Consider the following 461,373-nt stretch of genomic DNA (forward strand, 5'->3'; position numbering starts at 1 on the left):
GTGCAAGATTTGGTAATTTCTCGTGCTAAGCGCGCCTTTGAGGCAGGTTGCGATGGCGTGGTTTCATCGGGTTTAGAGGTGCCATTCTTGCGCGAATTTGTAGACAATAAATTGATTGCAGTCACGCCAGGTATTCGCCCTGTTAATAATACAGTAGAAGACGATCAAAAGCGGGTAATAGATGTGGCTACCGCTTTTAAATCGGGGTCAGATTATATCGTAGTAGGGCGCCCAATTAAAAATGCAGCGGATCCTTATCAAGCAGCAAGCAATATTCAAGATATTATTAAAACTTGCTTTTAAAACCCTTTATAATAACCGTCTTTTAGTCGCGTAGCTCAGTTGGTTAGAGCACTACCTTGACATGGTAGGGGTCGGTGATTCGAATTCACTCGCGACTACCAATTTCCAAGCCTATTTATTAGTATATGTAGGTTTGCTCATGTCCCTGACGGATATAGTGATGAGGGGTCGGTGATTCGAATTCACTCGCGACTACCAATTTCCAAGCCTATTTATTAGTATATGTAGGTTTGCTCATGTCCCTGACGGATATAGTGATGAGGGGTCGGTGATTCGAATTCACTCGCGACTACCAATTTCCAAGCCTATTTATTAGTATATGTAGGTTTGCTCATGTCCCTGACGGATATAGTGATGAGGGGTCGGTGATTCGAATTCACTCGCGACTACCAATTTCCAAGCCTATTTATTAGTATATGTAGGTTTGCTCATGTCCCTGACGGATATAGTGATGAGGGGTCGGTGATTCGAATTCACTCGCGACTATCATTTTTTAAACAAAAAAAATCTGTGAAAGCAGGTTTTTTTGTTGCCTTTTCAAAGGGTCTCAAGGTTTTTATATGGTATTGTTAACTTATGTTACACATATTTGTGTACAATTACCTTGTGTTAGGAGAGATACCTAATACAAACAAGATGTATCAATAACGATATATTAAATTTATTTGGGAGAATACAATGAAAAAAATTATTGCAATCACTGCTTTGGTAGCGGCTACTTCAGCTTCTGCTTTCTTTAATAACGGCTATAACGGTAACAACTGGGGTCCAATGAACGGCTCTAACAACTGGGGTCCTTTTGATTCAGGTTCAAACTTTGGACCTATGAATTCAGGTTCAAACTGGGGTCCATTTAATGGTGGTAACAACTGGGGTCCTTTCAACGGTGGTTCAAACGCTGGTCCATTTAATGGCGGTTCAAACTGGGGTCCATTTAATGGTGCTAATAACTGGATGAATGATACTGACTTCGGTATGAATTTTGACACTAAGAATAAGAATAAGACTAACGCTTCTGGTGCTGCCGATGCTAAAGGTACTGGCGTTGCTGATGCTAGTGCTTCAGGTAAAGCGGATGCATATGCCAAAGGTCAGGCTGATGGTTTCGCTAAGGCACAAGCAGATGCGTATGCTAAAGGTTATGCAGACGCAATGGCTAAAGGTGCTACTAAGTAACAACAGCATTGCTTAGAGATTAATTCAATTTAACATAGACAATAAAAAACCACCCTTTGGGGTGGTTTTTTATTGTCTATGACGCTGCATTGAATAAAATTATAAAAATGGAATAAAGCGCCCAGTTTTTTCTCGATAGTTTCGATAAGCGCTGAAGCGTTGCAGTAATAATTTTTCCTCTAAGTTGGACTTTAGAAACAAATCAACCACCAATATTAGCATTGCGAACTGTGCGATTTTATGGTCGTTGGTAGATGCAAATACATAAGACAAGAGTAAAACACTGGTATACATTGGGTGACGAATCCAGCGATAAATGCCACTTATGACTAATTGATGTTGATCTTTTAGGCTCGGCACGATATTGAGATTGTCGAGTTTCATTGTTGCCATAGCGCTTATCCCAATGACAACGGCAACGGCAATTAGACCATAGTCCAGTGAATTTAAAGCCTCAAAGCGGGCGTTAAAGAGAAAGTAAGCAATACAGCTAAATTGAACAATCACATAAATCATAATTAATTGGTGCTTGGTAGTTATAATAAGCATCATTATATCATTATTTTAGAAAGGAAAAATGCAAACTAACTACGATATTGTCATTATTGGTGGTGGACCCGCGGGATTAAGTTTTGCCTGTTCGATGATAGATACCAATGTTCAAGTGCTAGTGGTAGAAAAATCAAATTTAGAGACGATTTCTAAACCGACTTATGACGGTCGGGAAATTGCGTTGACACACCAATCATTAGGTATTTTGAAGACGCTAGGGGTTTGGGGCTTGGTCGATAAGAAAGAAGTGTCTTTACTTAAAGAAGCCAAAGTATTTGACGGCGACTCTCCTTCATTGTTAAACTTTAAAAGTTCCTCATCAGGTATTGAAGCTTTGGGCTATTTAGTGCCAAATTATCAACTAAGACAGGCCTTGTATCGTCGAGTGTCACAAGCGAGTAATGTCACAATAATGACAGATGCTTCGGTGAGCGATGTGGATTATCAAACTTCACATTCCAAGGTGATTTTTGCAGATGGCACCAAAGTTGAGGCGAAATTGGTGATTGCGGCAGACAGTCGTTTTTCAAGTATTCGTCGTAAGGTCGGTATTCCGTCAATGATGAAAGATTTTTCTAAGGTGATGATTGTCACCAGGATGAAGCACGAGAAAAGCCACCAGAATATCGCTTTAGAATGTTTTGATTATGGACAAACTTTGGCATTGTTGCCAATGATTGGCAATGAATCGTCCATCGTCTTAACCGTGAAGACGGAACAATCTCAATCCATTATTGATATGAGCGAAGAAGACTTTAACGCCAAAATGACACAAGATTTTAGAGGGGAATTAGGGCAGTTAACGCAAGTCGGTGAGCGTCATTTTTATCCGTTAGTCGGCGTGCATGCAGATACTTTTATTGCCAACCGCTTTGCCTTGGTAGGGGATGCGGCAGTCGGGATGCATCCGGTGACAGCACATGGTTTTAACTTAGGCTTAAGAGGGCAAAGTATTTTGGCGAAATTGGTAAAAGAGGCGATAGAGCAGGGGCAAGATATTGGCTCATCCTCTTTGTTAAGACTGTTTGAGAAAAAGCAAATTCGTTTAACTCGTATGATGTTCCATGGTACGAATGGCATCGTGGCATTGTTTACCAATGATGCACCTATGGCCAAACACATTAGACGATTTGTACTTAATTTTGCAGAGCGTTTTCCACCAATTAAACACTTGATTACCCAGCATTTGACTGAATCGAGTAAGGGCGCTTTCCCGAAACTCAAAAAAGTGTTACAAAAGTAAAATGGAGCTGTCCACTTTTAAAGCAAGATATCAAGCGTTGCAAGCCTCGTTGGTGGTGGATTTTTTAAACAACCCTAATTCCGTAGATGCCTTAGTGCAAAGGCGCAGTGATGAGGTGGATATCTTGTTGTGTGATATTTGGCAAGCCTTTGAAGTTAGTGGGCAATTGTGTTTAGCTGCAGTAGGTGGTTATGGTCGCCGTGAGTTACATTTGCATTCAGATATTGATTTATTGATATTAATTCCGAATGGTGCACACGATACGCATCAGAAAAAACTTTCTAAGTTTTTAACTTTTTTATGGGATGTTGGACTTGAAGTTGGACATGCAACCCGTGATATTGCCGACTGTATGAAAAATATACACGATTTGAGTGTGGTAACAAATTTGTCCGAATCGCGTATTTTGACGGGTAAAGAATCCTTATTTATGAGAATGAAGGCGATGATTAAATCCAGTGATTGGTCTTCTCAATCGTTTTTTGTCGGTAAGCAAAAAGAACAGCATAATCGCCATTTGAATTATTCTAATAGCGCTTATAACTTAGAGCCAAATTTAAAAGAAAGCCCTGGTGGCCTGCGTGATATTCAAACGGTAGCGTGGGTGGCAAAGTGGTATTTTGATGTGGATTTACTCTCTGATTTAGTAGATAAAGAGTATTTGACGCAGGATGAATATAATTTACTCATTGAGGCGCAGTCATTTTTGTGGAAGGTGCGTTTTGCCTTGCATGTGATTGCCAAGCGTCGTGAAGACAGAGTGGCATTTCAGTATCAGCGCGGGGTGGCAAAGGTATTGGGTTATGCTGATGGTGACTCGATGGCAGTTGAACAGTTCATGCGTGAATATTATCAGACTGCAACAAAAGTGGCGCGCCTCAATGATATTTTGCTACAATTATTTGAAGAAAGCGTCCTACATACCCAGCATTTGAACAAGCGTTTTGTCATCAGTCATGGGTATATTTATATGACTGAGAGTACGGTCTTTAGTCGCTACCCATCTGCATTTATTGAGATTTTCTTATTGGTAGCTAAGCATAATTATGTTACTGGTATTAGTGCAGATACACTTAGACAAATGCAGAAGGACATTGGTTTAATTGACAAAAATTATTACAAAAAACGCCAAAACAATCGTTTATTTATTGAATTATTACAACAGAAAAAAGGTGTTAATAAGGCACTCAAACTGATGAATCGTTATGCTGTATTAGAACGCTATATCCCTGCTTTTGGTAAAATAACAGGCTTGATGCAGTATGATTTATTTCATGCTTATACGGTGGACCAGCACACTTTATTTGTCATTCGTAACCTTAGGCGTTTTTTTGTTACCGAGTTTGCTAAAGAGTTTGCGTTGTGTAGTGAAATTGCAGCGACTATTGTTAAACCTGAACTGTTGTTTTTAGCAGGTTTATTTCATGACATTGCCAAGGGTAGAGGTGGAAATCATGCAATTTTAGGTGCAAAGGATGCGCAAGATTTCCTCAAACATCATCGCTTTAAAGCCAAGGACATCTCTTTAGTATCAGGTTTAGTAGAGCAACATTTACTAATGACGCAAGTTGCACAAAAGCAAGATTTAGAAGATTTTGAGGTCATTAATCAATTTGCTAAAACAGTGAAATCCGTTGAATTTTTAGAATTTTTGTATTTACTGACGGTAGCAGATATTCGCGCTACTAAAGCAGATTTGTGGAATGATTGGAAGGATTCATTGCTTAAAAAACTCTTCTATAAAACCAAGCAACAATTACAAGAAAAACCTAAGCCACCGAGTTTGAATGGTCAAGTTAAAAAGATAGAGAAAGCATTGATAGGGGCAGTCATTCAACAGGGATACGATAGTGTGCAGGTGAAAAAAATATTAGATACCTTGCCAAAAGATTATTTTCTACGCTATCAAGTAGATGATATTTTATGGCATCTTCAGTGTCTTACTCGGCAAAGTGACAAAGGTGTTAAGGTTATCAGTCGTTTGTCAGAGCATAATGTGGTGGATATTTTTGTCCATAGCGAGGATAGTAAAGGCTTGTTTTTTAAGATGGTGAGTATTATTGAAAAATTAGGCTTGGATATTGTTGATGCAAAGATTTTAACTAGTAAGGACAATAAATCCTACAATACAATTAGTGTTTTACAAGATGAAATTCTAGACAATATCAATATTAATCAAGTGATAAAAACGCAGTTAACGCAGTGGGTCAAAAACAGCGTTGATATTAGTAAAATGATTGAGAAATATACGCATCGCCACTTTGACCATAAGATGAAGATTGAATTTTCGTATAATAATAAATGGGATTTGACTAAAGTTGAGGTTAGCATGATTGACAAACAAGGCTTACTATCTAATATTGCCCATATTTTTTATGAGCTGAATATTCACTTGATGAATGCGCGCATTTCCACTATGGGTGAACGAGTAGAAGATGTTTTCTTTATTAGTAATGCCGATAACAAACCACTTAATAAGGCAGAAGAGACGCAGTTAAAACAGTATTTCCAAGAAAAATTATAAATAACTTAACAATCTTTTGTAAATGACGCTATAATTTACCAAAAAAAAATTCAAATTGTTTTTTCTAGTAGCAACAATCAAAAAATAAACAAACAAATATGAACGATAAAATCAAAGTAATAACAGATGCTTCTTTTGAAGCGGATGTGCTTAATTCATCAGTTGCAGTTTTAGTTGATTTTTGGGCGCCCTGGTGTGGACCTTGTAAGGCGTTAGCACCAACACTAGATGATATTGCTGATGAGTATGATGGCAAGATTGTGATTGCTAAGATGAATGTTGATGAAAACGACCAAACGCCACCAAAATACGGTGTTCGCGGTATCCCAACGATGTTGATTTTTAAAGATGGCGCGGTTGAGGCAACCAAGATGGGCGCATTGTCTAAAGCAGAGTTAAGCACTTTCATTGATTCAAATATCTAAAAGAGAACCTTTGCATAAAATATGAACAATCATCAAAAATCCACTTTTCACCCACTTGGCACAATTTAAACCCTGCCTTAGCCTTGCTAGAACTAGGTTTAAGAAAATCACCAATTGGGCAATTGTGAATTTTACTGATCGCCCCTATTTATGCAAAGGTCTCTAAATTTACAAACCAATTAATTTTTTAATTCTAAGTCCTATTTATTGATAGGCAACACTTATGTTGGTCATTCCGATTAACATTTACAACTTTTACATTTGGAAATAATATGAAATTATCTGACTTAAAACGCTCGACGGCTGAAGAATTATTAGAATTAGCACAATCTCTTGGCATTGAAAACATTGCTAGGGCTAAAAAACAAACCCTTATTTTTTCTATTTTAAAGAGCAAAGCCTCTAATGATGAAGAGGTGATTGGTGATGGTGTGTTGGATATTTTACAAGAGGGCTATGGATTTTTAAGGTCGGCAGATGATTCTTATGTCTCTGGACCAGATGATATTTATGTGTCTCCAAATCAAATTCGTCGCTTCAATCTTTCAACAGGTGATGTGGTTGCGGGCAAGATTCGTGCGCCAAAGAAGGGTGAGAAGTATTTTGCCTTAGTGAAAGTTTACGAGGTGAATGACGAAGAACCGGATAAGATTAGAAATCGCATTCCTTTTGCTTCACTCACGCCACTGCACCCTGAAGAGCGTATTACTTTAGAGATTGGTAATGGCGGCACAGAGGATATCACTGCTCGTATTATTGATTTGATTGCCCCTTTTGGTAAAGGACAAAGAGGGTTGCTGGTTGCACCACCTAAAGCAGGTAAAACCATGATTATGCAAAACATTGCCACCTCTATTTCTCGTAATAATCCAGAGTGCGAGCTAATTGTCTTGCTAATTGACGAGCGCCCTGAAGAGGTTACAGAAATGGCACGCACAGTGCGCGGTGAAGTAGTCGCCTCTACCTTTGACGAGTCGGCAAAACGCCATGTGCAAGTAGCTGAAATCGTCATTGAAAAAGCCAAGCGTCGTGCAGAACAGGGTAAGGATGTGATTATTTTATTAGACTCCATTACCCGTTTAGCTCGTGCTTATAATACCGTTGCACCCTCTTCGGGTAAGGTGTTAACAGGTGGTGTGGATGCCAATGCATTACAAAGACCTAAGCGTTTTTTTGGTGCAGCAAGAAACATTGAGAATGGCGGCAGTATCACCATTATTGCTACCGCTTTGGTGGATACTGGTTCCAAAATGGACGAGGTGATTTATCAAGAGTTTAAAGGTACTGGTAACATGGAGCTGCATCTTGAGCGTCGTTTGAGCGAAAAACGCATTTTCCCAGCGATTAATATTAATGCGTCTGGCACACGCCGTGAAGAGTTGATTACCGATGAAAAAGAACTGCAAAAAATGTGGATTTTACGCAAAATCCTACACCCGATGGATACCGTAGAGGCGGCAGAATTTTTGATTGACCGTTTAAAACTAACCAAAACCAACGATGAGTTTTTTGCCTCTATGGCGCAGAAAAAATAAAGATTTTTTTTGTTTGATATTTCTTTATACTTAAATTTATGAAGATACTCAAAAGCATATCTACCTTTCAGCAGGCTTATTATTTAATTAATACCATTATTGCAAAGTATGTTATGCGCAATGTGTGGGTGCTTCTAGGCGCAATTTTTTTGATTATCAGTTTGGTTATTTTTGGCAATCAAGTGGTGCTAATGCTAAAAGAAAGCCTGAAATATGGTATTGCTACTGCTGATTTGTTTCCATTAATTGCTTTTAATATGATTAGAGATATTCCTTTAATCTTATCCTTATCCTTATTTTTAGCTATCATCTTAGCAATTAGCAAATTGTACAAAGATTCAGAAGCAATTATTATGAATTCATTTGGTGTTGGCGATAAGCATTTTATGCTGTTTATTCAGCCTGTGGTATTGTCGGCATTTACTTTTATTTTATTGCTGACTACATTGGTGGTGCCTTGGACTAAAGAACAAAAAAGTTTAATTACACACCGTAATGCTAATATTTCGGGATTTGCTTTTATCAAGCAAAAAGAGTTTCAAAAATTCAAGGGTGATGATATTATTTTTTATGCCAATAAGGTTGAAGAGGGAGATGGTAAGATACAACAGACAATGAAAGATGTGTTTATTTATACTTTAATAAATGACAAGCCTATTATTACTTTGGCAAAGGAAGCGCAAAAATACACCAACCTAAATACTCAAAGTGTTTACTTGCATTTAAAGGAGGGTACGCGTTATCACGGATTCCCTGACGATCTTAATAAGCGTATTCTGAATTTTGATTTGTATGATCTGCAGATTGTCGATGGTGAAAAACAAAACAATACACCTAAATTCACACGAGTCGAATCGCAAAGTACGATGGATTTGCTTTTTTCCAGTAAACCCAAGGACGCTGCAGAATTTCAATGGCGTATTTCACAGGCACTGAGTGTTTTCATTTTGTCATTTTTGGGTGTGTTATTGGGAAAGGCCTCCCCTAGAGGTGGAAAAAACTTAGGTCTATTATTTGGTATTGCTATCTTTATTTTGTATAACAATGCTTTAATGGTGGCTAAATCTACACTAGAGCGCGGTGAGGTGGCTGCGTGGATTGGATTATGGTGGGTGCATTTTCTGATGTTTGTTATTATTATTCTTTTGTATGGCTATAGACATGAAAAATTCAGAACAGTGTCAAGATTTTTCCTCAAGCGTGTAAAATAAAAACACATTTTTTAAAGGAATTAAACCGATGTCGACCCAACCTTGTAAAGTTTTAGAAGTTTTTGACAATCCAAATCCTGAGCGTGATTATGTCATTCAAATTGATATGCCAGAATTTACCTGTCTTTGCCCAAAAACAGGGCAGCCTGATTTTGCGACACTGCACTTAGAATATATTGCGGATAAGGCGTGCGTTGAACTTAAATCTTTGAAGATGTACATTTGGTCGTTTCGTGATGAAGGTGCATTTCATGAGGCGGTAACCAATCAAATCTTAGCAGATTTAGTAGCAGCCACTAACCCACGCTTTATGCGCCTTAAAGCGATTTTCAATGTGCGTGGCGGTGTTTATACTACGGTCATTGCTGAACATCAGCAAGCAGGTTGGGTACCCAAGCCTATTGTCAGCCTGTAATTTGAAAAACTTCTTCAAACGCATGTTCACAAAAGGCGAAAAACCTGCCACCGGAGAACCTGTCCGTCAATTTATTGAGTTTGATAAAAATCTGATAGATAAAAATGCCATTAAAGTTGTTAGTATTATTCACAAAGCTGGTTATGAAGTCTATCTAGTTGGCGGCTGCGTTAGGGACTTATTGCTCGATTTGAAGCCAAAAGACTTTGATATTGCCACCAATGCAAAACCCGAGCAAGTTAATAAACTATTTAAGCGTTCTCGTCTTATTGGTAGACGCTTTCGTTTGGTGCATGTATTATTCAGTGCCCGTGATTTTCTTGAAGTGGCAACCTTTCGTTCTGGTAAAGTGCAAACTGCTAAGAATGGTGTAATTGTGCGTGATAATCATTATGGCAGAATAGAGGACGATGTGATGCGTCGGGATTTTAACATTAATGCTTTATATTACGATCTTCAGAAAAAAGAAGTGATTGACTATGTCGGCGGTTTAAAAGATATTGCAGCTGGTGAAATTCATATGATTGGCAATGCCAAAAAACGCTTTGCAGAAGATCCAGTGAGAATGATTCGTGCCATTCGTTTTGCTGAAAAACTGGGCTCAGAAATGAGCGAAGAAATTAAAACAGCCATCTTTAAACAAGCGCATTTATTGGGCAATATTTCTTCGGCTCGTTTGTATGAAGAGTGTATTAAATTGTTCCAAAATGAATATTCATTTGCGGTGTATGAGCAGTTAGAAGAATATGGTTTACTTAAATATTTGTTTAAGCAAACGCATAAAAATGATTTTATTAAGAAAGCCTGTAATAATACTTCTGAGCGTATTAAATTGGGCAAGCCAGTGACACCTGCTTTCTTGTTCGCGGTGTTTTTATGGCAGGCACAAAATGAACGCTTTGCTTTGATTAAAAGAAAGCAACGCTCTTTCCATTTAGCGCAGTTGCAAGCTTGTGATGAAGCAATCGTCAATCAAATTAAACAAGTATCAATGCCAAGATACCTTACTTCTAAAATCAAAGATGTATGGATGATGCAATCTAAATTAGAGAAAATACAGCCTAAAAAAGTACAGTCTTTATTGGACAATCGTAGCTTTAGAATGGCGTATGATTTTTTGCTTTTGCGTTCGCAGAGTATCAACCCTGAATTGAAAAAAGCAGTTGATTTTTGGACCAAAGCGCAAGAATGAAATCGGTTTTAATCACAGGCTGCTCGAGTGGTATCGGTTTATGTGTTGCACAAGGGTTAAGGCAGGTAGGTTATCAAGTATTTGCCACCGCTAGGAAAGCACAAGATGTGGTAACACTTAAAGACCAAGGTTTCGATGCTTATCAACTTGATTTAAGCTCATCAGAGTCTATTAAGTCTGCTATTGAGGCTATTTTTAAGCAAACAAACACGCTTTATGGTTTAATTCACAATGGTGCATACGGACAAGTGGGGGCGCTAGAAGATATTTCTCGTCAGGCGCTTGAAGCGCAATTTCAAACCAATGTGTTTGGCTGGCACGAATTGACCAATTTGGTTTTGCCAAAAATGAAGCAGAGGAACGAAGGTCGTATTGTTTATTTGAGCTCAATATTGGGCTTTGTGGCAATGCCATTTCGTGGTTCTTATAATGCGTCAAAATTTGCAATTGAAGGTTTGGTAAATACGCTTAGATTAGAGTTGTCGCATACCAATATACAATTATCACTCATTCAGCCTGGACCGATTGAATCTGACTTTAGAATCAACGCCTATAAAGCATTCAGTAAAAATGTAGATATGGAAAATAGTGATTATCACATGAATTATAAGAAGATGATTGTACGATTGCGTTCAAAAGAATTAGCAGACTTTACATTACCTACGGAAGCAGTGCTAAAATGTTGCCTACATGCACTCAGTGCAAAAAATCCAAAAATTCATTATCGAGTAACTTTTCCAACGAAATTATTTGCATTTTTGATTAGAATATTACCAACAAGATGGATGGATAAAATACTTAATAAAGCCGGTGGCGGTGGAGAAAGATAATGACAAAAAAATTTGATTTTAATAAAGGTTTGGAAAAATTAGAAAGCATTGTACAAACCATGGAAGAAGGTGATTTGAGTTTAGAGGATTCATTAAAATACTTTGAGGACGGCGTTAAACTAACGCGTCAATGTCAAACTGCGCTCAGCGAAGCAGAGCAAAAAATTGCTGTTTTAAGTGCCGATGATGGTTATCAATCTGAGAAACCTTTAGGCGAATAATGAACTACACCGAACGCGTTAATCAACATTTAGACAGATATTTATCCAATCAAGGCAGCCTAACCGAAGCGATGCGTTATAGTGTATTGTCGGGTGGAAAGCGTTTTCGACCAATTCTGACTTATACCGTTGCCAATACTTTTGGAACCAGCCTTGATTTGGCAGATTCCAGTGCTTGCGCTGTAGAGCTCATTCATGCTTATTCTTTGATTCATGATGATTTGCCTGCAATGGATGATGATGATATTCGTCATAATCAGCCCGCTTGTCACAAAAAATTTGGTGAAGCGCAGGCAATCTTAACGGGCGACGGATTGCAAGCCTTGGCTTTTGAAGTACTGGCAAGCGATCAATTGTTGCCTACGAAGACAAGAATTAATACCTTACAGGCATTAACACACGCTGCTTTTGAAATGGCAGAAGGGCAGTCAATTGACCTTGGTGTAGCGTCAAAAACCATTGGTATTGAAACTTTAAAAAATATGCACAGAAAGAAGACTGGTGCCTTACTTAGTTGCTCTGTGCAATTAGGTGTGCTGGTGTCTGGATGTAGTAATGAGGATGCGCAAATTCTCAATCAATTCTCTGAGCATATTGGTCTGGCTTATCAAATCCAAGATGATGTTTTAGATGTACTTACCCCCGAAGAAGTTTTAGGTAAAAAGCAACATTCCGATATTGATAAAAACAAGCCTACTTATCCGTCTTTACTGGGCTTGAGTGAGTCAAAGGCTGAATATGAAAGTTTATACCAGCAAGCATTTTCTAGCCTCGGTGAATTGAGCGTGGATACTACGAAATTACAAGCGTTAACAAAAAGATTACAGAGTAGGGCGTTCTAAGTTTAGAACTTAAGCAGAACACTACCCCAACTAAAACCGCCGCCAATACCTTCTAAGAGTAGGTTATGACCTTTTTGAATGCGACCATCACGCACTGCTATATCTAATGCCAATGGAATGGAAGCAGCGGAGGTGTTGCCATGTTTGGGCAGGGTGACAATGACTTTATTCATTGGCATTTTGATACGCTTAGCAACTGCTGAAATAATACGAATATTTGCCTGATGTGGCACCATCCAGTCCAGTTGTTCTGAGGTCATATTACATGCTTTAAGTGTATTTTCTGCTAAAGTAGATAGGCGATTGACAGCAATTTTAAAAACTTCATTGCCTGCCATTTCAATAAATCCAACCTCATTAATACGCTCGTTGCTAACTTGCAGAGATGAAAGGTAACTACCATCACTAAAGAGTTTTGAGTGTAAGATGCCTGTTTCTTTGCTACCTTCAAGTACAACAGCGCCCGCACCATCGCCGAATAAAACAGCGGTACTGCGGTCCTTCCAGTTAACAATACGGGATAAGGTTTCACTACCAACAACCAAAACTTTACTGGCAGCACCGGTTTTAATATACTGTTCTGCAGTGGTCAAGGCAAAGATAAAGCCCGCACAAACAGATTGTAAATCAAAAGCAGGGCAGTTAGCGCCCAGTGCATTTTGTAGCATGGTTGCCGTTGCTGGGAATATTTTATCAGGCGTGGTTGTGGCTAAAATAATTAAATCTAACTCGTTGGCATTAATGCCTGCCATTTCAAGTGCATTTTTGGCAGCAATTTCGGCTAAATCACAAGTGCTTTCATTTTCAACAATACGCCTTTCTTGAATCCCAGTGCGTGTGGTAATCCATTCATTTGTGGTGTCGATGGTTTTAGATAAATCGTCATTGGTTACCACTTTGGGTGGCAGATAAGAGCCTGTGCCAATAATGCGTGCAAATTTACTCATGATTTTGTCGCTTCCAATTCTAACGCCACCTGGGATTCTATTTTTTTAATGATTTTGGCGTTAACCTCTAAATAAGCTTCTTTAATGGCTTGAAAAAATGAATCTACACCTGCACCTCCATGGCTTTTAATGACAATACCTCGCAAACCTAAAAGACTGGCACCATTGTATTTTCCAGGGTCAAGACTGGCTTTAAAATCTTTTAAAACTGGGGTGGCAACGAGTGCAATAATTTTGGTAAAAATATTTTTGTTAAAGGATTTTTTAAGATAGTGACCCATCATTGATGCAACACCTTCACTGGCTTTTAGGGCAACATTACCTTCAAAGCCATCGCAAACTACCAGATCAACCGTACCTTTGTAAATATCGTCCCCTTCGACAAAGCCAGTGTAATTAAGATTGGATGCTTTGAGTAATTCTGAAGTTTTCTTGATATTTTCGTTGCCTTTCATCTCTTCTTCGCCAATATTAAGTAGTCCAATGGTTGGCGAGGTTATGTTGTCAGTATATTTAACCGCAATAGAGCCCATGACGGCAAATTCAAGCAAAGCTTCGGGCTTAGAATCTACATTCGCACCTAAATCCAACATGTGCGTATGTCCATTCATGGTTGGCATACGACCCATAATTGCAGGGCGGTCAATGCCTTTAATGGTTTTAAGAACGAAACGAGAAATTGCCATTAGCGCACCAGTATTACCTGCGCTCACGCAGGCATCTACAGTCCCTTCTTTAACGAGATTAATAGCAACACGCATAGAAGAGTCTTTCTTTTTGCGTAGCGCAATGGAAGGGGATTCATTCATTGCGACCGTTTCACTGGCGTGCGTGATGCTGAAACGGTCTGTAAATTTTTGAGCGTCGCTATTTTTATCTAATTCTGCTTGGATATTATTAATATCACCGACAAAAACTAAATGTAAATCTGAAAACACACTCAAGGCTTTAATACCTGCTACAACAGTTACGGGTATTCCGCAATCCCCCCCTGAGGCATCAATAGATACCTTGATTGCCATTAGGAATTAAGCTTCTACTTCTGGAATGTCTTTATTGATGATTTTTTTACCACGGTAATAGCCATCGGCCGTAATATGGTGGCGTAAATGTGTTTCACCGGTTTCTTGATCTTCAGATAAAGCTGGGCTAGTTAGTGCATTATGCGAACGACGCATGCCTCTCTTTGATGGGGTTTTTCTACTTTTTTGTACGGCCATTTTCTTACTCCTTGGTTTTTAACTGTTTTAATATTGCAAAAGGGCTTTTCCTTTTTTCTTCTATTAACGGCGTGTCATCTTGATACGATACGCATTCATGCTCATGCATGGGTGTCATCGGCACAGATATTAACACTTCATCCGTTATAAATTCTATGGTTGAAAATTCTTCTTCACTGTTTAGAATTGTCTCAAAGCTTTCACTTAAACCTTCGCCTTGTTGTTCGTTATGTAAAAATGCCAACTTGAATTTAGGCTCTAAATGAACATTAACTTCATCTAAGCAACGCTGGCAAGTGAGTGCCAAATCCAATTTAACCTTACCTTTAACACAAGGAATTCTACCTTCAAGTGCAAAACTAAGTTCAACATCAACTGCCGAATCTTGCTTGCTTGTTAATTTACTAATCCTTGGAAAATCCCTCACTTGATATTGTTGTGAGAAGATTAAGCCTTTGGAGGCAAACTTAAAAAGTTTAATTATTTCGGGTATTCCTTGTTTCATTGATAATAATCATAAAAAACCCGACAATTTTACCAAAAAATATAGCGGTATGTGTGCTTAATTTAATCGCTGCCTACTTGCTTCAAATAGGGCGACGCCCGTTGCTACTGAAACATTTAAACTTTCGACATTACCTTGCATTGGAATCTTTGCCAATAAGTCGCAATGTTTTTTAGTTAGAGAACGCAATCCCGAACCCTCAGATCCCATAATAATTGCACTCGGTATTGTTAAGTCTATTTGGTAGAGTGAGTTTTTTGTCGACCCATCTAGACCAATTACCCAGATATTTTCTTCTTTAAGGGCTTTAATGGTGCGCGCTAGGTTGGTCACTGAGAATATTTTAAGTTGATTTAGAGCGCCTGCTGAAGTTTTATGCACTAAGGCGTTAATCGGTGCTGAACCATCCTTGTTGATTACCACGCAATCCACACCTGCTGCATTTGCACTGCGTAAGCAGGCGCCTAGATTCCTTGGGTCTTGAATAGAATCTAAGATTAAAATCAAAGCGGACTTTTCCAGTTGAGTGACATAGGTAATTAAATCATCTTGATTAGGCAAAGTGGGGAGTAATATCTCTGCCGCAACACCTTGATGACTTTGGTTTTTGGTCATTTTATCCAGTTGCTGCTTACTACTTACCAGTGTATTGATGCCAAGCTGATTTAATTGTGTGATGAGTGTATTTAGGCGTTTGTCATGACGATTATCTAGTGTATAGACTTTTAATAGACACTCTGGGTTGGATTCAAGTTGCGCTTGAATTGAGTGAAACCCAAAAATAAGAATAGATTTCGACATAAAAACTTCTATTGTGCTAATTTTTCTTTAAAGGTTTTTATGTAGGTATCTTTGCGCAAGTTTTTAATCCAGTTTGCAAAAAAAGAAGCTTGTTTAGAGCGAATAATTTGCGCCTTGATGTTAGCAAGATGTGCTTCTTCTGTTATTCCAGATTTTTTAGGGTTATTAGCAAGCGCTGCTGTTATTTCTGTTTGACTGATACGAATTTCTGCCTTCTGTAGAATGACCTGCCTAAGCCCTTCAAGGGTTATATTTTGATAGACGGTTGCAGAAATTTGGTCAAATTGAGGTTTGGCACGTAATTGCTCGAATGTTAGTTGATTTTTTTCAGCGATTTCCTTTAAGACTAAATTGACGGTGTCTAATTTCGGGCTAATACCCAGTATTTGAATTTGTTCTTTTTGTAACTCAATGTCAATTTGGCGATCAAGTAAAGCCATTTTTTCTTTTTTAGTGGTTTTTTCGTTAGTTTGAGTATTAATGTCATCCAATGTAATAATGCTATTATTGACGACAGCAATAATGCTATTTGGCGTGGAAAACACGGTAAACGACAGGGTCAGTAAAAATGTAAATAAAATTTTCATAGTTGTGTGCAAGGTCCTTTTAATTATCTAAATTAGCCAAGTAATTAGGTATTTCTTTTTTTAGTCGCGCCGCCAAAGTGGCATCACTTGAAGCCAAACCTTTGAGTACAAATTCAAATTTAGTTACCTTGTCGTTGTTACCTGTGTCGGTGCGCTGGTTAAAATGCGCTAAACGAATTGCCCAACAGCAAGACTCATAAGACAGCCCAACAGTTTTCCTGTTGGTGGTAGAATCATTAAGAGAGCGGTTAATATTACCAAATATGTGAATTTTTCTGTTAATTGGGTAGGCACCATAGATACCCGCAGTTTTTTTTCCTGCGTCATTTTCATGCGTTAGAGAAATGAACTTTCTAGGGTTTGATAAGTAACTTAAAGTACTGTTGCTTTTAACGACTGATTTGCTATTTGGGTCGTATTGAATGGTATTATTAAAAGTAAACTGATCCAAGGTAAAATCAGCAGCAGTTATGATATTGGAGTAGTTTTTTTGTTTGACTAATGTACCTTCTGTGCTTGTTGTGGTATTACTAAGATGACGGGCTTGTGCGATTTTTAGGGTTAAGTAGGTATCTCCAGATTTTGCATCAATAAAACTAGATTCAAGCCCTACTACAATATCGTTAACTTTAGCAATGCGATCAAGACCTGTAAATTTCTTAACCGAGAATAAATTCTCATAGGAGTTACTCATCTTTTCAGAATCAAAATTTTGCAAAGCACTTTGGTCTTTACCAGGCGTGTAGTTGTAAGCCAATCTTGGCGTTAGCGTTTGCACTGTGCTTTTGCCAAATATATTGACATTTCTTTCAAGTAATAATTTAGAATCAAGCCCAAAACTATAAATCGATCGATTCTGGTCAGTTGTGTTATTCATTGCGTATTTAGTTTTAGAGACGGTAAACTTAGGCTGTATTGAATAAGCATTGGTTTTAATATTACGACCAAAGGTCGCTTGGGCGTGGGTGCGCGTTCCAGTATTTTTGGCTGTGTTTGCGTGTTTAAACTTAGTACTAACCACAGAAAAATTCACTTCTCTGCCATTTAAGCCAATAACTTTTTTATTGATGGCAATTTCAGGTGCACGGGTATATTCGGCATTACCAGAAAGTAATTGCTCGTTTTCGGCGAAAATGGATGCGGTTATATTGCGTGTTTTATCATCGTAAGCCATATTCACAGAAGACATTAAAACTGTTTTTCCTATATTTTCATGCGCCACTTCTTTAAAATATTTTTGATCTGAGACACGGTTAGTGATTACTGTTAATTGCGTCTTGCTGTTTAAAGGTAAATCTAGTTTGGTATTAAGTAACCAGCGATTGTCCTTTTTGATTTTGTCTTTATTAAGGTAATGACCTTCAATTTCAATCCGCCCCTTGTTTAATAATTGGCGGTATTTTCCTTCAATCACGCTTCCTCGGGTGGACACCTGGTTGAGGGTTAATAAAAAATCACGGTCAGCAGCAATATTGAAATAGTAAGGAATACGCAATTGATAACCTTTGTTGGCACTAGCATCTGACTCGGTGTAATCAGCGATACTAGGCGCTAAAAATCCAGAGCTTCTGCCTTTTAATGTCCATTCATGATGGGGCGAGTAGAAAATTGGAATACCCATAAATTCAATTGTGACATTCTTAGCAATACCAAGGTTGGCTTTTGTGTCTAAAGTTACCTTGTCTGCTTTCATTTGCCAGTCGGTATTGCCTATTGGACATAAACTATAAGTAATAGCGTTAAAGATTTGCTTATTGCCATCATTGACAATTTTCGCAGCCTTGCCTGTTATTTTGGTTTCTGGATAATGGTAGCTAACTTGCTCGAAAACAGAATGTATTTTTCCTTCTTGGTTTTTAATAACAGCCTTGCTACCTGTGAGCATGATTTTCTTATCTTGAAACTTAATATGACCGCTGGCTTTTGAGGTTTTTTCAGTCTTGTTGATTTTAATTTTATCTGCTGATAGGTAGTATTTGCTTGATGTTAGAGCAGCATTGCCAGTTAATAGGTAGTTACCCCGCTGACTTTCACTATGATCTGCAATTACATCAACATCCTTAAGGTCTAAAGATAATGTTTGCTTAGGGAATAGTAAAGGCGCGTTGCTACAACTAAGGGTGTATTCTGTTTGCTGTGCACTGACAATATTTGACAATAAGAGCAGTAGAGCAGGAAGTGCAAGTTGTTTTCTCATGAATAATTCTGTGTTTTAGTTTAAAAATAAGTTCTAATTTTAACATTATCTCTATGTATTTTTTGATTATGTCGATGTGATATTTTACAATCAAAAGATAATATAATAATAGGGTGTTTTAATAAAGACACTTTGGGTAAAATAACTCAGATTTTGTAACTTAAACACGGACGAATTTTATGGCTTGGAATGACAACAATAAGAACCCTTGGGGCGGCAATGGACAGACGCCACCTGAGTTAGACGATGTAATTAAAGACTTTAAGGATAAATTTAGCGGCATTATAGGCGGTGGAAAACCAAATGAAAAAGGCGTTCAATCTATCACCCCGTCAACGGGCGGCATGAAATATATATTTTTAGTCGGTATTTTGTTATGGGTTTTGTCGGGTATCTATATCATTGACCCTGCTGAAAAAGGCGTAGTATTGCGTTTTGGCGCTTTTCAAGAAGAAACTTCGCAAGGTCCACATTGGCATTTGCCCTATCCGATTGAAACGCTTAGTCGTATCAATGTTGAACAGATTAGAACAGCGCAAATTGGTTATAGAGACGCTGTGAGTAACCGTCGTGGTGGCAATGTGTCGTCTGAGTCGCTAATGTTGACGAAAGATGAGAATATGATTGATGCTAAATTTGCAGTGCAATATAAAATTAACGATGTGCAGGCTTATTTGTTTAATGTTGACAATCCTAATTTGACTTTGCGTCATGTGGTGGAGAGTGCAATTCGTCAAGTTGTTGGTAAAAATACAATGGATTATATTTTAACCGAAGGGCGTGTGGATATTGCAGACAGTATTAAGGAAAAGTCGCAAGAATTACTAGATATTTATCAAGCAGGCTTAATCATTACCACTGTTAATATGCAAGATGCACAGCCACCAGAGCAGGTTCAAGCGGCATTTTCTGATGCAGTAAAAGCGCGTGAAGACAAGCAGCGCTTGATTAATGAAGCGCAAACTTATGCGAATGATATTTTACCCAAATCTCGTGGTAAGGCCGCAAGACTACTAGAAGAGGCAAAAGCATATAAGTCGAAAGTTGTCTCTAAGTCTGAAGGTGAGGCATCGCGTTTTGGTCAGATTTTAGCAGAATATGCAAAAGCACCAGAGGTAACCAGAGAGCGCTTGTATCGTGAAACCATGGAAAGCGTATTGGCAAACACCAGTAAGGTTGTGGTTGATTCAAAGGCAAATAGCATGATGTATTTACCCCTTGATAAATTGATAAACAGCAATAACAATACGCGAGTTACCATTCAAGGTGCACAGCCACAGCAAGTAAGGTCGAAAGGTGATAGCATTAGGAATGTTTTCCGTAATAGAGAGGTAAGATAATGAAAAAATTTGTATTAATTATTTTGGCAGTGTTATTTTTCGTAGGTGGTTCAGCGCTATACACTGTGAAAGAAACAGAAACAGCGATTAAATTGCGTCTGGGTGAAATTATCGCTGTTGACAGCACGCCAGGGCTTAAATTTAAAACCCCATTTGTGAACAATGTAGTGAAATTTGACAATCGTATTCAAACTTTGGATGCGCCAGCAGAGCGTTTTCTGACGGGCGAGAAGAAGAATGTCATTGTTGACTCTTATGTGAAATGGCGTATTACCGATGCCGAGCAATTTTATAAATCAACCGGTGGCAATATCGCGAGAACCAATAATCGTTTAGCGCAAATCATCAAAACAGGGCTTAAAAGCGAATTTTCTAAGCGTAGCATTACCGATGTAGTTTCAGGTGAACGCAGTGAAATCATGGCCAACATTGCTAAATTAGCAAAGCAAGACATTGCTGAGTTTGGCATTGAGATCATTGATGTGCGCATTAAACGAATTGATTTATCGAAAGAGGTGTCTAATTCTGTTTATCGTCGTATGCAAGCGGAAAGACATCGTGTTGCGAAAGAATTCAGGTCAAAAGGTGCGGAAGAAGCGGAAATTATCCGTGCAGCAGCTGACAAAAAGCGTACTATTATTTTGGCCAACGCTTACCGTGATTCTGAAGTGATTCGAGGTGAGGGTGATGCAGTTTCTGCGAATAATTATGCAAAGGCTTACAATAAAGATGCAAAGTTTTATTCTTTTTATCGTTCGCTAGAATCTTATAAGAAGTCATTTTCAGGTAACAATGATATTATGGTATTAAATCCAAATACGGAATTTTTCAAGTACTTCAATCCAGCGATTAAGTAAACAATGAACACTTGGCAACTCCCTGAGGGTATTGATGAACTAACAGGCGACAGGGCGTGGGCTTTTGAGAAACTACGCCGTCAATTGATTGATTTATATACGAAAAAAGGTTTTGGACTGGTGATTCCACCGATGGTGGAAAACATTGAATCGTTACTATTAACCAGTAATTCTATCAATGAAAAAACCTTTAAATTTTTAGACCCTGTGAGTGGTAAGATGCTAGGTGTTCATGCTGATATCACCCCGCAGATTGCACGCATTGACGCAAAAACACAGAGCGACAAAGTGGCCAAATATTGCTATGTTAATGCCATTTTGCAAACCAAAGCAGACGATTTTTATGCCTCCCGTTCGCCCATTCAAGCAGGTGCAGAATTGTATGGTTCTAATGACATTAGTGCTGATGTAGAAGTCATTGAATTAATGTTAGAGAGTTTGAAGTTGTTGTCAATTAGTCCAATTGTCCTAAGTTTAGGTAATGTGGCTATTTTTGATGCTTTAATTGAAGATGAGGCATTAGATAGTGAACAAGCCTGCGCATTAAGACAGATATTTGTTAAGCGTTCTGTACCTGATTTAGTCGTCTTTTTAGCTGGTAGTGCGGTTAAAAATTCCGATAAATTTAGTGCGTTAATTACCCTGGAGGGCGATGTTAGTATTTTAGATAAGGCATTGACTTTATTTGCTGATTTTCCAAAAGCAAAAGCAGCTATTGAAGACTTGGTAAGTATTAGTGCACAAATGAATGCTACCGGCGTTGAAGTTGTGCTCGACCTTGCTGAACTTAAAACTTACGAATATCATACTGGTATTATCTTCTCTGCTTACAATGAACAGTATTCAAAAGCATTGGCACAAGGCGGTCGTTACAACGGACTGAGTGCTTCATTTGGACAATCAAGAGCGGCAACAGGTTTCTCATTTGATTTAAAATTTTTATCACAAACAAAATAATTAGGAAGTAAAGTATGTCAAAAAATGTAGTTATTATTGGCACCCAATGGGGCGACGAAGGCAAAGGCAAAGTGGTTGATTTAATCACAGATAAAGTGTCAAGTGTGGTGCGTTTTCAAGGTGGGCATAACGCTGGACACACCTTGGTAATTGACGGTAAAAAAACCGTATTACACCTTATTCCATCAGGAATTTTGCGTGACAATGTTGAATGTTTAATCGGTCACGGTGTGGTCCTTTCTATGTCAGCATTAATTAAAGAATTAGGTGAATTAGACACTGCTGGCGTTGACGCAGTATCGCGTTTAAAAATCTCCCCAGGTTGTCCTTTAATTATGCCGTACCATGTTGCCCTTGATAATGCCCGTGAGGCCAAACGCGGTAAGTCTGCTATTGGTACAACAGGTAACGGTATTGGTCCTGCTTATGAGGACAAAGTGGCGCGCCGTGGTTTGCGTGTTGGTGATTTGTTAGATTTGGAAAGTTTTGCTGAAAAATTGGTAGAAGTAATGGAGTATCATAACTTCGCATTGAGCAATTATTATGGTGCTGAGGCGTTAGATTACGACACAGTTTTAGCCGAAGCCTTAGAGCAAGCTAAAACCGTCATCCCAATGATTACCGATGTTACCGAGAAAATTCATCAGCATATTGCCAACAATGAAAATATTTTGTTTGAAGGTGCACAAGGTGCGTTATTAGACATTGACCAGGGCACCTACCCATTTGTCACCTCGTCTAACACCACTTCAGGCGGTGCTGTAACAGGTTCAGGCGTGGGTGTGACCGATATTGATTATGTGGTTGGTATTGTTAAAGCTTATACTACCCGTGTTGGTGGCGGTCCATTCCCAACAGAGTTGGTTTACGATGTTGAAACCGATAAAGGCGATTCGATTGGTAAAGTATTGGGTACCATCGGTCGAGAATTTGGCGCCACTACAGGTCGTCAGCGTCGTTGTGGCTGGTTAGATATGGTAACTTTAAATCGTTCATTTAATTTGAACGCAGTAACTGGCATCTGTCTAACTAAATTAGATGTTTTAGACACCTTGGATACCATTAAAATTTGTACTGCTTATGAATTAAACGGTAAACAAATCACCACGCCACCTTATGATGCACAAGGTTATGCGGATGCTGAGCCAGTCTATATTGAAATGCCAGGTTGGCAAACTTCCACCATTGGCACAGATTCATTCGATAGTTTGCCACAGCAAGCACAAGACTATATTCACAAGATTGAAGAACTTTCAAATTTACCAGTAGATATTTTATCTACCGGTCCAGACCGCGACGAGACGCTAATCTTAAAGCATCCGTTTGACGAATAAATTCACATATTTAAATTAAAGGCTATATTATGAGCGATCCACATCAAGCAAGAGAATCAGACAAGTACGAGAATCCAATTCCTTCAAGGGAATACATCCTTGAACATGTGACTAAAAAGCCACATTCCTTTTACGACTTAGTTGATGTGCTTGATGTTGAAGGCAAACAGAAGAAGCCATTAACGCACCGCCTCAAAGCCATGGTTCGTGACCAGCAGTTAAGTATGGACCGTGATGAAATGTATCATATTTTTGATGCAGAACGAGACATTAAAGTGGGTACTATTAACGCCAATCCAAAAGGTTTCGGCTTTGTGATATTAGATGAGGGCGGTCAAGATTTGCGCCTTTCTGCTTATCAAATGAAACAAGCCTTTCACGGTGACAGAGTCAAAGCCAGAATGCTTGACAATCGTGGTGATTCTGAAATCATTGAAGTGCTTGAAAGCCGTCAATCTGTCGTCGGTCGCCTGCATGTTAGCGCTAACGAGTCGTGGATTGTGGTGGATGACAAACGCATTGTGAATAATATCATTGTTAGTAATGTCGGCAATGACAACAAGAACGAGCAAATCGTTGTTGTTTCAATCACCAAAAGACCAACCCTTAAAGAACTTGCCGAAGGAGAAATTATTCAAGTTTTAGGTGACTATATGGACGAAGGTGTTGAAACTGAAGCCGCACTTTATCGCAACGGCATCCCAGTCGATTTTAGTGAAGAATCTTTGGTAGAAACAGCGCAATTGCCAACAGAAGTAACAGATGCAGATAGAGAAGGTCGTATTGACATCACTGATATGAAGTTAGTAACAATTGACGGTGAAGATTCACGCGATTTTGACGATGCGGTTTACGCAGAATCTAATGATAATGGTTGGAAATTAGTTGTCTCTATTGCCGATGTTTCTCATTATGTAAAAGAAGGCTCAGCCCTTGATGCGGATGCAATTGAGCGTGGCAATTCAGTGTATTTTCCGCGTCGCGTCATCCCAATGTTGCCTGAAGAAATCTCAAATGGACTGTGTTCAATTAACCCAGATGTTGAGCGTTTATGTATGACTTGCGAAATGCAAATTGATTCGGAAGGTAATTTGGTTGATTCCAAATTCTACTCAGCCGTTATGTTTTCTCACGCACGCTTGACTTACACCAAAGTCGGTAAAATTTTAGAAGACCATGACCAAGCATTGACAGAAGAATACGCTGTCGTAATGGACAATCTTAATGATTTATACGATTTATACAAAGCCTTAAAAGCGGCTAGAAGTCGCCGTGGAGTAATGGACTTCGACCGCATCGAAACGCAAATCGTTTTCGATGACAACGGAAAAATTGAAGACATCCTTGCCACTTCTCGCAACGACGCACACAAACTCATTGAAGAATGTATGTTGATGGCAAACCAAGCCACCGCTAAATTCTTAGCCAAAAATGATGAAGATTTCTTATATCGTGTCCACCCCAAACCAACCGCAGAAAAAGTTGAGGTTACTCGCCAATTCCTAACCGCAGTCGGTTTAACGCTTGAAGGTGGCGATCAGCCAGAAACCGTTCACTTCGCTAAAGTCCTAGAAGACGCCAAAGGTCGTGATGATGAAAACATTATTAAGACTGTCGTTCTACGCACCATGAAGCAAGCCATTTACACCCCAGCTAATGAGGGTCATTTTGGTTTAGCCTTTGAAGATTACACGCATTTCACCTCGCCAATCCGTCGCTACCCCGACCTATTGGTACATCGCGCCATCAAACGCGTCATTGCTAAAGCCACCAGAAAACCAAGCAAACGCATGGTTGAACTTGGCGAAGAACTCTCTGTCACCGAACGCAGAGCCAACGAAGCCACTCGCGATGTTGAGCAATGGCTAAAATGCGAATATATGCGCGATAAAGTCGGTGAAACTTTTAATGGTATTATCTCTGGCATTGCTCGTTTTGGCATTTTTATTGAGCTTACTGATATTTATACAGAAGGAATGATTTCTATTCGTGATATGAAAGACGATTTTTATGTATTTGATGAAATTCATCATAAACTCAGCGGGCAACGCACTGGTAAAACTTTCCAGCTAGGCGATAACATTAAAATCCAAGTTGCATCTGTTAATTTGGATGAGCGCCAAATGGTCTTTGTGTTAGCTGATGATTAATAGTTTATCGTCCCCAAGCGGAGCTTGGGAACGAGGGTAAATAAACAAAAATATACCTTTAAGTAGGTGTTTGAGATTGAGAATAATTACACTCTGACCTTGATTATTTACCCTGATTATTTATTTGATTTTCTGTTATTATATCCGTCAATGTTAAATTTAAATCGTGTTTATTTTTTGTAATTTTAAATATTTTTCTACTTAAATATCAAATATTAGGTAAAAAATTTATTTTATCTTAAAAAGATAGAAAATAAGCTATTTTTTACAGAGTTTATATTTTAATAGAGTATATAAGGGAATATGTCCTTATACTAATAGTTATGCCTATCTTAAAGTTAATGGAATCATCTGAAAGAAAGTTGGTAAAATCCACACATGAGAACAATTGCTTTAAAATACTTACAAACTGCACTTAACAACCAAGATGCAAACTTTAAAGATGGTCAATGGGAAAGTATTGAGTGTCTTTTAGATCATAAAAGAATGCTTGTCGTCCAGCGTACTGGCTGGGGGAAAAGTATGGTTTATTTTCTAGCGACAAAGCTTATTCGAGAGTCTGGCTTAGGGCCAACCTTATTAATTTCTCCTCTATTATCGTTAATGCGAAATCAACTTGAAGCAGCTAGTCGAATAGGCATTACTGCTAGAACGATAAATAGTACCAATGCTAATGAATGGGATAAAATTCAGAATGAGCTGGTTGACGATAGTGTAGATGTACTCCTTATTTCTCCTGAGCGTCTTGCAAATGACTCATTTCGCCAGAATATTCTCCCTGTTATTGCTGAAAAAATTGGACTTTTTGTAATTGACGAAGCTCACTGTATTTCAGACTGGGGACATGATTTTAGACCCGATTACAGACGTATTGTTCGTGTACTTCAGGCTATTCCTCCTAATGTTCCTGTATTAGCAACAACGGCAACTGCCAATAATAGAGTTGTAAATGATGTTATGTTGCAACTGGGTAATGACATTGAACTGATCAGAGGATCTTTGGTCAGAGAAAGCCTTAAACTTCAAAATATAAATATGCCTAGCCCAGCAGCAAGAATGGCTTGGCTGGCACAAACTATTCCGAATCTTCCAGGTAGCGGAATAATCTATACCCTGACTCAGCGTGATGCAGAGCGACTCACCGAATGGCTCCAAGTTAATGAAATTAATGTAAAAGCCTACCACGCTGGAATTCCAAACCGTGAGGATGGCACTTCAATTAAAGAGGAGTTAGAACAACAACTACTCAATAATGAAATAAAAGTTCTAGTTGCTACCGTTGCTTTGGGAATGGGGTTTGATAAGCCTGACTTAGGATTTGTAATTCATTTTCAAAGACCTGCTTCTGTGGTTCATTATTATCAACAAGTTGGTCGCGCTGGTCGTGCCGTTGAAGAAGCATACGGAATTCTGCTTTGTGGCGAAGAGGATGATCATATTGCAGACTTCTTCATCCGTAGCGCCTTCCCCCCTCAACAACATATCGCTGCTATTCTTAAAGCACTTGATAACGCAGATGATGATTTATCTGTACCATCAATGCAGCGCACTATAAATATTAGAAAGTCACAAATTGACAAAACAATCAAATACCTGATTGTAGAATCTCCCTCTCCAATTGCAAAAGTTGATTCTAAATGGCATGTGACAGCCTCGGCAGATAACTACGAAATAGATCAAGAATATGTAAATGAAATCACCCTGATTCGGAAACAAGAACAGAGGCAAATGCAGGAATATATGGAGCATCAGGGGTGTTTGATGGTATTCCTTCAAAATGCACTGGATGACCCAAATTCACAAAACTGTGGTAAATGTAAAAACTGTAATCCTGATCTCCTTCTGCCTGAACAATATGATGACAAAATAGCAAATCGAGCAGCACTTTTTCTTCGAAGGAGTTATCAACCAATCGAACCTCGCAAGCAATGGCCTGTAAAAGATATGTTTAAATATCATCAATTTGAAAAAAGGAATATCCCTACAGAGCTGCAAGCATCTGAAGGTCGCGCCCTAAGTTTGTGGCGTGATGCTGGCTGGGGACAGCTTGTTGCTTCAGGAAAATATCAATCTAATCGTTTTGCAGATGAGCTTGTAACAGCGTGTGTTGAAATGATTGCAGAATGGAAGCCCACCTCTAGACCTGAATGGGTAACTTGCATCCCGTCACTTAACCATCCTGAGTTAGTTCCTGATTTTGCACAACGATTGGCAATAGCTCTTAACCTGCCATTCATTCCTTGCATAGGAAAAGTAAGGCAAAATGATCAGCAGAAAAATATGGAAAATAGCCTTCATCAGGCACAAAATTTAGATGGTGTATTCAAAATTAATCTTGATCATAAAGAACATAGCCCATGTTTGTTAATTGATGACATGGTTGATTCACGGTGGACTTTTACTGTTGCATCGGCTCTGTTGCGCCAAACAGGTTGCACTGCAGTATATCCTTTGGCACTAGCTCTTAATTCGCCAAGGATGGATTGATAGATGAGTAACTTTTTAACTAATGATACGAAAGCGATAATTTTGCTCTGCGGAGTATTAGGGAAAGATCGCACTATTAAACCACTTACGCAAGCAGAATATAACGCTTTAGTCCGTTGGTTAATCAGTGAGAAAATGCGGCCAGAAGATCTACTTCGGCATGAAAAATTAGATTTGGCAGCAACAGGCTCTGGAATTGAAAGGGAACGTTTGAAGTCACTACTTGGTAGAGGCGTACAACTTGGATTTGTTGTGGAGGAGTGGCAGAGAAATGGCATTTGGATCATAAGCCGGAGTGATAGTGATTATCCTACACGCTATAAGAAACATCTAAAAGACAAAGCACCTCCACTCCTTTTCGGAGTGGGTGACCGATCTCTATTGAAGGGTGGCGGTGTTGCAATTGTTGGCTCACGAAATGTTGATAGCGACGGTGAGGCTTTTACCCGTAAAACAGCTGAGGCATGTGCCTACAACAAAATGCCTGTTATTTCTGGAGGAGCTCGTGGAGTCGATCAGATTGCTATGACTGCCGCACTTGATTCTGGTGGTATTACAATAGGTGTTCTTGCTGAGAACCTCCTCAAGAAAAGCCTTGAACGAAATGCGCGAAAAGCAATATCCAATGACCAACTACTTTTAATATCTCCTTACCACCCTAATGCCCGCTTTACGGTCGGAACTGCAATGGGGCGAAATAAATTAATTTATGCCATGGCTGATTATGGCTTAGTTGTTAGTGCTGAACATAAAAAAGGTGGCACATGGGCTGGAGCAACAGAGGAACTAAAACGAGAAAATGCCCTACCTATTTTTATACGATCAGGTAAAAATATTCCTACAGGTAATAAAGAATTGTTGGGGTTAGGTGCTATTGAATGGCAAGAAGTAATAAGTCGAGATGATCTCAGCCAACAGCTTTCTGATTCGGCTAAAAGTGTAAAGAGTAACAAACAAGAGAATTTAAGCCTCTTTGATCTTCAAGAACAGAATATCTCACAGGCCAATAAATCAAAAACAGATAATAAACAGGAGGCTGTTTCCACTGAGACAATAATAGACGATAGTCACATGATAACACTAGGATCTACCATTTACGAAGCCGTATTACCGATCATTATTAATCAGCTAGGATCACCAACTGCGGTCGATGAATTAACAAAAATCCTGGATGTGTCTAAAACACAGTTAAACAGCTGGATAAAAAAGGCAGTGAATGAAGGAAGAATCAAAAAACTATTACGCCCAGTACGATATGAAAAAAACAACGCCAGATAAAATGAGTAGCATTTCTAGCCAAGGCATAACAAGTGCATCCACTCGGACAAAATAAAGCTGCGCCGCTTCGCTCTGCAGCTTTATTTTGCCGGTGATGCAAGCGTTATGGGTGCTTTATGTGATTTTTGATTTCTTGAATTAGATTTTTAACCACACCTTGCCTAGATTTAAAATATTGATTAGCATTATTACCTAAGGTCTTGGCATTGGCTTTATCAGTCAATAGCATTGCAACTTTTTCTAATAATTCATCGGCATTTTGCACTTGAATACTGGCATTCTGACTGAGTAAATCAGCAGAAATCTCACTAAAATTAAACACATTTGGCCCAAATATAATCGCCTTGGAAAGCGCTGCAGGTTCTAACATATTGTGCCCACCTGTGTCATTTAAGCTACCGCCCATAAACACAACATCCGCTATTTTAAAATACGCCATCATTTCACCCATAGAGTCACCAAGTAAGACATTACACGCCTCACAATGCGTATTATCTGAGCGTTTACTAATTTTTAAACCTTTCCTTTTTGCTAATTTATACACTTCATTAAAGCGCTGCGGATGTCTTGGTACGATAACCATTAATGCATCTATTGGGTTGCGCGTGTAAGCCTCTATAATCTTCGCCTCTTCGCCTTTGTGCGTGCTGGCAAAGACCACAATCTTGCGTTTGCCAGTAATTTTTTGCAGCTGCGCAACTACCTCTGAATCAACACTTGGATTTTGGTCAAATTTAATATTTCCTAGTGTTATTACTTTTTCAGCGCCTAATTGCTTAAAGCGATTCGTCGAATTATGATTTTGCGTTGCAATCAGTGTTAATTTATTTAAAGTTTGCTTGGTAAAGACTGACATTTTTTGATATTTTTCTAAAGACCGTTGTGATAATCTAGCATTCGCCAGCAAGGTCGGGATATTTTGTTTATGCAGGTTATGAATTAGGTTTGGCCAAATTTCCGTTTCTAATAAAATGCACGCCTTAGGATTTATTTTTTTAAGGTAGCGTTTAATGATAAACGGCACATCAAACGGAAAATACAAATGAAAAACTCTATTTTGGTAATGTTTAGTAATTGCCTTAGAACCTGTTGGCGTGGTACTGGTCACTAAAATTTTATAATGTGGATATTCCATAATCAATGCGTCAATCAACACCACTGCCGCTCTGAATTCCCCGACAGAAACACAATGCACCCAGACCACATCGACAGAAATTGTCTTAAAAAATCCTAAGCGTTCGCCAATCCTTTTTTGGTAGGTCGGGCCTTTAAATATTAGGCGTAATACCATTATCGGCAGCAGTAAATATCCAATTAGGTTGTATAAGGTTGAATTCATTGATGATGGTATAATGTTGTTCATTGTATTTTAACGACTTTTTATGAAATTTGTAGATTCTGCGTCAATTCGCATCGAAGCAGGAAAAGGGGGCGGTGGCTGTCTTGGTTTCCGCAGAGAGAAATATATTCCCGACGGTGGTCCCGATGGTGGCGATGGTGGCGATGGCGGGCATGTGTATTTTCTTGGACAGGAAGGGTTAAACACCCTTAGTGAGTTCCGTTTTAATCGTTTATTCAGAGCTAAAAATGGACAACCTGGACAAGGTCAAAACAAACGCGGTAAATCCGCTGACCATCTTGTTGTCGAAATCCCACTCGGTACTAAAATCTACGATTTGGAAACCGATGAATTAATCGGTGAAATGATTGAGAATGGACAAAAAATTCTTGTTGCTAAAGGGGGTTTTCATGGCTTAGGCAACACCCGTTTTAAATCCAGTATCAATCGTGCCCCGCGTAAAACCACCCCAGGTTCACCAGGTGAAGTGCGTGAAATCGGTTTGGAAATGTCAGTGATGGCAGATATTGGCTTACTCGGTATGCCAAATGCAGGGAAATCCAGTCTCATTCGTCAAATTTCAAGTGCCAGACCAAAGGTAGCCGACTATCCTTTTACTACTTTGCATCCGTCACTTGGCGTGGTTTCTTATTATGACGAGCATATCGTTATGGCGGATATTCCTGGCTTGATTGAGGATGCTAGTGAAGGTGTGGGGCTTGGTTTTGAATTTTTAAAGCATTTATCTCGTGCTAAAGTACTATTACATATATTAGATGTGCTGCCAGCAGATGCATCTGACCCGGTTAAGAATTTTTTGACGATTGAAAATGAACTGGCGAAATATGATAAAGCGTTAGCCAGTAAGCCACGACTATTGGCAATTAACAAAATGGATTTACTGCCAGAAGATGAGCGCGTTGAAATCACAGAAAAAATCATTAAAGCCATTAAATACAGGGGCGAAGTGTTTTATATCTCCGCTTTAAACGGTTTAGGTTGTAAAGATTTAATCAAAGGTATGTTCAAAATGACCAAGGAAAATGAAGAATAATAGATGGGTTGTTAAAATCGGTTCAGCCTTGTTGACGAATGATGGCAAAGGCTTAGATAAAGTTGCCATTGCTTCTTGGGTAGCGCAAATTGCCGACCTAAAAAAACAAGGTATTGATGTTGTTTTGGTATCTAGTGGTGCAATTGCCGAGGGTATGAAGCGCCTTGGCTGGCACTCACGCCCAAAAGAAATTCACCAATTGCAAGCCGCTGCCGCCGTTGGACAAATGGGATTAATAGAAACCTATGAAACCTTATTTGCTAAACAAAATATCAAAACTGCACAAGTCCTACTTACACACGATAACCTCGCCAGCAGCAAACAAAGTCAAAATATTAGTGCTACCTTGGATGCCTTGCTAGAACTTGGCGCCGTCCCAATCGTCAATGAAAACGACACCGTCGCCACCGAGGAAATAAAATTTGGCGACAACGACACTTTAGCAGCCCTAGTGGCAAATCTGGTCGGTGCTACTCAATTAGTCATTTTAACCGACCAAGGTGGTGTTTATGATGCCGACCCTCGCCAAAATCCAGATGCTGAATTAATCAAAGAAATCAGCATCACTGATGAAAAATTAGAAAAAGTTGCCAGTAGAACAGGAGGCTCCCTTGGCTCTGGCGGTATGTATACCAAAGTCCTGGCTGCCAAAACTGCAGCTAAAACTAATACCAATACCATCATTGCCTCTGGCAAAGAGGCTGGCGTTTTGTCTCGTTTAGGTAAAGGCGAAGCGATAGGTACACTAATCCATCATTAAAAAGTAAATTATGCTGGCATATATCGGACTGGGTTCAAACCTTAATAACCCAAAAAAACAAATTAAAGATGCGTTAATCGCACTCAATACTGAAGCAGATGTGAAAGTTGTCGGGTTGTCGAGTTTGTATCAATCACCGCCAATTGACAACACTAATCAGCCTGATTATATTAATGCAGTGTGTGAAGTGCATACGCATTTAACGGCATTGGAGTTGTTGTTTGTGTGTCAAAATATTGAGACTGCGCAACATAGGGTGCGTGAGAAAAAATGGGGGGCGCGAACAATTGATTTGGATATTATTACTTATGGGGTGCAGGTAATTGCATCAAAGCAGTTGATTGTTCCGCATCCTGAAATGATGAATCGTGCCTTTGTATTGGTACCATTGGCGGAGATTGAGCCTGATTTTAAAGTGCCAGTATTAGGACATATTCAGGAATTAATTGAAAAAGTGGACACATCAACATTAATTAAATTATGAAGATTAGTGAGTTACAAACCTATAAAGAACAAGGTGAAAAAATCACTTGTTTAACTGCGTATGACAGTTCATTTGCACAAGTGTTTGACGAATGCGGTATTGATATTATTCTCATTGGCGACTCACTTGGTAATGTCATAAAAGGCGGTGAAAACACTTTGTGCGTCGGTATGAGTGACATGGTTTACCACACGCAAGCGGTCGCACAAGGTGTGAAAAAAGCATTATTAATTGCCGATATGCCTCATCAAAGTTACACCAACGCCGAACAAACTTTGGCAAACGCCCAACGCCTAATAAACGCTGGCGCACAAATGGTCAAACTTGAAGGTGGTCGCAAACTTGAAGCATCTTTCAAGATTCTATACGAAAACAATATCCCCGTCTGTGGACATTTAGGTTTACAACCCCAATCTGTTATAGAAATGGGTGGTTATAAAGTCCAAGGCAGGGACAACGATAGCGCCCAAAGAATTTTAGATGACGCCAAAGCGCTAGAAAATTGGGGGGTTAAAACCCTTGTCATTGAATGTATCCCTGCAACCTTAGGTAAAAAAATATCCAAGCAACTGACTATCCCAACCATCGGTATCGGTGCAGGTGTTGATTGCGATGGACAAGTTTTAGTCAGTTATGATATGCTCGGTATTACTCAAAATACACCAAAATTTGTTAAAAACTTTTTAACCAATGGCAACATTCAATCTGCTACCAATGATTTTATCCAAGCCATTAAAAACAGTACTTTTCCTGCCGATGTCCACAGTTATTAAGTCCAGCATTCTAGAACTACAAGAAACCTTAGGTGCATGGCGTCAACAAGGGCAAGCAATTGCTTTTGTGCCGACGATGGGCGGGTTGCATCAGGGGCATTTATCGTTGATTAAGATTGCTAAAGAAAATTCCGACAGGGTGGTGGTAAGTATTTTTGTTAATCCGATGCAGTTTGCTGAAAATGAAGATTTTGGAGAATATCCTCGCACTTTGGGGGATGATTTGTCTTTGCTAAAGGAGTTGCAAGTAGATTGCGTATTTACCCCGACTGCAGAGATGATTTACCCTGATGGCTTGGGATTGACTATTGATGTGGGCAAGGTAGGGCAGATTTTGTGTGGTAAGACCAGGCCACATTTTTTTAATGGCGTGACGCAGGTGGTGCAACGCTTGTTTGATATTATAGAGCCAGATGTTGCAGTTTTTGGGCAAAAGGATTGTCAGCAATTGAGTATTATTAAGCAGTTTACTTCAGGGGTTAAAATCCTTTCTGGGGCAATTGTGCGTGAGGCGGATGGGCTAGCAATGAGTACGCGTAATCAATATTTAAGTGTGGATGAACGGCAGATTGCACCCCAATTGTATCGGACGCTAAGTCAATTACATCAAGGTAAATTGGATTTGTATATGGCTAAAAAACAACTGCAACAATACTTTAAATTAGATTATTTAGAAATACTTGATGCAAATACCCTTAAGCAAATCACCGATAATACGAGTAAAATTGCGATATTATGTGCCGTGTTTTTAGGGTCAACGCGTTTGATTGATAATATAATTTTTAGGAGAGAAAATGTTTAATATTACTAACGAAGCAGAAACTTATGTAGCAGATTTATTTGAGCAACAAGGTGAAGAAGATTTAGGATTGAAAGTAGATATCGAAAAAGCTGGCACACCTGCTGCTGCTGTGACTTTTAATTTTTGTTATTCTAAAGATTTGGGTAAAAGCTATTCTAAATTTGAATACAAAGGGTTTAATGCGTTCATTGACGAGGAAAATTTTGACTATTTAAAAGACTCCGAAGTGCTGTTAAAAGAGGAGGGTTCAGCTAAAAAACTTGCCATCACCGCACCGAATGCCAAAGGTGAAGTACCAAAAGACGATGCGCCGCTTGAAGAAAAAATTAAATACACCATTGCTGCCGAAGTTAACCCTCAGTTAGCATCACACGGCGGTTTTGTTGATTTGGTAGAAATCACCAGTGATATGGATGTTATTTTAAATTTCGGTGGTGGTTGTCAAGGCTGTTCATCGGTTAAAGTAACACTTAAAAATGGTGTAGAGGCGCAACTTAAATCTATTTATCCAGAAATTAGAAACATCCTTGATGTTACTGACCACAGCAAGAAAGAAAACGCCTACATGTAGTTCAAACCTCGATAGAAATTAACGATGACGGAATTTGAATTAATTGAGCGATATTTTGATTGGGGCGAAGGTATTGGCGATGACTGTGCGTTGATTGAGGTTGATGCGCATCAGCAATTAGTCGCGACAGTTGATACCCTGATTGAAGGGGTGCATTTTCCAAAGGAAACCAATGCACATGACATCGCGTATAAAGCACTCGCCGTTAATCTCAGTGACTTATCGGCGATGGGCGCTACCCCTTTGTATTTTACTTTGGCACTTACTTTGCCAGCGATGAATGAAAAATGGCTGCAGGATTTTTCATGCACACTTAAAACCCTTGCTCAAACATACAACATACGACTGGTCGGCGGTGATACCACTAAAGGTGCGCTTAGCATTACTATCAATGCCACAGGTGTAGTCAAATGTCAGGCTTTAATGCGTTCAGGTGCAAAAGTAGGCGACAGTATTTTTGTCTCAAATACGATTGGTGATGCGGCATTGGCGTGGCAACAAATGCAAGTTCAGGAAATCCCATCAATAGATTTACTCAAACAATTCAACCGCCCAGAGCCACAAGTAAAACTCGGACAGTCTTTGCTGGGGGTTGCTAATAGCTGTATTGATATTTCTGATGGGCTGCAGCAAGATTTATCGCATATCTTGACGCGTTCAAAAGTTGGTGCCACTATCAATGTCGACGCTTTACCTTTATCTAACGAGGTCACACAACACATCAATAACACCGATGATTGGTGTATTGCATTAGCAGGAGGCGATGATTATGAATTGTGTTTTACTGTGTCAAAAGCACAATTAGACAGCATTCAATCTATTGAAAAAGAATTGGGTATCGTTTTGACAAAAATTGGCATGATTACCAATGGGCAAGGCTTAATAATAAAAGGATTGAATGAGACTTGTCAGTCTTATCGGCATTTTTAAACTTCCTTTCTCTCGGCAATGGTTTTGCAATCAATACATTCGTCGGCGGTAGGGCGTGCTTCTAAACGCATCAAAGAAATCTCGGCGCCACAGGTCTTGCAATATCCATAATCGCCCAACTCAAGCATATGTAAGGTTTTTTCAATTTTTCCAATGAGCTTTCTTTCGCGGTCACGGGTTCTTAATTCAAGTGCAAATTCTTCTTCAAGTGTTGCTCTATCGTTAATGTCTGCGACTTTTGAAGAGTCTTCTTGAATATGAGTGATGGTGCTTTCAGCGTCACTAACTAATTGATCTTTCCAAGTATTGAGTTTGATTTTAAAGTGTTCAATTTGACCATCACTCATAAAATCTTCATCTTTCTTAGGTTTGTAATCGGGGATATTGTGAAAAACAGATTCTGACATAATATTTGTTTTTAAATTAAAAAAATAATCTTTTTACCTAAACTGCCTTAAAATAGCAACATATTTCACAATTATAAATCTTTTATGGGCTTACAGGCACTTATTTTTGATGTTGATGGTACACTGGCGAATACCGAGCGAGATGGGCATCTTATCGCCTTTAACCTTGCTTTCAAGGAATTAGGGTTGGACTGGCACTGGTCAAACGAACTTTACCATCAATTATTAGATGTAACGGGCGGGCAATTACGCATCAAACATTACATAAAAAATTATAAACCTGCATTTAAATGTGATGATATTGATGTTTTCGCTAAGGAAACGCATCAGTTAAAAACTAAAATTTATGTGCGTCTTGTAGATGCGGGCGATATTCCTTTGCGCATGGGCGTGGTGCGTTTGTTTAAAGAAGCGCGCGAGGCAGGACTGAGATTGGCCATTGCCACAACCACAACCCCTGCGAATGTGGATGCGTTGATTGCCAATACTTTGGGGCGTGAAGCATTGGATTGGTTTGAGGTAATTGGCGCAGGTGGTGTGGTGCCAAACCTTAAGCCTGCGGGCGATATTTATCATTGGGTTTTGGACAAAATGAATCTCAAATCTGAGGATTGTATTGTCTTTGAAGATTCACACAATGGTATTATTTCAGCAACAGATGCAGATTTAAAAACACTCATTACTATTAATGAATACACTAAATCACATATTTTTAATGGTGCGATGGTGGTCCTAAATAACTTAGGTGAGCCAAATAAGCCGTTCACAATGATAGAGGGTGAGGCGACTGATGCCACCTATGTGAGCGTTGATTATCTCAAGGAGTTGTATGCAAAACATTGTTGATTTAGTCAATTCAACTCGTGTTTACGAGGTCGTCAGTCCGACACCATTAAGTTTAACGCATCAGTTGAGTGAGCGCAGTAAAAACAAGGTTTACTTAAAACGAGAAGATAAATTAGCCATTCACGCTTTTAAACTCAGAGGTGCTTACCAAAAAATCTCTGGCTTATCAAAAGAAGAGGCCGCTAAAGGTGTTGTTGCTTCAAGTGCAGGTAATCACGCTCAAGGCGTGGCAATGTCTGCTAGTAAGCTTGGTATTGCTTCGGTGATTGTTATGCCGCTTTCCACACCTAAAATTAAAGTTAATGCGGTTGAACAATTGGGTGGAAAAGTAGTATTGCACGGCGATGTTTATGATGATGCTTATCAATATGCCAAGCAATTAGAGCGAGAACAAGATTTGGTTTTTATCCATCCCTATGACGATATTGAGGTCATGGCAGGACAGGCGACGATTGCCAAGGAATTATTAGCGCAATTACCGACGATGGATGTGATATTTATCCCAGTTGGTGGTGGCGGTTTGATTGCAGGTATGGCAACTTATATTAAGCACCATGCACCACATATTAAAATCATCGGTGTCGAGCCAAACGATTCACCAACGCTATATCAAGCGTTAAAACTTGGCAAGCGTATTACCCTCCCAGAAGTCGGGCGTTTTGCTGATGGTGTTGCCGTTAAACAAATCGGTGAAAAAACCTATCCAATCGCCAAACAAGTGGTGGATGAAGTTGTGCTAGTAAGTAACGATGAGATTTGTGCGGCTATTAAAGATATCTATGAAGATGTACGCGCTATTGCAGAACCTGCAGGTGCTTTAGCCACTGCGGGGCTGAAAAAATATGTTGAACAAAATAACCTTGAGGGTAAAAACTTAGTGGCTATCGTCTCAGGTGCAAATGTCAATTTTGACCGCCTGCGTTATATTTCTGAGCGGGCAGATTTGGGTGAGCACAGCGAGGCTATTATTGCTGCCACTATTCCTGAAAAACCAGGTAGTTTTTTAAAATTTTGTGAACTACTAGATCAACATGCGATTACAGAGTTTAATTATCGCTACGCACCTTCTGATCAGGCGCGTATCTTTGTTGGTGTTGCACTCAATGAAGGACTCAAAGAAAAAGAAACGCTTTTGCTGAATTTGTCAAAATCATTCGATGTTTTAGATATGAGTAATAACTCAATTGCCAAAGACCATATTCGTTATATGGTTGGTGGTCGCGCTGAAGTTGACAATGAAGTCCTGTACCGTTTTGAATTTCCAGAGCGCCCTGGTGCCTTGCTTAATTTTTTAAAGAAAATTGGTAGTAAATGGAATATTTCTCTTTTCCATTACCGCAATCACGGTGCTGATTTCGGTCGTGTCCTCATCGGTCTACAAGTTGTCAATGTTACAGAAATCGAACGCAGTTTTGACGAACTTGGTTACTTCTACCGAAATGAAACTGACAATAAAGCCTATCAATATTTCCTTTAAGGTACCCATGAGAGCATTTGACTTTTTATAGATAGGGGGCATTATTAATTTACTTATACTTCATTAAAGGTTGTTATGAAAATAGTATTTATATTAGTTAGTTTGTTATTTTTAGTTGGCTGTGGGGAAGGTAATATTAAGTCAATTACTCATGGTGATAAAATTGGCTTAGAAATCAATAATAAAGGGGGGGTGAAATGAAAAATATATTAATTATAGGGTCTTAACTAGTTAAGACCCAAAAAGAAATAAAATGAAAAGATTAGTTGTATTATTTGGTTTAACACTCTTAACTGTTGCTTGTAGCAACCAAGATTTAACCGAGCGAGAATTTATCTTGCAAAATCAAGCATCCGAGGTAGTTGCAGATGTATTGTTTGATAGGGATTTAAGTGGAAGCGCTTCTTATAATATAAGGAAAAATGGCGAAGTGGTGATTTTGTTTGCTAAGCAAGTTTCCTCAGTGCGTTATACTGAGGCAGTTAAATTTTTACGCAAACACCCAGCGATTAAAGCGGTGTATGCTGAGCAAGAGGGGTTAGAGGTTTGTAGACCTAGATTTTAATGAATGTTTCTTTCAGGATTTTTGACAAGCAAGATATTGATGCGGTTTTAGCGATAGAGCAATTGGCATATGAAATACCCTGGAACAGAGCGCAGTTTTCACAGAGTCTTGTCAATCCAAATACATTGGCACATCTTATTTTAAAAGAGAATCAAATAGTGGGTTATAGTGTGGCTTTACAAACGCCAGATTTTACTGATTTACTAAATATATGTATTCACCCTAAATTCCAACATCAGGGTCTGGGTGGGCAATTGTTTGATTATTTGTTGAGTGAATCGGGTGCAAGGTCTATTTTTATTGAGGTGCGTGCATCTAATCGTAACGCTTTGTTTTTCTACAAAAAATTAGGCTTTGAGTTAATTAACATACGCAAAAAATACTATTCAGATGGCGAAGATGCTAAAATACTGCGTTTTTCAATAAGCGATAAATTAGAATGAGCAAGCATATTCACGAGCCAGTCAATGGCGAAAAAATTACTTTTAAAGACGGTGTTATTCAAGTGCCGGACCAGCCGATTGTTACCTATATAGAAGGTGATGGTATTGGTAGAGATGTATCGCCAGTGATGAAAAAAGTCATTAATGCAATTGTAAAAAAAGCTTATGACGGCAAAAAAGAAATTCAATGGATGGATATTTATGCTGGCGAAAAAGCCAATGAAATTTATGGTGAATATTTACCGCAAGAAACACTTGACGCAATTAAAAATTATGCAGTTTCTATCAAAGGCCCTTTAACAACGCCTGTTGGCGGGGGTATGCGTTCGTTGAATGTTGCCATTCGTCAAGAACTTGATTTGTTTATTTGCCAGCGTCCTGTGCAATATTTCACTGGCACGCCGACACCAGTTAAAGCCCCTGAAAAAGTGGATATGATTATTTTCAGAGAAAATTCTGAGGATATTTATGCGGGTATTGAGTACCAGCAGGGCACTAAGGAAGTTAAAAAAATTATTGACTTTTTACAAGATGAAATGGGTGTGACTAAAATCCGTTTCCCTGAAACTTCAGGCATTGGCATCAAGCCAGTATCGATAGAAGGTACGGTGCGTCTAGTTCGCGCTGCTATTCAATATGCGATTGACAACGATAAAGATTCTGTCACTTTGGTGCATAAAGGTAATATCATGAAATTTACTGAAGGTGGTTTCAGAGATTGGGGCTATCAGTTAGCGCAAGAAGAATTCGGTGCAACTTTGATTAGTGACGGGCCATGGTGTGAATTCAAAAACCCAAATACAGGTACAATGATTACCGTGAAGGATGTTATTGCCGATGCCTTCTTGCAACAAATATTATTGCGTCCAGAAGAGTATTCGGTGATTGCCACACTTAACCTAAATGGTGATTATGTATCAGATGCTTTGGCAGCACAAGTGGGCGGTATCGGTATTGCACCAGGTGCAAATTTATCAGACACCACTGCAGTATTTGAAGCCACACACGGCACAGCGCCGAAATACGCAGGGCAGAACAAAGTCAATCCAGGGTCAATTATCCTATCAGCAGAAATGATGTTGCGCCATATAGGATGGAATAAAGCAGCCGATATGGTATTGAGCGCAATGTCAAATGTGATTCAAAACAAAACCGTGACTTATGATTTAGAGAGACTGATGGATGGTGCGACTTTACTATCTTGTTCTGAATTTGGTGATGCGATGATTGATTCTTTGGAAAATTAAGAGCAATACATAACTTTTTTAAATTTTTTTTAGGCTATAAAGCTTTTATAGTAAGGTTTTTTTAATATTATAAGATATTATATTAGAATATTATTGAATTCTAATGTATTATCTGTATAATACGCATTATCAAGATAAAAAGTCTTGGTAAGGAGAACACCATAAAGGTGTTTTAAATAAAATTTTAGGAGAATATAATATGAAAAAAATTATCGCAATTGCTGCTATCTTAGCAGCCACATCAGCCTCAGCTGGCTGGTTTAATAACGGCTACAATGGTTATAACGGTGGCAACAACTGGGGTCCTTTTGACTCAGGTTCTAATTGGGGCCCATTCAATAGCGGCTCAAACTGGGGTCCTTTCAATGGCGGTTCAAACGCTGGTCCTTTCAACGGCGGTTCAAACGCTGGTCCTTTCAACGGCGGTTCAAACGCTGGTCCTTTCAACGGCGGTTCAAACTGGGGTCCATTTAATGGTGCTAATAACTGGATGAATGACACAGATTTTGGACTTAAGTTTAATACTAAGAACAAAAACGACGCTAAAGCTGCTGGTTCTGCTGATGCTAAAGGTACTGGCGTTGCTGATGCTACTGCTAAAGGTCAAGCTGAGGCGTATGCTAAAGGTCAGGCTGACGCTTTTGCTAAGGCGCAAGCTGATGCTTACGCTAAAGGCTACGCAGATGCACAAGCTAAAGCTGCTTCTAAATAATTAGCTACAGTATAGAAAAAACCACCTTTCGGGGTGGTTTTTTTACGCCTGTTTTTAGCTATTTGATTTTTAACTATTTTTTGATTATAATTTACAACTTAAATACTGAAATTTTTTAGTGTTTTGAATAAAATATACGGAGAGAATAATGAAAACATTGGTAAAAGCAATTGCAATTGTAACAACAATCGCAGCAACATCAGCATCAGCCGGTTTTTTTGGTAATAATAATGGTTATAACGGTGGTTATAATTGGGGTCCTTTTGACTCAGGTTCTAATTGGGGTCCATTCAATAGTGGCTCAAACTGGGGTCCATTTAACGGTGGCAACAACTGGGGTCCTTTCAACGGCGGTTCAAACGCTGGTCCTTTCAACGGCGGTTCAAACTGGGGTCCATTTAATGGTGCTAATAACTGGATGAATGACACAGATTTTGGACTTAAGTTTAATACCAAGAATAAAAATGATGCCAGCGGATCAGGTTCTGCTGATGGAAAAGGTTCTGGTGCTTATGATGCATATGCTAAAGGTCAGGCTGATGGCTTTGCCAAAGGTCAAGCAGATGGTTTTGCCAAGGCACAAGCTGATGCTTATGCTAAAGGCTACGCAGATGCATTGGCTAGTGGCACTTCTAACAATCGTTAAACGCCACTAAATTATCATAAAAGGACGCTTCGGCGTCCTTTTTTTTATTAAAAATAATTAAATATAAAGTTCAGTTGTCGTTATAATGTCTCACTTATTCCTCGATAGCTCAGTTGGTAGAGCAATGGACTGTTAATCCATTTGTCGCTGGTTCGAGCCCAGCTCGAGGAGCCATATTTAAAAAAGTCTGCATTAATGCAGACTTTTTTATGTGCACAATAAAAGTGTGGATGTGATGAATGCTTTTTAAATTTCTATGGGCGGATATTGAAAGTGATTATGCTTTAAAATAGATACCGTGCCCTGACTTTACGGGGTACCTCTGAGTTTGGAAGTGTGGTTGCTTTTGAACTTATGATCCGTTCACAGGATCATTTTGGTCTTGGCTTTCGGTCAAGGCCATTTTTTTTCGCCTGATGGAAGTTAAAAAAAAGTTTGGGTCTTAACTAGTTAAGCAATTAAAAATTGCTTAAGATACTAGTTATGACAAGGAAAAATAAGTATTACAACCGTTCAAGACTTTCAGAGGCAAAATTTAGAGAGATAATTAGATATTTTTCTGTGGATTTAAGTGCCACACAAATTGCACACACACAAATCTAAATTTAAATACTGTTAATAAAATTTTGACACTTGTAAGAATAAGAATTTTTGAATTATCAGCCCAAGATCAACTTCAATCTGCCCCACTAGTGGGGCAGATTGAAGTTGATGAAAGTTACTTTGGCGCACGGCGCGTCCGCGGGAAACGCGGTAGAGGCGCCAGAGGTAAAACAATAGTATTTGGCTTATTAAAACGAGGAGATAAGGTCTATACTCAAATTATAGAAAAGTGTGATAGAATAACGCTTCACAGTATAATAAAAGACAAAACATCAACCGATAGTATTATTAATTCTGATGGATGGCGTGGACATAATGGCTTAGTAGATTTTGGCTATAAAAAGCATTACCGTGTTCATCACGGCAAGAATGAATTTGCCAGAGGAAATTCTCATATTAACGGTATTGAATCTTTTTTGGGGTGATAAATAGTTAAATTTAAAGGAATGAATAAAAAAATGTTTAAATGCCACCTTAAAGAATGTGAATTTAGATTTAATAATCGCAAGCAAGATGTGTATAAAATCTTGCTTGATAATTTTCGAAAAAATTCGCTTAACTAGTTAAGACCCAAAAGTTTATATATCAATACCTTTCTGGGCTTTGATATTGGCTCGGAAAGCGTGTTTTTCGTCTTTTAGGATAGAGACGGTGTCGGCGATTTCTATTAAGGCCTTGCTAGCAGCTCTGCCAGTGACAACAACATGTTGTTTTTTTGGACGCTCTTTAAGTGCATTGAGTATTTTTTCTTCATCAAGATATTTGTAATTAATCATGTAAGTCAATTCGTCAATAACAACAAGGTCAATGGATGCATCTTTAAGGTATTGTTCGGCAACTGCCCAAGTCTCACAGGCTTTTTGAGTGTCGTATTCTCTGTCTTGCGTGTCCCAGGTGAAGCCTGTTTTCATACAGGTGGTGCGGACATTGGGTTGTTGAGCGAGAAAAGCATCCTCGCCTGTATCTTGCACGCCTTTTAAGAATTTGACAATAGCAATTTGCATGTCGTGACCAAGCGCACGGCAAACCATACCGAGTGCTGAGGAAGATTTTCCTTTGCCATTGCCTGTGAGTAAGACGATGATACCTTTGTCTATATTTGCTTCTTCTATGCGGACATCAATATGCGCTTTTTTACGCGCCATGCGTTGCTTATATTTATCCGGCACTGCGTTGGAAATTAAGCGCAGGAACAATGCGTGGCACCAGTGTAAACACTATAATCACAGCCATCATCCAGTATAAAGTTGTCGGAATTTCAACCAATGACCAATGAGTCATATAGGCAGGGAAGTTGCTCCAACCAGTTTTGATAAAAGTTGCTGTAAAGAAATAATAACTTGCTGTTGCCATAAGCCATTGAATACTAACAACGCTAATGATGATCAATGAATTTTTAATTATATCTTTATTAATGGCCAGCGAACTAATATATTTTCCCGACCAAAATATACCATAAAAAGTGAGTGGCAACAGACTGTAGGCTGGGGTAATGCAATTTGCACTAACTCCCTGATGCACAATCGCATAATTATCAACAGACACTGCACTCAAAATCAACACAAATACCACCCAAAATTTACGCAAATACACGCCTGCAATAAACAATGCTGGAATGGTAAAGTCCGGCAAATGTACAAAACTTGATATCCAATTGCTATGTCCACGCGTGGCAATTATTAATAACACCATAAGAAATACGGCGAATAAAGTGGTGATTTTGTTGATTTTATTTGTCATTATCTTTGTTTAATTTAGTCAAAATCTCATTATATATAATTACCACCAATCGGTAAATACAAACCCATTTCTTTCAATGGTCTCCCCTTGATTAATTTTAATCGCTTTTGAGAAATCGGGTGAGTTATAAACCAGCGTGTGGAATTCGCCATTTTCCCCGCAAGGGTCAATATGTGCGGGCAGTGCATCTAATAAATCATAGTCATAATCCCAACCTGAAAATTTTGCATCTATCTGCATAGGGTCAAGACAGGCGATTTTAGCTTTGATACCGATATCAATAATCGTATTACTAAGTTCATTGGTGGGAATCCCCCAACATGGAAACAGGGTGTCAATACCTGTGTTTGCCATTTGCTTAATACGATAGTTGCGAATATCTTCTAAATATAAGTCGCCAAATGCCAGTGCATCAATTTTATCTTTTTGTAACTGCGTGACAAAATCTCCCATAATCCATTCGTATTCTTTATTGGAACAAGGATACGGGATGTTGATAATATGCATGGGCAAGCCCATACTTTCTGCCTGTGCCTGTAGTAATTGCACTCGCACCCCGTGCATTGCCACGCGTTTAAATTTTTGATTAACCGTGGTAAAAAGACCTAGAAGTTCTATATTTGGGTCTTTTTTAAGTAGATGCAAGGCATAAGCACTATCCTTGCCACTACTCCACGAGAGCAGGGTGCGTTTAGAATTTATAGCTTACTCCTATTTCTATGGTTCTACCAAGTTGGTTGTAGCCATTAATAATTGTGTAATCTTTATCGGTCGCATTTTTAATGTTAAGTGATGCCTCGGCATTTTTATTGATATTATATTTAACCGATAAATTAACCAAGGTATAACCTGGTAACTTGAAATCGCCCAGTCCATCAAAGGTAGTATCATCCAAACTAGAGGATTTCTTAATTATTTGTATACTTGGGTTAAATTTGCCAAATTGTTTGCTAATAGTTAAATTTGTTGTATTTTTTGCGCGTCTTGGGGCTTCTCCTTTTGCTGTTTCTCCGTTATTGCTAACTTCAGTTTTGTTATAATTGTAACTAAAATCAAGATGGTAGTTATTGATATTTGCATTAACGGACAATTCAATGCCTTTGGTGTTTAATTCCCCACTATTAAAATAATTTGCAACACCAGGATCGTAATGGCCGTCGTAGGTAATCCTATTTTTCATTTTATTCTTGTAAAAATTAATTCTACTAACACCCCAATAATGTTGTTTTTCAATGCCAAATTCAATATTTTTTGAGGTTTCTGCTTGTAAATTAGGGTTGCCAATATTGCTGTATATTTGATATATAGAAGGTGCATTAAATGCTGTGCCGTAAGTTGTTATTAATTTAATACCATTATCAAAGTGTTTAGCAAAGGCTAAGTTGTAAATATTTTTATTGCCAAATCTACTATGTCTGATATGGCGAATACCTGTATTGATATCAATACTATTGATGTTTTTTTGCCAGTTTACAAAAATTTCCTTGCTAGAAAGTTTTTGCTTGTCTGTTGTATTTTTATCGTCTTTTTTTGATATACCAATATTGAATAAAGCATTATCAATTTTAATATCATTGAGTAAAGTAATGGCAGTGCTTTTATATTTATCGCCAATGGTGGCTGCATTTTCACCAATATTTCTGCTACTTGTAATTTGAGATAGAAGCAATTTAAGTTTCCAAATATCGCTTATTTTTTTATTAGTATTTATTGTTATTTTATTTGACTCTCTATCGGCTACTCTGTTACTGGGGTTAGTGCCAAATGTATCGTCATATTGCGTTTTGTTTCTGGTTGTTAAATAACCAAGGTTAAAATGTTTATTGCCAATTTTAATTTGTGTAGTTTGATTACTTATGCCATCTTTTTCATTTGTTGTATCAGCAATTCTGGCATTAATACCATCTGTTGTATATTTGTTATGTGTAAATCTAATAAAGCCATCCAAACTACCACTACTTACTGATAAATTGTAATTCTTGGTATTGTGTGAGCCAAATTTGGTGCTAACTGTTGCATGGTTACCGTTTGCACCTTTCTTGGTGGTAATAGAAATCACCCCAGCAATAGCAGATGAGCCATATAAAACCGAACCTGAGCCTTTAATAATCTCAACTTTTTCAATATCATTTAAGGCAATACTTGCTAATCCATTTGATATTGCACCATTTGGCGATGAAATATCGTTAACACTAACCCCATCAACTAAAAATAAAGTGTGTTCTGAATTGCCACCACGCATAAATACAGCAGGCACATTGCCTTGTGAATTAATTAACCCAACACTTGGCACAGTTTCCAAGAAATCTAAAAAGGTGTTAGCACCTGTTGCTTTAATATCTTCCGCAGTAAAAGAAAGTGTTGAGGCAATAGAGCCGATAACAGGTGTGTCGGTTCTATACTCAGTATTCATATAAATCGGAATAGGTCCGAGTGCTGCGTTGGTAAGGGTTGTAGTTAAGGCGATACTAGCCGCTAAGATGATTTTTTTCATGATTTTATCCATTGTAAAATTAAAATTAAAATTAAATTATGTATCGGACTGACTTCTAAGAAGAATACCGTTGCAAGGACAGTGTAGGACTTTCACCTACTTCCATAATCAAACTGAGATACATTATAGTCATTAAATAGCTGAGTTCTGATAAAATTATCTTTATTTAGATCAATCGGGAGTTTGTCAAAATGAGTCAAGTTTACAATTTTAGCGCGGGCCCTGCGATGTTACCAATGCAGGTAATGAAGCAGATGCAAGCGGAGTTATTGGAATACGCTAACGCCAAAGCATCGGTGATGGAAATTTCGCATCGTGGTGCTGATTTTATGGAAATGGCACAAAAATCCGAGCAAGATTTGCGTGATTTGATGAATATTCCCGATAATTACAAAGTTTTGTTTTTACAAGGTGGTGCATCGGCGCAGTTTTCTATGGTGCCGATTAATTTATTACGCGGTAAAAAAGTGGCAAATTATGCACACACGGGGCATTGGTCAAAGAAGGCGATTGCTGAGGCTCAGCGATATTGTGATGTTAATATTTGTACAGACAACTCAAGTAATAAATATACCAATATTGATGATTTTGATAAATGGCGTATTGAGGAGCAAGGTGCTTATTTGCATTACACGCCGAATGAAACCATTGCAGGCTTGGAGTTTGATTACATTCCAGAGGTGGATATGCCACTGGTGGCAGATATGTCCTCAACGATTTTGTCGCGTGAAATTGATGTTTCTAAATATGGGGTGATTTACGCAGGCGCGCAGAAAAATATCGGTATTTCTGGCTTGACCATTGTGATAATAAGAGAGGATTTAATTGGCAATGTAATTGCCAATCAGCCGGTTTTATTTGATTATACAACGCAGACAAATAATGATTCAATGTACAACACGCCGTCTACTTATCCTTGGTATGTGGCAGGTCGTGTGTTTGAATGGTTAAAAGAGCAGGGCGGTTTGAGCGCAATGGCAAAGATTAATGAGCATAAGGCGAAGACGCTGTATGATGCCATTGATGGTTCTGATTTTTATTCTAATCCGGTGGCAAAAAAATATCGTTCTTGGATGAATATACCCTTTTTGTTGGCGAACGAAGACATGAACGGCTTGTTCTTAGAAAAAGCGGCAGAGCGTGATTTAATTACTTTAAAAGGTCATCGTTCGGTGGGTGGAATGCGTGCCAGTATTTATAATGCGATGCCATACGAGGGTGTTGATGCGTTGGTAGGTTTTATGCAGGATTTTGAAAAAGAAAACGGATAATCATTATGTTTACAATACAAACGCTGAATAATATTTCTTCGATTGGCTTAGAAAAATTGCCAAGGGATAGTTATGAAGTTGCAACTAAAATGTCCAATCCTGATGCAATTTTGGTGCGTAGCGCAAAAATGCATGAGATGGAAATTGGTGACAACCTTAAAGCAGTAGGGCGCGCTGGTGCGGGTGTGAATAATATTCCACTTGAGAAGATGAACGACAAGGGCGTGGTGGTTTTTAACGCACCAGGGGCGAATGCGAATGCGGTCAAAGAGTTGGTAATTTCATCGATGTTGTTGGCAAGTCGTAATATTTGTCAGGCGTGGGATTATGTGAATGGACTACCATTGGACAACCTAAAAACGGCAATTGAAGAGGGCAAAAAGAATTATGCAGGGTCGGAACTGCCAGGTAAGACATTAGGTATAGTGGGTCTAGGTGCAATTGGCGTACAAATTGCCAATGCGGCGAATATGTTGGGGATGCAAGTGATTGGTTTTGATCCGAGTATTACCATTAAAAGCGCCTGGAAGTTGTCATCGGATGTGGCGCATGTATTGAGTGTGGATGAATTATTTTCACGCAGTGATTTTGTGTCTTTTCATGTGCCGTTGGTTGAAAGTACCAAGAATTTATTAAATAAAGAGCGTATTGCCTTGTTGCCAGTAGGCGCTACAATTTTGAACTTTGCTCGTGATGGTATTATTGACGAAGATGCGTTAATTGCAGCATTGGAAGCGGGCAAGGTTAACTATTATGTAACCGACTTCCCAATTGACGATAAGAAAAATCACAAGCGCGTGATTGCCTTGCCACATTTGGGTGCGTCAACGATTGAGGCAGAAGATAATTGTGCAATTATGGTGGCAAATCAGGTGAAAGATTATTTGGAAAATGGTAATATTGTTAATTCGGTGAATTTTCCAGAGGTGAAAATGCCAAGGTCTGGTGGTGTGCGTTTGGCAATTACCCATCAAAATATCCCAAATATGGTTGGACAGATTTCAACCGTTCTTGCTGATGCAAGGATTAATATTATTGATATGTCGAATAAATCAAGAGATGAAGTGGCTTATACTTTAATTGATATAGAAGGTGAAATTTCTGATACAGTAGTTGACAGTTTGAAAAAAATTGAAGGTGCACTCATTGTTAGGGCTTTATAGAGGAAAAAATGCGCAAAACATTAGATGAATTAAGGGTTGAAATCGACACACTGGATAAGAAAATTCAGTCGTTGATTGGCGACCGAGCAGAGCTTGCTTCGGCTGTTGCAGATGTCAAAAAAGCATCAGATGACAACAGCAGTTTCTACCGTCCAGAACGAGAAGCACAAGTATTGCGCAGGATTATTAAGCGTAACGACAACCTGCTAAAAGACAAAGATATGGCACATATATTCCGTGAGATTATGTCGGCTTGTTTGGCGCTTGAGCAAGGCATTAGCGTTGCTTATTTGGGCCCTGAAGGCACCTTTACGCAAGAGGCAACGCTAAAGCATTTTGGTCATGCGGTTTCTACTTTGGATTGCGGTAGTATTGACGAAATATTCCATCAAGTCGAAAAAGGTAATGCCAATTATGGTGTTGTTCCAATTGAAAATTCATCCAATGGTGTCATTGGCGGAACGGTTGATATGCTCTATTCTCAAGATTTAAAAGTTTGTGGCGAGGTAGAGATTTCAATCCAGCATCAATTAATGATGGCAGACCAGTCCCAGAAAATTAAAGTAATTTACGCACATCAACAAGCGCTTGACCAGTGTCAGCGTTGGCTAAGTAATCATTATCCAAACACAGAATTAAAGGCGGTAGCGTCAAACGCCTTAGCCGCGCGAATGGTGAAAGATGAACCAAATTCAGCAGCAATTGCCTCAGAAGTAGCCTTAGGTTTGTATGATTTAGAGCGTGTGGCAAAAAATATTGAAGATAAGCCTGGTAATGTAACGCGTTTCTTGGTTATTGGTAATGAAGTCGTGCCACCGTCGGGCGAAGATAAAACTTCTTTATTGGTTGTCACTAGGCATCAATCTGGTGCATTGTTAGACCTATTAGAGCCTTTCAAAGAGCAAGGCATTAATCTACTGCAAGTGGCCAAGCATCCCATCCCTGGTGTCAAATGGGAATATCTGTTTCTCATTGATATTGAGGGGCATCGGGAGGAAGCTCATGTACAAAATGCCTTGACAGTATTGACAGAAAAAGCACTTAAAGTTAATATTTTGGGCTCCTATCCTGTTGCAGTTTTATAACGACACCTTTGTATAAATATGAGCATTTGTCCAGCCATTAAAAAATTAAGACCCTATCAAGGTGGTAAGCCGATTAGTGAATTACAGCGAGAGTTGGGTTTGGACAATATTGTTAAACTCGCCAGTAATGAAAATCCATTGCCGACCAGTAATAAAGTTAGACTGGCAATTGAACGGGCAACGAGCGAGATAGGGCGTTATCCGGACGGCAACGGGTTTGCGTTAAAGCAGGCGATTGGTCGGCATTTATCGGTGCCTATGGGTATGATTACTTTAGGTAATGGTTCAAATGATTTGCTGGAGTTGATTGCCAGAGCGTATGTATGTTGTGCGAGTGATGAGGTGATTTTTTCGCAATATGCATTTGTGGTATATCCGTTAATAACACAGGCACTTGGGGCAACTGAAGTGGTAACGCCAGCAAAGGAATTTGGGCATGATTTGGCGGCGATGTTGGCGGCGATTACGGATAATACGCAGTTAATTTTTATTGCCAATCCAAACAATCCAACAGGTACATTATTAACAGATGAAGCGCTTTATCTATTTTTGTTAAAGGTACCAAAGTCAGTTATAGTGGTTCTTGACCAAGCATATGTTGAATATTTAGACACAGATGATAATGCAATTAATTGGTTATATGAATTTGATAATTTGGTGATTACACGGACATTTTCTAAGGCATATGGCTTGGCAGGATTGCGGGTTGGCTATTCAATTTGTTCTGTGGAAATTGCCGATTATTTAAACCGTATTCGTCAGCCGTTTAATGTTAATCATATTGCGCAAAGCGCAGCAATCGCAGCGTTATCTGATAAAGAGTTTATTGTGCAATCTGTGCATGACAATAAAAATGGATTACTGCAACTTGCCAAGGGTTTTGATGAATTAGGCTTATCTTATATCCCTTCTTCGGCGAATTTTATTACACTAGCAGTGAGCGATACAGAGGCGATTTATCAGCAATTATTGGAGAAGGGTTTTATTGTTCGGCCAGTGGAGGTGCCAAACCACATTCGTGTTACGGTAGGGACAAAAAATGAGAATGTAGCGCTCCTGAATGCATTAAAATCATTGTATGAATAAAATTTGTATTATTGGCGTTGGACTGATTGGTGGCTCATTTGCACTTGGCTTGAAAAAGGCGGGGAAAGTGCATAATATTATTGGCTATAGTAGAAGCGAAAACAATTTGAAAATGGCAGTAGAATTGGGTGTGATTGACAGTTATAGCACAGATATTGGTCAAGCATTATCTGGGGTGGATATGGTGCTGATTGCGACACCAGTGAACAGTTTTCAATCGGTGTTGGAGATGATTAAGCCTCATATTGACGAGAATGTGATTATCTCGGATGTTGGCAGCACCAAAGGTAGTGTAATTGCGATGGCGAAGGCAGTTTTTGGCATAATGCCATCGAGATTTATTCCTGCACATCCGATTGCAGGCAAGGAAAAAAGTGGAGTAGAGGCGGCGGACGCTACTTTGTTTAAAGGCAAGCGGGTGATTTTGACACCAACGGAAAATACCGATACGCAGGCGCTTATAACGGTGAGTGATTTGTGGGAAAGTATAGGTGCAAGGGTGGAAGTACTGGACGATAAAATCCACGATGATTTGTTAGCAATGACCTCACACCTGCCACATATGTTGGCATTTTCATTAATGGATTATTTGATAAACAGTGATGCCAGTGCGCTTAATTATGCGGCGGGTGGTTTTAAGGATTTTTCGCGTATTGCTTCGTCAGATGCGTCGATGTGGCGAGATATTTGTATTAATAATGCAGATGAAATTGTTAAGCATATTGAGGGCTTCCAAAGGAATCTAAGTCAAATTTCAGACTTAATTAAAGGCGCTCAAGCGCAAGAAATAGAATCATTATTTGTAAATGCAAAAACAGCAAGGGACAATTGGTTAAATGAGTAAATTTATAGCGCAACCTACCAACACACTTCATGGCAACCTAAAAGTACCGGGTGATAAGTCTATTTCGCATCGTTGTATTATGCTCGGTTCATTAGCGAATGGCATCACAGAAGTCAGTGGTTTTTTACAGGGTGAAGATGCTTTGGCAACGCTAAAGGCCTTTCAGGCGATGGGGGTTGATATTCAACGAGAGGGTGATAAAGTCACAATTCACGGTGTTGGTCTACATGGGTTGAAAAAGCCAAATACAGCACTTGACTTAGGTAATTCAGGGACTTCGATGCGATTGATGTTAGGAATTTTAGCGGCGCAAAAATTTAGTACAGAGTTGAAGGGTGATGTATCTTTGTCTAAGCGACCAATGGGCAGAGTGATTGACCCATTGATGCAGATGGGTGCGGTGATTGGGAGCAATCAAGGTAAGCCACCTTTGAAAATTAAGGGCGGTCAGTCGCTTAAAGGTATTCATTATGATTTACCAGTGGCTTCGGCGCAGGTAAAGTCTTGTGTTTTATTAGCAGGTTTGTATGCGCAGGGTGAGACTTGTGTGCTTGAACCAGAAACCACACGCGACCATACTGAACGAATGTTGAAGGGGTTGGGATATCCAGTAAATGTTGTTGATAATAAAATGTGTTTAACAGGTGGTGGCAAGTTGACTGCTACGCAATTTCAAGTACCAAGTGACATTTCATCGGCTGCCTTTTTTATGGTAGCGGGGTGCATTGCACCGCAATCAGACATTGTTTTAAAAGGGGTTAATATCAATCCAACCCGTACAGGTGTTATCGATATTTTAAAACTAATGGGTGCAAATTTAGAATTGTTAAATAAACGAGAAATTGGTGGCGAATTATTGGCTGATATCCGTGTGCAATCATCAAACTTGAAAGGTATTCAAATCCCATCAGAATTGGTGCCATTGGCTATTGATGAATTTCCAGTTATTTTTATCGCTGCCGCTTGCGCTCAGGGTGAAACCGTTTTAACAGATGCCCAAGAACTCCGCGTTAAAGAGTCAGACCGCATTCAAGTAATGGCAGATGGCTTGAATATTTTAGGCATTCAAAATCAAGTATTAGAAGATGGTATTAAAATTCAAGGTGGCAGCTTCCAAAAACCAACGGGCGTAATTCAATCTCACCACGACCATCGCATCTCTATGTCCTTTGCAATGGCATCAGCCCGATGTCAGTACCCAATAGAAATTGATGGGGTTGATAATGTGGCAACTTCTTTCCCTAATTTTGTTGAATTGACAAACTCTATTGGGATGAAAATTGTACAGAGATAGACAGAAAAAAGGCACTCAAATGAGTGCCTTTTTTTGTTTAAAATTTAGAATTAAGTTTTAATAACCACCTTTGCGCTTAGTCTCAGGCAGTCCAGCGATTTTACCCGCTTGCTTTGCAGGACCTTTAGGGAACAAAGTGTACAATTCTTTCGTTGTTAATTTACCATCCCAGTCAGCCTTCAAGCCTTTAACCATGTTGCGCTCGTTAGGTTGGTTTGCGTTATTGTTGATATATTCTTCACGCAAAAAAGCAATTAATTTAAAACTTTCGTCTGTTAAGTTAACACCTTCTTCTTCTGCAAACTCGCGTGCAACATCTTCATTCCAGTCATTAAGGTCAACCAAGTAACCGTGTCCGTCTCTTTCTAAATCAGCTAATGCCATTTTTGATTTCTCCGTGATTAAATAAATGAATTATTATATAATAAACCCTTTATCCTTTGACCATTATTTTTATATGACTATTGAAAATGCTTCTTCTTTTTTAGCTTGGGATGTTTCCTCTTATCTTGCGGTATTCTTAATAATGGCTTTTATTATTGTCGTGACTGATCATTTTTTTATGGGTGGGTCAGTGGTTAATGCGCCAACGACGAAAAAATCTTTACTAGGTAAATGGTTGTATTTTGTTTGTTTCTTAAAATTAAATAAATCGAAAAAATATTTACATCGCTCTAAAATCGTACAGCTTTCAGCAGAGTTTTATCCTATGTTGTTATTGATTTTTGCATTAAGAGGTTTTATCGTAGAACCGTTTAGAATCCCATCTAATTCAATGATGCCGACTTTTTTAACTTATGATTTTTTATTAGTAGATAAAATTTCTTACGGCATTCATTTACCTATTTTAAACACAGAATTGCTAGATATTGGCGACCCAGAGCGGGGCGATGTAGTGGTGTTTAGGTATCCTAATTACGAAAAACGCAGCACTTACAAGGGTGCAGATTTCATTAAGCGTGTGATTGGTTTGCCAGGCGATAAGATTGAGTATATCAATGATCAGCTGACTGTAAACGGTGAAGCGGTTGAGTATAAAAAAATTGGCACTTATTCAGGTATTGAGAAAGGTATTGAAATGACAGGATATAGGCATGTGCGTGAGCTGTTGGGCGACAACCCACATGATGTGTTACTACACCCTCGCAAAAATTCTCGGAGCGTGAGATTGGTTGTACCTCAAGGGCATTATTTTGTAATGGGGGATAATCGTGCAAATAGTAGTGATAGTCGTTTTTGGGGGTTTGTACCCGAGAAGTATATTATTGGTAGGGCCTTTTATATTTGGGCACATGGTGATATTGGCGGGTTATTTTCTAGCAGCCCATTAAAAGCCTTAAAAACTTTTACATTTAGTAGAAATGGCGTTATTGACTAAATAAAGTTAAATTATTAAAGGAAAAATTTATTATTGAATGTGCTTTAGGATGGCGTTAAACTCGTCTTTGCTTTGATAATGAATGACAATCCTGCCTTTGTCATTATCGCCTTTAATTTCAGTTTTTGAATTAAGTCTTTTGCTTAAGGTATCTGACAATGTTTTAATGTGAGGGTCAACGGCAGTACTCTTAACGGGTTTTGGATTTAGGATGCGTTTAACCAATTCTTCTGTTTGTCGCACGGATAAAGATTTCTTTATCACTTGATTGGCTGCTTCTAATTGTTGCTCTAGATTTAATGACAATAAAGTACGACCGTGACCCATCTCTATTTTTCCACTACTTAGCAGGCTTTTTACATCGTCGCTGAGTTGTAATAAACGGATTAAATTACTCACACTTGAGCGCGACCGACCAACCACTGTTGCCACCTCTTCGTGGGTCATTTTAAAGTCTTCGATTAATTGTGTTAATGCCTTAGCCTCTTCAAGCGGTGTTAATGATTCGCGTTGAATGTTCTCAATCAGACCAATAGCCAACGCTACTTGGTCGTCAATCTTACGGACAATAACAGGGACTTCTTTCAGCCCTGCAATTTTAGCAGCACGCCAGCGTCTTTCACCGGCAATGACTTCATATTTATCATAGGTAATTTTGCGAACAACCAAAGGCTGAATAACCCCCTGGGCAGAGATTGAGTTTGCAAGCTCTTGCAGGGTTTCAGGGTCAAAATCATCTCTCGGCTGAAATTTTCCGCGTTGAAGTTCATTTACACCCAGCATTATTAGGTTATTATCAGGCCGCTCATTATTGGTCGATTGCCCTAATAATATGTCTAATCCGCGTCCTAATTTTGAAGAATTTGCCATCTGATTTAATTAATTAAAATTGTTGTTTTTCTAACCACTTCGCTTGCCAATGATACATACGAAATCGAGCCTTTGGACGATCTTGCGTAATTAATAGCTGCTTGTCCGTGACTTGGCGCTTCTGCTAATTTTACATTTCTTGGGATGATAGTCTTGAATACTTTACTAGAAAAGTATTGTTGTAATTGCACCGAAACTTCATTCGACAAGTTGTTGCGTACATCATACATGGTTCTAACCAATCCTGTTATTTTTAAAGAAGCATTGGTGGTTGCCTGAATTTTTTCAATGGTTTGCATTAAAGCACTCAATCCTTCTAAGGCATAATACTCACATTGCATTGGAATAATAATGCCATTCGATGCCGTAAATGCATTAATCGTGAGCATATTCAATGAAGGTGGGCAGTCAATAATGACATAATCATAGTTGTCGTCAACGATAGCAAGCGCTTCTTTTAATTTGTATTCTGAGTGACTATTTTGTAGTAGAGCAATCTCAGCGGTAATTAAATCGGTGTTAGAAGGGATGACATCAATATCAACAGCATCTGAATAAGTAATAGATTCTTCAATGCTACATTCACCTAATAACAGTTCACATGTAGAGTTTGACAGTTTGTTTTTGTCAATACCACAACCCATGGTTGCATTACCTTGCGGGTCAATATCAATTAATAAGACTCGTTTTTTAATGGTTTTCAATGCGGCACTTAAATTCACAGCAGTGGTGGTTTTACCCACACCACCTTTTTGATTTGCAATTGCAAGAACGATAGCCATTTTATTTTTTTAATACCGTGAGTGCTTTGAGTAAATTTCGAGCCTGAAGGATAAAATAGTCTTTTTCAAGTCTGTCTAACGCCTTCTTATTTTCTTCTGATTTCTTACTTTCTTGAGCGTTTAGAATTTCTTTGGTAGAGAGTTTGGTTGGATCTTCTATTTCCAAATGTCCCTCTAAATCGCTTTCCGAAGTCTCGGTAATACTGTCCTCTTTTTCATCACCTAATTTGATGTTTTTAAGCTTGATGTCTGGCTCTATGCCTTTGGCTTGAATGGATCGGTCGTTTGGTGTGTAATATCTTGCTGTGGTTATTTTTAGACCGTAGCCACCTTTTAACGCAAGAATGGTTTGCACCGAACCTTTGCCGAAAGAGGTGCTACCCATAATGATGGCGCGTTTATGATCTTGCAGAGCACCAGCAACAATTTCTGAAGCGGAAGCAGAGCCTTTATTGATTAAAACCACCATTGGGGAGTTATCTAAGATATCACCAGCATCAGAGATAAATTTGGCATTTGAACCAGGAATTCGACCTTTGGTATAGACAATAATACCTTTATCGTCCAAGAATAAGTTGGAAACATCAACAGCACCATTTAACACGCCACCTGGGTTATTTCTTAAATCAAGAATAAGAGAATTTAGGTCGCCATCGTTTTCCTCTTTTAAGCGTTGAATGGTTTTTTCTAATAAATTAGCTGTCGGACTTTGAAAGCTAGAAATACGCACATAACCAATACCGTCTTCAAGTAAAAAACCTTTGACTGACACAATGGTAATGATTTCACGGGTAATTTTGACCACAAAAGGTTTGGCGTTCTTACGCAAAATAGTAATACTGATATTTGTTCCAGCTTTGCCACGCATAAGACTAACACCTTCTTCTAGTGTCATGCCACGCACAAGCTTTCCATCAATTTTTATAATCTTGTCACCCGCCTGAATACCCGCCCTGTAAGCGGGCGTATCGTCAATTGGGGAAATCACTTGAATAGCGTCATCCTTTTTAGTAATGACGATACCCAATCCGCCAAATTTACCAGAGGCACTCTCTAATAGCGTTTTTTGTTCTTTTGGTTCTAGGTAAACAGAGTGCGGATCAAGCCCACTAACCATGCCTTTAATAGCATTGGTAAATAATTTTTTGTTATCAATCTCTTCTACATACAGTCCTTTAATTTTGCTGTAAGTAACGGTAAATGCCTTAAGGTCCTTGAAAAAGGCTTCTAATTTTTCCTTTTCTTTGTTAGAATCGGCTGAGGCAGGGGCGCTCAATACAAAGAACGCGGTAATGATAACTAAGAGGGTTGAGTTTTTAAATTTATTTAATAAAATCATAATATAATTATTCACTTATAAAGAATTGAAGGTTAAAAATGGATATAATATATTGAATAAAATATCCATCAAGTTGTTTTTGGATTTTACTTGTTTTTTGTTTTAAGGTAACGGAGAAAAAAATGAAAAAATTAAATAATGTGTTATTGGTGTTTGTACTTTTGGTATCGTCAGTCGTATATTCAGCAGAGGTACAGAGAGTGACAACGATAGAAAACCCAGTTAAAGTCATACAGTCAACTATTGTTAAGCTTAATCAGTTAACAACCGCAACGATTTACTCTCCACAAATGATGGGTTTTTTGGTTGAACAAGAGATTACCCCTTTGTTCGATTTTGAGCACATTGCCACTGAAGTTTTATCAATAAGTCGTATTAACTTAGGTGAAGAAGAGACAGAGTTTTTCGCAAATAGGATTAAGAAAAATGTCATTAACACCTTGATATCAAAATTGGCAAGAAGTCACACAGGTTCATTTTATTTTGTCTCTGCAAGACCAACTATACAGAATAATATTATCGTTAGATTGAGTGCAAAAGGGTATTCTAGATTTGCGCTTAACTTAGACTTGTTTTTCCATCAGAGCAAGTCAGGAAAATGGCAAATTTTTGATGTTGCATTAGGCCACGATAGTTTGGTTAACTATTATCAAAGAGTGGTGCGTAGTAAAGTAAGAAGGTATGGCGTGTATGGCATGCTAGGTAGAATTTAATTTATATAAATAAAAAAAATAGAATGGAATTATTAGAAAGAAACGAAGACATTGAAAAGGCAACAAACGCCTTGAAGGCGATGGCACACCCATTGCGTCTAAAGATTTTATGTGCGTTAAAAAGTGATGAATTGCCTGTGCTTGAAATCGTTGAACAGGTTGGCTCATCCCAATCTAATATTTCACAGCATATTGAAATCTTAAGAGTCAAAAATATTATTGAATCTCGACGCGACGGTAATCGAATTTTATGCAAGGTTAAAGATACAAAAATTTTGAAATTAGTTGCCAATATGCAAGCGGTTTTTTGCTCAGGAAGTTAGCTAATTGATAGTTTATGCGCTCGTAGCTCAACTGGATAGAGTATTGGCCTCCGAAGCCAAATGTTGGGTGTTCAAATCACCTCGAGCGCACCATACATAAAATCCTTTATATATAAGGCATAACACACATAAACACACCTTGATATAGCACTACATTTTAAGTATAAATTTACTAAAAATGTAATAATAGTGTAATATTTAATCTTGTTTTCACAATACAGGAATTAAATAAAATGGATATTACAGGCACACAATCAAAACAAATTAGAGAGGATTTAAACCTTTCACAAAACAAAACTGCTCAAGGCTCTAGGGTTAATCGTGGGTATTTATCAATGTTTGAAGCGGGGGTGTTTCAACTACCCGAACATTACAAACAACAACTGATTAATTTTTACGCCTCACAAGGCTATCTATTCACTCAAAATGAGATGATTATTGATAATGGCTATATTGATGAGCCGATAGATGTAAATGATGATAATCGCTATTATGAAGAAGAAAGCTGCACAGAAAATAATAATGTAACTTTTAATACAACCCAAAGTGTAGACAAAGAAATAGTAGAAACATCGAAAATTGCCATCAATCCAAAACTAGCTAATGCAATACTGGTAATTACTACTTTAACGATTTTTCATCAAATTGCTAAAAATAACGGCTTTGATATTTTTGATTGGATTGATGATAAATTATCATCCAAGAAAAACAACGATTATTTTGATGGGTTTTATTAACTTATTAAATAAATCAACTAACAGGGATTTTGTGAACAATTTTTCTTAGTGTGAAATATGCAAATTTATAAACTTTCATCACATCTTCATTTGGCTCTACTTCGCTATGAAAAAGTGCATTTCTTAGCTTGTATAGAATTACCATATAGCCTTGATAAATACCTTTAATAATTTTACCTTGCTCCATACTGTCATATTCATCAAAAGATTTTAATTTATCTAATTCTTCTATTAAATTTACTGTGTATTTTGATACAAAGCCTATAATTTCAGATTTAACTTTTTCTTTTTGAGTTTTGCTTATTTTTGCATTAATTATAACTTGATCTAAATCATCATAAGAAAAAGGGTTTGACTGATATTTTTTAACTGTAAATGTAAATTTATCACCATCAATTGCTTTAATAAAATATTGAGTTTTATTAAATTTTTGATTAAATACATCTTTTACCTCGTGCTTGCCAATTTTTACTACTGATAAATTAATAACTTTACCGTTATTCATTATTTCTGTTGCAGTTATTGCATCTCGCAAGGCAATTAAATCATCTTTAAAATGTTTTCCAGAATTAACTAACCCCTCAAACTTTCCTAAAACAATGATATTTCCTTGAATTTCTTGTATTTGCTCCGTGTCATTGTTGTTTGGATATTTGCATTTAAGATAAGCATTAAAGGCAAAATAAGCCTTAGTAAAATAGACATAATAATCTATATCAATAGACTCTCTATAAGTTTTAAATTTGTTCATTGATTAACTTTTTGGCTTGGGTTTCATCTTGCTCAATTGCCATTTCAACCGCTTTTTTGGCGAGTTCTAAAAGTTGCCTTGACTCTTCTTTTAGTTTAAAAGATTTTTTGATTTTTTCTTCTATTTGGGTTTGGGTTTTACTGTCTATGATAGGAATTAAAACCTCTCCTATTTCTGATGGCTTCCAATGTTTGATAATTGAGCCTCCTGCGTCTCTTTGACTTTGCATTTGCACAACCAAACTATTTAAAATTAAAGTTAAATACTCACTAAAAATTTTCTCTTTATATTTACTCTTAATTGTTAAATGCAGTAACGCACCAGATGTAATAAAATTAGTATTTTTTTTAACATTATAAGCAATGCCAACCGTTCCATCTTTTGATAATAAAATAGTGTCTTTTTTAGGTTGCAATTTTTCTAACACTTCATCATCAAATAATGTTTTTGATAAGTGAATATCAGGACTTGATAAGCCAAATTTTGTAATATTTGAAACCCTTACAAAAGGAATGCCACTTTCTTGATAAGCATCACTTCCTGGTTCTATGGATTTTTGAATATTAACAACATTATCTAAAATGTCATATTTTGTGCTTTTAACTTTATCAATTATTTCATCATATTTTGGCTGGTAATATTCGCTATCAAGTCGCCCACTAACCTCAAAACTCTCACTAAATGACTTAATGGCGATATTTTCATTTGATGGCTTAAAATTTAGTAAATCTAATTCTGTTAATAAAAGATTTTCTGCTTCACTATAAAACTTTTTACTTTGTTCAATTTTATTTTGAGATAATTTAACTAATTCTTGTATTTTTAATTGAAAAGAATTTGATACAACGGGTATTGGTATTTTTTTCATATCACCAACATTTAATTTTGGCTGAGCATTACCACTGATTCGTCTTAAAATTAGATTTTGAGAATATAATGAATTTAAATAAACTAAAATATAAAATTTTTCACTATCTATAAAATTTAATAGTTTAATACCTAAGTTATTTTCACTTATATTACAAGTTCCTATTTCTTCATCTACTCTTGCAATAAGTCCTATTGTATTACCTACTTTTGACATAACTAAATCATTCAGAAATAATTGTGAATTTTTTAATAAAAGATTATTTTCATCTGATATGTAAACAAGAGTATCTTTCTTAATTATAAACTTATCTTTTAAATTTTCAACTCGTACAAAAGCCACCCCTTTATCTAAATAACTATGGCTTTTAAGCGTTGAACCAAAAGGACCACTTACAACATTCTCTAAATAAAAATACTTTTTAGTTTTAAGTAATTTATCAAAATATAAACTTTTTTTATTAAAAAATTCGCTATCTATTCTTTGAGTATCATTGCCCTCTAAAACCTCACTAAGCCTAAGTTCAACTATTTCCAGCCCATCCAACAACGCCTGATATTTGGCGTTATTAAATGGGCTTAGGTCTTTCCCACAAAAGAAAGTTGTTCCTTTTTAGCAAATTCGGTAAATGCTTCGGCTATTCCATCGTTTGTAATTCCATCATGATTAAATAAATCGTGGTCAATAATTAAATGGTCGTGTTTGTCTAACTTGTTTGAACCATCATCATTTTTAACATAGATTTTTTCGCCTGAATTGTCTTTGCTAGGCTTGGACATGGTGGCAAAAAAGATATTGTAGTCATCAGTTTTGGGGCATAATTCATCATCCCATTTTTGCACCAATAAAACACTGGTTTTTGTGCCTGTGTGTGGCTTAAACACATTGCCATGAAGTCCTACAACTGCTAATATCCTACAACGCTCGGCGATAAAATCACGGATATTTTTATCACTAGAATTATTAAATCTACCTTGTGGCAAAACTACTGCCATTCGTCCGCCACTTTTTAGCATATCAAGATTGCGTTCAATAAAAAGTATATCTCTGCCTACTTTGGTTTGATATTTACCATTGGGTTTTTTACCTAGTTCGTAACGATGCAAAATTCTACCTTCTTTGATGTCTCCTGCAAAAGGCGGATTTGCCATAACGATATCAAAGTTAAATTCTTTATTTTCTTTTTTAACTTTTCTTAATTTTTTAAGTCTTTTCCAGCCTTCAAAATAGGTATCTTGCCAGTCTTCGTCTTTGGCATTTTCATCCCATCTTTCAAAATCAAGTGAGTTCATATTTAAAACATTAGTATGTCCATCACCTGCGATAATGTTTAGCATTCTTGCTACTCGCACTGATTTTTTGTCAAAATCAATGCCAAATACTTTTTCTTTTACATAATTTAATGCCCTAGGGTGTTTTTCTTCTGCTGTGAATAAGTGGCTTTCTGTAATACCTTCGTCTTGATATATTTTTTTCCACACTTCAAAAACACTATGAATAGGAAAACCACAACTACCTGCTGCGGTATCAATCATTGTTTCATATTCTTGTGGATTAAGCATTTTCACGCACATATCAATCGCATATCTTGGGGTGAAGTATTGCCCTTTTTCACCTTTTGAATTTTTATTGACTAAATATTCAAAGGCATCATCAATCACATCTAAATTAGAATTAAACAGTTTTACATCTTGCAAAGATGATACACATACTGATAGGTGGCTTGGGGTTAGCTCGATAGTTTCATCTTCTTTAAAAATACCACTCCATTTTGTTTTAGCATTAGTAAATAATTTTTCTATTTTTTGTTTAAGTTCGCCATCACTTTCCCCGTAGTTTCTAAATTCTAGAGTTTTGGTGAGTTTTCTAGTATTTTGCAACTCATCAAAAAGTTTAATAAATATTAGCTTAAACACCTCTTCAAAGACATCCACCCCTGCATTAGCCAAAACTTCATCTTCCATATCCAGCACAATATTTTTAAGGCTTCTTCTTTGGGTTTTTAAGATGTCTTTTTTGATTAAATCATCAATCGTAAACTCTTCTTTTAAAACATCTCTTAATGATTGGTTAGCAAGCGGGATATTAGGGATTGGTTCAAAATAATTTGGGTCTTTTCGATGATAATAAACCGTTTGTTCGCCATTACTCCAAACTGCCATGGTTGCCCCAGTGGAATTACAATAACTTTTTAATTGCTCTTTGCCATCTTTTAGTTTTGGTTTTTTAACTTCAATAACAATATAGGGCACGGTTGGCTGTATTTTATCCATAATGACAATATCAGCACGCTTTACCTCACGCCCAAAATGTACGGAAAACTCTATCTGCATACGACTATAAGGATAATCATAATCTTTGTGTAGGGATAATAAAAACAGCTGTCTTACAACTTCTTCAGGTTTGATTTGAATATCTTTTTTACGGACTAAGCAATTGATAAAATTCGCTTGCTTGCCTCTAACTTCTTTTTGAAAAATAAGCGATTCAATTTCTTGAATATGCCCATCTTTAAATTGAGTTAGTTTGTAATTAGTATCTTGTAATATTTCACTTATTTTCATAACTCACCTTTTTTAGTTTGCGGGTAATTTTTCCCATTTTTTCAACATAGTTTTTAAGCTATGTTGCTTTTTTCTACCTTTTTACCCATATTAAATAAATATGAGTAATTTATTACATTTTTTACCCATATGTTTAAAACATGAGTAATTTTTAGCGTTTTATACGCTTACGCCATCTTTTAATAAATACCATAGTTGATGGTTAATAAAATACTTGCTCCTACCAATTTTTACGCTTTCTATTAAACCTATACCCTCTAAATCATTTAGGTATTTTGAGGCGGTTTTTCTAGTAATATTTAGCTCACTCACTAAAAAATCAATTTTGGTATAAGGGTGATTAAACAATGCTTCCACTAAATCTTTGCTGTATATTTTTGGCAACTTCTCTTTGATGATTTCTTTGTCTTCATTCATTAAAGAAACAATATCGTAAATTACTTCAGTGGTTTGTTTTGCTGTTTGCTCTACTGCTTCTAGCATGTACAAAATCCACGCTTGCCAGTTGCCTTTGGTGTGGACTTCTTGCAACAATTGATAGTATTTTGCCTTATGGTTGATGATGTAGCCACTTAAATACAATACAGGCAAATCCAGTAAATCATTTAACATTAAATATAGGATATTGATAATTCTACCTGTTCTGCCGTTGCCGTCATAAAATGGGTGTATCGCCTCAAACTGATAATGAATGATAGCCATATTGATAAGGCTGTCTAAATCATTTTTCTCGTTAATATACGCTTCAAGGTTGGTTAATAATTTGACGATTTCTTGATGGTTTTGTGGTGGCTCATAAATCACCTCACCTGTTTTATCATTTTTTAGCTTAGTGCCTGCTTGGGTTCTGATGCCTGCATTGTTATTCTCTAAAATACTTTGAATTTTTACAATATCATTAATCGATAAAATACCGTTTTTAATCAGTTCCACCCCTTGCAATAAAGCACTTTGATAGTCTTTGACTTCTTTTGCCCCTTTGGTGGCACTTTTTAGGTCTAAATCTGCCTTATAAAGCTCATCGTGAGTGGTGATAATGTTTTCAATCTCGCTACTGTCTTTCGCTTCTTGTAAGGTTAAGGCATTAATCAAAATAAAACGATTAGGGACGCTTTTTGCCGTTTCATTGAGAATTGCCAGCGCTCTATTAGCACTAATGGATTTTTTTAAAATCTCTTTAGTTTCTAGGTCTTGCTTAACGGGCAAAAATTCAAGCATTATCTCTTGGATGTATTTTTTAATAGATTGTATTTTAACTGTCCCAACTGTCCATAAGTAAAAAAATAAACGGTCAGGACAGTTTAGACGGTTAAAATTAAATCCGTTCAATAGTAATAACCCTTTTCCCATCTAATTTAGCCTTACTAATCACAATACCTACTTTTCTAAACAGTGATTGAAAGCGTTTTAACTGCTTAGATACTTTTTCTGGACTATCCACCCAATTTCTAGACATTCTTATTCTATCGTTTACTTTGTTGTCTAATACTGTTAAAAGTTCTGTCGCTGTGCCACTCCATTTGCTTACTTTGTTAATCAAGGTATAAATGGTATTGGCAAAAGTTGAGGCTTCTATGGCGTTATAGGTGGCTTGATTAATATTGTGCTGATAACTATCCATAAACTCACCTTGTACACTCTCTGATGAGCTCGCCCATTTTGCAAAGTCCAGCATTCTTGGCGGGTTGTCAATTTTAACTGTATCAATAGTGTTTAATGCGATGGATAGTTTGCTTAACAGTGCGCCAAATATATAGGGGTAATCTTGATTAAAGGCTTGTTTAACTTGTCTTTCATCTTTTTGAGATGTTAGTCTTGGCAAGTTAATCACCAGTGAGCGACTGGCAAGGTCGCCCCTTGTGGCAATATCATCAATACCGTTTAGGATAATTGGGCGTTTGGCTTTAATACTGATAATATCCATATCACTAAATAATTTTCTTTTGCTTGATGCTGTACCAGTGGAAATACCACATAGAGTATCGCTCACATTGATATTAATACCACTGAGATTATCAATCGCTAAGGCGTGATTGCAACTGGCAATCAGCATTAAATCATCCTCGTTTTTTGGGCGTGCGCTGATGAGGTTTGTATTTGGGTCTATTAAGCGTCGCAAAAGTCTAGTGGTGGTAGTTTTTGCTGAGCCTTCCTCACTTTGTAAGATTAATATCGGGTAAGCACCACTGTCTGCTTGTAGGCTCATTAATAACCAACCTACAATCAATGGAAAATCCCGCTCATTGATATTGAGGTGCTGTTTTAATAGTTCAATATTACCGCCAGCCTTTGGCATTGGTAGGGCTTTCATACCAGTATTCCTGATAAATGCCACAGGTGAGGTATTTAAAATACGCCAATTGTGATTATCAATCTCTATGACTTGCCAATCATCATTACACAAATCAATATAAATTTTGCCTTTGGTTTGTGCCACTCGTAAATACACCTCTTGACTAACACCATCAAACTTGGCTTTTGCATTTAAAGTATCTAGTGCATCTTTAAAGGCGTTACTGCTAATACCTGTATTGGTGAGTTTGTAAAATTTATAACCTAGCCAATCTTTAAATCCACTGGATTTTATTGCCCATACCTCAGTATGATTTTTAACTTTAATCTTTGCAAAGCAATCCCCTATATCATTATGAAAATACGCACAAAAACTGTCTGCTATTTCAATGAGTATACCGGCTTGTTTTTTCTTATTGCCATCTTGATAGACTAGATTAATTGCTGGTTTTGTAGTTTTATCTAACATAGCGCCTCCTTGTTGTTAGACAAGTTTAACAACTGTTTAAAAACTGTTAGAAAATCGCCTGCAAGCCTTGTTAGTACTTGGGAAGTATGCGTTAGACAACTACTGTTATTTTGGTAAAATACACTTCTAAATTGGTCTAAATATTGACTAAACATTACTCAACCTCCGTTCTTCTTTGCGTTCTCTCATCTAAAAACTCATCTAGGTTTTGTTCTCTGTATCTAACCTTGCTACCAATCTTTATATAAGGGATGTTGTATCTGCCAGTGCATCGCCATACTGCTAAGGTATCGGGTGCAACGCAAATATAATCGGCTGCTTGTTTTGAGGTTAGTAATTTTGGTTTGTTGCTTTTATTTACCTTGTTATTTTCGTCTTCGTTACTCATAATAAATATCCTTTTTTTGTATTAAAAAATGTAGTGAGTGATTAAAGCTCATTACAACCCACCAACCGTAAGTTAATTTTGGTTGGTGTGGGGAAATTATCAAATGTATTTGAGTAAAAGAAAATTGCAGGGGAAATTAAAAAACATACAGCCTTTAAGACTGTATGTTTTTAATACTTATATATCAATATGTTAAGTAAAAACATACAGTGTAAATTATTTTTTAAACGCCTGTAAGTTTTATTAATTTATTGGATTTTTTTAGTAAATCAGACATACTAGATGTACTTTTATCCTTAGGTTTTTTGTCTCTTCCGCCTTTGCTGTTTTTAGGGTTTGGGTGTAGGTGCGCAATTCTAGTTCTCAATGTAGAATCTGCACATTTTTGATGTTTACATCCTTTTAGCAAATCCTCTTTATGTTCTCTTATTATTTGCGCTACTCGTTTACTAGGATATAAAGCCCACAATTTACTGGCATTTCTTTGGGTGGTTTCTACATCTATTTGTGCGGGCGTTAATTTTCTTAATGTAGTTTTTTCTTGCAATTCCATTTTTTGCCAACTACTCTTAGTTTGTTCTAAATAACCACTAAAAGAGTTGTATTGAATAAATTCCTGCCTTAAGAAAAATTCTCTATCCATATTAAAAACAATCTGTTTGTTTTCTGCATCAGTTGCATAAGATGTAAATAGTGTATCTGCCAAATAATAAAAACACTCACACAATCGCTCTTTAGTTAAATCTACATTTTGCAAAACTGCATTTAGCGTGGTTGAAACTTCATCTAAATTTGGGTCTTGATACACTTCTCTTAGGTATAGGTAAATAACATCAATATCTTTAACCAAATTTACCTTATATGGTGAATTAGCTTGCACAAGTGTTTCAAAATTAGGAAAATACTCGTATGCATTAACAGGCTTTAAAATCCTATGTCTAAGTCTGTTATTGATGAAGTCTAATTGCTCTTTGTATTTTAGCTCTATTGGCTTCAATCTGATTGAGGTTAAATTATTTCTTCCAAACTCTTCTAAAAAATAACTAACTATTTTATTTTCAATTTTATCCATAATCAACTATCCTTTAATCTAGTGTCCAAATTATCAAAAACATCTTGCATTGCCTGTAACTGCGCTTTTACATTCTGATTAGTATATCGTCCTGTCACACTTGTATTAGTATGCCCTAGATAGTCTCTAATAATGGCAAAACTTGCACCATTACTTGATAGCCAAGTCGCACCAGTATGGCGTATGTCGTGCATTCTAAATTTTTCTATATTGGCAGTTTCGCAAACTTTATACCAAGCTCTTTGTGGCGATTGCAAGTGTCCACTTTTACTGGTTTGGCTATAAAAAACATATGTGCCTTTAGAGTGTTGTTTTAATTCATTGAGTAGGGCGGTTGCCTGTTTGATTAGTGGTGTTATTTTTACATTGCCTGTTTTGGATTGAACTGCCCTCCAGTAATTAATACCGTCTTCAAAATGCACATCTTCCCATTTCATTGATAGTAATTCACTTTTTCTAGCACCAGTATAAAAAAGCATATAGAAAAAAACCTTAATTATTGGGTGGTAAAAATCATTTAGTGCGTTAAAGAAGGTTTCCTCTTCTTGCTCTTGTAAATATCGCTCTCTTGAATTTTCTTTAAATTTTTGAACACCTTGTACGGGATTTTTATAATCCCAAATATCCCAATCAATGGCACGGTTAAATATTGCTTTTAGTAGGGCAGTTGTTTTATTGGCGGTTCTTTGCCCTATGTTTTGTGCTAAATTTCTTTGAAGTTCTAGGACTTTTAGTTTTGTTATTTCTGACAGTTGTTTTTTATGAAGTGTTTTTAAATAGCGGTTGTAATGATAGATGGCGTGGGTTTCGTTTTTATTATGTTGCTTAATATGATTTTCAAGATAGATATTAAATAAGTCATCTAAAGTTGGTTCATTTAGTTTTTTTTGCTTTTCTTCATTCGGGTTTGTGCCTAATTCTATCTGTTGGTTTAGTCTTGCACATTCTTTTCTTGCTTGTTCAATTTTTAGGGCGGGGTATCTGCCTATTTTTATTCTTTGAGTTTTATAATTTACGCACCTCACCAAGTAAAAAGTTTTAGTACCTTTCGGGGAAATTCTAATATATAATCCTTGTGCCTTGTCATCTTTAATATCTTGTATTTTTCCGATGGGCTTGATTGAGTTTAAAAACTCTTTAGTGAAATTGGGCATTTTTTAAATAATGTAATAATAATGTAATAATTCGTGTCAAAAAACAGCATTTATGGTTAATGCTTGTTAATGAAGTATTCTACCATACATATTGATACATAAGGGATTGTAAATAATTATTAAGTTAGGTTAAGTTATGATAAATAGAAAGTTTTTAAACTCCGAAGCCAAATGTTGGGTGTTCAAATCACCTCGAGCGCACCACATTAAAATATGACTTATCCCGATATAAACCCCATCGCATTAGACTTAGGATTTATCCAGATTTATTGGTACGGTATTATGTATCTACTGGCATTTTTAAGTGCCTATCTATTAGCAAATCATCGCACTAAGCAATTAGACAACTGGCACAAAGAGCAAATAGAGGATTTAATCTTTTATGGTGCGATTGGTGTGGTTGTCGGTGGCCGTTTGGGCTATATATTGTTTTATAATCTTAGTGCTTTCGTTGCAGACCCACTGTCTGTCTTTGCCGTGCAAAACGGTGGTATGTCATTTCACGGGGGATTTTTAGGGGTTGCCTTTTCAATGTGGTTGTTTAATCGAAAATATAACAAAACTTTTTTTTCAACAATGGACTTTGTTGCGCCATTGGTACCGTTGGGTTTAGGGTTTGGTCGTCTTGGTAATTTTATTAACAGTGAGCTTTGGGGCAAGGTAACCACCAGTCCATTTGGAATGTTTATTCAAGAACAAGGGGTTACCCGTTACCCGTCACAATTATATGAAGCTTTTTTAGAGGGCTTTATTTTGTTTGTGATACTCTGGATATTCAGCAATAAATCTCGTGCGCCGATGACAATTTCTGCATTATTTCTAATCTTTTATGGGCTATTTAGGTTTGTTATTGAATTTGTTAGGGTACCCGATGTTCAGCTAGGGTATTTAGCGTTTGATTGGCTGACTATGGGTCAGTTGCTCAGTTTGCCAATGGTTGTATTGGGTGTCATTCTTCTCTTAAAAGCGAATAAAAAATAATGAAAGCCTATATTGATATTGGGAGACGAATTTTAGATGAGGGCGTGTGGATTTCTAACACGCGCACGGGTCAAAAAACGCTGACGGTTATTGGCGCTACTTTTGAGCATGATTTATCCGATGGCACTGTACCTGTTGTCACCACTAAGAAGCTTTTTTGGAAGTCTGCCATCGCTGAAATGCTCGGATATTTGCGTGGCTATAGTAGCGCTGCACAATTTAGAGCGCTTGGTTGTAACACCTGGAATGCCAATGCCAATGATAATAAAGCTTGGTTAGGCAATCCACATCGCTTGGGTAAAGACGATATGGGCTTATGTTACGGCGTTATAGGGCGAGCGTTTCCAGGTATTGAAGACGATAAGCCATTAGACCAGTATAAAAAAATTGTTACCGATTTATCAAATGGCATTGATGACAGACGCGAAATTATGACCTTTAATCATCCAAATCTTACACACCGCGCTTGTTTGCCGGCTTGTATGCATACGCATCACTTTAATTTATTGGGCGATGATTTGTACATTGAGAGTTATCAGCGAAGTAGTGATTTTGCTTTAGGACAGCCTTTTAACCACTTACAAGTCGCATTTTTATTATTGATTACCGCACAAATAACAGGCAAAAAGGCTTCGATCATGCGTCACCACTTGTCTAATGTGCACCTTTACGAAAACCAAGTAGAAATTTTCAAAAACCAGCAGATTAATCGCGAGCCAATGGCGTTACCTTCTCTTAAAATTAATCCAAACATTAAATCTTTGGAAGATTTAGAGACTTGGGTGACAATGGAGGATTTTGAATTAGTCAACTATAAACACCATGAAGCGATTAAGTACCCATTTACTATTTAACTTAAGGGAAAAATATGAGTTTACCAAGTTGCCCAAAATGCCATTCTGAATATGTTTACGAAGACGGCAATCTTTTAATTTGTCCAGAGTGCGCGTATGAATTTACCGCTGCCGATTTGGCGGAAGAGAAGGTTGTCATTAAAGATTCTAATGGCAATATATTGGTTGATGGTGATACAGTAACTGTCATTAAAGACTTGAAAGTTAAAGGCACATCAACTTCTGTTAAAGTTGGCACAAAGGTTAAAAACATTCGTCTTTGTGATGGCGACCATGATATTGATTGTAAAATTCCTGGCTTTGGGGCAATGAAACTTAAATCTGAGTTTGTCAAGAAAGTTTAATCACTTCCAAATATCTACTTCCACTCCTTGGGCGCGCAGTCTATCTCCGCGTTCAATGATATAGCGTTGGAATTCTGGTTGATGTTTGTAGTCGGCTGAAGCCACATATTCTAAAATACTGAGCCAATGAAATTGCTTGAGAAACGCATCTTTTCGGATGATTTCCTTACCATATTGGTCAAAAAATACGACCGCAGGTGCATAGGTTAAATTAAGAGATTCGTACCAATCTTTAGCGGTGGTGCGTTTGCCCGTAGGGGTAATGAGTTTTTCATCAGAGAATGCATTAAAACGCACAACTTGCATTTGCTTTAAGTATTCTTGTGTTTGTTTTAGTGGCATTATATTTTTGTGAAAATTATTACATTCTTCGCAGTTTGGCTCTTCAAAAAATACTGCCAACACTTTCTGTGCAGGGATTGTTTGATTACGCATTAATAAATGTGGACCGGATTCGAAGTGTACATTGGCATTTAGTACGCCTGTTTTATTTTTCTTCAAATCACTTAAATAACTAACATAAGATTTTTTGAGGTAGATTTTATTGCTGATATAGCCCAAAGTGGCATGCATTTTTTTAATAGATTGGTAGCCGTTGAGGCGCAATAAAGTTTTGCCTTTTGCGTTTAAAAATACAAGCGTTGGCGTAAATTGTATTTTCATCTGCACTGCAAATTCTTTTTCAGAAAATTCCCTGCCCATCCAATCATTTAAGTCACGATTACCAAACATATTGACTTCAATAGAGTCAAAGTTCTTTTTGAGTTTTTCGACTAAGGGTTTATCGTGGAAATTATCTCGCACCAGTTTGGCGCAATAGGGGCAGCCATTTTGATGAAAGTAAATCATTATATGGCGATTATTTTCATTAGCCTCTTCTAAATCTTCGGAAAAATCCATAAAGGTAGTTTTGAACCAATTTGGAATGGGCTCATCTTTGACAACTTTCCTTTCTGCAGTGTAAGCATGGGAAGAGAGTAGGATAAAGATAAGAAAGAAAATACGCATAGGTCAATTGTAAACCTAAATTTTGTTTAATGCAAATCAGACCGCATTTACTGATTCAATACCTTTTTGAGGTAAAAATAATCCACAACCTAATAAGCGATGCTCGCCGATACCTTGTTCTTGTAGAGTTACGGATTCGGCTTTGCGTAGGCTGGCGACCATTAATGAGCGGGTATGGATAGTGCCATTAGGGGTTTCTATGTTTCTTTCTAATCCTGCCATCATTTTTTTTGGTTGAATGCCGAGCGCTTGAAGTTGATTGAAAGAAGTTTGTAGGAACGCTTCTTCGCTGACGCCTTTATCACAGGCTACGCGTTTGGCAAAGACGATTTGCATATCGCTCATTAGTTTTGAATCTAATGCTTTAATGAGCTTAATACTGTATTCACCTAAATCAAGCGTTGTTCCTGATAATGCCTGCGTTTCTTTTAGTTTTTCTTGTGGTACACGGATGTTGAGTCTTGAGCGTTTAGAGGGGTAGTACAGCCCTGATTCGTCTTGCTCCCAGCCATTGCCATCAGCAACGCTAATGTCGAAGATACCCGCATTGACTTCTGCTAGCCAAGGCAGGTGTTTAAGTAGGGCTTGCGATAGAAGATAGGCATGGTCCATTGGTAAGATTTTTGAACGAATGGAAAACACGGCATCTTGAATGCTCGAAGGAAGCGTAAAATGTTCTTCTTTGATATCTTCTTGCCAAAACATTAGTATTGTCTCTTTTTGTAATGGCGCTATTATAAACGAATACCATCGATGGATAAATTACAGAAAAAAATTAATTATCAATTTAAAGACATAAACTTGTTGAAACAGGCGTTGACGCATCGTAGTGTCGGTAAAAACAACAATGAGCGTTTAGAGTTCTTAGGTGATAGTATTTTAGGCGTGGTGGTTGCACGAGAGTTGTATCAGCGTTTTTCAGGGATTGGCGAAGGTAAATTATCTCGTTTTAAATCTTATGTGGTGAGGGGTCAAACTTTAGGATTAATTGCCGCAGAGCTTAAATTATCAAATTTATTGATTTTAGGATCAGGCGAATTAAAAAGTGGCGGGCACAATCGAAAATCTATTCAAGCTGATGCGGTTGAGGCGATTTTGGGCGCTATTTTTTTAGAGGCTGGATATAAAACAGTGAGCGAAGTGATTTTGGATTTATTCAAAGTTTATCTTGATGACATTAATCCAAATGATACTTTGAAAGATTTTAAAACAAAATTACAAGAGCGCCTACAGAAATTTAGGCAAACCTTACCACAATATACTTTGGTTAAAACCACAGGTAAAGATCATAATGCCTTATTTACGGTTAGATGCCTATTGCAAGATCAGAAAATACAAGTTGAGCAAGAAGCTAAGAGCATCAAAAGAGCTGAGCAGATGTGTGCTGAAATTTTATTGGAGAAATTATGAATCATCAGGCAGGATTTATTGCCGTTATCGGTCGTCCAAATGTTGGAAAATCTACTTTGACGAATGAACTTATTGGTCAAAAACTTTCCATCACCTCGCACCGTCCACAAACTACCCGCCATCGTATTCATGCTATTGACACCACCGATGATTATCAGATGGTTTTTGTGGATACACCGGGAATGCACATGGGTAATGCTAAGGCGATTAATGCCTATATGAATAGGGCGGCAAGCTCAACTATTAATGATGTGGATATTATTTTATGGCTGGTTGAGGTGGGTAAATGGACCAAAGAAGATGCGCGTGTTTTAGGGCATATGCGTAAGGCCGAAGTGCCAGTCATTCTTTGTGTTAACAAAATTGATAAGTTAAAATCTAACCACGAAGTTCTGCCTTTCTTGAAAAAAATTGGAGAAAAATACCAGCCGAGTGCACTGTTTCCACTTTCGGCCTTTAAGAAAAATGATACCAACGCTCTGCGTAGATTGATTCTGAAATATTTACCGGAGCAAGAAAATATTTTTGATGCAGATTATATTACCGACAGAAGTGAAAAATTTGTCGTCGCTGAGTTCATCCGTGAAAAACTGATGCGCCATTTAGAAGACGAATTACCATACGATTTAACGGTTGAAATTGAACAGTACGAATTAGACGGAAAAATGCAAAGAATTGCTGCCAGAATTTTGGTTGAAAAAAATTCACAAAAAAACATCGTTATCGGTAAAAAAGGCGAAATGTTGAAACTCATCGGCACCGAAGCTCGTCAAAGTCTTGAAGATTTTTTGGAGCGTAAGGTATTTCTAAAACTGTGGGTTAAAGTTTCCACAGGTTGGTCAGATGACAAACGCGCACTGCTTTCTCTAGGTTATGACTAAGGTAGATTTAACCCCTGCCTTTTTAATTCACCGTAGGGCATTTAAAGATACTTCTTTATTATTAGATTTTTTCACTCAAGAACACGGCAGTATTCGTCTTGTTGGTCGGGGGCTTCGTAAGTCAAAAACATCTTTGCAAATGTTTCAACAGATGAATATTTCGTTTTCTGGACGAGGAGAGTTAAAAGCCTTAACGGGTTGGGAGACGGATGACCAGCCAAGGAATTTACCCGGCGAAACTTTGATTTTGGGTATATATGCGAATGAATTAATATACAGATTATTACAAAGCCAAGACCCACACCCAGCGTTGTTTGAAGTGTATAAAAATTTTATTCATCAATTAACTGGCTTGGAAAAACAATCACAGCACTGGTTACTGAGAATGTTCGAGAATAATTTACTTTCTGAATTAGGCTACGGATTGGATTTTTTGACAGATGTGGATGGCAATGAAATCAATGAAAAATCTTATTATGATTATCAAGCTCAATCTGGTTTTTTGTTGAGTAGTGCAGGTAAAATATCAGGTAAATTGATTCACTTGTTGTCGGCAGAAAACTTATTAGACCTGCCAGATACCGAGCAATTAACCGTATGTAGAAATTTAAACAGAGCAAGATTACAACCTTTGTTAGGCGACAAACCCCTACAAAGTCGTTCTTTGTTCTTTACAGCACACAAAATATGAGTATTTATTTAGGCGTTAACATTGACCACATTGCCACCATTCGTCAAGCACGAGGCACAAACTATCCATCCCCTGTTGAGGGTGCATTGCTATGCGAACGCTCAGGGGCAGACAGTATTACCTTGCATTTGCGTGAAGATAGGCGTCATATTCAAGATTACGATGTAGAAATCTTGCGTGAAAAACTCACCACTAAAATGAATTTAGAAATGGCAACCACCGATGAAATGATTGCCATTGCAAGCAAAATTAAGCCAGAGGATTGTTGTTTAGTCCCCGAAAAACGCGAAGAATTAACCACAGAAGGGGGGCTGGATGTTGCCGGTCAAATCCCAAGAATGACGGATGTTTGCGCTCAACTTAAAAATGCAAACATCATTGTTTCTTTATTTATTGATGCACAAAAAAACCAAATTGATGCCGCTAAAGAATGTGGTGCACCTGTTATTGAGTTGCATACCGGGCATTATGCCGACACAATGGGCGTTGAAAAAGTTGCTGAATTTGAGCGTATTAAAACCATGGCAACTTACGCACACTCAATTGGCTTACAAGTCAACGCAGGACACGGTTTAACCATGGAAAATACCACAGAAATTGCCAAACTGCCTGAAATCAAAGAATTGAATATTGGACACGCCATTATTGCCAGGGCGATATTCATCGGGCTAGCGGCAGCCACACAAGAAATGAAAGATTTAATAATAGGAGCCAGAGCGTGATTTACGGCATAGGCACAGACATTGTTCTTATTGAGCGTGTTGCACACATTCTCAGAAAAAACCGAGACGGCTTTGTTAAGCGCATTTTATCCGAACACGAACAAGCCTTATTTGCCAACAAAGGCGACAGCGCCGCCTATTGTGCCAAGCGTTTCGCCGCCAAAGAAGCCTTTGCTAAAGCCCTAGGTACGGGCATTGGTAAAATCGTCGGTTTCCACGACTTAACCGTTCGTAACAATGAAGAAGGTAAGCCTTACTTTATTCCTAGTGAAAGATTACGCCTGTATTTAGTAGATAAAGGCATCAAACAAGCCCATCTTAGCCTCTCTGATGAAAAAATCAACGCCGTCGCTTTTGTTATCTTAGAAAAAGAGTAATTTAAATCCTAAGCTGGGCTTAGGGTTAATTAATGTATTGGAAAAATCCTGCTTTTTGTGCTTCGCGCTTTGTGCCATCGCAGCCGTATTTTTTAGCGGTGTTATAAGTAGAAATTGCAAACGGATGCTGCTCTAACACTGATATTGGTGTTTTATCCATTTTAAATCGTTTTAATCCTTGATTCATTCTACGAGCACCCGCTGGATTGAGTCCTGCGCAATTTTCATTATAAAATTTTACCGCACCAACAATTGCTAGCATTTCATTGGGTGATAGAGCGCTGACTGATAAACTTATTGTTAAAAATAAAGTGCTTAATGTTTTTTTCATTTTATAGAACTCTCTATCATCATTCCTTTTTCGCTTGGATTGAATCCTTCTAGAAATTTTGTATAGATCTAACCTTTCAAATCAGTTCCATCAAAATTAACCTCAGACAAACTAGCTCCTGATAAATTTGTATTTTTCAAGTTTGATCCTTGAAAGTTAACTCTCTTTAATTCTCTATTTGATAGGTCTACACCTTGTAAATTAGCACCCTGAAAATTTATATCCATCAATATTTTTGGTAGAATAGCCCCTTGTAAATCAGAGTTTTGTAATTTTGCATCTTCTAAACTAGCTTGCTCAAATTTTACATTTTTTAAATTAACTCCTTGCAAATTAGCGTCATTGAATTTAATATCTTTAAATTGCTTTTGTGTGAATAGTTTAAATAGGTCTGATGTGCGCTTTTCAATCGTAAAGTCTTGTAAATCAAATATGCAGCCATTCAAATCAAGCTCTTCTGCTGTGTAGTTATTATCGTTAAACCATTTTAATATATGTTGAGCATAAGTTCTTCTTTCCCATTTATTGTTACCAAGATTTTTTTTTGAAAAACTTTTGAGTGCTTTAATAAAAGAAAGCTTTACATTTCTTTTATATTCAGGCACTTTTTCTGTTAAATCAATCAACCTTTGTGTTGCAATTTCACGACAAACGACCATATCATCAGTTAGCATTTTCAAAGCATCAAACAAGTCGTTTTGATGGATATTTTCACGAGTATCATGAGTTCGAAAAAACCATAATAATGCACCAGTTGGCAAAGCCAACAACACAAAAAGCAGTGGTGTGGTTTCTGGTGCAACATTAGCATTTGTAATGAACTTATATAGGAGTGAGTGACAATATTTTGAAAGAATAACCCCTAATAAGCTACTTAAAGCTAAAGAAAAAAAGCGCCACTTTAGGATTATAGTTCTTATCATTTTAGTTTTTATAGAAATAGCTAGTATTTTTGATAATGACATAGATAATTTACACTCACATCGTCTTCTAATTTATAGATCTTCGTAAAGAGATTGTAAGTCATGCCAATCATACTTTTTAGGGTTAAACCTGAATGTCTTGCCCATTCATCCATTTCACTGGGTTGGATAAATTTATCCCAGTCGTGAGTGCCTTTTGGTAACAATTTAAGGATATATTCTGCACCAACGATGGCGAATAGATACGATTTTGCATTACGATTTAGCGTTGAAAAGAATACTTGTCCACCAGGTTTGACGATTTCACTACAGGCTTTAATGATGGAGCTTGGGTCTGGAACATGCTCTAGCATTTCTAGACAAGTGACAATGTCATAAGTTTCCGCATTGTCTTTAGCGAAATCTTCTACGGGGATTTTTTGATAATCAATGTCTAAGCCTGATTCAAGTAAGTGCAATTTTGCCACTTCCAAACCTGCTTCTGCCATATCAATACCTGTCACAATCGCGCCTTCAAGCGCTAATGCTTCCGCCAAAATACCGCCACCACAGCCAACATCAAGGATTTTCTTGCCTTTTAAACTGCCACCACATTTTTCTTTAATGTAGTTGAGGCGTAGAGGATTAATGTCATGCAGAGGTTTAAATTCAGAATTCTTATCCCACCAGCGAGATGCCAAATCGGAAAACTTTTCAACTTCGTTTAAGTCTACATTGCTCATAGCGTTTTTACGAATGCCAAAACTTCGTCAACATGACCTTTAACTTTGACCTTGTCCCAAGATTTTAAAACATTACCGTTAGCATCGATCACAAAAGTAGAGCGCACAATGCCCATATATTCCTTGCCCATAAATTTCTTCAATTGCCAAACGCCAAAGGCTTCGCACAATTCACCTTCGGTATCAGCAATCAACTCAAACGGAAATTCTTGCTTGGCTTTGAATTTTTCATGTTTGGCTAAATCGTCTTTTGACACGCCGTAAATAACGCTATTGGCATCAACAAATGCTTGGTGATTGTCTCTAAAATCTTGCCCCTCAGTGGTGCAACCTGGGGTGGCATCTTTTGGGTAGAAATATAAAACAATGTTGCGCCCCTGGGTATCGGGAATATTGACTGTTAAATCGCTGGTAGCGACACAGGTAATTGGTTGAACTTTATCCATGACTGTATAATACCTAAAACTTAAAATCCTTATTTTATCACTTGCATGAAAAACATTCGTAACTTTTCAATTATTGCCCATATTGATCATGGTAAATCTACCATTGCTGATCGTTTTATTCAGTTTTGTGGCGGTTTGAGTGACAGAGAAATGTCAGCACAGGTGTTAGATTCAATGGATATTGAAAAAGAACGCGGCATTACCATTAAATCACAAAGTGTCACTTTAGATTACAAGGCTAAAAATGGTGAAATTTATCAGCTTAACTTTATTGATACGCCAGGTCATGTAGATTTTTCGTATGAAGTTTCTCGTTCACTTTCTGCCTGTGAGGGTGCCTTATTAATCGTCGATGCATCGCAAGGTGTAGAGGCGCAAACGGTTGCCAACTGTTATACTGCACTGGAGCAAGGTTTAGAGGTGCTACCCGTCTTAAATAAGATTGATTTACCTGCAGCAGACCCTGATCGTGTGGCTGATGAAATTGAAGATGTGATTGGTGTTGAAGCCACAGAAGCTGTGCATGTAAGTGCTAAATCGGGTATTGGCATCGAAGATACGCTAGAGCAAATCGTAGAAAAAATTCCCGCACCAGAAGGCGACCTTGATGCGCCGATTAAGGCGTTAATTATTGATTCTTGGTTTGATAATTATCTCGGCGTTGTCTCTCTCATTCGTGTAATTGATGGAGAGATTAAGTCCAAAGATAAGATTAAAATTTTCTCAAATGGGCAAGAGCATCTGGTTGACGAAGTCGGTGTTTTTACCCCAAAGCGCCTGAAAACCGATAGCCTAAAAGCAGGTGAAGTTGGCTTTATGATTGCCAATGTTAAAAATATCGATGGTGCGCCTGTTGGCGATACGATTACCAGTATTAAACACCCTGCCAGCGAACCCTTAGAAGGCTTTAAACCCGTGCAACCTCGTGTGTTTGCTGGTTTGTTTCCAATCTCAGGTGAAGACTATGAGAAGTTCCGTGATGCTCTGGCAAAATTGCGCTTAAATGATGCGGCGCTGCAATATGAACCTGAAAACTCTGATGCCCTAGGTTTTGGTTTTAGGATTGGCTTTTTAGGCTTGTTGCACATGGAAATCGTGCAAGAGCGATTAGAGCGCGAATATGATTTAGATTTAATTACCACAGCACCAACCGTCGTTTATGAAATTTTAGACACCAAAGGTAATCTGATGCGCGTTGATAGTCCATCAAAAATGCCAGAAAATCAATTCATTGCAGAATTCAGAGAGCCAATTATTACGGCTAATATCTTAGTAACCAATGAATTTGTCGGCAATGTTATTACCCTTTGTATGGAGAAACGCGGCGTACAAAAAAGCTTAACCTATATGGGAAAACAGGTGCAAATGGTGTATGAATTACCCCTTAACGAAGTTGTATTAGATTTCTTTGATCGCTTAAAATCTGTCTCCCGTGGCTTTGCTTCAATGGATTATAAATTTGAACGATACCAAGTTTCTGACTTAATTCGTTTGGATATTATGATTAACCAAGAGCCCGTTGATGCACTTGCACTCATTATTCACCGTGAAGATTCCGCACGCAAGGGTAAAGAAATTGCCGATAAGATGAAAGAACTGGTACCAAGGCAAATGTTTGATGTTGCCATTCAGGCTTGCATCGGAGTAAAAATTATTGCCCGAACCAATGTCAAAGCCTTGCGTAAAAATGTTACCGCAAAATGTTACGGTGGCGATGTCTCGCGAAAGCGTAAATTATTGGATAAGCAAAAGAAAGGTAAAAAGCGTATGCGTAGTGTTGGTAGAGTGGACATTCCACAAGAGGCATTTTTAGCTGTTTTACATATTGACTAGCTCAATAAACGCTCTAAAACAAACTTAGAGCCATAGTAGGCAACCAATAAAATCCCAAAACCGACCTGCGTGGTGATAATGGCTTGCTTGCCACGCCAACCAAAAACCTTTCTACCGAAAACCAGTACAGCAAATACAATCCAAGCAATAAGTGAAAGCACAGTTTTGTGTACCAAATGTTGGGAAAATATGTCGTCAATAAAGATAAAACCAGTGACAAGGGATAGAGTAAGCAAGTAAAAGCCAATTCTGATGTTTTGAAACAGTAGGGCTTCCATGGTTTGCAAGGGCGGTAATTTATTAATAAATCCATTAATGTTATTCGTATGTAGATGTCGTTCCTGTATCTTTAATAATATTGACTGACATACGGCTAACGCCAATAGGGCGTAGGCAGTGATGGATAAAAATACATGCGAAGCAATGCTAAGAGAGATGGTTTTGACGGCAGGGGTAGCATCGGGAAATAGGATATTGAAAACTAATAACAATGCGACCAATGGATAAACCAAGATACCAAGTGCATGCACAGGTTTTGAAATTGAAGATAAAAATAATAAAATGGCAACCACCCAAGCGATGAAAGAGGCGCTATTAGCAAAGCCAAAAAATACACCGCCGCTTGTTGCCCAAAAACTTGTAAAGGTTAAAGCGTGAGCGATAACGGCATAACTAATAAGCAAAAAGACACTTTTTTGATGGCGATGTTGTGGGTTGTTTTTAGTAAAAAATTGCATTAATAACAGTGTGGCAATTAAATAAGCGGCAACTGCAGAATAAGATAAAAACATAATCAACTTGTTGAATGAATGTGAGACATTATAATATACACTTTATTTCTATGAATTATAAAAATGTTTGATAATTTAACTCAGCGCCTATCCAATAGTTTTAAAGCCTTACGGGGTAAGAACAAACTCTCTGAATCCAATATTAAAGATGCCATCCGTGAGGTGCGTCGTGCCTTATTGGAAGCGGATGTCGCTCTTGAAGTCGTTAAGGTATTTCTTCATAAGGTTCAAGAAAAAGCATTAGGACTTAAGGTTGGTGAAGGTCTCAATCCATCGCAAGCCTTTATTAAGCTTATTGAACAAGAACTTACTGAAATTATCGGTGGTGAAAACAAAACCTTAGATTTAAGAGCGCAACCACCTGCAGTCGTTATGGTGGCGGGCTTGCAAGGTGCAGGTAAAACCACTTCCATTGCTAAATTAGCCCGCTATTTAAAAGAGCGCGAGAATAAAAAAGTATTGGTTGTTAGCGCTGATGTTTATCGTCCTGCGGCTATTCAGCAATTGGAAGTTTTGTCCAAACAAGTGGGTGTTGAATTTTTCCCATCCAGTATTAATGACAAACCAAAAGACATTGTTAACAGTGCTAAAAAACACGCACAAAAACAATTCTTCGATGTGCTTTTGGTGGACACCGCAGGTCGTTTACATATTGACAGCGAGATGATGATTGAGATTCAAGCTTTGCAAAAAGCTGTTAATCCGATTGAAACACTATTTGTGGTTGATTCAATGACAGGTCAAGATGCAGCGCATACTGCTAAAGCCTTTGCCGATGCATTGCCACTGACTGGTATTATTCTCACTAAAACTGATGGTGATGCCAGGGGTGGCGCTGCCTTATCTGTTCGTTATATTACCGGTAAACCGATTAAGTTTTTAGGCGTTGGTGAAAAGGTTGATGCTTTAGAGCCGTTCCATCCAGATAGAATCGTGTCTCGCTTACTGGGTATGGGTGATGTAATGTCGTTGATTGAAGACATTGAGCAAAAAATTGACCAGAAAAAAGCACAAAAATCTGCCAAAAAAATGGCAAAAGGTCAATTTGATTTAGAAGATATGCGTGAGCAATTATTGCAAATGGAACAAATGGGTGGCATGGAAGCCTTAATGGAAAAAATGCCAGGTATGGGGCAAATCCCACAAAATGTTAAAAATCAAATGATGGGTGCTGTTGAAACCAAAAAAATGGTTGCTATTATTAACTCAATGACCCCAAAAGAACGCACGCACAGTAAACTCGTCAAAGGTTCACGAAAAAATCGCATTGCCCGAGGCTCTGGCACTCAACCACAAGACATTAACAAACTACTCAAGCAATTCGAGAAAATGCAAAAGCAAATGAAGAAAATGAGTGGTGGAAAAATGCAAAAAATGATGGCTAAAATGTCGGGGTTGCAAGGTGGCTCTGGTGGTGGAACACCAGACTTGTCAGCTATGAAACTACCTGGAATGGGTGGTGGAAATAAATTTCCTTTTTAATTTTTACACAGGTAAAGCCCGTGTAAAAAATAAAATAGTCAAAATCTATTGATTATTTAATACGATAACGAGCAGATTGAGCGTGAGCTTGCAATCCTTCGCCATCAGCAAGGGTTGCGGCGACTTCACCCAATAGAGTGGCACCTTCGTCAGATACCATAATTAAACTGGATTTCTTTTGAAAATCGTAAACACCCAACGGTGATGAGAAGCGTGCAGTACCTGAGGTAGGTAACACATGGTTAGGTCCCGCACAATAATCACCCAAAGATTCACAAGTGTTTCTACCCATAAAGATTGCGCCAGCGTGCTTAATATCATCAAGCATGGATTTTGGATTTTCAACGGAGAGTTCTAAATGCTCAGGGGCAATTTGATTTGAAAGTGTAATTGCCTCTGCTATATCTTTGGTTTGGATTAAGGCGCCACGGTCTTTAAGGGCGGCGGCAATAATATCTTTCCTATTCATGGTTGGTAATAATTTTTTGATACTTGCTTCAACTTTTTTAATGAAATCTGCGTCTGGACATAGCAAAATAGATTGCGCATCTTCATCGTGTTCAGCTTGTGAGAATAAGTCCATGGCAATCCAATCTGGATTTGTTTTACCATCGCAGATGATTAAAATTTCACTCGGACCAGCAATCATATCAATGCCAACTTGACCAAAGACGACGCGTTTAGCGGTGGCAACATAAATATTACCTGGTCCAACAATCTTATCGACTCTTGGCACAGTTTCTGTGCCATAAGCAAGTGCTGCAATCGCTTGGGCACCACCAACGGTAAAGACGCGAGTGACACCTGAAATATAAGCAGCTGCCAATACTAATTGAACAATGACTCCATTCGGGGTTGGCACCACCATAATTAACTCTTCCACACCAGCTACTTTGGCAGGGATGGCGTTCATTAATACCGAAGAAGGATAGGCGGCTTTACCACCAGGGACATACAAACCAACACGGTCAAGTGGGGTGATTTTTTGCCCTAACATTGTGCCATCATCATCGGTATAAGTCCAAGTTTTTTGCACTTGTTTTTGGTGATAATTACGCACTCTATCGGCTGCAATGGTGAGTGCTTTTTTTTCTTTTTCATTTAAGGTTTCGTAGGCCTCTTTTAGTGCTGGCAGGTCAATGGTTAAATCTGCCATTGTATCGGCAGTAATACCATCAAATTTAACACTATAGTGAATTAATGCCGTATCGCCATTGCTTTTAATATCGGCAAGAATTTCATCAACCGTTTTTGCAATATCTGCATTAGAAACACTTTCCCAGGCCAATAATTTAGAGAGTTTTTCTTGAAAATTAGGTTGAGTGGAATTAAGATTGGTAATCATAGATTTTTCTCAATGCTATCAATCCAGGATTTTATTTCTGCATTTTTGGTTTTGAATGACGCAGCATTCACCACTAAACGAGAACTAATATCAATGATATGTTCAAGTGGTACTAAGCCGTTAGCCTTAAGTGTATTGCCTGTATCCACCAAGTCAACAATGCAATGCGCCAGACCCACTACAGGGGCAAGCTCCATCGCGCCATACAATTTGATGATTTCGATTTGTTGACCCTTAGCTTCAAAATAATGCTTAGCTGAATTGACATATTTGGTCGCAATTTTCAAAGTATCTTGCTCTAATTTCTTTTTCTCACTGGCAGCAACCATTAATTTGCATTTGGCAATACCTAAATCTAATAATTCCAATAAGCCATCGGCACCATGTTCAAGTAACACATCTTTGCCAGCAATGCCAAAATCTGCCGCACCATGCTGAACAAACACAGGTACATCAGTGGCACGAATAACAATTACCTTGATATCGTCATTGTTAGTGTCAAGAATAAGTTTTCTAGAATTCAGCTCTTCATCGGCAATCTTTAACCCTGATTTTTCTAATAATGGTAAGGTTTGCTCAAGAATTCTACCTTTGGATAATGCGATTGTTAACATAGTTTTTTTTAGTCCTGTACTCGTTCAATATCAGCACCGAGTAATTTTAGTTTTTCTTCAATAGTTTCATAGCCACGATCAAGGTGATAAACGCGCTCAATAGTGGTCGTTCCTTTGGCTGCCAACCCTGCCAATACTAGTGATGCAGAAGCACGAAGGTCGGTTGCCATTAAATGTGCGCCCGTGAGTGATTTTACGCCTTTACAAACCACTGTGTTACCTTCTAAAGTTAGGTCGGCACCCATGCGTATAAGCTCAGGAATGTGCATAAAGCGGTTTTCAAAGATGTTTTCAGTAATAACACTATGGCCCTCTGCAATGGTATTTAATGCCGTAAATTGTGCCTGCATGTCGGTCGGGAAGTTTGGATAGGTACTGGTCTTAATATTCACAGCCTTTGGGCGTTTACCTTCCATATCCAATGTGATTGAATTTTTATCGGTTTTTATATTTGCACCAATTTCAATCAGTTTTTCAAGTACCGCATGCATCACTTGTGGGTTGGTATTTTTAACAGTAACAGCCCCCCTTGTGATTGCAGCAGCCACCAAGTAAGTGGCAGATTCGATACGATCTGGACATACTGAGTATTGAATTCCATTTAAATTTTTTACCCCTTTAATGTTAAGGACCGAGGTACCTATGCCTGTGATTTTTGCCCCCATTTTATTCAAACATTGACACAGATCAGAAATTTCTGGTTCTTGAGCGGCATTACTGATTGTGGTCAGACCTTTGGCAAGTGTTGCTGCCATAATGATATTTTCTGTGGCAGTTACAGAAATTTGTTCGAAGTGAATCTCTGTGCCAATTAATCCTTTTGTTTTTGCATAAATGTAGCCATTTCTAACTTCAATATTTGCCCCTAATTTTTCCAAGGCTTGCAAGTGAAGGTTAACAGGGCGAGTGCCAATCGCACAACCGCCCGGCAACGATACTTTGGCTTTGCCATACTTAGCGAGCATTGGGCCTAGCACTAAAATAGAAGCACGCATGGTTTTAACCAAGTCATAATCCGCTGTCAAGTTGGTGAGCGTTGAGGAATCTACAAATAACGAGGAATCAGACTCTAAAATCCATTCACTGCCCATACTGGACAACAACCTCAAAGTGGTAGATATGTCGCTAAGCTGCGGTGTGTTGTTTAGTGTGATAGGCGTATCTGCCAAGATAGAGGCAAATAAGATAGGTAAGGATGAGTTCTTTGAACCCGAAACTTTGAGCGTGCCTTTTAAGGGTTTTCCTCCTTGAATAACGAGTTTATACATAACTTAGCCTTTTGCAAGTTTTTTGCTGATTTTTTCAATCAAACGCTCAAGCCCCTTGCGTTTAATGTAAGCGTTAAATTGTGCTTGGTAAGTCTTAATTATGCTGACACCTAAAAACCTGACATCGTAGATACGCCAACGATCTAAGTGAATCATATTTAAAGTAACCTTAAAAGGCTTTGGATTACCATCAAAAGAAATCAGTAATTTAACAATTGCTTTATTATCTTTACGCTTAATATTAGGACTCACAGAAATATTAATACTCTCAAGTTGTTCATAAGCCCCTAGGTAGCCTGCATAATCCTTGATTAAACTCTGTGTAATGTAGCGTTGAAAAAGGTATTTCTGTTCTTTACTGAGGTTACTCCAATGATTTTTTAATGTTAGTTGAGTTGAATAATTTATCGCAAGATTGGGTAAAAATTTGATTTTAATTAGTGTTTTAACATTTTCATTATTGGCTCGATTTTGTTTTCTAAGTTCTTTAAGTGACGATAGTGCATTAACCATGATATTGAGCGCAGCTGCGCCTGGCGGGTTAATAATATCATTTAATTCCTTTGCATTTAATGGGGTGTTGCTTTCTGTCGCTAAAGATACATTGGCAGATAAAATAGACAATATAATGAGTAAAGTTTTTAATGTTCTTTTCATTATGAAATTCACAGACAATAAAATTGTATTTATTTTAACCTTTTGCACAGATGTCAATTAAAGAAAAATTAAAAAATTTAACCACGCAACCTGGTGTGTATCAAATGCTAGACAAGCAGGGTCTAGTGATTTATGTTGGTAAGGCAAAAAACCTAAAAAAACGCGTGTCTAATTATTTTTTTAAAAATCATCAAGACGATAAAACTAGGGTATTAGTGAGTAATATTGACACTTTTGAAACTGTGATTACCGACACTGAAACTCAAGCGTTATTACTAGAAAACGAATTGATTAAACAGCACAAACCCAGATATAACATTTTGTTGAAAGACGCAAAAAGTTACCCCTACATTTATATCAGCAATGACAAACATCCGCGCGTGGGCTTTTATCGCGGCACCAAAAATAATAAATACCAATATTTTGGGCCGTATCCATCTGCACATATTGTGCGTGATTCTCTCAATTTACTAAAGAAAGTTTTTAAAGTTAGGCAATGTGCAAATGCTACCTATCGCTCAAGGTCTAGGCCTTGCTTGGAATATCAAATTGGCTTGTGTAGTGCGCCCTGTGTTAACAAAATAAGCAACGAAGATTATGTGCAAGATGTCAAAATGATGGGGTTATTTTTATCAGGAAAAGGCGTGCAAATTTTAGAAGATGTGTCGCAAAAAATGCAAGCGGCTGCTCAAAATAAAAACTACGAATTGGCAGCGCACTTGCGTGATCAAATGATTGGTTTGCGCACCATTCAAGAGCAGCATAGTTCGCAAACTTTGGGTGATATGGATGTGGTGAGCATTGCCACGCAGGAGGGCGCGCATGCTGTTGAAGTACTGTTTGTGCGTTCAGGTAAGCAAATCGGACAAGAATGTATTTTTCCAAAACACAGTAAGGGTAAGGCGCTCAAAGAAGTTTTATCCGCTTTTTTGCCGTTATATTATTTAGGCAAACAGACGCCAAAACAATTATTACTCAACGAAAAATTAGTAGATAAAAAAATCATTGCCTCTGCCTTATCCACACAAATCATTGACACACCGCAAAAAGACAAACGCCATTTTTTAAAAATTGCCAGTCTGACTGCCGAAGAAAATCTAAAGCAATATTTAAACTCAAGATTCACCAAACGCTCACAATTAGAACAACTACAAAAAATCCTCAATCTTAAATCCCTGCCTAATTATATGGAGTGCTTTGATATCAGCCATACAATGGGTGAGGCAACAGTTGCATCGTGTGTGGTGTTTGAAAAAGGATTGCCAAAAGTCAAAAGATACCGTCAATTTAATATTAACAATATCACCCCAGGTGATGATTATGCGGCAATGAATCAAGTCGTTTTCCGACGCTATTCTCGTTTACTCAAAGATAAGCAGCCATTGCCAGATATTGTTTTCATTGACGGTGGCTTAGGGCAACTTAATCAAGCGATTATGGTGATGGACTCCATCGGCATTGAATCCATTCAATTGGTTGGCGTGGCAAAAGGCGAGGGAAGGAAAGCTGGACTTGAGACTTTGATTATGGTCACAGATGGCAAAACACAAAAAATCAACCTACATCCACAGGATCAGGCTTTAATGTTGGTCAACCATATCCGCGATGAGTCTCACCGTTTTGCCATTAAAAACCATCGTAAAAAACGCGGAAAAAAACGCACAACCTCTCCATTAGAGGGTATTGAAGGCGTAGGAAAGCAGCGTCGCAGCGCTTTACTTAATCATTTTGGTGGTTTGCAAGAAATACAAAAAGCATCAGTTAACGAAATTCAAAAAGTTAATGGCATCAGTCTTGCATTAGCGACTAAAATTGTAGAAAAATTACGAGGTTAAGATGATAATTAGAGTATTGATAACTATTTTTGTGATTGCTTATATTGTATGGTTTATCAGTAACCGTATTTTAGGTAAAAATCTTGGACTTGCAAAAGTCATTGCCGCGACTTTGGTGGTAGTTAGTATGATTTATTTAACACTTGGGATTTTGTCGCACTTGGTGGAAGGGGGTTAGTCCTTTTTAGATAAAACCAAGCAATTCAAATGCTGAGTTTTTTTAATTAACGCTTCGGATACATTGGTTAAGATTGCTAAATTGGATGCTTCCCACACGGGAATATCACGGTTATGATCACCCATATAGTCAAAACCTTTGTTGCCGAAACGCGCAATCAATCTGTTGGCTTTATTGTGTGAAGATAGGTTAAAGCTTTTATTGCTTGCCATGACATCATTAAATAATTTAAGGTGTTTGGCAATAGCAAGTGCATATAATTTGTGCGAGGCAGTGGCAAGAATAATTGTGTCACCTTGTTTTTTGCGTTTTTTGATGTAGTCAATCGTGGTTTGATTGTAGGGTAGTTTAGAGACATCAATATCAAAGCGTTTAACCAATTGTTCTTTGAGGTAGCCCTTGCCTTGAGCAAACCAGATGGGAAATAACAAAATTAACCAAGGGCGAGACTCTAGCACGCCTTTGGAAGATTCGTATAATAAATCAGTATTAATCAATGTACGATCCAAGTCAACAATTAAAGGTATCATTCTAGTTCACTCCATTTTTCATAATAGCACTCTAAATCGGATTCTAATCTTGCCAAGCGAATTAATGCATCTTGGGATTCAGGCAATTGGAAAAACTCAGGGTCGGATAATTGTTGTTGTATTTCGCCAATTTCAATCTCTGTTTTTTCGATTTTCTTAGGCAGTTTTTCTAATTCTTGCTGCTGCTTATAGGATAGTTTTTTCTTTGGTATGTTGTTAGATTCTTTAACCGCTTTCGGCTTATTTTTGACTTTGGTTGTATTATCTAAATCGTCCTGTTTTTGTAATAAATAATCGTCATAACCACCAGCATACTGCTGAATATCACCCTCACCTTCCATGACGATAGTAGAGCCAACCACATTATTTAAAAAAGTCCTATCATGTGAAATTAAAATCAAAGTGCCGGTATATTCCACCAACATTTCTTCAAGTAACTCTAAAGTCTCCACATCAAGGTCGTTAGTTGGTTCGTCGAGTACCAATAAATTAGCAGGTTGCGATAAAATTTTTGCCAACATTAGGCGATTTTTTTCACCACCAGAAAACATTTTAATCGGTGCCATCGCTTGCTTTCCCGTAAACAAAAACTGCCGTAAATAACCAATCACATGCTTACTTTTTCCACCGATATTAATATGGTCAGCGCCACCAGAAACAAAGTCCATTGCTTTCATATTTGGCTCTAACAGTTCACGCATTTGGTCGAAATACGCCAACTTAATCGTTTTAGAGCGACGAATAGAGCCACTGGTCGGCTGTAATTGGTCTAATAATAATTTAATAAAGGTGGATTTTCCTGAGCCATTGCCACCGATAATGCCGATTTTTTCACCTTTCAAAACCAACATAGAAAATTCTTTGATGAGTTGTAAATCGCCAATAGAATATGACATTTTTTTAACTTCAAACACCAGCTTAGAGGCGCGTTTTTCATCCTCTGCTACCGAATGTATTTTGACTTTTCCTTGCTTCTGACGGCGATTAATAAAATTGCTACGCATATCCTCTAAGGCGCGTACACGCCCCTCATTGCGAGTCCTTCTCGCCTTGATGCCTTGACGAATCCACACTTCTTCCTGGGCAAGTTTTTTATCAAATCGCTTGTTTGCCACCTCTTCTGAATTGAGTAAATTATCCTTGCGTTTGACATACGCCTTGTAACCGCATTCAAACACCGCCAAATTGCCGCGGTCAAGGTCAAAGACTTTATTAACAATCCCTGCCACAAAAGAGCGGTCGTGACTAATCAAAACCAGTGTTCCATGATAATCTTTCAGCATTTTTTCCAAGTCAAGAATTGCCGTAATATCCATATGGTTTGTCGGCTCGTCCAGCAACAAAACATTTGGCTCTTGAATTAACGCACGCGCCAACATCACTCGTCGTCGCCAGCCACCAGACAGCGTGGATAAAATCGCCTCAGGTTTCAAAGTAAAGCGATTCAACATACTTTCAATTTTATGCAAATGTTGCCAGCCGTCCAAACGGTCAATATCGGCTTGTAACTCCATCGCCTTATCCGATTCCCCCTCAGTCATCAAATACCGATACCGACTTAAAACCTCACCAATTTCCCCTAGTCCCTCAGCGACAATATCAAATAAATTCTTATCAACATCCTCAGGTGGCGTCTGTTCTAAATAACTAATCTTAACCCCGTTTTTAACTTTTAATTTCCCATCATCAGGCTCAATCACACCTGCCAACACTCGCATAAAAGTTGATTTTCCTTCGCCATTTCGTCCAATGAGTGCAATCTTATCGCCTTTTAAAATAGTAGCGCTCACTTCATTTAAAATTGGTTTTTCAGAAAAATTAAGGGAAATACTGTCTAGCGTGATTAGTGGCATAGGTTAAAATTATTTATTTTCAATGAACGAGGTTTACTGTGCGTTATTTTATTCAATTTTTACTGTTACTCGCGCTTATTAATCCAGTTAATGCTGAAAGTATTGAAGCGAATAGTTTTTCTAATGCCCAGCAAGAGCGTCGTTATCGTGTTTTAATTGATGAAATTCGTTGTCCTGTGTGCCAAGGGCAGAGTATCGGCGGCTCAAATGCGGGATTGGCTAAAGATTTAAGGGAAAAAGTCAGAGAATTAATTTTGACAGATAAAAGCAATGACGATATTCGTGACTTTATGGTGGCACGATATGGTAATTTTGTTGTCTTTAAGCCACCTGTTAATAAAAATACCTACCTATTATGGTCACTACCTTTTGTATTTTTAGCGTTTGGCTTGTTTCTTCTTATTCGCAATTTCGGTAACAGAAAAGTAGTGAAAAAAATCGACACCAGTAAAGCCAAAGCGTTATTAAAGTGAGTGAATTACACATCAGTACCAACGGTCGTGGCGCCGTTGAAATCACGCAACAAGTGAACGAATTGATAGAGGGTAATGCAAAATTGTGCCATCTATTTGTTGCCCACACTTCAGCATCGTTGATGATTACTGGCAATGAAGACCCGCAACTTTTACTGGATGTTGAGGATTATTTTCAAGCAAATGTAGCGGACGCAAATCCAAAATATCGCCACAATAACGAAGGCGATTTTGATATGTCAGGGCATATTCGATCTATTCTCACGGGTGAAGCCAAAACCATTCCTGTGATGAATGGTAAATTGGCATTGGGACAATTCCAAGGTTTGTATTTATACGAACATCGTGCTGGCAAAAATACCAGAAAATTGATTGTTACTTTATTATGAACAGCGAACAAGAACTCAGTGATTTAATGGTGCAAGCCTATAGTTATCAAAAGGCGGGGGATTTATCAAAAGCCATTCAGGCGTGGAATGGGCTACTTCAACACAAGGATGCAGATAAAGATTTAAAGGCGAATGCTTATTTGAGTTTGGGTAATTTACATCAGCAGCAGGGCAATGATGATTTGGCAATTGAAAGTATGTCAAATGCGATTAAAAGCAATCCCAACAGCAGTGAAGCCTATTTTTGTTTGGCGTATATGGCACAGGAAAAAGAAAATTTTGAAACAGCAATTGCGTATTTAGAGCAGGCATTAGCGTTAAATAATAAGGACAGCGGGGCGTTTAATAATTTGGGTAATTGCTATGATAGATTAGAAAAAACGCAAGAAGCGATTGATGCTTACACGCAGGCGGTAAAATTAGATGAAAATTACATTGCCGCAATTTACAATCGGGGCAATGCGTTTTTAAAATTAGCAAAAGACGATTTAGCACACAAAGATTTGTCAAAAGCGATAGAATTAGATGCAAATTTTTACCAAGCCTATTATAATCGAGGAATTTTACTAAAACGCATGGGCAAAATAGCAGAATCTGAACAAGATTTAACCACGGCAAAATCCTTAGCACAGCAGGATTTAGAAAGCCAAGAAGCGCAACGTGAAACACATTAAGTAAAGTATGAATATTCAAGAAAATAATACGCTAATTACCTATTTGTCCTCATTCAACGACATCATTTATACGCCCGAAAAATGTCAAAAACTCTTAGATAACGATACATTAGACATTGCATTGGTTACACTTAACAATGATATTGCTCAAGTCAAACAATTTTCAAAGATCTTTACTCAGTCTAATTACCAGACTGTGCAGATGCTTATTGAAAAAACTCAAACGCACCTCAACCAGCAAAAAAAGATCATACTAAATTTTTATATCCATTATTTCAAGTCTAATTCTATTATTGGTGACAAAGCCATTAGTCAGCATCCAGACTTAATTGTTGTTCTAGGTTGTAACCGCCCCAGTCTTGATAAGCGTATATCTTATGCTATTCAGATTGCCAATCAACATCCTAGCGTTCCTATTTTGTTAAGTGGTGGCGGTTTTAATATTAATATGACAGAGAGTGACTATATGCACAGTCAGCTCAAAAAATCTGGCATTAAAAACGAATTTATTTTAGAAACCTTATCTATGGATACTATTGCTAACGCCTTATTTTCAAAAATAATTCTGCGTCAATGTAATAAATTTAGCGCCATCAAAAATATTGAGATTATCACTTCTAAATTTCATCTACCTCGTGCTCTGTATTATTTCAAAACTATTTTTAATAGTTTAGAGTCTAAATCTACCTTTAATTTTTGTGCTCAAGGTCCCGCTACTTCTACTGATGCCCAAGTAGAATTTTTGTCTGACCACGAACTCTCTAGCGAATTAGACGCCATGCAAGCTCTTAGTGTATTTAATAACCCTAAAAACCACTCAATAGATGACATGCAAAGCTTAATAGAACTTTTGAAAAATCATAATCTATATCAGGCTCGCTATGATATTTTGCGAATACTATTGCCACACTGTTAAAGTTTTGTTGTCGTTTGCTTGTAAAATATCCATCTTGTAATAAAATTATAATAAATTTAAGAATAAAAAATGAATGAAGATAACAAGTTAGTAACAGAAAGAAAGTCAAAATTAGCCGCCTTGAGAGAGTTAGGCAATCCATTTGTTAATGACTTTCAGCCGAAGGATTTTGCCAAAGATGTTTCGGCATCTTATGGACAACTTTCTAAAGAAGAGCTAGATGAGAAAACTGTCGAAGTTTCAATGGCAGGGCGTATGATGCTTAAACGGGTGATGGGTAAAGCAAGTTTTGCGCATATTCAAGATAGCAGTGCTCAAATTCAGTTGTTTGTTACCCGCGACGAATTACCTGAGGGTTTTTATAACGAACAGTTCAAAAAATGGGATATCGGCGATATTATTGCCGTCAAAGGTGTGCTGTTTAAAACCCAAGTCGGCGAGTTGTCCGTGCGTGTCAAAGAAATCCAATTATTGACAAAATCACTACGACCATTGCCAGAAAAATTTCACGGACTCAGCGACCAAGAAATTCGTTATCGTCAACGCTATGTTGATTTAATTATGAACAAAGATGCTCGTGACACTTTCAAACGCCGCAGTCAAATCGTGAGTTACATCCGTAATTTTTTCAATGGCAATGACTTTATGGAAGTCGAAACGCCAATGTTGCACAGTATCCCAGGTGGTGCGACAGCCAAACCGTTCGAAACGCACCACAACTCATTAGACATGCAAATGTTTCTGCGTATTGCCCCTGAGTTATACTTAAAGCGCCTCATCGTCGGTGGTATGGATAGGGTGTTTGAAATCAATCGGTGCTTCAGAAACGAAGGCTTGTCCACCCGTCACAACCCAGAGTTTACCACCATCGAATTCTATCAAGCCTATGCTACTTACCACGATTTAATGGACACTACTGAAGATCTATTCAGAGGGGTTGCTATTGATGTTTGTGGCAATGCAATCGTTAATTACCAAGGCGATGAATTTGACTTTTCTAAACCTTTTGAACGCATCAGCGTCTTTGATGCAATCCTTAAATACAACCCAGATTTATCCTCTGATGACTTGAGCGAAGTTAATGCCACTGCCACCGCCAAAAAATTAGGGATTGATGTTAAAGACGCCTGGGGTCTGGGAAAAATTCAAATTGAAATTTTTGACGCAACGGTAGAAGAGCGGTTAATGCAGCCAACTTTTATCACCGAATACCCAACTGAAATTTCCCCACTCGCTCGTCGCAACGACGATAACCCATTCATTACCGACCGCTTTGAGTTGTTCATCGGTGGTCGTGAAATTGCCAACGGTTTCTCCGAGCTCAATGACGCCGAAGACCAAGCCGAACGCTTCCGTAAACAAGTTGAAGAAAAAGATGCCGGCGATGACGAAGCCATGCACTACGATGCCGACTACATTCGCGCCCTAGAGTACGGCATGCCTCCAACCGCAGGCGAGGGCATCGGTATCGACCGTATGGTCATGCTATTCACCGACTCGCCATCTATTCGTGATGTATTACTATTCCCACAAATGAAGTCGGAATGCTGATTGCCTATTGAGTTTCTTTAATTGTTGAAAGATAGTATCTTATCTTTGTGCAAATAAATAATACTTGACAAATAAGCATAATAATACTTGACAAATAAGCAAGTAAGGCTACCATACAAGCATGGAGATTAAATACAGTAAGCAAGCAGTCAAATACTTAAGCAAGATGGATGTACAAAAAAGAGATTTGCTTATTGGTAAAATTAAGCAATTACCACTGGGTGATGTAAAACGATGAAAAAACTTTTTAAAAACATACTTTTAACAGTCTCTTTGTTTTTTCTATGTTTGTCCATTATTTCTATGCTGGCTCAGCAGATTTTTTATCCACAATATATAGATGCCCAAGGTGTATTACACGAAACCCTGTGGGTGCCGATTGGTGCTTTTTCTTTTCTACTAGGTATAGCCACCCTTGTTATTTATCTGCTGCTATTGATTTTGAAATCAATCAAGCGCTGGATAAAGTAAATTGTTCGCCGTTTAACGCTTGAATTGCGATCGGCTGGAATGATTTAAAATACTTTGGTAGCGGGACTGTGATGTTCAAATAAAAAAATTGATGCTTGGCAGAAAGTTTGCGATGGATGGTATTTTTTAGTCCGCATAAAGTTGTTTTACGAAGCACTAAAAAATTACTACGAATAGTGGTTTTGTATTTGTTAAATGCGTTTAGAAGGTTTTTACCCGCTAAATAAATCACTCTCTGACCCTAATTATTTTGGTGTTTTATAGTCATAAGTTATTGTTTTTTATTAAAATTTAATTTAATCACACACTGACCCCAATTATTCATCAAACCAGGACAGCGGCTAAATCCAGTATCTTTGAATATATTGAAGTTTTTTATAACAAGATTAGGCGTCATTCAACGATTGGTTATTATTCACCCAATGATTATGAAAAGAGGTTTTATCACAACAATATTCCCTAACTTAATTTTAAGCCTTAAGTGAAAAATGGGTGAAAAATGGGGAAAGGTGAAAAATGGGGACAGAAAAATGGGGACAGGCTACTTTTTAGAAAAATTTGAATAAACAGGGATAAGTGATACTACTTTATCATAAAAGTAGCCTGTCCCCATTTTTGTCCCCATTTTCTCATTATTCTTCGTCTTCGTAACCTTTTTTTACCCACAATACGCCTTTAACTAAAAGCCAAAATAATACCCCTGGCACAATAAGATAAAGAAAGAAAGGAAGAAAGGAAGCGATATTAACAAAAGTGCTCTCCATGGACCTGTTTTTAAATCGTCTTTACAAGTTAACCATTTCAGTATTTTACCTTGCTGAAATGATTTGTTAGGTGTTTTGTTCATCTTTTGGTCTTGTGACATAAGCAATAAATCCAGATATTATAATGATAGGTAGGGCGATATATGTTAAATATACACCAACATATGAAACTGTAAATAGCGTAATTAAATATAGAACTAATGTTATCCAAAATATAAACTCTGATTTTTCATGCATATTACACCCCTTACTTTCTTTTAAAATTTTACCATATTGATTGTCTATATTTTAATTGTCGCTTATTAGATAAAGTAACAATGCTTTTTGTGCATGAAGGCGATTTTCAGCCTCATCCCAGACCAGACTTTGTGGGCCATCAATAACATCAGTGCTTACCTCTTCGCCGCGGTGGGCAGGGAGGCAGTGCATAAAGCTGGCGTTGGTATTGGCATTTGCCATTAAGGTTTCATCAACTTGGAAATCTGCAAAGGCGAGTTCGCGTTTGGCTTGCTCCTGTTCTTGACCCATACTCGCCCAAACATCGGTAACGACTAAATCAGCACCTTTGCACGCCAGTTTTGCGTCAGTGTGCAGGGTAATGCAATCTTGATATTTGTCAATAAAAGACTGTTTGGGTTCGTAGCCAATAGGGGTGGCAATATTAAGCTTAAATCCAAACACGCTTGCCGCTTGCATATAGGTGTGGCACATATTATTGCCATCACCAATCCACGCGACTGTTTTACCTTTAATATTGCCCTTGTGTTCTTTGTAGGTCATCATATCTGCCAATAATTGACAAGGGTGAGACTCGTCGGATAGGGCGTTGATGATAGGTACATTGGCATTTTTAGAGAAGGTAATGATATCATCGTGCGAAGACACACGCATCATAATTGCATCTACCATTGAGCCAATTACAATCGCGGTATCAGTCGTTGGTTCGCCACGACCAATTTGAATGTCACGATTAGATAAGAACAAAGCATGTCCGCCGAGTTGCGCCATGCCTGCCTCAAATGAAACACGGGTACGAGTGGAAGATTTGTCAAAAATCATTGCCAAGGTTTTGTTTTCCAATGTCTTGTTAATTTGACCTGATTTATGTTCTTTTTTCAGTGCAATCGCATTGTCAATGATTTGATTTAAATCCGTGTTTGAGAGCTCGTCTAAGTTAATAAAGTGTTTCATATAACCTTCCTGTGCTATAAAGCACCTAGTAATTCATCAAGGGTGATGATGATGATATCCGCTTCGTTTTGATTAAGGATTAGCGGAGGTAATAAGCGGATAGAACGCCCGGTAATGTTAATAAGTAAATGCTTTTTCAGGGCTGCATTAAGTAACTCGGTGCAATCTTGATTAAGTTCGATGGCAATCATTAACCCTTTAATGCGGATTTCAACAATTTTATCTGAGGATAAAGCTTGCAGCCCTGCTAGCAAGTAAGCGCTTATTGTGTTGACATTATCAAGAATATTGTCTTTTTTAATCACATCAAGGACTGCCAATGCAGTTTTACTGACTAAAGGGTTGCCACCAAAAGTAGAGCCATGTGTACCTACAGTTAGTAATTCTGCGGCTTTGCCTTTTGCTAAGCAAGCACTAATTGGTACACCATTGCCTAAGCCTTTGGCAAGTGTCAATATATCAGGGGTGATACCGTTATACTGGTGAGCGAATAACTTTCCCGTGCGTCCAATACCCGTTTGCACTTCGTCCAAAATCAACAGCCAATTATTGGCTTGGCAGATCTTTTGCACTTGATTAAGGTAATCATCAGCCGGTACAATTACGCCACTTTCACCTTGGATAGGTTCAAGCATTACAGCGACAACGCTGGCATTATCTGTGTGTGCTTTAATCGCATCCACATCATCAAAATCAACATGGATAAATTCACTGATTAATGGTGAGAAGCCCGCTTGTACCTTTGGATTCCCTGTTGCAGATAGCGTTGCCATGGTGCGACCGTGAAAACTTTGATTGGCGGTTAAGATGATTGGGTGGTTAATATTGTTGCTATAAGCGTGCAAGCGCGTCATTTTAATCGCTGCTTCATTTGCCTCTGCACCCGAATTACCAAAGAAAGCCTTGTCCATATTTGCTGCCATACATAATTCTTTTGCCAAAGTTTCTTGGTGTTGAATGTGATACCAATTACTGGTGTGTAATAATTCACCTGCTTGTAATTGAATGGCGGCAGTAATATCTGGATGGCAATGCCCGAGTCCAACTACGCCAACACCCGATAGGGCATCCAAGTATTGCTCACCCTGTGTTGATGTTAACATGCAGCCTTCACCTTTAACAAAAGTAACAGCAAGGGGTGCGTAATTTGACATTAAGTATGACATATTTTTTTTGCGTTTGTCGTTAAAAACACAAAAGCCCCAAAATGGGGCTTTTGTTGGTCAATCAAAGATTTATTATGATTGGTACTGTAAAGGCGGCGCCATTTTATTGTTAATTTCGTCTAACTCTTTCTTGTATCCTTCGTAGAAATGACCTGCTGGTGGATTAACCCATTCTTCATAGTTAAAGCCATTTTCTTCATTAAATACTTTAAAAGTGTTTTGCAATGCAATTCTCTGTGCACTTAACTCGTTACTTTCTTTGCTCACTGCGTCCATATCGTTTTCTCCTAAATCTTGTAAATATGTAAAAAGCAATAATTATAGTCTATAATCAACTTTTGTGAAGGTTTTATTTATTAAAATACTGACTAAATACTTGGTTATGTAACTTGGTTTTATGGCACAATTAAATTGTAACAAACTTATATAACAACAACGAGGAGAATCTATGCAATTAAGTATTTCAGGTCATCATCTTGACATTACCGATGCAATCAAGCAACACGCAGAAGAAAAACTGTCCAAAATTAAACACCACTTCGATCATTTGATTAATATCGATATGATTTTAGAAGTTGAAAAGGATGTGCAAAAAGCCGAAGCGTCTATTCATGTTAGTGGCGCCGATTTATTTGCCAAAGCGGAAAGTGATGATATGTATGTTTCGATTGACCGAATGGTTAATAAATTAGATGCACAGGTTAGAAAACACAAAGAAAAAATCAATAACCACAGGAAGTAATGCTTTAGGGCGCAGTCCCAAGTTTTAAGGAAAGTTTATGTCGAAAGTTGAAAATACTTCTTTCGAAGATTGCCTCCAGAGATTAATGTCATCTTTGGAGGCATCTTTGTATGAAGAAGCCACTACGCAACTTGCCAGTTTACACTCGGCGGAAATCGCTCGTCTATTAGAAGCGATACCACCAAAAGACAGAACGCAATTATGGCTCAATATTGATACAGGAACGCAGGGCGATATTCTTAAAGATTTAAGCGAAGATGTTCGCACACAACTACTGAGTGAAATGGAAGTTGACGCTATTGTTAAAGCCACCGAAGGCTTGGACATGGATGATTTGGCAGATGTTATTCCCAACTTACCTGAATCAGCCCTGCATAATTTATTGTTAACCCTTGATCATAAACATCGTGAATATCTAAAACGCGTGCTATCTTATCCTCAAGATACTGCAGGCGGTCTGATGAATATTGATATTATCACTGTTCGTGATGATGTTAGTGTGCGCACTGTGATTCGTTATTTGCGTCTATTAAAAGAGATGCCGATTGACACCGACCAAATATTTGTGGTTGACCATGACTATCAATACATTGGTGCCATACATATTTCTATTTTATTGACCCATGAAGCCGAGCAAAACATCGCGCCGTTAATCAATAAAGATTTACGCCCAATTCCTGTTGATACTACAGAAAAAAAAGTGGCTGATTTGTTTGAGCAGCGTGACTTGATTTCTGCCCCTGTGGTTGACAGTAATAATCAATTAATTGGTCGTATTACTATTGATGATGTGGTTGATGTTATTCGTGAACATGCCGAACAATCAGTGATGTCAATGGCAGGACTTGATGGCGAAGAAGATGTGTTTGCGCCGGCAATGCAAAGCGTCAAACGCCGTAGTATTTGGCTGGGTGTGAACTTGATAACGGTGTTTATTGCGGTATTTTTTATCGGATTGTTCGAGGCCACTTTACAAGAAAAAATTGCTCTGGCTATCTTGATGCCGGTGGTGGCATCGATGGGCGGTATTGCTGGCACACAAACTTTAATTTTGGTTACCCGCGGTATTTCCACGGGCAGGGTAACAACTTCTAATCTTAAAGTATTAATGAGTAGGGAAGTGGCCATTGGTGTTTTGAATGGCATTATTTGGGCGTTGGTAATTGGCGTAGCAACTTATGTGTGGTTTGCAGATGCGATATTAAGTGCCATCATAGCTTTAGCGATTATTGCCAACCTGATTTTTGCTGCTTTTTCAGGTGCATTTTTACCACTTTTACTGGTTAGGTTTAAAATTGACCCTGCACTTGCAGGTGGTGTTATTTTAACAACGATTACCGATGTGATTGGTTTTGTGGCTTTTTTAGGGCTTGCCAGTTTGGTTATTTAATGAAATTAAAAGTCCACAGTTGAAACGCCGTTACTACCTAGCCAAATTCTAAATTTTTCTTGAATTTCAGTCAAAGTTTTTTTATCATCTGCCTCGAAACGCAACACCAAGCATGGCGTTGTATTAGAGGGGCGAACAAGCCCCCAACCATTTTCATAATCCACACGCACACCGTCAATAGTGGTGATTTTCGCACCTTTAAAATCAACATTGCTGCTGAGTTTTTCCATTGCTTTAAATTGCTGCCCTTGTTTATCAAAATGAATGTTAATTTCAGGGGTGTTAATGCTGTCAGGTAAGTCAGTAAATACTTGTTCACAGGTTTGGTTAGTTTTTGAAAGTATTTCCAATAATCTTGCACCGGTGTAAAGTGCATCATCAAAGCCATACCAGCGTTCTTTGAAAAAGATGTGTCCACTCATTTCACCACCAAGTTCTGCGCCCGTTTGTTTGAGTTTGGCCTTGATAAAGCTGTGCCCTGTGCGTGACATTATTGCCTCACCACCATGCTCAATAATATCTTTTGATAGCAGCGACGAGCATTTCACATCAAACACAATTTTAGCGCCTGTATTGCGACTAAGAATATCGCGAGCATATAGAATCATTTGTCTGTCTGCCCAAATCACATTGCCTTTGTTGTCAATCAACCCGAGACGGTCTCCATCGCCATCAAAGGCAAAGCCCATATCGGCACCCGTGGCTTTAACTTCTTTAATGATATCTGTTAAATTTGCCATTTTTGATGGGTCGGGGTGATGATTAGGGAAAGTGCCATCAACCAGACAAAATAATTTACTTACCTTAACGCCAAGGCGCTCGAACAATTTAGGCGCAATATTTCCCGCCACGCCATTACCAGCATCTACAACGATATGTAGGGGCTTGTCTAATTTAACATCAGCAACAATACGGTCAATGTAGTCATCTTCTATGTCCACTTTGGTTGAAGTGCCGTGCCCCTTGGAAAAGTCTTGCCTCTGGATGCGTTCATACAAATCCTGGATGCGTTCACCTGACAGCGTCTCTCCAGCAATCATAATTTTAAAGCCGTTGTACTCAGGCGGATTGTGCGAACCAGTAATCATCACCCCAGAGCTGGCAGCCTTGGTGTAAGTCGAATAATATACCAACGGCGTTGGCACCATACCAATATCAACCACATGACAGCCACTGGATTTTAGTCCATCTTTGAGTGCATCCATCAATCCTAAGCCACTTAAACGACCATCACGACCAACGACGACACCGCGTTCGCCACAAGCAATGGACTCAGAGCCGATTGCCAAACCAATTAATTTAACCACTTCGGGGGTTAAGTCCTCTTTAACGATGCCACGAATGTCGTAGGCTTTAAAAATGGATTGTGAGATTAACATACGGATATAATAAGGTAAAAAATAAACCCCCTATTTTAATGAAAGAACAGTTTGAAGTTATTGAAATCCATACCGAAACGATGAAATTAAAAGTCAATCGCTCATCGGGTTGTCATTCTTGCTCAGCTAATAGTGGCTGTGGTACGGGGATTTTGGCAAAGCATTTTGACCATTATTCAGTGTTCAATAAACCTTTGCAAGCTGGCGTTACAGTGGGTGATCTCGTTACCCTGGAAATTTCATCACAAGAATTGTTTTATCGCGCTTTTCAATTGTACATGGTGCCGCTATTGGCATTGTTCGCAGGTAGTATTCTCGGGGGCAGTCTTTATCCCAATCAAGAAATTGCGCAAATCGCTTTCGCTTTTGGTGGATTTTTTAGCGTATTATTATTAACAAAATATTTTGTAAAGTAAAGTGTTTTAATCTTCTAAATTTGGGATAATTACGGGATTATTTTCAAACAAAATACACTTATGTCAACTCAAGATCTGGATCCTTTAGAAACCCAAGAATGGCTAGAAGCTTTTAAATCTGTCGCTCGTATAGAGGGCGATGATCGTGCGAAGTTTTTACTTAATCAGTTGATGGATATGGCGCATAAGGAAGGCATGGATTTGCCAACTGGTGTTAATACAGCTTATTTAAATTCGATTGCTAAAGACAAAGAAATTGCCACAAATATCAATCTTGATATTGAAGAACGCATTTCTGCCATTGTGCGTTGGAATGCTATGGTTATGGTGGTTAAGGCCAATCAGTTGCCGTATGATTTGGGCGGACATATTGCATCATTTGCATCCAGTGCGACTTTGTATGAAATCGGTTTTAATCATTTTTATCGTGGTCCAGATGCTGAGCAGGGCGCAGATTTGATTTTTTTTCAAGGGCATATCTCGCCAGGTATTTACGCTCGTGCATTCTTAGAAGGTCGTATTACCGAGGCGCAAATGCTATTATTCCGTCAAGAAGCGGGCAAAGATGGCTTAAGTTCTTATCCACACCCTTGGTTGATGCCAGATTTTTGGCAATTCCCAACCGTGTCTATGGGTTTGGGTCCAATTATGGCAATTTACCAAGCGCGTTTTATGAAGTATTTACACCATCGTGAGATTAAGCAAACTGATAAACGCACAGTTTGGGCATATCTTGGTGATGGTGAAATGGATGAGCCAGAATCTTTAGGTGCAATTTCTGTGGCAGGTCGTGAAAAACTTGATAATTTAGTGTTTGTTATTAATTGCAACCTCCAACGCCTTGACGGCCCAGTGCGTGGCAACGGTAAAATCATTCAAGAGTTAGAGGGAATGTTCCGCGGTGCAGGTTGGAATGTGCTTAAAGTGATTTGGGGTGGTGAATGGGACAAGTTGCTTGAAAAAGACACCAATGGCTTATTGAGAAAGCGTATGGAAGAAGTGGTGGATGGTGAATACCAAGCTTATAAAGCCAAAGATGGTGCTTATGTGCGTAAACATTTCTTTGGTAAATATCCAGAATTATTGGCAATGGTTGCGCATCTGAGTGATGATGAAATCTACGCTTTAAACCGTGGTGGGCATGACCCAATCAAAGTTTATCAAGCCTATAACGCTGCCAAAGAATGCAGCGACAAGCCAACCGTCATTCTTGCCAAAACTGTCAAAGGTTATGGCATGGGCGAAGCGGGCGAAGGTCAAAACACCACACACTCACAGAAAAAACTTGGACTTGAACAGGTGGCAAAATTTGCAGAACGCTTCAACATTCCAGTCACCGAAACCGATGTGAAAGAATTGAATTTCTACAAGCCAGCAGAAGACAGTGAAGAAATGATTTATATGAATGCACAACGCCAAAAATTAGGCGGCTCATTGCCAGTGCGTTCGTTTGAGTTAGAAGCGTTAAAAGCCCCTGAATTAGATACTTTTAAGACTTTATTAGAATCCAGTGGCAATCGTGAAATGTCAACCACTATGGTGCTTAATCGTATTATGGCTTTATTGGTGCGTGACAAGCAATTAGGCTCTAAAATAGTGCCAATCATCCCTGATGAGGCGCGCACTTTTGGTATGGAAGGTTTGTTTAGGCAACTGGGTATTTACTCTGCCTCAGGTCAACTTTACCAACCGGAAGATTCTGATAAAGTGATGTGGTACAAAGAAGACAAAAAAGGTCAAGTATTACAAGAAGGCATCAATGAAGCGGGTGCGATTTCTGGTTGGATTGCTGCTGCAACTTCCTATGCAACACACAATACCACAATGATTCCGTTCTATATTTATTACTCTAAATTTGGCTTTCAACGCGTTGGTGATTTAATTTGGGCAGCAGGAGATATGCAAGCCAAAGGTTTTTTAATCGGCGGCACTGCAGGTCGTACAACGCTGAACGGTGAAGGCCTACAGCATGAAGACGGTGATTCTCACATTGTTGCTAACACCATTCCAAACTGCATTTCCTATGACCCAACTTATGGCTATGAATTGGTGGTAATTGTGCGTAGTGGACTGCACAGAATGTATGAAAATCATGAAAATATTTTTTACTATATTACCACCATGAACGAGCTTTATACGCATCCAGAAATGCCAGCAGAGGCAGAAGAGGGTATTATCAAAGGTATTTACCGACTGAAAGAAGTAGGCGCTGGTGATAAAGAAGTGCAATTAATGGGTTGTGGTACAATTCTTAGAGAGGTTGAAAAAGCGGCACAAATGTTGGCAGACGACTGGGGAGTAAAATCTAATGTTTGGTCGGTGACTAGTTTCAATGAGTTGACGCGCGAAGCGCAAGCCATTGACAGGGAAAATCGTTTTAGTGCCACGCCAAAAGTACCTTATATCACCCAATGTTTGGCAAATACAAAAGGCCCAGTGGTTGCTACAACCGACTATATGCGTAACTATGCAGAACAAGTTCGCAAATATATTCCAGGTCGTTATGAAGTGCTAGGCACAGATGGCTTTGGTCGTTCAGACTCGCGCGCAGCATTAAGAGATTTCTTTGAAGTGAATGCGAATTATGTTACTATTACTGCTTTGAAAGCACTTGTTGATGAAGGTGAAATGGATGCAAGCATTGTTGCCGAGGCAGTTGCTAAGTACGGCGTTGATATCAGCAAACCAAATCCAATGACAGTATAAGTGCAAAAATAGGAGAGAGATGATGACACAAGAAGCATATCTAGAAGAATTAAGGTCAGGTGCGCAAATGGATTTTGCGGACTTAATGGTATTAATTGATGAAAATTTTGTGCATAATCCTACTGCCTTTACTAATGGTGATTTGCATAACGCAGCCGATGAAAATCAAGGCAGTGCAAAACTTTTTTGTTTCTCCGCCATCCATCAACTAACACCACTTGAAACATTACATTGTTTTGGTCAGTATTATCAAGAAGTGTTAAACGACCCTGAGGGCACCTCTCATCAGAATATCCGTAACTTCATCACTTACGGCTGGGAAGGATTGAAATTTAACTCACCAGTGCTGGTTAAGAAATAACCTTAGATTCAATCTGGAGGGTTTAAATTTTTTTGAGCCGTATTGGTAATAACTTAGACCGATTAGGACAAGTACAGTGCCACCTAATTGCGTAAGGGTTAAAGTTTCATTGTTAAGGAGAGCGCCTAGTAGTAGGGCGAATACCGGGGTTAACAAGGGAATAATACCAACGACTTTGACGCTAGCATGTTTAATGAGGTGGTAGTAGGATACAAAGCCAATGACGGAGCCAAATACAGCAAGGTAACCAATAGATAACGCGGCTTTTAGACTAACATCAGGCACAATAGCACCACTAAAAATCCATACAACAATGAATAATGGGACGCTGAATAGTAGGGCGCCAGTGGTGGTTTCTAGAGCAGAAATACTGGCGTTTAGGTGTTTGAGTTTGACAGAAATAAAAGACTGGAAAGTCATTGCCACTGTGACACCTAGTAGTCCGTTTACCAGGTCTTTGGTTTCGGATAGACTCTGTGCGAATATCAATATTAGACCTCCTAACCCCAATAATAAGCCAATTATTTTATTAATTGTAAAGAAAGAATCTTTAAGTAGGACGGATGCAAATATGCCTGTTATGATTGGCGTTAGTCCAAATACAATAGAAATAACCCCGGAAGATAAGCTTCGTGCTGAGTAGTACACCAAACTCATTGTCACAAATATACCGAGTCCTGCATAAATATAATTCCAAATAGCGGCTGATGAAGTAGAGAGTTTTTGCTTTTTAATGAATAACAACCCTAAACAAATTCCTAATCCAACTATCATTCTTACTGTTACTCCAAAACTATCACTTGTACCCAGCGTCGACCAAACAATCGCAAGTGGTGTTGTTGACCAAATTGCAACAACAGAAAGGAAAACAAGATAAATTGGCATAATAATTTTTAGTCTGCAATCCTTACTTCACCATTGAGGTAGCATTTTTCTTTTAATGAAGGTGCTGCCCTTTTAATTTTGGCAAATTTTGAGGCAGGATGCATTACAAGAGAAGAATTAGGGTTTTCATATTCAAAATCTTGGAGGATTTTTACATCATTTGTATCAGGTGTTGTGACAAATCGAGCAAACTCATCCTCGCTAATATCTAATATTTTTTGTGCTTGCTTGATGGCAGAGTTAGGAATAAAGGCAGGGTCTTGATTTTCTTGCCATTGTGGGTCTTGATAATAGGTATTTTCTAATTTAGTAGGGCAAGGCTTTTCTATGAAATCGTACATTTCTTTAGCACTATAAGCACGATAACCAAAGGATAAGGTAGTGCAATTATCATCTAAACTAACGCCGTGGTGTGCAACTTTTGGCGGGATATATAGAACATCACCAGGTTCAACATCGAAGGTTTGTTCGGGGATAAATTCGGACATAATCCTAAGCGGGGCGTTGTCCAAGTAATTATCCATTTCGCAATTTTTACTACTGAGTTGCCAGCGGCGTTTGCCACTGCCTTGTAATAAAAATACATCGTAATAATCGAAATGGGGGCCAACACTGCCGCCAGTGGCTGCGTAGGAAATCATTACATCGTCGAAACGCCAGCGGGGGATGAAATCGAAGTGCTGAATAAGGCTGTGGATGTCGTCAATGTACCGGTCGACACCTTGAACCAAAAGTGTCCAGTCTTTTTCTGGCAAGTTGGCGAAGTCGCATTCGTTAAATGGACCCGTGCGTAGTGACCAGTCTTGTGATTGAATTGAGCCAGTGATTAGACGCGACTCAAATTCTTCTTCGAGTGCCAAACCTGCTAATTCGTCAGCAACAAGAGGGGTAATGAAATTAGGCAGAGCCTGTTTAATGAGCAAGGGTTTTTTCTGCCAATATTCGCAGAGGAATTGTTGCTGAGAGATTTCTTGAAAATGTATCATTGCTCCATTTTAATTTAGTTTTTCAGTTAAAATAATTGTATTCAAAATAATAGGAAAAATCATGTTTAAAAAAACTGACACATTAGCCAAAGTTGATAGCGATATCGCCAATGCAATTGCCAAAGAAGAGGCTCGTCAAGAAGCGCATATTGAGTTGATTGCAAGTGAAAATTACACCTCTGTTGCAGTAATGGAAGCGCAGGGGTCGCAGTTGACGAATAAGTATGCGGAAGGCTATCCGAAAAAACGATATTATGGCGGTTGTGAGCATGTAGATGTGGTTGAACAGTTGGCAATTGACCGTGCTAAAGAATTATTTGGTGCAGATTATGTGAATGTGCAACCACATTCTGGTTCACAGGCAAATGCGGCAGTTTTTCAAGCATTATTAACACCGGGTGATACGATCTTAGGTATGAGTTTGGCGCATGGTGGGCATTTAACACACGGTGCAGCGCCGAGTTTTTCGGGTAAAAATTTTAATTCTATTCAATATGGTTTGGATGAAAGCACGGGCGAGATTGATTACGCACAAGTGGAGACACTCGCCAATAAGCATCAGCCGAAAATGATTATTGCAGGTTTTTCAGCTTATTCACGCATCGTTGATTGGCAGCGTTTTAGAGACATTGCCGATTCAATCGGTGCGTATTTAATGGTGGATATGGCACATGTTGCAGGCTTGATTGCGGCGGGTGAGTATCCATCTCCAGTCGGCATTGCGGATGTTACAACAACAACAACACACAAAACTTTGCGTGGTCCTCGTGGCGGTTTGATTTTAGCCAAGTCTAATGCGGAAATTGAAAAGAAACTCAATTCTGCAATTTTCCCAGGTATTCAAGGTGGGCCATTGATGCATATCATTGCTGCTAAAGCAGTGAGTTTTAAAGAGGCAATGACAGATGAATACAAACACTATCAAAAACAAGTAAAAGTCAATGCGCAAGCCATGGCAAATACTTTTATTGAGCGTGGTTTTGATGTAGTTTCAGGTGGTACAGATGACCATTTATTCTTAGTCAGCTTTATTAAACAAGGGCTGACGGGGAAAGCCGTTGACGCCGCATTGGGCAGTGCACACATTACTGTTAATATGAACGCTGTGCCGAATGATCCACAGTCGCCGTTTATCACTAGCGGCATTCGTATCGGCACGCCAGCGATAACTACTCGTGGTTTTGGCGAAGCAGAGTGCAGGGAGTTGGCGTTAATGATGTGTGATATTTGTGACGATTTAGACAATCAATCGGTCATTAACAAAGTTAAGGTTAAAGTTGCAGAGCTTTGTGCCGACCATCCAGTTTACGGCTAATTAAGTGCGCTGCCCTTTCTGTCAATCTGATGAAACCAAAGTTTTAGACACGCGTTTATCTGATGATAGAGCACAGGTGCGTCGTCGTCGAGAGTGTAGCTCTTGTGGCGAGCGTTATTCAACACGAGAAATATTCGATTTAAATCTGCCAAGATTGATTAAAAAGGACGGTTCGCGTGAGACCTTTGATGAATATAAACTTCGTTCTGGTCTGCTTAAAGCCTTAGAAAAGCGTAATGTTAAAGCTGAGGATATTGAAACTGCGGTGCACAATATTATTCATAAGCTAACCATTCAATCTGAAAATGAAATTCATTCCAAAGTGCTTGGTGAATGGGTAATGGATGCGCTAAAACAACTTGACGAAGTAGCATATATTCGTTTTGCTTCTATCTATCGCCAATTTCAGGATGTTGAGGCATTCCGAAAAGAAATCGATAAACTAATGAAGTAAGTCTATTATGCGATATTTTTTTAAATTTTGTTTTTTATTAGACCAAGGTGTTTTTAGGTAATGGCAAAAACTAAATCTGAATTCGTCTGTCGAAATTGTGGTGCATCGTACCCTCAATGGGGTGGACAGTGTTTGGAGTGTAAAACTTGGAATACTTTAGAGGAAGTGTTCAAATCTACTTTGTCAAAATCAGAAATCCTGCAAGGTTTACCCTCTTCAAAAGTACAAAAACTCTCTGAAATTAAATCCGAAAGCAAACCTAGATTGACGACAGGGTTGAGTGAACTTGACCGTACTTTGGGCGGGGGCTTGGTTGATGGTTCGGTGGTGCTAATCGGCGGCGACCCAGGCATTGGCAAATCCACACTGATTTTACAAGCGATGGCTGCCATCAATAAAGAGCATACGGCTTTATATGTCAGTGGCGAGGAGTCAGCGCAGCAAGTTAGCGATAGGGCGGTGCGTTTAGGTATTACAGAAGATGTGTTGCTTTTAAACGAAACCCATTTAGAGAAAATCATCAAACTTGCCAAACAAATTAAACCTAAAGTCATTGTTATTGACTCCATTCAAACCATGATGACAGATGGATCAAGCTCCGCGCCGGGGTCCGTTACTCAGGTGCGAGATTGTGCTGCACAACTAACTCAATATGCCAAACAAACGAATACCATTTTATTCTTGATTGGGCATGTTACTAAAGGGGGTGCGCTTGCAGGGCCTAGAATTTTAGAGCATATGGTCGATTGCGTGCTTTATTTTGAAGGCGATGCAGGTGGGCGTTATCGCATCATCCGTGCTGTTAAAAATCGTTTTGGTGCCGTCAATGAAATTAGTGTCTTTGCGATGGGAAAAACAGGCTTACAACAAGTGGAAAATCCATCTGCAATCTTTTTGTCTAACCAGTCCAAGCCGTTGCCTGGCTCAATGGTAATGGTGACGCGTGAGGCTACCCGCCCTTTAATGATTGAGTTGCAAGCCTTAGTTGACCAGTCAAATGGCAACCCAAAACGCGTTTGTGTTGGACTTGATCAAAACCGCCTCGCCTTACAGCTTGCCATCCTGCACAAACATGGCGGTATCGCAACCTTTGACCAAGATGTATTTGTCAATATCGTTGGCGGTATTAAAGTTAATGAAACCGCATCAGACCTAGTGGTTATGCTGACTATTTCATCAAGCCTTAGAAATAAAATCATCCCTAAAGATTGGATTGCCTTTGGTGAAGTTGGCTTAACAGGCGAGGTTAGACCTGTTTACAATGCGGTAGAGCGCTTGGCAGAAGCACAAAAACACGGCTTCAAAGTCGCCATTATCCCCAAAGCCAACACCCCTAAAAAACCTATTAAGGGCATTAAAGTTATTCCCGTGGAATACCTTTATCAAGCGCTGCAATATATGGCTGAAAACAACTAAAGTTAAATGTATTTATGTACACTTGGTGCTTAATTACTTAAATGGTATTAAAGTTTAATTTTATTGTCTAGCTAAAATAAAAAACCCTCTGAAAGCAGTGGCTATCAGAGGGATAATATGGGGCGAGAAACGGGGCTTGAACCCGCGACAGCCGGAATCACAATCCGGGGCTCTACCAACTGAGCTATTCCCGCCATAAACTGGGTGGTAAAAACAATGTGTGTATTTTAACCATAACAGTCAAAGGTTTGTAAAATATTTCAACTTTTCTTTAGCGTGTTATAGGGGTGGGCTTAAACGCAGGGTTTTTAAGCGGTAGGTAACTTTTTTATTGCGGATTAAGGTGGGGATGTAGTGTTGTTTCCTAGAAAAATAGACTTCTGTTTCTCCATCTGCACTAATGATTTTTATTGTATCTTCGCTATTGTGTTTTCTTGAATAGTGTTTTTTGCTGATTCTTTTGCCATTATTTAATAAAAAGTAAAAATCCTTTTTATGGGGATTTTTTTCTAGAGCGTTACTAATGGCTAAGGTTTGGTTGAGTGGGTCAACTTGGTTTTTTTCTAGTTGAATGTCAATGTCTTTTTTTATTGTGTCACCATCACGCTCAAAATTTTGATAACGCTGTGATTGAACGCCAAATTGATCAATACTAAAAGTAGACTTTGAGCGAATTTGATAGTCTTTAATTAAGGCAATCAAACCTTTGGTTTGTGCATTTAGCGTGTAGGTATAGATATTATTTTCTTTATTTAAAACAATATGCACATCGGCAATTTCAAAGTCTGACACTGCCAAAGTATAAATCGCAGTATGTGGTTTGAGTGCTAACACCGAAGTGGAAAGCATTAATAATATTAAAAATTTCATAGCAGTATTAAGGTATTTTTATTTAAAAAAGGTCTAGCTTGTTATTGTAAACATTGGTTTTAACTCTAAACAATCCCAATAAAGAGTGAGAGATATTATCATGAGATAAAGGCTCGTCAATAGTGGCAGATTTTTCATTGCTAAACCAGGCTAACATTGGTACATGCGTTTGCTCCTTGGGGGCAATTATATAAGGTAGTCCGTGGAGGTATACGCCTTTTTCTCCTAAAGATTCACCATGGTCGGAAGCGTAAAAAACAAAACTGTCTTTGTAGTTGTCTTGCATTAATTGAATCGTGCTGTCAATAAGGTAGTCGGCGTAGAGAATGCTATTGTCATAAGCGTTATCAACTTCTTTGTTACTGCATTTTTCTGGGGTATTTTCGCAGACGGGTGTGAATTTTCCGAACGATTTTGGGTAACGACGGTAGTATCTTGGGCCATGAGAGCCGAGCGAGTGAAGTACAATTAAGACGCTAGAATCGTATTTGTCAATAGTGTCTTTTAGGGTATCAAGCATACTGATGTCAAATTTGTTTTCAGCGAGTATGTTTTTACTTTCGATGCGCTTGCAAACACCTTTACAACTGGAATTGTTATCTATCCAAATGACTTTAACGCCAGCTTTTTGTAAGATATCAAGGGCATTAGATTGGTTGTCGGCTTTTTGTGGTGAGTAGTTATCTTTGCTTAGTATTGAGAACATGCATGGCACGGAATAGGCGGTAGAGGTGCCACAAGAAGCAACATTGCTAAAGTTCACTAAAGGGCGTTTTGAGAGTAAAGGGCTGGTGTCTTTTTGATAGCCGTTTAGTGCAAAGCGATCAGCTCTGGCAGTTTCTCCAATGATGAAAATACCCACAGTTTTTCTTTGATTATCATTAATGATAGCATCACTGCCAATCACCTTAAAGTCTTCAGCCGTGCTGGCAAAGTAGGTTTTATTAACATAAGAGTGCATAGAATCAATCACATACAATGGATTGACAAAATAGCGTAAATCTCTATTCTCTCTACCAAAATAAGTCAAATATTTTGCATTAAACCAAATCATAACAATGCAAACCACGACCACAATAAGCATGGTTACAATTCTATTTTTACTTTCTACGAGGAAAGGTTGGCGTTTGATTTTCACGATCCATAACAATACAATCGGCACAAGCCCAAAGATTATTAAATGTATTATTAACGGCATAGAAAGTAATTCTAATGCCTCTTTGGTGTTATTTTCTTTTAGGTTATCAACGATATTAGTAATCATAAACCGGTCGAATACCACACCAATTTTAGAGAAATAACCAATGATGGCAGATGCCAATAGCAGAATAGTTAAGGATATTTTTAGGGTGATTTTGTTACTAAATAATGCCAATATGACATACAAAATTGCGAAGAATAAAGCGCCAAAGCCGAGGGCAAATCCAAATCCAGAAGCCTCAAAAAAATCAATTCTTTGAAATAATTTATCCCAAAATACAAAATTATCAAAGACAATGATAAAGCTACAAGTTAATAGCAATAAGCGATTGACAGACATATTTACACTCCTAAAGATTTTCTTCTAAGTAGCAAGTAGGCAATAGCCAGTGCCACCAAGGTCGGTGCAGACGCACTAAACAGCGGGTCGTAATTAAAACGCAATGATATAACACCACCAAGGCGAGATGATAACTCAAAGAACAGACTGATAATAATACCCAAAAATATTTTTTTACCTAAAGTTGCATCACGCAATGAGCCAAAGATGAACAACATTGACAACATCAGCATTACCATCAAGGTCACAGGTCTAATAATGCGTTTGTACAATTCCACCTTAAAAGCCTCAGAAGTGAGACCATTACCGTCTAAAAATACTATGTATTTATATAGCCCTAAAGCAGAAAACTCTCTTGGTTCTTTCTTCAAGGTGTCAATGAGACTCTGGTCAAAAGCGATATCAATATTGTAGTTTCGGTGGTTTTTGGACTGAATTTTAGTAAATTCTCCCGCTTGTTTTAACTGGTAATGCTTGACCTTCTCTAAGTTTAATTGATTTCCATCGAGCGTTGCTTTATCTGCGTGTAACACTGCATCCAAATGATGCTCCTTGTTTGTTTGAATTAAAGTCACATTGCCAAATCTGTGACCATCAAAATTCTTCTTAACATTAATAATGGTGTTACCATCTTTTAGCCAAAAACCTTGACGACTGACAGCAGAAGTATTTCGTCCCAATAAATTATCCCTGTAAGATTTAGCATATTCCGTAGCAGTTGGCGCAACAAGCTCACCTAACAATGTTGCTATAAAGATAAAGAATAAAGCTGCCGATAGTGTTTTTGTTGCAATTTGCAGAATGGAGGTTCCGCTACTTCTAACTATGATTAATTGAGAAGTTGAGGTTAAGTGCCCTAATCCCAGTAAACAACCTAATAATATAATTGTAGAAGCGTGTGAGTAGGCTATTGAAGGTAGTTCTGCTAGGACATAAATTACTGCTGAAAAAGTCGTATAATTATGCTCTCCAATCAAACTTATTTCATTAATAAATTGAAAAAATGTATACACACTCAACCACACTAGCATTACACCTAAAGTATAAGTCAAGAGTGTCTTAGCAATATAAGTATTTATGATTTTCACAAAATGAATTTTAGTTTATAAGCACTATGTAATTAGGTGTTTTTTTTGATATTTAACGCCGAAGGCAAAGAAAATAAAAGAAAAATTCATTATTAATACGCATTTATGAAAGGAATAATACTCGCAGGCGGCTCTGGTACGCGTCTCTATCCACTCACTAAGACGCAGTTGTTACCAATTTACGATAAGCCGATGATTTATTACCCACTGTCGATTTTGATGTTGGCGGGGATTCAAGAGGTGTTGATTATTTCCACACCTGAGGATTTGCCGAGATTTGAGCAGTTATTGGGCGATGGGTCGGATATTGGCATGCAACTGAGTTATGTGATGCAACCGAGCCATGATGGATTGGCACAGGCGTTTATTCTGGGCAAAGATTTCGTTGGTAATGAGGATGCTTGTCTGATTTTGGGCGATAATATTTACTACGGTCATGGACTACCGGAGATGCTGCAATCTGCGGTCAATAACGCTGCAAATAATATTGCTACTTACCATGTTCACGGCCCAGAACGCTATGGTGTGGTTGAATTTAATGAGCAGGGCACCGCACTCAGTATTGAAGAAAAACCCGAGCATCAGAAAAGTAATTATGCGGTAACTGGCTTGTATTTCTACCCAAATGATGTGCTGAAAAAAGCCACTAAAGTTATACCATCCGACCGTGGGGAATTGGAAATCACCACTATTAATCAAATGTATTTAGAAGAAAGTAGATTGCGTGTTGAGTTGATAGGCAGGGGCTACGCCTGGCTAGACACAGGTACTCACGAAAGCCTGCTTGAAGCTTCAACTTTCATTGAAACCATTGAAAAACGACAAGGTTTGAAGGTCGCTTGTATTGAATAAATTGCCTTTGAAATGGGTTATATTAACAAGTCTCAATTACTAAAACTCGCCGAGCCTTTAGCAAAAAACCAATACGGACAATATCTTATAAAACGCGCCAACCATGCAGTTTGAGCGTCAATCCATCCCCGATGTTATTCTTATAAAGCCGACAATTTATGGCGATGATCGTGGTTATTTTTCTGAAACTTTTCGCCAAGATTTACTTGATAAAGAGCTCAGTACTCCCATTAATTTTATTCAAGACAACGAATCCAAATCCAGTAAAGGCGTTTTGCGTGGCTTACATTATCAATTGCCTCCCTATGCTCAAACTAAACTTGTTCGTGTTATTGAGGGATGCGTACTAGATGTTGCTGTTGATATTCGTAAAGACAGTCCAACCTTTGGTCAGCATATTGCCATTGAACTTAACGCCGAAAACAAACACCAGCTGCTAATTCCCCAGGGTTTTGCCCACGGTTTTGTTGTTGTTAGTGATACTGCCACTTTTGCCTATAAAGTTGATAATTACTATGCCCCTGATTATGAACGAGGTATTGCTTTTGATGACAAAAGTTTAAACATTGATTGGCGCTTGCCTATCGGTGAGTTAAAACTTTCAGATAGGGATAAGTCCTACAAACCCTTTAACTAAAAATAAAATTAAGCCCTCCAGTGTTCTGCGATCCAAGGGGAGGGTTGAATGTGACGATACCATTTACCAGAAATGCCTTTAATAGCTTCAGGTGGATTGGGAAGTCCGTGAAAGAGAATAATTTTTGCGCCTTTAGGGATGCTTGGCGCCTGAAACCAAGACTTTATCCATGAGGGGCAGCAACGATATTTAAAGCTGGGTACCCATTCATCTGCCCAGTATTTGAGTTGACCAATTTTGTTGATTTCTCGAGAAAGATAGGCTTGTTCGTGGCGAACTTCATTTTTTACTTGGTCTGAATGCTGTTCAAAATAACTAAGAATTTGTGGGTATTGCCCGATTTCAAAACGAAAAACTGAGGAGTTTCCTTCAATTTTATTCGGGTTCTTTTTATCATGAGCAATAAAGAAATCACCTTTAACGCTAAAGAAATCATCGATATTATCAACAATCAAGACATCCAAATCTAAGAATAGGGTTGCGCCTGTAAGCCCGCCAAAATTATCCTTAAAAACCGTGAGTTTACGCCAACCTCTCTCGGGGGCATCGACGGGCAAATCAAGCTCTGGCAAAGATTGGATTGTTACCTCATCACGCATGCCAGCCCCATCATCGGTAAAACAAACAAATTGAAAGGGCAGTGATAAATGGCGTTCAACCATTCCATACAGTCGATTGACATAATCAGCGGGGAACTTGTTACCCCATTTCATACAGATGATATTGACAGTCATTGTACTAAACCCAATCGTTCACCTTGGTAACTGCCATCTTTAACGCGGTCGCACCAGAGGCTATTGGATAGGTACCATTCAACGGTTTTTCTGATACCAGTAGCAAAGGTTTCATCGGGGGTCCAGCCAAGCTCTTTATCAATTTTACTGGCATTGATAGCGTAACGCACATCATGACCCGCTCTATCATCCACATAAGTAATCAAATCTGCATAAGGTGTGTCTTTTGGTACCATTTCATCCAATATGTGACAAATTGTTTTTACAACTTCAATATTTTGAAGTTCATTATGTCCACCGATGTTATAGGTTTGTGTAATTTCCCCTGTTAGGGCAACGCGTAACAATGCACGCGCATGGTCATCAACATACAGCCAATCTCTAATTTGTTTGCCATTTCCGTAAATCGGCAATACCTTTCCTGCTAACGCATTCAAGGTTATTAACGGAATCAATTTTTCAGGAAATTGATAAGGTCCATAATTATTAGAGCAGTTAGTAATCACAGTTGGTAGTCCAAAAGTTCGTTGCCAAGCACGCACTAAATGGTCAGAACTGGCCTTGGCAGCGGAGTATGGAGAACTTGGAGCATAAGCTGTTTCTTCAGTAAACAATGCATCTGGTTCATCTAAATCCCCGTAAACCTCATCGGTAGAAACATGATGAAATCTAAAATCAGATTTTTTGTCATTTGCGAGTGTTGCATAATACCGCCGTGCTTGCTCTAATAAGACATAAGTCCCTATAATATTTGTTTGTATGAATTCATCAGGTGCGTCAATCGACCTGTCTACATGCGATTCTGCTGCAAGGTGCATAATAATATCTGGCTGGTGTTGGTCAAAAACGCGTTTAACTTCACTTTTGTTACAAATATCCACTTGTTCAAAAGCATACCTATTACTATTTTCAATAGAAATCAGCGATTCTAAATTTCCTGCATAGGTAAGTTTATCTACATTGACAACACTGTGTCCAGTATTGTCAATAATATGTCGTATGACTGCAGACCCTATGAAACCTGCCCCACCTGTAATAAGGAATTTTTTATTCATAGTTTTAATTTTAGTTTATTTTAATGGGTATGTATGCTTTTTAAATATCATAATCTAAAAAAATACAGCGTTCTGTTATAATTAACAAATTAATACAAACTTAAAAGGTAAGAAATGACTGTAAAAAATGATAAGGTAATTGAGATGCATTACACATTAAAGAATGATGCGGGAGAAGTGATTGATACATCAAAAGGACAAGATCCAATGCCGTTTTTACAGGGGCATGCAAATATTGTCCCTGGGCTTGAAAAGGCAATTGAAGGTATGAAAGTTGGTGAGTCTTGTGAGGTAAGTGTTGAAGCCAAAGATGGATACGGTGAATTTCATCAAGAAGGTGTGCAAAAAATCCCATTAGAAGCCCTACAAGGTGTGCCTGACTTAAAAGTAGGAATGGAGTTACAGTCGCAAGATGCGCAAGGCAATCCGTTTATTGTCGTGGTTAAAGCCATTGATGACGAAATGGTGACGGTGGACGCTAACCATCCTTTGGCAGGACAAACGCTGCATTTTAGTGTTAGTATTGAGGCAGTGCGTGAAGCAACAAAAGAGGAGTTGGCGCACGGACATGTGCACAGTAGGGCTTGCTCACATTAGCACTTGCCCGTTATGCTATTCCCAAGATTTGTCGTCTTACTATGAAGATAAAGATGCAAAATACTTACAATGTTTTGAATGTGAGCTGGTGTTCGTTCCAGCGCAATATCATTTACATGAAGTAGATGAAAAATTACGCTATGATGCCCATCAAAACAACCCCGATGATGAGCATTATCGTGTATTTTTATCACAAGTATTTGATCCAGTAATAACCCACATTAAGCAAGGCGCCAAAGGTTTAGATTTTGGTTGCGGACCGGGTCCAACGCTGTCTGTTATGTTTGAGGAGCAAGGTTATCAAGTAGATTTGGTTGATAAATTTTATGCAATCAATACCAAAGTGTTTGAGAAAAAATATGATTTTATTACTGCAACTGAAGTAGTGGAACATTTGAAGGCACCAAGATTTGAGTTAGATAGACTGTTTACTATGTTGAAAAAAGGCGGGGTATTGGCATTGATGACCCAGCAAGTGACAAAAAAAGTTGTTTTTTCGGATTGGTATTATAAAAACGACTTAACACACATTTGTTTTTTTACCGAAAAAAGTATGCGCTATTTGGCGCAACAATGGGGTTCAAAAATTGAGTTTTACAGGGATAATGTTGTTTTGTTTATTAAAGATTAAGCGTGGAATTATGTTGAAATGTATTTTAATGATGGCTGTGGCGTTTACTATGTTAAATGTGCAAGCAGGCTTTGGTGATTGGTTTTCAAGCGTTAAAGTAGATAAATCAGTAGTAAAAGATGAAGTGAAAATTAAGCCCAATAAACCTACCAAGCGAGCTTTGGTAAATATTAATACCGAAGAATTGTTAAAAATATTAGATAGGGATCCAAGCGTGTTGTTGATTGATGTGCGTGCCCCCTCTGAAATTAAGTACACGGGCAGAATTGATCGCGGGCAGAATATGAACATTATGCGCGGTTGGATTGAAATGCAGATTGCACAACAAGTTGAAGATAAAAACACGCCAATCGTGGTCTATTGTGGTTTGAATTTACGCTCCCCGCTTGCTGCACGAACCTTGATGGACATGGGGTATACCAATGTTAAAAATTATTCCGATGGTTTTGTCACTTGGAAAAAACAACAACACCCAGTTTGGGTGAGTGACTATGAACCTAATAGTATTTTGTATCGCAAGCCAGTTAAAGTGATTGAAAATGTTTATAGTGCCATAGGTGCGACACAGCCGCCAACTTATGAAAATTCAAACCATAACAATAATTTATCTTTTATCGTTACTACTAAAGGGGTTTTGGTTTTTAATGCAGGGGGTAGTTATTTGATAGCGAAAGCCATGCATGAGGAAATTAAAAAAATTACCAATCAGCCTGTGCGTTATGTCATACTTGAAAATGCTCAAGGTCACGCGATTTTAGGCTCAAATTACTGGAAAGAGCAAAACAATGTCACTATTATTGCACACACAAAAGCGGATGAAGAAATTCGAAAACACGGCGACGATATTTTAGCTCGTGCTATAAAAGTACACAAAGATAAAATGGCAGGCACACAAGTCATTCGTCCAGATATCACCTTTGACGACTCATTTGTAGCGTCCATGGGTGATACCGATATTCGACTATTGCATATTGGCGCCTCACATTCTCCTGATGATATTCAATTATGGTTACCGCAAGAAAAATTGCTAATTAGTGGTGATACAGCGTTTAATGAGCGGCTATTGCCAGTATTTCCACATACAGATGTGGCGGCGTGGATTAAAACTTGGGAAAAAATAAAGGTATTAGCGCCGAAAATTATTATCCCTGGTCATGGTCATCCAGCTGATTTAGAGACCGTGACTAAGTTCACTAAAAATTATTTAGTTTATATGCATAACCAAGTTCAAAGTGTCTTAGAAAAAGATGGAGATTTAACCGATGCTTACAACATTGACCAATCTGCTTACCGAGACTGGGGTACTTATCGTGAGCTACATCAACGCAATGCAGCCCGTATTTTTAAACAATTAGAGTTCAATTAAATTTAGATAGCTCTCATAGCGTTTGACATGAATAGCAGATGATTTTATTGCATCCTTAATAGCGCAGTTTGGTTCGTTAATGTGGGCACAATTTCGAAATTTGCATTGACCAACGAAGGGTTTAAATTCTTTGAAACCTTGAAGAATTTCTTGATTACTGAGATTGTCTAAATGGAATTCACGAACACCAGGGGAGTCAATCAAGTCGCCCCCTGAGGGAATATGGTAAAGGGTGGTATTTGTGGTAGTGTGTTTACCAAGTTTGCTTTTAACAGAGATTTCATTGACTCGTAGGTTTAAATCGGGTATCAATTCATTGATTAAAGAGGATTTCCCAACACCCGACTGCCCTAGAAAAATATGGGTTTTATCATTGAGTTGTTGCTTGAATGCCTGTGTGCCGATTTGTTCTTTAACGCTTAAATAACTGACTTCGTAGCCGATGGATTGATACATTGAAAAATCGGTTTTAACTTGCTCTATGTTATCGCTAAGCTCAATTTTGTTAACTATGATGCGGATGGGTAACCCCCCATTTTCCGCAACAACCAAATAACGATCAATCAAATCAAATTGATAATGCGGTTCAATCGCAACCACTAGCCAGAGCTCGTCAATATTGGCAGCAATAAGTTTGTGCGAACGCTCTAAAGTGTTGTCTCGTTTTAACAGAGCGGTAACAACACCAGTATCATCGTCATTCATTTGAAAAACCACTTGGTCTCCAGCAACAGATAAATCAATATTGCGTCTGGCAGTGCATTGAATCAACTCATCCGACTCATTTTCTACTAATAGGCGCTGACCATAGCGGGTGATAACTAGACCTGTTTGCGCTTCGGCGTTGTTGTTTTCTAATGTTTCAGAATTCTCGGCAACACGATTAACTCTAGCGATTCGTTCGGCTTGAATTTTTTCAATACGCCATTTTTGCCGCCTGGTTAAACTCAAAGGGGCTTAATGGAACTTGTAGTAAGTTTTGTTCAAGAAGTCGACAACGGCTTTTTCTTCCTCTGGAAACCAACCCGTACTAAAGTTTTGAGCGCAGCGACTAACTTGAGCACCTAGATTGGAAATACTGTGCATTTTACTATTACTACGCGTATAAAACGCTTCATCATGTTGAATCATATGACAGCCCACACAAGACTCTTGGTGTAGCTCTTTACCTTCGCCTTCGTCGGAAAATGCAGTGCCGGATAACAAAATAGCAGTTATTAACAATAGTTTTTTCATTATTTAGACCTTCTTAAATGGTTGATACGAATTGACGCATTTGGGTGTGAATCATGAAATGCTGAGTATAACCTATCTGGCGTTAAGGTTGAGGCATTGTCGCGATAAAGCTTAACTAGACTAGAGATTAAATCATTGGCATTTGTGTGTTTGGCGGCAAAAGTGTCCGCTTCAAATTCGTATTTTCGTGAAAAAGCACTACTGATTGGAGTGATAAAAAAACTAAACAATGGCACAGACAAACTAAATAAAACCAAAGCAGAATAATTACTCATTTCACTAATGCCTAGCCCATGAAAAAACCAAGGTTGGGTAATTAAATAACCCAACAATGCCAGACCTAATAAAGTGGTTAGAAAGGAGATTATCATTTGTTTGCGTACATGTTTATGGTGAAAATGCCCTAATTCATGCGCCAAAATTGCCTCTACTTCTTGCTCTTCCATGCCTTTGAGTAATGTGTCAAAAAAGACAATGCGTTTGTTTTTACCGATACCAGTAAAGTAAGCGTTGCCATGTGATGAGCGCTTAGAACCATCCATGACAAACACACCATCACTTTTAAATCCTGTGCGTTTTAACAGATGATCAATTTTGGCTTTTAAGACTGGATTATCTAAGGGCTTAAACTTGTTAAAAATCGGTGCGATGAATGCAGGATAAAGCCATAACATCAATAAGGAAAACCCTGTTAAAACAAGCCAAACATAAAACCACCAATAGCGACCCATCTCATCCATTAAATATAAAATTACATATAATAGCGGTAAACCAATCGCCATCATCAGCATAAAGCCCTTAGCCATATCACCAATCAAAGTGCTAAGCGTGGTTTTATTAAAGCCAAATTTTTCCTCTAAAACAAAAGTACGGTATAGACTAAATGGCAAATCAATTACTGTGCCAATCAGCATTAAACTAATGATAAATCCAACGCCAGTATAAAGTGTATCTGCCGTCACAGAGCGCCAAAATTCATCTAGCCATTCTAGTCCTCCACCTAGAGTCCAACCCAGTAAAACTACGATTGAAAAAAGAATTTCCAAGTTGTTAATTTTTAATTTAGCACGGGTGTAATTTGCTGCTTTTTGATGTTGCGATAAGGTGATTTTTTCTGCAAACTCCTCGGGTATCTCGGTAAAGGAGTCTTGTACAGATTTTGCTTGTCGACTATTGAGCCATATCATTGTTAGCACATAGGAAAACGCAGCAATTAAAAACAGTAAAGTAAATAGGTTGAATTGCATAAGTTAGTATTTAATAGTCATCAAGATTGTTGACCCTAATTTTACTGTTTTATTTTTTATAGGTTTGATTTTTTTTATTAAAAAAATGCGTTAGTAAAGTATAATCTAGGAATTATTTTATAAATTTATTGCTCGTGGCGTTAATCGTTCAAAAATATGGTGGCACTTCAGTAGGCTCGGTAGAGCGAATTCAAGCGGTTGCTAAAAAAATTAAAGCTTTTAGTGAGAAAGGCGATCAACTGGTTGTTAGTGTTTCAGCAATGAGCGGTGAGACCAATCGTCTGACTGAAATCGCTCAAGAAATACAAGATGTGCCGTCTTTGAGGGAGATGGATGTATTATTGACAACGGGTGAGCAGGTGACGATTTCTTTGCTTTCAATGGCATTGCAACAGCTTGGTTGCGATGCGATTTCTTATACCGGTTCACAGGTGCGTATTACTACCGATAGTGCGCATGGTAAGGCGCGTATCAAATCTATTGATGACCATCGCATTCATGCCAGTTTGGGTGCAGGTAAGGTGGTGGTGGTTGCAGGGTTTCAAGGTGTAGATGAAGAAGGGCATATTACCACACTTGGTCGCGGGGGGTCTGATACCACTGCAGTGGCTTTGGCGGCAGCGCTAAAGGCGGATGAATGTCAGATTTACACCGATGTAGATGGGGTTTATACTACCGACCCTCGTATTGAGCCGAATGCCAGAAAAATGAATACCGTGAGTTATGAAGAGATGCTAGAAATGGCATCGCTTGGCTCAAAAGTCTTACAAATTCGCAGTGTAGAATTTGCATCAAAATATAAAGTACCATTGCGCGTATTGTCGTCACTGATTGATAATCCGACGGGTACATTAATTACCAGCGAGGAAAATATTATGGAAAAAGCTATTATTTCAGGAATCGCACACAATAAAGATGAGGCAAAACTCAGTTTGATTGGTGTGCCAGACAAGCCAGGCATTGCGTTTAAAATTTTGAAGCCGATTAGTGAGGCAAATATCGAAGTTGATATGATTGTGCAAAGCGTTTCTGCGCGTGAAGGGTTGACGAATTTTGCCTTCACGGTGCACCGTAATGATTTTAGTAAAGCGGAAGAAATTTTGCAAAAAGTTTGTAAAGGTTTAGATGCAAAAGCGGTTCAGTCTGATGATAATGTCGTTAAGGTATCATTAGTAGGTATTGGAATGCGTTCACATGCGGGTATTGCGACGCAGATGTTTGAGATATTGCATGAAGAAAATGTGAACATCCAAATGATTTCCACTTCTGAAATTAAGATTTCAGTAGTGATTGATGCAAAATATTTAGAGTTGGCAGTGCGTTCATTGCACGCTGCATTTGAATTAGATAAGGAATAGAGATGCCAGGATTTGAAGACAGAGACGGTTTAATTTGGTTTGACGGAGAGTGGGTTGATTGGCGTGAAGCCAAAATTCATGTGCTAACACACACGCTACATTATGGCATGGGTGTGTTTGAAGGTGTTCGTGCTTATCAAACAGATAAAGGTCCTGCGATTTTCCGCTTAGAAGAGCATACAAACAGGCTGTTTAATTCCGCCAAGATTATGGCAATGGACATTGGTTATTCCAAAGATGAAATCAACCAAGCACAGCGAGATGCTGTAACTAAAAACAATTTAGACGGTGCCTATATCCGCCCAATGTGTTTTTACGGATCAGAAGGTATGGGGTTGCGTGCTGACAGCTTGAAAGTTCATACTATTATTGCTGCGTGGGAATGGGGTTCATATCTCGGTGAAGATAATATGAAAAATGGTTTACGCATCCGCACTTCAAGTTATACCCGTCATCATGCTAATATTACAATGACTAAGGCAAAAGCAAATGGCAATTACATTAATTCAATGTTAGCATTGCAAGAGGCACTAACAGATGGTTATGATGAAGCATTATTATTGGATGTTGATGGTTTTGTTGCCGAAGGCAGTGGTGAAAATATTTTTATCGTTCGTGATGGCGTTCTCTATACGCCTGATTTAACTTCTGCATTGGCGGGCATCACTCGTGATACTATTTTTGAACTTGCCATAGATTTGGGTTATAAAGTGATTGAAAAACGCATCACCCGTGATGAAGTATATTGTGCGGATGAAGCGTTTTTTACTGGCACTGCTGCAGAAGTAACACCCATTCGTGAGCTAGATAATCGCACAATCGGTAACGGCTCTCGTGGCCCAATCACTGAGAAATTACAAGCATTATATTTTGATTGTGTTTACGGTCGTAACGATCAGTATAAACGCTGGATTGCCAAAGGAGGCTGCTAATGACCATAGGTATTAATGATTTTCAACAAAAGAATGTGAGTTTCAGTGTTATAAAAAGAAAAGATTTGCCTGCACATTGTCCACCAATTGAAGCGCAAAAATGGAACATGCATCCCAAGGTATTTATGCAGTTTAGTAACAAGGGCGAGGCAGTTTGCCCATACTGCGGCTCCAAATATCAGTTAGTTGACTGATCTCACCCTGATGGTTAAGCCCGTTCAAAATGTCATTTTAATCGGTCCAATGGGCTCTGGTAAAACCTCGGTAGGTCGTCGTCTTGCCTGTGTACTCAAACGCGATTTTTTTGATACTGATTTTGAAATTGTTGCTCGCACAGGTGTTGCTATTGACCATATTTTTGATGTAGAGGGAGAAGAGGGTTTTCGCAAGCGTGAAACGCAAATGCTCAAAGATTTGTGTGAAATTCCTAATATCATCATTGCCACAGGCGGCGGTATTGTGATCAAAGAAGAGAATCGAAACCTGTTAAAACATAATGGTTTTGTAGTTTATCTCTCTTCCAGTGTTGAGCAATTAGTCAAACGCACCGCCAAATCTAAAACCCGACCTTTGTTGGAACAATCAACAAATAGAGAAAAAACTTTGCGTGATTTATTAACCGCCAGAGAAGACTTTTACCAAGACACAGCAGATTTGATAGTGGATACTACAGGTAAAAAACTCTACTCTATTATTAACGAGATAAAAAAGGCAGTCGGACAATGAAAAGTACTTTAATCATTAGTGTGCTACTTATTGCTATAAATGTTCAGGCAATGACAGAACAAGATTTTGTTGAGCGCCTTAAATTTATTCATCCTTTTTTCAAGCAACAAACGCTTTTAAGTACGATTAAAAAGATTGAAAAGGTGGCAACTACTGCTAATGAAGACTGGATTGTTGCACTGGATAGCACTTATCAAAACGAAACCAATGCCGCAGATGCATTGGCAACTTATAACGATTTAACCACGACTTCTATTGGTGTCTCTGCCACTAAAAAACATGTAACGACGGGCAGCGATATTGTCATAAAGCACACCTGGTCAGAAAATAACAAAGACCTAAATAGCACTCACAATCAATTCTCTATTGATTATGTCTATCCTTTATTACGCAATAGAGGTGGTATAAATGACCGTCTTAGTGGTGATATAGCGAAAATTTCCATTGCTAAAAATCGGTTGGAACGACTTGAGGCAGAAGAGGGGTTTATTTTTAAACAGTTAACCCGTTTTGTAGATTTGGCGTATGCACAGCAACAGCGGTTGATTGACGAACGACGACTAACATTAGCAAAAAAAGAATTGACCTTGGTAAAAAAGAAATACACTGCCTCAGTTGTAGAAAGAGTGGATGTGCTTTTACAAGAAGATGCCTACCAAAGGGCAAAGCAGCAATTGTTACAAGCGCAACAAGAATTAATATTACTGCGTCATGAAATTGCCATTATGCTTGGACTTGATTTTAAAGAAATTGTCGCTGAAATAGATTTGTACAAGATGTATAACCCTAAAGTAACAAATTTAAAGAACTACCTGATAGAGAATTCTAGGGTGTTAAAAATCAGCGAACTGGAAAAAAATACAATAAAGCGTCAATTGCGTAGTTTTAAAAACCAATCTAGGGCAAAACTTAATTTAAACTTGGGTCTTAGTAATGATACCTACTCAAAATCAATTGACAATCAAAGCACCACTTGGCGCGTAGGCCTGGGTTTAGCCTATCCTTTGGGTGGCGTTCAAACTAAGAGTGATATTCAAAAAGCCAATCAGCAGATTTTAAGTTTAGAGCAGTCTAAACAACAACAGTTATTGGATATTTATACAAAGGCAAAAACCTTAAAAGAGAAAATTCAATTATTAAAGGAAATGTTAACTTCTAATAAAGTGCAAATCGACATTGCTAAAGCACGCACTATTGAAGAAAAACAGCGTTATGTGAATGGTAATGGGCAGGCGAGTTTTGTGATTAATGCGCAAAATAACGAACAGATTGTTGAATTAAATTATACAAAAACGGCCAAAAATTATCAAAAGGCTGTACTTGAATTTAAGGCTACGATTGATCGTTTGCTATAATGATTTATTATCAAATCACCCCAAAGAATGTTAATGCACACCTCTTTGAGGTGCATTTAACTTTAAGCAATCCAAACCCATTAGGACAGGTATTTTCGTTACCAAACTGGATTCCAGGCAGTTACTTAGTGCGTGATTTTACCAAACATATTGTTCGTATTAAGGCGCAAAGTAATGGTAAATCTATCAAAATTAAAAAGTTAGATAAAAACCATTGGATTGTTCAACCTTGCACAAATACTATTAAACTCACTTATGAGGTATACGCCTATGATTTATCTGTGCGATGTGCCTACCTCACCAATCAACGCGCCTTTTTCAATGGTAGTAGTGTGTTTTTACACGCGCTTGGCTTTGACCAAGCACCTTGTGAAGTTACCCTTAATTACCCAGCAGAAAAAGTGCTGGGGAAATGGCGTTGTGCCACAACGCTCACCTTAAAAAGTAAACAGCAGGATAGTGAGATTTATACCGCTGATAATTATGAAGATTTAATTGATCATCCCGTTGAAATGGCGGACTTTAGCCGTTTTGAATTTAGCGTGGATAATATTCCCCATGCGATGACTATTACTGGCGAGCATACGACGGATATTGCTAGATTGCAAGATGATTTGCGCTGTATTTGTCAGCATCACATTGATTTTTTCGGTGGTCAAGTACCTTTTGATGAATATCTGTTTCTAACCTTGGTAACCCATAAAGATTACGGTGGCTTAGAGCATAAAAAATCCAGTAGTTTAATTTGCGCCAGAAAAGAACTGCCAGTGATAGGAAAACCTGACATAAACCCTGAATATGCACGCTTCTTAGCATTATGCTCGCATGAATATTTCCATGCTTGGTGGGTTAAAACCGTTAAACCTGCAAGTTTTTACAACCTTGATATGAGCCGTGAAAACCACACCGAACAATTATGGATTTTTGAAGGTTTTACCTCTTATTATGATGAACTTTCGTTACTACGAACACAATTATTATCCATTGAGCAATATTTAACGCTATTTGCGCAAACCATCAGCAAGGTTCAGCGCGGTACAGGTCGTTACAAGCAATCTTTGGCGGAGTCTAGCTTTGATGCATGGACCAAATTTTATCAACAAGATGAAAATGCACCCAATGCCATCGTTAGTTATTATACCAAGGGAGCAGTATTTGCATTTGTATTAGATATTGAAATTCGTAAACGCACCAATAATAAATATTCCTTGGACAGTGTGATGCGCATAATTTGGCAAGACTATCAAACCATAGGTTTGGAAGATGACACTGTGCAAACGCTGGTAGCAGAGATTACCCAAAGTGATTTTAGCGAATTTTTTGACGCCTATTTATATGGCGTAGATGATTTGCCACTGAAACAAGCCTTTGATTACATCGGCATTAACTGTGAATTCATCCACAAGCCAGGTGATTTATTGAATATTGGCTTGGGCATTGATAAAACCCAAAAATACGCCGTTGTCACGCATATCCTTGATAATTCCTGCGTGCAAAATGCAGGGCTGTATGTTAGGGATAAAATTCTAAGCATCAATGGTGTTAAATTAAAGGCTAAAGACTTGGTAAAAACACTAGGTTCTTGCAATGAAGGTGAAATGATTAAAATGGGAATCTTAAGAGACAAGGCGCCACTTGAAATAAAACTCAACATTACACTCACTGAAAAATCACATTGCGTTCTGACACCTGATGCCAAATCTAGTCAAGAAACCTTAAAAAGACAAAAACAATGGGCGTTGCCAAAATAAGGAAGCAGAAGGGCGTTTTAAAATAAGGCTATGCATATGACTCTCTTATTATTAAATAAATCACTCTCTGACCCTAATTATTAAATAAATCACTCTCTGACCCTAATTATTCTGTTAGGTATTTTTATAGTCATAAGTTATTGTTTTTAGATGTAATTTACTAAATAAAAGGGTAGCGTCCCCTTATTCAGAGGCTTCTTGCATACGCTTCATGTGTTCGTCTTTATGTAAGAGAATGGTCTTTGAATTTCAGTTGTTGATATTGGTCATAAATTAAGCTATCAATAATTAAAAGTTACACCTTTATTTTAATGATAGCTGGCGAAAAGCAAGTTTTTTTAATTTTATTCTGTGCGTTAAAAAACCGACTTAGATTACTCTAAATCGGTTTCTGATGTTGCTAACTTAAATTAAGTTAAATCATCTACAGGAGCGTTTGGTGCATTCGTCTTTACTGACTCAATTCCGATTTCTGCGCCTTGTTTAGAAGCGTAGCCCTCAGAACCAGTAAGAATTACTTGACCATTATCTGCTGATTTCAAATTGAAATACCACTGATTGTCTCTATCACTTTGCTTGATTGTAAAGTTATTAAGACTTTGTGAGTTTTTTCTAACAGACTCTATTCCGTTTTCAGCAGATTGCTTAGCAACATACCCTTCAGATTTACCAATATTTTCTCCATTTACAGCTTTTAATCTAAACCAATATTGATTGTCATTACCTTTGTATATTTCAAATTTTCCATTACTCATATATTTCTCCTATTAAAATTATCCTTTTGGCGGAAATGGGTCGTTCCCATAACTATCTCTATCTCTTATTTGTCCATTTTTCCTGTGGATAAATAATTCTGACTCTTGTGATCTGCTAATTTTTCTACCAGCATCAATCGCACTTTTTTGTGTTTCATGGATTGACGTTGCTTTCGTATTACCAGCTCCTTTTACTGCCCACTCTTTTCCGTGGGGTACAACATGTTGATTTTTATTTGGCATTAATTTCTCCTAAATAGAGGTTAAAATACAATCAGATATATCTGACATATACGTAATATATACTTTTTCATTGCATATGTCAAGATTAATTTGTATAATTGGTTAGAAATATCTAACATTATTAAAATTAGGAGATATGGTTATGGCGTTAGGGTTGAAAATAAAAGAATTAAGGTTAAATAAAAAAAAATCACTTCAGGAAGTTGCAGATGCAATAAAAATTTCTAAGACGCACATTTGGGAGATTGAAAGAGGGACAGCAAAAAACCCTTCATTAAATTTGCTTGAGAGTTTGTCAAGTTATTTCGGAGAAACTATAGACTCGTTAATTAATGATGATGACAAGATAGATAAAAATAAAAGCTTTGCACGAACGATACAAGGCATGGGTCTTACTGATGCAGACTATAAGGCATTGGAATTTGCTGCTGAGTTATTAAAAAATAGAAAAGGTGATTAAATTAGATCTTATTGAATTTGCTGATTACATTCGCCCTAAAGAAATAGTTGATGAAATATTAAAGCAAAACCCAAATATTAAAATACCAATACCACTTAGTGAAATCGCTAAAAATATTGGCATAGTGGATATTGATTACAGACCACTTGGAAATCTTGAGGGTGCTTTAGTGGCTAATGAGTATAAGACAGAGGGTGTTATACTTATAAACAATTCAAAAGAAGCAGGAACAAAAGAGAGGCAAAGATTTACTTTAGGACACGAAATTGGGCATTTTATGATTCCACGCCATGGACATAAAATGAGTTGTTCTATTTCTGATATGAGTACCACTAATAAAGATGAGAAAATTGAAATTGAGGCAAATGACTTTGCATCAAAGATATTAATGCCCGATCAATTATTTTGCAAAGGCAGTCTTTTTGATAATCCATCGATTGAAAATATAAAAAAACTTGCAGTAATTTATGGAGTAAGTTTTGCAGCGTGTTCCAATAAATACATAACAAATCATCACGAGCCTTTAGCGATGGTATTTTACAAAAATAAAAAGTTTAGATACTTTAAGAAAAGTAAAGACTTTCCTTTTTATTTTAGTTTTGAATGTAAAAAAGGCACCCAATTGCCACTAGATAGTTTGGCTAATAACTTGAATGATTTTTCAGATGAAAATATAAGTTTGGATTATACTGACGCTTCAGTTTGGATTAGTAAAACCAATGGCTTTTTATTACCTGATGAAATAATAGAAGAGGTCTATATTCAGAAAAATGGGTATTCTGTCGTATTACTTAAGTTTGAAGAAGAGATTGAAGAAATCGAAAATTATTGATTTTAAATAATTTCGCTATTATTCATAAATAATACAAGGGATTTAGTTATATAGATAAGGCTACTTTTTAAAATGAGTTTGTTTACGAGAGCTTGAATCTTGCTTTGAAGATCTAGCTGATTTCATTTCTTGCTGGCGCTTATTCTGCACAAATTCTAATAGCTCGCCTTGATTTATAAAACCTTGCTCTTTAGCTTGCCTTATCTCACTCATGCTAATTTGCTCAGTTGCTATTTTTAGGCTATCAATGCTGATTTTATAGCAGAATAGGGGACAGGCTACTTTTATTATAATTTTTTCTCATTTTTCGGTCTTCCTCTCGCTTTTAAAGTTGATAACAAGCCATATTTCTTTGCTATTTTTATAGTCCAGTTTTTATTACCAAGTGGTGCCTGCCTATTAACACTGTTTCTAATTTTGTCTAATTCCTTTTGGTAGATTGGGGTATTTACATAGGCCGTCCAATCATCAAGTTTTAAATAAGGTGGATGTAGTAATGTTCGATTTTTAAAAACTCTTTCTGCTAATGAGCCATATTGCCAATCTTGTGCAAATTTACTTAAATTAGCCCTTAATGCATTAGCCTCTATATAGCGTAATAAAGTTAAGTAGTAGTTGTCTTTTTCAACAATAAAACTTTTAAATCTACCTTGCCAAATATGCCCTGATGTTTTGTTTTTCTTATGATAATAACGCACATGTGAGGTCATAACCCATTGCATAAATTTACTTAAACTATTCTCGCTTTGAGGAATGAGCAGTAAATGAAAGTGATTAGGCATAAGACAATAAGCGTGTAGTTCAATATTTTCTCTTTGTAATCCTATTTGTAGTAATTTTAGAAAAAACTCGTAATCCTCTTTATCATCAAAAACTTGCATACGCATGTTACCTCTATTGATAATATGATAAATTCCACCTTGGGTTTGACCTCTTGGTATGCGGGGCATTTTGGTTTTTGGATAATAAAAATAGAGGATTATACTATAAAAAGTAGCCTGTCCCCTATTTTTGCACAAGCCAGGTGATTTATTGAATATTGGCTTGGGCATTGATAAAACCCAAAAATACGCCGTTGTCACGCATATCCTTGATAATTCCTGCGTGCAAAATGCAGAGCTGTATGTTAGGGATAAAATTCTAAGCATCAATGGTGTTAAATTAAAGGCTAAAGACTTGGCAAAAACACTAGGTTCTTGCAATGAAGGTGAAATGATTAAAATGGGAATCTTAAGAGACAAGGCGCCACTTGAAATAAAACTCAACATTACACTCACTGAAAAATCACATTGCGTTCTGACACCTGATGCCAAATCTAGTCAAGAAACCTTAAAAAGACAAAAACAATGGGCGTTGCCAAAATAAGGAAGCAGAAGGGCGTTTTAAAATAAGGCTATGCATATGACTCTCTTATTATTAAATAAATCACTCTCTGACCCTAATTATTAAATAAATCACTCTCTGACCCTAATTATTCTGTTAGGTATTTTTATAGTCATAAGTTATTGTTTTTAGATGTAATTTACTAAATAAAAGGGTAGCGTCCCCTTATTCATTGAATCTAGGTTTTTAGATAACTGACGTTTAGTGTGTGCTTCGTCATGGTGTTTTATACAAAGTACAACAAGGTTGTTCTCTTTGTTATTTGAATGATCTTGATCTATATGGTGGATATGACAGCCGTCAGATTGGCAAACCACACAAGCATAAGCGCTTTCATAGAGGAGACGATTTTCAATAGCTTTAGGTATTTTAGGTCTTGCCATTCTTTAATGTGTTTCCGTCACACAAAAAATGGGGACACAAAAAATGGGGACAGGCTATTTTTATTGCTGCTTCTACCATTTTAATCCACTATAAAAAGTAGCCTGTCCCCATTTTCTCGGCAGTTTAAAGTGGCGCGTTTTTGCGAAGGCAAAACAAGTGCCGCTTTAAATTGTCCGCTGGAGCTATTTGTTAGCTGTTTTTTAACATTATGTTCAATGAAATCTAATAAGACAGACTTAACAACTGGAACTGATACACCATTTCCCATTTGTTTGTAGACAGCACTATCGTTGTCTAAAAGTTTATAAGTATCTGGATAGCCTTGAAGCCTTGCACATTCTCTCGGAGTGATACGCCTAGCAATATTATTTTGGACAATACCGAGTCGATTAGAGTCAGATGCAGTTAGGGTAATTGAAATCCCGTCAGGATCTAAAAACTTAAATACCTCAAAGGACATGTTTCCACAAACAGGGTTATACTGACCATCATAGCAACTTAAATAGCCCTTATTGATGAGTGATGATGTGACACTATTAAAATCCTTAACATGATAAAAAGTTTCAATTTGCTCTCTAGTTAAACGTTTACCATCTTGATGTGTGCCAAATATTTTTTTTCTTCGATTTGATATGAGAAGGTTCATGAAATTTATTTCATTAGGAGTACAAATACCTTTTACGCCGAGTTCCCATGAATGTAATGACTTCCCACCTCGATAATCTATCAACCTATACCCATTAAGTTGTGTGAAATCAGATCTGACTACTTTTTTTAGCTTGCTTGTGAAGTCTGGAGAGCAAGTATATTTAGAATTTGGATTTTCCTCTAATATATCTTTAACAACTTTAGGTTTCCTTTCTTCTTCTTCAAATAAAGATGTTTGTAAGTTTTCTGTATTTAATTTGAATTTATGAGTATCAGCAGCACCAAGATCACTGTTTAAGGTAAGATTTAATTCTTTATTCATTACACCAAGAATATATATTCTCACCCTGTTTTGTGGAACATCATAATTGCTAGAGTTTAATAAAAGATAATCAACCGAGTACCCAATTGCCTCTAATTTTTCTTTGATTGTTTGGTAAGTTCTTCCCTTATCGTGGGTTATTAATCCACGGACATTTTCAAGTAAAAAATAGTCAGGTTTTTTTTGATTTAGAATTCTTTCAACATCAAAAAAGAGTGTTCCCCTAGTATCTCCAAAACCCTTTCTTTTCCCAGCATACGAAAATGATTGACATGGAAACCCAGCTAACAAAAAATTAAAATCAGGAAGTTCATTAACTTCTCTAATATCAGAGTAAGGGTTTACGCCAAAATTTAATTCGTAAGATGCACAAGCATTTTTATCTATTTCTGAACTGAATACACATTCAGTTTTGATTCCAGACTCTAAACAAGCCTGCTCCATAGCAAGACGTATACCACCTGTACCAGCGAATAAATCAATGAATTTAATCAAGTGACTCACCTATCCATGAGCAAAGAATATCGAACTCTTGGTTTGAATAAGCTACTGTACAATCACTATTTGCACAAATAGTTGAAATTGCAGATACTCTTTGGAAATTACCTGCACCATCTAAAACATAGGCTATTTTATAGCCATTTGAATGCATAAGGTTCATTCGGTCTGCGGCTTGCCCTGCTTTTCGTTCAATCGTGCTGTTTGTAGTTACCTGAAAACTAGCTTCTATTCCTACTTTTTTAGTACCTTTTTCTACAACTACGTCAAAAGGCATACCACTTTCTTTTTCATACCCATCTAATGCAATATAACCATTACTGATAACGCGATAGTTGCCACCTAATGACTTGGATAAATGTTTTACAATTTCTTGCTGGGCAAGTTGACCTAATGAATTTGCAGTTGCACCACCTGTAATACGGCTTACGTTTATATAACGTTCTTTAATATACTTTTCTAAAATTTCTGTTTTTCCTAGTAACGTACCAATTTCACAAGCTACTAACCCAGCCTCTTCATTGACCGTTGATGTTGAACCAAACATCAATAGAATAAACATGTCTTTATATAGATCCGATAGCTGTTTTATCTCAATTAAACCTTCACCATCTATAAAGAGTTTTTTGTTACCAAGGCCACGAATAGGAAGGCATTTAAAATCATAAGTGTAGTTATTTGAATTCCATGAGAATTCTATGGAATGCTTGTTCTTGCCAGATTGGAAAATTGAGGAAAAGGCTCTACCAAGCCTTTGTATTGGTTCACCACCATAATCAGCTAGAACACATAGATGTTTTAGGAATAAATTGGCTGGGAATTCAGAAGCATCCAGAAGATCAAATACTTGATATGGGTTTTTCTTTGAGAGGGAGATGATTTTTAAGAAATCATCTTGGGTTTGCAATAATTTGGGAATGACACTAATTGCTGCATTTGCTTGATTCAGGTGTTCAGGCCACCATAAAATGGCATTTTTCTCTAACTCGCTGATATTTCTATTGAATTTCATCTGTTACCCTGAATCTTATAAATACGTTTATTTTCTCATATGTTGCTACAAGCTGCAAGTTGCCCCGGCATTTTTTTACAGCTAACTATTAGTATAAGGACATATTCCCTTATATACTCTATTAAAACTAAAGACATGTAAATATTTCATATTTTTATCATTTTATAGATTTAAAATTAGATTTTTACTTGATATGCGATATTTAAGTAAAAATATTTCTTACACCATTTTAACTTGTTAATATTGGCAATTATGATAGCAGAAATAATGCCTATCATCATAAAAAATGTGCAAATTAATAATCAAGTAAACTTTTTTCTGGCGTTTAAAGTTTTTAGTATTATTTTAAAGCAATACGGCTAATGCAGATGATTGGAAAATTTTAAGTTAATATCAAGGTTGGAACTTGGAAGTCATTGGATAACGGCGCTCTTTACCAAAGGCATTAGCGCTGACTTTAGGACCTGGAGCGCTTTGACGGCGTTTGTATTCGTTGTTTAGCACCAGACGGGTAATGCGTTTTACGGTGTCTGGGTTATGGCCTTGTTGAATAATTTGGCTAACAGATTGCTTTTGCTCAATAAACAATTCTAAGATGGCATCCAATTCATCGTAAGGAGGCAGAGAGTCGCTGTCTATTTGATTGGGGGCGAGTTCGGCAGATGGCGCTCTGTCAATGACACGACCAGGAATGACATAATTAATGGTGTTACGATATTTTGCAAGGCGATAGACCATGGTTTTGGCAATGTCTTTAAGCGGGGCAAAACCGCCGGACATATCGCCGTAAAGGGTGGCGTAGCCGACTGCCATTTCAGATTTATTGCCAGTAGTGAGGACTATTTTGCCTGATTTGTTGGAAATTGCCATTAATAGCGTACCACGAATGCGAGCTTGGAGGTTTTCTTCGGTGGTGTCGGGTGTTAAGCCTGCGAATAGGGGGCTGAGTTGCATATTAAAACTGCTGACCATTGGGTGAATATTAACTTCTTGATAGTCCACGCCCATACTGCTGGCTTGGGCTTTGGCATCTTCTAAGCTCATACTTGAGGTGTATTCGTAGGGCATCATTATTGCTTGAATATGCTCACTACCGAGTGCATCAACAGCAATGGCAAGGGTTAAGGCGGAATCGATACCGCCTGATAGGCCGATAACAGCACCATTGAATACACCATTTTTGTTGATATAGTCTTTTGTGGCAAGCACCAAAGCATCATATAGGGTTTTTTCTATGGGTTCGTAAGGCGGTATTTTGCTTGGCGCGTCTAAAACTTGCATGGCAACTTGGAAAAACGGCAATTGCTGCGTCACTTCACCGTGTTTATCCATTGCAAATGAGCCACCATCAAACACCAATTCATCTTGCCCACCGACCATATTGACATAGATAAAATCAACTTTATACTCACAAACCCTTTGTTTAATTGTTTCCAGTCGCTCTGTGTGCTTGTTAATTTGAAAAGGGGAGGCGTTAAGGCTGATAATTGTCTGTGCGCCGAAATCTACAGCTATACCAATAGGTTCTGCGTCCCAAGCGTCTTCACAAACGACTAAACCAATACGACGACCATTGCATTCGAATACAAAAGGTTTATTGCCAGCTCTGAAGTAGCGCTTTTCATCAAAAACACCGTAGTTGGGTAATTTCTGTTTATGGTAGGTGCGTATTTGCCCATGTTGTATCAAGTAAGCACTGTTATACAACCCCCCGTCAAAGCGAGTAGGCGCACCAAATATAATGCTCATGGTTTCTGGTAACTGAGTGCGGATATACTCAACAGCCTCTTCTGCTTGACTGATAAAACCTTCACGCAACAATAAGTCTTCTGGCGGGTAGCCAATCAAGGCTAATTCTGGGAACACCAGTAGGGTGGTACCTAAATCAAAAGCTTCAAATGATAAATCGATTATTTGTTGGGCATTATTTTTTATATCGCCAACAATGGGGTTAATTTGGGCGATAGCGATTTTTAAGGATTCTGAGTTGCTTGAAAGTTTTTCTAGCTGTTCTTGCCAAAATTCAAGCTTCACTTTATTTTTGTTAATTTTGGCTTGTTCAATTTTAGTATTTGCCACCACTTCGGCAGGGGAGAGTCCCAAAATGGAGGCAAATAACCAAGCATGGGTCTCAGATAGCGCAGATTTACCTGATTTATATTTACTTAAATTGGATTGATTAATGTCGTATTCTTGGGCTATCTTATAGTCTGAAAACCCAGTCTTCTTGCGGACTTCAGCCAGGTATTCCTTGGTTTTTGTTGCCATGGTATTTATATGTATTTTTTAACTAATATAACCCAATTATACCGCAGTCATAAAGCCGTTAATTAGTTAAAAAATACAAGTAGTGGTAAAAAAACTATAATATATTCATAAGTATATGATTTTTAATATAAATAATAATTATATAATGGCATAATATGGCTTTAATAATACTAAGATACTAAAGGTCGGAAATAGCCTGTTTTGGATGTGATTACGCGCTATTTTTAGGATTTAGTGCCTATATAAAAGCCAGTTTATGTATACTTTTAGGCTGATTTAAACAACCCTTAAGGAAATTATGAGTACAGTATTAAAATTATCAACTTTAGCACTATTGACCGCTACTAATTTATATGTCCAAGCGGGCACACTGGATAGCGTTCGGGCTAAAGACAGTTTAAATTGTGGTGTATCCACAGGTTTGGTGGGTTTTTCATCAACGGACTCCAAAGGTAAATGGAAAGGCCTGGATGTTGATGTTTGCCGTGCTGTTGCTGCTGCCACCTTGGGTGATGCTAACAAGGTAAGGTTTGTGCCGTTAACAGCTAAAGAACGCTTTACTGCACTACAATCGGGTGAAATTGATATGCTTTCAAGGAATACCACTTGGACGCTGACGCGAGATGGCTCTTTAGGGATGAATTTTACTGGGGTGAATTATTACGACGGACAAGGTTTTATGGTTAAAAAATCATTGGGCGTCAGTAGTGCCAAAGAATTAGACGGCGCTACCTTTTGTTTGCAGAACGGCACAACCACCGAAATTACCCTGTCTGATTACTTTACTAGCCATAAAATGAGTTACAAATCAACACCTTCTGACACTTCAGCGCAAAGCAAAAAAGGTTTTGAAAGTGGCAGATGCGATGTGCTAACTTCTGATAGGTCGAAACTATACGCTATTAGAACCACGCTAAAAAATCCATCTTCTGCAATTATTTTACCGGAAACTATTACTAAAGAGCCTTTAGGTCCTTCGGTTAGACAAGGGGATGACGAGTGGTTTAATATTGTTAAATGGTCTCTAAATGCGATGATTGCGGCGGAAGAATTGGGGGTTAGTAGTGACAATGTTGATAAAAAATTTATCCAACCACAAATCAACAAACTTTTAGGCAATATTGGTCATTTAAATAAGCATCTTGGTTTGGATAAAAAATGGGCTTACAACATCATTGCCCAAGTGGGCAATTATCAGCAAAGTTTTGACAGAAATGTTGGTAAATACACGCCTCTAAAAATCTCCAGGGGGCTTAATGCACTTTGGAAGGATGGCGGAATTTTATACGCGCCTCCTTTTAGGTAGGTTGCTATAAATGGAGAGGGTAAAGTCATTTTTTTTACTGCTTTATAATAACGAAGTCAGGGCTTTTTTGTTTCAAATTATCACTTTGGTGGTGATTGCCTATTTTTCCTATAATGCCATTGATAACTTGTTTATCAATATCGAAAATCGCGGCATTAGAACGGGGTTTGATTTTCTGCAAACTGAATCAGGCTTCGATATTGCCGAATATTTAATTGATTATTCCTCTGCCTCAACAAACCTTAGGGTTTTTTATGTTGGACTGATAAACACGCTTGTCATCTCTGGTGTGGGTATTATTTTTGCCAGTATTATTGGATTAATCGTTGGTATTGCTAGATTATCGAACAATTGGTTAATTGCGAAATTAGCAGGAGGGTATATTGAATTGTTTAGAAATATCCCAATCTTATTACAGATTTTATTTTGGTACAATCTTGCTTTATCAAGTTTTCCACACCCTAGACAAAGTTTTGAGTTGTTTGGCTCGGTATTTGTCAACCTTCGTGGTATTTACCTACCTAAGCCGATTGTCACAGACGGCTTTGTTTGGGTGGTTGTTGCCTTGGGTTTTGGCATTCTACTTAAAATATTACTTAAACGCCATTATAAAAAGAAAAAAGAAGAGTCAGGGACTAAGTCAAATAGCTTAATTTATTCATTATTATTGCTAATCGGTTTTCCGACTATGGTGTATTTTGCACTGGGCTCACCATTGGTTCTTGATTATCCGGTGCTAAAAGGTTTTAACTTTAAGGGCGGCATGAGTTTGTCACCAGAATTTTTATCATTGGCCTTTGCGCTTAGTGTTTATACGGCGACTTATATCGCTGAAGCTATTCGTGCGGGTATCGAATCTGTCTCTAAAGGGCAAAAAGAGGCGGCATTGGCAATGGGGCTAACCCGACAACAGTCGTTGAAGTTGGTCATCTTACCACAGGCGCTTAAAGTAGCCATTCCGCCGATTATTAATCAATACTTAAGCCTTACCAAGAATTCTTCATTGGCTGCCGCTATCGGCTATTCTGAGCTTGTGAATGTATTTACAGGCACAGTTCTTAATCAGGTGGGGCAGGCGGTTGAAATTATTTTGATGACCATGGCCGTGTATTTAACAATATCTCTAGTTATCTCATTGATTTTAAATTTGATTAACCGTCAAATGAACCTCAAGGAGAGATAAATGCCTGTATTCACACCGCAACCCAGTAGAAAGGCGCCACAATTAGAGCTTGGCGCTGTGCGTTGGTTAAGGCAAAACCTATTTTCTAGCCTTACCAGTAGTGCATTTACCCTGCTTGCACTTTATATCATTTATTTGACTGTGCCAGCACTTGCTAATTGGATGTATTTTGATGCAACTTTTGCGCCAGTCAGTAATGAACAATGCGGCAGAGAGGGCGCTTGTTGGCGTTATATCATTGAAAAATTGGATTTATTTATTTATGGTTTTTATCCAACAGAAGAAGTTTGGCGTCCGCAACTGGTGTTAGCATTGGCGCTGAGCTTTGTTTTTATGGCAAAAGCATTAAAACAGTATGCACACAAAGTTAAAATCATCATTGGACTTATCGTTATTTACCCTATTATTGCATTTTTCTTGCTATATGGCGGTTTAGGCTTGACCATTGTTGAAACTCATCAGTGGGGTGGCTTAATGCTTACTATTGTGGTGGCAACAGTGGGTATTGTCGCTTCTTTTCCGATTGGGGTATTGTTGGCACTCGGTCGTCAGTCAAAAATGCGTTTTATTCGGTTATTGTCAGTCGTGTATATCGAGTTTATTCGGGGCATACCTCTGATTACCATCTTATTTATGGCGTCCGTTGTTTTGCCATTGTTTTTTAGTGAGGGTATCAATATGGATAAATTGTTGCGTGCTTTAATTGGCATTACTCTGTTTCAAGCGGCCTATATTGCTGAAGTTGTTCGCGGTGGATTGCAGGCCGTTCCCAAGGGTCAGTATGAGGCAGCAGATGCCATGGGACTAAGTTTTATACAGAAAACTGGGTTGATTATCTTGCCACAAGCATTAAAAATATCAATCCCAAATATTGTCGGCTCTTTCATTGCATTGTTTAAAGACACAACGCTATTGTTGATTATTGGTTTGTTTGATATTTTATCGATGGTACATCTGACCAGTAGTGATGAATTATGGCTTGGTAGGAGCACCGAAGGCTATGTGTTTGTAATGATGGTGCTATGGGTTATCCTCTATTCAATGAGTCAGTATTCGAAAAAATTAGAGTTAAAATACAACACAGAACACAAGAACTAAAGATTATGAATGAAAATATTATTAAAATTAGTGGGTTAAACAAGTGGTACGGCGATTTTCATGCCCTTAAAAATATCAATCTTAAAGTTAAGAAAGGTGAGATTATCGTCATTTGCGGACCATCAGGCAGTGGCAAGTCCACACTTATTCGCTGTATTAATTTCCTTGAGAAGTTCCAGGAGGGGGTAATTACCGTTGATGGCACAGTGCTTAGCGATGATGTTAACAAGATTAGACAGATCAGGTCAGAGGCTTCCATGGTGTTTCAGCACTTTAATCTATTTCCACATCTGAGTATTATTGATAATTTGACTTTGGCGCCTATTTGGGTACACAACGAAAGCAAGCATAAGGCAAGAGATAAAGCCTTGAATTTATTGGACAGAGTGGGGATTAGGGACCAAGCTGAAAAGTATCCAAATCAATTGAGTGGCGGACAACAACAACGAGTGGCAATTGCCAGAGCACTCTGCACCTCGCCAGAGATTATGTTGTTTGATGAGCCGACTTCCGCATTGGACCCTGAGATGATTGCAGAGGTGCTAGATGTGATGATAGAACTGGCAAAAGAAGGTATTACCATGCTTTGTGTGACTCATGAAATGGGCTTCGCCAAGCGGGTTGCAGACCGTGTTATCTTTATGGATGAAGGGCAAATTATTGAAGAAAACCAACCAAAATCTTTTTTTCAGAATCCAGAATCAAAAAGGCTTAAATTATTTTTAGATCAGATACTAAGTAAATAAAACAGAAGGCGTTATGGGACTTTTTAATCGCAACAAATCAAAAGAAAATATAGAAATATTTGACGACGATATTAGAGATCTTAAGCGTAACATTGTTAATAAAACTGGCAAAGAACAACCAAATTTATTTAATGATGAAAACATTGATATAAATATACATACAGAAGAATTAGGGACTAAGAAGGGACTAAGTAATTTTTTTACAAAATTAAAAAAAAATCATATCGATATTTTAAAGGGATGCGTGGCAGATAAGTCAGCTGCGGAGTTGATAAAAATTTTAAAAAGGACGAATAAGTCAAAATTCAAAAATGATATTTTAAATCCTTTAATTGAAGCTGGCTTTCTTGAACTTACCATTCCTGAAAAACCAAAAAGCCCCAAACAAAAATATCGACCAACTGGGAAATTCGTTGCCAGAATTTCAAAAAACTAACTTTTTAACGCTATTTTTCACGATAAATGCCAAATTCTCTATTTAAGCGACTTTATTGTTAAATTAATAGGAAAGGAGCATAGTGCTCTTGATAACAACTTTTTATATTTTTACTTATAAACCATTGATTTATAATCTATTTTTTAAAATTTATGTCTAATATCACGCCAATTGAGGTTTCAATTGATACATTTGAAATCTTAGTAATTGAAAAATCACATCAGCAATTAGTTATTTTGGATATTTCTGCGAAATGGTGCGCTCCATGTAGGGCGCTCGAACCTATTTTAAACGCTGTCGCGGCAGAGTATAATAAAGACGAATTTTCTCTGACAAAGTTAGAGGCGGAAGATGAAAATATGAAGATTGCAGGACGATATTCAGTGCGCGGATTTCCGACAGTTATTGCCTTTATTCGAGGCGAAGAAGTGGATCGATTTCACTCTGCAAAAATGCACGATTTTGTGCGTAATTTTATTGACGATAATTTAGGGAAGTTTTAGATGAAAACAGGTATTTTACTAACCAATTTAGGCACGCCAGATGCGCCAACAAAGACTGCTTTAAAGCGATATTTAAAGCAATTTTTATCAGATGAACGAGTTATTCAACCAAAAAATAAACGCATTTGGTGGTTGGCATTAAATGTCGTTATTTTGAACATTCGTCCTGCTAAATCTGCCCTTAATTACGCCAAAATTTGGAGCACTTTTGGCAAAGGCTCTCCCTTACTAAATATCACCCATTTGCAAGCAAAAGGCATTACAAAACTCTTAGAAAATGACTTCGATAGCTTGGCACTTGAAGTGGGTATGCGTTATGGCAACCCATCGATTGACTCTGCACTGAAAAAATTAGAAGCCAAGGGTTGTAAGAAAATCGTAGTATTGCCTATGTATCCACAGTATTCTGATACCACAACAAGTTCAACGCGTGATGCGGTTGATATGGCGCTAAAGAACTGGGAAAACACCCCAGAACTAGTGTTTATCAGAGATTACTACCAAGATAACGGTTATATCCAGTCTTTAGTGAACTCCATCATTGAGCATCAGCAAAAACATGGAAAACCTGATAAATTAATAATTTCATTTCACGGCATACCACAGCGTTTCGTTGATAATGGCGATATTTATTATGATCATTGCGTCAATACCGTTAAATTGCTCGCTGAAGCCCTTAAATTAAGTGTAGATGACTACCAGCTGTGCTTTCAGTCTATCTTTGGCCGTGAAGAGTGGCTAAAACCACAGACAAAAGACAGTCTTGAGGCTTTAGCGCAAGACGGCATTAAACATGTACAAGTTGTATGTCCTGGATTTTCAGTGGATTGTCTAGAAACCTTAGAGGAAATTGATAAAGAGAACAGAGAATATTTTATGCAAGCTGGTGGTAAGCAGTTTAGCTACATACCCGCACTAAACGACCGAAAAGACCACATACAAGCACTTTCAAATATCCTTGCTCAGCAATTAACTTAAGTTCGCATAATTTATATTATGTTAAATTATAGACCCAAGCAAACAAAGATTTTTTTTACCCTCTCCGCTATATTATAGATTTACTGCATTCATAATGTCATCAAACAACCTCTTTAATGTCCACTTAAAAAATCATCGGCGCGATTTTGAATGCGCTGAAATGGATCCTATCCTCGAAAGTGGGCTTCATCATGGTTTGGCAATGCGCTATGAGTGTAGTAACGGCTCTTGTGGTTCTTGTGTAGCAAAGCTTTTAAAGGGTCAAATTAAGCAGATAAAACACCATGATTTTCCTTTGACGGATGAGCAAAAGGCAGAAAATACCTTTTTAACCTGTTGTAACGCACCTGCTAGCGACCTTGAAGTGACATTAGAACTAATTGGAGGTGTTAAGTCTATCCCTATTCAATCGATTGAAGTTAAGGTCAAAGATATTAAGTTTATTAACAAGGGCATGTCCATTGTAAAACTTAGGACGCCGAGATCTAAAACTTTGCAATTTATGGCAGGTCAGAATGTTGAACTGTCCTTTAATGGAAAAAGTTATCACTACCCTATTGCCTCTTGTCCTTGCCATGGAATGGATTTAGAGTTTCATATCAGACATACAGAGTGCGATGTTTTCGCCAGTGAAATTTTTAAAGGAGGGCTTAAAGCTAAGTCCAAAGTGAAATTAAAAGGACCCAAAGGTATTTTTATACTCAAAGAGCGGTCAAAACGACCAATGGTATTTATCGCTTGGGACAGTGGTTTTGCACCCATTAGAAGTTTAGTGGAGCACGCTTTTTCATTGGAAATGCCCAATCCTGTTTATTTTTATTGGGCATTTCCTGCTACTGAGCAGATACCCTACTTAAATAATCATGCGCAATCTTGGCGTGCGATGATGGATGAATACAACTACACCCCTATTGCCTGTACCTTTAATCGTGCTAATAAAAATGATTGTAAAAAGGTTGCCAAGCAAATATTTGAGGCTTTAGACCATAATATTGTCAATCAATCAGATGTCTATATTTCAGTGCCAGCGGAAGTGTTGATTTATTTGGGTGAATTGTTGTTTGAAAATGGATTAAATGAAACGCAATTAATTGCTTCGCCAATTTAGTCATTTTTGACGATTTTTTTAAAAATATGCTAAACTATTGACGCTAAAGCGGTTGCGCTTTTATTAGTAAAATCTAAGGTGTATTCGACTCATAAGTGCACAACGCCCAATTGACGAACATCAACACCCGTTCTTTCAAAAAACACCTGATAAGGTGTTTTAAATTCTAAACATTTTCCAGGTCTAGAATTCAGTTTATCAACAGCAATTTTATTCTTTGACATCCCTTGCTTGATGTTAATAGCGATATAATATCTCTCTTCAGAGGTTGAGTGCTTGTACATAGTGTTCAGCTCCGTTTAAGTAAACCAATCATTATAGATTGACTAGCCTCTGATTTTTATTCAAAGGCTTAGTATATTTTGCTTTTGGCTTACCCTGAAGATCAAGCAAAATACACTAATGCTAATTAAACTTAGTTGTGCTTATGATGCGGATTTACTTTAAAATATATAGTGTTTTTAACCAAAAAAGACTTATGAATACAAATATCCAAGTTACCAAGCGTAATGGCAAGAAAGAACCGATAGATATGGAGAAAATTCACCGTGTCATTGAATGGGCCTCTCAAGGGTTAACTGGCGTTAGCGTTTCCCAGGTTGAAATCAGTGCGCAACTGGCATTTTTTGAAGACATTAAGACCGAGGATATTCACGAAACCATCATTAAGTCGGCTGCCGATTTAATTTCTACTGATGCACCTGATTATCAGTATTTAGCGGCTCGTTTAGCCATCTTTCATCTGCGTAAAAAATCATTCAAATCTTTCACTCCACCTGCCTTATTTGAACATATAACCAAACTTACCGAAAAAGGTATTTATGACACGGATATTTTAGAAAAATACAGTAAAGCTGAGATTGATGAATTAGACAGTCACACAGATCACGAGCGTGATATGGGCTTTTCTTATGCGGCAGTTAAGCAGTTAGAAGGCAAATATTTAGTGCAAAACCGCGCCACGGGAGAGATTTATGAGTCGCCACAGCAGTTGTATATGTTGGTAGGTATGTGCTTGTTCCAAGAATATGAATCTAAAGTCAGAATGGATATTGTTAAGCGTTTTTACGATGCCAGTTCTACCTTTAAAATCTCTCTGCCAACGCCGATTATGGCAGGTGTTCGCACCCCAACGCGTCAATTTTCTTCTTGTGTATTAATTGAAACTGCCGATGATTTAGATTCTATCAGTGCCACTGCAGGTGCGATTGTTAAATATGTGTCACAACGCGCAGGTATCGGTGTGAATGCCGGCAGAATTCGTGCACTTGGTAGTCCTATTCGTGGTGGTGAAGCAATGCATACGGGTTGCGTACCTTTTTACAAACATTTCCATACCGCGGTTAAATCATGCTCTCAAGGGGGCGTGCGTGGTGGTGCAGCCACCCTATTCTATCCCTTCTGGCATTTAGAAGTTAGAGATTTATTGGTACTTAAGAACAATACGGGCACCGATGAGAACCGCGTGCGTCACTTAGACTACGGTGTACAGTTCAATGGCTTGTTGTACCAGCGTTTTGTTGAAGGTGGCAACATTACGCTATTCTCACCCGATGAAGCGGTTGGGCTGTATGAGGCTTTCTTTGAAGATCAAGATGAATTCAAGCGTTTGTATGAGCAATATGAAAAAGATGATTCTGTCCGCAAGGAAGTCATTAAAGCGCGTGAATTATTTGCCATCTTTATGCAAGAACGGGCTAATACGGGTCGTATCTATGTACAGAATGTAGATCATTGCAACACTCATGGTGCATTTAACCCAAAAGTTGCACCAGTGCGTCAATCTAACCTATGCATGGAAATTACACTGCCAACCAAACCTTTATATTCTGTGCAAGATGAAAATGGAGAAATCGCTTTGTGCACGCTTTCAGCGGTGAATTTAGGCGCACTTGAAAGTCTCGATGAATTAGAAGAAATCACCGAAATCATTGTTCGCGCCTTGGATTCATTATTGGATTATCAAGATTACCCAATCAAAGCGGCAAAAATTGCCAGTATGAATCGCAGAACGCTGGGTATCGGTGTTACCAACTTGGCTTATTACTTGGCGAAAAACAACGCTAAATACTCAGATGGATCGGGTAATGATTTGGTACACCGCACTTTTGAAGCCTTGCAATACTATTCGCTTAAAGCTTCTAATAAGCTGGCACAAGAAAAAGGTGTTTGCCCACTCTTTAATGAAACCCAGTATGCAAAAGGTATTATGCCAATTGACACCTTTAAGAAAAATGTGGATGATTTCTGTTGTGCGACTTTGCAATTAGATTGGGACAGTTTGCGCAAAGAAATTGTTAAGACGGGGCTTAGAAATTCAACACTTACCGCATTAATGCCTTGCGAAAGTTCGTCTCAAATCTCAAATTCCACTAATGGCATCGAGCCACCACGCGGTTTTGTGACTACAAAGCAGTCTAAGGATGGATTACTGAAACAGGTAGTTCCAGAGTACGAAAAACTCAAAAATCAATATGAATTATTGTGGGATATTAAAGACAACGAAGGCTATTTACAGTTGTGTGCAATTATGCAAAAGTTTATAGATCAGTCAATTTCTACCAATACCCATTACGACCCATCGAAGTTTGAAGGAAGTAAAGTGCCAATGAAGTTATTCCTAATGGACTTATTGATGGCTTATAAATATGGCATTAAGACGCTGTATTATCACACCACGCGTGATGGCAGTGGTGAGAACGAAAATAATCCAGACAAAGAAGATGACAACGGTTGTGCAGACGGTGTTTGTAAATTATAAATTTTAAAGGAATTGAATATGGCATACAGTATTTTTACCAAAAGAATTAGCGACACACTGACTGAACCGATGTTTTTCGGTAATAGTGTGAATGTTGCGCGATTTGATAAGCAAAAATATAAGGTATTTGAAAAACTCACGGAAAAACAACTGTCATTTTTCTGGCGACCTGAAGAAATCGATGTCAGTAAGGATAAAATTGATTTCGCCAAATTATTACCAAATGAAAAACACATTTTTATTTCTAATTTACAATATCAAATTTTGTTAGATTCTGTGCAAGGCAGAAGCCCAAGTATTGCTTTTTTACCGATTGTATCTCTGCCAGAAGTGGAAAACTGGATTGAAACATGGTCTTTCTCTGAAACCATTCACTCTCGTTCTTACACGCACATTATTCGTGCGATTGTAAATGAACCCGGTGCGGTGTTTGACGATATTATGAAAACCGATGAAATTATCAAGCGCGCTGAAAGCGTTTCTGAGAAATATGATATCTTAATTAAATGTACGCAAGCTTACTTGTTACACGGGGAAAGTACTTTGAAAATGGGAGGTACAACGGTAAATATTGATTTGTATTGCTTAAAAAAGAAACTTTATTTAACGCTAATGTCGGTTAATATTCTTGAAGCTGTGCGTTTTTATGTGTCATTCGCATGCTCGTTTGCCTTTGCTGAGCGCAAAGTCATGGAAGGCAACGCTAAAATCATTAAAATGATTGCCCGTGATGAGGCTTTGCATCTATCTGGCACACAATATATGCTCAATATTATGCGTAGTGGCAAGGATGACCCAGATATGCAAAAAATTGCAATAGAGTCTGAAGAGGAGGTCATTGAGATGTTCAAAGAAGCCTGTCAGCAAGAGAAAGAATGGGCAGAATATTTATTCCGTGACGGCTCTATGATTGGCTTAAACGCTAATATTTTGAAACAATATTTAGAATATATTACCAATATTCGTATGAAAGCATTAGGTCTTACGCCAATCTTTGACGACATTGCCAACCCGTTGCCATGGATTAATCATTGGCTAGATTCAGATAATGTACAGGTAGCACCGCAGGAAACAGAGATTACTTCGTATTTAGTTAGTGCGATTGACAACAATATAGACGCCAACGATACCGACTTTGGTGACTTTAAATTATAATCTAAACTATGTTTAGAATTGATATTGATAATATTAATGGTAAGACAGAAACCCTGTATGTGTATGGCGAACAGTCTATTCTGACTGAGTTAGAAGCGCACAATGTGTTGCTTAATCACTCTTGCCGTCAAGGACATTGTGGCGCTTGCATACTTACGCTTTTGGCGGGGGATGTAGAGCATCAAGCGTGTTTGGTGGATGTTTCTCCGGGGGAGATTCTTGCTTGTCAAGCCAGGCCAGCCACTGATATTAAGATTGGTTTAAGGGGGTTTTAGTAAATGGATTTGTCGTTTAGATACGCCAATACCTCATCAGCACTACCTTTAAATACCACTCTATCCATTTTTTTTTGAATTTGATAATTGTACATCGGGTCATAATAACCGACTAATAGTTCCTTAACGACTGGATGGAATCCAGTGCTATCACCCTGCTCTTTATATAACGATAGTGCGTCATTTACTAGGGTCAACATTACTTTATATCGCTCTAAACCTAAGCGTTTTTGGATTTTTTCCAAACTTTTTAGCCAGTAATTGGCAAAATTATCAAAACCATTTTCACTGTCTTGAACAATGAAATCACGACGCATATCAATCACATAGGCGTCCATACTGACTTTTAAACGCTCCTCAACCGTGGCATCTAATAATATTAATTCAGCCATTGAGGTCTTTACTTGAATGCATTGTGGGATATGCACCATGCCTACATTTGAACCTTCATCTTCAAAGGTAAGCAGGGTTTGATTTTGCTGTTTAATAAGTTGGATGGCCAAATTATTTTCAAAATTGATTTGCGTTGGTTGCGCTGTGGTGGTGCTACCAAAGGCAGATCCACGGTGGTTTGCCAGTCCTTCTAAGTCAATTTTGTTGTGTAATTTGTCTAATAATAGCGTTTTGCCACAGCCCGTCTGCCCGCCAATCACAATAGGCGTGACTTTTGCCATAATGCGGTCAGTTTCGTCAATCAAAAATCGGCGTAACGCCTTATAACCCCCTTTAATACGCGGGTAATTAATGCCTGAGGTTTCAAAAATCCATTGTTGGGTGATTTGACTGCGTAGTCCGCCGCGAAAACAATAAAGCGCCCCATCTGGGTGTTTTTTAATGAATTCAAGCCACTTTGCAAGGCGCTGTTCTTTAATTTTTCCCTGTACCAAGTCATGACCTAAAGCAATTGCCTTATCTTGTCCTTTATTTTTATAGCAAGTGCCGATTAATTCTCGCTCTTTGTCACTCATCAGAGGTAGGCTGTCTGTATGCGGAAAAGCTCCCTGCTCAAATTCAGTTGGCGATCGTGTGTCAAATAAAGGGATATCGTCAGTAAACAGACGAGTAAAGTCATCCTTTGGTATTTGCGTAAGTTCCTTAGGCATTGACTTGTACAAGTGCTTGATTGTCATTTTGCGTAACAATTTCACCAATTGCCTCTAAGTCAAATCCAGCCTCTTGCATCACTTGTTCAAATTCACTTTGTGCACTGTCTGCCACCATAATTAACAAGCCACCACTGGTTTGCGGGTCGCAAACAATAGATTGCACTTCACTATTCATCTTGCTAAGGTTGTGTCCATAACTGTCAAAGTTGCGTTGTGCCCCACCTGGGGAACAGCCATTCGCTAAATAGCCTTTAATGTTTGGTAAAGTCGGCACTTTGTGATACGCAATCGATGCTGCCACCTTGGACCCTAAACAAACTTCCGACAAATGCCCACCCAAACCAAAGCCAGTCACATCTGTAATCGCATTAACACCGTCAATTTTTGCCACAGTCGCACCAATATCATTCAGCTGACACATTGTCTTAATTGCGCGTTCTTCATCCTCAGCTGTGATTTTCTTCTGTTTTTGTGCGGTTGTCAAAATACCGATACCAAGCGCCTTGGTTAAATATATCTTGTCACCAACTTTCGCCGTAGAATTTTCTTTTAAATGTTTAATGGGCACTTTACCCGTCACGGACAACCCGAAAATAGGCTCAGGCGAATCAATGCTATGTCCGCCTGCCAATGTTATTCCTGCTTGTTGACAGACCGTGCGGCCGCCTTCAATTACCTGCTGTCCTATCTCCGCTGACAATTTATCCAGTGGCCAGCCAAAAATTGCAATCGCCATCAACGGCACGCCGCCCATCGCATATACATCACTAATTGCATTCGTTGCCGCAATGCGTCCAAAAGTAAATGGGTCATCGACAATTGGCATAAAAAAGTCGGTGGTGCTAATAATCGCCTCACCATTACCAATGTCATACACTGCTGCATCATCGCGCGAATGATTGCCCACCAATAAATTAGAATCTGTCAACTCATCAATTGATGTTTTTAGAATAGCGTCTAAAACTTTCGGTGATATTTTGCACCCACAGCCTTGCCCGTGACTGTATTCTGTAAGCTTAACTGTTTGATTGAATGGCATTGATAATCTCTTTTTTATTAATTTTTTGTCTCTCGCCCTTGTAGATATTAGCTTCCAGTTGTTGCAACACAGGCTCAAGCTGGGTTAAATTTAGCGGCAATAGCACATCAAATAACTGCTTATCACCTTTGCTTGATTTAATTTGTTTGATTAAACTTTGGTTTTTAAGTTGTTTTTTCTGATGTCTAAATATAGAGACTAAAACGCCGATAAGTATACCAACCACAATACCCAATAGAAGATAATAATATTTTATTTTGTCATTGACGGGTATTTTGTTGTCAATTTCTATCAAAGCTTGTGTTACTGTTCTTTTGGCAGGCTGTATTTTGGCAGTCACTTGAATTTTAATCGGTTGAGTACTAAGGCTTTTTTTTGTTTGGGTTTTTTTATCAAAATAATCAAATTTAAATGCTGGGATGACAAAATTTTGAGCACCAACAATGGCAAACTTTTGCTGCCAGCCCTTATAATCAAAGATTGCATCATCGCTGTAAATCGTGGCATTGTCAATGCTAAGATTAAAATTTTCAATGTCTTCAAAGTTACCTTCGCCATTAATGGCAACGGTTAAATTAACCGCATCCCCTTCTTTGGTTTGGGTTTTGTCAACACTGGCTTTAATGCTAAAATCACCAAAAATCCTAAGCGCATCTGGTAAAGGTTTTACTGTTAATGTCAGTGCATTAGAATATTTTTTTTTACTCAGAGTGTTTTGCCTCATTGAGAAAAAATTACCAAATATATCTCTGTTTTGATTACCAATAGTAGCAACCAGACTAGGAAGCGTGAATGTGCCAAAATTACTTGCGCTAACTTTAAAATTCAATGTAACAATATTATAATCTTGATCCGCACTATTGGTTTGTCTACCCTTTATAAACAGCAAATCTTTTACTTCTGGTTGAGAAAGGTTAATTTGATTATTTGAAAGTGTCTTTTTTACTTTAAAAATCACTTTTAGATTAGCCTTATCACCTAGAAAAAATGTTGGTTTGTCTATTTGCATTTGCAAAATATAGTCATCCCCTGCCTTGGTTTGTGTGGGTTTTCTAAATGTAATCTCTATTGGTTGGGTGGTTTGTTGCATTCCATCTACCATTACTGTATAAGCAGGAATAGTCAAACTCTTTGTTGGTTTAAAAACATAAGACCTGCTGGTTTTTTGAATGCGTTTGCCATTAATAATGCTAATATTTTGAGCGTCGCTGGTTGACAAAATTCTATATCCCATAATGTCATTAATCAAAGGAAAATCAACTTGCTTGCCATCAGAGTCTAGCGTTAAGATAATTTGCTCATCTGGATAAAACCAAGTTTGATTAACATTGGCCGTTGTTAGTGCAAAAACTGGTGCACTAATAAGTAGTAAAAATAGATTACCAAAGATTTTTTTTATTATCGTTTTCATTGTTTTCTTGCTTATTATTAAGTGGAATTAATAGGGTTCTAAGTTGTTTGTTTAAAGACTTTTCCCATCGTTGTTGCTTGAGTTTATCTAATTTTTTTCTTTGTTGTTGCTGTTGTTTGTTTTTCCCTTGTTTTTTATCTTTCTTTTTTTTGCCACCTTGTTGTTGTTTATTTTTGGCTGTGTCTTTTTTTTGATTTTTGCTTTTTTTATCTTTTCCTTTTTGATTCTTTTTTCGTTTTGCCTTTTTCTTTTTGAGTAGGTTTAAATTAAACAAGGCGTCTTTATCCTGTTTTATTTTTAACGCTTGTTGATAATGCTCAATTGCTTTATCTGTTTTTTTTAGTTTGGCATAAGCATTGCCAGAATTGTATAAACGCTCAAAATCTAAATTTTTTTGCTTGATGCTTGTATATTTTTCTAGTGCCTGTTCGTATAAACCTTGCTTATAAAGGCTATTTGCTTGATTTAAGCGCGCGGCATCATTGTCAATTTTGCCAAACTTTTCTGCTGCCACTTGATAATTTCCATTTATATAAGCTTGGTTTGCTTGTTTGATGTTAGAAAAATCTAACAGACCTGCCTTTGCATTTATTGACGCTAGTAGTAGTAAAATAAACTTTATGGTCTTTTTTGGCAGTGAAAAAAATGCAAAAAACAACAAAAATAAAGCAAAAGCCAATGGATAATAAAACAAGTGTTGTTTTTGAATAACTTTTATATCCTTGCTACTGGCATAACTTTTAAACGAATTAATAAAGTCTGTCAAGTCATTATTATTCAGCGAATATTTTAAATAACGCCCCTGGGTTTGAGTGGCTAATTTTTTAATATTTGGGTTGCTTTTAACAATCACAATATTACCACCTTCATCCTTTAAAATCCCTTTCTTATCTTTGATGGTGCTGCCACTTCTGGTGGCAATATCAAAGACAAAAATCGTCAAATTATGTGCATTTGCATAAGAAATTTCTTTGCTAAAATCACTCTTATCACCGCCATCGGTCAACAGCAATAGTTGTTTGTTTGAAGCCTCACCCAGTAAATCATCCGCTGATTGCAATAGATTGAGCACATTGGTGCCTTTTAAGTTAATAGCATCCAATCTTAAATTCTTAATCAAAAACTTAAGACTGGAAAAATCATCGGTTAAAGGGGAGACCAAAAAGGCCCGATTGGCAAACCCTAAAATTGCAATACGCTTCTCACTAATCTTATCAAGGCTAGTGGATAATTTGTTTTTTGCAAGCTCAAAACGATTGGGATAAACATCGTTTGCCAACATAGATTTTGACATATCAATGGCCACAATCAAATCACTTGAGTATTTTTTTATCTTAACTTCGCCAGCTTCAAGTGTTGGCCTGCTCAAGGCAATTAAAATCAATACTATTGCCAACAACAAAAACCTAAGTCGTGTTTTTATGGATATTTTATGCTTATTGAAACTGATTTTTTCCAACACATCAGGAGCAAATAAATCTTCAATATTGCCACTTCTATTGTGAATAAAAAACCACAATAGAGCAATGGGAATTGTTAGGTAAAGTAGTTCTATTTTCTCAAAATCCATGTGTTCTTCTGCCAAAAATAAATAAATAAAAGCACCAATGCCAGGCTTAGTGGATAGTGAAAATAATAGGTTTTTTTGTTGTATTTGTTAATATTTATCTTGCTTTTTTCGAGTTGATTAATTTTTGTATAAATATTTTTTATATCCTTGGCACTATTTGCTGAGAAAAATTTAGCACCTGTGGTATTTGCAATTTCCCTTAAAATACCTTCGTCGTATTCCCTTCTACCACCAACGCCAATCGTATAAACCTTTATTTTATTGTCCTTTGCGCGTCTAATGGCAACTTCAAATGGAACACTATCAGTATTATTCCTACCATCAGTCAGCAAGATGGCAATTCTTTCTTTTGATTTAGAGTTTTCAAATAATTTTGAACTTAAAAACAAGGCCTCGTAAAGTGCTGTTCTTTGTCTTCCAGCGATGCCAACATTAATATTACCCAATACTTTGATAACGCTTTTTTTATCATAGGTTAAAGGTATGACAGTATAGGCAAAATCTGCAAAAATACTCAATGCTATTTTGTCATTTCTACGCTGAGCAACAAAATCCTTAACAATGGACTTTACTGTTTTAAACTTGTTATTTTGCTGCATTGAGCCTGAGGCATCTAAAATCAAGGAAATCTCGTAACCCTTAGTCTTATCAAGTATTATCTCCTGGGTTTTAATGGGACTGGCAAGCGCTATAATAGACAAACTAAGGATTAAAAATTTAAGTGTATTAGAGAAGAATTGTTTGGATTTTGTTATTTTTTTTAACAATCCATTTTGTGGAAAGTAAATAGCGCGTTTTTTTTCTTTGCAAGATGACAAGCATACAATTAACAATGCGATAAGTAATAAAAAATAAGGATATTCAAAACTAAACATTAACAAATGCCTCGATTTGTGCAATCAACATTGCGTCTAATTTACCTACTTGTTTTTTATATTTATAAGTCAATAATGCGGTATTTATTTTCTCAAACTCTGCTGCATTAGTCTCATTGACTAATGCAGATGCGTAAGCACTAAATATATAAGCCGTGCTTTTACTGTTGCTAAAGTCAAGTTCTTTGAGTGCTTTTAAGGCTATTTTCCTGTCGTTATTTCGGCGTTTTATCATTTGATTTTGCCAAATATAACGACCAAAGATTAACAATATCAACAAAACAACTGCAAGCATAATCAACAGATAAATCAAAGAATTATCTGGAATACTAACAAGGGGTTTGATGTCTTTTAAGGTTTCCATTTTGCACCTACCTTAAAATCTGTGAAAGTTTGATAAATACATCTTCATTGGTATAAAGCTTGCCGACATTGATTTTATGCTGAGAAAAGTGCATATAGCGTTTGTTGTCTTCTATTTGCAGTGCATCCTGATATTTCTTTGCCACTTTTTTATCAATATCAACCGTCAAAGTGTTGTGGTTTTGTGCGTTAACAAGGTTTAACTCGGTGCCAAAATTTGGCAACTCCTCTAATGGATCACGCACCATAATTGCATTAATTTGATTTTTATGGGCAATCAGCCCATAGTCATTATGCTGATAAAAATCACTAATAACAAAAGTCATTGACTTGGGTTGTTGAAGTAAATAATTATTAAGTGCTTCAAAGTTTAGCTCGGTTTTTAACAAATCAAAGTCCAACATACGCTTAATAGCAACAAGCAACTCTCCTGTATTGCTTAATGGAAAAATTTGCTGACCAACATCTGAAAAAAACACCAATTTTGTTTGATTTTTTTGTTTGATAGATGAATGGGCTAGATGTGCGATAATCTCTGCAATTAACACACTTTTTAGTTTAACCGAACCAAAATGCAGACTGCTTGAGAGTAACACACAAATAACAACATTAATTTGCTTGTCTTCATTAAAAATATTGGTTTGCAATTCACCTGTTTTAGCACTAGCAGAAAAATTTATTTTTCGAATATCATCACCTGCTTGATAAGGTCGAATTTCACAAAAATCTAATCCTTCGCCACGCATTTTTGACAAATGTTCAGAGGACTTGTTAGTGAAAACATTTTTTTTGGCGCGTAATAATATCTCTTGAGCCAGCATCATTGCATTTTTTACGGTGTTTGAATGGCTTTAAGTATTTTCTTGATAATCGCCTGTGCAGTGATATTTTCTGCTTGTGCCTTGTAACTTAACACCAATCTGTGTTGCAGAACCTCATTGACCACACTGGCAATATCAAGCGGCGTAACAAAATCATTACCGCGAATTAACGCCTTAGCACAACTGGCTTTATATAAATCAATACTTGCCCTTGGACTGACACCAAATTCAATGTATTCTTTAATGTCTTCTAGTCCGTATTTCTGCGGATAACGCGTTGCAAAAACAATTTTAAGCATATATTCTCGGACTGCCTCATCAACATGAATTTTCTGAAACTGCTGCCTGATGTTAGCAATATCTTCTACATTTGCCACTTGGTTAACCTTTTCAAAACCATCGATAGCAACACGCCTAACGACATCTAACTCTTCATCCAGCGTATTATAATCCAGCACAGTTTTTAACATAAAGCGGTCTAATTGCGCTTCTGGCAATGAATAAGTACCCTCTTGTTCTACTGGATTTTGTGTTGCCATTACCAAAAATGGCTCTTCAATTTTAAAACTCTCATTGGCAATGGTTACTTGTTGTTCAGCCATCACTTCAAGCAGTGCAGATTGCACCTTGGCAGGAGAGCGATTGATTTCATCTGCTAATAATAAATGGGTGAAAATTGGTCCTTGTTTAACGCTAAATTCACCTGTTTTAGGGTTGTAAATTTGTGCACCTGTTAAATCACTAGGGAGTAAATCTGGGGTAAATTGAATACGCTTAAAATTAATTCCTAGCGTTTTTGACAAAGTGTTAATGGCCGTAGTTTTTGCCAGTCCTGGCACGCTTTCTACCAAAATATGCCCGCCAGCAATGAGTCCAATCAACAAATTATCAACCAACGCCTCTTGACCGATAATAACCTTTTGTATTTCTTTTTTAATTAATGCTATCATTTTTATATACTTCCTCTAATTTTTTATAAAATTGCTCTGGAGTTAATTCAGGATTTTTATCCATAATCGCAAAAGCAACGACATTATCTTCAACAATATTACCCTTGTCATCAAGCCACATCTTGACATAACTACCCTCCTTATAGCCATGGTCTTGTCTAAAGGTATTAAGTTGATTTTTGACTAAGTAACGCTTATATAATTCAGCCACATTCATATTCATAGTGGCTAATGCCTTAAAAAACAAGCCCGTTATTTCATATAATGCATTTTTTGATTTATCCACATTTGCATTAGCAGCGACAGCCACTATTTTTTCTAGGGTTTCTACCGTCATTTCCGGGTTAATCTCTCTCTCAGGCTGCATATCTACATACGCTTCAGCGAATTGCGTATCACCAAAATGTATCGCTTCTGACATAATAAAATGCCAAATATCCACTAATTCAACTTTGGCATTATCTAAATCAGGTTGTCCTTCAATATCTTTCCAATGTTTCCAATTGAAAGAATCAATCGCCTCAGCAGCCTCCATATAAATACAACGCAACCAAGAAATTTGTCGCCCTTCTTTAGTTGCGCCTTCTGTCCAAATTAAGCCATTTGTAGCGTCATTTAACGCTTGTTGTAACTTAAACATTTGTTTGATTTGATTCATTTAATATAGCCTCATAATAATTGTTTAACATTATACAATTAATGGTGACTTGGACGAAGCTTTAAGTTGTTTTTCAATATAGAGTCATAGTGGTATCGACCTGCTTTGCCCAGGCATCAATACCACCTCGTAGGTTAATTACCTTCTCAAATCCAATTGAGTTAAAATATCGCGCTACCTGCATTGAACGAATGCCGTGATGACAAATAATAACAATCTCCCTCGTCTTGTCTAACGAGTCAATATGATTCATTATCTGTCCCATCGGTAACAATCTAGAATTCTCAAAATGACACTTATCCCACTCCCACTGCTCTCGCACATCCAACAACAGTGGTTGATTGTCTTTTAAATAAGTATCAAGTTCAATGGCATTAAAGTCTTTCATAGATTTAATTAAGTTGGATGCGCATGCCCCATGGAATGGGTTCTTTACCTTTGACGAGCCACATAACAGGGTAGTTGGGCGCTAAGTCGGGGAATATACCTTTAGCATCAGTAAAATAGATAAGGACATCGCAGGGGGTGTCTTGAATGCTTATGTAATCAAAGACGGGAATGAAGTTAGTACCTTTGCCACCACCTAGGGAAACAGGGAATTGTAATTCATTCCAGGCTTCAAAACGCCATGGAGAGTGCTCAGAGAGTTTGTCATCGCAGGCAATTAGGGTGATGCTAGCACGGAGATTGGCTTTAATAGCGTCAACTTCTGAGACGAATTCATTGATTTCTTCTTGGGAAATCGAGCCTGAGGTGTCAATGGCAATGGCAATATCTATTTGCTGTGATTTGAGCGAAGGTAGGATTGCATCTCCTGAGCGGCGTGAAGGGCGTGTGTAAGAGAAATCATCACGAGCAAAGGTAGACATATATTGAGCTAACAATGATTGCCATGAGACTTGAGGTTGAAGAAAAAAGTCAATGAGCTTGGCAAACTCCCCATCTAATTTACCCGCCTGTTGGGCGAGTTGCGCACTGGAAGCAAGGTTTTTTTGCCATTGGGTAGCGAGTTGTTCCACTTCATCGGGCTTTAGAGATGGTGGCTGCTGAGCGAGTTGCGATTCACCCTTGCCCTGCCGATTGTCAGATTTTGAATCTGAATTGTTTTGCCGCTCCTGCTCTTTTTGTAAATCGTCTTCACGCATACCACCATCAGATTGCTTTGAGTCGTCATTGGCCTGGTCATCGTATAAATGCTGGTCCATTGGCTCTTGATCGAGATTATCATCGATCATTGGGTAAATTTCTTCGGCAATCATACCTTGGTATTGACGAAAAATTGGCACATCAATCGGCGGATGAAAACCCTCTTTAACTAAGAGTGGATTAATGGCAAAATCACAGGCCAAATCCCACTTGTGCTTTGTCCGATTACCTCTGCGAGCAAAATGTGTCAATGCACAGTGCAAGGCTTCGTGAATCAGTATAAATTTGATTTGATGATTGTTGAGCGAATCAATGAATTTAGGGTTGTAATAAAAACTTTTAGCATCAGTAGCACTGGTTTTGCACCAAGAATCTGCTGCAACAAGCGGTAATCGCAATACTAAATTACCCAAAAAAGGTCTATCCAATATCAGTTGTGTACGCGCCTTGGTGAGCTTACTCTCAATCTGCTGTAATTCATTTTGCGTCAGTTTAGGTTTTTCAGACTTAACAATATCCTCACCAACCACTCTAACCTGCTCATCGGGTTTAATCGTTTCACTTTGCCAAGATTGATAATCTGATGTGCTCATATTTTAATAATTGGCTTATGCGATAGGCTTGATTTAAGAATGTTTAATTTTTCATTGTCTGATAGTAAATTAATTTTTGGGAATAATTCTCTGTCCTCTAATCGAGAATGGGATTTTAACAAATTACCAAAATTTAATAACCTTTCTGGGTGATTGTGTAGGCTTTCAGCCAAACTATATAATTGCTGGTGTTCATCAAATAATTGATTGCATAACTTTAAAAGTGCATCTGATTTACCCTTTAAAGGGGTAAAAATTGTTAACTCTTCTGTTTCAAAATGTTCAGCAAAGGTTTTTCTAAATACCTTAGATACTTGTGTGCATAATTTTTTAATTTCGGTATTATTGTTATTTGATTTTGCGGTATTAACACACTTATTTCCTAATGATAAGGATATATGATGCTCTCTAGTAAGCGTTAAAAGTTCGTTGGCTATTTTCATTATCCAGATTGCCCGTCAATCCTTACTTTAAAAAACATAGGAATATAAACAAATGAAAAAGTAGCAAAAACACCCACCCATAAGACTTGCGCAATAAAAATCCATAAAGTGTAGTAATCCATACTCAGTATCGGTAAAAACACTCTAACAATAAAAGATAAAATTAACAATATAAAAATAAAATTTAATGCTTTTGGCGGATTAAAAACATCTCTGCCTGTGTGACCCAAGCTAACTCTGCTCATCATACTAATGGTTATTAGGGCAATGCCAAAAGCAAAACTATGCACATCTAAATGTGGCGGTAAAATGACAAAATAAGATGCTACCTTAAATCCAAAACCTAATATTAACAAGCCGTAAGCCAAATAAAGCCCCCATATTAAAGGCTTTGTCCAAATTTTTGCGTTATACCAATACACCAATCTAACACCATGAATGACGACTAAAAACACAGCTATAATGACACTAATAAAGGTATTGAAGAATACTTCGATGGGAATATAAATCACCATCAAAACTAAGCTTGAAACATCTAAGAATTTAGCATTTTTTAATTCATAATTAAGCCCTAACCCACGCTCAATAAAGAAAGGTATTAGGCGTCTTATCATCATAAAAATAAGGCTTAAAATCAAATAAAATCCTAGGTACAATCCCCAGGTTACACCCTGCTCAACTTCGCTTAATAGACCAAAATAAAACAAACTATGTGCCACTAGCATAAGCAACAACTTGGCAATAATGCCACTGTGCTTCCATTGCCTAGTTTTAATAATTGGGTAAGCGATAGCGATTAAAGAAAATAATAAAAATCCAACATCAATAAATGCCTGAATTAGCAAGTATTCATCAGCAATAAAAGGTAAAAATCTAGCCAAAGCCCAGAGTATAAAAAGCGCCAACAAAGATTTTCCATGCAATGTTTGCACACCTGTCCAATTTTTCACAGCTGTTAATAAAAAACCGACAATAACCGCCATTGTATAGGCAAAAATCATTTCATGTGCATGCCAAGTAGCGGTATTAATATGACTGGTTAATAAAGAAGTATGAAAAAAAACGCCCCACAGCACCATTGAAATCGTAGCAATTAAGCCTGCTGCCATAAAAAACACTCTAAACCCTGAGCGCAAAACTGGTGTTGTTGAGTGGCTATTATTTTGGTTAAGATTAATCATTATATGACCTCTAATCAAACATCACATCGGCAATTTTTCCTGCCCAGTCGGCAAATTCAGGTAGGGAGAAAATCTGCTCACCAATCGCGCGTTGCATATCGGATACTAGCATTACCCCGAGTTCTTTTTGTGGGAAGTCTTTAGCAAAATTAAGGATATTACCCCAAACCACTTGGGCGTTATCAGCACCTTTGACGCTGATCGCTCTACCGACTAAGGCGGAGCAGATGGCATATTGTAAATCAATGGCATCGGGAATTGAGACAGTTTCGCCGTTTACAATCGCATCAAGGTCGGGTAAATCTGCTAAATGTTCAATAAAAGTAGCGACTTCAACGCCTGCCACTTCCCCAACACAGGCGCTGGCTGTAGACCTAAACAAGCTTAGGTTGTTGTCAAACTTTTGTAAAGCGCGATGGGTGAATTCCCAGGTTCTTGGTGATGGGAATGCAACTGGATTGTGTGCGGGGTCAAATTCAAATAAATGTTCGGGGCGATAGCGTAAAAAACCAATAATGCGTTCATCAATATTATTTTGGTATGCCCAAGCGACCCAATCATCAAGATTGACCTCCAGGGTGTAGTGCGAAAAACGATTGGCAAGTGGTGCAGGCATTGAATAAGTCACCCCCCTATCGCCTTGGCGGTTGCCAGCAGCAAAGATGACCCAACCATCAGGCACGATATAATCACCCAAACGACGGTCTAAAATTAATTGGTAAGCCGCTGCGGAAACTGTTGGTGCTGCTGAGGTAATCTCGTCTAAAAATAAAATACCTTTCTCACCATGTCGCTTTGCATCAGGCAATAATGAAGGAATTGCCCAATCCACTTGCTCGCCATTTTTAAAAGGAATACCGCGTAAATCACTCGGCTCCATCTGCGACAGACGAATATCAATCATATTAACTTTGTGCGTATTGGCAACTTCGGCAATAATTTGTGATTTGCCGATGCCTGGCACACCCCATAGCATTACAGGGGTATGATGACCCAGTTCAACGGATTCAAACTCTTGATTTAAGATGGTGCTGACTTTCTGTGGACGCATTGAAATATCCCCTTCTAACTTGAAAATAATAAAAATTATCCCTATTTTATAGTAATAGACACTAAAATCACCTATTATGATTAAGCCCAATGCAAAACCTACTCCAGAAGAAATTTTTAATTTTCCCTGCGATTACCCTATTAAGGTAATGGGCAAGGACCACGAGGACTTGCACGCTGAAATGTGTTGCATCATTGAACGACATGCTGGGGCAATTCACCCAAGTCAAATTACCAGTAGAAAAAGCACCAAAGGTAGTTATATCTCTTACACGGTCAGAATCACTGCGACCAGTATTGCGCAACTCAATTCTATCAACCAAGAACTGCAAGACCATCCATTAGTTGCCTACATTCTTTAATGCAAATACAACGCCTCGGATTACAAGATTACACCCAAACTTGGGCGGCAATGCGTTCCTTTAGCGCTAAACGACAAGCGCATACTGAGGACGAACTCTGGATTGTTGAGCACCCTGCTGTTTTTACCCAAGGCATCTCTGGAAAGGCTGAAAACTTACTTAACGACAATAATATCCCCGTAGTGCAGTCCGACCGTGGTGGGCAAATTACCTATCACGGTCCAGGTCAATTGGTAATTTATTGCCTAATTGACTTGCGACGCTTAGGTATCGGCGTCAAAAAAATGGTGTCATTGATAGAAGATGCAATCATGGATTTACTCGACACCCACGGTATTGACTCAGAACTCAGAGAAGGTGCGCATGGCGTGTATGTCAATGGCGCTAAAATTGCCGCATTAGGACTAAAGGTTAAAAATGGCAATACTTACCATGGGCTGAGTGTAAATGTTGATATGGACCTTTCGCCCTTCTTGCAAATAAACCCTTGTGGATATCAAGGTTTAGCAGTTACACAAATGGCAGATTTAACGGATAATGTGCAACTTGAAGCCGTCGGCAATGAACTCACGCAATTATTAACCCACTATGTCACAAGAAATTGAAATTAAAACCCTAAAAGGCGCATCAAAAACTGCTCGTTTACGCATTAAACCAGATGCCACGCGTATTCCGTTGAAGAAACCGAGTTGGATTCGTATTAAACTTGCTAGTGGCTCAAAAGTCAGTAAATTGAAAGACACGCTACGCGCTCAAAAACTATTTACCGTCTGCGAAGAAGCGCAATGCCCCAATCTTGCCGAATGCTTCACCCATGGCACCGCAACTTTTATGATTATGGGGCAAATTTGCACCCGTCGTTGTCCATTTTGCGATGTTGCACACGGTAAACCAAAGCCCTTAGATGCAGATGAGCCCAAGCACTTAGCGGAAACCATTGAAAAAATGGCACTCAAATATGTGGTCATTACTTCCGTTGATAGAGATGATTTGCGTGATGGAGGTGCTAACCATTTTAAAGAATGCATTGATGCCATTAGAACAGCCACACCGAAAGTTAAAATTGAAATCCTAACACCTGATTTCAGAGGTAGAATTGACAAGGCACTCGAAATTTTTCAAAGCTGCCCACCTGATGTATTTAATCACAACCTTGAAACCGTGCCAAGTCTTTATCCAAAAGTCCGCCCAGGAGCAAGTTACGAGTATTCTTTAAAGTTACTGCAGTCTTTCAAGCAACAACATCCACAGGTAACGACTAAATCAGGCTTAATGCTCGGCGTTGGCGAAACTAAACAACAGGTATTAAATGTTTTAACCGACCTACGAACACATAATGTCGATATGCTCACGCTTGGTCAGTATTTACAACCTAGCAAGCACCACTTAGCCGTTGAGGAATATGTCACACCTGAACAATTCAAAGCGTATAAAGAAATTGCTATAAAAATGGGATTTTCACAGGTTGCCAGTGGTCCAATGGTACGCTCATCCTATCATGCGGACTTGCAGGTGGCAGGTGAATCTATCGGCTGATCTTAACTTTGGGCTTTAGGGGTAATGAAAAAAATCACCTAAAAAAAGGTTTTTTTTAATTAAGTTGAGACATTTAGATATCTTCTTTATCCTCTTTTTTAAGGAAGCCATTAGTATCAATCTTCTTAGGTTTAATCTCAGCATCATTGACCTTTGTTTCTTCGGCTTGACTTGTGCCGTTAACTTCAGGCGTTGTGATTTTCTTGTCTGACTTACCTTTGTCCAAGATGGTTTGCACCCACTTTTTGGCATCTACCTTGGTTTTATTATTGTTAGAGGTGTCTTCCTTTTCAATATTATATTTTGCATCAATATCTTCATCGCCTGGCAATAAACCCATATTAACAGCAATATTACGACAAGATTCCTCACCTGCTGATAAGGTACCTAATGGGATAACGATTAATGTTAATACGGTCGAAACCAAGACACCAAATAATAACGAAATAGCCATACCTTGAAAGATTGGGTCCGACAAAATCACACTTGAACCACCAACTAAAGCAAAAGCGGTAATCATAATCGGACGGGTTCTTGATGCGCAAGAATAAATAACGGCATCAAAGAATGGCATACCTTTGGCGTATTCTTGCACAGTAAAATCCACTAATAAGATAGAGTTACGCACAATAATACCTGCGAGAGCAATCCAGCCAATCATTGAGGTAGCTGTAAATTCCGCGTCGAGTAACCAATGTCCTGGCACAATACCCAGTAGGGTTAATGGAATAGGTGCCATAATCACAGCTGGAATGATGAAATTGCCAAATTGCCAAACAACCAACATATAGATAACCACCAGCGCTACAGCAAATGCAGTACCCATATCACGGAAAGTCTCATAAGTCACAGTCCACTCACCGCCCCACTCAAAGCCGGGTACAGTTTGATCTTTTGGTGGGCCTAGATATTTTCCTTGTAGTTGCTTACCATCAACAGTTTGATAATCTAACAACAAATCATCAACGCCAAACATCGCATAAATCGGTGCACTAAGACGACCAATTGGTTCGCCTAAAACATACTCAACATCAGCAAGGTCTTTGTGGAATACGATATCATCTTGTTTTTTGTACACAAATGATCCCAATTCAGAAATTGGAATCATGCCACCGTGCTGAGAAGGTACCGGTAATTGTGTTAAATAAGACAGTTGAGAGCGCCTTGTCAATGGCACCTTTAAACAAACGCGAGAAGGCTCCAATGCATTTTTCAAGCGGATAGTCGTTACATTGAAACTACTCATGGTCATTGCCAATGTTTCTTTAATAACTTGCACGCTGACACCAAAACGGGAGGCTTTTGCGGTATCTACTTGGAAATTAATCACTGGATATTCATCGCGTATTAAGTTGTCAACATCGGTCATCGTACCTGATTCTTTAAACATCTTGGTTAAATCACGGGCCAGTTTGCGACGCGTTTCTTTATCAGGTCCGTACACTTCTGCGACTACAGGGCGTAAGACTGGCGGACCTGGGGGCATTTCAACCACGGCATAATTTGCACCTACATCTAAGGCAACTTGACGAATCAATTGACGCGCTTCAAGTGCAACTTCATGACTTGAACGATCACGGTCATGCTTTTCTGCCAATTGAATTTGTAATTCGCCTTCTGACGAATTTTGACGCAAATAAGAATGCCGAACTAAACCATTAAAATCAAACGGTTTGGCCGTGCCTGCATAAGTTTGAATAGAGACCACTTCTGGTATTTGACGCAAAATTTGTGCCATCTTATGCAAAGTAGAGGCTGTCTCAGATAATGCCGTACCGTCAGGCATATCTAGCGATACGCCAAACTCTGATTTGTTATCAAGCGGTAACATTTTCACTGGTACTGCTGTTGAGTAGAACATTGACATCGATAAAAAGAATGCCACCATTAGGCCAATCAAAAAACTCAAGCCATAGGGTTTAACATAAAATAATTTAGAAATAGTTGAGCGAAAGAAGGCGTTCATTATCTTACCTTCTTTTTCTTCTTTTTTGTGCATTTTGTGCAGCACATGAAGCGGTGGTACAAACTTCATAATAAAATACGGCGTAAACACAAATGCAGCAAACAATGAGAACATCATTGCTACCGATCCCAAAACTGGAATTGGCGCCATATAAGGACCCATCATACCGCTAACAGCAGCCATAGGAACCAGGGCCGCAACTACGGTAAAGGTCGCAAGAATAGTTGGATTACCCACTTCACGCACCGCATCAACCGCAGTAGCAATGGTAATTTTATTGTCAATTAGCCAACGGCGATAAATATTTTCGGTCACCACAATAGCATCATCAACTAAAATACCGATTGAGAAAATCAAGGCAAACAAACTCACCCTGTCAATAGTCATACCTAACACCCATGCTGCAAAGATAGTCATTAATAGCACCACTGGAATCACCAGTGTTACTACGATTGCAGGACGAATACCAAGTGCAAACCAAACTAAAATAGTCACAGCACCTGTGGCAATAAAGAGTTTTGTGATCAGCGCGTTGACCTTATCTTTGGCGGATTTGCCATAATCTCTACTAACAGTTACTTCCACATTATCTGGAATGAGACGCCCTTTTAACTCCTCTACTTTCTTTAAAATGTCACTGGAAACTTTCACCCCATTGGTGCCAAATTTCTTAGCGATGGCAATCGTAACCGCTTGTTCACCCGTTGCTTTCACCTTCTCCTTACTGGCAGCACCACTATAGTGATTAACCATATGATGCGCTTCTTCTGGTGCATAATAAACATCTGCCACATCACGCACATATACTGGCTTGCCGTCTTTAACGGTAACCACTAAATTTTCAATATCTTCTACTTTTTTAAAGAAATCACCCGAGTAGACTTCCATCTTTAAGCCGTTAAGTTCGATATTACCTGTATGTGAACTAACATTAGCACTACCAATGGTGTTAGAAATCTGCTGTACAGAAATACCATAACCTGCAAGACGACCTGGGTAAAGGTCAATATGGAAAATCTCTTTACGCCCGCCAACAACAAAACCTGCATTGGTGTCTTGCACTTTTTCAAGTTGTTGCAATAACTCTAGTCCTAACGCTCGTAATTGCCCATCATCAACAGATTTTGACCACAAGGTAAGATTGACAATAGAAACATCATCAATTTCTTTTGGTTTAACTAAAGGCTGCTTCGCTCCTGGTGGCATAAACTCAAGATTTGCCAACATCTTGTCGCGTACTTTAAGCACTGAGGCGTTCATTTCTTGACCAACATCAAATTCAACGGTAACAATGCCTTTGCCTCTATCGCTCGCAGAATAAACATGCTTAACGCCTAAAATGTTAGACATCATTCGTTCTAATGGCTTAACCACGATATTTGCCACCTCTTCTGAAGAGGCACCTGGGTATTCAACAAATACATCAATTAACGGCACAGAAATTTGTGGGTCTTCTTGTCGTGGTGTGGAAATCAGACCGATAATGCCCATGCCGAGCATCGCAAAGAATAAAATAATAGAGAGTGGTGAGGTGATAAAAGCCTTTGTCAGTTTGCCTGCAATACCCAATTCATACTCTTTTACATGGTTAAGCGTAGTATCTTTATTGATACCTTCGTCTTTAGGGGTGTCGATGTGTTCGTGATTTGGCATATCAGTATTAAATGCTCATACCTGAAATCATTAAAATATTAGGGTTGATGACAATTCTCTCACCAATAGAGACACCTGATAAAACACTCTTTTTGCTTTTACCAACTGACTCACCAAGGCGGACAAATCTAAGTTCGGTTTTGTTGCTTCGTGGATTAATAACAAACACGCTTGGCAAACTAGAGCGCCACATAATGGCACTTTCTGGAATAACTGGTGTCAATACACCTGAATCCCTTTCAAAAATTTCCACCTCTGCATAAGCGCCTGCTAAAACTGGTGTATTTTTTGGTAAATCAAATTTTACCTTGACACTGTGTTTATTGTTATCTGCAATTGGGTAAATTTGCGCCAATCTTGCATTGACAATAGTGTTGCTAATATCTAACCTAATGCGATATCTCTTGTTAATTTTAAGACTGGTTACTAGGCGAGAAGGCACATTTAGCTCGACTTGTAATTTATTGATATTGGCAAACTTCAACAACACCTGCCCTTGTTGTACAACATCACCCTGGTTAACATTTTTAACCACAATAACCCCGTCAAAAGGGGCAGTAATGCTCGCATCTTTAAGACGCTCTTCTACTTGTTTAAGTTTAAGTTGCGCCTGTGTTAACTTGTGTTTTGCTTGTTGGTAAGCCGTGTAGCGAGAAGTGCGCCTGGCATATTTATCAAAATCAGGGTTGCCTTGTCCACTCATTCTCACCATTGGATCAGTAAATACTGAAAACATACTGCCCGCACCGCCAAACATACCACCTGAATTTGGGGAAACGATTGACTGTGAATACTGCACACCGGCATTCCTAAGTGCTTCGTTAGCAGACTTAATCTGTGAAAAAGCCGCATCTCTTTGTGCTTGAATAGACTCTTGTTCAAGGGTGATGAGTGCAGCACCCTGTTGGAATACATCACCCTCTTTACCGTTAATACTTAGAACATCGCCCGATACTTGTGCCGACAAGCTTACTTGTGCCGATGAAATAACTTTACCGCCTAAAAGCGCCCTTTTATCAAGTGATTGCCCTTCCACCTTCTGAACATTATAAGAAGTGTTAAAATCCTTTGATCCTTGGTTAAACTGCGCCGCACTAGAAAATGACAAAGGTAGTAAAATTGATGCTATAGCAAGTTTTGTTGTTAAATTCATTTCTAAAACCTAATAAAATATGGAAACTACATCTGTAACCTTAGCATTATACATTGATTTCCTGTTATTTATTTTAAGTATATTTATTTAAAGGTCTTAATATAGTTAGACACTATAATAAAGATATTTTTTTAACACGCTATTAAAGTAAAAACAATGCTTGCATTTACCCCTGGAGAGCCCGCTGGAATTGGTCCTGATTTGGCAGTGATGATTGCCCAAGAAAAGACCGCACAGGACTTATTGGTATTTGCTGACCCCGATGTATTGTTAACACGTGCAAAAGCCCTTAATTTAACACTTAAAATTACCGAAAAAGAAAGCACTACAGGGGCAAACACTTTATGTGTTTATCCAATAAAAACAGCCGATAGAGTAGTGGCTGGTGAGTTGAATGAAAACAATACAGGCTATGTTTTAAATACCTTAGATTTGGCAACGCAATATTGCCTTAATAAAAAGGTGCAGGCGTTAATAACAGGGCCTTTGCACAAGGGTATTATCAATCAAGCAAATATTTATCAAGATAAAAATGGCGATGGGTTTACTGGACATACAGAATATTTGGCAGAAAAATCCAACACAGATAAAACGGTGATGATGTTGGCGACTGAAGGGTTGCGAGTAGCATTGGCGACGACACATATTCCTTTGAGCCAAGTATCAAAACACATTCAGACGGATTCTTTAAGGGAAACTTTGAGCATTGTTCACCATTCTTTACAAAGCTATGGACTGAAAAACCCAAAAATTGTGGTTTGTGGACTTAATCCGCATGCAGGAGAAGAGGGTTATCTCGGTTCTGAAGAAATTGAAATCATCAACCCTTTGATTGCAAAACTCAATGCACAAGGCTTTAACCTTGTTGGTAGCGTGCCTGCGGATACGGCTTTTACAGTTGACGCCTTACAGGGTGTGGATTGCGTGTTGGCAATGTATCACGACCAAGGATTGCCAGTTTTAAAGACTTTGGGCTTTAAAAAAGCCGTTAATGTAACTTTGGGCTTGCCTTTTATTCGCACTTCGGTAGACCATGGTACGGCGCTTAACCTTGCAGGCACGGGGAATATTAGTATGGGCAGTTTGCACACGGCAATCCAATATGCAAAGGACATTATCAACTATGCATAAGGCACGCAAACGCTTCGGGCAAAACTTTTTAATTGATAATACGGTGATTGGTCGTATTATTGCCGTAATTGCGCCAAAATTTAACGATAATCTACTAGAAATCGGCCCTGGTCAAGGAGCGATGACACTGCCTTTATTGGAAAAACTCAAGGTATTGAATGTAATTGAGATTGATAGAGATTTAATTAACTTATTAAAGGGTTTTAATAAGGATAATTTAGTTATTCACGAAGGTGATGCGCTAAAATTTGATTTAAGCACCCTGCCAACCCCAATTCGTGTGGTTGGTAACTTACCTTATAATATTTCATCACCCATTCTTTTTCACTTGCTTGAAAACCGTGATAAAGTCGTGGATATGACTTTTATGTTGCAAAAAGAAGTGGTGGAAAGAATGGTAGCGGATAGTGGCTCTAAAATTTATGGGCGCTTAAGTGTAATGATTCAGGCGTTCTTTGAGGTAGAATTGATTTTTATCGTTCCACCCGAATCATTTAACCCTGCTCCAAAAGTAGATTCTGCGATTGTCTACCTTAAACCTTTAGTTAAAACGGATGTTAAAAATATGGAAATTTTCCAAAAAGTGGTTAAAGCTTCTTTTGCACAACGCAGAAAAACCCTGAGGAATTGTTTAAAATCTTTATTAACACAAGAGCAAACAACCATCAACCTGTTACAACGCGCTGAAATGCTGTCAGTGCAGGATTTTATTACCTTAGCTAATGATTACGAGGCCCTTTATGAAAAATAGTATTGAAATTACCATTAAAGTTGTGCCATTGCCGCAACACACTGTGGCTTTTGAGCGTAAATATGCGTTTGCCTATACAATTACCATTATCAATACTGGAGAAATCGGCGCACGACTACTAGATAGGCACTGGATTATCCAAGATGAAACTGGACATATTGACGAAGTTGAAGGTCCTGGCGTTGTTGGTGAACAGCCACATTTATTACCCGGAGAAGGCTTTGAATACACTTCAGGTTCTGTCATTCAAACCCCAACTGGCACAATGAAAGGTGAATACGGCATGGTTAATGATGATGGTGAACATTTTGACGCCATTATTCCTGAGTTTGTCCTCAGTGAGCCTTATACACTGCAATAATGTCGAGTTATCTGATAGGTGACATTCAGGGCTGCTTTGATGACCTTCAAGCGTTATTAAAAAAGGCAAATTTTTCTACCGATAAAGATCAATTATTTTTCTTAGGCGATGTGGTTAATCGAGGTACGAAATCTCTTGAAACCCTGCGCTTTATCAAAGATTTATCCGATAATGCAAAAATGTTATTGGGTAATCATGATTTTCATTTACTTGCCTGTACATTGGGCGGAAAAACACCTAGCAATAAAGATACTTTTAGCGATATTTTAGAAGCCAAAGACTCGTTAGAACTGATTGACTTTTTACGCCAACAACCCTTAGTCATTGAACATCAAGATGCGCTATTGGTTCACGCAGGTGTCCCGCCAATTTGGGATAAGCCCACCCTACTCACGCATACTACTAAAGTTGAAGCGCACCTGCAAGGTAATCAAGCAGGTGCATTTATTGACGATATGTATGGCAATAAACCTAGCATCTGGACGGCAGATTTAAATACAATGGATAATTGTCGATATACCATTAATGCCTGTATGCGTATGCGTTTTTGTACAGCAGATGGAGAACTAGAATTTAAAGGAAAAATGGGGTCTGAAACCGCACCAAAAGGTTTTAAAGCATGGTTTTTACATGAGAATAGAGTGTTGAAAAATACCGATATTTTCTTTGGTCATTGGTCAACATTGACAGGCGTTACACAGCCACATATCTATCCAATGGATAAAGGCTGCGCTTGGGGTGGAAGATTGAACATGATTAGATTTGAAGACAGAAAAATATTTTCAGTTACCTGTTAAATTTCCACTTGCCCCTCGTAGATAAACTCTGCTGGTCCCATTAAAAACACATGTTCACCTGGGGTATATTCAACAATAACACTGCCACCTTTAAAATTCACCGTTACTTGTTGGTCTAATAAACCCAATTTGATGCCATGAATTATCGCTGCACAGGCGCCAGAACCACAGGCAAGCGTTTCACCTGCCCCCCGTTCATAAACGCGCAATAATACAACACCTCTATCGACGATTTGCATAAAGCCAACATTAACCCCTTCAGGGAATAATTGACTTTCTTGAATGGCAGAAGCAACTGCCTCAACCTCTGTATTTTCAACTTTATCCACGATTAAAATACAATGTGGATTGCCAATTGACAACGCGCCGAATTCAATGCCGTTGACTTTGTAAACAGTTGCTTGCGATTCTATCTCCAAAGGGATTTTCACAGGTTCAAATTGTGGCTCGCCCATATCAACTCGCACCGTATTATCCTCATTAATCAACAAACGCATAACGCCGTTGCGAGTTTCAACGCTAATTGGGTTATTAGAGGTTAAGCCTTTTTCCGTGACAAAACGCGCAAAACACCGTGCGCCATTGCCACATTGGGCAACTTCCGAACCATCGGCATTGATAATGCGGTAACGAAAATCTGCAACCTCCGAATTTTCCACTACCAACATCTGATCAAAACCCACGCCATAATGCCTATCCGCTAACGATTCAATCTGCTGTGTGCTAATCAACATTTCTGGGCTATTGGTCATATCAACCACCATAAAGTCATTGCCAAGCCCATGCATTTTTGTAAAATTAATTATCATGTGGGTATTTTATCCACTTATGCGTTAAAATACCGCCTAATTTAACCCCGTGGAAAACCCTATGAAAGCACCCAGTAATATCACTCTTAATAAAGAAAAAACGCTGTTAACTGTTACCTTTGACGATACTGAATATCCGATGACAGCGGAATATTTACGCACCCACTCTCCTTCTGCAGAAGTAGTTGGACATGGTCCAGGTCAAGAAACCTTGCAAATTGGCAAAGAAAATGTCACTATTACTCGTATTGAGCCAACAGGTAATTATGCAATTATTTTGTTCTTTAGCGATGGTCACGATAGTGGTATTTATTCTTGGGAACATTTATATAATCTTGCCATGGAGCACGATATTCGTTGGGCTAATTATCTAACCAGACTAAAGGACGCCGGGCACTCTCACTCGCAACATTAGGCAGTCATTATGTTGTATAATAATGGACTTCTATTTATTTTAACTTTAAGACTATGAAAGGAAATGCACTTAAAACTGCTCTGGCTATTGGACTATTGAATGCTTCATTGGTTTTTGCGGCACCTATTAAAAATATCGAAATTTTGGGGCTTAATGCCATCTCTAGAGGGGCGGTACTCAGCTATCTTCCTGTTGAAGTTGGAGACGATTACAATGCTAAAATCTCAGCACAAATCATTCGCACACTTTATAAGACGCAGTTTTTCAAGGACATTGAAGTAATACAGATTGGTAAAACTTTAAAAATTACCTTGGTAGAAAATCCATCTATTAAATATGTTAATTTAATTAACCAATCAGACAAGGTGCTTGACAAAGATATGATCGACAGAGTATTAACCAGTATGAATTTAACCCAGGGTAAGATTTTCAATGAAAGACAACTAGACAAATTAATGAATCAGTTACAGGCAACCTATACTGCTAAAGGTTACTACAATACTAAAATCACCAAGCGTGTTGAAATTGACAATCAGAATAGGGTTGGCGTTGAGTTAGATATTGACGAAGGTGAAGTTGCCCGCATTAAAACAATGCATATTAGTGGCAACAAAGTAGAAAGTGAAGAGGATTTACTTGATTTATTTGAAATTGGTGAGCCAGACTGGTCTCCTTTGAATTATTTTACTGAAAAAGATCATTACTCTAAAGTTGCATTAGATGCTGGTGTTGAGGCGTTAAAATCACATTACATTGACTTGGGTTATCTTGATTTCAAAATATTAAATGTTAGCAATGAATTGTCTGATAACAAAAAAAGTATTGATATTAACATCCAAATAGAGGAAGGTAGCAAATATAAGATTGGTGCCATTAAATTTTCAGGCGAATTATTGAACGAATCAAAGGAAAGTCTAACAAAGTTATTAACCATTGAAACTGGCAATATTTTTGAGCGTCAAAAGATTATTAACGATATTAAAGTGATAACAGATTTGTATACCGACCAAGGTTATGCATTTGCTACAGTGGATGCGGTAACTACTGAAAACAAGGTGGTACATACAATTGATTTAAATTTTAAAGTACAGTTAAAGAAAAAAGTTTATATTAACCGTATTACTATTACTGGAAACACCAGGACTCAAGATGAGGTTGTGCGTAGGGAAATCGGTATTTACGAAGGGGGATTGTATTCAAATAAAGAATTAGAAGAATCTATTGATAAGATTAAGCGTTTAGGTTATTTTTCCGATGTAAAGATGAATGTTTCCAAAGTGCCAGGCTTTGAAGATAAAATTAATTTAAACTTTGTAGTTGAAGAGACTAAAACAGGTACTTTTTCTGTTGGCTTGTCACACTCTAATAATTCTGGTACCTCGTTTAATTTAGGCATTTCAGAAAAAAACTTCTTAGGCTCGGGTAATACGCTAGATGCTTCATTATCTAGTTCTAAGGCTGTAAAGGAGGTAAATTTTTACTTTCTAGATCCATACTTTACCCCAGAAAAACACAGCCTTAGTTACGGTATATTTGTTAAGAAAACGGATGGTGCAAAACTTGATGTGGCAAGTTATAAAATCAACGAAAAAGGCGGGAGTGTCGGTTATGGAATTCCAATCACAAAAGACACTCGTATTAGCACAGAACTTAAAGTTTCTAGTAAAAAAATTACTTGTGGTACAACATTTTTTACGCAAGAGTCGACACAATGTAACGAATACAGCAATAAGAATTCAACAGAAGTTAAATTAAATCTCAATTGGAGCAGTAACACTCTAGACGATTATCTGTTTCCAACCAAAGGTACAACTAATAGCGTCAATGCTTCTATTGCATTACCAGTCGCTGATTATAAATATTATAAGCTTAGCACTTCGCATAAAAGTTACCGTCCACTGTCTAAGAATATTACTTTCAAGGTGAATGCTTCCATTAGCATTGCACAAGGTTATGGCAATAAAGAATTACCATTTTTTGAGCGTTATTACGGTGGTGGTAGTTCTTCCGTGCGTGGCTTTGATTTTAACTCCTTAGGTGAAAAATATGCGGATACTGAGAAAGCCAAAGGTGGTGAGCTTTCTGTGCTTACTGGTGTTTCACTGATTTCACCTTTAACTTTCATCAAGGACAGTAAAAATATGCGCATGAGTGCATTTATTGATGTGGGTGCAGTAAGCACTAAAGCCTCTAGCTTTAACGCAGGAGATGAATTTCGTGCTTCTGTAGGTGCTGCCTTCACTTGGCTGACGCCTGTTGGACCATTAGGTGTCTATGTAGCTAAACCAATTTTAAAGAAAACTGGTGATAAAACTAAGACTTTTGAATTTACGATTGGCACAAGTTTCTAATAACTATTGGAAGCATAGAGAATGCACACACTGGGCGAGATTGCTACTTATATTGATGCGAAACTGATTGGCGATGCATCGATAGAAATTAACAGCCTTGCAAGTAGTGCCAACGCTCAAAAAAACCAACTTACTTATATTTCAAAACGCAAATATAGAACAGATTTATTAACTTCAAAAGCCAGCGCTGTTATCCTTGATCAAGATTTAGTTAACGACTGCCCTACTAATGCGCTTGTGGTTGACAATGTTCATTTAGCGTTTGCCAAGATTAGCCATTATTTTAAGCAACAATCTACGCACTTAAATGGCATTCATACTAGTGCTGTGATTAATAGTAATAATATTGCCAATAATTGCACCATTGCTGAAAATGTCGTCATTGGACAGAATTGTCGTATTGCTTCTGGCACCGTAATTGAGGCAAATGTAGTCATTGGTAATAACGCCAACATTCAGGCAAATGTTACAATTTTACAAGGAACAACGATTGGCAATAATGCTGTTATTTCTGCAGGTTCCGTTATTGGATCAGAAGGTTTTGGCAATGCTTTGGACGATCAAGGTCATTGGTATAGTATTGCTCACCTTGGCAATGTGGTGATTGGTGATGATGTTAATATTGGCGCCAATACCGTGATTGACCGAGGTACACTAGAAGACACGCAAATTCAAAATGGTGTTCATCTTGACAATTTAGTGCATATTGCTCATAATGTTATTTTGGGCGAACACGCAGCGATTGCCGCTGGCGTGACTGTTGGCGGTAGTGCTGTTTTGGGAAAATATTGCCAAATCGGTGGTGGCACAGTCATCGCTAGTCATATGCATCTCGATGATGGTACTATTGTCACAGGATCGAGCACGGTAGATAAACATTTAAGCAAGGGGCATTATACGGGTTTTACTTCTATTTCTCCTCATTCAGATTGGAAAAGAAGTCAACTATGGCTGTTAAAACTTGATAAAATTATTAGCCATCTTAATATTAAATTAAAACACTTAAAAGGAAGTTAATTATGGAAATGAACATACAGGATGTTAAGAATTACTTACCACATCGCTACCCTTTCTTGTTGATTGACAGAGTGCTAGAATTAGAAATTGGCAAGTCTATTGTTGCCTTGAAAAATGTAACCTATAACGAGCCACAATTCACGGGGCACTTCCCTGCACAGCCGATTATGCCAGGTGTTTTGATTATTGAAGCTTTGGCACAGGCAACGGGAATTTTGGCGTTTAAATCTGAAGTAGGTAAGCCGATTGAGGGACAAATTTATATGTTGGTTGGTGTCGACAAGGTGCGTTTTAAGCGTATGGTTGAGCCTGGCGACCAATTGCGCTTAGAGGTTGAAGTAATGACCGTTAAACGCGGTATTTGGAAATTTAAATGCATTGCCACGGTAGATGACAAAGTGGTTACTACTGCCGAATTAATGTGTACACAAAAAACCACTGAATAAAAGAAAATATTATGGCAATACACTCTAGTGCGGTCATTGACCCCAGTGCAAAAATTCATAAAACCGCTGAAATATGTGCTTATGCAATTATTGGTGCCAATGTGGAAATTGGTTCGGGTACCATTATTGAGTCTCATGCGGTAATACAAGGTCCAACAAAAATCGGTAAAAATAACCACATCTATTCATTTGCCTCTATTGGGGGTGACCCGCAAGATGTTACCTATGAAGCTGATCAGGAGTCCAACTTAATTATTGGCGATGACAATTTAATTCGTGAATTTTGCACTATTAACCGTGGCACAGAAAAAGAAGAGTCTATCACTCGTGTTGGCTCTAAAAATATGTTGATGGCGTATGTGCATATTGCTCATGATTGTCAGATTGGCAATCATATTATCATGTCAAACAACGCCTCATTAGCGGGACATGTGCGTATTCAAGATTGGGCAATTTTAGGGGGGTTCACTCTAGTTAAGCAGTTTTGCATGATAGGCATGCACACTTATGTTGGCATGGGTTGTCAGGTTAATAAAGATATTCCTTCCTATATGCTTGCCTCAGGTGTGCAAACTCGTGTTCGCAGTATCAATGCTGAAGGGATGCGTAGGCGTGGCTTTACGCCAAATGCAATTTCTGCGATTAAGCGCGCCTTTAAAGTGGTTTACCGTGGCACCAGCCTGCTTGATCAATCTTTACAAGAGTTAGAAGAAACAGAATCTGATCACATTGAAGTTATGCAGTTTGTTCGATGTATTCGTAATTCAAAGGCTGGTATTATGCGTGGTCCACATGAGGAATAGTGTCAGTTAATAAGTCCTTTCTTAGGTCTAGTAGTGTTGTTACTGCAATGACCTTTTTATCAAGAATTTTAGGATTGGTGCGTGATTACTTTGTTGCCCGATATTTTGGTGCCAATGGCCTAACAGATGCGTTCTTGGTCGCTTTTAGAATCCCTAATTTTCTGAGGCGTTTATTCGGAGAGGGGGCTTTCTCACAGGCTTTTGTACCTATTCTAGCCGAAGCTAAAGCCAATCACAGTGAAGAAGAGGTGCAAAATGTCATCAACCACATCGGCACCAAATTCTTAAAAGTTCTGATTGTTCTCACTCTGATTGCGGTCATTTTTGCCCCTCTGATTATCTTTATATTTGCATGGGGTTTTTATTTTGATGCTGATCCGACTAAGTTTAATTTAGCCACAGATATGCTTAGAATCACCTTTCCTTACTTGTTGCTAATCTCTTTAACGGCATTTTCAGGCAGTATTCTCAATACTTACGACAACTTTGCCGTGCCTGCCTTTACACCCGTTTTATTGAACATCTCTATGATTTTGTGTGCTGTGTATTTATCAGAGTACTTAGAAACGCCGATTATGGCGTTGGCCTGGGGCGTGCTGATTGGTGGCGTTGTGCAGTTATTATTCCAAATTCCGTTCTTGATTAAACTTAAAAAAGTACCTCGTTTGGCTAAAGGTCAACACGAGGCGGTTAAAACTTTGAAAAAACGCATGCTACCCGCCCTATTCGGAGTTTCGGTCTCACAAATTAATTTATTGATTGACACTATGATTGCCACAGTTTTAGTCAGTGGCAGTGTCACTTGGTTGTATTATTCAGACAGATTATTAGAATTACCCTTGGCATTAATTGGTATTGCTTTAGCCACCGTTGCTCTGGCCAAACTCAGTAATCACCATGCCAACAGAAATAAGGAAAAATTCACACAAACAATTGATTATGCGCTTAAAATTGGTCTGATACTCGGTACTCCTGCTTGTGTAGGGTTGGTATTATTAGCAGAACCCTTATTGATTACCTTATTTCAATACGACGAATTTACGCCCTTTGCAGCATATCAATCCTCACTAAGTTTAATGGCATATGGTGCAGGATTGATGGCATTCATTACTGCTAAAGTTTTGGCCCCTGTATTTTTATCCAGGGGCGACACCAAAACGCCAGTTAAAGTCGGTGTTATTGCTATGGTGTCTAATATCTTCTTAAATGTTTTTTTTGCCTATTACTACGCGCATATGGGTTTAGCCATCGCAACTTCATTGTCAGCATTAATTAACGCCACCCTGCTCTATTACTATCTTAAAAAAGACAATATTTTCAGTTTTTCTACCGACTTTATAAAAATGTCTTTTAAAGTGTTATTAGCAACGATTATAATGACTACCTTTATATTTAATTTCAATCAAAACACCAGCGATTATCTTAGTGGTGATGTGTGGTATCGAGTATTGTCAATTGGCACCATTATTGGTGGCGCGGCACTTAGTTACTTTGCAAGCCTTTGGATATTGAGGGTTAAATTAGGAAGATTATGACAACTGTAAACTGTGTAAAAATGAATCAAGTTTTAGAGGCTTTAGATCGTGCCCCGTACCCTGGAGAACTCGGTAAGCGCATTTTAGAAAATGTTTCCAAGCCAGGCTGGCAAGCGTGGTTAGATCATCAAACGATGTTGATTAACGAAAACAATCTTAATATGTTAGATGAGAAGGCGCAAACCTATCTAAAAGAGCAAATGGAAAAGTTTTTCTTCTCCGAAGAAGGTGCTGACGATATCAAAGGTTACAACCCTAAATAATTATGGCAAATTTATTCGTCATTGCGGCGCCATCAGGCTGCGGGAAAACTTCTTTGGTTAAAGCCTTGATTGCGCAAACAGATGACCTATGCGTTTCTGTCTCACATACCACACGCAATGCGCGCCCTGGTGAAATTCACGGGGAAAATTATTTCTTTGTCTCTAAAGAAGCGTTTGACAAAATCAACAAAGAAAATGGTTTTATTGAGTCAGCACAAGTGTTTGATAACTACTATGGCAGTGCTAAAAAAACGGTTGAAGATTTATTAGCAGATGACAAGGATGTGATTTTAGAGATTGACTGGCAAGGTGCTAGACAAGTTAAAAAGAGTTTTCCAGAGGTGGTCAGTATTTTTATCGTCCCCCCTTCTATTGAAGCCCTTAGAGAACGATTAACGGGTAGAGGACAGGATGATTCTAGTATTATTGAGCGTAGAATGCGTGATGCTGTCAGTGAAACTCAACATTACGATGAATTCGATTACTTGGTGATAAATAATGATTTTGAAACTGCCTTACAGGATATATTAACCATTATTCATGCTCAAAAATTCAACATCAAGCAACAGTCAAATAGACACCAGGCGCTACTTAAAACCCTTATTAAATAACGCCATTATGAGTAAAGATCTGACAACGCCTACCGTTCAAACTTCTCAAGACTTAACGGTTCAGAAATACCCACCCATTTTGTCAGCAGCAGAAGAGCACGACCTGGCAGTTGACTTGTTTGAAAACCACAATTTAGAAGCAGCAAGAAAATTAGTCTTATCACATATGCGTTTTGTAGCATTCATTGCCCACGGCTATAAGGGCTATGGACTTGAGCAAGATGACTTAATTCAAGAGGGCACCATTGGACTAATGAAGGCGGTTAAAAAGTTTAACCCTAATCGTAATGTACGCCTCGCTTCTTATGCGGTGTATTGGATTCGTGCAGAAATCCACGAATTTATCTTTAAGAATTGGAAAATTGTCAAAGTTGCCACTACCAAAGAGCAACGCAAGTTATTTTTTAAGTTAAAAAAAGCCAAAGCCAATATTTACACCTCACTAAATACAGAACAAGCTAAAGAGATTGCCAACGACCTTGGTGTACGCCCAAAAGATGTTTTAGAGATGGAATCGCGCTTACAGTTTAATGATGTGGCATTTGAAGTGACAGATGAAGAAGAAAGCACTTCTCCGGTACATTATTTAACCGATGAAAACACCCGAAGCCCTGAACAATTGGCACTCAGTGACGACTCGCAAAAGCATCATCAACAACAGCTTTATACGGCACTCTCTTCACTTGATGAAAGAAGTTTGGATATTTTACAGTCTAGGTACTTGAAAGAAGAGAAAACGACCTTACATACTTTAGCGAAGAGATACAATATTTCTGCTGAAAGAGTTAGACAACTTGAAAACAAAGCAATGCAGAAGTTAAAAAACTCAATGGATAAACAAAATTAATTACATTAAATAGGAGAAAAAAATGAATATTCGCCCCCTTCACGACCGTGTGGTCGTCCGTAGATCAGAAGAAGAGCAAACCACAGCAAGTGGCTTAATTATTCCTGGTTCAGCAGCCGAAAAACCTTCCGAAGGTATTGTCGTTGCCGTTGGCAGTGGCAGAAAAACGGATGCAGGTGAGATTATCGCCTTAGAAGTTAAAGTTAGTGACAAAGTATTGTTCGGTCAGTTTGCTGGCACAGAAATCAGCGCTGATAATGAAACCCTATTGGTAATGAGCGAAAGCGATATTGTTGCCGTTGTTGAATAAAGGAGAATAAAATGAGTGCAAAAGACATAGAATTTGGAATTGATGCAAGAAATTTAATGCTAAATGGTGTTAATATTTTAGCAGATGCAGTAAAAGTAACCCTGGGACCTAAAGGTCGTAATGTGGTTTTAGATCGTTCATTCGGCGCCCCGACCATCACCAAGGACGGTGTTTCAGTTGCCCAAGAAATTGAACTTGAGAACAAGTTTGAAAATATGGGTGCGCAAATGGTCAAAGAGGTTGCCTCTAAAACCAACGATATCGCAGGTGATGGTACAACAACAGCAACTGTTTTGGCGCAATCTTTGATTACCGAGGGTGTTAAAGCCGTTTCTGCGGGTATGAATCCAATGGATCTTAAACGCGGCATTGATAAAGCTACAGAGGTTGCAGTTAAAGCCTTGCGTGAACTTTCACAACCTTGTGATGACACAAAATCAATTGCGCAAGTCGGTACAATTTCTGCAAATTCTGACACTTCTGTTGGTGATATTATTGCCGAAGCAATGAATAAAGTAGGCAAAGAAGGCGTGATTACAGTTGAAGAAGGTTCAGGTCTTGATAACGAATTAGATGTGGTTGAAGGTATGCAATTTGAGCGTGGCTATTTGTCGCCTTATTTTGTCAACAATCAAGACAATATGAGTGCTGATTTGGATCAGCCATTAATTTTGTTAAATGAATCAAAAATCTCAAATATTCGTGATTTATTGCCAGCATTAGAAATCGTACAGAAATCAGGTCGACCATTGCTGGTTATTGCTGAAGACATTGAAGGTGAGGCATTAGCAACTTTGGTGGTTAATAATATGCGTGGCATTGTTAAAGTCGTGGCGGTTAAATCACCTGGCTTTGGCGACCGTCGTAAAGCAATCTTACAAGACCTTGCAGTATTAACAGGTGGTGTGGTAATTTCAGAAGAAATCGGCTTGTCATTAGAGACCATTACCGAAGACCAATTAGGCTATGCTAAGCGTATTGAAGTCGGCAAAGACGAGACTATCGTGGTTGATGGTGCGGGCACAAAAGAGCAAATTGATGGTCGTGTTAAGCAAATCAAAGCACAATTAGAACAGACAACTTCTGAATACGACCAAGAGAAGTTATCAGAGCGATTGGCTAAATTATCAGGCGGCGTTGCTGTGATTAAAGTCGGTGCTGCAACCGAAGTTGAGATGAAAGAAAAGAAAGACCGTGTTGATGACGCACTACACGCAACCCGTGCCGCCGTACAAGAAGGTGTGGTTCCGGGTGGTGGTGTTGCGTTAGTTCGTGCGATTAAAGCATTAGACAAACTTACAAGCGACAACCATGACCAAGGTGTTGGTATTAACATCACTAAACGCGCAATGGAAGCCCCACTTAGGCAAATCGTTGCAAATGGTGGTGGCGAGCCTTCTGTTGTGCTTAATGAAGTATTAAACAGCAAAGGCAATCACGGCTACAACGCCGGCACAGAAGAGTATGGTGATATGTTGAAAATGGGTATCCTTGACCCAACCAAAGTAACCCGCGCTGCCTTACAACATGCGGCGAGCATTTCTGGTTTAATGATTACCACTGAAGCAATGATTACTGATGCACCGCAAGCAGCCGGTGTGCCGGCTGGTGATGCAGGAATGGGTGGTGGAATGCCAGGCATGATGTAGTAAAATAACAGTTAATTTTATTAGCTAATTAAAAAAAAAGCCTCGTTTACGCGAGGCTTTTTTTGGTATGATACTTCGCAAAATATTATTGAGTATTAATAAATAAAGTATGGGCAACTACGACTCCTCCTCCATTGAAGTATTATCAGGCTTAGACCCAGTTCGTAAGCGACCAGGGATGTACACGGAAACCGAACGACCTAATCATTTGGCGCAGGAAGTGATTGACAACAGTGTTGATGAGGCAGTGGCTGGACATGCAACGAAAATCAATGTGGTGCTTTATAAGGACGGCTCTATCTCTGTGGAAGACGATGGTCGTGGTATGCCGGTTGATATTCATCTTGAAGAAGGGATTTCTGGTGTTGAGGTAATTCTTACTAAGTTACATGCAGGCGGTAAGTTCTCAAATGATTCTTATCAGTTCTCTGGCGGTTTACATGGGGTTGGTATCTCTGTAGTTAACGCCCTATCGACCTTAGTGGAGATTTGGATTAAACGCAACTCTAAAGAGCATTACATTGCTTTTTCTGATGGTAATGTCAAAACCCCGCTTGTAGAAGTAGGTACAGTTGGTAAGTACAACACAGGGACTAAAGTTAAATTCATTCCAGATCCACAGTTTTTTGATACGGCTAAATTTTCTACCACCAAACTCAGACATAACTTGCGCTCAAAAGCAGTGTTGTGCCCTGGGTTAGAGGTTAATTTTTATAATGAAGTTGATGACACAACCGACAGTTGGAAATACAAAGAAGGTTTAAAAGATTATTTGTCAGTTTCACTCGATGGCCTGGATTGCTTGCCAGAAGTACCATTCGTAGTTACGCATGAATCGGATGAGGCACAAATGCATTGCTCGTTGTCATGGACAGAATATAACACCAATATTATTGGCGAAAGTTATGTTAACCTCATTCCCACTTCACAGGGCGGTACACATGTTAATGGCTTACGCTCTGGCTTGACAGATGCTTTAAAAGAATTTTGTGAATTTAGAAGTTTGTTACCAAAGAATGTTAAGTTAACACCGGACGATGTCTGGCAAAAAATTGCCTACGTATTATCCATTAAAATATTAGACCCGCAATTTTCAGGACAGACCAAAGAAAGGTTATCCTCAAGAGAATGTGCTAGTTTCGTTACCAATGTGGTGAAAGATGCCTTTAGCCTTTGGCTGAACCAACATACCTCAATTGCAGAAAAAATTGCCGAATTGGCAATTATGAACGCCCAGTCACGACTCAAAACAGGTAAAAAGGTTATTCGTAAAAAAATTGTCAGCGGTCCAGCCCTGCCAGGTAAGTTATCTGATTGTACTAGTCATGACCTTAGCCAAACTGAGGTTTTTTTGGTGGAAGGTGATTCTGCTGGAGGCTCTGCCAAGCAGGCCCGTGATAAAGAATATCAGGCGATTTTGCCATTAAGAGGTAAAATTTTGAACACCTGGGAAGTAGATTCTGACCAAGTATTGGCGAGCAATGAAATCCACGACATTAGTGTTGCCATTGGTCTAGAACCAAACTGCGAAGACCTATCAGGATTACGCTACGGTAAGATTTGTATCTTGGCAGATGCAGATTCAGATGGTGCACACATTGCCACATTGATTTGTACGCTGTTCGTTAAACACTTTCCAAAATTAGTCAGAGATGGGCATATTTTCGTAGCAATGCCACCACTGTATCGTATTGATGCTGGCAAGCAGATTTATTATGCACTGGACGATGCAGAGCGTGATGCGACAATTAACAAGATAGAAAAAGAAAATAAACGCACCAAGGTGCAAGTGCAACGATTTAAAGGTTTGGGTGAAATGAACCCTTCACAGCTTAGAGAGACCACAATGCTACCAGATACCCGCCGTCTCATTCAACTGACACTTGAAAATCCTTTACAGGTCAATGAAATGATGGATATGTTATTAAGTAAAAAGCGTGCACCAGATCGTAAAAAGTGGCTAGAATCAAAAGGCAATCTTGCCAATGTCTAAGAAGGCTGTTATTCTTTTATCAGGTGGCTTAGATTCAACCACCACGCTTGCGATTGCAAAGTCTCAGGGTTTTAAATGTTATGCAATGAGTTTTGACTACGGTCAAAAACAAAAATCAGAACTTAATGCCGCTACCAAAATTGCCAAGTTATTCTCTACTGTAGAACACAGAATAATGGATATTTCTTTAAATGACATTGGTGGATCTGCACTGACAGACAGTGCGATTTCCGTACCAAACTTTAACAAGAGTGACGAAATCCCAGTTACCTATGTCCCTGCTCGCAACACCATTTTTTTGTCGTATGCAATGGCCTGGGCAGAAGTGTTAGACTGCCAAAGTATTTTTATCGGTGTCAATGCCTTGGATTATTCGGGCTATCCAGATTGTCGCGCGGCATACATTAAAGCCTTTGAAACAATGGCAAATTTAGCCACCAAACAAGGCGTGGAAGGAAAAAAACTCACTATTCATACGCCTTTAATAAACCTACATAAGGCAGAAATTATTCAAAAAGGACTGAAACTCGGCGTAGATTACGCAATGACCACGACTTGCTATCAAGCCGATGAAAATGGCTATGCCTGCGGGGTTTGTGACGCTTGTGAATATCGTAAACTCGGCTTTAAAGAGGCTGAAATCATAGATCCGACAAGATATCAAAAATAGCTGAAAAACAATACTTGCACAAATCATTTTTTACGATAAAATATAACTTTTTAAACGACAACACAGGAAATAACAAATGAGTATTGAAGACAGAGTAAAAGCGGTTGTAGCTGAACAGTTAGACGCAAGTGGTGATATTGATAATAACGCCTCTTTTATTGATGATTTAGGTGCAGATTCATTAGACACCGTTGAATTAGTAATGTCTCTTGAAGAGGAGTTTGACTGTGAAATCCCTGACGATGAAGCAGAGAATATTACAACTGTTCAGCAAGCAATTGACTATGTAAACAAAACTTTGTAATTTCTGTTTATTAACTTAAACTAAAAAGCGCTTATTGAGCGCTTTTTTTTATATAGAAGAAACTATGAGCAAAAGAAGAGTGGTAATCACAGGCATGGGCATTGTTTCACCTGTTGGATCAACAATAACAGATGCGTGGCGTAACATCCTTAATGGTAAATCAGGCATTAATGTTTTGAGTAATATTGATACCGAAGGGCAATCCGTTAAATTTGGTGGCTCTGTTAAAGGTTTTGATATTGCCGACTACCTAAGCCCAAAAGAATCTAAAAAAATGGATACTTTCATTCATTATGGCATGGCAGCAGGTATTCAGGCAATTGAAGACAGTGGCATTGAAATTACCGAAGAAAATGCCGAACGCATCGGTGTTGCTATTGGCGCAGGTATTGGTGGTTTAGGTACGATTGAAAAAACTACTGACCTATACAGGGAGAAAGGTGCACGACGCATTTCTCCTTTCTTTGTCCCCTCTTCAATTATCAATATGATTTCTGGTAACCTTTCTGTTAAATATGGACTCAAAGGTCCAAATTTTGCCATTGTTACTGCTTGTACGACAGGCACACATAATATCGGCGATGCCTCACGATTGATTGAATATGGTGATGCCGATGTGATGATTGCCGGTGGTGCTGAAATGTCAACTACGAATTGTGGCTTAGGTGGTTTTGCGGCGGCTCGCGCCCTTTCTACGCGCAACGATGACCCTGCTACCGCCTCTCGCCCTTGGGATAGAGATCGTGATGGTTTTGTGCTTGGCGATGGCGCCGGTGTTGTGGTTTTAGAAGAATATGAGCACGCTAAAGCCCGTGGTGCAAAAATCTATGCAGAAGTCTTAGGTTACGGCATGAGTGGCGACGCTTTCCATATGACTTTACCTTCTAAGGGTGGTGAAGGTGCGGCAAGATGCATGAAAAATGCGATGCGTAATGCAGGCATTAATGCCAATCAGATTGATTATATTAATGCACACGGCACCTCTACCCCTGCTGGCGACCAAGCAGAAACAGATGCAGCAAAAGCGGCACTTGGTGACCATGCTTACAAAGTGGTAATGAGTTCTACCAAATCAATGACAGGTCATTTACTTGGTGCTGCTGGTGGTATTGAGGCAATTTTTACTGCTTTAGCACTCAGAGACCAAGTAGCGCCAGCAACCATCAATATCATAAATCAGGATCCTAATTGCGATTTAGATTATTGTGCAAATGAAGCCAGACAAATGAAAATGGATTATGCAATTTCCAATTCATTTGGTTTTGGCGGTACTAACGGTTCAATACTGCTTTCAAAGATTTAATACTCTAATCCAAAGATAAAAAAAACCCCGATGAATTCATCGGGGTTTTTATGCGTATTTTAAAACTTTTAAACCACTACCTTGCTTCCACAGGTGTCGCCTCTTCATTGGCATTTTCTTTTTTGGCTTTTGCAACCATCTCCGCAACAAAATCATAAATTTTAACAGCACCTGTCTTTACGCTACTTGCTGCAATTTCTTTATTGACCACCAAAGACCAATCTTTATCCGTTGACTTAAATTGAACTGCACCACCAATTAACGCCAAAATAATAACAATACCTAATAAATACTTAATCATATTAAAATCCTATTTAAATTTAATAAAAGTAATTTTACCTATTTTTTTTATCAAGAATATCATTGTTTTCTAATATTATACCATTTGACATTAATAACGCTTTCGTACTTGGTCTTTCCCCTCTAAATTTAAGATACTGCTTCATAAAGTCAGCACTTCCACCAGTCTCTAAGATACATTGCATGAAGTCCTGTGACGCCTGTGAGCCAATGCCACCCTGTGATTGTACATAGTAATAGGCATCAGCTGCCAACACTTCAGCCCACTTGTAACTAAAATACCCTGCCGCATAACCACCACTAAAAATATGCCCAAAGGTATTCAAAAAACGATTTTCCTTCACTATCGGCATTAATGCCGTTTCAGCACGCACTTCGTTCAATACTTCGTAAGTATCTTTATTTTTAGAATGTGTTTTCACATCCCACAAAGAAAATTCACATTGACGCAACATACCTAGTGCTGACTGAAAGTTCTTAGCGTCAATCAATTTGCCATACAATTTATCTGGCAACGACTCAGCTGTCTTCCAATGCTTAGATAATAATTTAACCACCGACTTTTCATAACAGAAAAACTCCATATACTGACTGGGCAATTCCACCCCATCCCAAGGTACACCTGAAATACCTGCCGCAGATGGATATTTAACCTTGGTCAATAAATGGTGTAGTGCGTGTCCAAACTCGTGGAATAGCGTTACAATCTCATCAAATTCAAACAACGCGGGCTTATCTTTAGTCGGTGAATTAAAGTTACAAACCACAAAGGCTATCGGTTTATTGTCACCCATTAACGGCTGATAATCTGCCATCCACGCCCCACCTCGCTTACCTTTTCGTGCATAGATATCTAGGTAGACGCGCCCTACCAGTCCCGCTGCGTTACTAATATCTAAAACGCGGACATCAGAATGATAAGAATTTTCTTTAACCAGAATAATACTAACTTGATACAAGTTTTCAATGGTTGCAAACAAACCTTTTAACACCTGTTGTTCGGGGAAATACGGGGTTAAGTCCGACTTCTTAAAGCCAAATTTCTTCTCTTTGAGTTTCTCTGCATAATAGCTCAAATCCCAGGGCATTAATTTCATTCCTGAAAAAGTCTTTAACTCTGCTAACTCTTGCTCTGCCTGTGGCTTTGACCGCGCCACTAAATCTTCTAAAAAATCAATCACTTGACTTTCTGACTCCACCATTTTAGCTGCAATAGAATATTCTGCATAATTAGAAAAACCCAAAATTCCTGCCATCTCTTGCCGCAATGATAAAATCTCATCCATTATCGCCCTATTATCAAATGATTTATCGGTAATTCCAACCTCAGATGCGCGTGAAACATAAGCTTTATATATTTCTTCACGCAACGCACGATTATCTGCGTATGTCATTACATCTATATAAATCGGTGCTTGCAAACTAATTTCATAGCCATTATCAGTTTTAACTTTGGCAAGACTAACATCATCATAACCCGCTAAATCCTCTTTAGTGACAACTTTTTTCCATTCGTTCGTCGCCAACAGGCTGTTTTTAGAGAATTGGTTATTCAAGATACTCAAGCGCTCTTTAATCGCTTTAAATCTTTTCGATACTTGTCCCTCTAAGCCTACGCCCGACAACTCGAATCCTTTAATTGACTCCTTAATAATGTAAGCCTGCTGTTCGTTTAAATTTGTATCCAAAAGATTTTTATAAGCCTGGTACAACGCTTGATTACTACTTACTTCGGTATAAAAATTAGTAATCAATGGTAGCGTCTTTTCATATTCCTCATTAAATTCTTCGCTGAATAACACCGCATTTAAGTGCGAATTAACATTCGCCTGCTGTCCTAACTTAAATTCAAACATATCCATCGACTCAATTACTTCTGCCCAAGTTTTTCCTTTAGTGGTTAGTTCTACCACCTTTAGACCCTCTTCAATCAACACTCGAATAGTTTCAACAATGTCTTTTGGTTTAAAATTTGGCGTTAAATTCATAATAATGTGTTAATTAATAAAAAAATCAGTAAAATACCTTGTCTTTGGAGAGATGTCAGAGCGGTTTAATTTGCTCGCTTGGAAAGCGGGTGTACCTTGCGGTACCGAGGGTTCGAATCCCTCTCTCTCCACCATATTACTGCGTCTTTTTCCATTCCACGGCGTTGAACAAATAAACCCTCTCAATCACATAGTTTTATCTATGCTCAATCGAGTATTTATTCGTTCGCCTTGTGGAATGGAAAAATACTTGTAATACCTTTCCTTTCCTGCATCTTTTTTCTGCGTTAATTCAGCTAATTTTCATCCCAACCTGAGCGCCAGAATCAGGGGATAAAAGGTGCAAAGACTTGCCGTTGCCCGCAGCAAGCACCATACCTTCGGATACGCCGAATTTCATTTTTCTTGGGGCAAGGTTGGCAACCATAACAGTTAGGCGACCTTCTAAATCTTCTGGATTGTAGTAGGCTTTAATGCCAGCGAAGACATTACGCGTATTCTCTTCGCCAATGTCCAAGGTTAATTGCAATAACTTATCTGCGCCTTCGACGACATTGGCTTTGACAATCTTGGCAATGCGCAGGTCAATTTTAGTAAAATCGTCTATTTGTATCATATTGTCTTCCTCTTTAACGGCTTGTGTGGTTTGCTTTGAAGCCTCGATGACAGCGGAGATTTGATCATCTTCGATACGAGACATTAAAGGCTTAAATGTATTAATTTCGTGCTTGGTGAGTGGGTGTTTTAAGTCATTCCATGCTAAGGTATCAATATTTAAAAAATGCTCTGCTTGCTCTGCCATTACTGGTAGAACAGGCTTTAGGTAAGTCATTAGCACCCTGAATAAATTAATAGCAAGCGAAGTGACATCGTGGACTTGCGCTTCGCAACCCGCTTCTTTTACCAGTTGCCAGGGTTTATGTTCGTCAATGTATCGGTTGGCTTTATCGGCAAGTTTCATAATTTCACGCATTGCCTGATTGTATTGACGCATCTCGTAAAGCCTGGCAATATCATCACCTTTAGCGACGAATTCATTGTACAAATCTCCTTCAATTGAATATGCAGAAAGTGTTTTGTTAAATTTTTTAACGATAAAACCAGCACTTCTAGAGGCGATATTGACAACTTTTCCAACCAAATCAGAATTCACGCGTTGTTTAAAATCCTCTAGGTTTAAGTCTATGTCATCAATTTTATTGTTGAGTTTATACGCATAGTAATAACGAAGACACTCAGGATTTAAATTTTCTAAATAAGTGCGTGCTTGAATGAAGGTGCCACGAGATTTACTCATTTTTTCTCCATTCACGGTCAAAAATCCATGTGCAAAAACCGCTGTTGGGGTGCGGTGATTAGAACCCATCAACATTGCCGGCCAAAACAGTGAGTGGAAATAAACAATGTCTTTACCGATAAAATGATACAACTCGGTTTTTGAATCTTTGTTGAAATATTCGTCAAAGTCAATTCCCTGCTCAGTGCACAACTTTTTGAAACTTGCCATATAGCCAATTGGTGCATCTAACCAAACATAAAAATATTTACCCTTAACACCTGGAATTTGAAACCCAAAATATGGTGCATCGCGGGAAATATCCCACTGCTGCAAGCCCTGATCAAACCATTCGGCAAGCTTGTTACTGATTTCGTCTTGCAAATGCCCTGCGTTAGTCCATTCTTTAAGTTGCACTTCAAACTGTGGCAAATCAAAGAAATAATGCTCAGAATCCTTGGCAATCGGCATCGCACCTGAGATGGCGGACTTGGCATTTTTAAGTTCAGTTGGTGAATAAGTCGCACCACAGACTTCACAATTGTCACCATATTGATCGGCTGCACCGCATTTTGGACATTCACCCCTGATAAATCTGTCGGGCAAGAACATTTGTTTCAAAGGGTCGAACGCCTGAGAAATAGTGCGTTTTTTGATAAAGCCAGCCTTATTTAATTTGTTATAAATACCCGCTGAAATTTCTTTATTTTCTTCCGAATGCGTCGAATAATACTGACTAAAACCGATAGAAAATTCTTTAAAATCCGCTTGATGTCGTTCACTCACGCTTGCAATTAATTCTTCTGGGGTAATGCCCAACTCACTTGCCTTTAACATAATCGGTGTGCCATGGGCATCATCTGCGCAAACGAAATGACACTCGTGTCCCTGCATTTTTTGAAAACGCACCCAAATATCTGTTTGAATATATTCTAACAAATGTCCAAGGTGAATCTCACCATTGGCGTAAGGCAGTGCGGAGGTAACGAGTATTTTTCTTTGGGTCATAAGATAGTCTTAGTAATATTAAGGTTTAATAATATGATTATACGATAAAATGGCTTATTTTACTTAATCGGACAAGACAGATGGCAGATTTAACCCAAGACAGCATTGAAAATATTTTAGAAGGTGTAACGGATAAATATACCGAACAAGGTATTGTTGCAGACAGTATTGAAATCGATGGTGGTAAAGCGATTATTAATATCTTACTTAGTTATCCCGCACAAAGCTACCATCAAGAATTGTCTGAGGCAATTACTTCCGCTTTATCAGGCAAAGGTATCAGTGATGTTACGGTTAATATTGACACAAAAATTGCCAAATATGCCACACAGAAAGGTGTGGATGTATTGTCAGAAGTTAAAAACATTATTGCTATTGCCTCAGGCAAGGGTGGCGTTGGAAAGTCAACCACAGCTGTTAATTTAGCACTTGCATTACAAGCAGAAGGGGCGAAAGTTGCAATTTTAGATGCCGATATTTATGGCCCTTCTCAGCCGAGAATGTTGGGCGTTTCCAAACTCAAACCAGAAACCACAGGCGAAGGTAAATTACTCCCAATCTTAGGTCATGGTATGCAATCTATGTCAATCGGCTATTTAGTTGATGAAGACAATCCAATGATTTGGCGTGGACCTATGGTTACACAGGCATTAGAGCAAATGCTTCGCGATACGCTATGGCGTGGCGTGGATTATATGATTATCGATCTTCCGCCAGGAACAGGTGATACGCAATTGACTTTGTCACAGAAAATTCCAGTCAGTGGTTCTGTTATCGTTACAACCCCTCAAGACATCGCTTTATTAGATGCAAAAAAAGGTCTTAAGATGTTTGAAAAAGTCAATATTCCAATTCTTGGTATTGTTGAAAATATGTCACTACACATCTGCTCTGAATGCGGACATGAAGAAGCAATTTTCGGTACAGGTGGTGGTAAATCAATGGCAAAAGATGCTAATGTGAATTTCCTTGGTGCCCTGCCTTTAGAGATAGACATTAGAACAGATGTGGACGAAGGCACACCAACTGTTGCCAAAAACCCAGAAGGTAGAGTCGCACAAATCTATAAAGAAATTGCTAAGAAAGTTGCAGCGAAATTAACCTTACAAGATAAGGCCCTTGGCGCATTTCCAAGTATCACTATTGAGTAATACCCACTAGTATGGATTATTTAACGGAGTTTCGCGGGCGTTTCATTGGTATTATGCAATGGAGTGATTGTCATGCGTTATTTGAAAATTTAATTGCAAACCCTGCAGAGGATTGGTATCTTTATGACACCCTATTGCCTATGCCAGAAGTGACAATTGACGCTGATAATTTGGTTAAATCTTTGACAGAAATCCACGCTTTACTTAAAACTAAACATCAAGAGCGCTATTGCGGTATTGTCTATGTAGATGATTTAAAAAATCCAAGTTTTGTCAAAATTTTCAACCCAAATAATTTGGGTAAAGTCTGCGGCAGTAGCGAAAATCCACCTATCCCACAATGGTTACTATCAAAAACTAAGCCCAAAGATGTTATAGAAAAATTCGCCCTACCCATGGAAGAAAAAGGCTTCATTTCAAAATTCTTCAAATTCTAAGCCCGGCTTAGCTAAACCGGGCTTAGAATTTGGAAGTTTTTCTTAATGATTTTCAGAGACTTGGTTGATGGTATATTTTGGAATTTCAATCACCAAGTCTGTTTCACCAACGACGGCTTGGCAAGATAGGCGAGAATCAGGGTCTAGACCCCAGGCTTTGTCGAGTAAATCATCTTCAATTTCATCGGATTCTTGAAGGCTATCAAAGCCTTCGCGAATATAGATATGGCAAGTGGTGCAGGCGTTCGACATTTCGCAGGCGTGTTCAATTTCAATGTGGTTGGCAAGCATTGCACGGCAAACACTGGTGCCTTTTTCAACTTCAAGAACAGCACCCTCTGGACATAAATCTTCGTGTGGCAATATAATCAGTTGTGGCATTTTTTTTTACTCCTTAAATTATGACTATTCAAAGTCCTCTACTTTATGACCTTGCATGACTTTAGCAATGGTAGAATTCATTCTCATTTCGACAAATGTCACGCTGACCAACTCAAGGTTTTCCATTTTTTCTTTGATAATTTTTTCATTCTTATTTTTGGCAACTGCTTTTAACTCGGCTCTGGCTTGCATAATATCGTCAATCATCGCCTGAGTAAGCATTTTCTTGTCTTTGGCAAGGGCAGAGTCAATCGCCTCAAGAGTCCTCTTGGCTTCAACTTGCATTTCATGCAATTGTCTAGCTTTGATGTCATCTTTAGCGTGAATAATGGAATCTTTCAGCATTTTTTCCATCTCTCTGTCGCTCAAGCCGTAAGAAGGTTTGATAATAACATCAGCCTTGACACCTGAGGTTTCTTCGGTGGCACTAATGGATAATAAACCGTCTGCATCTACTTGAAATTCCACACGAATACGCGCATTACCTGCGACCATTGGTGGAATACCTCTAAGTTCAAATTTACCCAACGAACGGCAATCAGACACTAACTCGCGTTCACCTTGCAAAACATGTATACTCATCGCTGTTTGTCCATCTTTAAAGGTGGTGAATTCTTGTGCACGGGTAATAGGGATAGCGGTATTGCGATGCACAACTTTTTCTACCAAGCCACCCATTGTCTCTAAACCGAGTGACAATGGCAGAACATCCAATAATAACATCTCGTCTTGTGACTTGTTGCCTGCTAATAAATTCGCTTGAATGGCGGCACCCTTAGCGACTACTTCATCTGGATTAATAGAACATAAAACGGGCTGGTTAAATAAATCGCTAACCATAGACCTGACTAACGGCATACGCGTTGAGCCACCAACCATAACAATATCTTTAATGTCGCTCATTTTTACTTCTGCATCTCTTACAGCGCGTTTTGCCAATAATAAAGTGCGCTTGATTAGCACCTTAGAAAGCACTTCAAATTTTTCCTTAGAGATGCGATACGGAACCTCTACGCAGTTAAATTCAGCAAAATCATTATCGCTAAGTGTTTCTTTGGCAATGCGAGAAAATTGCCTAATTTTTTGCATTTGCGTTGGATCTAGTTCGCCAAGTTTCAAGGTTTCGATACAATCATCAATAATCAATTGATCAAAATCATCACCACCCAGTGCAGAATCACCACCCGTAGAGAGTACTTTAAACACCCCCTTCTGAAAACTTAAAATAGAAATGTCAAAAGTGCCACCACCAAGGTCGTAAATTGCATGCACCCCCTCTTCTTTCGAATCTAAGCCGTAAGCCACCGCTGCCGCAGTAGGCTCATTTAATAAGCGAAGTGTATTTAGACCTGCAAGCGTTGCTGCATCTTTGGTCGCTTGTCGTTGTGCGTCGTTGAAATAGGCAGGCACAGTAATCACTGCACCAACCAAATCACCGCCCAACGCCTTTTCTGCACGCTGTTTAAGCGAAGTTAAAATACCAGAGGAAATCTCAACCGCAGACAAATCCCCCATTGCCGTATGGAATTGCACATTATTACCATTTTCCACCAACTTATACGGGCAGTTTTTAAAGTCTTTAACTTCCTTATACCCCAAGCCCATAAAGCGTTTCACCGAAACAATAGTATTGGTTGGGTCCGTCTTTGCATACGGGCAAGCGTCGCAGCCCACTGTGAGTTTATTGTCCTTACCACAATGCACTACTGACGGTAAAATTGCATTACCATGCTCATCCGTCAATATCCGACTCACCCCACTCTGCACCGTTGCCACTAGCGAATTAGTGGTGCCAAGGTCTATCCCAACTGCCAATTTATGCTGATGTGGTTTACTTGCTTGCCCAGGTTCTGATATTTGTAAAAGTGCCATACCTTATAGCCATTCGTCCATCAATCTATTTGCCTGTGCGTTGAGTTGCGTGTAGAACTTTAACTCGCGGACTAAGTTTTTAATTTTATTAATATTGTTATTTTTGAAAGACGACTGAATTTGACAGATATTTTCCCTCACTTTGCTATCAATGTCCTCAGTAAAATCGTCCAACTGCAACACATCTTTTGATTTTTCTATGTCTTCTAATGACTCTCTTAATGCGATTTGTGACATTAGGAAATCCATATCCATTTGCGTGTCTTTTTCATCAAAAGCGTTAATATTTTGAAGTTCTAATAGGTAGGTGGCACGCAGTAGAGGGGATTTTAAAGTGTTAAAGGCAGTGTTAATAAGTGAGGTGTTCTGCAAGGCGATGGATTGTTCTTTATCGCTTTTAGTGACAAATTTATCGGGATGGTGCTCGGAAATTTTAGCTAGGTAAGCGCCCTCTAAAGCGTTAACATCTAAATCAAAACCAACTTCTAACGAGAATAATTCAAAATAGTTTTGCATAGCGACCTTTTAAACAGTAAACGATTCGCCACAGCCACATTCGGCTTTAGCATTTGGGTTGTTAAATTCAAACCCCTCGTTCAGACCTTCTTTGACAAAATCCACTTCAGTACCATCCAAATAAACCAAACTTTTTGCATCAATCACTACTTTTACACCGTTGTTGTCAAACACGGTGTCATCATCGTTGACATTATCAACAAATTCTATATTGTAGCCCAAACCCGAACAGCCCGTAGTTTGCACAGAAAGACGGATACCGATACCTGAGCCACGATTGTCAAGAAATCCAACAACGCGCTGAGCTGCAGTATCTGTGAGTGTAATTGCCATTGTTAATTAAGCCTTGCTTCTAATGTCGCTAATTGCCGCTTTAATTGCATCTTCTGCCAATACCGAACAATGTATTTTTACTGGTGGTAATGCCAATTCTTCTGCTAAGTCAGTGTTTTTGATTTGCGCTGCCTCTTCCAAAGTCTTGCCCTTTACCCACTCTGTAAGCAGTGAACTTGATGCAATCGCTGAACCGCAACCGTAAGTTTTGAATTTTGCCTCTTCAATCACACCATTTTCATCGACCTGGATTTGCAGGCGCATCACATCGCCACAAGCCGGTGCGCCAACCATACCTGTGCCAACATTTTTTGCATCCTTATCTAAAACACCTACATTGCGAGGGTTTTCGTAATGATCTAATACCTTTTCACCGTATGCCATATTATTTTCTCCTATTTAATTAATGTGCAGCCCATTCTACCTTGCTAAGGTCGATACCGTCTTTGAACATATCCCATAATGGCGATAAGTCGCGTAATTTTTGTACCTTTTCACGCACCAGTGTGATTGCTTTATCGACATCCGCTTCTGTCGTGTAGCGACCAATGGTAAAGCGGATGGATGAGTGTGCCAATTCGTCTGTTAAGCCTAATGCGCGTAATACATACGATGGCTCAAGACTTGCCGAAGTGCAGGCTGAACCCGAAGAAACAGCGATGTCGTTGATAGCCATCATCAGTGATTCACCTTCAACATAGTTAAAACTAATGTTGAGATTACCAGCAATGCGGTGCTCCATATCACCGTTAACGACGACTTCTTCCATGTCAGTAAAACCTGCCAACAGACGGTCACGCAAGGCGCCGATTTTTTTATTTTCTTCTGTCATTTCAGCCTTAGCAATTGCAAATGCCTTGCCCATACCTACGATTTGGTGGGTAGCAAGCGTACCTGAACGCATGCCGCGCTCATGTCCGCCACCATGCATTTGTGCCTCTAAACGCACACGCGGCTTGCGACGAACATACAAAGCGCCAATACCCTTGGGTCCGTAGATTTTATGCGCCGAAAAACTCATTAAATCCACCGGTAATTTAGTCACATCAATATCGACTTTACCCGCAGATTGTGCGGCGTCCACATGGAAAAATATTTTATTTTCACGACACAGATTACCGATAGATTCAATGTCTTGAATGACGCCGATTTCGTTGTTAACATGCATCACAGACACCAAAATAGTGTCTTCACGAATAGCCTCCTTTAAGATATTTAAATCTAACAAACCATTCGGTAATGGGTCTAAATAAGAAACCTCATAACCTTCTCGCTCTAACTGACGACAAGTATCCAAAACTGCTTTATGCTCAGTCTTCAAGGTAATAATGTGGTTGCCTTTTTTCTTGTAAAAATGGGCAATACCTTTAATCGCTAAATTATCAGACTCTGTTGCACCCGAAGTCCAAACGATTTCTCTTGGATCGGCATTAATTAAATCTGCCACTTGTTGCCTAGCGTTTTTGACTGCATCATCTGCTTGCCAACCGTAGTAGTGAGAGTTGGATGCTGGATTGCCAAAATCGCCATCCATAGTCAAGTATTTCATCATTAAATCTGCAACACGCTTGTCCACTGGCGTGGTTGCAGAATAGTCCATATAAGTAGGGGCTGTCATTATTTTATTCCTTTCATTCCGTGATTATCAATTACCATTTGCAGGGTTTTACTGCTTAAAAAATCTCTAATTTGTTCGCTGACTTCGCACCATAATTGGTGAGATATACATTGACGACCATTGTTACAGCCTTTCAATCCTTTACAACGGCGCAGGTCAATGTTTTCATCTACCGCTTCGATGATTGCCGATAGGCTAATATCTTGTGCCTGTGCGTCTAATAAATAACCACCCCCTGGACCTCTGACGCTTTTGACTAAGTTAGCACGGCGTAATTTAGCAAACAACTGCTCCAAATAAGACAAAGAAATATTTTGTCTTTGTGAAATAACATCTAATGTCATAGGTCTGCCTATATCATTGGATGCCAAATCAAGCATTGCAGTGACCGCATAGCGCCCTTTAGTAGTTAATTGCATAGTTAGTGGGTTTTATTTATTTCAAAAATAATATTATACTATAACCAACTATTTTAGTCGGGTAATATTTTTTATTTACTTTCAATCTCCAGATTGTTCACAGAGGTATCTTTACCTTCGTCAATATTCAACTCTTTTGAGACCTTATGCAACTGCAAATCCATATCATGTAAATGCAACAAAATGGAGTTAATCGCTTTCACTGTCGGGTCGTCAATATCGCTACCCACCGCATAAGAGTCAAATTCACCCGATTGTTTTTTAGATTCTTTTAGCACGCGCGCAGGCACACCGACAACAGTCTGGTCTTTTTCAACAGACTTAACGACTACCGAATTAGACCCCACGCGTACACCATCCGCCAAGGTAATTGGGCCTAAGATTTTAGCACCTGCACCGACCACCACATTATTACCAAGCGTTGGATGGCGTTTACCTTTATTCCAAGTCGTTCCACCAAGCGTAACACCGTGATATAAAGTACAATCATTGCCAATTTTTGCCGTCTCACCAATCACCACCCCCATACCATGGTCGATGAAAAAGCGCCTACCAATCGTTGCCGCAGGGTGAATTTCAATCCCCGTGAACCATCTACCAAGCATAGAAATAAAGCGTGCTAGCCATTTAAGTTTGAGCACCCAAAGATTGTGCGCCAAACGATAAAACAACATCGCCTGAACACCTGAATAGCAAGTAATAATTTCAAAGGTATTTCTTGCCGATGGGTCACGGTCAAAAACACTTTGAATATCTTCAATAAATTTCATTGTAAAATTATATCATAAGGAGACCTTTGCATAAATAGGGATGATTAGCAAAATGACAGATTTTATTAATTTTAAAATTTTTTAAATCCACTCCTAGCAAAGCTAAGGGTGTTTTTTTTCTCCTAGAGGACTGCTTGGTATCGCTGGAAAAGTTTTCAAATTGATGAAAGATGGTGTTTTGATGATTATTCATATTTATGCAAAGGTCTCCATAAGATACTAATATCTTATCACGCCTTTAAAACGCTTGTAACTCCATAAATACTGCTCTGGACAGGTTTTAATTACGGCTTCAATTGCTTGATTCATTAACGCTACATCGTCTTTCAACTCACCACTGGTGGATAACACATCAATAGGTTCAAAATTTAGCTCGTAGCCTTTTCCTTGTGGCAGGCGTTTTGCCCATGTCATTAGTACTTTGGCATTATTTTTTCTAGCAAGCCTAACCAATAGTGTCATTGTGCGTGCATTTTGCGTAAAAAATGGCACCAACATACCGCCCTCTTCTCCCGGGTCTTGGTCAGGCAAAATACCAATGATTTGATTTTTTAACAAAGCCCGTTGTAATTTAGCAACGCCTTTGGCGTTAGCGTTAGCTAAATGCATATTTTTAGTGCTGCGTTTTTCTAATAAAAATTTCTTTTGTTTTTTGTTTTTTGGCGCTTTGTACAAAATAGTAATGGGTTGTTTAAGTGAAACTGCAGGTCCGACAATTTCCCAACAGCCCATATGGGGGGCTAATAAAATGGTTGCTTGATTTGATTCTAAATATTCAATACCTTTAATATTTTTAATTTGTTTAGCGTTACTTTCAAAACTTCGAAACCAAACAAAGCTTATTTCGGTTAGACCTTTACCGGCTTCAATAAGGGATTTTTTAATCAGTATTTTTCTTTGTTTTTCATTCAGTTCTGGAAAGCAAATATCAATATTTTGACTAACAACAAATTTTGTACGATTATTTGTAATGTAGAAAATCTGACCAATCAGCGCACCGATAAAATGATTAACCCTAAGCGGTAGTATTGAGAAGAATTTAAGTATAAATTCAATCATTTTCACTAACTTCGTTTAACATTGGTTTCATTGCACTGAGTAGATTTTTGTATAAATTCGGCAAGCGCTTTTCTTCGGTTAATAACCATTGTTTAAAGTATTCGCGTTCGGTCGGCATGCTAAAACAGGCGGGGCAAGAATCAGCAATAACAGGCAAATCAGCAATCTTAGCAAAGTCAGCTAATTGTCGCTCACGCACATAAACCATTGGGCGAATGATGCGTAAATCTTTATCATCGTTAATGTAATGCGCCTTCATCGTTTGAATCTTGCCATTATGGCACATTGACATCATTAAACTTTCTGCCAAATCATCCAAATGTTGCCCAAGTGCCAAAACATTATAACCCTGCTCTCGTGCAACTTTATACATCAAGCCGCGTTTAATACGGGCACAAAATGAACAGTAAGAATCCCCTTTCATACTTTCTTTGGCCTGCTCTAAAATCGGAAATTCTTCAAAGAAATACGGCGTATCAAACTGCTTAAAAAATACATCTAAGGCTTGCGGCTCAAAGCCTTCCACCTGTGGATCAATAGTAACCACACCAAGCTCAAATTTTACTGGGGAATGCACTTGGAAATGTCGCAAAATATGAAATAAACTCAGTGAATCCTTGCCGCCAGAAACTGCCAATAATATTTTATCGCCCGCTTTAATCATACCAAAATCGGCGATGGCTCGTCCGACAGGTTTAACAAGTAGTTTAGGTAATTTTCTTATCATTTTTTTTAGAATTTTACAGCAAAGACTTTTACATAAATAAAAAATGACAAGTAAAATTCACCCTAAACAAACATCTCATTAGGCATAGATGTATTATAATAATCAGGATTAAAATGTAATTTCAGAAAATCTTTCAACAAAGGGCTCTATCGCTTGGTAATGAAATTTTTAACTAAAACAGGAAGACCAAAAAAATGTTAAATAAATTTTACTCTGACCCTAATTATTCCAGTTCCAGCATATTAACGACAAAAAATGACAAAAAATTTAACCCAAGGACTAACACCATCTGAAAAGTTTATTAATGGTCTTTGTGAATCATCATTCTTAAAATTATGGACACATCCAAATCCCAAAGGTAAAAAAAATAAAGAATTATGCGATTGCCTAATTGTTTGTGGGGTGCATATCGTTATTATCTCTGTTAAGAAAATTGAATATAAAGATACAAACAACAAGACTGGACATGATAGATGGGTCAAACAAGCAATAGACAAATCAGCAAAACAAATATACGGTGCGGAGCGTTGGCTAGAAAAAACAGATACCGTTACAAGGCACGATGAAAGGATAATCAATTTACCGCCTAAATCGGAAAGAATATATCACAGAATATCTGTCTCTTTAGGCTCAAAATTGCAAGTTCCTATGCCGTATGGAGATTTAGGAAATGGCTTTATACATGTTTGCGATGAAAAAAGTACAGAAATTTTATTTAAAGAACTTGATACAATTTTAGATTTTACAAATTTTTTACAGGCTGTTGAAAATTTATCAAATAAAACAAAACTGATTTTTGATGGCGGAGGTATTGAAGATTTAATTGCCTTATATTTACAAAATAATGATTTATTCAAAAATTGTAAAAATTCAAATTTAATGATATCGACAAACGATATATGGGATGGATGGGTAAATTCACAAGAATATAAAGATAGGTTGTTAGATTTACAGTCTTCCTATCCATGGGATGGATTAATTGAGCATTATTCACAAGATTTATTATCTGGAGAAGTGTTTGATTTTTATAATCGAAAAGCCACAAATAATGATTGGGCTATTATGACAATGGCTTTACAACCAAGAGATCATCGTGCAGTTCTTATGGATGCTTTTATTGAATGTCTAAATAATGATGAAAGTGCTTCTCGTATAGCACAAGGCTATAACAACACTATTTTTGTTTTTTTAAGAGGTAAGCATTGTGATAGAGAACATAGATCCAAAGAATTGCTTTTAAGGTGCTGTATAGTGAGTGTCAATTTAGAAAATAAAATAATAGTTGGCATAGCAAGAGATAAACCAGAAGGAAATGGGTGTTCCTCAGATCTTGTGTATATAGAAGATAAAAACTGGACACAAGAAGAAAAAAATAAATACAAAGAACCTTCAAAAGAACTGAATTATTTTAAAGGTATAAATTGGAAAGAAATGAAAGAAATGAGTTTATGAAAAAACATCTAACAAATCATTCCAGCTAACCGCTAACGCGGCGTCTGAATTCAAGCGTTATATTTACATAGTTTTATTTTCAATAGAGTATATAGGGGGAATGTTTCCTTATACTAATAGTTAGAATTACCAAAAAGAATACTATTAAACATATAATTTATTATTTTTTACTCATTTTATTAAGCACAAATGCTACCGCTGATTCACTAACGATTAATATTTTTGGCATTACTTTAAACCAAGGCGATGTCCGTATTGGTATTTTTAATCGTCAAGAATTTCCAAACGGAAAGCAATTTAAAGGTGCCATTATCGATGGAAGTAAAAATAAATCTAGTAAAACATTAGAATTAACATCAGGAGATTATGCTATAGCAGTTTTTCAAGATACAAACTATAACAAGGTGTTAGATAAAAATTTCTTTGGCATTCCAAAAGAAAAATATGGCTTTAGCGGTTCGGATGTTTTTGGTGAGCCTACTTTTGATGAGGCAAAAATTACAGTTAATGGCAGCCAAACAATATTAATTAGAATAGACTAAGCGAGGATAAATTTATGAATACATACTTACTATTAAAAAGTTTACATATACTTGGTGTAGTGCTATTTCTTGGCAATATCATTATCACCGGTTGGTGGAAAGTTATGGCTGACCGCACAAAAAACAAACAAATCATTGCTTTTGCTCAACATCAAGTAACACTTACTGATTATGTTTTCACGCTTGGAGGGGTATTGCTTGTTTTAGCCACAGGGATAGCTAATGCAATGCTGCATGAACTAGACTATTCCTCAATAAAATGGTTGGCTTGGGGGTATTGGCTATTTATCGCATCTGGCATCATTTGGGCGGCAATATTGATTCCAGTACAAATTAAACAAGCAAGAATGGCTAAACAATTTTCTGAACAAGAGCCAATACCAGAGCAATATTGGAAATTAGGAAATTTATGGATAGTCTTTGGCACATTAGCAACTTTATTACCACTGGCTAACTTATATTGGATGGTGTTCAAACCAATATGATCCTAACAAATCATTCCAGTATTTGTAGCACTAAGTGTTGTAGGATTTAATATTTATGGATTCTATTATTCGTTTGCTCTTGGAATCAATAGAATTTCACTAGCAAAATAATCTCCATTATTTCATAATATGACAACAGATATGCTTTTTCCAATATTCTTATTCTTAATTGCGTCTATCTTTATGGTTATAACAATGCCGTTTTTGATTGTCAAGATTCAAGAGTTGTTTGAGAGAAAATAATTAAGATTAGTATTTACTAAATGATAAAATTGTAAGCATTAAATTTAATACAAATAAATTATGAAAACAATAATTAAAAAAGATGGTGATGGTTATTTAGCTAGAATAGAAGGACATCAAAATTTATTTGCATTTGCTTATTCCGAAAAAGAGGCAATTATGGAATTAAAAAATGTTGTTGAGATGGTGATGGATTATCATCTTGAACAAGTAAACGATGAAAGAATTATCAGGAATGAATTAACTCATGCGGTAGAAGAGTATGCCGTTCAAGTATAAAGAATTTGAAAAAAAGTTAACAAAACTTGGGTACAGGGTTGTGCGTCAAAAAGGTTCGCATGTTATATTTTCAGATGGGAAAAATACTTTTCCGGTACCGAATCACGGTTCAAAAAATATTTCTCCTGGTGTTGAGAGGCAATTATTAAAAATACTAGATTTAACAATCAATGAATTTAGAAAAATCAAGTAGAGCACCTAACAAATCATTCCAGCCGACTGCTAAGGCGTCGGCTGAATTCAAGCGCTAAGGGCTTGAGTAATGATAATCATTCAAAGAGAATATATAAATGAGCTGTTGCAATACAAAAATTAATGAAAAAATATTATGTTATTGTTTTAATATTAGTGAGAATGCTTATCTTGAGGCGCTAGAGGCTGGCAAAGGCGCTGTACTGAAAGATTTTGTGGTGTTTCAAACTAAGTACAATTATTGCAATTGTGAAAACTTAAACCCTGCAAAACATTGTTGCTTAAAAGACTTTAAGACAATAGAAAGAGCACGCTCTAAGTAAAAATCTTCAACATTCCTTGTGCTTTATGCTCGGTTTCTGCTAATTCCCGCTGGGCAATTGAATCAAAGACGATTCCTGCCCCAGCTCTGAAAGTTAGCGTTTTATCTTGTTGCGTAAGGGTGCGAATCAAAATATTGAAATCCATTTTTCCATTGCTAGAAATATAACCAAGCGATCCTGTATAGGCTTGCCTAGGCATTTGTTCGAGTTCACTGATAATTTGCATACAGCGAATTTTTGGACAACCAGTAATAGTACCACCAGGGAATAAAGCACAGACTAAGTCTTTAATCGTCATATTTTTCTTGAGTTTACCCCGGATATTGGAAACAATATGGTGGACAAATGGATAAGTTTCTAGCGTCATTATCTCATTGACATGAATTGAGCCATATTGACAGACTCTACCAAGATCATTGCGTTCTAGGTCAAGTAGCATAATATGTTCGGCTTGTTCTTTAGGGTGATTAATGAGTTGCTTCTTTATCTGTTCATCTTCTTCCCCCTGCCCTCGAGGGTGGGTACCAGCAATTGGACGAGTTTCTATTTGATTATTATCAACACTAAATAGACGCTCGGGGGAAGATGAAATGATACTAAAATCGTCAAATTGCGCCAAAGCGGCGAATGGTGCAGGGTTAGCATGCTTGAGTGCTTGATAGAGCTGAGCTGGCGCAACATCGTTATCCAGCGTATATTGCCATTGTCGGGAGAGGTTAACTTGAAAAACATCGCCGGCAATAATGTAATCACGACTGCGTTGTACACCATCGATGAATTTACTTTCTTGCTCTGATAAGAGTTTTCCTTTAATGGTACTTGATTTTATCATTTGACATTGTTCAATATCTGACAGCACTTGGTTGATGCGTTGTTGGTCGTCAAACTGGTCAAGTAGATAGGTTTTATTTTTTTGATGGTCAATAACGATGGCAGTAGGGATTTTGACGGCAATGGCAATGGGTTGTTCACTTGTATATAAGTCGTTTTTTAATGTCGGCTCAATTTGCCCGATAAGTTCGTAGGATAAATACACAAACCAGCCACCTGTAAAGGGTAAATCGCTTTTTATACTTGTTGTATCGACTTTAGATTCTAATTCAGAGAGAAAATCAAAATCGTCCAAACCCTCAAGAATAATTCTATCTGCAGGGTGTGCAAAGAGGATAGAATAGCGGTTATTGTCATTGTGATTAACGCTTTCCAATAGAAAAGGATAGCGCTGCGTATTAAAATAGCACAATGTGTCTAACGCTACCCTGGGTATCGGTAAGGGTTTCACACTATTAAAGTTTTAAAAGTTATTCGTAGATAAACTCAACACGGCGATTTTTCTGCCAGCCAGTTTCATTATTCAGTGGGCTGATTGGTTTTTCTTCGCCGTAAGCAATAACTGTAATTCTATCTTTAATGCCTTCATAAAAACCCATTGCCTCTTTAACGCTCAAGGCACGATTTTCAGAAAGAGCCAAATTGTATTCACGGGTGCCTCGGGTGTCTGCATGCCCTTCTAGGCGTAATCTGATCTGTGGGTTGTCTTGCATAAATTGCACATGTTTGGAGATTTCTTGCGCAACTTCTTCACTTACTTTACTGACATCGAAGTCAAAATACAGAGTAAATTTAGTGCCGTTGGCTTTTAAAACCGTTAACACCTGCTCTCTTTCTCTTTCAGGCATTGCTTCTGTTGTTGATTGCACTTCTTCCGTCCATTTAAAACTTGATTGCTCGCCGATAATTGCAGGAATTTCGCTTTGCCCCCTATCTTCAATAATCGCTTTATTGTCGTTAGACTTACTAGGATCACCTGTTACTGAACACGCATTGAGTATGGCGACCAATGGTAAAATAATTAATACTTTCATTTCTCTCTCCTATTTTTTTATTGCTGTAAATGAGTCGACCAATTTGGCTCTCTAACCTCTGCATTGTGTGAAGACAACTCATATGAACGATTGCCCTCCACGGATACGACTGATAATACACCTGTTCCTCTGTGGTTACTGGAAAAGACAATCATATCACCATTCGGTGAAAAATGTGGTGATTCGTCTAATGTACCGTTACTTATCACCGTTAATTCATTGGTTTTGGTATTCAATAGCGCAATACGATAATCGTTATCCACACGGTGCACCAAGGCTAACTGCTTACCGTCGGGAGAAAAAGTTGCTTTGGCATTATAACGCCCTGCAAAACTAACACGATTAATGCGGTTGGTTTTTAAATTTCTAATGTAAACCTGTGGTTGACCAGAACGATCAGAAGTAAAGACGATATACTTGCCATCAGCAGAATAGCTGGCCTCTGTGTCGATGCCCTTGTGCTTAGTCCAGCGGATAAAACGCTTGGTTTCTAAATTATATTCATAAATATCTTTGTTACCCTTATAAGACATAGTCATTAACAAACTTTTTCCATTTGGATGCCAGCTCGGTGACGAAGCAAGTCCATCAAAATGAGGCAATCTTTGAATTTTTTTATTTACAAATGGATACCAAACAAACACCTCTGAACGCCCATTTTCAAAAGAAACATAAGCAATTTTCTTATCTTTATAACGGCGGTCTGGCGACCAAACTGGGGAAAGCATTGGGCTTGTGTGTTTGACACGACTTTTGGCATTTTTAGCGTCAGCATCAGAGATGTTAAGTTGGTAAATTTTTTTACCACTACTCTCACCCTTTTTTACCGTTATATAAGTCAGTAGCGTATTAAATGAGCCATTTTCGCCCAACAATATCTCGTAAATGCTGTCGCTGATTTGATGAGCAACCTTTCTAAAGCCACTAACACTAACAAGTGTCGATTGCGAGAGGAGTTTTGCATTACTGTAAACATCGTATACAACAAAGGTGAGCCGATAAAGTTCGCTACTTTCTTGCTTGATAGTGCCGAAAACCAGTGCCTCTATGTTTTGCTGTTTCCAAAATTCTGGTTTAAAACTCTCTACGGTAGCATTGGGAACAAGAACGCTAAAGCGACCTGAACGGGTTAGATTGTCGTGAATGATTTTTGAAATGTCTTTGTCGTGTGCACCCTTGCCGATTAATTGGAATTTGCTAATGGCAATCGGGAAAGCGTTTTCATCTTTTTTAACCACGGTAACTTCTAACGCACTATGGGCAACGCCAACGCTGAGAATAAAAAATAACAGCAATCGACTTAGCTTCATTCTCTCTCTTCAAGCCAGCTCATTTGTATTGCTTCTAAGATTTTTTCACCTGATTTTTCTTCATCATCATCAAATTCTTCAAGGGCAATGACCATTTTTCGTAAATCCACAAAATTGACATAAGTTGGGTCAAAATCAGGATGTGCTTCATCTAAAGCAATCGCAATATCTAGAGAATCAGTCCAAAGCATACTTATATTTATCAAAAATAATTAAAGACTAATTTTAACGGATAAAACATATTAGGTTAGTTTTTTTTATTGCGATTACTACGCACTACTGAATGGACAAATTCCAAGCTTTTAATGGCATACATTATTTCATCAAGTTTAGCAATATTAGGAACATTGACAATGAAATTAAGCCCCTTCATAGTGTTGTCTCGCTCTTCCACTTCAATATTTTCAATATTAACATTAATCTTAGCAATCGCATTGGCAATAGAAGCTAGCATACCTCGTCGATTTTCAATTTTCACACAAATACCGACTTCAAACTCTTCTCCTTCACTTTGCTGCCAATCTACTGCCATCCATTGCTCATTTTTTTGCTTGGCATGAATTAAATTACCGCAGTCAGATCGGTGTAAGACCATTCCCTTAGTGGTTGTCAATATACCTGCTACTTTGTCGCCTGGAATTGGATAACAACAGTGAGCAAAGCTGATTGGTTTACCTTTAATACCTTTGATACTAATACGATTAGCATTGATGTCACATTCTTTTTCATGTAATTTATTAAGCACAAAAGAAATTAAAATCTCAGATAAGGCAATTTTAATGTGAAGTTCATCCTTGTTTTCACATTTAAGCTCAGTTAAACACGCTTGCCATTTTTTATCGCTAATAACTATATCATTACCCTGATAATCTAAGGCGTTAGTAAGTAAATAATCGCCTAACTGTATTAGTTCAAAGGTAGATTCTTCTTTAAGTTTAGCCTTAATAGAGACCTTGGCTTTTGCTGTTACAGCAATATTCAACCAATCTGGATGTGGTTTGGCACTTTTATCGGTGATAATCTCAATGGTTTGCCCTGATTTTAATACCGTAGATACGGGTGAATCAATTCTATCAATTTTCACTTTAAGTGTGTGATTGCCCACTTTGGTATGGATAGCATAAGCAAAATCTATCGCAGTAGACTGATAAGGCAGTTGGATAATCTTACCTTTTGGTGTAAAAACAAAGACTTCAGATGGGAATAAATCATTTTTAGTTTTCTCTAAGAATTCAATAGAAGTATCTGAATTTTTTTGGATGTCTAACAAAGAACCTAGCCAATTATTGGCTAATTCTGCAAAATCACCCTCTTTACTCTTGTCTTTACTTTTATAATACCAGTGTGCTGCAATGCCGTATTCAGAGATAAAATCCATATCCGTCGTGCGAATTTGTACCTCAATAAACACTTTGCTTGGACCAAATAAAACAGTATGCAAAGATTGATAGCCATTGGCTTTTGGCAGGGCAATGTAATCTTTAAATTTACCTGGCAAGGGTTTGTACAAATTATGCGCAATACCTAAAGCCTGATAACAGTCTGGTAAATTGTCAACCACCACTCTAAAGGCAAATATATCCAATATTTGTGAGAATTTTAACTTCTGCTGATGCATCTTTTTGTAAATACTGTAAGTGGTTTTTTTGCGACCGCTAATGGAAAATTGAGACATCCCCTCTTGGGTTAAACGACGCTCAAATTCTTCTTGAATACTGTTGATATTTTTTTTTAAATTACCGTATCGTTTATTAATTTGATGGCTCATTACTGTGTATCGATATGGATACATAAACCGAAAGCATAAATCTTCCAATTCTGCTCTAATATTATTCAAGCCCAATCGACGAGCAATTGGCGCATGAATTTCAGAGGTTTCTTTGGCAATTCTATATTGTTTTTCTCGTTTTACCGCCCCTAGCGTACGCATATTGTGCAATCTATCTGCCAATTTAATCATCATTACCCGCATATCGGCACTCATTGCCAAAAACAACTTCCTAAAATTTCGTGCCTGCTGGTCAATACTTGAATTAAATTCTAAATCTGTTAATTTAGAGACGCCCTGAACAATATGCGCCACCTCTTTACCAAAATCTTTAGCAATACTTTCGTATGTCAGCGTTGTATCTTCAATACAATCGTGCAAGAGTGCAGCGACAATGCAACAACTGTCAAGTTTAAGTTCTGCCAAAATCATTGCCACGCTAATTGGGTGAAATACATACGCTTCACCCGATTGACGATATTGCCCATCATGTGCCGTTGCGGCGACCATATAAGCCCTGTAAACATCGTCTACTTGTGCTTTTGACATATAGGCGCTCAATGTATCACATAGGTCACTGATTAATATTCTATTAGAAAAAGGCATCTTATTTTGATTGGTGAAAATATTTTTATTATACAAACCTATCAGTATAATATTGTCACATAAATAACAAATAACAATACCCATGAAAAACACACTTAAACTTATTGCCACTCTTCTTCTTTTAGCGTTATCACTCAATGGTTGCCTTTGGGAAGATGAAAAAAGAGAGTCCATTACCAAAGGTTGGTCGCCAAAAACATTCTTTAATCAGGCAAAAGAAGAGGCTTCAGCAGGATCCATCAATAAAGCAATCGGATTATACGAGCAGCTGCAAGCGGCTTACCCGGGCTCTAAATACGCCATACAAGCCAAACTGGAAGTTGCCTATGCCTTATACAAATCTGGAGACTATGATGAGGCGATTTTGCGTTTAAATGACTACATTAAGCTTTTTCCTGAGCATTTTTCAACGCCGTATGCCTATTATTTACGAGGCGTTATTTCTGAAAGTAAATCTCGCTCTATCTTAGATGGCATTATGACTGATAATGCCCAGCGTGATATTGATTCTGTGCGTGATTCTTTCAATTATTATATGGCGTTAATCGAAAAATTTCCTAAGACCGAATATGCTGAAGAAGCAAAAACACGCCTGATTATTTTAAGAAACATTCTAGCGCGACACGAATTATTTGTTGCCATTTATTACACCAAAAGAAAGGCCAACATCGCCGCTATTAATCGCACAAAATTCATTATTGAAAAATATCCAAATACGCCGTCAGTTCCTGCGGCGCTACATTTAATGGCATATAACTACGATCGCATAGATATGCAAACTTTGGCAAAAGATACGCGTCGTGTATTGATAAAAAGTTACCCAACCTATACGCCACACTACACGCTAGATGATTAAAATCCGCCGTTTGTATGAATAAATACGAGCGTTTTTTCGCACTTAAAATCTCCTCTATTATGGCAACTCGAATGTTTGGGTTGTTTATGATATTTCCAGTTTTCTCCGTGTATGCTGCCCAATATCAGAGTACCACCCCTTATTTAATTGGTTTAGCCATTGGTATTTACGGCTTAACACAAGCCATATTGCAAATTCCTTTTGGTTATTTGTCTGACCAATACGGTCGCAAACCCCTCTTGGTTATTGGGCTAATATTTTTCTTTACTGGTAGCGTAGTGGCAGCGAATGCCACCGATATTATTCAAGTAGTGATTGGCAGGGCTCTGCAAGGTAGTGGTGCAATTTCTGCAGTATTAATGGCTTTTTTGGCGGATTTTGTCTCCGAGGAACAACGCGCTAAGGCGAATGCTTTTGTGGGAATGCAAATTGGATTGGCATTTATGTTGTCGTTGTTGATTGGCCCAATGGTTACCGTTAACTTAGGACTTTCAGGGTTATTTTGGGTGATTGCCGGCTTATCTATCGTTGCCATGGCAATTGTTACCACCTTGCCTCACGCTAAACCTCGTGCGCAATATGCATTGTCTATGGAAAACTTCAAACAAGTGTTAACGGCTAAATTACTCAAACTGGACTTTAGCATCTTTACTTTGCATTTAATTTTAACTTGCGTTTTTATCAGTGTGCCCTTATTACTGGTGGAAAACAAAATTGTTTTAAGTGATTTGAGCGACAATTGGCGCGTTTACTTACCAGTAATGTTACTTTCTTTTATCGGTATGATACCAATTATTATCATTGCTGAGAAGTTCAAAAAACACAAATCTATGATCGTGATTGCTATTTTTATTATGGGCATCAGTCAAATCTTACTTTTTAAAACACCCTTAACTTACACCGCATTTTTAGTCATAATGACGCTATTTTTTATCGCTTTTAACGCCATGGAGGCAATGCTTCCATCAATGGTATCAAGGATTATAACAAATGACAAACGCGGAATGGCAATGGGTATGTATTCAACCTCGCAATTCCTTGGTGCATTCGTTGGTGGTGTTGTTGGCGGATATATCGCCCACAATTTTGATTTGAATAGTGTATTATTATTCACCGCATTGATGACAATGTGTTGGTTGGGTGTTGCACTCACCATTAAAACAGTAAAAAAGTAAAAAAGTAAACCATAAGGAGAAAAGAAAATGGCAGGCATAAACAAAGTAATATTAGTAGGTAACTTAGGGCAAAAACCTGAAATTAAATACGCAACAAATGGTAATGCAATTACTAATTTATCTATCGCAACCAGCGAATCTTGGACTGATAGAGCAACTGGTCAAAAACAAGAAAAAACAGAATGGCATAGAGTAAGTGTGTTTGGAAAGTTGGCTGAAATCATCGGTCAATACTGCGATAAAGGTTCAAAACTTTATGTTGAAGGAAAATTACAAACACGCAAGTGGCAAGACCAATCAGGTGCTGACCGTTACACCACCGAAGTGGTGGTTTCAGGTTTTGGCGGCACTATTCAAATGCTAGATTCTCGCAATACTGCAGGTGCTAGTACTCCAGCGCCTCAGCAACAGCAAGCAGCGCCACAATCTGCACCAATACAACAAAGTCAAACCCCTGTCGCTGACCCAATCACCCCAGTAGATAATTCGGGTTTTGATGATGATATCCCGTTTTAAAGGTTAGTCAACACAGTTTAGGTACAAAAAAAGCCCGCAAATAGCGGGCTTTTTTATTAATTTTCAAATAATTATTTGGCTCGGATTGTACTTTCTTTATCGTCCCAATAGTTGGCTTTATTTTTCAAAACCCAACGCACACCTCCTTTTGGATCCTCAACATCACCCTTATAGCGAGGAATAAGATGCACATGCAAATGCATCACGCTTTGCCCTGCGGCTTGTCCGTTATTGACGCCAATATTATAAGCATCTGGGGAAAACTCTTCATCTAAGATTTTTTTGGCATTTTGCACAGCCCTGCCAATTGCTAATAATTCTTCATCTGTGGCTTCAAAAAATGTAGCAAAGTGGCGTTTAGGCACAACTAAAGTATGCCCAGGAGAAGCGGGATAGCTATCAATAAAGGTCTTTGTGTAATCACATTCGCCAATGATACGCTCGTCTCTGAGATGACAAAAAATACAATCTTTACCCATGGTTTTATCGATTTGAAAAAAGGCATTATTTTACGCAATAAAAAAGCCTGTTGCTACAGGCTTTTTAAATGGTTATCTAAACCCAATCAAAGAAACAACAAATTATTTAACCTGATTCGCTGTAGCTGGGATTTTTGCATTATTATTGTATGGATTATAACCATAATACGGATTGTAACCATAATTATTACCCCAACCGTTGTTATCAAATTCATCAAACATATTGCTCATTTCCTCAGAATACCAACGAGGGTCCCAATAATCATACGGGTTATAAGCAAAAAAACCGTTATCTTGCCGATAGTAGCCATTATTATTATAATTACTAACGCCATTATCCCAAGGCATATTGTTGTTATTCCAAAAAGCATTTGCACTCATTGTGAGTGTAAATATCACGATTGCTAAAATTTTCTTCATGTTGTTTTCTCCTATGATGATTGTTCAACGGAATACATTATAACATACTAATATAGATTATAAAAAAATATCTTTTACGCTGTTAGGTATAATGCCCCTGATGAATCAGAAAGCATTGTTACAATCCCTTTTAAAGCAAAGAATTCTAGTGCTAGATGGCGCCATGGGTACGATGATTCAAAAGCACAAACTTAGTGAAGCTGATTATCGTGGCGAGCGTTTTAAAGACTGGCATATCCTTGTGCAAGGTAATAACGACTTGCTGTCACTAACTCAACCAGAAATTATTAAAGGTATTCATTGCGAATATCTTGAAGCTGGCGCAGATATTCTTGAAACTAATACCTTTAATGCTACGCAAACTTCTATGTCAGATTATAAGATGGAAGAATTGGCGTATGAAATCAATGTAAAGAGCGCCAAACTCGCTAGACAAGCCTGCGATAAATTTTCCACCATTGACAAACCTCGCTTTGTCGCAGGTGTTATCGGCCCTACTTCGCGTACTTGCTCTTTGTCACCTGATGTTAATGACCCAGGGTTTAGAAATGTATCATTTGATGAATTAGTCGTTGTTTACACTGAGGCAACTCGTGGTTTGATTGAGGGCGGCAGCGACATTATCTTGATTGAAACCATTTTTGACACATTAAATGCCAAAGCTGCTATTTTTGCGGTACAACAAGTATTTGAAGAGGATGAGGTTGAATTGCCGATTATGATTTCAGGCACGATTACCGATGCCTCTGGTCGCACTCTATCGGGTCAAGTCACTGAAGCCTTTTATAACTCACTACGACACGCAAACCCTATTTCTATAGGTCTTAATTGCGCCTTAGGTCCTGATTTATTACGCCAATATGTCGCTGAACTTTCTCGTGTTGCCAGTACTTATGTTTCTGCACATCCAAACGCAGGTTTGCCGAATGAATTTGGCGAATATGACTTGGATGCGCCAACCATGAGTGAGCAAGTTAGCGAATGGGCAAAATCAGGTTTGGTTAATATCTTGGGTGGCTGCTGTGGCTCTACGCCTGAACATATTAAAGCCATTGCCAATGCGATTGACGGTTTGCCACCACGCAAAATACCTAATATTACACCCGAATGTCGCCTTGCTGGCTTAGAGGCTTTTAATATTGGTGAAAACTCTTTGTTTGTCAATATTGGTGAACGCGCCAATATTACCGGTTCTGCAAAATTTAAGCGACTTATTCTGAATGAAGAATACGAAGAGGCGCTTGATGTTTGTCGCACACAAGTGGAAGAAGGGGCACAAGTTGTTGACATAAATATGGACGAAGGTATGCTTGATGGTAAGGCAGCTATGATTCGCTTTATGAATCTAATTGCCTCCGAGCCAGACATTTCCAAAGTGCCTATTATGGTTGATTCTAGCAAGTGGGAAATCATTGAAGCAGGGTTAAAATGCACACAAGGAAAGCCTATTGTTAACTCAATCTCACTCAAAGAAGGCAAGAAAAACTTTGTTAAATACGCCAAATTATGCAAACGCTACGGCGCGGCAATCATTGTGATGGCGTTTGATGAAGATGGTCAGGCAGATACACAGGAACGCAAAATTGAGATTTGCACCAATGCCTATCATATTTTAGTTAACGAGGTTAATTTTCCGCCAGAAGATATTATTTTTGACCCAAATATCTTTGCCATTGCCACGGGTATTGAAGCGCATAATAATTATGGCGTTGATTTTATTGAGGCAACAAGAGAAATCACCAAAAACCTGCCTTATGCAAAAGTATCGGGCGGTGTTTCCAATGTTTCCTTCTCATTCAGGGGGAATAATACTGTGCGTGAGGCAATTCACTCGGTATTTTTATATCACGCCATCAAAGCAGGTATGACGATGGGTATCGTCAATGCAGGGCAATTAGTCGTGCTTGATGACATCGACCCTAAGCTTAGAAAAGCCGTGGAAGATGTGGTATTAAATAATGATGCAGAAGCAGGCGAGCGCTTGGTGGATATTGCTGAAGAATTTTCAGGAGAATTAGCCAAAAGAGACAACAGCAAAGATTTAGAGTGGCGTAGTTGGGCAGTGGAAAAACGCTTAGAACATTCGCTAGTTAAAGGTATTACCAAATTCATTGACGAAGACACTAAAGAGGCCTTTAAAAAACTCGGTCGCCCTATTTTGGTGATTGAGGGTCCATTAATGGACGGTATGAATGTCGTTGGCGACTTGTTTGGTGCGGGCAAAATGTTCTTGCCACAAGTGGTGAAATCAGCACGAGTAATGAAAAAATCAGTAGCTTGGCTTGATCCTTATTTAGAAGCAGAAAAATCAGATTGCGCCTCCATGTCAAACGGAAAAATTTTAATGGCAACGGTAAAAGGCGATGTCCATGACATTGGTAAAAATATTGTTGGCGTAGTATTATCCTGCAATAACTATGAAATCATCGACCTTGGTGTGATGGTGCCTACTGAGACCATTTTAGAAACGGCAAAAAAAGAAAATGTAGATATCATCGGACTCTCGGGCTTAATCACCCCTTCTCTTGATGAAATGGTGTTTGTCGCCAAGGAAATGAAACGACAAGGTTTTGATTTGCCACTTATGATTGGCGGCGCCACCACTTCCAAAGCGCATACAGCGGTTAAAATTGAACCTGAATATGATAAGGGTGTATTTTATGTGCAAGATGCCTCTAAATCGGTTGGTGTTGCCAGTAGTTTACTTTCAAAAGAATTAAAGCCTGCATTATTAGCCGAAACCAAAGCCGATTACGAAAAAGTTCGCCAGCGTCGTGCCAACAAAGGCAAAAGTAAACTGATAACAATGGATAAAGCCAGAGCTAACAAGCCCAAACTAAACTTTGACTCAATCACTACGCCACATAAAATCGGCATTCAAGTTTTTAAAGATTATGATTTGGCTGAAATTTTTGAATTTATTGATTGGACGCCATTTTTCAAAACTTGGGAGTTAGCCGGTAAATTCCCAGACATTCTAACCGATGAAGTCGTTGGCGAATCTGCCTCAGAATTATACAAAGATGCTAAAGCAATGTTCAAAAAAGTCATTGGCAGAAAGTTATTACAAGCCAATGCAGTTGTCGGCATATTCCCTGCCAATAGTGTCAATGAAGATATTGAACTCACCAATGAGAATGGCGAAGTCTTTATGGTCATCAACCATCTACGCCAACAACTAGACAAAAAAGGCAACACGCCAAATTTCTGCCTCAGCGACTTTATTGCCCCGAAAGACAGTGGCATCCAAGACTACATTGGCGCCTTTGCTGTTACCGCTGGCATTAACATAGACCCATTGATCGAAGCCTTTGAGGCTGACCACGACGACTACAATTCTATTATGATTAAAGCTGTTGCAGACCGATTGGCAGAAGCCTTTGCAGAATTAATGCACTACAAATTCCGTACTGAAATTTGGGGCTACAGTAATGAAGATATTAACAATGACGAATTTATTGAGGAAAAATACCGTGGCATCCGCCCTGCTCCAGGCTATCCGGCCTGCCCAGAGCACAGTGAAAAAGAAAAAATATGGCAGTTACTTGATGTTGAAAATAACACTGGTATGACGCTCACCAGTTCCTACGCAATGCTTCCAACTGCCGCCGTCAGCGGTTGGTATTTTGCACATCCAGATTCTCGTTACTTTGGTGTCGCCAAAGTCAATCAAGAGCAATTAGAAAACTACGCTAAACGCAAAGGCGTCTCCACGGAGCAAGCTGAACGCCTACTTTCTCCTAATTTAGAATAAAAAAACTAACTGCGGTTTTTGCTTGATTGAATTTTCATTACTGTTACTTTAACACTTTCAGCGCCTTTACCTTGCCCACCTTTATACATGCTACTCAGCGTAATATAACTACCCGCAAATAAAGCAATGACAATTAGCAGAACGATATATTTCATGTTCATGCGTTAACCTCAATTTTTCTAAGAGATTGTGCCAGTTTATCTAATGAGGCGTTAATAAGTTTATATGCACCCTCTGCACCGTAGGTTTTAGCGACCTCTAGGGCTTCGTTAATAACGACCTTGTAGGGGATCTCAATGCTATTTTTGAGTTCGTACGTACCAAGATAAAGAATGGCATGTTCAACAGTGCCTAGCTCTTCAGTATCGCGACTGATGGTTGGGGCAATTAACGCATCTAATTCTGTGCGACTTTTCATAATGTTAAGGAACAAGTTGGAAAAAAAGGCTTTGGATATCTTGCCATTTTTTTGATTGATAAATTGTTGCTCAATTTGCAACACTTCCCCACCTGATACGGAATACTGGTACAAGGCTTGCACAACACGCTCTCTGGAGCGGTGCTTTGGCGTGGTGAATGACATTTATACCTCCACCTGTTTCATTAGATAAAGCATTTCAATCATTGCCATAGTAGCTTCTTCGCCTTTGTTACCCTTGTAACCCCCTGCTCTGCCGATGGTTTGCGCCATATTACTGGTGGTTAATACGCCGAATGTGGTTGGCACTCCATACTGGTAAGATACATCGGCAATACCGCGTGCACATTCATTGCAAACAAAGTCAAAATGTGGGGTTTCACCATTAATTACCGCACCCAAAGTAACAATACCTTGGTATTTTCCAGCGCTTGCTAATGTCTTAGCCATTAAAGGAATTTCAAACGCACCTGGCACATAAAAAACATCAACATTGTCTAACTTGATACCATATTTAGCAAGCGTTTCTTGTGCTGCTGTCAATAATTTATCGCCAATTTCTTGGTAGAAATAACCAACGATAATTGCAACCTTGCTGTTGGCTAAAAAATTACCATTTGCGTCTTTATCAAATTTAAAATCCATACCTATTCCTTATTTACTTGTATTAATATATTCAACTACCTCTAAGCCAAAACCTTTAAGGGCATGAAGTTTTCTTGGGTTGCCTAAGATTTTCATTTTTTTAACACCGAGATCCGATAAGATTTGCGCACCAACACCATAAGTCTTAATGTCATCAATAGGCTCTTTACCCGACTCATCAATGTGCTGCACGATAGAAACATCTGTTTGCTTTCTTAATAATAAGAATACACCCGTGCCATCTTCGGCAATGTACTTTAAGGCTTCGTCAACACTAAAACCCTTTGAATTTTCTTTTAGCACATCTTTAAAAATGTCTTCCATGTGGACGCGTACACAGGTTTCACTACCATCAGTGATATCACCTTTAACTAAGGCTAAATGTGTTTCATTGTGAATGCTATCAAGGAATGATAGCAATTTGAATGTACCATATTCTGTTTCAAACGCGCGTTCATTAATGCGTTCAATGGTTTTTTCATTTTCAATACGATAAGAAATCAAGTCTTCGATGGTCCCCCATTTGATTTGATGCTTTTCAGCAAAGTCCTCAAGGTCATCACGACGCGCCATAGAACCATCTTCATTTAAAATCTCAACAATTACCGATGCAGGCTCTAATCCTGCAAGGCGTGCTAAATCACAGCCTGCCTCGGTATGCCCTGGGCGAATCAACACACCACCTGGCTGCGCCATTAGTGGAAAAATATGTCCAGGCTGGACAATGTCAGATGGCTTGGCATTTGGTGCAACAGCATCTAACACAGTTTTCGCCCTGTCTGCTGCGGAAATACCCGTGGTAACACCCTTCACAGCTTCAATAGAAACCGTAAAATTAGTACCGTTCACATCATTATTCTGCGCCACCATCAGCGGTAAATTTAAGCGCTGACAGCGCTCCTGAGTCAAAGTTAAACAAATCAAACCACGACCATGGGTCGCCATAAAATTAATATCTTCCTTGGTGCAAGTCGCTGCAGGGATGATTAAATCGCCTTCATTTTCGCGATCCTCGTCGTCCATCAAAATAATCATCTTACCTTGCTTATAATCCTCTAATATCGCTTCAATACTGGCTTTATTTCTCATTGTCGTTATTTATTATTTAATAATTGTTCAAGATGGCGGGCAATCATATCAACTTCAATATTCACCACATCCCCTATATTCAGTTGCACTAGCGTCGTTGCCATCAGTGTGTGTGGCACAACATTAATGTCAAATACATTCTCATTAATGTTGTTCACTGTCAAACTCACACCATTCACGGTAATTGATCCTTTTCTAGCAATGTATTTTACCAAAGACTGCGATACGCTAATTTTAAAACGCGTAGATTTACCTTCGGTTACCTTATCTACCACTTCCCCCCGTCCATCTACATGTCCGCTAACTATATGACCGTCAATGCCTTGATTAATGCGCAATGATTTTTCAAGGTTAACATTATTGCCAACCGACAGATCGCCTAAAATAGAGCAATCCAGCGTTTCCTGTGACACATCCGCCTTAAAGCCATCACTGTCTAGATCAATCACCGTTAAACATACGCCACTGACAGCAATACTGTCACCAATAGCAACAGTGTCAAAATCTAAATCAACAGATAAAAAAGTGAACACTACACCTTTTTTGTGCGTGGTTTTGATTTTAACCTGACCGATGGCCTGTATGATACCTGTAAACATCTATTGCTCTTGTTTTTGATATAAACAAAAACTCATACTGGCACCAAACAACACCAATACCCAAGAAAAATAAACCCAAAGCATAAACAGCAATAGCATTGATAACGCGCCATAAATCAATTCATACAAGGGGAAATAATTAATATAGATAAGCAAAATAGATTTTAAAATTTCTAAAAAAAAGGCAGTAATAAACCCAGATTTTAGTGCATTCTTCACAGTAATTTTTTCACTTGGAATGAAGTAATACAATAAACCCAGTCCGATTGCCGAAAGGATAATAGGCAAACTAGAAATAAAAATACCGCCCATCGGCACAAATATAAAGAGTTTTGAGGCGCTCAAATATGAGCTTACAAACAAAGATCCGGCTAAGAACAACGGACCCAAAACCAGCACCAGTAAATACTTTAATAAGCCCAATCCAAAATGGCGTTTTTTTCTCGCCCCCCACACTGAATTAATGCGATGATCCACTTGACGAAATAAGAAAAATGCCGCCAATATCAGAAACACAATACTAACACCTTTAAGCTTTTGCGCACTCGCAATAAATTGATGGATATACTGACTGATTACTTCATAATTTTTGGGTAACAACTGCTCAAACAAAAAAATTTCTAGATATTGTTGTAAGTCAGAAAAATAAGGCGATAAAGAGAACACACTAAAAACCAAAGTAAGCGTTGGCACAATCGCAAACAAAGTTGAAAATGACAACACTGCAGCCGAATCAAAACCATTTTTTAACTTTAAATGCGTTAGTGCTAATTTTAAGGTGTTCATTAGTCTTTGTAGGTATATTCTGGTAAATCTTGCGTTTTAATCTTGACCACTTTTTTAGCTTTTTTATCCCAAATAACGGCATACTGCCCTAACGCTTTTTTAATGGCTAAAGCCTTATTGACGCTCTTTTTCATTGACATTAGGACTTCTCTATCGTTTAACATTTTTAACCCTCAAAATTTCATCCATTATGCTTTGATTGTAAACAGTGAGATTGTCTTTATTTTTGTTAAAGATTAATTCACTGTGATTTTCGTTACCAATACAAATAATACTATCGGTCACCAAAAAATAATCATTTATCAAATTCTCAATACTTCTATTATATCTTCTCTTAATATCTTCAAGCCTAATATTATGCCCGCCATTTTTAACCCTTTCTGCAACTCTATCAATAGATAAATTAACATTGGGTAAATACAGATAAAGCATTTGTACTCGCCAGTTATTTTGTTTTAGTCTATTAATAAGTTTAATATAGTTCTTGCTCGCTAAAGTTGTTTCAATTGCAAAATTTTTTCTATTTTTAATGCATTTTTCAATCTCAATCAACATTAATTTTCCTGCTCTAAATTGAGATAAATCAGGGTTATTAGGTGAAAACCCTGTAGCAATTAAATCTGCGTTAATAAAAGTTGTTTGACTGTCTTTAAAATAATCCAGAGCAAAGGTTGTCTTCCCTGATCCGTTAACGCCTGCAATAATTGTTAAAATTGGATTATTCATAATTTTCTGCTATATTTTCTGAATGCTTGAATAGTTTGGTAAACAAGTAAACCTTCAATAATTCTAAAAATAAAATCTATTGCGTAAGTCAGACCGCTCCAATCACCACCAAACACATCCTTCACTTTATGTGATGGATTTAAAAATATAAAAAATCTAGCGAAAAATTTACTCAAATCATCTAAAACATTTACACTTAAATCCGATATAGGCAAGAGATACAAAAGAAAAATATAAAGAAAAATAGAGAAAAATAGCAACCACTTTAGAGGGAGAAAAAGGTCTAAAGCAAAATCATTAGTATATTTATTGAAGCGTAAAGTTGCTCTATCTGATAACGAGTATTCTTGATTGTTCTTTACTATTTGGTAATGATAATCCATTTCTTTAGCAAAGAATTTTATCGCTTGGGGTTGGTCGTTATTCCTTGATGCTACATTTTTTAAGATTCTATAGGTATCTTGTTTTTTCTCTAATTCATTTTCATCGCCGGTAGTTTGCTCAACCCCTATATCTTTATCACCCCAAATAAGATTTGTATAGTCAATTTCAGTAAAAATATTATCAAATATTACTACCTCATTAAATGAACCTATGTTAACACTTTGAAAATCAGTTTTCCCGATGGAAGTATTATCAATTTGAAATTTTTTATTGTCGCTTGTTTCGTCTTTTTGATAAGTATTTTCAAAATAATCATGAGATATATTAAGAATATTGATTTTATAAAGTCTAAACTTTCCTATATTTCTAAAATTTGTAAGTTTAAAATTTTCAAAATGACAATCTCCAATATTTAATTCTGCGTTTTGTGGGAGTTTTAAATTTGATAAAACAAAATCCTTAACACTAACAAAGCCAATTCTTAAATACACCCCATCATTAGCAGAGCAATCTATTAAATGTAATTTATTAAGGTGTAATTTTGTTTCTTGAACAATTTCATATTTTTCAAAATCTGTTCCGCCTGGTAGTTGTGCTCTATGTTCGCTATTTCTGATTTTAAGTTTTTTAGAAAAATGACACCAGTTAAAAATAAACGATAAGTCATTTTCTTTGTGGTCAAATTCTATTAAACACTCATCTTCAAATTTTGTATTCCAAAAAGCAAAATTTGGAATATTTGGTTTTTCATTAAACTGTTCACGAGAATATATGCTTGTGGTTTTATCGAACTCACCAGAAATCAAATAACTCCTCTTTATTGTTACTTCTTTTAAAAAAATATTATTACAGAAAATAAACAAACCCGAAGAAGTAAAATCATCATCAGTTAAAGATATCTCAAAATTAAAGACACATCTTTCAAAGACACATCTTTCATCAAGATTTTTCTTGCTTATACTTATGCTATCTAAAAACTTAAACCCCTCATCTTTTGTTTTTTCAAAGCGGTCGCGACATTCTGTTAAGGAATTTATCACTAGGTATTGTTGACCTTCTATTGGTACGCGACCATTCTTATCTATCTCTATCTTCTCACCTCTATAGAAAATGCATTCGCCTTTTGATTCTGACATAATAATTAACTTTACCTTTGAGACTTTAAATAATCTTCGTAATTACCCGCATAATAAATAGCATCATTTTCTGTAAGTTCTATAATTTTAGTGGATAGTGATGAAACAAACTCTCTATCATGGCTGACGAATATCAATGTCCCTTCATAATTCTCTAACGCAAGATTAAGTGCTTCAATAGACTCCATATCAAGGTGGTTGGTTGGCTCATCCATAACTAAAACATTTGGATTTTGTAACATAAGTTTGCCAAATAACATCCTGCCTTTTTCACCACCAGAAAGAGATTTAACACTTTTTTCAATATCATCCTTACCAAATAGCATTTTCCCAAGAACAGAGCGCATATCTTGAATGTCTTGCTTTGGAGTTTTAAATTGTGCCATCCAATCTAAGACCGTTATGTCTTCTGCAAAGTCGTCACTATGATCCTGTGCGTAATAGCCAATATTAACATTCTCACTCCACTTAATCTTACCCTTGTCAGCTTCGATTTCGCCGACCAAGGTGCGTAGTAGCGTGGTTTTACCGGTACCATTTTGACCGATAATGGCAATGCGTTCTCCGACTTCAAAAAGAAAGTGAATGTCTTTTAAAACTTCCACACCATCAAAACTTTTATTTAACCCCTCTACTTCAATAATATTACGGTGCAAGGCTTTGTCTTGTCTGAAATTAATATAAGGGCTAACACGGGAGGATGGACGCATGTCATCTAACACAATTTTGTCTAATTGCTTAAGACGAGAAGTTGCCTGTTTAGATTTAGAGGCATTGGCAGAAAAACGCGAGACGAAGTGTTTAAGCTCCTTCATTTTTGCCTCTTTCTTGGCGTTATCTGACTGCATTTTCTCTTGAATGGCAGTGGCAGCAATCATAAAGTCATCATAGTTCCCTGGGAAGGTTTTTAATGCGCCATAATCTAAGTCTGACATATGGGTGCAAACACCGTTTAAGAAATGCCTATCGTGAGAAATAATGACCATTGTGGCTTTACGAACTTTCAACACACCCTCTAACCAGCGAATTGAATCAATGTCCAAGTTGTTGGTTGGCTCATCAAGTAACAAAATTTCAGGATCAGAGAACAGTGCTTGCGCTAATAACACACGCAATTTCCAACCTGGTGCAATCTCACTCATTAGATTATAGTGCTGATCCTCGGGAATATCCAAACCTAGTAATAACTCACTGGCAGAAGATTCTGCCATATAACCATCCATTTCAGCAAATTCCATTTCTAATTCTGCAACTTTGGTGCCATCTTTTTCACTCATTTCTGCCAAAGCATAAATACGCTCTCTTTCTTGCTTTACTTGCCAAAGTTTTTCGTGCCCCATAATCACGGCATCCACCACTCGATATTCTTCATAAGCAAACTGGTCTTGACGCAAAATACCCAATCGCTCACCATCACTAATACTAACAGTGCCATGGGTTGGTGTTAATTCGCCAGTTAAAATTTTCATAAAGGTTGATTTGCCGCAACCATTGGCACCAATCAAGCCATAACGATTGCCGTCAGAAAATTTAATAGAAATATTTTCAAATAAAGGTTTTTCACCGAATTGCATGGTGATATTGGCGGTAGATATCATAATTTTATCGTTGTTTTTACAAAACGCACATTATCCCATAAGGATTATAATATAAGGTATAAATAGCACTCAAATTATTCACTTGTAAAATTATGTTTGCTTTCTTAAAAATATTTGATAAAACGGGTCAGGTTCCTGATAAAAAATTACTATTTGCCATAATGTCATTAGTGATTTTTGGCTGGATAATGTCGTCTTCCGCATCAATTGGGCACTTTGGTATCTACAATAAAGCTTTTATGCAATTAGGTTTTATTGTGGTTGGCATAGTGGCTGGAATTTTTACACTTAAAACACCCTTGTCTTTTTATAAAGAAAATCGTTATTGGCTTATTTTACTCACGCTGATATTATTGATTGTTGTCATTACCCCTTTGGGGAAAACCATTAACGGTTCTACACGCTGGATTCCCTTAGGCGGTTTTAATTTACAGCCTTCTGAAATCTTAAAACTTGTGATTATTTTATTTACCGCAGGCTTTTTAGTTGAGCAAGAGGAGGATTTAAGACACCCGTGGCTCGGTTTCATTAAAGCCTTGTTTATTATTGCTATTCCAAGCGTATTGTTGATTATTGAGCCTGATTATGGTGCAACCATCATTGTCGTTGCAACAATACTAATTATGTTGCTGGTAGCAGGGGTTTACTTAAAGCAGTTGATTGCCACTGGTGGCATTCTTAGTCTATTGATTATTGGGATTATTTCCACAAACCAAAATCGAGTGGATCGTTTTACCGCCTTTTGGCGAGAAGACTTATGGCTTAATCATTCTGATAAAGTATGGCAGACCAAACAAGCGCTCATTGGTATTGCTAGAGGGGATTGGACTGGTGTGGGCTTGGGCAATGGCATTCAAAAATACACCAAACTACCTGAGCCCCATACCGATATGATTTTTGCAATTATCGGTGAAGAAACGGGGATTATCGGCATGGGTTTCGTTCTACTTACCTTTACTTACATTATTCTCAGAGGTTTTAAAATTGCCAGAGAGGCGCTTAAAGATGACCGTAGATACAGTTCTTATGTCGGTTTTGGCATCTGCACCTGGTTAAGTATGCAATTTAGCGTCAATATCTCCATGAATCTTGGGCTTATTCCACCTAAAGGCTTTACTTTGCCTTTGGTTAGTTATGGGGGATCTAGTATGATATTGATACTCGTTTCTATGGCAATTTTATTAAGAATTGATTTGGAAAACAGAACGGAATCCTCAAAACGGAGATATTATGTCTAAAAATAAAACCATTCTTATTATGGCAGGTGGTACAGGTGGCCATATATTTCCTGCATTGGCAATTGCAAAAGCGTTGGCGCAACACTCGGTTAAGGTTGAATGGTTAGGCACTAAAAAAGGCATGGAAAACAGCCTTGTGCCTAAACATAATATTAAGCTACATACGGTTAGCGCCGTGGGTTTACGGGGTAAAAAATTACTCAGCCTTACTAAAGCACCCTTCTTACTCTCGCTTGCCGTATTACAAACTTTTGCTGTGTTTATACGCGTCAAACCCGATGCGGTTTTAGGCATGGGTGGATTTGCCTCAGGCATTGGTGGCTTAGTGGCTTGGCTATTACGCAAACCGCTCATTATTCACGAACAAAACGCCATCCTTGGCACAACCAACAAGAGTCTATCAAAACTTGCCACGCAGACATTTCAAGCTTTTGATGGTGCATTTTCCGATAATAGTATTATTACTTCAGGTAATCCCGTGGTATTTCAACCAAAGAATAATCATAAAAAAGGTGAAAAACTGAATTTATTAATTGTTGGCGGTAGTTTAGGCTCAAAACCCATTAACGACATCGTTAGCAAGCTCACTATTGACATTAATATCTGGCATCAAACAGGAAAACAGCATTTGGACACTGTCCAAGTCCAATACAGCAATAAAAATGCAAAAATAGTGGCATTTATTGATGATATGGCTAGTGCTTATGCTTGGGCAGATGTGGTGCTATGTCGTGCGGGCGCAATGACAGTGTCGGAGTTAATGTTGGCGGCGAAGCCGAGTATCTTGATTCCTTTGCCACATGCAATTGACAATCATCAATTTTACAATGCTAAGATTTTAGCCGACCACAGGGCGGGAATTCTGATTGAGCAAAAGAAGTTAACCCTTGAGGGGCTAGAAGAAATACTGCTTAATTTGGACGCAGACAGCATTCAAACCATGTCACAAAATGCCAAGAAACTGGCAAAACCTAACGCAGCAACTGAAATCAGTGCGTACTTACTGACTGTCGATTAATGCCTAACTTTTTAAATAGCATTTGATCTGCATTGGTATCTGGATTACTCGTTGTCAATAATTGTTCGCCGTAAAAGATAGAATTTGCCCCTGCAAAGAAACACATCGCTTGCATTGCTTCACCCATTTCCGTGCGACCTGCTGACAAACGCACCACAGATTTCGGCATCATAATACGGGCTACTGCAATAGTACGGACGAATTCGGTTTCACTTGGTGGCGTAACTTTTTCAAAAGGCGTACCTGGGATTGGCACCAAAAGATTGAGTGGCACAGAATCAGGGTGTTTTTCAAGATTTGCCAACGAACGCAACATGGATGCACGGTCAGATTGCCCTTCTCCTAAACCTAAAATACCACCACTACAAACATGAATGTCGGCATTTTGCACCGATTCTAAGGTGTCCAATCTATCTTGAAAATTACGCGTAGTAATCACATTAGAATAGTTCTCTTCCGAGGTATCAATGTTGTGATTATAGTAATCCAACCCCGCTTCTTTCAGTGTAAATGCCTGCGCCTGCGTCAGCATACCCAAAGTCACGCAAGTTTCCATACCCATTGCTTTAACACCTTGAATCATCGGAATGACTTTGTCCAAACTCTTGTCTGTCGGATTACGCCATGCAGCCCCCATACAAAAACGCGTTGCACCATTATCTTGTGCAGTTTTTGCCTCTTTAAGCACCATGTCAATTTCCATCAACTTCTCGCGCTCTAAGCCTGTATCGTATTTAGAACTCTGTGAGCAGTACGAGCAGTCCTCTGGACAAGCACCTGTCTTAATATTCAGCAAAGAACTAACTTGGACAGCATTAGGGTCAAAATTACCTCTGTGTATCGTATGCGCTTTAAATAACAGGTCGTTAAAAGGCAAAGCAAATAATGCCTCAACCTCTGCCAATGTCCAATCGTTTTTTAATTTTGTCATAGTGCGATATTTTACTATACTTCAAATGCAAAAAAACCGTGCAATTGCACGGTTTTTTTTATTTTAGATATTACCAATTAACAACTGTAATACATATCAAACTCAACAGGATGAGGTGAAGCACGCAATGCTGTTACCTCCTCCATTTTAAGTTCAATAAATGAATCGATCACATTATCAGTAAACACGCCGCCTGCTTTTAAGAATTCACGGTCTGCATCCAATGCCTCTAATGCCTGGTCAAGTGACCCACAAACCTTAGGAATCTTAGCTTTTTCCGCTTCAGACAATTCATACAGATCCTCATCTCCTGGCTTACCTGGGTCAATTTTATTCTTAATACCATCAAGGCCCGCCATTAACATTGCAGAGAACGCTAAATATGGATTGGCTGTTGGGTCAGGGAAACGAACTTCTATACGACGACCTTTTGGGCTAGAAACAAAAGGGATGCGAATAGCGGCAGAACGGTTTTTAGCTGAATAAGCCAACATTTCAGGCGCTTCAAATCCTGGCACCAAACGCTTGTAAGAGTTAGTTGAAGAATTGGTAAAGGCATTTAACGCTCTCGCATGCTTGATAATACCACCAATATAATAAAGTGCCATTTGACTTAATTGACCATATTCGCCTCCATCAAATAAATTTTTACCGTCTTTAGAGATTGACTGATGAACATGCATACCATTGCCATTATCAACCGCAATCGGCTTAGGCATAAAGGTTGCTGTTTTGCCGTACATATGGGCAACATTGTGAATACAGTATTTAAGAATTTGGGTTTCGTCTGCTTTTTTCACTAGCGTGTTAAATAAAGCACCAATTTCACATTGTCCAGCTGTGCCTACTTCGTGATGATGTACTTCGGTTGTAACACCCATTTCTTCAATAGCCAAACACATTTCTGCGCGTAAATCATGTAATGAGTCCACCGGTGGCACTGGGAAATAGCCGCCTTTAATTCTAGGTCGGTGCCCTTTGTTGCCACCTTCAAAATCAGAACCAGATTCCCAATCGGCTTCTTCAGAATGGATTTCATAAAAAGCCTTTCCTAAGCCAAAACCTGTGTCCCATTTAACACTGTCAAAAACAAAAAATTCTGGCTCATTACCAAAATAAGCGGTATCACCAACCCCCGTTTCATTTAAATAAGCTTCAGCTCTTTTAGCAATAGAGCGAGGGTCTTTTTCATAGCCTTTCATATCATTTGACTCAATAACATCACAGGTAATGTTAAGCGTAGACTCTTGAGTAAATGGGTCTAAAACTGCTGTTGTTGTATCCGGTTTGAGGATCATATCAGATTCATTAATTGGCTTCCATCCAGCGATTGAGGAGCCGTCAAACATTTGCCCCTCTTCTAATTTTTCAGCATCAATGGTATGTGCAGGAACACTCACATGTTGCTCCTTGCCAATTGTGTCAGTAAAACGAAAGTCAATAAATTTTACCTCATTGTCTTTTATCATATTCATTACATCTTTTGCAGACATAGTTTTCTCCTATTTTTTAAATAAATTTACTGACAATCTTTGTCAACTGGCTTGCGTCATTACAAGCAAAAACAGTCAACAATTCTACCCTATTTTCTCCACAAGTAAAACAATCTTGTCGTATTTTCCATCAATTTTAAGTACTTTATGTCCGTGAACCTTGCACCAGGCGGGGATGTCGTGAAGAACACCAGGGTCTGTTGCTATCATTTCAATAATATCTCCTGCTTTAATTTTTTCAATAGTTTCACCAAGACGAATAACAGGCATTGGACAAAGCAGGCGTTTAACATCTATCTGATGAGTTGTCATAATGCCAGCCAATTTTTCGGCTTAAGAAAATAACTGCAAAGCCTTTCTTCCTCACTATTAGGCTCAACCTTGTACTGATACTCCCAGCGTACTAACGGTGGCAATGACATTAAAATGGACTCTGTACGACCATCGGTTTGCAGTCCGAACAAGGTGCCACGATCATAGACAAGATTAAATTCGACATACCGACCACGGCGATAAAGTTGAAATTGGCGCTGCTGGTCGGTGTAAGGCGTATCTTTGCGTTTTTCAACAATTGGACGATAGGCTTTGATATAGCTATTGCCAACGCTTTGCATAAAAGCAAAACAGTCTTCAAAACTACCTTCATTGAGATCATCAAAGAACAATCCGCCAATACCGCGTTGCTCATCACGATGTTTTAGATAAAAATAATCATCACACCATTGTTTATATTTAGCGTAAGTGTCAACGCCAAAAGGGTCGCAAGCATCTTTGGCACTTTGATGCCAAGCGATACAATCTTCGTCAAAGCCGTAATACGGGGTTAAATCAAAACCACCGCCAAACCACCAAATTGGATCTTCGCCGTCCTTTTCAGCGATGAAAAAACGCACATTAGCATGGGAAGTTGGAACATAAGGATTAAGCGGGTGGATAACAAGTGAAACCCCTAATGCAGTAAAACTACGCCCTGCTAATTCGGGTCTAAGAGCGGTGGCAGAAGCAGGCATATTGTTACCATGGACAATGGAATAATTGACGCCAGCTTGTTCAAAAACTGTGCCATTTGTCAACACTCTAGTCAGCCCATCACCTTTACCATTGGGTTTTTTCCATTTGTCTTTGATGAACAACGCACTGCCGTCAACCGCCTCTAATTGTTCACAAATATCAGCCTGTAAGCTAAGTAAATACTGTTTAACTTGGTTAATCATCTTAATCGCTCTCCCGTGTGTAAATTAATAATTCGTGAAGCCTGACCATTATCCTTGTTTTGTGTAAGGATAAAATCCAATTGTTGTTGAAAATCAATATTTAATTTGAGCGCGCTATCGACAGCCTGCTTGCCACTAATATTAGCACTAGTGGAAAGCAAAGCACTGTTACATTTTTTGCATAAATAGACGATAAGCGGATCATCGGTAATACGAACGCCAACGGTATCAAATTTACCTGTGATTAACGATGAAACGGCATTGTTGGCTTTAAGCAAATAGGTGGTTGGATACCGCTGAGGCTGAATTTTTTCAAGTAAATCGGCGTCTTGCACAAACGATGTAAGCAAGTCAGTATCACTGGCAAGTAGGATAATGCCTTTTTCGGGACTACGGCGTTTGAGTCGCAGTATTTTTTGTATGGATTGCTGACATTTTGGCAAGCAAGTCAAGCCTTGAATAGTGTCCGTTGGAATGCTAACGACGCCGCCCATTGTAAGGATTTTGGCAGTTAATCGAGTTTTGAAATTCATTTTTTTGCCCTCGGATGACATTTATCATAAACCTTGCTTAACTCTAAAAAATCAAGATGGGTGTAGACTTGTGTGGATTTAATACTCTCATGCCCTAAAAAATCTTGCACAGAGCATAAGTCGTGACTAGACTGCAAAAAATGTGTGGCAGCTGTGTGGCGAAGCATATGAGGGTAGACATTGACTTTAATGCCAACGCTTAATGCCCGTTTCTTAATCATTAGCTCAATCGCCCTAACACTCATTCGTTGCCCTTTATTGTTTAAGAATAAAGCACCCATGACAATCCCTGTTTTTTGCAAATAACGACTGAGTGCCTTTTGTGCGGCTTTACCCAAGGGCGTGTGACGCATCTTTGAACCTTTGCCCATCACTTGCAAAAAACCCCCTTCAAAGTCAATGTTGTTCACATTTAAACCTACCAGTTCTGACACCCTAAGTGCGCACGAATAAATCACTTCAATAATAGCAATATTACGCAGTTCTATTGCGCTTTTAGACTGCAGTCTTAATAGTAATTCTATTTGATTGTAGTCCAGAGTTTTGGGTAAATTTTTATCAATTTTGGGCGACCGCAACCCCACCGAACAATTATTTAGAATGATATCGTGATTGACTAAATAGGTGAAAAAACCACGCACAGAAGACAAATGGCGACGAATACTGCGAGCACTATTATTATGACTGCGTAGATTTATAATTAAGGCATTCAAGTGCTCTATAGTAACCTCCGCCCACTGTTGAATGTGTTGTTGTTGTAAAAAATCCAATAATTGGTACAAGTCTTTTGCATATGCCCGCTGAGTATTTAGCGCATAATTACGCTCAATATCAAGGTAGGAAATAAAATCATTAATATTTTCTTGCATAGATGCTTGAATTTTTGTGTTTTGTCTATATTTAGGTATTTTACGCACAACATGGAGTTAAAAAATGGCAGAAAAACAAACACATACTTTTCAGACGGAAGTCTCTCAATTGTTAGACTTAATGATTCACTCTTTATACTCAAATAAGGAGATTTTTTTGCGTGAGTTGATTTCTAACGCATCTGATGCGATTGATAAATTGAAGTTTGAGTCACTTTCTAACGATACAATGGTGGAAGGTAAGGAAGATTTATCCGTTTTTGTTGAAGTCGATAAAGCCAAAAAGACCATTACCATTACTGATAACGGTATTGGCATGACAGAATCGGAAGTCAATAAAAATATTGGCACTATTGCGAATTCTGGTACTAAAAAATTCTTAAAAGGAATGAACGAGAAGCAAGCACAGGATTCTAATTTAATTGGTCAGTTCGGCGTGGGCTTTTATTCAGCATTTATTGTAGCCGATAAGGTAACACTAATAACAAGGAAAGCAGGTGCTAAAGGTAAAAAAGGCATACAATGGACTTCAGCTGGCAAAGGTAAATACTCTATTGAGAAAGTGGATTGCCCTGATTTTGGTACTAAGATTGTGTTGCACATTAAAGACGATGAGGCTGAGTTTTTAGACGAACAGCGTCTGCGAGGTATTATTAGTAAATATTCTGACCACATTACCGTACCGATTATGATGGTTAAGCACTCAGAAAAGAGTGATGATATTGAATATGAAGCAGTAAATAAGGCGAATGCGTTTTGGGCACAGGACAAAGCTGATTTAAAGCAAAAGGATTATGATGAATTTTACAAGTCATTGACTTTTGATTTTGAGGCGCCATTGACGCAATTGCATAACAAGGTTGAGGGTAATCTTAACTACACTTCTCTACTTTACATACCCTCTAAAGCGCCTTTTGATATGTGGGAGCCAAAACGCAAAGGTGGGATTAAGTTGTATGCAAAACGCGTCTTTGTTATGGAAGATAACGAAGAATTAATGCCCCTTTATTTGCGATTCGTCAAGGGTGTGATTGATACAGCTGACCTATCCCTGAATGTTTCGCGTGAGATTTTACAGGGCAGTAAAGTTGTCGATACGATTCGCAAAGCATCTGTTAGCCGCATTCTTAAAGAATTGGAAAAAATGGCAAAAAATAAGCCTGAAAAATATGCAACTTTTTGGAAAGAATTTGGCATGGTGATGAAAGAAGGCGTAGTTGAGGATTTTTCCAATAAAGATAAAATCGCTAAATTACTGCGTTTTGCAACTAATAAAAGCGACAATGCTACGCAAACTGCAACGCTTGAATGTTATGTCAAAAGCATGCAAAAAGACCAAAAGGCAATTTACTACATCACTGCTGAGACTTATGAAGCTGCCAAAGGCTCACCACATTTGGAGGTATTCAACAAGAAAGACATTGAAGTTTTATTGTTATCTGACCGTGTGGACGAGTGGATGGTAAGTAATTTTGGAGAATTTGACGGTATTCCGCTTAAATCAATTGCCAAAGGTGACTTAGAAGATTTAGACTCTAAAGAAGACAAAAAGGAAAAAGAAAAAGTAGCTAAAGACTTTGAGAAAGTCATTAAAGATATGCAAAAAATTCTTGATGCGCAAGTCAAGGAAATTAAAGTATCTTCTCGCTTGAGCGAATCCCCTTCTTGCCTTATTGCTGATGAAAATGAAATGGGTGGTAACATGGAGCGTATTATGAAATCACTCGGTCAAGATGTGCCTGATACCAAGCCAATTCTTGAAATCAATCCAAAACACCCTTTAGTTAAAAAACTCAAAACTAAAGTTGATGAGGATTTGGTAAATGTGTTGTTTGATCAGGCGCTATTAAGCGAAGGTGGGCAATTAAAAGACCCTGCTGAGTTTGTAAAACGCATGAATAAATTGATCAATTGACTTAGTAACTAACGAACAAAAAAAAGCCCGAGAAATCGGGCTTTTTTTTATCACTTTTTAAAACTTTAAAGTTACACTTTAGTGCAAACTACCAATTGGCGCTAGTGCGGCACCTATATTTAGTTTCCCATGCCCATAAACATCGTCCACACCTTCTACACCTAAATCATCGGCTGTATTCAAAATTATCGTGGCTGTCTGGGAGCCGCTAAGATTTGGAAATTTATGGCGAGTTAATGCACCAGCACCAGCAACCCTAGGCGTGGAAAATGAATTGCCGTGTGCACCCCCATCGCTATCAACTGTTATGTAGTCAGACGAAGTAACGATAAATTGATTTTTATGAGCTGCTCCAGCTTGATTGGACCACGGTGGAATCTTGTTGTTACTGTCAACCTCGCCAACATAAATTAAATTATTTGAATTAAAGCCTTTTACCGCCCAGCCGTTGCATTTCTCTACTGTCATAGCGGCGTCATTTGGGCAATTGACAAATCCACCGCGACCTGTTCTACCTGGACTATCGTCTCGAGTCCCACTCCAATTACTATGTTGTGCTGCCACTGTTATAAGGGCGTCAGAAGCTTTAAAATCTACTATCAGCCCCTCAACATACTTATTAAGATTCGAGTCAGATAACAACGATGACGGTGAATATCCTGATGAGGTTGTTATTACATTAGAGGACATAGTTTTTAAATTTTTAGCAGAATCATCCAAAGCCCCAAGATTAAATTCATTTCTTGTTATGCCTGGGGCTGTTACATAGACAATATCACTAACAATCCTGCCATGATCCTCACTACTATTAAAAACATCGAGAATACTAACGGTCTTTCCTTTGCCTGTCCAACCATCTTTATGCGCCTGCTCCACGCCAGGAATATTAAGCCTTGTATATAAGTCGGCTACTGTGTCTTGACTAGCGCTATTCGCTGTCAAGAATTCCTGTAGATAAATCACTCCTTTTTTAGAATCTGCAATCCCCTCGGTTTTGTCAAACCCTGTTGTATCTATAACCTTTTTTGACCCGCCGCCACAGCCAGTTAACAATACCGACCCTATTATTCCCATTGTGATTAATATCTTCATGCTCATACAAATAACCTAATTAAAATTTATACCTATATTTAAGCTCAACCTTTGTATTTACATTGTTCTTAGGCTGTGTAAATGGCTCTAATGTAGCTAAATTATCACAAAAAAATTGCCTGCCCGTTCCGCTATCGTCTGTACACGCAACTTCGGTTGTTTTGCCGCCAAATTTTGTAGATACACCAAAACTTATGTGGCTATTATTACTGGTAATCACTAATTGTGTTACCCCTGCTATTAGCGCCTTGCTCCTGTTTCGCTTCTGAGATTTTAACCCACTGTCAAAATACAAATCAACTCTAGTATTTGAATTAAATATCAAATAACCTCTCAAGTTAAATTGATTATTTTGGACTTTGTAAAATGTTGAAATATCATGAACAACATTATTACTGTCAACAACTGTAGTTAAAGTTGCATTATTATAACTTCCACTATTTAAGAGTTGGGCGGACACAATACAAGTTTTAATAAAACATATCATCAAAATACCTTTGCAATTATTACTTCTTACATCTAAATAATTATAACCTTACTTTAAATAAGGTTTGATGTTTCTAAGGATCCCTCTAAAAATTGCCACTTCTTCTTTTTCAGGCTCTGCTCTACCGAAAAATCGCCGCAATCGCCGCATTAATAAAGCCTTTGGACGCTTATCTTCAAAGTATTCAATATACTCTAATACTTGAGAAAAGTGTGCGTAGAAACCTTCTAACTCCTGATAACTGGCCAATACATTTTCACTTTTTTCAAATTCTGTCGTGGTGTTATAGACATAATTTTGATAAGCGAAAACTTGAATGGCAGAGGCGACATTAAGTGAAAAGTAATTAGGGTTACCAGGGATGGTCATTAGGATTTGACACAAATCTAACTCTTCATTGGTTAAGCCAAATTTTTCTGTACCGAATACAACAGCCACTTCTTGCCCCTTAATGCCGGTGGTTTGTTTAATTTCAGCACAAGCACTAACCACATCCATTTGTCGCCATTTTATATTGCGTTGACGGGCACTGGCACCGATGACGAGGTGTGTACCTTGTAAAGCCTCCTCTAGAGAATTACAAACAACAGCTTGAGATAACACATCGTCTGCACCACTTGCTCTGGCAGTAGCAACGGCGGACGGATAACCTCTTGGATTGACCAAATACAACCGCGATAAATTCATGTTTTTCATTGCGCGGGCTGCCGCGCCAATATTCCCAGGTTCCGTGGTATTAACCATTACTATTCGTACACTATCAAAGGTATAATTTGTTTCTTTTGTCATTTTGTCTATTTTTATGCATCCTACGCTTAATATCGCCATCAAAGCCGCTCGCAAAGCCGGTGACATCATTTTAAGATACCACAATCAAATTGACTTGCTAACGATTGAAAATAAAGCAGCCAATGACTTTGTTTCCGAAGTGGACAAGGCTGCCGAAGATGCTATTATAGACGAGTTGAAATACGCTTTTCCCGATCATTCGATTTTAGGTGAAGAAAATGGCGAGATTTTAGGCGACGACCGCTTTCAGTGGATTATTGACCCATTAGACGGCACCACTAACTATTTACACGGGTTCCCGCAGTATTCGGTTTCAATTGCTTTATATATTGATAATGAAGCCAGACACGCTGTCGTTTATGACCCATTCAAAGAAGAATTATTTACCGCTTCAAAAGGCGATGGCGCTTATTTGAACGAGCAAAGAATTCGCATGACCAGTACCCGAGGTTTTGAAAATACACTCATTGGTACTGGTTTCCCGTTCAAAGCACCACAGCATTTAGATGCTTACTTAGATATGTTCAAAGCCATCCATCCACAAGTATCTGGCATTCGTCGTGCAGGCTCTGCTGCATTAGATTTGGCTTGGTTAGCAGCGGGCAGAATGGACGGATTTTGGGAAATTGAACTCAATATCTGGGACATTGCTGCTGGCGCATTAATTGTCAAAGAGGCAGGTGGTTACATTGGCGATTTTTCAGGTAGGGATAAATACCTAGAAACAGGTAATGTTGTCGCTGGTAATGAGGCAGTATTTAAAGCAATTTTAAAGACCATTCATCCGCACCTTACTGCGGACTTACAACGATAGTTGCTCGCCATTTATCCCCTCTGCAGTCTCGCTCATTAGATAAACGATTGCCAAAGATTTGTTCTCTGGCAATGGGTTTTTATCCGCATTTTCCGCAGGATAAGCTGTGCGTCTCATCTCAGTTCTCATGCGTCCTGGATCTAGCGAATTAACACGAATATTGGTTTTTTCCAACTCTTCTGAGAGGGTTTTGCTTAATCCTTCAATGGCAAATTTACTTACCCCATAAGCACCCCAATAAGCTCGGGCATCACGCCCTACTGAGGAAGATAAAAACAACACTCTTGCATCTTTGGATTTATTCAACACGGGGATTAGTGCTTGCGTAAGCATAAACACGGCATTAACATTGATTTGCATCACCGAATACCAAAGTTTGATATCATATTGTTCAATCGGCATCATTGTGCCGATAATACCCGCATTGTGAATTAATCCATCCAAATGACCAAAATTTGTCAATAAATCTGCTTGCAATTGCTCATAATGCTCAGGCGTTGCACCCTCTAAATCTAAAGGGTAAAGCATCGGCTCTTGATAACCTGCATCCGTCACTTCGTCATATACCGCTTCAAGCGAGGCTAAATCACGCCCCAACATAATGACGGTGGCACCCGCTTTGGCTAAATCTAGCGTCATTGCTCTACCAAAGCCACGATTGGCACCAGTAACAAGAATAATTTTGTCTGTTAATTCATTACCTATGATTTTATAATTGGTTGGAATATTCATTCTTTAATCTCCTTTTTTGAAGTAACACCTAAGGTTTTTAATTTACCTGCAACACTCAAGATACTGCCCTTGCCGTCTGACAATCTATTTCTCGCTGTATCATAACTGTCTTTGGCTTTATTTAAGTGTTTTTCCATATCATCCATTGATTTAATAAACCCAGAAACCTTGTCATACATTGCCCCTGCTTGACGCACAATTTCTTCAGTATTCTTATTTTGCCTTTCTGTGTTCCAAATATGATGCACGGTTTTAAGGCTCATCATTAGCGTTGAAGGTGACACCAGGGCAACATTTTTCTTTAAGGCGTCATTAAACAAATTTGGCTTTTTCTCTAACGCCACTAATAGCGATGCTTCAATCGGGAAGAACACAAAAATATAGTCCAAGGTATTTACCCCTTCTAAATTTTCATAGGATTTAAGTGAGATATTTTTAATGTGATTATCAATCGATTTAATGTGTGCATTAATCGCATCTGTATCACCTGAAACATAGTTTTGATAATCTTTAAGTGATACCTTGGAATCAATAATAATATCTTTACCATCGGGTAAATGCACAATTACATCGGGTCTTGAATTCTTACCCTCTTCATCTTTTAAGGTTACCTGTATGTGATATTGCTCATTTTTTTTAAGTCCAGAATCCTTCAAAATTGACTCTAAAATCATTTCACCCCAATCGCCCTGCTGCTTGTTATCATAAGTCAGTGCATTGGTAAGTTTTTCCGTACCTTCCAATGTGTTTTTATGCGCATCTGCCAATGCCTTTATTTGTTGCTCCAATGCGCTTCTATCCTTGGCTTGATCAACGGAAAGTCCTTCCATTTTTTTACGGAATTCTTCAATTTGGATTTTAAGTGGATTGAGTAAATCAGCATTTTTTTCACTTAAATTTTGGCTGTCTTTCTTTAGCACTACCGCAGAAATCTTTTCAAAAGTCCGATCCATTTGTTCTTTTGAACTTTGCATAAAATCAAAGGTTTTGGCTTGCTCTTCTAATTTTGTTATTAACTGCGCTTTTTCAGTGGACAACTGCATGAACTTATCTTTGAATTTTCCAAAACGAAAAAATACAACACTTGCGCCGATTGCAAGCCCTAGCAATATCCCTAATAATATTTCCATTAAATCAACTCCTGTATATCCTGCGGATGCTCAACCAAATAATCATAATTCCAATCATCTGTCACTTTCCCGTAGCCATAAGCCACTGCCACAGTTTTGATGCCTGCATTTTTACCTGCTAACATATCATTTTTATCATCGCCAATAAACAAACACGATACTGGGTCAACTGCCAATCTTGCACAAGCATAAAGTAGCGGCGCAGGATGCGGCTTGTTATGCTCTAGTGTATCACCACAAACAATAACATCAGGTTTGATATCCATTTTATCTAACAATAAATGGGTTAAATTTTCAGGCTTATTGGTAACAATACCCCAAAGCAAGCCTTTTGCCTTTATAACACCCAATAAATCGTCAATACCCTCAAAAGTTTTTGCGTATTTATCGATATTATCGGTGTAAATCTGCAGCAATCTTTGGTGCCTACTGTCAAACTTAGGGTGCAACTCATCGCAGTCAAAACCCATACTTACCAAGGTTTTTCCGCCAAATGCCACTAACGGTTTGATATCTGCATAGGGTTTTTCTGGCATACCATTTTCCAACAGTAAAGTATTTAATGCGAACGCCAAATCAGGTGCAGTATCAATCAGTGTACCGTCTAAATCAAAAAGAAGCGTGTTAATTGCCATAAAAATCATTAAAATCTTAAGTTCGTAAATTATAACCACATACCAATGCTATTTTTAAGATCTCTGCTTTACTTTTTAGGGTCGGCACTTGTTTTAATTGTGTTGGTTGTTATTTCAATACCATTATTCTTCATGCCAATCAAGGTGCGTTACGGTCTTTTAGTGAATTGGTCTAAGTTTTGCATTTGGTGGTTACGCATTACGCTCAACATTAAACTCAAACTCATTGGTAAAGAAAACATCCCAACAACGCCCTGTGTAATTATCTCTAACCATCAATCTACCTGGGAAACCATCGCCCTGCAAACCATTTATCCACATCAAACCTGGGTATTAAAACAAGAATTACTATTAATTCCTGTATTTGGTTGGGGGTTGGCACTTCTCAAACCCGTTATTATCAATCGTGGCGAGAAGTTAAAAGCATTGAGAAAAGTTATCAAACAAGGTGCTGATCGAGTTTCTAAAGGTATTTTTATCGTGATATTTCCAGAGGGCACTCGTCAACCTTATGGGCAACTTGGTGAATACCAAAAGGGAGGGGTTGCTATTGCTAAAAAAGCCAACTGTGACATTTCACCTGTATGTCACAATGCAGGTATATTATGGGCTAAAGGTAGTTTTATTAAACAATCAGGCACGATTACTGTTGTTATCGGTAAGCCGATTTCTGTTGAAGGTAAATCGGCGAGTGTATTGATTAAAGAAATAAAAGACTGGACTGAAAAAACCGCTAAGAATATTGCTGAGCATTAAATATTTGACAAAAAAGTTCTGCTGTTTTTTGTGTGTCATATAACGCCGAATGTGCACTGGCATCGTCCCATTCAATATTTGCCACGCGCATCGCTTTTGCCAATACCGTCTCCCCATAATACAAAGCAGAAAGACTAACGGTGTCAATGGTTGAAAATTGATGAAATGGATTTTTTAATTTTGAGCGATTGCCAGCTGCATATAAAAATCCCAAATCAAAAAAAGCATTATGCCCAACTAGGATAGCACGGGTGCACTCTTCTGTCTTTACTTCGGTACGAACGGATTGAAAAATTTCACTCAATGCCGATTTTTCGCTCACTGCCATACGCAGAGGATTGTCCACATCAATACCATTGAATTTAAGGGCTGATGCCTCTAACACGCTCCCTTTAAAAGGAGTTATATGAAAATGTTTAGGTTTTTTTGGGTAAAAAACACCCTTTTCATTGACGCCAATTGTAATCGCACAAATTTCGAGCATTGCATCGGTCTGTGCATTAAAACCTGCAGTTTCAATATCAATAACAACGGGTAAATAACCCCTTATACGGTCTTTAATTTGCATTGGTTATTCCTTTAAAAAAGATAGACGAATTACGCTGATGGTCAAATAATTTTTGCCTGTTTTTTGGCAATTCACTTATTTCCATTTGCACAAAACCTTGCTTTAAAAACCAAAGTGCATTGTGCTTCGACAAGGCAAAAATTTTAGAGAAATTATCAACTTTTGCCTTTTGCATTACTTTAACCATTAGTTTATCCGAAATACCTTGATTTTGCATATTTTTTGACACAGCAAGTGCATAAATTTCCCCCATACCACCCTCTTGGCAATTTTTTAAGCCTGCACAGGCAATCACAATACCAGATTGCTCTAATATGACAAAATCCGCGATATTGTCGCTAATTTGTGCGTAAGTACGGGGTAATATCCTACCCTCTGCAACAAAAGGCGCAATCAAATCTAATATTTGCTGTGCTGTATCCAATTTGGGTCAAAAAAGGCTTTGAGAAAACCTCTATTTTAGTCTAAAATTTAACACTTTACATTCATACAAATATATTATGTCCTCAAGTTCAAGGAAATATTCCTCACAAGTCGTTGATGGTTACGAACGCGCACCCAGTCGCGCAATGCTTTACCCTGTTGGTTTCAAAAAGGAGGACTTTAAAAAGCCGCAAGTCGGTATTGCTTCTACTTGGTCGATGGTTACACCGTGTAACATGCACATCAATAAATTAGCCGATGAAGCGGAAAAAGGCGTCAATAGTGCGGGTGGTAAAGGGGTTATTTTTAATACCATTACCATTTCAGACGGTATTTCTATGGGCTCAGAAGGTATGAAATATTCCTTGGTTTCTCGTGAAGTGATTGCAGATTCCATTGAGACGGTTGTTGGTTGTCAAGGTTTTGATGGCGTTGTTGCCATTGGTGGTTGCGACAAAAATATGCCTGGTTGCATTATCGGTCTTGCTCGGCTTAATCGTCCAGGTATTTTTGTTTACGGTGGCACCATTCAGCCAGGTAAAGGTCATACCGATGTGGTTAGCGTGTTTGAGGCAGTTGGACAATTTGCCAACAATACGATTGATGCGATTGAATTGGAGAATATTGAAAAGACGGCCATTCCTGGTCCGGGCTCTTGTGGTGGTATGTACACGGCAAATACTATGGCGAGTGCAATTGAAGCATTGGGTATGAGTTTGCCAAATTCTTCAGCGCAAGATGCCATTTCAGATGAAAAAAACAATGACTGTGTGCGTGCAGGTGAAGCTGTTCTTAATTTATTAGAAAAAGACATTAAGCCGAATGATATTATGACAATGAAAGCATTTGAAAATGCGATTACCGTTATTATTGCCCTTGGTGGCTCTACCAATGCGGTGCTACACTTAATTGCCATGGCTTACGCCGCTGGGGTTGATTTAAATATAGATGATTTCACTCGTATCGGTAAAAATGTCCCTGTTATCGCTGACCTTAAACCATCAGGAAAATATATGATGAGTGAGTTGGTTAAAATCGGTGGCACCCTGCCATTGATGAAGATGTTATTAGACGCAGGTTTGTTACACGGTGACTGTATCACGGTAACAGGTCACACCATGGCTGAAAACTTAAAAAATGTAAAACCTTATGCAGATTCACAAGAAATTATCAGAGCCTTAGACAATCCAATCAAAAAGGATTCACACTTACGCATCCTACGAGGTAACCTTGCAGAAGAAGGTGCAGTGGCAAAAATCACGGGCAAAGAAGGCTTAAGTTTTCAGGGCACCGCCAAATGCTTCGGCCGTGAAGAAGAGGCGTTATCCGCTGTTCTCAACGACGAAATTAAATCAGGCGATGTCATTGTTATCCGCTATGAAGGTCCCGCTGGTGGCCCAGGTATGCGTGAAATGCTTGCCCCGACTTCCGCCGTGATGGGTAAAGGCTTAGGTGGCGAAGTTGCCTTAATTACCGATGGTCGCTTCTCAGGTGGCACCCACGGATTTGTGGTGGGTCACATCACTCCAGAAGCCTTTAAAGGTGGTGTGCTAGCAATCGTAGAAGATGGCGATGGAATTCTCATCGATGCAGAAAACAACAAATTAGAATTATTGGTTGCGCAAAGTGTGATTGATGAACGCTTATCTAAGTGGACACAGCCGAAACCGAACTACACCAAAGGTGTGCTGGCTAAGTTTGCAAAATTGGCGAAATCAGCCTCTGAAGGTGCTGTAACAGACTAACCTACTGTAAATGTTTTCTGACAAAATCTGCCGTCCTCTGATTGGCATCTTTGGCAGCTAAATCATCGGCAAAAGTTCGCACATGCTCTGGACGGAAATCAAAACCTCTGCCAACACCTGGGTAGACAATTAATTCAACATCGACACCTTTTTCTTTCAACACTTTGGTTGCTAAGAAAATCGGGCGCAGTCTTTGATATTGTTCGTATTCACCGATAAATACCAAAGTTGGCACTTTGAGTTTATCAATTTCTGGCGCATATTGATAAACTTGCTCAACTTCTGAACCATCAGGGTCTTGCCAATGTGGATAATAGCCAACATAACACGCTACCTTATCTTCTTGTTTTTTATGTGTTACTAAGGCTTTTAGCGTCATGTAACCGCCACGAGTATGTGCAACTGTGCAGACTTTATTACCGATAATATCATCGCGTTCCAGCAGGATATCAATGCCTTTTGCTACATGATGGTCGTAAGCAGGTGTGTGTTTATTTGGAAATGGTGGTTTGAGATAAGTGCCAAACATATTCGGGGCTAACACAATAAAACCACGGGCTGCCAAGCGTTTAATCCTCGGCAATGTCCAAGAATCTAAACCACGACGACCATGCTGAAACAAAATTGGTAAATATTTACCGGGTTTTGTCGGCTTAAATAAATAAGCCTCAACCTCAACATCACCGTCCATATAAGTCACTCCTTGCATAGAAACTTGATAATTCTGCGGCACAGATAATCGCCCTTCTTTCCACCATGCATCATCCCACCAGCGTTTTTCTTTGTCTTGCGGATAGTTGATTTCAACCCAAGGCTTAGAAGGATGCACGCCCGCAAAAATCAGACTAGAAAAACACAGTATTGAAAATAAAGTCAGTTTTCTCATGGTAACCTCAATTATGTGTTCTTTAAATAAATCTCACTATCATTTTGTAAGAATTCGTCTGATTTTTTATCCATGCCCAGCCGAACAACTGCATCAATCTTGGCAAGCTCTTCCGCATCCATAGTTTTAATTTCTTGCGTAATCTTCATTGAGCAGAATTTTGGCCCACACATTGAGCAGAAATGTGAAGTCTTTGCCGCTTGTTTTGGCAGGGTTTCATCGTGGTATTTTCTTGCTGTATCTGGATCTAGCCCTAAATTAAACTGGTCTTCCCATCTAAATTCAAAGCGCGCTTTGGATAGGGCGTTATCACGAATTTGTGCCCCCGGATGTCCTTTGGCAAGGTCAGCCGCATGAGCGGCGATTTTGTAGGCAATAATACCTTGTTTAACATCGTCTTGATTAGGCAGCCCGAGGTGTTCTTTTGGGGTTACATAACATAACATTGCACAACCATACCAACCGATTTGCGCTGCACCAATGGCAGAAGTAATGTGGTCGTATCCCGGTGCAATGTCAGTCGTCAATGGACCCAAGGTATAGAATGGCGCCTCACCACATTCGTCCAGTTGCTTCTCCATATTCTCTTTAATCATCTGCATTGGCACATGACCTGGACCTTCAATAAAAGTCTGCACATCATGCTTCCAGGCGATTTTTGTCAATTCACCCAGTGTTTCTAACTCGCCGAATTGCGCAGCATCGTTGGCATCGGCAATACAGCCTGGACGCAACCCATCACCAAGCGAGAAAGTGATGTCGTAGGCTTTCATGATGGCACAAATTTCTTCAAAATGCGTATAGATGAAACTCTCAGTGTGATGTGCCAAACACCATTTTGCCATAATGGAGCCACCACGAGAAACGATGCCCGTCACCCTATTAATCGTCAATGGCACATGTTGCAAGCGTACACCTGCGTGAATGGTAAAATAATCCACACCTTGTTCGGCTTGCTCGATTAAAGTGTCTCGGAACACCGCCCAAGTTAAATCTTCAGCAATACCATTGACTTTTTCTAATGCTTGATAAATCGGCACAGTGCCAATCGGAACAGGTGAATTACGAATAATCCACTCACGCGTTTCATGAATATTTTTTCCCGTGGATAAATCCATAATTGTATCAGCACCCCAACGAATACCCCACACCATTTTATCCACTTCTTCGTCGATACTTGATCCTAAGGCTGAATTACCGATATTGCCGTTAATTTTGACCATAAAGTTACGACCAATAATCATCGGCTCGCTTTCAGGATGATTGATATTCGCAGGTATCACCGCACGACCTCGTGCCACTTCATCGCGTACAAACTCAGGGGTAATCATCTTTGAAATGCTGGCACCGAACGATTCCCCTTTATGTTGTCCAATTTTATCTTTGTAATCTTGCCATTTACAATTCTCACGAATGGCAATATATTCCATCTCTGGAGTGATAATACCCTGGCGTGCGTAATGCATTTGCGTTACATTTTTGCCCGCTTTTGCTCGACGAGGTGCTTGTAAATGCTCAAAACGCAATTCATCCAAATCACCGTTGTTACGGCGTTCACTGGAAAAGTTTGAACTCAGTCCGTCCAGTAATTCGGTATCATTTCGTTCTTCAATCCAAGCCGAACGAACGCTACCCAATCCCTTACGCAGGTTGATTTCTACCTTAGGGTCGGTATACACACCCGAAGTATCATACACATAAATTGGGTCATTTTTTTCAGCCAATTCACCAATGGTATCCGTTAGCGTAATTTTACGCATTGGTACTTGAATATCAGCACGCGACCCCTCAACATAAGTTTTCGTTGAATTTGGTAATGGCTTAATAAAAGAGGCGTCCACATTGGACATTTTGTTTAAGGTTTTGCTTGCAGTTGTCATTGTTGTATAATTGCCTTATTAAATGAAATGAATTTTTATAATTATGACAATTTTAACCCATAGACCGCGTCGTATGAGAAAACACGCATATACCCGTAAATTAATGCGTGAAAACATACTGACTGTCGAGGATTTAATCCTGCCGATTTTCGTTATAGAAGGGGAAAATAAACGCGAAAATATTGATTCTATGCCAGCCGTAGAGCGTCTGAGTATTGACCAATTACTAATTGAAGCGGGCGAAATTGTCACCTTAGGTATTTGCGCTGTGGCACTTTTCCCCGTCGTCAGCGAGGATAAAAAGTCATTAACTGCCGAAGAGGCTTACAATAAAGACGGTTTGGCACAACGCGCCGTCCGTGCTTTAAAGAAAAAATATCCAGAATTAGCCGTCATCACCGATGTCGCTCTCGACCCATTTACCACCCATGGACAAGATGGTTTAATTAACGATAAAGGCTATGTGCTCAATGATGAAACCACCAAGGTTCTCGTCAAACAAGCGCTTTCTCATGCGCAAGCAGGTGCTGACATCGTTGCCCCAAGTGATATGATGGATGGTCGTATTGGCGCCATCCGTGAGGCCTTAGAAGAAAACAATTTCATTCATACCAACATTCTTGCTTACGCCGCCAAATATGCCTCTAGTTACTACGGTCCTTTCCGCGACGCCGTCGGCTCCGCCAAAAATTTAGGCACATCCAGTAAAGAAACCTACCAAATGGACCCCGCCAACGCCGACGAAGCTATCCGCGAAGTCAGTCTAGACATTGATGAAGGTGCCGATATGGTAATGATAAAGCCTGGCTTGCCCTATCTTGATATCGTCTATCGTATTAAGCAAACTTTCGGCATGCCAACTTTTGCCTACCATGTCAGTGGAGAATATTCTATGCTTAAAGCGACGGCACAAAATGGTTGGATTAATGAAGAAAAAGTCGTACTTGAAACGCTACTGTCTTTTAAGCGAGCTGGTGCAGATGCGGTTTTGACTTACTATGCTAAACAAGTGGCAATTTGGTTAAAGAATTAACTTTAATTTTCTACTGATAAGACCTTAGTCTATCTGTAATAAAGTTACGCACTAAAGCATTAACGCTCATTTTACGCTGTCGGGCAACTTGCGTTAATTGCGCATGTTCTTTTGGGTCTATACGCAGAGAGAATTTTCCAGATGCTGGTTTAACAACCTGATTATTATTTTTCTTGCAAGTTTCGAGATAAAAGTCAACAGATGCTTTAAATTCATCATAAATTTTTTTGGCGTTATCACTTTCAAAAAGGATTTTATTCTTGCCGATATTAATCACTTCACCCCAAAATATTTGGTCCTCTTCGCTAAAGTTTACTTGTGCCTTATAACCCTTGTATTCCATTATTTAACTCCAATATCTTTCAAAAAATTTTGTAACTGTTTTATCACATAGGTTTTAACTTCGTTATTCGGATGTGGCTTATGTAAAACAATAAACGCATCACCAAATCTAAACACAATCCTTGAACCACTACCTTCGCTTCTTACTAATCCAATAGCAATCAATAAATTATCAATATCACTAAATTTAATATTCTTTAACGCTGGTTTTGTTAATAATCTATCAAGTGTTTTCCTATGCTTATTATTCATATATTTAAATGATACCATATTTTAAAATATGATACCATTTTTATATTCTATTCTCAATCAAATCATCTACCACCTCTGGCTCTGCTAGCGTTGAAGTGTCACCTAAGTTACCATAATCACCTTCGGAAATTTTTCTTAAAATACGACGCATTATTTTGCCACTGCGGGTTTTTGGCAGTCGATTGGCAAATTGGATTTTATCGACGGTGGCAATTGGTCCGATTTCACTGCGAACTAATTTAACCAATTCGACTTTTAACGCATCGCTTGGCTCTATACCATTAATGAGGGAAACATAGGCGTAAATAGCCTGACCTTTGATATCGTGGGGGTAGCCGACGACAGCGGATTCAGAGACATTTTTGTGTAGCACCAAGGCGGATTCTATTTCTGCAGTACCGAGTCGGTGTCCAGAAATGTTGAGGACATCATCAACTCTGCCGGTAATCCAATAGTAACCGTCTGCATCACGACGAACACCATCACCGGCAAAATATTTACCTTTGAAAGTAGAGAAATAGGCTTCCATAAAGCGTTCATGATTATTATAAAGTCCACGCATTTGTCCAGGCCATGAGCGGGCTAAAACCAAGATACCTTCCGCTTCACCTTTTAATACTTGGCCTAATTCATTGACCACTTGCGGTTCAATGCCGAAGAATGGCTTACTGGCAGAGCCTGGCTTTAAGGCAGTGGCATACGGCAGTGGGGTAATCATATGCCCACCTGTTTCAGTTTGCCACCAAGTATCAACGATTGGACAATTACCATTACCGATTTTATGGTAGTACCATTCCCACGCCTCAGGATTGATTGGCTCACCAACAGTACCAAGAATGCGCAAACTTGAACGCTCGGTTTTTGCAACGAAATCATCACCTGCACCCATGAGTGCACGAATAGCAGTTGGCGCGGTATAAAATGCATTAACCTGATGTTTGTCAATAACCTGCCAAAAACGCGCCGCATCTGGATAAGTCGGAATACCTTCAAACATCAATGTAGTTGCGCCGTTTGCGAGCGGACCATAGACAATATAAGAATGCCCTGTAACCCAGCCAACATCGGCAGTACACCAATAAATATCGCCGTCTTGATAATCAAAAACATATTTATGCGTGATGGCAGCATAAAGCAAATAACCACCTGTGGTATGCAAAACGCCTTTTGGCTTGCCAGTGGAGCCCGAGGTGTAAAGGATGAATAACGGGGTTTCTGCATCGAATGACTCACACGGGCAGTTAGTAGAAACTTCAGCGACTAAATCATGATACCAAACATCGCGCTTACCCCAATCCACATTGCCCTTGGTATTTTGCACTACGATGACTGCCTCAACGCAATCACAAAATTCAATTGCTTTATCAACATTGGTTTTAAGCGCTGTTGCCCTACCGCCTCGCATGCCTTCATCGGCAGTAATCACAACCTTACACTGTGAATCCAAAATTCTGTCTTTTAACGCCTCGGGCGAAAAGCCAGCGAAAACCACAGAGTGAATTGCACCAATTCTTGCGCATGCCAACATTGCATAACTTGCTTGCAAAATCATCGGCATATAAATACAGACTCTATCGCCCTTTTTAACGCCGAGTTTTTTCAAGCCATTCGCCAATTTTGCTACTTCGTCATGCAATGCCTGGTAAGTCACTTTTTGACTGTCTTTTGGGTTGTCACCCTCCCAAATAATTGCGGTCTGATTGGCTCGTTGTGGCAAATGACGGTCAATACAGTTGTACGCTACATTTAACTCACCGCCCTTAAACCACTCAATCAAACCGATGTTGTAATCCACATTGGAGATAGTCGCCCAGTCCTTATCCCAATCCAAAAATTCCTTAGCTTGCAACGCCCAAAACTCATCAGAATTCTCAATAGAATCTTGATACATTGCAAGATATTTAGCCTCATTAATTAAAGGTCTTCTGTCGGATTTAGCAATTGGATACATAATTTTTATTTTAAAACAAAAAAATGACGCAAATGCGTCATTTTTGAATGAGAAAAAATAAAAAAAGTTATGCGTCTGTTACCTCTGTCATTTCATCAGCAACTTTATCAACCGCTGTCTGCGATAATTCTGCTTCAACTTCTGCCATCTTTTCGCTATCGGCTTTTTTCTCTTGGGCGGACAATTCTGTTTCTAAAGCATTCGCTTCGGTTAAGATGGATGCATTTATCAAACCCGCTTCAATTTCTCTTAATGCAACAACGGTTGGCTTATCCTTGCCCGTGTCTAAAGTAGATCGATGCCCGCCAGAACTTAATTGATGTGCACGCTTAGCTGCGACCAATACTAATTCAAAACGATTTTCTACAAAATCCAAACATTCTTCAACAGTTACTCTTGCCATGGTTTAACCTTCCAACTTCAAATACGATAAAATGAAGTAATTTTACACGAGAATTGCACATGGAAAGGTACATTGTTTTAGATACGGAAACCACAGGTATTGAACCCAGTGAAGGACATCGTATCATTGAAATCGGTTGCACGGAAATTGTTAACAGGGAAATCACCAAAGACAATGAGTATCATCAGTATATTAATCCAGGCCGCATGGTGGGGGATTCTGAACGAATTCACGGCATTAAAGACGCTTTTTTAAAAGGAAAACCCAGATTTGAAGAAATTGCCGAAGAATTTTTAGAATATATTGAGGGTGCTACTTTGGTGATTCACAATGCACCTTTTGACCTTGGGTTTCTCAATCATGAATTAATGTTAATGGGTTCTGAGCAGCGCATTGAAGACAGTTGTACTATCATTGACTCTTTAGAGTTGTCCAAAGAGCAGCGCCCTGGGGGTATGCACAACCTTGATACGCTATGCCGTCGCTTTGAGATTGATGCCAGTGAACGAACAGTCCATGGTGCGTTGTTAGATGCAAAAATCTTGGCACAAGTTTATTTGGCAATGACAGGCGGGCAATTTCACCTATTTGGCGAAGCACATAACACAGAAAATGAAAGACTTTCAATTTCAAAAGTGTCTTCTAATCGCGCTCAAATTAAGGTCGTCCTTGCTAACAAAGAAGAACTAAAAAAACATAACACTTATTTTGAAAAATAAATCAAACATTACCCCCTTTAACACAGTATAATTATCGTTTTTTCGGAGTGTAGCGCAGTTTGGCAGCGTACCTGGTTTGGGACCAGGTGGTCGGGGGTTCAAATCCCTCCACTCCGACCATTTTTATTAAGCTTTTCAGAGACTCTTTAAATGTAATAATAAATTACATAACTTCTAAAAGTATCAATTTGCGCCCTTAGCTCAGCTGGATAGAGCAACGGCCTTCTAAGCCGTAGGCCTCAGGTTCGAATCCTGAAGGGCGCACCATATATTCAACCACTCTCCAACCCTTGCTATGCAGGGGTTTTTTTATTTGTCTATATTAACAGCTTATAAGCCCGGCGTACAACTTATACGCCGGGCTTATAAGTTGTAATACTCATCTTCCAAACAACGGTTGAAAATACCTTAAGACACTTATTAAGATATTTGAATTATGCACGGCGCCCTTCTTTCTTTAAGGCAAAAAAAACCCCAGCCAAAGCTGGGGTTTTTAAGTGAGACTTAAAACCGAAGTCTTAAATCAAACTTCTAACAACTAAGATTAGAATTTAACATCAAATCTAAGACCTTTATTAGTTGTGTTAGCGTCAGTGTTAGTAGATCCACTAAGGTTGCCCAAGTTAACCGTTAACTTACCGCCAGACATAGCGCGTGTTAAGATTAACTCTGCACCATTTACCGTGTCGTTGACAACAGTAGTAGGAGAAGTGCCAGTTGAAGCAGTCTTCAGGCTAGTAAAAATAGCCTTGATTGTGTTACCTGCTACTTTAGTGCTAACAGCAAGACCTGTGATTTTAGAGAAATCATTAGAGTTAGCCACTGCTATTGATGTACCACCACGAGCAGCTGTACCAACAAGCATAGAGCCTAATGGGGCAAACTTTGCGTTGCCATCATTGATAGCTGTACCGTTCTTAAGGTGAGCAACATCCCATTTAATACCGCTTGCTTTACCACCGATGTGAATTAAAGTTGTGTCTGAATTAGCGACTTTAGCGCTTAACTTTTCAGCGGCAACTAAAATACCATTGACCGTGCCTTTAACAGAAAAATCCGTATAACCCTCTTCAGAATTAGGATTGTGATCTATTGTCACATCAAAGCCTTTAATTTTAGTAGCAGCATAAACCTCAGTTGTCCCAGCTGACAAAGAGTTATCAGCAGTAAAAATACCTACTGTCGTATTGCCAAACTCAGTTGAGATGTCTAATGCGTCTTTATTAGAACCACCTTTAGACCATGCACCCAAACCATAAGTATAGTAGAAGTCACCCGCTTTAACATTCACAGGACCGACTTTAGTAGTCATATAGAATTGGTGCGTTTTAATAGTGCCGCCAGAAGCGCCAGTACCTTCAACAGCACCTGTGTTATTGTTGTCATCATTTCTAAGACTAATAACAACTGTAGTAGCACCAGATTTACCAGTGATATCTAAGTTGATACGCTTACGGTTAGCAGTCGTATCAGCAGAAGCTGCTGTCCTGCCAATTGCATTATCAGCATACTGGATATATGCGTCACCTTTGATTGAAATATCAGCCATAGAAGCTGATGCCATTGTTGCAGCAACTGCTGCGATCATTAATTTTTTCATTGTATTACCTTTGATTTTATGTAAAAAATTACTAAAATAGCAAAACCTTTGTATTGCAAAAGCCTCAACTACTTTAGCGCTATTTACCCCCTAAATTGATTATACCCTAATCATTATAAGCAAGTCATATTTTAAACTTCCTTTCTTTAGGGCAAAAAAAAACCCCAGCCAAAGCTGGGGTTTTTAAGTGAGACTTAAAACCGAAGTCTTAAATCAAACTTCTAACAACTAAGATTAGAATTTAACATCAAATCTAAGACCTTTGTTAGTTGCGTTAGCGTCAGTGTTAGTAGAGCCACTAAGCTTACCCAAGTTAACCGTTAACTTACCGCCAGACATAGCACGCGTTAAGATTAACTCTGCACCCTTTACTGTGTCTTCCAATACACCAGTAGGAGAGGCACCAGTTGAAGCAGTCTTCAGGCTAGTAAAAATAGCCTTGATTGTGTTACCTGCTACTTTAGTGCTAACAGCAAGACCTGTGATTTTAGAGAAATCATTAGAGTTAGCCACTGCTGTTGATGTACCACCACGAGCACCCGTACCAACAAGCATAGAGCCTAATGGGGCAAACTTTGCGTTGCCATCATTGATAGCTGTACCGTTCTTAAGGTGAGCAACATCCCATTTAACGCCGCTTGCTTTACCACCGATGTGGATTAAAGTTGTGTCTGAATTAGCGGCTTTAGCGCTTAATTTTTCAGCGGCAACTAAAATACCACCAAAAGTACCTTTAGCCATTAAGTTAGTCCAACCCGCTTCACTATTAGGATTATGCTGCACTTTAACCGTTGCACCTGAAATTTTGGTAGAAGCAAAAACATTAGTAGAACCTGCAGCATTAGAATTATCATGAGTATAAAGACCTACTTTAGTAGCGCCAAATTTAGTTGACAATACTAAGGCATCTTTCTTAGAAGCGCCTTTAGAAGTTGCACCTAAGCCAATTGTACCATAAAAGTCACCCACTTTAACATTCACAGGACCGACTTTAGTAGTCATATAGAATTGATGCGTTTTAATAGTACCACCAGAAGCGCCAGTACCTCCAACAGCACCTGTGTTATTGTTGTCATCATTTCTAAGACTAATAACAACTGTAGTAGCACCAGATTTACCAGTGATGTTTAAGTTGACACGCTTACGGTTAGCAGTCGTATCAGCAGAAGCTGCTGTCCTGCCAATTGCATTATCAGCATACTGGATATATGCGTCACCTTTGATTGAAATATCAGCCTGAGAAGCTGATGCCATTGTTGCAGCAACTGCTGCGATCATTAATTTTTTCATTTTAGTTTCCTAAGTTGTATAAAAAATATCTGCCACGAGATTGCAGTAGATGACGCAATTATAACAACTTGCTTTCTAATGTCAACACTTTTTTGTAAAAAAGAGACAAATATTTGTTTTTTTACTACAAATGTACTTTTATGTGGAAAATAATCTATCAACATCGCCTTCATTAAAAAATAAATGCTGATTGCAAATTTCGTTGTAAATGGCAATTTCATTGCGTTCTTTGAGCAGTATCCTAGCTTCTTGCTCGCCAAGACTTAGGATAACTTTTTCAAAGCGTTGTTTGTCGTTTTGACATTCGTAGTTAATAGCAGTTGACGCAAAGTGTTCGATTGTTTCTTGGTGAAAAAGACGATAAAGTAAAGGTTCAATGGCTAATTCGCATAATTCTTTATCTGTTACCGTATCCGCTAATATCTTGACTCGATGCCAGCCTTCGGGATCGTTACTTGTGGATTCTGGCATTTTTTGAATCAACATTGCGGATAGGTTTTCCTTGGTAGAACTGACCCACAATTTAGATGGCAATTGCTCTGATTGGGTAAAATAATCCTCAAAGGTTGGTAGTAAGCCCCGCTCATTAATAGCAACCAAGGATTGAAAATTGCTATCGGTTTGAGCATTATATAAGGTGGCAACGATTTGCCCGTTACCAAGAATTTCAGACAGGGTTTGCTTGGGCGTTATATCAGTGCCTGCACGCACCATGCCACGAATTTTTAAATCATGCGTTACCTCAACGAGTAGCAAATCAACCATACCATCACCTTGTGATTGCAAGGTGAATTTACCCGTATGCTTCATACCACTAGCAAGCATCAATGCCAAAGCACTCATTTCGCCAAACAATTGTCTAATTTGCTCGGAATAACCACGGTCTTTAATCATCGCTTGCCAAGCGCTATTAATGGACAAGTGCTGCCCACGAATATCCAATTCTTTAAATAAAAATTTTGTGTGTGCATTTTTCATAGTATTATTTTAGTTTATGAATGTCATTGAAAAGAAAATTATTATCAAAGATGAGAACATATCGCTCATTGACGCATTGTCAAATCATACAGATTTGTCCAAACAAGTGCTGAAATCAGCATTGGATAAGGGTTGCGTGTGGTTAAAAACAGGAAAAAAAATCAATCGGGTGCGTCGGGTGAAAAAGCCGTTAAAAAAAGGCAGTGAAGTTTTTCTCTATTTTAACGAAAATATTCTTTCCTCTATTCCAACAAAACCTGAGTTGTTGCTAGATAAACAAACATATAGTGTGTGGTTTAAACCTGCAGGCGTATTTGCACAAGGGTCAAAATGGGGTGACCATTGTGCACTGACGCGACTGGTGGAAAAAATAACCCATCGTGATAGTTTTCTCGTGCATCGGTTAGACCGTGCAACCAGTGGAATAATGGTGATTGCACATAATAAAAAAATGGCGGCAGCGTTCTCCAAGCTTTTTGCAAAACGCCAAATTAACAAGGTATATTTAGCAATTGTGAATGGCGAATTTCCAAATAAAACAGTTAGTATTGACGACAAAATTGACGGGAAAACGGCGTTGAGTCATGTTTCATTATTAGAAAAATCAGATGGCAGGTCGTTGCTAAAAGTGGAAATTGAAACTGGTAGAAAGCATCAAATTCGCAAACACTTGAGTGCATTTGGCTTTGCGATTATCGGCGATAGAATGTATGGCAATGCCCCAAAAAATTATCCAGAAAATTTGCAATTGCAAGCCATTTCATTGGCGTTCAATTGCCCTATTGATAAAAAGGATATAGCCTTAGTATTAGCGGAAAACAAAAAAATTATGCTATAATATTACTTTTTATAATGACGAGATATACATATGGAATTCATTACACAAAATTGGTTGGCAATTGCTATTATCGTGGTTGCGGTTATTTGGGTTGTTAAAATTTACAACAACTTAGTTTCTTATAAAACGCAATACCAAAATGGTTTTGAGCAAATTTCAGTGCAACTCAAACGCCGCTTAGATTTAATTGGCAATTTGGTTGATGCCGCTAAAAAATACATGGAACATGAAAAAGAAACGCTAATGGCAGTTACTCAGGCTAGGTCGGGGCTTTTACAAGCCACGCAAGCCGCTGAAGGCAACCCTGGTGATACTGGCGTAATGGCAAATTTAGCCACTTCACAAGTTGCTATGGAAAGTGCAATGGGTGGGTTTAATTTAAAAATGGAAGACTATCCCGAATTAAAAGCCAGCGACAATATGATGCAACTGAGTGAAGAAATGACCAGCACAGAAAACAGAATTGCAGCAGCACGACAAGGATATAACGATTTAGTGCAAAAATTTAACGAATATAAAAAATCATTTCCTAATGTTGTTTTTGCAGGTTTGTTTGGCTTTGGTAATGATGCACAAAACTTAGAGTTTAGTGAAAACATTGAGCAACTCAATGAAGCACCGAAAGATTTGTTTAAATAAAGAATGGACTTCAGAGAGCATCAAGATCGCGCTAAAAAAAATAGCCGAATTATTTGGTTTTTATATATTTTATTATTGTTGGTTTCTTCGTTTTTAATCGGCTGGACTTTGCTTGTCGGCTTAAATTTAGCAGAACTTTATCAGCCTGGCTATGAAAAATATGGTTTTTTAGATAAGTTTTTAGCCAGCAATCGTTACGCCTTTAACGCTAAACAAATCACGACTTTACTAGGCATTTCTGCCATCGCTTTTATCGTTCAAGGGCTAACCACGGTATTTGGTTTTATGAAAAAATCAAACGGACATAAAGTGGCACTCGCCTTTGGCGGTATTTTAATCAATGAAGACAGTGCTGAAACATTAGAACAAAAACAAGCGCTGAATATTGTTACTGAACAGGCGCTGGCTGCCAGCATTCCAACGCCAAGTCTATATCTTATTCCAGAACAGGGTATTAACGCTTTTGCCGCTGGTAAAAAAAGCGACGATGCCATTGTCGCAATCACCCAAGGCGCAATGGATAACTTCAATAGAAATGAATTATCGGGCGTTATTGCCCATGAAATTGGGCATATTGTCAACCAAGATATTAAACTCAATATTCAAATATCTGCCTTTGTATTTGGCTTTACCGCTCTATTCTTCTTAGCCAGATTTGTATTTTATCAAGCTGCTTATAATCGCAGAATGGATGGGCGTGCAAAACTGATTATGTTTGCAGTGGCTACCGTTATCGGTATTATTGGTGCGCTTACTGTGTGGCTTGGTCGCATTCTGCAAGCAGCCATGAGTCGGCAACGAGAATATCTAGCCGATGCCAGCGCGGTACAATTTACCCGTTATCCTCAGGGTCTAGTGCAAGCTTTTGAGGTGTTAGAAAATGGGGGAAAATCAAGCAAAATGGAAAACCCTTCCTCTAAAGAATACGCACATGCGATGATGTTTGGTATTGGTGGAGAGTTGTTTGCCACTCACCCACCACTTAAAGAACGCATTAACAGAATTCAAAATAAATAAACTGTGTCAATTGATATTAAATCTGCGGATGAAATAACAAAAATGCGCGTTGCCGGGCGTTTGGCTGCCGATGTGTTGGACATGATCGCACCGTATGTGAAAGCAGATGTTACTACAGATGAATTGGACAAAATTTGTCACAATTTTATGGTCAATGTACAAGGCACTATTCCTGCCCCATTAAATTACCATGGATTTCCAAAGTCAATTTGCACCAGTGTTAACAATGTTGTCTGTCACGGCATCCCAGGTGATAAAAAACTCAAAAAAGGTGATATTGTTAATATTGACATTACCGTAATTAAAGATGGCTATCATGGTGACACTTCTAAAATGTTTATCATTGGAAAGTCTAGCATTAAAGCACAGCGTATTTGTCGCATTGCACAAGAATGCTTATATATTGGCATTAAAAAAGTCAAACCAGGTATTCATCTTGGCGAGATTGGTAAGGCGATTGGTGCACATGCAATTAAAAATAATTGCGCAATCGTGCGTGATTATTGTGGACATGGGATTGGTCGTTTGTTCCACACTGAGCCACAGGTGGTGCATTATGACGATGGCGGCATTAAAAATAGCCAAATCTTAGAGGCAGGAATGTCATTTACTATTGAACCGATGGTAAATTTAGGAAAATGGGAAGTTACAACTTCACAAAAAGATGGATGGACGGTAACAACCAAAGACCGTTCGCTTTCAGCGCAATGGGAGCATACGATTTTAGTAACCAAAGACGGTTATGAAATTCTAACAATTCGTGATGAAGAATATATTAAATAAATGCTAAAATAACGCCTTAAAATTCTTTTTTTAACTTTATGAAGCGCTTACGCAATTATTTTATCTCTGGTCTATTATTTTGGATACCGCTTGCTCTGAGCGTTATTGTTGTCAAATTCTTCTTGCAATTTGTTGATAATATTATTCCTGTGCAATATTTACCAAAATCATTATTGAATGTTACGCACGACATTCCAGGCTTAGGCATTATGCTAATATTAATCATTATGCTGATAACAGGTGCCCTGGTGAATAATTTTATTGGGCGTCAATTATTGGCACTTTGGGATAAATTCTTAAATCACATCCCTGGCTTTAGAGGTATTTATAATGCTTTAAAACAATTGTCAGATACGGTGCTTAGTCCTTCTGGCAATAGTTTTAAAAAAGCATTGTTGGTCGAATATCCGCGTAAAGGTATGTGGACAATTGCTTTTCAAACAGGGGACTATCAAGGTGAAGTCAGTAAAAAAATTGGCAAAGAAATCGTCAATATTTATGTCCCAACAACCCCAAACCCGACTTCTGGATTTTTTATTATGTTGCCGAAAGACGATGTGATAGAGTTGGATATGAATGTCGATGAGGCCTTTAAATTAATTATTTCTACTGGCGTGGTAAAGCCGAAATAACAAGGAAAAAACTATGAGTATGAGAACAGATTATTGCGGTGAATTACGCAAAGAGAACATTGGTCAAAGCGTTGAGATTTGTGGCTGGACCAATCGTCGTCGTGACCACGGCGGTGTTATTTTTTTGGATATGCGTGATAAACGCGGCATCGTTCAAGTGGTGATTAATCCTGACAATAATGATTTTGCGTTAGCAGAAACGATTCGCAATGAATTCGTATTAAAAATCACGGGTGAAGTCATTGCCAGGGCGGATAATTTAATTAACCCAAAACTTGATACTGGTGAGATTGAAATTGTTGCCAATAAGATTGAAATTCTAAATACTTCTAAACCAGTACCTTTCCAGATTGATGCCGTTGATACCTCAGAAGAAGTGCGTCTCAAATATCGTTACTTGGATTTACGCACTAATGTTATGCAACAACGGATGCGTTTGCGTTCAAAAGTGACGCATTTTATGCGCGAATTTATGGATAACAATGATTTCTTGGATATTGAAACGCCGTTTTTAACTAAGGCGACACCTGAGGGCGCGCGCGATTATTTAGTGCCTTCGCGTACTTATCCGGGTGAGTTTTTTGCCCTACCACAATCACCACAATTATTTAAGCAGTTGTTAATGATGTCGGGTTTTGAGCGATACTATCAAATCGTTAAATGCTTCCGAGATGAAGATTTACGCGCTGATCGCCAACCAGAATTTACCCAATTAGATGTAGAAACTTCGTTTATGAGTGAAGGTGAAATTATGTCTATGATGGAGGAAATGACACGCGGTTTATTCAAAGAGGTGATTGAGGTTGACCTTGGTGACAAATTCCCAACCATCACTTATAATGATGCAATGTCCACTTACGGCGTTGACCGTCCTGATATGCGTATTCCGATGAAATTGGTATGCGTGAACGAGATTATGAAAGGTGTGGATTTTAATGTATTCTCAGGTCCAGCCAGTGCTGATGATTCTCGCGTTGCCGCCCTTAAAATCCCAGGTGGTGCGAGCATCAGCCGTAAAGATATCGACAAATATACCAAATATGTCAGTATTTACGGCGCCAAAGGCTTGGCATATATCAAACTGAACGAAGAGGGTCCTGCTTCGCCAATTTTGAAATTCTTAGGCGACGATGTCACCAATCAAATCATCGAAATGACCGACGCTAAAACGGGCGATATTATTTTCTTCGGTGCTGACAAAATCAAAATCGTCAACGAGGCACTCGGTAACTTGCGTGAGCAAATCGCCAAGGATTTAGACCTTTACACTTGTAAATGGGCGCCAATTTGGGTGATTGACTTCCCAATGTTTGACCAAAACGAAGACGGTTCTTTAAGTGCTATTCATCACCCTTTCACCGCGCCAAGCGTCGATGCAAAAACCTTGGAAGCCACTGCAGCCACCGCCCTATCTCGCGCCTACGATTTAGTCATTAATGGCAGTGAAGTTGGTGGTGGATCTATCCGTATCCATCAGGTAGAGATGCAACAAACGGTATTAAAATTGCTGGGCATTTCCGACGAAGAAGCCAAAGATAAATTCGGCTTCCTGCTTGACGCTTTAGAGTACGGCTGTCCACCCCATGGCGGTATGGCATTCGGCTTAGACCGCCTGGTGATGATTATGACTGGCAGTGACTCTATCCGCGATGTCATTGCCTTCCCTAAAACTCAAACTGCCGCCTGCTTATTGACTTCTGCTCCTGCCGCTGTGCCAAACAAAGTATTAAGAGAATTGAGCGTTAAAGTAAGCCTTCCCGAAAAAGACAGCTAAAGTGTCAATCCAAGACCAAATCAAGGCCAAACTCAAGGATAAAAATGCTGTATTAGTAGCACACTACTATGTCAGTGGTGAATTGCAAACCTTAGCGGAAGAAACTGGCGGTATAGTTTCCGATAGTTTGGAGATGGCACGGTTTGGACAGAACTGTGATGCAGACATTATTATCGTTGCGGGTGTTAAGTTTATGGGGGAAACTGCTAAAATTCTATCCCCTGAAAAAACCGTTTTGGTATTAGACGACAAAGCCACTTGTTCATTAGATGAAGATTGTCCAATTGACGAATTTTCTAAATTTTGCGACCAACATACCGATAGAACGGTGGTGGTTTACGCCAATACTTCAGCTGCGGTTAAAGCACGGGCAGATTGGGTAGTCACTTCAGGTAGTGCGTTGACAGTGGTAAAGCATTTACACGAAAAAGGTGAGAAAATTCTTTGGGCGCCCGACAAACATTTAGGTAATTTCGTGCAAAATCAAACAGGTGCAGATATGTTGCTCTGGCAAGGTTCTTGCGTGGTACATGAGCGTTTTAAAGCAGATGCTCTGCTTACACTCAAAGAAAAACACCCTCAAGCGGCAGTTTTGGTGCACCCAGAATCCCCGCAAGCAGTCGTAGATTTAGCAGATATAATAGGCTCAACTACAGCACTCATTAATGCAGTTAGAGACAGAAAAGAATCAACTTTTATTATTGCCACTGATAACGGTATTTTTCACAAAATGCGTGAAGTGGCACCGAATAAAATCCTGATTGAAGCGCCGACTATGGGTGTGGGAGCAGACTGTGAGAGCTGTGCGCATTGTGAATGGATGGCAATGAATGATTTAGAAAATTGCCTAAATGCTATTCAAAATAAAACCCACGAAATAACTATTGAAGAATCGGTGGCAATTCAGGCGAAAAAATCAATACAAAAATTATTAGACTTTACCGCATGAGGCAAAACCCTAATCCAAAGATAGAAAATGCAAATCTGACGCCAACCCTTACCACCACAGCACTTTCAAAAAATCGCCGTGGAACCACTGGGTGGCACTAAGATTTTTTACAAAGCACTGTGATAGCAAGGCTTAACGCCATATTCACACCTTCTATCTTTGGATTAGGGTAAAATAAAACGATTGAAAAAATGGAGAAAATCTGATGGCTGGACACAGTAAATGGCATAACATTCAACATCGTAAAGGCGCACAGGATGCAAAACGCGGCAAAATCTTTACTAAATTAATCAAGGAAATTGTCATTGCTGCTAAGCAAGGCGGTGGCGTGATTGAGAACAACCCTTCTTTGAGGATGGTGATTGATAAAGCATTGGCAGCGAATATGAAACGCGATACCATTGAAAATGCGGTTAAACGCGGTTCTGGAGACCTTGATGGCGAAAATTATGATGAAGTGCGTTATGAGGGCTATGGATTGGGCGGTACTGCGGTAATGGTGGACACGCTGACGGATAATCGCAATCGCACCGTTGCTGATGTGCGACACGCATTTACTAAACACGGGGGCAATCTTGGCACAGATGGCTCAGTATCTTACTTATTTAATAAGCAAGGTTTTATCAGTTTTGAATCGGGTGATGAAGACACTATTATGGAGATTGCATTGGATGCGGGTGCTGAAGATGTGATTACCAATGACGACGGCTCTATTGATGTGATTACCACACCAGAATATTTCTTTACTGTCAAAGATGCATTAACGGCTGCTGGACTTGAAGCAAGTCATTCTGAAGTAACAATGGAGCCTGCCAACCGCATTGAGCTCAATCTTGGCGATGCAGAAAAGTTTATGAAACTGATTGAACGATTAGAAGATTTAGACGATACACAAGAAGTCTATCACAATGCGGATATTTCTGATGAAGTGATGGCACAATTGTAACAATGATAACAACCTTTAAGAATATTCGCGCGTTAGGCGCCTTCAAGCAAGACGCGCTGAATAAAAAATTATTGCCTTTGGGCGTACAATTGACGGGCGTGGAATTTGTACATTTTGCGAATTGCACAGAGGTATTGAGTAATGACGAGTCTTTGATGCTTGAAAAATTGTTGGGTTATGAACAATCTATTAAGGTTTCAGGTGTTGAGGAAGTCGTGGTTATCCCAAGATTAGGCACGATATCACCTTGGTCATCGAAAGCCAGTGATATTTTGCATTTGTGTGGGTTGAAAAAAGTCAAACGCATTGAACGGGGCATAATTTATCACTTTGATAAAGCGATTATGGATAAGTCAGCAGTCTTGGCGATTGTGATGGATAAAATGACAGAATCTGAGTTGACTTCGATGAATGAAGCGCAGGCAATTTTTGATGATTTTGAGCCACAGCCATTTAGTCGTATTGATATTTTAAGCAAAGGAAAATCTGCATTGGAACAGGCAAATGCAACTTTAGGCTTGGCATTGTCAGCGGGTGAAATTGAATATTTAGTGAACAGTTTTACGCAATTAAAACGCAATCCGACGGATGTGGAATTAATGATGTTTGCACAAGCGAATTCTGAGCATTGTCGCCATAAGATTTTTAATGCCGATTGGAGCATTGACGGTGAGTTGCAAGCGAAAAGTTTGTTTGCGATGATTCGCAATACTTATCACCAGCATCCAGAAGGTTTGTTGAGCGTTTATTCAGACAACTCTGCGGTAATGGCAGGTTATGAGGGGAGTCGTTTTTATGCGGATGCCGATGGAAAATATGTAAATTCGACTGAACACAGAGCGATTTTAATGAAAGTGGAAACACATAACCACCCTACTGCTATTGCTCCTCACCCAGGTGCGGCAACGGGCTCTGGCGGTGAAATTCGTGATGAAGGTGCAACGGGTAAAGGCTCAAAACCCAAAGTTGGACTGTGTGGGTTTAGTGTTTCTAATTTAAAAATTAACGATGCTATGCAACCGTGGGAAATTGATAATGGCAAGCCAAGTCAAATACAATCAGCGTTAGATATTATGATTGAAGGTCCGATTGGTGCGGCGAGTTTTAACAATGAATTTGGTCGCCCAAATACCTTGGGTTACTTCCGAACTTACGAACAAAAAACGCCTGATGGCGATATACGAGGCTACCATAAGCCAATTATGTTAGCGGGTGGCTTGGGGCATATTCAAGAGCAACATATTGAAAAAGGCAACATCCCTGTCGGCAGTAAAATCATCGTGCTTGGCGGTCCTGCGATGTTAATTGGCCTTGGTGGCGGTGCGGCGTCAAGTATTAAGAGTGGCGAGCAAAGTGAAGATTTGGATTTTGCATCCGTGCAACGCGCTAACCCAGAAATGGAACGCCGTGCACAAGAAGTGATCGACTGTTGTGCTAATTTTGCTGATAAAAACCCAATTATTTCCATTCACGATATTGGTGCAGGCGGTTTGTCCAATGGCTTACCTGAATTGGTCAATGATTCAGGCAAAGGCGGAAAATTCAAACTGCGGAAAATTCCAAATGATGATAAAAAAATGTCGCCATTAGAAGTGTGGTGTAATGAGTCACAAGAACGCTATGTGCTAGCAATTGCCAATGAAAGCGTGGCATTATTCAGCGATATTTGTCAGCGGGAACGCACACCTTTTGCCATTTTGGGCGAATCCACTAAAGAGCAAGAATTGATTTTAAGTGATGACTTATTTGACAATAATCCGATTGAAATGCCGATGGCAGTATTATTGGGCAATCCACCAAAAACCTCAATTGATGCCGTCACGCAACCTATTAAATTGAACACTTTAGACACCAGTTCGATAAAACTTGATGATGCAATTTCAAGAACTTTACAACTGCCAACTGTTGCCAGTAAAAACTTTTTAATCACCATTGGTGACCGCAGTGTAACTGGCATGGTGGCTCGTGACCAATTCGTCGGACCGTGGCAAATGCCAGTGGCAGATTGTGCAATTTCTATTTCTGATTACATAGGCTACAAAGGCGAGATTATGTCTTTAGGCGAGCGCGCGCCATTGGCTTTATGTGATGCAAATGCAGCAGCAAGAATGACGATTGGCGAAGCCTTAACCAATATGTTGGGCGGTTTTGTAGAAGACATTCATCACATCAGTTTGAGTGCGAATTGGATGAGTGCAAGTGGCCATGCGGGTGAAGATGTAAAACTTTTTGAAGCAGTGAAAGCGGTGGGCATGGATTTATGCCCTGAACTTGGCTTAACTGTGCCAGTCGGCAAAGATTCAATGAGCATGAAAAGCGCATGGACAGAAAATGGCAAGGACAAATCTGTCACCTCTCCACTCTCTTTAGTGGTCACTGCCTTCTCTAAGACCCCTGATGTCAGAGCACAAATTACGCCTTTATTAGACACCGAAATTGGCAGTGAGTTGCTGTTAATTGATTTAGGTTTTGGTAAAAATCGCATGGGTGGCTCGTGCTTGGCACAAGTTTACAATCAAATTGGTGATATTTCACCAAACCTTGACAATTCAGCCGTATTTAAGAATTTCTTTACAACCATCAACCAACTGAATAAAGAAGGATTAATCAGTGCCTATCATGACCGTAGCGATGGTGGTGTCATTACCACTTTATTAGAAATGGCATTCGCCTCTCATTGTGGCTTAGATATTATTAAACACGATATTGAAACACTATTCAACGAAGAGTTAGGCTGCGTGATTCAAGTAGAAAATAGCAATAAAGATACTGTCATTGACGCCCTATCCAAGGCAGGATTAGCAGATTGCACTGATACAATTGCAACACTTAATAGTACCGATACAATTAACATTGGTGATTATAGTGAAAAACGCGCAACCCTACAGCAACTATGGAGTACTACTTCTTACCAGATTGCTAAACTCAGAGACAATCCAGAATGCGCCCAACAAGAATTTGATTTGGTCGGTGAGAACACCGCAGGCTTGCAAACCAAACTGACTTTTGACATTAATCAAGCGCCTGCTATTTTAAGTAGTCGCCCGAAAATAGCCATATTGCGTGAACAAGGTATTAACGGACAAATAGAAATGGCAGCAGCATTTGACAAAGCAGGTTTTGAAGCTACTGATGTACATATGAGCGACATTTTATCAGGTCGCTTGTCATTAGCTGACTTTAAAGGTTTGGTCGCTTGTGGTGGCTTCTCGTATGGCGATGTACTGGGTGCGGGTCGTGGTTGGGCGAACTCTATTCTTTATAATCCCCGTGCTAAAGGCGAATTTGAAGCCTTCTTTAATCGTGATGATAGCTTTTCTTTGGGCGTTTGTAACGGCTGCCAAATGATGTCTAATTTAACCGATATCATTCCAGGTTCACAAAACTGGCCGAGTTTTAAGCGTAATGTTTCAGAGCAATTTGAAGCACGCTTTTCTTCGGTTAAAATTGGCAAATCTAATTCTATTTTCTTAGATGGCATGGAAGATTCGGTGATGCCAATTGCTATTGCTCACGGTGAAGGTCGTGCCATCTTTACTGCTGAGCCATCCAACAACATTGCCCTACAATATGTAGATCATAATGCTAACCCAACCCAAAGTTACCCACATAATCCAAACGGCTCTGATAATGCCGTTGCTGGTCTAACCAACAAATCTGGACAGGTAACCATTATGATGCCACACCCAGAGCGTGTTATCAGAACTGTGCAAAACTCCCATCATCCAAAAGATTGGATTGAGCGAAGCCCTTGGATGAGAATGTTTGAAAATGCCAGAATTTGGGTTGGGTAACGATTGATTGATTATCAACTCATTCGCTCCAAACGCAAAACACTTTCCCTGCAGATTGACAAACAAGCGCGGCTATCTGTGCGGGCACCGATGCGTTTAAGTGTTAAAAAAATTGAGGATTTTATTAACGAAAAGCAAAGTTGGATTGAGAAAAAACAATCCGAAATCAAAAGCAATCTACCCCCAAAACAAACCTATGCAATCGGCAATAAATATCTATTATTAGGCAAATCATACCCCTTACAACACACGCAATCTGGCAATCCCATCAATTTTGACAATCAGGCTTTCTCACTCAACACGAATTACGAAGGCAACAAAGCCTTTCACTGGTTCTATAAAAAAGAATTCATCAAAATTGCCACCCCAATCCTTGAGCAGTTAGCCAAAAAATACGATTTAAATTACAAAGAAGTCCGCTTCAAGGCACAAAAAAGTCGCTGGGGCTCTTGCAGTGCCAGTAATAACATCAACCTAAACTACCTGTTAGTCATGGCGCCAATATCCGTCATCACTATGGTTATTGCCCATGAATTAGCCCACATCATCCACAAAAATCATTCCAAGGATTTTTACGCCCTATTGACTGAAATGATGCCTGAACACAAACAAGCCGATATATGGCTCAAAAAGCACAGTCAAACTTTACACAACTTGTAAAAGTTTATTTGTTGTTAAACTTCTCAGTGGCATTTTCCATTTCACCTTTAAGCGTACCCATTTCTGCCATTTCAACAATAATATCTCCGCCGCCGACGAGCTCACCGTTCATATAGATTTGCGGGAAAGTTGGCCAGTCTGCAAAAGCGGGTAAATTTTGCATAACTTCTTGGTCTTCAAAGATATTGACATAGGCAAACTCAACACCTGTTGAGGCTAAGGTTTTTACAGCGGTAGAGGAAAAACCACATCGTGGAAATTGTGGTGTGCCTTTCATATATAAAACAATTGCAGCACTGTCCACTTGTTTTTGAATTCTTTCCATGATATCCATAAGTTACTCCTTATTTTAAATACTTGACTATTTTACTTTGATTGCCTCAGCAATGGTATATTTTTGTCCTTGTTTTATTTTCTTATAATTACCAAAAACAGATTTAAAATTATCTTTGATGAAATTGCGTAAACCATTAATAGTGACAAAAACAATTTTACCGCCTGGTTTGAGTGCGTCGTAAGCATCGTAAAGGATAATACTAAGTTGCTCTCTGCCAACTTTAGCAGGAACATTGGAAATTACCTGATCAAAATATTCGCTTTTGTTGACATTTGAAAAAGCATCAGATAAGTAGGCTTTGGCATTGTCTAAATGGTTGAGCTTTGCATTAGCATTGGACAACTCAACAGCGACAAAATCTTTATCAACCATATGCACTTCACCTTTTGAACAAGATTTGGCAACTGCTAAACCAATGGGACCGTAACCACAGCCAAGGTCTAAACATTTGTCAGTTTCTTCGATTTTCAAATGTTTCATTAATAATATAGTACCATCATCAATTGCCCGCGGGGAAAACACACCCCAGCGGGTTTTTAATGTTAAATCACAACCTAACAAATGGGTTTGCAGCGTAAGATCTTGCTTGAGTTTAGGAATATCACTTCTAAAAAACATAATAAAATACCTTTAAGATTGTTGGGCTTTCTTGGCTTTTTTCTTAGCTTTTGCCATAATAACCTGTGCAGCATTATCGCCAATATGCTCTTCACCGCGTGCTTTTGCTAATTCAATTTGTTTTTGTCTTTCTTGGTAACGATTGATTTGTTTCTCAGAATGCGTGCCATGGCAACGAGGACAAGAAACGCCTTTTACATAATGTTCGTGTTGTTTATCAATATCAGTAATTGGATAGCGACAGGCATGACATTGGTCGTATTGCCCCTGCTCTAAATTGTGCTTAACCGCAACACGCTCATCAAAAACAAAACATTCGCCCTCCCATAGGCTGTCAGATTCTTCCACCTCTTCAAGATATTTCAATACGCCGCCGTGCAGATGATAAACTTCTTTAAACCCTTGTGATTTTAAATAAGCTGTGGATTTTTCACAACGAATACCGCCAGTGCAAAACATAGCAACTTTTTTATGACGATATTGCTCTAAATTTTCTTTAGTATAACTTGGAAATTCTCTGAAAGTTTCGGTATTTGGGTTAATTGCACCTTTAAAGCTACCAATGCCGTATTCATAATCATTACGAGTATCAATCAATATTACATCGGGGTCGCTGATCAAGGCGTTCCAATCTTTGGGTTTAACATAAGTACCAACAGATGACAATGGGTCAATATGCTCTACGCCCAAAGTCACGATTTCTTTTTTGAGTTTTACCTTTAGGCGTTTAAACGGTAGGCTTTCACTTTGAGAAAACTTGATTTCTAAGTTGTTGAAACGACCGTCTTCTTCTAAAAATTGCACCAATTTATTAATGGATTCTTGTGTGCCTGACACCGTACCATTTAAACCTTCTAAAGCCAAAAGAAGCGTGCCTTTAATATTTAAATCCACTAATAATTGTCTTAGCGGGGTGCGGAATTCTTCAAAATTATCAAGACGAACAAACTGATATAGGGCACAAACAGTAAACATAGAAATCTATTATTCAATAAAATTGTTTATTTTACAATAAACCATAAAAATAAAAGGTTATTTATTTACCCTAATCCAAAGATAGAAAGTGTGAATATGGCGTTAAGCCTTGCTATCACAGTGCTTTGTAAAAAATCTTAGTGCCACCCAGTGGTTCCACGGCGATTTTTTAAAAGTGCTATGGTGGTAAGGATTGGCGTCAGATTTGCGTTTTCTATTTTTGGATTAGGGATTTAACCTCCTCACATATAAAACACACAGCTGTCAGCGTATAATAAGATACTTTAAAAAAATACCTTTTCAATTCTGTGCTTGACTCCATCCATTACCCTGCAGACATTAAACAACTTGATTTAAAGCAACTACAGTCTTTGGCGGATGAAATTCGTGAATTTTTGATTGAAAACATTCAAAAAACAGGTGGACATCTTGCACCAAATTTGGGTACGGTCGAAATGTCGATTGCAATGCATTATGTTTTTGACACACCCAAAGACAGCTTTGTTTTTGATGTTGGGCATCAGGCTTATACGCACAAAATTCTGACGGGGCGTAAGGATAAGATGGATACGCTGCGCCAAAAAGATGGACTGTCAGGCTTTACCAAACGCGCGGAAAGTGAGCATGACGCCTTTGGCGCTGGACATTCTTCTACTTCTATCAGTGCAGCACTCGGTATTGCCATTGGCAACAAGATTAATAACAATAACCATAAATCAATTGCAGTAATTGGCGATGGTGCACTCACGGGTGGCATGTCATTTGAAGCGCTCAATCATGCGGGGGATAGCGATGCAGATTTGTTGATTATTCTGAATGATAACGATATGAGTATCTCTAAAAATGTCGGCGCAATGAGTAAGTACCTCACCAAACTCATCTCTGGCAAGATTTATTCAACCATGAAAAATAAATCGTTAGGTATTTTAGAAAAAATGCCAAACTTACGCGAATTTGCTAAACGCTCAGAAGAGCACTTGAAAGGCATGATTTTGCCAAGTACTTTGTTTGAAGAATTGGGACTGGATTATTATGGTCCGATTGATGGGCATGATTTACCGACTTTGGTAAAAACATTACAAAATCTAAAAACACAAAATAAACCCAGATTGTTGCATATTATCACCAAAAAAGGCTATGGTTTAGACAGTGCAGAAAATGACCCTTGTAAGTTCCACGGCATTGCCCCTGTGACTGACAGTGTAAATAGTGCCATCCCCTTAGACAGTTATAGCAATGTCTTTGGACGCTGGCTGATAAATACTGCGGTCAACAATAAAAAATTAATTGCCATCACCCCAGCAATGTGCACTGGCTCTGGCATGAGTGAATTTGAACAAAAATTTCCCGAACAATATTTTGATGTGGGGATTGCTGAGCAGCATGCTATCACTTTTGCAGGGGGCTTAGCAACGCAAGGTTTGAAGCCTGTGGTGGCTATTTATTCTACCTTTCTACAACGAGGCTACGACCAGTTAATTCATGATATCGCCCTGCAAAATCTAAATGTTATTTTTGCTATTGATCGTGCGGGCTTGGTAGGTGCAGATGGTGCGACACATGCAGGCAGTTTTGATTTGAGTTTTTTACGCTGCATTCCTAATCTGACAATTATGGTGCCGAGTGATGGCTTAGAAATGTATCAAATGTTAAATACCGCCTTAACAATGACTGGCCCTGTTTGCGTCCGCTATCCGCGTGGCACGGCAAATATTGAGCGTTATGAAACGCAAGAGGTAATTGAAATTGGCAGGGCAAAAGTTTTATTAAAAGGTAGGAAAACTGCTATTTTTGCTTATGGTAACTTTGTTGAAACCGCCTTAACAGCGGGCAAGGAACTTGGTGCAACCGTCATTGATATGCGTTTTGTCAAACCTTTGGATACTACGCTAATCAGTGAAATGGCAAATAGTCACCAACAATTAATCTCTATTGAAGATAATGCAATTGCTGGTGGTGCTGGTGGTGCTATTGGAGAGTATCTACAGCAACAAAAAATCACCACGACGCTACAAATCTTAGGTTTGCCCGATGATTTCACTGAACAAGGCTCGCAAATAGAGTTGTACCAGAAATACGGATTAACCGCTCAAGATATTATCAAGGCAGCCTCATCATGAAAAAATTCTTTAGACGCTATACGCCCAACCCAAGCGAACTAAAAAACCATAAAAATCTTGGCTGGCTAGGCAAACATTTACATAATGCAAGTTTGTGGAATTTCAATCGAAAATCCATCTCTAAAGCCTTTGCCGTAGGTTTATTTTGCGCCTTTGTACCCGTGCCCTTTCAAATGTTATTAGCAGCACCTGCTGCCGTTGTATTTAGTGCAAATTTACCGATTTCTGTTGCCTTGGTTTGGATTACCAACCCACTAACTATGCCACCGATTTTTTATGGTTGTTATAAATTAGGTGCATGGATTTTAAGTGTTGGTATTGAGCAAGACTTTATCATGTCACTTGATTATGTGTGGCAGGTATTTGATATCATTTGGCAACCTTTCTTATTGGGTTGTTTAATTATTTCTGTGATGAGTTCAGCACTGGGTTATTTCGGTATTCAGATTATCTATCGATACAAGGCTTACAAAAGAGTTAACCAATTCTAAAATTCTAAGCCCGGCTTACCTAAGCCGGGCTTAGAATTGGTTAACTTTTGAGTTGGGATCGGATTTGTGCTTCAAGGGTATCAACCAAACTTTCATTACTGACTTTGGAATGCGTTAACCCATTAATATACATCAAATTAGGTTCTCCGCCGGTTAAGCCAACCGATACTGCCTTAGCTTCACCGGGTCCATTTACCACACAGCCAATCACTGCAGCGTCAATTGGTTCGGTAATATCTTCTAAGCGGGCTTCTAATTCATTAACCACTTTAATCACATCAAATTTTTGACGAGAACATGAGGGGCAGGCGATTAAATTAACGCCTTTTTGTCGCAATCCAAGAGACTTAAGAATGTCAAAACCAACTTTAATTTCATCCACAGGATCGGATGCCAAAGAGACGCGAATGGTATCGCCAATACCTTCTGCAAGTAACAAGCCTAGACCTACTGAAGATTTTACCGAGCCCGCTCTGAGTGACCCTGCTTCAGTAATACCAAGATGTAAAGGGTTGTCAATTTGTGAGGCTAATTGCTTATAAGCAAAAACAGTCATAAAAACTTCAGAAGCCTTAAGTGATATTTTGTAATTATCAAAATTCAACTTGTCTAAAATATCAATATGCCTAAAAGCAGATTCCACCATCGCTTCAGGCGTGGGTTCTGTGTATTTCTTTTGTAAATCTTTTTCCAATGAGCCTGCGTTAACACCGATACGAATAGGAATATTATGATCTAAAGCGGACGCTATCACTTCTTTTACTCTATCCTTGCGTCCGATATTACCTGGGTTAATACGCAAACAATCGGCGCCATATTCTGCTACTTTTAGGGCAATTTTATAATCAAAATGAATGTCAGCAATTAATGGAATACTGGTTTTTTTCTTAATAATTTTAAAAGCTTCTGCTGTTTCCATCGTTGGTACAGAAACACGCACCAAATCTCCTCCTGCCTTTTGAATAGACTCAATTTGTGCAACCGTCGCCTTTATATCATTGGTATTAGTATTAGTCATGCTTTGCACGACAATCGGTGCATTGCCACCAATCGCAACATCGCCAACAAAAATTTGTCTAGATTTTCTTCGGGTAATGATATGGGTTGATTTCATAGTTTTTTATTAACGCTCTTGGTTTATTTCATCTAAGTTTTCTAAAATTTCAGGCTGTTTAGGCTTGGCTTGAATATCGCCAATTTCGTCGTTGATAGGCGTGATAACTACCTGGGTTTTTTTAACTTCTGCTTCTTTAATCACAATCAAATTGGTTTGTGAGGCTTTTGGTGTTTGACTATCGTCAAAAGAAAAGTAAAACGCAAGCAGAGTAAGCATAAATATTACAACACCCAGCTTAATTTTACTTTTGTTATTTTTTCTTCCCCGCTTAGGGTAATAGTCAATACCTTCTATCATAATATTTTTTTAGTGCGTTTGGTTTTATCAACCACTTGTCCTGCCAATTGTCCGCAAGCCGCATTCACATCTTCACCCCTCGTACGCCGAGTGGTGGTGCGAATGCCACCAGCAAACAACACATCTTGGAAATTCTTAATTGTAACCTCTTTTGAGGTTTTATATTGAGTTTCTGGAAAGGGGTTAAAAGGAATTAAGTTCACTTTTGCTGACATTCCCTTTAATACTGTTACTAATTTTTTTGCCTGTGCAACACTATCATTTACCCCATCCAACATCACATATTCAAACAAAATATGTCGTTCTTGAGTGCCTGCATTAAGATAAACCTTACAAGCCTCCAATAAATCTTTAATAGGGTATTTTTGGTTAATTGGCACCAATTCATCACGCAATGAATCGTCTGCCGCATGCAAAGAAACTGCCAAACTCACTGGCACTCTATCTGCCATTCGTAATAAGGCTGGCACCACACCCGAAGTTGAAACAGTGACTTTACGCCTTGAAAGTCCAAATGCCAAGCCATCTAACAACAAATCACAGGCAGGATATACTGCTTTTTCATTCAACAAAGGTTCGCCCATTCCCATAAACACCACATTGGAGATTCTTTTACTCTTGTCTTTTAAATAATGATTCGCCAGCATTACCTGTCCGATAATTTCTGCCACGCTGAGGTTACGATTAAAGCCTTGCATACCTGTTGAGCAAAAAGTACAATCCAATGAACAACCTACTTGCGAAGAGATGCACAATGTTCCTCTATCGTCTGAAGGAATATACACAGTTTCAATAAAATTATCCCTGCCCGTGTCAATCACCCACTTAATTACCCCATCAAGTGCATGATCTTGCTTGGCTACCTTGGGCAATTCAATACAAGCCATCTCGCTCAATTGCTGTCTGAGATTTTTACTGAAATTAAGCATCTTGTCAAAATCAAGCTCATGGTATTTATAAATCCATTGCATCAATTGTTTGACGCGATAGGGTTTTTCACCTAACGATTCAAACAGTTTAGTGAGCGATTCTTGATTTAACCCTAGTAGATTTAGCTTATCTTTTTTTGACATACCGAAAAAAAAGCACCCAAAGGGGTGCTTTTTCCATAAAACGGTTAAATATTAACCGTTTACAGCGTCTTTAAGTGCTTTTCCAGCTTTAAATGCAGCCACTTTAGATGCTTTAATTTGAATTGCAGCACCAGTCTGTGGATTGCGACCTGTGCGTGCTGCACGGTCTCTAACTACGAAAGAGCCAAAGCCAGTCAACTGTACGCCGTCGCCTTTAGCCATAGCACTAGTGATAGCACCTGTAGTAGCGTTCAACGCACGACCTGCGTCCGCTTTAGAAAGATTTGCTGCTGATGCGATTGCATCAATTAATTCTGATTTATTCATTTTTCATTCTCCTCGAAAGATTTTATTTAAAAAGTACTAAAAGCTCACTGATGGAAGATGAAAATAAAAAATTATTACTCACATCTCTTCATTTAGTGCCGTCAATTATAAACAAAAACGCACCCCTGTCAACGCTTTTTTTTTAAATTTATCACTTAAGACTTTCTTTTAAAAGTCTTTGCTTATCTCTTTGCCAGTCTTTTTCTTTGATGTCTTGTCGTTTATCGTGGGATTTTTTTCCTTTGGCTACGCCGATTTCTAGTTTTACCTTGCCTCGGACCCAATAAAGCTTAAGTGGAACGACGGTTGCACCCTTTTGATCAATCTTATCTTTTATTCTGTTAATTTCTATACGATTTAACAATAACTTACGCGTTCTAGTAGGATCTGCATTAACATGGGTGGATGCTGTGTTTAAGGGCGAGATGTGACTACCAAATAAAAACAGTTCATTATTTTTTAAAATCACATAACTTTCTTTAATTTGCACCTTGTTATCTCGTAGGCTTTTCACTTCCCAACCCTGTAAAGAAACGCCAGCTTCCAGACTTTGTTCTATAAAATAGTCGTGTCGTGCCTTTTTATTGACGACAATCGTATTTGAACTTGTTTTTTTCTTTTTCTTTGCCATTATGCATCACATCTCTAAAAGTGCTATCGTTTCTTATTCATGCAGTCAAATGTATCAATTGGTCAATCAAATTAATGATTACCCACAATTTCTCAATTGGTGCTCCTCTGCGAGTATTTTAAATCAAACTGAGTACGAAATCATCGCTTCGGTAACGATTAATAAAAGTGCTTTTAATCAGTCATTTACCACGGTAAACACTTTAACCCCTGATACGCGTATCGATATGCAACTTAAAGATGGTCCATTTAAGCAATTACAAGGTACTTGGATTTTCACGCCGTTGAACCAGTCGGCTTGTAAAGTCAGCCTTGAATTAGAATTTAGTTTTGCTTCGCGTTTGATAGATATTGCCATTGCTCCGATTTTTACTGCAATTTCTAATGCACAACTTGACGCATTTGTCGCTAGAGCCAAACAAGTCTATGGCTAATTCCAATTCCATTCTCTTATTTAATAAACCATTTGGCATTCTGTGTCAATTCAGTGGCAATATGAAAAACCTTTCTCACTATATTAATGAAAAAGATTTTTACCCTGCGGGTCGCCTTGATAAAGATTCGGAGGGCTTGTTACTACTGACCAATAACGGAAAATTGCAACATCAAATCTCACATCCAAAATTTGACAAAGAAAAAACCTACCTTGTACAGGTAGAGGGCAAGGTAACTGAAGAAGCCATTTGGCAATTACGCAAAGGTGTGAGACTTAAAGATGGATTAACCAAACCTGCCAAAGTAAAAATCACTGAACACCCTGATTGGTTATGGCGTAGAGTGCCACCAATTCGGATGCGAAAAAATATTCCAACTTCGTGGATTGAACTCAAAATTACCGAAGGTAAAAATCGTCAAGTAAGGCGAATGACGGCGGCGGTTGGCTTTCCGACGCTGAGATTGATTCGCACACGAATAGGTGATTGGAAATTAGGCGACATCGCATTAGGAAAATATGAACGCTTTTGAACTTGCCCACCGTGCTTTAATGAATGAAGTTATTAATGATAAAATTAATCTTACTCAACATTTGCACATCCTTAACGCCAATCAAAAATTATCATTTGATAATTTTCCAATTGAGCCAATACCTAGCCCTGGCAGACCTAAAAAACCAAAATTAGTTAGGTTTCAATCGGTGCCAAAACGAGGAAAATCAGATATTGGGCTTATCAATACCATTCACGCAATTTGTCACATTGAATTTAATGCGATTAATTTGGCTTTGGATGCGGTCTATCGCTTTCAAGGTATGCCCAAGAAATTTTATCAAGATTGGATTCAAGTGGCTTTTGAAGAATCCCAACATTTTAAATTATTGAGCGACTACTTAATAGAGTTGGACTATCAATACGGTGACTTTGATGGGCATAATGGCTTGTGGAAAATGACTAAAGATACCGATTACGATGTATTGGCACGAATGGCGTTAGTACCGAGAGTATTAGAAGCAAGAGGTTTAGATGCTACACCAAAAATTAAAGCCCGTTTTAAAAAATCAGCGTTTAGCAAAATGTCAGATATTTTAGACATCATCTTTAAGGACGAAATTGAACATGTAAAAATTGGCAATCACTGGTTCCATTATGTATGCCAACAAAGAAAAATCAATCCTTTAGAAACCTTTGATCAGTTGGTTAAAAAACACATTGGCTCCGAACTGCGCGGACCATTTAACATTAAAGCCAGAAAACTGGCAAATTTTTCCCAACAAGAATTAAACTATTTACAACAATTATAAATCTAAAAAATCCAATTATTACTTACGAACCTAAGCCGGGCTTAGGTAAGCCGGGCTTAGTTGCTACCTATAGCGCATTCAACCAATCGCCCACTTTATTAATTAAGCCCTGTATAGCCTTATCGTTTTTATAATAATGATCTGCCTCTTTAACAATCATTTGCCTAGATTTTTTATTATCTGCTAGTCTGATTAACGCCAACCTATCGGTTGCTAATTTTCTAACACCGGAAAAATCTGCATCTGCATAAATATCTAAAATCGGCACCCGCATTTTATAAAATGGAAATTCATTTATCATTTTTTGTCTATAATCTGTTGCCCCTATGCCGATACCAACAAAGCCTTTGATTTTATCATCACCATATTTATCAAAATAACTCATTGCCATATGTGCACCACAACCATGGGCAACGATGACAATATTGGTCACACCCTTCTTTTTATAAAACGCAATCGCCGCATCAATGCGTTCGTGCGAGTAAGGAAAAATTGGCACATAGTCATAATATTTTGCATGTTTATTCAATACCGGCATTTGCACAGATAAAGTATGCCAGCCCTTTTCCGTTAATCCAACCCGCAATGGTTTAATCGTGTCACCCCAATTAGGATGATGCCCACGGTTGTGCAAAATAATTACACCGCCTTTTGGCTTATCCGATTCGCTTTCCATGTAAATTGAAAAAACCTCTCTGCCTTTTTTAAGGGGTAAAAATTCCACATCACCTTCTATTACCGAATCCTCAATCTGGCTAACGACGCGCCTTTCCCTGGCAAAATCAGGTTCAACACCAACAAATTGATTAAAATTAGCGCGTAATGTATTAGGATCAAAGCCATTAAACATTGGTAATTTTGGTGCATTTGTCATCCCTGGAATACTAGGCATCCATGATGGCATTGAAAAAGATGCGAAGACACCTTGTGTCAACAGTAAACTTGCTAGTAGTAATATTTTTTTCATTATTTTTTCTCCTTTAATGCCTCTAATGCGGCTTGCGCCTGAGGGTGTTTATTTTTACTTGCTTGTTGAAACCAATAAATCGCCCGCTTCCTCTTCTTTTGCTCTAAAAATAACGATGCCAAATTAAACTGCGCATATTCATCGTTCAAATTCGCCGCTATTAGCCACCACTTTTGCGCTTGCTTTATATTACCTTGTTGATAATAGAGCATTGCCAATTCGCTTTGTGCATACGACAACCCTTGTTTGGCAGCTTTTTCAAACCACACAAACGCCCGCTTTTTATCTTTTTCCACACCCAGCCCATGCAAGTAACTCAATCCAATATTATTTTGAGCTGCGCTATGCCCTACATCGGCAGCACGAAGCATATATCTAAAAGCTTCGTCATTGCGTTTTCGCTGCGAGTAATCGTAGCCAATTTTATACCACAAGTCTGCACGCGTATCAGCGGCAACCGATAGCGACGACATTATGAAAATGAAAAAAAAGGGCGCTAACAGCACCCTTTTTTCCTTTAATAAAACAATCAAAGATTACTTACCAACGGTACTAAGTCCTAATGAATGCCATGCATTCATACCTTCACGATAGTACTTTAACTTGCTATCAGGATAACCTAACGAAAGTAGTGCTCTAATCGCTGCAGGTGATTGACCACACCATAGTCCATTGCAGAACAAGTACAAAGTCTTAGCATTGCTAAAGTTAAACACACCGTCTTGCTCAGTAACACCAAACTTGCCAGTTAGGATTTCCATCACTGCATCTGGGTCTTTAGCAACTGCTTTAGAATTTAACTTGTTAAATGGAATATTAACTGCACCTTTGATTGTGCCACCTTTTTTAGCGGTAGTCCAAACTGGAGTACGAGCGTCAATTACCATAATGTTAGCACCATTATTCATATCACGAATAGCATGAATAATATCCAACTCTGTTACCGTATCTACTTTCGCAGGCCAAAACGGATGTGATGGCTGAATACAGAATGGTGGGCAAGGACGCGAAGTCTTTGCAAACGCTGGGTGAATAGTAGCCTTGGTGTTTTGATTGCGAGAAATACCCGCAACTTCATGCACGCCTTTAACAATAGCAACTTTGCCTTTTATGGCACTCTTGGTCCCTGTGTCGCCACAAGCTGTTAAGAATAAAGCTGTTATCGCAATCAATAATAACTTAATTTTCACAATAATCTCCTATGAATTACAAAAAAAATAGGGCAGTTATAAAATCTGCCCTATGTTCGAAAAACTAAATTTATTTACCAACAGTACTAAGACCTAATGAATGCCATGCATTCATACCAGAACGGTAATATTTAAGTTTAGACTCAGGATAACCTAAAGAAAGTAACGCTCTAATCGCTGCAGGTGATTGACCACACCATAGACCATTACAGAACAAATACAAAGTCTTCGCTTTAGTAAAGTTAAAGATGCCATCTTGCTCAGTAACGCCAAATTTACCCGTTAAAATGTCCATTACTGCGTCTGGGTCTTTAGCAACTGCTTTAGAATTTAACTTGTTAAATGGAATATTAACTGCACCTTTGATGGTCCCACCTTTCTTCGCGGTAGTCCAAACTGGGGTACGAGCGTCAATAACCATAATGTTAGCACCTTTATTCATATCACGAACAGCGTGAATAATATCTAGCTCACTGACTGTGTCAACTGCTGCCGGTGCAAACGGATTTGTCGGCTGAATACAAAACGGTGGACAAGGACGCGAAGTCTTTGCGAACGCCGGATGAATAGTTGCTTTGTTATCTTGGTTACGACTAATACCCGCAACTTCCATAACGCCTTTAACGATACCAACTGGCTTAGCTGTTACAGCCGTTGATGCTAACAATGCTACTGATGCAGCACTTACTACTAATGTTTTAAGTTTCATCTTATTTTTTCCTCTTTTTTATATATAAAAATGACTCACCATGAGTCGTTATTGGTAGCTCCCCCGTAATGTAGAACTACAAATTCGTTGTTAATCTTGTTTAATCGCAGCTTGGCTCTTCTTCTAAATTATGCTGCGCATAATAATCAACCACGCAAACCTCGCGCTTGTCATCATCGTCAATATCTTCGCAACGCACTTTTGCGCCATCTCTAACCGCTTGCATTTGTGCCTCAGTTGCCTCATCACCCAAAGCAGCAACGCCATCTTGTGCATCTGCTAATACAGTAAAGTTTAATGCGAATGCCAATCCAAATAATAAAACTAATTTTTTCATCGTTACCCCTAGGTGTTTATTTAATTAAAGATACCCCATTATTCACAAATAAAATCACTTTGCAAGTCTATCTATATTTGTTAATATTACGATATTCTAATGGAATTCATTCATCGCCTGATTGGCTAATAAATCCGCCATGTCATTACCTTTATCGTCACTATGCCCTTTCACCCAATGCCAATTAACTGAATATTTTGCGTTTAATGTGTCAAGTTTTTGCCATAAGTCCACATTTTTTACAAGTCTTTTGCCTGCTGTTTTCCAATTCTTCTTCTTCCAATTGACAATCCAATCGTTAATACCATTCATTACATATTTCGAATCGGTATATAAATCTACCTCAATTTCGTCAGATTTTAACGCTTCCAGTGCTTTGATTGCCGCTGTGAGTTCCATGCGATTATTGGTCGTGTCTTTTTCTGCGCCTTTAAGTTTTTTTTCTGCGCCTTTATACCTTAACCAAACGCCCCAACCACCCACACCTGGATTGCCACGGCATCCGCCATCTGTGTATATCAATATCTTATTCATCTATATTTACCTGTAACCAATATTCTAATAGTGCTAAGTGCCAAAGTCGAGAACCATTAAGTGCTGTCATATATTGCTCAGGTTGATTAATCACTTTTTGTACAAAATCTTGATTATAAACCCCTCTATTAATACATTGACTGGAATTCAAAATATCGGACATAAATTCTAAAAACTCACCGCGTACATATTTCAACGCAGGCATTGGAAAATACCCTTTTTTTCTGTCAATTACACTGTCAGGCAATAATCCACGAGCGATTTTTTTTAGTGGATACTTACCCTCTTCTTGCATTTTTAACGCAGTCGGCATACTCAGTGCATGCTCTACTAATGCGGCATCCATAAACGGTACGCGTGCCTCTAAACCCCACGCCATAGTCATGTTATCAACGCGTTTAACTGGGTCATCAACCACCAATCGAGTAATGTCAGTGCGGAATACTTTGTCCATAAATTCATCAGCATTGGCTTTGGCAAATTCTTTGTTGAGCCATTCTTGCGTGTGGTCACCCGTATGGTATTGCGTATTCACAGTCTGCAAATATTCTTCATAAGGTCTATCGACATAATGCTTGGCAAAGCGTTCAAATTCACTGCCTGATTCCTTTAACATCCGCGGATACCAAAAATAGCCCGAGAACGCTTCATCAGCCCCCTGTCCTGATAATACTACTTTAATATGCTTTGATACCTGTTCGGACAATAGATAAAACGCCACTGCATCCTGTCCTACCATCGGCTCCGCCATATTTGCCACCGCCTCGCCCAATCGTGGCAAGACTTGTGAGTTGCTAATAACATATTTTTCGTGCCTGGTATTAAATTGCTTTACAATCTGGTCAGAATATTCAAATTCTGATCCTGCTTCATCATCAATGTCTTCAAAGCCAATGGAAAAAGTGCGAATATCTTGGTGCCCTGCCTCACTCAAAAGCCCAACCAATAAAGAAGAATCTAACCCACCTGAGAGCAAAACCCCAATCGGCACATCAGTAGCCAACATTCTTTTGTCGACGGCTTTAATCAATAATTCTCGGGTTTTTTCTAGGTATTCTTCGTTACTCAACCCTGTTCTTTGCGCCTTTGGCTGCCAATAAGTTTTTTCCGTAATTACACCTTGTGCGTCAATCATCAGCGTCGTTGCAGGTTTGATTTTATTCACCCCATTAAGAATGGTATTCGGTGCAGGTACCACACCATGTAAAGACAATTGCTGCTGTAACGCCACCGAATTAATCTCCGTATCCACGCCAATTGCCACCAATGCTTGCGTGTTAGAAGCAAAACTAAATGCATCACTGGTTAAATTAAAATACAACGGCTTAATCCCCATTCTATCGCGCGCCACAAACAACTGCTCACCGTCCCAAATAGAAAATGCAAACATGCCATCAAGATGTTTAACGCAATCTTGACCCCAATAATGATAGGCTTTAAGTATCACCTCAGTATCTGAGGTAGAAAAAAACACATAACCCTGTTTAATCAAATCTCGTCGCAAGGACTGGTAGTTATAAATCGTGCCATTAAACACCAGGGTCAAGCCCAGCGTCTCATCCACCATCGGCTGATGGGCATGATTAGATAAATCGATAATACTCAATCGCCGATGCCCAAAGCCCAGTGTTTTGTCCTGCCACACACCCTCATCATCAGGACCACGACGAGCAATCTTTTTCATCATCGTTTTTAAATCATTCGTCTGCACTGCCCGATTATCGAATCTTAATTGTCCACAAATTCCGCACATAGGTTTAATGAAAATGTAAAATAGGTTATTTTATCGCTAATTCAAGCAATGACTTACACACTTTACGACAAATTAATGAATGCACATATTGTGCGCGAAGACGATACCGGTACACTTATTTATATTGACCGCCAACTGATTCATGAAGTTACTTCTCCTCAAGCCTTTGAGGGTTTACAAATGGCGGGCAGAAAACCGTGGCGATTAAAGGCAAACTTAGCTGTGCCTGACCACAATGTGCCAACGACCGAACGCTTGTCGGGTGTGAGTGGCATTAAAGATCCGATTTCTAAATTACAAATTGAAACTCTGGATAAGAATTGCGATACTTTCGGCATCGATGAAATCACCATGAATGATATTCGTCAAGGTATCGTCCATGTGGTCGGCCCCGAACAAGGTGCTACCCTACCTGGTATGAGTATCGTCTGTGGTGACTCACACACTTCAACACATGGTGCCCTCGGTGCGCTTGCATTCGGTATCGGTACTTCTGAAGTTGAGCATGTTTTGGCAACAGGCTGTCTATGGCAGTCTAAATCTAAAAACCTAAATATTGAAATCACTGGCACATTAAATCAATATGTGAGCGCCAAAGATATTGCCCTATATGTCATCGGTAAAATCGGCACTGCAGGTGGCACAGGTTTTGCAATTGAATTCACTGGCAACACCATTCAAAATTTATCCATTGAAGGTAGGATGACTTTGTGTAATATGGCAATCGAAGCGGGTGCACGCGTGGGCATGGTCGCTGTAGATGACAAAACCATTGACTATGTCAAAGGTCGTCCAATGGCGCCAACAGGTAAAGAGTGGGATAAAGCTGTTGAATACTGGAAAACCTTACACTCAGACAAAGGTGCTTTTTTTGATAAAACTATTCGTTTTGATGCTGCCAATATTAAGCCCCAAGTCACTTGGGGCACTTCCCCAGAAATGGTTGTCGCTATTGATGAGTGTGTGCCCAATCCAAAAAATGCCAAAAGCGATGTACAGAAAACCAGTTGGGAAAATGCGTTATCCTACACACATCTAAAAGCCGACATCAAAATCACTGATATTAAAATCGACAAAGTTTTTATTGGCTCTTGCACCAACGCTCGTATTGAAGATTTACGCATTGCCGCTAAAGTTGCAAAAGGCAAGCGCATCGCTGATAATATCAAACTTGCCTTAGTAGTGCCTGGATCGGGTTTAATCAAACAACAAGCTGAAAAAGAAGGTTTAGATAAAATTTTTATTGAAGCGGGTTTTGAATGGCGTGAAGCAGGCTGTTCAATGTGCTTAGCAATGAACGCCGACAAATTAGAGGTGGGTGAACGCTGCGCCTCTACTTCTAATCGCAACTTTGAAGGTCGTCAGGGTCAAGGCTCGTTTACCCATTTAGTTAGTCCCGCTATTGCCACCGCTAGCGCTATTGCTGGTCATTTTTCGGAGATTAAATAATGAATAAATTTACTACTTTAACTTCCATTGCTGTACCCCTTGATAGAGCAAATGTGGATACCGATGCAATTATCCCTAAGCAATTTTTAAAATCAATTAAACGCTCAGGTTTCGGCGTTAATCTTTTTGATGAATGGCGTTATTTAGACCACGGGGAGGTGGGAATGGATAATTCCAAGCGCCCTATTAATAAAGATTTTGTTTTGAATAATCCAAAATACGAGGGTGCACAGATATTATTAGCACGGGAGAATTTTGGTTGTGGATCATCACGAGAACATGCACCATGGGCATTATCAGATTATGGGTTTCGCGTCATTATTGCACCAAGTTTTGCAGATATTTTTTACAATAACTGCTTTAAAAATGGCATTTTGCCAATTGTTCAAAATAATACGGTGATGGATGTGTTATTTTCTTTTGATGGAAAAATTAGCATTGATTTAGACAAGCAAAGCATCGTAGCAAATGGTGAAAAATACACTTTTGAAGTGGATACTGAACGAAAAAGACGCTTAATAAATGGGCTTGATGACATCGGTTTAACCTTGCAATATGAAGATGATATCAAAACCTTTGAAAGAAATTACTTCAGCAAATACAGCTGGTTATGATTGGAAAACTCACAGGCACGATTTTAGAAAAAAACCAACCTGAACTTCTTTTAGAAGTCGGTGGTATTGGCTATGAGATTTTGTGCCCGATGTCAAGTTTTTATGCAATGGGCAACGAGGTGAATATTTCACTTTACACGCATCTTAGCGTTAAAGAAGACTCACACACCTTGTATGGTTTCATCACAAAAGATGAAAAAACCATTTTTAGAGAGCTCATCAGAGTAAATGGCGTTGGACCAAAGGTTGCTTTGGCAATTTTGTCACATTTAGATATTGGTTCCTTAATGAGTGCGGTTGCAAATGACGATGATGTATTATTGGCTAAAACACCAGGCATTGGTAAGAAAACGGCACAAAAGCTCATTGTAGAGCTCAAAGACCGCCTGGCAAAACTCAATCTTATTAAAGCAAGTAATCAAGCGACAACGATTAACAACAAAAATCCAAATAGCAATCAAGCCTTAGCTGCCTTGCAATCTCTTGGATTTAAAGTCAAAGAAGCAGAGAAAATGATTGCTAGCGTTAGCGGCGATAGTCTTTCAACCGAAGAACTAATTCGTCACGCTTTGCAAAATAAATAATCAACCTAAGCCCGGCTTAGGTAAGCCGGGCTTAGGTATTTTGTTTACGGAATCTGGCAATCCAGTTCACGAAATCATAATTCATCAAATACAGGCACGGTAACAAGACTAAAGTCATTAATGTGCCGAATAGTAAACCATAGCCCAATGCTAATGCCATTGGCTGTAGCAAAAAATCCACGCCGCCAATACCATAGGCAAGTGGAATAATACCTGCCAAGGTGGTTAATGTTGTCAATACCACTGCCCGCAAGCGGTCGGTGGTACCCTGGACAATCCATTTGTGTATGTCAAGCGTCGGATCTTGTTGTTTGAGAAAATTCAAATGATTAACCAAAACAAGTGAATCATTCACAATCACGCCAACCAATGCCAATGTACCTAAAACTGCAAAAAAACTAAGGGGCTCTCCATGTAAGAAAAATGCCCAAATAACCCCAACCAACGCAAAGGGAATGGCACTTAAAACCAACAAAGGCTGCGTGTAAGAATTAAACAACAGCAGTAATAATAAATAGATGCCGAGTATTGAGAAAATAAAGGCTTTGATAAAATCTTGCATTGATTTTTGTGTATCCTCACTCCCACCTTCAACTTTTACCTCAATATCTAGGTAATTCTCACCTGCATTTAATTGGGTTAGGATTTTTTTTGTAACACCACTCAAATTGATAATTTCATCGTTAACACTGGCACTAATAACCGTTGCACGCTGACCGTCAAAATGGTTAAAATTGGGCTCCCCTTGAATTAACCTAACTTTTGAAAATTGGGTAATGGGCACTAAATTTCCAGTTTTATTACTGATTTTTAGTTGCTTAATGAAGGCTTGAGAATTTTCACCATCACCCAAATACAATCTAAAACTGACATCTGTTTGCCCTTGACGAACATGTGTAATATCAATACCAGTAAAGGCTGTTTTTAAATAATTACTAACACTCAATAAATCAACATTCAAACGCGCCATCTTGGCAAAATCAAGCACCACTTCAAGACGCTCTTTGCCTGGTTCATCGTCCCGATCAAGGTTATCAATGCCAGTAATATTTGACATAATTTGCTCTAATTGATTACTGGCGGACTGTCGTTGAATATCGTTACTGCCAATCAAACCGATTTGAATATCTTCCCCTTGCGGCGGACCAGGTCGTTTAACGGAAAAAGTGAGTTTTTCAACACCTTTCACTTCGTAAGCTCGAGCTTTTAGTCGTTTTAACAAGGTCATGGCACTTTCTGTACGCTGATTTACATTAATCAAATCAATATTAAATGCAGCCTTTGTCCTGCTAACATCATTAGAAACACTGCGAATATTCTCACCCACTACTTCATTAATCAATGCTTCAACTTGTTTAGAAGTAATTTCAGTGTGGGACAAAGAACTGCTCTTTGACATCTGCATTTTTGCATGAATACTGTCAGCACCAATCGCTGGGAACAACACAAATTGCATATTATTTTTAGCAAAATACAACGAAAATCCCAATACAAAAACAAATACTCCGACGGCTAAATAACGCCATTTTAAAACCCGAGCAATCACCACTGAAAAATAAGATTCAACTTTGTTGAACCAAGATTTTTGCACAATCTCTTCTTTTGTACTTACCAAGTGCGCAGGCAGTGCAATCAGAACTTCCGATAAAGACAATAACAAAGCAAAAATCACCACCAATGGAATCACATAGATAAATTTACCCATGGTGCCACCCATTAAAAACATGGAAGAAAATACCAAAATAGTGGTGGTAATAGTGGTAATTACCGGCATAATCACACGCTTTAAGCCAATAACTGCTGCCTCAACACCACGCAAACCTTTTTGCTTGTAATGATGAATACTTTCTGCTACGACGATTGAATCATCCACCACAATTCCGAGCACCAAAATCATTGCCGCCAAAGAGATGAGATTGATATTTTCACCAAAAACACCTAGCAAAAGAACCGTTCCGAGTAAACTCACTGGCAAACTAAGTGCCACCCAAAATGCGGTTTTTAAATTTAAAAACACACTCAAAACAATCAACACCATTAACAAACCAATTGCACCATTGTTGGTCACAATCTCTAAACGATTTTTCACCCGTGAAGATTCGTTTGATGAATAAGAAAACTGCAATTGGTTATTGTTTTTTTGATTGAATGCTTCTAATTCATTTTGGACCAAATCCACCGTGTCAATCACATCAGCATAATCATGCTTAAAGATTGTCAAAATAAAACCTTTCTTGCCATTAATACGCACAATATCAGTTTGTTCGACATTGCCATCAACAATAGTGGCAACATCACTCAAATGAATCACAGGTCCGTTAAAAGTGGATTTAAGCACCACATCTTCAAGCGGCGCATCGTTGCCAAATTTTGCCAAAACAACAATATTCTTTTCATTTATTTTGTTATGATTGGTGCCTACGGTATAGCGCTTATTGCGACTACTAACGCTATTAATAACCTCATTCAATGAAAGTTTGTATTGGTTGAGTTTATCTGGATTAAGGTGGATTTGTATTTGTTTATCTAGGTAACCATCTTTTGCAACTTCAGAAACCCCCTCAACACGCTCAAGATAATGACTGATATCGTCCACTTTATTGCGCAATTGTTCGTAATTAAGATATTTGGCGCCAATGCCAACACGCAAAATCCCCCGTGAAGGTTGCGCATCAGTCACTTTAGGTAAATCCACCACTTCTACCGGAAAACTACGCACCCGATTAATTGCTTCACGCACTTCTTGTTTGACGCTTTTGGTGTCGTCCAAATCTTGGTCTAAGGTAATGACAATAACAGAGAGACCTTCGCTGGAAGTGGAGGTATATTTATCAATACCCGTAACACCCCTAAGTTCATCTTCAATCAGATTGGTTACATTTTTCTCAACATCTTCAGGTGAAGCACCTGGATAAGCCGTGGTAACAATCATTATTTCTAAATCCACAATAGGAAATTGATTACGCTGAATGCCGTTTAAAATAAGCAAGCCAACACTGATAATGCTAATGGTGAAAGCCAGTGCCAGTTTTTTTTGCTTAACAAAAAAATTGAGAAAATTATCCATAAGTGGTCAGTATATCAAAAAAAATATTCTATACTTACATCTAATTCAAAAAGTAACTACTTAGCTTTAGCCTTAGGCTTTGCGCGTTTTCTTTCCGTTTCGTTCAATAAGCGCTTACGAATACGGATATTGTTCGGGGTAACCTCTACCAACTCATCGTCATCGATGAATTCTAAGGCTTGCTCAAGATCCAACTTAATCGCTGGCGTCAATGAAACTGCCTCATCCGTACCTGAAGCACGGACATTGGTTAATTGCTTGCCCTTCATTACATTGACAACCAAATCATTTTCACGCGTGTGAATACCAACAACCATACCTTCATAAATATCGGTGTTGTGTTCAACGAAGAATTTACCTGATTTTTGTAAGTTAAAAATTGCATAGGCAACAGCTTGACCTTGTGTCATTGAAATCAATGAGCCGTTATTTCGCTGACCAATAATGCCGTCTTTTTGTGGCTTATAACCATCAAAAGTTGAGTTCATCAAGCCTGTGCCTGTTGTAGCCGTTAAGAACTCGGTTCTAAAGCCAATTAAACCACGAGCAGGAATATTAAAATCTAATTTCACACGACCATTGCCATCTGGCACCATATTCGTTAATTCTGCTTTTCTCTCGCCCAATTTCTCCATTACTGTGCCTTGATGCTGACTTTCAACATCCACACTTAAATCTTCAAAGGGCTCACACATCACCCCATCAATCTCTTTTAAAATCACTTGCGGACGACCCACTGCTAATTCAAAACCCTCGCGGCGCATAGTCTCAATCAAGATAGATAAGTGCAACTCGCCACGACCTGAAACAATAAATTCTGATGGGTCGTCAGTATTGGCAACACGCAACGCTACATTGTAGATTAGTTCTTTATCTAAGCGGTCACGAATATTACGAGAAGTAATATACTTGCCATCTTGCCCCGCAAACGGCGAGTCATTGACGCGGAATGCCATCGATACTGTCGGCTCATCAACACTGAGTGGCGGCAGAGCCTCCGCACCTTCCACATCGCAAACCGTATCCGAAATAGAAATACCTTCAATGCCAACGATACAAGCAATATTACCCGCTTCTGCGCTAGCAACATCTACTTTTTCCAAACCCATAAAGCCCATCAAATTTGCAATTTTCGCTTTTCGTTCTTTACCATCTGCGCCAATCACTATCACTTGTTGATTTCTCTTAATTGTACCTCGGGTAATGCGACCAATACCAATTGCACCCACAAATGAAGAATAATCTAACGCTGTAATTTGCATTTGCAACGGTGCATCAACATCCACTTCTGGTGCCTCAACTTTCTCAATAATCGTTTCAAACATTGGTGTCATGTCGCCCGCGCGCACATTGTTTTCTAAAGACGCGTAACCATTAATGCTTGAGGCATAAATAATAGGGAAATCTAACTGCTCATCCGTTGCACCAAGTTGGTCAAACAAATCAAACACTTGGTCAATTACCCAGTCAGGGCGCGCTGCATCTTTATCAATTTTATTAATCACTACAATCGGATTCAACCCTTGGTCAAACGCCTTTTTAGTGACAAAACGCGTCTGTGGCATCGGCCCTTCCTGTGCATCAACTAATAGTAAAACCGAATCTACCATAGATAAAACTCGCTCTACCTCACCACCAAAGTCCGCGTGTCCAGGGGTGTCAACGATATTAATGTGGTAATCGTTCCACTTAATTGCTGTATTCTTACTTGAAATTGTGATACCGCGTTCTTTTTCCAAATCATTAGAATCCATCATTCTGTCTGAAGACTCGAAACGCTCGTCAAAAGTTTGTGACTGCTCCAAAAGTTTGTCAACCAAAGTAGTTTTTCCGTGGTCAACATGGGCAATAATAGCAATATTTCTGAGTTTCTCGTTCATAAGATTATGATGATAATGAAAAAGGCATTATTATCCCCTAAACTGCCTATAATATCGAACAATATTAGTACTCAATAATGTAGAGACCGCAAAGGTCTCAATATAATCAATTATGGCAAAAAATAAGGGCAGTTCAGGGCGTTGGATGAGCGAGCATATGAGTGATGAATATGTGAAACGCGCACAAAAAGAAGGCTATCGTTCGCGTGCAGTTTACAAACTTATCGAAGCAATTGATAAAGATAGATTTATCAAACCGGGTGATACCCTATTAGATTTAGGTGCAGCCCCAGGTGGGTGGAGCCAAGTGGCCATTAAAATTGTAGGTAAAAAAGGACAAGTGATTGCCAGTGATATTTTGGATATTGAGCCGATTGATAATGTCGATTTTTTACAAGGCGACTTTACTAAATTGGAAGTTTACGGAGCATTACTCACACTCACCAAAGGCAAAAAAGTTAATGTGGTATTGAGCGATATGGCACCCAACATGAGTGGGCAACTATCCGTTGATATTCCAAAATCTCTATATTTATGTGAATTAGCCCTAGATATGGCTGTTAAAACCCTAACACCAAATGGCTATTTCTTTGTCAAAGTCTTTCAGGGCGTGGGGTTTGACGAATATGTTAAAGCCTGTCGCGCTGCCTTTGCTAAAGTCATCATCCGCAAACCTAAAGCCTCTCGTGCTCGCTCTAAAGAAGTTTATTTGTTAGCCAGCACTTTGAAGTCTCTTTAAAATAACACACTACCCTTTGCCCAATGACGGGTGAATATTGTTAAAATAACCTTTATGAAATTCACAGACATTCAAAATTTACTCCAAGATGATATCACTAAGACTGATAAGGTACTGGTTGAGCATTTGAGCTCTGATGTTGCCCTCATTAATCAAATGAGTGGCTATATTATTAATGCAGGTGGTAAGCGCCTGCGCCCCCTATTGTTATTACTTTGTGCGCGTGCAACGAATTATCAAGGCACGCACCATCATTTAATGGCAGTGGTCATTGAACTCATTCATACTGCAACTTTGCTACACGATGACATCGTTGATGAATCAGATATGCGTCGTGGCAAAGACACTGCAAATGAAGTTTGGGGTAATGCTGCCAGCGTACTCGTTGGTGATTTTCTATACTCTCGTGCTTTTGAAATGATGGTCAAACCTGAATCGATGCGTATCATGGAACTTCTTTCCAAAGCCACCAATGAGATCGCACAAGGGGAGGTTTTGCAATTATTAAATTGCCAAAATGCCGCTATCACTGAAGCCGAATACTATCAAGTCATCAAGCGCAAAACGGCAGTATTGTTTCAAGCAGCCACGCAAATCGGCGGTATCTTATCCGAAGTTGATGAAGCGCAAGAGAGGGCTTTGAAAGATTATGGTTTACATCTCGGCAACGCCTTTCAAATCATTGACGATGTTTTGGATTACCAATCTGACAGCAAAACAATGGGCAAAGAAGTCGGTGATGATTTAAGCGAAGGTAAGACCACTTTACCGATGATTTACGCCTTGGAAAACACCTCAGGTAAAGATAGACAACTCTTAGAGGATGCCATCAATAACGCTGATAATTCTAAAATCCAACAAGTCATTGACATTTTACAATCCGTCAATGCCTTTGACTACACCCGAGAACAAGCGCAAAAATCAGCCGATTTAGCCAAACAATCACTGACTATTATTAAAAATTCTGACTACAAAGACGCGCTCATCGCTCTGTGCGATTTGTCACTACAGCGCAGGTCTTAAATGCCACTATCTGAGGATTTAAAAGGGCAAATTCGTGATTCTTTTATCGCTTTAAAAGACGATATGGATGGCTTTCAATTGCGAGGCGCACAAAATAAAATGATTGCAGAAATCTCTAAGACTTTAGCGGGAGAATATAAAGACAATAACAAAATCTTATGTGTAGAAGCCCCAACAGGCACAGGAAAAACCTTCGCTTACTTACTTTCTGCCATTCCCATCGCCAAAGCCAACAAGAAGAAACTGATTATTTCCAGTGCCAATGTCGCCTTGCAAGAACAATTATTGGTTAAAGATTTACCCGAAGCCAGTAAATATTGCCAAGCCGAATTCAAATATGAACTGGTTAAAGGTCGCTCCCGCTATGTCTGCATTCGCAACCTCATCAATTTAACAGAAGACAATGCAACTGACGAATCTTTGGCGGCAGGCGTTCTATTCGATGAACCCCCTGCACAATACCAAATCCAACAAATGGCAGACTTACTTCGCGACTACTCAGAGCAAGAATGGAATGGCGAAATCGATGATTTAATACGCACGCCTGATTCTATGGTTTGGCAAAAAATCGCCTGCAATCGCTTCACTTGCACTGCCAAAAACTGCGAATTTTACCAAGACTGTTCCTTCTTTAAAGCGCGCAAAAAAATCACTCAAGCCGATGTCATCGTCGCCAATCATGACCTGGTCTTAGCCGATTTATCTACTGGTAATACCGTGCTCCCCAATGTCGAAGATGCTATTTTCATTTTTGACGAAGCACACCATTTAAACGCTAAGGCATTGTCACATTTCTCCCTTAGCACCAGCACCGAATTCATTAAAATCAGCATCCGTCAAGCCAAAAGCGTCAGCGAACAAATCTGTAAAATTACCGAGCAGAATGACATCGAAATCGACATTAAGCAAATTGATGAGCATCTACAAGATTTAACAATGATATTCAAAGGTTTGCCTTATGATGATGACACTCATCTATTTAACCAAGGGCAAGTAGATGCAAGTATTGCTCAAATTTCCACGCAACTCAATACCCTTATTACCGTCACCGCTAACCGTTTTCAACAATTAAAAAAATCGTGGGAGGACTGTCTAAAACTCAAGCCTTTAGACAAACACATCGCCGACCCCCTTAACAACGCCATCGGCGAAGTCGAGCAACATTTGGTTGGTATCATTGAATTACTTATGTCCTTCTTAAAAACCGACAATGACACGAAAACCCCTTATTCTCGCTGGATTTCCAAAAATACTGTCAACAAAAAAATCAACTACAGCATTAACAGCGCCCAAACCGATATTTCCACCAATTTAGACAAACTCATCTGGTCAAAAGCCGCGGGGTGCATCCTTACCTCTGCCACCTTATCCTCACTCGGCAGTTTCGAGCGACTCAATAATCAACTCGGCTTAATCAAGACAGAAAACCAATATTTACGCCTACCCTCTCCATTTAAATTTGAAAAAGTTGATTTTATCGTCGCTAAATTCCAAGCTAACCCAACTCAAATCTACGAACACACTCAGGAAGTTGCCACACAACTCCTAGAGCGCATTGATAGCAACGAAGGCAGCTTGGTTTTATTCGCTTCCAATAAACAAATGCAAATGGTGGCAGATTTAGTTGAGAAAAAATTAGAGCCACACTTATTAGTGCAAGGCGAATTTTCAAAGAAATTAATTTTAGAAAAACACATCAACCTGCGTAAACAAGGTCAAGGTTCTGTCATTTTCGGACTTGATAGTTTTGCCGAAGGTGTAGACCTCAAAGGCAACAACCTCACTCATGTTATCATCGCTAAATTGCGCTTTAGCGTCCCAACCTCACCGATTGACAAAACCCTTGCTGATTACTTGCAATCACAAAATCGCAATCCTTTTATGGAAATCTCCCTACCAGATGCTTCCCTCAAACTTATTCAAGCCTGTGGTCGTTTAATTCGCACCGAAACCGACAGTGGAAAAATCACTATTTTTGACAATCGCATGGTAACAAAATTCTACGGCAAACAACTACTCAACGCCCTACCCAACTATAACATTATCATTGAACAGCCCTAAGCCCGGCTTAGGTAAGCCGGGCTTAGAAATTAAAAGAGTTCTAATTGTTGACTAAGACGAAGTTTTCTGGCTTTCGATATGGCATTTTTAATTAAGTTTTGTTGCTCAAAATCTAGCAATATCTCATCAATAATAGCACCACTCTGTTTAACACCCATACCAACTGCAAGGCGCCTATCATAGAGTATTTTTAACATTAAATAATCTAATCCCGTCAATAAATCTAAGACACTTTTATCGTTTGCTACTGATGGATTCACCCAATCAGAGTCATTTGGCAAACCCATTGCCTGCGTTAATTCTTCAACGATACAAGCAGGCAAAAGACCATACTTCATTGTATGATCAACAGGAATAATAACGGTAGCCCCAACTATTTGATAGTATAAATACTTAAAAGATAATAAACAATTGCTTTCGGTATCAAGATTTTTTATCTTGCTATCGGTGTATTTGTCAATAGCCTCTTTATAATGCGTTCGCTTGGTGAGTATGACTCTAAAATTAGGGTTTTCATTACTTTTGGCAATCGGCAAAGCCGTAATATCAGACAAATCTTTAAAATGGTTATCAATCATATTTTCAGCTATCTCCAAAACAGCTGGAAACTTAAAATAATCAACCTTATAGTGAATAGATTTTTCCCAGCGTCTTAGTTTGTCAACCTTAAGTTCTTGGTTGTATTCATTTTTATAAGCGATTTCAAAAAAAGCTTTTTTAATGTAATCTTTAGATTGCCACGATGGCTGAGCGCCAACCGATACCACTATAAATAGAAATAAAAACCCTAAGCCCGGCTTACCTAAGCCGGGCTTAGGGTTGGGCTTAGGGTTAAAAAGAAAAATCTTCATTTTCTAAATTAATATTTTTATTATCAGCAAAAGAAATAGAGGCGTTTGTAGCATATTTTTTATACTCTTCCAGACCGCCAACTTCATTTAAAATATTATTAATTTCATTCTCTGAGCAAATACGCCTACCCATTTCCATATCCAGATATTCAAAAATACTCGACTTAACCATTCTTGTTTGTCTGTCTATTTTATGGTGCTTGTAGTTTAAATTAACATAACTTGCCAATGTGGGCAAGGCATACTCTCCATTCAAATGATTTGCTTTAAATCGCCCTTGAAAAAGTGAACCATTTCTTTTGTATTTTTTATTAAAAAACTTAGCATAGGAAGTGCATAATTTTTGCATAAATCTAGAAATCCCCTCATCGGAGACCTGTCTCAACAACAAATGAAAATGATTGGGCAATAAGCAATAAGCAACAATATCAACAAATTTTTCTGGACTTTGGGTAAATGGGCTGGTATCCACCTTATTAAAAATCAGCAACCCATTAAAAAAGAATTGCAAATCTTCTGAATCAATAAAAATATCACGCCGCTCAACCCCGCGATTAAACACATGATAATACTCTTTATTAACCAACTCAACTTTTCTTATCGACATAATTTCCCACCAGATTCCCATCTACATTTAAAATTATAACATAAACCCTAAGCCCGGCTTAACTAAGCCGGGCTTAGGTTATTTTTCGTTAAGGGCGCCGCTGAATCCTCTGGAGATAGGCTTAATAAGATAAGTAAATAATGAGCGTTCGCCAACTTTAATATCAACCGTAGCTGACATACCTAATTTTGGCTTAATAAGTTTAGACTTTTCATTATCGTCATGCTCTGGACCTTCTATTTTAATATTAACTTGGTAAAAAGCCATTTCCCTGCCTGAAGGATCTTTATCTAATAAAGTATCTGAACTGATGTAAGTAACCACACCTTTTAAACCGCCAAAAATCGTATAATCAAACGCATCTAACTTAATAGTGGCTAACATACCAAGTCTTAATCGACCAATATCAACAGGATTGACTTTTAATTCCAAAACAACTCCTCCCTTCAAAGGAGATATTTCCATTAATTGCTCACCTGACCGCAACACACCACCAACAGTTGTCACCTTTAACTCTTTAACAATACCCGATACAGGGGAATGAATATCGGTATATTCTAAAACGCTTTTTTGTTTTTTAAGCATGTGTAGTTGTTTAGCCAACTCACCCTCTAACTTTTCAATCTCAGTACCAGTTCTTTCATAATACTTATTTTTAGTATCCGCCACCTTGCGTTTAAAGTCTAATACTTTTTGCCTTGCTCTCAAAACTTCTAATTGACCAACATCACCTGTTTTTTCTAAACTTTGTGTAATTTCCCACTCTTTAGTACTCATTGCGAGACTTTCTTCTAATACCGATACTTCTTGATTTAGAGAACGCTTCTTTTGCACATATAAGGCCTTTTGTGCATTCATAAAATCAGGGTAATTTTGCGTTAATTCATCGAACACAATAGGCTTTTCCAAAAGTTCTGCATTGGCTCTTGCTAGTGCTGACTTTAAATGTGCCACTTGAGACCTTACTTCATAATAGCCTGCTTGTGCACGCTCTTTTTCAAGTGTTGCCAACAGTTGTCCTTGAACGACAATTTCCCCTTCTTTGACTAATAATTTAGACAGAACACCTCCATCTGCCACTTGAATGATTTGAGTGCTGCCATTTGCCACCACTTTTCCCTGAGAGCGTATCGTTTCATCAATATCAAACAGAGTTGCCCATAGAATAAAAACAACCAACCCCCCTAAAAATACATAAACAATCGAAAATGAATGCTCTATTTTTAACAAAAACTTCTCTAAACTCATTATTAAACCTCTTGCGACTGTGTTTTAGGTGCATTTTGTGGTTTACCTGAAAGCTGTGCAATAACATCAGCTTTTGGTCCATCCATTATTATTTGATTTTTATTCACTACAATCAAACGATCTACCAATTCTATCATCTCCATCTTATGTGTGACTAATACCAATGTGTCTTCAGGTTTAATAACTTCTTTAAACATATTGATTAACAAGGCCTCTAAGTTTCTATCTACTGATGCAGTAGGTTCGTCTAAAAGCCAAACTTTTGGCTTACGCAATACCACACGAGTTAAATTAACGAGTTGCCTCTGTCCACCAGACAAGCCCAGTCCGCCTTCAAATATTTCATGCTCCAAACCTTTTTCACTGGCAGAAATAACACTGTCTAACAATCCCGTTATTTTACAAGCCTCTAAAATCTTTTCATCCCCAGGGTCAACCAAACCCAAAATTAGGTTTTCTCTCACCGTGCCTTTAAACAGGCGTCCTTCTTGTTGTAAGAAGCCAATATTTTCGGCTAAAACTGGTTTAGAGATATGTGCCAAATCAATATCATTGAGCATTACCCTGCCTGTATTGGGTTTGTACATACCGCTCAATAAGCGCAGTAGCGAAGTTTTTCCAGAGCCAATTGGACCTAAAACACCGATTTTTTCACCTGGATTAATTCTTAATTCTGGCGATATTAGAGCGACTTTTTCACCATAATTCAACTGGGTTTTATCTTCAATCAAATAATTACTGTGTAAATTTTCAGGAACAATTGGCTGCTCAATGCCATCATGGTCACATTTAAGATCCCAAATCACATCCAATGAACGAATGGCCGACTTGGTGTTTGCCCATTGTACCAACTGCGCTGGAATTTGTGCTACTGGTGCGAGAATACGCCCCGACAAGATAGAACAGGCAATAAGTCCACCCATAGTCAAAGCGCCACTGCCAATCATCGTTGCACCTGATGCAACCATAATTATAAAGGAAGATTGTTGAAATAATGCCACCATATATTGAGACTGGTCAGTCATTCGTTTCATTTCTAAATCGTAGCCTCGCCCTTCATCGGTAACATTCATCCAATTAGAGAGCATACGCCAACCACCTTGTCCTGATTTAATGGTTTCTGCACCTTCGACTGATTCAACCAACAAACCCACTTTAAGATTGACGGATTCGTTAATATTGTCCGCTAAACTTTCAATTCTTTTATGGAAATACAAACCTGTTAAGGTTGCAATAACAAAAAATGCCATTGGTACAAATGCCAATTTACCGGCAATAATTACAATCAACAAAACATAGAACAAAATAAAGGGCACATCTACCACTAGATAAGTGGTAATTGTCGATAAAAAAGCGCGTACTGATTCATAACCACGCATTTGCGACGCCAAACTACCCACACTTTTGGGTAATTGGTCCATACGCAAGGATAAAAATCGCTTATAAACATCTCGGGATAAACGCCTATCAATATTTTCAATCAGTTTTTCATACAAACCTGCACGCACTAATTTGGAAATAAAATCCAATATTGTTAATGCTAATACACCAATAGTCAATACCATTAGCGTTTGAAAAGCACCCGTTGGCACAACTCGGTCATACACTTGCATTGAATAAAACGCACTGGCTACAGCAATAACATTGATAAATATACCCGCCAAAGAGGCGTCAATCAACCATTTTTTATGGATAATAATTTCACTTTTTACCATCTGAAAAATTCGACTGTTGCCAGCATTAAAATTTTTCTTGGTTTTTAAAGAAAATATTTCGTATTCAGCAAGATTGTCAATAACCAACTCTAACCATGAGCCGTTTTCCACAGAAAACCATTCGCCAATCCATTCGCCCTTAGTGTTCTGACTGTTAAGAACACCCCAACCCTGCTCTGAATCAAAAATTAATAAAGGTAATACAGAAGGGTCTTTAATGGTTTTTAATGCCTTAGGTGCAGACAATAACAATCCCGAACAAATCCCTTTTAGGTTCACCAGTTTACTGGATGACTCATCATATTCGTCATCAATAACTTGCTGTAATTCCACCTTATCAATGCGTGCACGCTGCAACTGCGACAGGCGTTGAAAACTAAAAAGTAAACTATTTTTCACTCTAATTTATAATATATTGATGATAATATTAGCGATCAGAGGTGATGTTGACGTTAACAACCTTATTACGCAGTGATGTTGCGTGTTGATTATTGTCTAAAAGTTGAGCCTTGTAAATTTTACCGTTTAACTCTGCACCAATACTGGCAATGGTCAATGATTCTCTAGTAGCATCAAATTTCAATACTGGAAAAACTTTAGCAAGATTCTGCTTAAAAACCTTGGCACCTTCAAGTGCCACATTTATCACAACCGGTTGACGAAAGTTACTTTTATTAGAAAGCAAGTTGCAAAACATTTGCTGTTTATCTGCATCATAAATTGGATCAGAGAAATAAGGTTCTCCCAGCACATTGTCAATATTACTATTAACATAATCAAGATACACATCTAAACTGCGCAACTCTCTTTCTTTCTTTTCTTTTTCAAGATCGGTGTTATAAGCATTTAACGCCTGATTGTAAGCCGCTAATTTCTCTTGATAATGTTTTTCTATCAACGCCTCTTTTTCTGCTATTTCTTTTTTCGCCAATGCAACCCTTTGTTTGAAATCAATTGTTGTTTCAAACTCCCCTTTAACCAAAGACAAAGAGCGTGTCTTCGACAAACTCTTAGGTAGTGTAGGTGGTTGTAGTGTGAATTTCCCCAGTTTTGTTTTTCTGTTTAACCACTTATCTGTCTGTTGATTGGCTTTATTAACAATATAAGCCAAGGGCTGGTTAATTTTTTGTAACAATTCAGCTGCTAATTGATTGTCAGAATTAAACCCACCAAGATAGTCGGCAGCACTATTCATATCTCCATTTTTATACAAACATAATGCATACTCATAGCCTACATAATACTTCTGCATACACTGTTTTGCTTCGGGTGTTAATTTAGCATACTGTGTACTTAGTTGATTAGCAACCGAATCTCGAACTTTTTTTACTCTTGGCGCTTTTTTAGTGGGTTCTTTTTTTGATTCAACGGGTTTTTCAATTACTAAACCAAAACTAGAGACCTTAGAATTAAAGCCTAAAAAAGTACAACTAGAAAGCATTAACACAGATAAAAACACAACAACATATTTTGCAACAAACGACATACACAACCTCCTTAATTAATATAAAAATAGCACATAATTATACGGCATTATAATGGTTATTGCCGTTATTAGTAATGCCTTCTCCAAAATATTTTTGTTCGATTTTTTTCATTGCGCACTTTTTTATCTCTATGTATTTTCATCTTGGGCAATATTTTTAATTTAAATAAATCCAAATTAGCTGGCGCTATTGGCAATTTAACAACATGGGGCTTTAATGGCCTATCATTTAAATCTAAAAATTTAGACTTATAGCCCTGTTTAGAAGGGCGCCAAACCACTCTATTTGCAGTACTTTTTCCTGTTTTTAAGTCAGATTCCACTGTAATATTCTCAGATGTTATTACTTTGGTCTTTTCTACTTTCTTAACAACAGGTTGCTTAGTAGAACTAAGCTGTTTTATGCTCTCAACTTTAGCCGCAGAAGAATTCTCAACCTTTTTAATCGCCCTAATTAATTTTGGCGCTTGCACTATTTCTTTAGTAATAATAGGTTTGTCAGGTATCATCTTGGCTGTTTTAGAGGTAGTTATTGGTGAATCATCATCCAACAGTTTTTCATTACCCGTTTCAATAAAAGACCTTGGCGGGACATCATTGTGTACTAATTTCAACACACCGTTAATACGGATACCCATGCGCCAACTGATCAGTAAAGACTCTGCGGTCGCATCTGCTAACTGAGACTCTAATTGCGCTACTTCACGAATAGCATTCATCACATCTTGCCATTGTTTTCTGCCTGCTAAGAATTGACGATACCAAGATTTTTGTATTTTTTTCGATGCTATTAATGCATCACTCAATATTGCCTTTTGTTTAATTAACGATTTCACAGAAAGCCACTCTCCCTCAAATTTCTGTTTAAGAGAATCTCTAATACTTTTAATCTCAAATTCAGAAGATTGCTGCTCAAACTTCGCTTGTTTAATCTTAGAAAAACTGCTAAGCCCCGCACCAAAACGACTCACCAGATCAATATATACACGATTTTCAGCTTTTGCATTTTTATTATTAAAGTTTCCCCATTGACGCTCTAACTTTAAATTAACTAGCGGTTGTAAACTCGCCTTACTTGCTTTATGCGTTGCCCTTAAAGACTTTATTTTAGCATGCAGCCCTATTAACTGTGGATCGATAATTAGTGCATTTGCAAGCAATGATTGCAACTCTCCTTTAACAGGATAGTCAGCAGAAATATTAGCCACTATGTTTTTTAAATCCAATGCCTTGCCGACACTTTCTTCTAACTGTAATAAAGAATTTTTATGACGAATTTCAGCTGAATTTAAACTGGACTTGACTTGTAGCAAGCGACTACTTACCAAGGCTAAGTCACTACCTGAAGAAAGCCCTTGTTTAATGCGGCGTTTAATTCTTTCTTTTAATGATTGATGCTCTTCTTTACTTGAGCGATAGGCTTTCAACTTTAAATAAGAAGCTAGCCATGTTGAATAAGAATTAATCACTTTAAGCGCTAAATCGCGCCTAGCAATTAATGATTGTGATTTTTTAATTTCTAACTCAGCCTCTGCTTTTTCTAAATCAGCATCTAAACTACCGCCCGACCAAAGTGGTTGAGTAAGCCCTAACTTAATAACACGATTGTTGCCATTAAAATTGGTATCTGTCTCAGAAGCCTTAACTTGACTAACTGACAAACTGGGTGTAGGAAAATACTGCCACTCTGCTGCATCAACCCCTTGTTCTGCAGCATTCTGTAAGCGAACACTAGCCACAATAGAAGGATGGTAATTTAACGCCATATCGACTAAACCACCCAAACTGTAATTGTTAGCCTTTGCATTAACACTCAAAGAAAAACTGATTAATAAAAATATTGATAAATATCTAAGTAACACAAAAAAACCCTAACATAATTTTAATTCACTGCGTATTATACATTACCATTCTTCTTTGGTATTTTAAAACATACAGCCAAAACTAAGCCCGGCTTAGGTAAGCCGGGCTTAGTTTTATAGTTTTACAAAAAAAAACACCCATTGCAACTATTTGTCGCAATGGGTGTTTGTATTTAGGGCAGTTAGTTTATTCTAACTTAACTTCATATTACTCAAGAATTAAATTAGCATCACTAATCATAGTTGCAAGACTTACCCCAGTAACACCAGTTAGAGTAATGGTCAAATCTGTGCCAGAACTATCGCCATTGCTATCAATGGCAATGCTACTATTAGTACCATCATCACTTAAGCTTAAGAAGTCAGCCAAATTAGCAGAACTATAACCCGTTAACAAGTCTGCTAGATTGAGCGTATCCTTACCAGCACCCGTACCCATGGTAAAGTCAGCGATAGCGTCATTACTACTGCTTGCTGCTGCATCACTCCAAGACTTATAAACAAAAGTATCACTACCACCTCTACCATAGACTAACTCATTAAATGAAGACATATTAATCGTATCATTACCCGTTGTACCAAAGGTAACAACTTCTTGAGTAGCACTGTGATTAAGTGTTGCACTGTTATACACAATACTATCACCACTGTCCATCAGCACACTAAGAATAGAGCCGTTAGTAGTTAACTGAGCATCGTTAATGGTGAGTACATTGGCTTCAGTATTTTTCATATGGACAAGTTCAATAGATTTAATACCACTGCTAAACTGTGCATTGGTTAAATCTAGGTTATTAGCGCCAGAGATATAAACGGTGTCATAGCCTGCTTTGCCATCGTAACCAGTCACTATCGATTCTCCACCATAGGTAAAGGTATCGTTATTTGAACTGCCTAAGAACTGTTTTATGGAGGTACTTTGTTCATTAGCCGCATAAATAAACATTTCAGTTATTTTGGCTTGGTTATTTTGAAGTGTCCAGCCGTCACTACCATTATCCAAATTAAGGCTACCACTTGCACCACCTAATAACGTGCCATCACGAGCTTTTGAAACACCATTAATATAAATCCCCTGAGCTGCATCGGTGTAATTTTTAGACGAAGTACCAGTATTACCCACATTGTTATAATTTGCTTCAAAGACAACATCAAGTTTAGTATTAATTGCGCCTGCGCCATTAGTGATTGCTAACCTTCCATGTCCAGAATTTGATCCCGCATACCAATATAAATTACCTCTGTAATTAGGGTATATGCTGGTCGATCCAAAAACTATTGAATTAGAATATTGTGCGGTAGTTGTATATTCCATCGACTCGTAAATAACAACATTGGTAAATGTATTCGAGTCAGTATCACTCACTTGAAAACCGTCTCGCTCTGTATCCAGCCAATTTTTAGATGTGGGTGTACCATTTAACCCTTCATTAAAACTAACTGCCACCTCACCGGTTGAAGTAAGTGTGACTAAAGCGCCGTTATTAACAATAACTGGTTGTTTATTATAAGTATTTTGCACTGCGTTTTCAGCCCGACTGGATTGGTCATACCAAGTGGTAACAAAGCCTTTAGCCCATGTTACCGCAGAACCATCGTCATTATTATTGACAAACTTCAATAAGGCTTGCGTATCCAAATTACCATATTTATCAAAACCAATATCCATCTCCGCATCATCGCTTGAGCGTCTAACACGAATCGCATTGGTCACTAAATCACTATTAACATCTTTAAGGCTAAAAGCCGATACCATGGCAGATGCATCTATCTCATTAATCTCACCAATACCCGTATCTTTTGACACCACGCCACCTGTTGAGTTACTGAGTTTCACGATGATGTTTTGGTTAATTTCTTTATAATAATCAGCATTAATCGTTAATGTAATTTCTTTAAAATTTTCACCCGCAGCAAAGTTCACTGTACCACTGCCTGTACCCGTATAGTCATTCTCAACACCACTACCTGTCTTAGCAGAACTTAGTGTGGTATCTACCGCATAATTAACTGTGCCAGCAGTAGACAAATCACCCTCCCTAGTCACAATAAAAGTCATAGTCTTAGTACCCGTCTCACCCTCAATCACCTTTGAGTCAGAAATAGAATAAGAAGATGCCTGCTTAGTCACCACCTCCGTCTTAATCGTCGCATTACCCGCATCATCAGTGGCTGTGACTTGCACACCCAAGGTGCTTGCAGTAATAGCTGAATAACTCATCGGACTTGAAGTGCCATCAGCATTCACACTCGACAAATCAAGCGCCCAATTACCACCACTCACACTCACCGTATAAGTCCCTTCACCAACCTCACCATACACACCATCACCATCCAAATCCAACTTAACCTCAACACTAGACTCAGAAGTCTGACCCGTAATCGTAGGCAAACTCGTAATCACCTCATCAATCGCCACAGTAGACACTGGCGCTGTCCTATCAACCGTGATATTTTGTAACACCTGTGTAGCAGGATTACCATGAGCATCACTCGCATTCACAATCACCGCATAAGTAGAACCATCAGTAAGATTAGCCGCATCTATTGAATACACATTCAAACTCCAAGTACCATTAGCAAGTATACTTGCAGTATAAGTAACACTATTAAGCAACACACTTACTTGCGTTCCTGTTTCTAACCCTGTAGTTGTACCCGTAATACTAAAACCACCACTCACCTCAGAGATATTCACCTTAGCATCGGTTGCAATAGTAGTTGTATCCAGTGTTGGTACCGTCGTATCCACAGTAACAGCCTGCGTTGTCTGCGGTGCACTAACACCACTAGCAGCACCCGCTGAGCCCGTCACATCTGCCGTAATCGTATAAGCCTCAGCATCCGTTAACCCACCACCCGTAATAGTTGCACTCCAAACACCTGTTGCAGAGTTATAACTTGCACCTGTTAATGTCACTGCACTACCATCAGAATCCTTAACAACAGTGACTGTAAAATCACCCACAAGTAAAGCTGGCAATATACTACTATCAGCAGAAACTGTTACACTAACCGTAATATCAGCACCATTCTCAGCAGCATTAACTTTATTATCTGTGGCAACAGCAATACTAGTACTCATCGCATTAACACTCACATCCCAATCATTTGCAGCAATAACTGCTGAGGTATTACCTGCACTATCTGTAAATGCACCCGCATCTACTTCAATGTAATAATTATTGCCAGCAACTAGATTAGCATCTGTTGGATTAATAGTAACAACTCCGTTAGAGATTATTACCTGAGCACCGTTTGCTGCAATAGTTTCTACAACAGCATTGTTACTACTATTTTTAATCACAATATTCTTACCCGCAACCGCACTTACATTCTCTGCAAAGGTTAGAACAAGATTACTACTTGTTGAGATATTACCTCCACCTGCTGAAGAGAGCATTGGCGCATCAATTGAAGTATCTACAGTCAGTGCAGAAGTGTACTTAGTAATGGTACTTGTTTGTCCAGCACTATCAGTTTGTCTAATTCGAATTAAGTTTGCACCATAAGTCCCAGGTGCTAAAGTAAAGCTAGTATCACCATTACTGACTATTGTCCAAGTAGAACCACCATTGATACTATACTGCCAAGAGCCAAGGTTAGTATCTAATCCACCAACATTCATAACACCATCTTTAGTAATACCATCACTGGCATTACTACCTGTGTCTGTATTGAGTGTTAGTGTTGATGCAAAAGGTGGTGTAGTATCGAAACTTTGAGAAGAGCTTGATTGCACCAGATCAGCATTAACATTGCCATAGATATCAGCAATAGAACCAGCATCAATCTTTAATCGCACTGCAGTCACATCAATGGCATTTGCACCCGTTGGTGGTGTCACTGCAACTGTCCAAGTAATACCATCACTGGTTGTTGGCGTGCCAATTGTCCAGTTGGCAGTAATGTCTGTACCAGCAGCGTTGATAAGTTTAATATCAGCACTTGCAAAAGTGTCTTGATCCAGAGCATGACTAAACACCACAGTGTAAGTCACTATTGAACTCGTAACAGTGTTGGATTGGTTATCTGTAACACTGCTAATTGTAGGTGGGTTGGTATTAATACTAATCTCATTAGTGCTACTATCTGATGTGCTATTGTCAGCCGCATCTGTAACTGTGGCTGTAACTTCATAACGATTGCCATCTGTTAATGCACTAAGTCTGCCGCTTGTCGATATAGCAGTTTCAAGATTAAGACTCCAAGTGCCGTCTGATGCTGGGGTAACGCTATAAGTAGCACCCGAGATAGTCACACTAAGGCTCTCACCTGTTGCCAGTGCAGCACTGCTGCCAGTAGTTCCTGTAATGACTGGCGTGGTGTCATTAGTTGTTAGCGCATCCACGGTTGGCGCAGTTGGCGCAGTTGTGTCAATGGTAATTGACTTAGCAGCAGAAGTTGCAGTATTACCAACAGTATCTGTTGCTGTTGCAGTAATACTCTCAGCACCCTGACCCATAGCCGTGATGTCTGCATCTGTTAATGTATAGCTCCAAGTTGTACCCGTAACAGTAGCCGCTCTAGTATTGCTAGCAATTGAAAGCGTCACAGTACTACCAGCCTCAGTTGTACCTGTAATAGCCGAATTCTTCTCAGACAAATTAATCACATCATCAGTTGCAACCGCAGCAATAGTTGGTGTAGCTGGTGCAACCGTATCAACCGTAATTGACTTCGCGCTAGAAGTTGCAGTATTACCATTAGTATCTGTTGCCGTTGCGGTAATACTCTCAGTACCCTGACCCATAGCCGTGATATCTGCATCTGTTAAGGTATAACTCCATGTTGTATTAGTAACAGTAGCCGTTCTAGTATTACCACCAATTGAAAGCGTCACAGTACTACCAGCCTCAGTTGTACCTGTAATAGCCGAATTCTTCTCAGACAAATTAATCACATCATCAGTTGCAACCGCAGCAATAGTTGGTGTAGCTGGTGCAACCGTATCAACCGTAATTGACTTCGCGCTAGAAGTTGCAGTATTACCATTAGTATCTGTTGCCGTTGCGGTAATACTCTCAGTACCCTGACCCATAGCCGTGATATCTGCATCTGTTAAGGTATAACTCCATGTTGTATTAGTAACAGTAGCCGTTCTAGTATTACCACCAATTGAAAGCGTCACAGTACTACCAGCCTCAGTTGTACCTGTAATAGCCGAATTCTTCTCAGACAAATTAATCACATCATCAGTTGCAACCGCAGCAATAGTTGGTGTAGCTGGTGCAACCGTATCAACCGTAATTGACTTCGCGCTAGAAGTTGCAGTATTACCATTAGTATCTGTTGCCGTTACGGTAATACTCTCAGTACCCTGACCCATAGCAGTAATATCAGCATCTGTTAAGGTATAACTCCATGTTGTATTAGTAACAGTAGCCGTTCTAGTATTACCACCAATTGAAAGCGTCACAGTACTACCAGCCTCAGTTGTACCTGTAATAGCCGAATTCTTCTCAGACAAATTAATCACATCATCAGTTGCAACCGCAGCAATAGTTGGTGTAGCTGGTGCAACCGTATCAACCGTAATTGACTTCGCGCTAGAAGTTGCAGTATTACCATTAGTATCTGTTGCCGTTGCGGTAATACTCTCAGTACCCTGACCCATAGCAGTAATATCAGCATCTGTTAAGGTATAACTCCATGTTGTATTAGTAACAGTAGCCGTTCTAGTATTACCACCAATTGAAAGCGTCACAGTACTACCAGCCTCAGTTGTACCTGTAATAGCCGAATTCTTCTCAGACAAATTAATCACATCATCAGTTGCAACCGCAGCAATAGTTGGTGTAGCTGGTGCAACCGTATCAACCGTAATTGACTTCGCGCTAGAAGTTGCAGTATTACCATTAGTATCCGTTGCCGTTGCGGTAATACTCTCAGTACCCTGACCCATAGCAGTAATATCAGCATCTGTTAAGGTATAACTCCATGTCGTATTAGTAACAGTAGCCGTTCTAGTATTACCACCAATTGAAAGCGTCACAGTACTACCAGCCTCAGTTGTACCTGTAATAGCCGAATTCTTCTCAGACAAATTAATCACATCATCAGTTGCAACCGCAGCAATAGTTGGTGTAGCTGGTGCAACCGTATCAACCGTAATTGACTTCGCGCTAGAAGTTGCAGTATTACCATTAGTATCTGTTGCCGTTGCGGTAATACTCTCAGTACCCTGACCCATAGCAGTAATATCAGCATCTGTTAAGGTATAACTCCATGTTGTATTAGTAACAGTAGCCGTTCTAGTATTACCACCAATTGAAAGCGTCACAGTACTACCAGCCTCAGTTGTACCTGTAATAGCCGAATTCTTCTCAGACAAATTAATCACATCATCAGTTGCAACCGCAGCAATAGTTGGTGTAGCTGGTGCAGCCTTGTCAATCAAAACTGGTGTGCTGTTGCCACCAGTACCTGTGATACTACCACTAGCAGCCAAACCCACTTCAATTGTATATGTCTTTCCATCAACCAAATTTGATGGTATGCTAGCATTAACTAACTCCCAAGTAGTGCCACTAATACTAGGAATCTTGTCATTAGCGATGGCAATATCCCCCGAACCATCTGTTGCTTTGAATATGATGCTACTTATTGTTACACTAGATGCACCACTTGGATTGGTAATACTACCTTTAATTGACAAATTGCTAAGTTCAGCAATATTAATACCATCTGATGATACATCAGTTGAGCCATTAGACCATACAGCACTTGTTGTTAAGGCTGCAACAGTAAAGCTCCAAGAGCTTGTATCACTAATACCTGCATAATCATTACCAGCTGTGTCTTTGAAAGCGCCTGCGTCTATTTGGACATAGTAGTTAGTATTCGCATCTAAATCTGCTGGATTGATACTTACTGTGTTACCACTAAATGTTACTTTAGATCTATCAGCTGCGTCAAACTGTTCAATTTGTGTACCATCGCTCTTATAAAGTGTAATCTTCTTACCACTAACTGCAGTGACTGTTTCTGCAAATGTCATGGTTAAATCTGCACTCGGTGCAATATTGCTACTGAGTGTTGCAGTTGGTGCTGTTGTATCAATAACAATAGCCTTAGAATCTTCGATATTACTGCCAGAAGGTAGCGTAGTAGCAGTCATTGCATTACCTGCAACATCTGTTACCGCTTGAGCACCTGAGCCAATTGCAAAACTTGTAACAGTTAAATCAGAACTTGTATCACTACTACCAACTGTGTAAACGCCTGTTAATGTTGTACCATCAGATGCTGCAGTTAGTATTGCAGTACCGCCAGAGTCTAGTGTTACAGTAATCTGACCACCAGTCTTAACTGCTTCACTTGTTGTTGCGGTAATTGTAATTGTGTCGCCTACTTTGTAATTACCGTCAGTTGTTGTCGCACTAAATGCTGTAATTGTTGGCGCTGTACCATCTACAACAATCGCACTTGTATCTGAAATATTTTTTCCAGATGGGACAGTAGTATCCGTCATTGCACTACCTGCAAGGTCTTTTGTGGTTGAGCCAATTGTAAAGCTAACAACGGTTAAATCACCACTTGTATCACTACTGTCAATTGTATAAGTGCCTGTTAGCGTTGTACCATCTGCAGATGCTGTTAGATCAACAGTATCGCCTGTATCTAATGTCACAGTAATTGTACTACCACTGACTACTTTTTCACTGGTTGTTGCGGTAATTGTAATTGTGTCACCTACTTTGTAGCTACCATCGGCTGTTGTAGTACTAAACGCTGTTACTGTTGGTGCTGTTGTATCAATGTTAACCTCAACTGCATTAGCATTTGTATCTTTAAAAGTTGCAAAAGTAGATTTGTTGCCAAACTCATCAGTTTGTCTCACTTGGATTTGGTTTGCAACATAAGAACGATTATCTAATAAGTCAAAAGATGTTGATGTTCCTGTTTTCCAGTTAGCACCACCATCAGTTGAATATTCCCATGTGTTAGAGCCAGTAATACCACCAACAGTAACAACTTTATTGCTAGTAATAAAATCATCGCTAGCTGAACCTGTATCTACAAGCGTGACTGTGAGTGCACTTGGAGCAGAAGTCGAAACCTCTACGCTACTAGCAGAGATAAAAGTACCAAGGTTTACTGCCGTTCCGTCAGCAGTACCCGAAATTTTCACTTGAACATTACTTGCGGCTGTTGAGCCAGAAGGCAACTCAAAAGATGTACCTGTAGCATCAATCCAAGCTCCACTACTGGTAGTTCTGTATTGCCATGCAACAGAACCGCTTACACTAACATTGACTGTTGCATCATTAGTTTTTCCATCATCACTCAAAGAACCTGTATCGTTTGCAAGAGATAGTGTTACAGTGGATGTGGTAACAGTTGCTGAACTAGAAACATTTCCTTCATTGCCGGCAACATCTTTACCTCTAACTTGTATAGCACCTGCCGTCCAACTTTGTCCAGCATCTAAATAAATTCTATCGCCAGAACCTGTTGTCCAAGTTGTGCCGCTATCTAACGAATATTCCCAAGTGTCAACCTGCGTTACTCCAACTGAGAGATAACCTTGTGTACCATCGCCACTAATAGTTATAGTTGGGGCTGTTCCATCAACTGTTAAAGTGCCACTAGCAGCTAATGCAACCGAACCTGTTGTACCTGCTATAGTGCTGGTTCCTGTTCGAACCATAATGTCTGATTTGTTGTAAGCAGTTGAATTTTCAGGTAAATCAAAACTTGTGCCAGAACCTACTGCCCAAGTCGTACCGCCATCAGTTGTATATACCCAGTTATTTGCCGTGACACCAGAAACATTAATTTTGATCCCTTTATCAGTACCACTACCGCTACCATCTAAGTCATATGCTTTAACAATACCATCAGTATGGCTACTACCTGTATCTTGGAAGCCTAATTTAATCGTTGTTGTTAAGGTTGCACCTGTTGTAGCTGCTGTAATTGCACTATCTGTTGTTAAAGAATTAATATTGTCATTATCAAGTTCTGCTTGTTGTGCGCCATCAAGAATATCTTTTTTTGCTGTCGTACTTAAACTTAGACTTGACCCAGTACCTGTTAAAGCATTTTTTAGCGTGTTGATTGTTTCACCAACGCCACCAGTACTTTTATCCATACCAGAAAGTGCTGCTAATACCTTACCATAGGCATTAGAACTGCTAGAACTAGAGCCGTCTGTGTTAATCATAGCTACTGGGATATCATTAATAATATCAGTCAGTCCAAGTGCATTTGCAACACCTTTATTTGCTGCATTAACTGTAGTTGCATCAAGGGTAGTTTCTGAAGGAACATCACCACTCTCAGTAACACCTGCTTGTTGAGCAGCAAGTGTTGTTACTGGTGTAACCACAACTTTAATTGAACCACCTGATGATGCATCAACGACAGCAAGGAGTGTGATATCTAAATCAACTTGAGCGCCCGTTGCTTCATCAACATAATCTGCGCCATCATTATCATCAATCACTTTTAAGATAACAACGCCTTTATAATCGCCTAAATTAACTGTAAAACTACCATTAGCATTTACCTTTGTAAGAGCGCCAACTTTGGTTTTGCCATCGGCTTTAAATGCTTGAACGCTAAGACCGTTGCCTTCGATCACCGGGCCCATTAAAATTGCGCCAAAGAGAATAGTATCGGCAGCCGCAGTTGCACCAGCACCAGCCAAGTCAACCGCTGTCAAGCCAAGAGCACCAAGAGCGGTGAATGAAACACCAGCCTCAAACATTGGTAGAAGCTCTGCAACTGCAACAGAGGAGAAATTGTTTGTTGCTATTGTTGAAAGTGTGGCTTCATCGCCATAAAAATGCACAACTTGCGAACCATCGGATAGAGTTGTAAAACCACCTTCAATAACATAATAAACACTGCCTTCAGCTGGCAGGGAGACTAAACAAGATAAATCACTGGCACAAATCTCAAAATAATTATCAAACACAACAACAGTGTCATTAGGCAATAATACTTCTAAATCCTCACCTACTTTTTTAGCAATAACATCAAAATCTTTATTTAAAACATCGCCGTCTTTAACGCTCAATTCATAAGTATTGCCGGGCTTGACAACAATATGTTGTTTATCACCTTTATTGACAATAATTGCTTCTTTGTTTAAAGTTTTAGCAATCTCTTGTGCTTTAGCCTGCATGGCTTTTAATTGTGCTTTGGTTTTTGTGGCGCTAGTTTTCATATTTTCTCCTGTTTGTTTTTAACTGCCAAATATTTTGTTTTGTTTTAATGCTAATCTTTTCTATTTTATACTAATTGAGACCTTTGCATAAATCAACCCAAAGCCACCAATATGGTAAAATAACACCCATCTAAATCAATCATAAAAATACTAAAAATGTCTTGGAAGAACACAAAACAAAACTCATTTGCAGATTCTCTCGTTGTAGAGCACAAATCCCTATCAGAGCTTGATGATGTGCATAACATTATCAACTGGAATGAGATAGAGCAAACACTTTCAAACTTATATTCATCTGTACGCGGCGCACCCAGCTATCCGCCACTGATGATGTTTAAAATTCTTATCCTTCAAGCTTGGTATGGCCTTAGCGATGAAGCCCTAGAAAAACAAATTGCTAGAGACTTAATGTTCAGACGTTTTATTGATTTATCATTATCTGAGAGTGTGCCAGACCATTCCAGCATTTGGCATTTTAGACAACTACTCAATACTGAAAAACTCTTAGAACCTCTACTAGAACAAATCAACACTCATCTAGAACAAAATTCAATCATTGTCTCATTAGGCTCAATTAACATTATTGATGCCACTGTCATTGAAGCCAAGCAATGTAGAAAACGCAAAGGTAAGAATGGCAACAATACCCAAGACAAAGAAGCTGGCTATAATGTCAAAACAGCAGCTGATGGCAAAAAGAAAACCACCTATGGCTTCAAGATGCATGCTAATACTGATGAAGATGGCTTTGTTAAAAAGATGACCTATACCCCTGGCAATGTGCATGACTCAAAAGAATTTGATAAACTGCTTGATATAAGCAAAAGCAAAACCTGTGGACAAGTCTTTGCTGATAGTGCCTATGCTAATAAAAATAATAATGAAAAACTGGGTAAAGAAAACAATAAAATATTGCACCGTGCCTACAGAAACAAGCCTTTAACCAAAGAGCAGAAACAAGAGAATAAACAACGCTCATCTATTCGCTATATTGTTGAGCGAACCTTTGGCTTGCTAAAGCTTCATCACGGTTTAGGCAAAGCAAGATACCTTGGGTTAGAACGCAACAAAGCCAGAGCACAACTGATTGCCATAAGTCATAATCTTAAAACTGGGATGAATATTTTTAAGCGAATGCGCAACCTGAGGGATTGTTGTATCCAATGAACGGAGAAAGCGTAAAAATAGAGAGATAAAGCGATAAAATCTAGATAAATCAAAGATTTTTATGAGAAAAATACAGTAGATTCTAGAAAATATTTTTGAAAAACAGACAAACTGAAATTAAGGCAATAAATTATGAATTACGCAAAGGTCTCAAGGTAAAAATAAATTAGTAAATTAGGCTCAGAGAGTAATCAAAAAGACAAATAAACACAAACATTAATTACACTCCCACTACAAACAACCAGTCTCAAAGCATTTTTTTAAACCAACATCCCACCAAACCCAGTTAAAATACTTCATGTTCAAAAAACTGCTAACCACCTATTTCTCTTTTTATTTGGCACTCAGCCCAGTCGTAAACGCAACCACCCAAACTCAAACTACCGACCAAGCGGCTGTTACTAAAGATAAGGTAGCCACCCAAACCCAAACCCCCAACACCCAATCTACCACCCCAACCGCAATTACCCAAACCCCACTATCCATCACGCTACCCACTGGCACCACAGGCTTATTCGTCCAAGCCCAAGACCCACAAACAGACTACCTCATAGAAACCAACCCAGAGTTCACCCTTTATGATAACTTCATTAGCTCTGATTACTTGCTTAAACACATTGACTTTAACCCTGATAAAACACTCAAACGCATTGGCGATGGCTTCTACGAACAAAAACTCATTAAAGAACAACTCTTAGCACAAACAGGCAAGCGTTTTTTACAAAAAGACATCACCAGCGACAACGCCCAATATCGAAGACTGATGGACAATGCCATCAACCAGCAAAGAGATTTAGAGCTCATCCCTGGCATTAGCCTCACCACCGCCCAAATATCACAACTCACCCAAGACATGGTCTGGATGGAACCACAAACCATCACCCTAGCCGATGGCACCACCACCCAAGCTTTAGTGCCAAGAGTCTACATAGCCAACATCAATCAATATCAAGTTGAGGGTGGCAGAATTATTGCAGGTAAAGACATTAACCTTAATGTTAACCAACTCAAAAACGCAGGTCTCATCAAAGCAGGAGACAATCTATCAGTTAGTGCATTAGACAGTATCCTTAACCAAGGCGGCACCCTCCAAGCAGACAACACCCTAACCCTGCTTGCAAACAACAACATCAACAACATCAGTGCTGATATTAAGGCAAAAGACATCATCCTCACCAGCATCAACGGCAACATTAACAATGTCCGCTTTGAGAAAAATGTAGATTACTCACAAGGCAACACCAAAGACATTAAAAAAATAATCGGCAACCAAGCCAATATCCAAGCCACCAACGATATTAAGTTAACAACTAACAAAACCATCAACCTTGCTGGTTCAAATATTAATGCCAACAACAAACTAGACTTAAACGCTAATAATGTCATCTTAACCACTACCCAACAAGTAACCGACTTCTACTCAGGCAACAACAAAAACTACTATAAAGAAAACTCAACCACCAATCTTAAAAGTCAAATCAAAGCAGGTAATATCAACATCAATGCTAACGAGCAAGTAACCATCAAAGGTACAAACCTCCAAGCAGACAACCAAACCAACATCCAAAGCAAAGTACTAAACATTACCTCAGTCAAAGACACCAAATACACCCAACTTCATTCAGAATCAAAAGGCGGCTTGTTTGGCGGTGGACATGACGATACCACCACTACCAGTACCACAGATAACATCCAAAGCACCCTCCAAGCCAAAGATATTAACATTACTAACAAACTCACCCAAGTCCAAGCCTCCAAACTCCAAGCAGACACCATCAAAATCACCACTGAGCTACTCAACCTAGTCTCAGACAAAGACCTAGACTTTAAACAAATCCAAACCGAATCATCAGGTTTTTTAACCAAGACCATTACCGATAAAGGCCACAACAAACAAACCAAAGTAGTCGCAGAAATAAACGCCAATGACAAACTTATCATTAACAACCAGCAACTAACCAATAATCAACTAACCAACAAACAGTTAACCACCACTCAACAACAAATCCTAACCAAACTCACCTCAAGCGATGGCTTAAATAAAAACCTACAAGCCCAACTCAAAGCCCAAGGCATCACCCTAAGTGATGTCAACATCTCTAACAAAAACTGGGATGAATCCACCACCACCCTTAGTGGTTTAGGTGCAATTATCGTACAAGTAGTAGCAGCTGCTCTTACAGGCGGAGCTGCTAATGGCTTTATCAACGCTGCCATAGCAAGTGTACAAACACAACTAGCCGCAGCTGTGCTCACCGCAGGTATCACTGGTAACAGTTTAGCAATTGACCCTAAACAAATGCTAAAGACTGCATTAACAGCAGGTGCTAGTCAATATGCCCTCAACCAATACGGCGCAAAAACACTCAACGCAGACGGCACCACTTCAATTGCCACATACAGCAAAGACCTAGACTTCAGCACCAATCTACAAAACGGACTACAAAACACCGCAGTAACAACAGCAGTAAGCACTGCCATCAACGGTGGCTCTCTAGCAGACAATCTTAAAAACAATTTAGCAAGCAGTGTTTTAACAACGGGGCTTGCCAAAGGTGCCAACCTAATAGGCAATGCCAAAGCCATAGGCAACCTCAACGACTTCACCCACAAAGTTGCCCATGCAGCACTGGGTTGTGCTGGTGCTAAGATACAAGGTAAGGATTGTGGTAGTGGTGCGGTTGGGGCTGTTGTTGGGGAGGTTATTGCTGAGCAAGTTGGTAAGTATCAAGGCAAAGATATTAGCAAAATGACTAAGGCAGAGTTTGAGCAATACAAACAAGACACGACTGCTTTAGCGAGAGTTGGGACGGCAGTTATTACTCAAGGGTTGGGTAAGGATATTGAGATAGCAGACCAAGCGGCTGAGAATGCGGTGGAGAATAATGCGCTGGTTAGTGGCGCTATAGTATTGACTGTTGTTGCAGTAGCAGAACTTATTGATAAAGGTGTTACTGCTTATGATGCTTGGCAATTAAAGAAAGCACTTGATGAAGGTAGGACGGAGGATGCAAAAGCATTAGTAGCAGTTATTGGTATTGGCGTGGTAACGGAGGCTATTCCTGGGAATAAAATTATTCAGAAGATTGCTCAAGGTATTGGAAAAGAGAAGAAAATTACCAGCGTAGTTAAGAATAATAATTACAACTATAAACCCGCCCCTAAAAAGCCTGAAGATATAACAGGGATACCAAATTTAAAATCGTCTCCTTCTAAAACTTCTGCTCAAGGTGGAGGTAAACTGAGAAAACGGTACAAAGATAAAAAAGGTAATATTTATGAATGGGATTATCGTCATGGCACTTTAGAAAAATATAATAAAAGAGGAAAACACTTAGGAGAATATGACCCTAACACTGGCAAACAATTAAAATCAGCTGATAAAACACGAAAGGTTGAGCCATGAGCAATAAAATATTTGAATTTAAGATTGAAGTTTTTTGGTTAGATGAGAAAAAATATGGAGAAGATTTAATTGAGGAGATATATTTTTATGATAGATTGGAAACGATGATAAAGATTGTCGACCCTGATTTAGATGATTTAGAATTTGTGGGTGGTGTCTATAGGTTAAATGACGAAAATAAAATTCGTTATTTTGAAAAAAAATTAAGTAAGAAGCTGGATTTAAAAAAATATCAATATTTCTTTGAACGATATGGACATGATTAAATTATGAATTATTTTTATACCTTAATTTTATTGCTGGCATCTACCAATGTTAGGAAATAAAGGGGTCAGGAAATAAAGGGGAAATAAATGGGTAAATAAAGGGGTCAGTGTAAATTAAACCTTCTTTTTCGACCCTGTAAACCCTCATATTTTATAATCCCTAAAAAGGAGAAAAAACATGAGTAACGCAACACTAAGAAAAAACCAAAAGAACCAACTGAACAACACAGGCATTAACCAACAAAAACTCCGTGCTTTTGCTGGTGAGCTTGCCAAAGACATCCACACCCAAGATGACTTGGCAGACTTGTCTGCATCATTGGTTAAGATGACCATAGAAGCGGCACTTGGTGCTGAGATGGAACATCACCTTGGCTATCCAAAATATGGACAAAATGGCAATGAATCTAATGCCAGTAATAACGCTCGCAATGGCTACTACTCTAAAATTGTTAAAGGTAATCATGGCGAAGTTGAACTTGCTATTCCAAGGGATCGCAATGCTAACTTTGAGCCTGCTATCATTGAGAAGGGTCAAACCAGATTAGGCGCTTTTGATAATCAAATATTAAGCCTGTATGCCAAAGGCATGAGCACCCGTGATATTGTCACAACCTTTAAAGAGATGTATGACGCTGACATCTCAGCAACGTTGGTGTCCAATGTAACACAAGCGGTTATTACTCAAGCCACAGAGTGGCGTAATCGTCCATTGGATGAGATTTACCCCATTGTTTATTTAGACGGTATTGTCATTAAAGTTAGGCAAGATAAACAAATCATTAAAAAGACCATGTACATTGCCCTAGGCGTTAATCTTGAGGGTAAAAAAGAATGTCTTGGCTTATGGTTGTCCAAAAATGAATCTTCTAAGTTCTGGTTGGGCGTTCTTAACGATATTGCTAATCGTGGCGTAAAAGACATTCTGATCGCCTCAGTCGATGGGTTAACGGGATTCCCCGAAGCTATTAATGCCGTGTTCCCACAGGCTGATGTACAACTGTGTATTGTTCATATGGTTCGCAACTCGCTTAAATATGTGGGCTATAAGGAACATAAGAATGTTGCTAGTGATTTAAAGCAAATCTATCAGTCTATTACTGAAGAAGAAGCTTTATTGGCGTTAGATGAGTTTGAGTATAAATGGGATACGCAGTTCCCAAGTATCGCCAAATCGTGGCGACGAAATTGGGATAATGTTGCTACTCTATTTGCTTATCCTGAGGCAATCAGAAAGGCAATCTATACCACTAATGCCATTGAATCCTTAAACTCAATGATTAGAAAATCTATCAAAAACAGAAAGATTTTTAATCATGATAACTCTGCTTTTAAAGTGGTCTTTTTAGCCATTGAAGCAGCCAGTAAGAAATGGACAATGCCAATACGAAATTGGTCACAAGCAATGAATCAGTTTATAATCCTACATGAGGATAGATTAAAGGATTATGTCTGATTTTTGAAAGAGGTGTTTACACAATCTGGTTTACAGGGTCTCTTTTTCCGCCACCCTTTCGGTCTTCCCCTGCTTTTACTTGTCATGTTGTAGCCTGTTAATTTTTTTATTTGTGTAATAAAAGCCTCATTGCCAATCGCCATGCCTTGATTGGTTGTTTTACGAATGTTGTCAATCAGCTTGTGGTCAAGTTCGTATTCAAAAAGTGCACGATAATTGTGTTGTCTTGCTTCTTGGGTATTGCCCAATGTTAGGTATTCTTGGTGTGGGGTGCATAAATCAGATTGCCTGCCCAATGCGTTAATTTGATAACTAGAGAAAGAATAATCAGCAGGGTCTTCAATCATGCCAGCGCGCACAGGATTAAGTTCAATGTAGCGATAAACACTCAACAAATAAGCCTCGGACTGCACCAAAGAGGATTTATACCGACCCTCCCATAATGTGCCGCTACGCCCGTATGTTTTGTTGAAGTAAACAACATAAAGCCTACCAACATCTTGCATAGTTTTACTAATGGCATTTTCACTAAGCGGGGTGCAAAGCAAATGGATGTGGTTGGTCATTAACACCCAGGCGTGTATTTGCAAGTTGTGTTTTGTTGAATAATCTTTTAAACAACTGACATAAAAAGCCATGTCATCTTCACTGGTAAAACAAACTTGACGATTATTACCCCTGGCAATGACATGCTGAAGAATGCCAATGGGGCTAATGCGAGGCTTTCTTGGCATGGGACAATGTTAAAGTGTTAAGTTGGAAGTCATGTTTTGATTTTATAGCAAGACTGGCAACAGTTGTTATTTAATTGACACTGACCCCTTTATATACTGACCCCTTTATATAATTTTTAACTTTTTTATAAATTATTCTTAAAAACGCCAAAAAGCACGGTTGAGAAGTGCCATTAGCGTTAGAATTTCCAAGCGCCCAAGCAGCATAGAAAAACTTAAAATCCATTTAGCGCTATCACTGATACTGCCATAGTTAGCGGCAACCTTTCCTAGCCCCGGACCAAGATTATTAATGCTAGCAGCGGTGGCCGAAAAACTACTCACTTGATCAAGCCCGGTAAACATTAAGGCAAGCATAATTACAAAAAAAGCAATCACATAGAGGGCGAAAAAACCCCAAACTGAAACTAAGGTACTGTCAGGAACGCTTTTTTTATTAAGTTTGATGTTGATTTGAGCGTTGGGGTGAATAAATTTTTTAATTTCTTTAGCGGCAAGTTTGAACATTAATAACACTCTAACCACTTTAATACCGCCGCCTGTTGAACCTGAAGATGCGCCAATAAAACTGGCGAAAATCAGTAACACTGGTAATCCCAATGCCCATAATGAAAAATCAGTGGAAATAAAGCCTGTTGTTGTTGCCATTGAAACGCTTTGAAAAAGTGCAACCCTAAATGCCTCACCGATACTTAAATATTGCCCAGTGTTAAATAAGTAGATAAAAACCAATAGTGTTAAAAAAACAAGAAAAGCAACATAAGTTTTAAACTCCGAATCTTGATAATAGTGATTGATATGGTTCTGACGCCAAACGAAGAAATGTAGGGAAAAATTGATACCTGCAAAAAACATAAAAAATACGGCAATAGTCTCAATTAAATAAGAATCAAAAAATCCAATAGAATTGTCATGGGTAGAAAAACCGCCAATTGCTACGGTAGAGTAACTGTGCCCAATAGCATCAAAAGCATTCATTCCTACAAGGTAATAAGCCAATGCACAAGCCAGCGTAAAACCGATATAAATAAACCACAAAACTTTAGCTGTTTGGGTCAATTTTGGGGTGAGTCTATCTCTAGAGATGCCACTGGCTTCTGCATGATAAAGCTCCATGCCGCTAACGCCAAGCATTGGCAGAATTGCAAGTGCTAAAACAATAATCCCCATTCCACCAAGCCATTGTAGTTGTTGCCGATAATATAAAATTGCTTTAGGAAGGTCATCCAGCCCAGTAATAACCGTTGCCCCTGTGGTAGTTAGCCCAGACATTGATTCAAAAAATGCGTCGCTGAATGACATATTTAGACTTTCAGTTAGCAAAAATGGGACAGTAGCAAACAAAGATAAAACAAACCAAAAACTCACCACCACAAGAATACCCTCGCGGATTCTAAACGCTTTTTTCGAATGCCTAAAGGGTAACCATAACCCCAAACCACTTATTAAAGTAATCAATAAGGCAGTTAAAAAAACAGGGTATTGTTGCTCACCATACGCAACATCAACGATAATTGGAGGCAGTTGTGTAAAGCTGAAAATCATTAATAACAGCCCAATAGTTTTAAATACGATACTAAATTGCATACTATATATCCTCTAATATTATAAGTTATAAGCCCGGCTTATAAGTTGGTTAATTAAGCTGAACTTCAAATAATTTTTCTACTTTATGGATTTGTGATGTGTCGCTCATGACTAATAACACATGGTCATTTTCTTCAATCGCTAATTGTCTTGATGCCATCAACGCTTTATTGCCACGCACGATTGCACCAACCACAACACCCTCTGGAAAATTGATATTTTCAATGCTTTTACCAACCACATTGGAATGGTGTTTATCGCCGTGAACAATAAGTTCAATGGCTTCTGCTTTGCCTTTTCGCAGTGAATGCGCTGTCATTGTATCGCCCTTACGAAGATGGGATAAAATACCGCTGGTGGTAATTTGATCAGGGGATATAACCATATCCACATCATCACTTTGCGTGGCTAAATCAACATACATATTGCGTTTAACCAAGGCAACTGTTTTATATGCACCAAGGCGTTTTGCCAGGATTGAAACAATCACATTAATCTCATCAGAGTCGGTTAGTGCAAGGAACAAATCAATATTTTCAATACCTTCTGATTTTAACAAATCCTCATCAGAAGCGTTACCATGTAATACAATAGCATTCTCTAATTGGTCGGCAATTTCTTTAACGCGTTTTTTATCAAGCTCAATAATGCGCACAAGGTGATTTTTTTCTAAAAATTTGGCTAAATTTAGCCCAATCAAACCACCACCTGCAATCATAATGTTTTTATAGGGTCTGTCCATACGCCTAAACTCTTTTAATACCTTGGAGACGCTTTTTTTCTTGGTAACAAAATAGACTCTATCACCATCTTTAATAACTGTCTCGCCATAGGCTGGAATGACTTGATTATCCCTATATATACTAACAATGCGAACATGTGTCTTGGGCAAGTGGTCGTGCAATTCTTTAATTGGATGCCCAACAATCGGCGTGCCTTTATAGGCTTTGGTTTCAACCAATTGTATTAAACCATTATCAAATTCAAATATCTGCTCTGCGCCTGGCTGCTCAACCACGCGCTTAATAAAATCTGTTACCAATATTTCAGGGGTAATTGTAAAATCAATTGGAATCGCATTATCAGAAAATAAAGCCTTATGATGTAGATATTCTGCGGTGCGAATACGAGCAATTTTTTTATTAACACCATACAATGTATGTGCAATTTGACATGCCAACATATTGCCCTCATCCGATTTCGTCACCGCAATCACCATATCCATGGTCTTGATTTCCGCCTCTTCTAAAATATTGGGGTATGAGCCATGCCCACAAATAGTTTTAACATCTAAATATCGTTGAATTGATGATAGGTTTTCCTCATCCTTATCAACAATAGTAATGTCATTTTCCTCATCAAGGCTTAGATATTTAGCCAACGATACGCCCACTTGCCCTGCCCCTAGAATTAAAATATTCATTTTTTATCAATCCCCAAGTCTTTTAATTTACGATATAAAGTGGTTCTTTCCAATCCTGCAATGTCTGCCACTTTGGCAATGTTGTTATTATTTTGACTTAAATGGTGCTTGAAATATTGCGCTTCAAAAATATTTCTTGCACTTTTAAGTGGCAAGTCAAAATCAATACCGCTCACTTTCTCGGATTTATAAATACCTTGCTTGGATAAAAATTTACGCACCAACGGTAAAATATCGTGCAACGGTTTTTTAAGAAAATCCAATGCACCAAGTTTAATGGCTTTAATCACATCTTGATGCTCCGCATGACCTGACATCATTACTACTGGCATAGTAAAACCCGCATTCATCCATTCCTCCAATAAAGACATTCCATCTTGTCCAGACATCCACACATCCATCATAATCAAGTCAAAGGTTTGCGTTTTGACAATGGCTTTTGCCTCAGTGGCATTGGCAGCAAGTGTCACGCTATAATTCACATCCTCAAGTGTGTCTTTAATGGTTTCAGAATTGATTTTCTCATCGTCAATAATCAAAATATTACCAATTATCATACCCCCTCCTTTATCTGCTTAAACTCAATCGTAATAATTGCACCGTGAGGCTTAACATTAGCAACAAAAATTCGTCCATTATGCTGTTTAATGATATTTTGCACGATTGCCATCCCTAAGCCACTGCCTTTAGCTTTGGTAGTAACATAAGGTTCGAATACTGACGCCAGCATCGACTCGTCAAATCCACTGCCATTGTCCTCAATGCTTAGGCGCACTATACCCTCATCTTTTAAATATTTTGTGGCAATTTTTACGATTAAGCCCTGTCCATTTTCAACCGCTTCAGTGGCATTTTTAACCAAATTAATTAATACTCTAGAAATGCTATTGGCATCAAGATGTAATTGAGGCACATCATTAGATAACTCAAATTTAATCTTAATATTATCTTGTGCATCATAAAGAGAAACCGATTGAGCAATTAAGCTGTTAAGATCTAACAATTTACGCTTAATTTTTGGAATATTGGCATAATCAGAAAAAGTATTAACCATTGCATCCAATGACTTCACCTGGTCAATAATAACGCTGGTGGTTTTATCAATAATTTCCAAATCTTTGCCTTTAAGTGTATTCAAAAATCTATTTCTAAGGCGTTGTGCAGAAAGTAAAATTGGGGTTAATGGATTTTTAATTTCATGTGCCATTCGCACTGCTACCTCACCCCAAGCGGCTTCTTTTTGCGCTCTATGAAGTTTGGTAATATCTTTAATAATAATCACATAACCTAAAGTTTTATTACCTTCATCTAGTACCGCACCATGGCAAGAAAGCAAGATGTGACGCCCAGGTAGCGTTACTTCAATCTCTTCACTCCATTCACTTTGACCTTGATCAAATCTGTCTTGGATAATGAAAAATAAAGGCTCAAGATAGCTATTTTTTTCAGCAATATTATTACAAAAATCGCCGACAAATTGTTGCACTTTTTCAATCGACAATATCTTGCCAATCATAGGGTTAACAAACTGAATTTTTTTGTTTTTGTCCAAACCAATAACGCCAAACGAATATTTTAAAATGGTCTCCAAATAAAGGTTATGCGTACTTAACCCTTGACGAGATTGCTGAATTTGTTTTGACATTTCGTTGAACTGGTCAATCAAACTACGCACATCTCCGTTTTTTTCTTGGTTGTGCACTCTTACCGCATAATTACCCTTAGTAATTTCCTTAGTAGCAAGTGCGAGATTCTGCATTGGACGCATTAAATGGTCAATCAGCCTAAGGACAATCAGCAATACACTCAATATCGTTAATAAAACGGTGGAAGAAAAATCTAACAAAAAGCGTTTTTGGGTAAGCGAGGTATTGACACTAAAAGTGAGATTACTGGCAAAATTATAAAAACCTTTAACATGCCCTAAAAAACGCAATAAGTGTGGATCGGTGGCATACACAACAGTCAAATCTAAAGTTTTTTTATCCGCTTTTTTATTTAGGTACTGGGTAGACATTTGCACCTGAAATAATCGAGATTCCTCATATTCAAAAGCAATTAAATTTTGTTGATTTGAGAGTGGCTGATTGTCCTCAACAACACAAGTAGTGTCTTGACTGGCTTGCGCAATAATTTTATCTTTTTCGTTTTTAAGTACTAAGGAGCAGGCATATTTTTTATCAATTAAACTTTGAATAAAAACTTGCATAAACTGATTGTAGTCTTTTTCCTCTTTTTGGAAATTAGAATAACTTTGAATTTGTTGCAATAGGACTTTGGTAAAATCAACATAGCGGTCATCTCTGACCACTTGCAAGCCTTGATATAAAGCACCAACTCGGTCTAAAAAAATCTTGTTGAATTTGTTGTAAGTTTGCTCAGAACGCTCAACATTATCGTGAATAGTCTGAAATGAAAACATATAAAAAGACAGCACTGGAACAATCGTCAACAAAGGCACAATCTTAATAAACGACCAAGTGAAACGCGCACCAATGACGCCATCTTTTTCATCTTTCTTAAGTTTAGCAATGGCAAAAAACAAATAATAACTTGCAATCATCAGCATAACTGCATTATAAGAAACCAGTACCCACCACCATTCTGTAATCAACGCTGGGTTTAACCCTAGATATGACAATCCGCCAATTGAGACTAGGAAAATAATTATCCAAATCCATTTATTTGGCACTTTTTTGATAGCAAAATCTTGCTTAAAAAACATTGTTTATGCATTACTATAGTTACAATAATATACTAATTATCTCATAAAAATAGGTTTGCAATACAATTGTTGTTAAAATACAACAATAAAGGCTTTTTTAGTCCGTAGCCCTTTTTTTACGAATAAAGAAGAATGATTAAAAATAACACTGAGTTAACTGATTTTTTGCATTGCATTAAAAGCGACACTGAATTAGCAATTGATACCGAATTCAAATGGGTGGACAGCTATTATCCGCAGTTGTGCTTGTTACAAATTGCGACGAATACTATAGCAGCGTGTATTGATGTGCTGGCAATTGAGGATTTGCAGCCTTTATTTAATAAAATTTATCAGCCCGATGTTTTGTGGATTGCACACGCTGCACGCAATGATATAGAGGTGTTGTATCGGTACTCTAGGCAGTTACCTGCACAGGTTTTTGATACACAAATTGCGGTTAGCTTGTTAAAGAATTTGCGTCCGACAAACAGTGATTTTGGTGCACAGATTTCTTATCAATGGTTAACGGAAATTTTACAAGGAGTAACCCTAGACAAAGCCTTTACTCGACTAGATTGGACCATGCGGCCGTTACCTGATGAGGCCATAAAGTATGCCCTAGAAGATGTGACTTACTCAATCAAAAATTACCATCAATTGAAAAAACGACTTGAAAACGAAGGGAAATTGGATTGGCTATTAGAAGAAGGTCAGTCTATCTTAGATGCACACATACATAAGCCTAATATTTTTCAGTGTTGGGATCGAGTAAAGGGTTTTTCTCGTATCCCTAAAAAACGACATACATTTGCAGTACAATTAGCAGGTTGGCGAGAGCAGATGGCAATTGACAAAAATAAACCAAGACGCTGGATTATGACAGATAATGATTTGATTGATATAGCAATGGACAAACAGCAATTAACCGACGAAAAGCAAAAACAATTTTCCCTATTTTTAGCCAAAAATCCTTATACAATTGAACTAGATACACATAAACAAATACCACCAACGGCAAAAGAAAAAGCGCAAAAATTAATCCTGCAAACGCACATTGAGGATAAAGCCAGTCAAAATAATTTAACAGCAGAAGTTATCACAAGCGGTAAAAATTTGTTAAGATACTTACGCGGCGACCAGTCGGTAAATTTTCTTAGTGGTTGGCGTTATGATTTATTAAAAGAGGAGTTAGAAAAATGCAAAATAGTTTAAAACCAGTCTCAGCAGGAAATATTCCTGACGAAGTGAATGTTATTATTGAAATCCCAGCGAATTCATCTCCCGTAAAATACGAAATTGACAAAGAAACTGGCGCAATGTTTGTCGATAGATTCATCTCAACGCCAATGTTTTACCCTTGTAATTATGGCTTTGTGCCAGATACTTTGTCTGACGATGGCGACCCTGCGGATGTACTGGTTATCACGCCCTACCCATTAATTCACGATTCCGTTATTACCGCTCGCCCTGTTGGTGTATTGCGTATGACCGATGAAGAAGGTCAAGATTATAAAATTTTAGCTGTGCCAACTGAAAAACTGTGTAAATCTTATAACGATATCAAAAATATTGGCGATGTTAATCAAACTTTAAAAGACCAAATTGAACATTTTTTCACCTACTATAAAGACCTTGATAAAGAAAAATGGGTCAAAATCGATGGCTGGGGCGATGTGAACGAAGCCAAACAAGAATTACAAGCCTCTTTTGACGCATATCAGAAATAATAGCGCTCAAATTATAGGTGGTAAACACCGAGGCAGGCAGTTTAAGTTTGCAGATGCAGAAGGGTTAAGACCGACACCGAACAAAGTGAGAGAGACCCTGTTTAATTGGTTGCAATTTGAAATGGCTAATGCGACTTTTTTGGATTTGTTTGCGGGGAGCGGCGCATTAAGTTTTGAGGCAATTTCTCGTGGGGCAAAAACGGTGGTAAGTATTGAAAAAGATGTGGTGTCATTTAAGTTTTTGCAAGAGAATAAACGCCTGCTAGGGGTGAATAATTTAACAATTTTTAATCAGGATGCATTTGATTTTTTAAGTAAAAAAATAGATGTATTTGATTATATTTTATTAGATCCACCTTTTGATAAAGGTTTTTTATCTAAAGCATTGAGCTTAATTATGGAAAATGCATTTTTAGCTAAAGGTGGTAAAATTTATATCGAATCTGAATTTAAAATCACTGAGGATTTCTTGGAAAGTGGATTTATTATTAATAAACAAAAAAAATCTGGAATGGTACATTACTGCCTAATACAACGATGAAAAAAAATGCAATTTACCCAGGGTCATTTGACCCGATTACAAATGGTCATATTGATTTAATCAAGCGCGCTAGTAAATTATTTGATACTGTGATTATTGGCATTACACAAAATAGCAAGAAAGTGGCTTTTTTAAGTGTCAAAGATAGAATAGAGTCGGTAGAAACTGCGTTACAAGGGATTGACAATATAAAAGTACTGGGTTTTGATACTTTATTGGTTGATTTTGCCGAAGCACAAAATGCACAGATTATTTTACGAGGCTTGCGAGCAGTTAGTGATTTTGAATATGAGTTTCAATTATCAGGAATGAATAAACATCTTAATCCTAATATCGAAACTTTATTTATGACACCTGCAGAAAAATATGCGAACATTTCCTCCTCATTAGTGAGGGAAATTTTGTCTTTGAATGGGGACATTAGTGCATTTGTACCAAAAAATATAGAAATATTATTAAAGGAAACCATTTAAGACTACTGCATTACCTCAGTGCAACTTAAGGAATACAGATCAAGCCTATTTACCCGCGCCCAGCGTGGGTGTAAATGGAGGTCAATGCAGTGGTCTCAAAAACGAAGTGATGAATGGCATCATTTTGATAGTAAGACAATATTACCAATTACTTGACTAACCTTTAAAACAAGGTTGTTTAGAATATTTATCTAACTCAACTTCTTTATCTTTAAATAATTCCCTATTGGTAATATGGTGAATAGAGACGACCTCTTTGTTGACTTTTGTCATCTTTCTTAATGTTTTGCTTTTGCCAGTGCGGGTCATACCGTGCCATTGTGTAAGTAGGCGGACATTGTTAACAGGCGTTTGATTTTTGCGCTCCTGTACTTGGATGTTTACCAAAGACTCTCGCACTTTTATTTGTGGCGTCCAAGTAGTGTCAATATTCATTTCTTGCCAAATATCGTCTGCATTTTCATAATCAAAACCTTCTAATCCTAACGCCCTAGCGAGCAGACAAACAATTTCCCAATCGGGCTTTGATTCTCCTGCGGGAGGTAGAAATGCGTTTTGTTTTAGATAACGCCTTTCTGAATTCTTTATATGTCCATTTTTTTCCGACCAACTGCACACAGGTAGCACAATATCTGCATTTTTAGTCGTGAGAGTCTGAGTAAAGTCTGAAACAATCAGATTTTTAATTTTCCGATAGTTAATCATGCTATGCACCGGATTTGTCCCCATCACCCATATCGTTTTGATTTGCTTAGTTGAGAAAAATTCGGTGGCAGTTAAATCGCTTGTTCTTATGCCAATTTCCCTTGCGCCCATTGCATTACATTGCCCTGTGAGCGATAAAACACCACAACCAGGTTTATTGATATTGCCTGTCTTGATATGCGCATTAATTAAAGCGTTGACTTTTTCTGTGGCATCTGTTGATTGTGTTAACCCTTGTGAATAAACGCTTAAAGTTTTTTTATTTTTAAACCAATCTTGATTAGGTAAATCATTAATTAAAACCATATCTGATGCGGGTTCCACTTTAATAAATAGATCTGCTTTTTTAGCAGTAGTGCTTTCATAGACATCAACACAAACGACAAAAGCTTTTGATTTTTTAATGTGATTAAAGACAATCGGATGACAATCTGCGGCGTTACTACCGATAATTAAAATCGTTTCTGCTTTATAAATATCGTCAAAAGAAACAGGCACGATATCGTCACCATACGCTCTTTTATTAGCCTCTACGGTAGAATACATGCAAAGTCTTGAGTTGCTTTCAAGGTTTTTAATACCAAAAGCATTAGCGAATTTTTTTGCAACGAATAGGTCTTCCATTAACAATTGACCTGATAAATATAAAGCGATTTCATCTTTTGCTTTGGTAGTAAATAACGCCACCATTTTGGCAATCGCTTTATCCCAACTGCCGAAAGTGGGTGTAACTAATCGTTCTTTATCAGTACCAATAGTTTCTAATAGCGTTTGCCCCTTAATGCACAACATTCCTTGATTGACAGGCGAATCTCTATCGCCAATTAATTGCCATGCTGAACCGGAACGACTGATTTCAATACCGCAGCCAACACCACAATAAGGGCAAGTTGTTTTAAAACTCATAAAAACCTCACTTAATAATGAATAGTAATAAAATAATGTTAACCGCGAACGATAAGGCCATAAATAAACGATATTTTTTCAATAATCGCTCAGGATCAACTGCTATTTTTGCCGAAAATAATGCCTGATTTGGGTGTGATAAATCATACAGGAATTCACTTAGAACTTCATAGCGGTCTGCTTTATTTAAAGAGCAAGCTTTTTGCACAGCTCCGTCAATCCAAATCGGTACGCATGGGTCGTGTTTTAAAATGGAATCATACAATAGTTTTTCCAGTTTTTTACTGCTTAAGTTTTTATCTAATTTGTCTTCATATGGCACACAACCTGCCAACATTTCATACACAATTGCACCCAAACTGAACTGATCAGATGCTTGCGAAACTTCGTCTTGCAAAATCACTTCGGGGGCGGTGTAGCCTTGAGTACCCTGATTATTGTTGGTATCAATTGGACTTAATAATTCTGCCACACCCGCAATGCGCGCCGCACCAAAATCAATCAATTTAATCTGCCCGATTTCATCAATCATAATATTTTCAGGCTTCAAATCACAGTGCAACATCTCCTGTCTGTGAAATGCCCTAACACCACTAATAATCTGCTTAACAATACTTAATACCACAGCCATATCAGGCGACGGATTCTCATCTATCCACGCTCTTAGCGTCTGACCTTTAATGTATTCCATAGCATAAGCGAGGAATTTATCCTGTGCATTTGACTTGTGAATCTTTACCACATTTGGGCTTTGTATTCGTTGTCCAACCCACTGCTCATACATAAAATATTGTAAATATTGCGCATCGTCTTCAAAATTCACTGAAGGGGTTTTTAACGCCACTAACTCGCCCGTGGTTATATTTTTTGCCAAATACAATTGTATTTTGACGCTAGATACCAATAATGATTCTACTTCAAAGCCATTAATTTTAATGCCTTTTTTCAAATCAGGTGGCACAGGTTTTTGTGTTAATTCGTCAAAGGCTTCATCTAAATTTTTCTCGGGCAGTTGCTTTACTTGGCAAAACATTGCTGAAATATTGTCTTCTGATCCTGCATCTAATGCCTTTTGTACCAAAGATTCACAGTTAACACCTTCGCTCAAATACTGTTGTAAAGTGTCTTTATTTAATACATCGTGCACGCCATCAGTCGTCAATAAAAACAAATCCTGTGGCTGTATGTCAAAAGTTTGATAATCCACACTGACCTGCAAATCAAAACCAATCGCCCGGGATAAATAGGTTTTTTTCTTGTTGACATTCAGTACATGGTCTTTGGTTAATTGCGTTAAAGTATCGTTACGATAACGATAAATACGCGAATCACCAACATGGAAAATGTGCGCAGTATTGGATTTAACAATCAAAACACTTAGTGTTGACAACATTGATGACTCTTCACCATTACGCACCGATTGTGAATACAACCAATTATTGAGTGCTGAAATTACCTTAACTGCTGCATGCTCGGTGCGCCAAGAGTCTGGCGTGGAATAATAATCACTCAAAAAACTATTCACGCAACAATTGCTTGCCTCCTTTGCTCTTGCTGACGCACTCACGCCATCTGCTATCACGCTGACAATACCTTTGTATTCTAACGCTTGATCATCTGGTACATAGTAGGCACAATTATCTTGATTCTCAGACTTGACACCTGCGATAGAATAGGAATTAATAGTGAGCTTGAGTTTTTTCATTTGCCTTAGTTTAGTTTGATAACCTCAACTGTGCCGTCGTCTAAAACCTCTGTCATATGCCCTTTGGGTTCCTCTAAAAAAACCACAATCAGCATTAATACCACGCCACTCATAATACCAATTAACATAAAGAATTGGTCGTAATCTACCAACGAATTAACCGTTAAAAACATCACGGCACCAACATTGCCAAACGCACCTGTCATCCCTGCAATTTGCCCTGTGAGTCGTCTTTGGATTAACGGCACCATTGCAAATATTGCACCTGAACCCGCTTTAGAAAAGATGCCGCCTATAATCGTTAAAGCGATGACTGAATAAATTGACCATTCTTGCTCTACCGTACCCAAAGTCAAAAAACTCAACGAAATACCTGAGAAAGTTACCATTAAAATGATTTTTCTACCAAATTTATCACTCAAATAACCACCTCCTGGTCGTGCAAATAAGTTAAGAAACGGATAAACACCTGCTAACAATGCCGCAGTGATCTTATCCAAACCGAACCAATCCACATAAAACATTGCCAAGATTGAAACCACTGCCAATTCTGTGCCGAAAGTTACAAAATACGCCCAATTTAACAAAGCAACTTGCTTAAATTTATAGCGGTGTTGCTTTGGCACGCCGAGCTTTAAGTACACTATATTTATTTGCCAAGCCTTCAATGCTTGCAGAAAAAACAGAACGATTAATACGGCAAAAATACCGAACTCGACTATCGATGGAATCATCTTGACATCAGCCAATTTCCAGGTCATCAGTGATAAAGCAAGATACAACGGCACATTCATTGTAATATACAACGCCAAGTCTGCATAACTACTAACCTCCATCGCACCTGATTTTTTCGGCTTGAAATAAGTTGAACCTTTCGGCGTATTGCTGACATTAAAGTAATAAAAAATACCATAAACAATTGCCACAAGACTGGCAGCCGTAATTGCATAACGCCAACCGTCAATACCGCCAAAACTACTGGCAATAAATGGCAAAGTCATTGCCGCACCTGCGGAACCGAAATTACCCCAACCGCCATAAACACCTTGCGCTACACCCGTTTGCTTAGCTGGAAACCACTCAGAAATCAAGCGAATACCAACCACAAATCCCGCACCAATAAAACCCGATAAGAATCGTAACAACGCCAATTGCTCATAAGTCTGCATCCAGGCAAAAGCGATAGAAATCAAACCGCCTAACACCAAAATTACCGTAAACATAATTTTGGGTCCGAATTTATCGACCAACATTCCCACGACAATCCGCGATGGAATAGTGATTGCCACATTCAAAATCAATAAGATTTTAGCCTGTTGCTGCGTCAATGATAATGCCTCACGAATAAACGGCATCATCGGCCCAAGGCTGAGCCAAACCACAAACGACATAAAAAAGGCAAACCAAGTTAGATGTAAAATCTTATACTTGCCTTTAAATGAGAATAAAGTTAATTTATCTTCCATTATGCAGACGCCCTATGGTCGGTGGTTAGCCATGGATTTTTAATGGTCTTCGGTAATGCGTTCGCCCATTTTTTAATCTTCTCAGAGGTGTCTAATTGCGACTGAATATAGTCCAAACCAACGCGCTCTTCAAAGTGCATAACGCGTTCAAGGTAATTCGCCTCAAGACGATACAACTGTACAAATGCCTTTAAATATTCAACTACGGCGGCTTCAGTCTCAAAGAAACGGTCCTTCAAACACGCCTTTGTACGAATACCACAAGCACCCGCAACATGAATTTCATAGCCTTTTTCTGTGCAAATCACACCGAAATCTTTAATCGTTGCTTCTGCGCAATTTCGTGGACAACCGCTCACGCCCATCTTGAATTTGTGTGGCATAAAATGCGACCAAACTGCATCCTCCATCTTCACCGATAAACCCATAGAATCCTGCGTGCCCATCATACAATGATCCGTACCAACGCAAGATTTACAAGTCCTCGTCGCTTTGCCATATGCATAGCCAGATTCCATGCCTGCCGCTGCAATTTCTTCCCACATATCGTTCAGGTTTTCCTTGGGAATGCCCAATAAATCAATGCGCTGTCCACCCGTTACTTTCACCGTTGGCACTTCATACTTTACGGCAATTTCTGCCAATGCCTTGAGTTCTGCAGGCGTGGTCAAGCCACCTTGCATCTGTGGCACGATGGAATAAGTGCCATCTCTTTGCTTGTTCGCATGCATCATTTCATTATGCGGGCGCTCTGCATCATTATGCTCGTATTCATCGTTAAATTGCGAAGACAAATAGTAATTAATCGCCGCACCACAAACCTCGCAAGAACTCGTAAAGCCCATTTCCGAACGCACTTCATCAATGGTTTTAACACTGTTTAATGCGCGTACATATTCACGCACCTCTTCCGTTGAATGCTCACTACAATCACACAGGGTTTCTTTGGTTATCAGTTCCGCACCTGAAACAAAACTGAATATTTGCTTCGCCACCGATCCACAACCACCGCAGCCTGTCGCACAACCCGTCTGCTCTTGCACGGCTTCAAACGAATCACAACCGCCCGCAACTGCACTCACAATATCCCCTTTGGTCACCCCCATACAGCCACAAACCTGTTCATCGTCTGCCATTTTTTCAACACCAGCAGCACCTGCACTCGCTGCGTCAATACCAATATCACCAAACAACAAAGTCTTACGCATATCGGTAATGTCAGTCTGCTTTTTAATTAAATCAAAGTAAAACAATCCATCGGTAGAATCACCAAATAGCACGGCACCTACCAACTTATTATCACGAATAGACAATCGTTTTCGTGTGTTCAAAGCGTGATCTTTAGAGCACATAACTTCGTCATCTGCATTATCGAATTCTCCTGCTGAAAACACATCAACGCCCGATACTTTTAACTTGGTTGAAATGTCTGAACCCGTGTACATATGGTGTGACACTTCACAAACCTGCTCAGCACAAACACGCGCCTGCTCAAATAGCGGTGCCACCAAACCATACGACATGCCGCGATGCTTAATACATTCACCCACAGAATAAATCGCAGGGTCTGAAGTCATCATCGTGTCATTAACGACAATACCACGATTTGTTTGCAGACCAATCTCATTTGCCAGTGCATCATTCGGTACAATGCCCACCGACATAACCACCATATCCGTTGTCATTGTTGAGCCATCTTCAAATTCTATTGATTCAACTTTATCACTACCATTAATCACTGTTGTAATCGCACCCAACTTAAATTTAATATTCTTTTCTTCTAAAACTTTCTGCAATAAGCCACCCGAAGAAGGGTCCAATTGCATATTCATAATAGAATCCATATTACCAATCACGGTAACATCAAAGCCCAATTCATTTAGCCCATTTGCCGCCTCAAGCCCCAATAAACCTGTGCCAATTACCGCAACTTTTTTGCCTCGCTTGGCATTAGCCTTCATGTATTCAACATCATAGATATCTCTAAATGAAACTACCCCTTCTAATTCCTTACCTGGTAGTGGCAAAATAAACGGTGTTGACCCCGTACACAATACAAGGCGGTCATAATGCAAGGATTCAGTTTCACCTTTATCGCACTCAAGTGTCACAGTCTTAGCCTTACGATTCACTGTCGTTACCTCACACCCTGGCTTAAAACTGATGTTATTCTGTGCAAAATAATCTTCATCGTGCGTCTTAATCTCATCAAAAGTCTTCTCACCAGACAAAACTGGAGACAACATAATTCTATTGTAGGGTAACACCGTCTCTGCGCCAATAATTGTAATCTGATACATGGTTGGGTCAATCTTCAATATCTCATCAACTACTTTCATCGCACTCATTCCCGAGCCCACTACCACCAATTTTTTCATTATATTTTCCCTGTTCTTAAATACAAAAAAAAGCCAGTTAGAAAATTATCATTACAATAATTTCCTTAACTGGCTCCAATACCTTTGTCAATCCTTTAATTAGACCGACCAAAAAAAAACGCTTATTCAGTCTTCATCAGGTGAAGCCAAATAAACGCCTATGTTTGTTTTATTGTCCATCGTTAGACAATCTGCGTGTATTATATATTAAAAAAGTATTAGCATTCTATAATATTGTTAAAATAACTCACATGGATAAAATAAAAATTCAACAACACGATTTCGATTTAAGCGTTGAAGTTGCTCTGGCCAAAAACAACGACAGCAATATTGGTGCTAGCGTTAGTTTTATTGGATTTGTGCGTGATTTAGAAAATACGCCTATCACTAAAATGACACTTGAACATTACCCAAAAATGACTGAAAAGGCTCTCATATCTATCGCTAATCAAGCCCATAAGCGTTGGAAAATCGGCAATATTACCATCATCCACCGCGTCGGAGACTTGCAATCCAACGACCAAATCGTTTTAGTTGTCACAAGTAGCAAACACCGAAAATCTGCATTTGAATCTTGTGAATTTATTATGGATTATCTAAAAACCCAAGCCCCTTTTTGGAAAAAAGAGTATGGCAAAAATTCTAGTAAATGGGTAGAATCTAAAGCCACCGACCAAAATAAAAGCAATCGTTGGTAACAATCAAAATGCAAAGTAAAATGCAAACTTTACACTTTTATTATTTAATAAATTTAAATGCTTCACTTTTCTCATTTTGTGCTATCAACAACCTTTTCACTACATCATTTGTCATATCTTCAGGGCTGTTGAAATTGGTTAACACTTCTGGGCAGTCAGAAAAATCAACTTTAAGAGAATTATTTTGTTGAATCCATAAGCCTAATTTTCTATCACCTGATTCTAAAAAATCTAATAGATTATCCTTTAATTGGGTTTTAATAATGGCAATGGTTGGATGCATTCTGCTACCATCATCTGCTACGCATAAATCTATGTCATTATTGCTCATTGCATCAATTAGTCGCTGGATAATGCTTGCAGTTACAAGTGGGCTATCACAAGGAAGGATTAATAAATAAGGAGTGGTGGTGACCGATAGTGCTTTAGATATACCTGCCAAAGGACCTTGAAAATCGTTTAAACCATCAGTGATAACTTCACCATATCGCTGATATTTTTCAATGTTACGGTTAGCACTGACAAATAATTGACTGACTTTTGGTTTTACAACATCAATGATATGAGCAATCATTGGCTTGTCATTGAATGGAATTAAACCTTTATCTTGTTGATTCATACGCAGCCCTTGCCCACCTGAGAGGATGACGGCGGTAATGTTACTTTTATTAATGCTTTTCATATGTATGTTATTGTTAGTATATGGACTATATGATACAATTAATAAGATGAAATTAACTAAAATTTATAATGAATAACCAGCAAGGCTGTAACGCGATTCCACACCCCCTACTTTCTATTGATGAGGCTTTAGAAACATTAATAGGCGCCGCCAAAGTAATCAATAAGACGCAATTAGTCGCACTGGATGATGCACTGGATAAAGTTTTAGCGTTTGATATTTGTTCAGATATTGCGTCTCCAGGGTTTGATAATTCGTCAATGGACGGCTATGCAATTCATTTGAAAGAGGATCAAATTGCTATACCAGGTGGGTTTTCGTTTGAAATTACCGATAGAATTTCTGCAGGAAGTACAGGGAAAATGCTGGTGGAGGGTTGTGCAGCGCGTATTTTCACAGGGGCGCCAATACCGAGGGGGGCAAATACGGTGGTGATGCAGGAAGAGTGTGAGCTGATTGATGGTAATAGTAAGATTGAGATTTACCGCCCGATTGCTTTAAATGAAAACATTCGCCCGAGAGGAAATGACATTCAATTAGGAGATGTAATTTTATCTAAGGGTAGGCAGTTGCTGCCGCAGGATATTGCATTGGCTGCATCTGTGGGTGTGAGAAAAATTGAAGTTTTTAAAAGGATTAAAGTTGGGGTTTTTTTTACAGGCGATGAACTGGTGGAACCTGGAAATGCTTTAAAAAAAGGGCAAATTTTTAATTCTAATCGTTATGCTTTGGTGGCAATGTTAAATAAATTGGGCTGTGAAATAGTTAATTTGGGTAATATCAAAGATACTTTTAAGGCAACTTGCGATGCTTTGGAACAGTTGAAATCGAATTGTGATTTGATTGTGACCACGGGCGGCGTGTCGGTGGGTGAAGAGGACCATGTCAAACCTGCAGTAGAAAAATTAGGAAAATTAGACTTGTGGCGTATTAAGGTCAAACCAGGCAAACCTTTGGCATTTGGCTCAGTTGCTGACACAGCGTTTATTGGCTTGCCAGGTAATCCTGTATCAGCAATGGTGACTTTTTTCTTATTTGCACAGCCATTTATTCGCAAAATGCAGGGGCTGAGTGTATATCAAAATCAGACAACACAGGTACAATGCAATTTTGATTGGCAACGACCACGACCACGACGCGAGTTTGTCAGAGTAAAATTGGATTGTTCAACTGCCCCTGCCTCTGCCTCTCTTTATCCTAAGCAAGGTTCAGATGTTTTGAGTTCAATGGTTTGGGCAGATGGGCTGATCGAAGTACCTGAAAATAGCACTTTTTCACAAGGCAAAATCCTTAATTATTATTCATTATGAGCAAATTAACCCATATTAACGACAATGGCGACGCACAAATGGTCGATGTGACTGATAAAGCGACTACTACGCGTATTGCCATGGCAAAATCAGTGGTACTGATGCAAGCATCAACTTTAGCGCTAATTACTTCTGGACAACATAAAAAAGGCGATGTGTTCGCAGTGGCTCGTATTGCTGGCATTCAGGCAGCAAAAAAATGTGCGGACTTAATTCCACTTTGTCATCCATTAATGCTGACCAAAGTCAGTGTAGAATTAACAGCGAATATTGAAAAATCAAGTGTTGAGATTATTGCCACCACCAAACTTGATGGTAAGACTGGCGTGGAAATGGAAGCATTAACGGCAGCAAGTGTTGCCGCACTCACGGTTTACGATATGTGCAAGGCAGTTGACCGTGGGATGATTATCTCGCAAATTCAAGTACTGGAAAAATCGGGCGGTAAGTCTGGGGATTGGACGGTATGAAACTGATTGACCCATTTGGTCGTACCATTAGTTATTTGAGATTTTCAGTTACTGACCATTGTAATTATCGCTGTCATTATTGCCGCGACGAAGACCATTTCAACAAAACTGTTCGAACAGAGGTGCTATCTTACGAAGAAATTGAAAGAATTATGCAGATTTTTGCCGATTTGGGCATTAGCAAAGTCAGATTAACAGGTGGTGAACCGTTATTGCGAACTGGGATTTCTAAAATCATTAAATTGATTGGTGCAATTGACGGTATTACCGATATACCATTGTCAACCAATGCACATCTACTGGAAAAATTTGCAGGAAAAATCCATAAAAATGGCGTTAATAGGGTAAATATTTCTATTGACTCTCTCATTGCCGAAAGGTTTGCAGAGATTACTCGTGGGGGAGAATTAGACAAGGTTATCAACGGCATTGATGCAGCGATTAAAGTCGGCATGCGTCCAATAAAAATCAATATGGTGGTGATGCGTGGTGTGAATGACGATGAAATTGAGGCAATGATTGATTTTGCCATTGGGCGAAAAATTGACATCCGTTTTATTGAAACCATGCCGATTGGTTCAGCGGGTATTAACGCGTTGAGTCAACATTATAGCGAGACCGATATTTTAAAACGCATTGATGCACACTTGGTAAATAACCTGATAGCAATTAAACCTGAACAAACGGCAGGTCCTGCAAAAAGTTATTTGATTAAAAATACCCATTCATCGGTGGGCATAATTTCTGCGGTTTCTAATAATTTTTGCAGTGCTTGCAATCGCATTCGATTAACTGCCAAAGGACAATTAATTTTGTGTCTTGGACAAAAAAATTCTGTATCTTTGCGGGATGCACTAAGGTCTGGCGTAACAGATGATGAGGTTAAAAATCTGATTATTGACGCCATCAGCCATAAGCCTAAACAACACGATTTTAATACCAATGCCGATAATATCAATACAGCACAAATGGTGGAGATAGGCGGATGAATGTTTTATATTTTGCCTCATTGAAAGAATCACTGGGATTAGCAAGTGAAGTAATAGTGATAACTGCCGATATAACAGTGAATGATTTACGCGTATTGCTAATAGAAAAATACGGTGAACAACATTTTCCAAACAACATTCTTTGTGCTGTTAATCACGAAATTGCCACAAGTTCAACTCAAATAAACGATACCGACGAAGTGGCTTTTTACCCGCCTGTAACAGGTGGATAATATTAGCCCACAAATATTTTAAAATCAGTAAAATTATCCTACCCTAATCCAAAAATAGAAAATGCAAATCTGACGCCAACCATGAAACTATACGCACCCTGGGAGAAAGCCTTTAAAAAAATCTCAACCCCTTTTGAACACTTTCTACATGCACAAACCACAACAGGAATAGCATTAATGTTAGCAACTATATTGGCACTTGTACTTGCGAATTCCCCATTATCTGAAGCCTATGAACACCTATTTCACACAAAAATAGACTTCAAAATAGGCGATTGGGCGTTGTCTTATTCTATTCACTATTGGATTAATGATGGACTAATGACAATGTTCTTTTTTATCATTGGTCTTGAAATAAAAAGAGAAATATCGATCGGTGAGCTTGCAAATATTAAAGTGGCTATTTTGCCCATTTTGGCGGCTATTGGTGGCATGGTGTTCCCTGCTCTTTTATATTTGGCAATCAATGCCAATGGCGAGGGTGCTATTGGCTGGGGTATTCCAATGGCAACAGATATTGCTTTTGCGATTAGCGCCTTAGTTTTATTAAAAAAGAGGATACCAACCAGTCTTATTACTTTTCTAGTTGCGCTTGCTATTGTTGATGATTTGGGCGCTGTTTTGGTTATTGCCACTGTTTATACAGATCAAATCTATCTGTTGCCACTCGCCCTATCAGGCGTTTCTTTTTTAATATTAATCGCCTTTAATCGATTTGGCATCCACGCAATGTCTCCTTATTTAATCGTTGGCTTATTTATGTGGTTTTTTATGTTGGAATCTGGCGTACATGCAACCATTTCAGGTGTTATTGCTGCAATGGCAATCCCTTCAAATCCTAAAATGGAACCTATAGGTTTTTCAAAACGGCTTAAAAATTTACTAAACAAATATGACAATCAACCTAATGATGATGAGCACCAACTCAATGAAAGGCAAAAATCTGTGTTACTTGAGATGAAAAAAAATATTGATGCCATAGATACGCCTGCCTCAAGATTAGAAAACGGTTTACATTTACCAATTTCCTTAATTATCATACCGCTATTTGCACTGGCAAATGCAGGCATTAGCATTGATTTTAATGCTATTGGAAATACCATTACACAAAATATTCCACTGGGTATTGTTATAGGATTAATTTTTGGAAAGGTAATTGGTATTTTTGGCGTTTCTTGGTTGTCCATTAAAAGTAAAATTGCAGTGCTACCCAAAGACAGTAACATGAGCCAAATATTTGGCGTATCACTTCTGGGTGGCATCGGTTTTACGATGTCTATTTTTGTTGCTGATTTGGCTTTTTTAGGTGCACCAGATTTCATCTTTCAGGCTAAAATTGGTGTCTTGGCAGCCTCTTTATTTTCAGGTGTCGCTGGATATTTATGGTTAAGATACATCGCAAAATCTACTAAAAAAAATGAACAATACTAAAATAAAAATCGGATTTATTACAATCTCTGACCGTGCCGCACGAGGTGAATACAAAGATATCGGCGGTCCCGCAATGCAAGAATGGATTAGCAATGCCCTACTATCCCCGTATGAAATAGAGGCAATTATCATTGAGGATGAGCAATCTTTGATTGAACAAACAATGATTGATTTTGCCGATAACAAACGCTGTAACCTCATTCTTACCACTGGTGGCACAGGTCCAACGACTCGCGATGTCACACCTGAGGCGACACACGCCATCTGCGAACGCATCTTTGATGGTTTTGCACAGCAAATGCGTACCGTATCTTTACGCACAGTGCCGACTGCGATTTTATCGCGTCAAACAGCAGGCTCGCGGGGCAACAGCCTAATCATCAACCTACCTGGCAAACCTGAGGCGATTGCCGTATGTTTGGGGGCAGTGTTTTTGGCAGTGCCAAAATGTTTGGAGTTATTAGATAATTCAAATATCCAAATTGATTTAGATTTTGTTGAACAAGAATTCGAATAAACTACTTCGATTTTTTTCCCAACAAATAAGCCTCCACTAAAGCACTGTGAATATCCTTATCAACTTGAAATTTCTTAATAAGTGGTTCAATAGCAGGTAAACATTCTACCTTTTGATGTGCTTCTCTTAATAATTTTAAATCCAAAATACCATCAGTAACACAGCCCTGTACACAACCTTTTTCATTCGTGAAAACAATACTTTGGTCCATCATTACCTCTAGTTGATAGGAGTGTAAATCAATATTGTTAGACTTTGCAACTGATAAATAGACTGATTGATAAAAATTATCGTGATGAATAATATGATCAATATCTAATGTACTTTTTAGTGAGTAATGTTGTCCTTGGTAATCAAAACTAATATTGGCAGTGATGGTATTAGTGAACATTATTTAGTGAGTGACAAAAACAGTTTTGGCAGTTCTTGCGGTAAAGATTCAATATGGTCAATGACTGAATAATGCGAACCGAAAATATCGCCAATGTATTCATCTGCTTTTTTATCCAAACTAATACAATAAGGATACATTCCCTTTTGCTGCACCTCTTGTACGGCTTTGTGTGCATCTTGAATAAGTGCGTATGGATCATGCATATCAATATCAGCAGGCTCACCATCGGTCAAAATTAGCATTAATTTCTTATCACTTTCTTGTAAATCTAAATAATGTGCACCATGGCGAATTGCCGCACCCATTCGAGTAGAATATTCTGCTTTTAAATCTGCCAAACGCGATTTAACTGTATCATCCCAATGCTCACTATAACCTTTGATATGATAGTACATTACTTTTTGTCTGGTATCGGAGTTGAAACCTGCAATGGCAAAATTATCACCCAATTGCTCTACTGCCCAGCCCAATAATGACACCGCTTCTTGCGATAATTCTAAAATTGTTTGACCTAATGACCCTACAACTTCATTTAACGACTGTGATAAATCCAATAATAATAATACCGATACACTACGAGAATCGTGCTCAAAATCAATGTTAATTCTAGTGTCAGGCTGGGTGCCATTTTTGATGTCAATTACACTACGAAGCGCAATATCAAGGTCTAATTCTGCACCCTCTTCTTGGTAGCGTAAACGCTTTTTATTTTGCGGTTTAAGCAAGTCAAGCACCTTCTTTAATTGCTTAACCAGAGCATCATGTTTATCTAAAATTCTATCAATTTTTGACGCATCAGTGTGTGTGTGTAATCGCTCATAAACCGCAGTCCAATCAGGTTTGTAAGAATCATACGCATAATCCCATTCATCATAGTAATGCGGCGGAATAACCTCAATATCATCCTCGTCTTCTTCATCTGTTTTTTGCTCGTGTGCAAAAATTTCGTCTTCTTCATCAAAATCTTCAATAAACAACCACATTGAACGGTTGTCATCGCGATAAGTGACTTCCGTATTTTCAAAGTAAATTTTAGCCAATGCATCTGCCACACTTCTGGTTTTAATTAAATACCCCAAACCAAGGCTTAGACTATCCGCTGTGCTACTTTCACCCGCACCCATTAATGTCTTAAATTTCTCAACATAATCCAAAATGATTTTATTTTCATAAGGGTGATTATCATCCAATAATGCGCGCGTCAACATAATTGCACGATGACGAAGACAAGATTGATTACTGTCATCACAATCAAACTCATCGACAATTGGAATTAAATCCAACCATAATTTTCTCAAGCCTGGGTATTTTTGAATGGCTAAATATTCAACTCTTGCATCTTCAAATACTTCCGCAAAAAATCGCTGTTGTGGTGAGACATTATCGGCCACAATCTTTGTGCTAAATTGATGATGTGCAATCAAATGTGCCACTAGCGCCTTATAGCGTTTGCAAGCACTAACACCACCTAATGACTCGTAGATATCAGGCAAACGAATAACTTCATCTTCAAGATATGGATGAAAATGTTCTAATTTTTCAAAATCTGGTGAATAGGGTGCATACATAAAATTCGTCTTCCACAATGCACGCTGAAACAAATTGATTTCTCGCTCAATATCGCCAAACAACAAACCTTTTCTTTGACGCTGGAAGACTGCCTTTGAGTCAGCAGTTGCCAATGAAAAATACGCTTCTTGTCGCTCAGGATGATCTTGAAAATATCTTAAACCATAATCAATCCACTCGTAAATCCCTTTAAATTCCAATTGTTCTAATAATAAACCCATATTGCCCAGCATTGAAATTAACGATGGAGATGCATGTGTATCATGGATACCGTGCACAGAGAAAGTTGTTTTCTTTAAATGGTATTCAATAAGACTCAAATATTCGTCAAGTTGATTATTTTCTGTATGCTCAATAACAACAATAAAACTATTTAGAAATGGCTCTACTGCAGCTTTATTAGGAGTTCTGGATATATTCTGATAAGCAAAATCCACGATTTTTTTAATACTACCTTCACCATAAAACTCACCCACCCAGGGCATCACTTTTAGAAAGGCAATAGACAGCACATCACCCTGTCCAATTTTTGCTAAGAATTCTGCACCTTTGTAGTATTCACCTAAACTTTGTTCGGAGAGTTTTTTATATGCCTGATCAATATTCAAATCAAAAACTTTCTGAACGGTTTTAAACGCACAATCTAAGGGCTTATGTCGCTTTATTTCAACCATTTTTATCAAGTTTTAGTCAAAAATAACATCAATTGCACTGCTCATCGTAGCGCGAATTTCGCCATCATCAGTAATCGGACAAACCAACGCCATGTTACAAGCGTCTTTCACATTAACACCTGCTGAAATTAATGTGGCTGCATAGTTAAGCAAACGCGTGGATGCGCCTTCGTCAAGCCCGTGACCGACTAAATTACGCGTCGTATGAGCAAGTTTGACTAATTTTTTAGCCGTCTCTACATCAACGCCCGACTCCTTGACAATAATTGAAGCCTCTAACTCAGCAGAAGCATAGTCAAAATCCATGCCAGTAAAACGCTGTTTGGTAGATTGCTTAAGGTCTTTCATTAAGCTCTGATAACCTGGGTTATATGAAATTACCAATTGGAAATCTGGATGTGCTTTAACCAGCTCACCTTTTTTATCTAGCATTAACTCACGACGGTGGTCGGTTAGTGAATGAATCACCACCATCGTATCTTGACGCGCTTCAACAATCTCATCTAAATAACAAATTGCCCCATAACGAGCCGCTAATGTCAATGGACCATCCACCCACTTAGTGCCATTTGCATCTAATAAAAAACGACCAATCAAGTCTGAAGCGGTAATATCTTCATTACAAGAGACTGTAATAATAGGCTTATTAAGTTTATGCGCCATATATTCAATAAAACGCGACTTACCACAACCTGTTGGCCCTTTGACCATCACGGGTAATTTTGCATTATAAGCAGCCGTATATAATTCTACCTCGTTTGATTGAGCTTCGTAGAACGGCGCCAATTCAATTTTAAATTGATTAATATCAAAACTCATTTTTTTACTCCTTTAAAGTTTTTTAAATTTAGGATAATGATTTTTATTTTTTCAAATAATAACTACATTTATATACAATAGAGACCAACATAGCGACAAAGTTATACCTGTCTATAAATAATGCTAAATCTGAATCTATTATTTGTTGTAATTATGTCATATCCATTTTATAATCCTTAATAAAAAAAGCCTCTGCATGCAGCAGAGGCTTTTTATGAATTACTTGTTACAAGATTTACTTGTGAACACCTAATTTATCTCTCCAACCTGGAAAGAGTGAATCTGCATCACCTGGGAATGACTCAAATGCACGGGCAAATTCATTATGCTCTTTAGCAAATTCAATTGGGTCAGCCTTAGCCATCCAACAATCATATGCTTGGCGAAGTGACTTAGCACCTGCTGCAGGAGAATCGATATGACCGTAAGAACCACCACCAGAAGTGTTGATTACATTACCATGACCTAAGTTTTCAAAGAAACCTGGAAGACGCAATGCATTCATACCGCCAGAAATAATTGGCGTAGTAGGCTTCATACCAAACCATTCTTGGTGATAAACTGGACCATCAGCACTGTCACGCTCAATCATATATGCGATGTTTCTGTCATCAGCGCCACCTTCCATCTTACCATAACCCATTGTACCCACATGGATACCAGACGCACCCATAAGGCGAGAAAGTTTAGCAAGAACAAAAGCGGTATAGCCACGAACAGAACTTGGTGAAGTAATCGCACCATGGCCCGCTCTATGATAATGTAAGTATTGATCAGCAAAATTACGACGCGCCGTAGTAATCATACCACAGCCACCTACATACCCATCAACTAGGAACGCAACATGGTGTGCATTCTCACCAAAAGTTTCTAAAATATATTCACCACGAGCAATCATTTCATGATGATCATCAGCCGTAATATTAGCAGAGAAAATCTTAGCCTCACCAGTCTCATCTTGTGCACGCTTCATAGAATCAGCAACCAAAGGCATTACATCCTTCATGCGAGCGTATACTTGGTTACCCTGAGGCTCATCATTCTTGATGAAGTCACCACCCAGCCAAAATTGGTAAGCCGCTTCAGCAAAAGGCTTAGGACGAAGACCTAACTTAGGCTTAATAATGGTACCAGCGATGTAACCACCATTTTCACGGTTTCTACCTAATAAATTCCATAAATCTGTAATATCTTTAGAAGGACCGTCAAAAATGTCAAGCATTTGCTTAGGAATATGGAAATCAATCATTTGTGAACATTGTATATCACCCATACCTTGGTTATTACCAATAGCAAGCGTTAGGAAAGAGACAATCATTGCACGACCATCAATCATATTGCGATCAAACAAACCACATGGGTATGCAATTTTCATAATACCTTTGGCTTCATCAATTTCATACACCATTGCATCTAAATCTTTAGTAAAATCATCCGTTGTTGACACTTCTACATTTGTACCTGTAGAAGATTCAGCAGCAAAGTGCGCTGCAGTTTCTAAGTAACCACTGAAGCCAGGCATTGGTGTCATTGTATAGGCAACAAGAATATGTCCACCTTCTTTAATTAGCGTATCTTCGTCTAGCGACAAATCAGCATATCTATTCGATTGATCCATTTTGGACTCCTATCTATTAAAAAAGTGCCATTATACAAGTGGTATTAAATAATGTAAAATAATATTTATTTAGTAAATAATAAATTTTTATTATGATTAATTACACACTTAAACAACTGTATAGCTTTGAGGCGGTTGTGCGTTTAAAAAGTTTTACCAAGGCCAGTAAGGAACTTTATATTACTCAGCCTGCGGTGTATATGCAAATACAGCAATTGACGAAAAATATCGGCTCAGACCTCGTTAATATTAAAGGAAAGAAGGTCTCACCCACTCATATTGGCAAGAAATTTTATCAAACTTGTTTGCGTGTAATTTCAACACTGGAGCAATCAAAAGCTGATATCGAACAAAGCCTTAATCCCAATTCAGGACACCTTGAAATCTCGGTTGCCACTACCACTAACTCTTTTGTCTCTCGCGCACTGGCTCAGTTTAAAAATCAATATCCAAATATGACCTTTCATTTAGAAGTCACCAACCGAAAACTACTTTTAGAAAAACTCGCCAATCATAACTCTGATTTAGTCATTATGGGTGAACCCCCTACCGATATGTTGCTGTCCGCCCACCCTTTTATGGAAAATCCACTGATTGTTATTTCACACCCCGACCACCCTCTACTAAAAAATAAACGCAACACTATTAAAGCAATCAGCAGAGAAACGCTCATCACCCGCGAACAAGGGTCTGGCACTCGTATTACCATTGAACGCGATGCAGGGATGAAATTTAATTCAGAAATTGAAATCAACTCTAATGAGGCGATTATTGAAGCAGTTCAAGCGGGATTAGGCATTGGTTTCGTCTCCAAACACACGGTGCAATTAGAATTAGAAAACAACATTATTAAGCAGTTAAATGTCGACAAATTCCCTATTACCCGTCATTGGTATGTGGTGCACAGCGCCAAAACTACGCTTTCACCCATCGCTCAACGCTTTAAGGATTTTATTATTGAAAGTGCAACAAATTAATTAAAAACAACTGTCTTGTTATTACAAGTTAAAACACGGTCTTGAAGATGGTATTGCAAGCCTTTTGCTAAGGTAATTTTCTCAATATCCTGCCCCATTTTTTGCATCTCTTGAGCGCTATCACTATGGTTGACGCGCAACACATCTTGTTCAATAATCGGACCTTCATCTAATTCACTGGTAACATAATGACAAGTTGCGCCAATTAACTTTACCCCGCGTTCAGCTGCCCTCTTGTAAGGGCTTGCCCCTGCAAATGAAGGCAAAAATGAATGATGAATATTGATAATCTTGCCTGCATATTTCTCACACATTGACTTTGGAATAATCTGCATATAGCGTGCCAATACAATCACATCAGGTGCAAATGCATCCACAGCATTCATCATTTTTGCCATATCCACCTCTTTACTTTCCTTGTTAATAGGCACTTTTTTGAAATCCACGGCATACCAACTGGCAATTTTTTTCAATTTATCGTGATTAGACAAGAGCCCAACAATCTTGCCCTCCAATTCATTTTCCAGCCCACGGTGCAACAAATCTGCCACACAATGCGACGATTTAGACCCCATAATCAAAATTCGCTTTAATTGACTGGCATCACTCATTTGCCAATTCATCTGATATTGCTTAGCCAGTACTACAAACGCCTGCTTGAATTCCTCTAACGAACACGCCATATTTGACTCAATTTCAATACGCATAAAAAAGCGTTTATTCTGCTCGTCAAGGTGATGATGCGCTTCTTTGATGTTACCCTCTTGATTAAAAATAAATTGACTGACCTTTGCCACCAAGCCGTGTGCATCGGGGCAAGAAATCAATAGGCGATAAATACTCATGTGCGATACTCCGCGTTAATTTTCACATAATCGTAAGATAAATCCGTGGTCCAAACACGCTCTAGCGTCTCATTTTTCCCGATTTCAATGGTAATCACAATCTCAGATTTTGCCATTTCAGCACTACCTAGTGCTTCGGTATAAAGTTCGCTTAACTCCCCACGCTTAACAATACAGACTTTGCCAAGATAAATATTAACTTCTTCAACTTTCAATGACGCAATATTCGAACGCCCTACCGCCGCCAAAATTCTTCCCCAATTTGCATCAGAGGCAAATAGTGCAGTTTTAACCAATGGTGAATGTGCCACCGTATAAGCCACTTCTAAACAATCTTCCTTGCTTGAACCACCTTTAACGCAAATTTCAACAAACTTAGTTGCCCCCTCGCCGTCTTTAATAATTTGATGCGCCAAAGATTTTGTTACTGCATTCAACGCTTGTTGAAATTCATCTAAGCAATGGCCAATACTAACATTAGAGGCACCTGTCGCACTTAAGCTGCAAGCATCATTGGTTGAGGTATCGCCATCTACTGTAATACGATTAAATGATTGATTAACTGCTTTGGTTAAACATTCTTGTAACTCTGTTTGCGTTGCCTTGGCATCGGTAAAAATAAAACTCAACATCGTTGCCATATCTGGACGAATCATACCAGAGCCTTTGGCGATACCGCTAATTGTGATTGTTTTGGCACCTACTTTAAATTGACTTGAGGCTGTTTTTTCCACCAAATCCGTGGTTAATATTGCTTGCGCTACTTGAGGTAAATTATCATTTTTTAATTGTCTGGCAAGTGTGGCAATATTATTCTTAAAACACTGCATCGGCAATGGTTGACCAATCACACCTGTTGAAAATGGTAGCACCTGTTCACTATCAATACCCAAAGATTTTGCCACCATTTCACAAACTTGATAAGCATTATCCAACCCTTTTTTGCCACTGGCAACACCCGTACCTGCATTCGCATTACCGCTATTGATTACCAGAGCGCGCACATCAGAGTTTAAATGGTTTTTTGCGACCAATACTGGTGCAGCACAAAACAGATTTTGCGTAAAAACTGCCGCTGTAACTGATTTTTCAGCCAAATAAACAATTGATAAGTCTAGTTTTTCAGCATCTTTAGGATTTAAATTGACACTTGAATTTTGTGCGTTTTTAATGCCAGCGTTGATTGCTGCGGAAGTTACACCCGATATTTTGATTAAAGTTTCCATTAAACCCTTAGTGGTATTATTAAAATTAAGGCTTTATTTTAACCAAAAAATATTCCTTTAATCATTTTATTTGCAGTGTCTACAGGTGCTTTCGGTAATAATCGGTATTACCCTATCGCTGGCTTTTCTACCGGTGTTAACCAACATTAAAATGGATGCGATTAAAATAACAATTGACACACCAATCCAAAATAATGAATAGAGCGGATGCTGGGTAAAAGTGCCGATTTGATAGAAGGCAGTGGCTGAAAAATACGCCAACCCTGTCGCCCATAAAGCACCAACAATTGCCCAACTTCTGCCAATTTCTCGTATCATTGCACCAAATGCCGCTACGCATGGGAAATAAAGCAAGATAAACAATAGATAAGCAAAGGCACCAATTTTTCCATCAAAACGAGATACCATTGCACCAAAAGTATCCGTGGATACTTCTTGTGTTTGCGCTGCCACAGTTTGCGAATTAGTGTCATCAAGCACACCCAAGCCTAATGGGTCGGATAGATTCTGTAAAGCGTCTTGCAGATTCACAGGAATGGTTTTAAGCGCCTCTGTCAAGCCACTAATCAAACTGTATTCAACTGCAACTTCTTGTCTTTTACTTGCTTCCACATCAATACTTGAATACAAAGAATCCAGCGTTCCCACCACGACTTCTTTGGCAAGAATGCCTGTAACGATGCCCACTGTTGCCGGCCAATTATCGGCCTCAATACCCATCGGCTTAAATACTGGCGTAACGACTTGCGCAACTTTACTTAATAATGAATTTTTCGAATCTTGATTACCAAAACTACCATCCATACCAACACTATTTACCACATTGATAATCGTTACCACAATAACAATAATCTTGCCTGCACCCAAGACAAAACCTTTAAGTTTGTTCCAAGTATTGGTTAATAAATTCCTTAAAGAGGGCAATTGATAATTTGGTATTTCCATCAAAAAGTCACTAGTATCAACACTTTTAAATGCGTGCTTTAAAATAAAAGCTGTCAAAACTGCAAACAAAATCCCAATTACATATAAAGCAAACACAATATTTTGTCCACCCACTGGAAAAAACGCCGCCGCAAACAACGCATACACCGCAAGCCTTGCCCCACATGACATAAATGGTGCCATCAATACCGTCGTCACTCGCTCTCGATGTGTATCCAGCGTCCTCGCTGCCATAATGCCTGGTACATTACACCCAAATCCAACCACTAGTGGAATAAATGCCTTGCCTGACAGTCCAATCTTACGCATAAACTGATCCATCACAAAGGCGGCTCTTGCCATATAACCAACTTCTTCCAATAAAGTTAAAAACAAATATAAAGCAAAAATAATCGGCACAAAAGTTGCCACCACCTGAATGCCGCCGCCAACACCATCAGCAATCAGCACCGTCAAAAACTCAGGCGCATTCACACTACTCATCAAATATCTAACACCATCCACAAAAATAGCCCCTGTCGCAATGTCAAAGAAATCAATCAACGCACCGCCAAAATTAATACTCATCAAAAATAGCAAATACATCACTAGCAAAAATATCGGCACCCCTGTCAATGCACCTAAAATCACCTTATCAATCTTATCAGAAATCGTCTTTTTCAAATTCACATTGTGCTCAATCACTTGACTGGCAACAGTGTGCGCATGGCGAAATCGACTTTCTGCCTTTAACAAGGCAACTCGCTCATTGTCTGCCGTTTTAACTTCATCTGGATACACAATCTCCAGCGCCTTAGTCGCTGAAAAACCTTCTATCGCTCGCTTAAACTGCGAAAAATCTACCGTCTCTTTCAGCGACAATGCAATCACCTCGCATCCCGTTGCTTGCTTCAACGCCTCAACATCAATCTCCATTCCACGCTTATACACAATATCCATCATGTTCAGCAAAATAACAATATTAATCCCCGCTTCTCTAAGTTGTGTTGTCAAATAAAGCCCGCGTTCCAGCGTCGAAGCGTCAATAATATTAAAATACAAATATTCTGGGTTGTTCAGCGCAAAATCTCTGGCAATTTGTTCGTCAATTGACGCATCCTCATTAATCGAATACACACCTGGCAAATCCACAATTCCATAAGTCTTAGCATTAACAACAAACTCGCCTTCTTTACGCTCAATCGTCACCCCAGGCCAGTTTCCAATGCGTTGCTTTGCCCCTGTCAATAAGTTAAAAAGCGTAGTCTTGCCACAATTTGGATTACCAATTAAGGCAATTTTATCAAATTTCATACCATTCTCACTTTTATTAAATCAGCAATTGTCCTACCCACGCTCACGCGTGCATTCCCCAAAGCCAGCACCATATCCCCACCTCGATTGCGCAATATAGAAACTTTCAACCCTGTATTGATACCTAACCCCAACAGTCGCATTTTTTTCACATGCGTCAACGCCATCGTCTCAATTTCACAACGACTACCGACTTTTTGTTTGGAAAGCGTATTCATTGCCACACCTTGTCTTTAAGCTGTGGTGCACCAATCTTAACAATGTATTTTAAGACGATAGCAATTAATAAAAAAACCTCTAAACCCTCTCTAAATCCCATAATAAAACTTGGCAATTGAATCATTTGTTGCGCCCACTATTTAATTAAAAATGTAAATGATACTCGTTATCATTTGTATTTGCAACAATTTACCCCATTTTTTTTAAAACGCTTAAAATACAACCTATGGAAAACAACGAACGCACAAAAGCCAGTCAAAAAATCACCCTCATTGGTGCATTGATAGATTTCTTACTTGCTGTCTTTAAAGTCATTGCTGGTGTGCTTGGTAACTCTGGCGCATTGATTGCTGATGGCATTCACTCCTTCTCAGACTTACTTTCTGACGCTGTGGTTTTATATGCCGCCAAACATGCCAACGAAGAAGCTGACGAAGACCACCCTTATGGACATAAGCGTTTTGAAACAGTGGCAACACTTGGATTGGCAATTATTTTGACAATTGTAGGTATTGGGATTATTTATGATGCAATTGGGCGATTAGGCAATCCAAATGTGCTATCGCATAGCACCTTAATTTTGAGTGTGGCTGCGTTGTCTATTTTTTCCAAAGAAGTGTTATTTTGGGCAACCATCAAAGTTGCAAAGACTTATAAATCAGATATGTTAAAAGCCAATGCTTGGCATCACCGTTCAGATGCATTGTCTTCTATCGTGGTATTAATTGGTATTTTTGGTAGTCTAAATGGCTATTTATATCTTGATGGTATTGCCGCGATTATCGTTGGTTTTATGATTATTATGATTGCTTGGGAATTAGGCTCAAATGCAACCAAAGAATTGGTAGATACTTCAATTGACATTGAACAAGTCGCAGAACTTAGGAAAGTAATTGGAATGCTAAGTGGCGTGAGCAATGTGCATTCACTACGCACCCGCAAAATTGGACATGCAATTACTGCCGATGTACATGTGCAAGTGGATCCATTTTTAAGCGTTAGCGAAGGACATATTATTAGCGTTAGCGTTGAACGCGCTGCCAAAGAGTATTTAGAAGATTTATATGATGTGACTGTTCACATTGATCCCGAAGATGATGAGATAGCGGCACCATGTGAACACCTGCCTGAGCGTGCAGTTGCCTTAGGAATCCTAAATAAAGCCTTATTTAATAACAAATGTGATGGCGAAGTGCAGCGTATTCAATTGCATTATCTTAATGGCAGAATCCATGTGGATTTTTTCTTGTCACTTAGTTGCTTATCTTCGGACAAAAGTTATGATGAAATTTTAAAAAAACTCACAGAAGTGGTTGCTGCTCTGCCGGATTTTGGTAATATTAAGGTTTATTTTGGTTAATTTTACTTCTAAAGACAATGATAAGCATGGCAAATAGCCCCTGCTAAAGCATCAGCGGCATCTTCTTGTGGGGCTTTATTGAGTTTTAGTGATTCACATACCATATATGACACCTGGTCTTTTGCAGCATGGCCTTTGCCCACTATGGCTTTTTTGATTTGATTAGGACTGTATTCCACCATTTTAATACCGCGAGACCCTACCGCAGAGATAATAGCACCTCGTGCATGACCTAATTTAATAGCGGCATCTGGATTGGGTCGGTCGGGGCGCATAAAAGCGCGTTCAATAACGACGATGTCTGGCTGATATTTTTCAACCACCTCGCTAATACCTTCAAAAATTGTAGTGATACGATCGGTCAACGCCCCTTTGGTACGAATGCAACCGCTGGCAATATAAGTGAATTTGAGTTTTTCGGCGTTAATAATGCCAAAACCTGTAATTCTTGAACCGGGATCAACACCTAAAATTTTCATAAAATTATTTTATCAGATATAATATGCTATTTTTTACAGTAGGGAGAAAATTATGGCAGTATTGGAATTAAACCAAGAGAATTTTGACAAAACAATCCAAGAAAATGATATTGTTGTTTTAGATTTTTGGGCACCGTGGTGTGGTCCTTGCAAGCAGTTTGCACCGACTTATGAAGAGGTCTCTAACAAAGTCACTGATGTAGTTTTTGCTAAAATCAATACCGAAGATGAACAGGCGTTAGCAGGTCAATACCAAATTCGTTCCATTCCAACTTTGATGATTTTCAGGGAACAAATCGCGATTTTCTCTCAGCCAGGTGCGATGGCAGGTGCTGATTTAGAAGCTGTTGTTAAAAAAGCACAAACCTTAGATATGGATAAAGTCCGCGAAGAAGTCGCTAAAGAAACAAATTAAATGAAACGCCGATAACTCTCTTCACTAAACCCAGCCTCAATATCACCCTCTACTACTAGAATAGGGCGCTTGATAAGTGTTGGGTTTTTTAATGTTAACGCCAACGAGATATTTTGCTTCTCAGTATCGCTAAAATTACGATAAGTGGTTGAGCGTTTATTGATAACCTTTTCCCAGCCTAACACCTTAATAAAACTTTGCAAGGTTTGTTCGTCAATCGGGTTTTGGCGAAAATCAATAAATTCAAAATTAACACCTTGTGCTGTTAGGAATTTCTGTGCTTTTTTAACGGCATCACAGTTTTTAATGCCATACATTTTTATCATTATCTTTCAAAAGGCGGCTTGTTCGTCTTGCTCCGTAGCCAATTAAGGGTTTTAAAAGTGGTTTCGTTGTTGATGAGTTTAAACTCTAGAGTGCGCTTACCAGGAAACTCCATTAAGAATAATCCCAATAAGATTGAGACAATACCCTGGCCTGGAGTGATAAGCATAATAATACCGGCGAGTAACAAGGTAAATCCAAATAGGTTTTTAATAATGAGAAGTATTAACTGCCAGGCATTTTTAATTTCGATTTTATGTGGTTTATTGGGCGCAAAATAATCAACAGGTACTTTGCCTAATAACCACGGCATCATTAATAAACTAACGATGAAAATGAGGGCTGAGATAATACCTAGCATTATCATTATATCTTCATATTCAATCAATAAATTTTTGATAAAATCAATCATTATTTTGACAAATATGAAACATCAGCAATCGCTAAGAACAATGAGCGCACCCAATTGATTAGGTTTAAACGCGCTTGTTTTAAATCTGTATCATCAGCATTGACCATCACATCGTCAAAAAAAGTATCAACAGCGTCTTTAAGGGTAATTAATTCGTGCATATTAGCCGTGTAATTTGTTGAAGTGGCGTTTCGTTCTGCCACTTTACTAGTTGCTTGATATAAGGATTTTTCTGCTTCTTCAACCAATACTGATTGATCAATTTCAAGAGAAACATCATTGCCTTTTAAGATGTTAGCAATGCGCTTATTTGCTTCGATTAAACTTGCTGATGCCGTGTTCTGAGAGAAGTCATTCAACGCTTCAACACGCAAATGAAAGTCATATGGCGACTTAGGGCTGACGGCTAACACCGCCTCAAAGGCATTGCCGCTGACTTTTTTCTCTTTATAGTAAACACGCAATCTATCCATTATAAATTTATAGATATCACCCGCAGTTTCTCTATTCACTTCAGTCGCGTGTAAATCTAACGAGTATGCAATTAAGGCTTTCAAATCAAGTTTCAACGCACCTTCTACCATTATCCTCAACAAACCCAATGCCATTCTGCGTAATGCATACGGGTCTTTTGAGCCTGTTGGTCCTTGCCCAATGCCGTAAATACCGGTAATGGTATCCACTTTATCGGCGATTGCCACACACAAACCCTCTTTTGTAGAGGGCAGTGAATCGCCTGCAAACCTTGGGTAATAGTGTTCACTAATTGCATTTGCAACAGCAGAATCTTCATTGTCATTTTTGGCATAATAACCACCCATCACCCCTTGCAAGTCGGCAAACTCACCCACCATATCAGTGACTAAATCGGTTTTTGCCAATAGCCCTGCACGGGCAGCGTGTTCTTTATTCGCACCAATGACATCAGCAATATAAGCTGCCAACGACTTAATGCGTTTGGCTTTGTCACCCATAGAGCCCAATGATTTCATAAATAGGACGCTGTTTAATTTTACAAGGCGAGATTCTAAAGTTGCTGATTTATCTTGCTCCCAAAAGAATTCTGAATCGGTTAATCGTGGTCTAATAACGCGCTCGTTACCGTCAATAATCACCGATAAATCACTGGATTCAATATTAGCAACCGAAATAAAGGCAGGTAATAATTTACCCTTGTTGTTCACCATATGAAAATATTTTTGATGTGATTTCATTGCAGAAATCAAGGCTTCTTCTGGCACCGCTAAAAATCTTTCGTCAAAAACACCTGAAAATGCACAAGGGTATTCCACCAGTGCGCAAACCTCGTCTAATAATGATTCGTCAATCACAGCAGTTGCATTATTGTCACTTGCCACTTGGTTCACTTGCTCACGAATAGTGGCTTTTCGGGTGTCAAAATTAACTTCAATCTGCGCCTTCTCCATCAAAGTTTTTTGATAGTCTTTGGCGTTGGCAATGGTAAATTCTTGCTCACCTGTAAAACGCATACCGCGAGTTTTGTTACCCGAAGTTAAACCCATTATCGTTGCTGGAACAACCTGCGCACCTAACATTATTATCAGCCAATGCACTGGACGCACAAAATTAAAGTCCAAATCACCCCAACGCATTGCACGGGTAATTGGGATTTTTTTAATTGCTGTATCAACAATATTTTCCAACAAATCGTATGTATTTAAACCCTTTTGTTCTTTACTGAAAAAATAGTAATCTGAACCACCAAAATCTTTTTGTGTTAACTCTGATTTATCCACCCCACAAGATTTTGCAAAGCCACTCACTGCTTGGTCAGGTGCATTAACTGATGGACCTTTTCGTTCAATTATTTGGTCTGCTTGTTGTAATTGCAAATCACTGACTAAAACTGCTAAACGGCGTGGCGTGGCATACGACTCAACTTTAACATACGACAATTTCAACTCGTCAAACTGCTCAGTCAAATTATCTGTTAACGCTTTTGATAACTGCCTTAATGCTTTTGGCGGCAACTCTTCGGTGCCTAATTCTAGTAAAAAATCGTTTGTATTCATTATATTTTTTTAGTTTTCAAAGCGTTTTAAATTTTAATTTTCCATTTTTCAAACTGACGCGCACAGGTTGCGATTGTAACTTATTCGGTACGGTGTTAAATTGCTTATACACGCCTGCAATTGAGACCAATTGTGCATCAAAAGACTGGATAACAATCGTTGCTTCCGTATCACCGTCAACACCTGCAAAGGCATTACCTTTCATCGCCTTATAAGTAGTAATAGAACCTTGTGCAATGACATCTGCACCCTCTTCAACTGTACCCATTAACGCTAAGTCACCATCCTTTGCCAGAACTTGTTCTGACGAAGTAACATCGCCTACAATAATTTTAGGCATTGTGTTTTTTTCGGCAATATTTTGGATTACTTTTTGTACTTTAGTTGGCTCTATTTTTGATGCCACAGACGGCCCATCAAATACTGCCAACCCTGTAAATTTTGCAAAATCAAGCAATTCCTGTATAGAAGAACGAACACCGATAACAACTACCTGATTTTGTGCCAAAATCTCCACCAATACGGCCAATTCATTCGCCTGAAAATGTGTGTCTTTAATCTCTAAAATAACAGGGGCACACCTAAATTTACCTTTGCCCGCCTCAATTAAACCAACCACTTCATCGTGTAATTTAAGCGTCGTTTTTCCTGATATTTTTAAGGTATAGATAACCTCATCACAAGCTTGAAATTCAATTGAATGTGTCATTAATCCCTCCAGCCTTGCGTACAGTCTAAAAAATGCCAAACGCGCTTCATGCCTGTTTCACCACTTAGCATTAATTCTAGCGGTGCTTTTTGTTTAAATTTTTTCACCGAACGCTTTAACCAAATGCTGGCATATTCACGATTAGTTGGATAAGTCGTCCCTAATGCCTCGTGAATACCCATAATCATTTCGCTACGATTTATTACAGATTGGTCAAAATCAAAAGCCTTATCGCCTCTTCTGTATAGATATAGATGCCTCGGTTTTAAAGTGTCAGTTAATCCCAATAAAGCCAGTTGATCGACATCTTCTAATTTCCAATTCTCCATCACTTGCATCAAACGAAAGGTTAGTTGGTTTTTTTGCTTATTGGTAATTTGTGCTAAATCTATCATTAATTTACTCTGAAATGGAATATTACTTCACGGTCAAATACACTTTTATCTGGCGCAGAGGGCAATGGGGATGCTTTCATAACTGCGCGTTTAATTGCATTTTTAAAGGATTTTACCTTGCTATTATTATCAATATTGCAAGATTTTAAATTAACACTTTGAACCTTGCCGTCTTTATCTTGTGCAATATATACCTCACAACCCCAATCATCCTTGCCTCCCTCATATCGCCATTGTTTGCGGACCCTAGAAGCAATTTGATTAATATAATTTAACTTAAGTTCATTGATAATTTGCGCTTGAGCAAGCTTCCTCTCTTGTTCTTTTTTAAATTCGGCCTGTTTAATAAGATCGTATTTTTTTTGTTCTTCTTTAAATTTTTTATCTGCTATTTTTCGTTTTTTTTCAGTGTCCTTAACTTTTCTTTCGGCATCTTTAGCTTTCTTTTCTGCTGCTTTGCGTTTTTTCTCTGCTATTTTCTTCGCCTTTTTTTCTTTTTTTGCTTTGGCTTTTAATTGATTGATTTTTCTTTGTTTTTTGTAACGCTCATCCTCTAATTTTCTCAAACGCTTTTCTTCATACTTTATCTTTGCCGCTTTCTTTTTTTGTATATCGACTAAGCGTTTTTTTTCTTTTTTAATTTCACTTAAATCAATAGTCATGGCTTTAGGAATAAATTCAGTCGTGGTTTTTTTAACTTGGCTCTTTACTTCTTCCAAACGCTGAATATTGGAAAAAAATAAACCAATTAATATTAAAAGATGCAGTGCAATTGCCACAGAAAACGCCACAGGGTGGCGTTGTGCAATTTTAGGCAACCTGATATTTTTAATAAAATCCATGTTATTCTGACGACTCGGTAACAATACCTATTTTACCGACACCATTTTTTTGCAGAAAAGACATTAACGCAATCACTGCGCCATATGCCACTTCGCGATCCCCCCTGACAAACACCTTCATCGTTGGGAAAATTTGCATTCTAGCTTGTACGCGTGCGGCGATTTTACCTGCTGATAAACGCTCAGGTTTGTCTCCAGTCATAGAGTTAATAAAATATTCACCATCACGATTAATAGTGATAATGCTCGGCTCTTGTTCGCTAAAATCAACCGATTTACTATTACCACTCGGCAAATCCACTTCAATACCCTGCTCAATAATTGGCGTAGTCATCATAAAAATCACCAACAACACCAGCATCACATCAATATATGGCACAATATTAATGTGTGTATCAACATCCCTTCTAGTGCGTTTTGGCAAAGTAATCATTGCTGTCTTTGAAACTCAACAAACACCTTCTCAACAAAAGCATCGTATTTATTAGAAATCTCCCCAATTTGAGAAGACAATCGATTGTAAGCCATCGTTGCTGGAATTGCTGCAAATAAACCAAACGCTGTGGCAATCAGCGCTTCGGCAATGCCTGGTGCAACCACAGCAATACTTGCCTGCTTGACTGATGCCAAGCCGATGAATGAATGCATAATCCCCCACACCGTTCCAAATAAGCCGATATAAGGACTAGAAGATGCAATCATCGCTAAGATACTCAAACCACTATCTAAGCGGTCAACTTCCTCATTGAAAGTGGCGTTCATTAAACGATAAGCGCGCTCAGAATTTGCTTGATTGCTGTCCGATTGCGAACGGGTAAATTCTTCGTAACCCGAAGTAAAAATACTCGCCATCACACCTTTATTTGGTATCTGAGATTTTAGCTCTTCTAGATTATGACCGATTGAAAAACAATTGGAAAAAGCCTTAATATCGTTTTTCGAATCTATCAAAATTTTCTTTTTCGACAAGATAACGGTCCAAGAATACACACTCATTACCACTAAAATCAACATTATCAACTGCACAACCAAATCAGCACCAACAATCAGCCCAATAATACTTATACTATCATCCATTTACTTTCTCCAAAATAAGGCTCGGAATGCCACAAGGTTTAAAATTATCTGCATGCAAACACGCTATAGTTATTTGCGCCTTAAATAATACCGTTTTTTTACTCGAATGCATAATTTTTTGCAAAAAAGTCAGACTCGCATGACCCACTTTTTCAATGTTAGTTTGCACCGTTAATAAATCATTGAATTTTGCAGGGGCGCGATACTGCGCATTGAGTGAACGAACAGCAAAAATAGTGTTATGATTGACAGTCAAGTCGTCCTGTTCAAAGCCTAAATCACGCAAGTATTCACTACGACTGCGCTCGATAAATTTTAAATAATTAGCATAATAAACCACGCCACCACTGTCTGTGTCTTCGTAGTAAACCCTAACGCTAATCTTACTCATTAAATAAATCGGGTTTAACAGGATTTGGATTCGCTAACCCTAAATGTGCATACGCCAAATTGGTCGCACTACGACCCCGTGGCGTACGCATGATAAATCCTTGCTGTATCAAATATGGCTCAACCATATCTTCCAAAGTCCCGCGTTCCTCACCAATCGCCGTGGCAATGGTATCCAATCCAACCGGACCACCACCAAATTTCTGCGTAATCATTGATAAGTATTCTCTGTCCAATTGCTCTAAACCCAACTCGTCAACTTTCAACGCCATTAACGCCTCACGGGCAATCTGTTGATGAATGATACCATTGGTTTTCACATCAGCAAAATCCCGCACTCGGCGTAACAAACGATTGGCAATTCTCGGCGTGCCACGAGAGCGTTTGGCAATTTCTAATGCGCCTTCATTCTGAATTTCAATCCCCAAAATATCCGCAGAACGCGTCACAATTTTCTGTAAATCCTGCTGTTCGTAAAACTGCAATCGTTGCACAATACCAAATCTATCGCGCAACGGTGAAGTCAACATACCTGCCCTCGTCGTTGCGCCAATCAGTGTAAACGGCGGCAAATCCAACTGCACAGAATGTGCCGCAACGCCATCGCCCACCATAATATCAAGCTTAAAATCTTCTAACGCTGGGTATAAAATCTCCTCTACCACAGGGTTCAAGCGATGAATCTCATCAATAAACAACACATCATAAGGCTCGAGTTTGGTCAACATTGCCGCCAAATCTCCCGAACGCTCTAGCACAGGTCCAGAAGTGATTTTAAGCCCTGCCCCCATCTGATTTGCAATCACATTCGCCAAAGTCGTTTTACCCAGACCAGGCGGTCCATAAATCAAACAATGGTCCAACACATCGCCTCGCTTTTTTGCCGCCTTAATAAACAACGCCATTTGCGATTTAACCTCTTTTTGCCCAATATATTCGTCCAAAGTATCGGGGCGCACCGAAGTCATCACGATTTCTTCGTGCTCTTGACTTTCTCCGCTAACTAAGGAATCTTCTTCTATCATATGCCGTTCATTTTAACCGATTAATTTCTCTTAGTAGTAACTTGATTTTAACCGTTCGCACTGTATTTTTAAAGCGCACAATTTTTGGATAAGCAACCCCATTAATCTCTTGATATTTAGACACTTTCATCTGCCAATATTTTGCATTTTTCAGGTCGTGCATAAACACCAATTGCTCTAATTTTGCCACTGGAAAATACCAGCCCAACTCAGCCACCATCCATTCTTGCAATGATAACCCCATTAACTTACCGTCCACCAATAACCCTCGTTGTGTTTGCTCAACCTTCCTTTGTCCAAAACCAAGTGTGCCTGTCAATATTAATTGATAAAACCCCCTTTGTTGTTGCAACTCAAAGCTCACCGATTCCGTTTTACCATCAATTGTCGCACTAAGCCGCCCTGCTATTGCCCACGCCTTTGGAATACTCTGTGAATAGGGTAGATTTTCCATGCGCTCCGATACTGTTGAGCAGGCGGATAAAAGACTGATTAACAATAACAACACGGGTGTTTTCATGGTTGTGTATTGTAATGGCAAATCACGCGCTTAGGGTATAATTGCGCATTTAATTTTTGTATTTATTGGTCATGTCTCACATCTCGATTTTAAGTGTCAACCACCAACTCGCGCCTGTTTCAGTGCGTGAAAAAGTGGCGTTCGCACCTAATCAATTGATAGATTCATTGGCAAAATTCAACGCCATTGACGGTGTACAAGCCTGTGCGATTTTATCCACTTGCAATCGTGCCGAAGTTTACGCTATCATTGACGGCGACAATGGCAAAGACATATTGAGCAACTATCTAGCCAGTGCACACAACATCAACCAGACAGAACTTAGTCCTTATTTAGTTTATTTTGAAGACGATAAAGCCATTGAACACATTTGCCAAGTTGCAACTGGCTTAGACTCCTTGGTCTTGGGTGAGCCACAAATTTTAGGGCAACTCAAAGATGCTTACCATGCCGCTAAAGATGCAAATACACTCAGTAAATTATTAGAAAAAGTATTCCAACACGCATTTTCAACCGCAAAAAAAGTCAGAACCGACACTAAAATTGGCTCGTCCCCCGTTTCTATCGCCTACTGCGCTGTTAAGCTCAGCGAAAAAATATTCACCGACTTATCCGAGCAAACTGTTATGCTTATTGGTGCTGGTGAAATGATTGAACTCTGCGCCCAACACCTTAACCGACAAGGTGTCAGAAAAATGATTGTTGCCAATCGTACGATTGAAAATGCCAAGAAAATTGCCGATTTGTACAACGCAAGATCCATCAGTTTAAAGCAGTTTTCATCCGTTGTTCATGAGGCAGATATTATTATTTCCTCCACTGCCGCCTCTGTGCCAATCATCGGTAAAGGCTTAATCGAAAGTGCATTAAAACTGCGTAAACACAAACCTATGTTTATGCTTGACATTGCCATTCCACGCGACATTGAGCCCGAAGTTGCGCAACTTGAAGATGTGTTTTTATACACCATCGATGATTTGCAACAAGTCGTCAGTGATAACATTGACAACCGACAAAATGAAAAGGTATTAGCACAAGAAATCATCAACACCCAAGGCAAAAAATTCAACCTTTGGTTAGAAACCTTGCCTAACGAACAAGTGGTGCAAACTTATCGTCAAAATGCCTACAAAACCAAAGAAATGGCTGTCAAATATGCCCTTAAACAACTAAGTAAAGGGGGGGATGCCAGTGTCATTATCCAAAAATTAGCCGACCAATTGACCAATAAGTTATTACATGCGCCCTCCAACAATATCAAGCAAGCCGATGCATCGCAACTCGCCAAATGTCAAGATTGCATACCAAAGAGTGAATAATTATGAACGATTCTATTAAAACCAAACTCGAACAACTCTCAATGCGACTTGAAGAAATCGGCGTTATGTTGAGTGACCCTCTGGTGTCCGCTGATCAAAATAAATTCCGAGAATTGTCCATCGAACATGCACAATTAACACCCGTCAGCGAGCAATTTTCTGAATATACCCGTGCCGAAGCAGATCTTAAAGCCGCTGAAGCCATGCTATTGGAAGACGATGAGGAAATGCGTGCGATGGCAAAAGAAGAAATTGCTGACAGCAAAGAAACCTTGGAACGATTAGACTTAGAATTGAAAAAATCGCTATTACCAAAAGACCCGAACGACGCTCGCAACATTATTATCGAAATCCGTGCCGGCACCGGTGGCGACGAAGCCTCCATTTTTTCAGGTGATTTATTTAAAATGTATGCTCGCTATGTCGAAAAACAAAAATGGCAACTTGAAATAATGAGCTCAAACAACGGCGAACACGGTGGTTACAAAGAAATTATTGCCCGCATCGGTGGCACCGATGTGTATTCAAAACTCAAATTTGAATCTGGCGCCCACCGTGTCCAGCGCGTCCCAGAAACTGAAAGCCAAGGTCGTGTTCACACTTCTGCTTGCACCGTTGCTATCATGCCAGAGGTGGAAAACATTGATGAAATCAACATTAATATGAGTGATGTCCGCGTCGATACTTTTCGTGCCAGTGGTGCAGGCGGTCAGCATGTCAATAAAACCGACTCCGCCGTGCGCGTTACCCACATCCCCACCGGTACTGTGGTGGAATGTCAAGATGGGCGCAGTCAACACAAAAACAAAGCGCAAGCAATGTCGGTATTGGCATCAAGAATCCTAGATTCCCAACAACAAGAACAAGCAAAAGAACAAGCCTCAACCCGCAAACAACTGGTCGGCAGTGGTGACCGCTCCCAACGCATTCGCACTTACAACTACCCCCAAGGCCGAATCACCGACCACCGTATCAACCTAACCCTTTATAAACTTGCCGAAATTATGGAGGGTGATCTAGAATCCATCATTGAACCATTAATTGTAGAACAACAAACCAGCCAACTCAGCGAACTCAACGACGCTTTAAGTTAAATTTTTCTGTGTGTGTTATAAGATGCTATGATTTAGTTTGCTAATCGTAGCATTTAACTTATACTCTGGATTGAGTAGGTAAAACCTGCGAAGTGATAAATAACGCACCGAGTGCAATAACGATAGTTGGTCCAGTGGCAATATCATAGTACATTGAGCCACTAAGACCAATAATAACGGCGATGATAGAGGTGAGGATTGAAAATAACACCATTTGTGCAGGGCTGTTGGAAAATACTCTAGCAATGGCGGGTGGAATAATAAGTAGTGAGGTAATCAGCAATACACCGACAATTTGCACAGAAACAGAGACGGTAAGAGCAATCATTAACATAAACAAAATTTGATATAAAATTTTGTTGAGTCCGCTTGCGACACCTAAATCCTCGTTAAGCGTTAGTAATAGCAGGCGCTGCCAAAAGGTAATGAGCAGTGTACCGACTAAGATAAGAATAGCATAAATCCAAATAATATCTTGATTGCTGATAGAAAGAATATCGCCAAACAGTAGGGAAAAATAATCGGTGTTTGCACCACCGACTAACGCTAAAATAACGATACCTAGTGATAAAGAAATATGAGAAAAAATACCAAGAATAGCGTCATTAGATAGAAATTGTCGCTGTTGCAAAATGACGATGAGTATGGCGAATGTTATACCAACAACAATCAAGCCAAAATGTAAACCCAAGCCACTTACCAAGCCCAAAGACACGCCTAATAAGGCGGAATGTGAAATGGAGTCTGAGAAATAACTCATGCGTTTCCAAATCACAAAACAGCCGAGTGAGCCTGCGATGATTGAGATGCCAACAGCAGCAAGTACCGCCCTTAAAATAAAACCCTCCATTATTGACAATCTTTACACAGACCGTACAAATAGAGACAATGGTCAGTGAGTTGGTAACCGTATTTTTTAGCAACTTCGTGCTGATGCCGTTCAATTACTTCGTCAGAAAACTCATCAATCTTGCCACATTTCACACAAACTAGGTGGTCGTGATGCTCTGAATTAGATAATTCAAACACACTTTGCCCATTGTCAAAGTTGAGTTTATTAATCATTCCAGATTCTTCAAACTGCGTAAGAACACGATAAACCGTTGCAACACCTACTTCTTTGCCCTGCATAATTAATGTACGATAAATATCCTCGGCGCTCATATGATGGTTCTCGCTGGTTTCTAAAATTTCTAAAATCTTTAATCTTGGTAGTGTGATTTTAAGCCCTGCACTTTTTAAATCTTGTGCGTCCATTATGCCTTCCTTGATGTAAAATTAATCATTTAATTTATTTTAACCAATAAAAATGAACAAATTACTCTCAATTATATTTTTATCTTCATTTCTAGGTGCTTGCGGTATCTCAAAATACATCCCAGATATGCCCGACTTGTCACTACCGAGTATCCCCTCCATTAAACCTTATAAAGCCGATGTGCGTCAAGGCTCTGTACTCACACGCTTCGCCATTAATCAATTAAAAACAGGGATGTCAAAACGCCAAGTTCAGGATATTATTGGTCAACCAAGCATTCTCGATCCATTTCACAACAATCAATGGAACTACATTCACTACACAACACTGGGTTCGGGAGAAATCATCAACTATCGTTTAATTTTGACTTTTACAGCGGACAAATTGACTAATATCAATACTGATGGCATTCGTTCTTTGCCAAAAATGACAAAAAAAGAACAAATAAAACAAGCCGAACGCCTTAACAAAGAGAAATCAAAAACAAAAGAAGAGGGTCTGCTATTGATGAAGGAAATAACTGGGGAGTAAGTCCCACGCTGCCCTGTGTCATCACTCAAACTTAACAATGTAAGTTGCCAACGAGGTTACAACCTCTTGTTTAGCGATGTTTCTTTAACGCTCAATTCTGGCGATATCTTGCGTGTCACAGGTACAAATGGAAGTGGCAAAACCTCGTTGTTAAAAATTCTTGCTGGTCTCAATGTACAAGAAAAAGGTACAATTCATTTAGGTGATAATGCAGTTAAATCAGAAATCTACCAAAGCGCTGTTTTTTATTTAGGGCATTTACCTGCGTTAAGTAACGAGTTGACTTGTCTTGAAAATCTGCAATTTTTAACTGCTCTAAATCAATCAACTAACAAAGAACAAGCATTGATTATTGCACTTGAAAAAGTAGGTTTATCGGGTTATAAAAACGAACTTTGCGGGCAACTTTCCGCGGGGCAAAAACGCCGTGTCGCTTTGGCAAGCTTGGTACTTTCTAAGGCGAAAGTTTGGTTGCTAGATGAGCCTTTCACCGCCTTAGACCCACAAGGAGTAAAGATGGTTGAGATGCATATTGAACAGCATTGTCAACAAGGTGGAATGTGTTTATTTACCACCCACCAAGCTTCTGCATTGAAAAATCAAAAGCTGTTGGCGTTATGAATATCTATCTACAAACCTTCACGCGCGATTTACGCTCTGCCTTACGCAATTCATCCAGTGTTTTAAATCCGTTGTTATTTTTTATCATTGCTATTTCACTATTCCCCTTGGCAATCAGCCCGGAGGCATCAACCTTGTCCCAAATCGCTGCAGGTATTATTTGGGTGTCCAGTATGCTGGCAGTGCTGTTATCGCTTAACACCCTGTTTCATAATGATTTTGACAATGGTGTACTCGAACAAATGGTGATTTCTCATCACTCGTTACCCTTATTAATTTTATCAAAAATTACCGCACATTGGCTATTGACAGGTGTGCCAATTATTTTACTTTCTCCATTGCTTGGTACTTTATTATTCCTTGATGGCGAAAGTATTAAGGTAATGATGCTGACCTTACTACTTGCTACACCAAGCCTGAGCTTGATTGGTGCAATTGGTGCATCGTTGATTGTTAGCATTAAAAATTCAGGGATGCTATTATCATTATTAATCTTACCTTTATACATACCTATTTTAATTTTTACCTCCTCTGCTGTTTCGCAAGCACAAGCAGGATTAGAAATTGATGCTCAATTATATTTTTTGGGGGCAATTTTAGTAATGAGTACTATGATTGCACCTTTTATTGGTGCACTTGCTCTAAAAATAAGTCTGGAATAAAAATAAGTTTTCCATCAGAATTGCTTCTGATATAATGTGCATATATACGCTGATTTGCCCCGATTGCCAGCGTTGTTACCTTAGAGTAACCAAAACAAGCTAAAGCAGGATTTCTTCTATAAGAGAAACCCACGCTTTGTGGGTTTTTTATGTTTTAAAAGGAGAAAAAACATGATTTTCACTTCTGAGTCCGTTTCAGCCGGACATCCTGATAAAGTTTGCGACCAAATCTCTGACGCAATATTAGACGCCATTTTAACGCAAGACAAAAACGCACGCGTTGCTTGCGAAACTTTGGTAAAAGACAATGATGTTGTTTTGGCAGGCGAGATTACCACTTCTGCTGAAGTGGATTACGACCAAATCGTGCGTAACACCATTAACGAAATTGGCTACACCAAAGACGAATACGGTTTCACCGGAGACACTTGCACAATCACCAATTTATTGGGTAGACAATCCCCTGAAATCGCACAAGGTGTTAATGAATTTACAGACCACGAGCAAGGTGCAGGTGATCAAGGTTTAATGTTTGGTTATGCCTGTAATGCGACAGATGCTTTAATGCCTGCGCCAATTTTATACGCACATCGTTTGGTGCAAAAACAAGCGGAATTAATGAAAAATGGTACATTGCCGTGGTTGCGTCCTGATGCAAAATCACAAGTTTCTTGTATTTATGAAGGCAACAAAATCATTGGCATTGATGCAATAGTTTTATCCACGCAGCACGATGAAAATATTTCTCAAAATGATTTAATCGAAGCTGTTCGTGAAGAAATAATTAAGCCGATTTTGCCAAGCGAATGGCTTAATGACGACACAAAATATCATATCAATCCAACAGGTGCCTTCATTATCGGTGGACCTGTCGGTGATGCAGGTTTGACGGGTCGTAAAATTATCGTTGATACTTATGGCGGTATGGCGCGACACGGTGGCGGTGCATTTTCGGGTAAAGACCCATCAAAAGTTGACCGTTCAGCTGCGTATGCAGCCCGCTATGTGGCAAAAAATATCGTTGCTGCAGGTTTAGCAGACCGCTGTGAAATCCAAGTTTCTTATGCGATTGGTATAGCTGAACCGACCTCAATCAGTGTTGAAACTTTTAACACAGGAAAAATTTCAGATACAGAAATTGAAAGTTTGGTGAGAGAGCATTTTGACTTACGCCCCAAGGGTTTAATTACAATGCTAGCGTTAAAGCGTCCTATTTATCAACAAACTGCAAGCTATGGACATTTTGGCCGCACCGAAGATGCCATCAGTTGGGAAAAAACCGACCGCATACATTTACTAAAATAAATTATTATTGGAGAATAAAATGAACAATACAATAACAAATAATGACTATAAAGTTGCTAATATGGATTTGGCTGATTTCGGTCGTAAGGAAATTGAATTAGCAGAGAAAGAAATGCCAGCATTAATGGCATTAAGAACTAAATACAGCGTTAAAAAACCCTTGAAAGGGGCAAAAATTTTAGGCTGTATTCATATGACTATTCAAACAGCAGTTTTAATGGAAACTTTAGTGGATTTAGGTGCACAAGTTCGCTGGTCATCATGTAATATATTCTCAACACAAGACCATGCGGCAGCGGCAATGGTGGCTGCGGATATCCCTACTTTTGCCTGGAAAGGCGAGACGGAAGAAGAATTTTTGTGGTGTATTGAACAAACTATTTTGTCTAATGGCAAATCTTGGGATGCAAATATGGTGTTAGATGATGGTGGCGATTTAACTCAGATGTTGCACGAAAAATACCCTGAAATGCTAAAAAATATTCACGGCATTAGTGAAGAAACCACAACAGGTGTTCACCGTTTGATTGAAATGATGGAAAAGAACGAGCTTAAAGTTCCTGCCATCAATGTTAACGACTCCGTCACCAAGTCAAAAAATGACAACAAATACGGCTGTCGACACTCGCTTAACGATGCAATCAAACGCGGCACAGATATGCTAATGGCAGGCAAAAAAGCCTTAGTTATTGGCTATGGTGATGTCGGTAAAGGCTCAGCGCAATCACTGCGCCAAGAAGGTATGATTGTTAAAATCAGTGAAATAGACCCTATCTGCGCAATGCAAGCATGTATGGACGGTTTTGAAATCGTTTCTCCTTACAAGCAAGGTAACAATACAGGCAAAACCAATGACATTAACAAGCGTTTATTAGCCACCACCGATTTAATCGTTACTACTACAGGCAACTACAATGTCTGTGACTCTGCAATGTTGCAAATGATTAAGCGAGGTTCTGTCGTTTGTAACATTGGTCACTTTGACAACGAAATTGACACTCAATTTATGCGTGACAATTGGTCTTGGGATGAAGTCAAACCTCAAGTTCACCGCGTTAATAGAAGTGCTGACAAGGACGACTACATCGTTTTATTATCCGAAGGTCGCTTGGTCAACTTAGGTAACGCTACAGGTCACCCAAGTCGTATTATGGACGGCTCATTCGCCAACCAGGTATTGGCACAAATGTATCTATTTGACAAAAAATTTGCCACTCATGGTGGCAATATCTATGTCGAAGTCTTACCAAAAAAACTTGATGAAGAAGTTGCAGCTGATATGGTTGCAGGTTTTGGCGGTGTCATCACCAAACTCACCAACGAACAAGCTGACTATATCAATGTACCTAGCCAAGGTCCATTCAAGTCTGAAAGTTATAAGTATTAAATACCGCCTACTTGACAAAAATAAAAAAAAACACTTAAACTTTAGCAACTTTTATTTAATTATCAGAGAGTTTCAATGAAAAAAATTATATTTTTACTTCATTTGAGTTTGTCCAGTTTTGTTTATTCAGGGTTTTTGGAAGGTATGAATGACTATAAAAATTCAGACTACAGATCTGCATTTTTAGAGTGGCTACCCTTGGCTAACGCAGAAGATGGTATTGCCCAATATAATATTGCAAGGCTGTACAAACTTGGAAAAGGTGTCAGGAGAGACGATGAAGTATCGTTCGAGTGGTTTAAAAATCATTTGAGAACGGTGTAAGTCTCGCAAAAAAAGAAATGATATTACTGCAGCCAACATTTTTTACAGATTTAGAAGTTGAAAGATTGGCCAAACTAAAAACTGAAAGATTGGCTAGATTAGAGGCTGAAAGGCTAGCAAAGCCAAAAAAATCAAACTCTAAATTAACAAACATACAAATTTGGGCGTTAAAACGCTTTGAAGAAACAGGTAGTTTGGCACCATCTTGCCTTGGTAGCACCTCAATTAAAAAAGATTGTCAAATTATTTTTGATTGGTACGAGCCAGCTGCAAAAAAAAAGGCTATGTTTACGCCCAATATCTATTAGGTATTATTTACGCACAAGGAAAGGCTAATGCAAATAATATTGATCGTGCAAAATATTGGCTTAATAAGGTAATAAAATCAAACGATTCAGAATTTAGTAAAAAATCTATTCAAGGTTTAAAACTATTGAGGCAGTAGTTTACGGTAAAATATTCTATTATTTTCTAGCGACTTAACCATGTTAAACTTGGATGCAACTGTTTCATTCCAAAATTTAATCTTAAAACTACAATCTTTTTGGGCATCTAAAGGCTGTACTTTATTACAGCCCTTTGATATGGAGATGGGTGCAGGGACTTTTCACCCAGCGACTTTTTTGCGGGCAATTGGACCTGAGCCCTGGAAGGCGGCATATGTCCAACCATCTCGTCGTCCGACAGATGGGCGTTATGGCGAGAACCCGAACCGCCTACAACATTATTATCAGTTTCAGGTGATTCTAAAGCCATCGCCGAAAGATATTCAAGATTTATATTTAGAATCTTTAGCAGAAATTGGTATTGATTTAAAAAAACACGATGTACGCTTTGTGGAGGATAACTGGGAATCACCGACTTTGGGCGCTTGGGGTTTAGGTTGGGAAGTTTGGTTAAATGGAATGGAAGTATCACAATTTACCTACTTCCAACAGGTTGGTGGATTGCCGTGCAAACCTGTAGCAGGCGAACTGACTTATGGATTGGAACGCCTGGCAATGTATTTACAGGGCGTGGATTCGGTGTACGATTTGGTGTGGGTTGATGGCGTTAGTTATGGCGATGTTTTCCATCAAAACGAAGTGGAGCAGTCTAAATATAATTTTGAAATTGCTGATACCGATATATTATTTAGGCAATTTGACGAAGCCGAAGCAATGAATCAGAGGCTGATTAAAGAAGCCCTACCCTACCCTGCGTACGAACAAGTGATGAAGGCATCGCACTTATTTAATCTACTCGATGCTCGTCACGCTATCAGTGTTACTGACAGGGCTCGCTTTATCCGTCGTGTGCGTGCAATGAGTCAAAAAGTGGCAAAAACTTATTACGATTCGCGTGAAGCATTAGGCTTTCCGATGATTAAAAAATAAGCGTCAATGCAAATATTCTCAATACTTTATCAAAAGGCGTTAGATTGGGCGCAGAGTAAATACGCAATCTATTGGCTTGCTTTAATCAGTTTTGTAGAATCTTTCATCTTGCCTTATCCGCCACCCGATGTTTTGCTTGCACCGATGGCACTTAAAAAACCGAATAAAGCCTATCAATTTGCACTGATTTGCACGGTTTTTTCAGTTTTAGGGGGTATGGTTGGTTACTATATTGGTGCGATTTTATTGGATGTTGTCACCCCTTTACTTGCCAAACTTAACTATTTAGACAAAATAGATGCCATTGAATTATGGTTTGAAGAATACGGTATTTGGATTGTTGCCATCGCAGGATTTTCACCAATGCCTTATAAGATATTTACGGTTGGCGCAGGTATTGCCAATATGGCGTTTTTGCCCTTTGTGCTAATATCATTATTCGCCAGAGGCGTGCGATTTTTCTTAGTTGCTTTTTTGGTTAGAAAATTGGGTGATATCTGTGATATTTGGTTAAAAAAATATATTGACCGCTTGGGCTATGCATTAATTATTGTTATTGGAGCAGGAATTTGGTATGTTAAAACACATTAAATTTTTTACCGTTATTTTTATCTCTGCGACACTCATTGGCTGCTTTTCTGATGGACAGAGAAAACGCGTCATTATTATTGATAAATCAACCAGTGTGGAAAATATCAGCCCTAATCGTCTGCCTAACCTCGTTCAGCCTAAAAAGACTGTTACAAAAACTCATAAAAAAATCAACAAAAAACCTTTAACAAATAAAACAATTATCAAAAGAAAGAAAGAGTTACTCCCCGTTACTGGCAAAGTTATCAAATCTTTTTCTAAAAAAAATCAAGGTATTACCATTGCCACTCAGCCAGGGCAAGCCGTTCACGCCATTCGTAAAGGTATCGTGGTTTACAGTGGTAAAATAAAAAGACACGGAAAAATGATTATCATAAAACACGCACTCGGATTTTATAGCACCTACACCCAAAACCAAACCTTAAAAGTGCAAAGTGGTGACAAAGTCACAAAAGGTCAAATCATCGCCCTCACTGGAAAAAATAATTTTTACTTTGAAATGAAAAAATTTGAAACCCCAATTGACCCTCTTAAATATTTAAAATAACGGATAATAAAATTCTATGAATGATTTCTTACAAAATATAACCCTTCATCAATCCGCAGGTGCTTTGCTCGTAGTAGCATTAGTGATGCGTGTGGTTTTGAGTATGGTTTTAACAGGATTGGTCAAGCAAGCGCAGAAGACTAAAAATCAATTAGATAACCATTTGATTGAGGCAGTGGCATTGCCATTGAAAACAATGATTTGGTTTGGACTGGTATTCTTCTTAATTGATTTATTTAAAGGTGAGTTGGAATTTTTTCTGAGTCTAATTGCTTACATTAATATCGTGCCGATTTTTATTGTGGCTTGGGCAATGATTCGTATGGTATCTGGGATTGAGGCGTATTTGATTAAGAGAAAATCTAAGGTAAACAGCGATTCAATTCGATTGATTTCGCGATTGACTAAAATTTTAATTGGAATTGGGATTGCGTTAGGCTTAGCGCAGCATCTTGGATTTTCGGTATCGGGTCTACTAACTTTTGGCGGTGTGGGTGGTATTGTGATAGGTTTTGCAGCCAAAGATATGCTCTCAAATATCTTTGGCGGGTTAATGTTACAGATGGATAGACCATTTTCAACAGGGGATTGGATTCGCTCTGATCAGTTTGAAGGAACCGTTGAGAAGATTGGGTGGCGAATGACGCGTATTCGTACTTTTAGTAAAAATCCGATTTATATTCCGAATTCTATTTTTTCCTCCATTCCGATTGAGACACCATCACGGATGACCAATCGTCGAATTAAAGAGACCATTGGTATTCGTTATGACGATATTGCGCAAATGCCTATCATTGTTGCAGAAATAGAATCCATGCTAACAGCGCACAAAGAAATCGATCAAACCCAGCCATTACGCGTGTATTTTAATTATTTTAATGCATCATCACTTGATATTAATGTTTACGCCTTTAGTAAAACCACAGAAAAAGATAAATATCAACAGCTTAAACAACAGATATTATTAGAGATTGCAAATATTATTGCCAGACATAAAGCAGAAATTGCCTACCCTACTCAAACAATCAACATTCATAAGTAGAGAATGAACAAACTTTTTATTAAAACTTTTGGTTGTCAAATGAATGAATACGACTCTGATAAGATGTCGGATGTATTAAAGCACTCTCATAATTTAACATTGACGAATGATGAAAAAAAGGCGGATGTGTTACTAATAAATACTTGTTCTATTCGTGAAAAGGCTCAAGAAAAATTGTTCCACCAGCTCGGTCGCTGGCGTAAATATAAAGATAAAAATCCAAATTTAGTGATTGGCGTTGGCGGTTGCGTAGCATCCCAAGAAGGGGATTTGATTCTCAAACGCGCACCGTTCGTAGATATAATTTTTGGCCCGCAAACGCTACACCGATTACCAACGATGCTAAATAATGCGCTGAGTGATAAAGAAGTAAGCATTGATATTTCCTTTCCTGAAATTGAGAAATTTGACCATTTACCTAAAGCAAAGACGAACGGGGTAACGGCATTTGTATCAATTATGGAAGGTTGTTCAAAATATTGTACTTTCTGCGTTGTACCTTATACAAGGGGAGAGGAGGTGTCGCGCCCGTTTAATGATGTCATTAAAGAAGTACAGGTTTTGGCAAATCAGGGGGTGCGAGAGGTGAATTTGTTGGGGCAGAATGTCAATGCTTATCAAGGCAAGATGGACGATGGAGAGGGAGCAGATTTAGCACTGTTGATTAATATCGTTGCACAAATTGATGGTATTGATAGGATTCGCTACACCACTTCTCACCCTGTTGAATTCAGTGATAGTCTCATTCAAGCCTACGCCGATGTACCTGAGTTGGTGTCGCATTTACACCTACCAATTCAAAGTGGCTCAGATAAAATTTTATCGTTGATGAAACGCGGACATACAGCACTTGAGTATAAATCTAAGATTAGAAAGTTGCGTAAAATTCGCCCTGATATTTCAATTTCATCGGACTTTATTATTGGCTTTCCTGGGGAAAGTGACCAGGACTTTACAGATACAATGAAGCTCGTTGATGCTATTGTCTTTGATAAATCGTTCAGTTTTATTTACTCGGCCCGCCCAGGAACGCCAGCGTCAAGTTATGCTGACGATGTAGATATGACAGTAAAAAAACAGCGCCTAGCGATTATGCAAAAAACCATTGACGCATCTACCGAAGTCATCTCAAAATCAATGATTGGCAGCGTGCAAAAAGTCTTGGTGGAAAATAAAGCAAAGAAAGACGATAATATGTTTGGACGCACTGAAAATATGCGTAATACGCATTTTAAAGGATCCGAGTCTTTAGTTGGTCAAATCATTGATGTGAAAATTACAGGCGCAAGAGGGAATTCTTTAATGGGTGAGTTAGTATTACCCTAACCCAACAATAGAAAATACAAATCTGACGCCAACCCTTACTATCTTTGAATTAGGGTGTTAATTAATTGCTTCTTAAATGGCAAGGATATCTCCCAAGTTTCACTGCCTCTTTTGACAATCAGATGTGCAATCCAACTTTGCTTTGAAAGTGTGCATATTGCTAAAAAACCACTGCCAGAAAAACTATTTTTGCCATTTTTATACAAACGATACTGCGGGGTACTGGTATCAATTTCAATAGCCTCAAAAAAGACACTCACTTCATCAAGTTTATCCCCTTTTGCATCAACAGAAATCGTTAGTCTTTCACTGGCTGGTATGCCTTTAGGCGAAATATTAACTTGAAGCGTGTTAGATTGGTCAAGCGTAACTTGACAAGAGGTCTTCTCTATATGGCAATCGTTCACTTGAATATAATAATCAACATTGTTCCTATCTCTGATGATTAAATAACCCGATAAGACAACCGTAAACACCATAGCTAGTGCAATAATAATAACGGACTTATGTTTCAAAAATTCACCATGCGTTCAATGTCCTTCGCCATATCACTAGGTTTATGTGGGGATGGAAATCCTGCAAAAATTTGACCTTTTGGATTAATCAAATAAATCCAAGCCGTGTGATTAATGGTATAACCCTCTTTAATTGCTCGTTCAGGTAATTTTCCATTTGCTTTCAAGATAATTTGTTTACCATTTTCAGCATAAATAACCCGTTCGTAATAAGTACCGAAAGGCTTAATAAGTCTATCAATTTGCACCTGTTCACCAGAAACACCGATAAAATCTTTGTCAAAATTTGTGATATATTTTTTCAATACTTTAGGCGTATCTCTTAAAGGGTCAAATGTGATTGCAACCACATTTGGCATATCAATTTTTTTATCTTTAACAATAATCTGTTTCAACCTAGACATATCAAAAAGTTCTGTCGGACAAACATCAGGGCAGTTGGTGTAAATAAACAACAATAAACTCCATTGACCTTCTAAACGACTATTGTCAAACTTGTTATTATTATGGTCAACTAAAGAAAATAATGGCAAAGGTTTATCAAGATTGTGAAGAATATAAGAGCCCTTAAGTTGCTTCGCCAAAGATTTGTAATCTTTATTCGACATTGTAAAATAAAAAGAGAGCGCTAATAACCCAATCAGAGTAGATATTAAAATTGATTTTTTAATGCTCATGATTGTTCATATGCATTTTTTTACCACTCTTAACCTGTGCATTGACAGTTTGCACCGTACCATTGTCAAATTCTAACTTAATCGCTACCGTGCTACCTATGTCTGGCACTTTCTCAGGTTTTATCAACATAATATGCCAACTACCTGGTTTTAGGATTAACCTCTCCCTAGCTGGAATAGGTGCAAATAATTGCCTAACCATTTTCATTAGCCCATTATCATTGACAGTCCTATGAATCTCAACACGCCGATACCCCTGTGCATAAGCAGAAAGTAACTTAATGTCTTTATCAGTTTGATTATCAATTTGCATAAATACCCCTAAAACAGATGCATTAACTGGCGCTGAACGAATCCATGGGTCATAAACAATGATGTCTGCATTCGCCTGAGCAATAAACAACAAAGAAAATAACGCACTTAATATCTTTTTATTCATCATTCCATTCCCGTTATATTGGTAAAATTTTACAAAATATATTTTAAACCATAAACAAGGTACAAATAAGGCTCTTTTCTTTGTCGCTCGCATGGAATTACTTGAATATTTTTACGCCAACATCACCAGAAAAACAAAACACAATAAATAATGAATGTATATTTTTGTTATATCCCCAATCCAAAGATAGAAAGTGCTGTGGTGGTAAAGGTTGGCGTCAGATTTGCATTTTCTATTTTTGAATTAGGGTATATTTTTCTTAAAGTTTTCCGCTTGCTCAAAGATATCCTTGTAAACTTCATCTCGTGTTACAGGTGGATAATCGTGTTTATCCAGTAATAAGATTAATTCGGCTTTTAAGGTTGATTTAATATCTTCCCGCTTATTCCAATCAAGAAATTTAGCTTGAGCGTCAACTAAATTTTTAACGGCTTTTGCCAAGTCAATGAGTTTTTCCTCTGGGTAACTAAAGTCATATTTAATGCACAACTCTTTTAGAATGTCATAAAAAGCTTTTTCTTCAAAATCAATTCCCAACTCAAGCCCTGCAGTAAATTCTTTTTGCACTTCCCAAATTAAATTGCTTAAATGTTCCGCCATTTCTTCGTAAACTTCACTACGCAAAACATCATCTTCTTTTCTTTCATTATATTTTTCAACTAAAGATTGCATTTTTTTTGAAAAATCAATTCCTTTTACTTTATTGACTTTCTTTATTTCTCCAATGGCTTTTGCTAAAAGTTGTTGAAGTAATTTTATTTTAGTATTTGGCAATTTTATCTTGTCTATTTTAGCCAAGTAGAGACCTTTGCTGATAGTGCCTATGCCAATAAAAATAATAATGAAAAATTGGGTAAAGAAAACAATAAAATATTGCACCGTGCCTACAGAAACAAGCCTTTAACCAAAGAGCAGAAACAAGAGAATAAACAACGCTCATCTATTCGCTATATTGTTGAGCGAACCTTTGGCTTGCTAAAGCTTCATCACGGTTTAGGCAAGGCAAGATACCTTGGGTTAGAACGAAACAAGACTAGAGCGCAACTGATTGCCATAAGTCATAATCTTAAAACTGGGATGAATATTTTTAAGCGAATGCGCAACCTGAGGGATTGTTGTATCCAATGAACGGAGAAAGCGTAAAAATAGAGAGATAAAGCGATAAAATCTAGATAAATCAAAGATTTTTATGAGAAAAATACAGTAGATTCTAGAAAATATTTTTGAAAAACAGACAAACTGAAATTAAGGTGAAAAATTATGAATTACGCAAAGGTCTCTTTTTAGTATTAACTATTGCCAACGGTGAGTTTTGAGGCGGCTTTGGCTATTTCTTCAGTGTGATGCGTGAGGACAAAAAATCGCTGTGAAACCACTGGACTAAGATTTTTTGAAAATACTATGATAGCAAGGCTTAACGCCATATTCACACTTTCTATCTTTGGACTAGGGCAATGTCTTTATCAGTTTCGAGTCCATGGGTCATAAACAATGATATCTGCGTTCGCTTGAGCGATAAACAACAAAGAAAATAACGCACTTAATATCTTTTTATTCATCATTTCATTCCCATTATATTGGTAAAATTTTACAAAATATATTTTAAACCATAAACAAGACACAAATAATCTCAATGAATTTAACACTTGAATTAAGTAATGCGGAGGAACTTGCCAGCGTTTGTGGCTCATTTGACCGTCACTTAGAAACGATTAGCAAAAGTTTGGATGTTGTCATTAATAATAAAGGCGAAGATTTTACGCTTCAAGGTGACAACAAACATGTAGCCGCCAGAGTGTTACAAGATTTAGTAGCATTAAGTAAAAACCAAATGATTGAAATTCACGATGTGGAAATGACCATTAAAGTTTACTCGCATTCGGATTTACCTGACAAAGTGGTGAATATCAAAACCAAACGCAAATTTATCCACATTCGCAGTCAAAATCAACAGCAATATGTTTTAGACATCAAGAAAAAAGATTGTACTTTTGGCATTGGTCCAGCAGGCACGGGCAAGACTTATCTTGCGGTAGCGCGTGCGGTAGAAGCTTTAGAAAGCTCTGAAGTGCGTCGTATTATATTGGTGCGTCCTGCAGTAGAAGCGGGGGAAAAATTGGGCTTTTTGCCAGGGGATATGACGGAAAAAGTGGACCCTTATTTACGCCCGATTTATGATGCCTTGTATGAGATGCTGGGCTTCGATAAAGTCGAAAAATTACTAGAAAAAAATGTCATTGAAGTTGCGCCGCTTGCCTTTATGCGCGGTCGAACCCTAAATGAGGCTTTTATCATTTTGGACGAAGCGCAAAATACCACAGTAGCGCAAATGAAAATGTTTTTAACGCGTTTGGGTTTTGGCTCAAAAATGGTCATTACCGGTGATGTAACCCAAATTGATTTAGCAAATCCAAAACAATCTGGATTGATTCACGCTGCCAAGGTTTTAAAAGATGAAAAAAAGATTTCTTTTTGTTATTTTGAAGCAAAAGATGTGGTGCGTCACAATCTTGTACAGCGCATCGTTAACGCCTACGACAAAGAAAAATGAAAGTTATCGTCGGACTTTCAGGTGGCGTTGATTCTTCTGTCGCTGCATTAAGGTTGATAGAGCAAGGTTTTGAAGTGGAAGCTTTGTTTATGAAAAACTGGGAAGAGGATGACAGTGGTGAACATTGCACGGCGAAACAAGATTTGTCAGATGCACAGAAAGTGGCAGACAAACTCAATATCAAACTGCATACGGTTAATTTTTCGGCAGATTATTGGGAGGATGTGTTTGAACATTTTCTCAAAGAGCATAAAAAAGGCCGCACCCCAAATCCCGATGTCTTATGCAATAAAAGCATTAAGTTTAAAGCATTTTTAGACTATGCATTAAATCTAGGGGCAGATAAAATTGCCATGGGTCATTATGCGAGAATTAAAGAAATCAATGGTGCTTTTCAACTAAAAACAGGGTTGGATAATGACAAAGACCAAAGTTATTTCTTGCATTTATTAAATCAGCACCAACTGTCTAAAAGTCTATTCCCACTTGGAGAAATTAATAAAAAAGAAGTGCGGAAGATTGCCACAGATAATGGTTTTGTGACTGCGAATAAAAAGGATTCAACGGGTATTTGTTTCATTGGTGAGCGCAATTTTTCAGAATTTTTAGCCACTTATTTGCCCAAACAACAAGGTAATATTGTTGATGAAAATGGGCAATTTATCAAGCACCATCAGGGTTTGGCTTTTTATACCATCGGACAACGCAAAGGCTTGGAAATTGGCGGGGGATTTGGTGATTCAGGTGCAGCTTGGTTTGTGGCGGATAAGCACATTGAAAACAATGAATTATTAGTGGTGCAAGGCGACCACCCCCTACTCTACCACGCATCATTAAATGCATCTAACCCACATTGGATTGACAACGAACCAAATTTTCCTTTAAAATGTACAGCAAAAATACGCTATCGACAAGCCTCTCAGGACTGTACAATTCATCTTGAAAATGGCGAGATTAAAGTCAATTTTGACCAATTACAGCGCGCAATTACACCAGGGCAATCCATTGTTTTTTATAGCGAGGATGTGTGTTTAGGTGGTGCAATTATAGAAGACAGACAATGAATAAAGACGAACAAAGAACACTGGCACTTGCCTCTGTATTACAAACTGCAACTTTGGTGGACCAACTTGCCTCCACAGGCACTTGTGACAGTGAGAACAGCAATGCCAGTTTAAAAAGTATTATTACCAATAGTACCGATATTGAGCAGATATTTACCTCGCCGAAGGAATTAGCAACGGGTTTGAAATCACTCAAAATTGCGTTTGGTGAGAAAACCAAAGGCATTCAAAATGTGGTTTTTTATTCTTTGGCATTAATCAACCTGGAAAAGAAATTAATGAAAAATCAAAAATTTTTGTCAAAAATATCGGGTGAAATTGAACACCTTAAAAAACAAGAATTCTTTGAAATTTCTCACGCAAATTCATTAGCACGACTTGCAGAATTATATAAAACCACTTTAGGTGAGTTAAATCCAACGATTATGGTGAACGGTGAAGAGATGTATTTGTCTAATCAACGCACTGCCAATCACATCAGGGCGCTACTACTAGCAGGCATTCGTGCGGTTTCCTTGTGGAAATCTCAGGGCGGTCGCACTTGGCAATTATTGCTAAATAAGAAAAAGACACTTAAATTAGTAAATACTATGGACTTTTAATCTATATCACTCTATAATTACGCCTTTCTATTATTTTACATTTTTTCTAAATATGGCTAATTCAGCAGGTTCAAAAAAACGCGCAAGACAAGCGGTTAAACGCAACAAACACAATTCTCGAATCCGTGCAAGAGTTCGTACCTTCATCAAAAAAGTTGCTTATGCATTAGACGCAGGCAACAAAGAAGAGGCACAGGGTGGTTTTGCTAAAATGCAAAAAGAGATTGACCAGGCAGTTAGCAAAGGTTTAATAAATAAGAGTCAGGCAGCTAGGAAAAAATCTCGTTTAAACGCACAAATTAAAGCACTGTAAATTATCAACGATGCTTATATAATAAGACCCTCATACGAGGGTTTTTTTATATATGAATCAAGTTAACAAAGAAGACAGTCAACTGTTTAGAGAACATATAGATACCATTGCACCTATAGATAAAGACGCTGGTGCACATCAATCTACGCATACCGAAAAAAAACCACCTTTTTTCTCATTCAGTCATGTGATAGATGGCACGATTGGCGGCGAAGAAGTGGTTTCTTATGCCAAAAGTGGCATTTCAGAAAAACAAATATTGGCAATGAAACGCGGGCAGATTGATAATGTCTCAGAAATAGATTTGCACGGCTATACAGTGGAGCAAGCTTGCGAAGCCTTGCCAAACTTTATTTATCAGCATCAATTTGAGCGTTTCGTGCGTATCATTCACGGCAAGGGTTATCGATCTAAAAATGGAATGAGCATTTTAAAAACCCAAGTGGTGAATTTCCTTAAACAACATCCACAAGTATTAGCATTTCACTCTTGCCCACAAAATAACGGTGGAACGGGCGCAACTTTTGCCCTACTTAAACAATAATGAGATCACTACATTAACCCATCACAACTTATGAAACATATAAAACAACACCTTTTTCACCCAAAAACTCGTCAAATAACTGGCTATTCTCCTCATTTTTGGATAAAAAATGTGCTATTTTCCATATTCCCTAAGTCGCACTGGGTCAATGCAGTGGTCTCATAATATGCAAGTGAATCACGCAACAGACTATGGTTTTAGTGCAGATGAAATTTATTCAGTTTCAGATTTTTTGGCGTTAACCAAGTCTACCATTGAAAACAACATACCGACTTGCTGGCTAAAGGGTGAGATTTCTAATTTCTCTCGCCCTGCTTCAGGGCATTGGTATTTTTCCCTTAAAGATGAGCGTGGGCAAGTGCGATGTGCGATGTTTCGCATGAATCAACGCGCAATGAAATTTGTGCCAGAAAATGGAATGGAAGTATTAATTCAGGCAATACCGACATTATACGAACAACGCGGTGATTTCCAATTGATTGCCCGCCAAATTGAGCCGATGGGCGCAGGTAACTTACAGGCAGCCTTTGAGCAACTTAAAGCCAAATTGCAAAAAGAAGGCTTGTTTGATATTCAGCATAAAAAACCCCTGCCAAAGGAAATCAAAGCCATTGGTGTTATTTCTTCATCAAATGGTGCAGTTATCCGGGACATTATTAAGGTGTTAAACAAACGCTACCCTTTTGCCGAAGTTTTGTTGTTTGATTGCGTAGTACAAGGTGAGGGTTCAGCAGAAAAATTATCACAAGCAATTTACGCTGCAGATAAATCAAACCATTGTGATATTTTAATTTTAGCGCGAGGCGGAGGCTCATTAGAAGACTTATGGGCATTTAATGAAGAAGTATTGGCAAGGGCTGTATTTGCAAGCAACACGCCAATCATTAGTGCCATTGGACACGAAACAGACACCACAATTTCTGATTTTGTTGCAGATATGCGAGCACCAACACCTAGTGCAGCGGCAATGATGGCGACACCCGATAGATTGGAACTGTTAGCCAAATTAGACAAATTGCATTCGCATTTATTGCGATGCACACAGAAAAATTTAAATGACTGCCAACAACACCTTGAAAAATTAGGGTTAAACACGGTGGGCTTTGGTCGACAATTAAATATGTTTTCACAGAGACTGGATGAATTAAATAAGCGCTTAAATTCGCATTTTAAAGCTACCTTTACCTTAAAACAAAGTCAGTTAAATACCTTATCAGAACAGCTTAAGCAATATTCACCTATGGTAAGCATTCGTCACAAAAAAGAACTCAACCAACGGGCAAAAGCACAATTAAATAACACCATGCAACGACAAATTGCACAACAGCGATTGAATGTTACAGCCCTTAATCAACAACTTAAAAAATCGATGGATAGCTTGATTGAACAACAAAAATACCAACTGGGTAAACACAGTGTTGGGCTAAACCATCTCTCGCCATTAAAAATTCTAACTCGTGGCTATAGTATTTCTATGTCGGGCGACAATCAACTACTACAATCGACGACTAAGGTTAAAATAGGCGATACGATTATCACAAAATTAACCGATGGCAAGCTTTACTCTAAGGTGGATAAAATTGAACAAGATTAGTCTTTTATTGCTCTTACTTTCCAATGTGGTATTGGCAAGTATTCCCATTAAACACACGCCTTACCCTGGCGGCATTGCGGTGTTTGATTTTGAGAGTAATCACAGCAATCCAAAGGCGTTTTATCACACCGTTCCACTTTATACCCAACATATTAAAGGTAACCATTGGCAGGCGTTATTAGGCATTCCGTCAATGGAAAAAGCAGGCAAAAAATCAATCACCATTCGGGATTTCTCCACGCGCACTTTAAGTGTCGATATTAAAATCAAGCAAGCCAACAAGCGCCCTGCCAAACAAAAAATTACATTAAAAGGTAAAAAGAAAAAATTCGTTAATCCTAACGCTAAGCACATGAATCGTATTATTAAAGAACGCGCAATTTTAGGCAAAGCTCGGATTTTCCATTCGGATAAAATTTTATCCAACGGCTTATTTTTACGCCCAGTTCCCGGCATCACTACCAGTCCTTTTGGCATCAAACGCATTTACAACGGACAACCTCGCAACCCACATACTGGAGTAGATTACGCAGGTGATACAGGCACACCTATCAAGGCCCCTGCAAATGGAAAAGTAATTTTAGCGGGCAAATATTTCTTTAATGGTAATGCGATTTTCTTGGACCACGGACAAGGGTTAATCAGCGTTTATATCCATATGAATAAACGCATTGCCAAACAGGGTCAAATGGTTAAAAAGGGTGATATTATTGGCACGATTGGGCAAACAGGTCGGGCAACGGGTCCGCATTTACATTGGGGGGTGTACCTCAATCGCACTGTGGTTAATCCAAATTTATTAATGGGAAAGTAATATATGAAATCAAATGTTTCTTTATTGCGTCGATTAGGTGCAGCAACCTATGATGTATTTTTAGCCTTTTCACTGGCATTTTTTATTGTTGGCATTATCCTGATTGCTTTTTTTGAAAAACAAGCGCAAACAGGATCTTGGATGTTTTTTGTCACTTTAGCCACCACTTATTTTTATTTCGCCTGGTCGTGGGCAATCGGTGGGCAAACCTTAGGTATGAAAGCTTGGAAATTCCACATTGTGCAATATAATGGTGACCCTATCACCCACAAACAAGCCTTTGTCCGTTTTTTCTTGTCAATCCTGTCCTTTTCTGCCGCTGGATTAGGCTTTATTTACCAATTATTTGATAGGGACAACCTTAGCCTACATGATAAATTTTCAAAAACGCAATTATTGCAAAACCAATGAGTTATTTACTTAAAAATTTCTCTCACTATTTTGTAACTTTTGCATTAATAATTGTATTGATAACACTCATTCGTCAAAACCTATTTATCAATAATTTTCCATTTTCATTGTATGAAAGACAAGCGATTATTGACAAAAATATACAGCATAACAACAGAATAAAGCAACAGAATAAAGCAATTACGCTTAAATTACAAGCGCTTTATGCGACCGATGGAGAAATTTTAGAGTCTCAATCGCGATATCGTTTTGGCTTCATTAAAAAAAACGAGCGTTATTACCGAGTGAACGAGTAATGATGAATACAATAGACCAATATTTTCTCATTGTCCCTGCGAGTGGCATCGGCACGCGTATGAATGCCGACCTGCCAAAGCAATACCTAACATTGAACAACGGCTTAACCGTACTTGACCAAACCCTCAAAACCTTATTGGCTATTGAGAATATTAAAGCCTGTGTGGTTGCAATCTCTAAGGATGATACCAAATTTAAAAACTCGCTATTTGCCAACCACGACAAACTGCTCACGACTGCTGTCGGTGGTAAAGAGCGTTTTCATTCTGTGATGTCAGCACTCAACGCCCTACGCCCTTTTGCCAAAGACGATGATTGGGTATTGGTACACGATGCAGCCAGACCATGTGTTAAAGCCAGTGAAGTGAGTAATCTAATGGCAACATTAAAAAATAATTCGGTTGGTGGCTTGTTAGCTGTACGAGTGGTAGATACTATTAAAAAATCAGAGAATAATATCGTTGAAAAAACCATCGATAGATTGAACCTTTGGCAAGCACAAACACCCCAAATGTATCGTTTTGGTGTATTATTCAAGGCATTGACCAATGTAATAGAAAATGCGTTGAACATCACTGATGAAGCCAGTAGTATTGAACATTTAGGCTTGAAATCAGTACTAGTGCCAGCAAGTAAAAGCAACTTAAAAATAACCACAGCGGAAGATTTAGATTTGGCAAACTTCTATTTAAAAGAGACCTTTACATAAATATGATAAAAACAGGCATTGGACAAGACTCTCACGCATTTATTAACGGCAAGCCCCTGGTTTTAGGTGGCGTGACTTTTGACCACCCTCAAGGCTTAAAAGGTAACAGTGATGCCGATGTGATTTTGCATTCTCTGACCAATGCTATTTCCTCCATAACGGGAAAAAATATCCTTGGCGCCGAAGCTGATAAGCTTTGCAAACAAGGTGTGACTGACAGTGCAGAATATTTAAAACTCGCCTTGGTGGATTTGGGTGATTGGCACATTGATCATATTGCCATCACTATGGAATGCTTAGTGCCGAAGATTTTTCCAAACATAGATGCAATCAAATCCAATATTGCCAATTTAACCAACATTAAAATCACAGATGTTGGGCTTACTGCCACCACAGGTGAAGGCTTAACCGCTTTCGGCAGAGGCGAGGGTATTCAAGTATTTACTATTATCACGGTTTCTAATGAATAATTTACGCCCTGCATTCACCTCCAGAATTAAAAAAATTCACTTTATTGGTATCGGTGGGTCGGGAATGAGTGGCATTGCCGAAGTTCTGCACAACCTCGATTATCAAATTTCAGGCTCTGATTTAATTCAAAGTCCAATTACCCAGCGCCTGCAAGCGTTGGGCTGTAAAATTTTTCACCAACATCATCAGGACAATGTCCAAAATGTTGATGCGGTTGTCATTTCTAGTGCAATTAATAGTGAAAATCCAGAATTAATTAAGGCGCGAAAAAATAACATTGCCGTTATGCCAAGGGCAGAAATGTTAGCGGAAATTATGCGCTTTCGTTTCGGCATTGCTGTTGCAGGTACACATGGAAAAACCACAACGACTAGTTTGATTACGCATATTTTGAACACAGCAAAATTAGACCCGACTTATATTATTGGCGGTATTTTAAATTCAAGTGGTATCAATGCAAAACTCGGAGAAAGTGATTATTTAGTCGCTGAAGCCGATGAGTCTGATGCGTCTTTTTTATTATTGCAACCAATGTTGAGCGTCATTACCAATATTGATCAAGACCATATGAGTACCTATGACAATGACTACAATAAACTCAAAGATGCTTTTATTAGTTTTACTTCCAACCTGCCTTTTTACGGCGCATGCGTGGTTTGTGGCGATGATATTGGCGTACAAAGCATACTTGAAAAAATCAGCCGCCCTACCGTCACTTACGGTTTTAGCGACAATGTTGACATTCAAGCCATTGACATCAGTCAAATCGGTCGGAAAATGCATTTTGAAGTCAGATGCCATTGTCACAAAAATATTGAACCTTTCAAAGTAGAGCTGAATGGCATCGGCAAACACAATGTCCTCAACACTTTAGCCGCTATTGGTGTTGCTTGTGAATTGGATATTGATACCCACTTAATCCAAAATGCTTTAAAAAGTTTTTCTGGCGTTGCTCGTCGCCTTGATTTCCACGGCATACTCAATATTGACAACAAAAAAACGCTGTTATTTGATGATTATGGACACCATCCAAACGAGATTAAGGCGGTACTTGAAAGTCTAAGAGATACTTATAAAAATAGACGCTTAATGGTTATTTTCCAACCGCATCGCTACACCAGGACACGCGATTTATTCGATGATTTTTGCCACGCTCTATCTAAAGTTGATGCCCTTATTTTGCTGGATGTTTACGCTGCCAACGAGCAACCGATTGCCAATATTAGCTCCAGTACATTGGCAAACAGCATTCGCCAACGCTCGACAGTCAGCCCTATTGTCGTAAAAGATGTAAATGAAGCCCTTAAAGTACTGCCAAATATCGTACAAGATAACGATGTAATACTGACACTTGGCGCGGGCAATATCCATTCTTTAGTTTCTTTACTGACTAAAAAATGAGATTGCGGAATGAATCAATGCACAAACATTGCTCACTCAGAGCAGGTGGCAAGGTTAAAGATTTCTTTGTACCCGATACAATAAATGAACTGTCTGATTTTCTAAAAAACAATCAACAACCGATTTTAATACTGGGATTAGGCAGTAATTTATTAGTGAGAGATTGTGGCTTTAATGGTACCGCAATCAAACTCACACACCTTAATCAACTCACTTTTAAAGATGGGTTAATCCATGCAGGTGCAGGGGTAACACTGGCAAAACTTTCTCGTTTTTGCGAATCTCAACAGTTAAACGGTGTAGAGTTTCTAAGTGCCATTCCAGGTAGTGTTGGTGGCGCCTTAGCGATGAATGCAGGTGCCTTTGGTGCTGATATTTGGTCTTTTGTTGAGTCTGTTAACACGATCAATCATTCAGGCAAGGTGTTCATGCGTGATAAATCTGAATATGATATTGCTTATAGGTCTGTAATACCACATCAAAAAGACGAGATTTTTATTGGTGCGAATTTAAAAACTTCACAGACCGAAAAGCAAGACAACATCAAAGTCCTATTAAAAAAACGCAATGAATCTCAGCCCATCGGGCTACCCAATTGTGGCTCAGTCTTCAAAAATCCGCCAAATAATCACGCTGCCAAACTCATTGAAGACAGTGGTTTAAAAGGGTTTTGTATCGGTGGTGCTTGTGTTTCTAAGAAACACGCTAATTTCATCATTAATCAGAACAATGCCACAACAAATGACATTGAAAATCTCATTCAACACATTCAACAAACCGTAAAATCTAACTGTGAGATTGACTTAGAAACTGAGGTGGTGATTATATGATTGCGGTACTAATGGGTGGTAACTCCGCTGAACGAGAAGTCTCCTTAAACAGCGGTGAGGCGGTTTATAATGCTTTGAAAAATCAGGGTGTCGATTGTTTTAAATTTGATTGGCACGGCAATAATCTTGACACGCTTTGGGTACAAAATTTTGACAAAGCTTTCATTGTCTTGCATGGTCGTGGTGGTGAAGATGGCTACATTCAGCAGCAGTTAGAACAGCGTAATATTAAATATACAGGTTCAGGTGCGACAACCTCTGAGCAATGCATGAATAAAGCCACCACTAAAAATATTTGGCGGCAACATAACTTACCACTTTCGCCCTCTGTTTTATCAAAAGTGGGGCAGAAAATACCGGATATTGACTTCCCATTACCTTGGGCAGTTAAGCCAATTCTTGAGGGATCAAGTGTCGGTATTAGCAAAGTAAAAACCATTGAAGGGCTCAACAAAGCCTTAGAATTAGCCTGGGAATACGATGAAATTGCCTTGATTGAACAATGGGTTGAGGGTAGCGAATACACAGTATCCATTCTCAAAGGTGAAGCCTTACCTGTTATTCAAATCAAAACCAATCAAGGTTTTTACGATTATGCATCTAAATACCTTGCAAATGACACGCAATATTTATGCCCCTGCGGACTCTCAGATGATAATGAACAATTACTCAAAGAAATTGCCATGCGGGCATTTACCCTCATGGGAGCAGAAACTTGGGGGCGAGTTGATTTTATTTTAGACAAAGAAAACCTACCCTATTTATTAGAAATCAATACCGTACCTGGTATGACTTCTCACTCATTGGTACCGATGGCAGTCAAAGCAAGGGGAATGAGTTTTGATGAATTAGTTATGGAAATTCTTAATGATTAAAAAACAAAATAGGCGCTATAACGCACACAAAAAAACCACGGCACAACGCCTGATGCCGATTGCCAAAATTCTATCCATTCTTATTATCTTGGGATTTACTATTTGGGGCGTGGTAAAAATTAAGGAGATGGATTTTCTACAGACCAAAATTACATGGCAAATTGACAATAACTTATTAGTTGCCCAATCTCACCTTGAAAGTAAGGTACAGCCTTTAATTAAAAACAAGTATTTGTTATTAAATTTGATTGAAATTAAACAAGTGCTAGAAAATGAACCTTGGATTGCCACGGCAAATATTAAGCGTTTATTTTTCAACAGTATTCAAGTCAGTATCAAAACTCATAAAATTGCAATGCGGTGGGAAAACATAAATTGCAAGCAAAAAAGTGTGCCTGGCTGTTTGGGATATATCTCTACTAACGGCACCTTGTTTATGCCTAGGAAAACCGTTAAATCTAATGCTGTATTGGCACACTCCAAAGCAGAGCAAGCCGTCATTACTCAACTATATCAAGATTATCAAAACTACCAAAAATCCTCTGGAGAAATGCGAATTCACGCTTTCTCAAAAACACAGATTGACACGCTTATATTTAAGCCGAATATTAAAGTGATTTTGGGCTATCAACAAAAACAACAGCGATTAGAAAGATTTTTAAAAGCCTATAAAGAACTCAAAAAAACAACTCCTAAAGTCAAACTTAATCGAGCCTCGTTTGATATGCGTTACCCTAAGGGGTTTTCCCTGAAGTTGTAAGTAGTTGGTAACACAAGGCAAGGGTAATCGCACTCCAGTAAAAAACTAACACTCTTGCCACCCATTCTGCGCCCACGCCAAAACCGATAAGTTTCGCTAAAGAAGTTAATAATAGCACCACTAACATCGGCACAATCACTTGCAAAAAAAACAAATTCATATGTGTCGGGAATGACAATCCCCAGCGATATCTAGAAGGTTTCCCAATGGCAATATTAACAAAATTAAGGGTAATTGGCACCATCAGAAAAGAGATGATAAATTGCAATATCAAAAGATTAGTGAGTACCAATGGCACTATCGTTACCATCCCTACTAATAATGTCAAACCAAAAAATCGAGCAATCTTACCAAGGTCAAAAACTGGCGTAATACCAACAGATTGCCTGCCCAAAATAACCAATCGATACATGTCAATAGATAAAGAAATATTGCCATATAAGAACAAAATAAAATAAATACCTGTGTTATCTGGCAAGATAATCTCAGGCAACGGCGTATCAGGTGCTGTCTGCTCTATGGCTAAAAATACCTGCTTAGCGACCATTAACAATTCTGGCAACATCATCAATAACGGTAAAGAAATAACCAAAGGAACAAGAGAAATTTCCAATATTTTCTTCCAATGTGTCATTGCAAAAGCAAAGCCAGCGATAAAAACTTTATTAACAGGTAATTGATTCATGGCACTCCTTATTCAACAATGGATTTGATAATTTTTAATTTTTTTCCTATTTTAAGCGGTTTATTTTTAGCTAAATTATTCCACTGACGCAACTGTGAGATACGCACCTTAAACTTATGTGCAATGGTTGACAGATTGTCACCGCTTTTAACTTTATAACTTAATGTTCTTTTAACATTAACCCCCTTCTTAGTCAAATTTTTCAAAGCCGATGCCTTGGTTTTTGGCACTTGCCAAATCACTAACTTTTTCCCAATTTGTAAGCCTTTGGTTGCATTAGACAAATAATTCCATTTAATAATACTGTCCACAGGTACACCATAACGATTAGAAATCACCCACAAAATTTCCCCTTTGGCGACGATATGGGTAATTTTTTTTCCGTATTTTCGGCTGTTAAATCGCTGTTTTTTGCGTTGCTCTATAGACAGTGAATAATAATCTTTGGCTTTTTTTGGAATTGTAATAATGATTTTTTGTCCAAGTTTAATACGAGTGCCTTTGATATTATTAATACTCTTAATGTAACTCACCGATGAATTAAATCTCTTTGCCAAACTATTTAAACTGTCGCCCGATTTAATTGTATAGCGCTTGTAACGCAACTGTTTTTGCTTTGGATAACTCGCTCGTGCTTTTTTAAAACGCGCTACTTTATCAATTGGCAATAATAACTCATAACGCGTCGTATCTGGCGTTGCCCAACGATTTAAATCAGGATTAAGTGTATAAATCTCATCTAAACTTAACCCCGTCCATTCAGAAATTAAAGATAAATCTAACTGTGAATAAACGAACACCGATTCAAGCTTTGGCATATTTGAGATTGGGGTAATGGTTTGCCCGTATTTCTCTGGGTGCTTAATTAGTTCCGCCACTGCCAATAATCTCGGCACATAGCCTCGCGTTTCCGCAGGCAAAGAAATGTTCCAAAAATCCGCTTTTCTACCTTTGGCTTTATTCTTTTTAACTGCTTTTTGCACTCTACCTGGCCCAGAGTTGTAGCTGGCAATTGCTAGCAACCAATCGCCTTTAAATAAGGTGTGCAAATTTTTCAAATAAGCAACTGCTGCACGCGTTGAGCGAATCACACTGCGTCGTTCATCCATCCAATAATTTTGTTTAAGTCCATACAATCTACCTGTATCTGGAATAAACTGCCACAAACCCGATGCGGTGCCATGTGAATAAGAAAACGGGTAATAAGCAGATTCAACAATTGGCAACAAGGCTAACTCAATCGGCAAGCCTGCTTTTTTCACTTCTTGAATAACAAGATGCAAATACGGTCCAGCGCGCTTAGTCACTCGAGTCAAGTAATCAGGATTTTCCTTAAACCATTTAATATGCCAATATAAATCTCTTTGACTGCGTGCTTTGAGCGTACTCCCACGAGAGATATAACGCCATAAATCCTCCCCCTCTATTTTTGAAGAGATGAGTTTTACGGGTTTTTCAGCGACTGTAAAATTTACAAAATGTTTATCGCTGGTGGTTTCTTGAGTTGAGCAAGCACTCAACAATACAAAAGACAGGAGTAATAGGATTCTTAAGATTTTGACCCCCCTGCACACTGCGGAGAAGCGGGTGCGCCCTGTTTCATCTTCCATTCGCTAGGTGTGTAAGTATGCATAGCCAATGCGTGAATATGCGTTAATTCCTCTTTAAACAATTGATTGATGAAACGATGCCTATCAATCAATTTCAAACCTGTAAATTCATCACTCACCACAATCAATTTAAAATGTGACTGCGTCGCAGGACCTGAATGATTTTTTGATTCGTTCAGCACTTGCAAATGCGCAGGGCTCAATGCCGTAGTCAATTGTTCGGTCAAATGTTGTTGCATGTCCATTGTTATTTTTCCTTAGTATAGGCAAAAACAAAAGCATCAGAAAAGAAATTATCCTTAATCATCCCCTGTGCTACGAAAGTATTTGCCGCAGATTTCACCATTGCTGGTGGACCACAAGCATACACCTCATAGCCCGTCAAATCTTCAAAATCCGCTAACACACTGTCATGCACATAACCCGTTTTTCCCTGCCACGCCTCATCAGCCTCCGACAATACAGGTACAAAATGAATATTATCATGTGTATTTGCCCACTGCTGTGGCAAGTCCATGTACAAATCGCACGCCTCACGCGCACCCCAATAAACATAAATTTGTCGACTTAAATTCGTTGCAATAGCGTGTTCAACAATAGATTTAATCGGTGCAAAACCCGTCCCACCTGCCAGCAAAATTACTGGTTTTTTACTGTCTTCTCTAAAAAAGAAATCGCCCTTTGGACCTTCGAGCTTTAACAAAGATTTTTCTTTCATTTCATTAAATATGAAATGCGTGAATTTACCACCATCAACCAAGCGCACATGCAACTCAATCAAGTTTGAATTCTTTGGCGCATTGGCAATAGAAAAAGCCCTAGGCTCAAAATCAGGATGAATTAAATCAATATATTGCCCTGCAAAATACTGTAGCGACTCTGCCCCTGGTATTTTCAAAAATATTTGTGCCACATCGTGATTTAAATGTGTAATACTTTCAACCTTACAAGGCAAAATTTTTACTTTAATATCTGCCAAACTGTCCAGTTCTTCCACCACCAGCGACACATCTGATTTCGCATGACATTGGCACAACAAAGCCATCCCATCCGCTACTTCCTCAGGCGTGATGCCATTCGGCACATCAGTATCATAACCCACTTCACCCTCAATAATCGTCGCCTTACACTTGCCACAAAAGCCTTTTTGACAGCCGTATGGAAAGTTCAGACCGTGAATTAACGCATCATCCAAAATCGGACCATTACCCTCGGTTCTAAAAACTTTACCCGTCGCTTGATTTTCAATTGTAAACATTATTTACCCTAACTAATTTCGTGTTGATATTATAATGTAGGTTGCGCCCTATTAATCTTACTAATTAAATGTCAATACAACCCAATACTGCGGTCTTTTTAATGGGACCTACTGCCTCAGGAAAAACCGATTTTGCTATTGAATTATCCAAACAATTCCCCGTACGCCTTATCAGTGTTGACTCTGCGCTGATTTACAAGGGTATGGACATTGGTACTGCTAAGCCCAACGCCGAAACCTTACGACAATACCCCCATCAATTAATCAACATTTGTAACCCCGAAGATTCCTACTCTGCCTTTGATTTTGTCCAAGACGCCAAAACACAAATACAAATCGCCTTCAACAACAACGAAACCCCAATCTTAGTCGGTGGCACAGCATTCTACTTCAATGCTCTAGAACATGGTCTATCCGACCTACCCGAATCTACCCCAGAATCCCGAGAGAAATTCACCCAACTACTATGCGAGAAAGGCGCATCCACTTTACATCAAGATTTGGCAACAATCGACCCAACTGCCGCAAAACGCATCCACCCCAATGATGCCCAACGCATCACCCGCGCCCTAGAAGTCTTTGACATCAGTGGCAAAACCCTCACCGAACTCCAAGGCAACAAACAATTAGGACTCACCTACCCCGTCAAAAAAATCATCCTAATGCCGCCCCGCCCCGAACTCCACGCTCGTATTGAACAACGATTCCTCTCAATGATAGACAACGATTTCCTTGCCGAAGTCAAAACCTTAAAACAAAACCCTGCCCTCCATGAAGACCTTCCCTCTATCCGTTGCGTTGGCTACCGCCAAGCGTGGCAATACCTCAACAATGAAATCGACAAAGCAACCATGATAGAAAAATCCATCATTGCCACTAGGCAACTCTGCAAACGCCAAAGCACTTGGCTCCGCAATGAGCCCAATGCCCTAACTCTAGAAATGCCAGATATCACCAAAGCAATAGAATTTATTCATAATGAAAGGCCTTTGCATGATTCATAATTTTTTACCTAAATTATAAAAAAAAGCAACGGCAGTCAGTTATAGACCCCTCCCTCTCTCTGGTCTGATATACTAAATAAATATGTGCAAAGACATTCTGGCTAGTTATAGACCCCTCCCTCTCTCTGGTCTGATATACTTTCGGCAGTCGCCTTAGTCGGTGGTGGCTCGTTATAGACCCCTCCCTCTCTCTGGTCTGATATACTACAAAGCCACACAACTCTTATATATCAAGAGTTGTGTGGCTTTGTAGTATGCGTTTTTCAAAATAATAATAGTTGTTTGCCTGCACTTTTCTCTGTTTTTTTAACTGATCCAAGTAATATTTCCATGCGCGCATATTGCTTTTCGGTAACTTGTAACATTCTAATGTTTCCCTTGGGTGGCAATATAGATTTTAAGTATTTTAAATGTGATTCTACACTATCCAATCCTTTGCAAACCCTTGAATATACAGAAAATTGCAACATAATAAATCCATCTTTTAATAGGTATCGCCTGAAAACGGTATAAACTCTTTTATCCTGTTTTGTTTTAGTTGGTAAGTCAAAAAATACAATTAATCGCATAAAACGATCATTTTTATTGAGCATGTCTTGGTAATAACAACAAATCAATATCTTGATGTTCGCTGGCACTTAACAAACCAAATACCATCATTTGAATAGCGTTCAATAGTGTTGTTTTTTCTTGCTTAAACACAACCTGTTTATTTAAAATATTAACCAAATCAGCGCGCATTTTAAAAGTTAACTTAGTGCCTGTCTTAGATGGATTGAGCAAATACACTTCAAAATCAATAAACGCTCTAAAAGGTTCTATTAAATCATCCACCAAATTAAAGGCATTTAATTCATTTTTATGATGAAAACCAAATGCTGGAACAAAGCCACTAGCACTGATGCTCCTAGCAATCGCAGAACGTACAATACTATAGCCATAGTCTAAGGCAGAGTTTCTAATATCATTAGTATTATTGCGTTTAAAATTCTCAAACAATGTTCTCCAATAAATTGTCGCCGCATATGCCTCCCTATTGGTCTTATCTGCCGATTGCACTTTAGATGCGATTAAACTAAGCTGTTTATTAGGTTGTTTGGTAATTTTTATTAAAGTTTGCTGCTGGTTTAATATCTTTGCTTTAACAATTTTTTGCCACACTCTATTTTTAAAAGATTGCGACCAGTTATTTTGTAAAAATGCATGTTTCGTCATTCTACTATGTTGATAAAAAGGGTGGAATACACCAATAGGCGTGTATTTTTCATCTGAAAAAATAACAACAATATTACTATCTGCACAATGCGACATAAAAACGGCAGTCATTGTTACTTGCGGATTTTCAATAACAATAGCAGATACTTCACTAATGGCAATATTTGCATCTTCATCATCTAAACGCCTAAGCAAAATATTACCATTTTTAATGGATAATTTGCAAGGGTTACTGATTAATAGCGTTTGCCACGACATTTTATTTTGACCCTGTAAACCAGATTGTGTAAACCCTCATATTTTATAATCCCTAAAAAGGAGAAAAAACATGAGTAACGCAACACTAAGAAAAAACCAAAAGAACCAACTGAACAACACAGGCATTAACCAACAAAAACTCCGTGCTTTTGCTGGTGAGCTTGCCAAAGACATCCACACCCAAGATGACTTGGCAGACTTGTCTGCATCATTGGTTAAGATGACCATAGAAGCGGCACTTGGTGCTGAGATGGAACATCACCTTGGCTATCCAAAATATGGACAAAATGGCAATGAATCTAATGCCAGTAATAACGCTCGCAATGGCTACTACTCTAAAATTGTTAAAGGTAATCATGGCGAAGTTGAACTTGCTATTCCAAGGGATCGCAATGCTAACTTTGAGCCTGCTATCATTGAGAAGGGTCAAACCAGATTAGGCGCTTTTGATAATCAAATATTAAGCCTGTATGCCAAAGGCATGAGCACCCGTGATATTGTCACAACCTTTAAAGAGATGTATGACGCTGACATCTCAGCAACGTTGGTGTCCAATGTAACACAAGCGGTTATTACTCAAGCCACAGAGTGGCGTAATCGTCCATTGGATGAGATTTACCCCATTGTTTATTTAGACGGTATTGTCATTAAAGTTAGGCAAGATAAACAAATCATTAAAAAGACCATGTACATTGCCCTAGGCGTTAATCTTGAGGGTAAAAAAGAATGTCTTGGCTTATGGTTGTCCAAAAATGAATCTTCTAAGTTCTGGTTGGGCGTTCTTAACGATATTGCTAATCGTGGCGTAAAAGACATTCTGATCGCCTCAGTCGATGGGTTAACGGGATTCCCCGAAGCTATTAATGCCGTGTTCCCACAGGCTGATGTACAACTGTGTATTGTTCATATGGTTCGCAACTCGCTTAAATATGTGGGCTATAAGGAACATAAGAATGTTGCTAGTGATTTAAAGCAAATCTATCAGTCTATTACTGAAGAAGAAGCTTTATTGGCGTTAGATGAGTTTGAGTATAAATGGGATACGCAGTTCCCAAGTATCGCCAAATCGTGGCGACGAAATTGGGATAATGTTGCTACTCTATTTGCTTATCCTGAGGCAATCAGAAAGGCAATCTATACCACTAATGCCATTGAATCCTTAAACTCAATGATTAGAAAATCTATCAAAAACAGAAAGATTTTTAATCATGATAACTCTGCTTTTAAAGTGGTCTTTTTAGCCATTGAAGCAGCCAGTAAGAAATGGACAATGCCAATACGAAATTGGTCACAAGCAATGAATCAGTTTATAATCCTACATGAGGATAGATTAAAGGATTATGTCTGATTTTTGAAAGAGGTGTTTACACAATCTGGTTTACAGGGTCTTTATTTTTTCTTTGGCTTGCTCTTATACATTTGTTTAATCAGAGGTAGTCGTTTTTCATTTTTCACTTCCGCTATGTCTCCTAATACCGATACTTGATATTTTTTTAAAGATGCCAATCCTGATCCAGTTGCAAGCAAAATATCTTTATACCCTTTTTTATTATCAGATTCTTTTCTTTCAATTTCAGCTTTATAATTCTGCTGAAAGGCAATTTTTCCATCTGATCTGATATATTTAAAATAAGCCAAAAGATGCTTACTATCTTTGGTTTTAGTTTTCTTGGTTTTAAACTCAATCAAATCATCTTTAAACAAAGAAAATAAAAACTGAACGTTTTTATCTATTTCATTACCTTTCAAATCCAGTTCTGGAAAATCATCTTTATAAAAATCGGCTGGATAAAATACTATAAATTGATATTTATTTTTTGCATTTTTAAACACATCAACTCTTTGAATGACCCCATTTTCTGCCATACCATTATTAACTGGGAATTTATACTTTCCACCCGTGTCTTTTGGCTTGATAGTCGCTTTATGCGCTGCTCCTGAAATTTTTCGCCTTGGTGCGAATGAAACAAAAATATCACCGACACTTTCATCAAGTACACTCTTGAAATCAGAAAAAGGCGGGGTGAATTTTATTTTTCTTTCTTTGGCAGTTTGATATTTGAAGTCTTCTCTTTTAGCGGAAATAGTTGACATTCTTTGCACTTCGCCTTGTGTGGCAAATGCCAAAATAATAGCGTCTTCAGCATGATGTAGATTGTTATCTCTATTTTTCTCTTCAATACCCCAGTTATAACGCAATTGATTTGTCAATGCACCACTTCTGACCTTTACCTTTTGTTTAATCGTATCATTTTGACTAAATTGCAAATGATTTTGCACAAAATTTTTAATAAATCTTGAAGCATAAGCCGTATCGTTTAGATTGCGTGCTAAAAAACCACTTTCTGGGTTTTTAATATCATCGCTAAAATCATTGCCTCGTCTTGGTGGTAGTGTCGTATTAAGCAGTTTATGTTTCTTTGCCTGCTTAATGCCAGCAAAGCTACTCACATAATTTTTATATTCTTGCCATTCTTTACTGTCTTTACTGTTTTTATCGCTATTTGTCAAATATTCAAATGGCGTTTGGTTTGCTTTATTTTGATTTTCTGCAGATAAACACAAAGCCTTATTATTCAAACTATTATCAAAAGTTCTGCTCCATGGCAAAATATGATCAATTTCCACATACCCATCTTCCAGTAGTTTGTTTATCTCGATTTCTTTTTTAGAATAGATACATTTTCCATGCTGTTGTTCATACAATCTTAATTTCAACAAGTCTCTACCTGAACCTTCATACTTAAAAATTTCTAAAAACTTTACCCTGATTGCTTCTTTTTCTTGTGCATATTCCTTTTGCCCTGTTTGGATTTCAAACTTTATTTTTTTAGAATTTTTTAACTCCCTTGCCATTTCAATATGCATCGCATCAAAACTACCATGCTTACGAATAACAGCATTTAGCACTTTTCTAAATTGTGAAAAAACACGCTTAACTGTTGGACTGGTAATTTGATAATTCTCTTCTTTATTGAGAGGTCGTAAATATTGTTGTGGATTAGCGGCTTTAAATTGAGAATGGTGTTTATATTCAGAATGAGCAACAGCGTCATGATATTTTAACCCTTGACATAAATAAGGTAATAATTTGTTGATAGCTTTCAAGGACAAACTATTAAACCCCGAAAAAGATATATTTAACAAGCTATTAATCGCTTCATTTACAATAGTTTTATCCATATTAAAGTCATTAAAAACTTGCTTTTTTAAGTCTTGTGTTGCACTTTTATCATCTTTTTGATAACTTAAAATCTCAGCAATTTTATTAAACTTATCTTTGTCAATAAATAACAAATCAAAAACTTCTTTATTTAATTCTTTTTTAATAGAGTGGTAGCCATTTAATTTGCCAAAAACAGTGTTCTCAACCTTAGTGTCATATTTAACGCCGTTAAATTTTTGCGACTCTGAAAGAGATAAAATACTGCGAATACTGCTATATTTATAACACTTAAACTTTTCTTTCTTATCATCTAAAACTTGTTTTTCTAATAAGACTTTTTGCTCAGGCGTAAGCCAATCCTCTAGTTTATAAAAATCTTCTATTTTGGCTTTAATGTTCGTTTTATATTCAAAATTTTGATGATAATCTAGTTGTTTAAATTTAAAGGCATCGGTTATTTTTAGTTGTTTTCTTAGGGTTGTGTATTTAACTTCTTTTATACTATAAAAAATATCAAGCAATTTATCAAATTCTGAAATCTCAAATAACCGCTTGATTTCACCCGTACTTTTATCAATTAAATCGGTATTGTTGATTTTACTAAGTAAGGTTGATTTTTCTACTGAAAAACAATTTTTTGCTCCTCTATATTCCTGAGTTTCAAAAGTGCATTTTCCAACTAAATCGGCTTTAAACTTTATTGGTCTTTGTGTAAAAGCAATATCTTTATAATGTTCTTTCAATCCATCAGTTGCAAATTGATTACCAAAATCTCTTTGTGATTCAAATAACACATCAATCTCTTTTCTTAATAAATCACGAGAAATTGAATGCTTGTATTGATCTTTTTTATTGCGCCTTATTCTATTATCTGGATAACGATTTTCTGTATAAAGCATTTCTCCAATCGTTTTATAGCCTAATTCATTCATTTTCTTTTCATTCTTACTAATACCGCTTAAAACTTTTTTCTTATCGGTATTGCCACTTTCTTCTGATTTACGATTAGATTGATAAGCTCGTCTTTTGGCAATATGATACAAAACCCTTGCCCACTCTTTGTTATTGAGCTGTTGTTCTAAACCTTTTGCCCGTAGTTGCCAGATATCTAAACGATTTTTACTATTAAATAGATGTTTAAATTCTGATTTTGAAAGTAATTTATGGGCAATAAATAACTTTTTGAGTTGGTTAAGTCGTTGTTTTCTACGACTTAAAACTCTTCTACCCCCTCTAAAACTTCGCCTAACAGCAGCAAGCGTTTTCCCCTCTCTATTAGTCGATTGAGTGAAAATACGCACCCCTGAATCAATAATTTTATTATTCTTATCATTAACCAATGCCCATCCAACTGAAGCGACACCTAAATCAACACCTAATATTCTCATATTTTTTTATTATGTTAAAAAAAATGTATATAATACACCATCTTAATAGTATGTCATACCAAGAGAGAGGGAGGATTTACTATAATAAGGTTTCTAGGTTTCTTGATCCGAAAGGCTCTAATATTTATATTATCCTCAATAAGAAACCACACTTTTTTTTAAACCCTACACAATGGTTATTGTATAGGGTTTTTTAATGGGCGCTATTCACATAATCTTTAAACATTCTTCCACGCTGTTCAAAGTTGTCAAACATATCAAAACTGGCACAGGCTGGAGATAATAGGATTGCACCCTTGATAATAAGGGATTGAGCGGTGGTGATGGCGTCTTCTAAGGTGTTTGCCAAGGTTGTGTTGGTGATGGATTTTTCAAATTTGTGGGTATCTTTGCCGATTAGGACGACGGGGATTTTATGCTCGTTAATGAGGGTGAATAGCGGGTGATAATCCTCTTGTTTAGCGACGCCGCCCATAATGAGAATGATGTTTTTATGGGTGGAAATTAGGGCTTGAATGGCGGTGATTGTGGAGATGGCGTTGGTGGCTTTTGAATCATTGTAGTAAGTAATGTTGTTTTTTTCTGTAACTTTTTCCAGGCGGTGCTCTAAGCCTTTGAAGGTTTTTAAGGTGGCAATCATCGCCTCCGTGCTCAATCCAATTTGGTCGCCAAGACTAAGTGCGGCTAAGGCATTTTTGATATTATGTTCACCGATGAGTGGCATATCATCAATACACATTAATGAAGTATCGCCTTTGAGTAGATAAGTGCTATTGTGACAAGTGACGGTGCCGAAATCTTTAGGATTTTTAGGTATGTCCATACCAAAAATTTTACTGGAAGATTGTTTAGATGTCAGGGGTTCGTCGATATTAATGACGGAGGTTTGGCAATGTGTATAGAGGCTGAGTTTAGATTGTGCATAATGCTCAAAACTTAGGTAGCGGTCTAAATGGTCGGGGGTAATGTTAAGTACCACGCCAGTGAATAGCCTTAAATTTTGCGTGTAATCTAATTGGTAGCTGGAAAGTTCTAACACATAATACGCAATATCATCATCCAGGCAATCAAGAGCAGGTTTGCCAATATTACCACCGATAGCGACTTTTTTGCCATCATTGGCAATCATCTCACCAAATAATTGAGTAACGGTAGATTTTCCATTAGAGCCAGTAATACCAATGATGGGGGCTTGAGCGTGACGAGAAAATAGTTCTATGTCGCTGACAATAGAGATATTTTGCTGCTTTGCCCAAAGGACGATGGGCTCAGTTTGAGCGATACCAGGGCTGATGAAAATCTCGTCAATATCAGCGAGCAGGTCCAAGGTCCAGTCGCCGAGAATTGGAGATTGGGGGCAATTGTTTAATGAAGGAGGATTTTGGCGACTGTCGGCGATGCGATAAGCGATATTTTGTTTAGATAAAAATCGTGCGATAGATAAACCTGTATCACCTAAACCTAAAACCAGTTTCATAATCAGTCCGCTATTTTGGTATAAAATAGGTATTTTACCGTTAATTATAAGGAGTAAGTTATGAGTACATTTACAACGACGGCTACAATGGGTAGCGTACAGGTTAAGAACAAAGTTTTATCCGATACAATGAGATTACTATCTTACACGCTAGTATTTGGCGGGTTGTCGTCTTGGTTTGCTGTAACCACAGGTGCAGGCTTTGGATCGGCAATGGTGGCATCATTGGTGGCAATCGCAGTAATTTGGTTTGTATTACCAAAAACACAAAATAGCAACAAAGGTATTGTTACAGCCTTTGCGGTGGCAGGGTTATTAGGCTACTCATTGGGTCCTATGCTAACGCATTATTTAGCGATGCCGAATGGGGCAAGTTTAGTGATGCAGGCGTTGACGGGTACGGGCGTGTCATTTTTTGCCATTAGTTTTTATGCACAAAATACTAAGAAAGATTTTTCTTTTATGGGTGGGATGATTTTCTTTGCTATGGTTGGTGTGATTGCTTTGTCATTGATTAATATCTTTTTTATCGAATCTTCATTTGTAAGTTTGGCAATTTCATTTGCCGTTGTACTGCTAATGGGTGCGTTTATGTTGATGCAAATGTCGTCTATTATCAACGGTGGTGAACGAAATTATATTGCTGCGACGGTTGGATTGTACTTATCATTGCACAATATGTTTGCCAGTTTGCTGCATATCTTAGGCGCTTTCGGTGGCGATGATTGATAGAGAAGGGTATCGTGCGAATGTCGGCATTGTTATTACTAACGACAAACAACAGGTACTTTTGGCCAAACGCTTCAAAAAAGAAGGCTGGCAGTTACCACAGGGTGGAATTGACAAGGGTGAGAATGAACTTGAAGCTCTGTTGCGTGAATTAGAAGAAGAAGTCGGCTTACGGGCTGAGCACATTGAGGTGGTGGCAAAGACACCAAAATGGTTGCGTTATGATTTACCTAAGAATAAAAGAAGTAAATATTGCGTGGGGCAAAAGCAGGTTTGGTTTTTGTTAAAACTGATAGGTTCAGAAAGTGACATTAAATTAGACACACATACGAAAATTGAATTTGAAGATTGGAAATGGGTGGATTATTGGCACCCGATTGAGGCAATTATTGACTTTAAAAAACCGATTTATGAAGATATGCTAAAAGCCCTAGCGCCTGTTTTATTTAACAATCAGCACAAAGTCCCTGTGCAATATTCTCGCCCATTAAAATGCAGTGCGATTACATTCAGCAAATAAGATTTTATATTGGTATAATTTCATCCTTTATTTGTATAGGATTTAACTTGTGAATATCGGAATTTTAGGACTTGGCACTGTTGGTGGTGGCGTTGTTAATGTTTTGGCTAAAAATAATGCTGAGATTAAACGCCGCACTGGCGCGTCTATCCAGGTGACGCACGCTGCAGTGCGCGATGTTAATCAAGCGCGTATCTGCCCTACTGACCATATTAAACTCACAGAAGACCCATTGACGATTGTTAATGATGCGTCGATTGATGTGGTGTTAGAATTAATGGGTGGCACAGGTCTTGCTAAGGAATTGGTTGAGGCAGCGTTACGCAATGGCAAGCATGTGATTACAGCAAATAAGGCGTTGATTGCCACACATGGCAATGCATTATTGGCGTTGGCAAAATCTAATAATGTACATTTATTGTTTGAAGCAGCAGTGGCTGGTGGCATTCCTATTCTAAAATCTTTAGAGCAAGGTTTGAGTGCCAATCAAGTTGAAATGGTGGCAGGTATTATTAACGGCACAGGCAACTTTATTCTTACGGAAATGCGTGACAAAGGTAGGGATTTTGCCGATGTACTAAAAGAAGCACAAGAATTAGGCTATGCAGAAGCCGACCCAACTTTTGATGTAGAAGGTATTGATGCGGCACATAAACTGGCCATTTTGGCATCAATTGCGTTCGGTTGCGAACTGGATTTTGACAAAGTTTCAAGCGAAGGTATTAGCGAAGTGAGTGGCGAAGATGTGGCGTTTGCGACTGAGTTAGGTTATTCCATCAAGCACTTAGGGATTGCCAAAAAAATTAATGGTCAAATTCAAATGCGTGTCCACCCTACTTTGATTCCAAAAACACAGTTATTGGCAAATGTTGATGGCGTGATGAATGCGGTATTAGTCAAAGGCAATGCGGTTGGGCCGACGCTTTATTATGGCGCGGGCGCAGGCGCTGAAGCCACGGCGAGTGCGGTGATTGCAGATTTAGTTGATGTGATTAAAGGCACGGTGAGTGCTGATGTGTTTGGCTGGAAATCGCTTAAAGCAGTACAAAGTCAAAATGTTAATGACATTGAAAGCGTATTTTATTTGCGTTTATTGGCGAAGGATACAACAGGCGTATTGGCAGACATTACTTCAATTCTTGCAAATCATAATATCAGTGTAGAATCTGTTGTACAAAAACAAATTGACGCACAAAACAATGCACACATTGCCATTATCACTAACTCGGTCGAAACGGGGGATATTAATACAGCAGTTGCAGAAATTCAAGAAAAAGATTTTATTCAAGCGGCAATTAAAATCATTCATGTAGAAACATTAGATTAACAGGAAAATAGATTATGAGCAAAAGATACACAGGGCTAATTAACCACTACAAAAACAGATTGCCGGTTGATAAAAATACAAAATTTATCAGTTTAGGTGAAGGCAATACGCCTCTTATTCGCTTGGAAAATATTCCTGCGCTATTAGGCAAAAATGTGGATATTTATGTGAAATACGAAGGCTTAAATCCGACAGGTTCATTTAAAGACCGTGGTATGACGATGGCTGTAACCAAGGCTGTGGAAGCAGGCTCTAAGGCCATTATTTGCGCTTCAACAGGCAACACTTCTGCTTCTGCAGCAGCCTATGCAGCTCGCGCTGGTATCAAAGCATTTGTACTTATTCCAGAGGGGAAAATTGCACTGGGTAAATTAGCGCAAGCAATGATGCACGGTGCGGTAATTATTCAGATTAAAGGTAATTTTGATGATGGCATGCGACTGGTCAAAGAAGTGGCCAACCATGCACCTGTATCTATCGTCAATTCAATCAACCCTTTCCGCCTGCAAGGTCAAAAAACTGCCGCCTTTGAGATTGTCGAAGAGCTAGGTGATGCCCCTGATTATCACTGCTTACCTGTGGGTAATGCGGGTAATATTTCCGCGCATTGGATGGGTTATAAGGAATACAACCAAGATGGAATTTCAGCGAAAACCCCTTCTATGGTCGGTTATCAAGCAGAAGGCGCAGCACCATTTACCAAAGGTGAAATGGTCGACAACCCTGAAACCATTGCCACCGCTATTCGCATCGGTCACCCACAAAGTTGGGATTTGGCACATAAGGTTAAAGAAGAATCTAACGGTTGGTTTGATGCTATTAGTGATGAGGCTATCTTAGCCGCACAAAAATTATTAACAGAACAAGAAGGTATTTTCTGCGAACCTGCTTCTGCCACCTCACTCGCAGGTGCGATGATTGACATTAACAATGGCAAAATCCCAGAAGGTTCTACCATCGTTTGCACGCTAACGGGTCACGGCTTAAAAGACCCTGATACAGCAATCGCACAATGTAAAAGTGAGATGATTTTAATTAATCCTGTGATGGACGAAGTTAAAAATGCGATTTTGGAGAATATGTAGAAAACAATTATGAAAATTGAATCCATAAAAATTAAAAATTTTAAAGCATTTAAAAATGCTGAAATGAAAGATATTCCTAGATTTTGCGTAATTGTTGGTGCTAACGGTTCTGGAAAAACTACACTTTTTAATGTTTTTGGATTTTTAAAAGATGCTTTAACTGATGATGTTAATACTGCCTTTAATAAACGAGGTAGATTTAACGAGGTTATTAGTCGCGATTGTAGTGGCAGTATAGAGTTTGAAATTAAATTTAGGGCCAAAGACACTTCTAAAAACAACCCAATTATCACTTATTCTTTAAGTATATCCCAAAAAAATGGCAAAGCATTGGTGGAAAAAGAAGTTTTAAAATACCGTCGTGGAAGTAAAGGTACACCTTGGCATTTTTTAGAATTTAGCAATGGCAAAGGTTACGCTGTAACTAATGAGTTAGATGGGGATACGGATATTAATGAGTTAAGTAGAGAAGAACAAACTTTAAAATCACCAGATATTTTAGCCATCAAAGGTTTGGCGCAATTTGAGAAATTTCCAGCAGTTATTGCCCTTAGTGAATTAATTGACAATTGGCATGTGTCTGATATCCATGTCAATGAAGCGCGCAACATTCAGCAAGCGGATTATGCCGAGCATTTATCTACTTTGGGTGAGAATTTATCCAATGTCGTTGACTATTTGCATAATAATCACAAATCAACACTGGATGAGATTATCAAAATCTTGCAACAAAGGATTCTAGGAATTTCCAAGGTAGAGGCAAAAACTATTGAAACAGGGCAAGTTTTATTAAAAATTCAAGACGAATCTTTTGATAAACCATTTTTAGTGCGTTACATTTCTGATGGCACTATAAAAATGTTGGCTTATTTAGTTTTACTTTATGACCCCAAACCCTACCCTTTGTTATGCGTTGAGGAGCCTGAAAATCAACTTTATCCGCATTTATTAGAAGAATTGGCAGAGGAATTTAGAGCGTATGCTAATCGAGGTGAGCAGGTTTTTGTCTCCACACACTCACCTGATTTTCTTAATGCTGTTGAAGTTAATGAAGTATTTTATCTATCCAAGAATAATGGCTACACGACAATCAAGCGCATCTCTGACGATGAACAAATTAAAGCCTTTATGAACGATGGCGACAAAATGGGATATTTGTGGAAACAAGGATTTTTTGATCAACTAGGCAAGCAATGAATCTGGTTTGCTTCACCGAAGAAAGATCTGCAAAAGAAATGTTACGAATTGTTCTGCCTAAAATACTACCTAATAATTCTTTACATTCTATTTTTTCTTTTGAAGGAAAAAGTGATTTAGACAGACAAATAAAGAAAAAGTTAAAAAATTACAACCTTCCAGGCGCTCGCTTTTTAATTCTTAGAGATCAAGATTCTGCTATTTGCACTGATATTAAGCAGCAATTACTAGACAAAGTTAATGAAAGTGGTAAGAAAGATGTATCTATTGTTCGGATTGCTTGTCATGAATTAGAAAATTTTTATTTAGGTGACTTATTAGCAGTTAAGCAAGCCTTTAATAAAATATTGCCTTCAAGTCAAACTTCTAAGAAATTCAGAAATGCCGATAATTTAGCCAACGCAAAACAAGAATTACAAAGAATAACCAACAAAGAATATCAGCCCATATCAGGTTCAAAAGCAATAGCGCCCCACTTAAAATTAGATGATAGCAACACATCTACTAGTTTCAATGCGCTACTTTCAGGAGTTAAAAAATTATGCACTATTCAACCATAGAAAAAACTATTGGCAACACGCCATTGGTGTGCTTACAACGCCTTAACCCTAACCCGTCTAACACTATCTTGCTAAAACTTGAGGGTAATAACCCTGCTGGATCGGTCAAAGACCGTGCAGCTTTTAATATGATTACTCAGGCAGAAAAACGCGGAGACATTAAATTGGGTAATACGCTGATTGAGGCAACCAGCGGTAATACGGGCATTGCATTGGCAATGGTAGCAGCGATTAAGGGCTATAAGATGATTTTGATTATGCCTGATAATCTCTCACAAGAACGCAGGGATGCGATGACGGCATATGGGGCTGAGTTGATTTTAGTGAGTGAAAAATCAGGCATGGAGGGTGCGAGAGATTTAGCCGATAAAATGGAAAAAGACGGAAAAGGTAAGCAACTTGACCAATTTTCTAATGCCGATAATTCAGGCGCACACATTAACACGACTGCTGAAGAAATCTGGAATGATACCAATGGCGAGGTAACGCATTTTGTCTCTGCGATGGGTACAACGGGTACGATTATGGGTGTATCTGAAACTTTAAAGTCTAAAAATTCTGATATTAAAATCATCGGCGTTCAACCCGAAGATGGGGCAAAAATTGCCGGTATTCGTCGCTGGCCAAAAGCCTATTTACCAAAAATATTTGACGCCTCCAAAGTGGATTCAATAATAGATGTTTCGCAATCTGCTGCCGAACAAATCACGCGTGATTTAGCCACTAAAGAAGGTATATTTGCAGGTGTATCAAGTGGTGGTGCTGTATCAGCAGCACTTGAGCTGTCTAAGAAAGTCAACAATGCTACGATTGTAACAATTGTTTGTGACCGTGGTGACCGCTATCTTTCAACGGGTTTATTCACTCAAAATTAAATGTTTAAATTTGAACAAAAAGAAGTTCTTCTGGGCTTTTTCTTTGCGTTTTTAGGTACGGCATTGTTCGCTCTAAAGTCTATTTTTATCAAATTAATCTACCAACAAGGACTGAATGCCGATACTGTTTTAATGTTAAGAATGGCAATTTCTTTGCCAATTTATTTATTAATTATTGGTTTTTTAAGTCAAAAAAACATACCTAAAACTGATATAAAAAACAACTTTTCTATGATTTTATTATTAGGATTCATCGGTTACGCCTTGGCATCATGGTTGGATTTAAAAGGACTTGAAAATATCTCAGCCAGTTTAGAGCGTTTAACTTTATTCACTTATCCTATTTTTGTGGTAATCTTAGGTGCACTATTTTTTAACACACCACTCACCAAAAAAATTATCAGTAGTTTATTGTTAAGTTATTTAGGTTTGTGGATTGTATTTAGTCAAGAATTAAATACCCACATAGGTGATACAACTACAGGTGTGTTGTTCGTATTACTTTCAGCGTTGAGTTTTGCTTGTTATGTTTTGCTTAGCAAAAAAATTATTCATTTGTTAGGCGGCTTATGGTTCACTGCCTTAGCAATGAGTGTGTCCAGCGTGTTTGTACTGAGTTATTACTTTCTAGTATTTGATTTTAATGTGCTTGATGTGAGTAATATAGCATGGTTTTGGATTGTAATGCTAGCAGTGATTAGCACGGTAATACCTAGTTTTATGATTAGTGAGGCTATTCCCAAAATTGGTTCAGCGCAAACGGGGATTATTGGCACTTTAGGTCCTATTATTACGATTGCTTTAGGTGTATGGGTTTTAGATGAATTTTTCAATATATACTATGGTGCTGGCATTATATTTATAATCACAGGTGTTGCCTTACTCACCATAAAAAAACCATGAAGAAATATATAGCATCTCAATTCCCCCATGAATTAAAAACCTATATATCACTGATACTAGCAAGTATTTTGACGGTTATTACGATTGGGATTTTCTTAGAAATTAGCGAATTTTCACATCATACCTTTAAAGTATTTATTGTCAAAAATCCTGCACTGAGTTTTATTATTACACCGATTACCTTTGTTAGTATTATCTATTTTGCCAAGCATTTTTGTCATTTTGTTCAAGGTAGTGGCATTCCACAACTGATTGCTGCCACCGAGTCTCACAATAAATCTATCCGCGAAAAACTATTATCGTTCAGAATAGTGGCAGGGAAAATTGGCTTCATCTTTTTTGCAATGTTAGGTGGTGCACCGATTGGTATCGAAGGCCCGAGTATTCATATTGGTGGCTCTATTTTTTATGGATTTAACCGTTTTTTAAAACTTAAGCGCACACTTTTAATCCATGCTCTGATTGCAATTGGTGGTAGTGCAGGGTTAATTGTTGCATTTAACGCGCCTATTGCTGGTGTGTTATTTGCTTACGAAGAAATTGGCAGAAAATTAAAAAAACAGGCTTTGATTTTAATCGCGACTGTCAGTGGGCTTGTTTATTTTTTAAATATTTCATACCATGGTAGCAGCCCATATTTAATGGATTTATCCTCAGTTTCGTTTGATTTAACTTTGATTTGGCAACTGCTACCTTTAGTCGTAGTGGTCAGTGTTTTGGGTGGGTTATTTTCCAGAATAACACTCTATTTTGTGCATAAATTAATTATCAATAGTAAAATCAAAGTGTTTATGATGGCATTGAGTGTTGGAATGATTGCGGCATTGTTTAACTATGTCTCAAAAGGACAAATTGCAGGCTCTGGGCATACTGAAGTTCTGCAGATGCTCAATAGTCAATCATTGGGATTGGATTTTGTGGCAATGAAATTCTTTGCAGTTTTAACCTCTTTCGTTTCCACTATTCCAGGGGGTATTTTTATGCCAAGTATTTCAATTGGTGCAGGAATTGGCGCGGAATTGGCAAATTTCTATACGCAAATCGATATGCAAGTCATCATGATAATGGCAATGATTGGTTATCTAAGTGCGGTCATCAGGGCGCCACTCACCTCAACTTTTGTCATTTTAGAAATGACGATGAGCCTACATTTACTCATTCCAGGTTTGGCTGTTGCCTTTATTGCTAACTTTATTTCCAGGCAAATTTACCATCAGCCTATCTACGAGGCGCTCGCCGAAAGATTTTCTAAAACGGCTTAACCACAACCAAAATAACCACTGCGATCAATATCAATACTGGCACCTCATTAAACCAGCGATAGAAAACATGGGAGCGAGTGTTCTTGTCCACTTTGAAAACCGATAGCAAATGTCCACAATAAAAGTGATAAACAATGAGTGGCACGACTAAGGTTAATTTAGCATGTAGCCAATATTGTGTTGAATAATACGCCCAATTATCAAACAACATCCAGATGCCTAATACGCTTGCTAAAATAAAACTCGGCATCATAATGCCACGATACAATTTGCGCTCCATCGTTTTAAAACGCTCAATGCTTATTTTATCGCTGCTCATTGCGTGATAAACAAACAGGCGCGGTAAGTAGAACAAGGCAGCAAACCAAGTGATAATGCTAATTATGTGAAACGCTTTAAGCCACAACATATTAATCTCAAATAAAACAACGAATGACGCTATTATAGTAAAATAAAACAACTTTTACCAACTTCATTCATCATTGCAACAGTATAGAGAAATCCCCTACAACTACACCTCATTCTCAGACAAGGAAGTGGTGTGTCGTTTTCTCGCTAAAGAGTCGTGGGAATTACTTAACCAATTGCGTGAAAATCGTAATACTGGTCGCAGTGCAAAAATGCTATTTGAAGTGTTGGGGGATATGTGGGCAGTTAGTCGCAACCCCTACTTGCAAGAAGACTTGATTAAAAATAAGCGTCGTTGGGAATCGCTGACTGAGGCGCTTTATTCTCGCCTTAATCAAATTCGTGACCGTGCTGGTGACAATGAAAAAGTACTGACTTTGTTAAACAGTGCCGACCAAGCAGTTGATGATTTTAAATCGTGCTTGAGTGGCTTTCAAAGTAATCAAAATCGCATTAGAAAAGCCTTATTAAAAATTACGCACAATAACAATATTCGTTTTGACGCTCTATCGCGTGCGTCGCATTCAACTGATGCAACCGATTGGCGGGTAGAATATCCAGCAGTGATAATTACACCTGATACCGAATTTGAAATTGCCGCAATTGTTAAAACTTGTATCAAATTAGGATTAACCATCATCCCAAGAGGTGGTGGCACAGGCTATACAGGTGGTGCAATTCCTTTGACGACACAAACAGCGGTCATTAATACAGAAAAACTCAGTTTTATTAATGAGGTCAAAACACGCGGCGACTTACACAGTGTTAATGTTGGCGCAGGCGTGGTTACCAAGCGCGTCAGCGAAGTAGCGACAGCTAATAATTTGGTATTTGCCGTTGACCCCACTTCACAAGATGCTTGCACAATTGGTGGCAATGTGGCAATGAATGCTGGCGGTAAAAAAGCACTTAGATGGGGTACTACCATTGATAATTTACTTTCTTGGAAGATGGTAATGCCTGATGGCAAATGGCTACAAGTGGAACGAATTGACCATAATCTGGATAAAATTCAACTATTGGAGGTTGTGAGTTTTAATATTCACACACTAAAAGAAGACGCACAGACGATTACCGACACCAAACGACTAGACATTAAATCTGAAAATTTGCGTAAACTAGGTTTGGGAAAAGATGTGACCAACAAGTTCTTGGATGGCTTACCAGGTATTCAAAAAGAAGGTTGCGATGGCTTTATCACTTCTGCTGAATTCATTTTACATCAGCCACTTAAATGCATTCATACCTTGTGTTTAGAGTTTTTTGGCTATGATTTAGAGTGTGCGGTATCTAGCATTGTTGATATTAAGGATAGCGTTGATAACAATAGTGAAGTGGACTTAGTCGGTATGGAACATCTTGATGCCCGTTATATCAAAGCTGTTGGCTACACCACTAAGGCTAATCGCCCAGAATTGCCGAGGATGGTATTATTGATTGACATCAGTGCAGAAACTGATGATTTACTCAAATTACAAACTGATAGTATTACCACCTTGACAGAAAACAGAGGTGGCGAATGTTTGGTGGCAAAATCATTAGAAAAACGCCAAGCATTTTGGAAGGACCGCGCCAATACTGCGGCAATCGCAGCGCACACAAATGCCTTTAAAATCAATGAAGATGTGGTCATTCCATTGGATAAACTCGGTGATTATAGTTATGGTATTGAACGCATTAATATCCGTTTATCGATTGAAAATAAATTGGCAACCCTTACTCAAATTAAAAACTATTTTCAAAATATTAACCCAGAATTTACGCTAATTAAAGACAAAATTACCTCTGCCTTATCTTTGTTAGATGAAGTTAATACAGATTGGCAGAATGCTTTAGAAAGTTTGATGGAGGAAGAGGGTTTTAAGGTTTTGCAAACAGGTAAGCGCATTATTTCTTATGTAAATGACTTTTCCCAACCATTAAACGATTTATTAATAGGCGATGTGTTTATTGATATGCGTAAAGATGTTAGGGCTATTCACGATGAATATCGTCAAGTTCGCCTATTCGTTGCCACTCATATGCACGCTGGTGATGGTAATGTTCATACCAATATCCCCGTGCACTCACACAACACTGAAATGCTTAAATTGGCAGAATCGGTAGTGGATGAAATTATGATTTTAGCTGAGCAATTGGGCGGTGTGATTTCAGGCGAACATGGCATTGGACTGACTAAATATCAATATTTATCTGATGAATTCAAAAAAGAATTTTCCGCTTACAAAGCCAAGATTGACCCAAATGGACACTTTAATAAAGGTAAATTAATGCCTAATAGTGGCTTAAAAAATGCCTTCACCCCCTCACTACGCTTGGTTGAGCAAGAGGCTTTAATTTTAGAGAGTAGTGAAATTGGTGAAATTAACAATATGGTAAAGTCTTGCCTGCGTTGTGGAAAATGCAAGGATGTCTGTACCACACATGTACCAGAGGCAAATCTACTCTACTCGCCACGCGATAAAATTATCGGTACCAACTTGATTTCTGAGGCTTTCCTTTACGAAGAGCAAACGCGTCGTGGCGTGTCTATCGACCATTTTGATGAATTGAATGATGTGGCAGACCATTGCACTATTTGTCATCGCTGCGAAAAACCTTGTCCAGTTGACATTGATTTTGGCGATGTGTCAATTAAAATGAAAAATATTTTGGTAAAGCAGAAGCAAAGGCACACAAATATCATCTCCAAAGCATCAATTGCCTATCTAAATATGACGCAACCTTGGAAGATTAATTTAACGAAAAAAGTACTGATTGATTTTAGCTATAAGGCACAACACTTTGCCTCCCTCCTCAGTAAACCTTTTGTAAAAAAACAGCCTGATAAAACCGTTGGAAAGCCCAGTGTATTCGCAGAATTGGTTACTATTTTAGACAAACCCTTGCCAACCGATACTACGCAAGCCCCCCTACGCAGCCTGTTGAATATCAACGATAATGGCAGCATACCAATTTTAGCCCACCCCGAAAAATCCAACGCCAATTCACCCAGTGTCTTTTATTTTCCAGGCTGTGGATCAGAACGATTATATTCCAACATTGGTTTGGCAACCGTTGCCCTGCTCTACCACCAAGGTGTGAAAGTGGTACTGCCACCAAGTTACCTCTGTTGTGGCTACCCACAACAAGCTGGCGGTTACCAACAAAAAGCCAATGAAATATCAACCGATAATCGCGTCCTGTTCCACCGCATGGCAAATACGCTCAATTACCTCGATATCAAGTATGTGTTAACTTCTTGTGGCACTTGTATCGATCAATTAATGACCTATGAGTTAGGCGATATTTTCAAAGATGCCAGTCTAACCGACATCCACGAATACTTATTAGAAAACAATGTAACTCTTGATAGTAAAGGCGAACAATACCTATACCACGCCCCTTGTCATGACCCAATAAAATCCGACAAATCAGCAACTGTCATCTCAAAAATCGTCAATTCGGAAGTTATTGACAATGACCGTTGCTGTGGCGAAGCAGGCACTTTTGCAGTCGCCCGTCCCGATATTGCCAAACAAGTAAAATTCCGCAAAGAGACTGAAATCAAGAAAGGTTTAGCCATTCTAAAGCCTACTGACAAACCAACCAAAATGCTGACAACTTGCCCCGCTTGCCGTCAAGGTCTATCGCGTTACAGCGACTCAACAGGTATCGAACCTGTCTATCCAATAGAATTAATTGCCGAACAACAGTTAGGCAAAAATTGGCAAAAAGACTTCATTAAGTCTGTGCATATCGAAAAAGTATTGCTATAACTTCCCTAAGCCGGGCTTAGATTTTAGAATATGCCTTTTGGTTTGCTTTTACATACACCCAAGCAGGGGTTCCTGATAGCATTTTACCCAATATACGCTGATAATCACTGACTTCGTACTTGTCTGATTGTGCGAGTTCTTCGGTGGTGATTTTAAAAACTTTGCCTTGTACGGTTTCACCTTGATTGACAACGGCAATTGGATGATGACTTGCGCCACTTAATTCGACCACGCTTTTATCTTGAATTTCAACCATTTCTAATTTGTAGTCTAATAATCGGTCTTCATAGCCAACCAACTCACGACCGAAAGTTTCGATCTGCACAGAGGGGGTTTGTAATGTGCCGTAGGAAAATAGCAATTCGGTTGTTTTCATTGTGAGACTGTTGATTATTGTTTTCCTACGGTTACCACAACCAATTTATCCATATCCACTAGCCCACTAAATGCAGTTTGAATATCCTCCTTGGTCACTTCATTGATTTTATCAGTAAAATCCGATAAATAAGTAAGAGGTAAATTATAGAAGCCGATAATAGAGAGGTAAGTTAGAATATTAGCGTTGCTTGCCGTTTCTAGGGAGAATCCACCGATGATATTGGACTTGCCATCTTGCAATTGTTGCTGACTTAAATTGTTGTTAATCAAGTCGCTTAAAGTTTTTAATACAATTTTTTTGGCTTGATTGCTTTGTGTATTTTTGGTTTGCAAACGCACAATGAAGGCGCCATTTGACTGCATCATTTTGAAATAACTGTAAGCGGAATATGCCAATCCTTTTTTCTCACGAATTTCATTACTGAGAATTGAAGTTAATCCGCTACCACCTAAAATATGATTGCCCAAATATAGGGGGTAGAAAAACGCGTCAGAACGGTTTGTACCAACTTGTCCGATGAGTAAATGTGTTTGCCTTGAAGGGAAATTAATGTGGATACTTTTCTTTTCAATTGGCAATACCATGGGGTTAGCCGCTGGTTTTTTACCAATGTTCAAGCCGTGAGAAAGTTGGCGGGCAATTTGTTTGGCTTTAACTTTGCTAACATCACCGACGATGGCAATGGTTAGGTTTTTTGCCACATAGTATTGATGATAATGACGCTCTAAATCTTGGATGCGGATACTTGCCAAAGTTTCTTCGGTGCCGATTGTGTTGTGCGCATAAGGATGTCCGTCAAATACAACTCGGTCAAAAGCCAGAGAGGCGACACTTGACGGGGATTGCTGACTGGCCTTGATGGCTTGCAAAGTTTGGCGTTTTTCACGGCTAAGATAAGACTGCTCAAACCTTGGCTGAGTAACCACTTCGGTAAAAGTATTCAAGGATTTTTTAAGAATTGACTCCCTTGATAAGGTGCGCAAAGATATGCTCGCCATATCTTTTAATGAGCTGGTAGAAAACTGTGCACCGACGGATTCAAAGGCGTTAATGATTTGCTCTTCGTTGTGATAAATGGTGGCAGTACCCAATAAACTATTGGTCAAAGAGGCTAAGCCATATTGTCCATCATCTCTGCTGGCAGCGGCATCAAAAGTTAACGAAATATCCAAAATTGGCAAGCCTTTGGTTTGCACGAACAAGACCTTTGCACCTTCAGGTGTTGTCCAGTTTTGAATGTCTATTTTTGCATGTACACTGCTTGTTAGCAGTAAAAGTGTAATTAAATATCTCATTGTATTCCTTGGGGGATGAGTTCAACGGAATTAGCCTTGGAAAAATCTAAATATTGCTTGGCAATGTCTGCTACTTGTTTTGCATTAATGGCGTTCATTTTACCCACATAGGAAAACATTTTTTCAATGCCAATACCGACCGTAGACAACATTCCTAAATAATAAGATTGCGTGGAAATACGGTCTTGCTCAAAAACAAAGCTAGATTCAAGCTGTGTTTTGGTGCGGGACAATTCATCCTTAATAATGCTTGGGTTTTTGATGAGTTCTGCCACTTGGGTTTTGATGGCGGATAAAACAACTTTATTACTGATGCCTTTGGCAGCGATAAAACTAATGGTAAATATCGTATTGTAACGGTCATATAATTGATATCCTACACTGATATCTGAAGCGATTTGTTGTTCTCTTATTAGGGTTTTTGACAGTCCATTATCTAAAACATACGCCAACATATCCAAATCATAGGCATCGTTTTCGTTGGTTTTTAAACTTGGCACTGGGAATGATAAAATGTAAAAAGGCAACTCTGCTTTGAGTTTTAAAATGCGTGCATTGTTGATTTTTTCAATAGATGGTCTATCAGCATGGGTAATATTCGGATTGTGCTGATAACCGCCAAAATATTGCTTTGCCAAAGCAACAACTTCGTCAGCTTGCACATCGCCAACAACGACCAAAGTGGCGTTATTCGGTGCGTAATATTTTTCGTACCAATCGCGTAAATCTTGTAACTTGTAAGACTCTATATCTGCCTTAAAACCAATCACTGGCGTATGATAGGCGCCTTTCTTATCAAATGAAATCAATCTAAGATTTTCATATACCTTAGCATTGGGATTATCTTCTACGCGCATTCGTCGCTCTTCAATCACGACCTGCCTTTCTTTGCTTAATTCTTCATCGGAAAAGGTCAAATTTTGCATTCTATCGGCTTCCATTTTGAGTGCTAATGCCAATTTAGACTTGTGCATTTTTTGGTAATAAGCCGTATAATCTTTGGAAGTAAAAGCATTATCAGTGCCGCCATTTCTGGCAATAATCGTTGAAAATTCTCCTGCTTTATAGCGTTTTGTGCCTTTAAACATCATATGCTCTAACATATGTGAAAGCCCTGTATTGGGACGCCGTTCATCGCTAGCACCTACTTGATACCAAATCTGGGAAATAAATACAGGGGCGCGATTGTCAACTTTCACAATAATTTTTAACCCATTATCAAGCGTTGCCACACTAACGCCTGCGTCTTGCAACGATGTAGACCATGCCCACTGATGAAAAATCAAAATAATAAAACCTAGCGTTTTAACCATTTTTTCCACTCCACTCTAAAACTTAACAAAAATAAGGTGATAATCGTATAAATCAACGGCTCAATATCAGCCATTGATTTTACTTGCCAATAAAAATGCAGGATAACTAAAATGGCAATCAAATAAATAAATTTGTGTAATTGCTTCCACCTCCTTCCTAAGCGACGAATCATCTTATTCGTTGAAGTAATTGCCAATAAAAATAACAGTAAAAAAGCACTAAAACCAATGGCAATATACGGGCGTTTCGTTACATCTTCCAAAATAAATGTCAGGCTAAATTGTTGATCAATCAGAAAAATACCCAAATGCATACAAGCATAAAAAAAACTAAACACGCCAATCATGCGTCGGAATTTAACGATTGAAAAAGGTAGAATTTTATTCAGTGGTGTAATCAATAAACTGAGTAATAAAAATCGCAATGCCCATTGTCCCGTTGGATTGGTAATCTCTTCAATTGGGTCAATTAAATTGCCCGACAACACCTCGGTAACAAGCCAGATAAAAGGACTTGCAAGCACAACAAACAACAAAGGTTTTTGCCAAAAAGTATTCAAAAGTTTTTCTTTAAATCAAGCCCAGTATACAAATGCGCCACTTCATCTCCATAGCCATTAAACATTTCAGTTTTGCGTTTTTTTGGCGAGAAAAAACTCCCTTGACCAATGACTCTCTCGCGTGCCTGCGACCAACGCGGATGATCTACATTTGGGTTAACATTGGCATAAAAGCCATATTCTCTTGATGCCTGGTCTTGCCAAGTATTTATCGGGGCGTGTTCTTGAAAATGAATAGAGACAATAGATTTGATATTTTTAAATCCATACTTCCACGGCACCACCAAGCGCAAAGGGGCGCCATTTTGATTCGGCAGTGTTTTGCCATATAAACCCACTGCCAACATACTTAGAGGGTTCATTGCCTCAGCAATCGTTAAACCCTCAACATAAGGCCAATCTAGCGTTGAACGTTTCTGCCCAGGCATTTGCTCACTATCAACCAAGGTTTTAAAAACGATATATTTAGCCTTTGAGGTTGGTTGGAAAGTTTTAAGTACACTCGCCAATGGCACACCTACCCAAGGAATAACCATTGACCAAGCCTCCACACAACGAAAGCGATAAATACGCTCCTCTAATTGATAAGGTGCAATAAAATCTTCTAAATCATACACACCTTGTTTGGCACATTCTCCAGAAGCCTCAATATGCCAAGGCTTGGGCTTTAAGGTGTGGGCATTTTTAACAGGATCGCGTTTACCTGTACCAAATTCATAAAAATTATTATAATTAGTAATTTGTTTAAAAGTATGCGGCGTTAAGTCTTTGCCATAATTTGTTTTGATAATTTTATCCGACAATTCACCGCCATAAACCCCTTCTGCCATACTTGGGAGTGCATTGAATGCCGTCAAACCTACGCCAAATTGCGCGCCCTTTTTAATAAATTCTCTGCGATTTAAATAATCACTTTCATTCGTTACATAATGTTCTGTTATTTTTTTCATTATCTAAAGACCTTTGCATAAATAGGGATGATTAGCAAGATTCAATTTTTGATGGTTATTCATATTTATGCAAAGGTCTCATCTAGTTATAATTGTTATTCATCTACATTATACGAGCAAAACACGCAATAGTTTCACTGTAAAATCAAATAACAAATTATATTTTTTATTTGATTTAAACCATGTTTAATTTTTTCAAAAAAAACACTACTGACAAAGAAAAGGCAACTTCATTAAAAGATAAATTGGAAAAATCTAGGCGAAAACTAGGCTCTGGATTATTCAATTTGTTATTGGGTAAAAAAAACATCGATGATGATTTACTAGAAGAGCTTGAAATGTTGTTAATTACTGCCGATATTGGCATTGATACTACAGACAAAGTGTTGGAATCTGTGCGTAAAAATGCGTCACGCAAAACACTCAAAAATTCTGATGAATTATATGAATTTTTAAAAGGTGAATTGGCAAAATTATTAATTGAAGACAATCAACTTAACACCGACCAACAAGATACCTTCGTGATTTTAGTCGTTGGTGTAAACGGCGCAGGTAAAACCACAACCATTGGCAAGTTGGCAAAATCTTTCCAAAATCAAGGAAAATCAGTCATGCTAGCTGCTGGCGATACTTTCCGTGCCGCTGCCGTTGAGCAACTTAAAGTATGGGGTCAGCGTAATGATATACCAGTCGTTGCTCAAGATACTGGTGCAGACGCAGCCTCGGTAATTTTTGATGCTTATCAATCCGCACAAGCTAAAAAGATTGACATTCTGATTGCCGACACCGCAGGACGCTTGCATACGCAAGATAATTTAATGCAAGAATTGGAAAAAATCAAACGCGTTATTAGCAAACAAAACGAAGATGCTCCACATGAAGTGATGCTAGTAGTCGACGGCGGCGCAGGTCAAAATGCACTTAATCAAGCCAAAGCATTTAACAAATCCGTGATACTTAGTGGTATTAGCGTTACCAAACTTGATGGCACTGCCAAAGGGGGTATCGTCTTTGCGATTTCTAATGAATTGCAATTACCGATTCGCTATATTGGTGTCGGCGAAGGTATTGATGACCTTAAGCCATTTGTTGCCAAGGACTTTGTTGACGCCTTATTTGAGACGCAATGAGACCACTGCATTAACTCAGTGGTCTCATAATGGTAGAAAAATTTTCCTTAAAAGATGCACTTTTTAATCAACAAAAAGTTGAATACTTAGCAGTACTAATTACCGGCGCCTATCCAACATTTAAAGCAGATAAATTTGTCAGTCAAATTATTAAAGAATTTCCAAATTTAGAACTCAAACAACGCATTACCTGCATCCGAGAACAATTGGAAAGGCAATTGCCAGGTGATTTTGAAGGTGCTTTGATTATCCTACTCAAAACCCTGCCAAGAGAGCTTGACCCAGATAAAACTGATGATGATTTTGGGGATTTTATCTTTGCACCTTTGGCTGATTTCGTCGCTAAAAATGGACTGGAAAATAGATATTTAAGCCTTTCTTTTAACGCCTTAGCGCAAATGACTAAACGCTTTAGTTGTGAAGATGCAATCCGTTACTTTATCAACAAGTACCCTGATGAAAGTTTTGTTTTTATGAAAAATATGTCAAAATCTAACAACTATCATCAACGACGCCTAGCATCGGAAGGCTTACGCCCTAGGCTACCCTGGTGCATTGGTATTAAATTTGAGCATCAAAAAGCCATAGCAATTTTAGATACTTTGTATTTTGATAAAACACGGTTTGTGGTGCGTTCAGTTGCCAATCATCTTAACGATATCGCCAAATTTGATGCCAATTTAGTGATAAAAACCTTGGAAAAATGGCAAAAAGAAGACCGACAAAAAAATAAAAAAGAATTTATTTTCCTTATGCAACATTCATTAAGAACCTTGGTAAAACAAGGCAATGAAAACGCTCTGGCAATGTTGGGGTATCAATCCAATCCAAAGATTAGTATTGAAAATTTTGAATGCAAAGAGGTGCAAATTACACTTGGAAATTATCTAAATTTTAGTTTTACTATTAAAACCAAACAAGATGAAAAATTGATGATCGATTACAAAATTATCTACCCAACCCATAATCAAAGAAAATCTGAAAAAGTATTTAAAATCAAAAAAATAACCTTAAAAGAAAATGCGCTTATTGTCATTCAGAAAAAGCATTTATTTAGAGTGATGAGTAGCAGAAAACTCTACCCAGGAGAATATAAAATTCAACTACAAATTAATGGAAAAAACTTTGCAGAAGATAAATTTAGGCTAATTTTTTAATTATTCTCTTAAACTTGTATGTTACTATACAATCTAAAATAAAAGAATGATTATATGAAAACAATAATTCACTTAATATTTTTTTTGCTATTAGGCACATCAAGCTTTGCTGAAGAAAAAGTTTCGATATTTGATCAAAATTTTAATGATTATAGCGAAAATTTAGAAGATGCTATTGACGCCAAAAAAGACGGTATTTTTATCTTTTTTCATATGGAAGAATGTCCATTTTGTCAAAAAATGCGCCGTCATGTACTAAATCGAAAACCTATTATTGATTATTTTAAAAAGCATTTTTTAAATTTTGAAGTGGATGTAGAGTCCAGTTTAGATTTGATCGATTTTAACGGTGATACCCTACCAGAGAAAATTTTTGCCAAGCACCACAACAAAATCGGCGCCACGCCTGTGTTGGCCTTTTTTGATTTAAAAGGCAACCGCGTGGTGCGTCACACAGGTTTTGCCAATGAAAAAGATTTTTTACTATTGGCAAAATATTTTGTTGAAGGCGCTTATAAAAATGAAAAATTTATTCGCTATAAGCGTAAACATAGATAATGTATATAATTAATAATAAAAGATTTATAATTGGACTTTTTGCCTTATTGTCTTTTTTTACATTTGCCAGCGAAATCCCCAATCCTTTGAGCTTAGAACAGGCGTTAAAAATTGGAGAAAAGCACAGTTTGGCGGTGCAAAAACAACAATTAAATATAGATGAAAATACGCTTAATTTAGAAACCATTCAATCAAAATTTGATTTAAAAAGCACGGTAGATTTACAATTAGCACGAAGAGATGATTATGCAAATAATATTAATGATTCACATACATTTATTCATTTTGAAAAAGTATTATTTGAACAAAACGCCAATATTAATGCCGATGCTACGCAGCAAAAAATTATCAATACTAAACAAAATTTAGTTTATATAAAAAAAGAAAATAAAATTGAGATTATGCGTCGCTTTTTTGATGTTATTTTGGTAGATATGCAACTTGAAACTACCCTTGAACGACTAGCGATTTCTGCCATTCGAGCCAACAATGTCAAAGATGATTTTGACATTAACAAGGCTTCAGAAGTAGAATTATTACAAAAACAAGCCTCTACCCAGTTAGATGTGAGTCAGCGCATTAAAATCGAAGCACAGCAAATTCTCAAGCGTGCAGAATTGGCAGATATTTTAGGCGTTAGTTACGAAAATCGTCCCGATGATTTGGTTAAACCTGAACTAAAACACTACTTTAATAAACCAATTACTGCACTTGATGTATTAAGAAAAAATGCTTTCAAAAACAATACCGTGCTACAAATTATGCAGCAAAATTTATCTTCGCTTAAACATCAATTTAGTCGCCATAAAGGTGATTATGGCGTGATTATCAAAAGTAATGTCAGAATAGGGGAGCAAGCCTATTTGCGAGATAAATATGGTAACTTACGCTATGGTGTCAATTTAACCATGCCTTTTGGCACTAATAATGTCAAACAACAAACCATCGCCAAACTTAATTTGAAAATTAAACAAATTAAAATAGAAATTGAACAATTTAAACGCACTCTATCTTCTCAAGTATTTGCACTTTGGATTAAGCTTAATGAACTCAAACAGATACATAAGTCACTAACGACTGAACTGGAATATCGTGATTTATATCTTGAGCGTGCTCGGGCAAAATACGAATTAGAATTAGCAAGTGATATTGGAGAAGCTCTAACCCAATTCACTAATACCGAATACAAACTTAGCAAAAATCAATTTGACTTTGTGATTGCCTTTGAAAAACTTGCCTTACTAACTGGAGAAATACAATGAAAATCAAACCAATCTTACTCTTACTATTTATTAGTTTTAACACCTTGGCTTTAGAAATATATCCACTGGTTTCTGGTGAAATTACCATGATTAAACCTGTTAGAACCCATGTTGAAAAAGGAGATTTACTCGTGCAAATTGATGATGCACAAGCAAAATTAGAATTAAACTATTTAAAAGCGTTGCAAAAAACCTATCAACAGAATTTTAAAGACAAACAATTAGAACTGAAACAAACACAAGAATTATACGACCGTTTGGTTTCTCCACATAGAGATTTAGAGATTGCACAATTGATTTTTGATCAAGCAAGGCGTGAATTAGAGGCCCATAACATCAAAATCAAAATTGCCGAAAATCAACTAAAAAAATATCAACTTCACGCACCAATATCTGGCACTATTAGTATGACACCTAATTTAAGAAATGCTACTAATATGAATGCACCAAAGGTGCTAATGATATTAGAATAATATTATTTTCTTGTGTTTTGTTCAATACGCAAAACAGCAAGCATAATCACCAACATTGCAAAAATCGTCAACGCATTCCAAAGTGCAGAATAAACGCCTCTTTCAATTCGCAGTGAACCTATATGCACAAAATTAGTTTTGCTTTTTTTCTGTATTTGTTGGAAAAAAGATTGATCATGCCAACTGGTCAATTCATCAATATTCACCTTGATGCCAACGGTTGCCACTTGATTAGTAAGTTTTGCCAAAGATTCCACATAAGACAATTGCACGGATTGAGAATATTGATTGGTTTTAATTTTGCTTGAAACTTTAACCTTTTGCTTCAGGTCTTTCTTATCAACCACTTGATCTGGAAAGTTGCTTAATGCACTGACAATATCGTCAATATATGAATTAAATTTTTGTTCAAAATTCTGATTATCACTTAAATTTTTAGCGATTTGTTTTTCCTGGTTGGTGCGCATTTTTTGGTAATCAGCCAATTTAATCACAGGAAAATCCGCCTTTTCATCTTTGACACTAATTTTGTTATAACCTAAAGTAATTGCCATAATCAATACAATAGCTGCAAATATCAAAATGATAATTTGAACTGTCTTTAAAAAACTTTTTTCAATAAATCTAAACATATTTTTTTTCCTATTTGTTAATTCCTAAAATTTCCCACGCACCCATTTCAATCAATTTATCTGCCAACTGCACGCCTAATGCCTCTGCATTATCCACACTTCCAGATACTTCGTGCTTCAAAATTACACCAGTATCAACATTACCCACTAAGCCCGTAAGGGTTATTTGTCCATCAGTAATGGTTGAAAATCCTGCAATTGGCACAGAGCAGCCGCCCTCCAATCGAGCATTCATTGCCCTTTCAGCGCTGACTCTATCAGTCGTTTTCTGATCCACAAGCGGTGCAATTAAAGCTAAAATTTCTTCGTCATTTTCTCTAATTTCAATACCGACTGCACCCTGTCCAACGGCGGGCAAAGATTGTTCGGTAGAGATTTGCTGCTTGATTCTGTCTTTAAAACCTAAACGAATCAGTCCTGCACACGCCAAAATAATGCCGTCGTATTCATCGTCATCTAATTTTTTCAATCGTGTATTAACATTACCACGCAAATCCAAGATTTCTAAATCAGGACGAATGGCTTTAAGTTGCACGATACGACGCATAGAGCAAGTGCCGATTTTTGCCCCGTGTGGCAAATCAGCAATGCTATCAAAATTATTTGAGACAAATGCATCAAATGGATTTTCGCGCTCAAGAATTGCCCCTAACTCAAATCCTGCAGGGATTTCGTAAGGTACATCTTTCATTGAATGTACAGCGATATCTGCTTTTCCCTCTAACATTCCGATTTCTAACTCTTTGATAAACAATCCTTTTCCACCAATTTTTGACAAAGGAGAGTTTAGAATTTGGTCACCTTTAGTCATCATCTTGACCAATTCCACTTTTAATTCTGGGTGGTGACGCTCTAATTCTACCTTAACATGTTCGGCTTGCCAGAGAGCGAGTGGACTTTTGCGTGTTGCAATTTTGATTGTTTGTTGCATAGAATTGATTTAAAATCATATAAGCAGTCATTTTAACAAAAAACTATGGGTATTCCACCGGCAAAAAACCTTTTTCAAGTAAAACAGCGAGCAAAGGCGATTTTAGTGCTGATGCATTTGGAAGATTGCCCTTGGTGTCATTTTGTAATTAACGAAGTTTTTGACCCAATGATTGAACTCAAAGAATACACGGACAAACTCGTTATTCGTCAGATAGAAATAGACTCAAGTTTGGCATTATATGATTTTGACGGCTCACAAATCGATGGCGATGTATTTGCGCACAGGTACAATGTAGATTTTTATCCAACGGTGTTATTATTCGACGCCCGCGGACAATTATTAGAAAAAATCATTGGCGTTGCTAGTGAAGAAACCTATTGGACAGATTTAGATAAACTATTGAATAAACAAGGAATTTTATGAGTAAAACCAATCAATCTTGGGGCGGACGCTTCACGCAATCAACCGACGAATTCGTCAAAATTTTTGGTGCATCGGTATTTTTTGACAAAATTCTTGCCCCGTATGATATTCAAGGTTCAATCGCCCACGCCACGATGTTGTGCGAAGCTGGGCTATTAACTGAAGACGAAAAAACACAGATTGTCGATGGTCTGACGAACATTCTTGAAGAAATCACAGTCGATAAATTCGAATGGTCTGTTGACTTGGAGGATGTGCATATGAATATTGAAGCACGATTAGTCGCTATGATTGGTGATGCTGGTAAAAAATTGCACACTGGTCGCTCGCGCAATGACCAAGTAGCCACCGATATTCGCCTATATTTGCGTGAGCAACTTAATGACATTAATGATGAAATTAAACGCTTGCAAATAGCATTACTGGATTTGGCTGAGAAAGAAATCAACACCATATTACCTGGGTTTACCCATCTACAAGCCGCCCAACCTGTGAGTTTTGGTCATCATATGATGGCATATTTTGAAATGCTGTCTCGTGATGCTGAACGATTAATTGATTGTCGTAAGCGACTCAACTCAATGCCCCTTGGCAGTGCCGCATTGGCAGGCACAACTTACCCAATTGAACGCACGCGCACCGCTGAATTATTAGGCTTTGAACGCATTTGCAACAACTCGCTTGATGGCGTTAGTGACCGTGATTTTGCCATAGAGTTTTTATCAACAGCCAGTATTATTATGATGCATTTGTCGCGTTTTTCTGAGGAACTCATTCTTTGGTCAAGCGCACAATTCGATTTTATTGAATTACCAGACAGTTTTTGCACAGGCTCATCGATTATGCCACAAAAGAAAAACCCCGATGTGCCAGAGTTGGTGCGTGGCAAAACAGGCCGTGTATATGGTAATTTAACCTCAATGCTAACCATTATGAAATCACAGCCACTCGCCTACAATAAGGACAACCAAGAAGACAAAGAACCCCTGTTTGATACGGTTGATACGCTTAAGGCTTGCTTGCGCGTATTCGCCGATATGGTGCCGACCATTCAAACAAAACGAGACAATATGTATAACTCCACCAAAAAAGGCTATACCACTGCCACCGATTTGGCAGATTATTTGGTGAAAAAAGGTTTGCCATTTCGTGACGCACACGAAGTGGTGGGTTTATCGGTTGCTTATGGAATAAAAATGCAAAAAGATTTAAGCGAGTTAAGTTTGGAAGCGTTACAAGAATTTGACCCTCGTATTGAAAACGATGTGTTTGATGTACTATCGCTAGAAGGCTCACTACGCGCGCGTGACCATTTTGGCGGCACCGCACCAAACCAAGTCAAACAGGCCATCAAAACCGCTCGCAACAACCTAAAATAGCATGAGAATTATTTTTGCAGGCACCCCTGAGTTTTCAGTCGGTGTTTTAACCGCCCTCATCAATGCTGGACATGATATTGCCGCTGTCTATTGCCAACCCGACCGCCCCAAAGGTCGTGGTCGCGTATTAACTGCCTGTGCCGTCAAACAAAAAGCCTTAGAGCATAATCTGCCCATCTTTCAACCAGAAAGCCTAAAAGATAAGAACACTCAAAAAACCCTATCCGCACTCAATGCCGATATTATGATAGTCGTGGCTTACGGTCAACTGCTACCAAAACCCGTATTAAACGCCCCAAAGCACGGATGTTTGAATATTCACGCCTCGCTACTCCCTCGTTGGCGAGGTGCTGCCCCGATTCAACGCGCTATCTTGGCAGGCGATAAAACCACGGGAGTCAATATTATGCAAATGGAGGAAGGATTGGACACAGGCGATATTTTGCTAGAAAAAACCTGCGAGATTACCGATACCGACACCGCACAATCTTTGCACGACAAACTCGCCACACTCGGTGCCAACGCTATTATTACAGCATTAACAGACTTCGACAACCTATCGCCCATAAAGCAAAATGAAGCGGGCGCCACCTACGCTAAAAAACTTAAAAAAGACCAAGCGTGGATAGACTGGCACCAATCCGCCGAACAAATTAACCGCCAAATCAGAGCATTCAACCCCTACCCCATCGCCCAAACTGTCGCAACAAGTAACAAATTTGAATCCAAAGTATTGCGCATCCTTGAAGCCGTCGCCGTTGAAGGCAACGGACACCCCGGCGAAGTTATTAAACACAACAAGCAACAATGCGTTATTGCCACTGGCAACAACGCATTGAGTTTACAAGCCGTGCAACTATCAGGCAAAAAAATCACCAACATCCAAGACTTCAACAACGCCTACACACTCACAAAACTAACCAACCCATAACACCCATTCCCACGCACAGCGTGGGAACGAGGGTATTTGCCTCATTAAAAAAGGACAATCCTAAGATTGTCCTTTTTAAGGTTAGACCAGCATGTCCAACCTGCTATCGGGGAGAGTTATGAAGCCCGTGTCCCCCGACCTTAAACCTGTTTAAAACTTCCAACGCACAGCCCCTTCAATACCATCACTGTGGGCTTTGTTGTTGGTGGATTGAACGCGTTCGTAGTTGATAGAAACACTACTGTCTTTAACTTGATAATCTAGTCCTAACTTCAGCGTTATTTCTTGCTGTGCATTTTGGCTGATGTAGTCGGTTCCATTGCGGCGAATGTCGGATTTGTATTCTATATTCGCAAAGCGATTGAGTTTGCCGTTTTTGTAGTTGATGGCGTTGTTTATATCAATACCAACAGCGAGGGCTTCGTCGGTGGCGGTTTCGCTGCTGGTTAGGACATCGTTGGCTTTCATTTTGATGCGACTGATGTCATATCTAGCATATGGGGAAAGATTGAGTTTTGTGCTTTGCAATTGGGTTTGTATATCACCACGATAAGCGATAGAGGCAAAATAGCCATTGCTACTTTGACCCGTGCTTGGGTTGGTGGTAGATTTTACCTTGTGCTTGCCCTTGGCAATACCGACAACTGCTTCAAGGCTGGTTTGTTTGTCTAATTCTAGCGCGCCGTAAGTAGACAGACTCCATTGCGTGGTGTCAATATCGCCTGAGAAATCTGTGCCCGTAGCAGTGCGGTCTTCCTTGCCAAAACCAAGGGCGAAACCTAGGGTTTTGGCGGTGTCGATGCGTCTGTCCATACCGATGTTTAAGGATTTAAGATTAAACTTGGTTTGGTTATTGCCACTGCCATTGCTTTTACCAATCACGATTTTGGCACTTGTCCAAGTATCCCAACGATTAATTTTGCGATTAGGCATAGCGATGGTGCTAGACATACCATTGGCACTGAGTATTTGATTAAACGCTGTGTTAAGGTCGCTGTTGGCAAACTGGATTTGAATGCCATTAACAAAGCCACTGACATTAAAGTTACTTTGTTTGTTTTGCTTATGACGCAGGTATGAGAGCCTGCTCATTGCTGTTTTGCTAACTCTGGCGAGTAACACCTTGGCCGCCGCTTTGCCTTCTTTACGCACAGTGAGGGCAATGATTTCGGCGTTGTTGACTTTAACTTTTACGCCGTCGCTGGCACTAAAAGTGCCGTCGCTGGCGGTAACGCTGAAGGTAAAGTTTTTGCCTTCCATCTCAGCCGTGGTGGTGAACGAGGCAGTTTTGGTGTTGGGGTTGGTTAAAGTAATAGTAATACCTGTACTGTCGGTTTGTGTCCACGCATAGGTTAACGCATTATCATCGCCATCAGGGTCGGTGCCTGTGGCGGTTAGGGTAACGAGTTTGTCGATGCTGGTGGTGATGTTGCTGCCTGCACTGACGGTTGGGGCTTGCTCGACTTCGGTGTCGGCTTCGTTATTAATATTAATTACTACATTGGCTTTTTTAGTATCGGCGTCTGCACCAGTGATGGTTACTTCAATGGTTTGGTTAGTGGCAGTTTCAAAGTCGAGTTTGCTGGCATCAGCCACGGTGATTTGTCCTGTGTTGTTAATGGCAAAAGCGCCATTATCATTACCACTGGTGATACTAAAAGCAGTTGGGGTGCCTTCGGTGATAACGCTACCAACTACCGCATTAACGGCTGAGTTTTCAGCAATGCTAAGGGTTTGGTTGTTGATGGTGAGGGTGTTTTCATTGATATTATTAATGGTGATGGTAATGGCTTGGGTGGTGGTGGATAAGCCATCATTAACTTTTAGGACTAGGTTGTAAACATTGTTGCCGCCAGCATCAGCAGGGCTGTCGTAGTCGGGGGCGTTGTTGAAGGTAACCACGCCGTTGTTTAAAACGAAAAGGGCTTTATCAGCGCCGTCAATACTATAAGTTAAGGTTTCGCTACTTGGTGTATTGCTAACATCAAAGGTTAGGGCAGTAAGGCTAGCGCCTTCATCACGGGTTACATTGGTATTGTTAATCACAGCGGGGTTGGCGTTATTGGTAACGCTGATGGTGAAGTCTTTGGTGGTGGTGCGAACGCTGTCGGAGGCGGTAACAGTAATGGTTATGTCGCCTAGTGCGGTGATTATTTTTTTGGTTTTGAGTTGCTTGCCTTCGATTACAAAATTATCGTTGGTGGGGACGCTGAACGAGAGAGTGTCGTCGTCGGTATCAACATCATTAGCACTAAGGGTACCAACGATGGTGCCAGCGGGTTGGTCTTTAACGAGGTTGGTGTTTGTGAGTTGGATGTTGGTTGGGGCAGTGTCGTCAATATCGTTGACGGTAATGATAAATTCCTTCTCAAAAGTATGCCCTGCGCCGTCATTAACGGTGATTTTAAGCGTTATGCTTGGGGTGGTTTCATAATCAGGGGCATTCTTGCTGACTAATTGGTTACTAGCTGTAACGAGAAAACCATCGTTGTCAACCGTATAAGTAAAGGTATTGTTAGCATCAGCATCAGTGGTTGATAGTGTGCCTATTATTAAACCTGCAGAGGCGGGACCTTCGCTGATAGTGCGAGAGCCTGTAAGACTAATGTCGGTTGGAGTTTCGTCGTTGAGGTCTTGTAGGGTAACGATGATGGTTTTGGTTGCTTCTTCACCGTCTTTGGTGGCTTTGATTTGGACTTCGTAGGTTTTGTCGGTTCTTACCTCGTAGTCGGTGGCGGCAAAGGTTAGTTTGGCGCCGTTTAATGAGAAACTGGCTTGGTCTGCACCGCCTGTAATGCTAAAGGTTGCACTGCCTTTGTTGGTGGTTAGTGTGATTTCTTCGCTTAGGTTTTCAGCAACACTAACATCATCGGTGGTAATGGCAAACGCATTGAGAGGGGAAACATTAACGGTTGTGTCGCCTGTTTTGCCACTAGTATCGGTTACGGTTACTTTAAAGGTAAAGGTTTTAGCGTCCATGGCTTCGGTGGTGGTGAAACTGGCAGTTTTGGTGGTGGGGTTAGTTAAGGTAATAGTAATACCTGTGCTATCGGTTTGTGTCCACGCATAGGTTAACGCACTATCATCGCCATCAGGGTCGGTGCCTGTGGCGACGAGTTCTATGAGGGTATTTGTTGATACTATGCCACCACCGGTGATGGTAACGGTTGGGTTTTGTTCAATAGCAGTGTCTGCTAAGTTATTAATATTAATTAATACATCTGCTTTTTTAGTATCTGCGTCCGTACCAACGATGGTAATTTCAAGGGTGTGACTGGTGGTGGTTTCATAATCTAAATTGGCAGTTGCAACATCGATTTGTCCTGCGTTGTTGATTTTGAATAAACCAGCGTCGTTGCCACTGGTAATGCTAAAGGTTGGTACTGGGAAGCCTGTGGCAACAACTGTGCCAACTCTTGTATCAACGGCTGAGTTTTCATTAACGGAAAAGATTTGGCCAGCGGCAATGGTAATATTGTTTTCGTTGACATTATTAATGGTGATGGTAATGGCTTGGGTGGTGGTGGATAAGCCATCATTAACTTCTAAAATCAGGGCGTAACTGGTTTTGCTTTCAAAATCGGGGGCAGTTTTGAAGGTAACCACTGCACCGTTAATGTCAAATAAGCCTTCGTCTGCACCAGAGATGCCGTAGGTAAATGCTGTGTTGGCATCATCAATGGCAGTGATGGTAAGGGCAGTAAGGCTATCGCCTTCATCACGGCTGATGGTGGCGGGGTTGGTGATGTCAGCGGGGTTGGCGTTATTGGTAACGCTGATGGTGAAGTCTTGGGTGGTGGTGCTAGCGCCGTCGGAGGCGGTAACAGTAATGGTTATGTCGCCTAGTGCGGTGATTATTTTTTTGGTTTTGAGTTGTTTGCCTTCGATTACAAAATTATCGTTGGTGGGGACGCTGAACGAGAGAGTGTCGTCGTCGGTATCAACATCATTAGCACTAAGGGTGCCGATGAGGGTGCCAGCGGGTTGGTCTTTAACGAGGTTGGTGTTTGTGAGTTGGATGTTGGTTGGGGCAGTGTCGTCAATATCGTTGACGGTAATGGTAAATTCCTTCTCAAAAGTATGCCCTGCGCCGTCATTAACGGTGATTTTAAGCGTTATGCTTGGGGTGGTTTCATAATCAAGGGCATTCTTGATGGTTAACTTGTTACCATTTCTAACGAAAAAATCATCGTTGTCAACCGTATAAGTAAAGGTATTGTTAGCATCAGCATCAGTGGTTGTTAGTGTGCCTATTGCTGCACCTATAAAGATGCCTCCTTCGCCGATAGTGCGATCGCCTGAAAGACTAATGTCGGTTGGAGTTTCGTCGTTAATGTCTTGTATGTTAACGGTAATGGTTTGTTCGGCGTTTTGGTCGGCGTCGGTGCCAAAATTGTCGGTGGTGGCTTTGACTTTGACGGTGTAGGTTTTGGGTTGGGCGGTGCTTTCAAAATCGATACCACTGCCGTTGAAACTAAGGGTAGTGCCGCTGAGGGTGAATAAATTGCCAGTATTTGTTCCCGCAACGATGCTAAAGATGGCGTCAGCGTCGCTGGCTGCCAGGGTGTAGTCGGTGTTTGCTGCGCCCTCATCGGCGGTTAGAGCGGCAGAAGAAGTGATACTAACAGCTGGCTTGTCATTACTAACTTTAATTTCTATGTCGCCAATAACAGATGGAGCATCGTCAGCTTTAATTTCAATTTGTAAAATGTAATCTTGTACTGTTGCTGGTGCATCCTTTAATAGAGTAATAAGCCCACTTGATGTAACAAAAAAGAAACCATCGTCATTTCCATTAAGAATTGTAAACTGCTTAACAGCGTTAATTGTTGCACTAGTCTTTACCGTACTAACAGTAGAACCCCTCGATTGACCTTGTGGAACATAGAAAACTTGATTAGCATTAAGCCCAATAGTATTTTCTAAGACATTGTCAATTCTCACAGTTATCATTGCCATTTTTTCATCTGCATCTTCCCCTGTAATCTTTACTTTAAGCGAATAGGTGTTTAATGTTTCATAATCCACCTCTGACTTAGCCACCTTAATCTGCCCAGTGTTGTCCACCGTAAATATGCCATTAGTATCACCTTGTGTAATCTCAAAACCAGTTACTATTCCAATCGTGGCAATCTTATCGCCAACAGGCGTATTAATTATGCTGTTTTCTACAATGCTCCTGCTTTGATTATTAACAATAGCAATAATTTTTTCATTAACATTGGCAACATTAATATTAATAACAGCAGTTTTATCGTCCGCATCTGCCCCTGTAATTTTAACCGTCAAAGCATAAGTTTTCGTGCCTTCATAGTCCAGTCCAGTATTAGAAACTTTAATTTGTCCACTACTATCAATCCTAAATAAGTTTGCTGAATTACCTCCAACAATAGAAAAACTTTCCACTATACCTTTGATAATAAGCTTATCGCCAACATCAGTACCCAAAACTGAATTTTCATCAATCATTCTTGTTTGTGTTTCGATCTCAATCGTTTTTTCGTGGATATTGTTAATAGTAACCGTAATATTTTTTTGGGTTTCAGAAACCCCATCACTTACCTTTAAAACAAGACTGTAACTATCTTTGCTCTCGTAATCAGGTGCTTCCCTAAAACTTACCACTTGATTATTAAGTATAAATGCACCAACATCAGTACCAGCAATCTCATAATTTAATACTTGACCTTCTGCCACCGAATCTGCATCAGATGCCGTGATAGTCAAAACCTGAATAGTGCCTTCGTCTATCGTTACATCAGTATTGCTAATTTTAGGTGGATGAGCGTTAGCAGTTACTTTAATCGTTATTGTTGCTGTGGTCGGGTTGGCATCTTCGCCATCAGCTTGCACAGTAATACTATGTGTAGTAACGCTGTCTGCTAACTTTGCTGCTACGCTGATTACTCCATTATTGTCTATTTGATAATAACTACTATCCGTTCCATTAACAATACTCCAAGCATTTACCGTGCCACTGCTAAGTACTACCGTTCCTACAACAACACCTATATCAGAGGCTTTGAGAACTTCCATCTGCTGATCATTAATAACAATTATATTTTCAGAAATGTTATCAATATTAATCGTTATTGTTGCCGTTTTATCATCCGCATCATCGCCCGAAACCTTAACTCCTATGGAATAAGTTTGTGTATCTTCATAGTCCAGTTTACTATTATCATTGATTATAATTTGTCCACTAGTATCAATAGAAAAAATGCCATCATCATTACCGCTCTCAATACTATAACCCGTGATTGTTGTATCGCCAGTAGTGGTAATCACCGCCCCAACGCTCGCCCCTATGTCTGCATTTTCAGCAACCGACCTAACTTGGTCGGCAATGTTAATTGTTTTTTCATTAACATTTACAACCTGGTAGTTGAATCTTTTGCTAATCAATAACCCAAGGCTAAGGTCATTATGATAAATATTTATAGTCTCATAATTCGTTGTTTTAGATTCATAATCAAGGCTTTTAGAAACCCAAAATTTATTACCTGTTTTTAAAGAATAATTAACGCCGCCAACATCCTGATACTGGAAACCGTAAGACTCAGGCAACGGATCAGCATTAACAACTGTGACTGACCCAATTATGGTGTTTACCGGTATATTTTCTTTAATGTAATATATCCCATCTGCACGCTTCTCTATATAACTTGTGTCAGGGACAGTAAAAGTAATATCACTTGGGTCAGTATCAGCAATATTTTTTAGATTAATAGTAATATCTTCAATAACCTCAGTCCGACTGGGTTTGGTCATTTTTATCTTTAGTTGATAAGTCTTTTGTGCGATGGTTTCATAATCTGGTACATTTCTAAATTTGATTTGATTATCGTTCACAATCTCAAACAAATGACTATTACCTTCACTAACAATTGCAAAGGTTACATCAAATTGGTTAGGATCTAAAACTGCATATTTTCCTGCGCCCTCTTCAATATCAAACGCTGTATTCAATAATGCGATAGGGCGATCGTAATCAAGACTTATAGTATTAGTGGAAAGAGTAGTAAAATTACCTCCACTATCAGAATAATAAGCATCTGCAGAAACTGTAATGGTGGCACTTCTTACTTTGTCTTTATCCATCTCCGCCAAGGCTGGCTCAGTCCAACTAATATTACCATTGCCTTGGTTTTCAGGCCATGTAGCATTGCGTTGCACCCATTCAGTGGCAGATCCAGCATAATACTTGCCGTTACTACCAATAATTCTGACTTTTTGAGGGCTGTTAATATGTTGTACAATTAGCCAATCATAATAATTAATTGTTAAGGTGGTTTTGTTAACACGAGTAAGGAGTGCAGAATTCTCTGCCAACGCTTGTGCGGAGAGCAGTAGAGAAAAAGCGATGATAATAAACTGAGAGAGTTTGCTGATAGTATTCATAATATGCTTTAGTTAGAATAAATTATAAAGTGATTTTGTTGTTGTTGAATTTTGAGGAATTATACCTTATATTTTTGTGAGCGTGTCGGGGGCTAGGTGATGGCAAAGGAAAGACTAACGCCAAAGGCACCGAGGGCGCCGTAGAGGTTGAATTTGTCAAGTTGTGCACCGCCCCGCCCGAGTTCGGTTTATTTCTCGGGAGTGATATAAATATAGGTGTCCATTATTTGTAATTGGTTGTTAAATTCTGTGTAAATTTTGCTTTCCATGGGGTTTCTCCGTTGATTTAAAAAAGGTAAATGCTTTAGCAGTAAGGGTTGTGGACTTGGTGGGTAAAAATATGGCGTGCGGTGCGAGGTCTGAGGTGCTTGGCAAAACTTTTGCGGTGTGAAGATAGGGTGCTAAGGATAACCGGAGAATGCTGAATAATTGCTGATATAGGTTGAGAACAATGATAAAAAAACCACAAATAAGCGTGGCTGGGGATTTACTAAGGGGGGTTAGAGGGCTTTTACGGTCTAAATAAACCGAATGCAACGGCGACTTATGCGGTGCGGTATTATAATTTAAATTCATAAGTTGGATTATCCACAAGTTTTTGGCTATGTCAAGGATTAGATTTTCTTGCTAGATTTTGGCGACTAAACATTGCCTAATTTTTGCCTAGCATTCTTCTCAAAGTGTTGTCTTTGTCAATGAAATGATGTTTAATAGCGCCTGTAATATGTAGAACAATGGCAACAATTATCGTCCAGCCTGCTATTTCGTGGGTTTGTGCCATAAATCCAGCGAGTTGTGCATTGTGGGGGATGGCTTCTTTGGCGATGGGGTCAAATTGTGCTGCGATGATTTCTAAACCAAATACTGAGACACCGTAGCCGCCTGCACCAGACATGATAAAACCTGAGATTGGCATGACAACTGTGGCGATGATTAACACCCAGTGGATTGTTTTTGCCAAATTGTGTTCGATGGCTTTGTATTGGGTAACGGGTTGTAGCCAGCCATTGACAAAACGCCAATAAACTCTAATGATGATGAGAGCGAAAATTAAAACGCCGATTGATTTGTGAATGGGGTAGAGTTCAAATGCTTCATTTTCACTCATATAAACACCGATGACTGCTAGTGTGATGATGGTTAAGCCTGTTGTCCAGTGTAGAAATATTGTTAAGTTGGATAATTTTTGTTTTGTGTCTTTCATATTCTTTGTCTTGTTTGCAATGATGAAATTTTGATTATACGCAATTACTCTTTGACTTTTGGATTAATCCATTGGATGCTGTGCCAATAATAGCGGTTTTTTTGGTTGCTGGGCATGGTGCAGTTGTATTTGCTACGACGGGCGGTTAAGGGGGTTTTGGCGGTTATTTTAACGCTTTTGTTGCTGTTCCAAGTCATTTCTACGCCGCCGTTGGCGAAGCAGTTTAGGTTGGCTTTTTGGTGTTTGTTTAAGGGGGTGAGGAATGTTAGTGTTAGTGTGGGTGGGTTTTGGGTGAAGATTGGATTTTTGTGGTTGGGTTTGATGGGCATGGGTAAGGTGTTGACTTTGGTTTTAAAGCTGGGCATTTTGGCGTAATGTGCTGCCATGGGGAAACGCGGGAGGTTTTGGCGATTACTCATCTTTGATACGACGCCAGATTGTTGTCCGAAGGCGGTGAAACCTAGGTCGCGGACTTGTTGCATAATGGCGGGGCTGGCTTCGCCGTAGGGGTAGGCGAAGATGAGGGGGGTGGTGTCGTTGCCGTAGGGGAGACAGGAAAACCAGTTGTCGCACTTTGCTAATTCTTGGTTAAGGCGTTTTTGTGCTTGTTGGATTTGTGTGGAAATCTCACGCTTGTTTAGGCTTAAAAAGTGGGTGTGGTCGGTGCTGTGATTGTAAAACTGGATGGTGTTGCCTTGTATTTGGCGCATTTGTTGCCATGACATCATGGCGTTGTATTTTTTGTCTACTGGATTGGTGGAGACGAATACGCTCATTGGCATTAGGTATTTTTTGAGCAAGGGATAGGCGTTGTCAGCAATGGATTGGTAGGCATCATCGGCGGTTAGCACTACGCATTTGTTTGGTAATTTATCGCTGTCTAATAAGTCTAGCATTGTGTTGAGTTTTAATACTTTGAAATTATGTTGTTTTAGATATTGCAAATGCTGCTCGAATAAGGCGGGGCTGATGCTGGTGGATTTGGGGGTGGTGTCGGAGAAGTGGTGGTATAGCAAGACGACGCAACTGTTGGCACTGACCACGGATGAAAGTAGCATTAGGGCGATGAATTTATACATTTTTTGCGCCTTGAAAGTTGATTTGTCGCCATGCTTCGTAGGCGACGATGGAGACGCAATTGGAAAGATTTAAACTGCGAGAATTTGCCTGCATTGGTAGAGTGATGCCTTTGTATTGGTTTAATATCTCCTGTGGCAAACCCCGTGTTTCTGGGCCGAATAGGAAGGAGTCGCCCTCTTGGTATTTTACTTCGGCGTAATTTTGTTTAACTTTGGAACTCACGGCAAAGATGCGTTCCGGGTTGGCTTTTTCTAAATAATATTGAAAATTCTCATATTCAGTAACATTTGCCAATTCTTTATAGTCTAAGCCCGCCCTTCTTAATCGCTTGTCGGTAATTTCAAATCCAAAGGGTTTAATCAGGTGTAAACTCACCCCCATATTGGCACTCAGGCGAATAAGGCTACCGGTGTTGTTGGGGATTTCTGGCTCGAACAGGACTAAATTTAACATAATATCTTAGTGATTGGCTTGAATATCGCAATATCATCCCATAAATAGAAGATAACTTAGAAAAAACTTAAACAATTATGGACATTAACAAACTAACTTCACAATTTCAACAAGACCTTGCTTCAGCACAGTCAATTGCGATTGGCAAAAATAATACAGCGATTGAAGCCGTGCATTTATTAAGTGCAATGCTAAATGATAGCGCCTCAAGTGTGAGTAATGTACTGAAATCTATCAATGTTGATACGGGTCTTTTGAAAAAAAATACAGACAAAGAAATTCATAATTTGGCTGTGATAAACACACCGAATGGCGATATTGGTATTTCTCAGAATTTATTACGGTTGATTAATTTGACGGAAAAATTAGCCACGGAAAAAGGCGATACTTATTTATCCACCGAGTTATTTTTGCTTGCTATTATTGATGGCAACGACACCACAACCCAATTATTAAAAACCGCAGGGGTTAATAAAAAATCTCTAGCAGATGCCATTAACAAACTAAGAGGAGGAAAAACCGTGAATGACCAGAATGCAGAAACACAAAGAGATGCTCTCAATAAATACACATTGGATTTAACCAAGCAAGCAAAGGATGGAAAATTGGACCCTGTTATTGGGCGAGACAGTGAGATTCGTCGTGCAATTCAGGTTCTGCAACGACGCACAAAAAACAACCCTGTGTTAATTGGCGAACCGGGTGTGGGCAAAACAGCAATTGCAGAAGGTTTAGCACAACGCATCATTAATAACGAAGTACCTGAAGGTGTGAAAGGCAAACGCTTGTTGTCGCTAGATATGGCAGCGTTAGTGGCGGGTGCAAAGTATAAAGGCGAATTTGAAGAAAGAATGAAAGCCGTACTCAAAGATCTTGAAAGCGAACAAGGACAAGTGATTTTATTTATTGACGAATTACATACAATGATGGGTGCGGGCAAAGGCGAGGGTTCAATGGATGCTGGCAATATGCTCAAACCTGCACTAGCACGAGGAGATTTGCACTGTATGGGAGCGACGACGCTGGATGAATATCGTCAATATATTGAAAAAGATTCGGCGATGGAACGCCGTTTTCAGAAAGTTCTAGTAGATGAACCAACCGAGGAAGATACCATTGCAATTTTACGGGGTCTAAAGGAAAAATACGAAGTGCACCATGGTGTGGAGATTACTGACCCTGCGATTATTGCTGCAGTTACCTATTCTCAGCGTTATATTACCGATAGGCAATTACCTGATAAAGCGATTGATTTGATTGATGAAGCTGCCTCACAAATCCGCATGGAAATTGATTCAAAACCCGAAGCAATGGACAAGCTTGATCGCAAGTTGGTGCAACTTAAAATTGAAAGAATGGCATTAAAAAAAGAGAAAGATAAAGCATCAAAAGAGCGATTTAAAGAATTGGAAAAACACATCTCAACACTCGAAAAAGAATACGCCGATTTTGAAGAAGTTTGGAAGAAAGAAAAATCTGTGGTGCAAGGCGCACAACATCTCAAAGAAGAATTAGAGCAAGCAAAAACCGACCTTGAAGCGGCACACCGTGATAATGATTTGGCAAAAATGAGTGAATTACAATACGGAAAAATCCCTGAATTAGAAGCCAAAATTACCGAAGCTGAGTCTGCCGATACAGAAGAAATGACACTATTGCGTAATAAGGTAACCGAAGATGAAATTGCTCACATTGTCGCAAGATGGACGGGGATTCCCGTCGATAAGATGATGGCAGGCGAAAAAGATAAACTTTTGCAAATGGAGTCCATTATCCACAAGCGCTTGGTCGGTCAAGATAAGGCGGTCGAGGTCATTGCCGATGCTGTTCGTCGATCTCGTGCGGGCTTATCTGACCCTAATCGCCCTGATGGTTCGTTTCTATTTATGGGACCGACGGGTGTGGGTAAAACTGAGCTAACTAAGGCACTTGCGGACTTTTTGTTTGATACTGAGCAGGCAATTGTGCGCGTGGATATGAGTGAATTTATGGAAAAACATTCGGTCGCGCGATTAATTGGTGCACCGCCAGGCTATGTGGGTTACGAACAAGGTGGCGTGCTAACCGAGGCTGTGCGTCGTAAACCTTATTCTATCATCTTATTAGATGAAGTTGAAAAAGCACATCCAGATGTATTTAATATTCTTTTGCAAGTCCTTGATGACGGGCGTTTGACCGATGGACAAGGTCGCACTGTTGACTTTAAAAATACGGTGATTGTAATGACTTCAAATCTCGGTTCACATTTAATACAAGACAATCCAGGCAAGGATATGCGCAACGAATTAATGCAAATTGTCAGCGAACATTTCCGCCCAGAATTTGTTAATCGTATTGATGAAATCGTGGTTTTCAATAGCCTTGAAAAAGAACAAATCAAAGGCATTGCCAAAATACAAGTGGAAATTCTACAATCGCGTTTGGCAGATTTAGACCTTAAACTTGAATTGAGCGATGAGGCGATGACCCTGATTGTCGATAAAGGCTACGACCCAGTATTCGGCGCCCGACCACTGAAACGCACCATTCAACAACTGTTAGAAAATCCACTGTCACAAAAGATATTGTCAGGTGAATTTTTGCCTGGATCCACCATTTACGGCGGTTTATCTAATGACGAAATTGTATTTTCGTAGGCGTTCATTGATATAATCAGCCCTATGGAAGATTACATCAAAATTGCCAAAAATGGCTTATGGAATAATAATCAAGCCTTAGTTGCTTTATTGGGGCTATGTCCGTTATTGGCAGTAACGAATAATATTGTTAATGCAATTGGTCTTGGGCTGGCGACAACTTTTGTATTGGTGGCGTCAAATACAACGATTTCAATTTTTCGTCATCATATTCGCAAGGAAATCCGTATTCCCGTATTTATTTTACTGATTGCATCATTTGTGACCATTGTTGAGCTGGCAATGCAGTCGTATTTTTATGATTTGTATTTGATACTTGGTATTTTCGTGCCACTCATTGTTACTAATTGTGCGATTTTAGGCAGGGCCGAAGCCTTTGCCAGTAAAAATACCTGGGGCAAATCAGCGTTGGATGGATTAATGATGGGCATTGGTTTTTCAATCGTGTTGATTATCCTTGGAGCAATGCGTGAACTCATCGGCTCTGGCACGCTATTTGACCAGTCTTCGTTACTGTTAGGTAGCCTTGGTGATACGCTCAGTGTAACGGTATTTGAGGGCTATCAAGGCACTCTATTGGCTGTGTTACCACCAGGTGCATTTATTGGTTTGGGTTTGATTGTTGCCCTTAAAAATTGGATTGATGCAAAAACTTCGTAGTATCAATGATTATTTAAAAAGCCCATTTACCGACATCACGCCGTTATTGGAACTGGCACTGCAAAAAAGTCATGCGTGGTTGATAACACATACAAACAGCATGCTAAGTAATACGGAAAAAACAACTTTGGATGCACTCATTAAACAACGACAAAATGGTACGCCTTTTGCTTATTTAAGTGGTAAAAAAGGCTTTTATCATTTAGATTTCAAAGTCACGCCCGACACTTTAATTCCCCGCCCTGAAACCGAACTCTTAATTGATATTGCTTTGGATTTATTCAAAAACAAGCCTTGTACTTTATTAGATTTAGGCACAGGTAGCGGGGTTATTGCTGTAACTTTAGCAGACAAAAATCCACATTGGCAAGTCACTGCCACCGATTTTTCCATTGACGCTCTTAGAGTAGCAAAGAAAAATGCCACTACGACAATCAACTTTCAACAAGGTAGTTGGTTTGAAGCCGTGCCAAATCAAACCTTTGACTTTATTATTTCTAATCCACCTTACATTAAAGAAGAAGATGAACATTTAATTAATTTACGCTATGAACCTATTAGTGCGCTAACCTCTGGGAAAGACGGCTTAAAAGATATTAAAATAATTATTAATCAAGCGCCTACTTATTTAAATACGCAGGGTTTTTTACTGTTAGAACATGGGTACAATCAGCAAGAAGCAATTATCGACTTATTAAAGAAAAATTTTACAGATATTCAAACTTTTAAAGATTATAATTCTAACAATCGTGCTATTATGGCGCAACTTAAAATAAACACACGAGGAGAAGAAAAATGAAAAAATTAATTCAATTATTTATAACGACTATATTAATGGTTACAACTGCTAACGCAGGTTGGTTTAACAATGATAAAAAACAGAGTGACAGTCACAGCCACAACGACAAAGTTTATACTTTAAAATTAGCGGAAACTTGGCCGAGTAACTTCCCGATTTTTGGCGATGCAACTAAGAAATTTAAAAAATTAGCAGAGGCAATGTCAAATGGTCGCTTAAAAATCCGTATTGATTCTAAAAACAAACACAAATCAGCCTTAGGTATTTTTGACTTTGTCAAATCAGGTCAATATGACTTAGGTCACTCAGGCTCTTACTATTGGAAAGGTAAAGACATTAATACTTTATTTTTCACCTCAATGCCTTTTGGCATGACAACTGATGAACAGCATGCTTGGTTTGAATATGGTGGTGGCAATGAATTAATGGACGAAGTTTATAGCAAACACGGATTAAAATCAGTCATTGGTGGTAGCACAGGAAATCAAATGGGTGGCTGGTTTAAAAAAGAAATCAATTCAGTTAATGATCTTAAGGGCTTAAAAATGCGCATCCCAGGTTTTGCTGGTGAGATTATGTCAGAAGTTGGTGCGAAGCCTACCAATATTCCAGCGGGCGAACTCTACACAGCACTTGATCGTGGCACAATTGATGCATTAGAATGGGTAGGCCCTTCATTGGATTTTCGTATGGGTTTTCATAAAATTGCCCCTTACTACTACACAGGTTGGCATGAGCCTGGCACAGAATTACAATTTCTAATTAATCTAAAAAAATACAACTCGCTGCCAAAAGATTTACAAACAATCTTGATTACAGCGATGAAACTTTCAGCTTATCAAATGTATGATCAATCTGAACACGAAAGCGCTAAAAACTGGGCAAGCATGAAAAAAGATTTTCCAAATATCAAAGTTAAAACCTTTCCTAAGCCTGTATTTGATGCACTTAGAGCTGCAAATGACAAATTACTTAAAAAGTTAGCTGCAAATAACCCGCTTTCGAAAAAAATCATTGAATCTCAGGCTAATTATTTGAAGAAAATACGCGCTTGGACCGCAATCTCCGATCAAGCTTACTTAAACTCTCAATCTAAGCAATAAAGGTCTTTGCGTAAAATATATACCCAATGGTTAGAAAGGCTGACTGTTGGGCTGTTGTTATTGACAATTGCCAATGTCTTTATTGATGTTTGGCTTCGTTACGGTTTTAATAACTCGTCCATTGCCCTGCAAGAAATGGAATGGCATGTATTTTCATCTATGTTCTTATTGGGTATTGCCTACACCTTGCAGACGGATGCACATGTTAGGGTAGATATTTTCTATGCAAAATTTACCGCGAAAAAGCAGGCAATCATCAATCTAATCGGCTTTGTAATTTTCATCTTGCCAATCAGTTTGCTAATCAGCTATTATGGTATTGACTTCGCTTATTCGGCATACGCAATTAATGAGCAAAGTGGCGACCCTGGCGGCTTAACCCATCGATTTGTCATTAAAAGTGTCATTCCACTCAGTTTTATTTTGGTCATTATTTCTGGCGGATTATTTGCTAAAGATAATGTTGAGGTGCTAAAACAATGATTGGCTTGATTATGTTTGCCGTCACCTTGCTATTATTAATGGTCGGCTTCCCCGTCGCTTTTACTTTTGCAGGTGTTGCTGTTATTTTTGGCACGCTTAGCGAGGGTATTGATTTATTCGGCTTTATGCCGTATCGTATTATGAGCGTCATGGAAAATACTATTTTAATGGCAGTTCCATTATTCATTTTCATGGGCATCGTACTACAAAAAACCCGACTGGCAGAGCAACTGCTTGAGGCGATGGGCGATTTATTCGGCAACATTCGCGGTGGTTTAGCCGTTTCCACTATTCTAGTCGGCTCGCTACTCGCCGCTTCCACAGGCGTCGTTGGTGCTAGCGTCATTGCCATGGGTGTGATTTCCCTGCCTGTAATGCTCAAACACAACTACAAAAAGACACTTTCCACGGGGGTTATCTGCGCTTCAGGTACCTTGGGGCAAATCATTCCACCCTCCATTGTTCTTATTATCTTAGCCGATGTACTTGGCGTACCCGTCGGCGATTTATTCCGCAGTGCTGTGATGCCATCCTTGGTCTTAGTCGGTAGTTATATCGTCTATGTACTGGCAATTGCCTATTGGGATAAAGACGCTGCACCTGCCACCCTAAGCCGTAACCCAAGTGCAGGTAAGTATTGGCGGGTTGCCAAAGCTATTGTGCCGCCCATCAGTCTCATTATTGCGGTACTCGGCTCAATTTTCTCAGGCATTGCCACCCCAACAGAATCTGCTTCAATTGGTGCTGTCGGTGCCTTATTATTGGCACTAATCTACCGCCGATTAAATTGGGATATCGTCTATCAATCCAGTCTTGAAACTGTTAAAATCACCTCTATGGTATTTGCCATTTTAGTCGGTGCCACCGCCTTTTCAATGGTATTCACTTACAGCGGTGGCGATATCTTGGTAGAGGAATTTATTCACGGTCTACCCGCCAAAGAAATGAGTTTTATTCTTATCTCAATGGCTGTCATTCTTATCCTTGGCTTCTTCATTGACTTCGTAGAAATCTCCCTTATCATCGTCCCAATATTCTATCCAATCGCCCTCTCCCTCGGCATCGATATGCAATGGTTCGCCATCCTTATCGCTATGAATCTACAAGCTTCATTCTTAACGCCGCCCTTTGGATTTAGCCTTTTTTACCTTAAAGGTGTCGCCCCAAAATCCATCCAAACCACTGATATTTACAAAGGTGTTATGCCCTTTATTATCATTCAAGTTACCGTGTTATTGAGTTTAATACTATTTCCGCAATGGTATGGGTTTAGTGGGTTTTAGGCTCAGGAGACCACTGCATTAACCCACCACAACTTATGAAACACATAAAACAGCACCTTTTTCACCCAAAAACTCGTCAAATAACTGGCTATTCTCCTCATTTTTGGGTGAAAAATGCACTATTTTCTGCACCCCCTAAGTCGCACTAGGTTAATGCAGTGGTCTCCTCAGAGAGATTTGCATCTAATAATTCAACCCAGTGTTTCACAGGGATTTTTGTGCCCTTTTGCAAATGCATCAAGCAACCGATGTTTGCGGTAACAATAAGGTCTGGATTGTTGGCTTGTAGATTTTTGAGCTTATTGGCTTTTAGTTGATTCGCAAGTTTAGGCTGAAATATTGAGTAGGTGCCAGCAGATCCACAACACAGGTGTGCGTCTTTGACAGGGGTGGCGTGATAGCCTAATTTTTTGAGTAGTGCGCTGACCAAACCGCCCAATTGTTGCCCGTGTTGTAGCGTACAAGGTTCATGGTATGAAAGGTTAGCGGATTGCAAGTTAAGTTGAGACAGGTCTTTGTCAATTAAAAATTCAGCAATGTCTTGGGTTTTGTTGGCAATTTGTTGCGCTTTTTGCTGATATGGGTCTGAGGCGTCGAATAAAGTTGGATAGTCTTTAACCATTAAACCACAACCACTGGCACTGGAAATGATGGTTTCTGCGTCTGACAATAACCAAGTATCAATATTGATTTTTATTTTTTTGAGGGCTTTCTCATGTGCATTTAGGTGTTGGTCAATAGCACCACAGCATTCTTTTTGCGGGGTTTCTGTTATTTCATAACCTAATTTTGTTAGGATATTTTTAATACTATGATTGATATTTGGTGCCAAAGTGGGCTGCACGCAACCACCTAATAATAAAACTTTATTTTTAGAAGTTTTCGGCTCAATAACGGGCGTTTGAATTTTAGAATGGCGCAACAAAAATCCAACGCTATTAAACAACGCTGGCGTGGTTAAAAACTGTCGCACAGTAGAGCGATATACCTTTTGCCATAGTGGTCGTTTTTCCTCAACAAGCGCCCTGCCAATATCTATCAACTGCCCATATTCCACCCCCGATGGGCAAGTGGTTTCACACGAACGACAAGTTAAACATCGGTCTAAATGTTGCAGGCTGTTGACAGAAGTATCATTATTCTCTAAAGCCGATTTAATCAAATAAATGCGCCCACGCGGTGAGTCTAGCTCATTACCCAACAGTTGATAAGTTGGGCAAGTCGCCAAACAAAATCCACAATGCACGCATTTGCGAATGATGTCGTTGGCTTTTAGGTTTTTAATGTCAATAGTTTGCATTTTCTTTGGTAAGCCTTATTACTTCAAGTCTTTAACTTTTCCCTCAAGTTGTTTAATAAAATCTTTTTCAACTTGTGTGATTCTATTGTTTGTTTTCTCTTTGTAAATTCCATATTCACGATGTGCTTTTTCAATGGCTTGTTGATGACTAATAGTCCCAGAATGTTGCAAAATATCCTTATTGGTCATTTTCAAAAAAGCATCCAACTGCTTAATCCAATCAGCCATATACATTGGTGTGCGGTCTAAGGCTTGTATTTCTGCAATTTCCAAAAATGCCGTTACCATTCGGTTCAAAATATCTAACTCGTCTTTTGCAAGATAATTTTTAGCAATTTCAGCCTCCCTCTTTGACGGTATTTCGCCTTTGAAATTGGTTAATCCTATATTTTTTTTTGACGAATCTACTCGTTTATAGACCGTTTCAGCCGCTGTTTCCCCGTGACTTGCCCAGTGCATTTTATTTTGTATGGTTTTAAACACCTTGATAGATTGTTCTGTTTTGGAATCGTAATCAATACTTGTGGCATAAACATCTAAAACCTTACGCCAAAATACCTTTTCCGACGAACGAATATCACGAATACGAGCCAATAATTCATCAAAATAGTTTCCACCGCCAACTTCTTTTAACAGGTCATCGTTGATTGCAAAGCCCTTTATCAAATACTCTTTGATAAGTGCCGTCGCCCATTTTCTAAAATGCACTCCTTGACGAGATTTGACTCTATAACCCACTGAAATAATCACATCAAGATTGTAAAACTTAACAGATTTATCCGAATTTGCAATGTGCAAATTTTGCACATTGCTTTTTTGTCCCAACTCTCCATCACTAAAAATATTGCCAATATGCTTGGTGATAACACTCCTATCTTTATCGAAAAGCACTGCTATTTGTTGCTGAGTAAGCCAAACGCTTTCATTTTCAAAATGCGTTTCGATTTTGACTTTTCCATCTTCGGTTTGGTAGATGATGAGTGGGGTAGTCTTCATATCTTACCTTTTGATGCCATTAAAAAAATATTTTAGAATATATTTGTCAAAATCATCCAAACTTTCAACCTGTTGAATAATTTTTTCACAAGTTACTTCGTTAAAATTATCGATAATAGAATGTAAATTTCTATCGTTATTTTCTAAGTTTATCAATCCAGATAAATGTATTTTTTTAGAAATCATTCTAGGTAAGCCGTATTCTTCAAGTAAATATACATTTTTTGGTAAGAATGCATAAGAAAGTTTTGTAGTAAATGGAGATATATCTGTATTTAAATTTGGTAATATTTCTTTCTGTAAAATATTGACACAATTAAATATATTTGAAACACTGAAGCTGACTTTTTTTTCTAATTCAAAAAATTTATTAACTGAAATATCAAGTTTGTTAATCAAATTTGGAATACTCTTATCCCAGCCTAAAGGAGATATTTTAATAAATTTTACTAACTCACCAGATGGCCCTCTTTTTGCTATTTTTAATACTTTGTACAAATGCCTTTCCCAGTGTCCCGTATTGACAGTATTCAAATAGTTAAGCCCATTCCATTCGCCAGGTTTTTCTATCATATCATCTGCTAACGCTTCTATTAAAGTCCAGTTATTTTCTTCAAAAAAAGACTGTCTACGCAATTTTTTATAAACCAACCCTCCTAATTTATTGTTCATTTTTCCATAAAAATCAATAGCCTCTTTTTGAAAATTATTATTAGTAAAGTTTTCTATATTATTTTCATCAATTAATTCTTTTGGCACTTCTAAAGACAATTGCACCCCCTCTTCTTCTGGTGGCTTTTCAAGTAAATATATTTCACCAATAAAATGCTTAAACATTCGTCCGCCACGACCAATTAAATTTTTATAGTCAAAATATTTTAAATTTGAATTTCCGTTTTTTCTACCAAAAAAAATTATATTTTTTGCTGATGTATTAACTCCTTCAATAATGGAAGATGTTGAAATTATATTTTTAAGTCCATCATCCTTATCAAATAATTTAATTTGAATCTGGCTTAATGAGCGATGCAATCTACCGTTGTGTACCCCCGTTCCTTTTTTAATTAAATTAACCAGCTCCCAATCTTGAGAGTAGTTTGTAGCAACCCATTGTGAAAAATTATTAAGTAAATCACTATCTAAATCAGGAAAATCATCTCTTACTATTTCTGATAGCTTGGCTATTTGAGTGAATGTTCCAGCATAAATTAAAGTTTTGTCTCTTGTATTGTTTAGTATTTTTAATAATTCCGATTTTTTGTCATTGTTTTTAATGGTTTTATAGGTGTCATGAATATTCAAGAAAACAGTATTGAAATCAATACGCTCTATTTCCATACCTTCTGTAAAAGGATTTGATTGAATCTCTGAAATATTTGGTGCTAAAAAATACTTTTGCTTGGACTTTTCCCCAAGTTTTAAAATAGCATTCAACAGCGAAGTAGATCTTTGTTTATCAAAATCAGCACTAGCCTTGTAAAACTCATCAATTACAAGCATATCTAACTCTGCTATTTTATCTACATAATGCAGGGCTCTTTCTTGCGGAAATATGAAAATATTTTTTTCACCTAACTCTATTTCCGAAGTGGTAATAATTTTATATCGATCTGAAAATTTCTTTTGTAGCCTTCTTCTTGTTTCATCTGTTAATGCGATTGTTGGAACAATAATTACAATATTTTTAGGCTGTTTTAACGCTATAAAAGCATCAATAATAAAACTTTTCCCAAAACTAGTGGGGGCAATAATTGCCAAATTTTTACCATCTATCAAATCTTTTAGCACTGATGATTGCTCTCTATGTAGTGTTATTGGTTTGTCGTCACCAACATCTGTTTTGAAAGCCTCGTAAATAAAATTTTCTTGCCAAGAAGATGTTGATATATTCAAATACGGATAAAGTCCAAGTTGTCTAATAAGGTTATTAATAATATGACTGTATTCAATTGCGTCATCATCTTGGCTTATATCCCAATTACAAGAATCTAATAATTTAATCAATTTTTCTCTTGCCTCTTCTTCATTAGAAGAAATTAGACTATTAATATTTTGGCAATTTTTGAAAATATCCATTTTTATGGTGCCCGATAATACTCTGCATTACTAATAAATCTATCGACAATATCTCTTTTATTAGGAATTGGAAATAATATTAAATGAAACTTAATATTTGAATATTTAAAAATATTAGACATTACCTTAACTTGTTTTTTAAAATATTTATTGGCTTTTTTCTTATGAGAAGAAATCATTTTATTTTTATACTCTTCTGTAAGTTCGTTTTCTTTCTTTGTAATATCACACTCATGCAATAATAAAATTGGAATATTGATTTTTGGCTTTATGTTGTCAAGTGAATTTTCACCACTTAAAGTAGATTTTATTTTCTCCACTAACTCACTAGATAAACCCATATTATCAATATCAGAAACCGATGTAATAATACTATTTTCTTTTTTTATTTGATTGTCGTTTCTAAGAAAATTATCAACAGATCCTATTGCGCTATCAATAGCGCCATCAATATTTTTATAAAATTTAGCCTCACCAAACCACAAAGAAAAGTCATTACCCTTATCTTCAATAACTATATGAACACTATCCGCACCTTTTGCGTTGTCTTGAGAGTTTTGTTTGTAAAAAATTTTAGGAACGATAGGCAGGGCAGAGTAATAGTCTTTCATAATGCCATAAAGCAATATTTCACATAACTCACTACCCTTGCCAATAGTGTCATTACTGGTTATGCGTAACTTCTTCGCAGACTCTATTAATGCGGAGTTGGGCTTTTCTATGAGCTTATCTCTTTCATTTTTAGATAAGGCTGTTTCCGCAATGTTGTCCCAAATATAATTCTGGAATTTGTCGTACCTCCATTTTCCACTTTCAAAATCATTGATCAAACTAAGAACATGTTTTTTATCAATAGATAGCAATGCTGGATTTATACTTATATCAACAAAGGAAGTATCTATTAGTTTTTCAAAATTCACCACAAAACACTCCTATAAATTTCATATTCCAACTCATCCAACGCTTTTAAATACCCCATTTTACTACCAAAAAAAACCCAACAATTTTAACAGTAAGCCGAATGTATTTAGTGCTTTTCGAGCTTATTCGCCATTGTGTCATTTAAAAACATCCCCAGGGTCAAATACTTGCTTTAATTTCTGTTCAATCTCAGTTCTTAACACTGATTCATTCTATAAATTGTTTTTTAGTAGTCATATTTTATTAAACCGTTGATTTAATTTGTAGCATTTTCTTTATCCAAATTATAAAACTCTACCTCTCTTTTAACCTCTCTATCACCTTATTTTTGAACTATTGCAAAAAATGCAACTGTTGGATTTTTATCCAATTCATTTTCTTGATAAATATTTTTAATGTGTCTAGATATACCAGATTTATCCACATTAAATAAGGCTGAAATTTCATTAAGATTTGCCCAAATAGTCTCAGCATTTGAGTCGGTTTTTAACTCAATCGCACCGTTTTCATTTTGGTATATCGCTAGGTTTTTAGTCATATTTTTTTTAAGTCGTTAATTTAATCGGTTGCACTGCTTGCATTAGTTGCTCGGTATAAGTTTGATTAGTAGTAATTTTAGCTTGTAGTTTATCGCAAATTTCAAGCAATTTTTCAACTTTGGTTACAATGGCTTTTTTGTTCATCCAAACCACATTTCAAGATTAAACAAATCGCCAATTTTAACTTTTTGCCATTGTGTCATTTAAAAATCCCCCTAGGATCAAACACAAATTTTAACTTTTGTTCAATCTCATTGTGTAATGTTGAACTGGATTTGTTTTTAATGGGCGGGGACAATTTGCCAACATAAGTGCTTGGTAGGACTTTGAAACTGATTTGGGTGATGATTGCCAAACGCCCTTTTGAGCCAACCAACAAACGCGCGACATCATAGCCAGCGACATTTTTTATCACTTGACCGCCAAAATTTAAGAGCTCGCCGTTGCCGTCAATAATTTGCACGCCTAACACGCTATCTGACAAGTCTTGCCCGCCATTGGCATACACGGCGCCAATGCTCGTGTTGTCGTTATCGGTGTAAAAAGGCAAAACTTGGTTATTGCTTTCAAGTTGTTTTTTAATCTGTGCAATGGGTGTGCCTGCTCGCACGGTCATAACCAGCTCTTCGGGGTAATATTCCACCACGCCTGAATAATCTAACAATGCACTGTTAATATGTAAATTGCTAGACGCCTTAACCAAAGTTTGTAATTGTTGAATGCGTGCGTGCGTTGGGTTTTTTATTGCATTCATTAAAAACGCTCCAATTCTGGGTGGGGTAATTTGCCGTGATGCACATGCATAGCACCCAACTCCGCACAGCGATGTAATTCGGGTACGGCTTTGCCAGGGTTTAACAATAACTTGGGGTCGAATGCCGCCTTAATCTTATGAAAAATTTCTAATTCTTTGTTGTTAAATTGATGACACATGGCGTTTAATTTTTCCACACCCACACCATGTTCACCAGTAATGCTGCCACCCATATCAACGCTAAGTTTTAAGATTTCTGTGCCAAATTCTTCGGTTTTTTCTAATTCCCCTGCAACATTGGCATCGTACAAAATAAGTGGGTGCAGGTTACCATCCCCTGCGTGAAAAACATTCGCTACTCTGAGTTGATATTTCTTACTTAGTTCGTTAATTTTCTCCAACATATCTGCCAAATGACGACGGGGGATAGTGCCATCCATACAATAATAATCAGGCGACAATCTACCTACTGCAGGGAATGCCGATTTGCGCCCTTTCCATAAATTAAGTCGCTCTTCTTCGTTTTCGGAAACCTTTAACGATGATGCGTTTGATAACACTTTTAGCACGGTATCTAATTCTGCTTGTACTTGTTCGGTCGTGCCGTCTAATTCGCACAGCAGCAACGCCTTTGCGTCAAGTGGGTAACCAACATTGGCAAAGCCTTCGGCGGCTTCAATGGCAAAACTGTCCATCATTTCCAACCCAGCAGGAATAATCCCTGCCTTGATAATATCAGCCACTGCATTGGCACAATCACGCACAGAATCAAAGCCTGCCATTACCACGCGTGCTAATTCAGGCGTTGGCGTGAGTTTGACACTAACCTCAGTCACGATACCCAGCAAGCCTTCTGAGCCATTCATTAATGCCAACAAACCCAAACCTTCGTCTTCACGACTTAAACTCAATTCCTCGCCATTAATCGTGAGCACCTTGAGTGCTTCAATATTATGCACCGTCAAGCCATATTTCAAACAATGCACCCCGCCCGAATTCTCCGCAACATTGCCCCCAATCGTACAAGCAATCTGACTGGATGGATCGGGGGCATAATACAATCCAAACTCTGCCACCGCCTCACTAATTGCGATATTTCTAACGCCTGGCTCAACCACCGCCAGTCGTTTTTCTACATCAATAGATTTAACTTTATTCAGTTTTGAAAGCCCCAACACCACCGATTCTGAGAGCGGCATCGCACCCCCTGCCAATCCAGTGCCTGCCCCGCGTGTTACAATTGGTGTTTTATGCTCACGACAAATATCAATGGTTTGTTTAATTTGCTCAACACTCTCAGGAAGCACTACTGCTAAAGGTTTTTGACGATATACACTCAAGCCATCACACTCAAATGGGCGTGTGCTCTCCTCGCCAGTGATGACAATACCCTTAGGCAGTGTGTGTTGTAATTGTTGAATAATATCCACTATTCAAATCTACTTTTTATCCAAGCAGGCTGCTTTCGACAATCAAATACGCCGTAGATAATAATTACTTTGTTCTCAATCGTATAGTAAACAGCGAAAGGAAATCGCTTTGAAAGTAAACGATGGTATTTTTCAAACAGAACTAAATGCACACCATGATAGACAAGTAACGAATCAATATCTGAGAATAAACTATTAAGAAAATAACCCCCTAGACCTTGCTGCTGTTGTTCATAAAATTGATAGCCATTGAGTAAATCATCATTGGCACTCGGCAATATTTTTATGTTCATTGAACCTTATTGCGTATTTGTTGTTTTGCTTTTTCCCAATTCATAGGGGGTTGACTACCCTCTGCACGCTGTTGTTCACGCAAACTCAAAACAGTCTTATGCCAATCAGGCGATTCAAACGAACTATGCTGACATAAATCATTCCAAATTACCTCCATAGCAGATAATTTCTCTGCCACTGTCATATTTTCAGGTGATATTGTAATCATATCAATTCTCCTAGTTAATTGTAAAACCTATTACTGACTATATTTTGACATATCATTATCCATTGTTTCTGATTATTAATCATTTTAAAATCAAAATAACTTAAAACATTCGATTTACTACTATTTTCTCAGGATTAGAGTGATTTTCAGTGTATTTTTCTATTGAGTCTTTTGGCGTATAACTTCTACAAAAAATAATTCATAAGTCAACATTTTCACACATGCTGTTAGATGAAATTTTATAGAATAAATTACTAAAGAAAACCTTAGGTTTAGATCTATCGTCTGATTTTTTAAAGGTGATTGATAATGTTTGCATAATAACTACAAAAACTACTCACAATACCCTTAGGCAGTGTGTGAGATAATTCGTAAACAATTGACATACTAAGACATTATAATGATTTCTTTGAATTTATTAACCCTATAAAACATTATGAAATCATTTAACCCCCCTGTAAGAACCTTAATGGGCCCTGGCCCAAGTGATGTGCATCCACGCATTTTGTCGGCGATGGCACGACCAACAATTGGTCATCTTGACCCTGCTTTTGTGGGAATGATGGACGAGACTAAGGAGGCGTTGAAGTATGCGTTTCAGACTGAAAACGAATTGACGATGCCAGTATCAGCGCCGGGTTCTGCGGGAATGGAGACTTGTTTTGCGAATTTGGTTGAGCCAGGTGATAAGGTTGTGATTTGTATCAATGGCGTGTTCGGAATGCGTATGCAGGAGAATGTTACGCGTTTTGGTGGTGAAGCAATTATTGTTAATGATGACTGGGGAACGGCAGTTTCTGTGGATAAAGTTGAGCAAGCATTGAAGGACAATGCCGATGCAAAAATCTTGGCATTTGTACATGCGGAAACTTCAACGGGTGCCAGTTCTGATGCACAAGCACTTTGCAAAATTGCACACGAGAATGATTGCATTACTATTGTTGACGCAGTAACTTCGTTAGGCGGCTCTGAATTACGAGTAGACGAATGGGAAATTGATGCGATTTATTCAGGCACACAAAAATGCTTGTCGGCGATGCCAGGTATCTCACCAGTCAGTTTTAACGAGCGCGCCTTAACCAAAGTCCGTAATCGTAAAACGCCGGTAACTTCTTGGTTCTTAGACCTTAATTTAGTGATGGGCTATTGGGGTGAAGGTGCAAAACGAACTTACCACCATACTGCACCTGTTAACACTTTATACGGTTTGCATGAGTCGCTGGTAATGTTGACAGATGAAGGTTTGGAAAATGCTTGGGCGCGTCATCAGAGCAATCACGAAATATTGCGTGACGGCTTGGAAGCGATGGGTATTAATTTCTTGGTTGACAAAGCAGACCGCTTGCCTCAATTAAATGCTGTGTTTATTCCAGAAGGTGTCGATGATGCACAAGTGCGCGCAACTTTGTTAAATGATTACAATTTGGAAATCGGTGCGGGACTGGGCGCTTATGCAGGCAAAGTATGGCGTATTGGCTTGATGGGTCATTCCTCAAGAAAAGAAAATATTACTTTATGTTTGGCGGCACTTAAAGAGACGCTTGGTAAGTAAGTTTGTTAAAGCAACAATAAAAAAGGCAGTCAATTGACTGCCTTTTTTATCGCTTATTATTTAATTTTTGCCAATAATTCCGCTTCCGTTTCAACGCGGTCTGGGTCAGGCAGACAACAGTCAACAGGGCAAACTTCAACACATTGTGGCTCATCAAAATGCCCGACACATTCAGTGCATTTATCACCGTCAATTTCGTAGATTTCATCACCCATAAAAATCGCTTCATTTGGGCACTCTGGTTCACAAACATCGCAATTGATACATTCGTCGGTAATTAATAATGACATACTGAACTCCGTGTGGGTTTATTTACTCTTTGGATGCATATTTTAACTGATTAAAGGATGTATTTTTGGTAACATAATAACTTTATTTATATGGCTTTAATCAATGAAAATTATCCGCACTTTATTTCTGTTTTTTATCTTATTCATCTCTGTTCAAGCGTCTGCAAAACTAAGCGATGGACTGTATGCAAACTTGCATACCAATCAAGGTGATATCCTTATCAAACTTGCCTATGAAAAAGCCCCATTAACAGTAATTAATTTTGTCGGCTTGGCAGAAGGCACAAAACACTCTAATAAGCAATTAGGCAAACCTTTTTATAACGGTTTAAAATTTCACCGTGTTATTCAAGGCTTTATGATTCAAGGCGGTGACCCACTTGGCAATGGCAGGGGTGGCCCAGGTTATCAGTTTGCCGATGAATTTACAGATTTAAAACATGATGGACCAGGGATTTTATCAATGGCTAATTCTGGTCCAAATACTAACGGTTCTCAATTCTTTATCACCCATACAACCACAGCACATTTAGACGGTAAGCACACTGTATTTGGTCGAGTAACCAAGGGTATTGGTGTGGTAAATAGCATTAAACAAGATGACTTCATTCGTAAAGTGGAGATTATTCGTATTGGCGAAAAAGCCAAGAATTTCCAAACAGATGAAAACGCATTTCAAAAGCAATTACAAAAAAATTTAGCAAAAGAAAAAATAAAATTAGCAAAAAAATATGAAAAATTAATCAACTTTGTTAAAGCCAATTACAAAAATGCAAAAGATTCGGGCAAAGGTTGGTTTATACAAATCAATCAGTCTGGCTCTGGAAAAACAGTCAAAAAAGGTGACAAGATTAAAATTAGTTTATCAATTGATTTAGAAAATGGCACGCAAATGCGTAAAAAACAATCCTTAGAATTTAAGACTGGCACAGGTTCTCTTGTTGACCAAATTGTAACTGGAATGAAAGTAGGTGAAACACGCACTGTCATTTTGCGTTATTCGCAAATCAAAGGCAAAGAAATTAAAAATAACCCTTTGTTAATTTTCAACTTAGAACTTAATTCTATTAAATAGAGACCTTTACATAAATAATATGTTTTTAGAAATCTTGAATTTTCTAGCGCAATTGGACTCGGGTTTCAATGTCTTACAATACTTGAGCATGCGTGCAATTTTAGCGATGTTAATGGCATTGTCTATCAGTTTGGTTTTTGGTCGTTTCTTTATCAGGCGCTTACAACAATATCAAATCGGACAAGTGGTGCGTGATGATGGCCCTGAAACGCACTTAGTTAAAGCGGGTACGCCAACCATGGGCGGTATACTGATTTTATTTTCTTTTATTAGTAGCGTGTTAATCTGGGGCAATTTAGACAATGCCTACCTTTGGATTGTTATTTCCACTGCCTTGATTTTTGGTGGTATTGGTTTTGCTGATGACTACCTAAAAATTAAGAAAAAATCTTCCAACGGACTGACCGCTAAGCAAAAATATTTGGCACAATCTTTGGGTGCCATTGGCATCGGCATTTGGCTAGTAAACAACCCACAACATCCGATTGATACCAATTTACTCATTCCTTTCTTTAAAGATTTGGCAATACCCTTAGGCACAATTGGTTTGATAGCCTTTTCTTATTTCGTCATTGTTGGTAGCTCTAATGCCGTCAACCTAACGGATGGCTTGGATGGTTTGGCCATTATGCCTGTCGTTCTCATTCTCGGCGCATTGGCTATTTTTGCTTACATCAGTAGTAACTATCATTTTGCCGAATATCTAAATATGCCTTTTATGCCAGCCGTCAGTGAGATGTTTGTCATTTGTGCTGCGCTGATTGGCGCTGGTTTAGGCTTCTTGTGGTTTAACACCTACCCTGCCGAAGTCTTTATGGGTGATGTTGGCTCGTTAGCCTTGGGTGCAATTTTAGCGGTCATTGCCATTATCGTTCGCCAAGAAATCTTACTGTTCATTATGGGTGGTATCTTTGTTGCCGAAACCCTATCCGTCATCATTCAAGTCTTTTGGTATAAACGCACCAAAACCCGCATTTTCTTAATGGCACCGTTACACCACCATTACGAGAAAAAAGGTGTTTCTGAACCAAAAATCATCGTCCATTTTTGGATGATTACCTTAATTTTAGTTTTGGTTGCCTTGGCTTCCATTAAGATTCGATAAGAGAGCAATCAATGAATCATATAACAAAATGGGATGCGCGTTATTTGAGCCTCGCCAAGGAAATTTCCACTTGGTCAAAAGACCCATCGACACAAGTTGGTGCTGTTACTGTTGGTAGTAAAAAAGAAGTACTTTCTCAAGGTTTTAATGGCTTTCCTCGTGGTATTGATGATACCGAAGCGCGTTACAATGACCGTGATACTAAATACAAATTCGTTGTTCATGCCGAAATGAATGCAATTTACAATGCCACTTACTCAGGCACCTCGCTAGATGGCGCTACTTTATATGTATATGGATTACCAATTTGCTCAGAATGCGCCAAAGGCATCATTCAAGTCGGCATCAAAAAAGTTATCATCCAAAAATCCAAAGAATTGGATAACTGGAATGACAGTGTCAAACTTTCAAAACAAATGTTTGATGAAGCAGGCGTAGCGCTTATTATCAAAGAATAGCATGAACGAAGTTTCAAAAAGACGCACTTTTGCGATTATTTCCCACCCTGATGCAGGTAAGACGACGGTAACAGAAAAACTGTTGTTATACGCAGGTGCTATTAAAACGGCAGGGAGTGTTAAGGCGAGAAAGGCAAGTACGCACGCGACTTCTGACTGGATGGAAATGGAGAAAGAAAGAGGTATTTCTATTACTTCATCAATTATGCAGTTTGATTATGACAATCATATTATTAATTTACTAGACACACCAGGGCATGAGGATTTTTCGGAGGATACTTATCGCACATTGACGGCGGTAGATTCGGCATTAATGGTGATTGATGTTGCCAAAGGTGTGGAGATGCGAACGATTAAATTGATGGAAGTTTGTCGCTTGCGTGATACGCCGATTTTAACTTTTATTAATAAATTAGACCGTGAGGGTAAAGAGCCGATTGAATTATTGGACGAAGTGGAAACGGTTTTAAATATTGAGTGTGCGCCGATTACTTGGCCAATTGGCATGGGTAAAGCATTTAAAGGGGTGGTGCATTTATTGGATGATAAAATTTATCTGTACGAAACAGGAAAGAATTCTGAGATTGGTGAAGAGGTTATTGTTGACGGGGTTGACAATCCTGAATTAGATAAAATTTTAGGGATAGATGTTGTTACTGAAATGCGTGAAGAGGTGGAATTAATTCGTGAAACGACGACACCTTTTGATATTAATGAATTTTTAGCAGGAAAACAAACGCCTGTATTTTTTGGATCTGCGATTTCAAACTTTGGCATTCAAAATCTTTTAGATGGGTTTCTTAAATATGCACCAACGCCACAAAATCGTGAATCAGATGTGCGAGAAGTCAAGCCTGAGGAAGATAAACTCACGGGGTTTGTGTTTAAAATCCAAGCCAATATGGACCCGAAACATCATGACCGACTTGCCTTTATGCGACTCGTTAGCGGTAAATATACAAAAGGTATGAAAGTTTTACAAGTTGCCACGGGCAAACAAATCAAGATTGCCAATGCGGTAACTTTTATGTCGCGTGAGCGCTCGTCTACCGAGGTTGCGTATGCAGGTGATGTAATCGGCATCCACAATCACGGTGGTATTAGCATTGGCGATACTTTTACCCAAGGGGAAAAACTCAGTTTTAAGGGGATTCCTAACTTTGCACCAGAGTTATTCCGTCGTGCGGTTTTAAAAGACCCTCTGAAAGCCAAAGCCCTGCAAAAAGGTTTAAATCAATTGTCAGAGGAAGGGGCAACACAAGTATTCCGTCCACTGATTAATAACTCTCAAATTTTGGGTGCAGTGGGTATTTTGCAGTTTGATGTCGTCGCCCATCGTTTGAAATATGAATACGGGGTGGACTGCCAATTTGAAACCATTGCCGTTGCGACAGCGCGCTGGATAACGGGCGATGAAAAAGACATTGAGCAACTCAAAATAAAAGCGGGTAATAATGTTGCAGTAGATTCTGCAGGGGTTTTAACTTACCTTGCACCATCGATGGTCAACCTGCAATTGACCGAGGAGCGACATCCAAACATCACCTTTAGTGCAACGCGTGAACACTAATCAGGAAGAAAAGTTGTGTTATTAGAAATCGTTTTTGGGGCGGGATGCTTTTGGGGCGTGGAAAAGAATTTTAAACAAATACCCGGCGTACTTGAAGTAATCTCTGGCTATGCGGGTGGCGATTATGATGATCCAACTTATCAACAAGTGTTAACTAATAAAGACAATTCAAATATCACCAATCACACCGAAGTGGTTAAAGTTACTTATGACACAAAACTGGTTTCTAGCGAATATTTGATTAAAGATTTTTGGGCGCTTCACGACCCAACACAAATCGATGGACAGGGTAATGACAAAGGCAATAATTATCGCTCTGCATTATACTGGACAACCGATGAACAGCGACAAATTGCACTAAAAACCAAAGACGAATACCAAGTATTATTAAATCAGAATGGTTTTGGCAGGATTATTACTGAAATAAAAGTGCTGGATAAATTCTGGCCAGCAGAAGCGTATCATCAAAATTACCTTACTAATAATCCAAACGGCTATTGCCCTAGTCACAAAACGGGTGTGGCATTTATCATACCAGCCGATGGTGAACTGAAACAGCAAGAATTTTATAAAGCCTTGGGTAAATTAAAACTGGATAGTGTGGCCTTTGACATTGCTTTTAATCAAGGTACAGAAAGACAATTCTGCCAAAAGTACGATATTTTTAAAGAGACTCCTAAAGGCGTTTTTGTGGATAAATTATCAGGTGCGCCATTATTTGATACCCGTGACCGTTTTAACTCACATAGCGGATGGTTAAGTTTTACCAAAGCCATTGATGGTGCTATTGTAGAAAAATCTGATAACAATCATGGTATGGTGCGCACTGAAGTACTTGCAAAACACACAGGAATTCATTTAGGGCATGTATTTAATGATGGTCCAAATGGACAACGCCGTTTTTGCATTAATGCAACTGTTTTAGATTTTGTTGCTGATAAAAAATAATATTAACGATTATAAACTTCTTTACGGCTTGCAACTCTAACGACCAATACAATCAAATCTTGATCTTGTATCTCACAAACAAGTCGATAATCACCAACACGATAACGCCACAAACCTTTGAATCGACTTTTTAGCGGCTTTCCAAGCTTTCTAGGATTGTCGAGTGCTTTGACCTTTTCAAGATAAGCTTTTATTTTTAATAATTGTTGAGCACCTATCCTTCTAAAGTCTTTTTTTAACCTTGCACTAAATTTAATCTTCCAAGCCAAATTCGCTCCACATCTCTTCAGATGAAATAACAGATACCTTTCCTGACCTAATATCTTCCAACTCTTTTTCAGCAAGGTAAACTTCTTCTAAATCCTCAATTTTGTCGATAATCGCTTCACGCGCATAATAAGTTTTAGTTCTGCCTGTTAAGGTAGCCAAATTTTCTAACCGCTGTTCTATCGTTTCAGGTAATCGTATTGCAAGCATAATTATTATGTGTTTTGATATATTTGTATAACAAGTATATCATAAACCACTATAAGGTGTTTAATTTAAAAAAGGACCTTAACTAATTAAATCTTTATTGTTCATCTCTTTCTTCAAGTGCTTCATCGTCGCCTTCAGTTTCGGCAATCTTAGCCACAGATACCAGTTTCTCATTTTTAGCGATATTAATTAGTGTTACGCCTTGTGTATTGCGACCAATGATAGAGACATCTGCAGCGCGTGTTCTCACCAAGGTGCCTTTGTTAGAAATCAACATCATTTCATCTTCATCAGTCACTTGGATAGCACCAACAACTTTACCGTTACGATCAGAAGTCTTGATAGAAATCACCCCTGATCCGCCTCGCGCTTGGGCGCGGTATTCGTCAAGATTGGTGCGCTTACCATAGCCTTTTTCGGTGGCAGTCAAGATTGGGCTATCGCTATCGGTAACAATGGCTGAGACGATTTCATCATCTTTCAACTTCATGCCACGCACACCAATGGCAGTCCTACCCACAGCGCGCACATCGGCCTCTTTGAAGCGGATAGATTTACCATTTGCTGAGAACAGCATAATGTCATTTTCACCCGAGGTAATTTCAACACCCACTAATTTATCGCCATCTCTGAGTTCAATGGCAATAATACCGCCGCGTCGAGGACGAGAGAAATTAGTTAGCGATGTCTTCTTACAAGTACCACTACTGGTCACCATAAACACAAATTGGTCGTTGGTAAATTCAGACACTGGCAAGATAGCATTAATAACTTCTTCTTTTTCCAATGGTAATAAATTAACAATCGGCTTGCCTCGTGCGGTGCGAGATGCCATTGGCAATTCATAT

At 38.5% G+C, this 461,373-nt stretch carries 463 protein-coding genes, 7 tRNA genes and 5 pseudogenes (2 of these 475 cut by a window edge); 245 read left to right on the plus strand and 230 right to left on the minus strand.

What is annotated here, in order from left to right:
• From pyrF to BSEPE_RS03670, 3 genes are all read left to right on the plus strand, one after another.
• Positions 1-303, plus strand: partial view of an orotidine-5'-phosphate decarboxylase gene (pyrF, locus tag BSEPE_RS03660; RefSeq protein WP_066044244.1) — the 3' portion only. 405 nt of this gene lie to the left of the window's left edge; the window shows 303 of its 708 coding nt (coding positions 406-708); its start codon lies beyond the left edge, outside the window; its stop codon occupies positions 301-303.
• 24 nt (positions 304-327) lie between these two features.
• Positions 328-404 (plus strand) — tRNA-Val (locus BSEPE_RS03665).
• A gap of 577 nt (positions 405-981) precedes the next feature.
• Complete coding sequence (locus tag BSEPE_RS03670) at positions 982-1,479, plus strand: hypothetical protein (protein ID WP_066044246.1); 498 nt, start codon at positions 982-984, stop codon at positions 1,477-1,479.
• Positions 1,480-1,578: 99 nt separating this feature from the next.
• On the opposite strand, the gene BSEPE_RS03675 is transcribed toward BSEPE_RS03670, so the two are convergent.
• On the minus strand, positions 1,579-2,031 hold the full coding sequence (locus BSEPE_RS03675) for a methyltransferase family protein (RefSeq protein WP_083502970.1): 453 nt from the start codon (positions 2,029-2,031) through the stop codon (positions 1,579-1,581).
• 25 nt (positions 2,032-2,056) lie between these two features.
• Here BSEPE_RS03675 and ubiM point away from each other — a divergent pair, with 25 nt between their 5' ends.
• The 10 genes and pseudogenes from ubiM to BSEPE_RS03725 all read left to right on the plus strand — a co-directional run bounded on the left by ubiM (position 2,057) and on the right by BSEPE_RS03725 (position 12,469).
• Complete coding sequence (gene ubiM, locus BSEPE_RS03680) at positions 2,057-3,274, plus strand: 5-demethoxyubiquinol-8 5-hydroxylase UbiM (RefSeq protein WP_066044250.1); 1,218 nt, start codon at positions 2,057-2,059, stop codon at positions 3,272-3,274.
• Position 3,275: 1 nt separating this feature from the next.
• Positions 3,276-5,798, plus strand: a complete 2,523-nt coding sequence (gene glnD, locus BSEPE_RS03685) for a [protein-PII] uridylyltransferase (RefSeq protein WP_066044254.1) — start codon at positions 3,276-3,278, stop codon at positions 5,796-5,798.
• An 89-nt stretch (positions 5,799-5,887) separates the two neighbouring features.
• A pseudogene (gene trxA, locus BSEPE_RS03690) lies at positions 5,888-6,223 on the plus strand (thioredoxin TrxA); the annotation flags it as partial.
• A gap of 272 nt (positions 6,224-6,495) precedes the next feature.
• Positions 6,496-7,758: a transcription termination factor Rho gene (rho, locus tag BSEPE_RS03695; RefSeq protein ID WP_066044259.1), complete on the plus strand. Its 1,263-nt coding sequence runs from the start codon at positions 6,496-6,498 to the stop codon at positions 7,756-7,758.
• A 38-nt stretch (positions 7,759-7,796) separates the two neighbouring features.
• The gene (gene lptF, locus BSEPE_RS03700) at positions 7,797-8,969 is read left to right on the plus strand and encodes an LPS export ABC transporter permease LptF (RefSeq protein ID WP_066044261.1); all 1,173 of its coding nucleotides are present in this window, start codon (positions 7,797-7,799) and stop codon (positions 8,967-8,969) included.
• A gap of 28 nt (positions 8,970-8,997) precedes the next feature.
• On the plus strand, positions 8,998-9,384 hold the full coding sequence (gene queF, locus BSEPE_RS03705) for a preQ(1) synthase (protein ID WP_066044263.1): 387 nt from the start codon (positions 8,998-9,000) through the stop codon (positions 9,382-9,384).
• 22 nt (positions 9,385-9,406) lie between these two features.
• On the plus strand, positions 9,407-10,576 hold the full coding sequence (gene pcnB, locus BSEPE_RS03710; RefSeq protein WP_066046090.1) for a polynucleotide adenylyltransferase PcnB: 1,170 nt from the start codon (positions 9,407-9,409) through the stop codon (positions 10,574-10,576).
• Complete coding sequence (locus BSEPE_RS03715; RefSeq protein ID WP_066044264.1) at positions 10,573-11,406, plus strand: SDR family NAD(P)-dependent oxidoreductase; 834 nt, start codon at positions 10,573-10,575, stop codon at positions 11,404-11,406. The genes pcnB and BSEPE_RS03715 overlap by 4 nt, the downstream gene beginning before the upstream one ends.
• Positions 11,406-11,627, plus strand: coding sequence for an exodeoxyribonuclease VII small subunit (locus tag BSEPE_RS03720; RefSeq protein ID WP_066044266.1), 222 nt, complete (start codon positions 11,406-11,408; stop codon positions 11,625-11,627). The genes BSEPE_RS03715 and BSEPE_RS03720 overlap by 1 nt, the downstream gene beginning before the upstream one ends.
• Positions 11,627-12,469, plus strand: a complete 843-nt coding sequence (locus BSEPE_RS03725) for a polyprenyl synthetase family protein (RefSeq protein ID WP_066044269.1) — start codon at positions 11,627-11,629, stop codon at positions 12,467-12,469. The genes BSEPE_RS03720 and BSEPE_RS03725 overlap by 1 nt, the downstream gene beginning before the upstream one ends.
• Positions 12,470-12,471: 2 nt before the next feature.
• Here the strand turns inward: BSEPE_RS03725 and BSEPE_RS03730 are convergent, their stop codons facing one another.
• From BSEPE_RS03730 to BSEPE_RS03760, 7 genes are read right to left on the minus strand one after another with little or no spacing between them, the layout of a single operon-like run.
• Entirely contained in the window at positions 12,472-13,416 is a 945-nt protein-coding gene (locus BSEPE_RS03730; RefSeq protein WP_066044272.1) for a beta-ketoacyl-ACP synthase III, read from the minus strand.
• On the minus strand, positions 13,413-14,438 hold the full coding sequence (plsX, locus tag BSEPE_RS03735; RefSeq protein ID WP_066044273.1) for a phosphate acyltransferase PlsX: 1,026 nt from the start codon (positions 14,436-14,438) through the stop codon (positions 13,413-13,415). The genes BSEPE_RS03730 and plsX overlap by 4 nt, the downstream gene beginning before the upstream one ends.
• A gap of 6 nt (positions 14,439-14,444) precedes the next feature.
• Entirely contained in the window at positions 14,445-14,636 is a 192-nt protein-coding gene (rpmF, locus tag BSEPE_RS03740; protein ID WP_066044274.1) for a 50S ribosomal protein L32, read from the minus strand.
• 4 nt (positions 14,637-14,640) lie between these two features.
• Positions 14,641-15,141 (minus strand): YceD family protein, encoded by a 501-nt coding sequence (locus BSEPE_RS03745; RefSeq protein ID WP_066044277.1) that lies wholly within the window; start codon positions 15,139-15,141, stop codon positions 14,641-14,643.
• Between the two features lie 57 nt (positions 15,142-15,198).
• Positions 15,199-15,942, minus strand: coding sequence for a 23S rRNA (guanosine(2251)-2'-O)-methyltransferase RlmB (rlmB, locus tag BSEPE_RS03750; protein ID WP_066044280.1), 744 nt, complete (start codon positions 15,940-15,942; stop codon positions 15,199-15,201).
• 8 nt (positions 15,943-15,950) lie between these two features.
• Positions 15,951-16,529 carry a SurA N-terminal domain-containing protein gene (locus BSEPE_RS03755; RefSeq protein ID WP_066044281.1) on the minus strand — a complete coding sequence of 193 codons (579 nt, stop codon included), beginning with the start codon at positions 16,527-16,529 and terminating at the stop codon, positions 15,951-15,953.
• Between the two features lie 19 nt (positions 16,530-16,548).
• Entirely contained in the window at positions 16,549-18,726 is a 2,178-nt protein-coding gene (locus BSEPE_RS03760; RefSeq protein ID WP_066044283.1) for an LPS-assembly protein LptD, read from the minus strand.
• A 179-nt stretch (positions 18,727-18,905) separates the two neighbouring features.
• Between BSEPE_RS03760 and hflK the strand changes: the two genes are divergently transcribed.
• The 7 genes from hflK (at position 18,906) to BSEPE_RS03795 (ending at position 29,129) form a co-directional block, all read left to right on the plus strand.
• On the plus strand, positions 18,906-20,066 hold the full coding sequence (hflK, locus tag BSEPE_RS03765) for an FtsH protease activity modulator HflK (RefSeq protein ID WP_066044285.1): 1,161 nt from the start codon (positions 18,906-18,908) through the stop codon (positions 20,064-20,066).
• Positions 20,066-20,923 (plus strand): protease modulator HflC, encoded by an 858-nt coding sequence (hflC, locus tag BSEPE_RS03770; RefSeq protein WP_066044287.1) that lies wholly within the window; start codon positions 20,066-20,068, stop codon positions 20,921-20,923. Before hflK ends, hflC begins: the two co-directional genes overlap by 1 nt.
• Positions 20,924-20,926: 3 nt before the next feature.
• The gene (locus BSEPE_RS03775; protein ID WP_066044289.1) at positions 20,927-21,880 is read left to right on the plus strand and encodes an ATP phosphoribosyltransferase regulatory subunit; all 954 of its coding nucleotides are present in this window, start codon (positions 20,927-20,929) and stop codon (positions 21,878-21,880) included.
• Positions 21,881-21,894: 14 nt separating this feature from the next.
• Positions 21,895-23,214, plus strand: a complete 1,320-nt coding sequence (locus BSEPE_RS03780) for an adenylosuccinate synthase (protein WP_066044291.1) — start codon at positions 21,895-21,897, stop codon at positions 23,212-23,214.
• 29 nt (positions 23,215-23,243) lie between these two features.
• Complete coding sequence (rnr, locus tag BSEPE_RS03785; RefSeq protein WP_066044292.1) at positions 23,244-25,364, plus strand: ribonuclease R; 2,121 nt, start codon at positions 23,244-23,246, stop codon at positions 25,362-25,364.
• A gap of 378 nt (positions 25,365-25,742) precedes the next feature.
• Positions 25,743-27,851 (plus strand): RecQ family ATP-dependent DNA helicase, encoded by a 2,109-nt coding sequence (locus BSEPE_RS03790; protein WP_066044294.1) that lies wholly within the window; start codon positions 25,743-25,745, stop codon positions 27,849-27,851.
• A gap of 3 nt (positions 27,852-27,854) precedes the next feature.
• Positions 27,855-29,129, plus strand: coding sequence for a DNA-processing protein DprA (locus tag BSEPE_RS03795; RefSeq protein WP_066044295.1), 1,275 nt, complete (start codon positions 27,855-27,857; stop codon positions 29,127-29,129).
• 103 nt (positions 29,130-29,232) lie between these two features.
• Here the strand turns inward: BSEPE_RS03795 and BSEPE_RS03800 are convergent, their stop codons facing one another.
• The gene (locus BSEPE_RS03800) at positions 29,233-30,492 is read right to left on the minus strand and encodes a 3-deoxy-D-manno-octulosonic acid transferase (protein WP_231893524.1); all 1,260 of its coding nucleotides are present in this window, start codon (positions 30,490-30,492) and stop codon (positions 29,233-29,235) included.
• Between the two features lie 19 nt (positions 30,493-30,511).
• Here BSEPE_RS03800 and cgtA point away from each other — a divergent pair, with 19 nt between their 5' ends.
• From cgtA to thiL, 7 genes are read left to right on the plus strand one after another with little or no spacing between them, the layout of a single operon-like run.
• Positions 30,512-31,522, plus strand: coding sequence for an Obg family GTPase CgtA (cgtA, locus tag BSEPE_RS03805; protein ID WP_066044299.1), 1,011 nt, complete (start codon positions 30,512-30,514; stop codon positions 31,520-31,522).
• A complete protein-coding gene (gene proB, locus BSEPE_RS03810; protein ID WP_066044301.1) occupies positions 31,512-32,282 on the plus strand; it encodes a glutamate 5-kinase in 771 nt (256 codons plus the stop codon). The genes cgtA and proB overlap by 11 nt, the downstream gene beginning before the upstream one ends.
• A gap of 10 nt (positions 32,283-32,292) precedes the next feature.
• Positions 32,293-32,766 carry a 2-amino-4-hydroxy-6-hydroxymethyldihydropteridine diphosphokinase gene (gene folK, locus BSEPE_RS03815; RefSeq protein ID WP_066044303.1) on the plus strand — a complete coding sequence of 158 codons (474 nt, stop codon included), beginning with the start codon at positions 32,293-32,295 and terminating at the stop codon, positions 32,764-32,766.
• Positions 32,760-33,539: a 3-methyl-2-oxobutanoate hydroxymethyltransferase gene (panB, locus tag BSEPE_RS03820; protein WP_408065662.1), complete on the plus strand. Its 780-nt coding sequence runs from the start codon at positions 32,760-32,762 to the stop codon at positions 33,537-33,539. The genes folK and panB overlap by 7 nt, the downstream gene beginning before the upstream one ends.
• Positions 33,523-34,341, plus strand: coding sequence for a pantoate--beta-alanine ligase (gene panC, locus BSEPE_RS03825; protein WP_066044306.1), 819 nt, complete (start codon positions 33,523-33,525; stop codon positions 34,339-34,341). The genes panB and panC overlap by 17 nt, the downstream gene beginning before the upstream one ends.
• The gene (locus tag BSEPE_RS03830; protein ID WP_066044308.1) at positions 34,334-34,912 is read left to right on the plus strand and encodes an NfuA family Fe-S biogenesis protein; all 579 of its coding nucleotides are present in this window, start codon (positions 34,334-34,336) and stop codon (positions 34,910-34,912) included. The genes panC and BSEPE_RS03830 overlap by 8 nt, the downstream gene beginning before the upstream one ends.
• A 24-nt stretch (positions 34,913-34,936) precedes the next feature.
• On the plus strand, positions 34,937-35,842 hold the full coding sequence (thiL, locus tag BSEPE_RS03835; protein WP_066044310.1) for a thiamine-phosphate kinase: 906 nt from the start codon (positions 34,937-34,939) through the stop codon (positions 35,840-35,842).
• On the opposite strand, the gene dksA is transcribed toward thiL, so the two are convergent.
• On the minus strand, positions 35,839-36,249 hold the full coding sequence (gene dksA, locus BSEPE_RS03840; protein WP_066044312.1) for an RNA polymerase-binding protein DksA: 411 nt from the start codon (positions 36,247-36,249) through the stop codon (positions 35,839-35,841). The two genes, thiL and dksA, sit on opposite strands and share 4 nt — an antisense overlap.
• 84 nt (positions 36,250-36,333) lie before the next feature.
• On the opposite strand from dksA, the gene BSEPE_RS03845 reads away from it, so the two are divergent.
• The 10 genes and pseudogenes from BSEPE_RS03845 (at position 36,334) to BSEPE_RS03885 (ending at position 43,351) form a co-directional block, all read left to right on the plus strand.
• Positions 36,334-37,095, plus strand: a complete 762-nt coding sequence (locus BSEPE_RS03845) for an HAD-IA family hydrolase (protein WP_066044314.1) — start codon at positions 36,334-36,336, stop codon at positions 37,093-37,095.
• Positions 37,079-38,572, plus strand: a complete 1,494-nt coding sequence (gene ilvA, locus BSEPE_RS03850; RefSeq protein WP_066044315.1) for a threonine ammonia-lyase, biosynthetic — start codon at positions 37,079-37,081, stop codon at positions 38,570-38,572. Before BSEPE_RS03845 ends, ilvA begins: the two co-directional genes overlap by 17 nt.
• A gap of 75 nt (positions 38,573-38,647) precedes the next feature.
• Positions 38,648-38,773, plus strand: coding sequence for a hypothetical protein (locus BSEPE_RS08200; protein ID WP_269450667.1), 126 nt, complete (start codon positions 38,648-38,650; stop codon positions 38,771-38,773).
• Between the two features lie 52 nt (positions 38,774-38,825).
• Positions 38,826-39,137 (plus strand): hypothetical protein, encoded by a 312-nt coding sequence (locus BSEPE_RS03855; RefSeq protein ID WP_066044317.1) that lies wholly within the window; start codon positions 38,826-38,828, stop codon positions 39,135-39,137.
• Complete coding sequence (gene rimI / locus BSEPE_RS03860) at positions 39,137-39,580, plus strand: ribosomal protein S18-alanine N-acetyltransferase (protein ID WP_066044319.1); 444 nt, start codon at positions 39,137-39,139, stop codon at positions 39,578-39,580. Before BSEPE_RS03855 ends, rimI begins: the two co-directional genes overlap by 1 nt.
• Positions 39,577-40,827 (plus strand): NADP-dependent isocitrate dehydrogenase, encoded by a 1,251-nt coding sequence (gene icd, locus BSEPE_RS03865; protein ID WP_066044321.1) that lies wholly within the window; start codon positions 39,577-39,579, stop codon positions 40,825-40,827. Before rimI ends, icd begins: the two co-directional genes overlap by 4 nt.
• A gap of 199 nt (positions 40,828-41,026) precedes the next feature.
• Positions 41,027-41,539, plus strand: coding sequence for a hypothetical protein (locus tag BSEPE_RS03870; RefSeq protein WP_066044323.1), 513 nt, complete (start codon positions 41,027-41,029; stop codon positions 41,537-41,539).
• Positions 41,540-41,687: 148 nt separating this feature from the next.
• On the plus strand, positions 41,688-42,185 hold the full coding sequence (locus BSEPE_RS03875) for a hypothetical protein (protein WP_231893525.1): 498 nt from the start codon (positions 41,688-41,690) through the stop codon (positions 42,183-42,185).
• A 98-nt stretch (positions 42,186-42,283) separates the two neighbouring features.
• Positions 42,284-42,359: transfer RNA gene (locus tag BSEPE_RS03880), tRNA-Asn, on the plus strand.
• A 309-nt stretch (positions 42,360-42,668) separates the two neighbouring features.
• A pseudogene (locus tag BSEPE_RS03885) lies at positions 42,669-43,351 on the plus strand (IS1595 family transposase).
• A 15-nt stretch (positions 43,352-43,366) separates the two neighbouring features.
• On the opposite strand, the gene cobO reads toward BSEPE_RS03885, so the two are convergent.
• Genes cobO through BSEPE_RS03905 form a run of 4 tightly spaced genes read right to left on the minus strand, consistent with a single transcriptional unit; the run spans position 43,367 to position 47,022 of the window.
• The gene (cobO, locus tag BSEPE_RS03890; protein WP_066044326.1) at positions 43,367-43,933 is read right to left on the minus strand and encodes a cob(I)yrinic acid a,c-diamide adenosyltransferase; all 567 of its coding nucleotides are present in this window, start codon (positions 43,931-43,933) and stop codon (positions 43,367-43,369) included.
• Between the two features lie 13 nt (positions 43,934-43,946).
• Entirely contained in the window at positions 43,947-44,528 is a 582-nt protein-coding gene (locus BSEPE_RS03895; RefSeq protein ID WP_066044328.1) for a hypothetical protein, read from the minus strand.
• Positions 44,529-44,567: 39 nt separating this feature from the next.
• Positions 44,568-45,230 carry a Dph6-related ATP pyrophosphatase gene (locus BSEPE_RS03900; RefSeq protein ID WP_066044329.1) on the minus strand — a complete coding sequence of 221 codons (663 nt, stop codon included), beginning with the start codon at positions 45,228-45,230 and terminating at the stop codon, positions 44,568-44,570.
• Positions 45,220-47,022, minus strand: coding sequence for a TonB-dependent receptor plug domain-containing protein (locus BSEPE_RS03905; protein WP_066044331.1), 1,803 nt, complete (start codon positions 47,020-47,022; stop codon positions 45,220-45,222). Before BSEPE_RS03905 ends, BSEPE_RS03900 begins: the two co-directional genes overlap by 11 nt.
• Before the next feature lie 191 nt (positions 47,023-47,213).
• Here BSEPE_RS03905 and serC point away from each other — a divergent pair, with 191 nt between their 5' ends.
• Genes serC through aroA form a run of 6 tightly spaced genes read left to right on the plus strand, consistent with a single transcriptional unit; the run spans position 47,214 to position 53,765 of the window.
• Positions 47,214-48,293: a 3-phosphoserine/phosphohydroxythreonine transaminase gene (gene serC, locus BSEPE_RS03910; protein ID WP_066044333.1), complete on the plus strand. Its 1,080-nt coding sequence runs from the start codon at positions 47,214-47,216 to the stop codon at positions 48,291-48,293.
• A gap of 5 nt (positions 48,294-48,298) precedes the next feature.
• Complete coding sequence (locus tag BSEPE_RS03915) at positions 48,299-49,456, plus strand: phosphoglycerate dehydrogenase (RefSeq protein WP_066044335.1); 1,158 nt, start codon at positions 48,299-48,301, stop codon at positions 49,454-49,456.
• An 8-nt stretch (positions 49,457-49,464) separates the two neighbouring features.
• Entirely contained in the window at positions 49,465-50,541 is a 1,077-nt protein-coding gene (gene pheA, locus BSEPE_RS03920; RefSeq protein ID WP_066044337.1) for a prephenate dehydratase, read from the plus strand.
• 18 nt (positions 50,542-50,559) lie between these two features.
• A complete protein-coding gene (hisC, locus tag BSEPE_RS03925; protein WP_066044339.1) occupies positions 50,560-51,627 on the plus strand; it encodes a histidinol-phosphate transaminase in 1,068 nt (355 codons plus the stop codon).
• Positions 51,620-52,471 (plus strand): prephenate dehydrogenase, encoded by an 852-nt coding sequence (locus tag BSEPE_RS03930; protein WP_066044341.1) that lies wholly within the window; start codon positions 51,620-51,622, stop codon positions 52,469-52,471. Before hisC ends, BSEPE_RS03930 begins: the two co-directional genes overlap by 8 nt.
• On the plus strand, positions 52,464-53,765 hold the full coding sequence (aroA, locus tag BSEPE_RS03935; protein WP_066044342.1) for a 3-phosphoshikimate 1-carboxyvinyltransferase: 1,302 nt from the start codon (positions 52,464-52,466) through the stop codon (positions 53,763-53,765). Before BSEPE_RS03930 ends, aroA begins: the two co-directional genes overlap by 8 nt.
• Before the next feature lie 57 nt (positions 53,766-53,822).
• Here aroA and BSEPE_RS03940 read toward each other — a convergent pair whose 3' ends face one another.
• Positions 53,823-54,149 (minus strand): TusE/DsrC/DsvC family sulfur relay protein, encoded by a 327-nt coding sequence (locus tag BSEPE_RS03940; protein WP_066044344.1) that lies wholly within the window; start codon positions 54,147-54,149, stop codon positions 53,823-53,825.
• A gap of 73 nt (positions 54,150-54,222) precedes the next feature.
• On the opposite strand from BSEPE_RS03940, the gene lepB reads away from it, so the two are divergent.
• Complete coding sequence (gene lepB / locus BSEPE_RS03945; RefSeq protein ID WP_070104559.1) at positions 54,223-55,143, plus strand: signal peptidase I; 921 nt, start codon at positions 54,223-54,225, stop codon at positions 55,141-55,143.
• A gap of 30 nt (positions 55,144-55,173) precedes the next feature.
• Here the strand turns inward: lepB and BSEPE_RS03950 are convergent, their stop codons facing one another.
• From BSEPE_RS03950 to BSEPE_RS03960, 3 genes are read right to left on the minus strand one after another with little or no spacing between them, the layout of a single operon-like run.
• Positions 55,174-56,013 carry a ParB/RepB/Spo0J family partition protein gene (locus BSEPE_RS03950; protein ID WP_066044346.1) on the minus strand — a complete coding sequence of 280 codons (840 nt, stop codon included), beginning with the start codon at positions 56,011-56,013 and terminating at the stop codon, positions 55,174-55,176.
• 5 nt (positions 56,014-56,018) lie between these two features.
• Positions 56,019-56,795 carry a ParA family protein gene (locus BSEPE_RS03955; RefSeq protein ID WP_066044349.1) on the minus strand — a complete coding sequence of 259 codons (777 nt, stop codon included), beginning with the start codon at positions 56,793-56,795 and terminating at the stop codon, positions 56,019-56,021.
• A 1-nt stretch (position 56,796) separates the two neighbouring features.
• A complete protein-coding gene (locus BSEPE_RS03960) occupies positions 56,797-58,149 on the minus strand; it encodes a S41 family peptidase (protein WP_231893481.1) in 1,353 nt (450 codons plus the stop codon).
• 107 nt (positions 58,150-58,256) lie between these two features.
• Between BSEPE_RS03960 and BSEPE_RS03965 the strand changes: the two genes are divergently transcribed.
• From BSEPE_RS03965 to BSEPE_RS03980, 4 genes are all read left to right on the plus strand, one after another.
• Positions 58,257-58,847, plus strand: coding sequence for an ABC transporter substrate-binding protein (locus tag BSEPE_RS03965; protein ID WP_066044353.1), 591 nt, complete (start codon positions 58,257-58,259; stop codon positions 58,845-58,847).
• 23 nt (positions 58,848-58,870) lie between these two features.
• The gene (locus BSEPE_RS03970; protein WP_066044355.1) at positions 58,871-59,170 is read left to right on the plus strand and encodes an ArsR/SmtB family transcription factor; all 300 of its coding nucleotides are present in this window, start codon (positions 58,871-58,873) and stop codon (positions 59,168-59,170) included.
• Between the two features lie 16 nt (positions 59,171-59,186).
• Positions 59,187-59,263: transfer RNA gene (locus BSEPE_RS03975), tRNA-Arg, on the plus strand.
• A gap of 140 nt (positions 59,264-59,403) precedes the next feature.
• Complete coding sequence (locus BSEPE_RS03980; RefSeq protein ID WP_066044357.1) at positions 59,404-59,907, plus strand: helix-turn-helix domain-containing protein; 504 nt, start codon at positions 59,404-59,406, stop codon at positions 59,905-59,907.
• Between the two features lie 13 nt (positions 59,908-59,920).
• Here BSEPE_RS03980 and BSEPE_RS03985 read toward each other — a convergent pair whose 3' ends face one another.
• From BSEPE_RS03985 to BSEPE_RS04020, 8 genes are all read right to left on the minus strand, one after another.
• The gene (locus BSEPE_RS03985) at positions 59,921-60,658 is read right to left on the minus strand and encodes a hypothetical protein (protein WP_066044359.1); all 738 of its coding nucleotides are present in this window, start codon (positions 60,656-60,658) and stop codon (positions 59,921-59,923) included.
• Entirely contained in the window at positions 60,645-62,072 is a 1,428-nt protein-coding gene (locus tag BSEPE_RS08150; RefSeq protein ID WP_231893482.1) for a restriction endonuclease subunit S domain-containing protein, read from the minus strand. The genes BSEPE_RS03985 and BSEPE_RS08150 overlap by 14 nt, the downstream gene beginning before the upstream one ends.
• Before the next feature lie 32 nt (positions 62,073-62,104).
• A complete protein-coding gene (locus BSEPE_RS03995; RefSeq protein WP_066044360.1) occupies positions 62,105-64,090 on the minus strand; it encodes an N-6 DNA methylase in 1,986 nt (661 codons plus the stop codon).
• A 159-nt stretch (positions 64,091-64,249) separates the two neighbouring features.
• The gene (locus tag BSEPE_RS04000; RefSeq protein ID WP_066046099.1) at positions 64,250-65,308 is read right to left on the minus strand and encodes a Fic family protein; all 1,059 of its coding nucleotides are present in this window, start codon (positions 65,306-65,308) and stop codon (positions 64,250-64,252) included.
• A 97-nt stretch (positions 65,309-65,405) separates the two neighbouring features.
• Positions 65,406-66,851 (minus strand): hypothetical protein, encoded by a 1,446-nt coding sequence (locus BSEPE_RS04005; RefSeq protein ID WP_066044362.1) that lies wholly within the window; start codon positions 66,849-66,851, stop codon positions 65,406-65,408.
• A 154-nt stretch (positions 66,852-67,005) separates the two neighbouring features.
• Positions 67,006-67,239: a helix-turn-helix domain-containing protein gene (locus tag BSEPE_RS04010; RefSeq protein ID WP_066044364.1), complete on the minus strand. Its 234-nt coding sequence runs from the start codon at positions 67,237-67,239 to the stop codon at positions 67,006-67,008.
• 223 nt (positions 67,240-67,462) lie between these two features.
• On the minus strand, positions 67,463-68,311 hold the full coding sequence (locus BSEPE_RS04015; RefSeq protein ID WP_066044366.1) for a hypothetical protein: 849 nt from the start codon (positions 68,309-68,311) through the stop codon (positions 67,463-67,465).
• Positions 68,312-68,313: 2 nt separating this feature from the next.
• Positions 68,314-69,465 carry a tyrosine-type recombinase/integrase gene (locus tag BSEPE_RS04020; protein ID WP_066044368.1) on the minus strand — a complete coding sequence of 384 codons (1,152 nt, stop codon included), beginning with the start codon at positions 69,463-69,465 and terminating at the stop codon, positions 68,314-68,316.
• A gap of 213 nt (positions 69,466-69,678) precedes the next feature.
• Between BSEPE_RS04020 and lgt the strand changes: the two genes are divergently transcribed.
• From lgt to BSEPE_RS04035, 3 genes are read left to right on the plus strand one after another with little or no spacing between them, the layout of a single operon-like run.
• Positions 69,679-70,446, plus strand: coding sequence for a prolipoprotein diacylglyceryl transferase (gene lgt / locus BSEPE_RS04025; protein WP_066044371.1), 768 nt, complete (start codon positions 69,679-69,681; stop codon positions 70,444-70,446).
• On the plus strand, positions 70,446-71,300 hold the full coding sequence (gene thyA / locus BSEPE_RS04030; RefSeq protein WP_066044373.1) for a thymidylate synthase: 855 nt from the start codon (positions 70,446-70,448) through the stop codon (positions 71,298-71,300). Before lgt ends, thyA begins: the two co-directional genes overlap by 1 nt.
• Positions 71,301-71,314: 14 nt before the next feature.
• On the plus strand, positions 71,315-71,644 hold the full coding sequence (locus tag BSEPE_RS04035; protein WP_066044375.1) for a zinc ribbon domain-containing protein YjdM: 330 nt from the start codon (positions 71,315-71,317) through the stop codon (positions 71,642-71,644).
• On the opposite strand, the gene BSEPE_RS04040 is transcribed toward BSEPE_RS04035, so the two are convergent.
• On the minus strand, positions 71,645-72,652 hold the full coding sequence (locus tag BSEPE_RS04040; protein ID WP_066044376.1) for a thioredoxin family protein: 1,008 nt from the start codon (positions 72,650-72,652) through the stop codon (positions 71,645-71,647).
• Between the two features lie 36 nt (positions 72,653-72,688).
• Positions 72,689-73,357, minus strand: coding sequence for a type I-MYXAN CRISPR-associated protein Cas6/Cmx6 (gene cas6, locus BSEPE_RS04045; RefSeq protein WP_066044378.1), 669 nt, complete (start codon positions 73,355-73,357; stop codon positions 72,689-72,691).
• Between the two features lie 48 nt (positions 73,358-73,405).
• On the opposite strand from cas6, the gene rnc reads away from it, so the two are divergent.
• Genes rnc through acpS form a run of 5 tightly spaced genes read left to right on the plus strand, consistent with a single transcriptional unit; the run spans position 73,406 to position 76,733 of the window.
• Positions 73,406-74,062 (plus strand): ribonuclease III, encoded by a 657-nt coding sequence (gene rnc, locus BSEPE_RS04050; protein ID WP_066044380.1) that lies wholly within the window; start codon positions 73,406-73,408, stop codon positions 74,060-74,062.
• Positions 74,059-74,943, plus strand: coding sequence for a GTPase Era (gene era / locus BSEPE_RS04055; protein ID WP_066044382.1), 885 nt, complete (start codon positions 74,059-74,061; stop codon positions 74,941-74,943). The genes rnc and era overlap by 4 nt, the downstream gene beginning before the upstream one ends.
• Complete coding sequence (gene recO, locus BSEPE_RS04060) at positions 74,936-75,634, plus strand: DNA repair protein RecO (RefSeq protein WP_066044383.1); 699 nt, start codon at positions 74,936-74,938, stop codon at positions 75,632-75,634. Before era ends, recO begins: the two co-directional genes overlap by 8 nt.
• Positions 75,631-76,356: a pyridoxine 5'-phosphate synthase gene (pdxJ, locus tag BSEPE_RS04065; RefSeq protein ID WP_066044385.1), complete on the plus strand. Its 726-nt coding sequence runs from the start codon at positions 75,631-75,633 to the stop codon at positions 76,354-76,356. Before recO ends, pdxJ begins: the two co-directional genes overlap by 4 nt.
• Entirely contained in the window at positions 76,353-76,733 is a 381-nt protein-coding gene (gene acpS / locus BSEPE_RS04070) for a holo-ACP synthase (protein WP_066044386.1), read from the plus strand. Before pdxJ ends, acpS begins: the two co-directional genes overlap by 4 nt.
• A gap of 25 nt (positions 76,734-76,758) precedes the next feature.
• Here the strand turns inward: acpS and BSEPE_RS04075 are convergent, their stop codons facing one another.
• From BSEPE_RS04075 to BSEPE_RS04090, 4 genes are all read right to left on the minus strand, one after another.
• Positions 76,759-77,064, minus strand: coding sequence for a hypothetical protein (locus BSEPE_RS04075; protein ID WP_066044388.1), 306 nt, complete (start codon positions 77,062-77,064; stop codon positions 76,759-76,761).
• A gap of 68 nt (positions 77,065-77,132) precedes the next feature.
• Positions 77,133-78,029: a pentapeptide repeat-containing protein gene (locus BSEPE_RS04080; protein WP_066044390.1), complete on the minus strand. Its 897-nt coding sequence runs from the start codon at positions 78,027-78,029 to the stop codon at positions 77,133-77,135.
• Complete coding sequence (gene ubiG / locus BSEPE_RS04085; protein WP_066044392.1) at positions 78,008-78,709, minus strand: bifunctional 2-polyprenyl-6-hydroxyphenol methylase/3-demethylubiquinol 3-O-methyltransferase UbiG; 702 nt, start codon at positions 78,707-78,709, stop codon at positions 78,008-78,010. The genes BSEPE_RS04080 and ubiG overlap by 22 nt, the downstream gene beginning before the upstream one ends.
• A complete protein-coding gene (locus BSEPE_RS04090) occupies positions 78,706-79,155 on the minus strand; it encodes a peroxiredoxin (protein ID WP_066044394.1) in 450 nt (149 codons plus the stop codon). The genes ubiG and BSEPE_RS04090 overlap by 4 nt, the downstream gene beginning before the upstream one ends.
• A gap of 45 nt (positions 79,156-79,200) precedes the next feature.
• Here BSEPE_RS04090 and lepA point away from each other — a divergent pair, with 45 nt between their 5' ends.
• Complete coding sequence (gene lepA / locus BSEPE_RS04095; protein WP_066044396.1) at positions 79,201-80,988, plus strand: translation elongation factor 4; 1,788 nt, start codon at positions 79,201-79,203, stop codon at positions 80,986-80,988.
• Here lepA and BSEPE_RS04100 read toward each other — a convergent pair.
• On the minus strand, positions 80,985-81,779 hold the full coding sequence (locus tag BSEPE_RS04100; RefSeq protein WP_066044398.1) for a cytochrome C assembly family protein: 795 nt from the start codon (positions 81,777-81,779) through the stop codon (positions 80,985-80,987). The genes lepA and BSEPE_RS04100 overlap by 4 nt on opposite strands.
• Before the next feature lie 63 nt (positions 81,780-81,842).
• Here BSEPE_RS04100 and ffh point away from each other — a divergent pair, with 63 nt between their 5' ends.
• Positions 81,843-83,261, plus strand: a complete 1,419-nt coding sequence (gene ffh / locus BSEPE_RS04105) for a signal recognition particle protein (RefSeq protein WP_066044400.1) — start codon at positions 81,843-81,845, stop codon at positions 83,259-83,261.
• A gap of 52 nt (positions 83,262-83,313) precedes the next feature.
• Here ffh and hisD read toward each other — a convergent pair whose 3' ends face one another.
• The 4 genes from hisD to BSEPE_RS04125 are packed head-to-tail and all read right to left on the minus strand — an operon-like array spanning position 83,314 to position 87,145.
• Positions 83,314-84,606 carry a histidinol dehydrogenase gene (gene hisD / locus BSEPE_RS04110; protein WP_066044401.1) on the minus strand — a complete coding sequence of 431 codons (1,293 nt, stop codon included), beginning with the start codon at positions 84,604-84,606 and terminating at the stop codon, positions 83,314-83,316.
• Positions 84,603-85,220 (minus strand): ATP phosphoribosyltransferase, encoded by a 618-nt coding sequence (gene hisG / locus BSEPE_RS04115; protein ID WP_066044404.1) that lies wholly within the window; start codon positions 85,218-85,220, stop codon positions 84,603-84,605. The genes hisD and hisG overlap by 4 nt, the downstream gene beginning before the upstream one ends.
• A gap of 8 nt (positions 85,221-85,228) precedes the next feature.
• The gene (gene murA / locus BSEPE_RS04120; protein ID WP_066044406.1) at positions 85,229-86,488 is read right to left on the minus strand and encodes a UDP-N-acetylglucosamine 1-carboxyvinyltransferase; all 1,260 of its coding nucleotides are present in this window, start codon (positions 86,486-86,488) and stop codon (positions 85,229-85,231) included.
• A 3-nt stretch (positions 86,489-86,491) separates the two neighbouring features.
• Positions 86,492-87,145, minus strand: coding sequence for an MlaC/ttg2D family ABC transporter substrate-binding protein (locus BSEPE_RS04125; protein WP_066044408.1), 654 nt, complete (start codon positions 87,143-87,145; stop codon positions 86,492-86,494).
• A 50-nt stretch (positions 87,146-87,195) separates the two neighbouring features.
• Between BSEPE_RS04125 and uvrC the strand changes: the two genes are divergently transcribed.
• Both uvrC and BSEPE_RS08010 read left to right on the plus strand, forming a co-directional pair.
• A complete protein-coding gene (uvrC, locus tag BSEPE_RS04130) occupies positions 87,196-88,980 on the plus strand; it encodes an excinuclease ABC subunit UvrC (protein ID WP_066044409.1) in 1,785 nt (594 codons plus the stop codon).
• 1 nt (position 88,981) lies between these two features.
• The gene (locus tag BSEPE_RS08010) at positions 88,982-89,158 is read left to right on the plus strand and encodes a hypothetical protein (RefSeq protein WP_157059384.1); all 177 of its coding nucleotides are present in this window, start codon (positions 88,982-88,984) and stop codon (positions 89,156-89,158) included.
• Here the strand turns inward: BSEPE_RS08010 and BSEPE_RS04135 are convergent.
• Positions 89,155-89,688 (minus strand): haloacid dehalogenase-like hydrolase, encoded by a 534-nt coding sequence (locus tag BSEPE_RS04135; RefSeq protein WP_066044412.1) that lies wholly within the window; start codon positions 89,686-89,688, stop codon positions 89,155-89,157. The genes BSEPE_RS08010 and BSEPE_RS04135 overlap by 4 nt on opposite strands.
• On the minus strand, positions 89,685-91,541 hold the full coding sequence (locus BSEPE_RS04140; RefSeq protein WP_066044414.1) for an ATP-binding cassette domain-containing protein: 1,857 nt from the start codon (positions 91,539-91,541) through the stop codon (positions 89,685-89,687). Before BSEPE_RS04140 ends, BSEPE_RS04135 begins: the two co-directional genes overlap by 4 nt.
• 38 nt (positions 91,542-91,579) lie before the next feature.
• On the opposite strand from BSEPE_RS04140, the gene BSEPE_RS04145 reads away from it, so the two are divergent.
• The 6 genes from BSEPE_RS04145 (at position 91,580) to BSEPE_RS04170 (ending at position 96,015) form a co-directional block, all read left to right on the plus strand.
• Positions 91,580-92,014, plus strand: coding sequence for a cytochrome c-type biogenesis protein (locus BSEPE_RS04145; protein ID WP_066044417.1), 435 nt, complete (start codon positions 91,580-91,582; stop codon positions 92,012-92,014).
• Positions 92,011-92,403: a secondary thiamine-phosphate synthase enzyme YjbQ gene (locus BSEPE_RS04150; RefSeq protein WP_066044419.1), complete on the plus strand. Its 393-nt coding sequence runs from the start codon at positions 92,011-92,013 to the stop codon at positions 92,401-92,403. The genes BSEPE_RS04145 and BSEPE_RS04150 overlap by 4 nt, the downstream gene beginning before the upstream one ends.
• A complete protein-coding gene (locus BSEPE_RS04155) occupies positions 92,400-93,077 on the plus strand; it encodes a tetratricopeptide repeat protein (RefSeq protein WP_066044421.1) in 678 nt (225 codons plus the stop codon). Before BSEPE_RS04150 ends, BSEPE_RS04155 begins: the two co-directional genes overlap by 4 nt.
• A 7-nt stretch (positions 93,078-93,084) precedes the next feature.
• A complete protein-coding gene (locus tag BSEPE_RS04160) occupies positions 93,085-93,993 on the plus strand; it encodes a YdcF family protein (RefSeq protein WP_066044423.1) in 909 nt (302 codons plus the stop codon).
• Positions 93,994-94,062: 69 nt separating this feature from the next.
• Positions 94,063-95,544 carry a lysine--tRNA ligase gene (lysS, locus tag BSEPE_RS04165; RefSeq protein WP_066044426.1) on the plus strand — a complete coding sequence of 494 codons (1,482 nt, stop codon included), beginning with the start codon at positions 94,063-94,065 and terminating at the stop codon, positions 95,542-95,544.
• Between the two features lie 234 nt (positions 95,545-95,778).
• Entirely contained in the window at positions 95,779-96,015 is a 237-nt protein-coding gene (locus BSEPE_RS04170) for a DUF3955 domain-containing protein (protein WP_066044427.1), read from the plus strand.
• Here the strand turns inward: BSEPE_RS04170 and BSEPE_RS04175 are convergent.
• Positions 95,996-96,247: a hypothetical protein gene (locus tag BSEPE_RS04175; protein ID WP_066044429.1), complete on the minus strand. Its 252-nt coding sequence runs from the start codon at positions 96,245-96,247 to the stop codon at positions 95,996-95,998. The two genes, BSEPE_RS04170 and BSEPE_RS04175, sit on opposite strands and share 20 nt — an antisense overlap.
• Positions 96,248-96,340: 93 nt before the next feature.
• Between BSEPE_RS04175 and BSEPE_RS07885 the strand changes: the two are divergent.
• Positions 96,341-96,478, plus strand: a pseudogene (locus BSEPE_RS07885) (IS3 family transposase); the annotation flags it as partial.
• Between the two features lie 589 nt (positions 96,479-97,067).
• Here the strand turns inward: BSEPE_RS07885 and argF are convergent.
• The 3 genes from argF to BSEPE_RS04190 form a co-directional block, all read right to left on the minus strand.
• Complete coding sequence (argF, locus tag BSEPE_RS04180) at positions 97,068-97,970, minus strand: ornithine carbamoyltransferase (protein ID WP_066044430.1); 903 nt, start codon at positions 97,968-97,970, stop codon at positions 97,068-97,070.
• A 14-nt stretch (positions 97,971-97,984) separates the two neighbouring features.
• Positions 97,985-99,136 carry an aspartate aminotransferase family protein gene (locus BSEPE_RS04185; RefSeq protein WP_066044431.1) on the minus strand — a complete coding sequence of 384 codons (1,152 nt, stop codon included), beginning with the start codon at positions 99,134-99,136 and terminating at the stop codon, positions 97,985-97,987.
• A gap of 72 nt (positions 99,137-99,208) precedes the next feature.
• Positions 99,209-99,412, minus strand: a complete 204-nt coding sequence (locus BSEPE_RS04190) for a hypothetical protein (RefSeq protein ID WP_066044433.1) — start codon at positions 99,410-99,412, stop codon at positions 99,209-99,211.
• Between the two features lie 172 nt (positions 99,413-99,584).
• Between BSEPE_RS04190 and hpf the strand changes: the two genes are divergently transcribed.
• The gene (gene hpf, locus BSEPE_RS04195) at positions 99,585-99,878 is read left to right on the plus strand and encodes a ribosome hibernation-promoting factor, HPF/YfiA family (RefSeq protein ID WP_066044435.1); all 294 of its coding nucleotides are present in this window, start codon (positions 99,585-99,587) and stop codon (positions 99,876-99,878) included.
• A gap of 37 nt (positions 99,879-99,915) precedes the next feature.
• Entirely contained in the window at positions 99,916-101,268 is a 1,353-nt protein-coding gene (gene mgtE, locus BSEPE_RS04200) for a magnesium transporter (protein WP_066044437.1), read from the plus strand.
• 5 nt (positions 101,269-101,273) lie between these two features.
• Here mgtE and BSEPE_RS04205 read toward each other — a convergent pair whose 3' ends face one another.
• Positions 101,274-102,647 (minus strand): phosphomannomutase/phosphoglucomutase, encoded by a 1,374-nt coding sequence (locus BSEPE_RS04205; RefSeq protein WP_066044439.1) that lies wholly within the window; start codon positions 102,645-102,647, stop codon positions 101,274-101,276.
• 38 nt (positions 102,648-102,685) lie between these two features.
• Between BSEPE_RS04205 and BSEPE_RS04210 the strand changes: the two genes are divergently transcribed.
• Genes BSEPE_RS04210 through BSEPE_RS04220 form a run of 3 tightly spaced genes read left to right on the plus strand, consistent with a single transcriptional unit; the run spans position 102,686 to position 106,130 of the window.
• A complete protein-coding gene (locus BSEPE_RS04210) occupies positions 102,686-103,063 on the plus strand; it encodes a SoxR reducing system RseC family protein (RefSeq protein WP_066044441.1) in 378 nt (125 codons plus the stop codon).
• A 60-nt stretch (positions 103,064-103,123) separates the two neighbouring features.
• Positions 103,124-105,769 carry a pyruvate dehydrogenase (acetyl-transferring), homodimeric type gene (aceE, locus tag BSEPE_RS04215; RefSeq protein ID WP_066044443.1) on the plus strand — a complete coding sequence of 882 codons (2,646 nt, stop codon included), beginning with the start codon at positions 103,124-103,126 and terminating at the stop codon, positions 105,767-105,769.
• Between the two features lie 19 nt (positions 105,770-105,788).
• Positions 105,789-106,130 carry a HopJ type III effector protein gene (locus BSEPE_RS04220; protein WP_231893483.1) on the plus strand — a complete coding sequence of 114 codons (342 nt, stop codon included), beginning with the start codon at positions 105,789-105,791 and terminating at the stop codon, positions 106,128-106,130.
• On the opposite strand, the gene BSEPE_RS04225 is transcribed toward BSEPE_RS04220, so the two are convergent.
• Both BSEPE_RS04225 and BSEPE_RS04230 read right to left on the minus strand, forming a co-directional pair.
• The gene (locus tag BSEPE_RS04225) at positions 106,107-107,015 is read right to left on the minus strand and encodes a DMT family transporter (RefSeq protein ID WP_066044447.1); all 909 of its coding nucleotides are present in this window, start codon (positions 107,013-107,015) and stop codon (positions 106,107-106,109) included. The two genes, BSEPE_RS04220 and BSEPE_RS04225, sit on opposite strands and share 24 nt — an antisense overlap.
• 8 nt (positions 107,016-107,023) lie before the next feature.
• Positions 107,024-108,001 (minus strand): cupin domain-containing protein, encoded by a 978-nt coding sequence (locus BSEPE_RS04230; protein WP_066044449.1) that lies wholly within the window; start codon positions 107,999-108,001, stop codon positions 107,024-107,026.
• A 61-nt stretch (positions 108,002-108,062) separates the two neighbouring features.
• Between BSEPE_RS04230 and glyA the strand changes: the two genes are divergently transcribed.
• From glyA to radA, 3 genes are read left to right on the plus strand one after another with little or no spacing between them, the layout of a single operon-like run.
• Complete coding sequence (gene glyA, locus BSEPE_RS04235) at positions 108,063-109,316, plus strand: serine hydroxymethyltransferase (protein WP_066044452.1); 1,254 nt, start codon at positions 108,063-108,065, stop codon at positions 109,314-109,316.
• 4 nt (positions 109,317-109,320) lie between these two features.
• A complete protein-coding gene (gene nrdR, locus BSEPE_RS04240; RefSeq protein ID WP_066044453.1) occupies positions 109,321-109,770 on the plus strand; it encodes a transcriptional regulator NrdR in 450 nt (149 codons plus the stop codon).
• Positions 109,771-109,830: 60 nt separating this feature from the next.
• Positions 109,831-111,186 carry a DNA repair protein RadA gene (gene radA, locus BSEPE_RS04245; RefSeq protein WP_066044455.1) on the plus strand — a complete coding sequence of 452 codons (1,356 nt, stop codon included), beginning with the start codon at positions 109,831-109,833 and terminating at the stop codon, positions 111,184-111,186.
• A gap of 118 nt (positions 111,187-111,304) precedes the next feature.
• Here radA and BSEPE_RS04250 read toward each other — a convergent pair.
• The 4 genes from BSEPE_RS04250 to lptG form a co-directional block, all read right to left on the minus strand.
• Positions 111,305-111,380, minus strand: a tRNA-His gene (locus BSEPE_RS04250).
• Positions 111,381-111,465: 85 nt separating this feature from the next.
• Positions 111,466-112,056, minus strand: coding sequence for a hypothetical protein (locus tag BSEPE_RS04255; RefSeq protein ID WP_066044457.1), 591 nt, complete (start codon positions 112,054-112,056; stop codon positions 111,466-111,468).
• 22 nt (positions 112,057-112,078) lie between these two features.
• On the minus strand, positions 112,079-113,596 hold the full coding sequence (locus tag BSEPE_RS04260; protein ID WP_066044458.1) for a phosphoethanolamine transferase: 1,518 nt from the start codon (positions 113,594-113,596) through the stop codon (positions 112,079-112,081).
• Between the two features lie 2 nt (positions 113,597-113,598).
• Positions 113,599-114,684, minus strand: coding sequence for an LPS export ABC transporter permease LptG (gene lptG / locus BSEPE_RS04265; protein ID WP_066044460.1), 1,086 nt, complete (start codon positions 114,682-114,684; stop codon positions 113,599-113,601).
• Between the two features lie 105 nt (positions 114,685-114,789).
• Here lptG and rfbA point away from each other — a divergent pair.
• Together rfbA and rfbC are read left to right on the plus strand one after the other, a co-directional pair.
• A pseudogene (rfbA, locus tag BSEPE_RS04270) lies at positions 114,790-115,650 on the plus strand (glucose-1-phosphate thymidylyltransferase RfbA).
• Positions 115,640-116,173, plus strand: coding sequence for a dTDP-4-dehydrorhamnose 3,5-epimerase (gene rfbC / locus BSEPE_RS04275; RefSeq protein ID WP_066044463.1), 534 nt, complete (start codon positions 115,640-115,642; stop codon positions 116,171-116,173). The pseudogene rfbA and the gene rfbC overlap by 11 nt, the downstream one beginning before the upstream one ends.
• Positions 116,174-116,181: 8 nt before the next feature.
• On the opposite strand, the gene BSEPE_RS04280 is transcribed toward rfbC, so the two are convergent.
• On the minus strand, positions 116,182-116,907 hold the full coding sequence (locus BSEPE_RS04280; RefSeq protein ID WP_066044464.1) for a glycosyltransferase: 726 nt from the start codon (positions 116,905-116,907) through the stop codon (positions 116,182-116,184).
• Entirely contained in the window at positions 116,904-117,962 is a 1,059-nt protein-coding gene (gene rfbB / locus BSEPE_RS04285; protein WP_066044465.1) for a dTDP-glucose 4,6-dehydratase, read from the minus strand. The genes BSEPE_RS04280 and rfbB overlap by 4 nt, the downstream gene beginning before the upstream one ends.
• Before the next feature lie 114 nt (positions 117,963-118,076).
• On the opposite strand from rfbB, the gene BSEPE_RS04290 reads away from it, so the two are divergent.
• From BSEPE_RS04290 to BSEPE_RS07890, 3 genes are read left to right on the plus strand one after another with little or no spacing between them, the layout of a single operon-like run.
• A complete protein-coding gene (locus BSEPE_RS04290) occupies positions 118,077-118,559 on the plus strand; it encodes an FKBP-type peptidyl-prolyl cis-trans isomerase (protein WP_066044466.1) in 483 nt (160 codons plus the stop codon).
• Positions 118,531-119,190, plus strand: a complete 660-nt coding sequence (locus tag BSEPE_RS04295) for a class I SAM-dependent methyltransferase (protein ID WP_066044468.1) — start codon at positions 118,531-118,533, stop codon at positions 119,188-119,190. Before BSEPE_RS04290 ends, BSEPE_RS04295 begins: the two co-directional genes overlap by 29 nt.
• 10 nt (positions 119,191-119,200) lie before the next feature.
• Entirely contained in the window at positions 119,201-120,556 is a 1,356-nt protein-coding gene (locus tag BSEPE_RS07890) for an MBL fold metallo-hydrolase (RefSeq protein WP_231893484.1), read from the plus strand.
• On the opposite strand, the gene rsgA is transcribed toward BSEPE_RS07890, so the two are convergent.
• From rsgA to BSEPE_RS04315, 3 genes are read right to left on the minus strand one after another with little or no spacing between them, the layout of a single operon-like run.
• On the minus strand, positions 120,542-121,507 hold the full coding sequence (gene rsgA, locus BSEPE_RS04305; RefSeq protein WP_066044469.1) for a ribosome small subunit-dependent GTPase A: 966 nt from the start codon (positions 121,505-121,507) through the stop codon (positions 120,542-120,544). The genes BSEPE_RS07890 and rsgA overlap by 15 nt on opposite strands.
• Positions 121,508-121,513: 6 nt before the next feature.
• Complete coding sequence (locus BSEPE_RS04310) at positions 121,514-121,792, minus strand: hypothetical protein (protein ID WP_066044471.1); 279 nt, start codon at positions 121,790-121,792, stop codon at positions 121,514-121,516.
• The gene (locus BSEPE_RS04315; RefSeq protein ID WP_066044473.1) at positions 121,792-123,039 is read right to left on the minus strand and encodes a M48 family metallopeptidase; all 1,248 of its coding nucleotides are present in this window, start codon (positions 123,037-123,039) and stop codon (positions 121,792-121,794) included. Before BSEPE_RS04315 ends, BSEPE_RS04310 begins: the two co-directional genes overlap by 1 nt.
• 134 nt (positions 123,040-123,173) lie before the next feature.
• On the opposite strand from BSEPE_RS04315, the gene BSEPE_RS04320 reads away from it, so the two are divergent.
• The 6 genes from BSEPE_RS04320 to BSEPE_RS04345 are packed head-to-tail and all read left to right on the plus strand — an operon-like array spanning position 123,174 to position 129,161.
• The gene (locus BSEPE_RS04320; protein WP_066044475.1) at positions 123,174-124,397 is read left to right on the plus strand and encodes an aspartate kinase; all 1,224 of its coding nucleotides are present in this window, start codon (positions 123,174-123,176) and stop codon (positions 124,395-124,397) included.
• Positions 124,398-124,399: 2 nt separating this feature from the next.
• Positions 124,400-125,329 (plus strand): branched-chain amino acid transaminase, encoded by a 930-nt coding sequence (locus BSEPE_RS04325; protein WP_066044477.1) that lies wholly within the window; start codon positions 124,400-124,402, stop codon positions 125,327-125,329.
• Entirely contained in the window at positions 125,329-125,523 is a 195-nt protein-coding gene (locus BSEPE_RS04330) for a zinc-finger domain-containing protein (RefSeq protein ID WP_066044478.1), read from the plus strand. Before BSEPE_RS04325 ends, BSEPE_RS04330 begins: the two co-directional genes overlap by 1 nt.
• A gap of 10 nt (positions 125,524-125,533) precedes the next feature.
• On the plus strand, positions 125,534-126,055 hold the full coding sequence (locus tag BSEPE_RS04335; protein ID WP_066044480.1) for a shikimate kinase: 522 nt from the start codon (positions 125,534-125,536) through the stop codon (positions 126,053-126,055).
• Entirely contained in the window at positions 126,052-127,410 is a 1,359-nt protein-coding gene (locus BSEPE_RS04340) for a TolC family protein (RefSeq protein WP_066044484.1), read from the plus strand. The genes BSEPE_RS04335 and BSEPE_RS04340 overlap by 4 nt, the downstream gene beginning before the upstream one ends.
• Entirely contained in the window at positions 127,410-129,161 is a 1,752-nt protein-coding gene (locus BSEPE_RS04345; RefSeq protein WP_066044485.1) for a M61 family metallopeptidase, read from the plus strand. The genes BSEPE_RS04340 and BSEPE_RS04345 overlap by 1 nt, the downstream gene beginning before the upstream one ends.
• A 410-nt stretch (positions 129,162-129,571) precedes the next feature.
• Here BSEPE_RS04345 and BSEPE_RS04350 read toward each other — a convergent pair whose 3' ends face one another.
• Together BSEPE_RS04350 and BSEPE_RS04355 are read right to left on the minus strand one after the other, a co-directional pair.
• Positions 129,572-129,916, minus strand: a complete 345-nt coding sequence (locus BSEPE_RS04350) for a YegP family protein (protein ID WP_066044487.1) — start codon at positions 129,914-129,916, stop codon at positions 129,572-129,574.
• Between the two features lie 18 nt (positions 129,917-129,934).
• Positions 129,935-130,159 carry a DUF2188 domain-containing protein gene (locus BSEPE_RS04355; protein WP_066044488.1) on the minus strand — a complete coding sequence of 75 codons (225 nt, stop codon included), beginning with the start codon at positions 130,157-130,159 and terminating at the stop codon, positions 129,935-129,937.
• A 142-nt stretch (positions 130,160-130,301) separates the two neighbouring features.
• Between BSEPE_RS04355 and BSEPE_RS04360 the strand changes: the two genes are divergently transcribed.
• Positions 130,302-130,619 carry a helix-turn-helix domain-containing protein gene (locus tag BSEPE_RS04360; protein WP_066044490.1) on the plus strand — a complete coding sequence of 106 codons (318 nt, stop codon included), beginning with the start codon at positions 130,302-130,304 and terminating at the stop codon, positions 130,617-130,619.
• Positions 130,612-131,451, plus strand: a complete 840-nt coding sequence (locus BSEPE_RS04365; RefSeq protein WP_066044491.1) for an ImmA/IrrE family metallo-endopeptidase — start codon at positions 130,612-130,614, stop codon at positions 131,449-131,451. The genes BSEPE_RS04360 and BSEPE_RS04365 overlap by 8 nt, the downstream gene beginning before the upstream one ends.
• A 60-nt stretch (positions 131,452-131,511) precedes the next feature.
• On the opposite strand, the gene BSEPE_RS08015 is transcribed toward BSEPE_RS04365, so the two are convergent.
• Both BSEPE_RS08015 and BSEPE_RS04370 read right to left on the minus strand, forming a co-directional pair.
• Positions 131,512-131,664: a hypothetical protein gene (locus BSEPE_RS08015; RefSeq protein WP_157059385.1), complete on the minus strand. Its 153-nt coding sequence runs from the start codon at positions 131,662-131,664 to the stop codon at positions 131,512-131,514.
• Positions 131,665-131,738: 74 nt separating this feature from the next.
• Positions 131,739-132,503 (minus strand): transposase, encoded by a 765-nt coding sequence (locus BSEPE_RS04370; RefSeq protein ID WP_331710344.1) that lies wholly within the window; start codon positions 132,501-132,503, stop codon positions 131,739-131,741.
• On the opposite strand from BSEPE_RS04370, the gene BSEPE_RS08020 reads away from it, so the two are divergent.
• Positions 132,463-132,816, plus strand: coding sequence for a PDZ domain-containing protein (locus BSEPE_RS08020; RefSeq protein ID WP_066044495.1), 354 nt, complete (start codon positions 132,463-132,465; stop codon positions 132,814-132,816). The two genes, BSEPE_RS04370 and BSEPE_RS08020, sit on opposite strands and share 41 nt — an antisense overlap.
• Positions 132,817-132,962: 146 nt before the next feature.
• Here BSEPE_RS08020 and BSEPE_RS04380 read toward each other — a convergent pair whose 3' ends face one another.
• The 4 genes from BSEPE_RS04380 to BSEPE_RS04395 form a co-directional block, all read right to left on the minus strand.
• A complete protein-coding gene (locus BSEPE_RS04380) occupies positions 132,963-133,217 on the minus strand; it encodes an HNH endonuclease signature motif containing protein (RefSeq protein ID WP_066044497.1) in 255 nt (84 codons plus the stop codon).
• 80 nt (positions 133,218-133,297) lie between these two features.
• Positions 133,298-134,683, minus strand: a complete 1,386-nt coding sequence (dcm, locus tag BSEPE_RS04385; RefSeq protein ID WP_083502977.1) for a DNA (cytosine-5-)-methyltransferase — start codon at positions 134,681-134,683, stop codon at positions 133,298-133,300.
• Positions 134,676-135,698 (minus strand): restriction endonuclease, encoded by a 1,023-nt coding sequence (locus BSEPE_RS04390; protein ID WP_066044500.1) that lies wholly within the window; start codon positions 135,696-135,698, stop codon positions 134,676-134,678. The genes dcm and BSEPE_RS04390 overlap by 8 nt, the downstream gene beginning before the upstream one ends.
• A gap of 393 nt (positions 135,699-136,091) precedes the next feature.
• On the minus strand, positions 136,092-137,966 hold the full coding sequence (locus BSEPE_RS04395) for an NAD+ synthase (protein ID WP_066044501.1): 1,875 nt from the start codon (positions 137,964-137,966) through the stop codon (positions 136,092-136,094).
• Positions 137,967-138,264: 298 nt separating this feature from the next.
• Here BSEPE_RS04395 and BSEPE_RS04400 point away from each other — a divergent pair, with 298 nt between their 5' ends.
• The 8 genes from BSEPE_RS04400 to BSEPE_RS04435 all read left to right on the plus strand — a co-directional run bounded on the left by BSEPE_RS04400 (position 138,265) and on the right by BSEPE_RS04435 (position 145,324).
• A complete protein-coding gene (locus BSEPE_RS04400) occupies positions 138,265-139,272 on the plus strand; it encodes an amino acid ABC transporter substrate-binding protein (RefSeq protein ID WP_066044504.1) in 1,008 nt (335 codons plus the stop codon).
• Between the two features lie 10 nt (positions 139,273-139,282).
• A complete protein-coding gene (locus tag BSEPE_RS04405; RefSeq protein ID WP_066044506.1) occupies positions 139,283-140,455 on the plus strand; it encodes an amino acid ABC transporter permease in 1,173 nt (390 codons plus the stop codon).
• Positions 140,456-141,553: an amino acid ABC transporter permease gene (locus tag BSEPE_RS04410; protein ID WP_066044507.1), complete on the plus strand. Its 1,098-nt coding sequence runs from the start codon at positions 140,456-140,458 to the stop codon at positions 141,551-141,553. It begins immediately after the preceding gene.
• Between the two features lie 5 nt (positions 141,554-141,558).
• Positions 141,559-142,299, plus strand: a complete 741-nt coding sequence (locus BSEPE_RS04415; RefSeq protein WP_066044510.1) for an amino acid ABC transporter ATP-binding protein — start codon at positions 141,559-141,561, stop codon at positions 142,297-142,299.
• A gap of 13 nt (positions 142,300-142,312) precedes the next feature.
• On the plus strand, positions 142,313-142,735 hold the full coding sequence (locus tag BSEPE_RS04420) for a Fic family protein (RefSeq protein WP_066044513.1): 423 nt from the start codon (positions 142,313-142,315) through the stop codon (positions 142,733-142,735).
• A 152-nt stretch (positions 142,736-142,887) separates the two neighbouring features.
• Positions 142,888-143,238, plus strand: coding sequence for a thioredoxin family protein (locus BSEPE_RS04425; RefSeq protein ID WP_066044515.1), 351 nt, complete (start codon positions 142,888-142,890; stop codon positions 143,236-143,238).
• Positions 143,239-144,216, plus strand: coding sequence for a ferrochelatase (hemH, locus tag BSEPE_RS04430; protein ID WP_066044517.1), 978 nt, complete (start codon positions 143,239-143,241; stop codon positions 144,214-144,216).
• Positions 144,217-144,310: 94 nt separating this feature from the next.
• The gene (locus BSEPE_RS04435; protein ID WP_083502978.1) at positions 144,311-145,324 is read left to right on the plus strand and encodes a 2Fe-2S iron-sulfur cluster-binding protein; all 1,014 of its coding nucleotides are present in this window, start codon (positions 144,311-144,313) and stop codon (positions 145,322-145,324) included.
• A gap of 89 nt (positions 145,325-145,413) precedes the next feature.
• Here the strand turns inward: BSEPE_RS04435 and BSEPE_RS04440 are convergent, their stop codons facing one another.
• Positions 145,414-145,608: a helix-turn-helix domain-containing protein gene (locus BSEPE_RS04440; RefSeq protein WP_066044519.1), complete on the minus strand. Its 195-nt coding sequence runs from the start codon at positions 145,606-145,608 to the stop codon at positions 145,414-145,416.
• A gap of 194 nt (positions 145,609-145,802) precedes the next feature.
• On the opposite strand from BSEPE_RS04440, the gene nrdA reads away from it, so the two are divergent.
• From nrdA to BSEPE_RS04455, 3 genes are read left to right on the plus strand one after another with little or no spacing between them, the layout of a single operon-like run.
• Positions 145,803-148,085, plus strand: coding sequence for a class 1a ribonucleoside-diphosphate reductase subunit alpha (nrdA, locus tag BSEPE_RS04445; RefSeq protein ID WP_066044521.1), 2,283 nt, complete (start codon positions 145,803-145,805; stop codon positions 148,083-148,085).
• An 18-nt stretch (positions 148,086-148,103) separates the two neighbouring features.
• Entirely contained in the window at positions 148,104-149,240 is a 1,137-nt protein-coding gene (gene nrdB, locus BSEPE_RS04450; protein ID WP_066044523.1) for a class Ia ribonucleoside-diphosphate reductase subunit beta, read from the plus strand.
• Between the two features lie 8 nt (positions 149,241-149,248).
• Entirely contained in the window at positions 149,249-149,515 is a 267-nt protein-coding gene (locus BSEPE_RS04455) for a 2Fe-2S iron-sulfur cluster-binding protein (RefSeq protein ID WP_066044525.1), read from the plus strand.
• Here the strand turns inward: BSEPE_RS04455 and mnmH are convergent.
• The 14 genes from mnmH to BSEPE_RS04525 form a co-directional block, all read right to left on the minus strand.
• Positions 149,512-150,618, minus strand: coding sequence for a tRNA 2-selenouridine(34) synthase MnmH (gene mnmH, locus BSEPE_RS04460; RefSeq protein ID WP_066044526.1), 1,107 nt, complete (start codon positions 150,616-150,618; stop codon positions 149,512-149,514). The two genes, BSEPE_RS04455 and mnmH, sit on opposite strands and share 4 nt — an antisense overlap.
• Positions 150,611-151,660 carry a selenide, water dikinase SelD gene (gene selD / locus BSEPE_RS04465; protein WP_066044528.1) on the minus strand — a complete coding sequence of 350 codons (1,050 nt, stop codon included), beginning with the start codon at positions 151,658-151,660 and terminating at the stop codon, positions 150,611-150,613. The genes mnmH and selD overlap by 8 nt, the downstream gene beginning before the upstream one ends.
• The gene (locus tag BSEPE_RS04470) at positions 151,638-153,071 is read right to left on the minus strand and encodes a BatD family protein (protein ID WP_066044530.1); all 1,434 of its coding nucleotides are present in this window, start codon (positions 153,069-153,071) and stop codon (positions 151,638-151,640) included. The genes selD and BSEPE_RS04470 overlap by 23 nt, the downstream gene beginning before the upstream one ends.
• Entirely contained in the window at positions 153,040-154,641 is a 1,602-nt protein-coding gene (locus BSEPE_RS04475; RefSeq protein WP_066044531.1) for a VWA domain-containing protein, read from the minus strand. The genes BSEPE_RS04470 and BSEPE_RS04475 overlap by 32 nt, the downstream gene beginning before the upstream one ends.
• The gene (locus tag BSEPE_RS04480) at positions 154,623-155,516 is read right to left on the minus strand and encodes a vWA domain-containing protein (protein WP_066044533.1); all 894 of its coding nucleotides are present in this window, start codon (positions 155,514-155,516) and stop codon (positions 154,623-154,625) included. The genes BSEPE_RS04475 and BSEPE_RS04480 overlap by 19 nt, the downstream gene beginning before the upstream one ends.
• Complete coding sequence (locus BSEPE_RS04485) at positions 155,509-155,880, minus strand: hypothetical protein (RefSeq protein ID WP_066044535.1); 372 nt, start codon at positions 155,878-155,880, stop codon at positions 155,509-155,511. Before BSEPE_RS04485 ends, BSEPE_RS04480 begins: the two co-directional genes overlap by 8 nt.
• Positions 155,881-155,887: 7 nt before the next feature.
• Positions 155,888-156,703 (minus strand): DUF58 domain-containing protein, encoded by an 816-nt coding sequence (locus BSEPE_RS04490; RefSeq protein ID WP_066044537.1) that lies wholly within the window; start codon positions 156,701-156,703, stop codon positions 155,888-155,890.
• Between the two features lie 8 nt (positions 156,704-156,711).
• Complete coding sequence (locus tag BSEPE_RS04495; RefSeq protein WP_066044541.1) at positions 156,712-157,650, minus strand: AAA family ATPase; 939 nt, start codon at positions 157,648-157,650, stop codon at positions 156,712-156,714.
• Positions 157,634-158,308 (minus strand): dUTP diphosphatase, encoded by a 675-nt coding sequence (locus tag BSEPE_RS04500; protein ID WP_066044543.1) that lies wholly within the window; start codon positions 158,306-158,308, stop codon positions 157,634-157,636. Before BSEPE_RS04500 ends, BSEPE_RS04495 begins: the two co-directional genes overlap by 17 nt.
• A 73-nt stretch (positions 158,309-158,381) precedes the next feature.
• Positions 158,382-158,696 (minus strand): rhodanese-like domain-containing protein, encoded by a 315-nt coding sequence (locus tag BSEPE_RS04505; RefSeq protein WP_066044545.1) that lies wholly within the window; start codon positions 158,694-158,696, stop codon positions 158,382-158,384.
• Positions 158,697-158,700: 4 nt separating this feature from the next.
• Positions 158,701-160,047, minus strand: coding sequence for a vWA domain-containing protein (locus BSEPE_RS04510; protein WP_083502979.1), 1,347 nt, complete (start codon positions 160,045-160,047; stop codon positions 158,701-158,703).
• The gene (locus BSEPE_RS04515) at positions 160,044-160,490 is read right to left on the minus strand and encodes a hemerythrin domain-containing protein (protein WP_066044546.1); all 447 of its coding nucleotides are present in this window, start codon (positions 160,488-160,490) and stop codon (positions 160,044-160,046) included. Before BSEPE_RS04515 ends, BSEPE_RS04510 begins: the two co-directional genes overlap by 4 nt.
• Positions 160,490-161,671 (minus strand): NnrS family protein, encoded by a 1,182-nt coding sequence (locus tag BSEPE_RS04520; protein ID WP_066044548.1) that lies wholly within the window; start codon positions 161,669-161,671, stop codon positions 160,490-160,492. The genes BSEPE_RS04515 and BSEPE_RS04520 overlap by 1 nt, the downstream gene beginning before the upstream one ends.
• A 10-nt stretch (positions 161,672-161,681) precedes the next feature.
• On the minus strand, positions 161,682-162,722 hold the full coding sequence (locus BSEPE_RS04525) for an AAA family ATPase (RefSeq protein WP_066044550.1): 1,041 nt from the start codon (positions 162,720-162,722) through the stop codon (positions 161,682-161,684).
• Positions 162,723-162,798: 76 nt separating this feature from the next.
• Between BSEPE_RS04525 and BSEPE_RS04530 the strand changes: the two genes are divergently transcribed.
• The 3 genes from BSEPE_RS04530 to lipA are packed head-to-tail and all read left to right on the plus strand — an operon-like array spanning position 162,799 to position 164,619.
• Positions 162,799-163,083, plus strand: a complete 285-nt coding sequence (locus BSEPE_RS04530) for a YbeD family protein (protein ID WP_066044552.1) — start codon at positions 162,799-162,801, stop codon at positions 163,081-163,083.
• On the plus strand, positions 163,083-163,688 hold the full coding sequence (gene lipB, locus BSEPE_RS04535) for a lipoyl(octanoyl) transferase LipB (RefSeq protein ID WP_066044554.1): 606 nt from the start codon (positions 163,083-163,085) through the stop codon (positions 163,686-163,688). The genes BSEPE_RS04530 and lipB overlap by 1 nt, the downstream gene beginning before the upstream one ends.
• Positions 163,672-164,619, plus strand: a complete 948-nt coding sequence (lipA, locus tag BSEPE_RS04540) for a lipoyl synthase (RefSeq protein WP_066044556.1) — start codon at positions 163,672-163,674, stop codon at positions 164,617-164,619. Before lipB ends, lipA begins: the two co-directional genes overlap by 17 nt.
• A gap of 73 nt (positions 164,620-164,692) precedes the next feature.
• Here lipA and BSEPE_RS04545 read toward each other — a convergent pair whose 3' ends face one another.
• Positions 164,693-168,238 (minus strand): efflux RND transporter permease subunit, encoded by a 3,546-nt coding sequence (locus tag BSEPE_RS04545; protein WP_083502980.1) that lies wholly within the window; start codon positions 168,236-168,238, stop codon positions 164,693-164,695.
• 7 nt (positions 168,239-168,245) lie between these two features.
• Positions 168,246-169,391: an efflux RND transporter periplasmic adaptor subunit gene (locus tag BSEPE_RS04550; protein WP_066044558.1), complete on the minus strand. Its 1,146-nt coding sequence runs from the start codon at positions 169,389-169,391 to the stop codon at positions 168,246-168,248.
• Positions 169,392-169,547: 156 nt separating this feature from the next.
• Between BSEPE_RS04550 and pdxA the strand changes: the two genes are divergently transcribed.
• From pdxA to BSEPE_RS04570, 4 genes are read left to right on the plus strand one after another with little or no spacing between them, the layout of a single operon-like run.
• On the plus strand, positions 169,548-170,522 hold the full coding sequence (gene pdxA / locus BSEPE_RS04555) for a 4-hydroxythreonine-4-phosphate dehydrogenase PdxA (protein WP_066044560.1): 975 nt from the start codon (positions 169,548-169,550) through the stop codon (positions 170,520-170,522).
• Positions 170,515-171,273: a 16S rRNA (adenine(1518)-N(6)/adenine(1519)-N(6))-dimethyltransferase RsmA gene (gene rsmA / locus BSEPE_RS04560; protein WP_066044561.1), complete on the plus strand. Its 759-nt coding sequence runs from the start codon at positions 170,515-170,517 to the stop codon at positions 171,271-171,273. The genes pdxA and rsmA overlap by 8 nt, the downstream gene beginning before the upstream one ends.
• Complete coding sequence (gene apaG, locus BSEPE_RS04565) at positions 171,263-171,634, plus strand: Co2+/Mg2+ efflux protein ApaG (protein ID WP_066044563.1); 372 nt, start codon at positions 171,263-171,265, stop codon at positions 171,632-171,634. The genes rsmA and apaG overlap by 11 nt, the downstream gene beginning before the upstream one ends.
• Entirely contained in the window at positions 171,634-172,431 is a 798-nt protein-coding gene (locus tag BSEPE_RS04570) for a symmetrical bis(5'-nucleosyl)-tetraphosphatase (protein WP_066044566.1), read from the plus strand. Before apaG ends, BSEPE_RS04570 begins: the two co-directional genes overlap by 1 nt.
• Here BSEPE_RS04570 and dapF read toward each other — a convergent pair.
• The gene (gene dapF / locus BSEPE_RS04575) at positions 172,428-173,240 is read right to left on the minus strand and encodes a diaminopimelate epimerase (protein WP_066044568.1); all 813 of its coding nucleotides are present in this window, start codon (positions 173,238-173,240) and stop codon (positions 172,428-172,430) included. The genes BSEPE_RS04570 and dapF overlap by 4 nt on opposite strands.
• 61 nt (positions 173,241-173,301) lie before the next feature.
• Between dapF and BSEPE_RS04580 the strand changes: the two genes are divergently transcribed.
• From BSEPE_RS04580 to fabF, 15 genes are all read left to right on the plus strand, one after another.
• The gene (locus tag BSEPE_RS04580) at positions 173,302-173,655 is read left to right on the plus strand and encodes a gamma-butyrobetaine hydroxylase-like domain-containing protein (RefSeq protein WP_066044570.1); all 354 of its coding nucleotides are present in this window, start codon (positions 173,302-173,304) and stop codon (positions 173,653-173,655) included.
• 53 nt (positions 173,656-173,708) lie between these two features.
• Positions 173,709-176,006 (plus strand): outer membrane protein assembly factor BamA, encoded by a 2,298-nt coding sequence (gene bamA, locus BSEPE_RS04585; protein ID WP_066044572.1) that lies wholly within the window; start codon positions 173,709-173,711, stop codon positions 176,004-176,006.
• A 21-nt stretch (positions 176,007-176,027) separates the two neighbouring features.
• Positions 176,028-177,023, plus strand: coding sequence for a UDP-3-O-(3-hydroxymyristoyl)glucosamine N-acyltransferase (lpxD, locus tag BSEPE_RS04590; protein ID WP_066044573.1), 996 nt, complete (start codon positions 176,028-176,030; stop codon positions 177,021-177,023).
• Between the two features lie 2 nt (positions 177,024-177,025).
• A complete protein-coding gene (gene fabZ, locus BSEPE_RS04595; RefSeq protein WP_066044575.1) occupies positions 177,026-177,469 on the plus strand; it encodes a 3-hydroxyacyl-ACP dehydratase FabZ in 444 nt (147 codons plus the stop codon).
• Positions 177,470-177,480: 11 nt separating this feature from the next.
• Positions 177,481-178,272 carry an acyl-ACP--UDP-N-acetylglucosamine O-acyltransferase gene (gene lpxA / locus BSEPE_RS04600; RefSeq protein WP_066044577.1) on the plus strand — a complete coding sequence of 264 codons (792 nt, stop codon included), beginning with the start codon at positions 177,481-177,483 and terminating at the stop codon, positions 178,270-178,272.
• A complete protein-coding gene (murJ, locus tag BSEPE_RS04605) occupies positions 178,272-179,807 on the plus strand; it encodes a murein biosynthesis integral membrane protein MurJ (protein WP_269450652.1) in 1,536 nt (511 codons plus the stop codon). The genes lpxA and murJ overlap by 1 nt, the downstream gene beginning before the upstream one ends.
• A complete protein-coding gene (locus tag BSEPE_RS04610; protein WP_066044581.1) occupies positions 179,804-180,070 on the plus strand; it encodes an oxidative damage protection protein in 267 nt (88 codons plus the stop codon). The genes murJ and BSEPE_RS04610 overlap by 4 nt, the downstream gene beginning before the upstream one ends.
• A gap of 2 nt (positions 180,071-180,072) precedes the next feature.
• Complete coding sequence (gene gmk, locus BSEPE_RS04615) at positions 180,073-180,681, plus strand: guanylate kinase (protein WP_066044582.1); 609 nt, start codon at positions 180,073-180,075, stop codon at positions 180,679-180,681.
• Between the two features lie 7 nt (positions 180,682-180,688).
• A complete protein-coding gene (rpoH, locus tag BSEPE_RS04620) occupies positions 180,689-181,528 on the plus strand; it encodes an RNA polymerase sigma factor RpoH (protein WP_066044584.1) in 840 nt (279 codons plus the stop codon).
• A 22-nt stretch (positions 181,529-181,550) separates the two neighbouring features.
• Entirely contained in the window at positions 181,551-181,838 is a 288-nt protein-coding gene (locus BSEPE_RS04625) for a co-chaperone GroES (protein WP_066044586.1), read from the plus strand.
• Between the two features lie 11 nt (positions 181,839-181,849).
• On the plus strand, positions 181,850-183,487 hold the full coding sequence (gene groL, locus BSEPE_RS04630; protein ID WP_066044589.1) for a chaperonin GroEL: 1,638 nt from the start codon (positions 181,850-181,852) through the stop codon (positions 183,485-183,487).
• A 109-nt stretch (positions 183,488-183,596) separates the two neighbouring features.
• Complete coding sequence (gene parE, locus BSEPE_RS04635; protein ID WP_066044591.1) at positions 183,597-185,480, plus strand: DNA topoisomerase IV subunit B; 1,884 nt, start codon at positions 183,597-183,599, stop codon at positions 185,478-185,480.
• A complete protein-coding gene (gene queC, locus BSEPE_RS04640) occupies positions 185,473-186,150 on the plus strand; it encodes a 7-cyano-7-deazaguanine synthase QueC (protein ID WP_066044593.1) in 678 nt (225 codons plus the stop codon). Before parE ends, queC begins: the two co-directional genes overlap by 8 nt.
• 76 nt (positions 186,151-186,226) lie before the next feature.
• Positions 186,227-186,454, plus strand: coding sequence for an acyl carrier protein (acpP, locus tag BSEPE_RS04645; protein WP_066044594.1), 228 nt, complete (start codon positions 186,227-186,229; stop codon positions 186,452-186,454).
• 64 nt (positions 186,455-186,518) lie between these two features.
• Complete coding sequence (fabF, locus tag BSEPE_RS04650) at positions 186,519-187,757, plus strand: beta-ketoacyl-ACP synthase II (RefSeq protein ID WP_066044596.1); 1,239 nt, start codon at positions 186,519-186,521, stop codon at positions 187,755-187,757.
• Between the two features lie 76 nt (positions 187,758-187,833).
• Here fabF and BSEPE_RS04655 read toward each other — a convergent pair whose 3' ends face one another.
• Both BSEPE_RS04655 and BSEPE_RS04660 read right to left on the minus strand, forming a co-directional pair.
• Positions 187,834-188,058 carry a hypothetical protein gene (locus BSEPE_RS04655; protein WP_066044598.1) on the minus strand — a complete coding sequence of 75 codons (225 nt, stop codon included), beginning with the start codon at positions 188,056-188,058 and terminating at the stop codon, positions 187,834-187,836.
• Between the two features lie 34 nt (positions 188,059-188,092).
• The gene (locus tag BSEPE_RS04660) at positions 188,093-190,045 is read right to left on the minus strand and encodes a M3 family metallopeptidase (RefSeq protein WP_066044600.1); all 1,953 of its coding nucleotides are present in this window, start codon (positions 190,043-190,045) and stop codon (positions 188,093-188,095) included.
• A 46-nt stretch (positions 190,046-190,091) separates the two neighbouring features.
• On the opposite strand from BSEPE_RS04660, the gene BSEPE_RS04665 reads away from it, so the two are divergent.
• A tRNA-Ser gene (locus BSEPE_RS04665) sits at positions 190,092-190,179 on the plus strand.
• A gap of 158 nt (positions 190,180-190,337) precedes the next feature.
• Here the strand turns inward: BSEPE_RS04665 and metG are convergent.
• A complete protein-coding gene (gene metG / locus BSEPE_RS04670) occupies positions 190,338-192,329 on the minus strand; it encodes a methionine--tRNA ligase (RefSeq protein ID WP_066044603.1) in 1,992 nt (663 codons plus the stop codon).
• 80 nt (positions 192,330-192,409) lie between these two features.
• On the opposite strand from metG, the gene apbC reads away from it, so the two are divergent.
• Both apbC and BSEPE_RS04680 read left to right on the plus strand, forming a co-directional pair.
• The gene (gene apbC, locus BSEPE_RS04675; protein WP_066044605.1) at positions 192,410-193,480 is read left to right on the plus strand and encodes an iron-sulfur cluster carrier protein ApbC; all 1,071 of its coding nucleotides are present in this window, start codon (positions 192,410-192,412) and stop codon (positions 193,478-193,480) included.
• 11 nt (positions 193,481-193,491) lie between these two features.
• A complete protein-coding gene (locus BSEPE_RS04680; protein ID WP_066044607.1) occupies positions 193,492-193,917 on the plus strand; it encodes a hypothetical protein in 426 nt (141 codons plus the stop codon).
• A 42-nt stretch (positions 193,918-193,959) separates the two neighbouring features.
• Here BSEPE_RS04680 and fdx read toward each other — a convergent pair whose 3' ends face one another.
• The 10 genes from fdx to BSEPE_RS04730 form a co-directional block, all read right to left on the minus strand.
• A complete protein-coding gene (gene fdx, locus BSEPE_RS04685; RefSeq protein ID WP_066044609.1) occupies positions 193,960-194,298 on the minus strand; it encodes an ISC system 2Fe-2S type ferredoxin in 339 nt (112 codons plus the stop codon).
• A gap of 24 nt (positions 194,299-194,322) precedes the next feature.
• Positions 194,323-196,170, minus strand: a complete 1,848-nt coding sequence (gene hscA, locus BSEPE_RS04690) for a Fe-S protein assembly chaperone HscA (protein WP_066044611.1) — start codon at positions 196,168-196,170, stop codon at positions 194,323-194,325.
• Between the two features lie 3 nt (positions 196,171-196,173).
• Positions 196,174-196,686 carry a Fe-S protein assembly co-chaperone HscB gene (hscB, locus tag BSEPE_RS04695; protein WP_066044612.1) on the minus strand — a complete coding sequence of 171 codons (513 nt, stop codon included), beginning with the start codon at positions 196,684-196,686 and terminating at the stop codon, positions 196,174-196,176.
• A 9-nt stretch (positions 196,687-196,695) separates the two neighbouring features.
• Positions 196,696-197,019 carry an iron-sulfur cluster assembly protein IscA gene (gene iscA, locus BSEPE_RS04700; RefSeq protein WP_066044613.1) on the minus strand — a complete coding sequence of 108 codons (324 nt, stop codon included), beginning with the start codon at positions 197,017-197,019 and terminating at the stop codon, positions 196,696-196,698.
• 6 nt (positions 197,020-197,025) lie between these two features.
• Entirely contained in the window at positions 197,026-197,403 is a 378-nt protein-coding gene (iscU, locus tag BSEPE_RS04705) for a Fe-S cluster assembly scaffold IscU (RefSeq protein WP_066044614.1), read from the minus strand.
• 19 nt (positions 197,404-197,422) lie between these two features.
• Entirely contained in the window at positions 197,423-198,637 is a 1,215-nt protein-coding gene (locus tag BSEPE_RS04710; protein WP_066044615.1) for an IscS subfamily cysteine desulfurase, read from the minus strand.
• On the minus strand, positions 198,637-199,056 hold the full coding sequence (locus tag BSEPE_RS04715) for an Rrf2 family transcriptional regulator (protein ID WP_066044616.1): 420 nt from the start codon (positions 199,054-199,056) through the stop codon (positions 198,637-198,639). Before BSEPE_RS04715 ends, BSEPE_RS04710 begins: the two co-directional genes overlap by 1 nt.
• Positions 199,057-199,127: 71 nt before the next feature.
• On the minus strand, positions 199,128-199,826 hold the full coding sequence (gene cysE / locus BSEPE_RS04720; protein ID WP_066044617.1) for a serine O-acetyltransferase: 699 nt from the start codon (positions 199,824-199,826) through the stop codon (positions 199,128-199,130).
• Between the two features lie 219 nt (positions 199,827-200,045).
• Positions 200,046-200,885: a lysophospholipid acyltransferase family protein gene (locus tag BSEPE_RS04725; protein ID WP_066044618.1), complete on the minus strand. Its 840-nt coding sequence runs from the start codon at positions 200,883-200,885 to the stop codon at positions 200,046-200,048.
• Positions 200,878-201,612, minus strand: coding sequence for a tRNA 2-thiocytidine biosynthesis TtcA family protein (locus tag BSEPE_RS04730; RefSeq protein ID WP_066044619.1), 735 nt, complete (start codon positions 201,610-201,612; stop codon positions 200,878-200,880). Before BSEPE_RS04730 ends, BSEPE_RS04725 begins: the two co-directional genes overlap by 8 nt.
• A 255-nt stretch (positions 201,613-201,867) precedes the next feature.
• Here BSEPE_RS04730 and BSEPE_RS04735 point away from each other — a divergent pair, with 255 nt between their 5' ends.
• From BSEPE_RS04735 to BSEPE_RS04750, 5 genes are all read left to right on the plus strand, one after another.
• Positions 201,868-203,064 (plus strand): hypothetical protein, encoded by a 1,197-nt coding sequence (locus BSEPE_RS04735; protein WP_066044620.1) that lies wholly within the window; start codon positions 201,868-201,870, stop codon positions 203,062-203,064.
• A gap of 218 nt (positions 203,065-203,282) precedes the next feature.
• Positions 203,283-203,606 (plus strand): DUF2141 domain-containing protein, encoded by a 324-nt coding sequence (locus tag BSEPE_RS07895; protein WP_269450672.1) that lies wholly within the window; start codon positions 203,283-203,285, stop codon positions 203,604-203,606.
• Positions 203,607-203,620: 14 nt separating this feature from the next.
• A complete protein-coding gene (locus BSEPE_RS04740; RefSeq protein WP_066044621.1) occupies positions 203,621-204,091 on the plus strand; it encodes a DUF2269 family protein in 471 nt (156 codons plus the stop codon).
• A 303-nt stretch (positions 204,092-204,394) separates the two neighbouring features.
• Positions 204,395-204,613 carry a hypothetical protein gene (locus BSEPE_RS04745; RefSeq protein WP_066044622.1) on the plus strand — a complete coding sequence of 73 codons (219 nt, stop codon included), beginning with the start codon at positions 204,395-204,397 and terminating at the stop codon, positions 204,611-204,613.
• A complete protein-coding gene (locus BSEPE_RS04750) occupies positions 204,597-204,806 on the plus strand; it encodes a type II toxin-antitoxin system HicA family toxin (RefSeq protein WP_066044623.1) in 210 nt (69 codons plus the stop codon). The genes BSEPE_RS04745 and BSEPE_RS04750 overlap by 17 nt, the downstream gene beginning before the upstream one ends.
• Positions 204,807-205,120: 314 nt before the next feature.
• Here BSEPE_RS04750 and BSEPE_RS04760 read toward each other — a convergent pair whose 3' ends face one another.
• From BSEPE_RS04760 to BSEPE_RS04780, 5 genes are read right to left on the minus strand one after another with little or no spacing between them, the layout of a single operon-like run.
• On the minus strand, positions 205,121-206,410 hold the full coding sequence (locus BSEPE_RS04760; RefSeq protein WP_066044625.1) for an aminodeoxychorismate synthase component I: 1,290 nt from the start codon (positions 206,408-206,410) through the stop codon (positions 205,121-205,123).
• A 19-nt stretch (positions 206,411-206,429) separates the two neighbouring features.
• Positions 206,430-206,993, minus strand: a complete 564-nt coding sequence (locus BSEPE_RS04765) for an OmpA family protein (RefSeq protein WP_066044627.1) — start codon at positions 206,991-206,993, stop codon at positions 206,430-206,432.
• A gap of 17 nt (positions 206,994-207,010) precedes the next feature.
• Positions 207,011-208,303, minus strand: coding sequence for a Tol-Pal system beta propeller repeat protein TolB (gene tolB / locus BSEPE_RS04770; RefSeq protein ID WP_066044629.1), 1,293 nt, complete (start codon positions 208,301-208,303; stop codon positions 207,011-207,013).
• Positions 208,300-208,494 carry a Fe-S cluster assembly protein IscX gene (gene iscX, locus BSEPE_RS04775; protein WP_066044631.1) on the minus strand — a complete coding sequence of 65 codons (195 nt, stop codon included), beginning with the start codon at positions 208,492-208,494 and terminating at the stop codon, positions 208,300-208,302. The genes tolB and iscX overlap by 4 nt, the downstream gene beginning before the upstream one ends.
• A 56-nt stretch (positions 208,495-208,550) precedes the next feature.
• Positions 208,551-210,677, minus strand: a complete 2,127-nt coding sequence (locus BSEPE_RS04780) for a RelA/SpoT family protein (RefSeq protein ID WP_066046107.1) — start codon at positions 210,675-210,677, stop codon at positions 208,551-208,553.
• A gap of 82 nt (positions 210,678-210,759) precedes the next feature.
• On the opposite strand from BSEPE_RS04780, the gene BSEPE_RS04785 reads away from it, so the two are divergent.
• From BSEPE_RS04785 to ssb, 3 genes are read left to right on the plus strand one after another with little or no spacing between them, the layout of a single operon-like run.
• Positions 210,760-211,533: an outer membrane protein assembly factor BamD gene (locus tag BSEPE_RS04785; protein WP_066044634.1), complete on the plus strand. Its 774-nt coding sequence runs from the start codon at positions 210,760-210,762 to the stop codon at positions 211,531-211,533.
• Positions 211,534-211,547: 14 nt separating this feature from the next.
• Positions 211,548-212,708, plus strand: a complete 1,161-nt coding sequence (locus BSEPE_RS04790; protein WP_066044637.1) for an MFS transporter — start codon at positions 211,548-211,550, stop codon at positions 212,706-212,708.
• Positions 212,709-212,735: 27 nt separating this feature from the next.
• Entirely contained in the window at positions 212,736-213,224 is a 489-nt protein-coding gene (gene ssb, locus BSEPE_RS04795; RefSeq protein WP_066044639.1) for a single-stranded DNA-binding protein, read from the plus strand.
• A 71-nt stretch (positions 213,225-213,295) separates the two neighbouring features.
• Here the strand turns inward: ssb and BSEPE_RS04800 are convergent, their stop codons facing one another.
• Together BSEPE_RS04800 and BSEPE_RS04805 are read right to left on the minus strand one after the other, a co-directional pair.
• Positions 213,296-213,703, minus strand: coding sequence for an HIT family protein (locus tag BSEPE_RS04800; protein WP_066044641.1), 408 nt, complete (start codon positions 213,701-213,703; stop codon positions 213,296-213,298).
• Between the two features lie 102 nt (positions 213,704-213,805).
• Positions 213,806-214,123, minus strand: a complete 318-nt coding sequence (locus BSEPE_RS04805; RefSeq protein WP_066044643.1) for a hypothetical protein — start codon at positions 214,121-214,123, stop codon at positions 213,806-213,808.
• 100 nt (positions 214,124-214,223) lie between these two features.
• On the opposite strand from BSEPE_RS04805, the gene metH reads away from it, so the two are divergent.
• Positions 214,224-217,877, plus strand: coding sequence for a methionine synthase (gene metH / locus BSEPE_RS04810; RefSeq protein ID WP_066044645.1), 3,654 nt, complete (start codon positions 214,224-214,226; stop codon positions 217,875-217,877).
• A 5-nt stretch (positions 217,878-217,882) separates the two neighbouring features.
• On the opposite strand, the gene BSEPE_RS08025 is transcribed toward metH, so the two are convergent.
• Genes BSEPE_RS08025 through BSEPE_RS04850 form a run of 10 tightly spaced genes read right to left on the minus strand, consistent with a single transcriptional unit; the run spans position 217,883 to position 225,258 of the window.
• On the minus strand, positions 217,883-218,038 hold the full coding sequence (locus BSEPE_RS08025) for a hypothetical protein (RefSeq protein ID WP_157059388.1): 156 nt from the start codon (positions 218,036-218,038) through the stop codon (positions 217,883-217,885).
• Positions 218,035-218,460 carry a transcription antitermination factor NusB gene (gene nusB, locus BSEPE_RS04815; protein WP_066044647.1) on the minus strand — a complete coding sequence of 142 codons (426 nt, stop codon included), beginning with the start codon at positions 218,458-218,460 and terminating at the stop codon, positions 218,035-218,037. Before nusB ends, BSEPE_RS08025 begins: the two co-directional genes overlap by 4 nt.
• Complete coding sequence (gene ribH / locus BSEPE_RS04820; RefSeq protein ID WP_066044649.1) at positions 218,461-218,940, minus strand: 6,7-dimethyl-8-ribityllumazine synthase; 480 nt, start codon at positions 218,938-218,940, stop codon at positions 218,461-218,463.
• Between the two features lie 9 nt (positions 218,941-218,949).
• Positions 218,950-220,029 (minus strand): bifunctional 3,4-dihydroxy-2-butanone-4-phosphate synthase/GTP cyclohydrolase II, encoded by a 1,080-nt coding sequence (gene ribBA, locus BSEPE_RS04825; RefSeq protein WP_066044651.1) that lies wholly within the window; start codon positions 220,027-220,029, stop codon positions 218,950-218,952.
• Positions 220,030-220,034: 5 nt separating this feature from the next.
• Complete coding sequence (locus BSEPE_RS04830) at positions 220,035-220,628, minus strand: riboflavin synthase (protein WP_066044654.1); 594 nt, start codon at positions 220,626-220,628, stop codon at positions 220,035-220,037.
• Positions 220,629-221,414: a YihY family inner membrane protein gene (locus BSEPE_RS04835; protein WP_066044656.1), complete on the minus strand. Its 786-nt coding sequence runs from the start codon at positions 221,412-221,414 to the stop codon at positions 220,629-220,631.
• Positions 221,414-221,578 (minus strand): hypothetical protein, encoded by a 165-nt coding sequence (locus BSEPE_RS08030; protein ID WP_157059389.1) that lies wholly within the window; start codon positions 221,576-221,578, stop codon positions 221,414-221,416. The genes BSEPE_RS04835 and BSEPE_RS08030 overlap by 1 nt, the downstream gene beginning before the upstream one ends.
• Positions 221,565-222,140, minus strand: coding sequence for a zeta toxin family protein (locus BSEPE_RS04840; RefSeq protein WP_066044658.1), 576 nt, complete (start codon positions 222,138-222,140; stop codon positions 221,565-221,567). Before BSEPE_RS04840 ends, BSEPE_RS08030 begins: the two co-directional genes overlap by 14 nt.
• Positions 222,137-223,660 carry a hypothetical protein gene (locus tag BSEPE_RS04845; RefSeq protein ID WP_066044660.1) on the minus strand — a complete coding sequence of 508 codons (1,524 nt, stop codon included), beginning with the start codon at positions 223,658-223,660 and terminating at the stop codon, positions 222,137-222,139. Before BSEPE_RS04845 ends, BSEPE_RS04840 begins: the two co-directional genes overlap by 4 nt.
• A gap of 11 nt (positions 223,661-223,671) precedes the next feature.
• The gene (locus tag BSEPE_RS04850) at positions 223,672-225,258 is read right to left on the minus strand and encodes an ABC-F family ATPase (RefSeq protein ID WP_066044662.1); all 1,587 of its coding nucleotides are present in this window, start codon (positions 225,256-225,258) and stop codon (positions 223,672-223,674) included.
• Positions 225,259-225,350: 92 nt separating this feature from the next.
• Between BSEPE_RS04850 and BSEPE_RS04855 the strand changes: the two genes are divergently transcribed.
• Both BSEPE_RS04855 and murG read left to right on the plus strand, forming a co-directional pair.
• On the plus strand, positions 225,351-226,496 hold the full coding sequence (locus BSEPE_RS04855; RefSeq protein ID WP_066044664.1) for an FtsW/RodA/SpoVE family cell cycle protein: 1,146 nt from the start codon (positions 225,351-225,353) through the stop codon (positions 226,494-226,496).
• Positions 226,489-227,514: an undecaprenyldiphospho-muramoylpentapeptide beta-N-acetylglucosaminyltransferase gene (murG, locus tag BSEPE_RS04860; protein ID WP_066044666.1), complete on the plus strand. Its 1,026-nt coding sequence runs from the start codon at positions 226,489-226,491 to the stop codon at positions 227,512-227,514. The genes BSEPE_RS04855 and murG overlap by 8 nt, the downstream gene beginning before the upstream one ends.
• On the opposite strand, the gene bioB is transcribed toward murG, so the two are convergent.
• The 6 genes from bioB to BSEPE_RS04890 form a co-directional block, all read right to left on the minus strand.
• Positions 227,486-228,445, minus strand: a complete 960-nt coding sequence (gene bioB / locus BSEPE_RS04865; protein WP_066044669.1) for a biotin synthase BioB — start codon at positions 228,443-228,445, stop codon at positions 227,486-227,488. The genes murG and bioB overlap by 29 nt on opposite strands.
• Positions 228,446-228,522: 77 nt before the next feature.
• Positions 228,523-229,938 carry a type I glutamate--ammonia ligase gene (gene glnA / locus BSEPE_RS04870; protein WP_066044671.1) on the minus strand — a complete coding sequence of 472 codons (1,416 nt, stop codon included), beginning with the start codon at positions 229,936-229,938 and terminating at the stop codon, positions 228,523-228,525.
• 84 nt (positions 229,939-230,022) lie between these two features.
• Entirely contained in the window at positions 230,023-230,250 is a 228-nt protein-coding gene (locus BSEPE_RS04875; protein WP_066044674.1) for a sulfurtransferase TusA family protein, read from the minus strand.
• Entirely contained in the window at positions 230,247-231,152 is a 906-nt protein-coding gene (hemF, locus tag BSEPE_RS04880) for an oxygen-dependent coproporphyrinogen oxidase (protein WP_066044675.1), read from the minus strand. Before hemF ends, BSEPE_RS04875 begins: the two co-directional genes overlap by 4 nt.
• A complete protein-coding gene (locus BSEPE_RS04885) occupies positions 231,149-231,685 on the minus strand; it encodes an L-threonylcarbamoyladenylate synthase (protein ID WP_066044677.1) in 537 nt (178 codons plus the stop codon). The genes hemF and BSEPE_RS04885 overlap by 4 nt, the downstream gene beginning before the upstream one ends.
• Positions 231,682-232,554 carry a tyrosine recombinase XerC gene (locus BSEPE_RS04890; RefSeq protein WP_066044679.1) on the minus strand — a complete coding sequence of 291 codons (873 nt, stop codon included), beginning with the start codon at positions 232,552-232,554 and terminating at the stop codon, positions 231,682-231,684. Before BSEPE_RS04890 ends, BSEPE_RS04885 begins: the two co-directional genes overlap by 4 nt.
• A gap of 64 nt (positions 232,555-232,618) precedes the next feature.
• On the opposite strand from BSEPE_RS04890, the gene htpG reads away from it, so the two are divergent.
• A complete protein-coding gene (gene htpG, locus BSEPE_RS04895) occupies positions 232,619-234,469 on the plus strand; it encodes a molecular chaperone HtpG (protein ID WP_066044681.1) in 1,851 nt (616 codons plus the stop codon).
• A 78-nt stretch (positions 234,470-234,547) separates the two neighbouring features.
• On the opposite strand, the gene BSEPE_RS04900 is transcribed toward htpG, so the two are convergent.
• From BSEPE_RS04900 to BSEPE_RS04910, 3 genes are read right to left on the minus strand one after another with little or no spacing between them, the layout of a single operon-like run.
• A complete protein-coding gene (locus BSEPE_RS04900) occupies positions 234,548-235,567 on the minus strand; it encodes a S8 family serine peptidase (RefSeq protein WP_083502982.1) in 1,020 nt (339 codons plus the stop codon).
• A 13-nt stretch (positions 235,568-235,580) separates the two neighbouring features.
• A complete protein-coding gene (locus BSEPE_RS04905) occupies positions 235,581-236,048 on the minus strand; it encodes a hypothetical protein (protein ID WP_066044685.1) in 468 nt (155 codons plus the stop codon).
• Positions 236,049-236,096: 48 nt separating this feature from the next.
• Positions 236,097-236,837, minus strand: a complete 741-nt coding sequence (locus BSEPE_RS04910) for an RNA methyltransferase (protein ID WP_408065652.1) — start codon at positions 236,835-236,837, stop codon at positions 236,097-236,099.
• 13 nt (positions 236,838-236,850) lie between these two features.
• Between BSEPE_RS04910 and BSEPE_RS04915 the strand changes: the two genes are divergently transcribed.
• Entirely contained in the window at positions 236,851-237,651 is an 801-nt protein-coding gene (locus BSEPE_RS04915; protein ID WP_066044687.1) for an inositol monophosphatase family protein, read from the plus strand.
• On the opposite strand, the gene BSEPE_RS04920 is transcribed toward BSEPE_RS04915, so the two are convergent.
• From BSEPE_RS04920 to BSEPE_RS04930, 3 genes are read right to left on the minus strand one after another with little or no spacing between them, the layout of a single operon-like run.
• On the minus strand, positions 237,640-238,383 hold the full coding sequence (locus BSEPE_RS04920; RefSeq protein ID WP_066044689.1) for a YciK family oxidoreductase: 744 nt from the start codon (positions 238,381-238,383) through the stop codon (positions 237,640-237,642). The genes BSEPE_RS04915 and BSEPE_RS04920 overlap by 12 nt on opposite strands.
• Positions 238,380-239,513, minus strand: coding sequence for a DNA recombination protein RmuC (locus BSEPE_RS04925; RefSeq protein ID WP_066044691.1), 1,134 nt, complete (start codon positions 239,511-239,513; stop codon positions 238,380-238,382). Before BSEPE_RS04925 ends, BSEPE_RS04920 begins: the two co-directional genes overlap by 4 nt.
• Positions 239,513-240,148 carry an HAD family hydrolase gene (locus tag BSEPE_RS04930; protein ID WP_162262087.1) on the minus strand — a complete coding sequence of 212 codons (636 nt, stop codon included), beginning with the start codon at positions 240,146-240,148 and terminating at the stop codon, positions 239,513-239,515. Before BSEPE_RS04930 ends, BSEPE_RS04925 begins: the two co-directional genes overlap by 1 nt.
• 45 nt (positions 240,149-240,193) lie before the next feature.
• On the opposite strand from BSEPE_RS04930, the gene BSEPE_RS04935 reads away from it, so the two are divergent.
• Positions 240,194-240,904 carry a lysophospholipid acyltransferase family protein gene (locus BSEPE_RS04935; protein ID WP_066044693.1) on the plus strand — a complete coding sequence of 237 codons (711 nt, stop codon included), beginning with the start codon at positions 240,194-240,196 and terminating at the stop codon, positions 240,902-240,904.
• Here BSEPE_RS04935 and rnt read toward each other — a convergent pair.
• Both rnt and BSEPE_RS04945 read right to left on the minus strand, forming a co-directional pair.
• Positions 240,882-241,472 carry a ribonuclease T gene (rnt, locus tag BSEPE_RS04940; RefSeq protein WP_066044694.1) on the minus strand — a complete coding sequence of 197 codons (591 nt, stop codon included), beginning with the start codon at positions 241,470-241,472 and terminating at the stop codon, positions 240,882-240,884. The two genes, BSEPE_RS04935 and rnt, sit on opposite strands and share 23 nt — an antisense overlap.
• Positions 241,462-241,896, minus strand: coding sequence for a GNAT family N-acetyltransferase (locus tag BSEPE_RS04945; protein WP_066044696.1), 435 nt, complete (start codon positions 241,894-241,896; stop codon positions 241,462-241,464). The genes rnt and BSEPE_RS04945 overlap by 11 nt, the downstream gene beginning before the upstream one ends.
• Before the next feature lie 76 nt (positions 241,897-241,972).
• Here BSEPE_RS04945 and ilvD point away from each other — a divergent pair, with 76 nt between their 5' ends.
• Positions 241,973-243,640, plus strand: coding sequence for a dihydroxy-acid dehydratase (gene ilvD / locus BSEPE_RS04950; RefSeq protein ID WP_066044698.1), 1,668 nt, complete (start codon positions 241,973-241,975; stop codon positions 243,638-243,640).
• Position 243,641: 1 nt separating this feature from the next.
• Here the strand turns inward: ilvD and BSEPE_RS04955 are convergent, their stop codons facing one another.
• Positions 243,642-244,526, minus strand: coding sequence for a dienelactone hydrolase family protein (locus BSEPE_RS04955; RefSeq protein WP_066044700.1), 885 nt, complete (start codon positions 244,524-244,526; stop codon positions 243,642-243,644).
• Between the two features lie 11 nt (positions 244,527-244,537).
• On the minus strand, positions 244,538-246,406 hold the full coding sequence (gene thiC / locus BSEPE_RS04960; RefSeq protein ID WP_066044702.1) for a phosphomethylpyrimidine synthase ThiC: 1,869 nt from the start codon (positions 246,404-246,406) through the stop codon (positions 244,538-244,540).
• 43 nt (positions 246,407-246,449) lie between these two features.
• On the opposite strand from thiC, the gene hemB reads away from it, so the two are divergent.
• On the plus strand, positions 246,450-247,439 hold the full coding sequence (gene hemB, locus BSEPE_RS04965; protein WP_066044705.1) for a porphobilinogen synthase: 990 nt from the start codon (positions 246,450-246,452) through the stop codon (positions 247,437-247,439).
• 10 nt (positions 247,440-247,449) lie between these two features.
• Here hemB and BSEPE_RS04970 read toward each other — a convergent pair whose 3' ends face one another.
• The 4 genes from BSEPE_RS04970 to rpoZ all read right to left on the minus strand — a co-directional run bounded on the left by BSEPE_RS04970 (position 247,450) and on the right by rpoZ (position 250,387).
• Entirely contained in the window at positions 247,450-247,782 is a 333-nt protein-coding gene (locus BSEPE_RS04970; RefSeq protein ID WP_066044707.1) for a type II toxin-antitoxin system HicB family antitoxin, read from the minus strand.
• On the minus strand, positions 247,782-248,033 hold the full coding sequence (locus tag BSEPE_RS04975) for a type II toxin-antitoxin system HicA family toxin (RefSeq protein ID WP_070104588.1): 252 nt from the start codon (positions 248,031-248,033) through the stop codon (positions 247,782-247,784). Before BSEPE_RS04975 ends, BSEPE_RS04970 begins: the two co-directional genes overlap by 1 nt.
• Positions 248,034-248,073: 40 nt before the next feature.
• On the minus strand, positions 248,074-249,984 hold the full coding sequence (gene acs / locus BSEPE_RS04980; protein WP_173636495.1) for an acetate--CoA ligase: 1,911 nt from the start codon (positions 249,982-249,984) through the stop codon (positions 248,074-248,076).
• Between the two features lie 67 nt (positions 249,985-250,051).
• On the minus strand, positions 250,052-250,387 hold the full coding sequence (rpoZ, locus tag BSEPE_RS04985; RefSeq protein ID WP_066044713.1) for a DNA-directed RNA polymerase subunit omega: 336 nt from the start codon (positions 250,385-250,387) through the stop codon (positions 250,052-250,054).
• Positions 250,388-250,446: 59 nt separating this feature from the next.
• Between rpoZ and dnaQ the strand changes: the two genes are divergently transcribed.
• From dnaQ to BSEPE_RS05000, 3 genes are all read left to right on the plus strand, one after another.
• Positions 250,447-251,106, plus strand: coding sequence for a DNA polymerase III subunit epsilon (gene dnaQ / locus BSEPE_RS04990; protein WP_066044716.1), 660 nt, complete (start codon positions 250,447-250,449; stop codon positions 251,104-251,106).
• 43 nt (positions 251,107-251,149) lie between these two features.
• Positions 251,150-251,226: transfer RNA gene (locus tag BSEPE_RS04995), tRNA-Pro, on the plus strand.
• 70 nt (positions 251,227-251,296) lie between these two features.
• Positions 251,297-251,373 (plus strand) — tRNA-Arg (locus BSEPE_RS05000).
• Positions 251,374-251,650: 277 nt separating this feature from the next.
• Here BSEPE_RS05000 and BSEPE_RS05005 read toward each other — a convergent pair.
• The 3 genes from BSEPE_RS05005 to hslO form a co-directional block, all read right to left on the minus strand.
• Entirely contained in the window at positions 251,651-252,706 is a 1,056-nt protein-coding gene (locus BSEPE_RS05005; protein ID WP_066044719.1) for a hypothetical protein, read from the minus strand.
• Between the two features lie 234 nt (positions 252,707-252,940).
• Entirely contained in the window at positions 252,941-253,996 is a 1,056-nt protein-coding gene (locus tag BSEPE_RS05010; protein ID WP_066044721.1) for a hypothetical protein, read from the minus strand.
• A 138-nt stretch (positions 253,997-254,134) separates the two neighbouring features.
• Complete coding sequence (gene hslO / locus BSEPE_RS05015; RefSeq protein WP_066044723.1) at positions 254,135-254,974, minus strand: Hsp33 family molecular chaperone HslO; 840 nt, start codon at positions 254,972-254,974, stop codon at positions 254,135-254,137.
• A gap of 16 nt (positions 254,975-254,990) precedes the next feature.
• Here hslO and BSEPE_RS05020 point away from each other — a divergent pair, with 16 nt between their 5' ends.
• The 10 genes from BSEPE_RS05020 to BSEPE_RS05065 all read left to right on the plus strand — a co-directional run bounded on the left by BSEPE_RS05020 (position 254,991) and on the right by BSEPE_RS05065 (position 267,006).
• Complete coding sequence (locus tag BSEPE_RS05020; RefSeq protein ID WP_066044725.1) at positions 254,991-255,812, plus strand: RluA family pseudouridine synthase; 822 nt, start codon at positions 254,991-254,993, stop codon at positions 255,810-255,812.
• Positions 255,813-255,842: 30 nt separating this feature from the next.
• Positions 255,843-256,451 carry a LemA family protein gene (locus BSEPE_RS05025; protein ID WP_066044728.1) on the plus strand — a complete coding sequence of 203 codons (609 nt, stop codon included), beginning with the start codon at positions 255,843-255,845 and terminating at the stop codon, positions 256,449-256,451.
• A gap of 3 nt (positions 256,452-256,454) precedes the next feature.
• On the plus strand, positions 256,455-257,468 hold the full coding sequence (locus BSEPE_RS05030) for a M48 family metalloprotease (protein ID WP_066044730.1): 1,014 nt from the start codon (positions 256,455-256,457) through the stop codon (positions 257,466-257,468).
• 3 nt (positions 257,469-257,471) lie between these two features.
• Positions 257,472-258,251: a type I methionyl aminopeptidase gene (gene map / locus BSEPE_RS05035; RefSeq protein ID WP_066044733.1), complete on the plus strand. Its 780-nt coding sequence runs from the start codon at positions 257,472-257,474 to the stop codon at positions 258,249-258,251.
• 38 nt (positions 258,252-258,289) lie between these two features.
• Entirely contained in the window at positions 258,290-258,883 is a 594-nt protein-coding gene (locus BSEPE_RS05040) for a DUF502 domain-containing protein (RefSeq protein WP_066044736.1), read from the plus strand.
• Positions 258,884-258,902: 19 nt separating this feature from the next.
• On the plus strand, positions 258,903-260,657 hold the full coding sequence (aspS, locus tag BSEPE_RS05045) for an aspartate--tRNA ligase (protein WP_066046117.1): 1,755 nt from the start codon (positions 258,903-258,905) through the stop codon (positions 260,655-260,657).
• A gap of 1 nt (position 260,658) precedes the next feature.
• Positions 260,659-261,606 carry a quinolinate synthase NadA gene (gene nadA / locus BSEPE_RS05050; RefSeq protein ID WP_066044741.1) on the plus strand — a complete coding sequence of 316 codons (948 nt, stop codon included), beginning with the start codon at positions 260,659-260,661 and terminating at the stop codon, positions 261,604-261,606.
• 205 nt (positions 261,607-261,811) lie between these two features.
• Entirely contained in the window at positions 261,812-262,552 is a 741-nt protein-coding gene (locus tag BSEPE_RS05055) for a YebC/PmpR family DNA-binding transcriptional regulator (RefSeq protein ID WP_066044743.1), read from the plus strand.
• Between the two features lie 2 nt (positions 262,553-262,554).
• Positions 262,555-266,346, plus strand: coding sequence for a phosphoribosylformylglycinamidine synthase (purL, locus tag BSEPE_RS05060; RefSeq protein ID WP_066044745.1), 3,792 nt, complete (start codon positions 262,555-262,557; stop codon positions 266,344-266,346).
• A gap of 3 nt (positions 266,347-266,349) precedes the next feature.
• Positions 266,350-267,006 (plus strand): M48 family metallopeptidase, encoded by a 657-nt coding sequence (locus tag BSEPE_RS05065; protein WP_066044747.1) that lies wholly within the window; start codon positions 266,350-266,352, stop codon positions 267,004-267,006.
• 4 nt (positions 267,007-267,010) lie between these two features.
• Here the strand turns inward: BSEPE_RS05065 and grxD are convergent, their stop codons facing one another.
• Genes grxD through trhO form a run of 3 tightly spaced genes read right to left on the minus strand, consistent with a single transcriptional unit; the run spans position 267,011 to position 268,936 of the window.
• Complete coding sequence (grxD, locus tag BSEPE_RS05070) at positions 267,011-267,340, minus strand: Grx4 family monothiol glutaredoxin (protein ID WP_066044749.1); 330 nt, start codon at positions 267,338-267,340, stop codon at positions 267,011-267,013.
• A gap of 27 nt (positions 267,341-267,367) precedes the next feature.
• Positions 267,368-267,961 carry a class I SAM-dependent methyltransferase gene (locus BSEPE_RS05075; RefSeq protein WP_066044751.1) on the minus strand — a complete coding sequence of 198 codons (594 nt, stop codon included), beginning with the start codon at positions 267,959-267,961 and terminating at the stop codon, positions 267,368-267,370.
• A gap of 12 nt (positions 267,962-267,973) precedes the next feature.
• Entirely contained in the window at positions 267,974-268,936 is a 963-nt protein-coding gene (trhO, locus tag BSEPE_RS05080) for an oxygen-dependent tRNA uridine(34) hydroxylase TrhO (protein WP_066044753.1), read from the minus strand.
• Positions 268,937-269,244: 308 nt separating this feature from the next.
• Between trhO and dxs the strand changes: the two genes are divergently transcribed.
• Positions 269,245-271,056 carry a 1-deoxy-D-xylulose-5-phosphate synthase gene (gene dxs / locus BSEPE_RS05085; protein ID WP_066044756.1) on the plus strand — a complete coding sequence of 604 codons (1,812 nt, stop codon included), beginning with the start codon at positions 269,245-269,247 and terminating at the stop codon, positions 271,054-271,056.
• A complete protein-coding gene (locus tag BSEPE_RS05090) occupies positions 271,053-271,547 on the plus strand; it encodes a DUF2062 domain-containing protein (RefSeq protein WP_083502984.1) in 495 nt (164 codons plus the stop codon). Before dxs ends, BSEPE_RS05090 begins: the two co-directional genes overlap by 4 nt.
• A gap of 40 nt (positions 271,548-271,587) precedes the next feature.
• On the opposite strand, the gene ispG is transcribed toward BSEPE_RS05090, so the two are convergent.
• The 5 genes from ispG to smpB all read right to left on the minus strand — a co-directional run bounded on the left by ispG (position 271,588) and on the right by smpB (position 274,992).
• Positions 271,588-272,661 carry a flavodoxin-dependent (E)-4-hydroxy-3-methylbut-2-enyl-diphosphate synthase gene (gene ispG / locus BSEPE_RS05095; RefSeq protein WP_066044762.1) on the minus strand — a complete coding sequence of 358 codons (1,074 nt, stop codon included), beginning with the start codon at positions 272,659-272,661 and terminating at the stop codon, positions 271,588-271,590.
• Between the two features lie 9 nt (positions 272,662-272,670).
• The gene (locus BSEPE_RS05100) at positions 272,671-272,880 is read right to left on the minus strand and encodes a hypothetical protein (protein WP_162262088.1); all 210 of its coding nucleotides are present in this window, start codon (positions 272,878-272,880) and stop codon (positions 272,671-272,673) included.
• Between the two features lie 77 nt (positions 272,881-272,957).
• Positions 272,958-274,034 (minus strand): 23S rRNA (adenine(2503)-C(2))-methyltransferase RlmN, encoded by a 1,077-nt coding sequence (rlmN, locus tag BSEPE_RS05105; RefSeq protein ID WP_066044766.1) that lies wholly within the window; start codon positions 274,032-274,034, stop codon positions 272,958-272,960.
• Between the two features lie 51 nt (positions 274,035-274,085).
• Positions 274,086-274,361 carry an HU family DNA-binding protein gene (locus BSEPE_RS05110; RefSeq protein ID WP_066044768.1) on the minus strand — a complete coding sequence of 92 codons (276 nt, stop codon included), beginning with the start codon at positions 274,359-274,361 and terminating at the stop codon, positions 274,086-274,088.
• A 151-nt stretch (positions 274,362-274,512) separates the two neighbouring features.
• Positions 274,513-274,992 (minus strand): SsrA-binding protein SmpB, encoded by a 480-nt coding sequence (smpB, locus tag BSEPE_RS05115; protein ID WP_066044770.1) that lies wholly within the window; start codon positions 274,990-274,992, stop codon positions 274,513-274,515.
• Position 274,993: 1 nt separating this feature from the next.
• Between smpB and BSEPE_RS05120 the strand changes: the two genes are divergently transcribed.
• Genes BSEPE_RS05120 through BSEPE_RS05130 form a run of 3 tightly spaced genes read left to right on the plus strand, consistent with a single transcriptional unit; the run spans position 274,994 to position 276,729 of the window.
• Positions 274,994-275,425: a type II toxin-antitoxin system RatA family toxin gene (locus BSEPE_RS05120; protein WP_066044771.1), complete on the plus strand. Its 432-nt coding sequence runs from the start codon at positions 274,994-274,996 to the stop codon at positions 275,423-275,425.
• A complete protein-coding gene (locus tag BSEPE_RS05125; RefSeq protein WP_066044773.1) occupies positions 275,418-275,957 on the plus strand; it encodes a pseudouridine synthase in 540 nt (179 codons plus the stop codon). Before BSEPE_RS05120 ends, BSEPE_RS05125 begins: the two co-directional genes overlap by 8 nt.
• Positions 275,944-276,729: a ferritin-like domain-containing protein gene (locus BSEPE_RS05130; protein WP_066044775.1), complete on the plus strand. Its 786-nt coding sequence runs from the start codon at positions 275,944-275,946 to the stop codon at positions 276,727-276,729. Before BSEPE_RS05125 ends, BSEPE_RS05130 begins: the two co-directional genes overlap by 14 nt.
• A gap of 67 nt (positions 276,730-276,796) precedes the next feature.
• On the opposite strand, the gene BSEPE_RS05135 is transcribed toward BSEPE_RS05130, so the two are convergent.
• From BSEPE_RS05135 to BSEPE_RS05165, 7 genes are all read right to left on the minus strand, one after another.
• Entirely contained in the window at positions 276,797-277,696 is a 900-nt protein-coding gene (locus tag BSEPE_RS05135; protein ID WP_066044777.1) for a DUF3530 family protein, read from the minus strand.
• Positions 277,696-278,169: a tetratricopeptide repeat protein gene (locus BSEPE_RS05140; RefSeq protein WP_066044779.1), complete on the minus strand. Its 474-nt coding sequence runs from the start codon at positions 278,167-278,169 to the stop codon at positions 277,696-277,698. Before BSEPE_RS05140 ends, BSEPE_RS05135 begins: the two co-directional genes overlap by 1 nt.
• Before the next feature lie 63 nt (positions 278,170-278,232).
• Positions 278,233-278,886 (minus strand): rhodanese-like domain-containing protein, encoded by a 654-nt coding sequence (locus tag BSEPE_RS05145; RefSeq protein WP_083502985.1) that lies wholly within the window; start codon positions 278,884-278,886, stop codon positions 278,233-278,235.
• A gap of 70 nt (positions 278,887-278,956) precedes the next feature.
• A complete protein-coding gene (locus BSEPE_RS05150; protein WP_066044781.1) occupies positions 278,957-279,595 on the minus strand; it encodes a rhodanese-like domain-containing protein in 639 nt (212 codons plus the stop codon).
• Between the two features lie 100 nt (positions 279,596-279,695).
• Positions 279,696-279,932: a hypothetical protein gene (locus BSEPE_RS05155; RefSeq protein WP_066044783.1), complete on the minus strand. Its 237-nt coding sequence runs from the start codon at positions 279,930-279,932 to the stop codon at positions 279,696-279,698.
• A 96-nt stretch (positions 279,933-280,028) separates the two neighbouring features.
• The gene (gene rnhA / locus BSEPE_RS05160; protein ID WP_066044785.1) at positions 280,029-280,466 is read right to left on the minus strand and encodes a ribonuclease HI; all 438 of its coding nucleotides are present in this window, start codon (positions 280,464-280,466) and stop codon (positions 280,029-280,031) included.
• Complete coding sequence (locus tag BSEPE_RS05165) at positions 280,459-282,219, minus strand: N-acetylglutaminylglutamine amidotransferase (RefSeq protein ID WP_066044787.1); 1,761 nt, start codon at positions 282,217-282,219, stop codon at positions 280,459-280,461. Before BSEPE_RS05165 ends, rnhA begins: the two co-directional genes overlap by 8 nt.
• Before the next feature lie 48 nt (positions 282,220-282,267).
• Between BSEPE_RS05165 and leuC the strand changes: the two genes are divergently transcribed.
• Genes leuC through ruvA form a run of 3 tightly spaced genes read left to right on the plus strand, consistent with a single transcriptional unit; the run spans position 282,268 to position 284,866 of the window.
• The gene (leuC, locus tag BSEPE_RS05170) at positions 282,268-283,668 is read left to right on the plus strand and encodes a 3-isopropylmalate dehydratase large subunit (RefSeq protein ID WP_066044788.1); all 1,401 of its coding nucleotides are present in this window, start codon (positions 282,268-282,270) and stop codon (positions 283,666-283,668) included.
• Positions 283,668-284,282, plus strand: a complete 615-nt coding sequence (gene leuD / locus BSEPE_RS05175) for a 3-isopropylmalate dehydratase small subunit (protein ID WP_066044790.1) — start codon at positions 283,668-283,670, stop codon at positions 284,280-284,282. Before leuC ends, leuD begins: the two co-directional genes overlap by 1 nt.
• Positions 284,279-284,866: a Holliday junction branch migration protein RuvA gene (gene ruvA, locus BSEPE_RS05180; protein WP_066044792.1), complete on the plus strand. Its 588-nt coding sequence runs from the start codon at positions 284,279-284,281 to the stop codon at positions 284,864-284,866. Before leuD ends, ruvA begins: the two co-directional genes overlap by 4 nt.
• Positions 284,867-284,897: 31 nt before the next feature.
• Here ruvA and BSEPE_RS05185 read toward each other — a convergent pair whose 3' ends face one another.
• A complete protein-coding gene (locus BSEPE_RS05185; RefSeq protein ID WP_066044794.1) occupies positions 284,898-287,933 on the minus strand; it encodes an efflux RND transporter permease subunit in 3,036 nt (1,011 codons plus the stop codon).
• Positions 287,934-287,989: 56 nt separating this feature from the next.
• Positions 287,990-289,813, minus strand: coding sequence for a translational GTPase TypA (typA, locus tag BSEPE_RS05190; RefSeq protein ID WP_066044796.1), 1,824 nt, complete (start codon positions 289,811-289,813; stop codon positions 287,990-287,992).
• A 112-nt stretch (positions 289,814-289,925) separates the two neighbouring features.
• Here typA and rlmE point away from each other — a divergent pair, with 112 nt between their 5' ends.
• Genes rlmE through dinG form a run of 3 tightly spaced genes read left to right on the plus strand, consistent with a single transcriptional unit; the run spans position 289,926 to position 293,636 of the window.
• Positions 289,926-290,552: a 23S rRNA (uridine(2552)-2'-O)-methyltransferase RlmE gene (rlmE, locus tag BSEPE_RS05195; protein WP_070104562.1), complete on the plus strand. Its 627-nt coding sequence runs from the start codon at positions 289,926-289,928 to the stop codon at positions 290,550-290,552.
• 54 nt (positions 290,553-290,606) lie between these two features.
• Positions 290,607-291,575: a polyprenyl synthetase family protein gene (locus tag BSEPE_RS05200; protein WP_066044798.1), complete on the plus strand. Its 969-nt coding sequence runs from the start codon at positions 290,607-290,609 to the stop codon at positions 291,573-291,575.
• Positions 291,576-293,636 (plus strand): ATP-dependent DNA helicase DinG, encoded by a 2,061-nt coding sequence (gene dinG, locus BSEPE_RS05205; protein ID WP_066044800.1) that lies wholly within the window; start codon positions 291,576-291,578, stop codon positions 293,634-293,636.
• A 29-nt stretch (positions 293,637-293,665) separates the two neighbouring features.
• Here the strand turns inward: dinG and BSEPE_RS05210 are convergent, their stop codons facing one another.
• The 7 genes from BSEPE_RS05210 to BSEPE_RS05240 all read right to left on the minus strand — a co-directional run bounded on the left by BSEPE_RS05210 (position 293,666) and on the right by BSEPE_RS05240 (position 311,582).
• Positions 293,666-294,487: a DUF2927 domain-containing protein gene (locus tag BSEPE_RS05210; RefSeq protein WP_066044802.1), complete on the minus strand. Its 822-nt coding sequence runs from the start codon at positions 294,485-294,487 to the stop codon at positions 293,666-293,668.
• Positions 294,468-295,094 carry a transposase gene (locus BSEPE_RS05215; protein ID WP_162262089.1) on the minus strand — a complete coding sequence of 209 codons (627 nt, stop codon included), beginning with the start codon at positions 295,092-295,094 and terminating at the stop codon, positions 294,468-294,470. The genes BSEPE_RS05210 and BSEPE_RS05215 overlap by 20 nt, the downstream gene beginning before the upstream one ends.
• A gap of 78 nt (positions 295,095-295,172) precedes the next feature.
• Entirely contained in the window at positions 295,173-296,342 is a 1,170-nt protein-coding gene (locus BSEPE_RS05220) for an HlyD family efflux transporter periplasmic adaptor subunit (RefSeq protein WP_066044806.1), read from the minus strand.
• 2 nt (positions 296,343-296,344) lie between these two features.
• Positions 296,345-298,456: an ATP-binding cassette domain-containing protein gene (locus BSEPE_RS05225; protein WP_066044808.1), complete on the minus strand. Its 2,112-nt coding sequence runs from the start codon at positions 298,454-298,456 to the stop codon at positions 296,345-296,347.
• Positions 298,457-298,484: 28 nt separating this feature from the next.
• Positions 298,485-299,543 carry a hypothetical protein gene (locus BSEPE_RS05230; protein ID WP_066044810.1) on the minus strand — a complete coding sequence of 353 codons (1,059 nt, stop codon included), beginning with the start codon at positions 299,541-299,543 and terminating at the stop codon, positions 298,485-298,487.
• A 68-nt stretch (positions 299,544-299,611) separates the two neighbouring features.
• Complete coding sequence (locus tag BSEPE_RS05235) at positions 299,612-301,405, minus strand: TolC family protein (RefSeq protein WP_066044812.1); 1,794 nt, start codon at positions 301,403-301,405, stop codon at positions 299,612-299,614.
• A 208-nt stretch (positions 301,406-301,613) separates the two neighbouring features.
• Entirely contained in the window at positions 301,614-311,582 is a 9,969-nt protein-coding gene (locus BSEPE_RS05240; protein WP_066044814.1) for an Ig-like domain-containing protein, read from the minus strand.
• A 156-nt stretch (positions 311,583-311,738) separates the two neighbouring features.
• Here BSEPE_RS05240 and BSEPE_RS05245 point away from each other — a divergent pair, with 156 nt between their 5' ends.
• The 4 genes from BSEPE_RS05245 (at position 311,739) to BSEPE_RS05260 (ending at position 317,877) form a co-directional block, all read left to right on the plus strand.
• Entirely contained in the window at positions 311,739-312,749 is a 1,011-nt protein-coding gene (locus tag BSEPE_RS05245) for an IS5 family transposase (protein WP_066044817.1), read from the plus strand.
• Positions 312,750-313,047: 298 nt separating this feature from the next.
• Positions 313,048-316,155, plus strand: a complete 3,108-nt coding sequence (locus tag BSEPE_RS05250) for a colicin E3/pyocin S6 family cytotoxin (RefSeq protein ID WP_066044819.1) — start codon at positions 313,048-313,050, stop codon at positions 316,153-316,155.
• A complete protein-coding gene (locus BSEPE_RS05255) occupies positions 316,152-316,421 on the plus strand; it encodes a DUF7683 domain-containing protein (protein ID WP_066044821.1) in 270 nt (89 codons plus the stop codon). The genes BSEPE_RS05250 and BSEPE_RS05255 overlap by 4 nt, the downstream gene beginning before the upstream one ends.
• A gap of 232 nt (positions 316,422-316,653) precedes the next feature.
• Positions 316,654-317,877, plus strand: coding sequence for an IS256 family transposase (locus tag BSEPE_RS05260; protein WP_066046126.1), 1,224 nt, complete (start codon positions 316,654-316,656; stop codon positions 317,875-317,877).
• On the opposite strand, the gene BSEPE_RS05265 is transcribed toward BSEPE_RS05260, so the two are convergent.
• The 5 genes from BSEPE_RS05265 to BSEPE_RS05285 form a co-directional block, all read right to left on the minus strand.
• The gene (locus BSEPE_RS05265) at positions 317,868-318,611 is read right to left on the minus strand and encodes a transposase (protein ID WP_066044823.1); all 744 of its coding nucleotides are present in this window, start codon (positions 318,609-318,611) and stop codon (positions 317,868-317,870) included. The genes BSEPE_RS05260 and BSEPE_RS05265 overlap by 10 nt on opposite strands.
• A gap of 138 nt (positions 318,612-318,749) precedes the next feature.
• Complete coding sequence (locus BSEPE_RS05270; RefSeq protein WP_066044825.1) at positions 318,750-320,198, minus strand: TrkH family potassium uptake protein; 1,449 nt, start codon at positions 320,196-320,198, stop codon at positions 318,750-318,752.
• Positions 320,199-320,247: 49 nt separating this feature from the next.
• Complete coding sequence (gene trkA / locus BSEPE_RS05275; RefSeq protein WP_066044828.1) at positions 320,248-321,621, minus strand: Trk system potassium transporter TrkA; 1,374 nt, start codon at positions 321,619-321,621, stop codon at positions 320,248-320,250.
• Entirely contained in the window at positions 321,618-322,178 is a 561-nt protein-coding gene (locus BSEPE_RS05280) for a response regulator (RefSeq protein WP_066044830.1), read from the minus strand. The genes trkA and BSEPE_RS05280 overlap by 4 nt, the downstream gene beginning before the upstream one ends.
• Complete coding sequence (locus BSEPE_RS05285; protein ID WP_066044832.1) at positions 322,175-324,346, minus strand: ATP-binding protein; 2,172 nt, start codon at positions 324,344-324,346, stop codon at positions 322,175-322,177. Before BSEPE_RS05285 ends, BSEPE_RS05280 begins: the two co-directional genes overlap by 4 nt.
• Before the next feature lie 132 nt (positions 324,347-324,478).
• Between BSEPE_RS05285 and BSEPE_RS05290 the strand changes: the two genes are divergently transcribed.
• Genes BSEPE_RS05290 through coaD form a run of 4 tightly spaced genes read left to right on the plus strand, consistent with a single transcriptional unit; the run spans position 324,479 to position 327,069 of the window.
• A complete protein-coding gene (locus BSEPE_RS05290) occupies positions 324,479-325,540 on the plus strand; it encodes a ribonuclease D (RefSeq protein WP_066044834.1) in 1,062 nt (353 codons plus the stop codon).
• On the plus strand, positions 325,525-326,055 hold the full coding sequence (gene ppa, locus BSEPE_RS05295; RefSeq protein WP_066044836.1) for an inorganic diphosphatase: 531 nt from the start codon (positions 325,525-325,527) through the stop codon (positions 326,053-326,055). Before BSEPE_RS05290 ends, ppa begins: the two co-directional genes overlap by 16 nt.
• Positions 326,036-326,596 carry a 16S rRNA (guanine(966)-N(2))-methyltransferase RsmD gene (gene rsmD / locus BSEPE_RS05300; protein WP_066044838.1) on the plus strand — a complete coding sequence of 187 codons (561 nt, stop codon included), beginning with the start codon at positions 326,036-326,038 and terminating at the stop codon, positions 326,594-326,596. Before ppa ends, rsmD begins: the two co-directional genes overlap by 20 nt.
• The gene (coaD, locus tag BSEPE_RS05305; RefSeq protein WP_066044839.1) at positions 326,593-327,069 is read left to right on the plus strand and encodes a pantetheine-phosphate adenylyltransferase; all 477 of its coding nucleotides are present in this window, start codon (positions 326,593-326,595) and stop codon (positions 327,067-327,069) included. Before rsmD ends, coaD begins: the two co-directional genes overlap by 4 nt.
• A gap of 156 nt (positions 327,070-327,225) precedes the next feature.
• Here coaD and BSEPE_RS05310 read toward each other — a convergent pair whose 3' ends face one another.
• From BSEPE_RS05310 to nirB, 4 genes are read right to left on the minus strand one after another with little or no spacing between them, the layout of a single operon-like run.
• Complete coding sequence (locus BSEPE_RS05310; protein WP_066044842.1) at positions 327,226-328,680, minus strand: molybdopterin oxidoreductase family protein; 1,455 nt, start codon at positions 328,678-328,680, stop codon at positions 327,226-327,228.
• A 7-nt stretch (positions 328,681-328,687) separates the two neighbouring features.
• Positions 328,688-330,385, minus strand: coding sequence for a bifunctional protein-serine/threonine kinase/phosphatase (locus BSEPE_RS05315; protein ID WP_066044844.1), 1,698 nt, complete (start codon positions 330,383-330,385; stop codon positions 328,688-328,690).
• Between the two features lie 5 nt (positions 330,386-330,390).
• Positions 330,391-331,851 carry an MFS transporter gene (locus tag BSEPE_RS05320; protein ID WP_066044846.1) on the minus strand — a complete coding sequence of 487 codons (1,461 nt, stop codon included), beginning with the start codon at positions 331,849-331,851 and terminating at the stop codon, positions 330,391-330,393.
• A complete protein-coding gene (nirB, locus tag BSEPE_RS05325) occupies positions 331,851-334,229 on the minus strand; it encodes a nitrite reductase large subunit NirB (RefSeq protein WP_066044848.1) in 2,379 nt (792 codons plus the stop codon). Before nirB ends, BSEPE_RS05320 begins: the two co-directional genes overlap by 1 nt.
• Positions 334,230-334,480: 251 nt before the next feature.
• Between nirB and BSEPE_RS05330 the strand changes: the two genes are divergently transcribed.
• A complete protein-coding gene (locus tag BSEPE_RS05330) occupies positions 334,481-334,927 on the plus strand; it encodes a molybdenum cofactor biosynthesis protein MoaE (protein ID WP_066044850.1) in 447 nt (148 codons plus the stop codon).
• A 40-nt stretch (positions 334,928-334,967) separates the two neighbouring features.
• On the opposite strand, the gene mobA is transcribed toward BSEPE_RS05330, so the two are convergent.
• Positions 334,968-335,609, minus strand: a complete 642-nt coding sequence (mobA, locus tag BSEPE_RS05335) for a molybdenum cofactor guanylyltransferase MobA (protein ID WP_070104563.1) — start codon at positions 335,607-335,609, stop codon at positions 334,968-334,970.
• 68 nt (positions 335,610-335,677) lie between these two features.
• Here mobA and BSEPE_RS05340 point away from each other — a divergent pair, with 68 nt between their 5' ends.
• The 6 genes from BSEPE_RS05340 to mog all read left to right on the plus strand — a co-directional run bounded on the left by BSEPE_RS05340 (position 335,678) and on the right by mog (position 340,559).
• On the plus strand, positions 335,678-336,919 hold the full coding sequence (locus BSEPE_RS05340; RefSeq protein WP_066044852.1) for a molybdopterin molybdotransferase MoeA: 1,242 nt from the start codon (positions 335,678-335,680) through the stop codon (positions 336,917-336,919).
• Complete coding sequence (moaC, locus tag BSEPE_RS05345) at positions 336,916-337,389, plus strand: cyclic pyranopterin monophosphate synthase MoaC (RefSeq protein ID WP_066044854.1); 474 nt, start codon at positions 336,916-336,918, stop codon at positions 337,387-337,389. The genes BSEPE_RS05340 and moaC overlap by 4 nt, the downstream gene beginning before the upstream one ends.
• The gene (moaA, locus tag BSEPE_RS05350; protein ID WP_066044856.1) at positions 337,386-338,378 is read left to right on the plus strand and encodes a GTP 3',8-cyclase MoaA; all 993 of its coding nucleotides are present in this window, start codon (positions 337,386-337,388) and stop codon (positions 338,376-338,378) included. The genes moaC and moaA overlap by 4 nt, the downstream gene beginning before the upstream one ends.
• Complete coding sequence (gene moaD / locus BSEPE_RS05355; protein ID WP_066044859.1) at positions 338,375-338,611, plus strand: molybdopterin converting factor subunit 1; 237 nt, start codon at positions 338,375-338,377, stop codon at positions 338,609-338,611. The genes moaA and moaD overlap by 4 nt, the downstream gene beginning before the upstream one ends.
• Before the next feature lie 81 nt (positions 338,612-338,692).
• On the plus strand, positions 338,693-340,042 hold the full coding sequence (nhaA, locus tag BSEPE_RS05360) for a Na+/H+ antiporter NhaA (RefSeq protein ID WP_066044861.1): 1,350 nt from the start codon (positions 338,693-338,695) through the stop codon (positions 340,040-340,042).
• Complete coding sequence (gene mog / locus BSEPE_RS05365; protein WP_066044863.1) at positions 340,029-340,559, plus strand: molybdopterin adenylyltransferase; 531 nt, start codon at positions 340,029-340,031, stop codon at positions 340,557-340,559. The genes nhaA and mog overlap by 14 nt, the downstream gene beginning before the upstream one ends.
• A 1-nt stretch (position 340,560) precedes the next feature.
• Here mog and BSEPE_RS05370 read toward each other — a convergent pair whose 3' ends face one another.
• From BSEPE_RS05370 to BSEPE_RS05385, 4 genes are all read right to left on the minus strand, one after another.
• A complete protein-coding gene (locus BSEPE_RS05370; RefSeq protein ID WP_066044865.1) occupies positions 340,561-340,950 on the minus strand; it encodes a hypothetical protein in 390 nt (129 codons plus the stop codon).
• Positions 340,950-343,196, minus strand: a complete 2,247-nt coding sequence (locus BSEPE_RS05375) for a nitric oxide reductase activation protein NorD (protein ID WP_066044867.1) — start codon at positions 343,194-343,196, stop codon at positions 340,950-340,952. The genes BSEPE_RS05370 and BSEPE_RS05375 overlap by 1 nt, the downstream gene beginning before the upstream one ends.
• 12 nt (positions 343,197-343,208) lie before the next feature.
• Complete coding sequence (locus BSEPE_RS05380) at positions 343,209-344,015, minus strand: CbbQ/NirQ/NorQ/GpvN family protein (RefSeq protein ID WP_066044869.1); 807 nt, start codon at positions 344,013-344,015, stop codon at positions 343,209-343,211.
• Positions 344,016-344,250: 235 nt separating this feature from the next.
• Complete coding sequence (locus BSEPE_RS05385; protein WP_066044871.1) at positions 344,251-345,633, minus strand: ribulose-bisphosphate carboxylase; 1,383 nt, start codon at positions 345,631-345,633, stop codon at positions 344,251-344,253.
• 92 nt (positions 345,634-345,725) lie between these two features.
• Here BSEPE_RS05385 and BSEPE_RS05390 point away from each other — a divergent pair, with 92 nt between their 5' ends.
• Positions 345,726-346,610 (plus strand): LysR family transcriptional regulator, encoded by an 885-nt coding sequence (locus BSEPE_RS05390; RefSeq protein WP_066044873.1) that lies wholly within the window; start codon positions 345,726-345,728, stop codon positions 346,608-346,610.
• Here BSEPE_RS05390 and purU read toward each other — a convergent pair.
• The 5 genes from purU to BSEPE_RS08205 all read right to left on the minus strand — a co-directional run bounded on the left by purU (position 346,607) and on the right by BSEPE_RS08205 (position 351,262).
• Positions 346,607-347,455 (minus strand): formyltetrahydrofolate deformylase, encoded by an 849-nt coding sequence (gene purU / locus BSEPE_RS05395; RefSeq protein ID WP_066044875.1) that lies wholly within the window; start codon positions 347,453-347,455, stop codon positions 346,607-346,609. The two genes, BSEPE_RS05390 and purU, sit on opposite strands and share 4 nt — an antisense overlap.
• Positions 347,452-348,681, minus strand: a complete 1,230-nt coding sequence (gene argJ / locus BSEPE_RS05400) for a bifunctional glutamate N-acetyltransferase/amino-acid acetyltransferase ArgJ (RefSeq protein ID WP_066044878.1) — start codon at positions 348,679-348,681, stop codon at positions 347,452-347,454. Before argJ ends, purU begins: the two co-directional genes overlap by 4 nt.
• 66 nt (positions 348,682-348,747) lie before the next feature.
• Positions 348,748-350,919 carry a ferrous iron transport protein B gene (gene feoB / locus BSEPE_RS05405; protein ID WP_066044882.1) on the minus strand — a complete coding sequence of 724 codons (2,172 nt, stop codon included), beginning with the start codon at positions 350,917-350,919 and terminating at the stop codon, positions 348,748-348,750.
• Positions 350,916-351,137, minus strand: a complete 222-nt coding sequence (locus tag BSEPE_RS05410; protein ID WP_066044884.1) for a FeoA family protein — start codon at positions 351,135-351,137, stop codon at positions 350,916-350,918. Before BSEPE_RS05410 ends, feoB begins: the two co-directional genes overlap by 4 nt.
• Positions 351,134-351,262, minus strand: a complete 129-nt coding sequence (locus BSEPE_RS08205; protein WP_269450655.1) for a hypothetical protein — start codon at positions 351,260-351,262, stop codon at positions 351,134-351,136. The genes BSEPE_RS05410 and BSEPE_RS08205 overlap by 4 nt, the downstream gene beginning before the upstream one ends.
• Positions 351,263-351,364: 102 nt before the next feature.
• Here BSEPE_RS08205 and BSEPE_RS05415 point away from each other — a divergent pair, with 102 nt between their 5' ends.
• Entirely contained in the window at positions 351,365-352,498 is a 1,134-nt protein-coding gene (locus BSEPE_RS05415) for a cation diffusion facilitator family transporter (RefSeq protein WP_066044886.1), read from the plus strand.
• Between the two features lie 8 nt (positions 352,499-352,506).
• On the opposite strand, the gene ruvC is transcribed toward BSEPE_RS05415, so the two are convergent.
• Positions 352,507-352,977 (minus strand): crossover junction endodeoxyribonuclease RuvC, encoded by a 471-nt coding sequence (ruvC, locus tag BSEPE_RS05420; RefSeq protein WP_066044888.1) that lies wholly within the window; start codon positions 352,975-352,977, stop codon positions 352,507-352,509.
• 52 nt (positions 352,978-353,029) lie between these two features.
• On the opposite strand from ruvC, the gene trxA (BSEPE_RS05425) reads away from it, so the two are divergent.
• A complete protein-coding gene (trxA, locus tag BSEPE_RS05425; RefSeq protein ID WP_066044890.1) occupies positions 353,030-353,392 on the plus strand; it encodes a thioredoxin in 363 nt (120 codons plus the stop codon).
• Here trxA (BSEPE_RS05425) and BSEPE_RS05430 read toward each other — a convergent pair.
• The 11 genes from BSEPE_RS05430 to BSEPE_RS05480 are packed head-to-tail and all read right to left on the minus strand — an operon-like array spanning position 353,389 to position 361,119.
• Complete coding sequence (locus BSEPE_RS05430) at positions 353,389-353,718, minus strand: Spx/MgsR family RNA polymerase-binding regulatory protein (RefSeq protein WP_066044894.1); 330 nt, start codon at positions 353,716-353,718, stop codon at positions 353,389-353,391. The genes trxA (BSEPE_RS05425) and BSEPE_RS05430 overlap by 4 nt on opposite strands.
• A complete protein-coding gene (locus BSEPE_RS05435; protein WP_066044895.1) occupies positions 353,718-354,128 on the minus strand; it encodes a PGPGW domain-containing protein in 411 nt (136 codons plus the stop codon). The genes BSEPE_RS05430 and BSEPE_RS05435 overlap by 1 nt, the downstream gene beginning before the upstream one ends.
• Positions 354,128-356,161, minus strand: coding sequence for a glycine--tRNA ligase subunit beta (glyS, locus tag BSEPE_RS05440; RefSeq protein ID WP_066044898.1), 2,034 nt, complete (start codon positions 356,159-356,161; stop codon positions 354,128-354,130). The genes BSEPE_RS05435 and glyS overlap by 1 nt, the downstream gene beginning before the upstream one ends.
• A gap of 16 nt (positions 356,162-356,177) precedes the next feature.
• Positions 356,178-356,870 carry a septum site-determining protein MinC gene (gene minC, locus BSEPE_RS05445; RefSeq protein ID WP_066044900.1) on the minus strand — a complete coding sequence of 231 codons (693 nt, stop codon included), beginning with the start codon at positions 356,868-356,870 and terminating at the stop codon, positions 356,178-356,180.
• Positions 356,870-357,265: an antitoxin Xre/MbcA/ParS toxin-binding domain-containing protein gene (locus BSEPE_RS05450; RefSeq protein ID WP_231893485.1), complete on the minus strand. Its 396-nt coding sequence runs from the start codon at positions 357,263-357,265 to the stop codon at positions 356,870-356,872. Before BSEPE_RS05450 ends, minC begins: the two co-directional genes overlap by 1 nt.
• Positions 357,265-358,107, minus strand: a complete 843-nt coding sequence (locus BSEPE_RS05455) for a TonB C-terminal domain-containing protein (RefSeq protein ID WP_066044902.1) — start codon at positions 358,105-358,107, stop codon at positions 357,265-357,267. Before BSEPE_RS05455 ends, BSEPE_RS05450 begins: the two co-directional genes overlap by 1 nt.
• 1 nt (position 358,108) lies before the next feature.
• The gene (gene tolR / locus BSEPE_RS05460; protein ID WP_066044904.1) at positions 358,109-358,540 is read right to left on the minus strand and encodes a protein TolR; all 432 of its coding nucleotides are present in this window, start codon (positions 358,538-358,540) and stop codon (positions 358,109-358,111) included.
• Complete coding sequence (gene tolQ / locus BSEPE_RS05465) at positions 358,537-359,184, minus strand: protein TolQ (RefSeq protein WP_066044906.1); 648 nt, start codon at positions 359,182-359,184, stop codon at positions 358,537-358,539. Before tolQ ends, tolR begins: the two co-directional genes overlap by 4 nt.
• The gene (ybgC, locus tag BSEPE_RS05470; protein WP_066044909.1) at positions 359,177-359,575 is read right to left on the minus strand and encodes a tol-pal system-associated acyl-CoA thioesterase; all 399 of its coding nucleotides are present in this window, start codon (positions 359,573-359,575) and stop codon (positions 359,177-359,179) included. Before ybgC ends, tolQ begins: the two co-directional genes overlap by 8 nt.
• Entirely contained in the window at positions 359,568-360,599 is a 1,032-nt protein-coding gene (gene ruvB, locus BSEPE_RS05475) for a Holliday junction branch migration DNA helicase RuvB (RefSeq protein WP_066044911.1), read from the minus strand. The genes ybgC and ruvB overlap by 8 nt, the downstream gene beginning before the upstream one ends.
• Before the next feature lie 7 nt (positions 360,600-360,606).
• Positions 360,607-361,119, minus strand: a complete 513-nt coding sequence (locus BSEPE_RS05480; RefSeq protein ID WP_083502986.1) for a lipoprotein insertase outer membrane protein LolB — start codon at positions 361,117-361,119, stop codon at positions 360,607-360,609.
• Between the two features lie 71 nt (positions 361,120-361,190).
• Between BSEPE_RS05480 and hemA the strand changes: the two genes are divergently transcribed.
• Together hemA and prfA are read left to right on the plus strand one after the other, a co-directional pair.
• Positions 361,191-362,438, plus strand: a complete 1,248-nt coding sequence (hemA, locus tag BSEPE_RS05485) for a glutamyl-tRNA reductase (RefSeq protein WP_066044916.1) — start codon at positions 361,191-361,193, stop codon at positions 362,436-362,438.
• Between the two features lie 2 nt (positions 362,439-362,440).
• Positions 362,441-363,532: a peptide chain release factor 1 gene (gene prfA / locus BSEPE_RS05490; protein WP_066044918.1), complete on the plus strand. Its 1,092-nt coding sequence runs from the start codon at positions 362,441-362,443 to the stop codon at positions 363,530-363,532.
• A 58-nt stretch (positions 363,533-363,590) separates the two neighbouring features.
• Here prfA and BSEPE_RS05495 read toward each other — a convergent pair whose 3' ends face one another.
• Both BSEPE_RS05495 and fur read right to left on the minus strand, forming a co-directional pair.
• The gene (locus BSEPE_RS05495) at positions 363,591-364,382 is read right to left on the minus strand and encodes a metal ABC transporter permease (protein ID WP_066044920.1); all 792 of its coding nucleotides are present in this window, start codon (positions 364,380-364,382) and stop codon (positions 363,591-363,593) included.
• The gene (gene fur / locus BSEPE_RS05500) at positions 364,382-364,789 is read right to left on the minus strand and encodes a ferric iron uptake transcriptional regulator (RefSeq protein ID WP_066044922.1); all 408 of its coding nucleotides are present in this window, start codon (positions 364,787-364,789) and stop codon (positions 364,382-364,384) included. The genes BSEPE_RS05495 and fur overlap by 1 nt, the downstream gene beginning before the upstream one ends.
• A gap of 52 nt (positions 364,790-364,841) precedes the next feature.
• Here fur and BSEPE_RS05505 point away from each other — a divergent pair, with 52 nt between their 5' ends.
• The 12 genes from BSEPE_RS05505 to miaB all read left to right on the plus strand — a co-directional run bounded on the left by BSEPE_RS05505 (position 364,842) and on the right by miaB (position 374,502).
• Positions 364,842-365,321, plus strand: a complete 480-nt coding sequence (locus BSEPE_RS05505; RefSeq protein WP_066044924.1) for an outer membrane protein assembly factor BamE — start codon at positions 364,842-364,844, stop codon at positions 365,319-365,321.
• Positions 365,322-365,336: 15 nt separating this feature from the next.
• On the plus strand, positions 365,337-365,942 hold the full coding sequence (gene ccmA / locus BSEPE_RS05510) for a cytochrome c biogenesis heme-transporting ATPase CcmA (RefSeq protein WP_066044926.1): 606 nt from the start codon (positions 365,337-365,339) through the stop codon (positions 365,940-365,942).
• Positions 365,939-366,604 carry a heme exporter protein CcmB gene (gene ccmB, locus BSEPE_RS05515; protein ID WP_066044928.1) on the plus strand — a complete coding sequence of 222 codons (666 nt, stop codon included), beginning with the start codon at positions 365,939-365,941 and terminating at the stop codon, positions 366,602-366,604. The genes ccmA and ccmB overlap by 4 nt, the downstream gene beginning before the upstream one ends.
• 171 nt (positions 366,605-366,775) lie before the next feature.
• The gene (metK, locus tag BSEPE_RS05520; protein WP_066044931.1) at positions 366,776-367,909 is read left to right on the plus strand and encodes a methionine adenosyltransferase; all 1,134 of its coding nucleotides are present in this window, start codon (positions 366,776-366,778) and stop codon (positions 367,907-367,909) included.
• A 19-nt stretch (positions 367,910-367,928) separates the two neighbouring features.
• Positions 367,929-369,296, plus strand: a complete 1,368-nt coding sequence (gene ahcY, locus BSEPE_RS05525; protein ID WP_066044933.1) for an adenosylhomocysteinase — start codon at positions 367,929-367,931, stop codon at positions 369,294-369,296.
• A 75-nt stretch (positions 369,297-369,371) separates the two neighbouring features.
• The gene (locus BSEPE_RS05530) at positions 369,372-369,620 is read left to right on the plus strand and encodes a sel1 repeat family protein (protein ID WP_066044935.1); all 249 of its coding nucleotides are present in this window, start codon (positions 369,372-369,374) and stop codon (positions 369,618-369,620) included.
• Positions 369,621-369,637: 17 nt separating this feature from the next.
• Positions 369,638-369,928, plus strand: coding sequence for a hypothetical protein (locus BSEPE_RS05535; RefSeq protein ID WP_066044937.1), 291 nt, complete (start codon positions 369,638-369,640; stop codon positions 369,926-369,928).
• Positions 369,929-370,105: 177 nt separating this feature from the next.
• A complete protein-coding gene (gene glyQ / locus BSEPE_RS05540) occupies positions 370,106-370,996 on the plus strand; it encodes a glycine--tRNA ligase subunit alpha (protein ID WP_066044939.1) in 891 nt (296 codons plus the stop codon).
• 6 nt (positions 370,997-371,002) lie between these two features.
• The gene (locus tag BSEPE_RS05545; RefSeq protein ID WP_066044942.1) at positions 371,003-371,587 is read left to right on the plus strand and encodes a YqaA family protein; all 585 of its coding nucleotides are present in this window, start codon (positions 371,003-371,005) and stop codon (positions 371,585-371,587) included.
• A complete protein-coding gene (locus tag BSEPE_RS05550) occupies positions 371,571-372,134 on the plus strand; it encodes a murein hydrolase activator EnvC family protein (RefSeq protein WP_066044944.1) in 564 nt (187 codons plus the stop codon). The genes BSEPE_RS05545 and BSEPE_RS05550 overlap by 17 nt, the downstream gene beginning before the upstream one ends.
• Positions 372,135-372,150: 16 nt before the next feature.
• A complete protein-coding gene (locus BSEPE_RS05555) occupies positions 372,151-373,176 on the plus strand; it encodes a mechanosensitive ion channel family protein (RefSeq protein WP_066044946.1) in 1,026 nt (341 codons plus the stop codon).
• Positions 373,177-373,179: 3 nt separating this feature from the next.
• A complete protein-coding gene (miaB, locus tag BSEPE_RS05560) occupies positions 373,180-374,502 on the plus strand; it encodes a tRNA (N6-isopentenyl adenosine(37)-C2)-methylthiotransferase MiaB (protein ID WP_066044948.1) in 1,323 nt (440 codons plus the stop codon).
• Positions 374,503-374,540: 38 nt separating this feature from the next.
• Here miaB and BSEPE_RS05565 read toward each other — a convergent pair whose 3' ends face one another.
• The 4 genes and pseudogenes from BSEPE_RS05565 to BSEPE_RS05580 all read right to left on the minus strand — a co-directional run.
• Positions 374,541-375,017, minus strand: a complete 477-nt coding sequence (locus tag BSEPE_RS05565; protein WP_066044950.1) for a hypothetical protein — start codon at positions 375,015-375,017, stop codon at positions 374,541-374,543.
• On the minus strand, positions 375,014-375,694 hold the full coding sequence (locus tag BSEPE_RS05570) for an SCO family protein (RefSeq protein WP_066044952.1): 681 nt from the start codon (positions 375,692-375,694) through the stop codon (positions 375,014-375,016). Before BSEPE_RS05570 ends, BSEPE_RS05565 begins: the two co-directional genes overlap by 4 nt.
• The gene (locus BSEPE_RS05575; RefSeq protein ID WP_066046131.1) at positions 375,684-376,133 is read right to left on the minus strand and encodes a copper chaperone PCu(A)C; all 450 of its coding nucleotides are present in this window, start codon (positions 376,131-376,133) and stop codon (positions 375,684-375,686) included. The genes BSEPE_RS05570 and BSEPE_RS05575 overlap by 11 nt, the downstream gene beginning before the upstream one ends.
• A gap of 243 nt (positions 376,134-376,376) precedes the next feature.
• A pseudogene (locus tag BSEPE_RS05580) lies at positions 376,377-376,934 on the minus strand (type I restriction enzyme endonuclease domain-containing protein); the annotation flags it as partial.
• Between BSEPE_RS05580 and BSEPE_RS05585 the strand changes: the two are divergent.
• Positions 376,899-377,261, plus strand: coding sequence for a transposase (locus tag BSEPE_RS05585; RefSeq protein WP_083502987.1), 363 nt, complete (start codon positions 376,899-376,901; stop codon positions 377,259-377,261). The pseudogene BSEPE_RS05580 and the gene BSEPE_RS05585 sit on opposite strands and share 36 nt — an antisense overlap.
• A gap of 161 nt (positions 377,262-377,422) precedes the next feature.
• Here the strand turns inward: BSEPE_RS05585 and BSEPE_RS08040 are convergent, their stop codons facing one another.
• Positions 377,423-377,563, minus strand: a complete 141-nt coding sequence (locus BSEPE_RS08040; RefSeq protein ID WP_157059390.1) for a hypothetical protein — start codon at positions 377,561-377,563, stop codon at positions 377,423-377,425.
• Between the two features lie 203 nt (positions 377,564-377,766).
• On the opposite strand from BSEPE_RS08040, the gene BSEPE_RS05590 reads away from it, so the two are divergent.
• The 15 genes from BSEPE_RS05590 to BSEPE_RS05660 all read left to right on the plus strand — a co-directional run bounded on the left by BSEPE_RS05590 (position 377,767) and on the right by BSEPE_RS05660 (position 389,369).
• Positions 377,767-378,684, plus strand: coding sequence for a PhoH family protein (locus BSEPE_RS05590; RefSeq protein ID WP_066044958.1), 918 nt, complete (start codon positions 377,767-377,769; stop codon positions 378,682-378,684).
• Positions 378,681-379,748: a tRNA 2-thiouridine(34) synthase MnmA gene (gene mnmA / locus BSEPE_RS05595; protein WP_066044960.1), complete on the plus strand. Its 1,068-nt coding sequence runs from the start codon at positions 378,681-378,683 to the stop codon at positions 379,746-379,748. Before BSEPE_RS05590 ends, mnmA begins: the two co-directional genes overlap by 4 nt.
• Complete coding sequence (gene hflD / locus BSEPE_RS05600) at positions 379,745-380,350, plus strand: high frequency lysogenization protein HflD (RefSeq protein ID WP_066044962.1); 606 nt, start codon at positions 379,745-379,747, stop codon at positions 380,348-380,350. The genes mnmA and hflD overlap by 4 nt, the downstream gene beginning before the upstream one ends.
• Positions 380,351-380,402: 52 nt before the next feature.
• Positions 380,403-380,663, plus strand: coding sequence for a 30S ribosomal protein S20 (gene rpsT / locus BSEPE_RS05605; protein ID WP_066044964.1), 261 nt, complete (start codon positions 380,403-380,405; stop codon positions 380,661-380,663).
• Positions 380,664-380,715: 52 nt separating this feature from the next.
• The gene (locus BSEPE_RS05610; protein WP_066044967.1) at positions 380,716-381,207 is read left to right on the plus strand and encodes a Smr/MutS family protein; all 492 of its coding nucleotides are present in this window, start codon (positions 380,716-380,718) and stop codon (positions 381,205-381,207) included.
• Positions 381,208-381,373: 166 nt separating this feature from the next.
• Positions 381,374-382,801, plus strand: coding sequence for an exodeoxyribonuclease VII large subunit (gene xseA, locus BSEPE_RS05615; protein WP_066044969.1), 1,428 nt, complete (start codon positions 381,374-381,376; stop codon positions 382,799-382,801).
• On the plus strand, positions 382,788-383,615 hold the full coding sequence (locus tag BSEPE_RS05620; RefSeq protein ID WP_231893488.1) for a peptidoglycan DD-metalloendopeptidase family protein: 828 nt from the start codon (positions 382,788-382,790) through the stop codon (positions 383,613-383,615). The genes xseA and BSEPE_RS05620 overlap by 14 nt, the downstream gene beginning before the upstream one ends.
• 3 nt (positions 383,616-383,618) lie before the next feature.
• A complete protein-coding gene (locus BSEPE_RS05625; RefSeq protein ID WP_066044972.1) occupies positions 383,619-384,026 on the plus strand; it encodes an RDD family protein in 408 nt (135 codons plus the stop codon).
• Complete coding sequence (locus BSEPE_RS05630) at positions 384,023-384,322, plus strand: FtsB/FtsL family cell division protein (RefSeq protein WP_066044975.1); 300 nt, start codon at positions 384,023-384,025, stop codon at positions 384,320-384,322. Before BSEPE_RS05625 ends, BSEPE_RS05630 begins: the two co-directional genes overlap by 4 nt.
• Positions 384,322-385,032 (plus strand): 2-C-methyl-D-erythritol 4-phosphate cytidylyltransferase, encoded by a 711-nt coding sequence (gene ispD, locus BSEPE_RS05635; RefSeq protein ID WP_408065653.1) that lies wholly within the window; start codon positions 384,322-384,324, stop codon positions 385,030-385,032. The genes BSEPE_RS05630 and ispD overlap by 1 nt, the downstream gene beginning before the upstream one ends.
• A gap of 2 nt (positions 385,033-385,034) precedes the next feature.
• The gene (gene ispF / locus BSEPE_RS05640) at positions 385,035-385,502 is read left to right on the plus strand and encodes a 2-C-methyl-D-erythritol 2,4-cyclodiphosphate synthase (RefSeq protein ID WP_066044979.1); all 468 of its coding nucleotides are present in this window, start codon (positions 385,035-385,037) and stop codon (positions 385,500-385,502) included.
• Complete coding sequence (murC, locus tag BSEPE_RS05645; RefSeq protein ID WP_066044981.1) at positions 385,495-386,904, plus strand: UDP-N-acetylmuramate--L-alanine ligase; 1,410 nt, start codon at positions 385,495-385,497, stop codon at positions 386,902-386,904. The genes ispF and murC overlap by 8 nt, the downstream gene beginning before the upstream one ends.
• Before the next feature lie 17 nt (positions 386,905-386,921).
• The gene (gene murB / locus BSEPE_RS05650) at positions 386,922-387,734 is read left to right on the plus strand and encodes a UDP-N-acetylmuramate dehydrogenase (protein ID WP_231893489.1); all 813 of its coding nucleotides are present in this window, start codon (positions 386,922-386,924) and stop codon (positions 387,732-387,734) included.
• The gene (locus BSEPE_RS05655; protein ID WP_066044987.1) at positions 387,731-388,609 is read left to right on the plus strand and encodes a D-alanine--D-alanine ligase; all 879 of its coding nucleotides are present in this window, start codon (positions 387,731-387,733) and stop codon (positions 388,607-388,609) included. The genes murB and BSEPE_RS05655 overlap by 4 nt, the downstream gene beginning before the upstream one ends.
• Positions 388,602-389,369, plus strand: a complete 768-nt coding sequence (locus BSEPE_RS05660) for a cell division protein FtsQ/DivIB (protein WP_066044989.1) — start codon at positions 388,602-388,604, stop codon at positions 389,367-389,369. The genes BSEPE_RS05655 and BSEPE_RS05660 overlap by 8 nt, the downstream gene beginning before the upstream one ends.
• On the opposite strand, the gene BSEPE_RS05665 is transcribed toward BSEPE_RS05660, so the two are convergent.
• Genes BSEPE_RS05665 through BSEPE_RS05680 form a run of 4 tightly spaced genes read right to left on the minus strand, consistent with a single transcriptional unit; the run spans position 389,344 to position 392,922 of the window.
• A complete protein-coding gene (locus tag BSEPE_RS05665) occupies positions 389,344-390,054 on the minus strand; it encodes a hypothetical protein (RefSeq protein ID WP_066044991.1) in 711 nt (236 codons plus the stop codon). The two genes, BSEPE_RS05660 and BSEPE_RS05665, sit on opposite strands and share 26 nt — an antisense overlap.
• Before the next feature lie 8 nt (positions 390,055-390,062).
• Complete coding sequence (locus BSEPE_RS05670) at positions 390,063-391,664, minus strand: LysM peptidoglycan-binding domain-containing protein (protein ID WP_070104565.1); 1,602 nt, start codon at positions 391,662-391,664, stop codon at positions 390,063-390,065.
• Positions 391,604-391,909, minus strand: coding sequence for a BolA family protein (locus tag BSEPE_RS05675; protein WP_066044995.1), 306 nt, complete (start codon positions 391,907-391,909; stop codon positions 391,604-391,606). The genes BSEPE_RS05670 and BSEPE_RS05675 overlap by 61 nt, the downstream gene beginning before the upstream one ends.
• 2 nt (positions 391,910-391,911) lie before the next feature.
• Positions 391,912-392,922, minus strand: a complete 1,011-nt coding sequence (locus tag BSEPE_RS05680) for a CDP-6-deoxy-delta-3,4-glucoseen reductase (protein ID WP_066044997.1) — start codon at positions 392,920-392,922, stop codon at positions 391,912-391,914.
• 68 nt (positions 392,923-392,990) lie between these two features.
• Between BSEPE_RS05680 and miaA the strand changes: the two genes are divergently transcribed.
• The gene (gene miaA / locus BSEPE_RS05685) at positions 392,991-393,926 is read left to right on the plus strand and encodes a tRNA (adenosine(37)-N6)-dimethylallyltransferase MiaA (RefSeq protein ID WP_066044999.1); all 936 of its coding nucleotides are present in this window, start codon (positions 392,991-392,993) and stop codon (positions 393,924-393,926) included.
• Positions 393,927-394,189: 263 nt separating this feature from the next.
• Here the strand turns inward: miaA and cas2 are convergent, their stop codons facing one another.
• Together cas2 and cas1 are read right to left on the minus strand one after the other, a co-directional pair.
• Positions 394,190-394,519 (minus strand): CRISPR-associated endonuclease Cas2, encoded by a 330-nt coding sequence (cas2, locus tag BSEPE_RS05690; protein ID WP_066045001.1) that lies wholly within the window; start codon positions 394,517-394,519, stop codon positions 394,190-394,192.
• Positions 394,509-395,399, minus strand: a complete 891-nt coding sequence (gene cas1, locus BSEPE_RS05695) for a type II CRISPR-associated endonuclease Cas1 (protein ID WP_066045004.1) — start codon at positions 395,397-395,399, stop codon at positions 394,509-394,511. The genes cas2 and cas1 overlap by 11 nt, the downstream gene beginning before the upstream one ends.
• Positions 395,400-395,523: 124 nt before the next feature.
• Between cas1 and BSEPE_RS05700 the strand changes: the two genes are divergently transcribed.
• Positions 395,524-396,747 carry an IS256 family transposase gene (locus tag BSEPE_RS05700; protein WP_066046126.1) on the plus strand — a complete coding sequence of 408 codons (1,224 nt, stop codon included), beginning with the start codon at positions 395,524-395,526 and terminating at the stop codon, positions 396,745-396,747.
• A gap of 41 nt (positions 396,748-396,788) precedes the next feature.
• On the opposite strand, the gene cas9 is transcribed toward BSEPE_RS05700, so the two are convergent.
• Positions 396,789-399,953, minus strand: coding sequence for a type II CRISPR RNA-guided endonuclease Cas9 (gene cas9, locus BSEPE_RS05705; protein WP_066045006.1), 3,165 nt, complete (start codon positions 399,951-399,953; stop codon positions 396,789-396,791).
• Between the two features lie 193 nt (positions 399,954-400,146).
• Entirely contained in the window at positions 400,147-401,430 is a 1,284-nt protein-coding gene (gene murD, locus BSEPE_RS05710) for a UDP-N-acetylmuramoyl-L-alanine--D-glutamate ligase (protein WP_066045008.1), read from the minus strand.
• Between the two features lie 60 nt (positions 401,431-401,490).
• Here murD and BSEPE_RS05715 point away from each other — a divergent pair, with 60 nt between their 5' ends.
• Genes BSEPE_RS05715 through BSEPE_RS05755 form a run of 9 tightly spaced genes read left to right on the plus strand, consistent with a single transcriptional unit; the run spans position 401,491 to position 409,888 of the window.
• A complete protein-coding gene (locus BSEPE_RS05715; protein WP_066045010.1) occupies positions 401,491-402,159 on the plus strand; it encodes a Bax inhibitor-1 family protein in 669 nt (222 codons plus the stop codon).
• Positions 402,152-402,679, plus strand: a complete 528-nt coding sequence (locus BSEPE_RS05720; RefSeq protein ID WP_066045012.1) for an RNA pyrophosphohydrolase — start codon at positions 402,152-402,154, stop codon at positions 402,677-402,679. The genes BSEPE_RS05715 and BSEPE_RS05720 overlap by 8 nt, the downstream gene beginning before the upstream one ends.
• Positions 402,680-402,728: 49 nt before the next feature.
• On the plus strand, positions 402,729-404,006 hold the full coding sequence (locus BSEPE_RS05725) for a homoserine dehydrogenase (RefSeq protein ID WP_066045014.1): 1,278 nt from the start codon (positions 402,729-402,731) through the stop codon (positions 404,004-404,006).
• 14 nt (positions 404,007-404,020) lie between these two features.
• Positions 404,021-405,091, plus strand: coding sequence for a threonine synthase (gene thrC, locus BSEPE_RS05730; RefSeq protein ID WP_066045016.1), 1,071 nt, complete (start codon positions 404,021-404,023; stop codon positions 405,089-405,091).
• Positions 405,092-405,100: 9 nt separating this feature from the next.
• Positions 405,101-406,288, plus strand: coding sequence for an AAA family ATPase (locus tag BSEPE_RS05735; protein ID WP_066045018.1), 1,188 nt, complete (start codon positions 405,101-405,103; stop codon positions 406,286-406,288).
• Positions 406,285-406,848 carry a DUF4276 family protein gene (locus tag BSEPE_RS05740; RefSeq protein WP_066045020.1) on the plus strand — a complete coding sequence of 188 codons (564 nt, stop codon included), beginning with the start codon at positions 406,285-406,287 and terminating at the stop codon, positions 406,846-406,848. Before BSEPE_RS05735 ends, BSEPE_RS05740 begins: the two co-directional genes overlap by 4 nt.
• Entirely contained in the window at positions 406,830-407,723 is an 894-nt protein-coding gene (cysM, locus tag BSEPE_RS05745) for a cysteine synthase CysM (protein ID WP_066045022.1), read from the plus strand. The genes BSEPE_RS05740 and cysM overlap by 19 nt, the downstream gene beginning before the upstream one ends.
• Positions 407,724-408,626: a DMT family transporter gene (locus BSEPE_RS05750; RefSeq protein WP_066045024.1), complete on the plus strand. Its 903-nt coding sequence runs from the start codon at positions 407,724-407,726 to the stop codon at positions 408,624-408,626.
• On the plus strand, positions 408,623-409,888 hold the full coding sequence (locus BSEPE_RS05755) for a chloride channel protein (protein WP_066045026.1): 1,266 nt from the start codon (positions 408,623-408,625) through the stop codon (positions 409,886-409,888). The genes BSEPE_RS05750 and BSEPE_RS05755 overlap by 4 nt, the downstream gene beginning before the upstream one ends.
• Here BSEPE_RS05755 and hemJ read toward each other — a convergent pair.
• Positions 409,875-410,297 carry a protoporphyrinogen oxidase HemJ gene (hemJ, locus tag BSEPE_RS05760; RefSeq protein ID WP_066045028.1) on the minus strand — a complete coding sequence of 141 codons (423 nt, stop codon included), beginning with the start codon at positions 410,295-410,297 and terminating at the stop codon, positions 409,875-409,877. The genes BSEPE_RS05755 and hemJ overlap by 14 nt on opposite strands.
• Before the next feature lie 73 nt (positions 410,298-410,370).
• Between hemJ and BSEPE_RS05765 the strand changes: the two genes are divergently transcribed.
• Positions 410,371-414,054 carry a DUF3683 domain-containing protein gene (locus BSEPE_RS05765; RefSeq protein WP_066045031.1) on the plus strand — a complete coding sequence of 1,228 codons (3,684 nt, stop codon included), beginning with the start codon at positions 410,371-410,373 and terminating at the stop codon, positions 414,052-414,054.
• Between the two features lie 16 nt (positions 414,055-414,070).
• Here BSEPE_RS05765 and BSEPE_RS05770 read toward each other — a convergent pair whose 3' ends face one another.
• From BSEPE_RS05770 to msrP, 5 genes are read right to left on the minus strand one after another with little or no spacing between them, the layout of a single operon-like run.
• A complete protein-coding gene (locus tag BSEPE_RS05770; protein WP_066045033.1) occupies positions 414,071-414,430 on the minus strand; it encodes a gamma-glutamylcyclotransferase family protein in 360 nt (119 codons plus the stop codon).
• A gap of 14 nt (positions 414,431-414,444) precedes the next feature.
• On the minus strand, positions 414,445-415,728 hold the full coding sequence (locus tag BSEPE_RS05775) for a M16 family metallopeptidase (protein WP_066045035.1): 1,284 nt from the start codon (positions 415,726-415,728) through the stop codon (positions 414,445-414,447).
• On the minus strand, positions 415,725-417,041 hold the full coding sequence (locus BSEPE_RS05780; RefSeq protein WP_066045037.1) for a M16 family metallopeptidase: 1,317 nt from the start codon (positions 417,039-417,041) through the stop codon (positions 415,725-415,727). The genes BSEPE_RS05775 and BSEPE_RS05780 overlap by 4 nt, the downstream gene beginning before the upstream one ends.
• The gene (locus BSEPE_RS05785; protein WP_070104567.1) at positions 417,026-417,601 is read right to left on the minus strand and encodes a protein-methionine-sulfoxide reductase heme-binding subunit MsrQ; all 576 of its coding nucleotides are present in this window, start codon (positions 417,599-417,601) and stop codon (positions 417,026-417,028) included. Before BSEPE_RS05785 ends, BSEPE_RS05780 begins: the two co-directional genes overlap by 16 nt.
• A complete protein-coding gene (msrP, locus tag BSEPE_RS05790; protein ID WP_066045039.1) occupies positions 417,598-418,551 on the minus strand; it encodes a protein-methionine-sulfoxide reductase catalytic subunit MsrP in 954 nt (317 codons plus the stop codon). Before msrP ends, BSEPE_RS05785 begins: the two co-directional genes overlap by 4 nt.
• A 182-nt stretch (positions 418,552-418,733) precedes the next feature.
• On the opposite strand from msrP, the gene ftsY reads away from it, so the two are divergent.
• From ftsY to BSEPE_RS05815, 5 genes are read left to right on the plus strand one after another with little or no spacing between them, the layout of a single operon-like run.
• Positions 418,734-419,681 carry a signal recognition particle-docking protein FtsY gene (ftsY, locus tag BSEPE_RS05795; protein WP_066045041.1) on the plus strand — a complete coding sequence of 316 codons (948 nt, stop codon included), beginning with the start codon at positions 418,734-418,736 and terminating at the stop codon, positions 419,679-419,681.
• A 29-nt stretch (positions 419,682-419,710) separates the two neighbouring features.
• Positions 419,711-420,838, plus strand: coding sequence for a hypothetical protein (locus BSEPE_RS05800; protein ID WP_066045043.1), 1,128 nt, complete (start codon positions 419,711-419,713; stop codon positions 420,836-420,838).
• A gap of 54 nt (positions 420,839-420,892) precedes the next feature.
• Positions 420,893-421,396: a thioredoxin family protein gene (locus BSEPE_RS05805; RefSeq protein WP_066045045.1), complete on the plus strand. Its 504-nt coding sequence runs from the start codon at positions 420,893-420,895 to the stop codon at positions 421,394-421,396.
• A 47-nt stretch (positions 421,397-421,443) separates the two neighbouring features.
• Positions 421,444-422,658 carry a TolC family protein gene (locus BSEPE_RS05810; protein ID WP_162262090.1) on the plus strand — a complete coding sequence of 405 codons (1,215 nt, stop codon included), beginning with the start codon at positions 421,444-421,446 and terminating at the stop codon, positions 422,656-422,658.
• On the plus strand, positions 422,655-423,131 hold the full coding sequence (locus BSEPE_RS05815; RefSeq protein ID WP_066045049.1) for an efflux RND transporter periplasmic adaptor subunit: 477 nt from the start codon (positions 422,655-422,657) through the stop codon (positions 423,129-423,131). The genes BSEPE_RS05810 and BSEPE_RS05815 overlap by 4 nt, the downstream gene beginning before the upstream one ends.
• 2 nt (positions 423,132-423,133) lie before the next feature.
• On the opposite strand, the gene BSEPE_RS05820 is transcribed toward BSEPE_RS05815, so the two are convergent.
• Positions 423,134-423,763 (minus strand): hypothetical protein, encoded by a 630-nt coding sequence (locus tag BSEPE_RS05820; RefSeq protein WP_066045052.1) that lies wholly within the window; start codon positions 423,761-423,763, stop codon positions 423,134-423,136.
• Positions 423,764-423,773: 10 nt separating this feature from the next.
• On the minus strand, positions 423,774-424,694 hold the full coding sequence (hemC, locus tag BSEPE_RS05825; RefSeq protein ID WP_066045054.1) for a hydroxymethylbilane synthase: 921 nt from the start codon (positions 424,692-424,694) through the stop codon (positions 423,774-423,776).
• Between the two features lie 45 nt (positions 424,695-424,739).
• Here hemC and BSEPE_RS05830 point away from each other — a divergent pair, with 45 nt between their 5' ends.
• From BSEPE_RS05830 to fmt, 3 genes are read left to right on the plus strand one after another with little or no spacing between them, the layout of a single operon-like run.
• A complete protein-coding gene (locus tag BSEPE_RS05830) occupies positions 424,740-425,120 on the plus strand; it encodes a thioredoxin family protein (protein WP_066045056.1) in 381 nt (126 codons plus the stop codon).
• Positions 425,117-426,499 carry an argininosuccinate lyase gene (gene argH, locus BSEPE_RS05835; RefSeq protein WP_066045058.1) on the plus strand — a complete coding sequence of 461 codons (1,383 nt, stop codon included), beginning with the start codon at positions 425,117-425,119 and terminating at the stop codon, positions 426,497-426,499. Before BSEPE_RS05830 ends, argH begins: the two co-directional genes overlap by 4 nt.
• Before the next feature lies 1 nt (position 426,500).
• A complete protein-coding gene (gene fmt / locus BSEPE_RS05840; protein ID WP_066045063.1) occupies positions 426,501-427,430 on the plus strand; it encodes a methionyl-tRNA formyltransferase in 930 nt (309 codons plus the stop codon).
• 150 nt (positions 427,431-427,580) lie between these two features.
• Here fmt and BSEPE_RS05845 read toward each other — a convergent pair whose 3' ends face one another.
• The 4 genes from BSEPE_RS05845 to BSEPE_RS05860 form a co-directional block, all read right to left on the minus strand.
• Complete coding sequence (locus tag BSEPE_RS05845; protein WP_066045064.1) at positions 427,581-434,831, minus strand: cadherin domain-containing protein; 7,251 nt, start codon at positions 434,829-434,831, stop codon at positions 427,581-427,583.
• A gap of 652 nt (positions 434,832-435,483) precedes the next feature.
• Positions 435,484-436,035, minus strand: a complete 552-nt coding sequence (locus BSEPE_RS05850; protein ID WP_066045067.1) for a cytochrome b — start codon at positions 436,033-436,035, stop codon at positions 435,484-435,486.
• Positions 436,036-436,079: 44 nt separating this feature from the next.
• Positions 436,080-437,114 (minus strand): polysaccharide deacetylase family protein, encoded by a 1,035-nt coding sequence (locus BSEPE_RS05855; protein ID WP_066045069.1) that lies wholly within the window; start codon positions 437,112-437,114, stop codon positions 436,080-436,082.
• Positions 437,107-437,568, minus strand: a complete 462-nt coding sequence (locus BSEPE_RS05860; RefSeq protein WP_066045072.1) for a tRNA (cytidine(34)-2'-O)-methyltransferase — start codon at positions 437,566-437,568, stop codon at positions 437,107-437,109. The genes BSEPE_RS05855 and BSEPE_RS05860 overlap by 8 nt, the downstream gene beginning before the upstream one ends.
• Before the next feature lie 77 nt (positions 437,569-437,645).
• Between BSEPE_RS05860 and clpB the strand changes: the two genes are divergently transcribed.
• Genes clpB through BSEPE_RS05890 form a run of 6 tightly spaced genes read left to right on the plus strand, consistent with a single transcriptional unit; the run spans position 437,646 to position 444,532 of the window.
• The gene (clpB, locus tag BSEPE_RS05865) at positions 437,646-440,204 is read left to right on the plus strand and encodes an ATP-dependent chaperone ClpB (protein ID WP_066045074.1); all 2,559 of its coding nucleotides are present in this window, start codon (positions 437,646-437,648) and stop codon (positions 440,202-440,204) included.
• Between the two features lie 24 nt (positions 440,205-440,228).
• Entirely contained in the window at positions 440,229-440,864 is a 636-nt protein-coding gene (locus tag BSEPE_RS05870; protein WP_066045076.1) for an electron transport complex subunit E, read from the plus strand.
• A complete protein-coding gene (gene prmC / locus BSEPE_RS05875; protein ID WP_066045077.1) occupies positions 440,848-441,663 on the plus strand; it encodes a peptide chain release factor N(5)-glutamine methyltransferase in 816 nt (271 codons plus the stop codon). The genes BSEPE_RS05870 and prmC overlap by 17 nt, the downstream gene beginning before the upstream one ends.
• Positions 441,660-442,766 (plus strand): TRAP transporter substrate-binding protein, encoded by a 1,107-nt coding sequence (locus BSEPE_RS05880; RefSeq protein WP_066045080.1) that lies wholly within the window; start codon positions 441,660-441,662, stop codon positions 442,764-442,766. Before prmC ends, BSEPE_RS05880 begins: the two co-directional genes overlap by 4 nt.
• 6 nt (positions 442,767-442,772) lie before the next feature.
• Positions 442,773-443,249 (plus strand): TRAP transporter small permease subunit, encoded by a 477-nt coding sequence (locus BSEPE_RS05885; protein ID WP_066045083.1) that lies wholly within the window; start codon positions 442,773-442,775, stop codon positions 443,247-443,249.
• Positions 443,246-444,532 carry a TRAP transporter large permease gene (locus tag BSEPE_RS05890; RefSeq protein WP_066045085.1) on the plus strand — a complete coding sequence of 429 codons (1,287 nt, stop codon included), beginning with the start codon at positions 443,246-443,248 and terminating at the stop codon, positions 444,530-444,532. The genes BSEPE_RS05885 and BSEPE_RS05890 overlap by 4 nt, the downstream gene beginning before the upstream one ends.
• A gap of 145 nt (positions 444,533-444,677) precedes the next feature.
• Here the strand turns inward: BSEPE_RS05890 and glcF are convergent, their stop codons facing one another.
• The 10 genes from glcF to BSEPE_RS05935 all read right to left on the minus strand — a co-directional run bounded on the left by glcF (position 444,678) and on the right by BSEPE_RS05935 (position 453,050).
• The gene (glcF, locus tag BSEPE_RS05895; protein ID WP_066045087.1) at positions 444,678-445,832 is read right to left on the minus strand and encodes a glycolate oxidase subunit GlcF; all 1,155 of its coding nucleotides are present in this window, start codon (positions 445,830-445,832) and stop codon (positions 444,678-444,680) included.
• A gap of 18 nt (positions 445,833-445,850) precedes the next feature.
• On the minus strand, positions 445,851-446,828 hold the full coding sequence (gene rhuM / locus BSEPE_RS08045; RefSeq protein ID WP_066045089.1) for a virulence RhuM family protein: 978 nt from the start codon (positions 446,826-446,828) through the stop codon (positions 445,851-445,853).
• Between the two features lie 3 nt (positions 446,829-446,831).
• Positions 446,832-448,904: a DEAD/DEAH box helicase gene (locus tag BSEPE_RS05905; protein WP_070104568.1), complete on the minus strand. Its 2,073-nt coding sequence runs from the start codon at positions 448,902-448,904 to the stop codon at positions 446,832-446,834.
• A gap of 2 nt (positions 448,905-448,906) precedes the next feature.
• A complete protein-coding gene (locus BSEPE_RS05910; protein WP_070104569.1) occupies positions 448,907-449,827 on the minus strand; it encodes a HamA C-terminal domain-containing protein in 921 nt (306 codons plus the stop codon).
• 320 nt (positions 449,828-450,147) lie between these two features.
• Positions 450,148-450,363 (minus strand): hypothetical protein, encoded by a 216-nt coding sequence (locus BSEPE_RS05915; RefSeq protein ID WP_066045092.1) that lies wholly within the window; start codon positions 450,361-450,363, stop codon positions 450,148-450,150.
• A gap of 7 nt (positions 450,364-450,370) precedes the next feature.
• Positions 450,371-450,508, minus strand: a complete 138-nt coding sequence (locus tag BSEPE_RS08050; protein WP_157059391.1) for a hypothetical protein — start codon at positions 450,506-450,508, stop codon at positions 450,371-450,373.
• Between the two features lie 55 nt (positions 450,509-450,563).
• Positions 450,564-451,118, minus strand: coding sequence for an FAD-binding protein (locus BSEPE_RS05920; RefSeq protein ID WP_066045094.1), 555 nt, complete (start codon positions 451,116-451,118; stop codon positions 450,564-450,566).
• Positions 451,118-452,548 (minus strand): FAD-linked oxidase C-terminal domain-containing protein, encoded by a 1,431-nt coding sequence (locus BSEPE_RS05925; RefSeq protein WP_066045097.1) that lies wholly within the window; start codon positions 452,546-452,548, stop codon positions 451,118-451,120. The genes BSEPE_RS05920 and BSEPE_RS05925 overlap by 1 nt, the downstream gene beginning before the upstream one ends.
• A complete protein-coding gene (locus BSEPE_RS05930) occupies positions 452,548-452,841 on the minus strand; it encodes a hypothetical protein (RefSeq protein ID WP_066045099.1) in 294 nt (97 codons plus the stop codon). The genes BSEPE_RS05925 and BSEPE_RS05930 overlap by 1 nt, the downstream gene beginning before the upstream one ends.
• A complete protein-coding gene (locus BSEPE_RS05935) occupies positions 452,838-453,050 on the minus strand; it encodes an addiction module protein (RefSeq protein WP_070104570.1) in 213 nt (70 codons plus the stop codon). Before BSEPE_RS05935 ends, BSEPE_RS05930 begins: the two co-directional genes overlap by 4 nt.
• A gap of 436 nt (positions 453,051-453,486) precedes the next feature.
• Here BSEPE_RS05935 and BSEPE_RS05940 point away from each other — a divergent pair, with 436 nt between their 5' ends.
• A complete protein-coding gene (locus BSEPE_RS05940; protein WP_066045101.1) occupies positions 453,487-454,602 on the plus strand; it encodes a pyridoxal-phosphate-dependent aminotransferase family protein in 1,116 nt (371 codons plus the stop codon).
• A 56-nt stretch (positions 454,603-454,658) separates the two neighbouring features.
• Here the strand turns inward: BSEPE_RS05940 and BSEPE_RS05945 are convergent, their stop codons facing one another.
• Positions 454,659-454,892, minus strand: coding sequence for a YfhL family 4Fe-4S dicluster ferredoxin (locus BSEPE_RS05945; RefSeq protein ID WP_066045103.1), 234 nt, complete (start codon positions 454,890-454,892; stop codon positions 454,659-454,661).
• 103 nt (positions 454,893-454,995) lie between these two features.
• Here BSEPE_RS05945 and BSEPE_RS05950 point away from each other — a divergent pair, with 103 nt between their 5' ends.
• From BSEPE_RS05950 to msrA, 5 genes are read left to right on the plus strand one after another with little or no spacing between them, the layout of a single operon-like run.
• On the plus strand, positions 454,996-455,967 hold the full coding sequence (locus tag BSEPE_RS05950; RefSeq protein ID WP_066045105.1) for a peptidylprolyl isomerase: 972 nt from the start codon (positions 454,996-454,998) through the stop codon (positions 455,965-455,967).
• Between the two features lie 19 nt (positions 455,968-455,986).
• Complete coding sequence (mraY, locus tag BSEPE_RS05955) at positions 455,987-457,072, plus strand: phospho-N-acetylmuramoyl-pentapeptide-transferase (RefSeq protein WP_066045107.1); 1,086 nt, start codon at positions 455,987-455,989, stop codon at positions 457,070-457,072.
• An 11-nt stretch (positions 457,073-457,083) separates the two neighbouring features.
• Positions 457,084-457,530 (plus strand): deoxycytidylate deaminase, encoded by a 447-nt coding sequence (locus BSEPE_RS05960; protein ID WP_066045109.1) that lies wholly within the window; start codon positions 457,084-457,086, stop codon positions 457,528-457,530.
• A 1-nt stretch (position 457,531) separates the two neighbouring features.
• Entirely contained in the window at positions 457,532-459,100 is a 1,569-nt protein-coding gene (locus BSEPE_RS05965; protein ID WP_066045111.1) for a peptide chain release factor 3, read from the plus strand.
• 15 nt (positions 459,101-459,115) lie between these two features.
• Positions 459,116-460,048, plus strand: a complete 933-nt coding sequence (msrA, locus tag BSEPE_RS05970; RefSeq protein WP_066045113.1) for a peptide-methionine (S)-S-oxide reductase MsrA — start codon at positions 459,116-459,118, stop codon at positions 460,046-460,048.
• 2 nt (positions 460,049-460,050) lie between these two features.
• Here the strand turns inward: msrA and BSEPE_RS05975 are convergent, their stop codons facing one another.
• The 3 genes from BSEPE_RS05975 to gyrA all read right to left on the minus strand — a co-directional run.
• Positions 460,051-460,317, minus strand: a complete 267-nt coding sequence (locus BSEPE_RS05975) for a type II toxin-antitoxin system RelE family toxin (RefSeq protein WP_066045115.1) — start codon at positions 460,315-460,317, stop codon at positions 460,051-460,053.
• Positions 460,301-460,525: a type II toxin-antitoxin system RelB family antitoxin gene (gene relB / locus BSEPE_RS05980; protein WP_066045116.1), complete on the minus strand. Its 225-nt coding sequence runs from the start codon at positions 460,523-460,525 to the stop codon at positions 460,301-460,303. Before relB ends, BSEPE_RS05975 begins: the two co-directional genes overlap by 17 nt.
• Before the next feature lie 94 nt (positions 460,526-460,619).
• On the minus strand, positions 460,620-461,373 hold the 3' end of the coding sequence (gyrA, locus tag BSEPE_RS05985) for a DNA gyrase subunit A (protein ID WP_066045118.1). 1,826 nt of this gene lie beyond the right edge of the window; the window shows 754 of its 2,580 coding nt (coding positions 1,827-2,580); its start codon lies beyond the right edge, outside the window; it ends in the stop codon at positions 460,620-460,622.

This window comes from endosymbiont of Bathymodiolus septemdierum str. Myojin knoll, from assembly GCF_001547755.1.
GTDB lineage: Bacteria > Pseudomonadota > Gammaproteobacteria > PS1 > Pseudothioglobaceae > Thiodubiliella.

Excerpts from the sequence above, each read along its gene's own strand:
- BSEPE_RS03670 (WP_066044246.1), top strand. The coding sequence starts at position 982 with ATGAAAAAAATTATTGCAATCACTGCTTTGGTAGCGGCTACTTCAGCT.
- BSEPE_RS03675 (WP_083502970.1), bottom strand. The coding sequence starts at position 2,031 with ATGATGCTTATTATAACTACCAAGCACCAATTAATTATGATTTATGTG.
- ubiM (WP_066044250.1), top strand. The coding sequence starts at position 2,057 with ATGCAAACTAACTACGATATTGTCATTATTGGTGGTGGACCCGCGGGA.
- glnD (WP_066044254.1), top strand. The coding sequence starts at position 3,276 with ATGGAGCTGTCCACTTTTAAAGCAAGATATCAAGCGTTGCAAGCCTCG.
- rho (WP_066044259.1), top strand. The coding sequence starts at position 6,496 with ATGAAATTATCTGACTTAAAACGCTCGACGGCTGAAGAATTATTAGAA.
- lptF (WP_066044261.1), top strand. The coding sequence starts at position 7,797 with ATGAAGATACTCAAAAGCATATCTACCTTTCAGCAGGCTTATTATTTA.
- queF (WP_066044263.1), top strand. The coding sequence starts at position 8,998 with ATGTCGACCCAACCTTGTAAAGTTTTAGAAGTTTTTGACAATCCAAAT.
- pcnB (WP_066046090.1), top strand. The coding sequence starts at position 9,407 with ATGTTCACAAAAGGCGAAAAACCTGCCACCGGAGAACCTGTCCGTCAA.
- BSEPE_RS03715 (WP_066044264.1), top strand. The coding sequence starts at position 10,573 with ATGAAATCGGTTTTAATCACAGGCTGCTCGAGTGGTATCGGTTTATGT.
- BSEPE_RS03720 (WP_066044266.1), top strand. The coding sequence starts at position 11,406 with ATGACAAAAAAATTTGATTTTAATAAAGGTTTGGAAAAATTAGAAAGC.
- BSEPE_RS03725 (WP_066044269.1), top strand. The coding sequence starts at position 11,627 with ATGAACTACACCGAACGCGTTAATCAACATTTAGACAGATATTTATCC.
- BSEPE_RS03730 (WP_066044272.1), bottom strand. The coding sequence starts at position 13,416 with ATGAGTAAATTTGCACGCATTATTGGCACAGGCTCTTATCTGCCACCC.
- plsX (WP_066044273.1), bottom strand. The coding sequence starts at position 14,438 with ATGGCAATCAAGGTATCTATTGATGCCTCAGGGGGGGATTGCGGAATA.
- rpmF (WP_066044274.1), bottom strand. The coding sequence starts at position 14,636 with ATGGCCGTACAAAAAAGTAGAAAAACCCCATCAAAGAGAGGCATGCGT.
- BSEPE_RS03745 (WP_066044277.1), bottom strand. The coding sequence starts at position 15,141 with ATGAAACAAGGAATACCCGAAATAATTAAACTTTTTAAGTTTGCCTCC.
- rlmB (WP_066044280.1), bottom strand. The coding sequence starts at position 15,942 with ATGTCGAAATCTATTCTTATTTTTGGGTTTCACTCAATTCAAGCGCAA.
- BSEPE_RS03755 (WP_066044281.1), bottom strand. The coding sequence starts at position 16,529 with ATGAAAATTTTATTTACATTTTTACTGACCCTGTCGTTTACCGTGTTT.
- BSEPE_RS03760 (WP_066044283.1), bottom strand. The coding sequence starts at position 18,726 with ATGAGAAAACAACTTGCACTTCCTGCTCTACTGCTCTTATTGTCAAAT.
- hflK (WP_066044285.1), top strand. The coding sequence starts at position 18,906 with ATGGCTTGGAATGACAACAATAAGAACCCTTGGGGCGGCAATGGACAG.
- hflC (WP_066044287.1), top strand. The coding sequence starts at position 20,066 with ATGAAAAAATTTGTATTAATTATTTTGGCAGTGTTATTTTTCGTAGGT.
- BSEPE_RS03775 (WP_066044289.1), top strand. The coding sequence starts at position 20,927 with ATGAACACTTGGCAACTCCCTGAGGGTATTGATGAACTAACAGGCGAC.
- BSEPE_RS03780 (WP_066044291.1), top strand. The coding sequence starts at position 21,895 with ATGTCAAAAAATGTAGTTATTATTGGCACCCAATGGGGCGACGAAGGC.
- rnr (WP_066044292.1), top strand. The coding sequence starts at position 23,244 with ATGAGCGATCCACATCAAGCAAGAGAATCAGACAAGTACGAGAATCCA.
- BSEPE_RS03790 (WP_066044294.1), top strand. The coding sequence starts at position 25,743 with ATGAGAACAATTGCTTTAAAATACTTACAAACTGCACTTAACAACCAA.
- BSEPE_RS03795 (WP_066044295.1), top strand. The coding sequence starts at position 27,855 with ATGAGTAACTTTTTAACTAATGATACGAAAGCGATAATTTTGCTCTGC.
- BSEPE_RS03800 (WP_231893524.1), bottom strand. The coding sequence starts at position 30,492 with ATGAACAACATTATACCATCATCAATGAATTCAACCTTATACAACCTA.
- cgtA (WP_066044299.1), top strand. The coding sequence starts at position 30,512 with ATGAAATTTGTAGATTCTGCGTCAATTCGCATCGAAGCAGGAAAAGGG.
- proB (WP_066044301.1), top strand. The coding sequence starts at position 31,512 with ATGAAGAATAATAGATGGGTTGTTAAAATCGGTTCAGCCTTGTTGACG.
- folK (WP_066044303.1), top strand. The coding sequence starts at position 32,293 with ATGCTGGCATATATCGGACTGGGTTCAAACCTTAATAACCCAAAAAAA.
- panC (WP_066044306.1), top strand. The coding sequence starts at position 33,523 with ATGTCCACAGTTATTAAGTCCAGCATTCTAGAACTACAAGAAACCTTA.
- BSEPE_RS03830 (WP_066044308.1), top strand. The coding sequence starts at position 34,334 with ATGTTTAATATTACTAACGAAGCAGAAACTTATGTAGCAGATTTATTT.
- thiL (WP_066044310.1), top strand. The coding sequence starts at position 34,937 with ATGACGGAATTTGAATTAATTGAGCGATATTTTGATTGGGGCGAAGGT.
- dksA (WP_066044312.1), bottom strand. The coding sequence starts at position 36,249 with ATGTCAGAATCTGTTTTTCACAATATCCCCGATTACAAACCTAAGAAA.
- BSEPE_RS03845 (WP_066044314.1), top strand. The coding sequence starts at position 36,334 with ATGGGCTTACAGGCACTTATTTTTGATGTTGATGGTACACTGGCGAAT.
- ilvA (WP_066044315.1), top strand. The coding sequence starts at position 37,079 with ATGCAAAACATTGTTGATTTAGTCAATTCAACTCGTGTTTACGAGGTC.
- BSEPE_RS08200 (WP_269450667.1), top strand. The coding sequence starts at position 38,648 with ATGAAAATAGTATTTATATTAGTTAGTTTGTTATTTTTAGTTGGCTGT.
- BSEPE_RS03855 (WP_066044317.1), top strand. The coding sequence starts at position 38,826 with ATGAAAAGATTAGTTGTATTATTTGGTTTAACACTCTTAACTGTTGCT.
- rimI (WP_066044319.1), top strand. The coding sequence starts at position 39,137 with ATGAATGTTTCTTTCAGGATTTTTGACAAGCAAGATATTGATGCGGTT.
- icd (WP_066044321.1), top strand. The coding sequence starts at position 39,577 with ATGAGCAAGCATATTCACGAGCCAGTCAATGGCGAAAAAATTACTTTT.
- BSEPE_RS03870 (WP_066044323.1), top strand. The coding sequence starts at position 41,027 with ATGAAAAAAATTATCGCAATTGCTGCTATCTTAGCAGCCACATCAGCC.
- BSEPE_RS03875 (WP_231893525.1), top strand. The coding sequence starts at position 41,688 with ATGAAAACATTGGTAAAAGCAATTGCAATTGTAACAACAATCGCAGCA.
- cobO (WP_066044326.1), bottom strand. The coding sequence starts at position 43,933 with ATGGCGCGTAAAAAAGCGCATATTGATGTCCGCATAGAAGAAGCAAAT.
- BSEPE_RS03895 (WP_066044328.1), bottom strand. The coding sequence starts at position 44,528 with ATGACAAATAAAATCAACAAAATCACCACTTTATTCGCCGTATTTCTT.
- BSEPE_RS03905 (WP_066044331.1), bottom strand. The coding sequence starts at position 47,022 with ATGAAAAAAATCATCTTAGCGGCTAGTATCGCCTTAACTACAACCCTT.
- serC (WP_066044333.1), top strand. The coding sequence starts at position 47,214 with ATGAGTCAAGTTTACAATTTTAGCGCGGGCCCTGCGATGTTACCAATG.
- BSEPE_RS03915 (WP_066044335.1), top strand. The coding sequence starts at position 48,299 with ATGTTTACAATACAAACGCTGAATAATATTTCTTCGATTGGCTTAGAA.
- pheA (WP_066044337.1), top strand. The coding sequence starts at position 49,465 with ATGCGCAAAACATTAGATGAATTAAGGGTTGAAATCGACACACTGGAT.
- hisC (WP_066044339.1), top strand. The coding sequence starts at position 50,560 with ATGAGCATTTGTCCAGCCATTAAAAAATTAAGACCCTATCAAGGTGGT.
- BSEPE_RS03930 (WP_066044341.1), top strand. The coding sequence starts at position 51,620 with ATGAATAAAATTTGTATTATTGGCGTTGGACTGATTGGTGGCTCATTT.
- aroA (WP_066044342.1), top strand. The coding sequence starts at position 52,464 with ATGAGTAAATTTATAGCGCAACCTACCAACACACTTCATGGCAACCTA.
- BSEPE_RS03940 (WP_066044344.1), bottom strand. The coding sequence starts at position 54,149 with ATGGCATTAGCTGATTTAGAAAGAGACGGACACGGTTACTTGGTTGAC.
- lepB (WP_070104559.1), top strand. The coding sequence starts at position 54,223 with ATGACTATTGAAAATGCTTCTTCTTTTTTAGCTTGGGATGTTTCCTCT.
- BSEPE_RS03950 (WP_066044346.1), bottom strand. The coding sequence starts at position 56,013 with ATGGCAAATTCTTCAAAATTAGGACGCGGATTAGACATATTATTAGGG.
- BSEPE_RS03955 (WP_066044349.1), bottom strand. The coding sequence starts at position 56,795 with ATGGCTATCGTTCTTGCAATTGCAAATCAAAAAGGTGGTGTGGGTAAA.
- BSEPE_RS03965 (WP_066044353.1), top strand. The coding sequence starts at position 58,257 with ATGAAAAAATTAAATAATGTGTTATTGGTGTTTGTACTTTTGGTATCG.
- BSEPE_RS03970 (WP_066044355.1), top strand. The coding sequence starts at position 58,871 with ATGGAATTATTAGAAAGAAACGAAGACATTGAAAAGGCAACAAACGCC.
- BSEPE_RS03980 (WP_066044357.1), top strand. The coding sequence starts at position 59,404 with ATGGATATTACAGGCACACAATCAAAACAAATTAGAGAGGATTTAAAC.
- BSEPE_RS03985 (WP_066044359.1), bottom strand. The coding sequence starts at position 60,658 with ATGAACAAATTTAAAACTTATAGAGAGTCTATTGATATAGATTATTAT.
- BSEPE_RS03995 (WP_066044360.1), bottom strand. The coding sequence starts at position 64,090 with ATGAAAATAAGTGAAATATTACAAGATACTAATTACAAACTAACTCAA.
- BSEPE_RS04000 (WP_066046099.1), bottom strand. The coding sequence starts at position 65,308 with ATGCTTGAATTTTTGCCCGTTAAGCAAGACCTAGAAACTAAAGAGATT.
- BSEPE_RS04005 (WP_066044362.1), bottom strand. The coding sequence starts at position 66,851 with ATGTTAGATAAAACTACAAAACCAGCAATTAATCTAGTCTATCAAGAT.
- BSEPE_RS04010 (WP_066044364.1), bottom strand. The coding sequence starts at position 67,239 with ATGAGTAACGAAGACGAAAATAACAAGGTAAATAAAAGCAACAAACCA.
- BSEPE_RS04015 (WP_066044366.1), bottom strand. The coding sequence starts at position 68,311 with ATGGATAAAATTGAAAATAAAATAGTTAGTTATTTTTTAGAAGAGTTT.
- BSEPE_RS04020 (WP_066044368.1), bottom strand. The coding sequence starts at position 69,465 with ATGCCCAATTTCACTAAAGAGTTTTTAAACTCAATCAAGCCCATCGGA.
- lgt (WP_066044371.1), top strand. The coding sequence starts at position 69,679 with ATGACTTATCCCGATATAAACCCCATCGCATTAGACTTAGGATTTATC.
- thyA (WP_066044373.1), top strand. The coding sequence starts at position 70,446 with ATGAAAGCCTATATTGATATTGGGAGACGAATTTTAGATGAGGGCGTG.
- BSEPE_RS04035 (WP_066044375.1), top strand. The coding sequence starts at position 71,315 with ATGAGTTTACCAAGTTGCCCAAAATGCCATTCTGAATATGTTTACGAA.
- BSEPE_RS04040 (WP_066044376.1), bottom strand. The coding sequence starts at position 72,652 with ATGCGTATTTTCTTTCTTATCTTTATCCTACTCTCTTCCCATGCTTAC.
- cas6 (WP_066044378.1), bottom strand. The coding sequence starts at position 73,357 with ATGTTTTGGCAAGAAGATATCAAAGAAGAACATTTTACGCTTCCTTCG.
- rnc (WP_066044380.1), top strand. The coding sequence starts at position 73,406 with ATGGATAAATTACAGAAAAAAATTAATTATCAATTTAAAGACATAAAC.
- era (WP_066044382.1), top strand. The coding sequence starts at position 74,059 with ATGAATCATCAGGCAGGATTTATTGCCGTTATCGGTCGTCCAAATGTT.
- recO (WP_066044383.1), top strand. The coding sequence starts at position 74,936 with ATGACTAAGGTAGATTTAACCCCTGCCTTTTTAATTCACCGTAGGGCA.
- pdxJ (WP_066044385.1), top strand. The coding sequence starts at position 75,631 with ATGAGTATTTATTTAGGCGTTAACATTGACCACATTGCCACCATTCGT.
- BSEPE_RS04075 (WP_066044388.1), bottom strand. The coding sequence starts at position 77,064 with ATGAAAAAAACATTAAGCACTTTATTTTTAACAATAAGTTTATCAGTC.
- BSEPE_RS04080 (WP_066044390.1), bottom strand. The coding sequence starts at position 78,029 with ATGTCATTATCAAAAATACTAGCTATTTCTATAAAAACTAAAATGATA.
- ubiG (WP_066044392.1), bottom strand. The coding sequence starts at position 78,709 with ATGAGCAATGTAGACTTAAACGAAGTTGAAAAGTTTTCCGATTTGGCA.
- BSEPE_RS04090 (WP_066044394.1), bottom strand. The coding sequence starts at position 79,155 with ATGGATAAAGTTCAACCAATTACCTGTGTCGCTACCAGCGATTTAACA.
- lepA (WP_066044396.1), top strand. The coding sequence starts at position 79,201 with ATGAAAAACATTCGTAACTTTTCAATTATTGCCCATATTGATCATGGT.
- BSEPE_RS04100 (WP_066044398.1), bottom strand. The coding sequence starts at position 81,779 with ATGTTTTTATCTTATTCTGCAGTTGCCGCTTATTTAATTGCCACACTG.
- ffh (WP_066044400.1), top strand. The coding sequence starts at position 81,843 with ATGTTTGATAATTTAACTCAGCGCCTATCCAATAGTTTTAAAGCCTTA.
- hisD (WP_066044401.1), bottom strand. The coding sequence starts at position 84,606 with ATGATTACCAATCTTAATTCCACTCAACCTAATTTTCAAGAAAAACTC.
- hisG (WP_066044404.1), bottom strand. The coding sequence starts at position 85,220 with ATGTTAACAATCGCATTATCCAAAGGTAGAATTCTTGAGCAAACCTTA.
- murA (WP_066044406.1), bottom strand. The coding sequence starts at position 86,488 with ATGTATAAACTCGTTATTCAAGGAGGAAAACCCTTAAAAGGCACGCTC.
- BSEPE_RS04125 (WP_066044408.1), bottom strand. The coding sequence starts at position 87,145 with ATGAAAAGAACATTAAAAACTTTACTCATTATATTGTCTATTTTATCT.
- uvrC (WP_066044409.1), top strand. The coding sequence starts at position 87,196 with ATGTCAATTAAAGAAAAATTAAAAAATTTAACCACGCAACCTGGTGTG.
- BSEPE_RS08010 (WP_157059384.1), top strand. The coding sequence starts at position 88,982 with ATGATAATTAGAGTATTGATAACTATTTTTGTGATTGCTTATATTGTA.
- BSEPE_RS04135 (WP_066044412.1), bottom strand. The coding sequence starts at position 89,688 with ATGATACCTTTAATTGTTGACTTGGATCGTACATTGATTAATACTGAT.
- BSEPE_RS04140 (WP_066044414.1), bottom strand. The coding sequence starts at position 91,541 with ATGCCACTAATCACGCTAGACAGTATTTCCCTTAATTTTTCTGAAAAA.
- BSEPE_RS04155 (WP_066044421.1), top strand. The coding sequence starts at position 92,400 with ATGAACAGCGAACAAGAACTCAGTGATTTAATGGTGCAAGCCTATAGT.
- BSEPE_RS04160 (WP_066044423.1), top strand. The coding sequence starts at position 93,085 with ATGAATATTCAAGAAAATAATACGCTAATTACCTATTTGTCCTCATTC.
- lysS (WP_066044426.1), top strand. The coding sequence starts at position 94,063 with ATGAATGAAGATAACAAGTTAGTAACAGAAAGAAAGTCAAAATTAGCC.
- BSEPE_RS04170 (WP_066044427.1), top strand. The coding sequence starts at position 95,779 with ATGAAAAAACTTTTTAAAAACATACTTTTAACAGTCTCTTTGTTTTTT.
- argF (WP_066044430.1), bottom strand. The coding sequence starts at position 97,970 with ATGAAACACTTTATTAACTTAGACGAGCTCTCAAACACGGATTTAAAT.
- BSEPE_RS04185 (WP_066044431.1), bottom strand. The coding sequence starts at position 99,136 with ATGTCATACTTAATGTCAAATTACGCACCCCTTGCTGTTACTTTTGTT.
- BSEPE_RS04190 (WP_066044433.1), bottom strand. The coding sequence starts at position 99,412 with ATGGACGCAGTGAGCAAAGAAAGTAACGAGTTAAGTGCACAGAGAATT.
- hpf (WP_066044435.1), top strand. The coding sequence starts at position 99,585 with ATGCAATTAAGTATTTCAGGTCATCATCTTGACATTACCGATGCAATC.
- mgtE (WP_066044437.1), top strand. The coding sequence starts at position 99,916 with ATGTCGAAAGTTGAAAATACTTCTTTCGAAGATTGCCTCCAGAGATTA.
- BSEPE_RS04205 (WP_066044439.1), bottom strand. The coding sequence starts at position 102,647 with ATGTTAATCTCACAATCCATTTTTAAAGCCTACGACATTCGTGGCATC.
- BSEPE_RS04210 (WP_066044441.1), top strand. The coding sequence starts at position 102,686 with ATGAAAGAACAGTTTGAAGTTATTGAAATCCATACCGAAACGATGAAA.
- aceE (WP_066044443.1), top strand. The coding sequence starts at position 103,124 with ATGTCAACTCAAGATCTGGATCCTTTAGAAACCCAAGAATGGCTAGAA.
- BSEPE_RS04220 (WP_231893483.1), top strand. The coding sequence starts at position 105,789 with ATGATGACACAAGAAGCATATCTAGAAGAATTAAGGTCAGGTGCGCAA.
- BSEPE_RS04225 (WP_066044447.1), bottom strand. The coding sequence starts at position 107,015 with ATGCCAATTTATCTTGTTTTCCTTTCTGTTGTTGCAATTTGGTCAACA.
- BSEPE_RS04230 (WP_066044449.1), bottom strand. The coding sequence starts at position 108,001 with ATGATACATTTTCAAGAAATCTCTCAGCAACAATTCCTCTGCGAATAT.
- glyA (WP_066044452.1), top strand. The coding sequence starts at position 108,063 with ATGTTTAAAAAAACTGACACATTAGCCAAAGTTGATAGCGATATCGCC.
- radA (WP_066044455.1), top strand. The coding sequence starts at position 109,831 with ATGGCAAAAACTAAATCTGAATTCGTCTGTCGAAATTGTGGTGCATCG.
- BSEPE_RS04255 (WP_066044457.1), bottom strand. The coding sequence starts at position 112,056 with ATGAAATTTTTAATATTATTAATGCTTTCCACTTCGGTGTTAGCACTC.
- BSEPE_RS04260 (WP_066044458.1), bottom strand. The coding sequence starts at position 113,596 with ATGTCTGTCAATCGCTTATTGCTATTAACTTGTAGCTTTATCATTGTC.
- rfbC (WP_066044463.1), top strand. The coding sequence starts at position 115,640 with ATGCAGTTTGAGCGTCAATCCATCCCCGATGTTATTCTTATAAAGCCG.
- BSEPE_RS04280 (WP_066044464.1), bottom strand. The coding sequence starts at position 116,907 with ATGACTGTCAATATCATCTGTATGAAATGGGGTAACAAGTTCCCCGCT.
- rfbB (WP_066044465.1), bottom strand. The coding sequence starts at position 117,962 with ATGAATAAAAAATTCCTTATTACAGGTGGGGCAGGTTTCATAGGGTCT.
- BSEPE_RS04290 (WP_066044466.1), top strand. The coding sequence starts at position 118,077 with ATGACTGTAAAAAATGATAAGGTAATTGAGATGCATTACACATTAAAG.
- BSEPE_RS04295 (WP_066044468.1), top strand. The coding sequence starts at position 118,531 with ATGTGCACAGTAGGGCTTGCTCACATTAGCACTTGCCCGTTATGCTAT.
- BSEPE_RS07890 (WP_231893484.1), top strand. The coding sequence starts at position 119,201 with ATGTTGAAATGTATTTTAATGATGGCTGTGGCGTTTACTATGTTAAAT.
- BSEPE_RS04310 (WP_066044471.1), bottom strand. The coding sequence starts at position 121,792 with ATGAAAAAACTATTGTTAATAACTGCTATTTTGTTATCCGGCACTGCA.
- BSEPE_RS04315 (WP_066044473.1), bottom strand. The coding sequence starts at position 123,039 with ATGCAATTCAACCTATTTACTTTACTGTTTTTAATTGCTGCGTTTTCC.
- BSEPE_RS04325 (WP_066044477.1), top strand. The coding sequence starts at position 124,400 with ATGCCAGGATTTGAAGACAGAGACGGTTTAATTTGGTTTGACGGAGAG.
- BSEPE_RS04330 (WP_066044478.1), top strand. The coding sequence starts at position 125,329 with ATGACCATAGGTATTAATGATTTTCAACAAAAGAATGTGAGTTTCAGT.
- BSEPE_RS04335 (WP_066044480.1), top strand. The coding sequence starts at position 125,534 with ATGGTTAAGCCCGTTCAAAATGTCATTTTAATCGGTCCAATGGGCTCT.
- BSEPE_RS04340 (WP_066044484.1), top strand. The coding sequence starts at position 126,052 with ATGAAAAGTACTTTAATCATTAGTGTGCTACTTATTGCTATAAATGTT.
- BSEPE_RS04345 (WP_066044485.1), top strand. The coding sequence starts at position 127,410 with ATGATTTATTATCAAATCACCCCAAAGAATGTTAATGCACACCTCTTT.
- BSEPE_RS04350 (WP_066044487.1), bottom strand. The coding sequence starts at position 129,916 with ATGAGTAATGGAAAATTTGAAATATACAAAGGTAATGACAATCAATAT.
- BSEPE_RS04355 (WP_066044488.1), bottom strand. The coding sequence starts at position 130,159 with ATGCCAAATAAAAATCAACATGTTGTACCCCACGGAAAAGAGTGGGCA.
- BSEPE_RS04360 (WP_066044490.1), top strand. The coding sequence starts at position 130,302 with ATGGCGTTAGGGTTGAAAATAAAAGAATTAAGGTTAAATAAAAAAAAA.
- BSEPE_RS08015 (WP_157059385.1), bottom strand. The coding sequence starts at position 131,664 with ATGAGTGAGATAAGGCAAGCTAAAGAGCAAGGTTTTATAAATCAAGGC.
- BSEPE_RS04370 (WP_331710344.1), bottom strand. The coding sequence starts at position 132,503 with ATGCCCAAGCCAATATTCAATAAATCACCTGGCTTGTGCAAAAATAGG.
- BSEPE_RS04380 (WP_066044497.1), bottom strand. The coding sequence starts at position 133,217 with ATGGCAAGACCTAAAATACCTAAAGCTATTGAAAATCGTCTCCTCTAT.
- BSEPE_RS04390 (WP_066044500.1), bottom strand. The coding sequence starts at position 135,698 with ATGAAATTCAATAGAAATATCAGCGAGTTAGAGAAAAATGCCATTTTA.
- BSEPE_RS04395 (WP_066044501.1), bottom strand. The coding sequence starts at position 137,966 with ATGGCAACAAAAACCAAGGAATACCTGGCTGAAGTCCGCAAGAAGACT.
- BSEPE_RS04400 (WP_066044504.1), top strand. The coding sequence starts at position 138,265 with ATGAGTACAGTATTAAAATTATCAACTTTAGCACTATTGACCGCTACT.
- BSEPE_RS04405 (WP_066044506.1), top strand. The coding sequence starts at position 139,283 with ATGGAGAGGGTAAAGTCATTTTTTTTACTGCTTTATAATAACGAAGTC.
- BSEPE_RS04410 (WP_066044507.1), top strand. The coding sequence starts at position 140,456 with ATGCCTGTATTCACACCGCAACCCAGTAGAAAGGCGCCACAATTAGAG.
- BSEPE_RS04415 (WP_066044510.1), top strand. The coding sequence starts at position 141,559 with ATGAATGAAAATATTATTAAAATTAGTGGGTTAAACAAGTGGTACGGC.
- BSEPE_RS04420 (WP_066044513.1), top strand. The coding sequence starts at position 142,313 with ATGGGACTTTTTAATCGCAACAAATCAAAAGAAAATATAGAAATATTT.
- BSEPE_RS04425 (WP_066044515.1), top strand. The coding sequence starts at position 142,888 with ATGTCTAATATCACGCCAATTGAGGTTTCAATTGATACATTTGAAATC.
- hemH (WP_066044517.1), top strand. The coding sequence starts at position 143,239 with ATGAAAACAGGTATTTTACTAACCAATTTAGGCACGCCAGATGCGCCA.
- BSEPE_RS04435 (WP_083502978.1), top strand. The coding sequence starts at position 144,311 with ATGTCATCAAACAACCTCTTTAATGTCCACTTAAAAAATCATCGGCGC.
- BSEPE_RS04440 (WP_066044519.1), bottom strand. The coding sequence starts at position 145,608 with ATGTACAAGCACTCAACCTCTGAAGAGAGATATTATATCGCTATTAAC.
- nrdA (WP_066044521.1), top strand. The coding sequence starts at position 145,803 with ATGAATACAAATATCCAAGTTACCAAGCGTAATGGCAAGAAAGAACCG.
- nrdB (WP_066044523.1), top strand. The coding sequence starts at position 148,104 with ATGGCATACAGTATTTTTACCAAAAGAATTAGCGACACACTGACTGAA.
- BSEPE_RS04455 (WP_066044525.1), top strand. The coding sequence starts at position 149,249 with ATGTTTAGAATTGATATTGATAATATTAATGGTAAGACAGAAACCCTG.
- mnmH (WP_066044526.1), bottom strand. The coding sequence starts at position 150,618 with ATGCCTAAGGAACTTACGCAAATACCAAAGGATGACTTTACTCGTCTG.
- selD (WP_066044528.1), bottom strand. The coding sequence starts at position 151,660 with ATGCCATTCAATCAAACAGTTAAGCTTACAGAATACAGTCACGGGCAA.
- BSEPE_RS04470 (WP_066044530.1), bottom strand. The coding sequence starts at position 153,071 with ATGAAAACGATAATAAAAAAAATCTTTGGTAATCTATTTTTACTACTT.
- BSEPE_RS04475 (WP_066044531.1), bottom strand. The coding sequence starts at position 154,641 with ATGGATTTTGAGAAAATAGAACTACTTTACCTAACAATTCCCATTGCT.
- BSEPE_RS04480 (WP_066044533.1), bottom strand. The coding sequence starts at position 155,516 with ATGTTTAGTTTTGAATATCCTTATTTTTTATTACTTATCGCATTGTTA.
- BSEPE_RS04485 (WP_066044535.1), bottom strand. The coding sequence starts at position 155,880 with ATGGAAACCTTAAAAGACATCAAACCCCTTGTTAGTATTCCAGATAAT.
- BSEPE_RS04490 (WP_066044537.1), bottom strand. The coding sequence starts at position 156,703 with ATGATGCTGGCTCAAGAGATATTATTACGCGCCAAAAAAAATGTTTTC.
- BSEPE_RS04495 (WP_066044541.1), bottom strand. The coding sequence starts at position 157,650 with ATGATAGCATTAATTAAAAAAGAAATACAAAAGGTTATTATCGGTCAA.
- BSEPE_RS04500 (WP_066044543.1), bottom strand. The coding sequence starts at position 158,308 with ATGAATCAAATCAAACAAATGTTTAAGTTACAACAAGCGTTAAATGAC.
- BSEPE_RS04505 (WP_066044545.1), bottom strand. The coding sequence starts at position 158,696 with ATGAAAGACTTTAATGCCATTGAACTTGATACTTATTTAAAAGACAAT.
- BSEPE_RS04510 (WP_083502979.1), bottom strand. The coding sequence starts at position 160,047 with ATGAGCACATCAGATTATCAATCTTGGCAAAGTGAAACGATTAAACCC.
- BSEPE_RS04515 (WP_066044546.1), bottom strand. The coding sequence starts at position 160,490 with ATGAAAATAGCCAACGAACTTTTAACGCTTACTAGAGAGCATCATATA.
- BSEPE_RS04520 (WP_066044548.1), bottom strand. The coding sequence starts at position 161,671 with ATGATTAATCTTAACCAAAATAATAGCCACTCAACAACACCAGTTTTG.
- BSEPE_RS04525 (WP_066044550.1), bottom strand. The coding sequence starts at position 162,722 with ATGCGTCCACAGAAAGTCAGCACCATCTTAAATCAAGAGTTTGAATCC.
- BSEPE_RS04530 (WP_066044552.1), top strand. The coding sequence starts at position 162,799 with ATGATTAAGCCCAATGCAAAACCTACTCCAGAAGAAATTTTTAATTTT.
- lipB (WP_066044554.1), top strand. The coding sequence starts at position 163,083 with ATGCAAATACAACGCCTCGGATTACAAGATTACACCCAAACTTGGGCG.
- lipA (WP_066044556.1), top strand. The coding sequence starts at position 163,672 with ATGTCACAAGAAATTGAAATTAAAACCCTAAAAGGCGCATCAAAAACT.
- BSEPE_RS04545 (WP_083502980.1), bottom strand. The coding sequence starts at position 168,238 with ATGCCAAATCACGAACACATCGACACCCCTAAAGACGAAGGTATCAAT.
- BSEPE_RS04550 (WP_066044558.1), bottom strand. The coding sequence starts at position 169,391 with ATGAATTTAACAACAAAACTTGCTATAGCATCAATTTTACTACCTTTG.
- pdxA (WP_066044560.1), top strand. The coding sequence starts at position 169,548 with ATGCTTGCATTTACCCCTGGAGAGCCCGCTGGAATTGGTCCTGATTTG.
- rsmA (WP_066044561.1), top strand. The coding sequence starts at position 170,515 with ATGCATAAGGCACGCAAACGCTTCGGGCAAAACTTTTTAATTGATAAT.
- apaG (WP_066044563.1), top strand. The coding sequence starts at position 171,263 with ATGAAAAATAGTATTGAAATTACCATTAAAGTTGTGCCATTGCCGCAA.
- BSEPE_RS04570 (WP_066044566.1), top strand. The coding sequence starts at position 171,634 with ATGTCGAGTTATCTGATAGGTGACATTCAGGGCTGCTTTGATGACCTT.
- dapF (WP_066044568.1), bottom strand. The coding sequence starts at position 173,240 with ATGATAATTAATTTTACAAAAATGCATGGGCTTGGCAATGACTTTATG.
- BSEPE_RS04580 (WP_066044570.1), top strand. The coding sequence starts at position 173,302 with ATGAAAGCACCCAGTAATATCACTCTTAATAAAGAAAAAACGCTGTTA.
- bamA (WP_066044572.1), top strand. The coding sequence starts at position 173,709 with ATGAAAGGAAATGCACTTAAAACTGCTCTGGCTATTGGACTATTGAAT.
- lpxD (WP_066044573.1), top strand. The coding sequence starts at position 176,028 with ATGCACACACTGGGCGAGATTGCTACTTATATTGATGCGAAACTGATT.
- fabZ (WP_066044575.1), top strand. The coding sequence starts at position 177,026 with ATGGAAATGAACATACAGGATGTTAAGAATTACTTACCACATCGCTAC.
- lpxA (WP_066044577.1), top strand. The coding sequence starts at position 177,481 with ATGGCAATACACTCTAGTGCGGTCATTGACCCCAGTGCAAAAATTCAT.
- BSEPE_RS04610 (WP_066044581.1), top strand. The coding sequence starts at position 179,804 with ATGACAACTGTAAACTGTGTAAAAATGAATCAAGTTTTAGAGGCTTTA.
- gmk (WP_066044582.1), top strand. The coding sequence starts at position 180,073 with ATGGCAAATTTATTCGTCATTGCGGCGCCATCAGGCTGCGGGAAAACT.
- rpoH (WP_066044584.1), top strand. The coding sequence starts at position 180,689 with ATGAGTAAAGATCTGACAACGCCTACCGTTCAAACTTCTCAAGACTTA.
- BSEPE_RS04625 (WP_066044586.1), top strand. The coding sequence starts at position 181,551 with ATGAATATTCGCCCCCTTCACGACCGTGTGGTCGTCCGTAGATCAGAA.
- groL (WP_066044589.1), top strand. The coding sequence starts at position 181,850 with ATGAGTGCAAAAGACATAGAATTTGGAATTGATGCAAGAAATTTAATG.
- parE (WP_066044591.1), top strand. The coding sequence starts at position 183,597 with ATGGGCAACTACGACTCCTCCTCCATTGAAGTATTATCAGGCTTAGAC.
- queC (WP_066044593.1), top strand. The coding sequence starts at position 185,473 with ATGTCTAAGAAGGCTGTTATTCTTTTATCAGGTGGCTTAGATTCAACC.
- acpP (WP_066044594.1), top strand. The coding sequence starts at position 186,227 with ATGAGTATTGAAGACAGAGTAAAAGCGGTTGTAGCTGAACAGTTAGAC.
- fabF (WP_066044596.1), top strand. The coding sequence starts at position 186,519 with ATGAGCAAAAGAAGAGTGGTAATCACAGGCATGGGCATTGTTTCACCT.
- BSEPE_RS04655 (WP_066044598.1), bottom strand. The coding sequence starts at position 188,058 with ATGATTAAGTATTTATTAGGTATTGTTATTATTTTGGCGTTAATTGGT.
- BSEPE_RS04660 (WP_066044600.1), bottom strand. The coding sequence starts at position 190,045 with ATGAATTTAACGCCAAATTTTAAACCAAAAGACATTGTTGAAACTATT.
- metG (WP_066044603.1), bottom strand. The coding sequence starts at position 192,329 with ATGACCCAAAGAAAAATACTCGTTACCTCCGCACTGCCTTACGCCAAT.
- apbC (WP_066044605.1), top strand. The coding sequence starts at position 192,410 with ATGGCAGATTTAACCCAAGACAGCATTGAAAATATTTTAGAAGGTGTA.
- BSEPE_RS04680 (WP_066044607.1), top strand. The coding sequence starts at position 193,492 with ATGGATTATTTAACGGAGTTTCGCGGGCGTTTCATTGGTATTATGCAA.
- fdx (WP_066044609.1), bottom strand. The coding sequence starts at position 194,298 with ATGCCACAACTGATTATATTGCCACACGAAGATTTATGTCCAGAGGGT.
- hscA (WP_066044611.1), bottom strand. The coding sequence starts at position 196,170 with ATGGCACTTTTACAAATATCAGAACCTGGGCAAGCAAGTAAACCACAT.
- hscB (WP_066044612.1), bottom strand. The coding sequence starts at position 196,686 with ATGCAAAACTATTTTGAATTATTCTCGTTAGAAGTTGGTTTTGATTTA.
- iscA (WP_066044613.1), bottom strand. The coding sequence starts at position 197,019 with ATGGCAATTACACTCACAGATACTGCAGCTCAGCGCGTTGTTGGATTT.
- iscU (WP_066044614.1), bottom strand. The coding sequence starts at position 197,403 with ATGGCATACGGTGAAAAGGTATTAGATCATTACGAAAACCCTCGCAAT.
- BSEPE_RS04710 (WP_066044615.1), bottom strand. The coding sequence starts at position 198,637 with ATGACAGCCCCTACTTATATGGACTATTCTGCAACCACGCCAGTGGAC.
- BSEPE_RS04715 (WP_066044616.1), bottom strand. The coding sequence starts at position 199,056 with ATGCAATTAACTACTAAAGGGCGCTATGCGGTCACTGCAATGCTTGAT.
- cysE (WP_066044617.1), bottom strand. The coding sequence starts at position 199,826 with ATGAAATTTATTGAAGATATTCAAAGTGTTTTTGACCGTGACCCATCG.
- BSEPE_RS04725 (WP_066044618.1), bottom strand. The coding sequence starts at position 200,885 with ATGATTGAATTTATACTTAAATTCTTCTCAATACTACCGCTTAGGGTT.
- BSEPE_RS04730 (WP_066044619.1), bottom strand. The coding sequence starts at position 201,612 with ATGATAAGAAAATTACCTAAACTACTTGTTAAACCTGTCGGACGAGCC.
- BSEPE_RS04735 (WP_066044620.1), top strand. The coding sequence starts at position 201,868 with ATGACAAAAAATTTAACCCAAGGACTAACACCATCTGAAAAGTTTATT.
- BSEPE_RS04740 (WP_066044621.1), top strand. The coding sequence starts at position 203,621 with ATGAATACATACTTACTATTAAAAAGTTTACATATACTTGGTGTAGTG.
- BSEPE_RS04745 (WP_066044622.1), top strand. The coding sequence starts at position 204,395 with ATGAAAACAATAATTAAAAAAGATGGTGATGGTTATTTAGCTAGAATA.
- BSEPE_RS04750 (WP_066044623.1), top strand. The coding sequence starts at position 204,597 with ATGCCGTTCAAGTATAAAGAATTTGAAAAAAAGTTAACAAAACTTGGG.
- BSEPE_RS04765 (WP_066044627.1), bottom strand. The coding sequence starts at position 206,993 with ATGAAAGTATTAATTATTTTACCATTGGTCGCCATACTCAATGCGTGT.
- tolB (WP_066044629.1), bottom strand. The coding sequence starts at position 208,303 with ATGAAGCTAAGTCGATTGCTGTTATTTTTTATTCTCAGCGTTGGCGTT.
- iscX (WP_066044631.1), bottom strand. The coding sequence starts at position 208,494 with ATGCTTTGGACTGATTCTCTAGATATTGCGATTGCTTTAGATGAAGCA.
- BSEPE_RS04780 (WP_066046107.1), bottom strand. The coding sequence starts at position 210,677 with ATGCCTTTTTCTAATAGAATATTAATCAGTGACCTATGTGATACATTG.
- BSEPE_RS04785 (WP_066044634.1), top strand. The coding sequence starts at position 210,760 with ATGAAAAACACACTTAAACTTATTGCCACTCTTCTTCTTTTAGCGTTA.
- BSEPE_RS04790 (WP_066044637.1), top strand. The coding sequence starts at position 211,548 with ATGAATAAATACGAGCGTTTTTTCGCACTTAAAATCTCCTCTATTATG.
- ssb (WP_066044639.1), top strand. The coding sequence starts at position 212,736 with ATGGCAGGCATAAACAAAGTAATATTAGTAGGTAACTTAGGGCAAAAA.
- BSEPE_RS04800 (WP_066044641.1), bottom strand. The coding sequence starts at position 213,703 with ATGGGTAAAGATTGTATTTTTTGTCATCTCAGAGACGAGCGTATCATT.
- BSEPE_RS04805 (WP_066044643.1), bottom strand. The coding sequence starts at position 214,123 with ATGAAGAAAATTTTAGCAATCGTGATATTTACACTCACAATGAGTGCA.
- metH (WP_066044645.1), top strand. The coding sequence starts at position 214,224 with ATGAATCAGAAAGCATTGTTACAATCCCTTTTAAAGCAAAGAATTCTA.
- BSEPE_RS08025 (WP_157059388.1), bottom strand. The coding sequence starts at position 218,038 with ATGAACATGAAATATATCGTTCTGCTAATTGTCATTGCTTTATTTGCG.
- nusB (WP_066044647.1), bottom strand. The coding sequence starts at position 218,460 with ATGTCATTCACCACGCCAAAGCACCGCTCCAGAGAGCGTGTTGTGCAA.
- ribH (WP_066044649.1), bottom strand. The coding sequence starts at position 218,940 with ATGGATTTTAAATTTGATAAAGACGCAAATGGTAATTTTTTAGCCAAC.
- ribBA (WP_066044651.1), bottom strand. The coding sequence starts at position 220,029 with ATGAGAAATAAAGCCAGTATTGAAGCGATATTAGAGGATTATAAGCAA.
- BSEPE_RS04830 (WP_066044654.1), bottom strand. The coding sequence starts at position 220,628 with ATGTTTACAGGTATCATACAGGCCATCGGTCAGGTTAAAATCAAAACC.
- BSEPE_RS04835 (WP_066044656.1), bottom strand. The coding sequence starts at position 221,414 with ATGAACACCTTAAAATTAGCACTAACGCATTTAAAGTTAAAAAATGGT.
- BSEPE_RS08030 (WP_157059389.1), bottom strand. The coding sequence starts at position 221,578 with ATGTTAAACGATAGAGAAGTCCTAATGTCAATGAAAAAGAGCGTCAAT.
- BSEPE_RS04840 (WP_066044658.1), bottom strand. The coding sequence starts at position 222,140 with ATGAATAATCCAATTTTAACAATTATTGCAGGCGTTAACGGATCAGGG.
- BSEPE_RS04845 (WP_066044660.1), bottom strand. The coding sequence starts at position 223,660 with ATGTCAGAATCAAAAGGCGAATGCATTTTCTATAGAGGTGAGAAGATA.
- BSEPE_RS04850 (WP_066044662.1), bottom strand. The coding sequence starts at position 225,258 with ATGATATCTACCGCCAATATCACCATGCAATTCGGTGAAAAACCTTTA.
- BSEPE_RS04855 (WP_066044664.1), top strand. The coding sequence starts at position 225,351 with ATGTTTGCTTTCTTAAAAATATTTGATAAAACGGGTCAGGTTCCTGAT.
- murG (WP_066044666.1), top strand. The coding sequence starts at position 226,489 with ATGTCTAAAAATAAAACCATTCTTATTATGGCAGGTGGTACAGGTGGC.
- bioB (WP_066044669.1), bottom strand. The coding sequence starts at position 228,445 with ATGACAAAATTAAAAAACGATTGGACATTGGCAGAGGTTGAGGCATTA.
- glnA (WP_066044671.1), bottom strand. The coding sequence starts at position 229,938 with ATGTCTGCAAAAGATGTAATGAATATGATAAAAGACAATGAGGTAAAA.
- BSEPE_RS04875 (WP_066044674.1), bottom strand. The coding sequence starts at position 230,250 with ATGACAACTCATCAGATAGATGTTAAACGCCTGCTTTGTCCAATGCCT.
- hemF (WP_066044675.1), bottom strand. The coding sequence starts at position 231,152 with ATGATTAACCAAGTTAAACAGTATTTACTTAGCTTACAGGCTGATATT.
- BSEPE_RS04885 (WP_066044677.1), bottom strand. The coding sequence starts at position 231,685 with ATGAATTTCAAAACTCGATTAACTGCCAAAATCCTTACAATGGGCGGC.
- BSEPE_RS04890 (WP_066044679.1), bottom strand. The coding sequence starts at position 232,554 with ATGCAAGAAAATATTAATGATTTTATTTCCTACCTTGATATTGAGCGT.
- htpG (WP_066044681.1), top strand. The coding sequence starts at position 232,619 with ATGGCAGAAAAACAAACACATACTTTTCAGACGGAAGTCTCTCAATTG.
- BSEPE_RS04900 (WP_083502982.1), bottom strand. The coding sequence starts at position 235,567 with ATGAGCATGAAGATATTAATCACAATGGGAATAATAGGGTCGGTATTG.
- BSEPE_RS04905 (WP_066044685.1), bottom strand. The coding sequence starts at position 236,048 with ATGATATGTTTTATTAAAACTTGTATTGTGTCCGCCCAACTCTTAAAT.
- BSEPE_RS04910 (WP_408065652.1), bottom strand. The coding sequence starts at position 236,837 with ATGACAAAAGAAACAAATTATACCTTTGATAGTGTACGAATAGTAATG.
- BSEPE_RS04915 (WP_066044687.1), top strand. The coding sequence starts at position 236,851 with ATGCATCCTACGCTTAATATCGCCATCAAAGCCGCTCGCAAAGCCGGT.
- BSEPE_RS04920 (WP_066044689.1), bottom strand. The coding sequence starts at position 238,383 with ATGAATATTCCAACCAATTATAAAATCATAGGTAATGAATTAACAGAC.
- BSEPE_RS04925 (WP_066044691.1), bottom strand. The coding sequence starts at position 239,513 with ATGGAAATATTATTAGGGATATTGCTAGGGCTTGCAATCGGCGCAAGT.
- BSEPE_RS04930 (WP_162262087.1), bottom strand. The coding sequence starts at position 240,148 with ATGGCAATTAACACGCTTCTTTTTGATTTAGACGGTACACTGATTGAT.
- BSEPE_RS04935 (WP_066044693.1), top strand. The coding sequence starts at position 240,194 with ATGCTATTTTTAAGATCTCTGCTTTACTTTTTAGGGTCGGCACTTGTT.
- rnt (WP_066044694.1), bottom strand. The coding sequence starts at position 241,472 with ATGCAAATTAAAGACCGTATAAGGGGTTATTTACCCGTTGTTATTGAT.
- ilvD (WP_066044698.1), top strand. The coding sequence starts at position 241,973 with ATGTCCTCAAGTTCAAGGAAATATTCCTCACAAGTCGTTGATGGTTAC.
- BSEPE_RS04955 (WP_066044700.1), bottom strand. The coding sequence starts at position 244,526 with ATGAGAAAACTGACTTTATTTTCAATACTGTGTTTTTCTAGTCTGATT.
- thiC (WP_066044702.1), bottom strand. The coding sequence starts at position 246,406 with ATGACAACTGCAAGCAAAACCTTAAACAAAATGTCCAATGTGGACGCC.
- hemB (WP_066044705.1), top strand. The coding sequence starts at position 246,450 with ATGACAATTTTAACCCATAGACCGCGTCGTATGAGAAAACACGCATAT.
- BSEPE_RS04970 (WP_066044707.1), bottom strand. The coding sequence starts at position 247,782 with ATGGAATACAAGGGTTATAAGGCACAAGTAAACTTTAGCGAAGAGGAC.
- BSEPE_RS04975 (WP_070104588.1), bottom strand. The coding sequence starts at position 248,033 with ATGAATAATAAGCATAGGAAAACACTTGATAGATTATTAACAAAACCA.
- acs (WP_173636495.1), bottom strand. The coding sequence starts at position 249,984 with ATGTATCCAATTGCTAAATCCGACAGAAGACCTTTAATTAATGAGGCT.
- rpoZ (WP_066044713.1), bottom strand. The coding sequence starts at position 250,387 with ATGGCAAGAGTAACTGTTGAAGAATGTTTGGATTTTGTAGAAAATCGT.
- dnaQ (WP_066044716.1), top strand. The coding sequence starts at position 250,447 with ATGGAAAGGTACATTGTTTTAGATACGGAAACCACAGGTATTGAACCC.
- BSEPE_RS05005 (WP_066044719.1), bottom strand. The coding sequence starts at position 252,706 with ATGAAAAAATTAATGATCGCAGCAGTTGCTGCAACAATGGCATCAGCT.
- BSEPE_RS05010 (WP_066044721.1), bottom strand. The coding sequence starts at position 253,996 with ATGAAAAAATTAATGATCGCAGCAGTTGCTGCAACAATGGCATCAGCT.
- hslO (WP_066044723.1), bottom strand. The coding sequence starts at position 254,974 with ATGAAAAATGCACACACAAAATTTTTATTTAAAGAATTGGATATTCGT.
- BSEPE_RS05020 (WP_066044725.1), top strand. The coding sequence starts at position 254,991 with ATGAATGTCATTGAAAAGAAAATTATTATCAAAGATGAGAACATATCG.
- BSEPE_RS05025 (WP_066044728.1), top strand. The coding sequence starts at position 255,843 with ATGGAATTCATTACACAAAATTGGTTGGCAATTGCTATTATCGTGGTT.
- BSEPE_RS05030 (WP_066044730.1), top strand. The coding sequence starts at position 256,455 with ATGGACTTCAGAGAGCATCAAGATCGCGCTAAAAAAAATAGCCGAATT.
- BSEPE_RS05040 (WP_066044736.1), top strand. The coding sequence starts at position 258,290 with ATGAAGCGCTTACGCAATTATTTTATCTCTGGTCTATTATTTTGGATA.
- aspS (WP_066046117.1), top strand. The coding sequence starts at position 258,903 with ATGAGAACAGATTATTGCGGTGAATTACGCAAAGAGAACATTGGTCAA.
- BSEPE_RS05055 (WP_066044743.1), top strand. The coding sequence starts at position 261,812 with ATGGCTGGACACAGTAAATGGCATAACATTCAACATCGTAAAGGCGCA.
- purL (WP_066044745.1), top strand. The coding sequence starts at position 262,555 with ATGATAACAACCTTTAAGAATATTCGCGCGTTAGGCGCCTTCAAGCAA.
- grxD (WP_066044749.1), bottom strand. The coding sequence starts at position 267,340 with ATGGATATCATGGAAAGAATTCAAAAACAAGTGGACAGTGCTGCAATT.
- BSEPE_RS05075 (WP_066044751.1), bottom strand. The coding sequence starts at position 267,961 with ATGTTTTTTAGAAGTGATATTCCTAAACTCAAGCAAGATCTTACGCTG.
- trhO (WP_066044753.1), bottom strand. The coding sequence starts at position 268,936 with ATGTTTACTGTTTGTGCCCTATATCAGTTTGTTCGTCTTGATAATTTT.
- BSEPE_RS05090 (WP_083502984.1), top strand. The coding sequence starts at position 271,053 with ATGAAAAAATTCTTTAGACGCTATACGCCCAACCCAAGCGAACTAAAA.
- ispG (WP_066044762.1), bottom strand. The coding sequence starts at position 272,661 with ATGAAATCAACCCATATCATTACCCGAAGAAAATCTAGACAAATTTTT.
- BSEPE_RS05100 (WP_162262088.1), bottom strand. The coding sequence starts at position 272,880 with ATGCTTACTCTGCTTGCGTTTTACTTTTCTTTTGACGATAGTCAAACA.
- rlmN (WP_066044766.1), bottom strand. The coding sequence starts at position 274,034 with ATGTCAAAAAAAGATAAGCTAAATCTACTAGGGTTAAATCAAGAATCG.
- BSEPE_RS05110 (WP_066044768.1), bottom strand. The coding sequence starts at position 274,361 with ATGAATAAATCAGAATTAATTGATGCAATCGCATCAGCAGCAAATCTT.
- smpB (WP_066044770.1), bottom strand. The coding sequence starts at position 274,992 with ATGGCAAAGAAAAAGAAAAAAACAAGTTCAAATACGATTGTCGTCAAT.
- BSEPE_RS05120 (WP_066044771.1), top strand. The coding sequence starts at position 274,994 with ATGCATCACATCTCTAAAAGTGCTATCGTTTCTTATTCATGCAGTCAA.
- BSEPE_RS05125 (WP_066044773.1), top strand. The coding sequence starts at position 275,418 with ATGGCTAATTCCAATTCCATTCTCTTATTTAATAAACCATTTGGCATT.
- BSEPE_RS05130 (WP_066044775.1), top strand. The coding sequence starts at position 275,944 with ATGAACGCTTTTGAACTTGCCCACCGTGCTTTAATGAATGAAGTTATT.
- BSEPE_RS05135 (WP_066044777.1), bottom strand. The coding sequence starts at position 277,696 with ATGAAAAAAATATTACTACTAGCAAGTTTACTGTTGACACAAGGTGTC.
- BSEPE_RS05140 (WP_066044779.1), bottom strand. The coding sequence starts at position 278,169 with ATGTCGTCGCTATCGGTTGCCGCTGATACGCGTGCAGACTTGTGGTAT.
- BSEPE_RS05150 (WP_066044781.1), bottom strand. The coding sequence starts at position 279,595 with ATGAAACTTAAAACATTAGTAGTAAGTGCTGCATCAGTAGCATTGTTA.
- BSEPE_RS05155 (WP_066044783.1), bottom strand. The coding sequence starts at position 279,932 with ATGAAAAAATTAGTTTTATTATTTGGATTGGCATTCGCATTAAACTTT.
- rnhA (WP_066044785.1), bottom strand. The coding sequence starts at position 280,466 with ATGAATAAGATATTGATATACACAGATGGCGGATGCCGTGGCAATCCA.
- BSEPE_RS05165 (WP_066044787.1), bottom strand. The coding sequence starts at position 282,219 with ATGTGCGGAATTTGTGGACAATTAAGATTCGATAATCGGGCAGTGCAG.
- leuC (WP_066044788.1), top strand. The coding sequence starts at position 282,268 with ATGACTTACACACTTTACGACAAATTAATGAATGCACATATTGTGCGC.
- leuD (WP_066044790.1), top strand. The coding sequence starts at position 283,668 with ATGAATAAATTTACTACTTTAACTTCCATTGCTGTACCCCTTGATAGA.
- ruvA (WP_066044792.1), top strand. The coding sequence starts at position 284,279 with ATGATTGGAAAACTCACAGGCACGATTTTAGAAAAAAACCAACCTGAA.
- BSEPE_RS05185 (WP_066044794.1), bottom strand. The coding sequence starts at position 287,933 with ATGGATAATTTTCTCAATTTTTTTGTTAAGCAAAAAAAACTGGCACTG.
- typA (WP_066044796.1), bottom strand. The coding sequence starts at position 289,813 with ATGAACGAGAAACTCAGAAATATTGCTATTATTGCCCATGTTGACCAC.
- rlmE (WP_070104562.1), top strand. The coding sequence starts at position 289,926 with ATGGCAAAAAATAAGGGCAGTTCAGGGCGTTGGATGAGCGAGCATATG.
- BSEPE_RS05200 (WP_066044798.1), top strand. The coding sequence starts at position 290,607 with ATGAAATTCACAGACATTCAAAATTTACTCCAAGATGATATCACTAAG.
- dinG (WP_066044800.1), top strand. The coding sequence starts at position 291,576 with ATGCCACTATCTGAGGATTTAAAAGGGCAAATTCGTGATTCTTTTATC.
- BSEPE_RS05210 (WP_066044802.1), bottom strand. The coding sequence starts at position 294,487 with ATGAAGATTTTTCTTTTTAACCCTAAGCCCAACCCTAAGCCCGGCTTA.
- BSEPE_RS05215 (WP_162262089.1), bottom strand. The coding sequence starts at position 295,094 with ATGTCGATAAGAAAAGTTGAGTTGGTTAATAAAGAGTATTATCATGTG.
- BSEPE_RS05220 (WP_066044806.1), bottom strand. The coding sequence starts at position 296,342 with ATGAGTTTAGAGAAGTTTTTGTTAAAAATAGAGCATTCATTTTCGATT.
- BSEPE_RS05230 (WP_066044810.1), bottom strand. The coding sequence starts at position 299,543 with ATGTCGTTTGTTGCAAAATATGTTGTTGTGTTTTTATCTGTGTTAATG.
- BSEPE_RS05240 (WP_066044814.1), bottom strand. The coding sequence starts at position 311,582 with ATGAAAACTAGCGCCACAAAAACCAAAGCACAATTAAAAGCCATGCAG.
- BSEPE_RS05245 (WP_066044817.1), top strand. The coding sequence starts at position 311,739 with ATGTCTTGGAAGAACACAAAACAAAACTCATTTGCAGATTCTCTCGTT.
- BSEPE_RS05250 (WP_066044819.1), top strand. The coding sequence starts at position 313,048 with ATGTTCAAAAAACTGCTAACCACCTATTTCTCTTTTTATTTGGCACTC.
- BSEPE_RS05255 (WP_066044821.1), top strand. The coding sequence starts at position 316,152 with ATGAGCAATAAAATATTTGAATTTAAGATTGAAGTTTTTTGGTTAGAT.
- BSEPE_RS05265 (WP_066044823.1), bottom strand. The coding sequence starts at position 318,611 with ATGCCAAGAAAGCCTCGCATTAGCCCCATTGGCATTCTTCAGCATGTC.
- BSEPE_RS05270 (WP_066044825.1), bottom strand. The coding sequence starts at position 320,198 with ATGCAATTTAGTATCGTATTTAAAACTATTGGGCTGTTATTAATGATT.
- trkA (WP_066044828.1), bottom strand. The coding sequence starts at position 321,621 with ATGAATATTTTAATTCTAGGGGCAGGGCAAGTGGGCGTATCGTTGGCT.
- BSEPE_RS05280 (WP_066044830.1), bottom strand. The coding sequence starts at position 322,178 with ATGATAATTGGTAATATTTTGATTATTGACGATGAGAAAATCAATTCT.
- BSEPE_RS05285 (WP_066044832.1), bottom strand. The coding sequence starts at position 324,346 with ATGTTTTTTAAGCAAGATTTTGCTATCAAAAAAGTGCCAAATAAATGG.
- BSEPE_RS05290 (WP_066044834.1), top strand. The coding sequence starts at position 324,479 with ATGATTAAAAATAACACTGAGTTAACTGATTTTTTGCATTGCATTAAA.
- ppa (WP_066044836.1), top strand. The coding sequence starts at position 325,525 with ATGCAAAATAGTTTAAAACCAGTCTCAGCAGGAAATATTCCTGACGAA.
- coaD (WP_066044839.1), top strand. The coding sequence starts at position 326,593 with ATGAAAAAAAATGCAATTTACCCAGGGTCATTTGACCCGATTACAAAT.
- BSEPE_RS05310 (WP_066044842.1), bottom strand. The coding sequence starts at position 328,680 with ATGAGTTTTAAAACAACTTGCCCTTATTGTGGTGTTGGCTGCGGTATT.
- BSEPE_RS05315 (WP_066044844.1), bottom strand. The coding sequence starts at position 330,385 with ATGAAAAAACTCAAGCTCACTATTAATTCCTATTCTATCGCAGGTGTC.
- BSEPE_RS05320 (WP_066044846.1), bottom strand. The coding sequence starts at position 331,851 with ATGGAAGATAAATTAACTTTATTCTCATTTAAAGGCAAGTATAAGATT.
- nirB (WP_066044848.1), bottom strand. The coding sequence starts at position 334,229 with ATGAAAAAATTGGTGGTAGTGGGCTCGGGAATGAGTGCGATGAAAGTA.
- BSEPE_RS05330 (WP_066044850.1), top strand. The coding sequence starts at position 334,481 with ATGGATAAAATAAAAATTCAACAACACGATTTCGATTTAAGCGTTGAA.
- mobA (WP_070104563.1), bottom strand. The coding sequence starts at position 335,609 with ATGAAAAGCATTAATAAAAGTAACATTACCGCCGTCATCCTCTCAGGT.
- BSEPE_RS05340 (WP_066044852.1), top strand. The coding sequence starts at position 335,678 with ATGAATAACCAGCAAGGCTGTAACGCGATTCCACACCCCCTACTTTCT.
- moaC (WP_066044854.1), top strand. The coding sequence starts at position 336,916 with ATGAGCAAATTAACCCATATTAACGACAATGGCGACGCACAAATGGTC.
- moaA (WP_066044856.1), top strand. The coding sequence starts at position 337,386 with ATGAAACTGATTGACCCATTTGGTCGTACCATTAGTTATTTGAGATTT.
- moaD (WP_066044859.1), top strand. The coding sequence starts at position 338,375 with ATGAATGTTTTATATTTTGCCTCATTGAAAGAATCACTGGGATTAGCA.
- nhaA (WP_066044861.1), top strand. The coding sequence starts at position 338,693 with ATGAAACTATACGCACCCTGGGAGAAAGCCTTTAAAAAAATCTCAACC.
- mog (WP_066044863.1), top strand. The coding sequence starts at position 340,029 with ATGAACAATACTAAAATAAAAATCGGATTTATTACAATCTCTGACCGT.
- BSEPE_RS05370 (WP_066044865.1), bottom strand. The coding sequence starts at position 340,950 with ATGTTCACTAATACCATCACTGCCAATATTAGTTTTGATTACCAAGGA.
- BSEPE_RS05375 (WP_066044867.1), bottom strand. The coding sequence starts at position 343,196 with ATGGTTGAAATAAAGCGACATAAGCCCTTAGATTGTGCGTTTAAAACC.
- BSEPE_RS05380 (WP_066044869.1), bottom strand. The coding sequence starts at position 344,015 with ATGAGTTTTGATATTAATCAATTTAAAATTGAATTGGCGCCGTTCTAC.
- BSEPE_RS05385 (WP_066044871.1), bottom strand. The coding sequence starts at position 345,633 with ATGGATCAATCGAATAGATATGCTGATTTGTCGCTAGACGAAGATACG.
- BSEPE_RS05390 (WP_066044873.1), top strand. The coding sequence starts at position 345,726 with ATGATTAATTACACACTTAAACAACTGTATAGCTTTGAGGCGGTTGTG.
- purU (WP_066044875.1), bottom strand. The coding sequence starts at position 347,455 with ATGAGTATTTATCGCCTATTGATTTCTTGCCCCGATGCACACGGCTTG.
- argJ (WP_066044878.1), bottom strand. The coding sequence starts at position 348,681 with ATGGAAACTTTAATCAAAATATCGGGTGTAACTTCCGCAGCAATCAAC.
- feoB (WP_066044882.1), bottom strand. The coding sequence starts at position 350,919 with ATGAAATTTGATAAAATTGCCTTAATTGGTAATCCAAATTGTGGCAAG.
- BSEPE_RS05410 (WP_066044884.1), bottom strand. The coding sequence starts at position 351,137 with ATGAATACGCTTTCCAAACAAAAAGTCGGTAGTCGTTGTGAAATTGAG.
- BSEPE_RS08205 (WP_269450655.1), bottom strand. The coding sequence starts at position 351,262 with ATGATTCAATTGCCAAGTTTTATTATGGGATTTAGAGAGGGTTTAGAG.
- BSEPE_RS05415 (WP_066044886.1), top strand. The coding sequence starts at position 351,365 with ATGGAAAACAACGAACGCACAAAAGCCAGTCAAAAAATCACCCTCATT.
- ruvC (WP_066044888.1), bottom strand. The coding sequence starts at position 352,977 with ATGAAAATTTTAGGTGTTGATCCCGGTTCAAGAATTACAGGTTTTGGC.
- trxA (WP_066044890.1), top strand. The coding sequence starts at position 353,030 with ATGGCAGTATTGGAATTAAACCAAGAGAATTTTGACAAAACAATCCAA.
- BSEPE_RS05430 (WP_066044894.1), bottom strand. The coding sequence starts at position 353,718 with ATGATAAAAATGTATGGCATTAAAAACTGTGATGCCGTTAAAAAAGCA.
- BSEPE_RS05435 (WP_066044895.1), bottom strand. The coding sequence starts at position 354,128 with ATGATTGATTTTATCAAAAATTTATTGATTGAATATGAAGATATAATG.
- glyS (WP_066044898.1), bottom strand. The coding sequence starts at position 356,161 with ATGAATACAAACGATTTTTTACTAGAATTAGGCACCGAAGAGTTGCCG.
- minC (WP_066044900.1), bottom strand. The coding sequence starts at position 356,870 with ATGACACATTCAATTGAATTTCAAGCTTGTGATGAGGTTATCTATACC.
- BSEPE_RS05450 (WP_231893485.1), bottom strand. The coding sequence starts at position 357,265 with ATGATAGATTTAGCACAAATTACCAATAAGCAAAAAAACCAACTAACC.
- BSEPE_RS05455 (WP_066044902.1), bottom strand. The coding sequence starts at position 358,107 with ATGGATTTTATTAAAAATATCAGGTTGCCTAAAATTGCACAACGCCAC.
- tolR (WP_066044904.1), bottom strand. The coding sequence starts at position 358,540 with ATGATTACTTTGCCAAAACGCACTAGAAGGGATGTTGATACACACATT.
- tolQ (WP_066044906.1), bottom strand. The coding sequence starts at position 359,184 with ATGGATGATAGTATAAGTATTATTGGGCTGATTGTTGGTGCTGATTTG.
- ybgC (WP_066044909.1), bottom strand. The coding sequence starts at position 359,575 with ATGAGTAAGATTAGCGTTAGGGTTTACTACGAAGACACAGACAGTGGT.
- ruvB (WP_066044911.1), bottom strand. The coding sequence starts at position 360,599 with ATGATAGAAGAAGATTCCTTAGTTAGCGGAGAAAGTCAAGAGCACGAA.
- BSEPE_RS05480 (WP_083502986.1), bottom strand. The coding sequence starts at position 361,119 with ATGAAAACACCCGTGTTGTTATTGTTAATCAGTCTTTTATCCGCCTGC.
- hemA (WP_066044916.1), top strand. The coding sequence starts at position 361,191 with ATGTCTCACATCTCGATTTTAAGTGTCAACCACCAACTCGCGCCTGTT.
- prfA (WP_066044918.1), top strand. The coding sequence starts at position 362,441 with ATGAACGATTCTATTAAAACCAAACTCGAACAACTCTCAATGCGACTT.
- BSEPE_RS05495 (WP_066044920.1), bottom strand. The coding sequence starts at position 364,382 with ATGGAGGGTTTTATTTTAAGGGCGGTACTTGCTGCTGTTGGCATCTCA.
- fur (WP_066044922.1), bottom strand. The coding sequence starts at position 364,789 with ATGGACGCACAAGATTTAAAAAGTGCAGGGCTTAAAATCACACTACCA.
- BSEPE_RS05505 (WP_066044924.1), top strand. The coding sequence starts at position 364,842 with ATGAACAAATTACTCTCAATTATATTTTTATCTTCATTTCTAGGTGCT.
- ccmB (WP_066044928.1), top strand. The coding sequence starts at position 365,939 with ATGAATATCTATCTACAAACCTTCACGCGCGATTTACGCTCTGCCTTA.
- metK (WP_066044931.1), top strand. The coding sequence starts at position 366,776 with ATGATTTTCACTTCTGAGTCCGTTTCAGCCGGACATCCTGATAAAGTT.
- ahcY (WP_066044933.1), top strand. The coding sequence starts at position 367,929 with ATGAACAATACAATAACAAATAATGACTATAAAGTTGCTAATATGGAT.
- BSEPE_RS05530 (WP_066044935.1), top strand. The coding sequence starts at position 369,372 with ATGAAAAAAATTATATTTTTACTTCATTTGAGTTTGTCCAGTTTTGTT.
- BSEPE_RS05535 (WP_066044937.1), top strand. The coding sequence starts at position 369,638 with ATGATATTACTGCAGCCAACATTTTTTACAGATTTAGAAGTTGAAAGA.
- glyQ (WP_066044939.1), top strand. The coding sequence starts at position 370,106 with ATGTTAAACTTGGATGCAACTGTTTCATTCCAAAATTTAATCTTAAAA.
- BSEPE_RS05545 (WP_066044942.1), top strand. The coding sequence starts at position 371,003 with ATGCAAATATTCTCAATACTTTATCAAAAGGCGTTAGATTGGGCGCAG.
- BSEPE_RS05550 (WP_066044944.1), top strand. The coding sequence starts at position 371,571 with ATGTTAAAACACATTAAATTTTTTACCGTTATTTTTATCTCTGCGACA.
- BSEPE_RS05555 (WP_066044946.1), top strand. The coding sequence starts at position 372,151 with ATGAATGATTTCTTACAAAATATAACCCTTCATCAATCCGCAGGTGCT.
- miaB (WP_066044948.1), top strand. The coding sequence starts at position 373,180 with ATGAACAAACTTTTTATTAAAACTTTTGGTTGTCAAATGAATGAATAC.
- BSEPE_RS05570 (WP_066044952.1), bottom strand. The coding sequence starts at position 375,694 with ATGAGCATTAAAAAATCAATTTTAATATCTACTCTGATTGGGTTATTA.
- BSEPE_RS05575 (WP_066046131.1), bottom strand. The coding sequence starts at position 376,133 with ATGAATAAAAAGATATTAAGTGCGTTATTTTCTTTGTTGTTTATTGCT.
- BSEPE_RS05590 (WP_066044958.1), top strand. The coding sequence starts at position 377,767 with ATGAATTTAACACTTGAATTAAGTAATGCGGAGGAACTTGCCAGCGTT.
- mnmA (WP_066044960.1), top strand. The coding sequence starts at position 378,681 with ATGAAAGTTATCGTCGGACTTTCAGGTGGCGTTGATTCTTCTGTCGCT.
- hflD (WP_066044962.1), top strand. The coding sequence starts at position 379,745 with ATGAATAAAGACGAACAAAGAACACTGGCACTTGCCTCTGTATTACAA.
- rpsT (WP_066044964.1), top strand. The coding sequence starts at position 380,403 with ATGGCTAATTCAGCAGGTTCAAAAAAACGCGCAAGACAAGCGGTTAAA.
- BSEPE_RS05610 (WP_066044967.1), top strand. The coding sequence starts at position 380,716 with ATGAATCAAGTTAACAAAGAAGACAGTCAACTGTTTAGAGAACATATA.
- xseA (WP_066044969.1), top strand. The coding sequence starts at position 381,374 with ATGCAAGTGAATCACGCAACAGACTATGGTTTTAGTGCAGATGAAATT.
- BSEPE_RS05625 (WP_066044972.1), top strand. The coding sequence starts at position 383,619 with ATGAAATCAAATGTTTCTTTATTGCGTCGATTAGGTGCAGCAACCTAT.
- BSEPE_RS05630 (WP_066044975.1), top strand. The coding sequence starts at position 384,023 with ATGAGTTATTTACTTAAAAATTTCTCTCACTATTTTGTAACTTTTGCA.
- ispD (WP_408065653.1), top strand. The coding sequence starts at position 384,322 with ATGATGAATACAATAGACCAATATTTTCTCATTGTCCCTGCGAGTGGC.
- ispF (WP_066044979.1), top strand. The coding sequence starts at position 385,035 with ATGATAAAAACAGGCATTGGACAAGACTCTCACGCATTTATTAACGGC.
- murC (WP_066044981.1), top strand. The coding sequence starts at position 385,495 with ATGAATAATTTACGCCCTGCATTCACCTCCAGAATTAAAAAAATTCAC.
- murB (WP_231893489.1), top strand. The coding sequence starts at position 386,922 with ATGCACAAACATTGCTCACTCAGAGCAGGTGGCAAGGTTAAAGATTTC.
- BSEPE_RS05655 (WP_066044987.1), top strand. The coding sequence starts at position 387,731 with ATGATTGCGGTACTAATGGGTGGTAACTCCGCTGAACGAGAAGTCTCC.
- BSEPE_RS05660 (WP_066044989.1), top strand. The coding sequence starts at position 388,602 with ATGATTAAAAAACAAAATAGGCGCTATAACGCACACAAAAAAACCACG.
- BSEPE_RS05665 (WP_066044991.1), bottom strand. The coding sequence starts at position 390,054 with ATGAATCAATTACCTGTTAATAAAGTTTTTATCGCTGGCTTTGCTTTT.
- BSEPE_RS05670 (WP_070104565.1), bottom strand. The coding sequence starts at position 391,664 with ATGGAAGATGAAACAGGGCGCACCCGCTTCTCCGCAGTGTGCAGGGGG.
- BSEPE_RS05675 (WP_066044995.1), bottom strand. The coding sequence starts at position 391,909 with ATGGACATGCAACAACATTTGACCGAACAATTGACTACGGCATTGAGC.
- BSEPE_RS05680 (WP_066044997.1), bottom strand. The coding sequence starts at position 392,922 with ATGTTTACAATTGAAAATCAAGCGACGGGTAAAGTTTTTAGAACCGAG.
- miaA (WP_066044999.1), top strand. The coding sequence starts at position 392,991 with ATGTCAATACAACCCAATACTGCGGTCTTTTTAATGGGACCTACTGCC.
- cas2 (WP_066045001.1), bottom strand. The coding sequence starts at position 394,519 with ATGCTCAATAAAAATGATCGTTTTATGCGATTAATTGTATTTTTTGAC.
- cas1 (WP_066045004.1), bottom strand. The coding sequence starts at position 395,399 with ATGTCGTGGCAAACGCTATTAATCAGTAACCCTTGCAAATTATCCATT.
- cas9 (WP_066045006.1), bottom strand. The coding sequence starts at position 399,953 with ATGAGAATATTAGGTGTTGATTTAGGTGTCGCTTCAGTTGGATGGGCA.
- murD (WP_066045008.1), bottom strand. The coding sequence starts at position 401,430 with ATGAAACTGGTTTTAGGTTTAGGTGATACAGGTTTATCTATCGCACGA.
- BSEPE_RS05715 (WP_066045010.1), top strand. The coding sequence starts at position 401,491 with ATGAGTACATTTACAACGACGGCTACAATGGGTAGCGTACAGGTTAAG.
- BSEPE_RS05720 (WP_066045012.1), top strand. The coding sequence starts at position 402,152 with ATGATTGATAGAGAAGGGTATCGTGCGAATGTCGGCATTGTTATTACT.
- thrC (WP_066045016.1), top strand. The coding sequence starts at position 404,021 with ATGAGCAAAAGATACACAGGGCTAATTAACCACTACAAAAACAGATTG.
- BSEPE_RS05735 (WP_066045018.1), top strand. The coding sequence starts at position 405,101 with ATGAAAATTGAATCCATAAAAATTAAAAATTTTAAAGCATTTAAAAAT.
- BSEPE_RS05740 (WP_066045020.1), top strand. The coding sequence starts at position 406,285 with ATGAATCTGGTTTGCTTCACCGAAGAAAGATCTGCAAAAGAAATGTTA.
- cysM (WP_066045022.1), top strand. The coding sequence starts at position 406,830 with ATGCACTATTCAACCATAGAAAAAACTATTGGCAACACGCCATTGGTG.
- BSEPE_RS05750 (WP_066045024.1), top strand. The coding sequence starts at position 407,724 with ATGTTTAAATTTGAACAAAAAGAAGTTCTTCTGGGCTTTTTCTTTGCG.
- BSEPE_RS05755 (WP_066045026.1), top strand. The coding sequence starts at position 408,623 with ATGAAGAAATATATAGCATCTCAATTCCCCCATGAATTAAAAACCTAT.
- hemJ (WP_066045028.1), bottom strand. The coding sequence starts at position 410,297 with ATGTTGTGGCTTAAAGCGTTTCACATAATTAGCATTATCACTTGGTTT.
- BSEPE_RS05770 (WP_066045033.1), bottom strand. The coding sequence starts at position 414,430 with ATGAAAACAACCGAATTGCTATTTTCCTACGGCACATTACAAACCCCC.
- BSEPE_RS05775 (WP_066045035.1), bottom strand. The coding sequence starts at position 415,728 with ATGAGATATTTAATTACACTTTTACTGCTAACAAGCAGTGTACATGCA.
- BSEPE_RS05780 (WP_066045037.1), bottom strand. The coding sequence starts at position 417,041 with ATGGTTAAAACGCTAGGTTTTATTATTTTGATTTTTCATCAGTGGGCA.
- msrP (WP_066045039.1), bottom strand. The coding sequence starts at position 418,551 with ATGAAAAAAATAACAGAACATTATGTAACGAATGAAAGTGATTATTTA.
- ftsY (WP_066045041.1), top strand. The coding sequence starts at position 418,734 with ATGTTTAATTTTTTCAAAAAAAACACTACTGACAAAGAAAAGGCAACT.
- BSEPE_RS05800 (WP_066045043.1), top strand. The coding sequence starts at position 419,711 with ATGGTAGAAAAATTTTCCTTAAAAGATGCACTTTTTAATCAACAAAAA.
- BSEPE_RS05805 (WP_066045045.1), top strand. The coding sequence starts at position 420,893 with ATGAAAACAATAATTCACTTAATATTTTTTTTGCTATTAGGCACATCA.
- BSEPE_RS05815 (WP_066045049.1), top strand. The coding sequence starts at position 422,655 with ATGAAAATCAAACCAATCTTACTCTTACTATTTATTAGTTTTAACACC.
- BSEPE_RS05820 (WP_066045052.1), bottom strand. The coding sequence starts at position 423,763 with ATGTTTAGATTTATTGAAAAAAGTTTTTTAAAGACAGTTCAAATTATC.
- hemC (WP_066045054.1), bottom strand. The coding sequence starts at position 424,694 with ATGCAACAAACAATCAAAATTGCAACACGCAAAAGTCCACTCGCTCTC.
- BSEPE_RS05830 (WP_066045056.1), top strand. The coding sequence starts at position 424,740 with ATGGGTATTCCACCGGCAAAAAACCTTTTTCAAGTAAAACAGCGAGCA.
- argH (WP_066045058.1), top strand. The coding sequence starts at position 425,117 with ATGAGTAAAACCAATCAATCTTGGGGCGGACGCTTCACGCAATCAACC.
- fmt (WP_066045063.1), top strand. The coding sequence starts at position 426,501 with ATGAGAATTATTTTTGCAGGCACCCCTGAGTTTTCAGTCGGTGTTTTA.
- BSEPE_RS05845 (WP_066045064.1), bottom strand. The coding sequence starts at position 434,831 with ATGAATACTATCAGCAAACTCTCTCAGTTTATTATCATCGCTTTTTCT.
- BSEPE_RS05850 (WP_066045067.1), bottom strand. The coding sequence starts at position 436,035 with ATGAAAGACACAAAACAAAAATTATCCAACTTAACAATATTTCTACAC.
- BSEPE_RS05855 (WP_066045069.1), bottom strand. The coding sequence starts at position 437,114 with ATGTATAAATTCATCGCCCTAATGCTACTTTCATCCGTGGTCAGTGCC.
- BSEPE_RS05860 (WP_066045072.1), bottom strand. The coding sequence starts at position 437,568 with ATGTTAAATTTAGTCCTGTTCGAGCCAGAAATCCCCAACAACACCGGT.
- clpB (WP_066045074.1), top strand. The coding sequence starts at position 437,646 with ATGGACATTAACAAACTAACTTCACAATTTCAACAAGACCTTGCTTCA.
- BSEPE_RS05870 (WP_066045076.1), top strand. The coding sequence starts at position 440,229 with ATGGAAGATTACATCAAAATTGCCAAAAATGGCTTATGGAATAATAAT.
- prmC (WP_066045077.1), top strand. The coding sequence starts at position 440,848 with ATGCAAAAACTTCGTAGTATCAATGATTATTTAAAAAGCCCATTTACC.
- BSEPE_RS05880 (WP_066045080.1), top strand. The coding sequence starts at position 441,660 with ATGAAAAAATTAATTCAATTATTTATAACGACTATATTAATGGTTACA.
- BSEPE_RS05890 (WP_066045085.1), top strand. The coding sequence starts at position 443,246 with ATGATTGGCTTGATTATGTTTGCCGTCACCTTGCTATTATTAATGGTC.
- glcF (WP_066045087.1), bottom strand. The coding sequence starts at position 445,832 with ATGCAAACTATTGACATTAAAAACCTAAAAGCCAACGACATCATTCGC.
- rhuM (WP_066045089.1), bottom strand. The coding sequence starts at position 446,828 with ATGAAGACTACCCCACTCATCATCTACCAAACCGAAGATGGAAAAGTC.
- BSEPE_RS05905 (WP_070104568.1), bottom strand. The coding sequence starts at position 448,904 with ATGGATATTTTCAAAAATTGCCAAAATATTAATAGTCTAATTTCTTCT.
- BSEPE_RS05915 (WP_066045092.1), bottom strand. The coding sequence starts at position 450,363 with ATGACTAAAAACCTAGCGATATACCAAAATGAAAACGGTGCGATTGAG.
- BSEPE_RS08050 (WP_157059391.1), bottom strand. The coding sequence starts at position 450,508 with ATGAACAAAAAAGCCATTGTAACCAAAGTTGAAAAATTGCTTGAAATT.
- BSEPE_RS05920 (WP_066045094.1), bottom strand. The coding sequence starts at position 451,118 with ATGAATGCAATAAAAAACCCAACGCACGCACGCATTCAACAATTACAA.
- BSEPE_RS05930 (WP_066045099.1), bottom strand. The coding sequence starts at position 452,841 with ATGAACATAAAAATATTGCCGAGTGCCAATGATGATTTACTCAATGGC.
- BSEPE_RS05935 (WP_070104570.1), bottom strand. The coding sequence starts at position 453,050 with ATGATTACAATATCACCTGAAAATATGACAGTGGCAGAGAAATTATCT.
- BSEPE_RS05940 (WP_066045101.1), top strand. The coding sequence starts at position 453,487 with ATGAAATCATTTAACCCCCCTGTAAGAACCTTAATGGGCCCTGGCCCA.
- BSEPE_RS05945 (WP_066045103.1), bottom strand. The coding sequence starts at position 454,892 with ATGTCATTATTAATTACCGACGAATGTATCAATTGCGATGTTTGTGAA.
- BSEPE_RS05950 (WP_066045105.1), top strand. The coding sequence starts at position 454,996 with ATGAAAATTATCCGCACTTTATTTCTGTTTTTTATCTTATTCATCTCT.
- mraY (WP_066045107.1), top strand. The coding sequence starts at position 455,987 with ATGTTTTTAGAAATCTTGAATTTTCTAGCGCAATTGGACTCGGGTTTC.
- BSEPE_RS05960 (WP_066045109.1), top strand. The coding sequence starts at position 457,084 with ATGAATCATATAACAAAATGGGATGCGCGTTATTTGAGCCTCGCCAAG.
- BSEPE_RS05965 (WP_066045111.1), top strand. The coding sequence starts at position 457,532 with ATGAACGAAGTTTCAAAAAGACGCACTTTTGCGATTATTTCCCACCCT.
- relB (WP_066045116.1), bottom strand. The coding sequence starts at position 460,525 with ATGCTTGCAATACGATTACCTGAAACGATAGAACAGCGGTTAGAAAAT.